Raw genomic sequence first — 456929 nt, 5'->3', positions numbered from 1 at the left:
GGCCGTGCACCGGGGCGGAACTGCCCGGCGAGGCCGCCGCGGTGGCCGCCTTCCGCGCGGCGCACGGCGGGGCCGGGGCCCCGGCGGTATCCGGCATACCCGCACTGTCCGGGACGTCCGGGACGTTCGGGATGTCCGCGCCGGTCGGCGGTGACACCTCCCCCCTCGTGGAGCTCGGCAGGATCCTGCCCCTCGCCGCCCCCGTGCCCCCGGCCCGGCGCGGCCGTCCGGTGCGCTTCGGGCTGGTCGCCGCGCTGGCGGGCGTAGCCGTCGGCGGCCTGGCGGTCGCCGCCGGGGCCGGCCTGCTGGACCGGAGCACGCACGACTCGGCCGGTCCCGTACCGGCGGTGTCCCTCAGCGCGGACGAGAACCCGACGCCGCCCGGCGGCACCGGGGGCCCGACTCCGGGCCCGCAGCTGCGGCCCACTCCGTTCCGGGGCACCGACGGCATGCCGCCCACCCCGGGCGGTGGGCCGACGCCCGGCGGGCTGGACTCCGGCGCGTTGCAGGGATTCGGGACCGGAACGGTGAAGGGCCCCGATGCCGCGTCGGGCGGCGGCGCCGCCGCGGAAGGCCGGGACGGCAGGGACACGAAGGACGGCAAGGACGCGCTCGCGGGCGGGACCACCTCGCTGAAGGACGCGGACAAGCAGACCCGCCTCAAGGCGGTGGACCTGTGCGAGGCCTACCGCTCGGGTGAGATGAACTCGGACCGCCGCGACAAGCTCTCGAAGCTGGCGAAGGGCCTCGCGCGCATCCCGCACTTCTGCGAGGACCTGCTCGACGGGCCGGGCAGGAGCACCACCCCGACCGTGCCGCGCGGTTCGGACATCGGGGGCGACGTGCTCAAGGCCCCGACGCTCGTCCCGGCCAGCCCGGGGATGTCGGCGCCCGCCCGCCTGCCTTCGCGCTGAGGTCCTTCGCGCTGAAGCCCTTCGTGCTGGAGCCCCCGCGCCGAGCACATCCGTCCCGAGGGCGGTTTCCGGCCATCCTTCGGGTGGTCCGTGCGGGCTCACCGGACAGGTTCCGGGCGACGTCATGAACGGGCTGTAACACTTTTCGAACCTGCGGCGCAGTACATATCGAGCCGACTGGTCATCGGCCGCGCATGAGCCGGGGTTCCCCCCGTACCCCTGGGCTCTGCGCACCCGGCGCGGGCGGGGTTCGTTCCCCCGGCCCTGCCCGCGCCCTTTACTTCACAGACCGGATCACCGGGGACACCGGGATCACCGGCACCGCCCGGCCATCGGGGATCACCAGTAGACGACGACCTTGTCGCCGACCTGCACCTGCTCGAACAGCGACGCCAGCTTCGCCTTGTCCCGGACGTTCACGCAGCCGTGCGAGGCGCCGGCGTAACCGCGGGCCGCGAAGTCGGCGGAGTAGTGCACCGCCTGGCCCTGGCTGAAGAACATCGAGTACGGCATCGGCGTGTGGTAGATCGTCGACGTCCAGTCCTTGGCCTTCCACTCCACCTTGAACTGGCCCTCGCGGGTCGGAGTGTTCTCGGAGCCGAAGCGGACGTCCAGCGTGGAGACGATCTTGCCGTCGATCATCCAGGCGAGCGTGCGGCTCTCCTTGCTGATGCACATGACGCGGCCCGTCATGCAGCGCGGGTCCGGCGCGTCGACCTCGTTGACGGTCGGCGGGCGCAGCTCGTCGGCGGTGGGCTTCTTGCTGACGCTCTGGATCTTCTTCCACGTGGCGTCGTCGACCGCGCCGGAGGCCGTCAGGCCGTTCTTCGTCTGGAAGGACTTGACCGCGGCGGTCGTCTTCGAGCCGTAGAAGCCGGTCGGTGCGACCGTCATGTACTTGAGCTGCTTCAGGCGGGCCTGGAGCTCGCGGATCTGCTCGCTCTCGTCGCCGTTGGCCATGATGGCCTTGACGGTCGGCGAGGGGGACGCGGACGGCGAGGCCGACTGCGAGGCGGAGGGCGAGGGCGAGGCTTCGGCGGGCTTGTTGTCCGTCGAAGGGGAGGTTTCGGGGGTGGAACCCGCCGCGGACGCGGACGGAACCGTCGAAGCGGAGCCGGCCGGCTCCGTCTTCTGGGGCCCGCAGGCGGTCGCGGCGAGCGCGACGGCGGTGGCCACCCCGAGCGTGCGGATTATGACTCTCTGGCGAAGCATTGCAGTCCCCCGTTTTCTACGTCGTGTATGTAGGTGATGCCTGGCGGGCGTGGACAGTTGCAGACGATCCAGGGATGTTGCGCCATTGTGACCAGCGGCCGTCGGACGACGGCCGGAGCCGCCGCGGGGAGTTGTATCAGCCCCGAGCCCATTTGCTCCATGGAGGGTTTGGTCACATGGCCAGTACCGAGAGCGGGAATCCCATCGAACCCGTGTATGGGCCGGGGGATCTGACGGGGTGGGATCCCGAGGTCAAACTGGGAGAACCAGGGGCGTATCCGTACACGCGAGGTGTCTACCCGACCATGTACACCGGCAAGCCGTGGACGATGCGGCAGTACGCCGGGTTCGCAACGGCGGCCGAGTCCAACGCCCGGTACCGGCAGCTCATCGCGGGCGGCGGCACCGGACTCTCGGTCGCCTTCGACCTGCCGACGCAGATGGGGCACGACTCCGACGCGCCGCTGGCGCACGGGGAGGTCGGCAAGGTCGGCGTCGCCGTCGACTCCGTCGACGACATGCGGGTGCTCTTCGACGGGATCCCGCTCGACCGGGTCTCCACGTCCATGACGATCAACGCCCCGGCCGCGCTCCTCCTCCTCATGTACCAGCTGGTCGCCGAGGAGCAGGGGATCGAGGGCGCACAGCTGACCGGGACCGTGCAGAACGACGTGCTCAAGGAGTACATCGCGCGCGGCACCTACATCTTCCCGCCCGAGCCCTCGCTGCGGCTGACCGCCGACACCTTCCGCTACTGCAAGGCGGAGATCCCCCGCTGGAACACCATCTCCATCTCCGGCTACCACATGGCCGAGGCCGGGGCCTCGCCCGCGCAGGAGATCGCCTTCACGCTGGCGGACGGCATCGCGTACGTACGGACCGCGCTGGCGGCCGGGATGGAGGTCGACGAGTTCGCCCCGCGGCTGTCCTTCTTCTTCGTCGCCCGCACCACCCTGCTGGAGGAGGTCGCGAAGTTCCGGGCCGCCCGCCGGATCTGGGCCCGGATCATGCGCGAGGAGTTCGGGGCCCGGAACCCGAAGTCGCTCATGCTGCGCTTCCACACCCAGACCGCCGGGGTCCAGCTGACGGCGCAGCAGCCCGAGCTCAATCTCGTACGGGTGGCCGTGCAGGCACTGGCGGCGGTGCTGGGCGGCACCCAGTCGCTGCACACCAACTCCTTCGACGAGGCGATCGCCCTGCCGACGGAGAAGTCGGCGCGCCTCGCACTGCGCACCCAGCAGGTGCTCGCGTACGAAACGGACGTGCCGCACACCGTCGACCCCTTCGCCGGCTCGTACGCCGTGGAGCGGATGACGGACGAGGTCGAGGAGGCCGCGCTCGCACTGATGCGGCGGGTCGAGGACCTCGGCGGGGCGGTGGCCGCGATCGAGGCGGGCTTCCAGAAGGGGGAGATCGAGCGGAACGCGTACCGCATCGCGCGCGAGACGGACGGCGGCGAGCGCGTCGTGGTCGGGGTCAACCGCTTCACGCTGGAGCAGGAGGAGCGGTACGAGCCGCTGCGCGTCGACCCGGAGATCGAGAACCGGCAGCGGACGGCACTGGCGGCGCTGCGCGCGGAGCGCGACGGCGAGGCGGTGGCGGCGGCGCTGGCCGCCCTGCGCGAGGCGGCGGCCGGCACGGCGAACGTGCTCCCTCCGATGAAGGAGGCCCTGCGCGCCCGGGCCACGGTGGGCGAGGTCTGCAACGCGCTGCGGGAGGTCTGGGGGACGTACGAACCCGCCGATTCCACATGGTGAAACCGGCGGGACGACAGGTGCGTCCTCATGGGACACTCCTGCCCATGCTGGGAGTCACCGATCTGCCGACCTATCTCGTCGGGCTCATATTGATCATTCTGCTGCCGGGGCCGAACTCGCTGTACGTGCTCTCGGTCGCCGCGCGCCGCGGGGTGCGCACCGGGTACAAGGCCGCCGCCGGGGTGTTCACCGGCGACGCCGTGCTCATGGTGCTCGCCGCCGTCGGGGCCGGGGCGCTGCTCCAGGCCAGTCCGGTGGCCTTCGGCATCGTCAAGGTGCTCGGCGCCGGGTACCTGACCTGGCTCGCCGTCGGGATGATGCGCGGGGCGTGGGCGCTGTGGCGCTCGCGGGCCGAGCGGGAGGAACGGGCCGAGGCGCCGGTCGGGGCCGAGGGCACCGAGGGGGAGCGGCCGTACCGGCGGGCGCTGCTGATCAGCCTGTTCAACCCCAAGGCGATCCTGTTCCTCCTCTCCTTCTTCGTGCAGTTCGTGGACCCCTCGTACGCCTACCCGGCGCTCTCGTTCCTGCTGCTCGGTGCGCTGCTCCAGCTGGGCAGTTTCCTGTACCTGACGCTGCTGATCTTCGGCGGGACCCGGTTGTCCGCGGCCTTCCGCCGCCGCAGGCGGCTGTCGGCCGGGGCCACCTCGGCGGCGGGCGTGCTGTTCCTCGGTTTCGCGGCGAAGCTCGCCGTCGGCTAGGCCCGCGCGTACGCCGTCACCGCGTGCGGGCCGCGCGCAGCCGCTTCAGCCGGCGGACCACGCGGCGGACGGCCGGGCTGTTCGGCAGGAAGGACAGCCCGGCCGGGATGCCCCCGGGCAGTCCGAGGGTGGTCAGCCGGCGGCGTTTGAAGTAGCGCCAGGTCCGGTCGTCCAGATGCGCGGCCAGGTACCGCTCGGCCTCGGTACGGCGGGGGGCCAGGATCTGCGGCTGCATGGTGAACCCGACCGCGGTGAGCAGCCCGGTCAGCCGGTCCCGGTTCTCCTCGGCGCCGGGAGCGGTCCAGGCGGCGACGGCCCCGGCGTCCGCGAGGGCGGGCAGGGCCGCGTCCACGATCGTCAGCGGGATCCGGTTGCTGTTCTGGTACGGGGCGAGGCGGGCCAGTATGGCCCCGGTACCGGTGCGCGCGACGGGCAGTCCGTACAGGGTGGCGGCGGTCAGCAGCCCGGTGGAGAAGCAGCCGACGACCAGGGCGGGGCGCAGCCGCTGGTAGAGGGTCTCGGCCAGGACCGGCGTGGCCATGACGGTGAGCCGGGCGCCGAGCCGCTCGGCTTCGGCCTCGGCGCGCCGCGAGTACGCGGCGGGGGCGCTGGGGTGCGGTTTGAAGACGAGTTCGCGGTGGCCGAGGGCGTGCGCGCCCCGGACCATCTCCACGTGCAGCTCCTCCTCTTCCTGCGGGGAGAGGAGTTCGAGCGCGGAGAGGTACTGGCCGAGCAGCAGCGCCGGGGCCTCGCCGACCCCGTCCAGCTCGGGCCCGGACGAGGGCAGCTCGGCGAGCACCTTCAGGAATTCGGGGGTCGGGACCAGCTCCGGCCGTACGCCGAACTCGGTGAGCAGCAGCGGCTCCAGGCCGGGCAGCAGGTCCAGGTGCAGGACGCGGCGCACGCGCATGCCGAGCTGCGGGTCGAGGCGGAAGCGGGTGGGCCCGTAGCTCATCAGCCCGTCGGCGTAGACGTCGACGGCGGCGCCGGGGAACAGCGTGCACAGCGTCCGGGCGGGCGGGACCTGGATCGACTCCACGATGATCTCGACGCGGTCCTCGCCCAGTCCCCAGCCCGCCCGGAGCTGGCGCTCCCACAGCGGGACGTCCTCGGGGCGGGGGGCCCAGGTGCTCGGGTGCTGCGGGGCGATGACGGCGTTCCAGTCGAGCACCTCGTCGAAGCGGGTGCCGAGCGCGGCGAAGCCCGGCATGTCGGCGAGGCCGGGGGAGACCTCGGCGGTGAGGGCGTGATTGCTGGTGAGCAGGATGCGGCGGCCGGCCGGCGGGAAGGTGCCCGCGTCGATTCCGGCGGCGAGCGTGGCCATCCCGTAGAGGGTGGAGGCGAGGAAGATCTGCGTGCAGGGGGTGCTTCGAGTCGCCATCAGAGCGCGGCTCCCGCTCGTGCGGGCCGGCGGCGCAGGCGGCGCAGCACTCCGGCGCGATCGGCGTCCATCGAGTTCAGCACCCCGTCGAGTACGTCCACGGGCATGCGTCCGAGCGCGGCCGTACTCATCGAACGGAGTTTCTTGGCCACGGCCGGTTCGTACCTCTCGATGGTCCCGATATGGTGCGCGATAATTGCACAATATGTTCGGACGGCTTTCGGGAGCAGAAGATCGCTTTCCCGGTCTTCGGCCGTATCGGCCAGGACCTGGTCGAAAGCCTTGATGAAATCGAGCTGGCGCTCGTCCTTGATCTGTGTGAGCGAGGTCGCGACCCCGCGCCGGTAGAAGATCCCCGGCAGCCCGATCGCCGCGAACGAATCGGCCCCCCGGTGCAGCCGCCAGATCCACGGACGGTCCTCCGCCGTGCGCAGCCCGTCGGTGAAGTGCAGCAGTCCGCGGTCCAGCAGCCGCCGGTGGTACATCCCGGCCCAGGCGTACGGATAGTCGACCGAGGTGGCCCGCGACGAGGGCAGGATCCCGGTGCGCGGATCGCCGACGACCAGCTGCGGACCATAGGGGACGCGCTGCACGGTACGGGCGCGGCCGGTCACCTGGACGTGGTCGTTGCGGACGAAATCGCAGCTCAGGGCCTCTATGGCGGCCAGAGTGCGGGTCAAGTGGCCGGGCGCCAGCCAGTCGTCGCCGTCCAGGAACGTGACGTACTCGCCGCGCGCGGCGTCCAGGCCGGTGTTCCGGGCGGTGGCCAGGCCGCCGTTCCGTTCGTGTCTGAGGAGCACCGCCCCCGGCAGCTCGCGCGCCGCCCGCTCCAGGAGTTCGGGCGTGCCGTCCGTCGAGCAGTCGTCGACGAGCAGGAACTCGAAATCGTCCCGGGCGTTCAGTTCGAGGCTTTTCAGGGCATCCGGTGCGTATGTCTGCACGTTGTAGAACGGCACGACAACAGAGAGCTTGAGCACCCGCGAGACATTAAGCCGTTGGCCGGCATTCACCATGGCCCGTGCGCGGATTCCATGTGAACGAAGCGGGGCGGGCGCGTTAACCGGTGCGGTTTCGCGTGACGTAGACGGGTTGTTAACCCGCTGTTGTGCGTTCGTTGGGCCGATCACCGAAATTGCGGAATAGCTTCTGCCGGGTGCCAGCCAGTAATCGCGCAGCATCTCGTAGTCATCCCGGGACCGCCCTCCGCGTCGCCGTACTCGCCGATTCCGATACGCGATGGAAATGGGGCGCACTCACCGCGCGCCGCCTGTCGGAAGAACCGCACCTCACCGGATTCCTGCTCCGCGGCCGGGCCACCCCGACCGCGCGCCAGCTCGGCGAAGTGGGCGTCCGGGCGGACCGGCTCTCCGAGGTGACCTGCGCACGGTTCCTCGCGGAGATCGAGCGCGGGAAGTACGACGTCGTCGTCCTCGCCCTCGTCGGCGGAGCCGTCCAGGCCGTCCTGCACGGGATCCGCGCGCTGTGGCCCGAGCCGGCCGAGCGCCCCGTGCTCGTCACCGGTTACGTGGGCGTCGTGTACGAGAAGCTCGCCGACGGCCTGCTGCTGCGCCACGGCGCCGACCTCGTCCTCGCCAACTCCCGCCACGACGCGGGACGCTTCCGCGCGGTCTACGAGGGCGTCGGCGCGGACGCCGGCGCGGTCACGGAGACGGCACTGCCGTTCCTGGACGGAGCGGCCTACGAGAAGGCCGGCAGCCGCGCCCACACGGTCGTCTTCGCCGTCCAGCCGTCCGTCCCCGAGAGCCGCGCCGACCGCGCCTACCTGCTGGAACGGGCAGCGGGGCACGCCCGGCTGCACCCCGGGCGCGAGGTGCTGATCAAGCTGCGCAGCCGTCCGGGGGAGCACACCACGCACCTGGAGGAGCAGCCGTACCAGCGGCTCGCGGAGCGGATCCCGGGCGGACTGCCCGCCAACTGCCGCCTGGTGTACGGGAACATGGGCGAGGTCCTGGACGGTACGGACCTGCTGGTCACCGTCTCCTCCACGGCCGCGCTGGAGTCGCTGCACCGCGGGATCCCGACCGCGGTCCTCACCGACCTCGGCATCCGCGAGGCGCTCGGCAACCACCACTTCCTCGGCTCGGGCTGCCTGGCCTCCTGGGACCAGCTCGACGCGGGCCTGCTGCCGCAGGGCGACCCGCGCTGGCTGGCCGACCAGGGCGTGACGGGTGCCTCCGGCGACGCCGGCGACCCCTTCGCCGCCGCGCGCGAACGGCTCGCGCAGCTGCTGGACCTCCCGGTGCTCCCCGCCGTCGCCCCCTACTACACGCAGGTCACCGCGCCCCGGTACCTGCCCGGGATCCTCGCCCGCCACCACCTCGCCCCCGACGGCAGCCCGCTGCCCGGAGCCGTCCGCGAGAGCGAGGGGGAGTCCCGGCTGCGCCGCCGGCTCCGCTCGCACCTGCGCGACGCCGCCCGGGCGGCTTACCGGCACGGCGTCCAGCGCGTGGCCCCGGTGATCCGCCGGATGGGGGAGCTGTGACCGCCGCCGCGAGCCCGCGCGTGCTGGCCGTGATCCCGGCCCGCGGCGGCTCCAAGGGAGTCCCGGGCAAGAACCTCGCCGAAGTGGCCGGGGTCCCGCTCGTCGTACGGGCCGTCCGGGCCTGCCGGGGCGCGGCCACCGTCACCGACGTCGTGGTCTCCACCGACGCCGGCCCCATCGCCGAAGCCGCCCGGGCCGCCGGGGCCGAGGCGATCCGCCGCCCCGCGGCGATCTCCGGGGACACCGCCAGCAGCGAGGCGGCCGTCCTGCACGCGCTCGACGCCTTCGAGGAACTGCACTCCCTCACCGTGGACGTCGTCCTCCTCGTCCAGTGCACCAGCCCCTTCCTGACCTCCTCCGACGTCGAGTCGGTCGCCGCCGCCGTCGCCACCGGCGCGGCCGACTCGGCCCTGACCGTCGCCCCTTTCCACGGCTTCCTCTGGCGGGAAGCGGCCGACGGCGCCGGGGGGGACGGCGTCAACCACGACAAGGCCGTCCGCCCCCGCCGCCAGGACCGCCCCCAGGACCTGCTGGAGACCGGAGCCGCCTACGCCATGGACGCCGCCGGCTTCCGCGGCGCGCGGCACCGCTTCTTCGGACGCACCCTTCCCGTCGCCACCGACCCCGCACGGGTCCTGGAGATCGACGACCCGCACGACCTGGCGCGCGCCCGCCTCCTCGCTCCCCTCTTCACCTCCCCCCGGCACCCCCACGCACCGAACGAAGGACCTCAGCTGCCATGACCGTCGCCACCCCCAACTCCCGCCTGCGCACCTTCGGCTCGCGCACCGCCGGCCCCGGCCGCCCCGTGTACGTCGTCGGTGAGATCGGCATCAACCACAACGGCGACCTCGGCAACGCGTTCGCCCTCATCGACGCCGCCGCCGAAGCGGGCTGCGACGCCGTGAAGTTCCAGAAGCGCACCCCGGAGATCTGCACCCCGCGCGACCAGTGGGACATCGAGCGCGACACCCCCTGGGGCCGGATGACGTACATCGACTACCGCCACCGCGTCGAGTTCGGCGAGGCCGAGTACCGCTCCATCGACGAGTACTGCGCCAAGCGCGGCATCGACTGGTTCGCCTCCCCGTGGGACACCGAGGCCGTCGCCTTCCTGGAGGAGTTCGACGTCCCCGCCCACAAGGTGGCCTCCGCCTCCCTCACCGACGACGAGCTGCTGCGCGCCCTGCGCGCCACCGGCCGCACCGTCGTCCTCTCCACCGGCATGTCCACCCCGAAGCAGATCCGCCATGCGGTGGAGGTGCTCGGCAGCGACAACATCCTGCTCTGCCACGCCACGTCCACCTACCCGGCCAAGGCGGAGGAGCTCAACCTGCGGGTGATCAACACCCTGCAGGAGGAGTACCCGAACGTGCCGATCGGCTACTCGGGCCACGAGACGGGCCTGCAGACCACCCTCGCGGCCGTCGCCCTCGGCGCCACGTTCGTCGAGCGCCACATCACCCTCGACCGCGCCATGTGGGGCTCCGACCAGGCGGCCTCCGTGGAGCCCGGCGGCCTGACCCGCCTGGTCCGTGACATCCGCACCATCGAGACCGCCCTCGGCGACGGCGTCAAGCGCGTCTACGAGTCCGAGCTCGGCCCCATGAAGAAGCTCCGCCGGGTCCAGGGCGAACTCGCCTCGGTCTGACCCTCCCGCCGTGCCGGGCCGCGGTCCCGCCCCGCGGCTCGTCCGGCCCTCCGTCCGGTGTCCGTCCGGTACGACGCGCCCCGCCCCCGCCCCTGACGAGGAGTACGTGGTGACCCCCTCCGCCTCCACCCTGGCTTTCGTCGAGAGTCCGGTCCAGCTCCTGAACGTCCTGGAGTGGGCGCACGCCGAAGCCGCGTCCGCACCGGGCGGCGCCCCGCTGCTCCACGGCGTCCCGGCCCAGCCCAGCCGCGCCTTGGGCCGCGGCCCGGCCGCGGCCGGCGAGGGCGCGGCTTCGGCGTGCGCCCACGCCCCCGACCGCTCGGCGGCGGGTTCCTGGCTGCGGATCGTCGTACTGCCGCCCACCGACCCCATGTCCCGCGGCCAGCTGCGCCGCATGGCCGGCCTGGCCCGGGACGAGGGGTACGAGGTCGTCTGGCAGGAGGCCCGCGGCGGCCGGCTCGCCCCGCTCAAGGCGCTCGCCGCGCTCGCCAGGGACGTCCGCGCGGCCCGCCGCGTCGTCGTCGGCGACCCCTTCTCCCGGTACGTGCAGCTCCTGCTCACCCTCGTGCGGGCCGAGGAGCTCGTGGTGGTCGACGACGGCACCGCGACGATGGAGTTCGTCGCCCAGACCGCCCGCGGTGAGCGCCTCGTCCGCTGGCACCGGGTCGGCGGGGGCGGCCTGCCCGGCCGGGTCCGCGAGCTCGCGTACGCACCGGTCTCGGCCACCGCCCGGCGCCGTTTCACCCCGGCCGCGGGCACCGGCCGGCGCGTCGAGGTGTTCAGTTCGATGCCCGTCACCGTCCACAGCGGGATGAGCCTGCGGGTCAACGAGTTCGCGTGGACCCGCGCCCGGTTCGGCCCGCCGCGCCTGACGAAGGGCACCGACCTCGTCGGCACCTCCCTGGTGGAGACCGGGGTGGTCGACCCGGCCCGCTACCTGGACGCCGTACGGGCCCTGACGCTGGAGCACGGCGTCACCCGTTACTTCGCGCACCGCCGGGAGTCCGCGGAGAAACTGCGCACGCTCAGCGAGGCGACGGGGCTGGAGATCGTCCGCCCGGACCTGCCGCTGGAGCTGATCGCCCGGCGCGGACCGGTCGGCCGTACGATCGTCAGCTTTCCGTCCACGGTCGTCCACACGCTGCCCTACGCACTGACCGGAACCGGTGTGACCGTCGCCGTATGCGACGTCGAGGCGGCCTGGCTCACCGGCTCCGCCTCGCCGCGCGCCCGCAGCTTCCTCGCGGGGGTCAGCGAGACCGCCCGTGATGTGCACAGACTCCCCGCCCAGACCGCTTCTGCGGCCGGATGAGCGCGCGAGTTTACCCCCAGGTGCATCACGTCATGCGTCCAGAGGTCTGATTTTTTTCCCCTAACGGCATGAACTTTTGGTGATCCACAGCCAGTTGGGCCATTCGTGCGCCTACCCTTCAACGGGTGAACCAGTTGATGTCCCGCGAGTCCCAGACCGCCCTGCCCGGCACGCCTGACCGGCCCGAGCTGCCCGGCAAGATTCCGGACCACCTGCGTGCCGAACTGATCGAGTTCCGCCGGGACTTGCACATGCACCCCGAGCTAGGACACCAGGAGTTCCGCACCACGGCGGCGATCAAGGCCCGGCTGGAGAAAGCGGGGCTGCGGCCCCGCGTACTGAAGTCCGGAACCGGCCTGGTCTGTGACGTGGGCACCTGGGACGGGGGCCGGCCGATGCTGGCCCTTCGCGCGGACATCGACGCGCTGCCCATTCCGGACGCCAAGACGCACGTGGCGTACCGCTCGACCTTCCCCGACCGCGCCCACGCGTGCGGCCACGACGTGCACACCGCCGTCGTCCTCGGCGCCGGTCTGGTGCTCGCCGACCTCGACCGGCAGGGCCTGCTGCCCCGCCCGGTGCGGCTGCTGTTCCAGCCCGCCGAGGAGGTGCTCCCCGGCGGGGCCACCGACGCCATCGCCTCCGGGGTCCTGGACGGGGTGGGCCGGATCATCGCCGTGCACTGCGACCCGCGGGTCGACGCCGGGAAGATCGGACTGCGCACCGGGCCCATCACCTCCGCCTGCGACCGGCTGGAGATCGCCCTGGCCGGTCCCGGCGGGCACACCGCCCGCCCGCACCTGACCACCGATCTGGTGACGGCCGCCGCCCGGGTCGCCGTCGACCTGCCGGCCGTGCTGTCGCGCCGGATGGACGCCCGCTCGGGCATGTCGATCACCTGGGGCCGGATCGAGGCCGGGCACGCCTGCAACGTCATCCCGATGCACGCCGAGCTGTCCGGGACGATCCGCTGCCTGGACATCAACGCCTGGCACGAGGCACCCGACCAGATCCACGCGGCGATCGACGAGATCGCCGGGATGCACCGGGCCAAGTCGGAGATCACGTACGTGCGCGGGGTGCCGCCGGTCGTCAACGACCCGGTGGTGACCGAGCTGCTGCGCGAGGCGATGGCGGCCCGGCTCGGCAAGGAGTCGATCGAGGACACCGAGCAGAGCCTGGGCGGCGAGGACTTCTCCTGGTACCTGGAGCACGTGCCCGGCGCCATGGCCCGGCTCGGCGTGCACACCCCGGGCGCGAGCGCCAAGAGGGACCTGCACCGGGGCGACTTCGACGTGGACGAGTCGGCGATCGGGGTCGGCGTGGAGTTCTTCACGGCCGCGGCCCTGCTCGACGGGCGCCGGAGCAGGCCGGCCGGGTAGCTCGCGGGCAAAAATTTGTACAACATCTGAGCGCCTACCGGCACAGGTGTCCAGCCCTTGGTACACAAGGGCTGGACACCCGGCGAGTTACCGATCGGTCACTGTCCGATTCGCGACGATCCGATAACGACTCATGAACGGCCCTTTAACTGACATCTACGCGCGTTACGATCGCCGCGAAACCAGCGCCGGTCGTGGCGCTTCGGTCAGGTTTTGAAGGAGCCTCCCCTTGCGCCGGATCACCAGGATCGCCACCGTGGGCATCGCGTCCGCGGCGCTGGCCCTCTCGGCCACCGCCTGTGGCGGAAAGAAGTCTTCCGACACCTCCGCGTCCTCCTCGGAGTCCGCGGGTTCGTCGGCGAAGTCCGCAGCCATCGCCTATGACATCGGCGGCCGCGGCGACCAGTCGTTCAACGACGCCGCCTTCGCGGGCCTGGAGAAGGCCAAGACGGACCTGAAGGTCAAGACGGCCGAGGCGGAGCCCACCGAGGGCGAGAGCGAGGCGGACAAGGTCCAGCGCCTCACCGAGCTCGCGCGCAAGGGCAACAACCCGGTCATCGGCGTCGGCTTCGCCTACGCCCCGGCCATCAAGAAGGTCGCCGAGAAGTTCCCGAAGACCACCTTCGGCATCATCGACGACACCTCGGTGACCGGTCCGAACATCGCGAACCTGGTCTTCAACGAGGAGCAGGGCTCCTACCTGGCCGGCGTCGCCGCCGCCAAGGCCTCGAAGACCGGCACGGTCGGCTTCATCGGCGGTGTCGAGGTTCCGCTGATCAAGAAGTTCGAGGCGGGCTTCACCCAGGGCGTCAAGGACACCAACCCGAACGCCAAGGTGCTGTCGACCTACCTGACGCAGCCGCCGGACTTCTCGGGCTTCGCCAAGCCCGACCTCGGCAAGGCCGCCGCCAAGGGCCAGCTCGACGGCGGCGCCGACGTGGTCTACTCCGCGGCCGGCCTCGCCGGTTCGGGTGCGATCGAGGCCACCGCCAACGCGGGCAAGTGGGCCATCGGCGTCGACTCCGACCAGTACAACCAGGCCGGCCTGTCGAAGTACAAGGACAAGATCCTGACCTCGGTCACCAAGGACGTCCCGGACGCGGTCTACAACCTGATCAAGTCGGTCGAGGACGGCAAGCCGCAGACCGGTGAGGTCCGTTACGGCCTGGACAAGGACGGCGTCGGCCTGGCCGACTCCAACCCCGCGTACAAGCAGATGGCGGACGTCACCGCCGCGGTCGAGAAGGCCAAGGCCGACATCATCGCGAAGAAGATCACCGTCAAGACCGCCCCGTAAGGCCGTCTCTGACATGCAGTAGTGGTCTCCGGGGTCCGGGTAGCGGTCTCTATCGCTCCCGGACCCCGAGCCGTGTTCTGTGATCTTCGTGGCCACTTGGCCGCAAGTTTTCACTTTCGACAGTGCTACGCGCGTAGAGGCATCGTGGACGCGATACCGTCCTCCTCCCGCCCACCCGCCCGGCCGATACCCGTCCTGCCCCCTGCCAACTTGGCTTTCCAGCTCCTTCCGCGCCAAGGAGAGTGCGTCATCAACGCGTCCAGCCCCCCTCTCGCCGTAGAACTGAACGGCATTACCAAGCGTTTCCCCGGCGTCGTCGCCAACAAGGACATCGCGATCAGCGTCCGCAAGGGCACGGTCCACGCCCTCATCGGTGAGAACGGTGCCGGCAAGTCGACCCTGATGAAGATCCTCTACGGCATGCAGAAGCCGGACGAGGGCACCATCGCCGTCGACGGGGAGCAGGTCTCCTTCTCCAGCCCCGGCGACGCCATCGCCCGAGGCATCGGCATGGTGCACCAGCACTTCATGCTGGCCGACAACCTCACCGTCCTGGAGAACGTCGTCCTCGGCGGCGAGAAGCTCTACGGCATCGGCGCCAAGGCCCGCAAGAAGATCGTGGAGATCTCGGACGCGTACGGCCTGGGCGTGCGCCCGGACGCCCTCGTCGAGGACCTCGGTGTCGCCGACCGCCAGCGCGTGGAGATCCTCAAGGTCCTCTACCGCGGCGCCCGCACCCTCATCCTCGACGAGCCCACCGCGGTGCTCGTACCGCAGGAAGTGGACGCGCTCTTCGACAACCTGCGCGAGCTCAAGGCCGAGGGCCTGACCGTCATCTTCATCTCGCACAAGCTGGGCGAGGTGCTGAAGGTCGCCGATGACATCACCGTCATCCGCCGCGGCACCACGGTCGGCACCGCCGACCCGAAGACCGCCACCACCAAGCAGCTCGCCGAGCTGATGGTCGGCAGCGAGCTGCCCACGCCCGAGACCCGCGAGTCGACGGTCACGGACGTCGCGATGCTCAAGGTGCAGGGTCTGCGCCTGGCCGCCACCGACCCGGACGGCGTCGTCCGCGAGGTGCTGGCCGGCATCGACCTCACCATCCACAAGGGCGAGGTCCTCGGCATCGCAGGTGTCGAGGGCAACGGCCAGACGGAGCTGATCGAGGCCCTCATGGGCATGACGCTCCCGGACGGCGGCGTCATCACCCTGGACGGCAAGGACATCTCCACCACGGCGACGCGCAAGCGCCGCGAGGGCGGCATCGGGTACATCCCCGAGGACCGTCACCGCCACGCCCTGCTGCTGGATTCCCCGCTCTGGGAGAACCGCATCCTCGGCCACGTCACCGAGGCGCCAAACTCCAAGCGCGGCATCCTCGACCCGAAGGCCGCCCGCAAGGACACCGAGCGGATCGTGCGCGAGTACGACGTGCGCACCCCGGGCATCGAGGTCACCGCGGCTTCCCTCTCCGGCGGCAACCAGCAGAAGCTGATCGTCGGCCGCGAGATGAGCCACAACCCGAAGTTCCTCATCGCCGCCCACCCCACGCGCGGTGTGGACGTCGGCGCGCAGGCGCAGATCTGGGACGCCATCCGCGAGGCCCGCCGCGAGGGCCTGGCCGTGCTCCTGATCTCCGCGGACCTGGACGAGCTGATCGGCCTGTCCGACACCCTTCGCGTCATCTACCGCGGCCGCCTGGTCGCGGACGCCGACCCGGCGACCATCACGCCCGAGGAGCTCGGCACCGCCATGACGGGCGCCGCTCGCGGACACCTGGAAGCCAACGACAACCCTTCCGCCGCTGCCGACGGTGACACGACGGAGGACGAGGCCCGATGAAGAAATTCGACAAGGACCGGCTGCTCCTCGCGGCGGCCGGACCCGCGCTCGCACTGATCAGCGCTTTCGTGCTGACCATGATCGTGCTGGCCGCCTCGGGCGTGGACCCGATCGACCCGCTGCGCATCATGATCGACCAGGCCAGTTACGAGGACGTCCAGGTCCTGATCGTCAACCAGGCCGGCATCTACTTCCTGGCAGCCCTGGCCGTGGCCATCGGCTTCCGGATGAACCTCTTCAACATCGGCGTCGACGGCCAGTACCGCCTCGCGGCGATGATCTCGGCCGTGGTCGGTGCGAAGGTCGCGCTGCCCGGGCCGCTGCACATCCTGCTGATCGTGCTCGTCGCCATGGCGACCGGTGCCTTCTGGGCCGGCATCGCGGGCATCCTGAAGGCGCGCCGCGGCGTGAGCGAGGTCGTCTCCACGATCATGCTCAACGCCATCGCGACCTCACTGATCGCGTGGCTGCTGCTGCCGAAGAACCTCGGCGTCCAGCCGGCCGGCTCGAACGACCTGACCACGGGTGACATCCCGGAGTCCGGCTGGTTCCCGGCGCTGTCCCTGCCCGGCGGCGACATCTACGGGTTCACCTTCGTGGCCTTCGCGCTCGGCATCGTCTACTGGTTCGTGCTCAACCGCACCCGCTTCGGCTTCGACCTGCGCGCCTCCGGTGCCAGCGAGTCCGCCGCGCAGGCCTCCGGCGTCGAGCCCAAGAAGATGATCATGACCGCGATGCTCATCTCGGGCGCGGTCGCCGGTCTCACGGGCATGCCGCTGCTGCTCGGCGAATCCCACACGTACAACCTGTCCTTCCCGCTGGGCATCGGCTTCACCGGCATCACCGTCGCGCTGCTCGGCCGCAACAACCCGGTCGGCATCCTCTTCTCGGCCTTCCTGCTCGCCTTCATCGACAAGTCCTCGGCCGGCCTCGACCAGAACGGCTACGCCAAGGAAATCGGCACGATCATGCAGGGCCTGATCGTCATCGCCGTCGTCGTCAGCTACGAGCTCGTCCGCCGCTACGGCATCCGCCGCCAGCAGCAGAAGGTCGGCGAAGAGCTGGCCGCCGGCCACGCCCTCAAGACCGACAACAAGGAGGTCGCGGCGTGAGCACCAGCACCGTTTCCGCGACGAGCGCCGCGCCCAAGAAGGGCGGCGGCCGCCGCAAGCTCACCCTCCCCTGGATCCTGCTGATGATCGCGGGCGGTCTCGCCCTGATCTCCCTGGTCCGGGTCATCTCCGGCGCCAACGACCTGACCTCCGTCGGCCAGGTCTCCGGCGCCCTCCAGCTCGCCGTGCCGATCGGCCTCGCGGGCCTCGGCGGCCTGTGGGCCGAGCGCGCGGGCGTGGTCAACATCGGCCTCGAAGGCATGATGATCCTGGGCACCTGGTTCGGTGCCTGGGCCGGCTACCAGTGGGGTCCGTGGACCGGTGTCCTCATGGGCATCGTCGGCGGCGCCCTGGGCGGCCTGCTGCACGCGGTCATCACGGTCACCTTCAACGTGAACCACATCGTCTCCGGTGTGGCGGTCAACATCCTGGCCGTCGGCTTCACGCAGTACCTGTCGAACTTCACCTTCGACAAGGCCCCGGGCGGCTCCTCGAAGCAGTCCCCGCGCATCGACCCGATCACCGAGATCACGATCCCAGGGCTATCGGACTGGCTGGCGACGCTCCAGGGCAAGCACTGGTTCCTGATCTCGGACATCGCCGGCGTGCTCGGCGGCCTGGTCACCAACCTGTCGCTGCTCACGGTCGTGGCGGTGCTGCTGGTGCCCGCCACCTGGTGGGTGCTGTGGCGGACCTCCTTCGGTCTGCGCCTGCGCTCCTGCGGTGAGAACCCCGTCGCCGCCGAGTCCCTCGGCGTCAACGTCTACAAGTACAAGTACATCGCCGTGATCGTCTCCGGTGCGATGGCCGGCCTCGGCGGCGCGTTCCTCGCGATCGTCTCCACCGGCATCTACCAGGAGGGCCAGACCGGCGGCCGCGGCTACATCGGTCTCGCCGCGATGATCTTCGGCAACTGGATGCCGGGCGGCATGGCCCTCGGCTCGGGCCTCTTCGGCTTCACCTACAGCCTCCGGCTGCGCGGCGGCTCCGAGAACGTCCACGCGATGCTGCTGCTCCTCGCGATCCTGCTCGTGGTCGTCCTCGTCTGGCAGCTGTACAAGAAGAAGTACGTCCAGGGCGCGATCGCGGCGGCCTGCGCCGCCGGCCTGTTCCTCTGGTACGCGCTGACCGACGCCGTCCCGAGCCAGTTCGTCGACGCCGCCCCGTACGTCACCACGCTCCTGGTGCTCGCGCTCTCCGCGCAGCGGCTGCGGATGCCGAAGGCGGACGGATTGCCGTACCGCAAGGGCCAGGGCAAGTGACGACGGTGATCCACCCCGACTGGGAGGCCCTGCGGGAGGCCGCCCGGGACGCCATGTCCCGGGCGTACGCCCCCTACTCGCACTTCCCGGTCGGGGTGGCAGCCCTCGTCGACGACGGCCGGATCGTCGTCGGCTGCAACGTGGAGAACGCCAGCTACGGGCTCAGCCTGTGCGCCGAGTGCGGGCTGGTCTCCTCCCTCCAGGCCACCGGCGGCGGCCGCCTGACGCACTTCACCTGCGTCGACGGCAAGGGCGACGTCCTCGTCCCGTGCGGCCGCTGCCGCCAGCTGCTCTTCGAGTTCGGCGGACCGGAACTGCTGGTGGAGACCCCGAAGGGGGTCCTTCCGCTGGCCGAGATGCTGCCGCAGGCCTTCGGGCCGGACCACCTCAGATAGCCGTGCCGACGGCCCTTCGCCCCTGCCGGGCGGGGGGCCGTTCTCACTCCCCCTCTCTATGCGCGTAGAAGGAAGCACCACATGGACGTCATCTCCGTCATCCGTACGAAGCGGGACCGCGGTGAGCTGAGCCCCGAGCAGATCGACTGGGTCATCGACGCGTACACGCGCGGTGTCGTCGCCGACGAGCAGATGTCGGCGCTGGCGATGGCCATCCTGCTCAACGGCATGAACCGCGCCGAGATCAAGCGCTGGACCGCCGCGATGATCGCCTCGGGCGAGCGGATGAACTTCGACTCCCTGTCCCGCCCGACCGCCGACAAGCACTCCACCGGCGGCGTCGGCGACAAGATCACCCTGCCCCTGGCCCCGCTCGTCGCCGCCTGCGGCGCGGCCGTACCGCAGCTCTCGGGCCGCGGTCTCGGCCACACCGGCGGCACCCTGGACAAGCTGGAGTCCATCCCCGGCTGGCGTGCGCTGCTCTCCAACGAGGAGATGCTGCACGTCCTGGACACCACGGGCGCGGTCATCTGCGCGGCGGGCGACGGCCTGGCCCCCGCCGACAAGAAGCTCTACGCGCTGCGCGACGTGACCGGCACCGTCGAGGCCATCCCGCTGATCGCCTCCTCGATCATGTCGAAGAAGATCGCCGAGGGCACGGGCTCGCTCGTCCTCGACGTGAAGGTCGGCACCGGCGCGTTCATGAAGAACATCGAGGACGCGCGCGAGCTCGCCTCGACGATGGTCGCCCTCGGCACGGACAGCGGCGTCAAGACGATCGCCCTGCTCACCGACATGTCCACCCCGCTCGGCCTGACGGCCGGCAACGCCCTGGAGATCCGCGAGTCGGTCGAGGTCCTCGCCGGCGGCGGACCCTCCGACGTGGTCGAGCTGACCATCGCGCTGGCCAAGGAGATGCTGGACGCGGCGGGTATCAAGGACGCCGACCCGGCCAAGGCCCTCGCGGACGGCTCCGCGATGGACGTCTGGCGCCGGATGATCTCCGCCCAGGGCGGCGACCCGGACGCGGCCCTGCCCGTCGCCCGCGAGCAGCACGTGGTCACCGCCCCGTCCTCGGGCGTCCTGACCCGCCTGGACGCGTACGGCGTCGGCGTCGGCGCCTGGCGCCTGGGCGCCGGCCGCGCGCGCAAGGAGGACCCGGTGCAGGCGGGCGCGGGCATCGAGCTCCACGCCAAGCCGGGCGACACGGTCACCGCCGGCCAGCCGCTGATGACCCTGCACACGGACACCCCGGAGAAGTTCGAGTACGCCCTGGCCTCCCTGGAGGGCACGTACGACATCGCCCCGGCCGGCACCGCGTTCTCCGCCACGCCGATCGTCCTGGACCGCATCGCCTGACCTGCGGCTTCCCCTTCGGGTGAACGGGACCGGCGGACGGCCGCCGGTCCCGTTCCGCATGCCGGGACCGGACCGCCCGCAGGAGGCCACGGCCTGCCGATGAGTTCCGGTGGCCCGGGCAGTCACCCCTGCGTGGAGATCACCCGACTGGTACTGCCCGGCCCCGGCCCGACCCGGCGGGACGCGGCCCTGCTCTGCGCCCGGCTGACGCAGCTGTACGAGGCCGGGGCCGACGCCGTGGAGTGTGATGCCGGCGCCGTCACCGTGCCGGACCTCGCCGTCGTCGAGGCGCTGGCCCGGCTGCGGCTCGCCGCGCGCGGGCGGCCGCTGCGCGTGATCGGGGCCTCGCCCGCGCTACGCGCCCTGCTGCACCTCGCCGGACTCCTCCAGCTGCTCGGGGAGGCCGAAGAGGGGGAACCAGCGGGCGGTGTCCAGGAAGGCGTTCAGCCCGGTGATCCGCCCCTGTGAGATCTCCAGGACCTGGAGCGCCCACGGAGTCCAGCCCGGGGCCCCGTCCTCCCGCGGCCGGTACTGGCCGAAGGCCGGCAGGCCGTTCGCCGTGGTCGGGACCAGACGGGAGCCCTTGCAGCCGATGCCCTGGTTCAGATGCCAGGCGGCGATGTCCTCCTGGCCCCGGAGCCACAGGTCGAACGGCGGCATCGCCAGCACCGCGTCCTCGTGCAGCAGCGTGGTCAGCCGCGAGATGTCGTACGCCTCGAAGGCGGAGAGGTACTGCTCCAGCAGCTTCACCTGCTCCGCGTCCAGCGGGTCCGCGCTCTCGCTCTCGCGCATCCGGGTCGCCGACATCGTCGCCCGGGCCCGCTGGAGGGCGCTGTTCACCGAAGCCACCGTCGTGTCCAGCAGCGTCGCGACCTCGTCCGCCTTCCACGCCAGCACCTCGCGCAGGATCAGCACCGCCCGCTGCTTCGCCGGCAGGTGCTGGAGCGCCGCCACGAACGCCAGCCGTACGGACTCCCTGGCCAGCGCCATCTCGGCCGGATCGGCGGTCTGCGGCAGCACCCGCCCGTCCGGCACCGGCTCCAGCCACGTCACCTCCGGCCGCTCGTTGAGCACGGCCGAGGCCTGGTGCTGCGGGGCGCTGAGGTCCATCGGACGGGCCCGCTTCTTCCCCGCGCTCAGCAGGTCCAGGCAGACGTTCGTGGCGATCCGGTACAGCCACGAGCGCAGCGAGGACCGGCCCTCGAACTTCTCGAAGCTGCGCCAGGCCCGGACGTACGTGTCCTGCACCGCGTCCTCGGCGTCGAAGGAGGAGCCGAGCATGCGGTAGCAGTAGCCGGTGAGCTCGACCCGGTAGCGGTCCATCGCCGCGTCCAGGTCGGATTCGATACTCGTGGCGACGTCACTCATGGCTGTCTTCCCCCAGTAGGTCCGATGTTCCGAAGCTACCGGAGGGGTCTGACAACGGCAGCCGGACGGCCGCTGCGCCGGCCCCTACGTACCCGGCTTGCGCCCGTAGACGTACACGTCGTCCCCCTTCGCCAGCAGGTTCCAGTACGCCTTCGCGTCCGCGAGCCGCATGTTCACGCAGCCGCCCGACCCCGGCGGGTTCCACATGCTCTTCTCCACCGAGTGGAAGGCGATCCCGCCGTCGAAGAACTGCGCGTACGGCATCGACACGTCGTAGATCGTCGACCAGTGGTCGATGCTGCGGTAGTAGATGCGCTTGTGGCCGGTCCGGGTCTCGGTGCCGTCCTTCCCGGTGCGCACCGGCACCGGGCCGTATTTCAGGGTGGCCCCGTCCTGGACCCAGCTGAGCTGGCGGGTCAGGTCGACGCAGGCGATCCGGCCCAGGTCCACCGGGCACTTCCCGTCCTTGTTCGGATTCGTGCCCGCCGCCCGCTGCGCCAGCATCGTGCTCATCGTCTGCCAGGTGAGCGCCCCGGCGTACCCGGCGGTCGGGGTGATCCCGTGCTTCGCCTGGAACGCCTTGACCGCCTGGCAGTCGGCCGCGGACTGCACCCCGTCGACCGGCCGCCCCAGGAACTGCTCCACCTGCCGCTGGTACGGGCCCGTGGTCACGTTGCACGAGCCCGCGGCCCGTGCCGTTCCGCCCCCGCCGGCCACCAGCGGGACCGCGAGCGCCACCGCCCCGCAGACCACCGCCGCCGCCCGCCGTCCCGTACGCATCCGCGTGGATTTCACGTCGTACTCCCTCCCACGCCCTCATGCCTTCCCGGCGGGGAGGGGCAACGCGCCGGAGCCCGGGGCGGCTTGCGCCTCCGGGCTCCGTAATTCCGCTCGTACCGATGCCGTACGCACCGATCCGGCCGCAGCCGTATCAGCGTGCGGCGGCCAGCGCTCCGTGGCGGCGCTCCGCACGCGCCGCGTGCGATCCGTACAGGGTGATCGACACGACGCCGAGCACGGCCAGCAGCGCGATGCCCACCGTCGCCGCCCAGCCCGCCGAGTGGTAGGCGAGCGCGCCGAGCGTGCCGCCCGCGCTGGAGCCGAGGTAGTACGCCGACTGGTACAGCGCCGAGGCCTGCGCGCGGCCCGAGGTCGCCGTCCGGCTCACCGCGGCCGACGCCACCGCGTGGCCCGCGAAGAAGCCGGCGGTGATCAGGACCAGCCCGACCAGGATCGCGGCCAGCGAGTCCGCCAGCGACAGCAGCAGGCCCAGCGCGGTCGTGGTCACCGCCAGGTACAGCGCCCCGCGCCGCCCCGCCCGGGCCACCAGCCGGCCGGCGGCCGCCGAGGAGACCGTACCGACCAGGTAGATCAGGAAGATCGACCCGATGACGCCCTGCCCGAGGGAGAACGGCTCGTCCACCAGCCGGTAGCCGATGACGGTGTACACGGCTCCGAAGACGGTCATGAACAGCGCGCCGATCCCGTACAGGCGCAGCAGCAGCGGATCCCGCAGGTGCCCGGCGACCGAACGGCCCACCGCGCGCGGGTTCAGCGAGGCCGGGCGGAAGAACCGGGCCCGGGGCAGGAGTACGAGGAAGGCCGCCGCGCAGGCCAGCGCCATGACGCCGACGGCCAGCAGCCCGCCGCGCCAGCCCCAGGCCTGGGCCGCCCAGCCGGTGACGAGACGGCCGCTCATGCCGCCGATGGAGTTGCCCGCCACGAACAGGCCGATCGCACCCACCAGCGCCTTCGGCTTGACCTCCTCCGCCAGGTACGCCATCGCGGAGGCCGGGATGCCGGCGATCGCCGCGCCCTGGACGGCGCGCAGCACCACGAGCCACTCCAGGTTCGGCGCGAAGGGCACGAGGAGGCCGACGCCGACGGCGACCAGCATGGAGACGGTCATCATCCGGGTCCGCCCGAAGCGCTCGGAGAGCGCGCTGAGCGGCAGGACGAACAGGGCGAGGGCGCCGGTGGCCGCGGACACGGTCCAGCTGGCCTGACCCGCCGTCACCCCGAACCCGTCGGAGATCGCGGGCAGCAGCGCCTGGGTGGAGTAGAGGAGGGCGAACGTCGCGAGTCCGGCGGCGAAGAGCGCGAGGCTCACGCGGCGGTAGCCGGGGCGGCCGGGGGCGTGGGCTTCCGGTGCGGCGGGAGACGACGGGGTGGAGGCACCCGTGGTGACAGGTGCCCCGGTATGAACGGGAGGCATACGAAGACCGTAGACCCGGCCCGTTTGATGCGTCCAATGCACAGAATCGCGATAATCGATCCACTGGTGCATGAGTGCAGCTCGGAAGGGTGCCTGTCAATGAACCGTTACGAAGAAGACATGGCGGTGACAGGTTTGCTGGCCCCGCGACTGGCGTACTTCGCCGCCGTCGCCCGCCACGAGCACGTCACCCGCGCCGCGCACGAACTGGGCGTCCCGCAGTCCACCCTGTCCCGGGCCATGGTCCGGCTCGAACAGGACCTCGGCGTCACGCTGTTCGCCCGCAAGGGCCGTACCGTCGCCCTCACCACGGCCGGCCGGACCTTCCTCGCCTCGGCCGAGCGGGCCCTCGCCGAGATCGCCCGCGCCGCCGAGTCGGTGCAGCTGGACGCCGATCCGGCCCTCGGCAAGGTGGCGTTCGGCTTCCTGCACACCCTGGGCCCCGAGACCGTACCCGGGCTGATCCGCGCCTTTCGCGCCGACCACCCGCACGTGCGCTTCTCGCTGGTGCAGAACTACGGCGAGGCCATGCTGGAGAAGCTGCGGGCCGGCGAGCTCGACCTCTGCCTGACCTCACCCCTTCCGGACGCCCCCGACCTGGTCGCCCGCCGCCTCGACGAGCAGCGGCTGCGCCTGGTCGTCCCCGACGACCACCGCCTGGCCACGCGCAAGCGCATCCGCCTCGCCGAGGCCGCCGAGGAAACCTTCGTCACCCTGGAGGCCGGCTACGGCCTGCGCCGCATCACCGACGACCTGTGCGCGGAGGCCGGGTTCACCCCGCGGGTCGCCTTCGAGGGCGAGGAGGCCGAGACCCTGCGCGGCCTGGTCGCGGCGGGCCTCGGAGTGGCCCTGCTGCCGCCCCCGGCCGTGCCCCGCCCCGGCGTGGTCGAGCTGACGGTGACGGCCCCGCGCGCGGTCCGCGAGATCGGCGTGGCCTGGCTCGACGGCCACCCCGACACCCGCCCGGTGGCCGAGTTCAAACGCTTCCTCCTCTCCCGCCGCGGCCGCCTCATCCCCGAACTGCACGGCGGGCACCCCGGGCACCCCGGTCAGGATCCGGCGCCGCCCGCGGGAGCCGGCGGGGCTGCCGGGGAGAGCAAGTAGCCCGCCTGGAAGCGGGACTTGGCGCCCACCGCCCGCATGATCTCCGCGATGTGGCGCTGGCAGGTGCGCTCCGACATGCCGAGCCGGCGGGCGATCACCTTGTCCTCCAGGCCCTCCGCCAGCAGCCGCACGATCATCTGCCGCAGCTCGTCCGAGAGCGAGCGCGCCGCGTCCGGGCCCACCGTCGTCGGGAACGGCTCGGCCGCCACCCACGCCCGCTCGAACGCCGACGCCATGAAGTGCACCACCGCCGGCTCCCGCACCACCAGCGCGGCCCCGGCCCGGTCCGGCACCGACATCACCCCCGTGTGCCCGTCGAAGACCAGCATCCGCATCAGCCCGTCGCCCAGCGTCCGCACCTGCGCGCCCAGCGCCGTCACCCGCTCCACGTACGCCGCCGTCGGCCGCGAGTAGCGCGCCGTGTGCTGGTAGAGCGTGCGCATCCGCACCCCGCGCGCCAGCAGCGACTCGTCCCGCCCGATCGCCTCCTCCAGCGTCTCCACCGGCCGGCCCCCGCCCGGCTGCGAAGTCAGCAGCTCCTGCCCGCACCCGGCGACCAGCTCCGCGATCAGCCCGCGCACCGCCCCCAGGTCGGTGACCAGTTCCAGCTCCGCCCGCCCCGAACCGTTGCGCTCCAGGTGCGCCGTCCCCGCCTCGTAGGCCGGTACCAGCGACTCCAGCCGCCCGCGCAGCCGGTCCATCTCGTCGTGGGTCTCCCGTACGAGCAGGGCCAGCGGGGCCAGCGCCCGGGCCGCCGCCGCCCGCGGCGCGACCGCGCTCCAGCGGTCCGGGCCGCCGCCGGGGGCCCGTTGGAGCAGGTGCGCGGCAGCCAGTTCGGTGATCGCCACGGCCGCCCGCGCCCCGAGGTCCCCGGTCGCCTCGGCCTCGGCGAACGAGTGCCGCTCCACGGCGTACGCGTACAGCCGCCGGGCGGCGCGGCTCAGGTCGCCTCCGGACGTCGGGTCGGCTTCGTCGACTGGCACAGCTGGCATATGCGTATTCGTCCCGGCTTGCGGATGTTTATAAACCCCTCGTGTTCCCGCAAGGCGGCAAGACGACGCCCGATTCGGCGCATGGGCATATGCCCGACCGGCACAGTGGTCACACCGGGTGAAGGGGGAAACGCGGTGACGGGGGAGCGGGAGCGGGTACGGAGGACCGGGCGGGGGCCCACGGCGGTCCTGCTGAGCCCGTGCCCCGCCGTGGTGGCCGCCGCCCGACGGGCAGGCGCGCGCACCGTGGTGGTCGCGCCGGGTCCGCCGGTGCCTTCCGACCGTGAGGGGGCGGAGCGGCGGGTACCGGCGGACTGGCGCGACCACGGCCGCCTGGTGACCGCCGTCGGCCGGCTGGACGCCGTCCGCCGCGGCCCGGCCCGCGTCTTCGGCTTCGACCCCGCCGCGGCGCTCGCCGCCGCCCGCGCCAACGAGGCCCTGGGCCTGCCCGGCACCTCCGCCGCGGCCGTCGCCGCCCTCATGGACAAGGCCGCCCTGCGCGCCCGCTCCAACGCGTTACACGCCGTCCGGCCCGTCTCCTTCGTCCGCTGCGGGCGCGCCGCGCTGCTCCCCTTCCTCGCCGCCCTCATCGGCTTCCCCTGCGTGGTCAAACCCCGCGCGGGTGTCCTCGGCGAGGGCGTGCGGCTGCTGGCCGGCCCGGCCGAGGCGGAGGCCGCCGTCCGCGACTACCCCCACGTCACCGACCTCCTCGTCGAGGAGTACCTGGAGGGCCCCGAGCTCGCCGTCGAGGCCCTGTCGCGCGAGGGCCGCCACCGCGTGCTCGGCTGGACCCGCCGGATCCCGGGGCCGGGGGCCGCCGCCACCACCGCCACCGGACACGAACTGCCCGTCGCGCTCCCCGCCGCGGCCGCCGCGGCCGTACGGGCCCTCGTACGCGGGGTCCTCGACCTCGCGGGCCACCGCGACGGGCCCTCCCACACCGAGCTCGTCCTCACCCCGTACGGGCCCCGCCTCATCGAGGCGCACGCCCACCCCGGCGCCGAGGAGCTCGTCGCACTGCTCCGCCTCGCCCACGGCACCGACGTGCTCGCCCTCGCCGTCGCCGCCGGACTGGGGCTGCCCGAGCCGGTCCGCCACCCGCGCGCCGCGCACGCCGGGCTGCGGTACGTGGACTTCCCGCCCGGCACCCGCGTCGCGCGGGCCCGCCCGGGGCTTGCCGCCGCCCGCGCCGTGCCCGGGGTGTTCCGGGTGGGGCTCCAGGTGCCGCCGTGGGCGACGGTGCACGGGCCCCCGACCGGGTCGCTGCACCACGCCCACGTCCTGGCCACCGCCCCGACGGCGGACTCCCTGGCCCGCTCGCTGGACCGGGCCGCGGCCCTGCTCGGCGGCCGACCGGGACCCCTCACCCCCGATTCACGCGGGATTCACGTACCGCCCCCACCGTGAGGGCATGGCCCTCACCCGACGTGAAGTTCTGGCGACCGGTGTGTCCGGCGCCGCGGCGGTCGCCGCCCCGCACCTGTCCGCGCCCTCGCCGGACACCCGCGTGCTGACCGGCACGATCCCCCCGGGCGCCCCCGACTTCGTCGAGATACCCCTCGACGTACCGCGCGGCGTGAGCGAGTTACGCGTGGCGTACACGTACGGCAGGCCGCCCGTACCGCCCGGCACCCCCGGCAACGCCCTCGACATGGGCATCTTCGACCAGCACGGCACCGCCCTCGGCGGCCGCGGCTTCCGCGGCTGGTCCGGCGGCGCCCGCACCGAGTTCTTCCTGCGCGCCGACGACGCGACCCCCGGCTACCTGCCCGGCCCGATCGGCCCCGGCCGCTGGCACGTCCTGCTCGGCCCGTACACCGTCGCCCCGCAGGGACTCCCGTACGAGATCACCGCACGCTTCACCTTCGGCGAGCCGGGCCGCACGCCCCGCCCGGTCTACCCGCCCCAGCGCGCCCGGGGCCGCGGCCGCGCCTGGTACCGCGGCGACTGCCACATCCACTCGGTCCACTCCGACGGGCGGCGCACCCCCGCCGAGATAGCCGCACTGGCCCGCGCGGCCGGCCTGGACTTCATCAACTCCTCGGACCACAACACCCACAGCGCGCACGCCGCCTGGGCCGGCGCGCTCTCCCCGGACCTGCTGATCATGACCGGCGAGGAGATCACCACCCGCACCGGCCACGTCCTGGCCGTCGGCACCGATCCGGGCACCTTCGTCGACTGGCGCTACCGGGCCCGCGAGAATCGCTTCGGCCGGTTCGCCCGTACGATCCGGGGCGCGGGCGGCCTGGTCGTACCGGCCCACCCGCACGCCACCTGCATCGGCTGCGCCTGGAAGTTCGGCTTCGGCGAGGCCGACGCCGTGGAGGTGTGGAACGGGCCCTGGACCCCGGACGACGAGGTCTCCCTGGCCTCCTGGGACGCCACCCTGCGCGGCGCCGACGGCGAGCGGTGGCTGCCGGCCGTGGCGAACAGCGACCACCACCGCGACCCGGACCGCATCGGCGGCCCGCAGACCGTGGTCCTGGCCGAGGACCTGACGCGGGAGGCGATCCTCGCGGGCATGCGGGCCGGGCGGTCCTACGGAGCCGAGTCCGCGCAGGTGTCGGTGGCCTTCGAGGCGGTGGGCCCGCGCGGGGAACACGCAGGCATCGGGGAGCGGCTGCGGGTTGCCCCGGACGCGGACGTGGCCGTGCGGCTCGCGGTCACGGGCGCCCCCGGCTGCGAGCTGAGGCTGATCACCGACCAGGGCACGGCCGTGACCTCGGCGGACGCCGCCCTGGAATGGCGCACCACCCCGGCCCGCTCGGCCTACGTCCGGGCCGAGGTCCGCCACCCCGCCGCGCTCCCGCCGCTGCCGGGCGCCCTGGCCGCGTTCACGAATCCGGTGTGGCTGCCGGCGGGATGAGACCGGCGCAGTCCCGCGCAGGTCAGGAGGCCGGCTTCGCGTACTGGCCGAAGCCGGTCCAGTCGACCGCCACGCACTGCTCGTCGCCGACGACCCAGGCGTCGTGCCCGGGTTCGATCTGCATCAGATCGCCGGGGCCGAACTCCTCGCTGGCCCCGTCGTCCATGACCACCTTCATCCGGCCGCTCACCACGTAACCCGTGTGCGCGGCCTCGCAGCTGTCCGTGCCCGCCAGCGGCTTGATGTGCTCGGACCAGCGCCAGCCGGGCTCGAAGACCGCGCGGCCGACGCCCCCGCGGTCCGTCTGGATGACGTCGAGCCTGCCCTTGCCGTCCGCGAACGGACGGGTCTCGTCCGCCTGGTCGAAGTTCTTGCGCACGATCGCGGCCATGCCGCATCGCCTCCCGCGGAGAAGCGCCCCGAGTCCACTCCTCACTTTACGCCCGGCACTTCACGCCCGGCCGGTCCGGCGCCTCATCCCCGCAGCGAACGTCCGAACCCCGTCGCGAGCGGCATCCGCAGCCCCAGTGGAGGCGGCGCCGCCAGCGCGTCCGTCACCGGCCGCGAGAACCGTCCCGAGAACATCGCCCCCAGGACGAAATCCACGGACAGCGCGACGACTTCCGCCTGGTGCTCGCGCAGCCGGTGCCCGTCCGAGTGCACCTCGAACCGGCAGGTGGAACGGTTCGCCTTCTTCGCCTGGGCCGCCAGCCGAAACGATGCCTCCGGGTCGCTGTGCGCGTCGTTCGTCCCGTGCACGATCAGCACCTGCCGCCCCGACAGCTGTTTCACCGGTTCCGGGGATTCCGGGGAGAGCGCCTCACCCAAAGAAGGGGCGAGCGCCAGCACCGAGTTGACGGCTTCGTGGCCCGCCGCCCGCAGCGCCGCCCGGCCGCCCGCGTCGTACCCGGCGAGGCACACCGGCACGTCCCCGTACCTGCGCACCACCTCGTCGGCCGCCCACCGGGCGTCGTCCTCCCGGCAGGTCCCCTTGCCGTGCAGCACGGTGTGCGCGACCAGCCCGTCCGCCCCGCCCGCCCGGGCCAGCGCCCGCGCCAGCGGACGCACCGGACCTGGGGACAATCTGGACTTGCCGGGGAGTAAGAGGACGACCCCGTTGACCGTGTTGCCTTCTGAGACCGAGCCGTTCGCGCCGGCCGCCCGCCCCAGGCGGGCCCCGCGCGCCGGCGGCGCATGCTGTGCCATGGCGGAACAGTCTCAGACTGACAGGTGTACGCGACCCGTCCGTACGGTCTCTGTTACATATCGACCCCTGTCGTCAACGCACTGCTCTACGCGCGTAGGAGTAGAGTGCCCGGATGACGAGCGAGACCCCCAACCTGCCGACCCCGGATCAGATCCGCCGCTCCCCGAAGGTGCTGCTCCACGACCACCTCGACGGTGGCCTGCGCCCCGGGACCATCATCGAGCTGGCCCGGGAGGCCGGCTACGAGAACCTTCCCGAGACCGACGCCGACAAGCTCGGCATCTGGTTCCGCGAAGCCGCCGACTCCGGCTCCCTGCCGCGCTACCTGGAGACGTTCGCGCACACGTGCGCCGTCATGCAGACGAAGGCGGCCCTGTTCCGCGTCGCCGCCGAGTGCGCCGAGGACCTGGCCGAGGACGGCGTCGTGTACGCCGAGATCCGCTACGCCCCCGAGCAGCACCTGGAAGCCGGCCTGACCCTCGAAGAGGTCGTCGAGGCCGTGAACGAGGGCTTCCGCGAGGGAGAGCGCCGCGCGAAGGCGGCCGGCCACCGGATCCGCGTCGGCGCGCTGCTCACCGCGATGCGCCACGCCGCCCGTGCGCTGGAGATCGCGGAGCTGGCCAACCGCTACCGCGACAACGGCGTGGTCGGCTTCGACATCGCCGGCGCCGAGGCCGGGTTCCCTCCCACCCGCCACCTGGACGCGTTCGAGTACCTCAAGCGCGAGAACAACCACTTCACGATCCACGCGGGCGAGGCCTTCGGCCTGCCGTCGATCTGGCAGGCCCTGCAGTGGTGCGGCGCGGACCGCCTCGGTCACGGCGTGAAGATCATCGACGACATCGAGGTCGCGGCCGACGGCTCCGTGAAGCTGGGCCGGCTGGCCTCCTACGTCCGGGACAAGCGCATCCCCCTGGAGATGTGCCCCACCTCGAACCTGCAGACCGCGGCGGCCGCCTCGTACGCCGAGCACCCGATCGGGCTGCTGCGCAAGCTGCACTTCAGGCTCACGGTCAACACCGACAACCGCCTGATGAGCGGCACCAGCATGAGCCGCGAGTTCGAGCACCTGGTGGACACCTTCGGCTACACGCTCGACGACATGCAGTGGTTCACCGTCAATGCGATGAAGTCCGCGTTCATTCCTTTCGATGAACGACTGGCCATGATCAATGAGGTCATCAAGCCCGGTTACGCCGAGCTGAAGTCGGAATGGCTGTTCCAGCAGACCGCTTCGACCAGCGGTTCTGTCCTGGCCTAGGCCATGGTGTGACAGACGGAAAGCGCCCGGGAGGAGCAATTCCCGGGCGCTTTCTCGTATTTACGTATGTTTGCGGGCCGGGGTTTGAAGTGACTAGTTTGCGGAGCCGCTCAATTCCCCGTCGCAAGGACTAAATCTTCATGAAGAAGTCAGCTGCCAAGACCCTCGGTGCCGCCGCCCTCGGCGCCGCCTTCGTCGCCGCCGCCGCGGGTTCCGCCTCGGCCGCAGTACCCGCGATCGGCCTCTCCGACGCGCTGGGCACCGTCACCGGCGCCGCCCAGGGCCTCACGAGCCAGCAGCAGGTGAGCCCCGAGGGTGGCCAGCAGCAGAGCGACCCGGCAGCCCCGCTCAACGACCTCACCAACGCGGTCGGCCCGACCCTTGGCGGCCTGCCCATCGGCGGCGCGCTCGGCGGAAGCTGATCCCTGCCCGATCGGTCCGCGGACCCGTCCGCGGATTTCGCACGCGCACGCACGTGGCGCACACCGGTTCGATCGGGTGTGTGCCACGTCGTGGCGTGTGCCACGATCACCACCAACTGCCCGCCGACGCAATGGGTATGAGGTCATCGGTCATGCGCTTGAAGGCACGAGTCACGGTCGGAGCGGCCACCGCCGCCCTGCTCCCCGCCCTCCTCCTGGGGGCCGTGGGGTGCAGCAGCAACAAGGACGCCGCCCCCGCGGCGGGCAAGACGCCCGACCCCAAGGGCTCCGCCCCCGCGGGCTCGGCCGCCCCGTCCCAGGGCTCCGCCCCGAGCGGCGCGGCCGCGCCGAAGGCCGGGGCGAGCAAGCTGGAGCGCTCCGCGCTGGAACAGGGCGATCTGCCCGGCTACCAGGTCTCGGCGCAGGGCAAGAACCCGAACGCCCCCGACGGGCAGCCGCAGGCCGACCGCAAGGCCTGCCAGCCCCTGGCCGACATCATGGGCGACAAGCCGGACCCGGCCGCCCGCGAGACCCTCAACCGCGGCATCGGCTCCCAGAAGCAGGTCGGACTCGCCGTCTCCGCCTCCGTCAGCTCGTACGCCGAGGGCGACGCCAAGGCGCTCGTCGCCCGCCTCAAGAGCGCGGTGGGCGCCTGCGGCACGGGCTTCACCGCCACCGTCGACAAGCAGAGCGGCAGCTACCGCGAGGTACGGGCCACCGAGTACAAGACGGCCGGCGACGAGACCGTCAGCTGGACCACCACCGCGGCAGCCCAGGGCGTCTCGGCCCAGGTCCACGTGGTCGTCGTCCGCCAGGGCGCCACCGTCGTACGCCTGATGGCCCTCAACGTCGCCGGAGGCCAGCAGAAGGCGCTGGTCCCGCAAGAGGTGGCGGACAAGCAGCTGGAGAAGGTCCGCGGCGCGAGCTGACGCCCCGGCCGGAAGGCTCGGCTGACCACCCGGGATTTCCGCCTCGACCGCTTTACCAGGCGTTGGAGGCGGACTTCTCGTTCGGCAGGAGCAGCCACAGCGCCAGGTAGATCAGGAACTGCGGACCGGGCAGCAGGCACGAGACGACGAAAATCAGGCGCATCGTGTTCGCGGATATTCCGAAGCGACGCGCCAGTCCGGCGCAGACGCCGCCGATCCAGCGACCGTCACGGGGGCGGACAATGGCGCTCATGGGTTCTCCTCTGGGGCATCCGGCGGGAAGTTTTCCCGCGATGCCTCAATACTCCCGCGGCACCGCGGACAGAACGTCGGTCCAAGGGCCGAGCCCGACCCTGGGAATTCTCGGGGTGGACCCCTGAGAGGACTGCTCGCAGCGCCGCGCGCGCCGCAGCCGCGCACGCAGCGCCGGTACGACGGCCGCGTGCGCGAGCACGACGCCCAGCCCGTTCAGCAGCACCGAGTCCACGTCGACCACCTGCCCGGGAACACCGCTCTGAAGCATCTCGATGAGGAGCGAGACCAGCACGCCCGCGGCGGCGGTCCGGCCCAGCGAGGACCACGCGGCCAGTGGCGACGGAGCCAGGTTCCCGTTGGCGAGCGGCAGCAGCACTCCGAGCGGGGCCAGCAGCGCCAGGCTCTCGCCGATCCGCCGGGCCGCCCCCAGCGGTCCGTACGAGAGGTCCGCCCGGATCCCCTCCAGCGGGGTCAGATTGGCCGCGGCGGCCCAGGGCACGTCCAGGGGCCGCAGAGTGAGCCAGCCGACGAGGAGGAGGTGGGCGACCAGCAGCCCCCCGCCCAGGAGCCGGAGCCGGAGGTGAATGGCGGTGGCGGCACTGCGGCCGACCTCGTTGCGCTGCACATGTGCGAGGACGCAGGCCCCGGTGGCCGCGGTTCCGGTCCGAGCCTGTGAGCGGGCTCGCACCGGGCCGTCCCGGGCCCCGGCGCGGCTCCGTGTGCGGGCAAGGGGGTCAGCGGATGGCGATCAGCACGATCAGGAACACCGCGCCGAGGGCCGCGGGGGCGAGGATCTCGTACGACCACCGCACGCGCACGCCACCCCGGGCACCGGCCCGCGAGGCACCGCGCTCGGCCAGCTCCCGCAGCTCGTCGATCGCCTGGTCGGCCTGGGCCCGCCGCGGTCCGGCGGAGTCCGCCGCCCCGGCCGCGCCCGCGCCCTTGGCGCTCTGCCGGTTCGCCTTCTTCCGGTCGCGCAGCGAGACGGGGATGGACCACAGCTGGTACTTCTCCCCCTCGGCCAGCACCTCCGCCGAGTACCCGGCGCGCACCACGTCCACGGCGCCCCAGGGCAGCTCGATGACCCGGAAGGGGTTGCGCACGCGCATCCGGTCGGCATTGGCGAAGACGGCCGGACGAATGGTGAACGCCACCGTCAGCGGTACGGTCACCAAGGCGATCGCCGCGGCGAACCACGGGGCGTTCCCCGCCCCCCGCACGATGGCGTCCCCGCACAGCCACGCGATGAGCGCGAGCAGCAGGACCCCGGTGACCACGGCCATGGGGGAGCGGTAGACCCGGTCGTCGTACGCCGGCTCTTCAGGGGGCTGCTGGCTGCTCATGGGGCCGATTCTGCCTCACGTCATCTCAGCCGACGAGATCGGCGTACACGATGATGTTGTCCGGGCGGTGCCCGTCGGTGATCTCGCCGCCGCAGGTGATCAGCCGCAGCTCGGGGCGCGCGGTGTTCCCGTACACCTTGGCGGTCGGGAAGCTCTTCTTGTCCACCTGTTCCAGCGCGCGCACCCGGAAGACGGCGGCGCGCCCGTCCGCCCGGGAGACGGTGATCTCGTCACCGGGGTGGATCTTCGCCACGTCGCGCAGGACGGCCGGGCCGCGCGCGGTGTCGAAGTGCCCGATGAGCACGGCCGGGCCGGTCTCGCCCGGGGTGACGCCCTTGGTGTACCAGCCGATCCGGTCCCCGTCGGCGACGGACGGCACCTCGACGGCGCCGTTCGCGGCCAGACCCAGCTTCAGCAGCGGCCCCGTGTCCACTCCGGCCGCGGGGATCCGCACCCGTACGGGCTCGGAGGCGGGCAGCGCGACGACGGGCGCGGCCGGGGCCGCCGGGGCGGTCGGGGCCGGCGCCGGGGCCGTGGCGATGCGGGGTGCGGGCGCCGGCGCCGGCGCCGGGCCGCCGCAGCCGGTCAGGGCGGCGAGGGCGAGCGGAGCGAGCAGCGCGGCGGCGAGCGGGGTACGGAGGCGGCGGGCCATGGGGATGCTCCGGGGAAACGGGCCCGGCGGGCCACCGTGGAGGCGGCCCGCCGGGAGGGGAACGGAAGGGGCTGGGGTGGTGCTCAGACGCGGTTGCGGGCGGCGCGGCGACGGCGGGCCAGCAGGGCCGTACCGAGCCCGGCGAGGATCGCCACGAGGCCCGCGCCGGCGGCCACGGTCGTGCTGTCGTCGGTGTCCTCGGCGGCGAGCTCGGCCCCGGCGGCCACGCCGCCCTGCGGCACGACCACGGTCTGCGCCCCGCCCTGCGGCTTCACGTCGACGACCGGCTCGGCGGCGGCCGTCACCGTCGGCGCGGGCTTCGGCGCGGGCTTGTCGGTGGCCCGGTCCTCGGTGACCTCGTAGTTCGGCTTGCAGCCCTTGGGCAGCGCCGGGAAGGAGGTCCGGCCGAGCGGGGTGCCGCCGCCCTGGGTCTTCCACTCGAAGCCGGGGGCCGCGCCGCTCGGGTTCACGATGCGGGCGATGATGCCGGCCGACTCGGGCAGCGCCGGGAAGCCGCGGTCCAGGATCCGCCAGGCGGTGTCCTCACCGGCGACCCACAGCTCGGCCCGCGGGCCGTCGGGGGACATCGACAGCTTGGCGCTCATGCCGGCGCCGATGTTCTGCGACTTCACCACCGAGCAGACCTGGCCGGCCTTGCCCTCGGGCAGCGGGTAGGACTTCACGACGTCCTTCGTGGTGACGACGAGCACCGGGGCGGCCGTCTCCGCCTTGGTGAGCGCGAAGGAGGCACCGTACGCCTCGGCGGTGGTCTGCCCGCGGGTGAGCAGGCCCACCACGTGCTGCATGTAGTCGTCGCCCGGCTTCCACTGGTCGCCGACGTAGCGGATCCAGGCCTCCGGGCCCTCGGCCTCGTTGCGCAGCACCGCGACCATCCCGTTGCCCACGTAGACCGCCCGGCCCTCGTAGCGCCCGTTGTCGTCGGAGGAGGCGATCGCCCGGGTCGACGGCACGGGCTGCGGTGCGGTCGCGGCGACGGCGGTCGCGGCCGGTGCGAGGAGGGCCCCTGCGAGGGCGGCGGTGACGATCGAGGTGCGGAGGGCGGAACGCATAACGACTCCTTGAAGCACGTGTCGCGGGAAGGTGGGAGAGTCGCATGCCGCGTTTTCTCTGTCGGTGCTTTCATCCGGTGAGGTCTGGCGGGCTGCTGAAGAGAAATTTACGTTTCCTGTTCGACTGGACCATGGGGTTCCTGTCTTCGCCACGTAACAGGAAAAGTGGAGGTCAGCGGTCCGCGGCGCGATCTCCCCGCCGGCTCCCGCCCCGCCCGGATGTGTCCCGGTCCGCACATATGTGCGCCGGTGGGGGGTGACAGGCCGCTACGCGCGTAGATATGCTCATCTGGTGACCATGCCCACCACCCTCTCCGCATTCGCTGACGTGACGACGTCCGACAGCGCGCTGCGCCGCTTCCTGCACGGGCTGCCCGGCGTAGACGCCGTCGGCCTGGAGGCCCGCGCGGCCGCGCTCGGTACCCGTTCGATCAAGACCACGGCCAAGGCGTACGCCATTGACCTGGCCATCTCGATGATCGACCTGACCACGCTTGAGGGTGCGGACACCCCGGGCAAGGTCCGAGCGCTCTCCGCCAAGGCCGTCAACCCCGACCCCACCGACCGCAGCACGCCCATGACCGCCGCGGTCTGCGTGTACCCCGACATGGTGGCCACCGCCAAGGCCGCCCTGAACGGCGCCGACGTCAAGGTGGCCTCCGTCGCGACGGCCTTCCCGGCCGGCCGCGCCGCGCTGCCCGTCAAGCTCGCCGACACCCGTGACGCCGTCGCCGCCGGCGCCGACGAGATCGACATGGTCATCGACCGTGGCGCCTTCCTCGCCGGCCGCTACCTGGACACGTACGAGCTGATCAAGGCCGTCAAGGAAGCGTGCGTACGCCCCGACGGCACCGCCGCCCGCCTCAAGGTCATCTTCGAGACCGGCGAGCTGTCCACGTACGACAACATCCGCCGCGCCTCGTGGATCGGCATGCTCGCGGGCGCCGACTTCATCAAGACCTCCACCGGGAAGGTCGGCGTCAACGCCACCCCGGCCAACACGCTGCTGATGCTCGAAGCCGTCCGCGACTTCAAGGCGCAGACTGGAATCCAGATCGGCGTCAAGCCGGCCGGCGGCATCCGGACCACCAAGGACGCCCTGAAGTTCCTGGTCCTGGTCAACGAGACCGTGGGCGAGGACTGGCTGTCCAACCACTGGTTCCGTTTCGGCGCCTCCAGCCTGCTGAACGACCTGCTCATGCAGCGCCAGAAGCTGAGCACCGGGCGTTACTCCGGTCCCGACTACGTGACGGTGGACTGATCACCATGGCTTCCCTTTTCGAGTACGCGCCGGCCCCCGAGTCGCGTTCCGTCGTCGACATCGCCCCCTCGTACGGGCTCTTCATCGACGGCGAGTTCACCGACGCCGCCGACGGCAAGGTCTTCAAGACCGTCTCCCCGTCGTCCGAGGAGGTCCTCTCCGAGGTCGCCCAGGCCGGCGCCGCCGACGTGGACCGCGCCGTCAAGGCCGCCCGCAAGGCCTTCACGACCTGGTCCGCGCTGCCCGGTTCCGAGCGCGCCAAGTACCTCTTCCGCATCGCCCGGATCATCCAGGAACGCAGCCGCGAGCTGGCCGTCCTGGAGACCCTGGACAACGGCAAGCCGATCAAGGAGACCCGCGACGCGGACCTCCCGCTCGTCGCCGCGCACTTCTTCTACTACGCGGGCTGGGCCGACAAGCTCGACCACGCGGGCTACGGCGCGAACCCGCGCCCGCTCGGCGTGGCCGGCCAGGTCATCCCGTGGAACTTCCCGCTGCTGATGCTGGCGTGGAAGATCGCCCCGGCGCTCGCCACCGGCAACACCGTCGTCCTCAAGCCCGCCGAGACGACCCCGCTCACCGCGCTGTTCTTCGCGGACATCTGCCGCCAGGCGGGCCTGCCCAAGGGCGTCGTCAACATCCTCACGGGTTACGGGGACGCGGGCGCGGCCCTCGTCGAGCACCCGGACGTCAACAAGGTCGCCTTCACCGGCTCGACCGCGGTCGGCAAGGCCATCGCCCGCCAGATCGCCGGTACGGACAAGAAGGTCACCCTGGAGCTGGGCGGCAAGGGCGCCAACATCGTCTTCGACGACGCCCCCATCGACCAGGCCGTCGAGGGCATCGTCAACGGCATCTTCTTCAACCAGGGCCAGGTCTGCTGCGCGGGCTCGCGCCTGCTGGTCCAGGAGTCGATCCACGACGAGCTGCTGGACTCCCTCAAGCGCCGCCTGTCCACCCTGCGCCTGGGCGACCCGCTCGACAAGAACACGGACATCGGCGCGATCAACTCCGCCGAGCAGCTGGCCCGGATCACCGCTCTCGCGGAGACCGGCGAGGCGGAGGGCGCCGAACGCTGGTCGCCGGCGTGCGAGCTGCCGTCCTCCGGCTACTGGTTCGCCCCGACGCTCTTCACGAACGTCACCCAGGCGCACACCGTCGCCCGCGACGAGATCTTCGGCCCGGTGCTGTCCGTGCTGACGTTCCGTACGCCCGACGAGGCCGTCGCCAAGGCCAACAACAGCCAGTACGGCCTGTCCGCCGGCATCTGGACGGAGAAGGGCTCGCGCATCCTCGCGGTCGCGAACAAGCTCCGCGCCGGCGTCGTGTGGGCCAACACGTTCAACAAGTTCGACCCGACCTCGCCCTTCGGCGGCTACAAGGAGTCGGGCTTCGGCCGCGAGGGCGGCCGCCACGGCCTGGAGGGCTACCTCGATGTCTGAGTCTTCTGCGACGCGCCTGAGCGTCTTCAAGACCTACAAGCTGTACGTCGGGGGCAAGTTCCCCCGCTCCGAGAGCGGCCGGGTGTACGAGGTGAGCGACTCCAAGGGCAAGTGGCTGGCCAACGCCCCGCTGTCCTCCCGCAAGGACGCGCGTGACGCGGTCGTCGCGGCCCGCAAGGCCTTCGGCGGCTGGTCGGGCGCGACCGCGTACAACCGCGGGCAGATCCTCTACCGCATCGCCGAAATGCTGGAGGGCCGCCGCGAGCAGTTCGTCCGCGAGGTCGGCGAGGCCGAGGGCCTGTCGAAGTCCAAGGCGGCCGCGGTCGTCGACGCGGCCATCGACCGCTGGGTCTGGTACGCGGGCTGGACCGACAAGATCGGCCAGATCGTGGGCGGGGCCAACCCGGTCGCGGGCCCGTTCTTCAACCTCTCCACCCCGGAGCCGACGGGCGTCGTGACGGTCGTCGCCCCGCAGGACTCCTCGTTCCTGGGCCTGATCTCCGTGATCGCCCCCGTCATCGCGACGGGCAACACGGCGGTCGTGATCACCTCGGAGAAGTCCCCGCTCCCCGCCCTCTCCCTGGGCGAGGTGCTGGCCACCTCCGACCTGCCGGGCGGCGTCGTCAACATCCTCTCCGGCAAGGCCGCCGAGATGGGCCCGCACCTGGCGTCCCACCAGGACGTCAACGCGATCGACCTGGCCGGCGCGGACGCCGCGCTGGCCAAGGAGCTGGAGATCGCGGCGGCCGACAACCTCAAGCGCGTCCTGCGTCCACAGCCTGTGGACGACTGGAGCGCCGACCCGGGCACGTCGCGCATGACGGCGTTCCTGGAGACGAAGACGGTCTGGCACCCGACGGGTTCGCTGGGCTCGGGCGGATCCTCGTACTGAGCGGTCCCCCTCGAAACCGGCCCCGGCAGTCTCCCCCGAGCTGCCGGGGCCTTTTCGCGCCCCGTTACGGCTGCTTCGGCGCCAGCGGGCCGAGCAGCGAGGACGCGGCCGCCGTGGGCAGCTCGCCGACGGACGGGCCCTGCGTCAGGATCCCCGTGACCATGGTGGTGCCGACCGCCGGGAAGTCGGCGACCTTGGTGGCGACGCCGTTGTCGAGCGGGTCCACGCCGGTGTGGGCCAGCGGGTTCACCTTGAGGTTCGCGATGGGGTCGGTGACCCCCGCGAGGGCCGCCGGGACGGAGAGCTCACCGGCCTGCGCGCCACCGGCGGCCATGGCCAGGGCCGCACCGGCCATGGAGAGCGTGATGCCTGCGGAGCGCAGCGTGGAGCTGCCGGGAGCTGCGTGACGTGCCATGGGGATCCCACCTGAGGTCGTAGTCGCGTGCGCACGCAGCGTAGTTGAGGTGTGATCCTGGATACCAACCGGGCGCCGGGGGCATCCCCTGCGCGGGGGAATGGTTCACACTGGTGTCCCGTGAGCGCCTCCTCTCCTTTGCCTACGCGTGTCGTCCTGCTGACCGGGCCCTCGGGGTCCGGCAAGTCCAGGCTGGCCGCCCGTTCCGGGCTGCCGGTGCTGCGTCTCGACGACTTCTACAAGGAGGCGGACGACCCGAGCCTCCCGCTGGTCGAGGGCAGTTCCGACATCGACTGGGACTCCCCGCTCTCGTGGGACGCGGACGCGGCGGTCGCCGCGATCGTGGACCTGTGCGCGGGCGGCCGTACCGAGGTGCCGGTGTACTCCATCGCCACCTCCTCCCGTACGGGTACGGAGACGCTGGACATCTCCCGCACCCCGCTGTTCATCGCGGAGGGGATCTTCGCGGCCGACATCGTGGCCCGGTGCCAGGAGATGGGGCTGCTGGCCGACGCGATCTGCCTGCGCGGCCGGCCGTCGACGACGTTCCGGCGCAGGCTCGCGCGGGATCTGCGCGAGGGCCGCAAATCGCTGCCGTTCCTGCTGCGCAGGGGCTGGCGGCTGATGCGGCTGGAGCGGGGCATCGTGGCCCGGCACACCGCCCTCGGCGCGCACGCCTGCGCCCGGGACGAGGCGCTCGGCCGCCTGGCCGCCTGCGCGGCGGGCCGCCACCGCGCGGCAGCCGCGGCCTAGCACCGCCACCCGGGCAAGGCGCCGCCACCCGGACGCGGCACCGGCATTCGGGCACGGCACCGGACGTACGAGAAGGCGGGACCCTGCGGACCCCCGGCCGCATGATCCCGCCTTCTCCCCCCGCAGGCCCCCGTCCCACCCCCGTAGGACGGCCCCCCTGGCCCATGGTCTTCGGTGGGCCGCGTCACGCGGCCCCGCGCGGCTTACGCGACGAGCTCCTCGAAGGACTCGGCCTCGTCGCGGCCGAAGCTCAGCACCTCGTCGTCCCGCAGCCGCCGCAGCGACCGCCAGATGCTCGACTTCACCGTGCCGACGCTGATGCCCAGGATCTCGGCGATCTCCGGGTCCGTGCGGCCCTCGTAGTACCGCAGCACCAGCATCGTGCGCTGCGGCTCCGGGATGCGGGTGAGTGCCTGCCACAGCACCGCGCGCAGCTCCGTGCCCCGCATCGCGTCCGTGTCGGAGGCCGTCTCCGGCAGCTCCTCCGTCGGGTACTCGTTGAGCTTGCGCCGGCGCCACGCGCTGATGTGCAGGTTCGTCATCGTGCGGCGCAGGTATCCGCCGACGGCGGCCTTGTCACTGATCCGGTCCCAGGCGCGGTACGTGGAGAACAGCGCGCTCTGGAGCAGGTCCTCGGCTTCGTAACGGTCACCGGTCAGGTGGAAGGCCGTCGCGTAGAGGGCGGCCCGCCGCTCCCGTACGTACGCCGTGAACTCGGCCTCCGAGGTGGCGGAGAGTTCGGGCGCGGGCTGCACCGGGACGGCGGAGGCGGTCTGGTACGTGTTCGCGTCGATGGCCACCGTGTGCGCCGGCCGCGGACGGGCGACCGTCACCGACCGGACACCTGCCCGGCGGTTCACATCGTGCAGCCGCGTGACAACCGCGCTGGTGGTGGTGCTGTGCAGCGTGTTCATCTCGCGCCCCCCGTCGTGGAGTCTGCTTCGGATCCTGCTCGGTTTCGTTGGTAAAAGACTGCCCGGCCGACTTAACCGGGGTGTCCGCCGACTGTCACAGGCCTGTCACAGCGCCTCCCGCGGGGCCCCCGTGCGATCGCTTGGACCCGACGGTCGAACTCCGAACGGTCGATGGGACAGAATGAGCCCGTGCCTTTCCTGTTGCTGATCGAGGACGACGACGCCATCCGCACGGCCCTCGAACTCTCCCTGTCTCGCCAGGGCCACCGTGTGGCCACTGCGGCGACGGGCGAGGACGGCCTGAAACTGCTGCGCGAGCAGCGGCCGGACCTGATCGTGCTGGACGTCATGCTGCCCGGGATCGACGGCTTCGAGGTGTGCCGGCGCATCCGCCGCACCGATCAGCTGCCGATCATCCTGCTGACCGCCCGCAGCGACGACATCGATGTCGTCGTGGGCCTGGAGTCGGGGGCCGACGACTACGTGGTCAAGCCCGTCCAGGGCCGGGTGCTCGACGCCCGGATCCGGGCGGTCCTGCGCCGCGGGGAACGGGAGGCCAGCGACTCCGCGGTGTTCGGTTCCCTGGTCATCGACCGGGCCGCGATGACGGTCACGAAGAACGGCGAGGACCTCCAGCTCACGCCGACCGAGCTGCGGCTGCTGCTGGAGCTCAGCCGCCGGCCGGGCCAGGCGCTCTCGCGCCAGCAGCTGCTGCGCCTCGTCTGGGAGCACGACTACCTGGGCGACTCCCGTCTCGTGGACGCCTGCGTGCAGCGGCTGCGGGCCAAGGTCGAGGAAGTACCGTCCTCGCCCACCCTGATCCGGACCGTCCGGGGCGTCGGCTACCGGCTGGACTCGCCGCAGTGATCAAGGCTCTGTTCGCGGGCCGGCGCTGGACCAGCCTGCGGCTGCGGCTCCTGATGGTGTTCTCCCTGGTCGCGCTGGTGGCCGCCGTGTCCGCGTCCGGGATCGCGTACTGGCTCAACCGCGAGGCCGTGCTCACCCGTACCCAGGACGCGGCCCTCGGCGACTTCCGCCAGGAGATGCAGAACCGGGCGGCGGCGCTGCCCGCGGACCCGACGCCCGAGGAGATGCAGCGCACCGCCGAGCTGATGGCGGGCAGCAGCCCCGGCTACAGCGTGCTGCTGGTCGACGAACGAAAGGACGGCCGCAAGGTGTTCGGCGCGGCCGGTCCCGACTCCTTCGGGCTGGACGACGTACCCGGCTCGCTCCAGCGCGCGGTGAACGACCGGCAGAAGGCGACGGCCGCGAACGACTCCGAGTACCACGTGTACTGGCAGCGGACGAAGCCGCGCGGCAATCCGTACCTGGTCGGCGGGACGCGGATCGTGGGCGGCGGGCCGACCGGCTACATGTACAAGTCGCTGGCGCAGGAGCGGGACGACCTCAACGCGCTCGGCTGGTCGCTGACCATCGCGACGGGCCTCGCGCTGCTCGGGTCCGCGCTGCTGGCGCAGGCGGCCGCCCGGACCGTGCTCAAGCCGGTGCAGCGGCTCGGCGACGCGGCGCGGCGGCTCGGCGAGGGCGAGCTGGACCACCGGCTCGACGTGTCGGGTACGGACGAACTGGCCGACCTCTCGCACACGTTCAACAAGACGGCGGAGGCGCTGGAGAAGAAGGTCGCCGACATGAGCGCCCGCGAGGAGGCCAGCCGGCGCTTCGTCGCGGACATGTCGCACGAACTGCGCACTCCGCTGACGGCGCTGACGGCGGTCGCCGAGGTGCTGGAGGAGGAGGTCGAGTACCTCGATCCGATGATCGCACCGGCGGTGGGCCTGGTGGTCAGCGAGACCCGGCGGCTCAACATCCTGGTGGAGAACCTGATGGAGGTCACCCGCTTCGACGCGGGGACGGCCAAGCTGGTCCTGGACGACGTGGACGTCGCCGACCAGGTGACGGCGTGCATCGACGCGCGGGCGTGGCTCGACGCGGTCGAACTGGACGCGGAGCGGGGCATCGTGGCGCGGCTCGACCCGCGCCGGCTCGACGTCATCCTGGCCAACCTGATCGGCAACGCGCTCAAGCACGGCGGCTCGCCGGTGCGGGTGTCGGTGGTCGTCGAGGGCGAGTGGCTGGTGATCGCGGTCCAGGACAACGGGCCGGGCATCCCGCAGGAGGTGCTGCCGCACGTCTTCGACCGGTTCTACAAGGCGAGCGCCTCGCGGCCGAAGTCGGACGGCAGCGGACTGGGCCTGTCGATCGCCGTGGAGAACGCGCACATCCACGGAGGCGAGATCACCGCGGCCAACGGGCCGCAGGGCGGCGCGCTGTTCACGCTGCGGCTGCCGGTGGACGTGGGAAAGGTGATCGCCGGTGAAGCGGACGCGTAGGGCAGGGGCGGTACTCCTCGTCCTGTTGACCTCGGCCTGCGGGATCAGGGCGACGACGGTACCGGTGGACGTCGGCGCGGCGCCTTCGCGGGTGTCGTGCGACACGCCGCAGCCGCAGACCGAGGTGCAGGGCTTCCGGGCCACGGTGGAGCTGGTGTGCGGATCGCAGCTGGTCGGCGTGGAGCGGGTGGTGCCGGTACCGGAGAAGAAGCCGGTGCGGGACCCCGTGGTGCTGGTCGCCGAGGCGCTGCTGGAGGCGCTGGAGCGGGAGCCGTCGGCGCAGGAGCGGGACGCGGGCTTCACGACCGGGGTGCCGGGCGGGCTGACGGTCGCGCCGGCGCGGGCCGGGGACCCGGCGGGGACGATACGGATCAGCCGCAAGCCGGAGGACCTGCCGCCGGTGGCGCTGTCGCAGGTGGTGTGCACGCTGGCCGGCAGCGAGGCCGTCTCGGCGGGCCCGGGCCCGGTGGTGCTGGGCGGCCCGGACACGGACCCGCCGCGCGCCTGGGAGTGCACGGAAGCGGTCCGCTCCCGCCCCGAGTCGGTCCCCACGCTGGGCGAACTGGTCCGCCCGACCCCGTCGCCTTCCTGACGCACCGCTCGCACGGCTCGGCCCTGGCGGGCCTCCCGGGCCCGGGGCGCTGCGGACTAGGGGGTCAGCGCCGCGAGCTCGCCGAGGACCCGGGCCGCCGGCGCCGGGTCGACCAGCCACTTCAGGTGGCTGCCTTCGAGGGTGCGGACGTCGTACGGGTTGTCCGGGGTCAGCGCGTTGCCCTCGCGTATCAGCCGGTCCTGCAGCGCGAGCGGCAGGCTCGTGTCGCCGGCCAGGCGGACGTAGGTCTTCGGGATGCGGCCCCAGGTCCCGGCCTGCGCCCGGTCGGCCGAGGTGCCGACGTCCAGGTTCTCGTCGGGCTGGAAGGTGTTGAGGAAGACCAGGAACTCCTCGTCGGTGGCGTCGGCGAGGAAAGCGGCCTTGAAGGCAGCGAGGGCGTCCGGATCCGCGGTGCGGAAGTTGACGCGGAGCAGACCGAGTTCGGCCGGGTTCCCGGCCAGTGCCAGCCCCAGGGAAGCGGTGTCGACCGAGGCCATCTCCGGCTCGGCGTAGTAGGCGCCGGCGTCGAGGTCGACGGGGCACCAGGCCGAGACGTACACGAGGCGGTCGATCAGATCGGGCCGCGCGTTGGCCGCGGCCGTGGCCGTCATGCCGCCGCGGCTGTGGGAGACGAGGATCACCGGCCCGTTCCGCTTGGCCCGTTCGAGGACGCCCGTCAGGTGCGCGGCGTTGTCGGCGAGCGTGACGCCCTTGACCGCGCCGGGCGCCGCGGCGAGGCCCGCCGGGTCCTGCGGCGTCTGGTAGGCGCGCGTGTAGGTCGCCCCGAAACCGTGGCCGGGCAGGTCGACGGCGACCGAACGGTGTCCCAGGAGGCCGAGTTCCGCTTGGAGCGGCGCGAAGGCGAAGGAGTTGGAGAAGGCTCCGTGAACCAGTACGAATGTCGGCTGCATGCGCCCCAACCTAATGATCATCAGAGTTCGAGGGCAATGACCGCGGTGGGACGGAACGGCCCGGGACGGATGCGCCCCGAGAACGCCGACGGCCCCCCGGGCCGGAGCTCGGGGGGCCGGGCGGGGGGTCCGGGCTCCGGCGCCGCACCCGACGGACGGGTCGGGCGCGGCGGCGCGGAGCCGGGGAGGCCCCCAGGGGCCGAGCCGCGTGAGCGGCGCGTGATGGATCAGATGCCGGCGGCCGCCGACAGGTCCTTCTTGACCGCGTCCAGGATCTCCTGGCCGCGGACGCGGGCCGCCGCCAGGTCGGAGGCCTCGGCCACCGGGACCACGACCTCCAGGTAGCACTTCAGCTTCGGCTCCGTGCCCGACGGGCGCACGATCACCCGGGCCTTGTAGTCGCCCTCCAGGTGGTAGCGCAGACCGTCCGTGGGCGGCAGCGCCTCGGTGCCCCGCGTCAGGTCCTCCGCGGAGGCGACCCGCAGGCCCGCCAGGGACGTCGGCGGCTCCGCCCGCAGCGCGGCCATCGCGTCGGCGATGACCGACAGGTCCTCCACGCGGACCGACAGCTGGTCGGTGTGGTGCAGGCCGTGGGCCATCGCCAGGTCGTCCAGCAGGTCGGTCAGCGTACGGCCCTGCTCCTTGAGCTCCGAGGCCAGCTCCGCCACCAGCAGGGCGGCCGTGATGCCGTCCTTGTCACGGACGCCCTCGGGGTCCACGCAGTAGCCGAGCGCCTCCTCGTAGCCGTACCGCAGGCCCTCGACGCGGGCGATCCACTTGAAGCCCGTCAGGGTCTCCTCGTAGCCGACGCCCGCCGCCTCCGCGATCCGCCCCAGGAGGGAGGACGAGACGATGGACTCGGCGAAGACGCCCGTCGCGCCCTTGTGGACCAGGTGGGCCGCCAGCAGCGCGCCGACCTCGTCCCCGCGGAGCATCCGCCAGCCGTCCGCGGTGGGGACGGCCACCGCGCACCGGTCGGCGTCCGGGTCGTTCGCGATCACGATGTCGGGCTGGACCTCGGCGGCCTTGGCGAAGGCCAGGTCCATCGCGCCCGGCTCCTCCGGGTTCGGGAACGCCACCGTCGGGAAGGCCGGGTCCGGCTCCGCCTGCTCGGCGACCAGCACCGGCTCCGGGAAGCCGGCCCGGGCGAAGGCCGCCAGGACGACGTCCTTGCCGACGCCGTGCATGGCCGTGTAGACGGTCCGCACCCCGCGGGGGGAGCCGGGGGTCAGGACGGCGTCCGTACGGGCCAGGTAGGCCTCCAGGACCTCGTCGCCGAGGTCCTCCCAGCCGGACTCCGGACGGGGGACGGAGGCGAGGGTCTCCACGCGCCCGATCTCCGCCGCGATCTCGACGTCCGCCGGGGACACGATCTGCGAGCCGTCGCCGAGGTAGACCTTGTAGCCGTTGTCCCTGGGCGGGTTGTGGCTCGCGGTCACCTCGACGCCGGCGACGGCACCCAGGTGCCGTATGGCGTACGCGAGGACCGGCGTCGGCAGCGGTCGGGGCAGGACGGCCGCGCGCAGGCCGGCGCCGGTCATCACGGCGGCGGTGTCGCGGGCGAAGTCCGCGGACTTGTACCGCGCGTCGTAGCCGACGACGACGAGGCCGCCGGCGTGGCCCTGGGCCTTCAGGTAGGCGGCGAGGCCCGCCGCCGCCCGGATGACCACGGAGCGGTTCATCCGCATCGGGCCCGCGCCGATCTCGCCGCGCAGCCCGGCCGTGCCGAACTGCAGGGTGCCGGAGAACCGGTCCGCGAGCTCGGTGACGTCCCCGGCCTCGACGATCCCGGCGAGTTCCGCCGCCGTCTGCGGGTCCGGGTCCTCCGCCAGCCAGGCACGCGCCCGGGTGATCAGGTCGTCCTGTTCCTGCACTGCCACTGCTTCCGCCTTGTCTCTCGTACGGTGCCGATGCCTCAGATGCGGGCGAGGACCTGCGTCAGCAGCTTGCCCATGCGCGAGGCCGAGTCGCGGCCGGCCTGGAGCACCTCTTCGTGGTTCAGCGGCTCGCCGGAGATGCCCGCCGCCAGGTTGGTGACCAGGGAGATGCCGAGCACCTCGGCGCCGGCCTCACGGGCGGCGATGGCCTCCAGCACGGTGGACATGCCGACCAGGTCGGCGCCCATGACGCGGATCATGTTGATCTCGGCCGGGGTCTCGTAGTGCGGGCCGGGGAACTGGACGTAGACGCCCTCTTCGAGGGTCTCGTCGATCTCCTTGCACATCGCGCGCAGGCGCGGCGAGTACAGGTCGGTCAGGTCCACGAAGTTCGCGCCGACGATCGGCGAGGTGGCCGTCAGGTTGAGGTGGTCGCTGATCAGGACGGGCTGGCCGGGCTTCATGCCCTCGCGCAGGCCGCCGCAGCCGTTGGTCAGGACGACGGTCTTGCAGCCGGCGGCGACGGCGGTGCGCACGCCGTGGGCGACGGCGGCGACGCCGCGGCCCTCGTAGTAGTGGGTCCGGCCGAGGAAGACCAGGGCGCGCTTGTCGCCGATCTTGTACGAGCGGATCTTGCCGCCGTGGCCCTCGACCGCGGCGGGCGGGAAGCCCGGCAGCTCGGTGACGGGGAACTCGGCCTCGGGGGCGCCCAGCGCCTCTGCGGCGGGGGCCCAGCCGGAGCCCATGACGAGGGCGACATCGTGGGATTCGGCGCCGGTCAGCTCACGCAGGCGGGCGGCTGCGGCGGTGGCGTCGGCGAAGGGGTCGGTAACAGATGCGTTCACGCAGACGAGCGTAGCCGAGCATTGCCTACGCGCGTAGATGGCGCAGCTCACGGTGTTCGGATCGTTGCCTTGTCGTTTCCGCCGAAATGCCCCCGGCGGTTCGTCCCCTAACAGGGGCGCTTGCGCAGTTCCATCACGTAGTCGTGCGGGGCGCCGGCGGATTCGGCCGCGTCGGCGATCTCGCCGAGGTAGCGCGCCGAGGGCAGGCCGCCCTCGTACCCGTTCAGCACGTAGCACCAGGCCGGCTCCTCGCCGTCCAGCGTGTGGACGCGGATCCGCATCCGGCGGTAGATGTCGAGCCCGACGCCCTCCCACCGGTCCATGGAGTCCTCGTCCAGCGGCGCGATGTCGTACAGGGCGACGAACACCTGGTGGCGCGGGGCCTCGACGATCGTGGCGAGGGCGCCCTCCCAGCCCATCTGCTCACCGCCGAAGGTCAGCCGCCAGTCGTTGATCCAGCCCGTGCCGCGCAGCGGCGAATGCGGAGCGCGGCGCGTCATCAGCCGCGGGTCGAGGTTGCCGGCGTACGCGGCGTAGAGCGACATGAGGTCGAGGGTACGGGAGGGGCGGGGCGGGCCGCGTGCCCGCCCGCCCTCACGGATGGCCGGACCGGGGGAGAAGCACCTTGAAGCGTGCGGGACAATGGGGCACGGAATGCATCCCCCGGGGAGACCCCGGAAGCCCCGGCCGGGGCGGCAGCCGGCCGGGTAGACGTGAGGCGGAGTTTTCGTGACCCGGATCGTGATCATCGGCGGCGGACCCGGCGGGTATGAGGCGGCCCTCGTGGGGGCCCAGCTCGGCGCGGAGGTGACCGTCGTCGACTGCGACGGTCTCGGTGGCGCGTCCGTCCTCACCGACTGCGTGCCCTCCAAGACCCTCATCGCGACCGCCGAGGTCATGACGACCTTCGACTCGTCGTACGAGGAGCTCGGCATCGTCGTCGCCGACGACACCCCGCACATCGAGCAGGCCGCGCGCGTCGTCGGCGTGGACCTCGGCAAGGTGAACCGGCGCGTCAAGCGCCTCGCGCTCGCCCAGTCGCACGACATCACCGCCTCCGTCACCCGGGCCGGCGCCCGCGTCGTACGGGGCCGCGGCAAGCTGGGCGGCCCGCAGGGCATCGACGGCACGCGCGACGTCATCGTCACCGCCGCCGACGGCACCGAGACGATCCTGACGGCCGACGCCGTGCTGATCGCGACCGGCGGCCACCCCCGCGAGATCCCCGACGCCATGCCCGACGGCGAGCGGATCCTGAACTGGACCCAGGTCTACGACCTCGACGAGCTCCCCGAGGAGCTCATCGTGGTCGGCTCCGGTGTCACCGGCGCCGAGTTCGCCGGCGCGTACCAGGCGCTCGGCTCCCGGGTCACGCTGATCTCCTCGCGCGACCGCGTGCTGCCCGGCGAGGACCCGGACGCGGCGGCCGTGCTGGAGGACGTCTTCCGGCGCCGCGGCATGAACGTCGTCGGCCGCTCGCGCGCCGAGTCCGCCAAGCGGGTCGGCGACCGCGTCGAGGTCACGCTGTCGGACGGCCGGGTCATCACCGGCACGCACTGCCTGATGGCGGTCGGCGCGATCCCGAACACCAAGGACATGAACCTGGAGGAGTCCGGGGTCCGGCTCAAGGAGTCCGGACACATCTGGACCGACAAGGTCTCCCGCACGTCCGCGCCCGGCGTGTACGCGGCCGGCGACGTGACCGGGGTCTTCGCGCTGGCCTCCGTCGCCGCCATGCAGGGCCGCATCGCGATGTACCACTTCCTGGGCGACGCGGTGGCCCCGCTGAACCTCAAGACGGTCTCGTCGAACGTGTTCACCGACCCGGAGATCGCCACTGTCGGTTACACCCAGGCCGATGTGGACTCCGGCAAGATCGACGCCCGTGTCGTGAAGCTGCCCCTGCTGCGCAACGCGCGCGCCAAGATGCAGGGCATCCGGGACGGGTTCGTGAAGCTGTTCTGCCGTCCGGGCACGGGAATCGTGGTCGGCGGCGTGGTGGTCTCCCCGCGGGCGAGCGAGCTGATCCACCCGATCTCGATCGCAGTCGACAACAACCTGACCGTCGAGCAGATCGCAAACGCGTTCACGGTGTACCCCTCGCTGTCGGGTTCGATCGCCGAGGTGGCGCGGCAGCTGCACACGCGCAAGTCCGCCGGCGAGGCCTGACGGAGACAACCGCCCCACGTCACAGGCGACTTGGGGCGGCCTCCCGGAGGGTGGAGTGACGTTCACTCAACCGACCCGCCGCGTATACCACTAGTCGCCCTGCTCTATGGACAACTTCGGTATTCCGGCGCAAGGAGCTGAAACAAGACGGTCGTTGGGGTTACTGTCAGTTTCGTGTTCGCTGCAGAACGTCGCCAATTGATTCTCGAAATGGTGCGGGCCAACGGAGCGGTATCGCTCCGGGAGCTCGCCCGCGTCGTCCAGACCTCCGAAGTGACCGTACGGCGGGACGTGCGGGCGCTGGAGGCCGAAGGACTCCTCGACCGCCGACATGGCGGTGCGGTTTTGCCGGGCGGTTTCACGCGGGAGTCCGGATTTCCGCAAAAGTCCCATCTCGCGACGGCGGAGAAGACCGCCATCGCCGACGTGGCGGCCGGTCTCGTCGAAGAAGGCGAGGCCGTCGTCGTCGGCGCGGGCACCACGACCCAGGAGCTGGCCCGCCGGCTCGCCCGGGTGCCCGGACTGACCGTCGTCACCAACTCGCTGCTGGTCGCCCAGGCCCTGGCGCACGCCAACCGGGTGGAGGTGGTGATGACGGGCGGCACCCTCCGCGGCTCCAACTACGCGCTGGTCGGCAGCGGGGCGGAGCAGTCCCTCCAGGGGCTGCGGGTCTCCCGGGCCTTCCTGTCCGGCAGCGGCCTGACCGCGGAACGCGGCCTGTCGACGTCCAACATGCTGTCGGCGAGCGTGGACCGGGCCCTGGTCCAGGCGGCGGCGGAGGTGGTGGTCCTCGCGGACCACACGAAGCTGGGCACCGACACCATGTTCCAGACGGTGCCGACCGATGTGATGACCCGTCTGGTCACGGACGAGCCGCCGCCGCACGACGACCGCGCGGCCACGGAGCTCCAGGCGCTGGCCGACCAGGGCGTCCAGATCACGATCGCCGGGGGCGTGGCCTCCGGCGGTGCGGGTGACGGCCCGGCGGGCCGCCGCCCGCGCCGCGAGTCGCCGCTCCCGGTCCAGCGCCGGGGCGCCCACCAACTCCGCAGCGCGGGCCCCCTCCCGGACCCCCAGCCGGGGGAACGCGAACGAGCAAGGGTGGCGGACCTCCGGCGCCGGTGACCGCCTTTCGTCTGCGGTCCTCGCGTTGCCGTAATCAACGGCAAGGGGCCGGCCCGTTACCGGACCGGCCCCTCACTTCCGCGTGTGAAGGCTCGCTAAACGGTTTCCATCTCGAAGCCGTACAGGTCCTTCACGTTTCGCGCCATTTCCTCTCCTGCTTCTCTCGGGAGCGTCGACTCCCACCACCACTTTCTGTCCCCTGGAACGGCGAAGCCTCCGAGGATCACCTGCTTGAATTCATCGTCGATTCGATGAACATCGGCCGCGAACCACTGGATCTCCGGAGTTTCGCGGACTACCGGGTCGTCGAGCAGCGACTGCAGGAAGCGCCTGATCGAGATCTCGTCCCAGTACTCGAACAAGGTTGCCTCGTAGCCGTCCTGGCAGTCCTCGACGAAGTCCGCCCATGTCTCGATCGCCCGAAACGGGGTGGTGGGGCCGCGACGGCCCGACCTTTCGAGAACTGCCTGGTATCGGTCCAGGAACAACATTACTTGTCCTTCATGGTCCACCGCCGGAAATACGACAAGCCCTCTGCCGGTCGGAAGAATGTCGAGATCGTTCCTCCGCTGTTCAGGTATCCATAATATCCAGTGGCCGGATCGAACCGGTGCATACCACCGCTCGATGTCAGTACGGAGATGGAGCCGTCAGGTCCGTCGCCGCTCATGAAGTCCCGGGCTGCTTCCCGGTAGGCGCGCTTTCCGCCCATGTGGTCGAACTCCGGCATGTCGGCTTCGACAGCCTTCGGCTCGCGCTGCTTGCCCTTCTTGCGACGAACATCGACGCCCTTGACGTGCTTGGCGTAGTGGTCGTTCGCCGATTGGGTGGAATTGAAGTCGGGACGGCTGTCACCGCAGTTGTGAACCAGTACCGGAGTCGAGCCCGCCAACACATAGTAGGTGTGCTCGCTCGCGACGGTGAGGTTGCGGACCTTCTTCTGCTGGGTCCAGCGCCGGACCTCGGTGACCTGGACCCAGGTACCGGAGGAGGTCTGCAGCCACTGGCCGGCCGTGAGGTCGGTGGCCTTCAGCCACTTGTCCAGCGACGGGACCCAGAACGGGTGGCCGTCGGTGGCGGTCAGGGTTTCGGACGCGTCACCCTTGGCGCCGTCGGTGTCGATCGTGATCTCGACGAGGTTCTTCTGCCCATCGCCGATGATCTGCGCGACGACAGGCTGAGCGCTGGTGGCTCCGGTCTCGGCATTCGTGGCCACGACTTCGTCGCCGAGGGCGACGTCCTCGATGGGCTTCGACGAGCCGTCTGCCATGAGGACATCGGTGCCTGGAACGAAGCTGTTGCAGGTCCCATTCTCAGGAGCGCCGCCGTCGGAGTCCTTGGCGGTCGACTTCTTCGGGCCATCGGCCTTCTTCGTCTCGTCCGACTTCGACGCCTTGCCGTCGCCGTCGGCCTTCTTGGCCTTCGTGGCGGAGGCCTTGCCCTGTTTGGCCGCCGTGGCCTTGGCTTCGTCGGCTCGCTTGGCAGCTGCGGCCGCTGCCTCTTGCGCCCTTCTTCGGGCCGCCGCTGCTTCTTCCTCCAGTTTTCTCGCGCGTTCGGCGGCTTCCTCTATCTGCCGTTTCCACTCGGCCAGGTCCTCGGCGTACTTGGCCATGGCCTGCTGGTAACGCTCGACCCGCCTGAGGATGTCTCGCGCCAGAGCCAGCTTGTGCGCCCAGCTGTTGAAGGCGTCCCAGGCGCGATCCAGTGCCTTGAGAATGCGCTTTGCACGGCCCGCGAAGGGCAGTGCCGCATCCAAGGCGAGGCCGGCGCACGCGCCCCAGTCGCCGCCCAGGCAGTCACGGATGTCGTTGTAACCCGAAGCGTCCTTCAGAATGCCCATCGCGACTTCGAGCGCGATGTCCAGGGCGCTCTTGCCCTGGATCATGTTCGCCCAGGCCGCCTCGGCGTCCGAGAAGTCCTTGATCGGCATCACGGGCGGTGCGATGGAGAGACCGCTGGGGTCGCTGAACGTCACCGGCGAGTTGTTCGCGTAGGCGTACGGGTTCTGCTGCTTGGGCTCGTTGAAGTCGACGATGGGGTCAACCGACTGGAACCGGCCGGTCGCAGGGTCGTACTCCCGAGCACCCAGATGCACGAGCCCCGTGGACTCGTCGATCTCTCCGCCGACGAAGCCCTTCTTGCCGGGCCACAGGGACGGGGCTGCCCCGCGAACATCGCCGTACGGCGTGAACTTGCGACGGGTGATCGCCATGGTGGTGGCGTCCACGGCCGTGGTCGCCGTGCCGTTCTGGTCGCCCATCAGGTACGAGGTCGTTACCACCCCGCCCTTGGCCGTCTTGACCATCGTCGGGCCGGACGGGTGGGAGTAGTAGCGCGTGCTCTCCAGGTTGCCCGCCGCAGTGAGCTTGACCTCGGTCCCCGGCAGGTACAGCGTGGTGCCGGAGGGCTCGCGCTTGATCAGACGGTTGCCACCGGAGTCGTAGACGAACTCGGTCGACTCGGTGCCCTTGGTGACCTTCGCCAGCTGACCCAGAGCGTCCCACTCAAGGTTCTGGGTGTTGCCCTGGATGGTGCGGGTCTTGGTGTTGCCCGCCTCGTCGTAGGTGTAGGACTCGGTGCGGGAACCACCCGGTCCCGTCGTGTCGACCTTCTTCAGGCCGTTGGCTGCGGCCTGACCGGGAGTGCCGTAGGTGTAGGTGCGGGTGACGTCCTTCGTGAGGTCACCGGTCGCGGAGTGCTGGACCTCCTTGGTGCGGTTGCCCGCAGCGTCGAAGCTGTACGAGTTCCAGTACGCGCTCGGGCCGCCGACCTGAGGCTTCGAACCGGGACCGGATGCGCCAGGCTGGGCCGCACAGTCGTCCGTCGCGGTCCACGCCTCGTTCATGCGGCGCAGGTAGTCGTACGCGAAGCACTGGACGTCGGTGGGCGGAGTGGTGCCGGGTCCTTCCTTGTCGGTGACCTTCAGGATGTTGCCGACCGCGTCGTAGTCGTACGACGTGTCGTTGATCCGGCTCGGCGACTGCTCCTTGTCGTTCACCGTCCGGGTGAGGCGGCGCGTCTGCTCGTCGTAGAAGTTCGTCGAGTAGACCTGGGATCCGGCCGGGCCGGACTCCGTGCGCAGCACGTCGCCCATCGGCGAGTAGTCGACCTTGCCGACGAAGGTCTTCCCCTGGACGCCCATGATGGTGGGCAGCTCAAGGTGGTTGTACTTCATCGTGGCCGTCTCGGCGGGCAGGCCGCCCACGGCGGGCTGGCTCGACCATGCCGTGAGACCGGTGTTCGGGCGGTACCCGGTGGAGAAGCTGTACGTACCGGCGAGTTCCCCTTCCGAGGCCGGGATGGTGACCTTCGTCCCCGTCGGGCGGTACTCGTTGTCGTAGCCTGTGACTTCCTGCGTGTACGCGTTGCCGTTGTCGTAGCGCGTCGAGGACACGGGGAGGCCGACGGCCCCGGGGAGGGTGTCGTACGTGGTCGAGGTCAGCTTCGGCCCCGTCAGCGACCCCTCGCGAGTGGCGATGATGCGGCCCAGGTCGTCGTACTCCTGGGCGATGGTCTTGCCCCGGGCGTCCGTTACGGTCGCAAGGCGGTCACCCTGCCCGTACGCCATCGTCGACGTGCCCTTGTCGGGGTCCGTCTGCTTGGTTTGGCGACCCCGGATGTCGTACTCGAAGGCCCACTTGTCGCCGGCCTGGTTGACGACCGACTCCATCATGCCGCGCTGGTTGTACGCGTACGTGGTCTTGTCGTACGCGCCCGTCGGCGAGTCCGAGCGGAAGAAGCGCAGCTCCGTCTTGCGGCCCGCGCCGTCGAGGAAGGCCCGGGTCGGGGTCTCGCCCTTCGGGGGGTCGACGGTGATGTTGTCCCCGCCGTACGAGGTGGTCGTGCGGGAGGTCTCCTCGCCGAGCTTGCGGGAGATCTGGGCGGTCGAGCGGCCGGAGCCGTCGTACTCGGTCACCGTCGAGGACGGGACCTCGTTGTCCCTCGGCTCCCACTGGACGCCGGAGGGAGCGCCGGCCGTGTAGTAGGCGCCGTTGCTCTTCCAGACCTGGCCGAGGCTGTTGTAGAAGGTGTCGGTGATGAGCCGACCGCCTGCGAGGGCCTCCATCTGGGTCTGGCGGATGCGCAGGCTGCTGTCGTAGATGTCGTAGCTGGTGCGGTACGTACCGTCGTCCAGCAGACTCTTGTTGGAGATGACGACCGGACCGTCGGTGCGGACGTCGTACGAGAACTCGCCGTCCGGGGACTTCGAGAGCGGGTCGCGGTCCGGGGACCAGACCTTCAGCAGACGGCCGAGGCCGTCGTACTGCATCACCTGACGGCGACCGTTGGTGTCCTGCTTGGCCAGGACCGAACCGCGGCCCTGGTCGGTCTCCGTGGTCTGCGTGTGACCCGCGGAGTTGGTGGTGACGACCTTGGAGACGATCTGTCCCGAGGCCGGGGTGTAGTCGACCTTGGAGGTCTTGCCGAAGACGTCGGTCGTCGTCTTCATGCGGCCGTACGCGTCGAAGGTCGCGCTGCCGTCGGTCTGGTAGACCGGGGTGGACCCGTTGTACCCCGACAGCGACTCGGTGGACTTCAGGTTGCCCGCCGCGTCGTAGTACATCCGCGCGTCGGACGTCACGTCCGCCGGCCGGGACACGTTGGCGGCGTCACACGCCTTGGCGACCGTCTCCACCCGCTTCTGGCGGGCGATGATCCAGCGCGTCTGGTCGTCGTCGTACTCGTAGCGCGTGCAGCTGTCGTCCGACGGGTCTGCGACGTCGCCGAGGTTCGACACCGACTGGGCGAAGCCCCGGTTGTCGTACGTCGTGCTCATCGCCGTACGGCGCCAGCCGCGGCCGTCGGACAGCAGGATCCGGGAGTTGACGCCCGTCGTCTGCTGGACGAAGGCCTGCTGCGGCTCGATGTCCTCCTCGGGCACCGCTCCCTTGCGCAGGCGCGTCGCCGTCGGGCCGTACAGCCACGGGGTGTACGTCGTGGCCGCCTCCAGCGCGCCGCCCTCGCCGTTGTACGCCAGGACCTCACGGGTCTGGCCGGCGTAGAGGCGGTGGTCCGCCACCTCGTTGCCCTCGGAGTCCTTGACCTTGACCGACTTCTTGCCGCCCGAGGGGGCGAGCCGGTCTCCGTCGAGGCCCCGGAAGAACAGCGTCTCCGTCATGGAGCGCTTGTCGGGGGCCTGGCCGATGAAGGTGCGGACGCGTTCGTAGCCGCGCCACTGGGACCAGGTGCGCGTCTTGGGACGCATCATCTCGGTCTCGTCGTCATACGCCCACGCCGGGTTGCCGAGGAACTGGTACTCGGTGCGCCGCGTCGGCGAGTTGCCGTTGCGGTCCTCCTCCTGGACCCAGTCGACGACGTACTTGTGGAACCAGTCCGTGACGTAGAGCTTCTTCTCGTGCTGCGGATCGGTCGGGTCCGGGATCTCGGAGATCACCGGGTAGCAGCGCAGGGTGTTCGACTCGGGCGAGGTCGGCATGACGCGCGGGTTCGCCGCGCGGCACTCCGGGTCCTTGTAGTGCGCGAGGATCGTCGAACCGGTCTCGCTGTCGATCGCCTCGATGCGGTAGCGCAGGTACGGCGGCTTGCCGTCGGATGCGCCGTCGACGCGGTTGGGGAGCTGCTTGCCGCGGAACTTCACCGGCGGCAGCGCCGTGTCCATGCCGTTCTTGCCCGTGTGCTTGATCTCGCCCAGCCACAGCGGGTAGTCCGTGCCGTCGCCCGTCATCGGGAAGTCCTGGGTCAGCTTCCAGGAGTCAACGGGCTTGCGCGCGGTGCCGTTCCAGACCGAGGTGGAGACCTCGGTCAGGCGCTTGCGGGTGAAGAAGGTCGGCGTGAACCGGCCCTTGCACTCCTCGCCGGACGCGCAGAGCTGGTCACCCGGGGTGTCGGGCCAGTTCTTCGCGATGTCCCAGGCGACCTCCGGCTTCAGCTTCGCCGGGTCGCAGTCGAAGGAGGAGGTGACGAGGCAGCGCTCGGCGACGCCGAAGTTCACCTGGGCCGGGGCCTCGGCGAACAGGTTGTCGCTGCGCAGGCCGTACGAGATGTGGTCCAGCCAGCCGGAACGGTCGTACGCCCGGGCGGTCGAACCGCCCGCGATCTTGTAGTTCGATCCGTAGTGGTTGACCTCCTTCTGGTACCAGTAGGTCATCGCGTTGCCGCGCGGGTCCACGACGTAGTCGAGGTTCCAGCGGTAGGCCTGGTCGCACACCGCGTCGGCGAACGTCGCGTTGTAGCAGGGCTCACCGGGCTGGTTGCCGTAGACCGGGACGTTCCAGGCGGAGTTGGTGACGGGCTTGCCCGTGGTCCAGCCCGGAACCCTGTTCAGACCGAAGTAGAACTGGATGCCCTGGGGGTTGGTGAACCTCCAGTGGTCACCCTCCTTGTCGCCGTTCGAGGCACCCTGGAGCAGCTCGATGCGCGAGCCGTCGTCCTTCGCCGGCCGCCACTTCTTCGTGGTGTCGTCGAGGACGAGCTGGGTGGAGCCGCCGTTCAGCGACATGGTGACCATCGGCGCGCCGTGACACAGGTCGCCGGTGTCGTCCTTCGGGTTGTTGAACCCGGAGCCGGCCTTCTTGTCCTGGCTGCACGGGACGTAGCCCCGCTCGATGTAGTTCGAGGCCAGGTCCCAGCCGTCGCCGACCCACGAGGTCTGCTGCGCGGAGGCCGACGTACGGCCGTCGATCTGGGCGCTGGAGTAGCCGAGGGAGAGCGAGGGGCTCGGACCGCCCAGGGAGGCCGGGATGTCCAGCGGGTAGGACCAGGAGAAGTCACCCGCCGAGCCGCCGGCCTGCCAGGAGCCCGAGGGGTTCAGGGAGGTGGCCTTGAACGTGCCGTTCGCGCCGTCGGCGCCGGGGGTGGCCGCCAGCATCATGCCCTGGCCGGCCGAGGCCGCGGTGACCGCGGAGGGAGCCGACGACAGGTTCATGCCGGCCTGGTCCGAGGACACGGCCGACTGGGCGGGAGCCGAGGCCGGGGGCGCCGTGAAGGTGGCGATGAGCTTGCCGGTCACCGGGTCGTTCTTGGTGCTGACCGGAAGGCTGCCCCTGCACTGCGACTTCTCCGGCGTCGTCAGCGCACACGCGGGAACGGCGGTGAAGCGGAGCCGGGAACCCCAGCTGCCGCCGTACGCGTTCTTGAAGGCGTCGTAGTCGAGTTCGACCGAGACCGGGGCCGCGGTCTTGCCCTCGTCGGTGCGCTTCACCGACATGAGCAGGCTGTTGGCGAGGCCGGCCTTCTTCGCGGCCGCCTGGTCGTGCAGGTCGACCTTCAGCTTCACCGACGAGGCGGCGGCCGGTGCGGCGTCCGCGGACGGACTCTGCCTGTTCGCACCGGACTTCGGGCCGGCAGCCGCCGCCGCGGCCGGGAGGGCGGCGAAGGTGACGGGCAGGGCGCCCGCCTTGACCGGGTTGCCCGGAGCCTTCGAGGGGGCGAGGGCGAACGCCCCGGCCGACCCCTGGGGCGCCGACTTCAGGCTCACGGCCGGCGGTGCGGACGCGTCCGGAAGGGCGACCTCGGCCGAACCGGCCTTCGGCCAGGCGACCTTCGGCGCGGAGGACTTCCACGCGTTCTTCTGCGACTCGGCGGGGCCCGCCGCGGGCTTGCCCGTGACGGGCGCTCCGCCGACCTTGGTGAGCTTCTGCAGGCCGGGCCGCTTCAGGTCGGAACCGGCTGCCATGGCGGGGGTGGCGGTGAGGCCGGCGGTCAGCATGCTGAGCGCCAGGACCGGTATCGGCCACCGCCAGACACGCCTTAGAGGCGCACGCAACGCGTGCGCCCGGGATCTCTTCAAGTTCGAACACTCCAAGCCGTCGCGCACGGTGAACGAGCCACCGCGCTATGGGGACAACGGCGCTGAACCTAACAAGCCGACAGGTGGCTCGTCGAAGGCGTTCGGAACGTCGGCGGTCGGTAATTCGTGACAAAAGTCGTAGTAAACGAACCGTCAAGAAGGTTGTACGGCAAAGGCGATGAAATTTCCCCGCTGAACTTGTCGGACCTGCTCAGGGTTGGCGCCCGCAGGACGCTTCTGCCTGAAAGCCCTCTCCGGGCTGCTAGAAATCATTCGAACAATCGGTGACCGATTGCCGGCGTGGCCGCAACAGTGCCAGAGGCAGGAGGTCGCCTCAGCCATCGGTCGGTGGATCGTCGTCTCGGCACGGCCGCCGCATCACCTTTGAGGACCTGTCAGTGAGACCATTTGCGACGCACGCGCGCGTCGACGATCCGCCCTCCCGCAGAAGGTTCGCCGTCGCCACGGCGACCGTGCTGACCGCCGCGTTGACGACCACCCTGCTCGGCGCCATCCCCGCCGCGGCGTCGGGCAAGTCCGGCGCCCCGGCCGTCGACAAGGTCAAGGAGCGCCTGGACGAGGCCGCCGCGGAGGCGAAGGCCAAGGGCGAGGCGAAGACGTCCGGCAAGCCCGTCGAGATCCCGTCCAAGCGCACGGAGACGGACGACGTCTGGGCCAACCCGGACGGAACCCTGACGGCCAATCACGCGCTGGTGCCGGTACGCGTGTACCGCGGCGGCAAGCTCGTGGACGCGGACACCACGCTGGCGAAGGTGGACGGCGGGCGCATAGCCCCGGCGGCGACCGCCGTCGGCCTGTCCTTCTCCGGCGGCGGCGCGGGCCCGCTGGCCACCCTGCGCAAGGACGGCCGGGACGTCTCGCTGACCTGGCCGAAGGCGCTCCCGGCGCCGAAGCTGGAGGGCAACAGCGCCACGTACGCGAACGTCCTGGACGACGTGGACCTGCGCGTCAGCGCCGACGTGAACGGCTTCTCGCACCAGATCGTCGTCAAGACGCGCAAGGCCGCCGAGAACCCGGCCCTCGCGAGCCTCGACTTCGGCCTCGAAGGCAAGGGCGTCACCATCCGCAAGGAGGCGAGCGGCGAGCTCCGCGCGGTGGACCCGGTCGGCAAGACGGTGTTCAGCGCCGCCAAGCCGCAGATGTGGGACTCCGGCGCCGACGAGATCCTCCCCGAGTCCACCGCCGGTACGACGGGCCCGACGCCGACCACCCCGGCCCCGAAGTCCGACGCCCCGAAGGGCGCCGCGCCGAAGTCCGACGTCCCGAAGTCCGACGTCCCGAAGGACGCCGCCTCGAAGTCGGCACCCCCGAAGGACGCGGCCCCCAAGACCTCCGGCCTCCAGGCCGCCCCGGCGCCGAAGGACGCCGCCCCCGCCGCGGCCCCGATTCCCCCGGTGCCCGCCGTCGACGGCATCTCCAACGGCTCCAAGGAGGCCGACCTCGGTGTCGACCTCAAGGGCTCCAAGCTCACCCTGACGCCCGACCGCAAGCTGCTCACCGCTGCCGGGACCACCTACCCGGTCGTCATCGACCCGGTGTGGCGGGACGACTGGAAGTCGGCCTGGGCGATCGCCTACAAGCACACCGCCTTCGCGAACTCCGCCAACACCAACTACTGGAACGGCGGCACGCTCAGCAAGGAGGCCCGGGTCGGCTGCGCCAAGGACGGGGCCAACGGCGGCACCGTCTGCGCGAAGACCTTCTTCCAGGTCGGCATGGGTTCCATGTGGGACAAGCAGATCGTGGAATCCACCTTCCGCATCCAGCAGAAGTACGCGGGTTCCTGGAGCTGCCAGTCCGGCCAGCTCCAGATCTGGGACACCGACGCCATCGGCGGCGGCACCACCTGGAACAACCAGCCCGCCTGGAAGCGCATGGTCGACGCCTCCGGCCAGTCCTTCGGGGGCCGCAACTGCCCCGGTGACGGCGACACCATCGAGCTGAACGTGACCTCCGCGGTCGCCGACGCAGCCCGATACCACTGGCCGGCCTGGACCATGGGCCTGAAGTCCGCGAACGACACCGTCGACGTGTCGTGGCGCAAGTTCAACCCGGACAGCGCCCGCATCTCGACCAAGTTCAACACGCTGCCCACCGCCCCGTACGATCGCAGCTCCAGCCCGTCGGTCGCCTGCAACGGCGGCCAGATCGGCACCACCGACAACGTCGTGCTGCGCGCCCGCGTCTCCGACGCCGAGGACAACTCGCTGTCCGCGGAGTTCCACTACTGGAACGCGAGCGACTACGGCACGCTGAAGACCGCCCGGGTCCCCGTGGCCAGCGGAAACATGGCCGAGCTGAGAATCCCCGCCGCGGGCCTCGCCAGCAACACCTACCGCTGGGACGTCCGCGGCAACGACGGGACGGCGGACGGCCCCTGGGCCGGCCAGTGCCTGTTCACCATCGACGCGACCCGCCCGGCCTCCCTGCCCGGCGTCTCCTCGGTGCAGTTCCCGGAGAACGACCCGGACAACACCGCCTACGCCCGTACCGAGGGAACGTTCAAGCTGACCTCCGGTGGCGAGAGCGACATCACCAAGTACCAGTGGTGGACGGAGTCCGACCCCAAGGTCCAGGAGGCCGCCCCGGCAGCCCCCGGCGGCTCGGTGGACGTCAAGTACAAGCCGACGACGGCCGGCCCGCAGATCATGTACGTCCGCAGCCTGGACGCCTCCGGCAACCGCTCGGACCTGAAGTCGTACCTCTTCTACGCCAAGCGCCAGCCGGTCCGCGACAAGCCGGGCGACCTCAACGGCGACACCACCGTCGACCTGTGGAGCGTCGACCCGGGCTCCGGCCAGCTGTGGATGCACCCGGGCAAGGGCGACGGCTCGTTCGACCTGTCCCGGAAGCTGAACCACGCCTCCTTCGGCAACGTCAAGTCGATGAGCCACCACAACAGCTGGAACGAGGACTACTACGAGGACCTCCTCGTCCTGCGCCCGCAGAACGGCGACCCCTCCCGCAACACCCTGTGGGTCTACCCCGGCAAGGGCGACGGCGACCTCCAGCCCCTGGACACCCAGGGGTTCGAGGTGACGGCCTTCGAGGACGGGGTGACCGACCACAACCACTGGGCCCAGGCCGACCAGGTGGTGTCGATCGGCAGCGTCAACGACGACAACGGCGACGGCAAGACCGACGACAGCGACGTGCCCGACATGCTGGTCAAGAAGGGCGGTGAGCTGTGGCTCTACTTCGGGACGCCGACCGGCATGGTCGCCCTTCCCGGTTTCGAGCCGATCCTGCTCGGCAACGCCGACTGGCAGAACATGACGGTCATGACGCCGGGTGACCTGAACGGTGACGCGCTGCCGGAGATCTGGGCCCGCGACACGGTCAGCGGCAAGATCCACCAGTACACCAGCAAGAAGACGACCACCAACACGTCGCCCGCGGTGATCGACCTGACGGTCTACCGCGACCCGGCCGTCCGGACGGCCTCGATCGGCACCGGCTTCACCGGCGCGGCCTACCCGCACCTGTCCACCGACGGCGACTTCGAGAAGGACGGCCACGCCGACCTCTGGTCGCGCGACGGCAACGGCCAGATCACCGAGTTCCCGGGCCGCGCCCCGAGCGGCGGCTCCGCCTTCGGTCCCGGCCGCAAGCTGGTCCTCGGCGGTACCCCGTGGTCCGAGTGCCAGGCGTTCACCAAGCCCGGTACGACCACCCCGCGCCAGCTGTGCGGGCCGATCCTGGCGAAGTTCATCGCCAAGGGGGGCACCGCGGGCCTCGGCTACCCGAGCACCGACGTCACCGAGTCGTCCGACGCGGTGGGGCGCTTCGTGCACTTCCGCCGGGACGGGGACGGCAGCGACAGCGGGTCCATCTACTGGCACCCGAGCAGCGGCGCGTGGACGGTCGTCAACGGCATCCGTGACAAGTGGATGAGCCTCGGCGCCGAGAAGGGCGTCATGGGCTACCCGACCTCCGACGAGGCCCTCACCTTCGACAACGTCGGCTGGTTCAGCACCTTCGGCGGCGGTGGCGGGGGTGCCATCTACTGGACGTGGGACTTCGGAGGCCAGTCGGTCCGGGGCACCATCTACAAGAAGTACATCGAGCTCGGCGGCCCCAGCGGCCCGCTCGGATACCCGACCACCGACGAGACCAACCACCCCGACGGCATCGGCCGCTACAACCACTTCCGCCACCGCGGCCAGACGTCCGACACGGCCTCCATCTACTGGACGACCACCACCGGCAGGGCCTGGTCGGTCCGCGGCACGATCCGTGAGAAGTGGGTCAGCCTCGGCGCCGAGAAGAGCTGGCTGGGCTACCCGCAGTCGGACGAGTACGGCGTCTACGGCGGCCCCCGCGAGGACTTCTCGGGCGGCTACATCCGTCACAACAACACCACGGGCGTCAGCGTCGAGCACAAGGCGAACGACCGCACCATGGACAAGCGCACCGAACTGAGCGGCGACTTCAACGGCGACGGCCGGTCCGACGTGGCCACCGTCTACGACTACGGCAGCGACGCGATGGCCCTCTACGTCGCGCCCGGCAAGGCCGACGGCAGCGGATACGGCGCCCCGGTCCTCGGGTTCAACAGCGGGGCCTGGAACTGGCGCTACAGCGACTCGCAGTGGGTCGCCGGCGACTTCAACAACGACGGCCGCGACGACCTGGCCGCGCTGTACGACTACGGCAGCGGATCGAACGGCCTGTTCACCTTCATCGGCAACGCCGACGGCACCTTCACCAACCTGGCGCGCAGCGCCTACGTCGGCCCGGGCAACTGGGAGGCGAAGAAGGCCAAGCTCGTCGCCGGCGACTTCAACGGCGACAAGCGCGACGACGTGGCCATGACGTACGACCACGGCGGCTGCTCCACCGGTACGCACACCTTCCTCTCGAAGGCGGACGGCACGTTCGACCAGCAGTTCGGCAGCTGGAACTCCGGCGCCGGAAACTGGTGCTGGAACGAGTCCAAGCACGTCACGGGCGACTTCAACAAGGACGGCCGCGACGACATCCTCGCCCTGTACGGCCACGGCGACGGTTCCGTCGAGACGTACACCCTGTTCGGCAAGCCCGACGGCGGCTTCGCGGCCCCCGTCAAGTCGTGGAGCGCCGCCCCGGGCGTATGGGACTACAACCGCTCCAAGCTCACCTCGGGCGACTACAACGGCGACGGCCGGGCCGACGCCGCCATCCTGTTCAGGTACGACAACGGCCGCTCGGCCGCGTTCACCCTGACGGGCAAGCCCGACGGCGGGGTCAACGCCCCCGTCAAGAGCTGGGAGAGCCCGGAGAACTCCTGGTACCTGGAGAACACCGGGAACCCGGTCTCCGGCGACCTCGACAAGGACGGTCGCGACGACATCGCGATCATGTACAACTACTCCGCCGGAAACAACGCGTTCTTCGGCTTCAAGGCCAAGACCGACGGCGGGTTCGAGCCCCCGGTGAAGAGCTGGACGGCACAGCCCGGCACCTGGTAGCCGCCGGGAGCCGCACATGAGATCGGCCCCCAGGACCCGAACGGGTCCTGGGGGCCGACTTCGTTCGCCGCGGCCGCGGGATCAGTCCTTGATCTCGCAGATGGTGGCGCCCGAGGTGAGGCTCGCGCCGACCTCGGCGGTCAGGCCGACGATCGTGCCGGAGCGGTGCGCGTTCAGCGGCTGCTCCATCTTCATGGCCTCCAGTACGACCACCAGGTCGCCCTCGTTGACCTGCTGGCCCTCCTCGACCGCGACCTTGACGATCGTGCCCTGCATCGGCGAGGCGAGCGTGTCGCCCGAGGCGGCCGGGCCGGACTTCTTCGCCGCGCGGCGCTTCGGCTTCGCGCCGCCCGCCGCTGCCGTACGGGCCAGCGTCATCCCCAGCGAGGACGGGAGGGAGACCTCCAGGCGCTTGCCGCCGACCTCCACGACCACGGTCTCGCGGCCCGGCTCGTCCTCGGTGTCCTCGGCCGCCGGGGCGGCGAACGCGGGGATGTCGTTGACGAACTCGGTCTCGATCCACCGGGTGAAGACGGTGAACGGGCTGCCGTCCTTCGGAGCGAAGGCGGGGTCCACGACGACCGCGCGGTGGAACGGGATGGCCGTGGCCATGCCCTCGACCTCGAACTCGGCCAGGGCGCGCGCCGCACGCTGGAGGGCCTGCTCGCGCGTGGCGCCGGTGACGATCAGCTTCGCCAGCAGGGAGTCCCAGGCCGGCCCGATGACCGAGCCGGTCTCGACGCCCGTGTCGAGGCGGACGCCCGGGCCGGTGGGCGGGGCGAACCGGGTGACGGTGCCCGGAGCCGGCAGGAAGCCGCGGCCCGGGTCCTCGCCGTTGATGCGGAACTCGATGGAGTGGCCGCGCAGGACCGGGTCGCCGTAGCCGAGCTCCTCGCCGTCGGCGATGCGGAACATCTCGCGGACCAGGTCGATGCCGGAGACCTCTTCGGTGACCGGGTGCTCGACCTGGAGGCGGGTGTTGACCTCCAGGAAGGAGATCAGGCCGTCGGCGGAGACCAGGAACTCCACCGTGCCCGCGCCGACGTAGCCGGCCTCCTTCAGGATGGCCTTCGACGCCGCGTAAAGCTCGGCGTTCTGAGCCTCCGACAGGAACGGCGCGGGGGCTTCCTCGACCAGCTTCTGGTGGCGGCGCTGGAGGGAGCAGTCGCGGGTGGAGACGACGACCACGTTGCCGTGGGAGTCGGCGAGGCACTGCGTCTCGACGTGGCGCGGCTTGTCGAGGTAGCGCTCGACGAAGCACTCGCCGCGGCCGAAGGCGGCAACGGCCTCGCGGACGGCCGAGTCGTAGAGCTCCGGCACCTCTTCGAGGGTGCGGGCGACCTTCAGGCCGCGGCCGCCGCCGCCGAAGGCGGCCTTGATCGCGATCGGCAGGCCGTGTTCCCGGGCGAACGCGACGACCTCGTCGGCCCCGGAGACCGGGTCCGGCGTGCCCGCGACGAGCGGGGCGCCCGCGCGCTGGGCGATGTGACGGGCGGCCACCTTGTCGCCGAGGTCGCGGATGGCCTGCGGCGGCGGGCCGATCCAGGTCAGGCCGGCGTCGAGCACGGCCTGGGCGAACTCCGCGTTCTCGGAGAGGAAGCCGTATCCGGGATGGATGGCGTCCGCGCCGGAATCGGCTGCGGCCTGCAGGACCTTGGAGATGTCCAAGTAGCTGGCGGCCGGGGTGTCACCGCCCAACGCGAACGCTTCGTCGGCCGCGCGGACATGCAGAGCGTCCCGGTCCGGATCGGCGTAGACGGCTACGCTTGCGATTCCGGCATCCCGGCAGGCCCGAGCAACGCGGACAGCGATTTCGCCACGGTTGGCGATGAGCACCTTGCGCACGATGGCTCCCTCCTTGAAACAAGCTGAGTTTAGGGACAGCCCACACGGGGTTTCGACCCTCCCCTAGAGGTGACCTTGCCCACACAGAGTGTGATTCGAGTCCGCCTCAAGCGAGGAAAGCCCTTGTGGCGCCCCAGGTCAGGGGGATCCCCGACTGCACAGTAACCCCGTCACCCGTCCGAGGTCTCTGTTCGCCCGGTCAGCGGGCCCCCGTGATTCTTTGTCGAGTCCCTACGAACGGCCCACACATTCTTTGCGTGATCGCCGGAGACGGCACCCCGCGTAACGAAGCTGCCCGGACCCCTTGTCCGTACGTTTACCCGTTAGTAGCCTCCAGGGCGTCGAACAGGCTTGTGATCGGCCGGCGGGGGAGGGGTGTGTCGTCGTGGGCGTCGTACTGCGCAGATTCGTGGCCGGGCTGGCCGCGGTCGTGCTCGTCGCCGAGGCGGCGGTGCTGGTCCTCGTCCACGTCGTCCTGGGCAAGACAACCCGCAACCAGTCGATGTCCATAGCCGGCATGGACCCGGATGTCATGTCTACGGCCACGTACGTGATGGGGGCGGGCATCGGCGCGTTCCTGCTCCTGTGCGCCGTGCTCCTCGCCGTGGCGGCCGTACGCGACCGCGCGCCCGGCACCTTCGCCCGCGTCGTGCTCGTCACCGCGGCCGTCGTCCACGGGGTGCTCGGCGCCCTCGCCGTCGGACTGGTCGGCTGGGGCGCCTTCGCGGTGACGATGGTGATCCTGTGCCTGCTGGTCCTGACCCTGGTGCTCCACGCGGCTCAGGGCGCGGCCGGGACGCCTTCTGCGGGCGCCTCCGGCGGGCAGGGCGGTCCGGGCCCCCAGGACGCCCCGCCGCCGCCGTACGGGGGGCTCAAGCCCACAAATCCGTGATGGACACTCCCAGTTCGGCCAGCAGGGAGCGCAGCAGCGGCATCGACAGCCCGATGACGTTCCCGTGGTCCCCGTCGATGCCCTCGATGAACGGCGCCGACAGCCCGTCCAGGGTGAAGGCCCCGGCCACGTGCAGCGGCTCGCCGCTGGCCACGTACGCGGCCACCTCGGCGTCCGTCGGCTCGCCGAACCGGACCGTCGTGGAGGCCGTGGCCGAAACCTGACGGCCGGTCGCCGTGTCGATCACGCAGTGCCCGGTGCGCAGCACGCCGGCCCGTCCGCGCATCGACGTCCAGCGGGCGGTGGCCTCCGCGGCGTCCGCGGGCTTGCCGAGCGCCTCGCCGTCCAGCTCCAGCACCGAGTCGCAGCCGATCACCAGGGCGCCCGCGGCCTCGTCCAGGGCCGCCACGACCCCCGCCTTGGCCTCGGCCAGCGCCAGGGCCAGCTCGGCCGGGGAATCCGCGCTGAGCGCGTCCTCGTCGAAGTGGCTGACGATCACGTGCGGGGCCAGCCCGGCCTGCCGCAGCAGGTTGAGCCGGGCGGGCGAGGCGGAGGCGAGGACGAGGGCGTGGGCGGGGGCCTGGGCAGCAGCAGTCATGCCCGCCATCGTAGGCGCGGGCCCCACCGCTGCGGACGCCCCTTCGGACGCCCCTCCGGGCGTCCCGCCGGACGCCCTTTCGGCCCGGCTAGAAACCCACCCCCAGCACGTACACGACCACCAGCATGGCGAGGACGACCACGACGGTCATCCGCCGGACCATCGCCTGCGCGTCGCGCATGTCCTTGGGCGGCTCGTTCTTCGGGTCTGACCAGAGCATGCCCCGATCCTGACCCCGCCGACCGGTGTGGCGCCTGAGTACGGGTACTCAGGCGCCACGGTCCGTTCACGTCATCTTCACGAGCGGACGGGGGCCCGTCCGGGCCGGCACGCCCCGGGCCGCCCGTCCGGGCCGCCTATCCGGGCCAGTACGTACGGGCCCACGCGCGCGGCCCCGGCTGCGGCATCGTCCGCCGCGCCACCCGGGCCGGCGCCGACCATTCGTCCGCCACCCGCGCGGCGCCCGACGGTGCCGATGCCAGCACCGCCGCGCGCGCTTGGACCACCGCCAGTGCGGCGGCCAGCTCCTCGGGCGTCGGATTCCCCTTGACGACCTTGATCACCACGGGACTGCCTCCTAGCGTTCCAGCGTCCTAGAGGGGGATGTTGCCGTGCTTCTTCGGGGGCAGCGACTCACGCTTGGTGCGCAGCTGCCGCAGCCCCTTGACCACGTGCGCCCGGGTCTCCGACGGCATGGTCACCGCGTCCACGTACCCGCGCTCGGCGGCCGTGTACGGGTTCAGCAGCGTGTCCTCGTACTCCGCGATGAGCCGGGCCCGCGTCTCCTCGGCGGTGCCGGCCTCCTCCGCCTCGGCGATGGCCCGCCGGTGCAGGATGTTGACCGCGCCCTGCGCGCCCATGACGGCGATCTGCGCGGTCGGCCAGGCCAGGTTCAGGTCCGCGCCGAGGTGCTTGGAGCCCATGACGTCGTACGCGCCGCCGAAGGCCTTGCGGGTGATGACGGTGATCAGCGGGACGGTGGCCTCGGCGTACGCGTAGATCAGCTTCGCGCCGCGCCGGATGATTCCGTTGTACTCCTGGTCCGTGCCCGGCAGGAAGCCCGGGACGTCCACGAACGTCAGCACCGGGATGTTGAAGGCGTCGCAGGTCCGCACGAAGCGGGCGGCCTTCTCGGAGGCGTTGATGTCCAGGCAGCCGGCGAACTGCATCGGCTGGTTGGCGACGATGCCCACCGGGTGGCCCTCGACGCGGCCGAAACCGGTGAGGATGTTCGGCGCGAACAGCGACTGCGTCTCCAGGAACTCCGCGTCGTCGAGCACGTGCTCGATCACGGTGTGCATGTCGTACGGCTGGTTCGCGCTGTCCGGGATCAGTACGTCGAGCTCGCGGTCGGTGTCGGTGACCTCGGTGTCCGCCTCCTCGGGGAAGGCGGGCGGCTCGGAGAGGTTGTTCGACGGCAGGTACGCCAGCAGGTTCTTGACGTACTCGATGGCGTCCTTCTCGTCCCCGGCCATGTGGTGGGCCACGCCGGAGGTGGAGTTGTGGGTGCGCGCGCCGCCGAGCTCCTCGAAGCCCACGTCCTCGCCGGTGACCGTCTTGATGACGTCCGGGCCGGTGATGAACATGTGCGAGGTCTGATCGACCATCACGGTGAAGTCGGTGATGGCGGGGGAGTACACGGCGCCGCCGGCGCACGGGCCCACGATCAGACTGATCTGCGGGATGACGCCGGACGCGTGGACGTTGCGGCGGAAGATCTCGCCGTACATGCCGAGCGCGCTGACGCCCTCCTGGATGCGGGCGCCGCCGGAGTCGTTGATGCCGACGAGCGGGCAGCCGGTCTTGAGGGCGAAGTCCATGACCTTCATGATCTTCTGCCCGTAGACCTCGCCGAGGGCCCCGCCGAAGACCGTGAAGTCCTGCGAGAACACGGCGACCGGGCGGCCGTCCACCGTGCCGTAGCCGGTGACGACGCCGTCGCCGTAGGGACGGGTCTTCTCCAGCCCGAAGGCGGTCGAGCGGTGCCGGGCGAACTCGTCGAGCTCGACGAAGGACCCCTCGTCCAGCAGCAGGGCGACCCGCTCACGCGCCGTCAGCTTCCCCTTGGCGTGCTGCTTCTCCACCGCGCGCGCGGACCCGGCGTGAGTGGCTTCGTCGATGCGGCGCTGCAGGTCCGCGATCTTGCCCGCGGTCGTGTGCGTGTCGATCGGCTCTGAGGGTTGTGACATCGGGGTCGCGGCTCCCTGTGTGGTGTCAACTGCCTGGTCAATTGATTGACTACTGCTGGCTACTGGTGCGTAGCGTATCGGCGGGCATGGCGCTCGGCAGTGCGGCGTTTGACACACCTAATCTGGCTTGCATGACGCCATCAGATGCATCAGGTGCGGCTTCCGCCGGCCGTTGGTCGAGCCTTGAGCGGCCGCCTTTGGGCGCCGCCGCGCTGGAGCGGGCCCTCGTCACCGACGGGGGGCTGTGGACCTCGGTCGAGGTGGTCGCCGCCACCGGGTCCACCAACACCGATCTCGCGGCCCGTGCGGGGCGGCTGCCCGAGGGGGCCGTGCTCGTCGCCGAGGAGCAGACCGCCGGGCGCGGCCGGCTCGACCGGAGCTGGGTCGCGCCGCCGCGGTCCGGGCTGTTCTTCTCCGTCCTGCTCAAGCCCGGCGACTCCGTACCGCAGGAGCGGTGGGGGTGGCTGACCCTGCTGGCCGGGGTGGCCGCCGCGAGCGGGCTGTCGCGGGCCGCCGGAGTGGACACGGCACTCAAGTGGCCCAACGACCTGCTCGTCACCGTGAACGGCGAGGAGCGCAAGACCGGCGGCATCCTCGCCGAGCGGGTGGGCGACGGGGTCGTGGTCGGGATCGGGCTCAACGTGACCCTGACCGAGGACGAGCTGCCGGTGCCGGAAGCCGGGTCGCTGATCCTGGCCAAGGCCGCCGTGACGGACCGCGAACCCCTGCTGAAGGCCGTACTGCGCTCCCTGGAGCAGTGGTACGGGGACTGGCGGGCGGCGGGCGGCGACCCGGCCGCCAGCGGACTCCAGGAGGCGTACGCGGCGGACTGCGTGACCCTGGGCCGGCACGTACGGGCCGACCTGCCCGGCGGGCGCACGCTCACCGGGACGGCCGAAGCGGTCGACGCGGACGGGCGGCTCCTCGTCCGTACGGCCGAGGACGAGCACGAGGCCGTGGGAGCCGGGGACGTCGTCCACCTGCGGTCGGTGCGGTAGCCGGCCCTCCGTCGCGGCCGCGGCCGCGGCCGCGGGGAGTGGGGAGTGAGCTACGGCACACCTGCCGTATGGTTTAGGCGATCCCGGTCCTCCCGGTGATCACCCGGTTCGGCAGGGCAGTGCGCACGGCAATGGACAGGAGGCGGCCCTTGACCGTCGACGACTCTACGTCCGGCGCGTCCGCCTCCCGGACGGGTGGTCCGGGCCAGTCCGGCCCGGGGCCCGGCAGTCCGGGTACCCCGATCGGACGGGACCAGCACACTCCCCACCACGAGGTCGACCACACGGCGCAGCCGACGGCGGACCCGCTCGCCATCCGGCTGGAGCAGCTGATCCTGGGCGCGGAGCGCCGGTACACCCCGTTCCAGGCGGCCCGCAGCGCCGGGGTCTCGATGGAGCTCGCCTCCCGCTTCTGGCGGGCCATGGGCTTCGCGGACATCGGCCAGGCCAAGGCGCTGACCGAGGCCGACGTACTGGCGCTGCGCCGGCTCGCCGGCCTGGTCGAGGCGGGCCTGCTGAGCGAGCCGATGGCCGTGCAGGTGGCACGGTCCACCGGGCAGACCACCGCCCGGCTGGCGGAATGGCAGATCGACTCCTTCCTGGAGGGGCTGACGGAGCCGCCGGAGCCGGGCATGACCCGTACGGAGGTCACGTACCCGCTGGTCGAGCTGCTGCTGCCGGAGCTGGAGGAGTTCCTCGTCTACGTGTGGCGCCGCCAGCTCGCGGCGGCCACCGGGCGCGTGGTGCAGGTGGCGGACGACGAGGAGATGGTCGACCGGCGGCTCGCGGTGGGCTTCGCGGACCTGGTCGGCTTCACGCGCCTGACGCGGCGGCTGGAGGAGGAGGAGCTCGGAGAGCTCGTCGAGTCCTTCGAGACGACCTCGGCGGACCTGGTGGCCGCGCACGGCGGCCGGCTGATCAAGACGCTGGGCGACGAGGTGCTGTACTGCGCCGACGACGCGGCGACGGCGGCGGAGATCGCGCTGCGGCTGATCGAGACGATGGAAGCGGACGCCCAGATGCCGGAGCTGCGCGTCGGCATGGCGTTCGGGACGGTGACGACCCGGATGGGCGACGTCTTCGGCACCACCGTGAACCTGGCCTCGCGGCTGACCTCGATAGCGCCCAAGGACGCGGTGCTCGTCGACGGTGCGATGGCGGAGGAGCTGGGCCGGACGGGCGCGGCGCCGGTCTCCGAGAAGGAGGCCGAGGCGGAGGAGGGCGGCGGTGCGTACCGCTTCGCGCTCCAGCCGATGTGGCAGCGGCCGGTGCGCGGACTGGGGGTCGTGGAGCCCTGGTCGCTGACGCGGCGGAAGCCTAAGATCCCCGGGTAACGTTCGTTAACCGGGAGGGTCTTTCGTGTCTGAGTTCGTGGCTGTGCGCCGACATGACGACGGGATCGCGGAGCTGGTCCTGGACCGGCCCAAGGCGATGAACGCCGTCTCGACGGAGATGGCGCGGGCCATCGGCGACGCCTGCGCGGAGCTCGCGGCGGACGCCTCGGTACGGGTGGTCGTGCTGTCGTCGGCGGTGGAGCGGGCGTTCTGCGTCGGGGCCGACCTCAAGGAGCGCAACTCGCTCTCGGACGCCGAGCTGCTACGGCAGCGGCCGACCACGCGGGGCGCTTACGGGGGCGTGCTGGAGCTGCCGATGCCGACGATCGCGGCGGTGCACGGCTTCGCGCTCGGTGGCGGCTTCGAGCTGGCCCTGGCGTGCGATGTGATCGTGGCGGACGAAACGGCGGTGGTCGGTCTGCCGGAGGTCTCCGTGGGCGTGATCCCGGGCGGCGGCGGTACGCAGCTGCTGCCGCGGCGGGTCGGTGCGGCGCGGGCGGCGGAGCTGGTCTTCACGGCGCGGCGGGTGGAGGCCCCGGAGGCGCTGTCGCTGGGCCTGGTCGACTCGGTGGTCGCGGCGGGTACGGACCGGGCGCAGGCGCTGGCGCTGGCGGCCCGGATGGCGGCGAACTCCCCGGTGGGCCTGCGGGCGGCGAAGCGGGCCCTGCGCCTGGGACACGGGATGGACCTGGCGACGGGCTTGGAGATCGAGGACGCGGCCTGGCGGACGGTGGCCTTCTCGGGCGACCGCGCGGAGGGCGTGGCGGCGTTCAACGAGAAGCGCCGCCCGAACTGGCCGGGGCACTGAAGCCGGGCCCTTCGGATCGGGGCGGGCTCGCACCGCTTTGCGGCTCCGGCCGCGGTGCGAAGATTGCGGTGTTTGTCGGCAAAACTGACGAAACTCCCTAACCTGGGGTGATGGGAGTCGACGGGCGGCTGCGAGCCGTCGTGGGCCTGGCGCAGGCCATGGCCGCCGCATGCGCGCCGCGGGACAGCCTACGGGCCGCCGCCCGCGGGGCCCGGCTCGCGATGGACGGCTCGTTCGCCGCGATCTCCGCCTGGGAGCGCGAGCGGGGGCGGCTGCGGGTGCTCGTCAACGAGGGCGAGCGGCGCGCCGGGGAGGAGGAGTTCCCCGAGGACGAGTCCTACCCCGTCCACGACTTTCCCGAGATCACCGAGTTCCTGCACGAGCGCTGGGCCGGAGGCGGCGGCCCGCACGCCTGGGTGGAGGGCGCCGCCGGCGGCCGCCCCGGACGGCGCGGCGAGGCCCTGCGCCGCCGCGGCCGCGGGACCTGCGTCGTGGCGCCCATCGTGCTCAGCGGCCGCGCCTGGGGCGAGCTGTACGTCGCCCGGGACGCCGGCCTTCCCGACTTCGACGAGGACGACGCCGAGTTCGCGACCGTCCTGGCCGCCGTCGTCGCCGCCGGCCTCGCCCAGAACGAGCGGCTCGAAGAGGCCCGCCGCCTCGCCTTCACCGACCCGCTGACCGGCCTCGCCAACCGCCGTGCCGTCGACATACGGCTCGACGAGGCCCTGGAGGAGCACCGGCGTGCCGCCGCCGTGGTCAGCCTGGTCGTCTGTGACCTGAACGGGCTCAAGAGGGTCAACGACACCCTCGGCCACGCCATGGGCGACCGGCTGCTGGAGCGGTTCGGGTCCGTGCTCAGCCTCTGCGGGGCCATGCTGCCCGGCGCGCTCGTCGCCCGCCTCGGCGGCGACGAGTTCTGCCTGGTCAGCGTCGGGCCCCCGGCCGACGAGGTGGTACGGGTCACGGAGGAGCTGTGCCTGCGCGCCGCCGAGCTGGAGCTCGGGGAGGGCGTGGCCTGCGGGGTGGCGTCCACCGGGGATCCGATCGGCCCCGTGAAGTCCTCCCGGCGGCTGTTCCGGCTGGCCGACGCCGCCCAGTACAAGGCCAAGGCCGCCCGTTCCCCGAAGCCCGTCGTCGCCGGCCGGGACACCGCCGTCGTCCGGCTGGCCGACGCCGCCCAGCAGGAGGCGGCCGGCGAACGCCGCCGCTTCCGCGGCCGCGCGTGAGCCGGGCGCGGGGGCGTAAGGGGCCCTCCCGAAAGTCGCTAGTGACATGAAGCGATTCAGTCCGTAGGGTGCTGAATATGGATATGCACACTGTCGTGGTGGGGACGTCCGGGACCACCGCCGAGGACGTCATCGCCGTCGCCCGCGGCAACGCGCGGATCGAGCTGTCCGGCGAGGCGCTCGACGCCCTCGCCCGCGCCCGCGAGATCGTCGACGCCCTCGCCGCCAAGCCCGAACCCGTCTACGGGGTGTCCACCGGCTTCGGCGCCCTCGCCTCCCGGCACATCAGCCCCGAGCTGCGCGCCCAGCTCCAGCGCAACATCGTCCGCTCGCACGCCGCCGGCATGGGCCCGCGCGTCGAGCGGGAGGTCGTGCGCGCCCTGATGTTCCTGCGCCTGAAGACCGTCGCCTCCGGTCACACCGGCGTCCGGCCGTCCGTCGCGCAGACCATGGCCGACGTGCTCAACGCGGGCATCACGCCCGTCGTCCACGAGTACGGCTCGCTCGGCTGCTCCGGCGACCTCGCCCCGCTCTCGCACTGCGCGCTCACCCTGATGGGCGAAGGCGACGCCGAGGGTCCGGACGGGGTCGTGCGCCCCGCCGGCGAGCTGCTCGCCGAGGCCGGGATCCAGCCGGTCGAGCTCAAGGAGAAGGAGGGCCTCGCCCTCCTCAACGGCACCGACGGCATGCTCGGCATGCTGGTCATGGCCCTCGCCGACCTCGACAAGCTCTACAAGTCGGCCGACATCACGGCGGCGCTGACCCTTGAGGCGCTGCTCGGCACCGAGAAGGTGCTCGCCCCCGAGCTGCACGCCATCCGCCCGCACCCGGGCCAGGGGGCCTCCGCCGCGAACATGGCCGCCGTCCTGAAGGGCTCCGGGCTCACCGGGCACTTCCAGGAGGAGTCCGCCCCGCGCGTGCAGGACGCGTACTCGGTGCGCTGCGCCCCGCAGGTGGCCGGCGCCGGCCGCGACACCATGGCGCACGCGGCCCTCGTCGCCTCGCGCGAGCTGGCCTCCGCCGTCGACAACCCGGTGGTGCTGCCCGACGGACGCGTGGAGTCCAACGGCAACTTCCACGGCGCGCCGGTGGCGTACGTCCTGGACTTCCTGGCGATCGCGGCGGCCGACCTCGGCTCGATCGCCGAGCGCCGCACCGACCGGCTGCTCGACAAGAACCGCTCGCACGGGCTGCCGCCGTTCCTGGCGGACGACGCCGGTGTCGACTCCGGACTGATGATCGCGCAGTACACGCAGGCCGCCCTGGTCAGCGAGATGAAGCGGCTGGCCGTGCCGGCCTCCGCCGACTCGATCCCGTCCTCCGCCATGCAGGAGGACCACGTCTCGATGGGCTGGTCCGCGGCGCGCAAGCTCCGTACCGCCGTCGACAACCTGACCCGGATCATCGCGATCGAGATGTACGCGGCCACCCGCGCCATCGAGCTGCGGCACGGGCTCACCCCCGCTCCGGCGAGCCGGGCGGCCATCGCGGCGGCCCGGGCGGCCGGTGTGGAGGGTCCCGGGCCGGATCGTTTCCTCGCCCCCGACCTGGCCGCGGCCGACGCGTTCGTCCGTGCGGGCGGCCTCGTCGCGGCGGTGGAGCCGGTGACGGGCCCGCTCGCCTAGCGGCCGGTCGTACAGCTGCCGAAGGGCCGCCCCGGAAGTCTTCCGGGGCGGCCCTTCGGCGTTCGCGCGTACGGGACCTACGCCTGCGAGCGGCGTACGGAGAAGGTGACGAACCCGGCCCCGAGGCCCAGGCAGAGCGTGCCGCCCAGCAGGTACGGGGTGGTGTCGATCCCGCCGGTGTCGGCGAGGCCCAGCGGAACCTGGCCGGCGCTCTGCGCGGTGTCGCCGGAGCCGGCCGGGGAACCGGAGACCAGGGTGGTCACCGACCCGGATCCCGCCGTGTTCGCGGACTCCGGCGCGGCGGAACCGGAACCGGAATCCGAACCGGAACCGGAGGACGGGGCGGACGTGGAGGAATCGGAGTCCGTGGACCCCGGTGCGGTGGCGCCGGCCGAGGGAACGAACCACAGGGCGGCGAGGAGGGTGGTCGCTCCGAGAGCGGTGAGCAGCGGACGACGTGCGGACACGGTGCGATCCCCCTTGCGGACGCAGCGAATTGGCCGTGTGCGGTGATGCTACGGACAAGGGCGGGTCGCGGGAAAGTCGGGGCTGCCGCGGGCTTACTCTCCGTCGTATGAACCCTGCTGACACATCACGATACGTCCGACTTCGAGTGGATTTGGTACTGGAGGTGCCCGACGCCGAGGCGCTCACCGGCGCCGCGCTCGCGCACATCGAGGCCGACGAGTTCATGCCGGACGAGGAGCGCGGCCACGCCGAATCGGCCGTACGGGAAGACGAATCGGAGGCGCTCGCGTACCTCGTCGACCCCACTGACCTGGTCGCGGACATCCCCGGGGTGGAGCTGGCGCAGGCCTCCTGGAGCAGCGAGCCCGTCGAATACGACCCCGAGTCGATGGAGTGGGACCTGGGCGAGGAAGATGGGGAGTACGACGAAGAGACGACCGACAACGCCTGACCGTGTGGTTGCCCACATTCAAACGTGATGTGGAACCGTCCGGGCCTGAAACGCGTTGACTGGTGCGAGGCAGGGGGCGTGTCTCCCTGCCTTGATCGGGGCACCGCCCGGCGCTGGCCGGGGGAAGCTCGGGGGTTCTGGCAACGATGGAGTGGCGTGTGAGGACGGACAAGAAGCGGCGGAGAAGGTCCCTGGTGGCCATATCCGCCGTACTCGGTGGCGTGCTGGTGCTCTCGGCCTGCGGCGGTGGCGACGACGGCAAGGCCAAGGGCGGGGACTCGACCGGCAAGTCGCAGTCGGACGTGGACGCGGCCGCGGCCAAGGACGCCTCCAAGGCCAAGATCACGATCACGCCGAAGGACGGCGCGACCAATGTCGGCCTGAACGACGCGGCCAACGTCGCCGTCGCCGACGGCACCCTCACGGCGGTCGAGCTGAAGACCTCCGAGGGCGCGGCCGTGGCCGGCAAGATAGCCGCCGACGGCAAGAGCTGGAAGCCGGACGCCGCGCTGAAGCGCTCCATGAAGTACGCCCTGTCGGCCACCGCCAAGGACGAGTCCGGCAAGGAGGCGCACGAGAACGCGTCCTTCACCACCGTCTCCCCGGAGAACAGCTTCGTCGGCTCGTTCATACCGGACGACGGTCAGACCGTCGGCGTGGGCATGCCGGTCTCGATCACCTTCAACAAGGCGATCAAGGACAAGAAGGCGGTCCAGGCGGCGATCACCGTCTCCTCCAGCAGCGGCCAGGAGGTCGTCGGGCACTGGTTCAGCGAGAAGCGCCTGGACTTCCGCCCCGAGCAGTACTGGCAGGCCGGCTCCACCGTCACCCTGAAGCTCGCGCTGGAAGGGGTGCAGGGCGCCCCCGGCGTCCAGGGCGTGCAGAACCGGACCGCCACCTTCAAGATCGGCCGCAGCCAGGTCTCGACGGTCGACGCGAAGACGAAGAAGATGACCGTCACCCGGGACGGAGCGGTCCTCAAGACCATCCCGATCTCGGCGGGCTCTCCCGCGAACCCGACGTACAACGGCCAGATGGTGATCTCCGAGAAGTTCAAGGAGACCCGGATGGACGGCTCCACCGTCGGCTTCAAGAACAGCGAGGGCAAGGGCGAGTACGACATCAAGGACGTCCCCCACGCGATGCGGCTGTCCGAGTCGGGCACGTTCATCCACGGCAACTACTGGGGAGCGGACTCGGTCTTCGGCAGCGTGAACACGAGCCACGGCTGTGTCGGTCTGAACGACGCCCAGGGCGCCAACGACCCCAGCCAGCCCGCGGCCTGGTTCTACGACAACTCGCTCATCGGTGACGTGGTCACGGTGGTCAACTCGCCGGACAAGACCATCAAGCCGGAAAACGGCCTCAACGGCTGGAACATGAGCTGGGCGGACTGGAAGGCCGGCACGGCCTCCTGACCCCCGGTCCCTGACCCCCGGTCCCTGCCGACCGGCTCCTGCCGACGGTTCGACCGAACGGCTTCGACCGACCCCCGCGGATGGCGGGGAGCCCCCGGAAACGGCGGGGCTCCCCGCCATCCGCGCGTCCGGCTCAGGCCGTCGCCCCGTCGGCGGACGGGGCGGCCGAAGCGGGAGCCGAAGGGGGAGCGGCGGGGCCGGAAGGAGCCGGCGCGGCGGCAGGAGCCGACCAGGAAGCCAGCATCCGCAGCGCGTCCTCGGACGGGGAGCCCGGCGCCGCGTGGTAGGTGACCAGGACCTGTGCCGAGTCGCCCGGCAGCGCCAGGGTCTCGAAGGACAGCGACAGCTCGCCGACCAGCGGGTGCCGGAGCTCCTTCACGCCGTGCGTCTTGTTGTCGGCCAGCGTGTGCGCCGCCCACAGCCGCCGGAACTCCTCGTTCTTCACCGACAACTCCCCGACCAGCGCCGACAGCTGCTCGTCGTCCGGGTGCTCGCCCGCGTACATGCGCAGACTGCTCACGACCCGGCACGCCAGGCAGTCCCACTCCGTGTACAGCTCGGCCGCCGCCGGGTCCAGGAACACGAGCCGCACCAGGTTCCGCTCCTGCGGGGGCAGCAGGCCGAAGTCCCCGAACACCGCCGCGGCCAGCCGGTTCCATCCGATGACGTCCTGCCGCCGCCCCAGGAGGTACGCGGGCACCCCGTCCATCGCGTCCATCAGCGTCCGCAGCTGCGGGCGCACGTGCTCCGCCCGGTACTGCTTCGCCCGCTGCCGGCGGGGTCTGGGGCGGGCCAGGTGGGTCAGGTGGGCCGTCTCCGTGCCGTCCAGGCGCAGCGCGCGGGCGATCGCGTCGAGCACCTCCGCGGACACGTTCTGCCCGTGGCCCTGTTCGAGCCGCGTGTAGTACGCCACCGAGACGCCCGCCAGCTGCGCCAGCTCCTCGCGGCGCAGCCCCGGTACGCGGCGGTGGCGCCCGTAGTCCGGCAGGCCGACGTCCGAGGGACGCAGCCGCGCCCGGCGGGAGCGGAGGAACTCGCCCAGTTCGGCACGCTGATCAAGCTGGTCCATGACGCCAGTATCGCCGGGCGGCCGGGGCGCCGGGGCCGTGTTCCTGACCCCGCCAGGGATAGGACCACCGGTCCTAGGCAGGACAGGGGCGTGGCTGCCGGCTGCTGGTCCGGGGATCGTTCGGTGCACGCAGACCGTCAGCAGCAGCGTTCGAGGAGTCCCCGCCATGTCCGTCACCCAGGTCGCCGCCTACGCCGCCCCCGCCGCGAAGGCGCCGCTGGAGCGCACCACCGTGCCGCGCCGCCCCGTCGGCGAGCACGACGTCCTCATCGAGATCAAGTACGCCGGCATCTGCCACTCCGACATCCACCAGGTCCGCGACGGCTGGGGCGAGGGCATCTACCCCATGGTCCCGGGCCACGAGATCGCCGGTGTCGTCGTCGAAGCCGGGGCGGGCGTCACGAAGTTCGCGGTCGGCGACCACGTGGGCGTGGGCTGCTTCGTGGATTCCTGCCGGGAGTGCGAGTACTGCCTGCGCGGCCAGGAGCAGTACTGCGTCAAGGGCATGACCGGCACGTACAACGCCCGCGACGAGCAGGGCGAGCCCACGTACGGCGGCTACTCCACGCACCTCGTCGTCGACGAGAACTACACCGTCCGCATCCCCGACGGGCTGCCCCTCGACGTGGCGGCCCCGCTGCTGTGCGCCGGGATCACCCTGTACTCCCCGCTGAAGCACTGGCAGGCGGGCCCCGGCAAGAAGGTCGCGATCGTCGGCCTCGGCGGGCTCGGCCACATGGGAGTGAAGATCGCGGCGGCCCTCGGCGCCGAGGTCACCGTCCTGTCGCAGTCGCTGCGCAAGCGGGAGGACGGCCTGCGGCTGGGCGCCTCGCACTACTACGCCACGAGCGACCCGGCCACCTTCGAGGAGCTGGCCGGCACCTTCGACCTGGTCGTCTCGACGGTCTCGGCCCCGCTCGGCCTCGACGCGTACCTCGGCCTGCTGAAGGTGGACGGCGCGCTGGTGAACGTGGGCGCCCCGGAGGAGCCGGTGGAGCTGAACCTGTTCTCCGTCATCCAGGGCCGCAAGACCCTGGCCGGTTCGATGATCGGCGGCATCGCCGAGACGCAGGAGATGCTGGACTTCTGCGCGGTGCACGGCCTGGGCTCGGAGATCGAGCTGATCCCCGCGTCCGGCATCAACGCCGCGTATGACCGGGTCCTGGCCAGCGACGTGCGCTACCGCTTCGTGATCGACGCCTCGACGATCTGACCCCTGCCCCCGGCCGCCCGCCAGCGCCCGCCAGCGCCCGCCAGCGCCCGCCAGCGCCCGCGCCGGGCCGGGCCGGGCAGAGCTCCGGCGGGGCGCCGCCGGAGCTCCGGGGAGGGTCAGCCGTTGGCCCTGGCCACGCCGATCGGGCAGCTGACGCCCGTACCGCCGATGCCGCAGTACCCGTCCGGGTTCTTGTCCAGGTACTGCTGGTGGTAGGCCTCGGCCGGCCAGAAGGGGCGCTCCGCCGCGGGGAGGACCGCCGTCGTGATCTCGCCGTAGCCCGACGAGGCCAGGACCTGCTGGTACGCGTCGCGGGAGGCCTCGGCCTCCGCCTGCTGGGCCTCGGAGTGGGTGTAGATCGCCGAGCGGTACTGGGTGCCGACGTCATTGCCCTGGCGGAAGCCCTGGGTGGGGTTGTGCGACTCCCAGAACAGCTTCAGGAGGGTGGCGTACGAGACCTGCGCCGGGTCGAAGACCACCCGCACGACCTCGGTGTGGCCGGTCTGACCCGAGCACACCTCGTCGTACGTCGGGTTCTCGGTGAACCCGCCCTGGTAGCCGGCCAGCGTGGTCCACACCCCAGGGGTCTGCCAGAACTTGCGCTCCGCGCCCCAGAAACAGCCCAGGCCGAAGTCGGCGACCGCCAGGCCCGCCGGGTAGGGGCCGGAGAGCGGGTTGCCGAGGACGGTGTGCCGGTCCGGGAGCGAGAACTGCGGGGTCGCGCGGCCCGGCAGGGCCTCCTCGCGGGTGGGGAGCTCGGGAGTGCGGCGGTACGAGAACATGATTCCCTCCTAGTGGTGCTCCCTTCAACGGGCGAGGGCGGACCGGGATTCCCCCCAGGCCCGCCCCCGCCCACCACGTCAGACTTTCGTCATTTCCCGCTGCTCAGGTCCCGTCGCCGGCCGTCGCCAGCACCGCCCAGTCCCGCGCGTACAGGTACCGGCCCTTCGGGCTGCCCGCGTAGTACCAGGGCAGCGCGCCGATGTACCCGTCGATGACCTGGAACTGCTCCACCGCCTCCGCGTCCCGGTCCTGCCAGAACAGCAGCCACGCGAGGACGTGCCGCAGCCGGACCGCCCGCCGGTCGGCGGGATCGGCCGCCCCCAGGTCCGCGAGCGCGGCGTCGACCGCCGCCCGGACCCCCGGCTCCTTGAAGAAGGTCTCCGGCGCGAGCTCCTCGTCGTGCAGCTCCTGCTCGACGTACGCCACCAGCGGGAGCAGCGAGAGCAGCTCACCAGGTGCCCCCGAGGCCGCCGACCCGCGGGCGAAGGCGAGCGCCAGCTCGTGCGAGCCGCGCCACTTCTCGCACCAGTACTGCAGGGCCGTCGTGTGCGCGGTCAGGATCTTCGGGTCACGTCCGGTGATCTCCGCCCACAGCGTGCCGTACTGATCGTGCGGGTAGCCGAGGCCCTGCGCGATCGGCTGCTCCACCATGTACGGGACCGGGTCGGCCGGGTCGGCCAGCCGCTGGGCCTCGTGCGCGCGGGACTGCGCCTTGACCAGCAGCTCGTGGAAGAGCCGGAACTGCTCCTGGGTCGTGCGGCTGCCCGCCTGGCTGCCGCGCACGTTCCAGGCGACTCTCACGGCGGTGTCGGCGTCGACCAAGGCCGCCGTCGGGTCGGACGGGTACGCCGCCCGCCAGGCCAGCAGCCACGCGTCGTCCTCCGCCGCGACCTCGGCCAGCGCGCGGACGCGCTGCCAGCGCTCCTCCCAGTCCCGGCCGGCCGCCGCCACGTACACGGCGCCGGCCTCCCAGTCGCCGCTGCGGACGGCCGCGACCGCCGCCGTGCGCTCCGGCGCCACCGGCTGCCCCTGCTCGGTGTCGAGGTCCGCCTCGGCGACGAAGCCCAGGGCGACGACCGCGGCCGCGTCCCGAGCCCGTTTCGCGGCCTTCTCCGCGGCCTTCTCCGCATCGGTGCGGGTCTTCGCGGACTCCGTGTCCGCCTCGATGGCGGCGATCCGGCCCTGGAGGGTCTTCGTACGGGCGGTCATGAAGCGGTAGGCGGCGCCGCCCAGCAGCAGGACGCCAAAGATGATCAGGCCGAGCATCAGACGAGCACCAGCTTCCGGAGCGGTTCGGTGTCGGGCTGGTCGGCGACGACGGCGTCCAGGGCGAGCTCCAGCTGCTCCTCGAAGCCGTCGGTCGCGAACCGCAGCGAGGCCGAGTCCGACCAGGACAGCTGCCAGCGGGCGGTGCCGCGGGCCGTCAGCTCGGCGGTGACCAGTCTGCTCAGCGCCCCGCGCAAAGCCGGCCGGGCGAACTCGCGGGCGGCGCGGCCGGTGGCGGCCGCAGCCTCCTCGGACTTCGGGAAGCGGTCGGCGATCCGCCAGCGCAGCGCCGGGTCGGCGTCGATCGCGTCCAGCAGGGCCGCCGGCTCCGCGGGCGCGCCTTCGGCGGCGAGGGCCTCGCGGATCTCCTGCGCGCCGTTGCCGACGTAGCGGGTCATGCTCTCGTGGACGAGGTCCGCCCAGTCCATGCGCGTCAGCGCGAGCGCCTCCGGGGTCAGCACCGCCTGTTCCAGCGCGGCCAGCGCCGCCTCCGGGGAGGCCAGGAGCTCCAGCGCCGGACGGGCCGGCTGTGTGCCGCGGCCGTCGTCGGGCAGCGCCTCGATGCGGGCCACGCGCTCGGCGAGCGCGGGGTGGGAGTCGTACGGGGAGGTGGGCTCGGTGGAAAGCTCCAGGCGCAGCCCCTCCAGCTCCTGCGCGCGGGCGTCGAGCAGCTGCCGCAAGCCGCCGAAGACCTGGCCGGGCCGCGGCAGCAGGCCGGCGCCGACGCCGAGGGTGGCGTAGGAGTCCATGTAGAAGCCGTGCGCGGGGCCGAGGGCGTTCAGCTCGCGCAGCGCGGAGGCGGCGGAGTCCCGGCCGGCGACGCGGACCGACGCCAGGTCGGCGGCGAGCTCCTGGCGGCGGCTGCCGGAGAGCGTGGCGCGCATGTAGAAGTGCGCGTACCCGGTGTAGATCTTCGCCATGGCCCGGTACGTCGCGCCCTGGCCCGCGGTGTCGACCTCCTTGGCCTTCCTGCCCTTGGCGAGCCGCTTCTCGGCGGCCTTCTCCTGCCGGGCGCGCTCGCCCGCGACCTTGGCATCGGCGCGCTCGTGGAAGTGGCGGATGGTGCGGATCAGCTGGGCGCGGCCGCGGGCGATCAGCGGGGTGAGGCGGGTGTCGAGGTTGGCGTAGTGGCCCATCTCGTGGGCGAGCACGGCCCGCAGCTGCATCTCGTCCAGGCCCGTCATCAAGGGCAGGCCGAGGTAGAGGCGGCGGGTGCCGGACATCAGGCCCAGCAGCCGGGCGTCCTCGCTGACGGCCGCGTTGACCTCGTCGATCAGCAGGATCTCGTCGGGCGCGCGGGTACCGACCTGGCCGGCGACCTCGCGGACCGTCTGCCACAGGACGGCCTCCTGCCGCTCGGTGACGGGCACGCCGTGCGGCGGTTCGCCCTTGGGAGTGCGGAGCATGAACATCCCGCGCACGATCGGGACCGCGAGGACCACCGAGACGATGAGGACCTTGAACGCGACGCCGCCGTGCAGCCAGGTGACGGTGGCCCAGTCGGCGGCCGCGAGCACGGCCAGCAGGACGAAGCCGAGCAGGTAGAAGCCTGCGAGCAGGACGAGGGCGCGCAGCGCGCGCAGTGAAGCACCCATATGGACAGATCCCCCCACGGGATGAAGCGGTGCGGATGCAGGTGGCCGCGGACGGACACGACACGGCCGCGGGCTTACGGCAACCTTATGGTCCGAGGGCGCGCGGGCGGAGCCAGGGGGGAGTGCTCCCACCCGCCGGACCTCGTCGGGTCAGTGGGGGAGGGTCGCCGGGGAGCCGCCGTTGGCTTCGTAGCCGGCCACCGCCAGGGCGCGGAACACCGCGTACCGGGCCGCCGGGTCGGGGGAGACCGACCAGGGGAGGGCGCCCACGCAGCCGTCGATGTGGCGGATCTGCTCCATCGCCTCCGCCCAGCGCTCCATCGGCACCAGGAACGACAGCAGCATGTGCCGTACGTGCGCCAGCATCGGGTCGTCCTGGCGGGCGGTGTGCACCGCGTACAGCGCGCCCTCCACGGCCCGGGTCACCACCGCGCCCCGCCAGTAGTTCGTCAGCACGACGTCCGGCACGTGCTCGTACACCGCGAACAGCGGCAGCGCCGCCAGCAGCGAGCCCTGGGGCGCGCGGGCCGCCGCCGCGTGCGAGAAGGCGTCCGCCTTCTCCCGCGAGCCGTGCCACTTCTCGCACCAGTAGTGCAGCGCCGCCAGATGTGCGCCCATGTGCGCCGGCGCCACGTCGATGACCTTCGCCCAGAGGGCGTCGAACTCCGCCTCCGAGTAACCCAGCGCCCGCGCCACGGCCAGCTCGGTGATGAACGGGACCGGGTCGCCCGGCGCCAGCAGCGCCGCCTTGCGGCACGCCTCGCGGGCCTCCTCCAGGATGATCCGGTGGTCCGCGGAGCCCACGCCGCCCGAATGCCGCCACGCCTGCTGCACGAGCAGCTCCGCGTGCACCTGTGCGCCGCCCGCGTCCTTCTCCGCCTCCAGCCGCCAGGCCTTCAGCCAGCGCGCGCCGACCCCCGGCTCCGCGACCAGCTCCAGCGCCGCCGCCCCGCCGAAGGCCTGGACCCGCTGCCAGCGCAGCTCGCCCTCCTTCGGGGTGCCGGCCAGCAGCTGGGAGGCCGCCTGCCACCGGCCGGTGCGCTGAACGGCGTCCAGGGCGTCCATCAGGTCCTCGTCGGGACCCGGCACCCGGATGTCCAGGTGTTCCTGGCGGGCGAAACCGTAGTTCTCGGGGTCGGCCGCGTCGGGGCTGCCCGGCGCGACCAGGCGCAGGCTCCCGCCCCGCCTGCGCCGTATGTACGGGCTGAAGGCGGCCACGAGCAGGCCGAGCGCGATCAGGAACCACAGAATCTCCATGCCCCCAAGCGAACCAGACGCACCCGCGCGAAGGCCAATGCCCCACCCCGCCCTCCGGCCCGGCACCCCATAAGCTCTGCCCATGAGCGACGACAGCCACGAGCACCAGAGCTTCGAGACCCGTGCGATCCACGCGGGCAACACGGCGGACCCGCAGACCGGCGCGGTCGTGCCCCCGATCTACCAGGTGTCCACGTACAAGCAGGACGGCGTCGGCGGACTGCGCGGCGGCTACGAGTACAGCCGCAGCGCGAACCCGACCCGCACCGCGCTGGAGGAGAACCTCGCGGCGCTGGAGGGCGGCCGGCGCGGCCTCGCCTTCGCGTCCGGGCTCGCCGCCGAGGACTGCCTGCTGCGCACCCTGCTCTCCCCGGGCGACCACGTGGTCATCCCGAACGACGCGTACGGCGGCACCTTCCGCCTCTTCGCGAAGGTCGTCTCCCGCTGGGGCGTGGAATGGTCGGTGGCCGACACCTCCGACGCGGCGTCCGTACGGGCCGCCCTGACCCCGAAGACCAAGGTCATCTGGGTCGAGACCCCGTCGAACCCGCTGCTCGGCATCACCGACATCGCCGTCGTCGCCGACATCGCGCGGTCGGCCGGCGCCAAGCTGGTCGTGGACAACACCTTCGCCTCGCCCTACCTCCAGCAGCCCCTCGCGCTGGGCGCCGACGTGGTCGTGCACTCGCTGACCAAGTACATGGGCGGCCACTCCGACGTGGTCGGCGGCGCGCTGGTGACCGCCGACGCGGCGCTCGGCGAGGAACTGGCGTACCACCAGAACGCGATGGGCGCCGTGGCCGGTCCCTTCGACTCCTGGGTCGTGCTGCGCGGCATCAAGACGCTGGCCGTCCGCATGGACCGGCACGCGGAGAACGCGCAGAAGATCGTGGAGGTGCTCAAGCGCCACCCGAAGGTCACCAAGGTCCTGTACCCGGGCCTGCCCGAGCACCCGGGCCACGAGATCGCCGCCAAGCAGATGCGCAACTTCGGCGGGATGATCTCCTTCCAGGTCGCCGGTGGCGAGGAGGAGGCGGTCGCGGTCTGCGGCCGCACCGAGATCTTCACCCTGGCCGAGTCCCTCGGCGGCGTCGAGTCCCTCATCGAGCACCCGGGCCGCATGACCCATGCCTCGGTGGCCGGCTCGGCCCTGGAGGTCCCGGCGGACCTGATCCGCGTCTCGGTGGGCATCGAGAACGCCGACGACCTGATCGCGGACCTGACGCGGGCCCTCGGCTAGCCGGCGGTACGGCGAGTGCAGCCGGGCGGCGGCTACCAGCCCTCCAGGGGCGGGGACACCCCGCTCGGCGGCACCTCCCACGGCCGGGTCAGCGAGGCCCACACCGCGAAGGCCACGGCCGCCGCGGCGAGCAGCGTCCAGCCGGCCCGCCGCAGGGCCCGCCGGCGGCGCAGCAGCCGGTCCCCGCGGGCCGCGGCACTCGCCGCCAGCCCGGTCGGGACCACCGGGTGCGGACCCTCCAGCACCCTCCTGACCTGGTCTTGCTTGCGGTCGTGGTCACTCACGCCGCCTCCTGGGAGCGCACCGAGGCCACGCCCCGGGCGCACAGCGCCCGCACCCGCTCGACCGGCAGCCCCAGCTGGGCGGCGGTGACCTCCTCGGCGACGCCCTCGTAGACGCGCAGCACCAGCACGAGGCGCTCCAGCGTGGCGAGCGGCGCGAGGAGCCCCGTACCGCCGTGGTGGCGCCGGCCGGTGCGGGCGAAGGCGGCGCACAGCTCCTGGCGGGTGTGGTCGTACGGGTCGTCGCGGCGGACCCGGCGCCACTGCGCGTACGTACGGGCCAGCGCGCCCGCGAGCAGCCGGCGGGCGGCGGCGGGCTCGGCCTCGGGCTCGGCGGTCAGCAGGACGGCGACGTGCAGGAGCCGCCCCGCCGCGCCCGCGACGTAGGCCTCGAACTCCGCGTAGGTGCCCGGCCGGTGGTCGTCCACAGGCCACATAGTGCGGGCAGCGGGACCGCCGGGCCAAGGGGTCGGACGGACTCCGGATCGAGCCGGCGGACCGCCCCGGGCCTCAGGAGGCGGGACCCGCCTCCGAAGCGGCGCCCATCAGCTCCGACAGCGATCCGTTGAACCGGGTCAGCAGTCCGGTGAACGATTCGCGCTCGTCCTCGGACCAGTCCTCGGTCACCCGGGCCATCAGCTCGCGGCGCGAGGAGCGGACCTCCTCCAGCCGCGCGAGTCCGCGCGGGGAGAGCGCGAGGACCACGGCCCGCCCGTCCTCCGGGTGCGAGGTGCGCTTGACCAGGCCGCTGTCGACGAGCGGCGCGACCTGGCGGGTGACGGTGGAGGAGTCGATGCCCATGCCGCCGGCGAGCGCCTTGACGCCCATCGGGCCTTCCAGGTCGAGCCGGTTCAGCAGCAGGTACGCGGCGCGGTCCATCGAATTGCGGGCCTGGCCGACCCCGCCCAGGCGGGTCTGCTCCGCGCGCCGGGCGAAGACGGCCACCTGGTGCTGGAGCGCGTCGAGGAGCCCGGCTTCGGCGGAGGCCTCGGCCGCCGTGGGCAGGTCGGAATTGGCCGGGTTGGAGGGCATGGCCGTGAGCTCTCTTCGCGTGGGGCCGACAAGGTTGGGGGACAGAGTACGCGGCCGTGGGGCGGCCCGTACGCCTCGTACGAGAACTGATACGGGCGGTACGGACCCGGGCGGCGGGCCCGTCCCGGATGGCGTGATTTCGCCCCCTGTGGGCCCACCGGAGCTCTGCCCCGCGAAGACCTGCCCGCCCCGCGCGGCACCCGGTCCCGAGCGCCCTGCTCAGGTGCCCCCGGCCGTGACCGGTGGGGGCTGCGAGACTGGCGGCATGAACTACCGCGTGCCCGTGCCCGTTCCGCAGGTCATCCTCGACGACGTCCGCGGGGCCCAGAAGATGCTCTCGGGCGTCGCCCGGGTCACGCCGATGGAGAACAGCCGGCACCTGAGCGCACTCACCGGCTCCCCGGTCCACTTCAAGTGCGAGAACCTCCAGCGGACCGGCTCCTTCAAGCTGCGCGGCGCCTACGTGCGCATCGCCGGCCTGCGCCCCGAGCAGCGGGCCGCCGGCGTGGTCGCGGCCAGCGCCGGCAACCACGCGCAGGGCGTGGCCCTGGCCTCCTCGCTCCTCGGCGTCCGCTCGACGGTGTTCATGCCGGTCGGGGCACCGCTGCCGAAGGTGGCGGCGACGCAGGAGTACGGGGCCGAGGTACGGATGCACGGGCAGGTCGTGGACGAGACCCTGGCGGCGGCCCAGGAGTACGCGGACCGCACCGGGGCGGTGTTCATCCACCCCTTCGACCACCGCGACATCATCGCCGGCCAGGGCACGGTCGGCCTGGAGATCCTGGAGCAGTGCCCGGAGGTGCGCACGATCCTCGTCGGCATCGGGGGCGGCGGGCTCGCCGCCGGCGTCGCGGTCGCCGTGAAGGCCCTGCGCCCCGACGTGAAGGTCATCGGCGTCCAGGCGGAGGGCGCGGCCGCCTACCCGCCCTCGCTGCGGGTCGGGCACCCGGTCTCGATCGACAACCCGGTCACCATGGCCGACGGCATCAAGGTCGGGCGCCCCGGCGACATCCCGTTCCACATCATCGGCGACCTCCTCGACGGCGTGCGCACGGTCTCCGAGGACGCCCTCTCCAGCGCCCTGCTGCTCTGCCTGGAGCGCGCCAAGCTGGTCGTCGAGCCGGCCGGGTGCAGCCCCGTGGCCGCCCTGCTGAGCCGTCCCGAGCTGTACGGGGGCGGCGGCCCGGTGGTCGCGGTCCTGTCCGGCGGGAACATCGACCCGCTGCTGCTCCAGCGGATCCTGCGCCACGGCATGGCGGCGGCGGGCCGCTACCTGTCGCTGCGGCTGCGCGTGGCGGACCGGCCGGGGGCGCTGGCCGGGCTCCTGGCGGTGCTGTCGACGGTGGACGCGAACGTGCTGGACGTGAGCCACGTACGGACCGATCCGCGGCTGGGGCTCACCGAGGTGGAGGTGGAACTGCACCTGGAGACCAAGGGCCCGGAGCACTGTGCCGAGGTCGCGCGCTCCCTCCACGGTGCCGGATACATGGTGATCAGCTAGGTCTTGTCCCCTTCGGTGGTGACACAGGGGTGCGGAATCCGGCCGTTTGTGTGAGACTCCCGGCCACGTTCACATGGGGTGGGAGTCTCTCGGTGCACATTCGCGTCAGACCGCAAACGGCGGCCGTCATCGCTCTGGCCGCGTCGGCGGCCCTCGTCCTCGCGGGCTGCTCTTCTTCCGACGGATCCGGCGCGGCGGGGGCGCAGAAGGCGGCCGAATCCTCCGCGCAGCCCGCGGCCAAGGGCGGCGAAGCGCCGGTCAGCCGGGACACCGTGGACCAGGAGGTCCGCTCGGCGCTGCGCGCGGCGGGCCTGGACCCCGAGAAGGGCAAGGGCTCGGGCGACGCGGACAACACGAAGAACGCGAGCCAGGTCGACTGGACCGCGGTCGTGAACACGCAGCAGGTGGAGAGCGCCCTGCCGAAGATCGCCGAGCACCTCAAGCACCTCGGCTGGCGGGAGACGGCGCCGCAGAGCTACGAACAGACGGACTGGGTGCTGCTGGTCGGCAGTGTGAAGCAGTCGACCACCGTGAACCTGAAATCGAACGAGAGCCTGCTCACCGTGAACGTCACGTACCTCGGCGCGGGCTGACGCACGGGCGGTGCTTGACCCGTGCCCATAGGATTTGCCTAGGAAAGTACCGGTCACTGGCTCGATGCACACAGGGGGAATCCCTATGCCAGGCGCCATTTACGCCGAAGGCCTGGTCAAGACCTTCGGCGAGGTACGGGCACTCGACGGCGTGGACCTCGATGTCCCCGAAGGCACCGTGCTGGGGCTCCTCGGCCCCAACGGCGCCGGCAAGACCACGGCCGTGCGCGTCCTGACCACCCTCCTGCGGCCCGACAGCGGCAGGGCGGTCGTCGCCGGCATCGACGTGCTCAGGCATCCCAACGAAGTCCGCCGCGCCATCGGCCTCTCGGGCCAGTTCGCGGCCGTGGACGAGTACCTGACCGGCCGCGAGAACCTCCAGATGGTCGGCCGGCTGTACCAGATGACGGGCAAGGCGGCGAAGGTCCGGGCCGGTGAACTGCTGGAGCGCTTCAACCTCGCCGACGCCGCCGACCGCACCGCGAAGACGTACTCCGGCGGCATGCGCCGGCGCCTGGACCTCGCGGCCGCGCTCGTCGTCCGCCCGCCCGTGATGTTCATGGACGAGCCGACCACCGGCCTCGACCCGCGCAACCGCCAGCAGCTCTGGGACGTCATCCAGGAGCTCGTGGCCGGCGGGACCACCCTGCTGCTCACCACCCAGTACCTGGAGGAGGCCGACCACCTCGCGCACGACATCTGCGTGGTCGACCAGGGCAAGGTCATCGCCCGCGGCACCTCCGACCAGCTCAAGGCCCAGACCGGCGGCGAGCGCGTCGAGGTCGTCGTCCACGAGCGCGAGCACATGGCCGACGCCGGCGCCGTGCTGGCCGGCTTCGGCAAGGGCGAGACCACCGTCGAGCAGCACACCCGCAAGCTGACCGTCCCGGTCAGCGGCGGCGCCAAGCTGCTCGCCGAGGTCATCCGCGAGCTGGACTCGCGCGGCATCGAGATCGACGACATCGCCCTGCGCCGGCCCACCCTCGACGACGTGTTCATCTCCCTCACCGGCCACGCTGCCGCCCTGAACGACGAGGAGGCGCAGAAATGACCACGTCCCCGACTCCGCGGCTCGCGGCGCCCCGCCCCCGCGGCGGCATCGTCCAGGGCGTCAACGACTCCCTGGTCATCGCGAAGCGGAACCTGATCCGGATGTGCCGGATCCCCGAGGTGATCATCTTCGGGGTCATCCAGCCGGTCATGTTCGTCGTGCTCTTCAGCTACGTCTTCGGCGGCTCGATCAGCGTGGACGGGAACACCTCGCCCGCCGCCTACCGCGAGTTCCTGATGGCCGGCATCTTCGCCCAGACCGTCACCTTCGCCACGGCCGGGGCGGGCGCGGGCATCGCGGACGACATGCACAAGGGCCTGATCGACCGCTTCCGCTCGCTGCCCATGGCCCGCGGCGCGGTCCTGACCGGCCGCACGCTGGCCGACCTCGTCCAGACCACCCTCACGCTGGTGGTCCTGGCCGTCGTCGCCCTGCTCGTCGGCTGGCGCACCCACACGAGCGCCGGCGAGGTGCTGGCAGGCTTCGCGCTGCTGCTCCTGCTCGGGTACGCGTTCTCCTGGATCGGCGCGCTGATCGGCCTGTCGGTGCGCACTCCGGAGGCGGCCACCTCGGGCGGGCTGATCTGGCTGTTCCCGCTGACGTTCATCTCGAACGCCTTCGTACCCTCCGAGAACATGCCGACGTTCCTGCGGACCATCGCGGAGTGGAACCCGTTCAGCGCCACCGTCCAGGCGGCCCGGCAGCTGTTCGGCAACTTCCCGCCGGGATACGAGGCCCCCGCGGCCTGGCCCATGCAGCACCCGGTCACCGCGTCGATCCTGTGGTCGGTGCTGATCGTCGTGGTCTTCCGGACCCTGTCGGTCCGCAAGTACCGCTCGGCGAGCGCGTAGGCCGGGCGCGCCCGGTCCCCGGACACGGGAAAGCCCCCGCCGGATCCGTCCGGCGGGGGCTTACCCGTACGCGTGGGGTGATCAGCCGGTGAAGGGCTTGACGTCGAGGATCTTGACGGCGGCCTTCTTGCCGTTCGGCAGCTCGTACTCGGCGTTCTCGCCGATCTTCTTGCCCATCACGCCCGTGCCCAGCGGGGACTGCGGGGAGTAGGTCTCGAAGTCGGAGGACGCGTACTCGCGCGAGGCGAGCAGGAAGGACATGGTGTCGTCCTCGTCGCCGTCGAAGGCGATGGTGACGACCGTGCCGGGCGCGACCTCGCCGTCGGCGGCGGGCGCGGTGCCGACCTTGGCGTTCTCCAGGAGCTGCGTCAGCTGGCGGACGCGGAGCTCCTGCTTGCCCTGCTCCTCCTTGGCCGCGTGGTAACCGCCGTTCTCACGCAGGTCGCCCTCCTCGCGGGCGGCTGCGATCTTGGTGGCGATCTCCGTGCGTGCGGGACCAGAGAGGTAGTCCAGCTCTGCCTTCAGCTGGTCGTACGCCGCCTGGGTCAGCCAGGTGACGCTCTCGCTCGTCTGGGTCACGGGTGCTCCTCGTCGGTACAGGGGACTACTTGTCCGCCAGCGGCGGGCGAAACCACGAGCCTAACAATTCGGGAAGAAAAGGGGGAGGACACCATGTGTATGAAGTGTGTCATCGGGCCCGTGAGCAGGGAAGAGATCAGCCTGCCGTCGGCGTGCCCCGGCCCGCGGCCTGGCAGCCCACCAGTTCGATCATCGTGGCCCGGCCGGTGGTCTTCAGCGAGAGCATCTCGTCCACGCGCGAGCTCTTCTGCCCGAAGGTGAAGTCCGCGCGACCCACCTCGGCGTGCTCCTCGTTCTGGGAGCTGAGGGTGCACACCCCGGTGACCCCGGCGTCCTTGCGCACCTCCAGGTGCACCTTGACCTCCGTGTCCGAGACCACCTGGAACTTGATCACCTCGGCACTGACGCTCTGGCCCGCTACGTAATCCCAGCCGATCCATCCGACCAGGCCCAGCAGCCCGACGCCCAGCACCGAGCCGACGATCTTGAGCTTGCGGTCCGCACGCTCGTCCGCCGACCGGCCGTAGCGACCCTCGGGCAGCCCCTCGCGCACCGCGCTCATCGATCGTTCCTTTCGGGAAGGCAGGACTGTCGGATTTCCGGGGGCAGCCCCGGAATTTTTCCACCCCCCGATTCGGTCACTATAGGAGGCGAACGCCCTGACGACTCAAAGAGGATCCTGTCTTGACCGAGCAGCTTCGACTGATGGCCGTCCATGCCCACCCCGACGACGAGTCGAGCAAGGGCGCGGCCACGATGGCCAAGTACGTGTCCGAGGGGGTTCCCGTGCTGGTGGTGACCTGTACGGGGGGCGAGCGCGGCTCGATCCTCAACCCCAAGCTCCAGGGCGACAAGTACATCGAGGAGAACATCCACGAGGTCCGCGCCAAGGAGATGGACGAGGCGCGCCAGATCCTCGGCATCGATCAGGAGTGGCTGGGTTACGTCGACTCCGGCCTGCCCGAGGGCGACCCGCTGCCCCCGCTGCCCGAGGGGTGCTTCGCCCTGGAGGACGTGGACGAGGCGGCCGGCCGCCTGGTGAAGAAGATCCGCGCCTTCCGGCCGCAGGTCATCACCACGTACGACGAGAACGGCGGCTACCCGCACCCCGACCACATCATGACGCACAAGATCTCGATGGTGGCCTTCGAGGGTTCCGCGGACACCGAGAAGTACCCGGAGGCCGAGTTCGGCCCGGCGTACCAGCCGCAGAAGCTCTACTACAACCAGGGCTTCAACAAGCCGCGCACCGTCGCCCTGCACGAGGCGCTGCTCTCGCGCGGCATGGAGTCCCCGTACGGGGAGTGGCTGGAGCGCTGGAAGGAGTTCGAGCGCAAGGAGCGGACCCTGACCACGCACGTGCCCTGCGCCGACTTCTTCGAGATCCGTGACAAGGCGCTCATCGCGCACGCCACGCAGATCGACCCGGACGGCGGCTGGTTCCGCGTCCCCATGGAGATCCAGAAGGAGGTCTGGCCCACGGAGGAGTACGAGCTCGCCAAGTCGCTCGTCGACACTTCCCTCCCCGAGTCCGACCTCTTCGAGGGCATCCGGGAGAATGCGTAGCCATGAGCGCTACGCAGGCAGCACTGACCGAGCTCCTTCCGCTGGCGGGGGACACCTTCGACAAGAACAAGGTGACCCCCGGCGTCCTGGGCTTCATCGTGTTCGCGGCCCTCGCCCTGGCGGTGTGGGGCCTGATGAAGTCGATGAGCCGGCACATGGGCCGGGTCGACTTCAAGGAGGCCCCGGAGGCCGGGGCGGCGTCCGCCGCCGCACCCGCCGCCGACCGGGCCCCGTAGTCACGCGGGAGCCGGTTCCCCGGCTGTGAGCCGCCGCCCTCCCGTCACCTGCGGGCGGGAGGGGCGGCCCCCGTGTGCCCGCGGCCCGGCGGTACGCCCGCGGCCCGGCCGTACCGCCGGCACCTCGCCCCGGCGGCGGCCGCCTCCCCTCGCGGGGCGGTGCGGCCCGCCCGGTCAGGCGGCCGGCGAGTCCGGCGAGGCCGGTGGCATGGGAACGCCCATGATCTCCCGCGAGTGCAGGTTCGGAACCAGCCCGAGCCGCCACGCCTGCCAGCCCTCCGCCGGGTCCACCCCGCGCCCCAGCACCACCGCGTAGGTGTCCAGGCCGTCCTCCAGGCGCCCGTCCCGCATCGCGTGCGGCGCCGCGGCCAGCCGGGCCAGCTCCGCCCGGGCCTCCTCCACGCCCGCGCCCGGCAGCGCGTACGGCAGCAGGGTGCAGCGCAGGAAGCGGGCCCAGTCCTCCCCGCGCCGGTCCCCGTACGAGATGAACAGCCGGGCCGCCTCCTCGCACAGGCCCAGCGCCTGCGCCACCCGGCCGTTGCCCGCGTCGATCACCGCCAGCTCCAGGCAGGTCCACGCCTCCCCGTGCGCGAGCCCGATCCGCCGGAAGTCCGCCCGCGCGTCCACCAGCAGCTGCCGGGCGAACCCGGAGTTCCTCAGGTTCCCCGTCTGCGCCGCCCGCTGGTCGCGCGTGACCCGGCCCGAGTGGTGGCGGGCGTGCGCCAGCCCGTACACGTCCCGCATCCGCGAGAACATCGTGCGGGCCCGCTCCAGCTCCCGTACGGACTGATCGCGCTCGCCGCCCTCCTCCAGCGCCTGTCCGAGGTAGTACAGCGTCCACGCCTCGCCGCGCGCGTCCTCCTGCTCCCGGTGGCTGGCCAGCGCCTCGCGCAGCCCCTCCACCGCCGGGCCCGGGTCCCCGTCGACGACCCGGGCGCGGCCCAGCTGGGTCAGCGCCCAGGCCTGGCCGCGCTCGTCGTGCGTACGCCCGTACAGGTCGAGGGCCAGCTTCAGCTCCGCCTCCGCCTCAGGGACGTCGCCGAGCCGCAGGTACACCTGCCCCAGCTGGAAGTGCGCCCACGCCTCGCCGTGCACGCTCTCGCTCTCCCGGTGCAGGGCCAGCGACCGCTCCAGCAGCTGCACCGCCTCCGCCAGGTGCGCGCGGTCCCGCTCCACCGCCGCGAGGGCGTGCAGGGCCCACGCGCGGTCGCCGGCCAGCTCGTCCGGCTCCTGCAGCACCAGCGCCTCGCGGATGCGCGCCGCGGCCTCCGGGAGCTGTCCCTGGTGGTGCAGGGTGATGCCGAGCGAGATGAGGGCCATGCCCGCGCCGGCGTCCTGGTGGGCCTCCCGGTACTGGTCGACCACCGAGGTCAGCGTGGTGCGGGCCTTGTCCAGCTCGCCGAGCTGGCGGGCCGCGATACCGGTGCGCCACTGCACGGAGCGGACCAGGCGCCCCTCGCCCGGGCCGCCCCGGCGGGCGGCCTCCACGGCGCGGGTGAGCTCGTTGATCTCGCCGAGGCGGTAGAGGTCCCCGCGCAGCAGGCAGAAGTCGCAGAGCGCGCCGAGCAGGTCCAGTACGGCCTGCTGGTCCACGTCCTGCGAGTGCCGCAGCGCGGCCGTGATGAAGCTCGACTCGTCGTCCAGCCAGCGCAGCGCCGCGTCGAGCGAGGCGAAGCCGTGCCCCCCGAAGTGGTTGGCGCGGGTGGACATCTTCCCGTCGACCATCCGGATGACCGCGTCGGCGAGCTGCGCGTAGTTGCGGATCAGCCGGCCGTGCGCCGCCGAGGACTCGGCCCGGTCCTCGTCCGCCGCGAGCCGCGCCGCCGCGTACGAGCGCACCGCGTCGTGCATGCGGTACCGCTCCCCGCGCACGTGGTCCAGCAGGCCCGCCTGCGCCAGCTCGCGCAGCAGCAGCCCGGCCGCCGCCCTGTCGGCGTCGATCAGCGCGGCCGCGGCCGAGGGCCCGAGCGAGGCCCGCCCGGCGAGGGTGAGGCGCCGCAGCAGGCGCCGCCGCTCCTCGGGCAGCCGTGCGTAGGCCAGCGTGAGGGCGCCGTCGAGGGCATCGGCGTCGCCCGGTCCGGGCGGGGCCGACGGGGCCGACGGGGCCGAGGCGGCCAGCGGGGCCAGTACGCGCAGGGCCAGCGGCAGCCCGCCGCCGAGCGCGAGCAGCCCGCTCACGGCCTCCTCCCCGCAGGGGGCCGTCCCGGCCGCCTCGGCACCGGCGCGCACCAGCTCCGCGCCCTCCGCCTCCGCGAGCCGTTCCACCGGCAGCTGGTGCACCCACGCCGACAGGCCGGGCAGCTCCAGCGGCTCCCGGGACGTCACCAGCACCAGGCTCTCCGACCGCTCCGGCACCAGCGTCCGCACCTGCTCCGCGTCCACCGCGTCGTCCAGCAGCACCGTGACCGGCAGCCCCTGGAGATGCTGGTGGTACAGCTCGCCCAGGCGCCGTACCTGCTGCTCCGCCGAGGACCCCTCGCGGAACAGCAGCTGCTCGCGCGGGGCGCCGAGCCGGTTCAGCAGGTGCAGCAGCGCCTCCCGGATCGGCAGCGGTGCCTCCCCGCTGAGCGAGCCGCCCCGCAGGTCCACCACGCAGGCCCCGCGGAACTGGTCGCGCAGCGTGTCCGCCGCCCGCAGTGCGAGGGCCGTGCGGCCCACGCCCGGCTCGCCGTGCAGCACCACGACCACCGGGCGGGTCTCCGTACTGGCCCGGGCCGCCTGCACCCATTGCGCGATCCGGGTCAGCTCCGCCTTGCGGCCCGCGAACGCGGTGGCCGTCTGCGGGAGTTGGCCGAAGGACTGCTCCAGCACGCTGCGCCGCCGGGCCTCCGCGCTGCGGTCGGTCCCGCGCAGCTGGGGAGCGGCGGTCCGGGCGGGCTGCCGGGGCGCCCGCGCCGCGGCGGCCACCGCCCGCTGCTGCTCCAGGAACGGGCGTATCCCGCGCACCTCAAGCGCCGTCAGCCACTGGAGCCTCAGCTGCTCCGGCCCGCCGGGCTGCCCGCGCACCCCGGCCCGCCGGTTCGCGGCGGGCAGGTGCAGGGCGGTCACCTTGGCGACCGTGGCCACCGCCCCGGCGATGCCGGTGACGGCGCCGGCCGCCAGCGCCGTGCCCGCCCCCACGCCCAGGGACAGGTCCGCCCCGGCGGCCGCGGCCGCCGCAACCGCCGTCACGAGCAGAGCCGTCGAGGTGTTCCCGCGCCGGAAGGCCTCGCCGAGGGACTCCTCCCCGGCCGCCGCCTCGTCCAGGGCCCGTACGTACGCCTCGTACTCCTCGGCGGCGCTCGCGGCGAGCGCGTCCAGCGCCTCCATGCCGCGCGCCGTCAGCGCCGCCGTGTCGGCCGGCGTGCCGGCTCCGGCTCCCCGCCGGGCCTCCTCGTCCACGGCCCGCTCCAGCAGTCGCTCGGCCTCACCGCGATGGCTTTCCCGCATCGGCAATCCCCCTCAAGAGAGCTCCGGCAACGTGTCCCAAGTGTCCGCCGGGACCGCCACGAGCGCGAGGGAATCTGAGCTAGATCAGAGGGAGTTGCCCCGACTCCGCGCGCTCCCGCGCATATATGTACCTTCCGCCCCGCGGACGGGGCCTCCGGTCGACGCGGCGTGATCACGCCTGCGGGCCCGGCGCCCGGCCGACGCACCGCGGGCACGCCGTCCCCCGCTCCCGGCGGCGTCCCGCCCGGTACGCGAGGATGGGGCCATGCCGAACCGCCTCGCCCATGAGACCTCGCCGTATCTGCTGCAGCACGCGGACAATCCCGTCGACTGGTGGCCCTGGTCGCCGGAGGCCTTCGCGCAGGCCCGGGAGCGGGGGGTGCCCGTGCTGCTCAGCGTCGGGTACAGCAGCTGCCACTGGTGCCACGTCATGGCGCACGAGTCCTTCGAGGACGAACTGGCGGCCGCCTACATGAACGAGCACTTCGTCAACATCAAGGTGGACCGCGAGGAGCGGCCCGACGTCGACGCCGTCTACATGGAGGCCGTGCAGGCCGCCACCGGACAGGGCGGCTGGCCCATGACGGTGTTCTTGACCCCCGACGCCGAGCCCTTCTACTTCGGGACCTACTTCCCGCCCGAGCCCCGCCACGGGATGCCCTCCTTCATGGAGATCCTCGAAGGCGTGCGGACCGCCTGGGTGGGGCGGCCCGAGGAGGTGGCCGAGGTCGCGCAGCGGATCGTACGGGACCTCGCCGGGCGGCAGTTGGACTACGGCAAGGCCGGTGCGCCCGGTCCCGAGGAGCTGGCCCAGGCGCTGCTCGGGCTGACCCGCGAGTACGACGCCGTCCGCGGCGGCTTCGGCGGGGCGCCGAAGTTCCCGCCGTCCATGGTGCTGGAGTTCCTGCTGCGCCACCACGCGCGCACCGGGGGCGAGGGGGCCCTGCAGATGGCCGCCGACACCTGCGAGGCGATGGCCCGCGGCGGGATCTACGACCAGCTGGGCGGCGGGTTCGCCCGGTACTCCGTCGACCGGGAATGGGTTGTTCCGCATTTCGAGAAGATGCTCTACGACAACGCGTTGCTGTGCCGGGTCTACGCGCACCTGTGGCGGGCCACCGGCTCCGACCTCGCCCGCCGAGTCGCCCTGGAGACCGCCGACTTCATGGTGCGCGAGCTGCGCACCACCGAGGGCGGCTTCGCCTCCGCGCTCGACGCCGACAGCGAGGACCCGCAGACCGGCGCCCACGTCGAGGGGGCGTACTACGCCTGGACCCCCGCCCAGCTGGCCGAGGTGCTCGGCGCGGACGACGCGGCGCTGGCCGCCGCCTGCTTCGGGGTGACGGACGAGGGCACCTTCGAGCACGGCAAGTCCGTGCTCCAGCTGCCGCAGGACGGGCCCCTCGTGGACGCCGAAGTGATCGACGGCATCCGCCGGCGGCTGCTCGCGGCGCGCGCCGAGCGGCCCGCGCCCGGCCGTGACGACAAGGTGGTCGCCGCCTGGAACGGCCTGGCGATCGCGGCGCTGGCCGAGTGCGGGGCGTACTTCGACCGGCCGGACCTCGTCGAGCGGGCGACCGAGGCGGCCGACCTCCTCGTCCGCGTGCACATGGACGGTCGCGCCCGGCTGGCCCGGACCAGCAAGGACGGCCGCGTCGGCGCCAACGCCGGAGTCCTGGAGGACTACGGCGACGTCGCCGACGGCTTCCTCGCGCTGGCGGCCGTGACCGGCGAGGGGGTGTGGCTGGAGTTCGCCGGCTTCCTCGTCGACCTCGTCCTGGACCGGTTCACCGCCGAGGACGGCTCCCTCTACGACACCGCGCACGACGCCGAGCGGCTCATCCGCCGCCCCCAGGACCCGACCGACACCGCGGCCCCCTCCGGCTGGACGGCCGCGGCCGGCGCACTCCTCGCGTACGCCGCGCACACCGGCTCCGAGGCGCACCGTACGGCGGCCGAGCGGGCCCTCGGGGTCGTGCACGCGCTGGGTCCGCGCGTCCCGCGCTTCATCGGGCACGGGCTCGCGGTCGCGGAGGCGCTGCTCGACGGTCCGCGCGAGGTGGCCGTGGTGGGCCACCCGGAGGACCCGGCGCTGGCCGCGCTGCACCGGACGGCTCTGCTGGGGACGGCTCCCGGGGCGGTGGTGGCGGTCGGGCTGCCGCGGGCGGCCGACGGCAGCGGGGGCGAGTTCCCCCTCCTGGCCGAGCGCACGCTCGTGCACGACGGTCCGACGGCGTACGTGTGCCGGCATTTCGTCTGCGCGCGGCCCACCACCGACCCGGTCGAGCTGGCCGACCAGTTGGGTGCGGCCCATCCCTGACTCCGCTCCCGAGCGGCGTCAATCCCGATTGCCGGTCCGAGAGTTCGCCCACCGCGGCACCCGCCACGGGAGGAGCCCCGGCGCCGATGGGCGCCGGGGCTCCTGCGAGTTCCCGCTCCAGTGCTCCCAGGGGGTGTCCGCACAGTCCCGCCTGGCCCGCCCTGCGGGCGGACGCCGCCACTTCGCGGACACCCCCTAGTGCTGGTACGCGGCGAGCGAGATGCCGACGTAGTGGGCCACGAAGGCGGCCAGGGTCAGTGAGTGGAAGACCTCGTGGAACCCGAAGAAGCGGGGGGAGGGGTTCGGGCGCTTGATCCCGTAGATCACACCGCCCGCGCTGTAGAGGAGTCCGCCGACGATCACCAGGACCAGGACGGCGATGCCGCCGGTGCGCAGGAAGTCGGGAAGGAAGAAGACCGCGGCCCAGCCCATCGCTATGTAGCACGGGGTGTACAGCCAGCGGGGGGCGCCGACCCAGAAGACCCGGAAGGCTATGCCGGCCGCGGCCGCGATCCACACCGCCCACAGGAGCGTCCGTCCGGTGGAGGGCGGGAGGAGGAGCACCGTCAGCGGGGTATAGGTCCCTGCGATGATCAGAAAAATATTGGCGTGGTCGAGACGCCGCAAGATCGCCTCGCCCCGCGGCCCCCAGGTGCCGCGGTGGTACACGGCGCTGACGCCGAAGAGCAGGCAGGCCGTGAGGATGTACACCCCGCACGCCACGCGCGCCCGCGTCGACTCGGTGAAAGCCATCAGCACCAGCCCCGCGACGACCACGGCAGGGAACATCCCGGTGTGCAGCCAGCCGCGCATCAGCGGCTTGGCCTCCGGTGCGGCCGGAGCGGCGGCGGCGTCAGAAGTCATGGCCGCCATGCTACCTACGGGTCCGTAGGTTTCCGTTAGTGCGCTTTACGGAAGATTGACGGGAGTGGCGATGCTCACGTGAGAAGCCCCCTGGACATATGCGCACACGCACCGGATGATCAGATGAGTGCGGTCGGCACCGGATGAGCGGAGCGCGAAGCATCCGGGTCGCAGCCCCCACGGGGCAAACACCAAACAACCCCTCTTCAAGGAGCAATCGTGGCGCGCGAGAACGCGGCTCCCCTTTCCCTCCCGACGACCCACCAGGAGCTGATCTCCTGGGTGGACGAGATCGCAGCGATCACCGAGCCCGACCAGGTCGTCTGGTGCGACGGCTCCGAGGCCGAGTACGAGCGCCTGTGCGCGGAGCTCGTCGCCAAGGGCACGTTCAAGAAGCTGGACGAGGGCAAGCGACCCAACTCGTACTACGCCGCCTCCGACCCGTCCGACGTCGCGCGCGTCGAGGACCGGACCTTCATCTGCTCCGAGAAGGAGGAGGACGCAGGCCCGACCAACCACTGGAAGGCCCCGGCGGAGATGAAGGAGCTCTTCGCGGGAGAGAAGGGCATCTTCCGCGGCTCCATGAAGGGCCGGACGATGTACGTCGTCCCCTTCTGCATGGGCCCCCTCGGCTCCGAGCTGTCCGCGATCGGCGTCGAGATCACCGACTCCGCCTACGTCGCCGTCGCCATGCGCACGATGACCCGCATGGGCAAGCCCGTCCTCGACGAGCTCGGCACCGACGGGTTCTTCGTCAAGGCCGTCCACACCCTCGGCGCTCCGCTCGCCGAGGGCCAGGCCGACGTGGCGTGGCCCTGCAACACCACCAAGTACATCTCGCACTTCCCGGAGACCCGCGAGATCTGGTCCTTCGGATCGGGCTACGGCGGCAACGCCCTGCTCGGCAAGAAGTGCTACGCCCTACGCATCGCGTCCGTCATGGCCCGCGACGAGGGCTGGCTCGCCGAGCACATGCTGATCCTCAAGCTCACCCCGCCGCAGGGTGAGGCGAAGTACGTCGCCGCCGCGTTCCCGAGCGCCTGCGGCAAGACGAACCTGGCCATGCTGGAGCCCACGATCCCCGGCTGGACCGTCGAGACCATCGGCGACGACATCGCCTGGATGCGCTTCGGCGAGGACGGCCGCCTCTACGCGATCAACCCCGAGGCCGGCTTCTTCGGCGTCGCCCCCGGCACCGGCGAGCACACCAACGCCAACGCCATGAAGACGATGTACGCCAACACCGTCTTCACCAACGTCGCGCTCACCCCGGACGGCTCCGACGTCTGGTGGGAGGGCATGACCGAAGAGGCGCCCGCGCACCTCATCGACTGGAAGGGCAACGCCTGGACCCCGGAGTCCGGGACCCCGGCGGCCCACCCGAACGCCCGCTTCGCCGTCCCGGCCTCCCAGTGCCCGACGATCGCCCCCGAGTGGGAGGACCCCAAGGGCGTCCCGGTCTCCGCGATCCTCTTCGGCGGCCGCCGCGCCTCCGCGGTCCCGCTGGTCACCGAGTCCTTCGACTGGAACCACGGCGTCTTCATCGGCTCGAACATCGCCTCCGAGAAGACCGCCGCCGCCGAGGGCAAGGTCGGCGAGCTGCGCCGCGACCCGTTCGCCATGCTGCCGTTCTGCGGCTACAACATGGGCGACTACATGGGCCACTGGGTCGACGTGGCCAAGGGCAAGGACCAGTCCAAGCTCCCGAAGATCTACTACGTGAACTGGTTCCGCAAGAACGACGCGGGCAAGTTCGTCTGGCCCGGCTTCGGCGAGAACAGCCGCGTCCTGAAGTGGATCGTCGAGCGCCTCGAAGGCAAGGCCGCCGGCGTCGAGACCGCCATCGGCGTCCTGCCGACCAAGGACTCCCTCGACTTGGAGGGCCTGGACCTCCCCGAGGCGGACCTGGACTTCCTGCTCACCGTCGACAAGGAGGTCTGGCGCGACGAGGCCTCCCTGGTCCCGGAGCACCTGAACACCTACGGCGACCACACTCCCAAGGAGCTGTGGGACCAGTACCACGCGCTCGTCGAGCGCCTGGGCTGAAAGACCTGCCCGGAGGCTGATCCGGGCACCTGAGTGTGGGAGCCCCCGACCAAGCGGTTCCCACCGCAGCACCGACCGGATCCCTGTCAGGAGCGTTGTCCGCGCTCCTCCAGGTAGGTCGTGTGCGTCTGCTGACGGCGGGCCTCTGCTTCGCGGAGGTCCGCCGTCAGGCGTTCCGCCTCCTCGTGCAGCAGCGACAACTGCCGTTCCAGGTGGCGCTCCGGCGACTCACCGCCCGGCGTGAGCCGGATCCACCAGCGCGTGCGGTTGTAGGTGTCCACGCATTCCGGCACGTCCAGCTCGATCGCCCGCGACAGCGCGTGCACCGACTCCGGGTCGGCGGCCAGCACCTCGGACACCCACCCGGGCTCCAGCAGCGCCCCGTACAGCTCCATCAGCTCCGCGAGCCTGCCGTCGGCCGGATCCGGCAGGTCCACCTCGGCCACGTACTCCCGCAGCTGCCCGAACCGCTCCCGCACGTCGTTCAGCTGCTCGGTGGGACCCCCGGGCGGCGGCGGGGCCGGCCGCTCCGGCGGGGCGATCAGCGCGCCCGCGCCGTACAGCCCCGCCACGACCACCGGCCAGTACGTGCCCGCCGCCCCGGTGACGGTCAGGCCCAGCCCGACCACCCCGCAGGCGCTGCCGGCCAGGTTCTTCTTCGACTCCACGTAAGCGAGAAGACGCGCGCCGAGCGCTCTCGCGAGGGATCTACTGGTAGCCACGGATCTCCTCGAAGGCGCCGCCCAGCGAACCGTTGCCACCGGTGGCGTCGAAGAGCCGCCCGCCGGTCAGTTCGGTGATGTGGGCGAGCTCCTTGCGGTCCGAGTCCCCGAACAGCACCGCGAAGACCGGCGTGTGCTTCTGCGCGTCCGGCAGCCCGGCGTAGAAGGACTCGAAGTCCTTCGCCTTGTCGCCGCTCTGCCCGTCCGTCATCAGCACGATCGAGGTGAACGCGTCCGCGTTGCCCTTGCCCAGGTGCTCGTACGCGGCCTTCAGACTGCCGTACACCGCCGTACCCCCCTCCGGCCGGAGCGACTTCACGTCGGTTCGGATCGCGTCCAGCGCGGGCCCCGGACTGCCCGGCTCCACCACGTGCGTCAGCACCTGCTTCACCTTGTCGCCGAACGGCAGGAGCGTCACCTCCTCGCGGTCCCGGAACCGCTGCCCGGTCCCCGAATCGCCCGTCCCCGTCAGCTCGGTGAGCGCCGAGCGCAGCCGCCCGATGCGGTCGTCCTCCTCCATCGAGCCCGAGGTGTCCAGCACGTACACCGTCCGCGAGGGCCGGCGCAGCTCGTTCTCGTACGAGGCCAGCAGCCCGTCCGCGACCGAGCGGGTACCCGGGAACGGCAGCTCGCGCCGCTTGTCCGCGTCCAGTCCGGCCGCCGGCTGCACGCCGGCCGCGACCGGCCGGCGGAAGGTCTTCTCGGTGATCATCTTCTGCGCCTCGGCGCCGCTCAGGTAGTCGGTCAGCGCCCGCCCCGACTCGCGGGCCCCCGCCGGGGCCGAGGTGAGCAGGGTCAGCGGGTAGTGCGCGGTGACCACCCCGTCGCGCGGCCGGATCACCGTCAGGCCCGTCTTCGCGTCCCGGTTCATGGACAGCAGCACGGACTCGTAGTTCACCAGCGCGTCCACGTCCCCGCGCTTGCCGTACGCGGTGGCCAGCCAGCCGGAGGAGCCCGAGGTCAGCTTCTGCCCGGCGAAGAACTCCTTCAGCTTGGGCTGCGCCGTCCTCACGTCCGCGTCGGTCAGCGCCGCCTGCGCGCCCGACAGCCCCGAGGCCACCGAGATCAGGGCGGAGAAGCCGGAGTTGGAGCGCACCGGATCGGTCATCCCGTACGTCAGCTTCCCGGCGGCGACCGCCTCGTGCACCGCCGACCAGGTCACGTCCTGCGGCTTCCAGCCGAGCCGGGTCAGCGCGTCCGCCCGTACGCCCAGCGCGACCGGCGAGGACATCACCGGTGTCTCGCTGCTGAGCTTCCCGGCGGCTTCCGGACGCAGCCGCAGGTAGTCGTTCGAGGACAGCCAGATGGCGTCGTATTTGCCGTCGGCCTTCCCCGAGGCCACCTGCTCGGCCGCGTCCAGGGTGGCGGACCAGGTGAGCTCGACGCCGACCCCCGTGGCGGCCTTCGCCGCCTTCAGCACCGGCTCCATGTCGGCCAGTTCGCTGGAGGCCAGCACCCGCAGCTTGCCCTCCTGGTACTTCGACTGCGCGGGCTTCGCCGGATCGGCAGAGCCGGAGTCGCAGGCCGAGGCCCCCAGCAGGGTCGCGGCGAGCGCGACCGCCGCGGCCAGCCGTCTGCGCACCGATGCGCTGCGAACGCTCATCGCCCTCCCCCCTCCAGCACACCGGAGGTGCGCGTACGGGCCAGATGGGCCGAGGCGGTCCGCAGCTCCCCGGTCAGGGACTCGACGGTGGCGGCCATGTTCTCGGTCGCCTGCGCCTTGAACGTGTCGATCGCGTCCAGCGTCGCGTAGATCTGCGCGAAGGCCGTGCGCAGCGTCTCCGCGCCCACCGCCGGATCGGCGGCGATCCGCTGGATCTCGCCGCTCTGCGTGGACAGCATGTCCGCGTTGCCCCGGATCAGGTCCTCGGTCGTGCCCTTCAGGGCGTTGACCTGCTCGATCACCCTGCGCTGGTGGTCGAGGGCCGAGGCCAGCATCACGGCGATCCGCAGCGCGGACACGGTGGTGGTGGCCGCCCGGTCGACGCCCTTGATCAGCTCGTCGTTGTTGCGCCGGACCACGTCCATCGCCAGGTAGCCCTGCGCGCACACCGCGAGCTGGGTCAGCAGGTCCTGGTGCTTCTGCCGGACCGGGAAGAGCAGGTCGGCGCGCATCACGTCGGCCGCCTGCGGATCCGTGTCCCCGGTCTCGGCGATCCGCTCCTCCACGGCCGTGTCCAGGGCCTCGGTGAGGACCGCGTACTCCTGGAGCTTGCCCATGGTCTCCCACAGGCGGGCCCGCTCGGTGTGCAGGGCGGCGTTGTCGCGGCGCAGCTCGTCCTGGCCGCTGCGCAGCGAGCCCACGATGTTGTTCAGCGTGGTCTGCGAGGAGGCGTACTTGGCCACGTGGTCGCGGAACCTGTTGCCGCCGGGCAGCTTCGCGAGCAGCTTGCGGGCCCCCCTGGCGGGAGCGTCCCGCGGGTCGAGGTCCTCGACGGTGCGGCGCAGCTCGACCAGGGAGCCCGCGACGCGGGCCTGGGCGTCGCCGCCCCCGTCGGAGCCGAGCGAGCGTACGGCCCGGTCCAGCATGCGGTTGGACTGCTGGGCGGCGCTGCGGATGTCGCCGGCGCCGAGTCCGGACAGCTCCCCGATCCGGCTCGCGAACTCGGGGGAGCGGGTGTCGATACCGGCGAGCGAGCCGACGTACTCCCCGGCCCGGCGGGCCATCTCCTCGCGCACCCCGTCCTGGAGCGGGACGAGGCCGCCGGCCTGCTCCCGCTTGACGGGGGCGACGGGCTCGGGGGCGGTGAGGACGAGCGGGCTCTCCTCGGGTGGTGTCAGCGTCATGCGTGTGTCCCCCTAGCTCTTGGCGCGCGCGGCAAGCGCCATGAGGATCTTGACGGTCGGTGCGCTGACCTGGCGGATGCCGGTCAGCTCCGGGTTGAGGTACGCGGCGTGCGAGGCGGTGGCCGCGGTGAACTCGGGCACGCCGTTCTGCGGCCGGAACCCGTGCCGGACGGCCAGCTCGCGCAGCTTCGGGTCGTTGGCGAGGAGGGAGCCGAGCTCCTTGGCGTTCTCGCTGATCGGCACGAAGGTGTGCGGGGAGTTGACGGTGGTGTCCGGGTAGAGCACCACCATGTCCCCCGGAGCCTGTTTCTGCTGGAGCAGCGAGGCCACCTGGGACTCGTACGCCAGGATGAGCGGCTCGCCGCTGCCGGAGATGAACGCCCGGAACGGGTCGTCGGTGCTCGGCTCCAGCGCGCCCTGGACGCGGATCAGCTTCTGCATCAGGGGCGCGGTGCGGTCGATCCCGGCGTCGTCGGAGACCACCGTCTTGTCGTTGGCGACGTTGGAGGTGGCGGCCAGGAACAGCGCCCCGGAGTTGGACGTCGTCGGATCGGTGGTCTTGATGAACACCGTGCCGGTCAGCTCGGCGAAGGCCGCGGAGCCGGAGAGCTGCTGCCACTTGCGGTCCTCGGCGGCCGCCTTCAGGTAGGGACCCATCAGGAGGGTTCCCGAGTTCTTTCCGTTCGTCGTGGCGAGGCCGTTGTCGACGAGCACCTTGGCGGCGTTGGAGCGGGCGATGACCACGAGCGGGGAGAAGAACGGCTTGGTGGTCTGGGCCCCCTTGACGCCGGCCGCGGCCTCGATCTCCGGTGCCGGCTCGCTGCTGCTGGGGAAGGCGAAGTCGAATTCCTTGAGGGCGAGTTGGTCCATCGCCCAGGAGCCGGACGTTTCGGTCTTCACGGTGTAGCCCTTGTCGGCCAGGGCTTTGACGACGTCAGGGTCCCGGAAGTATTCGGACTTCTCGGATCCGATGACGCCCTTCACGGTCTTCGTTGCCGTGGCCGGCCGGTCTTCTCCTCCGGCGAGCGCGACGGCCGTCACACCGCCGAGGAGGAGGACCGCCAGTGCGATTCCCAGGATGCGTCTCACGGGTGCAGCGTGCTCGCGGAAACCCACATTCCGCGTCGAGTTGAATGAACGTCAGGTGTCCAGGCGGTCCCACTTCGAAATGCTGTGTGGATCGGCCGGTGCTGGCAGGCGGGGCGGCAGGCCGGGAGGATCGTCCCATGGGCGTGAGCGCGTTGAAGTGGCAGGGCTGGGCGGTGGGCCTGACGGCTCTGGCCGGCCTGCTGGTGTTCGCCCCGCTGGGCCTGTACGTGTGGGCCAGCGGGGAGCCGGGCGCTGCGCCGCCGCGACCGGCGGTGGAGGACGTACGGGTCACCGGCTGCCGGATCGACCCCGGCAGCCGCCGCGTGGTGGCGACGGTGGAGGTCTCGGGCCGCCCCGAGGGCCCCGGCGCCTACCTGGTCACGGTCGAGTTCCGTGAGGGGGCCACCCCGGCCCCGACCGCCGGCCGCGCGCCCCAGGCCCTGGTGAGACTCCCGAACGTGGCCCCGACCGCCACGGAACACGCGGAGGCGGTGGGCCCGATCTGGCCGGCGACGGCGACGCCCTGGTGCGGGATCGCGGCGGCGGAGTTCCGATCCGGCCCCGCCGGCGGGTGAGGCGCGGGTCAGGGGCGGAGCCCCCGGGAACGGTGGAAGGGCGGGTCGGGGAGAGGACGCCGAACCCCGCCCGGCCAGGGCATGGCACCCGGTCCGGAGCCTGCGCGGCCCCGGACCGGGGCCGATCAGTGGCTGCCGGCCAGGTCCAGCTCGGCGGCGTGCGCGTCCATCCGCTCGGCGGCGAGGATCGCGACAGTGGTGTCGGCGCGGGACGCGGCGACGACCAGCGTCCGCCCGGCCAGGTCGTGGGCCCGCTGGTGCAGGGCGGCGAGCCCGCCGGCGTCCGCGATGTCGGCGCGAGCCGCCCGCGCAGGCTCGGCGCCCCGCAGTCGCGCCACCTGCGCGGCGATGCGCGCGGCGGCGCCGTCGAGGCCGAGCTCGTCGGTGACGGCGAGCAGGGCCGCCAGGTGCCCGCCCAGCTGGGCGTCCAGCGCCTCGGCGCGACTGCTGTGCGGGTATCCCGCGTGGCCGTCGGAGTGGTGGCCGCCCACACGGTGGACGACCGGCTTCGTGCGGATCGGCTCGTACATGAGGGGGCCTCCTGCGTGGTCAGGAGGCCATCCTACATTGGATCCGTTCTAAAGTTGTCCTTGATCCGGCAATGAGGGCCGATCGGTCCGCTACGGCTGGCCGTACCCGTCCAGGAACTTCCCGATCCGGGTCACCGCGTCCGCCAGATCCTTCGCGTTCGGCAGCGTCACGATGCGGAAGTGGTCGGGCTCGGGCCAGTTGAAGCCCGTACCGTGCACGACCATGATCTTCTCGGCCCGCAGCAGGTCGAGGACCATCTGGCGGTCGTCCTTGATCTTGTAGACGGACGGGTCCAGCTTCGGGAAGAGGTACAGCGCCCCCTTCGGCTTCACGCAGGTGATGCCGGGGATCTGCGTCAGCAGTTCGTACGCCGTGTCGCGCTGCTCCAGCAGCCGCCCGCCCGGCAGGACCAGGTCGTTGATCGACTGCCGGCCGCCGAGGGCGGTCGCGACGGCGTGCTGCGAGGGCATGTTCGCGCACAGCCGCATGTTGGCCAGGATCGTCAGGCCCTCGATGTACGACGAGGCGTGCTTCTTGGGGCCGCAGACCGCCATCCAGCCGGACCGGTAGCCGGCGACGCGGTAGTTCTTGGAGAGCCCGTTGAAGGTGAGCGTGAGCAGGTCGGGCGCGATGGCGGCGGTGTTCGTGTGCGTGGTGCCGTCGTAGAGGATCCGGTCGTAGATCTCGTCCGAGCAGACGATCAGGTTGTGGCGGCGCGCGATGTCCGTCAGCCCGCGCAGCATCTCGTCGTCGTAGACGGCGCCGGTCGGGTTGTTCGGGTTGATGATCACGATCGCGCGGGTGCGGTCGGTGACCTTGCGCTCGATGTCGGCGAGGTCCGGCATCCAGTCGGACTGCTCGTCGCAGCGGTAGTGCACGGCGGTGCCGCCGGCCAGGCTGACGGAGGCGGTCCACAGGGGGTAGTCCGGCGCCGGGACCAGCACCTCGTCGCCGTCGTCCAGCAGCGCCTGCATCGACATCTGGATCAGCTCGGAGACGCCGTTGCCGAGGTAGATGTCCTCGACGTCCAGCTCGATGCCCTTGGTCTGGTAGTGCTGCATGACCGCGCGGCGCGCGGAGAGCAGCCCCTTCGCGTCCCCGTACCCGTGGGCGTTGCCCAGGTTGCGGAGCATGTCCTCAAGGATCTCCGGCGGGCACTCGAAGCCGAAGGCCGCGGGGTTGCCGGTGTTCAGCTTGAGGATGCGATGACCTGCTGCTTCGAGCCGCATGGCTTCTTCGAGCACGGGCCCGCGGATCTCGTAGCAGACGTTGGCGAGTTTCGTTGACTGGATCACCTGCATGACGGGAGCTTACGGGCCTGGCGGCCGGTCCGCCGAGGTATTCAGGACGGGAACGGGGGAGGGATATGTCCCGTTTCGCATGATGGGACGGTGGCGGCCCGGTCCGCCCTTGGAAACGGCGGCCACCGACCCGCTGCGACCTGCGGAATGGGTGAATCCGGGCGGGAGCCGGATCTGCGGTGTTGCACTCGTCACGTCGGGGTGCGTGCGCGGGGGTGCGTAGGGGGCCTGAGTACGGGCATGAGTACGCGCACTCATGCGTCGCGGCGGCGCCGCGGCGCAGGCTTGCCCCGACGGCAGGCCGGAGCGTGGGAAGACGGGGGCGGAGCGGTGGAATTCATGGTCGGCGACATGGCGATCAGCACGGTGGGGACGGACGGGGACGACCGGACGATCGAGTTCCTGGTCGCACCGCGGGGCGCGGAGGGCGCGGAGGGCGCCGAGGGGGCGGAGGAGGCGGAGGGGGCAGAGGGGGCGCACTTCGCGATCCACCGCGAGCACGGCCAGGGCTGGGAGGGCGCCCGGCTGACCATCGACCCCCTGTCGGGCAGCGTTCCGATCGCGGCGGTGGAATGGGCGATGGAATTCGCCCGCGAATACCTCTGACCGCCGTTGTCGGTGGTCCCCCCTGGGCTCGTGACGGGGGGAAGGGGGCGGACCATGACGGCACTTCGCATCATCGCGGGGACGCGACCAGCCCGCAGGCCAAGGGGCCGAAGATCATCGCGCACGTCTGCAACGACGTCGGCGGCTGGGGCAAGGGTTTCGTGCTGGCGCTCTCGAAGCGCTGGCCCGGCCCCGAGCAGGAGTACCGGGCGTGGCACCGGGGCCGCAACGGCAATGATTTCGGTCTCGGCGGCGTGCGGCTGGTCCGGGTGCGGGCGGACGTCTGGGTGGCCAACATGGTCGCCCAGCGCGGCATGCGCACGGGTAGCGGCGGCCCGCCCATCCGCTACGACGCGCTGGAGCGGTGCCTGGTGGCGCTCGGCGGGGACGCGCTCGACCTGGGCGCCTCGGTGCACATGCCGCGCATCGGCTGCGGGCTGGGCGGCGGGAAGTGGGAGCGCGTCGAACCGCTGGTCAGCGGGGCCCTGTGCGCCCGGGGCGTGGCCGTCACCGTCTACGACCACGCCTGAGGGGACCTACTTGCCGATGATCACCAGGGGGATCTCGCGGGGGGAGGCGGCCGCCGCGTAGTCGTCGAAGAGGGGCCACAGGGCCGTCATCGCCGGCCAGTAGATCTCGCGCTCCACCGGGCACGCCGTGCGGGCCGTGGCCTGGAAGACGGCCGCGCCCACCTGGAGGCGGACCTCCGGGTGGACGGTCAGGTTCCGGTACCAGGCCGGGTCCTGCGCGGCGCCCCAGTCGGCGGCGAGCACGATGTGGCGGCCCGCGTCCTCGACGTAGATCAGCGGGGTCCGGGAGGTCCGGCCCGTTGTGCGGTCGAGCGTGGTGAGCAGGAGCGTGGGGACCCCGTGCCACAGGCGGCCGTCGAGTCCGCCGGTGCTCACGTAGTCCCGGACGTGGTCCCGTTCGCGGCTCCGGCGCGGGTCGGTGGGGTGGTCCCAGTCGATGGTGATCGTCTGCATGGCGGTGCCTCCGAAATCAGACCCCCGCGCGGCTTAACGATCCTTCACCGATTCTGGATGCGGTCGGCCGCAAGCGCGTGCGCCGCATCCCCACGTCCCGGCCGGCCGGCCGGGACCGCCGCCACCGGCAGCCCTGCACGGCAGGCCTCGCGGCCCCGGCCCGGGAACACCGCCCCGGTCGGGGCCACCAGCAGCTTCGTGCGCTTCACCGTCCTGGCGGGGGGCTGGCCGTCCGCTCCCTAGGGCAGGTAGCGCTCGATGACCTGCGGACCCTCCTTCTCGATCAGCTGGCGCGCCTTTTCGAGCCGCTCCGGAGTCGGCTCCATGCCTTGCACCATCACGAGGTCCTCAGGGTCGTACGGCCGTTCCCCGCCACTGAAGAGCTTGGCCGGCCGACTGGGCTGCTGGCCCGATTCACTGTCCATCGGGATACCTCCTCGGAAATGCCCCCGGTTTCCATGCCACCGGTCCCCTCATCCTCCGGCGACGCGGCCATGAACGCACATCGGGCTCATATGCGGGCCCGCCCTGCGGGCGGACGCCGCTACTTTGCGGCCACCCCCTAGGCCGAGGCGACGGCCGCCAGGGCCGTCACGGCCGCTATCCCGGCGCAGATGCTCAGGTTCACCTTCCTGTGCTCCCAGAACACCGCGACGAACTCGCGCAGAGTGGCGCTCGGCCAGAAGTACGTGGCCGTCGGGGAGCCGAGCACCTGGCCGTTGACCCCGGCCGTGCGGGCCGTCATCGCGGCCCGGAAGGCGTGGAAGTTGTTGGTGACGACCACACACCGGTAACCGGGGTCCGCACCGGCCATGATCGTACGGCTGAAGGCGAGGTTCTCCCTCGTCGTGGTCGAGCGGTCCTCCAGTCGTATCTGCTCCTCCGCGACGCCCCGCGCGATCAGCCAGTCGGCCATCGCCCGCGCCTCCGAGAGCTTCTCGTCCGTGCCCTGTCCGCCCGAGACCAGCAGCAGCGGAGTCCGGCCGCCCCGGGCCACCTGCGCGGCGTGGATCTGCCGGCCCTTCTCCAGCCGGGACGCCAGCAGCGGGGACACCCGCTCCCCGCAGATGAGCCCGGAGCCCAGCACCACCACGTAGTCGACGTCGCCGCGCACCGTGATCCGCGCGTAGAGGAAGGCGTAGGCGAGGAAGCAGAGGAAGAGGAAGGAGACGTACCCGACGAGCATGACCAGCCCCGCCACCACCGTGTCCACGATCCGGTTGCCCCGCCCCGCCACCCCGAGGACCAGCGCGATCAGGGCGAAGATGCCCAGGCCCGCCGCCATGGAGAGCATGTTGGTCGGGCTGCGGCCCTCCTTGCGGAGCATCGTCAGACCGTTGCGGATCAGGTAGCCGCCGAGGACGAGCGTGCCGAGCGTCGGCACGACGAGTACCAGCAGCACGGCGATCGCGTCCAGCGGTGACGGCAGTTCAGGTATCTGGAACAGCAGGCCGATCGAGCCGAACATGAGGGTGAGGCCCAGGAGGACCGCGTTCCGAAAGCGCCGGCGGTCCTCCCGCACGCTCACGCAGAAGAGGGCGAAAAACAGCGCGGCGGGGACGAAGGCGAGCATGCCGCCCATCGTAGGCGGACGGCCCGCATCCCCTTCCGGCCCGTGCCCGCGGCGGTGCTCAGCGGCCCCGGTACGGGGCCCGGCGGACCGAACGCCCCGCCAGGACATCCGTCCTGCGCCCGTCCCGCATCACGAACCGGCCGTCGATCAGCACGTGCGGGATGCCGACCGGCAGTACGCGCGGGTCCTCGTACGTCGCCCCGGCCGCGACCGTGTCCGCATCGAACAGCACGAGATCGGCCCGGTACCCGGCCCGCACCAGCCCCCGGTCCGCCAGCCGCAGCCGGGCCGCCGGACGGCCCGCCAGATGGGCCACGCACTCCTCCAGCGAGAGCACCCCCAGCTCGCGCACGTAGTGGCCGAGGTAGTGCGGGAAGGTCCCGTACGCCCGCGGATGCGGCTTCGCGCCCTGGAGGATGCCGTCGGAGCCGCCGGTGTGGACCGGGTGCCGCATGATCGCCCGGACGTTCTCCTCGTGGCCGACGTGCTGGAGCACCGTCGGCCCCAGCCGGTCCGCCAGCAGCAGTCGCCGGGCGCTCTCCCAGTCCCGCAGGCGCGTGCCCACGTACGATCCGTGCGCCGGGTCCGCCGTCCCCGCGATCTCGATCGTCGCCCAGTCGACGGGGACGCCGTGGCAGCCGTCCGCCCCGGTCACCTCCAGCGCGTACCGGATCCGCTCCGACGCGGCGTCGTCGCGCAGCCGGGCGAGCACGGCCCGCGGCCCGCCCTCGTTCGCCCAACTCGGCAGCAGCGCCACGAGGGTGGTGCAGCCGGGGGTGTACGGGTACGAGTCCAGGCTGATGTCGGCCCCGGCGGCGAGGGCCCCGTCGAGGAGGGCCAGCAGCTCGCCCGCCCGGCCCCCGTTCTCCGCGAAGTTCATGGTGGCGTGCGCGAGGTGCAGCGCGCACCCGGCCTCCCGGGCCAGATCGACCATCTCCGCGTACGCGGCCAGGGCGCCGCGCCCGTAGGAGCGGTGGTGCGGGCAGTAGTAGCCGCCGTACGAGCCCACGACCCGGCACAGCTCGGTCAGTTCGGCGCCGGACGCGTACATGCCGGGGGTGTACGTGAGCCCGGACGACATGCCGACCGCGCCCTGTGCGAGGCCCTCGGCGACGAGCGTCCGCATCCGGTCGAGCTCGGCGGGGGCCGCGGGGCGGTCCTCCCACCCGAGGGCGTACGCGCGGACGGTGCCCTGCGGGACGAGGTACGCGGCGTTGACGGCGATGCCGGTGCGGTCGAGCCGGTCCAGGTACCCGCCCACGTCCCGCCAGTCGAACGCGATGTCCTCGCCCGTGCCGTTCCATCCGGTGATGGCCGCCCGCACCTCGGCGAGCGTGCGGTCGTCGACGGGCGCGTACGAGAGCCCGTCCTGGCCGAGGACTTCGAGGGTCACGCCCTGCGCCGCCTTGGCGCTGTGGTCCGGATCGCGGAGCAGGGCGAGGTCGCTGTGCGCGTGCATGTCGACGAAGCCGGACGCCAGGGCGAGCCCGTACGCGTCGACGGTGTGCCGGCCGCCGGAGCGGATCCGGCCGATTTCGGCGATCCGGCCCTCGTGGACACCCACGTCGGCGGTGTAGGAGGGCCCGCCCGTGCCGTCGACGACGCGGGCCCCGCGGATGACCAGGTCCACCGGCTCGGCCCGGCCCGCCTAGAAGAAGGTGCGGACGTAGTCGGTGACCGTGCCGTCCGCCTCGACCACCGGGATCAGCGGCCACTTCTCGAAGATCGTGCACGGGTGGGACATCCCCAGCGCCACCCAGTCGCCGACCCGCACGTCCTCTTGCGCATCGGTCTCCAGCCAGGCGTGCTGGTCGGACAGCTTGACCACGCGGACGCCCGCGGCCGGGCGCTCCTCGCCGGTCAGGGCGTCGCGCACCAGCTCGGCCTCGGGCAGACCGAGGTCGTACGCGATGTCGCGCTTGCCGGCGTTGACGAAGGCCTGCGTGGGGGAGGGGCGGGAGACGACCTGCGTCCAGAGCCGGAAGGCGGGGCGCAGACCGCCCTCCTCCGGGATCCGGTTGAAGGGGGTGAGGCGGGTGTACCAGCCGTGGTCGTGCGAGACGTAGGCGCCGGAGCGCAGCAGCTTGAGCACCGGCCGGGAGAGCTCCGGGAGCTCGCCGAACACGTCGGCGACGGCGTCGAACCAGGCGGAGCCGCCGGCGCTGACGACGATCTCGTCGAGGTCGGCGGCGAAGCGCCCGGCCCGGTCGAACTCGACGGCCAGCCCCGTGAGCCGGCGCAGGTAGGCGTGCACGGACTCCGGGTCGGCGCCGGGGACCTCGGCCTCGTACCCGGCGATGCCGACCAGGCGCAGGCCGGCCGCCCCGGCCACGGCGTCGGCGACGGCCCGGCAGTCCTCGTCGGTCCGCGCACCGGTCCGGGCGCCCTCGCCGGCCCCCAGCTCCACGACGACGTCGAGGACCTGGGACTGCCCTTGCAGGGCCCGGTCCATGAGCTCGACCCCGCGGACCGAGTCGACGTAGCAGACGAAGCGGAAGCCGGGATCGGCGGCGAGCTCGGCGGCCACCCAGCGCAGCGCCGCCGGGTCGACGAGCTCGTTGGCGAGGAAGATCCGCCGGATGCCGAAGGCGCGGTAGACGCGGGCCTGGTGGGGGACGGCGGCGGTGATGCCCCAGGCGCCGTGCTCCAGCTGGCGCTCGAAGAGCTGCGGGGCCATGCAGGTCTTGCCGTGCGGGGCGAAGGCGAGGCCGTGGCGGGAGGCGTACTCACCGAGGGCGGTGAGGTTGTGCTCCAGCGCCTCGGCGTCGAGGGTCAGGACCGGGGTGGTGAACCCGCCGGCGTACAGGTCCCGCTTCTCGGCGGCCAGCTGCCCGACGGTGAGGCCCGCCCGCTCGGCGTCGGGCGGCAGCCCCTTGAACCGGTGGTCGAGCGGTTCGTCGGCGAGCCGTCGGACTGCGTCGCTGCCCATGCGGAATCCTCCTCGCGTTGCATCTGCTGCAACGCCCGTTGCGTGTCGTGCCGCTTGCTGTCTAGCATCCTGCGTACGAGGGGTCAACGGCCGGCCGCGCGCACGGGTTCCGTACGGGGGTGAGGGCGGTGGGGGCGGTGACGCGATGACGGCAGTGACGGCAGTGACGGCAGTGACGGCAGTGCCTGCGGCGGTACGGGAGGACACGGCGTGAGCCAGTCGGTGGAGCGGGCGCTGCGGATCCTGCCGCTGCTCGCGCGGGGTCCGGCGGGACTCGGTGAGGTCGCCGGGGAGCTCGGCGTGCACAAGAGCACCGCGCTGCGCCTCCTGCGCACCCTGCACGAGCACGGCTTCGTCTACCGCCAGCCCGACGGCCGCTACCGCTTGGGCGCCCAGCTCTTCGCGCTCGCCGCCGAAGCCGTGGAGAACCTCGACGTCCGCACCGTCGCCCACCCCCACCTCGTCGAACTCAACCGCCTCACGGGCCACACCGTGCACCTCGCCCTCCACCAGGACGACGAGGTCGTGTACATCGACAAGGTCGAGAGCCGCTACCCCGTCCGCATGTACTCCCGCATCGGCCGGCCCGTCCCCCTCACCGTCGCCGCCGTCGCGAAGCTGCTGCTCGCCGACCTCCCCGAGGCCGAGCGGCGGGCCCTCGCCGAGCGCATCGAATACCCCCGCCACACCGCCCGCTCCACCCCCGACGCGCAGGCCTTCCTGCGCGAGCTGGCCCTCGTACGGGAACAGGGCTGGGCCGCCGACTTCGGCGGGCACGAGGAGTCGGTCAACTGCCTCGGCGCGCCCGTGCGCGGGCCGGACGGGCGGGCCGTCGCGGCGCTGTCCGTCTCCGCGCCCAGCGTCGTCGTCAGCGCCGAGGGGCTGCTCGAACTGCTCCCCCTGGTCCAGCGCACCGCCGACACCGTCAGCCGGGAGTACTCCGGCTCCCCGCACGCCCCACACCACGACGAGGAAACCCCGTGACCGAGAAGACCGCCATCACCCCCGACACCCACACCACCCCGCCGGCCCGCTTCTCGCACGGCGTGCGCAAGGGGAACATCCTCCAGGTCGCCGGCCAGGTCGGCTTCCTCCCGCACGTGGACGGCCAGGCGCCCACGCCCGCCGGGCCGACCCTGCGCGAGCAGACCCTCCAGACGCTGGAGAACGTCCGCTCCGTACTGGAGGCCGGCGGCGCGGGCTGGGACGACGTGATGATGATCCGCGTCTACCTGACCGACACCGGCCACTTCGCCGAGATGAACGAGCTCTACGACGCCTACTTCGAGCAGCAGGGCCTGAAGGAGGCCCCGGCCGCCCGCACCACGGTCTACGTGGGCCTCCCCGCCGGCCTCCTCATCGAGATCGACGCGCTCGCCGTCCTCGGGTGAGGAGGGTGGGCGCGGCGAGGGGCGCCCCCCGGCGGTGGGGCGCCCCGGCTCACGGCCTCGGCCCGCGCCGTCGGCTCACGTGCAGTACTGCGCCTGCTTCCCGATCGAGCGGTACATGCAGTCCGCGTTCTCCAGCAGTTGGAGCACGGCGTCGCGGTTGCGCGCCGTCTCCCGCTCGATCACCTCGTCCGGCGGGTAGAAGCCGCCGCCGCTGCCCGACTCGGACGGGTACATCTCGAAGGTGTACGTGAAGATCTTCTGGTTGCCCCACAGCCAGTCGTCGATCGTCCCGTCCGTGATGTACAGGTCGCTCGACTGCTCCGGCGTGTAGCCGTTGCTGCGGGCCATGCTCGTGCCGATGGTCTTGTAGACGGCGAGGTCGTCCGCCGTCATGCCCGGCGCGGTGTCGTTGTACGTCCACCCGAACGGCCACAGCACCAGCTGGCTGTACGTGTGGAAGTCGATCGAGGCGGTGATCTGCTGCTTGCCGCCGATCACCCGGCTGCGCACGAAGTCCGCGACCACCTTCACCTCGGGGGCCGACTCGCCGGCCGCCCCGCGGTAGGTCTCGGAGCTCTTGCTGCCGCTGGAGCCGCCGCAGCAGCCCCACTTGTAGTCCCAGTTGCGGTTCAGGTCGGTGCCGACGTACGAGGAGCCGGCGTTCGGCTGCCGGTTCTTGCGCCAGGAGCGGTACGAGCCGGTCGCGATGTCGTACTCGCCGCCGTCCGGGTTGAGGTCCGGCACGATCCAGATCTCGCGGCCGTTGACCATGTTGGTGATCCGCGAGTCGGTGCCGTACTTGGAGCCGAACTCCTTGAGCAGGTAGAGCGCCATCTCGACGGTCAGGTGCTCGCGGGCGTGCTGGTGGTGCGTGAAGAGCACCTCGGGCTCGTTCTCGTCGGTGGCGACGTTGTCGCTGATCTTGATGGCGACGATGTCCCGGCCCTGGTACGACTTCCCGATCACCTTCTTGCTCATGATCGAGGGGTACTGCGCGATGCGCTGGTCGATCTCCGCGTTGGCCTCGGCGTAGTTGTGGTACATCGAGTCCTTGGACGGGAAGTCCATCGGGTTCGCGGCGACCCCCCGCTCGGAGCGGTCGGGCGGTCCGGGCAGCGCGGTCAGCTCGTAGCCGAGCGCGCGCAGCTCCTTGGCCTGCATCGGGTCGGCGCTGACGACGACCGAGCGGGCGTCGACCTCGTCGATCGAGACGCCCGTACGGAGCAGGGCCGTTCGCTCGGCCGCCGTGGCCGGGCCCTTGACCTCGTACTGGACGATCGCCTCGTCCTGCGTGGCCGTCGAGGGGGTGGGGGGCGGGGCCGCCGTCGCGCTCATGCCGTAGGCGGGCGCACCGAGCGCGAGAGCGAGCAGGGCCGCCGTGACGGCGGCCCTGCGTCGTGTGTGGAGCCGCATGCGTTCTCCTGGGTGGGAGTGTGGGGTAGCCGTGCGGACGCGCACAGCGTGCTCTTCTGGCATGTCCCGGTCAAGGACTTCATTCCGGCCAGATCCGCCGGGCCGGCGGCCCGCCGGACGGCCGTCCGCCCGGACGGCCATCCCCACACGTACCGCCTAGGGCAGGGCGTGAACCTTCGGACCCACCGAGTTGGACCAAGCGCCACCCGCCTTGGCGTCCCAGTTGGTCGACCAGGTCATCGCCCCGCGCAGCCCGGGGTAGGTCCTCGACGGCTTGAAGGACCCGCAGTTCGTGCCCCTGGCCAGGCAGTCCAGGGCGTTGTTCACGATGGCCGGGGAGACGTACCCGCTGCCCGCGCCGCTCGGCGAGGCCGGGACGCCGATGCCCACCTGCGAGGCGTCGAGCCCGCCCTCCAGCTGGATGCAGGCCAGCGCGGTGAGGAAGTCCACCGAGCCCTGCGAGTAGACCTTGCCGTCGCAGCCGAGCATCGAGCCGCTGTTGTAGTACTGCATGTTGACGACGGTCAGGATGTCCTTGATGTTCAGCGCCGTCTTGAAGTAGCCGCCCGCCGTCGACTGCATGTCGATGGTCTGCGGGGCCATCGTGATGACGAGCGAGGAGCCGGCCTTGGCGGACAGCGAGCGCAGCGCCTGCGTCATGTAGGTCGGGTTGAGGCCGTTCTCCAGGTCGATGTCGATCCCGCCGAAGCCGTACTCCTGCATCAGGGCGTACGCCGAATTCGCCAGGTTGTTCGCGGAGGCGGAGTCGTTGACCGAGATGGTGCCCTTCTCGCCGCCGACGGAGAGGACGACGGACTTGCCGGCCGCCTTCTTCGCCGCGATGTCGGCCTTGAACTGGGCGACCGTGTAGCCGCCGAGGCCCGCCGAGTCGAGGTTGAAGGTGATGGCACCGGGCGTGGTAGTGGCGTCGGCGAACGAGACCGCGATGATGTCGTACTGGGACGAGACGTCGGAGATCTTCTGGACGGTCGCGCCGTTGTTGAAGTTCTGCCAGTAGCCCGTCAGGGCGTGCCCCGGCACCGAGGGGTTCGGGTTCTGGTTGCCGCCGCCGGTCGTCGTGCCGGTCACCGCCGCCGACTTCGGGCCCTCGCCGGCCGCGTTGTACGCGCTCACCTGGAAGGAGTACGAGGTGGCCGCGGCCAGCCCGGTGATCGGGGCGGGGGATCCGGTCACGGTCTTGACGCGGACGCCGTCCTGATAGACGTAATAGCCGCTCGCTCCGCTGACGGCGTTCCACGAAAGGGTGAGCCCGTTCGCGCTCTGGCCGGAAACGGCGCTCCCGCCCGGGGCGCCGGGGACGGACGGGCCCGGGTCGGTGCCGCCGCCCCCGTCCGGGCCGAAGACGCTGAAGTCGTCGACGACGTAGGCCGGCTGCCCGTACCAGCCGTGCGTCCACACGGTGACCTGGGTGGTGTTCGCGCCCGTGGTGAAGGTGGTGGAGAGCTGCTGCCAGCCGCCGCCCGAGCCGGGGGTCCAGGTGGACACGTCCTGCGTGCCGGTCCCGGTCACTCCGAGGTAGACGTACGAGCCCTGCACCTGCTCGCTGAGCGTGTACGTCGAGTTCGGCTTGACCGTGACGGTCTGGCTGCACTGCGCGCTGTCCTGGCCCGCCGGGGTGCCCTTGAGGGCGGCGGTCCCGCCGTGGACGGGCGAGGAGACGACGGCGCCGCTCCCGGAGGTGCAGGTCCAGTTCGCCAGACCGGATTCGAAGCCTCCGTTGCGGACGACGTTGACGTCGGCGGCCTGCGCGGTGCCGGCGGCGAGGGCGGTCAGCCCGCCTGCGGTCAGGGTGGCGGCGCCCAGCAGGGCGAGCGAGCGTATGCGGTTCACGTGGTCTCCGTGGGGGGAGAAGGGGATGTGAAGGGGGAGGTGGAACAGGTGAACGAACGGACCCGGGGCCGTGGGTGGGGGAGGCCCGGAGGGAACGTCGCCGCGTGGGCCCCAAGTTGGTCCAGACCAATCTTCCTGTCAAGGCTCTTTGCAATGTGGCTTGAATTGATCGGCCGTCCGATCCCGGATGTCCGGGTTTCCCGCCACCTGTGACCGGGGCCGCCGGGACGGGAATCGCCAAGGCCCTGCCCCGCCAGGGACGACGCGGATATGGTGCTGGGGCAAGGGGGATGGACGCCGATCGTTTGCGGTCGCGCAGGGGTGCGCGTACGTGAAGTAGGCGCCGACGTATGGGGCGTACGGGGTGAACAGGGGGATTCGCGTGCCGACCGCCATTGCCGTCACCAGCGCAGATCTGGTGCTTCCGGCCCCCGACCGGCACACACCGCCGGCCGTCGTACTGCACCCGCCGGGACGGCTGGACCTCGCGGGAGCCCTCGCCGAGACGAGCGCCCTGCTGGAGCGCCACGGCCACCTCGTGGCCGTCGTGCCGCCCTGGCTGCCGACCGCGACCGTCCGGCGGCTGCACACGGTGCGGGCCATCCTGGAGACCGATCGGATCGCCCTCGTCGACATCGACCTGCCGCCGCTGGCGACGGCCCTGCTGGTACGTCAGCTACGCCAGCTCAGCGTCTGCGACTTCAGCCCCGGAGTCATCGCCTCCGCCGCCCGGCTGCTGTCCCACTACATCCACGCCGGGGCCCTGCTGGGGTCCGTCGCCAAACTGGACCGGGTCCCGGTCGGCCTCAAGGCGCACGCCCGCTCCTGGTCGCCGAGCGCGCAGTTCGCCGTACTGGCCCACCCGACCCCGCACCTGGCCAGGCTGACCGGCTCCGGCGGGGGCGGCGCGCACGCCGGGGGCTCCGCGCTGCCGCCGGGCCCGGCCTACGCCACCCATCTGACCTTCGCGCGCGGGCAGCTCTCCTCCGACTGGGTCACGGCCGAACTCGCCCCCGCCTGGCGGGTCCAGGGCGTGATGGAGAACCCGCTCCCCGCCGACTCGCCCGTCTGGTGGGCCACGGCGAAGCTGGTGGAGTTCGCCGCCGCCATCCCGGACCCGTCCGTGCTCTACCAGCTGGTCGCCTCCGTCCGCCGCGAGGAGTGCCACTGGTGCGGCCTCGAACTGATCGGCGACCGCTGCGGCTTCTGCGCCGCCCCCCTGGCCGCCCCGCCGCCAGCCGGGACCGGGGAGCGGACGACACCGCCGGCCTTCGCCGGCGCCCCCAGACCAAGACACTGACCGGCTGACCGATCGAAGAACGGCGAGGTAGTACGGCCCATGAACTCACGCCAGCGCCGCGGCGTCATCCTGCTGCTCCTGTCGGTCCTGTGCGCCCTCGCGGCGTTCGGCGGGGTCCTCGTGGTGATCGGCGACGTCAATTCCAAGGTCGGGGCCGAGGTCACCGCCTACCGCGCCAAGGGCGACATCCCGCCGTACAGCCCGCTCTCGGCGGGCCAGTTCGAGCAGATCTCCATCCCCAAGCGCTGGCTGTCCGACACCGCCGTCACCGACCTCGGCCGGCTCAAGGACAAGATCGCGCTCACCACCCTGCGCAAGGGCTCGCTGCTCCAGTCGGACATGTTCGTCGACAAACCGCAGCTCCAGCCCGGGGAGCAGGAGATCGCGATCATGATCGACGCGTCGACGGGCGTGGCCGGCAAGATCTACTCCGGAGCCAAGGTCAACATCATCGCCACCTTCAAGGGCGCCAAGGAGTCCGATCCCTCCCGCTCGGTGATCATCGTGGCCAACGCCCGCGTCCTGAACGTCGGCAGACTCACCGCCCTCGACAAGGACAGCGACAAGAAGGGCCCCGCCGAGGCGGTCCCGATCACCTTCGCCCTGAACACCAAGGACACCCAGCGCGTCGCGTACGCCGAGTCCTTCGCGGAGCACGTGCGCCTGGCCCTGGTGGCCCCCGGCACCGACTCCGCGCCCGGCCCGGGCGACCGCACGTACACCCTCGACGGGGACAAGTGAGGCCCGGATGACCACCCGAATCCTCCCCGCGGCCGCCGACCCGGACGCCGCCCGCGCCATCTCCACCCTCCTCAGCCAGCTACCGGCCGCGGAGCCGGGCGCCCCGGTCCCCGACTCCACCACCCTGCTCGACACCCTGGGGCGGCTGGCCGCCGAGTCCATCGACGAACTGCCCGAGGTCGTCCTCGTACACGAGCGGATCGGGCCGGTGCCCGCCCTCGACCTCATCCGCGAGGTCGCCCTCCGCTTCCCGGCGGTGGGCGTGGTGCTGATCTCCTCGGACGCCGGGCCGGCGGTGTTCTCCGCCGCCATGGACTCGGGCGCCCGCGGTGTGGTCGGGCTGCCGCTCGCCTACGAGGAGCTCGCCGCCCGCGTCCAGGCCGCCGCCCAGTGGTCCGTGGGCGTACGCCGCCACCTGGGCCGGGGACCCGACGTGTTCACCGGACCCGGCGGCAAGGTGGTCACGGTCACCGGGGCCAAGGGGGGCGTCGGCACCACCTTCACCGCCGTGCAGTTCGCGCTGGCCGCGGCCGCCTCGGGACGGCGCACGGCCCTGGTCGACATGGACCTCCAGGCCGGCGACGTCGGCTCGTACCTCGACGTGCAGTTCCGGCGCTCGATCGCCGACCTCGCCGGGATCCACGACATCTCCCCGCGGGTGCTCCAGGACGCGGTGTACGAGGACCGGACCGGGCTCGCGCTGCTGCTGGCCCCGGCGGAGGGCGAGCGCGGCGAGGAGGTCGACGAGCGCGCCGCCCGGCACGTCGTCGGCGCCCTGCGCGGCCGGTACGAGCTCGTCGTCATCGACTGCGGCTCCCAGGTGACCGGCGCGAACGCGGCGGCCGTGGAGATGGCGGACGTGGCCGTCCTGGTCACCACTCCCGACGTGGTCTCCGTACGGGCGGCCAAGCGGCTGGTCCGGATGTGGGAGCGGCTCCAGGTGCGCAAGGCCGAGGACACCGCGATGGTGGTCAACCGCTGGAGCAAGCACACGGAGATCCAGCCCTCCCTCATCGAGAAGATCACGAAGACGCGGGCCACCCGGACCCCGGTGCCGGCGGCCTTCAAGGAACTCCAGGCGGTGGTGGACGCGGGCCGGGTGCAGGACCTCGACAACCGCTCCAGCGTGAAGCAGGCGCTGTGGGCGCTGGCCGGCGAACTCGGCCTGCTGACGCCCCCGTCCGAGGCGGAGCCCGAAGCCGCCGCCGCGGGAGCCCCGGGCGCGGCCCTGGCCGTACGGGCCGCGGGCCCGGTGGCGCGGCTGCGCCGCGGCCGGGAGGGCTGACGGATGTCCGCGCGGAGACCCGCACGGGATCGCGGCCAGGTGGCGGTCGAGTTCGTCGGCATGGTGCCGCTGATCCTTCTGCTGGTGGCGGCGGTGTGGGAGTGCGTACTGATCGGGTACGCGTTCTCCCTGGCGGGCAACGCGGCGGACGAGGCGGCCCGGGTGGGCGCGGTGCACGGGGACGGGGCGTGCGCGGAGGCGGCGGGGCGCCACATCGGGGGCGCCTGGCACATGAGCGTCAGCTGCGGGGAGTCGGGGGACGTCTACAAGGCGACCGTGCGGCTCAACCTCCCGGTCTTCTTCCCCGGCCTGGACATCGGCACGCCGATCACGGGCGAGGGCGGCTCCGCGAAGGAGGACGAGTGAAGCGGTACCGAGACCGGATACGGGCCTGGCACCGGGGCGCGGACGGGCAGGGGGGCGGGGACGGGGACGGAGGCGGAGGCGGAGGCGGGAACAGGGGCCGGGACCGGGGTCAGGTGGCCCTGGAGTACATCGGCTTCGTCCCGATCCTGCTGTTCGTCGCGCTCTGCGGGATCCAGCTCGGCTGGGTCGCGTACGTGGAGCAGCAGGCGGACACCGCCGCCCGTACCGCGGCCCGCGTCGAGGCCCGCAGGGGCGAGGGCGGGGAGGCGGCGGGCCTGGCGGCGATCCGGCCGAGCCTCGCCTCGCTCGCGCAGATAGGCGTCGTCAAGACGCGCGGCGCGGTGACGGCGACGGCGAGCATCACCGTCAAGTCGATCGTGCCCGGCCTGGACCCCATCACGGCCGAACGAACGGCCGTCATGCCCGACGACGATCCGAAGGGGTGAGCGCACCATGAGCCTGCGTTCCCGCGTCAACACCCCCGACGACCGGCACAGTCCGCGCGAGGACGGCCGGCTCGTCTCCGCGTACCGCGCGAAGCTGCTGGAGGAGATCGACCTCGCCGAGATGTCGGCGCTCGCGCCCGCCGAGCGCCGCGCCCGGCTGGAGCGCGTACTCGGGCACATCATCAGCCGCGAGGGCCCGGTCCTGTCCACCGTCGAGCGGGCACAGCTGATCCGCCGGGTCGTGGACGAGGCGCTCGGCCTGGGCGTGCTCGAACCGCTCCTCGAAGACGCCTCGATCTCCGAGATCATGGTCAACGGGCCGGACCAGATCTTCGTCGAGCGCGCCGGCCGGGTCGAGCAGCTGCCCCTGCGCTTCGCCTCGAACGAGCAGCTGATGCAGACCATCGAGCGCATCGTCTCCACCGTCAACCGGCGGGTGGACGAGGCCAATCCGATGGTCGACGCCCGCCTGCCCAGCGGCGAGCGCGTCAACGTGATCATCCCGCCGCTTTCCCTGACCGGCGCCACCCTCACGATCCGCCGCTTCCCGCGCGCGTTCACCCTGCACGAGATGATCGGCCTCGGCTCGCTGGACGAGCAGATGCTCCTGCTGCTGTCCGGGCTGGTCCAGGCGAAGATGAACGTCATCGTGTCCGGGGCCACCGGCACCGGCAAGACCACCCTCCTCAACGCCCTCTCCGGCCTGATCCCGGAGGGCGAGCGGATCATCACCATCGAGGACTCGGCCGAGCTCCAGCTCCAGCAGGCGCACGTCATCCGCCTCGAATCGCGCCCGCCGAACGTGGAGGGCAAGGGCCGGATCACCATCCGCGACCTCGTCCGCAACTCCCTGCGCATGCGCCCCGACCGCATCATCGTCGGCGAGGTCCGCGGCGGCGAGACCCTCGACATGCTCCAGGCGATGTCCACCGGCCACGACGGCTCCCTGGCCACCGTCCACGCGAACAGCGCCGAGGACGCGCTCATGCGCCTGCAGACCCTCGCCTCGATGTCCGAGGTGGAGGTCCCCTTCGAGGCCCTCCAGGACCAGATCAACAGCGCCGTGAACGTGGTCGTCCAGCTGACCCGATTCGGCGACGGCTCGCGCCGCCTCACGGAGATCGCCATCCTCGATTCGCACGGGCGCGAGCCCTTCCGGATCACCACCGTCTGCCGGTTCGCCGCCCAGCCGATGGGCGCCGACGGACGCGTGCACGGGTACTTCGAGTACTACCCGCTGCCGCGCCGGATCGCGGACCGCCTCTACATGAACAACCAGCCGATCCCCCAGGCCTTCGGGGTCGCCATGTCCGACGACCAGCTCGCCACCCGCATCACCCGGACCGTCCTGTGAACCCACTGATCCTCCTCACCCTCGGCGTCACGCTGCTGGCCTGCGTCCTCGTGGTCGCGGGCGTCCAGGCGTACGCCGCCGGCCGCGCCCAGCGCGCCGCCCTCGTCGAACGCCTCGCCGCCGACGGCGCACCGGAGCCGTCGGGCCGCCGGCGCCGCTTCCCCGGGGTGGACCGGCGGCTGCGCCGGACCGCCCTCGGCAAACGGATCGAGCTGAAGCTGGCCGTGACCGGCCTGGACCTCACCCCCGGAGAGTTCTTCGTCTACGTGCTGATGTCGGTGGCCGGGGTGTGGCTGGTCGCGGCCAGCTTCCTGGCCCCCTTCTTCGGCCCGGTGGCGGGCCTGATCGGTCTGTGGGCGGCCGACGCCTACCTCAACTGGCAGCGGGCCCGGCGCAGTGAGCGGTTCATCAACCAGCTGCCCGAGCTCGCCCGCATCCTCGCCAACGCCACCCAGGCCGGGCTGGCCCTGCGTACGGCCATCGCCATAGCGGCGGAAGAGCTGGAGGCCCCGGCGGGCGAGGAACTCGCGCGCGTCGCCGACCGCCTCGCCGTCGGCCACTCCATCGACGAGGCACTGGGCGAGATCGCCGAACGGCTGCCCTCGCGGGAGCTGGTCGTACTGGTCTCGACGCTGGTGCTCTCCGCGCGGGCGGGCGGCGCGATCGTCGGCAGCCTGCGCAACCTGACGGTGACGCTGGAGCAGCGCAAGGAGACGCGGCGCGAGGTCCGCACCCAGCTCTCCCAAGTGACGGTCACGGCCTATCTGGTACCGGCGATCGGGCTCGGCTCGCTGCTGCTCGTGAACACGATGATGCCGGGCGCGCTGGACCGGATGACCGGCGCCTTCTTCGGCCAGACGGCGGTGCTCGTGGCCATCGGGTTCTTCACGCTGGGCTTCGTCCTGATCCGCCGGCTCTCGAAGATCGACGTGTGAGGGGGCTACGACGGACATGACGGCTCTGCTGCTCGCCGTACTGCTGGGGGTGTCGGTCCTCGGCGTCTTCCACGGCATCCGCCTCTACCGCGCCGAGGTCGAACTGCCGAGCGACCTGGCGCTCGCCCTGGAGGTCGGCGCCACCCGTACGACCGCCGTCGGATCGGCCGTCGACCGCCTCGGCATCCGCTGGGCGCCGCTCGTCCTGCGCCTGATGGGCCCGGCCCGGGTCGCCCGCAAGCGCCGCCAGATCGACCTGGCGGGCAATCCGGCGGGCCTGACGATCGACCGGTACGCGGCGCGCCGCGCGGTGTACGGGTTCCTCGGCGCGCTCGGCGCGTTCTCCATGCTGATCAACGGGCAGCTCGTACCGGCCCTGCTGATGGTCGCGTTCGGCCTCTTCTGGATCGAGGTCGGCCTGTGGTCGGCGATCCGGGCGCGGCGCGACCACATCGAGCGGACGCTGCCCGACTTCCTGGACGTGCTCGCGGTCGTGGTGAGCGCGGGGCTCGGCTTCCGGCAGGCGCTGGAGCGCGTGGCGGCCAAGTACGACGGCCCCTGGTCCGACGAGATCCGGATCACCCTGCAACAGATGGACATGGGCGTCAGCCGCCGCCAGGCCTTCGACGAACTGCGCAGGCGCAACGACTCCGAGCAGGTGGCGCAGTTCGTCACCGCGCTGCTCCAGGGCGAGGAGCTGGGCTCGCCGATCGTGGACACGCTGATCGCGATCGCCGAGGACATGCGCCGTACGGACGCCCAGAACGCCCGCCGCCGGGCGGCCCGCGCCGTCCCGAAGGCCACGTTCGCGGTGACCATGTTCATGCTGCCCGGGACCCTGATCCTGCTGGTGTGCGGCTTCGTGTACGGCGCGGACGTGGACTTCGGCGCGCTGCTCGGGGGCGGGTGAACCATGGCGGTCCTCCACATCCCCCTCGCGGGTCCGTCCGTACGCGCAAAGGCGGCGGCGGGGGAACCCTCCCCGGCCCTCCAGTCCAACGCGCTCCAGGCGCTCTGCCGCCGGGTGTTCGCGTTCCGGATGGTGATGATCGGCCTGGGCGCGCCGCTGGCGCTGGGACGCACGGCGAGCGGCGGGCCGACGTACCTCGTCGGCGGCGCGGTCCTGCTCACCTTCATGCTCTCCTACGTGCTCTTCCGCGACTGGGAGCGCTTCGGGCCGCTCCTGCTGCGCCACCGCTGGCTGCTGGCCCCGGACCTGGCGTGCTGCGGACTGCTGCTGGTCACGGCGGGGCCGCAGTCGCCGCTCGGCTTCGCCGTGCTCTGCACCCCGCTGCTGGCCGGGCTGGTCTACGGATGGCGCGGCTCGGCGGTGTACGCGGCGGGGGTGGCGGTGGCGGTGGCGGCCGTGTCCGGCGGGCCGACGCTGGCGGCGCTGTGCCTGCTGGCGGGCGCGGCCGGTGCCTCGCTGCGCGACCTCCTCTTCCGCTTCGGTGCGGCGAGCCAGGCCCTGACGGAGGCGCGGGCCCGGCTGGCCGTGGCCGAGGCGGTGCGCGCCGAACGGGACCACCTGGCCCGCGAGATGCACGACTCGGTGGCGAAGACCCTGCACGGCCTGGCCCTGGCGGCCGACGCCCTGGCCCGCACCACGGACCCGGCGGCCGTGCGCCGGCAGGCGACCTTCCTCTCCGGCGCGGCCCGCGCGGCGGCGGCGGAATCCCGGGCCCTGCTGACCGACCTGCGCCGGGAGCCGGAGGGGACCGCGCCCGCGCTGGCGGCAGAACTGCGCCGCCTGGTGGGCACGGACGCGGAGCTGCGCACGCGGGGCGCCCTCCCGGAGCCGCCCGCCGGCGTGGCCCACCACATCCTGTCGATCACCGCGGAGGCCCTGGAGAACGCCCGCCGCCACGCGGAGGCCTCGCGGGTGACGGTCACCGCGGCGGCGGACCCGACGGGCCTCACCGTGACCATCGAGGACGACGGCCGCGGCCTCCCCCCCGACGCCCGCGACTCCCGGGGCCGCTACGGCCTGCTCGGCATGGCGGAACGCGCGGAGGCGATGGGCGCCCGGCTGACGATCGCGGCCCGCCGGCCCGGCCCCGGGACGGCGGTGGTCCTGTGCCTCCCGCTCGCGGCCCTGACCCCGCAGGGGAGCCCGTGATGCCGCTGCGCGTCCTGATCGCCGACGACAACCCGGTGGTACGGGCGGGTCTGGCGTCCCTCCTGGCGACGGTGGAGGACATGGCGGTGGTGGCCCAGGCCGCGGACGGCCGCGAAGCCCTGAGCCTGACCCGCAGGCACGCCCCGGACGTCATCCTGCTGGACGTGCGGATGCCGGGCGTCGACGGCATCTCGGCGCTGCCGCACCTCGTACAGCTGGCGCCCGTACTGATGCTGACGTACAGCCAGGAGTCGGAGGTCGTCCGAGAAGCGCTCCTGCTGGGCGCGGGCGGCTACCTGGTCCACGGCGAGTTCACGCCGGAAGACCTGGTCAGGGCGGTCCGAGACGTCCGCGAGGGCCGCGCCCATTTCACGCCGACGGCGGCGAGCGCTCTCCTCGCTGACCTCCGCACCTCTTCGCAACCGCAACGAAATGTGGCACGCTCTCCTGAGAGGCTGCACAACTCGGTTCTCTTCGGCCTGAGTTCGAGGGAGGCAGAGATCATGGACCTCATCGCGTCCGGGATGAGCAACCAGCAGATCGCCGCCACCTGCTTCATCAGCGAGAAGACGGTGAAGAACCACATCAACCGCATCTTCGCGAAGCTCCAGAGCACGAGCCGCAGCGAGGCGATAGCGCGCTGGCTGGGAACCGCCCGTCCAGGGGTGAGCGGCCATGGGTAGACGGAGTGCGCAGTGGGTCCGTAATTGGGCCCCGGGACCCTTGGTTAACACCGGTGACTCCCCGTACGGTCCGCAAACCAACAGCGCCACCGGCCCGGGAGGAAACCCCCATGTTGCAGAACACCCTGGCGAGGATGCGGAACCGGTACGGAACCAGGACCACCCGGGACCGAGGCCAGACGGCCTTCGAATACCTGGGCATCATCCTGGTGGTGGTAGTGATCATCGGCGCAATCGTCGGCACGGGCATCGGTCAAACGATCACGTCCAAGATCACGACTCAGATCGGCGCGATCACGGCTGGCAAGTGACTGAGGGCGAATTCCCCGGCGACAAAGGGCAGGCCTTCCCCATCTACATCGTGGTGGTCGCGGGTCTGCTCTTTGCCGCCTTCGCCTTCTTCGTCGTCGGAATGGCCGGTGCCACCCGGAGTAACGCACAAGGTGCCGCCGACGCGGCGGCGCTGGCGGCTGCCCGTGAAGCGAGGGACGGCGTGTTCCTCGGGATCGACCTGCTCGCCCTCACGCCTGCCGACTGGGACAAGATCGTCAATGGCGATCTCCTTGACGGGAAGGGTGCCTGCGGTGCGGCTGTCGAGTTCGCCGAATTGAACAACGCCACCGCGGACTGCGCAGCGGCTGCCCCCGAGTTCACCGTCAAAGTGACAACGAATGACGCCGTAGGCAAGTCGGTTATCCCTGCGAGTGGGGACATCAAGGGTAAGGCCACGGCCACAGCCCGGATCGAACCGAGATGCTCGCTGCGCTCGGCACCTGCCCCCGCCCCCACTCCCACCCCGACGGCGACCCCCAGCCCTTCACCCACGCCGAGGCCTGGGACCGTCACGTTCGAGTGCAGCGGGAAGCCCCTCAGCTTGGACCCGGCGAATCCGGGTCCGTTGTCCCAGCTGGCGAGGGCACTCTTCACCGTACGACTGGTCGACTGACAAGCGAACGAGAGACAAGGAAGCTGCACAGATGAGCATTCGGCGCACGGTGAAAGCCCGCGGGGGAGCGGCCGTAGTGGTTGCGGCGGCCCTCGCCTTCGCATTGGCCGGGTGTGGCGGTGGCGATGACGGAAAGTCGAAGGAGCCGCAGAAATCTGCTGCAGCCAACCCGCAGGGTTCCGCTACTCAGACACCCGCGACCGGCGGAAGCCCCAGCCCGACGCCGACGCAGGTATTGGCCACGGCCAATGGTGAGGACGGCATGGTGATGACCATCAATTCGGCAACTCGTGATGCCGGAGGATTCCTGACCATCAGCGGCCAGTTCAAGAACGGCGGCGCCGCCGACTATGCGAAGACTCCCGCATGGAGGGGCAATGAGCTCACCCAGAGTGGGACGTCGATCGCCGGAGTCACGGTGACGGACAAGGTGGGAAAGAAGCGGTACTACGTCCTGCGCGACACGGACGGCAGGTGTCTGTGCACCACGGGAATCGCCCTCATTGAGCACGGTGCGACGATTCCGTTCTTCGCCCAGTTCCCGGCGCCCCCCGCCGGCACGGCGGAGGTTGAATTCAACCTCCCCACCTTCGCAACGGCCACCATCAAAATCTCCGGGTGACCCCCATGAATAAACGCCACCGCGTCTCCGCATCCACGGCCGTCGTCGGCCTCGTCATCGCCGGGGCCCACTTCATCGGCGCGACGAGCGCCCACGCCGATGGGGTCAAGCCCTCCGTGCCTCCCGGCACCGAGCCGTCGGCCTCCGCGCCCGTGTCCATCGACTCGAACTCGCCCGGCCTGAAGATCCCCCAGGGTGGAACCCTGGCTCCGGTCAAGGTCCTGGACATCGCCGAGGTCGTCGAAGACCTCGGCGGGGAGCAGCGGCGGCAGGAGACCAATCAGACCGTCATGATGGCCCTGCAGTCCGAGGTGCTCTTCCCCGAGAACAGCGCCGTCTTCAACGCCCAGGCCGCCGCCCGGATACAGGCCATCGCCAACGAGATCAACACGCAGAAGGCGACCCGCGTCCGGGTCTTCGGTTTCACCGACGACCAGGGCAGCTACGAGCACGGCAAGGAACTCTCCAAGCAGCGCGCCGACGCCGTTCAGGCAGAGCTCGCCAAGACCGTCACCAGCCCCGGCGTCATCTACGACGTGCGCGGTTACAGCGAGGACTACCCGATCGCCGACAACGGCACCGAGGAAGGCCGCAAGAAGAACCGCCGCGTCGAGATCACCTTCCCCCGCACCACCCCCGCCGGCGGCAACTAGGGCCGCCGGGCGGACGCGCCCCGGCCCCCGGCCCCCAGCGCCCCCTACGCCCCCGCCCGGATCAGCGTGGCCGCCGCCTCGCCGGCGCGGTGGGCCGGCTGCGGGCCGGGGGCCAGGGCGGCCACCACCGTCGCGCCCTCGACCAGGATCAGCAGCTGCTCCGCCAGGTCCTCGCGCCCCGGCCCGGCGGCCTCCGTCAGCAGCTCCCGCAGCTCCGCCTTGTGGCGGTGTACGACGTCCAGCACCGCGGCGGGGCCGGTGCCCAGCTCCCCGTAAGCGTTCAGGAACGCGCAGCCCCGGAAGTCCGGCTCCGAGAACCACGCGGCCAGCCACTCGAAGACCGCCGCGACCGGATCGGCGGCCTCCGCCACCGCGCCCCGCAGGCTCGCCGTCCACCGCCGGTCGCGGCGGTCGAGGTAGGCCGCGACCAGGGCTTCCTTGGCCGGGAAGACCTTGTAGAGCCGCTTGAGCGGTACGCCCGACTCCGTGCGGATGCGGTCCATGCCGACGGCCTGGATGCCCTCGGCGTAGAACAGCGCCTCCGCCGCGTCCAGCAGCCGGGTCCGGGCCTCTTCATCGTCCATGAAGGCAGCGTAGCCCAGGATCGCTTGCGTTGAGAACGTCCGTTCTCTATCGTCCTCACTCATGGAGAACGAACGTTCTCAGAGGCTCTCCACCCCGAGGTGACCGTCATGACCGATGCCCAAGCCGTACGCCCGCCCCTGCCGCCCTTCACCGAGGAATCGGCCCGCGCCAAGGTCCAGGCCGCCGAGGACGCCTGGAACAGCCGCGACCCCGAGCGCGTGGCCCTCGCGTACACCGAGAACTCGTTCTGGCGCAACCGCGACCGCTTCCTCAGCGGCCGTGACGAGATCCGCGAGTTCCTGGCCGAGAAGTGGGAGCGCGAGCTCGACTACCGGCTCCGCAAGGAACTGTGGGCGTACACCGGCAACCGCATCTCCGTGCGCTTCGAGTACGAGTGGCACGACGCCTGCGGCCAGTGGTGGCGCAGCCACGGCAACGAGCAGTGGGAGTTCGACGGCGACGGGCTGATGCGACGCCGCGAGGCCAGCATCAACGACGTTCCGATCACCCCCGAGGACCGCCGCCTCGTCTGACGGGTGTGCCGTCCGCCGCCCCGCGGTATGTGTCTGCCCGATCGCTCACCCCCCTGTGAGGAGACTCGGCATGGCGGCGCGGGCTCGCGTGAACGGCCTGGACCTCTACTACGAGATCGTGGGCGAGGGGGACCCCCTGGTCCTCGTCCACGGCTCGTGGGTCGACCACGAGACCTGGCGGCGCGTCGTCCCCCGCCTCGCGGGGTCGTTCCGCGTCCTGGTCTACGACCGGCGCGGCCACAGCCGCAGCGAGCGCCCGCCGGGCCAGGGCAGCCGGCGCCAGGACGAGGACGACCTCGCGTCGCTCATCGAGATCCTCGGCGCACCGGCCCACGTGGTCGGGAACTCCTTCGGGGCCTCCGCCGCCCTCGGCCTCGCCGCCCGCCGCCCCGAGCTGCTGCGCAGCCTGACCGCGCACGAGCCCCCGCTCATGGGCGTCGTGGGCGAGGGGGGCGAGGGGGGCGACGGGGACCGGGAGCTCCGCCCGGTGCTCCAGGCCATGGAGGCCGCCCTCGACGGCGTACTCACGGCCCTGCGGGCGGGCGAGGACCGGGCCGGTGCGCAGCGGTTCGTGGACGACGTCGTCATCGGACCGGGTGGCTGGGAGCGACTGCCGGAGCGCGCCCGCCAGGTGTTCACCGCCAACGCGCCCACCTTCTTGGACGAACACGGCGACCCCGACTGGGCCCGTCTCGACCTCGCGCGCCTCGCCGGCTTCCCGGGTCCCGCGCTGCTGACCTTCGGCAGCGAGAGCCCGCCCTGGTTCCCGGTGATCGTGGGCAAGCTCGCGAGTGCGCTCGACGGCCGGGCGCGAACGCGGACGCTGGTGGGGGACGGCCACGTACCGCACCTCACCCACCCCGAGCGCTACGCCGACGCCCTCGCGGCGTTCATCCGGTCCGCGGCGGCGTAGCCGACCCGACCCGCCCCGGCCCCCGCCGCGGCCCCCGCCCTCACGAGGCCTGGTGGGCCTGGGTGATGAGGTCCGTCGCGACCTCCAGGGCCGCCTGCCGGGTCTCCTCCGGGTTGCCCTCCACGTGCTGGAGGAACATCATCCCGGCGTGCAGGGTGAACAGCGCGCTCACGCACCGCACCTGGTCCGTCAGCGGCCCGTCATCCGTACGCAACAGCTCCACCAGCGTGAACAGCCGCCGCTTCACGGTCTCGCCGATGCTCAGCTCCCGCATCGTCGCCTGGTTCTCCTGCATGAAGCGGTACAGCGGCGAGCCCGCCGCCATGGCCTCGCTGTAGCGGCGCAGCACCTCGCGCTTCATCTCCAGCGTCCGCGGCTGCTGCTCCGCCCAGTCGATCAGCTCGTCGATCGGCCTGGTCAGGTCCTCGAAGACGCTGATGATGATGTCTTCCTTGGTCTTGAAGTGGTAGTACAGCGCCGCCTTCGTGACCTCCAGCCGCTCCGCGATCTCACGCAGCGACGTCTTCTCGTACCCCTGCTCGGCGAAGAGCTCCAGCGCGACGTCCTGGATGCGCTGGCGCGTATTGCCGCGGCGCGCCTGCGGACTGCTACTGGACATGGCTCTCCCAAACTACTTACTTGACGCCCGGCTAGTGACGGGTCTACCTTCCCCAGTGTAGTCAACTAGCCGGGCGGCAAGTAAGGGCCCGGAGCTCATGGGTAAACGGGGAGTGACATGGCTGAAAACATAAACGCGGCGGAGATCTCGGAGGGGGTGAAGCCGCGCAGCGTTCGTGTCGTCCTCATGGCCCTCATGATCGCAATGCTCCTCGCCATGCTCGACAACATGATCATCGGTACCGCGATGCCGACGATCGTCGGCGAGCTCGGCGGCCTGGAGCACCTCTCCTGGGTGGTCACCGCGTACACGCTGGCCACCGCCGCCTCCACCCCCATCTGGGGGAAGATCGGCGACATGTACGGGCGGAAGGGCTCCTTCCTCACCTCCATCGTGATCTTCCTGATCGGCTCCGCGCTCAGCGGCATGGCCCAGGACATGGCCCAGCTGATCGGCTTCCGCGCCGTCCAGGGCCTCGGCGCCGGCGGTCTGATGGTCGGCGTCATGGCGATCATCGGCGACCTGATCCCGCCCCGTGAGCGGGGCAAGTACCAGGGCATGATGGCCGGCGTGATGGCCCTCGCGATGATCGGCGGCCCGCTGGTCGGCGGCACCATCACCGACCACCTCGGCTGGCGCTGGTCCTTCTACATCAACCTGCCGCTCGGCGCCGTCGCCCTCGCGATGGTCACCGCCGTCCTGCACCTGCCGAAGAAGGCCGGGGCCCAGCGGCCGAAGATCGACTACCTGGGCGCGGCCCTCCTGACCGTGGCCATCACCTCGACCGTGCTCGTCACGACCTGGGGCGGCACCGAGTACGCGTGGGGCTCCGGCCAGATCATCGGCCTGATCGTCGTCGGCATCCTGTCGATCGCCGCCTTCCTCTTCACCGAGACCAAGGCCGCCGAGCCGGTCATGCCGCTGCACATCTTCCGCAGCCGCAACTTCACGCTCATGTCGGTCATCGGCTTCCTCGTCGGCTTCGCGATGTTCGGCGGCGTGCTCTACCTGCCGCTCTTCCAGCAGTCGGTCCAGGGCGCCTCCGCCACCAACTCCGGCCTGCTGCTCCTGCCGATGCTGCTTTCGATGATGGTCGTCTCGCTGATCGCGGGCCGGGTCACCACCAGCAGCGGCAAGTACAAGATCTTCCCGATCGTGGGCGGCGCGCTCATGGTCGTGGGGCTCTTCCTGCTCGCGCAGATGGACACCGACACGACCCGCCTGATGTCCGGCGTCTACATGGCCATCCTCGGCGCCGGCCTCGGTTTCCTGATGCAGATCACCATGCTGGTCGCGCAGAACAGCGTGGACATGAAGGACATGGGCGTCGCGTCCTCCTCGGCCACCCTCTTCCGTACGCTCGGCGGCTCGTTCGGCGTGGCCCTGATGGGCTCGCTGTTCACCAGCCAGGTCACCCAGACCATGACCGAGCGCCTCGGTCCGGGCGCCGCCACCGCCGCCGGCTCCGCCCAGCTCGACGCGGCCAGCCTGGCCAAGCTGAAGCCGGTCATCCGCGAGGCCTACCAGCACGCGGTCGCCGCCGGTACGCACTCGGCGTTCCTCCTCGGTGCGGGTGTCGCCGTACTGGGCTTCGTGGCGGCCTGGTTCGTCAAGGAGGTCCCGCTGCGGGGCGCGGGTCCGGCCAAGGACGGCGACGCGGCCGACGGCAGCGGTGCGCAGGCTCCGGCGGAGTCCCTCGCTCACTGACCCAGGTACCTCCCGAACCCAGGCACCCTCTCGGTTCACTCGGTTCACCAGCCCGGCCCCGGCGGATCTCCGCCGGGGCCGGGTTTTTTCGTGGGCTGAAGCCGTTGCGTGCGGGGTGGGTGAGTACGCGTGTGGCAGGGGAGGTTGAACTGGTTCCGTCTTGTTTCAGGTGGGGTCCAAATCGGCATGATCAAGGACCAAGGTCCTATTAGCTGGATTTTATGGCGCAATTGGCGGGAACCCGTCCGTCTCACGGATCGTCATGGAAGGCAGGGCGACCACACACGCGGACGGGGAGGGGACGCTTCATGGGCTTCATGGCGCGCGCGAACGGGCAGGGCATCCGGGCCGGGGCGGCCGTCGTGGCGGCGGCCGCCGCGGTGGCCGGGACGGTATGGGGAGCGTCGACCTTCGCGGGACCGGGCCATGGCTCCGGACAGCGGCCGGCGCACGCGAACGCGTCGCGCCAGGGCGACGCACCCGCCGCGTCCGGGACTCCCGACGACGGCGCGAAGGGCGGCGGGGCCCAAGGCGCGGGCGGCGCACCGCCCTCGGGCATACCCGAGGGCATAGCCCACGCCTCCGAGAGCGGGGGCAACGCCGTCAACATCACCATCGACGACGGCCCGGACCCCCAGTGGACCCCCAAGGTCCTCACCGTGCTGAAGAAGTACGACGTCAAGGCCACCTTCTGCATGATCGGACCGCAGGCCAAGGCCCACCCCGACCTGGTCAAGCGCGTCGTCGCCGCCGGCCACCGGCTCTGCGACCACACCACGGACCACGACACGGGCATGGGCAAGAAGCCGGTCGGCTACCAGGAGCAGCAGATCCTGGGAGCGAAGAAGATGATCGAGGACGCGGCGGGCGGCGGCGCCGAGGTGGAGTACTACCGCGCCCCCGGCGGCGCGTTCACCCCCGACAGCCGCCGCATCGCCGCCGCGAACGGCATGCGCCCGCTCGGCTGGAACGTCGACACCAAGGACTTCGGCAAGCCCGGCGTCGCCGCCATCGTCAAGGCGGTCAAGAGCGAGATCGGCAACGGCCCGACGGTCCTCTTCCACGACGGCGGCGGCAACCGCGCGCAGACCGTCGAGGCCCTCGACCAGGTGCTGGCCTGGCTGAAGGACCAGGGCCGTCCCACCGGATTCCCCGTCCGCACCACCCCGGACGGCTCCTGACACGCCGTCCGGCGGCGAACGGGTGAAGGTCGCCGCCCCGCCGCCGCCCGCGGTGTTCCCTGGTCGCGCACACAGCCCGCCCGTACGGCGGCCGCACGACGGCCCGCACGACGGCCCGTACGACCGCACAGGAGGCCCCCGTGATCGCGCCGAACCAGCTCACCGACCCCACCGTCCGCGCCTTCGTCACCGCCGTCAACGCCGGCGACCAGAACGCCTTCTCCGCCCTCCTCGCCCCCAACGCCACGATGTCCGACGACGGCTCGGACCGCGACGTCGCGCAGTGGGCCGAGAAGGAGATCTGGTCCGCCAACGGGCACATGGACGTCATGAGCGAGTCCGACAGCGGTCTCGCCCTCGTCGTCGACTACCGCAACGACACCTGGGGAGAGATGCGCACCGCCTGGCGGTTCGTCACCGACGGCGGCCGCATCAGCCGCTTCGAGACCGGCCAGGCCTGAGCGGCCGGGCCCGAGGCGCCGCCCCACCCGTACGTCCATCCCGTACGGGTGAAAGCGCGCCCGGGCTCGTTCCGGCCCCCGCCGGCCCCCGTTGGACCGGGCATGAAGCGCACCCGTACCGCCGCCATCGCCCTCGCCGCCGCCGCGGCGGCCCTCGCCCCCGCCCTCGGCCAGGCCGCCGCCACCGCCGCGGACGGCTCGTACCTCCAGGACCCGGCCGGCGGCGAGAAGACGATGAAGTCGCAGTGGACCAAGGACGAGATGCACAAGGTGGAAGGGCAGTTCCGCTTCTACCCCGGCGTGCAGTACAAGATGGTGACCCGCCCCGGCCCCTCGGGCGCCCCCGACTACGAGCGGAAGGTCGCCGACCCCAAGACCCTGGCCTGGCAGCCGTCCTTCGACTTCGGCTGGGCGGTGTCGGACTCGACGCTGGTGAAGAAGGCCGTGACCACGAAGGACGGCAAGCACCCGATCGTCGTGCACGCCGTACTGCGCCGCGCCTCGGACCACGCCAAGGCGGTCGAGGTGCACCAGGAGCTGACCGGCCGGCCGGCGACGGGGCGCGCCAGGGTCCCGGGCGGAAAGCGGATCGCCTGCGACACCGGTGAATACACGGTGGAGTGGTCGCTCACGCGCTCGGGCTACGGGACGCTCACGGGCACGCTGCGCTGGGACTCCGGCTGCGAGCAGTACCGGACGGCGTTCTCCACGGAGAACGGCAAGGTCTGACCCGGAGACGAGAGGGGAGAGGAGGGGGAGAGGGCCGGCCGCCCCGCGCACCTTGTGGGTGGTCGGCGGCGACTGGTCCGCGGCCTTGGATCAAGAGCCGTTGCAGCCATTCTGTCGCATGGGATGGGGTGCGTCAGGGTCGAAAGTCCTGTGTCGGACGGGATGTTCGGCGGTCTTCCCGGTCAGTGCTGCTTCTTGCCCGCCTCGTTCGCCGTGGCGGCGATCTCGTCCAGCACGGTCTTCGGATCGCCGTTCGGTTCCACGGCCCGCCCGATGTTGCGCTTGATCGTGTCGCTGACCGTCACCCACGACGGGTCGTTCACCGGGTACAACTGCGCCCCGCGCAGGGCGGTCAGGAAGAACTGGTCGTTGCTGTCCAGGCCGGCGCCCGAGGGGTTGCGGGAGGCCGAGACGGTCGACGGCAGCAGGTGGTAGCGGCCCGCGAAGTCCGACAGGTTCTTGTCCTGGTAGATGAAGTCCAGGAACTTGCCGATCTCCGCGCGCTTGCCGTGCTGCTTGAACGCCATCATCCAGTCGGCGACGCCCACGGCCGGCGGGCTCTCCCCGGAGCCGAGGGTGTCCGAGACCGGCATCGCGGCGGTGCGCACGTCGATGCCCTTGGCGCGCGCCTCGTGCAGGAGTTGCGGGTAGCCGTTCAGCATGCCGACCTCGCCGCGCGTGAACGCGGCGAAGGCGTCGGCGCGGTTGAGCCGGGACGGCGGAACGGGTCCGGTCAGGCCGGGGCCGACCAGGTTGTCCTTGAGCCAGCGGAAGGTCTCGATGTTCTGGTCGGAGGCCAGGTTGTAGTTGCCGCTGCTGTCGGAGTAGCCGCCGCCGTTGCTGAGCTCCCAGATCATCGCCTCGGCGTGCGCCTCCTCCGGGCCCAGGGGGAGCGCGTACGGGTACTTGACGCCCTTCTCCTTGAGCGCCTTGGCGGCGGACTTCAGGTCGGACCAGGTCTTGGGCTCGCTGACGCCGGCCTGCTTGAAGAGGCCCTGGTTGTAGAAGAGGAGCCGGCTGCTCGCCACCCAGGGCAGGCCGTAGAGGGTGTTGCCGACCGAGCCGGCCTCGGCCAGCGGCTGGAGGAAGTTGGCCTCGGCGGTGACCGAGAGGAGTTCGTCCGCGGAATAGAGCTTGTCCTGCGCGGCGAAGTCCGAGTACGAGCCCATGAGGGCCATGTCCGGCGCATCGCCGGCCTTGACCATACGGGAGACCTCGCGGTCGATGTCCGCCCAGGGCAGGAGCTTGACCTCGACCTTGATACCGGGGTTGGCGTTGGTGAAATCCTCCGTCACCTTGTCCCAGAAGGCTTTGGAACTGGTGGCCTGGTTGTCCCCGTATTCCGCGGCGACCAGACGGAGCGTACCGCTGTCACCTGCACTGTTGTCTGAATCGCCGCATCCGGACAGTGGGATCAGCAGACCGAGCACGACCGCGATCGCACTCGGGCCGAAGATTCTTCGTTGCACGGGTGTATTCCCCTGAATTTCTTTTGAGTCCCGTTACTACTTATGAGTTGCTCCGGGCTGGGGTGTCCGTCCGTGGCCCGTTGGCCGGAATTCTCTCCTGTGCGGGGGCGATTGATTCCATTGGGGCGGAACTTGTGGTCAATGCTCCAAGTGCGGCTTTTCCGGCTGGTGTTTTCCGATATGTGATCAACAAATCGGACGCGCGTAGACATGCCGAATCGCCCGATTCCGGCCCATTGGGGCGCCGGAGCGGGTGGGGGGTCCGGATCAGGTCAGGGAGCCGGCCGGAGCCGGGGGCCTTCAGTCCGCGAAGTCGCCCGCGTACGGGTCGGGCTCGCCCGTCTCGGGGTTGCGGCCCTCCTGCCAGCGCCGCTGGGCCTTGCGCCAGTGCACGAAGCTGAGGTGCCCGCCGTCCCAGAAGGTGATGCTGACCGGGCTCACGTCGAACTCGTCGGAGCAGAGCAGGTACAGGAACTCCGCCATGCCGTACGGATACACGGCGAAGGCGTCGGCGGTGTGCCGGCCGACCACCAGGACGGGCCAGCGGTCCGGATCGGGGTCGGTCGTGAGCCAGCAGAGGATGTCGGACCCGCCCGTGACGCCCCACGCGATGATCGACTCGGGGTCGACGCCGAAGGCGGCCCGGCCGCCCTCCGCGTCCCAGAGCTGGCGGGCGTTGGCGGTCTCCTCGGCCATCTCGGCCGGGTCCCACTGGAGGCCGGGTTTGGGGAGCGGGAGGAGGATGCTGGCCTCGCCGTTGATGGAGCCGGCGCCGAAGCGGCCCATGAAGGCGACGAAATCGGCCGGGAACCGGGTGCGCCAGGTGGCCTCCGCGGCCGGCCAGTCGATGTCCTCGTCGGCGCCGTGCGTCGCCGGCATGATCTGCTCCAGCGCCTTGATCCGCGCGTTCTCCGTCATGCCGCTCCCCTGAGACCCCAGCTCAACCGCCCCAACCTACCGCCGTCCCCGCGCGGCGCCTAGCGGCGGCCGGGACGGGTCAGGGCGTCGGGTCGGCCGTCCGGTCCCTCGACGGACAGTCGTGCCCCGACCCGCAGGCCCCAGGCGGCCATGGCGCCCGCCTCGGCCTCCAGTACGTGCCGGGAGCGGAGCCGGGGCAGCCCCAGGCGGTTCGGCGCCATGGTGGCCAGGGCGATGACGCGCAGGCGGCGGTCGAGGTACGCCACGTCGATCGCGAACCGCATCCGGAACGTGTGCACGCTCCCGGCCGGGGTCAGGAGCAGGGCTGCGCCCGGGATGCCGTCGCGGCCGAGGAGCCCGCGGGTGCGGGCGCGGTAGGAGGCCGCGATCTCCAGGGGCACCGCCGGCAGGTCCGGTCCGAGCCGGAGAAGGCCTTCGCTGGTGGTCATGGCGGCAGGGTAGGGGCGGTTGGGCCCCCGGGCCCATGCGGGCGGCGGAGCGCGGGCCTACCGTCGGCGGATGGGCCTGCTCGTGATCACCGCCGCCGCGGCCGCCTACGGCGTGGCCGCGGGGCTGCTGCTGCCGCGGGCGGCCTACCGGCTGTCGGTCGCCCCGGATGCCGGATGGCGCGACCGCTGCCCCGAGGGCCACCCCATTCCCGGCTGGCTGGGCCTGCCCCGCTGCCGGGCCGGCGGGGCCGGATCCGCCGGCCACCGCTACGGTGCGGGCCCCGCGTGGACCGTCGCCCTCGCCGGAGTGCTGTGCGGGGTACTGGGGGGAGCCGTCGGGGGGCGGCCCGAAGCGGTGGTGTTCGTGGCCGCGGCGCCGGTACTGCTCCTGCTGGGCCTCGTGGACCTCGCCGTACAGCGGCTGCCCGACGTGCTGACCCTGCCCCTGGCCGGAGCCCTCGCCCTCGGACTCGGGGGAGCGGCGCTGCTGCCCGGCGCCGCGGGGTCCTGGACCGGTGCGCTGGCCGGCGGGGGCGTGCTGGCAGGGGCGTACCTCCTGCTCTTCCTCGTCAACCCCGCCGGCATGGGCTTCGGCGACGTCAAGCTGGCGCTCGCGCTCGGGGTCACTCTTGGGTGGTACGGCTGGGGGGTATGGGCCGCCGGAGCCTTCCTCGGGTTCCTCTACGGCGCCCTGTACGGGCTCACCCTTGTGCTGCGGGGCCCCGCGGGCCGCCGGACGGCGTTCCCATTCGGCCCCTTCATGGCCGCCGGAGCACTCACCGGAGTGCTGCTGGGTGGTTTCGGAGCGTAATCATCTTGCGCCAATGCACGCATCAGGCTTTACGAAGGGTTATGGTGGAACCCCCCCCTCGGGCCGGTCCGTATCCCCCCCACGGACCGGCCCGTTTTTTGTTTCCACGAGCCCACGCCCAAAAGCGCAGGTCAGCCGCGCTGGGCCCAGATGTTCGTGCCGGGGGTGGAGACCGCGAAGGAGTCGATCTCCTTCAACTCCTCCTCGGAGAGCGGCGCACCGCCCAGTGCGGCCACGTTCTGCTCCAGCTGGGACACGCTCGAAGCGCCGATCAGCGCCGAGGTCATCCGCTCGTCCCGGAGCACCCAGTTCAGTGCCAGCTGCGCCAGCGACTGCCCGCGGCGCACCGCGATCTCGTTCAGGCCGGTCAGCCGGCGGACCACGTCCTGCGACAGCAGGTCCGGGTTCAGGGACTTGCCCGCGGCCGCCCGGGAGTCCTCCGGGATGCCCTTCAGGTACTTGCCGGTCAGCAGCCCCTGCGCGAGCGGCGCGAAGGAGATGCAGCCCATGCCGGCCTCCTCCAGGGCGTCCAGAAGCCCGTCCTCCTCCGTCCAGCGGTTGATCATGGAGTAAGAGGGCTGGTGGATGAGCGGGCGGACGCCCATCTCGCGCAGGATCCGCGCGGCCTCGGCCGTCTGGGCGGCCGTGTACGAGGACACGCCCACGTACAGCGCCTTGCCCTGCTGGACCGCGGACGCGAGCGCGCCCATGGTCTCCTCCAGCGGGGTCTGCGGGTCGAAGCGGTGCGAGTAGAAGATGTCGACGTAGTCCACGCCCATCCGCTTCAGCGAGGCGTCGAGCGAGCCCAGCAGGTACTTGCGGCTGCCCCACTCGCCGTACGGCCCCTCGTGCATGAAGTAGCCGGCCTTGGTGGAGAGGATCAGCTGGTCGCGGTAGGACGCGAAGTCCTGCGCGAAGATCTTCCCGAAGTTGAGCTCGGCCGAGCCGGGGGGCGGGCCGTAGTTGTTCGCCAGGTCGAAGTGGGTGACACCGAGGTCGAAGGCCCGGCGAAGGATCGCTCGCTGGGACTCCAGGGACTTGTCGTCGCCGAAGTTGTGCCAGAGGCCGAGGGAGATGGCGGGGAGCTTGAGGCCGCTGTGGCCGGTGCGCCGGTACTCCATGGAGTCGTAGCGCGAGGGCTCTGCCCGATAGGGATTGTTATCAGTCACGTTGTCCTCCCTATCACGGACTTGTGACAGACCGAGTTGGGTACCCGATCCCACCGCGCAGTAATGTGGCGGACTCGGGGGAGGGACCGCAATTCGCACGGGGGCATTGCACGGAGGGGCTGGAAGATCGTGAAGCTGCGCGACCTGGTGTACAGGCTCTACGCACGCCGGGTGGAAGGCCGCCTCGACCATGACGCGTCGCCCAAGCACATCGGCGTGATCCTGGACGGGAACAGGCGCTGGGCGAAGGCGTCCGGAGGAACGACGGAGCAGGGCCACCAGGCGGGGGCCGACAAGATCTCCGAGATGCTGGGCTGGTGCACCGAGACGGACGTCGAGGTCGTCACCCTGTGGATGCTGTCCACGGACAACCTGGACCGGCCCGAGGTCGAGCTCCGCCCGCTGCTCAACATCATCGAGAACACCGTCCGGGGCCTGGCCGCGGACGGCCGCTGGCGCGTCCACCACGTGGGCAACCTCGACATCCTCCCCGGGCGGACCCAGTCCGTGCTCAAGGAGGCCGAGCAGGCCACCCACGACGTCGACGGGATACTGGTCAACGTCGCCGTCGGCTACGGCGGCCGCCAGGAGATCGCCGACGCGGTCCGCTCGCTGCTGCTGGAGCACGCGGAGAAGGGCACCTCCTTCGAGGAGCTCGCCGAGATCCTCGACATCGACCACATCGCCGAGCACCTCTACACGCGCGGCCAGCCCGACCCGGACCTCGTGATCCGCACCAGCGGTGAGCAGCGGCTGTCCGGATTCATGCTGTGGCAGAGCGCCCACTCGGAGTACTACTTCTGCGAGGTCTTCTGGCCGGCCTTCCGCAAGGTCGACTTCCTCCGGGCCCTGCGCGATTACGCCGCCCGCCACCGGCGCTACGGAGCCTGACGGCCGGGCGGGCTGACGCCCCCTCGGCCCCGGCCGTCCCTTCGTCGAGGCCTTCACCTGGGATTCACCGAGCGTCCGTCATATGCCATGGCATGGCCGGGCCTGATCGGGGAATATCCCTTTCAGGTCGATGCCCGATCCACGGGTGTCGAGTCTCAGCGGGCGACATGGGGTCGTCCGCCCGGGAGGCCCTTTGCACCAGGACGCACGTGCGGTTCGCACGGACGGAGTGGGAGGGCCGGAAATCGGCCCCGCAGGGGTGCCGATGACCGGTCCGGTCTTCATGGCCCGACCTCTTCCGAGGGGGTACGTCCTTCCGTGGTGACCAGCACAAAGCGCCGCCTGCCCGACAGGCGGACCTACGTCCTCGACACCAGCGTCCTGCTGGCAGACCCCAACGCGATCTCCCGCTTCGACGAGCACGAGGTCGTGCTCCCGATCGTGGTGATCACCGAGCTGGAGGCAAAGAGGCACCATCCCGAACTCGGCTACTTCGCCCGTCAGGCCCTGCGCCTGCTCGACGACTTCCGGGTTCGCTACGGTCGCCTCGACGCCCCCATCCCGTTGGGCGATCTCGGCGGCACCCTCCGTGTCGAGCTCAACCACTCCGACCCCGGCGTCCTGCCGGCCGGCTTCCGGTTGGGGGACAACGACTCGCGGATCCTCGCGGTCGCCCGCAATCTCCAGGCCGAGGGCTACGACGTCACGGTCGTCTCGAAGGATCTCCCGCTGCGCATCAAGGCCTCCTCCGTGGGGCTGCTCGCCGAGGAGTACCGGGCGGAACTCGCGATCACCGATGCCGGCTGGACCGGCATGAGCGAGCTCGCGCTGTCCGGGGAGCAGATCGACCTGCTCTACTCCGAGGAGCGGCTGTACGTACCGGAGGCCGCCGAACTGCCCGTGCACACCGGACTGGTCCTCCAGTCCGAGCGGGGCAAGGCGCTGGGCCGGGTCACGCCGGACGGCAACGTGAGGCTCGTACGGGGCGACCGCGAGGCCTTCGGACTGCACGGCCGCAGCGCCGAGCAGCGCATCGCCCTGGACCTCCTGCTCGACCCGGAGATCGGCATCCTCTCCATGGGCGGCCGGGCCGGCACCGGAAAGTCGGCGCTGGCGCTGTGCGCGGGCCTGGAGGCGGTGCTGGAGCGCAGGCAGCACCAGAAGGTGATGGTCTTCCGGCCGCTGTACGCGGTGGGCGGCCAGGACCTCGGCTACCTGCCCGGGGACGCGTCCGAGAAGATGAGCCCCTGGGCGCAGGCGGTCTTCGACACCCTCTCGGCGGTGGCCGGGCGCGAGGTCATCGAGGAGGTGCTGAACCGGGGGATGCTGGAGGTCCTGCCGCTCACGCACATCCGCGGGCGCTCGCTGCACGACGCCTTCGTGATCGTGGACGAGGCGCAGTCGCTGGAGCGCAATGTCCTTCTGACCGTTCTGTCCCGGATCGGTGCGAATTCGCGTGTCGTTCTGACCCACGATGTCGCGCAGCGGGACAACCTGCGGGTCGGCCGGTACGACGGAGTGGTCGCCGTCGTTGAGAAGCTGAAGGGCCATCCGCTCTTCGCGCACGTCACGCTCAACCGCTCCGAGCGCTCCCCGATCGCCGCGCTGGTGACGGAGATGCTGGAGTCGCTGTAGGCCGCGACGGGGGCAAAACCCCCATAGCGGATACGTGAGTTGGCGCCGCCCGGCAAAGGCCCGAGAGCCTAGCCGGGCGGCGTCGTGCTGCACAGCCCTTTGAGGAAACCGACGGCGACATGCCAGGTGTGACCTTTCACACGCAACGGAGAATTGCCTTGCGGTGTCGGGGTCCGGCAGAGTCTGTTTTCCGTCAGGCCCCGCATACGGCACATCTGTATCTCCCGTCACTACGACGGGAGGTGCGCGCTGCACCACAACTCCAGAGCCGTTCGCCGTATGCCGCCCGAGTCGTCACGCGACAGCCCCCGCAAGGGAGTTGTCCACGGGCCCGCGCCTCCAGTGATCACAGCTCCACGGAGGCCAGTGTCGAGGGGCACTATTGCGCCCGCCCGGTCACTGCGGACGCTGCTGGAAGGACACCGTGTGAGCCGGATCTCGGTCCGGGGATTCGCAGTGGCTTCGGCCACCGCAGTCACCACCGTTGGCGCAGTCGTGGGCGTTGCCGCTGGCGACCCCGCCTCGAACGATCTTGAGACCACCGCGTCCGGGGCGACCCTCCTCACCGACATTCCGGTCGGCGAGCAAGCGCAGGTCCAGAGCGCGTCCCTGACGCAGCAGGCCGACGCCATCGCCCAGGGCGCCGACACCGACGCCAAGCGCGTCGCCGAGGAAGCCGCCCGCATCCAGGCCGCCGAGGACGCCAAGTCCAAGAAGGCCGAGGCGCAGAAGGCGGCCGACGAGAAGGCGAAGAAGGACCGCGAGGAGAAGGAGCAGATCGCCTCCCGCTCCGCGGCGCGCAGCGCCGGCGACTTCGCCGTCCAGAGCTCGTACACGGTCGCCCAGGTCAAGGAGATCGCCCGGCAGATCGTCCCGGCCGGTCAGTTCCAGTGCTTCTCGAACATCATCAACGAGGAGTCCACCTGGAACTACAAGGCCGTGAACTCGTCCTCGGGCGCGTACGGTCTGGTCCAGGCGCTCCCGGGCTCGAAGATGTCCTCGGTCGCCGACGACTGGCGGACCAACCCGGCCACCCAGATCCAGTGGGGCCTCAACTACATGAACGAGCGGTACCACAGCCCTTGCGCGGCCTGGAGCTTCCACCAGTCCAACGGCTGGTACTAGAGCTCGCCTCCGCTCAACCTCGAAGAGCCCCGCACCGTCCTACGGTGCGGGGCTCCTCGCGTGTACGGTCTTTCGAGGTGGGTACACGGGCGGGGGAAGGGAAAGACATGGCGAAGAGGGCAGGCTGGGTAGGCCGGCTCGGGAACAGGCTGAACCGCGTGGAGGCACGTCTCCAGGCGCGGCGGGCCGAGGTCGAGGCGGAGAGCACCGGCACGGCCGCGGTCCCGGCCGCGGCTCCCGGCACGGTCCCTTCGGGTACGGGCACGGGTACGGCCGCCCCGGCGGCCGAGGCGGACGGCACGCCCGCAGGGCAGCCCGGCCACCCGCCGCACCCGCCCACCCTGCGCGACCGGCCCGAACCGGTGAGCGTCGTCCCGTGGGGCATGCGGGTCGCCGCCGAGGTCAGCTGGCGGCTCCTGCTGCTCGCCGGGATGCTCTGGGTCGTGATGAAGGTGATCAGCGAAGTCCGCCTGGTCGTCCTCGCCTTCGCGGCAGCCCTCCTCGTCACCGCGCTGCTCCAGCCGTTCGTGGTCCGGCTGCGCCGCCTCGGCCTGCCGCGCGGGCTCGCCACGGCCGTCACCGCGATCCTCGGGTTCGTGGTGATCGGGCTGGTCGGCTGGTTCGTGGTCTGGCAGGTCATGGAGAACCTCGACGACCTCTCCGCCCGGGTCCGCGACGGCATCAACGAGCTCAAACTCTGGGCACTGGACAGTCCGTTCCACGTGACCGAGAAGCAGATCAACGACATCGCGAAGAACCTCAGCGAGACCATCGGCACCAACACCGAGCAGATCACCTCCGCCGGCCTGCAGGGCGTGACGGTCCTCGTCGAGGTGCTCACGGGCATCCTGCTCGCGATGTTCTCGACGCTGTTCCTGCTCTACGACGGCAAGCGCATCTGGACCTGGGTGCAGGGCCTGGTCCCGGCCGCCGCCCGCCCCGGTGTCGCGGGCGCCGGTCCGCGCGCCTGGCGCACGCTGACGGCGTACGTGCGCGGCACCGTGCTCGTCGCGCTGATCGACGCCATCTTCATCGGCCTCGGCATCTACTTCCTCAAGGTGCCGATGGCGGTGCCGCTCGCCGTCTTCATCTTCCTGTTCGCGTTCATCCCGCTCGTCGGCGCGGTGGTCTCCGGCGCCCTCGCGGTGGTCGTCGCCCTGGTGACCCAGGGGCCGTGGACCGCGCTGATGGTGCTGGCCGTCGTACTGGCCGTGCAGCAGATCGAGGGGCACGTGCTCCAGCCCTTCATCCTGGGCCGGGCGGTACGAGTGCACCCGCTCGCGGTCGTCCTGTCCGTGGCCGCGGGCGGCATGGTCGCGGGCATCGGCGGGGCGGTGGTCGCGGTCCCGCTGGTCGCCGTCACCAACACGGTGGTGGTCTACCTGAGGGCCTACTCCCGGGACCAGCTCCTGCACGGCGCCGCCGCCATCGGCCCGGGTCCGCACGGCTCGACGGCGGTCGAGCAGGCAGCCCGGGAAGCCGGACGTGATCAGCGAGCCTGAGCTCGGCGGTGAGTGGGAGGCCGGCCGGCCGCCCGCGGCCGCCGAGGAGCCCGTCACCCCGCGCGAGCGCGCACGGGGGCGGGGGCCGGGCAGGGGCTGGTTATGGGCCCTCGGCGGGGCCGTGCTGGCCTCGGCCGTCTGGGCCGGCGTCCTGGTGGCGCAGGATCGTTTCACTACCGCACCGCGCCTGTCCTGCCGGCACACCGAGGACCTCTGCGAGGGCCGGAACATGGCCGCGCTCGCCAAGACCGAGGTGAAGCCGGGCCACGGCCTCCCGTCGCACGGTGAGCATCCCGCGCTGGACTGGTCGTACTGCGGCTACCAGAGCGACTACACCGAGAAGGACTCCGTCTACTACCAGGTGCAGGTGCTGGTCGAGCTGCACAAGAAGACGGATCCCCAGGCGGAGTTCGGTGCCGGACCGATGGCCGGCTGGGGCCTGTTCGCGGGCGACGGCGGTACGGCGGAGCAGGTGCCCGGGCTTCCCGGCCGGGCGGAGTTGCGCACCATGGCGGGCGGCGGCTGGCACCGGCTCCAAGTGGTCGACGGCGGCGCGGTGTTCACGCTCAACGTCCAGTGGTTCGGGCCGGGTGCGGACACGGACTCGGAGCCGGACGAGGACGCGATCAAGGCGGCGATGATCGAGGACGTGCGCGCCTTGATGGCGAGCCTGCGCACGTGAACGCGAGGGCCCCCGCGGCCGGGAACGGCAGCGGGGGCCCCGTAGCCCGTACGGCGGTCCGTACGGGCTCGCGAAGAACTGCTACTCGGCGGCGAGGGCGGCCTCGGCGTCGAGGGTGACCGCGACCGCCTGGATCACCGAGGCGATCTTGAAGGCCTCCTGGACCGTCTCGCGGTCGACGCCGGCCTTGCGCAGGACCTGCTCGTGAGAGTCCAGGCACTGGCCGCAGCCGTTGATCGCGGAGACGGCGAGCGACCACAGCTCGAAGTCGACCTTCTCCACGCCCGGGTTGCCGATGACGTTCATCCGCAGGCCGGCCCGCAGCGTGCCGTACTCCGGGTCGGAGAGCAGGTGGCGGGTGCGGTAGAAGACGTTGTTCATCGCCATGATCGCGGCCGCGGACCTGGCGGCGGTGTACGCCTCCGCCGACAGGGCCGCCTTCGCCTCCGGCTCCAGCTCGCGCAGGACGCGCGGGGAGCGGGCGGCGATCGCGCAGGACAGGACGGTGCCCCACAGCTGCTGCTGCGAGAGCTTGTCCTGGTTGCCGATGACCGAGCCGAGGTTCAGCTTCAGGTCCTTGGCGAAGTCCGGTATGGCGGACTTCAGGGAGTCGAGGGACATCCGTCACTCACCGGCCAGCAGCGCGCCGGCGTTCAGGGTGCCCTCGCCCTTGTTCCAGTTGCAGGGGCACAGCTCGTCGGTCTGCAGGGCGTCGAGGACCCGCAGGACCTCCTTGGGGTTACGGCCCACGGAACCGGCGGTCACCATCGTGAACTGGATCTCGTTGTTCTGGTCGACGATGAAGACCGCGCGCTGCGCGAAGCCGTCCTCGCCCTGCACGCCGCAGGCCTGCATGAGCTCGTGCTTGGAGTCGGCCAGCATCGGGAAGGGCAGGTCACGCAGGTCGGCGTGGTCCTTGCGCCAGGCGTGGTGGACGAACTCGGAGTCGCCGGAGACGCCGAGGATCTGGGCGTCGCGGTCCTGGAACTCCTCGTTCAGCTTGCCGAAAGCGGCGATCTCGGTCGGGCAGACGAAGGTGAAGTCCTTCGGCCAGAAGAACACCACGCGCCACTTGCCCTCGTAGGTCTTGTGGTCGATCTGGGCGAACTCGCTGCCGGCTTCGAGCGAGACGCAGGCGGTCAGATCGTAGGTGGGGAACTTGTCACCGACAGTGAGCACGTGCTCTCCTTGCGAGATGGGAAAGTAGTCCCTTTTGGGGCTTTCCCTGAGGGGTTGGACGTGTCTCACATGCTGGCACAAGCAGCATTGATCGCGGAAATCGCATGCGGTGGTCGCGCTGATCAGGCTTCCCTATCAATGCCCTCGTAGGGGCAGATTGCGACGGAGAGCGATCGGTTCCGTCACACCTTTCAGCAGAACCGCGCTGCCGCCTTCGCGGCGCCCGCGTGGTAACCGCGGAGCCATTCGGGGCCGGGCGGGACGGCGCTCTGGGGCGGAGTGGTCCTGCAGGTCGCCTTCGTCCTGTCGAAGCCGAGCTTGTAGCCCCTGTCGTACTGGGACATGCCCTTCTTGCCGCCCGTCTGGCCGCCGCAGAACGTCTTGGCGGCCAGCGCCGCACCGTTGTCGTAGCCCTTCTGGTAATTGGGGTCGACCTGGGTCAGGGTCTTCGGCATGACGGCGGTGCAGTTGTTCTTGATCGCCTGGAACCCCTTCTGGAAGCCCGCGTCGTACTGGGCCTTCGGGTCCTTGCCCGTGTCCGTGCCCGTGCCCGTGCCGTCCTTCGCGGGATCCGCCCCGCCCGTGCAGGCGACGCCCCCGACCGTGTAGTGGCCGGCGGTCAGTTCGACGATCCGGACCTTGCCGTCACCGGTCACCTGGTAGGACGGGTCGCTGTAGCCGTTGTCGCCCTTCACCGCGACCGTGGTGTTCGCGGGGAACCCGTCGCCGAAGACCGACCACTTGTTGGCCTTCGGGGTGTACGCGCTCTCGGAGGCCTTGCACGTGCCGGCCGCGGGCGCCGCCGCCGCGGGCCGGGCCGACGCCATCGGACCCAGGATCAGCGGTGAGGCCACCAGCGGGGCCAGAAGGGCGATCCGAACGAACTTGTTCCGCATGTCTGCCTCCCGGGCGAAGGCCATGGCCGGGCCTCTCCTGCCCTACCTCCACTCTCACGCACCCCGGTCCGCCCCGCAGCGCACTGCTTCCGGGGAGGAGTCCCACCGGAGCTACTGTGGTGGCGGGTGATCGGAGGTACCTGCCAGTGGCCGTCGGCAACAGGGGAGCGAAGCAGGCGACGCTCGCGCAGCTGCGCGCGTTCGCCGCCGTAGCCGAACACCTGCACTTCCGGGACGCCGCCGCGGCGATCGGCATGAGCCAGCCCGCGCTCTCGGGCGCCGTCTCCGCGCTGGAGGAGGCACTCGGCGTCCAGCTGCTGGAGCGCACCACCCGCAAGGTGCTGCTCTCCCCGGCGGGAGAGCGGATCGCGGCCCGGGCCAAGGCGGTCCTCGACGCCATGGGAGGGCTCCTGGAGGAGGCCGAGGCCGTACGGGCCCCCTTCACCGGGATCCTGCGGCTCGGGGTGATCCCCACCGTGGCCCCGTACCTGCTGCCGACCGTGCTCGGGCTCTTCCACCGCCGCTACCCGCGGATGGACCTCCAGGTGCACGAGGAGCAGACCTCCTCGCTGCTGGACGGGCTCGCCGGCGGGCGCCTCGACCTGCTGCTGCTCGCGGTGCCGCTCGGTGTTCCCGGCGTCACCGAACTGCCGGTCTTCGACGAGGACTTCGTCCTCCTCGCGCCCCGGGAGCACCCGCTCGCCGGGCGCCGCGACATCCCGCGCGAGGAACTGCGGGGCCTGCGGCTGCTGCTGCTCGACGAGGGCCACTGCCTGCGCGACCAGGCCCTGGACATCTGCCGCGAGGCGGGCCGGCCCGACGGGGCGGCCGTCACCACGACCGCCGCCGGGCTGTCCACCCTCGTACAGCTGGTCGCCGGCGGGCTGGGCGTGACCCTGCTGCCGCGCACCGCACTGCGGCTGGAGACCGCCCGCAACGAGTACCTGGCCACCGGGTACTTCGCCGAGCCCGCGCCCTCGCGGCGGATCGCGCTGGCCATGCGGACGGGGACGGCCCGGCAGGAGGAGTTCCGGGCCATCGCGGGCGCCCTGCGCGAAGCCGTACGCCCGCTCCCGGTGTGGCCGGCCGAATAGGGCGGCCCCGCCGGGGCGGGCGTACGCGTACGGACCCGCGCGCGCTCGGCGCTACTCCGTACGCAGCCCGTCCGGGCGCATCAGCCGCAGCAGCGGCGGCAGGCTGAGCAGGGTCACCACGAGGGCCACCCCCGCTCCGACGCCGATCATCGAGGCGATCGAGCCCCAGTCGACGCGCACCGGTACGGCGGCCATCCGCATCAGCACGGTACCCAGGGTCACCCCCACCAGGCTGGCGAGGCCCAGGCCCAGGCCGATCGGGATGACGGTCTGCCACAGCACCGACAGGCTGAGCGTGGAGCGCTTCGTACCGAACGCGACCAGCGCGGCCAGCAGCTTCCTGCGCTCCCGCAACTGCTCCAGCTGGGAGACCAGCAGACTCGCGCCGATCAGCACCAGCACGCAGCTCGCCCCGACGAACAGGCCGGTCCGGATGGAGGCGAAGCGGTCGTTGACCGAGGTCGGCTGCATCGTCATGGGGACGGCCAGCGGGTCGGCTTTGAACGAGGCGGTCCGCACCCGCTCGATCGCGTCCGGCACGTCCGGGTCGACCTTGACGTAGACCTGCGAGGACTGGAAGTCGCCGATGCCCCGGGGGGCGGCCGCGGGGGTGACGAGCAGACCGCTGCGCAGGCTGCCGTTCGGGTCCTTGCGGGGGGTCACCGTCGGCGCGTCCGCCGGCACGGTCCACGGGACGGGCGGCGGGCCGTCGTTGCCGTAGACGTTCCCGGCGAACAGCTTGTCGCCCGCCTTGGCGACGCCGTCCGCGACCCGGTCGCGGTCCGTGGAGGCGGGCAGGACGAAGACGTCGCCGTCCTTGCAGCCGGGCAGGGCGCCCAGTTCGGCCAGGGCGGCGCAGCTTCCGATGGTGAGCTGGACCGTCGAGCCCTCGCCCTGCGGGGTCGGTGCGGCCGAGGCCGAGCGCAGCGGAAGCACCTGGGTGACTCCCTCGGCGGCGGCGATCTTGCCCGCGAGGGCTTCAGCCCGCGCGGGGTCGTTGCCGCGGGTCAGGATCGAGACCGAGGCCCGCGTCGGATCCTGGCCCGTGTCCCGCGTGTACGAGGACGAGGTGGCGGCGAAGAGCATCTGCAGGGCTATCGCTCCGGCCACGGCCACGGCGATGCCGTTGACCAGGCGTGCGCCCGTGCCGCCGGCCACCTGGAGCCGCCGGACGGCCAGCTGCCAGGAGACGGGCCCGGCGCCGCCGAGCCGGTCGACGAACCGTTCCAGCACCCAGGGCAGCAGGGTGGTCACGCCGATCAACAGCAGGACGACGCCGGCGGAGACCTGGTAGGTGTTGAACCGGCCGCTGTCGTTGCCGCGGCCGATCATCGGGACGAGCAGGCCGACACCGACGAGCGGGAGCAGCAGGCGCCACCAGATCCGGCGCCGGCGCTCGGTGGCCGTACGGATCACGCCGAGCGGTTCGATGACCACGCCGCGCAGGGCGAACAGGGTCACGGCGACGGCCGCGGCGGGCACGGCCACGGCGACGAGGGCGGCAAGCCAGGGAGCCGGGTTCAGGTCGGAGGGGTAGACGCTGCGCTGGTACAGGGTGATGGCCGGGGCGAGCTGCCGGGCGATCAGGAAGAAGCCCGTGCCGAGGGCCAGGCCGATCAGGGATCCGGCGAAGGCCTCGCCCGCCGCGATCCGGCGCACCATGCGGGCGTCGGCGCCGACCAGGCGCAGGGCGGCGAGCCGGCGGTCGCGGCGGTCGCCGCCGAAGCGGACGGCGGCCGCGATGAACACGGCGACGGGCATCAGCAGGGCGACGAAGACCAGCACCACGAGGAGGGCGAGGACGGGGTCGAGGGGCTGCTCGTCCCGCTCGTCGCCGAAGTCGGCGATCCGGTGGACGTACGAGCCGGTCTCGGGGTCGGCGGCCCACTGCGCGAGCCGGTCGCTGCCCTCGTAGAAGTAGAGGTCGCCGGGGCCGACCAGGCCCGCGTCGGCGATGACCGAGACGATCCGCCCGTCGAGGCGCTCGCGCAGGAGCTCGCCCTCGGAGGTCTTCATCAGCTCGTCGAGGGCGGGGGAGACGGCCAGTTCGCCCGGCCCGGGGTACTTCTCCAGGCCGGGCGGCAGCGGGGCCAAGGCGCCCTCGGGCTGCACGAGCAGCCCGTCGACCCCGTACGAGCGGTACGACTGGTCGGCGCCGGCGGTGAGCACGGTGGCGGGGCCGGGCCGCTCGGCCTCGCCGGAGCTGTTCACCATGCGCGCCAGGCCCCTCTCCTCGCGCGAGGCGAGGGCGCTCGGCACCGCACTGGTGATCAGCAGCAGCGCGACGCCGAGGCCGACGCCCAGGCCCGTCAGGAGGGTGCGGGTCCAGCCCTCGCGGCCGCCGCCGAAGGCGAAGCGCGCGCCGAGGCCGAGGTCGCGGACCCAGACCCGCAGGATGCCCGGGCCGCTCATATGGCGCGCTCCATGTCGCGGGACCTGCCGTCGCGCACCACGATCTCGCGGTCGGAGTACGCGGCCACGCGGGTCTCGTGCGTGACGAGGACGACGGCGGCGTTCGCGGACCGGGCGGCCTCGGTCAGCAGCTGCATGACGAGCTCGCCGTTGAGGGAGTCGAGGGCGCCGGTCGGCTCGTCCGCGAAGAGGACCCGCGGGCCGGTGACGAGGGCGCGGGCGACGGCGACGCGCTGGCCCTGGCCGCCGGAGACCTCGCCGGGGCGCTTGCGGCCGAGCTCGGCGACCTCCAGGCGGGCCATCCACTCCAGCGCGGTGCGCTCGGCCTGCCTCCGCTTCACACCGGTCAGCCGCAGTGGCAGCGCGACGTTCTCCACACAGGTCAGCTCGGGGACGAGCCGGCCGAACTGGAACACGAAGCCGAACTCGCTGCGGCGCAGGGCGCTGCGCTCGGCGTCGTTCATGGCGGACAGCTCCCGCCCGGCGTACGTGATGGTGCCGGAGTCGGGCGGGACGATCCCGGCGAGGCAGTGCAGGAGCGTCGACTTGCCGGATCCGGAGGGACCCATGACGGCGACGACCTCGCCGGGGTGGATGGAGAAGTCCGCGCCGTCGAGCGCGGCGGTGGACCCGTACGTCTTGCGCAGGCCGTCGGCGCTGAGCAGGGTGCCGGCCGGGGGCGTCGTGGTCATCGGCGTACCTCCCGGGCGAGCTGGTCGAGGCGGGCGGCGGTCAGTTCCAGCCACCGCAGGTCGGCTTCGAGGTGGAACAGGGCGTGGTCGCAGACCAGCTGGTCGGCGAGGTCGCCCTTGCGCTTGCGCTGGGTCAGGATGCGCATGAGCCGCAGGTGTTCGGCCCGCTGGGTGTCCAGCAGGTCGGCGGCGCCGCGGCCGGTGAGCAGGGCGAGGACGACCTTGGTGTAGAGGGTCGACTGGAGGTACGGCTCGGGCTTCTCGGGCTGGGCGAGCCAGCTTTCGACGTCGGTGACGCCGGCGTCGGTGATGGCGTAGCGCTTGCGGTCGGGGCCGCCGCCGCTCTCTATCCCCTCGACCTCGACGAGGCCGTTCTTCAGGAGGCGGGACATCGTCGAGTAGACCTGCCCGTAGGCGAGCGGCCGGTCGTGGCCGAACTTCTCGTCGAAGGCGCGCTTGAGGTCGTAACCGTGGCGTGGACCGGCCTCAAGGAGGCCCAGGAGCGTGTGACCGATGGACATGCGAGGACTATACATGGGGTGTATACGCTCGATGTATACCTGTGGTGTAGAGATGACTTTCGGCCTGCCCTAGCGGCCATTCGTAGGGACTTTCGCCCCGAGCGCGAGGGTTCGGAGCCGCACTCCCGGGCGGCTGGCACTTTGAGGGCGGACGGCGAAGGGCCGGCTGACGGCCCCGTCCCCGGAAGGCTCCCGGAAGCTCCCGAAAGGCGCGCCATGCACGCACCCCCCACCGACGTCACCGCGCTCCCGCCCCAGCAGTCGGGCTCGCCCGCACGGACGGCCGGGCAGTCGTCCGCCGATTCCCCCGGGCAGGGGGCGGGCCCCGCCTGGTGGATGTGGGCCATGGCCTCGGGGCTGTTCCTCGTCTACATGCTGCTGTCGCTGCGCACCCACGAGCGGCTGCTGTCGCACAGCTTCGACCTGGCGATCTTCGAGCAGGCCGTCCGCTCGTACGCGGAGGGCCACCTGCCCGTCTCCGAGGTCAAGGGGCCGGACTTCCCGGTCCTCGGGGACCACTTCTCACCCGTACTCGCCCTGCTGGCACCCCTGTACTGGCTGTGGCCGTCGGCGCGGACCCTGCTCGTGGCGCAGGCGGCGCTGGTCGCCGTCAGCGTGCTGCCGCTGGCCCAGTGGGCGCGCCGGGCGCTCGGCTCCACCGCCGCCGTGGTGATCGGGCTCTGCTACGGGCTCTCCTGGGGCATCGCGAACGGGGTCGGGTTCGACTTCCACGAATGGGCCTTCGCCGTCCCGCTCCTCATGTGCGCGCTGGCCGCGCTCGGTGCGGGGCGGCTGCGCGCCGCGGCGTGCTGGGCGCTGCCGCTGGTGCTGGTCAAGGAGGACATGGGGCTCACGGTGGCGGTGATCGGCCTGCTCATCGCCTGGCGCGGCGGCGGGGAGGGCGGCCTGCGCGGCGGCTGGCGCGGCGGATGGCGCGGGCGCCGGCTCGGGATCGCGGTCGCCGCGGCCGGCCTGATGTGGACGCTGCTGGTGGTGCTGGTGGTGCTGCCGGCGCTCAGCCCGAGCGGCTCGTACTTCTACGCCTCGTTCCTGGGCGGCTCCGGGGGCGGGGCGGGCTCCGGCTTCGGGGAGGTGCTGCGCAAGGCCACGATCGGACTCGTCACCCCCGAGACCAAGGTGACGACGCTGATGCTGGTGCTGGCGCCGACCCTGTTCCTCGCGCTGCGCTCGCCGCTGGTCCTGGTCGCCGTGCCCACGCTGGTGTGGCGGGGCGTCTCGGACTACACGGCCCACTGGGGGACCGGCTACCACTACTCGCTCACCCTGATGCCGATCGTCTTCGCCGCCTTCGTCGACGCCCTGCGCCGGCGCGGGACCACGGACGCGGGCCTGCGCCGCTACCTGGCGGGCGCGGCCGGGGTCTGCGTGCTGCTGCTGCCGGTGTACTCCCTGGCGCAGGTGGCGTACCCGCAGACCTGGCGGGCCGATCCGCGGATCGCGGCGGCGCACCGGGTGATGGGCCGGATCCCGGACGGGGCCACGGTGCAGGCCTCGGACGGGCTGGTGCCGCACCTCGCCGACCGTACGAGCGTCAGCCTCTACGGCTGGCCGGCCAGCCGACCGGAGCCGGAGTGGATCGTGGTGGACACGCAGGTGCCGCAGCAGCGGCGCTGGCCGCTGTCCGCGGTCGACGAGTCCATCGCCCTCGCCGGGGCCCGGGCACACGGGTACCGGATGGTGGCCCAGGAGGACGGGTTCGTCCTCCTGAGCCGGTCCTGATCCACACCCCCCTAGGGAGTGTCGCGGGGGCGGCCGCGGGGCGGGATCGGGGCGGCCCCGCCCGGCAGCCGGCCGGCCTCGGACAGGGCCCGCCGCAGGAGGAACTCGATCTGCGCGTTGGCGCTGCGCAGTTCCTCGCCCGCCCAGCGCGCGAGCGCGTCGTACACCTGCGGATCGAGCCGCAGCAGCACCTGCTTGCGCGCCTGCCGCCCCGTCCGCGCGGCCGGCCGCTCCCGGCCCTCGCCCGCTTCCGGGTCCTGGGGCTCGTCGGCGGGGCTCACTGGTAGAGCGTGCCCGTGTTGACGACCGGCTGGGCGGCCCGGTCGCCGCACAGGACCACCATCAGGTTCGACACCATGGCGGCCTTGCGCTCCGGGTCGAGGTCCACGATGTCCTGCTCCGCCAGCCGGGTCAGGGCCAGTTCGACCATGCCCACCGCCCCTTCCACGATCTGCTTGCGGGCCGCCACGACCGCGCCGGCCTGCTGGCGCTGGAGCATCGCGGAGGCGATCTCCGGAGCGTACGCGAGATGCGTGAACCGGGACTCTATGATCCGCACGCCGGCCGCATCCACCCGGGCGTGCAGTTCGAGGGCCAGCTTCTCGGTGATCTCCTCGGCGTTGCCGCGCAGCGAGAGCCCGCCCTCGTCGTGGGCGTCGTACGGGTACTCGATCGCGATGTGCCGCACCGCCGCCTCGGTCTGGGTCTCGACGAACTGCGTGAAGTCCTCCACCTCGAACGTCGCCCGCGCCGTGTCCTCCACCCGCCACACCACGACGGCCGCGAGCTCGATCGGGTTGCCGTACGCGTCGTTGACCTTCAGGACGGCCGTCTCGTGGTTGCGCACCCGGGTGGAGATCTTCTCCCGCGAGGTCAGCGGGTTGACCCAGCGCAGGCCGTCCGTACGGATCGTCCCCCGGTACCGACCGAACAGCTGGACCACCCGGGCCTCGCCCGGGGCCACCATGTTCAGCCCGCTCATCGCGAAGGCCGAGGCGGCGATGAGGAGGGCGCCGGGCACGATCAGGGCCACGTGCGCCACCGAGGCGTCCGAGGCCGCGCCCAGGGCGATCAGTCCGGCACCGGCCAGCACCCCCAACAGCCCCAGGAGCAGGGCCAGTCCACCTCCCAGGCTGCGCGCCGTGAACTCCCGTACCTCTCCTGCCACAGCAGTCGTCTTCGTCATCATCTGCCCCCATTCACGCAGTCGCGGCCGGTCGAACCGCTTAGCAAAGTGATATCACTTTTTAGGGTGGCCGCAACCCTACGGGCTCACCGCGCGTCGGTTCCCTTGATGTGGGTGCTGATTCTCACGTCCGAATTGACCGGTATTGGCCACGGTTGGCCAACCTTTGTCACAACCTGCGGTGTTAGCTTTCTGAGCTGACGTCGGGGGGGTAATCGAGCGGAGCGGGAGCGATGGGCCGAGCAGAAGCGCGTAAGGCGCAGCAGCGCAGTGCGCGACGGGCGCCGCGCGGGGGCGCCACCGGGAAGGGGCGCGCCGGCAAGCGAACCGGCATACGCCGCTTCTTCACATGGAAGAAGATCCTCGGAGCCTTCTTCGGGATCATCCTGCTCGGCATGGGTGCACTCGTCGCCCTCTACTTCTACGTGGACGAGCCCGACCCGAACGCCGACGCCCTGACGCAGAGCAACGTCTACAAGTACGCGGACGGCTCGGTCATGGCGCGCGACGGCAAGACGAACCGCGAGATCGTGCCGATCAGCCGGGTCCCCAAGGAAGTCCAGACCGGCTTCATCGCGATCGAGAACAAGACCTTCTACAAGGACCAGGGCGTCGACTTCATCGGCATCGCCCGCGGCCTGTTCAACACGGCCACCGGCAAGGGCAAGGCCGGCGGTTCGACGATCACCCAGCAGTACGTCAAGAACTTCTACCTGAACCAGGACCAGACGGCGACCCGCAAGCTCAAGGAGCTGGTGATCTCGCTCAAGGTCGACCAGCGCATGGAGAAGGACGACATCCTCGCCGGGTACCTGAACACCAGCTACTTCGGGCGCGGCGCGTACGGCATCCAGGCCGCCGCCCAGGCGTACTACGGCGTCGACGTCGACAAGCTGACCCTGGAGCAGGGCGCGTACCTCGCGGCCGTCCTCCAGGCGCCCAGCGACTACGACCTGGCGACCGCGGGCCCCAACGGCACGCGGCTGGTCAAGATCCGCTTCAACGGCGTGCTCGACAACATGGTCGAGATGAAGGCCCTCGACCCGGAGAAGCGCAAGCAGCTCCAGCTCCCGATGCCGATCAAGCCCAAGGCGGCCCCCGGCATGGAGGGGCAGAAGGGCTACCTGAAGCAGGCCGCGGACGCGGAGCTGCGCAGGCAGACCGGCATGACCAGCCAGGAGCTCCAGGCCGGTGGCTGGGAGATCACCCTCAACATCGATCCCAAGAAGCAGGCCGCGCTGGAGAAGGCCGTCCAGGACGAGCTGGAGTCCAAGCTCGACCGCAAGGACCGGGCAGTCGACGCGAGCGTGCAGGCCGGCGCCACGTCCGTGGACCCGAAGACCGGCGCGGTCGTCGCGATGTACGGCGGCACCGGGCTCTCCGACCACTGGGCGAGCAACGCACTGCGCCAGGACTTCCAGCCGGGCTCGACCTTCAAGCCGGTCGTGCTCGCCTCCGCACTGGAGAACAAGTCCACGACGCACGACGGCAAGCCGATCACCCCGAACGCGCTCTACGACGGCACCAGCAAGCGCCCGGTCGTCGGCAGCGACACCCCGTTCGCCCCGCAGAACCAGGACAACGCGAACTACGGCGACCCGTTCCTCACCGTCCAGGCCGCCACCAACTCCTCCGTGAACTCGGTGTACGCCCAGATGATCGTCGACGTGGGCCCGCCGAAGGTGAAGAAGACGGCGCTGCAGCTCGGCATGAAGGACCGCGACGGCTGGCCGGCCGACAAGCCGGCCATGTCGCTCGGCACCATGAGCGCCAACACCCTGGAAATGGCCGGGGTCTACGCCACCTTCGACAACCACGGCAAGAAGATCGCCCCGACGGTCATCAAGAGCGCCAAGCACGCCGGCCGCGCGTTCACTCCCGTCGAGTCCGTGGGCGGCCAGGCCATCACCCGCGAGACCGCCGACACGGTGACCAAGGTGCTCACCGGCGTCGTCCAGGACGGTTCCGGCAAGGCCGTCAAGAGCTCCGCCTACGAGGCCGCCGGCAAGACCGGTACCACCGAGTCCAACGTGGCCGCCTGGTTCACCGCGTACACCCCGGAGCTCGTCACCGTCGTCGCGATGTTCGGCGAGGAGCCCGGAACGGCCAAGCAGGTCACCCTGACCGGTACCGCCGGCGGTGGCCGAGCGGGTGGTTCCAGCTTCCCGGCCGAGATCTGGAAGGCGTACACGCTGGCCGCGCTCAAGGGCGTGGACACCGCCGAGTTCGACCTCTCCGAGGCGAAGATGGGCGCCTCGCAGGCGCCGAGCCGCAGCAGCTCCCCGTCCTCGTCGAGCTCCTCGTCCGCCAACACGCCCTCGGCGCCGGTCTCGCCGTCGCAGAACAGCCCGGACCCCGGCAAGAGCTCGCCGAACCCGACCAAGAGCACGACGAAGAGCCCGGACCCGACCAAGACCCCGGATCCGACCAAGACCCCGGACCCGACCAAGACCCCGCCGATCACGATCCCGTAGCGCCCGCGCTCCCACGGACCGTGACACACCGCCGCCCCGCAGCATCCACGCTGCGGGGCGGCGGTGTTCTCGGGCGCCGGCCCTCGGGCCGGCCTCGCGCCGGCCGTGCGCCGCCCTCTCGGCCGGCGTCAGCCCCGGACCGCCGCGGCGACCCGGTCGCCGAGCGCCTTGTCCACGTTGCGCCAGTACTGCACGGCGCGCTCCAGCACCGGGGCGCTCACCCCGTCCGCCAGGTGCCCGGCGATGTTCGAGACGAGGCGCTCGCGGGCCGCGTCGTCCAGCACCTGCCGGACCATCGTGCCCGCCTGCCCCCAGTCGTCGTCCTCGCGGCGCAGCGAGTACGCCTCGCGCACCATCTCGCCCGCCGCCGCCCAGCCGGCCGGCTCGCCGAAGCGCCCGGTGTCGGCCGAAGGGCCGCCGTAGGAGTTCGGCGCGTACGGGCGCGCCGCGGCCGAGGCCTCGAAGCGCATCGCGCCGTCCTTCGCGTACGAGGAGACCTGCGAGCGGGGCCGGTTCGGCGGGAGCTGGGCGTAGTTCGCCCCGATCCGGTAGCGGTGCGTGTCCGGGTACGAGAACAGCCGGCCCAGCAGCATCTTGTCCGGCGACGGGCCGATGCCCGGCACCAGGCTGGAGGGCTCGAACGCGGCCTGCTCGATGTGGATGAAGTAGTCCTCGGGGTTGCGGTCCAGGGTCATCCGGCCGACCTCGATCAGGGGATGGTCGCCGTGCGGCCAGACCTTGGTCAGGTCGAACGGGTTGAACCGGTAGTCCGCGGCGTCCTCGAAGGGCATGACCTGGACGTACACCGTCCAGCTCGGCGGCTCGCCGCCCGCGATGGACTCGTACAGGTCGCGGCGGTGCAGGTCCGGGTCCTCGCCCGCGATCCGGTCGGCGTCGGCCTGGCTGAGGAACTCGATGCCCTGGTCGGTCTTCATGTGGTACTTGACCCAGAACTTCTCGCCGCCGCCGTTGACCCACAGGTACGTGTGCGAGCCGTAGCCGTTCATGTGCCGGTACGAGCGCGGGATGCCCCGGTCGCCCATCAGCCACGTCACCATGTGCGCGGACTCGGGGGACAGGGTCCAGAAGTCCCACTGCATGTCGTGGTCGCGCAGCCCGTTGTCGGGCCGGCGCTTCTGCGAGCGGATGAAGTCCTGGAACTTGCTCGCGTCGCGCACGAAGAAGACCGGCGTGTTGTTGCCGACCAGATCGTAATTGCCCTGCTCCGTGTAGAACTTCAGGGCGAACCCGCGCGGATCCCGCCAGGTGTCGGGGGAACCCTGCTCGCCCGCGACCGTGGAGAAGCGGGCCAGCATCTCGGTCCGCCGGCCCGGCTGGAACAGGTCCGCCTTGGTGAACTGGCTGACGTCGTTGGTGACCCGGAAGACGCCGTACGCCCCCGATCCCTTGGCGTGCACCACCCGCTCGGGGACCCGTTCCCGGTTGAACTGGGCCATCTTCTCGATCAGGTAGTGGTCCTGGAGCAGGACCGGGCCGTCGGGCCCGAGGGTGAGCGAGTGCTCGTCGCTCTCCACCGGGATCCCGGCGTGGTCCGTCGTGTACGGGTTCTTCCGTGCTTCCTGGGTCACGAGGGTCCTCCCACGGGCTCGACGAATCCCCCCTGGCTGTCCTCGCGCGCCTACCCAGTCAACGCCGGTCATGCGCCCCCGGCAACGGGAGCTCGAACCAGACCACCTTTCCGCTGCTCAGCCGGGTCGCGCCCCAGCGGCGGGCCATCCGGTTGACCAGGAACAGCCCGCGGCCGCCCTCGTCGGTCTCCCGCGCCCGGCGCTGGCGCGGCAGCTGCGGGGAGTCGTCGCCGACCTCGCAGCGCAGTACGTCCGTCCGCAGCAGGCGCAGGGTCACGGGCCGCTCGGCGTACCGCACGGCGTTCGTGACCACCTCGCTGACCAGCAGCTCCAGGGAGTCCTGGAGCTCCTCCAGGCCCCACCGGGTCAGCGCGCGGCGGGCGAACCGGCGGGCCCGCCCCGGAGCGGTCTCCTCCGGGTCCAGGAACCAGTACGCCACGTCGCTGGGCGCGATCCCGTCGAAGCGGGCCGCGAGGAGCGCGATGTCGTCGTCCCGGTCGCCCGGGCCGAGCATGTCGAGGACGTCGTCGCAGAGGGCCTCCAGCGGCGGCGGATGGTCCAGGCCGGTCAGCTGGGCGGTGGTGGCCAGGCGCTCGCGCAGCTGCTCGATGCCGGTCCACACGTCGCGCAGCCGGGACTCCACCAGGCCGTCCGTGTACAGCAGCAGGGTGGCCCCGGCGGGCGCGTCCAGCTCCACGGCCTCGAAGTCCACGCCGCCGACGCCGATGGGGGCGCCGGGAGGTACGCGGAGCACCTCGGCCCGGCCGCCCAGGTGCAGGAGCACGGGCGGCGGGTGGCCGGCGTTGGCGATGGTGATCCGGTGCGAGACCGGGTCGTAGACCGCGTACAGGCAGGTGGCCATCCGGTCGGAGCCGAGGCGCTGCGCCTGCTCGTCCAGGTGGTGCAGGACCTCGGCGGGCGGCAGGTCCAGCTGCGCCAGGGTCTGCGCGGTGGTGCGGAGCTGGCCCATGATCGCGGCGGAGGTCATGGAGTGGCCCATGACGTCGCCGACGACGAGCGCGACGCGGCTGCCGGGCAGCGGTATCGCGTCGTACCAGTCGCCGCCGACCCGCGCCGTCTCGGCGGCGGGCAGGTAGCGGGAGGCGAGCCGGACCCCGGTGGGCTGGGGGAGGCTGTCGGGCAGCATCGTGCGCTGGAGCTCGTCGGCGATGTACGCCTCGCGGCCGTACAGGACCGCCTTGTCGATGCCGAGCGCGGTGTGCGTGGCCAGCTGCGCGGCGACCAGGAGGTCGTTCTGCTCGAACGCGGGCCGCTCGGGGCTGCGCAGGAACACCGCCGAGCCGATGACGCGGCGGCGGCCGCGCAGCGGCGCGAGGATGGCCCGCTGGCCGCGCGGGATCGGGTGCTCCGAGCCGAGCAGCTCCGGCAGCGCGTCCTTGGCCCCGGCGGCGGACCCGAAGACGGGCCGTACGCCGCGCAGGACCTCGGCGAGGGCCCCGCCGGGGCGGATCTCGCAGAGCTCCGCCGCGGGCAGGTCACCCTGCGGGCCGACCAGCGGCAGCTGGCTGAAATCGAGCTCGCCGGCGGGCCCGGCGGCTCCCGGGACCCCTGCGGCTCCCGTGACCGCGGCGCCCTCGGCTCCCGTCAGATCGTCGATCGGGCGGAGCCGGTCGGTGCGGCGCAGCCTTAAAACGACCGGTCCGACGGGGCGCTCGTCTCCGACCGGGAGGGGGTCCCGCAGGTAGACGAGGATGGCGTCCGAGAAGGTGGGCACGGTGGCCCGGCACAGGCCGAGCACGATCTCGTCGAGGTCGATGCCGCGGGCGATCCGCCGGGTCGCGGCGCCGACGAACCGCAGCCGGTCGCCTTCGCGCCGGGCCACGCCGCCGTCGGGACCGGGCCCGGACGGGGCGGCCGCGGCATCGATGCCGCCGGCGTCCTGGATCTCGTACGCCGCCGCGGCATCCGCACCGTCCTGGCCGGCGTGCACCGAGTCCTGGCCGCCGTACGCCGGCCCGGCGGCCGCGCCGGCGCGGCCCGTGGCCCCGGCCCCGGCTCCGGCCCGGGTGTCGCGGGGGCGGGAGGCGCCCGGTATCGACGCCGGGAGGCCCTCGGGCCCGCCGCGGGCCTCGTGGGCCCGTCCGGCGCTCACGTCGGCCGGGTCCTCGCCGTGGGCGGCCGCCGCGCGCGCGGCGGCCCGCGCGGCCTCCCCGTCGCGGCCGCGGCGGCCGGCCGCGCCCTGGGCGGCCGTACCGCGTGCGCGGCCGCGCGCCGGGCGGGGCGTGCCGTCCTGCGGGGTAGCGGGTACGCCCTCGCCGCGCGGGCGCGGGACGTCCGAGCGGACCGGGTCGTCGCCGGGCGCGGCCGAGCCGCGTACGGCCTCGGCCGCGGGGACGGGGGCCTTGCCGTGGCCCAGCTCGTCCGCACAACCGCCGGAAGGAGCAGGCATGCCGGGACCGCCCGGCGCCGGTGTCGCGGCGGCCGCGGCAGGCTGCGGGCCCTCCTGCGAGGTGGGGTACTCCGTCACGCGTGGAATTCCGTCCGTTTGCGCTCGATGTGCGCTGCACTCAACTCGGTCAGTCGCGGTATACCCGCTCAGCGGCGGGGACACCATCGCCCCGCGGTTCCGCGTCCCGCTCGTTACCTCTCGCTCTGCTTTGACCTCCGGTCAAGTCCCGCGTACGGCACGACATTTACGGATTCGGGGCCCCGTGCGCCTCCCGCGCGCGACCCTTGCGGAGGGAGATCTTACGGTTGGACCCCGGGGGCGCATCAAGGGTCTCATGAGGTCATATGCGCCGGAGTGCGGTCCCAGTCCTCGGGCAGGGCCGGAACTCCCCAGGCGGGATCCGGCCGCCAGTCCTGCCAGCCGTCCGAGAACGGCGGCCCCCACGCCTTGATCACGTCCACCGCCTCCCGCCCCGCGACCCGCACCTGACGGGCCTGTTCCACGTCCATCAGACCCGACCGCTGGGCCTGCGCGAACTCGTCCTCGTCGCGCCACTTCCAGGTACGGTCCGGGTAGACGGAGATGTCCAGGAAGTGGTCCACGGAGTCCACTCCGCCGGACCATTTGGTCCGCGGCTCTTCGAGGTTGACGTACCAGCTCTTGAACCGCCAGCCGTGGTCCCAGAAAAGCCACACCGACCACGGGTCCGCCGGCCGGGCCAGCTTCAGCACGCCGGCGCCGAACCAGCGCGACCGCACGGTGGTGCGCGGCGCCGTGTACCGGGTGGCGAGCGGCTCCTCGTGGACGGGGGTGCCGTCGACCAGTACCGGCTTGACGCACTCGGTGCCGGGGGCCATCCACACCGCCAGCAGTTCGGCGGTGTCCTGCACCACCGTCACCGGGCGGCAGATGTGGACCGCGCCCTTCAGGCCCGGGGCGTGGTCGCGGTAGCGCCACAGGACCTGCTCGCCCGGCCGCCAGCGGGTGCCCTGCGCGTCGCCGCCCCCGCGGCCTCCGGTACCTGTCATGCGCAGATCTTAGGGCGGGGGCCCCCGCGCCCGCTGCGGTGCAGGTCACGGAGGTGCGCGGGGACGGGAAACGACCGGATCCGGCCCCTGACCGGAAACGTTTTCAGGGCCGGGTCATGCGCAGGACGTCGAGGGCCTCGTCCAGCTGTTCCAGCGTCAGGTCGCCCCGGTCCACGTACCCGCCCTCCAGTACGACCTCCCTGATCGTCTTCCGTTCGGCGAGGGATTTCTTGGCGACCTTGGCCGCCTCCTCGTAGCCGATGTACCGGTTGAGCGGGGTCACCACGGAGGGGGAGGACTCGGCGAACTCCCTGGCCCGGGCCGCGTTCGCGGTGATCCCGTCGACCGTGCGGTCGGCCAGCAGGCGGCTCGCGTTGCCGAGCAGCCGGATCGATTCCAGCAGGTTTTTGGCCATCACCGGGAGCATCACATTGAGTTCGAAATTGCCGGCCGCGCCCGCGACGGCGACGGTCGTGTCGTTCCCGGTCACCTGTGCGGCGACCATCAGTACGGCCTCCGGGACCACCGGATTGACCTTCCCGGGCATGATCGAGGACCCCGGCTGGAGATCGGGGAGATTGATTTCGGCCAATCCCGTGCGCGGTCCCGAGGCCATCCAGCGCAGATCGTTGGAGATCTTGGTCAGGGACACGGCGATCGTGCGGAGCATCCCCGAGGTCTCCACCAGCGCGTCCCGCGCGCCCTGGGCCTCGAAGTGGTTGCGGGCCTCGGTCAGCGGCAGCCCGGTCGCGGCGGCCACTTCGGCGATCACGGCGGCGGAGAATCCGGGCGGGGTGTTGATCCCGGTGCCCACGGCGGTGCCGCCCAGCGGCAGTTCGGCCAGCCGGGGCAGGGCCGCGCGCAGCCGCTCGACGCCGTAGCGCACCTGGGCGGCGTACCCGCCGAACTCCTGGCCCAGGGTCACCGGGGTGGCGTCCATCAGGTGGGTCCGGCCCGCCTTGACCACCTCCGCGAACTCCGCGGCCTTGCGCTCCAGGGCGGCGGCGAGGTGCTCCAGGGCCGGGATCAGCTCACGGGTGACGGCGGCGGTCGCGGCGATGTGGATGGACGAGGGGAACACGTCGTTGGAGCTCTGCGAGGCGTTGACGTGGTCGTTGGGGTGGACCTCGCGGCCGAGCCGCTCGCCGGCCAGGGTGGCGATGACCTCGTTGGCGTTCATGTTGGACGAGGTCCCGGACCCGGTCTGGAACACGTCGACCGGGAAGTGCTCGTCCCAGCGGCCCTCGGCCACCTCGGAGGCGGCGGAGCGGATCGCGTCGGCGATGTCCTCGTCCACCACGCCCAGCTTGGCGTTGACCGCGGCGGCCGCGGCCTTGACGAGGGCGAGCGCCTCGATGTGGGCGCGCTCCAGTCGCTGGCCGGAGATGGGGAAGTTCTCCACCGCGCGCTGGGTCTGGGCCCGCCATTTGGCGTGCGCGGGGACCCGTACCTCGCCCATCGAGTCGTGCTCGATCCGGTGGGCGACCTGATTCTGATCGTCGGTCATGTTCATTGCCTCCTCAAAAAGTTGAGCAATTGTCTTGTTCGAAGTGTTCCCAAGTCCCCTACCGGCCAGTAAATACCGTGGGTAACACCGACAGGGGAGACGTTCATGACACGTGTACGTACGAGACCCGGGCTCAGATCTACCGTCGCGGCCGCCGCGGCGATCGCGGCCGCCCTCGGGGGCGTCACCGCCATCACCCCCATGGCCCAGGCAGCTGCTTCCGCCGCTTCCGCCGCGTCCGGTGCGGCCGCCACCCCGCTCTCGCCCGAGCTGGAGGCCATCCGCGCGGCGGAGGCCGTCAAGATCTACGGCGACCCGGCGGTCCGCCCGCTGAACGAGCGCAAGACCGGCCTGATCTCGCTCGGGGACAGCGAGATTTCGGGCGAGGGCGTGGGCAATTACGACCCGGCCACCAACACCCCGACCAACCAGTGCCACCGCTCGCCGGACTCCGCGATCCACCGCACCGGCATCCCGGCCGACCTGACCTTCAACGTCGCCTGCTCCGGCGGCTACACCGGCAACATCCGGATCGGCGGCAGCAAGCAGTACGCCGACGAGCTGGTGCAGAGCGACAGCCTGGCCGTCAAGGCGCGCAACACGAAGATCAAGATGGTGCTGCTCGTCGCCGGCGCCAACGACGACCTCCAGTTCGGCCCGGTCATGACCGACTGCGTGACCCGCTGGGTGCTCAGCCAGGGCACCTGCGAGCCCAAGTACGGGCCGGGCTGGCAGGCGCGCGTGGACGGCCTGAAGCCCAAGGTCGAGGCGACGGTCGCCGACCTCAAGACGGTCATGCGCGACGCGGGCTACGCCGACTCCGACTACAAGCTCGTCGTGATGGGCTACCCCAGCCCCATCGGCCCGGACTTCTACGACAACCCGAACTTCCCCGGCAAGCTGCCCGGAGGCTGCGCCGGCTACGACTCCGACGCCGCCTGGGGCCGCAACCACGCCGTGCCCGCCTTCGAGAAGGGCATGCGCGCGGCGGCGCTCGCCTCGGGAGCCACGTACCTGGACAACTCGCGGCTCTTCCAGGGCCACGAGGTGTGCATGGAGGACACCTGGGCCCGCGGCCTCTACCTGGACCTCGGGGACCACTTCCCGTGGGACGAGAACACCGCCCGCCAGTCCTTCCACCCCAACTACCGGGGCCACGGCGCGTTCGCGTCCTGCCTGACCCAGCTCTACGACTCGGGCCTGAGCGAGGCCTCCTGCGCCGACCCGGCGAGCACGGGCACGCCGGTGCTCCAGGCCGGAGCCTGGGACTCCCTCTACGCACCGCTGAAGAACGAGGCGACCGGCAACTGCCTCGACTCCAACGGCGGCTCCAGCGCCAATGGGACCAAGGTCATCGGCTGGGACTGCCACGGCGGCCGCAACCAGGGCTGGTGGTACGACTCCGCGCGGAAGTCCGTCCACGTCGAGCTCACCCACGACCGGTGCCTGGACGCCCCGGGCGCCGACTACGGCGCCGGTACGGGCCTGATCCTCTGGAACTGCCACGGCGGCGCGAACCAGAGTTGGGTCCGCGACGGCGCCACCCTGCGGCCCGCGGCCGCCCCGGGCATGTGCCTGACCGTGGCCGCCGCGCACGACCAGCTGCGCCTGCAGACCTGCAACGGCGCGGCGACCCAGCGCTTCGCGTAACCCGCCCGGCCCGCACCACCCCCGCACCACTCGCACCCCCCACACCCGGTCGGCCACGCCGGCCGGGTGTCCTCACCCGGCACCCGGCAGCGGGTGCCCGGTGGCGGATACCCCCGGCGCCCGGCTCACAGCCGGCGCAGATGCTCCCGCACCTCGCGCGGCCGATTGGTGATCAAGGTATCCACACCCAGCCGCACGCACAGCTCGACGTCCTCCGGCTCGTCGACCGTCCAGACGCGCACGCGCAGCCCCTTGGCCTTCAGCCGCCCCACCAGCCCCGGGTCCTTGCGCAGCAGGTCGATACCGGGACCGGCGTGCCCGGCGAACGGCGGCCGGGCGGGCCGCAGCCGCCGCTCGATGAGGTACACGGCGGGCAGTCCGGGAGCCAGCCGGTTCAGCCGGACCAGGGCGTTGCGGGAGAAGCTCATCACCTCGACGCGGCCGTCGGAGCCGTCGGCGAGCCCGTGCTCCCTGAGCACCCGTACGAGCTCCACCTCCAGACGGCCCCCGGCGCGGGTGGGGTGCTTGGTCTCGACGGCCAGCCCGACGGGCCGGTCGGCGGCCAGCGCCTCCTTGAGCAGGTCCTCGAAGAGCAGGACCTGCGCCCCGCGGTGCGCCTCGCCCTTCCAGCCGCCGAAGTCGAGCCCGGCCAGCTGCTCGTACGTCATGGCGGAGACGACCCCGCGCCCGTCGGAGGTCCGCTCGACCCGCCGGTCGTGCACGCACACGAGCCGCCCGTCGGCACTCAGCCTTACGTCGCACTCCAGCGCGTCGGCGCCGTCGTCGATGGCCTGCCGGTAGGCGGCGAGGGTGTGCTCGGGATGCTCGTGGGAGGCCCCCCGGTGCGCGATGACGCGAATGTCGCGGGCGGTGGCGGGCTGCGCGTACTGCCGATTCATGGCCCCGACGTTATCCGCATGCGGTGACCGCACCCGTACCGCATGCTGCACGGATGGCCGAATCCTTCGTGACACTGCATTGCGAACCGTGCGAGTCCTGCCGGCAGGAGGTCTGGCAGTCCGTCGTCGACGGCCGCCTGCGCTGGGAGCAGAACGAGTACTGCACCGCCGAGGCAAGCGCGTTCGAGTCCTGCGGCGGCGGCTGGGGCGTGCCCCCGCCGTGGATCCGTGAGCGGATCATCGCCGCGGAGGGCACGGTCGTCCTCGCCGTCGGCGGGCCGGACGGCCTTCCCCTTGAAGGCGGTCCGCGAGATGTACGCCCTCACGCTCCCGCAACTGCGCGAGGCGCGCGCACGCGGCCTGGCGGCAACCCCGGCCGAGGCGGAGCTGCTGCGCGGCCACACGCAGCGCCGAGCCGGGACGGGTCGGTCGGGGGAGCCGTCGCGTTCTTCCGGCATCCCCGTCCCGGAAACCCGGGCAGAGAGCCCCCGGCCGGGGGCCAGGGGCACTCTGGGGGCGCGTACCACCGGTCCCGGCCGGGACCGGGGCGGGGCTACGCCAGGCCCGGGCCGCGGACCGGGATGTGGGTGAACGTGGGCTCCGGGGCCGGGTTCTGGAAGAAGTCGTTGCCCTTGTCGTCCACGACGATGAAGGCCGGGAAGTCCTCGACCTCGATCTTCCAGACCGCCTCCATGCCGAGCTCCTCGTACTCCAGGACCTCGACCTTCTTGATGCAGTCCTGGGCCAGGCGCGCCGCCGGGCCGCCGATGGAGCCGAGGTAGAAGCCGCCGTGCGCGCCGCACGCGTCCGTCACCTGCTGCGAGCGGTTGCCCTTGGCCAGCATGACCTTCGAGCCGCCCGCCGCCTGGAACTGCTCGACGTACGAGTCCATGCGGCCGGCCGTCGTCGGGCCGAAGGAGCCCGAGGCGTAGCCCTCGGGAGTCTTCGCCGGGCCGGCGTAGTAGACCGGGTGGTCCTTCAGGTACTGCGGCATCTCGGCGCCCGAGTCCAGCAGCTCCTTGATCTTGGCGTGCGCGATGTCGCGCGCCACGACCAGCGGGCCGGTCAGGGACAGGCGGGTCTTCACCGGGTGCCGGCTGAGGGTGGCGAGGATGTCCTCCATCGGCTGGTTCAGGTCGATCTTCACCACGTCCGCCGACTCGTCGAGGTGCTCGTCCGTCGTCTCCGGGAGGAAGCGGGCCGGGTCGCGCTCCAGCTGCTCCAGGAAGACGCCCTCCGCGGTGATCTTCGCGGTGGCCTGGCGGTCCGCCGAGCAGGAGACGGCGATGGCCACCGGCAGCGACGCGCCGTGGCGCGGGAGGCGGACGACGCGCACGTCGTGGCAGAAGTACTTGCCGCCGAACTGCGCGCCGATGCCGATCTTCTGCGTCAGTTCGAAGACCTGCTGTTCGAGCGCCTCGTCGCGGAAGCCGTGGCCCAGGGGGGAGCCCTCGCGCGGCAGCTCGTCGAGGTAGTGGGCCGAGGCGTACTTCGCGGTCTTGAGCGCGTGCTCCGCCGACGTGCCGCCGACCACGATCGCCAGGTGGTACGGCGGGCAGGCCGCGGTGCCCAGCGAACGGATCTTCTCCTCCAGGAACTTCATCATGGAGGCCTCGTTGAGGACCGCCTTCGTCTCCTGGTAGAGGAAGGACTTGTTGGCCGAGCCGCCGCCCTTGGCCATGAAGAGGAACTTGTACGCGCCGCCGTCCGTCGCGTACAGCTCGATCTGCGCGGGCAGGTTCGAGCCGGTGTTCTTCTCCTCCCACATGGTGAGGGGGGCCATCTGCGAGTAGCGCAGGTTCAGGCGGGTGTACGCGTCGTAGATGCCGCGGGACAGGGCCGCCTCGTCGGCACCCTCCGTCAGCACGTTCTGGCCGCGCTTGCCCATCACGATCGCCGTGCCCGTGTCCTGGCACATCGGCAGGACGCCGGCCGCCGCGATGTTCGCGTTCTTGAGGAGGTCGAGCGCGACGAACTTGTCGTTCGCCGAGGCCTCGGGGTCGTCGATGATCCGGCGCAGCTGCGCGAGGTGTGCGGGGCGCAGGAAGTGCTGGATGTCGTGGATGGCCTCTTCGGCGAGCTTGCGCAGCGCCTCGGGCTCGACCTTGAGGAACGTACGGCCGTCGGCCTCGAACGTCGACACGCCCTCCGAGGTCACCAGCCGGTAGGGGGTGGTGTCCTCGCCCAGGGGCAGCAGGTCGGTGTACGCAAACTCTGGCATGACGGCAGTCATTCCTCACTCGGCAGACGGCGCTGGCGACCATTTGGCAGCGCGGCTATCCAGCGTAGGACCTCCGTCCCCGGCCGTGTCTGTGAGGTAAGGCTCACTGTCAACTGCCGGGCGACTATCGCGATCTATCGCGTATCGCTATGCTGGCTGACGTGGACCTGGAAAAGAAGCCTGCCGTGCCTGCCGCCGTCCCTGCCGGACTGCGGGCCTCCGACGCCGATCGCGACCGGATCGCGCACATCCTGGCCGATGCCCTCGCCGAGGGCCGGCTGACCGCCGACGAGCACTCCGAGCGGCTGGATTCGCTGTACGCCGTGAAGACCGTGGGGGAGCTGGAGGTGCTCGTACGGGACCTCCCGGCGCCCGGCGGCCCTGCCGCCGCGCCCGCGTACGGACTGCACCCGGCCCCCGCCCCGGCCCACACCACCGGCCAGGCCGCGGTCTCGGAGACCGTGGTCGCCGTGTGCAGCAGCTCCACCCGCAAGGGCCGCTGGCGGCCCGGCGCGCACACCCGCGTGGTCTGCGTCCTCGGCGACGTCACCATCGACCTCACCGAGGCCGTCTTCGAGCAGCAGGTCACCGAGATCGACGTGACGAGCGTGCTCGGGAACGTCGAGGTCACGGTCCCGGAGAACGTGACGCTCCGCGGCTACGGCAGCGGGATCCTCGGCAACTTCGAGGTGCACGGCGAGGGCCGCGCCGAGAGCACCGACCCGAGCGCGCCGGTGGTGATCATCCGCGGCTTCGCCCTGCTGGGCAACATCGAGGCCCGGCCCAAGCTGGGCGCCCGCCTCGTGGACCTGGCGCTCAAGCTGCGCAAGCGGCTCCAGGGGTAGCGGACCCCGCAGGGGTGCAAGCGGTACAGGGGCACAGGGGTACAGGGGTGCAGCGGCGCCTGGCGGGCGTCCTGCCGCGCCCCGGCCGCAAGCGGGCGTGCGCGGGCGTGCGCAGACGTTCGCGACGACGCGTTTCGGTCGAAGTTCGGCGGGGCGGCGCCCCCGGCCCACGCAGTGCATAGGGGCGCGCACAGCGGGTAGGGACAGGTGCATCGTCTCTCGCTTGCGTATACGTCGTCAGGAGTAGGCCGTGCCGCATCCGCCGCATCAGTCCCTGCAGGTAGCCGCCGTACAGAGCCTCCAGGCGCGTCCGGCCGCAGTACCGAAGCCACGGGTGCCGGCGAGGGAAGACGACGGCCCATGGCACGCGGAGGCGGTGTGCCGCCGGGACGAGGCGGGGCTGTTCTTCGCCCCGTCCAAGGAACCCACGGCGGCCCGGCTCTCCCGCGAGGAGGCCGCCAAGAGGGTCTGCGCGCGCTGCCCCGTGATGGTCGCCTGCCGTGAACACGCCCTGCTCCAGCCCGAGCCGTACGGGGTGTGGGGCGGGCTCACCGCCGCCGAGCGCCGCGTGGTGCTGGCCCGCCGCAGGCGCCGCTCGGCGGAGCTGCGCCAAGCGCCGGGGGCCGGGCCGATAGCCGCCGCGGGCTGAGCCCCGCACGTACGAGCGAGAGGGGCACCCACCGCCGCACGCGGTGGGTGCCCCTCTCGCCGTCCTGTCCTGCTGCCCTGTCCGCAGGCTCCTACTGGGCGCGGTCGAAGTCGATCGCGCTGTACGCGCGCAGCTTCGACAGCCGGTGGGTCGAGTCGATCTGCCGGATCGTGCCCGACTTCGAGCGCATGACCAGCGAGGACGTGGTCGCGGTCTCCGAGCGGTAGTGGACGCCGCGCAGCAGCTCGCCGTCCGTGATGCCGGTGGCGACGAAGAAGACGTTGTCGCCCGAGACCAGGTCGTTGGTGTGCAGGACCCGGTCCAGGTCGTGGCCCGCGTCGATGGCCTTCTGGCGCTCCGCCTCGTCCTTCGGCCACAGCTTGCCCTGGATCGTGCCGCCGAGGCACTTGATGGCGCAGGCCGAAATGATGCCCTCGGGGGTGCCGCCGATGCCGAGGAGCAGGTCCACGCCGGTGCCCTCGCGGACGGCCATGACCGAACCCGCGACGTCGCCGTCCGAGATGAACTTGATCCGGGCGCCCGTCTCGCGGATCTCCTTGACGATGCCCTCGTGGCGCGGGCGGTCCAGGATGATCACGGTGACGTCTTCCACGGCCATGTTCTTGGCCTTGGCGACGCGCCGGATGTTGACGGAGACCGGCGCGTTGATGTCGACGAAGTCGGCGGCCTCGGGGCCGGTGACCAGCTTCTCCATGTAGAAGACCGCGGACGGGTCGAACATGGCGCCGCGGTCGGCGGCGGCCAGCACGGCGATGGCGTTCGGCATGCCCTTGGCGTTCAGGGTGGTGCCGTCGATCGGGTCGACCGCGATGTCGACCTCGGCGCCGGTGCCGTCGCCGACCCGCTCGCCGTTGAACAGCATCGGGGCTTCGTCCTTCTCGCCCTCGCCGATGACGACGACGCCGTTCATCGAGACGGTGGAGATCAGGGTCCGCATCGCGTTGACCGCGGCGCCGTCGGCGCCGAGCTTGTCGCCGCGCCCGACCCACCGGCCCGCGGCCATGGCGGCGGCCTCGGTCACCCGGACGAGTTCCAGGGCGAGGTTGCGGTCGGGGGCCTCCGGAGAGACTTCGAGCTGGGGCGGCAGGTTGTGCTCGGTCATCGGAGCGCACCTTTCTGTACGGCGACGGCCGGGAAGTGAGGGTGCTGGAACTCTATCGGTACGTCGACAAATTGAGCAGACCGGGTCACGTATGAGCGGAATATCGGTCAGGCGTTTGGCGTGAGCGGACATCTTGCGGACCGGCTCGCGGACCCGGGCGGGCGCCGCGCCGACCCCGGCGGAGATCACTCCCGGTCATGGGGGACGATGGTGGCGTGGCAGGTATGAAGGGCAAGCAGACGGTCTGGGACATGGTCCGGTCGCTGGCGGTGATCGGTGTCGTCGTCGCGGGGATCTACATCTTCGTCCCGCATGACGAGAAGTCCGATCCGACACACGTGGTCGACTACCGGGTGGAGACGATCACCGCCCGGCGCGCGGCGCCGTATCCGGTGGCGGTGCCCGTGGGGCTCCCCGCGCAGTGGCGCGCGACCTCGGTGACGTACGACCGCAAGGCGGCGAACGCCTGGCACCTGGGCTTCCTGGACCCGAAGGGCCAGTACGTCGCGATCGAGCAGTCCAGCGACGCCTCGGTCAAGCACCTGACCTCCGTCACCCAGAAGGCGAAGCCCACCGGGCAGACGCAGCAGATCGGCGACCTGGTCTGGGAGCGCTGGGAGGGCGAGAAGTACGACGCCCTCGTCCGGCAGGAGCAGGGCTACGCCACGGTGGTGACCGGCACGGCCTCCTTCGAGGACCTGGGCGCGATGGTGGCGGCACTGGAGTTCAAGCAGGAGACCCAGCAGGCGCCCAAGCAGGGCGCGTAGCGGTGAGATGAGTCGGCCGCATGCCGGAAGGCCGCCCCCCGGAATCCCGGGGGGCGGCCTTCTGCGTACGGGTCCGGGCGCGGTCTCGGGTCCGGAACGCGGGCTCGGGTCCGGGCGCGGACTCGGATCCGGAACGCGGGCTCGGATCCGGGCGCGGGCTCAGGCTCAGATGGTGGTGATGACCTCGTCGAAGCTCAGGCGCGGCGAGCGGTCGAACCAGGCGTCGTCGCCCGGCTTGCCGATGTTGACGACCATGATCGGGGTGTGGTCGGCGTCCAGGAACTCCTTCTGGATGCCGGCGAGGTCGGCGCCGGTCATCGGGCCCGCGGCCAGGCCGGCGGCGCGGACGCCCACGATGAAGTACGCGGCCTGAAGGGCGCCGTTCACCAGCGCGGACTGCTCACGCACCGGGCGCTCGGAGAAGAACATGTCCTTGGCCGGCGGGAAGTGCGGCAGCAGGCGCGGCAGCTCCTCGTGGAACTCGTTGTCCGCGGAGAGGATCGCGACGAGCGGCGCGGCGGCGGTCTTGGCCTGGTTGCCCTCGGCCATGTGCTTCACCAGGCGCTCGCGGGCCTCCGGGGAACGGACCAGGGTGATGCGCAGCGGGGTGCCGTTGAAAGCGGTGGGGCCGAACTTCACCAGGTCGTAGATCGCCTGGACCTGCTCCTCGGTCACCGGCTCGTCGGAGAACGAGTTGGCGGTGCGGGCCTCGCGGAACAGCAGGTCCTGGGCGGCGGAGTCGAGAACGAGAGACATCGGAAAGCCTTCTTCCATACATGCGGAGGTGAAGCGATGCCCCGACTCTAAGCCGAAAGTTGTAGAACTTTCAACTAAATCCGCTTGAGGATGACTCACATCACGTTCGACGGGCCGCTCAGGCGTCCCGCCCGTCGCTCTCGCCGCCCGCTCCGGCCCCCTCGGCCCCCGTCTCCCGGGCGGCCAGCGCCGAGTCGAGCCGGGCGCGGGCGCCTTCCAGCCAGCGCCGGCAGACCTGTGCGAGCTCCTCGCCGCGCTCCCAGAGCGCGAGCGAGTCCTCCAGGGAGGTGCCGCCGGCCTCCAGCTTGCGGACGACCTCGATGAGCTCGTCCCTGGCCTGCTCGTACCCCAACGAGGTATCGGTTTCCGTCATTCCCGTCCCGCCTTGTGTGTGTCGTACATCGAATATGGGCCCGGCTTCCCCGGGGGCGCCTAGGCTCCCCGCTGCCCGTCCACCCGTACGGAGAACTCGCCCTCCGCCACCCGTGCCCGCAGCACCTCGTCCCCCGAGACCTCCTCCGGCGAGCGCACCACGTGCCCGTCCGCCCGCTGGAGCACGGCGTACCCCCGCTCCAGCGTCGCCGCCGGGGACAGCGCCACCACCCGGGCCAGGGTGTGCGCCAGCTCCGAATCCGCGCGGTCCAACAGGTGTCCCAGCGTCCGCCGGCTGCGCCCCAGCAGGGCTTCCACCTCCGCCTCGCGCGTCTCCACCATCCGCTGGGGATGGACGAAGACCGGCCGGCCCAGCGCGTGCGCGAGCCCCCGCTCCTCCCGGTCGAGCAGCCCGCGCACCGCCCGCAGCCCCCGGCCCTGGAGCTGGCGTACCCGCTCCAGCTCCTCGCCCACGTCCGGGACCACCTTCTTCGCGGCGTCCGTGGGGGTGGAGGCCCGCAGGTCCGCGACGAGGTCCAGCAGCGGGGAGTCCGGCTCGTGCCCGATGGCCGACACCACGGGCGTTCGGGCCGCCGCGACCGTCCGCACGACCTCCTCGTCGGAGAACGGCAGCAGGTCCTCGACGCTGCCGCCGCCGCGCGCCACGATGATCACGTCGACCTCGTCCAGGGCGTCGAGCTCCTTGACCGCCCGGATCACCTGGGGCACCGCGTTCACCCCCTGGACCGCCACGTTCCGCACCTCGAAGCGGACCGCCGGCCAGCGCCGCCGGGCGTTCTCCAGCACGTCGCGCTCGGCCGCCGAGGCCCGCCCGACCACCAGCCCGATCAGCTGCGGCAGGAACGGCAGCGGCTTCTTGCGGTCCAGCGCGAACAGCCCCTCCGAGGCCAGGGAGCGCTTGAGCTTCTCCAGCCGGGCGAGCAGCTCGCCGATGCCGACGGGCCGTATCTCCGTCGCCCGCAGCGAGAGCTGCCCGCGCGGGGCGTACCACTCCGGCTTGGCCAGGACGACGACCCGCGCGCCCTCCGTCACCGCGTCCGCGACCTCGTCGAAGACCTGGCGGTAGCAGGTGACGCTGAGGGAGATGTCGTGCGAGGGGTCGCGCAGCGTCAGGAAGACCACCCCCGCCCCCGGCCGCCGCGAGAGCTGCGTGATCTGCCCCTCCACCCACACCTGACCCAGCCGGTCGATCCAGCCCCCGATGAGCCGGGACACCTGACCGACCGGCAGCGGCGCGTCAGCCGACGTATTCAGACCCATGTACGCAGGCTATCCGCCCGCGCCGACAGCCACACTGACAGCGCCTCAGGGGCCGGCGGCGGTGTCGGCATCCGGCCGGCCCCGCGCCGCCGGGCTCCGCCGCGGCCTCCGGACGCGCCGCCGGGCTCCGCCTCAGCCTTCGGACGCGCCCCCGGCCCCGTCCCGGCGCGTCCCCTGGACCGCGAGCACCGCCAGCCCCGCCGCCAGCCAGACCGCGCCCACCACCTGGGCCGTCCAGGCCGCCTCCACGATCACCGCGACCGTCACGGCCGCCCCGAGCACCGGCAGCAGCAGGTGCTTCCACCAGACCGGGGCCCCCGCCCCGCGCTTGACCACGAACCAGCCCACCACCGAGGCGTGCAGCAGCGTGAACGCCACCAGCGCGCCGACGTCGACCACCGAGACCAGCTGGTCCAGCCCGTCGTCGCGGCGCGCCGCCCACACCGCCGCGACCAGCGTGATCGTCGCCGCCACCAGCAGCGCCGGCCGCGGCGTACCGTCCGAGGTGCGCGCGAGCGCCCCCGGCAGCCGCCGCTCCCTGGCCATCGCGAACACCAGCCGGCCCGCCGCCGCCTGCCCCGCCAGCGCCGCGAAGGCCGCCCCGATCGCCTTGCTGACCGCCACCAGATCGTGCAGCCAGGTACCGACCGAGGACTCCACCGCCGTGTAGAACGCCGGGCCCTGCTGCGCCGGATCGGCCGCCAGCTGCGCCGAGGACACCGGCATCAGCAGCGCCGCGAGGTAGCTCTGCACGACGAACAGCACCCCGGCCAGCGCCAGGCAGAACAGCACCGCCCGCGCCACCCGCGCCGAGCCCCCCGTCACCTCCTCCGCGAACGAGGCGATCGCGTCGAAGCCGAGGTAGGAGAGCACCGCCACCGACACCGCGCCCAGCACCGCCGTCAGCGAGAAGCCCAGCGAGCCGTCCCCGGTCAGCGGCGACAGCCAGCCGCGCTGCGCCCCGTCCCGCACCAGCACCGTCACCGCGGCCACCACGAACACCAGCAGCACCGCGATCTCCATCGCCAGCACGGCGAAACCCACGCGCGCGGCCGCCCGTACGCCCCGCAGGTTCAGCGCGGTGGTCACCAGCACGGCCAGCGCCGTCCACACCCACCGCGAGACCTCCGGGACCAGCGCGTTCATCGCGATCCCGGAGAAGAGGTACGCCACCGCCGGGATCAGCAGGTAGTCGAGCATCGCCATCCAGCCGGCGATCAGCCCGGCGCCCTCACCGAGTCCCTTGCGGGCGTACGTGAAGACCGAGCCGGCCTGCGGCGCCACCTGGACCATTTGCGCGTACGAGAAGGCCGTGAAGGCCATCGCGACCGTCGCACAGAGGTAGACGAGCGCGACGGCGCCGTGCGAGGTGGCGTCGAGGGCGCCGAAGATCCCGACCGGGGCCATGGGGGCGATGAAGAGGAGCCCGTACACGACCAGGTCCCGGAACCCGAGGCTCCGCCGGAGGGCCGCCTTCGGCGCCGTACCGGGATCCGTCACGGACGCCATCTTTCCTCCGAGGGGCGGTCGGCTCGTACGTTCGACCCAGTCTGTGCCGAACGGGCGACGCCCGGCCTCCTGGAGACCCCCGTACGATGGACCACATGACTGCTGCCGCCCCCGTCCCCGCTTCCCGACGCGTCCTGCTCGCCGCCCCGCGCGGCTACTGCGCGGGCGTGGACCGAGCCGTGATCGCCGTCGAGAAAGCCCTTGAGCAGTACGGCGCGCCGGTCTACGTCCGCCACGAGATCGTGCACAACAAGTACGTCGTGCAGACCCTGGAGAGGAAGGGAGCCATCTTCGTCGAGCGGACGGAGGAGGTCCCCGAGGGCTCCATCGTGATGTTCTCCGCGCACGGCGTGGCACCGGTGGTGCACGAGGAGGCGGCGCGCGGCAAGCTGGCGACGATCGACGCGACCTGCCCGCTGGTCACCAAGGTGCACAAGGAAGCCATCCGGTACGCCAACGAGGACTTCGACATCCTCCTCATCGGCCACGAGGGCCACGAGGAGGTCATCGGCACCTCGGGCGAGGCCCCGGACCACATCACGATCGTGGACGGCCCGCACGACGTGGAGAAGGTCACCGTCCGCGACGAGTCCAAGGTCGTCTGGCTGTCGCAGACCACCCTCTCGGTCGACGAGACGATGGAGACGGTCGACGCGCTGAAGACCAAGTTCCCGCTGCTGGTCTCGCCGCCGAGCGACGACATCTGCTACGCCACCTCCAACCGCCAGGCGGCGGTGAAGGTGATGGGCGCCGATTCCGACCTCGTCATCGTCGTCGGCTCCAAGAACTCCTCGAACTCCATCCGCCTCGTCGAGGTCGCCAAGGACGCGGGCGCGCGGGCCGCGTACCTCGTGGACTTCGCGAGCGAGATCGACGAGGCCTGGCTGGAGGGCGTCACCACGGTCGGCCTGACCTCGGGCGCCTCGGTGCCGGAGGTGCTGGTCGAGGAGGTCCTGGAGTGGCTGGCCGCCCGCGGCTACGCCGACGTCGAGATCGTCAAGACCGCCGAGGAGTCGATCGTCTTCTCGCTGCCGAAGGAACTGCGCCGCGACCTGCGCGCCGAAGCGGCCGAGCTGGTCGCCGAGAAGTAGCCCGTTTCGTTTCGTACGGTGAGTCCATGCAGATCTTCGGTGTGGACATCGGCGGTTCCGGGATCAAGGGCGCTCCCGCGGACCTGGACCGCGGCGAGCTGGCGCAGGAGCGCCACAAGGTACTGACACCGCAGCCGGCCACCCCCGACGGGGTGGCCGGCTGCGTCGTCGAGGTGGTGCGCCACTTCGACTGGGACGGCCCGGTGGGGGTGACGTTCCCGGGGGTGGTCACCGGCGGGGTCACCCGTACGGCGGCCAATATGGACAAGGGCTGGATCGGCGTCGACACGGCCACCCTGCTCTCGCAGCGGCTCGGGGGGCAGCCGGTCACGGTGCTCAACGACGCGGACGCGGCCGGGGTCGCGGAGATGACGTACGGCGCGGGCAAGGGCCGCGGCGGGACGGTGATCATGCTGACGCTGGGCACGGGCATCGGCAGCGCCCTGTTCACGGACGGCCGGCTCGTGCCGAACACGGAACTCGGGCACCTGGAGCTCAAGGGCCACGACGCGGAGAAGCGGGCGTCGGTCAAGGCCAAGGAGGACGGGGACCTGACCTGGGAGCGGTGGGCGCACCGGGTGCAGCGGTACCTGGAGCACGTGGAGATGCTCTTCTCCCCGGACCTCTTCATCATCGGCGGCGGCGTCAGCCGCAAGCCGGAGAAGTTCCTTCCGCTGATCGAGGACGTACGGGCCGAGATCGTGCCGGCGAAGCTCCAGAACAACGCGGGGATCGTGGGCGCGGCGATGGCCGCGCGGGGCGAGGCGGCACGCTAGGCGGACCGGCGGCCCGCTAGGCGGCGCGGCGGGGGAGTCTGCGGCGGGAGATGAGCACGGCCTTCCGTACGACGACGATCAGCGTGGAGACGAGGGTCCCCCCGTACAGCCAGCCGGCGTGCAGCGACAGGGCGGACACGATGCCCATGACCTCCGCGCCGAAGCCGCCGGAGCCGCCGGAGATCGGCCAGACTCCGACGGCGAAGGCGATCGGCGCGGAGATCGGCGCGGTGATCAGGTCGGCGGGGCGCACCCAGAGGGCGGTGGCGGCCGCGACGGGCAGGAACAGCAGCCCGTACGCGAGCAGCGAGCCGCCGAAGAGCAGCCAGGCGATCCCGCCGGCCAGGGTCATCGCGACGCAGGCGAACAGCCCGCCGCCGAGCCCGGTCAGCCGGGGCCGGGGCATCCGTACCCGCACCCGTACCCGTACCCGTACCCGCATCCGCCCGGCCGGCGCGGGCCGGGGCGGCCGACCGCCGCCGCCCTGGGCCGGCACGCCGCCGATGGGCTGAGCCGCAGCCGGGGCCGGGGCGCGCGGCGGCTGCTGCTGTCGCTGCGGGTGATCCATCGAACGCGTCCTGTAGTGCTCCACCCCACCACGCTAGGCGGGCCGAGCGCGGTATCGGTGTGGGGACACGCGTACAACGACTGCCACTCATCGGAAAGTAAACTGTCCGGTGGCCCACTCCCGGGCCGCCGCCCCCTCCAGCTACGGGAAGTCGCCAACGTGTCGCTCACGATCGGAATCGTCGGCCTGCCGAATGTCGGCAAGTCGACCCTTTTCAACGCCCTGACCAAGAACGACGTGCTGGCGGCCAACTACCCGTTCGCCACCATCGAGCCGAACGTCGGCGTCGTCGGCGTCCCGGACTCGCGCCTGGCCGTCCTCGCCGGCATCTTCGGCTCGCAGCGCGTCCTTCCGGCGACGGTCGACTTCGTCGACATCGCGGGCATCGTGCGCGGCGCCTCGGAGGGTGAGGGCCTGGGGAACAAGTTCCTCGCGAACATCCGCGAGTCGGACGCGATCTGCCAGGTCATCCGTGCCTTCAAGGACGAGAACGTCGTGCACGTCGACGGCAAGGTCTCGCCGAAGGACGACATCGAGACGATCAACACCGAGCTGATCCTCGCCGACCTCCAGTCCATCGAGAAGGCCGAACCGCGCCTGACGAAGGAGTCGCGCCTGCAGAAGGAGAAGGTCGCGGTCCTCGCGGCCGTCGTCGAGGCCAAGAAGATCCTTGAAGCGGGCGACACGCTCTTCTCCAAGGGCATCACCAAGGGCACGGAGCGGGGCGACCTGCTCCACGAGCTCCACCTGCTGACCACGAAGCCCTTCCTCTACGTCTTCAACGTGGACGAGGACGAGCTGACGGACGACGCCTTCAAGGCCGAGCAGAGCGCGCTCGTCGCCCCGGCCGAGGCCATCTTCCTCAACGCCAAGCTGGAGGCGGAGCTCATCGAGCTCGACGACGAGGAGTCGCTCGAACTCCTCCAGTCGGTCGGCCAGGAAGAGCCCGGCATGGCCACCCTCGGCCGCGTCGGCTTCGCCACCCTGGGCCTGCAGACCTACCTGACGGCCGGCCCGAAGGAAACCCGCGCCTGGACGATCAAGCAGGGCGCCACGGCCCCCGAGGCGGCCGGCGTGATCCACACCGACTTCCAGCGCGGCTTCATCAAGGCCGAGGTCATCTCCTTCGCGGACCTGGTCGAATGCGGCTCGGTCGCCGAAGCCCGCGCCAAGGGCAAGGCCCGCATGGAGGGCAAGGACTACGTCATGCAGGACGGCGACGTGGTCGAGTTCCGCTTCAACGTGTAGTCGCTTCGTTACTGCATGTTAGTTAGATTCGTCAAGTGTGCAGGTCAGAAGGGGTCGGACTCAGACGAGTCCGACCCCTTCTGTGTTCCCGTGCTGACTTGGTGCCGACTTGGAAGCGCCCTGTTAGCCCGGCTGGCCGGGCGCCAGCTCGTCGAGATCGAGACTGATCTCGAACGGCAGGGAACGCTGGAGCGTGTGGCGGAAGATGCCCGTCGGCGCGTACGAGCCGGTCGGCTCGTCGAGCTCGTAGACGTGCACGGCGGGGACGGTGTCCTCGTCCTCGATGCACCAGTAGTGCCGGATGTCGGCCTCGGCGTACTTGCGAAGCTTGACCGTTCGGTCACGGTGGGCGGATTCCGGTGAGACGACCTCAATGACCAGCTGGACGTCTTCGGGAGCGAACCAGGTGCAATCCGGGTCGTACGGCGCGGTGGTCACGACGAGGTCCGGCTCAGGACGGTTGCGGGCGTCGAGGCGGATGGTCATCTCCCGGCCGACCCTGAAACCCGCTGGGGCCTGAGTCCTGAGAGCCAATGTGAGGTCGGTGACGACCTCTCCGTGCCACCAGCGCTGGGGCGGCATCATGAATACGAGGGCTCCGTCGATCAGCTCGGTGTGGCGCGGCGCTTCCGGGAGACGGTCCAGGTCCTCTGCGAACCAGCCTTCCGCGCGCGGCGGGCGCATCCAGTCGGGCAGTGCGGTCATGGCTTCACGGTAGCGGCCCGCAGCTCAGGCTGGAGAGCCAACGATCCCGGCCGGAAGATTTTCGGCAACTTGCACCCCCACAACCAGCCACCCACCTAGCATCCGGCCATGAGCGACTCATCGGTCCAGATCGCCACGGTGGTCATCTCCGTGGCGGCTCTTGTCTTCTCGACGACGGCCGCGTTTTGGGCGCTCGACCCCTTCTGCGTTCCCGTGCTGACTTGGTGCTGACTTTTCAGTTGCCCCGCGGCGGTGTGAGCTTGTCGAGGTCCAGGCTGATCTCGAACGGCACCGGGCGCTGGAGGATGCCGGCGGGCGCGTAGGCGCCGGTCGGTTCGTCGAGCTCGTAGACGTGGACGACAGGTGCGCCGTCCTCGTCCTCGATGCACCAGTGGTGCGGGATCGCGGCCGACTCTGGTGTCGGCGAGCACCTGCTCCATGAGTGCGGCGGTGAGCATGGTGACCAGGTGGCCGTGCCACCACCTCTGGGGGCGACACCATGAGGACGAGGGCTCCATCGATCAACTCGGTGCTTCCTCGTCACCGTGCCGGATGGGTGCTGGACAGCCGCGTTCGGAACCGTGTTCTCGCAGGTCACAGCTCTGTGCTGAACGTTCCGCGTCAATGCTTGCTCAGGGCGTTGGCGGCGCCCCTGCCGCAGGTCGGAACGGGTGGCCGGGCGCCGCGTCGGTGGCCGGGGCCGGGTGGTCGCGGCGCCAGAAGGTGGGGAGCCACCAGCAGAGCACCGAGTGGTCCTGTGGCCAGGGGGCGTGGTCTTCCGCGTCCCAGTCCTCGAACGAGTCGAGTGCCGGATCGATCGGGCGCCAGGCCGGGTCGAGCGGTTCGTCCGGTGCCGGAGGGCGGGCGAAGCGGCGGCCGCGCTCGTCGCGCGCGCCGAAGTCCTGGTAGTTGCGCTGGGCTTCGATCAGGGAGACCTTGTTCGCCCCGGTCTCCGCGGTCGGCCAGCGGAACTGGACGGCGTCGTCCTCCCAGGAGCAGACGGGGCAGATCTCGTACGAGCCGGGCACGTCGTCCAGGACGAGATGCCCGCAGCAGGGACAGGGATGGCGGCGGCTCACCCGCGTAGTCTCGCCGACCGGCCGTGCCACCGCCGCTGGGGGTCCGGGACGTGGGCACGGTTCGGCGGTGCGCGCAAACGGGGTGGGGCCGGACGGGTGGGCGGCGGGGCTCGTTGACGGGTGGATCTTGGTGAGTAGCGTCACGGAGCGCACGCGGTCTCGACAGCGGACCCGGGGGGAGCGTGGGCGCTCGGGAGGCTCAGGCCGTGACCAGATGGCGTAATCGCACGCGGTGGTGGACCGCGGTGACCACCACGAGCCTGCTGCTGGCCCTGGCCCCCGGACTGGCCGCCGCCGCACCGCCGGGCACCGCGGATCCCGCCGGTCCGACCGTACGGCGCGACCCCGCCACCGGCCACGCCCGGATGATCTTCAACTCCGGCGGGTTCCTGACCCCGCCCTCCAAGCAGGCCCCCGAGCACGTCGCGCTCGCCTACGTACGCGACCACCGCGGGGAGTTCGGGCTCACCGCCCGGCAGGCCGAGCAGCTCGTCGTCGTCTCCTCGTACCCCACCCGGCACAACGGCGCCCGCCAGGTGACGATCGGCCAGAGCATCGACGGCATGCGCGTCCACGGCGGCCTCCTGACCGCCACCGTCGACCAGCGCGGCCGCCTCGTCATCCTCGGCGGAGCCGTCGTCACCGCCGAGCCCGCCGGCACCGTCGAGCTGACGGCCAAGCAGGCCCTCGACCAGGCGGCCGAGGCGCAGGGCGCGCGGCCCCAGCACACCCTGACCGGCACCGACAACCGCGACAAGGGCCGGCAGAAGTTCAAGAACGTCTACGCCAAGCGCCTCACGAAGCCCAACGACGTCACCGCCGAGCTGGTCTGGGTCCCCGCCGACTCCGGCCGCGAGCTGCGCCCCGCCTGGCTCACCGACATCGAGGTGTCCGGCACGTCCTGGTACGAGACGGTGGTCGACGCCGCCGACGGCCGGGTCCTCAGCCGCCAGAGCCGCTACCACCACGCCGGCCCCGAAGGCACCGTCTTCACCGCGCAGCACCCGGACATCAGCGGCGCCACCCGTACCACCACGCCGTTCACCGGCCGCGACGGCTCCTGGGTCGCGGACCGCCTGACGCAGGGCAACAACACCAACGCGTACCGGGACGAGGACGGCGACAACACGGTCCCGGACACCGGGAACGACGCACTGCGCCCGCAGTCCCCGGCGAGCGGGGACCCGGACCACCAGCACTTCGACTACACGTTCAGCGACACCTGGCGCACCAACGCCGCCGCGACGCAGGCGAACCTCGACGCCGACGTCAATCCGGTCATCACGCAGCTCTTCTACTACACCAACGTGATGCACGACTACCTCTACGACCTCGGGTTCGACGAGGCGTCGCGCAACTTCCAGGTCGACAACCTCGGCCGCGGCGGCTCGGGCAACGACCCCGTCCTGGCCGAGGCGCAGGACGGCTGGGACCTCGGCTGCCTCGACGACGCCACGCCGCCGAACAAGATCCGCTGCGTGAACAACGCCAACTTCGGCACCCCCGGGGACGGCACCAGCCCGCGCATGCAGATGTACATGTGGCAGCCGCCGGGCCGGCCGTACCGCGACGGCTCGCTCGACGGTGACGTCATCGCGCACGAGTACGGGCACGGCGTCTCCAACCGCCTCGTCGGCGGCGGCAACCTCGGCGACGGCCCCCAGACCGGCGCCCTCGGGGAGGGCTGGAGCGACACGATCTCCTTCCTCAAGTGGGGCGACGCGACGGTCGGCGAGTACGTCACCGGCAACACCGCCACCGGCATCCGCTCGCAGGCTTACGACACGTCCACCGAGAAGTGGGGCACCTTCAACCCCGCCCGCGGCGTGCACCGCAACGGCGAGATCTGGGCCGCGGCGGTGTACGACATCCGCGAGGCGAAGGGCGTCGCGTTCACGCAGCAGCTCGTCATCGACGGCATGAAGAACACGGTCAGCACGCCGGGCTACCTCGACGCGCGCGACGGCATCCTGGCCGCCGACATGACCAACGACGCCGGCGCGAACCAGTGCCTCCTGTGGCGGGTCTTCGCCGGCCGCGGCATGGGCGCGAACGCCGCGTCGAGCGCCGACCAGAACACCGTGACCGCCGACGAGACCGTCCCGGCCGCCTGCCTGCCGACCGCGAAGGCGGGCGGTCCGTACACGGGCAACGAGGGCACGGACGTCACGCTCAGCGCGGCCGGCTCCGCCAAGGGGACCGCGCCCTCGGCCGGGAACCCGACCACGTACGCCTGGGACCTCGACGGCGACGGGCAGTACGACGACGCCACCGGGCCCACCGCCACCTTCGGCGCGGTGGGCCGGGACGGCGTCTCCACCGTCGGGCTGAAGGTGACCGACGCCGTCGGCAACACCGACACCGACGCGACGAAGGTCACCCTCGCGAACGCCGCACCCGTGGTGACGCTCGACCCCGCCACCCCGGCCGCCGAGAACGGCCCCGTCACCCTCACGGGCAGGATCGGCGACCCGGGCTGGCTCGACCCGCTGACCGCCACCGTCGACTGGAAGGACGGGGCGGGCCCGCAGGAGCTCGCCGGCACGCCGGAGAACGACCGCCCGGACGCGACGCTGAGCTTCACCGCGGAGCACACGTACGGGGACGACGGGACCTTCACGATCGAGGTCTGCGGCAGCGACGACGACACGAGCACCTGCCGGACGGTCGACGCGACGGTCTCCAACACCGCCCCGACCGCGGCGGTCTCGGGTGACGGGCAGACGACGTACAACGGGCAGAAGGCCTTCATCGCCCACGCCGGTACGCCGGTCGCCGTCACCGGCGCCTCGGCGGACCCGGGCAGCGACGACCTGACCCTGAACTGGCTGTGGGGCGACGGCACCTCGGACGACCTGGTCTCGCTGGTGAACCCGCCGGCCACCGACCCGGACCCGAGCCCCTCGATCCAGCCGCGCGAGGTGACCCGGACGCAGTCGCACGCGTACCCGGCGGCCTGCCTGTCCACGCTGACGTTCACCGGCACGGACGACGACGGCGGCAGCGCCCTCGCCACCGCCTCCGTCATCACCACCGGGAACGTGAAGTGGGCGCACGGCCAGGCGTACTGGATGAAGGAGTTCGGCGGGCCGTCGCCGAAGCACTTCACGGCGGCCCAGCGGGCCTGCCTGCTGGGGGTGGCCTCGTTCATGAGCGCCGTGTACGGGCCGCTGACCGACGCCCAGGCGTACGCGATCCTCGGCTCGGGCTCCCCGCAGCCGAGGCCGCTGGTCTCCCAGCAGCTGCTCGCGGCGTGGCTGAACTTCGCGAACGGGTCCTACGACCTGTCCACGCCGGTCGACACCGACGGCGACCGGGCGGCGGACTCGACCTTCGGGGCGGCGGTGGCGAACGCCGAGGCCGTCCACAACGACCCGGCGTCGACGCGGAACCAGCTGCTGAGCCAGGTCGACGTGCTGCTGCGCCTGAACGTGCGTGACGGTGGCTGACCGCCGCCTGGTGTGCCTCGCCGCCCTCGCCCTCTTCACCGGGTGCGGGGGCGGCCGGGTGCGGCCGCCGCAGGAGAGGACGGGCGCATCGGGCGGTACGGGTGATCCGGAGGGCGGTACGGGTGCCACGGCGGCCGGTACGCAGCCTCCGGCGCAGGGCCGCGTACTGACCGGGGCCGACGACGGCTTCGCGGGGCGGCTCACGGTCGGGCAGACGGCCCGCCTGCGGCTGCCCCTCCCGGAAGGCGGCCCGCAACCCACGGCCCGGGGCGATGCGGTCCTGCTGATCCGGGTGGGCAACGTGACGGGCACGGGCCACCGCGAATGGGAGCTCCGCGCGGTCCACCCGGGCACCACCCGCATCACGGTCCCACGCCCCGCCGCCCCCACCCCGGCCACCCTGACCCTCACCGTCACGTAGCGGGAGGGCGGGAGGGCGGCAGCGGGGCCGGCTACGCGAAGTGGGCCGAGGCCAGGACGGAGCCTTCCGGGGTGAGGAGGCGGGCGCCGGTGAGGGTGGTGGCGTTGACGTCGGTCGTCGCGACCCAGTAGCCGTAGCCGTCGGCCAGGGAGAACGTGCCCAGGCGGGTCATGGTGCCGTCCTTGTGGTCGAGGACGCAGCTGATCTCGGGCATCGGCTTCTCCAGGTCCACCGACATGTACACCCAGCCCTTCGCGCCGGGGTGGGCGAAGACCCGGCCCACCTCCCGGCCGTCCGTGATCAGCGGGGCCTGGAGCAGCTGGGCGCCTGCGCGGGCCGTCTGGGACGCGGGCGCCGCGGCCTCTATGGCCGTGCCCGCCGCCCAGCCGCCGAAGCCGCAGGCCACGGCCAGGGCAGCCGCCACGGCCGCGACCCGGGGCCGCAGCAGCCACCGCCGCCCCGGAGCCGGGGCAGGGGCAGGGGTCGGCGCGGGCGGCGGCTGGAGGCGGGCCGCGACCCGGCTCTCGAAGCCGACCGGGGGCTCCGTCCCCGGCACCAGGCCGAGCAGGTCGTCGCCGACCAGTGCCAGCTGCTCGATGTGCTCCCGGCAGCCGGGGCAGTGGTCCAGGTGGGCGACCGCACGGGCGCGCTCCCGGGCCGCAAGGATGCCCAGCGCCAGCTCGGCGTCGAGTTCCCTCAGCTGCTCGCAGGTCATCTCGCTCATCGCCGGCTCTCCTCGCTCCCCAGGGTCCTGCGGAGCTTGTGCATCGCCGTCCGGATCCGTGTCTTCGCCGTCCCCAGCGGGACCCGCTCCATGTCGGCGATCTGCTGTGCGGTCAACCCGTAGATGCCCGCCATCACCAGTGCGCGCGCCTGCTCCCGGGGCAGGGCCGCCACGGCCGCCCGCACCCCGGCCGAGGTCTCGGCCGCGACGGCGTGCTGTTCGGGGGTCTGCGTCACGATGTCGAGGAGGGCGTCCAAGTCCTCGGGGGCGACCGGATTGGCCCGGCGGGCCCGGACCGCGTCGATCGCCAGATGGTGCGCGATCGCCGTCAGCCAGGTCCGTACCGACCCGCGGCGCGAGTCGTACACCTGTGCGTGCCGCCATGCCCGCTCGAACGTCTGCTGCGCGATGTCCTCGGCGAGCTGGGCGTCGCCCACGACGGCGATGGCCACGCCGAAGACCGTGCGCTGGAAGCGGCGCACGAACGCGACGGCGATCTCGGGATCGCCCGTCGCCAGGCCCGACAGCAACGCTTCGTCCGGCGCACGCCCGAGCGGGAGGCCCATTCTCTGCACGTCACTGGATACGTTCGGCCTCCCCGAATGGATTGATTCGGGTTCGTGCGGAAACACCCCTTCATTCTGCTCCTCTCCCCGTTCCCGCTCCCGTCCACGGGCTCCCGGCCGCGGGACGGGGGTCACGGGGGACCCCGCCGGCGGCGGTAGGTTGCGTGCAGTCGTTACCCGGCGCGGTCGGGAGCAGTCGGGGGGTGAGGGGCATGCGGCGCAGGACGGCGGTCGAGGTGATCGGCGCGGGCGAGCGGCTGCACGCGGCGGCCGGCGCCCTGCTGGCCGACCACCGGCGGGCCGTCGAGGCCGTACGGGAGGCCTGGACCCCGATCCACGCGGACCTGGCCCGCTCCGAGCTGCGGCGGATTCCCGTCGACCGGCTGGCCCACGTCACCGAGGGGCGGCTGCGGGCGGCCGCCGTGGCCGCCGTCGAGGCGGCCGGGTTCGACACCGTGCAGCGCGTACTGGACGCGGGCCGCCACCGGCTGCGCCAGATCCCCGGGGTCGGGCAGCAGAGCGCCGACCAGGCACTCGGCGCCGCCCGGCAGCTCGCCGAAGCCGCCGGGGAGACCGTCGCCGTCCACCTCGACGTGGACCGTCCGCAGCCCCGGACCACCGCGCTGGTCGCCGCCCTGCACCCGCTCGTCGAAGCCGGCCCGGACGCCCGCCGCGCGGCCCGGGCGGCCACGGCCCTGGACGCCGGGCTCGGGCCGCTGCTCGCCGACGCCGGGCCCGCCGCCGGCCGGCTGCGCTGGTGGTCCGCGGGCCGCGAGCGGCGCGGGCGGGCGCTCGCCGCCCTCACCGAGATCGGCCGGCGGACGGAGCGCGCCGCCGCCGAGGGCGTGCCCGCCCTGCTGGCGCAGGCCTCGGTGGACCTCCTGCGCGCCCCCGCCGACGAGGCGGCCGCCTGGGTCGACTTCGAGCTGCGCTCCGCCGAGTACTACGGTCTGCTCGCGGAGATCACCGAACGGCCCGGCGGCGCCGCCGACCCGGCCGCGGCCCGCGGGTTCCTGCCCGAGGCACTGGCCGAACGCGTCCTCGCCCAGGCGCTCGACGACACGTACCGCCGGGTCTCGCTGCGCGGGTACCAGGCCTTCGGCGCCCGCTTCGCCCTCGCCCAGCGGCGGGTGATCCTCGGCGACGAGATGGGCCTGGGCAAGACGATCCAGGCACTCGCCGCCCTCGCGCACCTGGCGGCCCAGGGGCACCGCCACTTCCTCGTGGTCTGCCCGGCCGGCGTCCTGATCAACTGGACCCGCGAGATCGAGGCGCGCAGCACCCTGCGCGCGGTCGCCCTCCACGGCCCCGGCCGGCACGACGCCTTCGCGGACTGGCGCGGGGAGGGCGGGGTGGCCGTGACCACCTTCCAGGCGCTGACCGGGTTCCCCGAACTCGCCGCCGAGGAGCTGGGGATGCTCGTGGTGGACGAGGCCCACCACGTCAAGAACCCGCAGGCCCGGCGCTCCCTCGCGGTGGCCGCCTGGGCCGCGCGCTGTGCGTACGTCCTCTTCCTCACCGGCACCCCGATGGAGAACCGGGTCTCCGAGTTCCGCAGCCTCGTACGGATCCTGCGGCCCGAGGCGGTCTCCGGGATCGGCGAGGTCGACACGGTGGCCGGGTCCAGGGCGTTCCGCACGGCGGTGGCTCCCGCGTACCTGCGGCGCAACCAGCGCGACGTACTGGCCGAGCTGCCCGGGCTCCAGTGGACCGACGAGTGGGAGGAGCTGAGCGCGGCCGACCGGGAGGCCTACCGGGCGGCGGTGCGGTCCGGCAATTTCATGGCGATGCGCAGGGCCGCGTACGCGAGGCCGGAGAAGTCGGCGAAGCTGGCGCGGCTGCGCGAGCTGGTGGCGGAGGCGGCCGCCAACGGGCTGAAGGTCGTGGTGTTCTCCGCGTTCCGCGAGGTGCTCGGGGCGGTCGAGGACGCGCTCGGCCGGCCGGCGACGGATGGGGGCGGCCGCCTCTTCGGGCCGGTCTCGGGGAGCGTGCCGCCCGCCCGCCGCCAGCGGCTCGTGGACGGGTTCGGCGCGGCGGCCGGGCACGCGGTGCTTCTCGCGCAGATCGAGGCGGGCGGCATCGGGATCAACCTCCAGGCCGCCTCCGTGGTGATCCTGTGCGAGCCGCAGGTCAAACCGACCATGGAACAGCAGGCCGTGGCCCGCGCGCACCGGATGGGGCAGGTGCGCGCGGTACGGGTGCACCGGCTGCTGGCCACGGACGGGGTGGACCAGCGGATGCTGGAGGTACTGGACCGCAAGGCGCGGCTCTTCGACGCCTACGCCCGGCGCAGCGTGGTGGCGGAGTCGGCGCCGGAGGCGGTCGACGTCTCGGACACCTCGCTGGCCCGGCGCATCGTCGAGGACGAACAGGCCCGCCTGGGCGCGGTCGGCTGAAGGCGCGGGACCGTGCCGACCCGGCGGGCGGCTCAGAAGCCCCGCACCGAGGCGATCGTGAAGGTGGTCGGCGTGCCCTCGCCCATCGGGCCGCCCTTGTCGAACTGGGACCGGACCACCAGCGTGCGGCCCGAGGTGTGGCTCAGCGTGGTCGGGATCTGCAGCGACGGGTCCGTGATCGTCCGGGTCAGCCGGGCCCGGGTGCCGTCCGCGCTGACGTGCCACCGGGTCAGGGTGTTCGTGGCGTTGTGGGCCACCCGCAGGGTGCCGTCCGGCGCGAGGTCCAGGCCGTCGGCGTGGACGAGGTCGCCGCCCCGGAGGGTGACGCGGGACATCGCGCCGGTGCGCAGGTCGATGCGGTGGAGGTCGCCCGCGGTCATGTCCACGGCCAGCAGGTAGCGGCCCGCCGGGTCCGAGACGATGCCGTTGAGGGCGAAGCTGCCCGCCGGGGACGGGGTGAGGCGCCCCTTCAGGTCGTACGCGGGGAGCAGCGCGCCCGAGCCGGCCGCGAGCTGGGCCGGGGTGACCCGGTAGATCACCGCGCGCACGCTGTCCGTCAGGTAGGCGGTGCCGTCCGGGGTGATGGTCAGGTCGTTGACGAAGAGCGCGCCCGCCCCGGCCACCTCGAAGTGGGCCAGTCGGAGGCCGGAGGCGGTGTCGTAGACGGACACCCCGGAGGTGGAGTCGGTCACCCACAGCCGCCCGTGGGCGTCGACGCGCAGGCCGTTCGCCGTGTGCCGGCCGTCGGTGCCGGCGGGCAGGAACACCTCGGCGGTGCGCGCCCCCGGGCGGGCCCGGTAGACGGTGCCGTCGGCGTACGAGCCCACGTACACGGTGTGGTTGCGCGGGTCGGTGGCCACGCCCTCGGGGTAGACCTTCTCGCCGGGGAGGGTGAAGGCCGTGGAAACGCGGCTGTCCGGGACGGACGCGGGTGCGACCGGAGAGGCCTGCGCCGCCGGGATCGCGCCCAGGGTGAGCGCCGTGGCCGTGGTCAGGGTCAGGGTCAGGAAGGTCGCGGGCAGGAGCTTCTTCAGCACAGCAGGTGTCCTCTTCCGTATGAGTGAACACGAAGATATGTTAGAGCTCTAATGCATGCAAGGGCCTTAGGATGCAGCCATGACCTCCATGCCTCCCGGGGAGCGCATCGGCTCGCACCTCAAGCGCGCCGAACAGGCGCTCCTCGCGGCCAAGAACGCCGCGCTCAAGCCCGCGGCAGTAACGGTTCCGCAGTACGCCGCGCTGCTCTGGCTCTCCGAGAAGCCGGGGATCTCGGCCGCCGCCCTCGCCCGCCTGTGCGGGGTGACGCCGCCGACGATGAACACGGTGCTGAAGAACCTCCAGGAGCGCGCGCTCATCGAGCGCACCCCGCACGAATGGCACCGCAACGTGCTGGAGACCCGGCTGACGGAGGAGGGCCGGGCCGTGATGGAGCTCGCCGACGCCGGCGCCGTACGGGTGGAGCGGGCGCTCGCCGCCGCGTTCTCGGCGCAGGAGCGGGAGCAGCTGATCGGCCTGCTCGGGCGGTGCGCCGAGGTGCTCGACGCCCAGAGGTGAGTCGCGGCCCGCCGCGGCGGACCGCGTCCCGTGCGCACGTCAGACGTCAGGTTCAAGGAAGCACCCGGCCGTCGCCGTCCCGATCGGGACGGCGACGGCGACGACCGTTCGGAGCGAAGTTCGTGTACCAGTCCCCGCCCGCCAGGCGCTCCCGTCGCGCGATGTGGATATCCGTCGCGGTGGCCTTCGCGCTCCTGCTCGGGGGCGCCGGCTTCGCCGCCCGGAAGCTCGAATGGTTCTCCGGCAACGGCGGCTCCGTGAGCTTCGGCAAGGCCCCCGCCCCCGCCCCCGCCTCCTCGGCCCCCGGCACGGCCGGGTCCTCCCCGGGCGCGCCCTCGCCCTCCGCCGCGCCCGCCGGCGATCCGGACGTACTGCTGCCGACCGGACCGCGGTCCGACTTCAGGCAGACCGCCAGGCTGGACGACGGCACGGTCATCGCGAAGACCCGCCTCGCGGGCGCGAAGTCCGGCTTCGAGGGTGACGTGTGGGTCTGGACGCCGAAGGAGTACGACGAGGCGAAGTACGAGAAGAGCGCCTTCCCGGTGCTCATCGCCCTGCCCGGCGGCAACGGCTTCCCGAGCAACTACTGGTCGGACCGCAGCCTCGGCCTCCAGAAGGCCATCGGCGAGGGCGTCCGGGCCGGCACCAGCCTGCCGTTCATCGTGGTCATGCCGGTGCTCAACCCGGACAGCACGTACTACTACGACGGTGCCGACATCCCCGGCCGGCCCAAGATGGGCACGTGGATCGCCGAGGACGTCCCGGCCTTCACCAGGGCCAACTTCCGCACGTACAAGTCCCGGGACGGCTGGGCCTTCATGGGCTCCTCCTCCGGTGCCTTCGTCGGCATGAAGACCGTGCTGCAGTACCCGGACCGCTTCAAGGCGGTGATCGCCAGCGGCGGCGAGATCGTTCCCGACTCCCCGCTCTGGAAGGGCCACCAGGCGGAGATGGACGCGAACAACCCGGAGAAGCTCGCGCAGAAGCTGATCGATGCCGGCGGTCCCGAGGTCTACATCAACTTCCAGGTCGGCACCAAGGAGACCGGGAGGGAGCGGATGGCCGCATTCCAGCAGTCGTACGGCAAGGGCCCGGTCAAGACGACCATCCGCGACATCCAGAACGGCGAGCACAACGGCTGGCACTACGTCCGGGGCATGAAGGAAGGCTCCCTGGAGTGGATCAGCAAGGTCCTCAAGGCCCCGCAGCCCGCCACCGGCTGACCGGCCCGCCCCGGCCGGCCGGGCCGCCACCGGCTGACCAGCACGTATGCACGGAGCCGCAGAACGGCGTGGCACGCACCACGTCCCGCCGGTCCCAGGCAACCCATCCGATCGTTGACACCTCTGTAAGGGGTGAAGGGGGACCGATCGGTCCGACCCGCGCTCTTCGGGAGCGCCGGAGAAGGAACGGGACAAATCCGTGCAGCATGACCAGCTTCAGGGTGACGGCGACCTCATGACCGAGGAAGGCCCGCAGACCACGGGCCGCCGCCGTCCCAAGCGCCTGCGCAGGCTTCTGATCAGCGGTGCGCTGGCTCTCACACTCGTCGCCGGGGGCGGCGCCGCAGCCTACAAGTACAAGCTCTTCTCGGACATAGGGGATCCGGTCTCCTTCGGCAAGGTCCAGGAGTCGGCGGCCGCGGCCGTGGAGATCCGACCCGGGGTGAGCATGCCGACCGGCCCGAAGGCCTCGTTCGTCCGGACGTACCGGCTGCCCGACGGCACGCAGATCGGCCGGACGACCCTGACCGGCGCGAAATCCGGGTTCACCGGAGACGTGTGGGTGTGGGTCCCCAAGCAGTACGACGACCCGGCGTACGCCAAGAGCGCCTTCCCGGTGCTCATCTCCCTGCCCGGAGGGCGCGGCTACCCCACCAACTACTGGGGCACGGGCCCCGGCCTCGGCCTCCAGAAGGCCGTCAGCGACGGGGCGAAGGCCGGCACCAGCCTGCCCTTCATCCTGATCATGCCGGTGCACAACGCGGACACCAAGCACCACTTCGACGCCTCCGACATCCCCGGCGAACCCAAGATGGGCACCTGGATGGCCGAGGACATCCCGGATTTCACGCGGGCCAATTTCCGCACCTTCACCTCCCGTGACGGCTGGGCCTTCATGGGATCCTCGGCGGGCGGATTCGGGGCGTTCAAGCACGTCCTGAAGTACCCCGACCGCTTCAAGGCGGCCATCGCGAGCGGGGTCGACATCGTCCCCGATTCCCCGCTGTGGAAGGGGAACACGCAGGCCATGGACGAGAACAACCCGGAGAAGCTCGCCGAGAAGCTGATCAAGGAAGGCGGGCCGGACGTCTACATCAACTTCCAGATCGGCACCAAGGAGACCGGCCGCGAGAAGGCCGAGAAGTTCATGAAGGAGTACGGGAAGGGCCCCGTGCACACCACGCTCCAGGTGATCCAGGATGGTGAGCACAATGGGAAGTCGTACGTCCGCGGTATGAGGGAGGGCGCTCTGGAGTGGATCAGCAAGGTCATGCTGGCACCGACGCCCGACCCCGCCGTGCGATGAAAGCCGTCGTCCGGGGCGCCTTCGCCGCTGCCGCCGCCACCGTGGCGGCGGCCCTGGCCGTCGGCTTCGTCAAGGCGACGGACGAGGACCTGAACGCCGTGCACGCGTTTCCCGGCGTCGGCGTGCTCATGGCCAACGGCGAGCACTGGTGCACGGCGAGCGTCGTCGACAGCCCGAAGGGCACCGTCGTCGCCACCGCCGCGCACTGCGTGGCCCCGGCGGGCGAGGACGGCGAGCCCGGAGCGCTGGCCCACGACGGCCGGGCCATCGGCGAGCTCTCCTTCGCTCCCGCCTTCACCGGCGAGGGCGGGGGCCGCCAGCCCCTCGGGGTGTGGAAGGTCCGCGCGGTCCACGTGGACGAGCGCTGGACCAAATGGGGCGAGGACACCGCCGATTTCGCCTTCCTCAGCATCGAGCCGGACAAGGACGGCCGTACGGTCCAGCAGGCGGTCGGCGGCGCCGACGAGGCCCCGAAGCCCGACTGGACCTCCGGCTACGAGCGCGAGGTGACCGTCGTCGGCTATCCGGAGTCGGACCGCAACCCGCAGAACAAGCCGATCTCCTGCACCACCCAGACCAGCCACGACCAGGAGGACCCGGCCATGCTGTACATCGGCTGCGCGGGCTTCTGGTCGGGCACCAGCGGAAGCCCCTGGATCGCCGACCGCGGCGGCCCGGGGAACCCGGGGCGGCTGATCGGGGTGCTCAGCGGCGGCGACACGGACGTGGACTCCACGGCCGCGCTGTTCGACGAGAAGGCGAAGGCGCTGTACGAGCGGGCGGCGCGGGACTGAGAGCCGCCCCCGCGCCCCCGGCTACTGCCTGCGCTCGGTACTGACGATCACGCACACCGCCACCACGACGATCGCGCCCCCGACGAGGATCGGCACGCTCAGCGCCTCGTCCAGGATCAGCGCCCCCAGCGCGACGGCCACGACCGGATTGACGTACGCGTACGTGGCCACCAGCGACAGCGGCGCCGACTGCAGCAGCCACGCGTACGCCGTGAACGCGACCACCGAGCCGAAGACGACGAGGTAGCCCAGCGCCAGCCAGGAGGCGGTGGAGAACGCGGCCCAGTCCAGCGAGCGCTGCTCACCGCGCACCAGGCCGACGACGATCCCGCCGGCCCCGCCCGCGAGCATCTGGTACCCGCTGCCCGTGAACGGGTTGTCCGGCAGCGACAGCTTCGACGCGGAGAACGAGCCCAGCGACCACAGCACGGACGCCACGACCACCAGCAGCACCCCGGAGAGCCGTACCGCACCACTGATGCCCGGCACGGTCAGCACCGCCAGCCCGCCGAAGCCCAGCAGCACCCCGCCGAGGGTGCGCAGCGGCGGCCGGTCTCCGGCGGCGGTCCGCAGCACCACCAGCCACATCGGGACCGCGGCGATCAGCAGCGCCGCCAGGCCGGACGGCACCGAGGTCTCGGCGAGGACGACGAGGCCGTTGCCGCCGAGGAGCAGCAGCAGGCCCACCAGCACCGCGGAGCCGACCTGCCCGCGGGTGGCCCGGAGCGCGCCCGGCCCGTACCGCCAGGCGACGAGGCCGAGCAGGAGCAGGCCGGCCGCGAGGAAGCGGGCTCCGGCGGACAGGAACGGCGGCATGGTCCGGACGACGATCCGGATGGCCAGGTACGTCGAGCCCCAGACCACGTAGACCAGGCCGAGCGCGGTCCAGACGGCGCCCGTGATCGCGCGGGGCGCGGAACCAGGTGTCGTCCTGCCCCCGGCGGTCTGCGAAGTGCGCATGACGGGATCCTAGGTTCGTTGCCGCGTACACGCTTCCCGGTACGGGCTCTCAGCCCTTCAGCAGCGCGTTCAGCTCGCCGTAGGGGAGACCTCCGTCGAGCGCGGTGTACGTGCCGCCCGCGATCAGCTCCTCGGCGGCGCGGCGGACCACGTCGTACGCGGCCGACGCGACGCCGGAGCCCAGGCTGACGCGGGCCACGCCGAGGGCGCCGAGCTCGGCGACGGCCGGGGCGCCGGGCCCGGCGAGGAGGTTGAGCGGGGCGTCGATGCCCTTGACCAGCTCGGTGACGGTGGCCGGGTCGACGACGCCGGGGACGAAGATCCCGGAGGCGCCCGCGCGCAGGCAGGCGGCGGCGCGGGAGAGCGTCTCGTCGAGGCGGTTCGCCTCCTCGCCGAGGCCGAAGAGGAAGGTGTCGATGCGGGCGTTGATGAACAGCGGCACCCCGGCGGTGTCGGCGGCGGCCCGGGCCGCCGCCACGCGCTCGGCGTGGTCGGCGGGGGCCCGCGTGCCGTCCTCGATGTTGATCCCGACGGCGCCGGCTTCGAGGACCCCGGTGACGGTCTCGGCGACCCCGGCCGGGTCGGCGCCGAAGCCGCCCTCGATGTCGGCGGTCACCGGGACGGAGACGGCCGCGGCCACCCGGGCGATGAGGTCGAGGGCGCGGTCCCGGCTCAGGGCGTCCCCGTCCGGCGTGCCGAGGGTCCAGGCGACGCCGGCGCTGGTGGTGGCGACGGCGGGGGCCCCGGCGGCCTCGACGAGGCGGGCGCTGAGGACGTCCCAGGCGTTGGCCAGGGCCAGCGGGGCGGCGGGGGTGTGGAGGGCGGCGAAACGGCGGGCGAGATCAACGGTGGTGGTCATCGGCCCAGTTCATCAGAGTGCGCACCGCTCGGGCTGGCGATTTTCCGACGTGTGGCGCCCGGGCTCGGGCGGCGGCTACGCCGGCCCGGCCTTCAGGCCCGCCCCGCACAGGGGGAGGACCGCCGTGCGGCCCTGGAGGGGGTCGCCGGGGGCTTGCGGGCCCACCGCCGCCCAGCAGGCCGCGGCCGTCGGCTCCACGAAGAGCCCGCGCCCGGCCAGGTCCCGCCGGGCCGCGCGCAGCGCGGTGTCCGGGACGGTGAGGAAGGTGCCGCCGGACTTGCGCACCGCCGCCAGGATCTGGCGGGCCCGCGGCGGGGCCGGGATCGCGATCCCCTCGGCCAGGGTGGGCCGCTGTTCCACCGGATCGGCGTCCTCCGCTCCCGCCGCGAAGGCCGCGGCGAGTGGGGACACGGCCTCCGCCTGGACCGCGATCAGCGCCGGCGGCTTCACCCCGCGCCGGGCCAGTTCGTCCACCGCCAGCGCGGCCCCCAGCAGCAGGGTGCCGTTGCCGACGGGGACGACGAGGGCCTCGGGGAGGCGGCCGCCGAGCTCCTCCCACACCTCGTAGACGTACGTCTTGGTCCCGTGCAGGAAGTACGGGTTGAAGACGTGGCTCGCGTAGAAGACCCCGGGGAGATCGGCGGCCTCGCGGGCGGCCACCGCCGTCGCCTCCCGGCCGCCCGGCACGACGCGGACCGCCGCACCGTGCGCGCGCATCTGCTCCGTCTTCTTCTCCGCGGTGCCCTCGGGCACGAAGACTTCACAGGGCAGGCCGGCCCGCGCACAGTACGCCGCCACGGCCGTCCCCGCGTTCCCGCTGCTGTCCGCGACCACCCGCTGCGGGGCCAGCCGCCGGGCCAGTTCCGCCAGCATCACCGCGCCCCGGTCCTTGAACGACAGGGTCGGCATCAGGAAGTCCAGCTTGGCGTGAACGCGCTCCGCGAGGGGGACCAGCGGGGTGTTCCCCTCCGACAGCGTCACGGAGAACGCCCCCGGCAGCGGCAGCGCGGAGCCGAACCGCCAGAGCGAGTTGGGCCCGGAGGCGGGTGTGAGCGCAGTGGCCGGATCCGGTGTGAAGTCGAGGTCCCAGGGTCCGCCGCACAGCGGGCAGCACCAGGGAGCCGTCCGGGCGTCCGCGCGCGTGGCGTCTTCGGGACAGACGTAACCGGGCAGTGCGTGCGTCATGTGCGGAGCGCCTTTGCTCGTTCATGGCCGTTGTATGGCACGGATGTTAAGCGTTCGTTGCCCTCTTGTGGGACTGCGAGAGGGTGCGTCAACCTTTCGGCAGCGGCAGCCGGCGCAACACGAGGGATTGTCATGGCCATGCCTATTCATCCGCATGTCCACATGTCCGCATGTCCGTGGGCCCGTGAACCCCTGGCCCGTGAACCCGTGGGCCCGCCGTGCGTCCGCTCTTCATGCCACCGACGAGGAGGACCCCCCACATGTCCGCGATACGCCACACCCGCCGGAGGATCGCCGGCCTCGGCGCGACCGCCGTCGCCGCCCTCGCACTCGGCGCCGCCGCCGCGTTACCCGCGTCCGCCGCCGACGCGGGCCCCCTGGGCGTCATCGAGAACGCCGGCGCCCCCGGCACGGTCGCCGAGAGCTACATCGTGACCCTGAAGGACTCGGCCGCCCGTTCCACCGCCGACAGCGCAAGGCCGTCGCCCGGCGCTACGGCGCCACCATCGGGCGTACGTACAGCGCCGCCCTGAACGGCTACTCCGTCAAGGTCTCCGAGGCGCAGGCCAAGAAGCTCGCCGCCGACCCGGCGGTCAAGTCCGTCGTGCAGAACCGCACGTTCACCGTCGACGGGGCCCGGGGCACCCAGCCCAGTCCGCCGTCCTGGGGCCTGGACCGCATCGACCAGCGCGCGCTCCCGCTCGACAGCGGCTACACCTACCCGGACACGGCCGGAGAGGGTGTCACCGCGTACGTCATCGACACCGGCGTGCGCATCGGCCACACCGAGTTCGGCGGCCGCGCCTCCTACGGATACGACGCCATCGACAACGACGACACCGCCCAGGACGGCCACGGCCACGGCACGCACGTCGCCGGCACCGTCGCGGGCAACGCGTACGGCGTGGCCAAGAAGGCCAAGATCGTCGGTGTCCGCGTCCTCGACGACAACGGCTCCGGTACGACGGAACAGGTCGTCGCCGGCATCGACTGGGTGACCCGGCACGCCGTCAAGCCGGCCGTGGCGAACATGTCGCTCGGCGGCGGCGCCGACCCCGCGCTCGACACCGCCGTCCGCAACTCCATCGCCGCCGGCATCACGTACGCGGTCGCGGCGGGCAACGAGTCCACGGACGCGAGCTCCAAGTCCCCGGCGCGCGTCGGAGAGGCCATCACGGTCGGCGCCACCACCAGCACGGACGCCAAGGCCGGCTACTCCAACTACGGCTCCGTCCTGGACCTCTTCGCCCCCGGGTCCTCCATCACCTCCTCGTGGGGCACCGGCGACACCGCCACCAACACCATCTCGGGCACCTCGATGGCCACGCCGCACGTCGTGGGCGCGGCCGCGCTGTACCTCTCGCAGAACCCGGCGAGCACCCCGGCGCAGGTCTCCGCGGCCCTGGTGGCGGCGGCCACCCCGAACGTGGTGACCGGTCCCGGCTCCGGCTCGCCGAACCGCCTGCTGTACGTGGGCGGCACCACCACCCCGCCGAACCCCGGCAAGCGCTTCGAGAACACCGCCGACCACGCGGTCAACGACAACGCGACCGTCGAGTCGCCGATCACCGTCAGCAGGGTCCCGGGCAACGCCCCGGCGGCGCTGAGCGTCTCGGTCGACATCAAGCACACGTACATCGGCGACCTGAAGGTCGACCTGGTCGCCCCCGACGGTTCGGTCTACAACCTGCACAACCGCAGCGGCGGCAGCGCGGACAACATCGCCAAGACCTACGCCGTCAACGCCTCTTCGGAGGCGGCCAACGGGGTGTGGAAGCTGCGCGTGAACGACAACGCGAACGTCGACACCGGCAAGATCGACGCCTGGGCGCTGCAGTTCTGACGCACTTCTGACGCACTTGTGACGCACGGGAACTGCGGGGGCGACCGTTACGGCGGCCGCCCCCGCTGCGTACTATTTCGCGCATTCGTTCGTGCACCACCCGTGATGGAGCCCCTCGCCCCGTGAGCACCCCGCCGCCGCCCTACCGGCCCCTTCCGCCCGCGACACGGGCGGACACGGACACGGAGCCGGCGCTGAACGGCCTGGCGCTCGCGTCGCTGCCGGTCGGGCTGCTGTGCCTGCCGCCGCTCGGCGTCGTCTTCGGGATCGTGGCCCTCGTCCGGATCGCCCGGACGGGGGAGCGGGGCAAGGCGCTCGCGATCACGGGCCTGGCGGTGTCGCTCGCGATGACCGCGGCCCTGGTCCTCGTCACCGCCCGGGCGGCGGACGGGCTCTTCGACCGTCCGCAGACCGCCCCGCGGTACGAGGAGGCCGAGGGCGAGCTGACCCCCATGGACGAGATGCGCAGGGGCGACTGCTTCAACGTCCCCGGCGGGGACCTGCTCGCCGAGCGCCCCTTCATCTACAGAATCGCGTGCGCCGAGCCGCACGAGGGGGAGGTCACTTCCTCCACCCGGCTCGCCCACGGCGCCTTCCCCGGCACGTCCGAGCTGAGGCGGTTCGCCGTGGACGCCTGCTGGAAGGCGCAGGACGCGTACGCGATGGACACGTGGGCGCTGCCCTCGTACGCGGAGACGTTCTACTTCGTGCCCTCGCCCGAGTCCTGGAGCGGCGGCGACCGGCGGTTGCTCTGCGTCATCGGCACGGCGGAGCAGGAGCACCGGGGCAGCCTGCGCAAGGACGCCACGATGCTGACGCCGCAGCAGGTGGCCTTCCTGCGCGTGATGAACGGGGCCGACCTGGCGCTGGGGGGCCAGCCGGACGAGGAGATCGACGAGGAGCTGCCGCGCTACCGGGAGTGGGCCGGCGCGGTGGACCGCTCGCTGGGCGTCGAGGCGGGGCTGCTGGACGGGGTCCGGGAGCGGCCGGAGCTGGCCGGGCCGGCCGGGGTGCAGCTCAAGGAGGTCGAGGCGGCGCGCACGGGGTGGCAGCGGGCGGCGCGGGCGGAGAAGCCGGCGGAGTTCCAGACCGCGTGGGACGAGGCCTCGGCCGCGCTGTCCGTGGAGACGGAGAAGGCGCTGCGCGGGGCGTACGGGCTGGCGACGACGGTGCCGGAGTGGCTGGCGGGACAGTCGGACGGCTCGGACGGGGACCCGGAGGACTCGGCCGTCGAGGATAGCGCGGCGTAACGCGGGGTAACCGGTTTCAGTGACCTGGCTTCATCACTTCGGGTGAAACTCTGGCCCTTGCTTGCGATGCACAACGGTCGGTTGCCAGGCTGTAGCTGTCTGTCAAGCTGATGGGAGTGGCCAGTGACTTTCGGTGAGCAGCCGGCCTATCTGCGCGTCGCCGGGGATCTGCGACGGAAGATCGTCGATGGGTCCCTGCCCCCGCACGCCCGGCTCCCCTCGCAGGCCCGGATCCGCGAGGAGTACGGGGTCTCCGACACCGTGGCGCTGGAGGCGCGCAAGGTCCTCATGGCGGAGGGGCTGGTCGAGGGCCGGTCCGGATCGGGTACGTACGTGCGGGAGCAGCCCGTGCCGAGACGGGTCGCCCGCTCGGGATACCGCACGGGCGGGGCGTCGACGCCGTTCCGGCAGGAGCAGGCCGAGGCGGGCGCGCGCGGCACGTGGGAGTCCGGCAGCGAGCAGACGGCCGCGCCGGCGGAGATCGCCAAGCGGCTCGGCATCGAGCCGGGCGAGCGGGTGATGCGCACGCGGTACGTGTTCCGCGACGCGGGGGAGGCGATGATGCTGTCGACCTCCTGGGAACCGCTCGCGGTCACGGGCCGGACCCCGGTGATGCTGCCGGAGGAGGGGCCGCTCGGCGGCTCGGGGGTGGTGGACCGGATGGCCGCCATCGACGTCGTCGTGGACAACGTGGTGGAGGAGGTCGGCGCGCGGCCGGGTCTGGCGGAGGAGAACATGCTGCTGGGCGGGGTCCCGGGGCACGTGGTCCTGGTGATCGGCCGGACGTACTTCGCGTCCGGCCTGGCGGTCGAGACCGCCGACGTGGTGGTTCCGGCGGACCGCTACCGCCTCTCGTACCATCTGCCGGTCCGTTAGCCGGCGCATCGCCGTGAGCGGCGGTTCCCGGGGGCCCCGGGCCCCCGGGGCCGCCGGTGTGTGACGGGGCGTCATGGACCCGGCGGATTTCGGCGCGATGGTGATCGCCCCCGCCGCGCCGGTCCTCGGCTTCTGCGCACCGCGCGCCCTCCGCGCCGGGCGCCGCCCCGTCTCCGCGCCCCCTCGGGGGGCCGGACTCCCGCTCGTCCCGGCCCCGTTGACCGTGCGGTTCTCCTCGTCGTGCGCCGGGCTCGAACCGGCGCGCACGGCCCGCTCGTACGCATGGCCGGATGCGTACGCCTGTGAGGTACCTCTTCGTAAAAAACCGTATCCGCTCCGTAAAGGTCGGGCGTAAGCTCGGGCATATGCGCAATGCGGTTTCCCGGGCAGGTACATCGGCGGAGGGTGAAACGCGATGAACGACAGCGGTGCCCTGCTCCCATGGCTGGTCATACGTGAGGACGACAACGGCAACCGCTACCGGGTGGGCCGCTACCCCACCCGGGCCGAGGCCCAGAAGGTCGCCGACAGCTTCGAAGACAGGGGCCACAAGCAGCTCTACTGGGTCGAGCGGACCGGCCAGACGGCCACGACGAACTGAGCATCCGCGTTGACATAGGCTCCGCCCCATGACGGTACGAGTGGTCGTGGGCGGAGCCCTTTGTCATGAGGGCCGCCTGCTGGCCGCCCGCCGCAGCGCACCCCCCGAGGTGGCCGGGCGCTGGGAGCTGCCCGGAGGCAAGACCGAGCCGGGCGAGTCCGTCCCCGAGGCGCTCGTGCGCGAACTGCGCGAGGAGCTCGGCGTGGAGACCGAGCCGCTGGACCGGATCCCGGGGGAATGGCAGATCAGGCCCGGGCTCGTCCTGCACGTGTGGACCGCGCGACTGCTGTCCGGCGAGCCCGCGCCGCTGGAGGACCACGACGAGCTGCGCTGGCTCGCGCCGGAGGAGCTCGACTCCGTGGACTGGCTCGACCAGGACCGGCCGGCCGTCGCCGAGGCCGGCCGCCGACTGCGCGACGGGCGCGGGGAACGGCACGGCAGGTCGCACGGGGGCGCGTGACGCGCGTGCGCTGGGCCGTCTGCGCCACAGTGCGCCGGTGCGCGAGGGATCGGGTGGTACGGCGCCCCGAATATCGGGTATGTCGCTATTAGTCCCAATCGTGTACTGCCCCTCGTGGCTCTGTCCCTGCGGAATCGGACTGGGGCCGTTGCCGGCCCGGGAAGTGATCGGCGTGATCGACACAGACGGTGAATGCGCCGAGTGGGCCTTCCCCGCAGAGCCCGGCGCCGTCCGCACCGCCCGCCACGCCGTGCGCGGCACGCTGCGCTCCTGGGGCCTCGACTCCGTCGGCGACGTCACCGTCCTGCTGGTCAGCGAGTTGGTCACCAATTCGCTGCGGTACGCCTCCGGCCCCATCGGGGTCCGGCTGGTGAGGCAGAATTCGGCCAGTGGAAGTCCGCCGGGGGGCGCCGCGCTGTTGGTGGAGGTATCCGATCCGCTTCCGGATCCGCCCCGCGAACGAGTCGCGCAGCCGGACGACGAAGGGGGCAGGGGGCTGCATCTGGTCGCCGTCTCGGCACAGCGCTGGGGGACCCGCCACGGGAAATCGGGCAAGACCGTGTGGTTCGAGTTGGCACTTCCTGGTGAGTAACAAGGTGACGGATGGCCGACGATCACACGGCATGGCTCGAAATAGTCGGGACCTTTTTGTGATCGTGAACGCCGTGCCGTGCGGGGCCGTGGTGCTGAATACTTCGGTCATGGCCGGTCCGGTTGCGGTGAGCTGGAGGGGACGGTCGCGTGAGCGAGATACCTGCGCAGGCACATCAGGCCCGTGTGCCCGGGGAGACATGGCACGACTCCCTGTGGCACAGCAGCCCGCCTGGCTCGATATATGACTACATAAAGGTCGCGTCCTTTTCCATCGGACCCGACGGGCTCATCGACCAGTGGAGCCTGCGCGCCGAGGAGCTGTTCGGGCTGACCGCCGCCCAGGCCGTGGGCCGGGACCCGGTGGACGCCTTCATGCCGCCGGAGCTGCGCGCCGACGGCCACCGCAGAATGGCCGAGATCCTCGACGGCAAGGAATGGACCGGTCTCGTCCCGTTCCGCATTCCCGGCGGGGACGGGGCGCACGGCGTGGCCGAGATCTACGTGATGCCCACCCAGACCGAGACCGCGGAACGGGCCGCGCTCTGCGTCGTCGTCGACGTACGCGCGCTGCGCCGCATCGAATCCGACCTTGCCGCTTCGCAGGCCATATTCGGCCAATCTCCTTTCGGCTTCCTGCTCTTCGGTACGGACCTCACCGTGCAGCGCGCCAACCGCCGTTTCGCGACCGTTTTCGGCGGGGCCGTCGAGGAACACCGCGGCCGCACCGTCCACGACTACCTCCCGGCCCAGGAGGCCGACCGGATGACCGAGGCGCTGCGCCGGGTCCTGGAGACCGGTGACTCCGTCACCGACCTGCGGATCACCGGCGCCGCCCCCGGCAGCCGGGAGCACCGCCACTGGTCCATCAACCTCTACCGCGTCCACGGCGGCACCGGCCGGCCCATCGGCGTCGCGGGCCTGGGCACCGACGTCACCCGCCGCCACCTCGCCGCCCGCGAGGCCGCCGGGGTACGGCGCAATCTCGCCCTGCTCAACGAGGCCGGGCACCGCATCGGGAACTCCCTCGATCTGGAGACCACCGCCCGCGAACTGCTCGACGTGACCGTCCCGGGCTTCTGCGACCTCGCCGCCGTCGATCTCTACCAGGGGCTGCTGCTCGGCGACGACGACCGGCCCGCCCGGCCGCACGGGCCCGGGGTACCCCCGCTGCCGCACGGGCGCGGACCGGGCCGGGCGCCGTCGCCCCCGCTGCGGCGGGTCGCCTTCGCCTCGGCCGTCTCGGACGGTCCGCTGTCGGATCCGGGATCGGGGATCTCCGTGGGGGAGGTCCACCGCTATCCGGCGGCCTCGCCGGGGGCGCTGGCCCTGCGGACCGCGCGGCCCCGGCTGATCGAGGGCGGCGGAGCGGACGACCTCGTCCAGTCGACGCTCGTCGTGCCGATGGTCGCGCACGACACGGTGGTCGGGCTCGCCCGGTTCTCCCGTACGAAGGGCAGCGAACCCTTCGGGGAACGGGACCGGGCGGTGGCCGTCGAACTCGCCGCCCGCGCCGCCGTCTGCATCGACAACGCCCGTCTCTACCGGCGCGAGCACGAGCGGGCGCTGATCCTCCAGCGCAGCCTGCTGCCGCCCGGCGATCCCGAGGCGGCCGGCCTGGACATCGCGTGCCGGTACCTGCCCGGCAACGCCGCCACCGAGGTCGGCGGCGACTGGTTCGACGTCATCGAGCTGCCCGGGCACCGCACGGCGCTGGTCGTCGGCGACGTGATGGGCCGCGGACTGCGGGCCGCCGTCGCGATGGGCGAACTGCGCACCGCCGTACGGACCCTGGCCCTGCTGGACCTGGAGCCGGCGGAGGTGCTGACCGCGCTCGACGAGATCGCCCGCGGGCTCGGCGCGCCCGGCGGCGCCCAGCAGGCCTCACGGGCGGCCCTCCACTCGCGGGACGCCGACCGCTCGGAGGTGTACCTCGCGACCTGCGTGTACGCCGTCTACGACCCGGTGACCCGGCGCTGCACCATCGCCAACGCCGGCCACATGCCGCCGGTGCTGGTGGAACCGGCCGAGCCGGGCGCCCCGCCGCGGCCCGGGCTGCTGCTGGAGGTGCCGACCGGGATGCCGCTCGGGGTGGGCGGAGAGCCGTTCGAGGAGGTGGAGGTGGACCTTCCGGAGGGCGCGTTGCTGGCCCTGTACACGGACGGGCTGGTCGAATCGCGCGACCACCCGCTGGAGGAGGGGCTGCGCGGGCTGCGCGAGGCGCTCGCCGATCCGGTGCGGCCGCTGGAGGACGTCTGCGACCACGTGCTGAACACCCTGGACACGCGGCACGGCGAGGACGACATCGCGCTGCTGATGGCGCGCGTGCAGGGGCTGCCGATGGACGCCGTCGGGGACTGGCAGCTGCCGCGTGAGGCCCGCTCGGTGGGCCGGGCGCGGGAGCTGGCGCGGGCGAAGCTGCCGGCGTGGGGTCTGGAGGGACTGCTGGACACCACCGAACTGCTGGTCAGCGAGCTGGTGACGAACGCCCTGCGGTACGGCGAGGGCGAGATCCGGCTGCGGCTGCTGCTGGACCGGACCCTGGTGTGCGAGGTCTGGGACGGCAACCTGGTCCAGCCGAGGCGGCGCCGCGCGAGGGACACCGACGAGGGCGGCCGGGGCCTGCAACTGGTCGGCATGCTGTCGGCGGGCTGGGGCACGCGGCGGACCCACCGGGGCAAGACGGTGTGGTTCGAGCTGCCGTTGCCCGGCGGCGCGGCGGAGTCCGTCACGGAGCTGTCCGCGGAGCAGCTGCTGAGCATGTACGGCTGACCGCGGCCGGACGGGTCCGGGGGTCTCGCCCCGGACCCGTCCCACGCGGTACGACCTACGCCGCCCGGCCCTTCAGTGCTGCCAAACGGGCCTCGATCTCGGCGGACTTGTCGAGGTCGTCCAGGGCCTCGAACTGGGCGTCCAGGGAGGAGGCCGCCAGTTCCTGGCGGCCCGTGGCCCTGGCCTCCTCCCTGCGGACCTTGTCCTCGAAGCGGGCGATGTCGCTCGTCGGGTCCATCACGTCGATGTTCTTCACCGCGTCCATCATCGTGTTCTGCGCCTGCGCGGTCCTGGCCCGCGCCACCAGCTCGTCGCGCTTCGCCGTCAGCTCCGTCAGCTTGTCCTTCATGGCGTCCAGCCCGGACTTGAGCTTGTCCACGACCTCCGTCTGGGCGGCGATCGTCGGCTCCGCCGTCTTCGCCTCCTTCTCCGACCGGAGCTGGCGGCCCAGGGCCACCTTCGCGAGGTTGTCGAACTTGTCGGCATCCGCCGTGGCCCCCCGGGCCCGCAGCTCGTCCGCCTTCCGGCTCGCCGCCAGCGCCTTGCCGCCCCACTCCGAGCCCGCCTCCACGTCTTCCTTGTGGTCGGCCTCCAGCATCCGCAGGTTGCCGATCGTGGTGGCCACCGCCTGCTCCGCTTCCGCGATGTTGTTCGTGTAGTCGCGGATCAGCTGGTCCAGCATCTTCTGCGGGTCCTCCGCCTGGTCCAGCAGTGCGTTGATGTTGGCCTTCGCGAGCTGGGTGACGCGGCCGAGGATGGTCTGCTTGCTCATCGGTGCCCTTTCACGGAATCGGGAAGAGTGGGTCAGAAACGGCCGCCGCCGCCCATCCGGCCGCCGCCGCCCATCCGGCCGCGGGTGCCCCCGCCGCCGAACGAGCCCGGGCCCGGCCCCCCGCCGCCGAAGCCGCCGCCCCCCGAGCCCCCGCCGCCCCCGAAGCCGCCGCCCCGGCCCCGGCCGCCGCCCAGGATCTCGCCCAGGATGATCCCGCCGAGGACCGCGCCGCCCATGCCCCCGCGCTGCTGCCGCTGCCCGCCGTACGGGTTCTCGTACGCCCGTACGTCCTGCTCGGCCAACTCCTGTGCCTGCCGCGCCAGGGCGTCCGCCTGCTGCGCCTGCGCCAGCGCGCCCGCCGGGTCCGGCTCCGCCAGCGCCGCCGACCGCTCCAGGCGCCGGCCCGCCTCCGCCAGCCGGGTCCGGGCCTGACTGCCCACCGCACCCCGGCTGGTGGTGATGTAGTCCGTCGCCGCGCCGATCGCGCTGCGCGCCGAGAGCGTCGCCTGTTCCAGCAGCGCGGCCGCCCGCTGCCGGCCGCTCTCGCGCTCCCGGGCCCCGGCCAGCGCCTCGTCGAGGACCGCGTCGGCCTCCTCCACCCGGCGCAGGGCGTCGATCGGGTCGTACCGGCCGCCCGCCTGCGCCCGCCGTACGTCGGCCAGGACCGCCTCCGCCCGGCCGATCCGGCCCCGCAGGTCCGCCGTCGAGGTCCCCTCCCGGGTCCCGGTCAGCAGCCCGCGCGCGTCGGCGAGGTCGGTGTCCGTCTCCGTGAGGGCCCCGGGCAGCTTCCCGGCCGCCTCCGCCAGTTCCTGCGCCCGCCGCTCCACCGCGTCGACCAGCGTCGCAGCCTGGTCCACCGCCCCCTCGGCGGCCCGTACGTGCACGGCCGCCCTGCCGTTGTCGCCGCCCTCGATCGCCGCCCGGGCCCCGCCGAGACTGGTCGTCGCGAACAGCAGCCGGTCCTCGGCCTGTTCGGCGTTGGAGGCCACCGGCGCCGACGCCGAGTCCGCGTAGCGCCCGGCCAGCGCCGTCAGCGTCGCCTCGGCCGTCGTCGTACGGCCCGTCAGGGCGCGGAAGTGCGCCTCCACCGTGGCCAGCGCCTGCGGGGCGTTCTTCTCCAGGTCCCGCAGCCGGTCGAAGTCCGCCGACTCGGCGTCGAGGCGCCGGTTCGCCTCGGTGCAGCGGGCCACGATCTCGTCCAGCATCCGCCGCCGCGTCGGATCGTCCTCGGGGTACGCGTCGTCGAGCTGCTGGCGCAGCCGGAACGCGGCCGTCAGCTCGCTCTGCGCGAAGGCCACCGCCGCGGTGAAGGTGCCCACCGCCGCCTCTCCGAACTGCGCGGTGGCGAAGCCCAGCTCCTCGTTGCTCGTACGGATCGCGTCGTCGGTCTCCACCAGCAGGGCCTTGGCCTTGGCGTCGAGTTCGGGCAGCGGGAGCGCGGTCGTGGTCGCCGGCTGCCCACCCCACCCGGTGGTGCGGGAGCCTCCCCCCGTGCCGCCGCCCCGCTTGCGGCGGGTGTACGCGTACGCCCCGAGGGCGCCGGCCGCGCCGACGACGACCACCGGCAGCACGTAGTCCCCGGCGCCGCCGCCCTCGTCCGCGCCGCCGCCGGGGTCCGCGACGCCGGGGGTGACGGCCGGCGCCGGTACGGGCTTCCCGGAGAGCACGGCCCCGTACCCGTCGGCGGCGCCGATCGCGGCGCCCGCCCAGTCGTTCTGCCTGAGCGCGGGCTCGATGGCGACGCGGGCGACGTCCGCGAGCTGCGCCTCGGTGAAACCGGAGTCGACATCGGCCGAATAGGCGTACTGGCGGGCCCCGGTCGCCACCGCCAGCAGCACGTCGTCCCGGCCGAGGCCGTTCTTCTGCGCGGTGGCGTCCGCCCAGCTCTGCGCGGAGCGCCCGGAGAAGTCGTGCACGTACGTCACGAAGAGCTGGATCCGGTGGTCGGCGTACAGCTTCTCCAGCGCCGCGGTGACGGCCGCACGCCGGTCCCCGAGGGCGCCCACGCGGTCGGTGATCTGCCCCTGCCGTGACAGCGTGACGGGATCCTCGGCCCGGGCGAGCGGCGCCCCGGCCACCCCCCAGCCGCCGAGCCCCAGCAGCGCGGCGGCCAGGACGAGCCCGGCCCGTACGGATGTCCCGGTGGTGGTGCGTCGCTTCGACCTGTTCCTGGGCGGCATCACATTTGGGAGGTTATGGTCCGCCGTGCCCACCCGCACCCGGAGCGGCCGCCCCCCGGGGCCCGGCTACGGGAGGGCGTACGCCGACAGTTGCGGACGGGCCATGACGAGCCGGTCGCCGACCAGCAGGGCGTCGCCCTGGGCGAGCGCCGGCTGCTCCCACTGCCGGCGCGGCCTGCCCGTGGCCGGATCCAGGACGGCGACGAAGGCGTCCGGGGAGCGGTTCAGGAGACCGCGACGGGCGCCCCCGGGCACCTTGACGTACAGCCCGCCCGGGCGCAGGCCCAGCAGGTCGAGCGGGCGCGGCAGCGCATCGCGCCGGGTCAGCGCCCGCTGCCAGCGGAGCGCACCCGTCTGCGCGTCGAGCGCGAACACCAGGTCCCCCTGGCCTGGGCGGTGCGCCGTCGCGTACACCGTCCCGCGCTCGACCAGCAGCCGCGGCGCCGGGGTGCCCGGGGTGAACTGCCACAGCTCCCGGCCGGTACCGCGGTCCAGGGCCCGCAGGAGTTCGCCGTCCAGCACGTGGACGGGCTGCGTGCCGGGCCCCCGGCCCGGGGCCCGCGGCTGCGACCACAGCTGCCGCCCGGACGGCAGGTGCAGCGCCCGGAGCCACGTGGTGTCCGCCAGGACCAGGCAGTCGCCGACCGCCGCCAGGGACGAGGTGGCCGCGGCCACCGGGCGCCGCCACTCCACCTCGCCCGTCGTCGCGCGCAGTGCGGTCAGCTCGCCCAGTGCCTCCTGCACCAGCACCGGACCGGCGCTGCGCAGCAGCCCGTCCCACGGCAGGTCCTGCCACCAGCGCACCCGCCCGTCGTGCGGCTCCCGCGCCACGATCCGTACGCCCGGCTCCCCGCTCCCGCGCACGACGACGTACACGGTGGCGGCGTCGGCCACGCAGGACACCAGTACGTCCCGGCCGGCCCGGGGCAGCGGCGGCGCGGCCGTGCCCTCGTCGGCGTACGCCGTCCAGCGCACCGCCCCCGCGTCGGCCCGTACGCAGCCCACCTCGGCGCCCGAGGTCCACACCACGAGCGACCCGGCGGCGTGGACGGAGTCGGGCCGTGCGCCCGTGTCCCAGGCGCGGGTTCCGGGGGCCGGGGGCGGGAGGGAAGGCGGCGCCCCGTTCAGCGCGGTCGTGCCGGGCGGCGGCGGGCTCCCCGCGCCCGCGGCGGCCTCCGCCGGCCAGGACGTCCCGTCCGTCGCCAGGCACTCCCGCGCGGTACGGGCCAGGGCGCGGGCCCGCGCCGCCGGATCCGGCAGAGCGCGGGCGGCGTCCGCACGCTCCCGCGCCGCCGCCGGGTCCAGCGGCGGCAGGGCCGCCCGCCGTACGCACTCCCGCGCGTCCGCCAGCGAGGACAGGACGTGGCCGGCCTTCTCGTCGGCCGCTTCCCCCGGGTGCTCGCGCAGCAGGGCGGCCGCCCGGTTGCGCAGCCGCTCGGCCTGCACGAGATCGCCCTGTTCGGTGAGGTGCGCCGCCTCCTCGTGCAGCCAGGCCGCCCGCTCCTCCAGTACCTCGGGGAGGTCGGCCTCGGCCTGCGCCAGGGCCCGGGCCCCGCCCGCCGCGTCCCCGGTCTGCGCGCGGTCGCGCGCCACCTGGCACAGCGCCAGCAGCCGCGCTGCGGCGGAGCCGATCGTCCCGCTCATCCGCAGGGCCGCGTCCAGGTCCCGCCGGGCGACGGCCAGCACCGTGTCGTACGTGGCGGCCGCGCGCCGGCCCGGGTCCCGGATCCCGGTCAGCCGGTGCTCGGCCTCCTCGGGCCGCGCCGCCCAGAGGGCCGCCTCGATCCGGGCGCGGAGGCCGCCGGGTGCCGGGCGGCCGCCGAGGTGGTACCCGGCGATCTGGGAGGCCTGCTCGGGGGCGACCTTGACCAGTTCCTCGGCCAGCGCGCGCAGCGGGCCCTCCCGCCGGGGGCCGGGCACCGTGAACAGCGCCTGCTGCGCGTCGTTCAGCAGCCGTCGCGCCCGCGCCGGGGCGTGCGCGGCGGTGTCCCGGGCCAGTGCCGTCAGCAGCCGGGCCACCCGGGCCCCGTCGCCCCCGCCGCCGGCCCAGGCCGCGCTCTCGGCGTCGCAGAGCAGCCGCAGCGCGAGGCCGGCGTCGAAGCGGGCCGCGGCATCGGCGGCGACGGCCAGCACCTCGACGCGGACCTCGTCGGCGCCGGGCAGCTCCCGCAGCGCCCCCTCGGCCTCCGCGAGCAGCCCGCGCACGAACTCCCGCACCTCGGGCGCGATCCCGGGCGCGACCCCGGCCCCCGGCCCGGAGCCCGAACCGGAGCCCGAACCGGAGCCCGAACCGGAGCCCGAACCGGAGCCCGAACCGGAGCCCGAACCGGGCGCCACCCCGGAGCCCACCCCCGACCCCGACCCGGGCCCCGGCCCGGAGACCGGCGTCGGCGCGGGGTCGTCCACCGACCCGGCTGCGGGGCCGTGTTCGATCCACGCCTCCAGCCGCGAACCCGGCGCCCGCCCGGCGCCGTCCCGCGCGTCGGACCCCGAGCCCGGCCCCGACTCCGGGGCGGCCCAGGCCCCCGCCTCGGGCCACGTGTGCGAGCCCCGGCTCGACTCCGGCCCCGCGTCCGGCGCTGGCACCGGCTCAGGCCGCCGCGGCGGCTCGGCCGCGGGGTGTCCGCCACCCGGCCCACCTGCCCCACCTGCCCCGTCCGCGCCGCACAGCCCCCGCAGCCCCCGCAGGGCCTTGCCCACCGCCTCCGCCGACTCCGGCCGGTCCGCCGGGTCCTTCGCCAGCAGGGCCAGCACCAGCCGGTCCAGCTCCGCCGGAACCGGCGTCCCCGCCTCGCGCAGCGGGAGCGGGGCCTGCGCGCAGTGCCGGTGCATCAGCACGTACGGGGACTCGGCCTGCCCGAACGGCGGCGCCCCGCTCACGAGCGCGTACAGCACGCACCCCAGCGCGTACAGATCGCACCGCGCGTCCACCCGCTCGCCCCGCCACTGCTCCGGCGCCATGTACGGGGGAGTCCCGATGATCCGGCCCGTGACCGTCCAGGCCGCCGTCGCGTCCGCGGAGTGCGCGATGCCGAAGTCGCATATCTTGATCCGCCGGCCCGGCAGCAGGAAGAGGTTCCCCGGCTTCAGGTCCCGGTGCACCACGGCCTGTTCGTGGGCGGCGGCCAGCGCCTCCGCCGTCTGCGCGGCCAGGTCCACCGCGAGGTCCACCGCCAGGGCGCCGTCCCGCGCCAGCGTCCTGGCCAGGTCCTCGCCCGCCAGCAGCTCCATGACGATGAACAGCCGCCCGTCCTGGCGCCCCACGTCGTGCACCACGGTGATCCCGGGGTGCGAGAGCCGCGCCCCGATCGTGGCCTCGCGTCTGAACCGCGCGACCACCTCGTCGTTCGTGATCGCGTCGAGCAGCACCTTGACCGCCACCGAACGGTCCAGCTCCAGGTCGTGCCCGCGCCACACCTCGCCCATGCCGCCCGCGCCGAGCCGCCGGTCCAGCCGGTACCGGCCGGCCAGTTCATCCCCCACCCGCACCGCAAAGCCCCCTGACATCACGCCATGCGACGTTTTCCCAGGGGGCATTGTGTCCTGCGAAGTGAACGGCCGGGGGTGCTACGTGTCACCACGCCTGCGGATCTTGTTGCCCAGCCACACCAGCGGGTCGTACTTGCGGTCCACCGCCCGCTCCTTCAGCGGGATCAGCGCGTTGTCGGTGATCTTGATGCCCTCCGGGCAGACCTCCGTGCAGCACTTGGTGATGTTGCAGTAGCCGAGCCCGTGCTCCTCCTGGGCCGTGCGCTTGCGGTCCAGGCCCGCCTCGGCCGCAGCGTCCAGCGGGTGCATGTCCAGCTCCGCCACCCGCATCAGGAAGCGGGGGCCGGCGAAGGCGGTCTTGTTCTCCTCGTGGTCGCGCACCACGTGGCAGGTGTCCTGACACAGGAAGCACTCGATGCACTTGCGGAACTCCTGCGAGCGGTCCACGTCCACCTGCTGCATCCGGTACGCGCCGGGCGCCACCCCCGGCGGGGGCACGAAGGCCGGGACCTCGCGCGCCTTCTCGTAGTTGAAGGACACGTTCGTCACCAGGTCGCGGACCACCGGGAAGGCGCGCAGCGGCGTGACCGTGATCGTCTCGGACCGCTCGAAGGTGGACATGCGCGTCATGCACAGCAGCCGCGGCCGGCCGTTGATCTCCGCGCTGCACGAACCGCACTTGCCCGCCTTGCAGTTCCACCGCACCGCGAGGTCCGAGGCCTGGGTGGCCTGGAGCCGGTGGACGATGTCCAGGACGACCTCGCCGTCGTGCACCTCGACGGTGAAGTCCCGCAGTTCCCCGCCTTCCGCGTCACCGCGCCAGATCCGGAAGCTCGCGTCGTACGTACTCATTCGTACAGCTCCTCTTCGGCGAGGTATTTGACCAGCTCTTCCTTCTCGAAGAGCGCGAGCAGGTCGGGGCGGACGGGTTCGGTACGGGTGCGTTCGAGCGCGATGCGGTCGGCGGCCGGATCCTGGGGCGCGGGCTCCACCGGGCGGCACAGCAGGTTCACCGGGCGCCAGGCCCGCTCCATCGCCGGGCAGTCCTCCCGGGTGTGCCCGCCGCGGCTCTCCGTGCGCTCCAGGGCCGCGCGGGCCACGCACTCGCTGACCAGCAGCATGTTGCGCAGGTCCAGGGCGAGGTGCCAGCCGGGGTTGAACTGCCGGTGCCCTTCGACCCCGGCCCGGGCCGCCCGTACGCGCAGACCCGCCAGCTTCTCCAGGGCCTCGGCCATCTCGCCCTCGCGGCGGATGATCCCGACCAGGTCGTTCATGGTCGTCTGGAGCTCCTGGTGGAGCGTGTACGGGTTCTCCGCGCCGTCGGCGGCGTGGAAGGGGGCCAGCGCCTCCGCCGCGGCCGCGTCTATCTCCGCCTGGGAGACCGCGGGCGGCGCCCCGGCGAGGCCGTCGGCGTACTCGGCGGCGTGCAGCCCGGCCCGCCGGCCGAACACCAGCAGGTCGGACAGGGAGTTCCCGCCGAGCCGGTTCGAGCCGTGCATGCCGCCCGCGACCTCGCCGGCCGCGAACAGGCCCGGCACCCCGATGGTGGCGGCGGTGTCGGAGTCCACCGCGATCCCGCCCATCACGTAGTGGCAGGTCGGGCCGACCTCCATCGGCTCGGCGGTGATGTCCACGTCCGCCAGTTCCTTGAACTGGTGGTACATCGAGGGCAGCCGCCGTTTGATCCTCTCGGCCGGCATCCGGGTGGACACGTCGAGGAACACCCCGCCGTGCGGGGAGCCGCGGCCCGCCTTGACCTCGGAGTTGATGGCCCGGGCGACCTCGTCGCGGGGGAGCAGTTCGGGCGGGCGCCGGTTGTGGTCCGGGTCCTCGTACCAGCGGTCGCCCTCGTCCTCGGACTCCGCGTACTTCTCCTTGAAGACGTCCGGGACGTAGTCGAACATGAACCGCTTGCCCTCGCTGTTGCGCAGTACCCCGCCGTCGCCGCGCACCGACTCGGTGACGAGGATGCCCTTGACCGAGGGCGGCCAGACCATGCCGGTCGGGTGGAACTGCACGAACTCCATGTTCAGCAGGGGCGCCCCGGCGAGCAGGGCCAGCGCGTGGCCGTCGCCCGTGTACTCCCAGGAGTTGGACGTGGTCTTGAAGGACTTGCCGATCCCGCCCGTGGCCAGGACCACCGCGGGGGCCTCCAGGACGAAGAACCGGCCGGACTCGCGCTCGTAGCAGAAGGTCCCCGAGACCCTTTCCCGGTCCTTCAGGACCCTCGTGACGGTGCACTCCTGGAAGACCTTGAGCCGGGCCTCGTAGTCCCCGGTCTCCTTGAAGTCCTCCTGCTGGAGCTGGACGATCTTCTGCTGGAGGGTGCGGATCAGCTCCAGGCCGGTCCGGTCGCCCACGTGCGCGAGGCGCGGGTACTCGTGGCCGCCGAAGTTGCGCTGGGAGATCCGCCCGTCGGGCGTGCGGTCGAAGAGCGCGCCCCAGGTCTCCAGCTCCCAGACCCGGTCCGGGGCCTCCTTCGCGTGGAGTTCCGCCATCCGCCACTGGTTCAGGAACTTGCCCCCGCGCATGGTGTCGCGGAAGTGCACCTGCCAGTTGTCGCCCCCGTTGACGTTGCCCATGGAGGCGGCGATCCCGCCCTCCGCCATCACCGTATGGGCCTTGCCGAACAGGGACTTGCAGATCACGGCCGTGCGCTTGCCCCGTTCGCGCGCCTCGATCGCGGCCCGCAACCCGGCGCCGCCCGCGCCGACCACGACCACGTCCCACTGCTGCCGGTCGACTTGAGCCATGTCAGAAGAACCTCGGATCGTTGAAGGCGCCGCTCGCCAGCAGGTACACGTAGAAGTCGCACAGGGCCACGCTGATCAGGGAGGCCCACGCCAGCTGCATGTGACGGGTGTTGAGCCTGCTGATCCAGCCCCACATCCGGTAGCGCACCGGGTGCTTGGAGAAGTGCCGCAGGCGGCCGCCCATGATGTGCCGGCAGGAGTGGCAGGACAGGGTGTAGGCCCAGATCAGCGCGATGTTCACGAGGAACAGCAGCGTTCCGAGGCCCATGTGGCCCCACTCGTAGTGGTCGTCGCGGAACGTGAGCACCGTGTCGTACGTGAGGATGCCCGCGACCGGCAGCGCCGCGTAGAAGAAGTACCGGTGCATGTTCTGGAGGATCAGCGGGAAGCGCGTCTCGCCGGTGTACTTCGCGTGCGGCTCGGCGACGGCGCAGGCGGGCGGCGAGGCCCAGAAGCCGCGGTAGTACGCCTTGCGGTAGTAGTAGCAGGTCAGCCGGAAGCCGAGCGGGAAGACCAGGATCAGCAGGGCGGGGGACAGGCCCCACCAACTGCCGAACAGGTCCAGGTTCGGGCCGCCGCGCATCTCCCGGCAGTTCTCCGCGAGACACGGGGAGTAGAACGGGGAGACGTACGGGGCGGCGTAGTAGTCGGCGTTCGCGAAGGCCCGCCAGGTCGAGTAGACGATGAAGGCGAGCAGCCCGGCCGCGGTGACGGCGGGGGCCAGCCACCACCGGTCGGTGCGCAGGTGCCGGTCGGCGATCGCGGCCCGGGAGGCGTCGTGGACACCGGTCAGCTGCCGGGGTGGTTCCGTGCCTGTGGCCAAAGGGGACTCCGGGTGGAGTGATGAGGGGTGACCCACGAGGCCCGGCCGCGGACGGCCGGGCCGGGTGGGGCGCTGGGGTGTGCGGGGGTGCTGGGGTGCAAGGGCCGCCTGGGCCGCGTGGGCCGCGGGTCCGGGCAGGTGCCCGTGCCCGCGACCGGGCGCGCGGGTCGGCGGATGCGGGCGCCGGTCAGGGCGCCCGGCGGCCTCGGGCGCCGAGACCCTCGTCGTCGGCGTCCTTCCACAGCGAGCTGTCGTACGGGGTGTCCGGGACCGGGACCATCCCCTCCTGCCGAGGGGCACGCGGGGTGGCCGGAGCCTTCCGGGCTGCGTCCTCGACGTCTCGCTCCAGCCGTTCCACCGAGCGGACCAGCTCGTTCAGATTGCGTCGTACGGCGGTCAAATCGTCTTGCAGGGACATGACTTGCCCTCACTTCCGCTGGTTGCGGTGGCAACGCTCATGTGCGCCTGCGAGTGTCGCGCCTCCTGTCCCCGGTTGTGAAGGGACGTGCATCGATTGCGGGCGCGCAGGCGCGATCCGTGCGCCCCTCACCGCTCCCGGTCCGATCCCTCTTCCGAGCGAACTCCCGCCCGCGGCGCAAGCCGGATTGGTCCGCACGGGTGGGGTTCGCGGCGTGGCGAGGGTCGGCTGCGAGAGGTGCGGCGGGCGGTGGATTTCAGTGTGTTGCGGCACCCAGTGTGATCAGCTCCATATACCGCCAAACGTGATCAAGCTGCCCCTTTCACGCCCCGTCCCGGAGGTACCACCCATGTCCCAGAGAAGGCGCAGGTCCTTGGCGCTCCTGACCTCGGGAGTCCTCGCACTGCCGCTGCTCGCGGGCTGCGGTTCTGGTGACGACGAGGGCGGCCCGGTGGCCGCCGGACAGGACATCGCGGCGACGGCCCGCGACAAGGTCGCCGACGGCGGCGTGCTGCGCTGGGCCGTGGACTCCCTGCCGGACACCCTGAACACCTTCCAGGCCGACGCGGACGCCACCACCACGCGCATCGCCGGGGCGGTGCTGCCGCAGCTGTTCGTCCTCGACGGCAAGGGCCGGCCGGTCGCCAACCCGGACTACCTGGAGAAGGCCGAGGTCGTCGAGCGCGAGCCCAAGCAGGTCGTCCTGTACAAGCTGAACCAGCAGGCGGTGTGGAGCGACGGCCGCGAGATCGGCGCCGCCGACTTCGTGGCCCAGTGGCGGGCCCTGAACGGCAAGGACTCGGCGTACTGGACGGCCCGCAACGCCGGGTACGACCGGATCGAGAAGATCGAGCGGGGCAAGACCGACCTGGAGGTCAAGGTCACCTTCACCAAGCCGTACACCGACTGGCGCTCCCTGTTCTCCCCGCTCTACCCCAAGCAGGTCACCGGCACCCCGGACGCCTTCAACGAGGGTGCCCGCGGCACCCTCAAGGTCACCGCGGGGCCCTTCAACCTCGGGGCCGTCGACAAGAAGACCGGAACCGTCGCCCTGACCCGCAGCGCCCGCTGGTGGGGCCGTCCGGCCAAGCTGGACTCGCTGGTCCTGACGGCCGTGCCGCGGGCCCAGCGCCCGGCCGCGCTGGCCGCCGGCACGGTGGACCTGGCGGAGATCGACCGTGCGGGCGCCGACCGCATCGCGCTGGCCCACCGGGACGCGGAGCGCTCCCCGGGGACGGGCGGGGCCGGGGCCCCGGCGCACGGGCCGGGCGCGGCGATGACCCCGGCGCAGGCCACGCTGTCGTGGGCGACCGCGTACGGATCCGACGAGGGCAAGGCGGCGACGGAGCGCGAGAGCCGGGCGCAGAACGCCGACGCGGCCAAGAAGTACGCGGACGAGCAGTCGGCCCTGCGCACCTTCACCGTCCGCAAGTCCCTGGAGCCCGCCTACACGCAGCTCGCCATGAACGGGGCCTCCGGCCCGCTGGCCGACGAGCGGGTCCGGCGGGCGGTGGCCCGGGCCCTGGACCGCAAGGAATTGGCCGAGATCGTACTGAAGCCGCTGGGCCTGCCGGCGAAGCCGGTCGGCAGTCACGTGGCCCTGGCCGGGCAGCGGGCGTACGCCGACGGCAGCGACGCCCTCGGCGGCAAGGACCTCCACGCGGCCCAGGCCCTGCTCGCGGACGCGGGCTGGCGCCGGGGCGGCAAGCTCACCGAGCCGGTGGGCGCGAAGGCCGGCTCCGAGGCGGAGGAGGGCCGGGACGACTCGAAGACCCCCTCGGGCCCGGGCACCGGCAACGACGGCCTGTACATCGTGGGCGAGACCGACGGGCGCAACGGGGACGGCCTGGACCGGGGGCTCCCGGTGGTGGAGTCCGCGATCAAGACGGGTGGGGAAACGTCTCCCCAGGGCGTGCGGGGCGAGCGGCTCGACCCCTCGGGCCAGGAGGGCGAGGACGGCGCGGCCGCCGACCCGGACGCCGTGGACGACGCGAAGCGCGGGCCCGCCCGCGACGGCGCGGCCCCCGACCCCGGCAAGGCCAGCGCCTCCCCGGCGCAGGCCCCGGCCAAGCAGGTCCGTACCTCCGGGAACATGCTCGCCAAGGACGGCAAGGCCCTCAACCTGCGCTTCGTCCTCCCGGCCGGCCCCGGCTCGGAGGCCCTGCGCACGGTCGGCGAGCGGATCGCGCAGATGCTCAAGAAGGTCGGCGTGAACACCGAGGTGACCAAGGTCGCCGACGAGAGCTTCTTCAAGGACCACGTCGCCTCGGGCCAGTACGACCTGGCGCTCTACTCCTGGCCCGCGACGGCCTACCCGGCCACCGACGCCCGCCCGATCTTCGCGAAGCCGGAGCCCGCCGCCGACGGCTCGCTCCTCGTCGAACAGAACTACACCCGCGTCGGCACCGACCACATCGACCAGCTCTTCGACCAGGCGCTCGGCGAGCTGGACGAGGACGCCTCGCGCGAGCTGATGCGCAAGGCGGACGCCCGGATCTGGGCCGCCGCCGGCTCCATCCCGCTCTACCAGCGCCCCGAGCTGGTGGCCGCCAAGACGAACCTGGCCAACGCCGGCGCCTTCGGCCTCGGCACCCCCCGCTTCCAGGACATCGGCTGGAAGAAGCCGCCGACCGCCAAGGAAAATCCGAAGAAGAAGAAGTGACAAAACGGGGCCGGACAGGTTGAGGTTCGGCCCCCAAGCTCAGATGTGACTCAAGTCGCTTGCCCGCCGGACTTCCGGCGGGCAATGTCGTTGCGTACCCATTGACCACGCCCGTTGACCCGCAGCGATACCCGCAGTACCCACGGCCGGAACCCCCCACCCCGCACCCGGCCCTGCTCAGCCTTCCGGCCTCTTGACAGACCCCCCGGCGGGCGGTTCCCGCCACGCGACGTACGATGGGGTAAGGCCGTGGCAGGTTTTCCGCCCGGTCGAGGCGCGCGTGCCGGACCGTACGCGCCGCCATCCACGATCCCGGGAGAAGCGCCGAAGTGCCCACGCGCCACGACATCCGTAACGTCGCCATCGTCGCCCACGTCGACCATGGCAAGACGACCATCGTCGATGCCATGCTCAAGCAGGCCGGTGCCTTCGCCGCCCACCAGCACCTCGACGACCGCATGATGGACTCGAACGACCTGGAGCGTGAGAAGGGCATCACGATCCTCGCCAAGAACACGGCGGTGAAGTATCACCCCAAGGACGGCGGGGCCCCGATCACGATCAACATCATCGACACCCCCGGCCACGCCGACTTCGGTGGCGAGGTCGAGCGCGGTCTGTCGATGGTGGACGCCGTCGTCCTTCTGGTGGACGCCTCCGAGGGTCCGCTGCCCCAGACCCGCTTCGTCCTGCGCAAGGCCCTGCAGGCGAACATGCCGGTCATCCTCTGCATCAACAAGACGGACCGCCCGGACTCCCGGATCGACGAGGTCGTCAACGACACGTACGACCTCTTCCTGGACCTGGACGCCACCGAGGACCAGATCGAGTTCCCGATCGTCTACGCCTGCGGCCGTGACGGCATCGCCTCGCTGACCAAGCCCGAGGACGGCACCGTCCCCGCGGACAGCGACAGCCTGGAGCCGTTCTTCTCCACCATCCTGGAGCACGTCCCGGCCCCGACGTACGACGACGAGGCGCCCCTCCAGGCCCACGTCACCAACCTGGACGCCGACAACTTCCTCGGCCGCATCGCGCTGCTCCGCGTCGAGCAGGGCGAGCTGCGCAAGGGCCAGACCGTCACCTGGATCAAGCGTGACGGCACCCAGTCGAACGTCCGCATCACCGAGCTGATGATGACCGAGGCGCTCACCCGCAAGCCGGCCGAGGTGGCGGGCCCGGGTGACATCTGCGCGGTCGCCGGCATCCCGGACATCATGATCGGCGAGACCCTGGCCGACCCGGAGAACCCGATCGCGCTTCCGCTGATCTCGGTGGACGAGCCGGCCATCTCCATGACCATCGGCACGAACACCTCCCCGATGGTCGGCCGCGGCGGCAGCGGCAAGGGCGCGGACGCCAAGTCCGCGGTCAAGGACCGCAAGGTCACCGCCCGCCAGGTCAAGGACCGCCTCGACCGCGAGCTGATCGGCAACGTCTCGCTGCGCGTCCTGGACACCGAGCGCCCGGACGCCTGGGAGGTCCAGGGCCGTGGTGAGCTCGCGCTCGCCATCCTGGTCGAGCAGATGCGCCGCGAGGGCTTCGAGCTGACCATCGGCAAGCCGCAGGTCGTCACGCAGGAGATCGACGGCAAGACCCACGAGCCGGTCGAGCGCATGACGGTCGACGTCCCCGAGGAGCACATGGGCGCGGTCACGCAGCTCATGGGCGTCCGCAAGGGCCGTATGGACAACATGTCGAACCACGGCTCCGGCTGGGTCCGCATGGAGTTCGTCGTCCCGTCGCGCGGTCTCATCGGCTTCCGTACGGAGTTCCTGACGAACACCCGCGGTACGGGCATCGCCCACTCGATCCACGAGGGCCACGAGCCGTGGTTCGGCCAGCTGGTGACCCGTAACAACGGTTCCCTGGTCGCCGACCGCTCCGGTTCGGTCACGCCGTTCGCGATGATCAACCTGCAGGAGCGCGGCGTCCTGTTCACCGAGCCCGGTACCGAGGTGTACGAGGGCATGATCGTCGGCGAGAACTCGCGCTCCGACGACATGGACGTGAACATCACCAAGGAGAAGAAGCTCACGAACATGCGTGCGGCTTCGGCGGACAACACCGAGAACGTGGTGCCCCCGCGCAAGCTCTCCCTGGAGCAGTCCCTGGAGTTCTGCCGCGACGACGAGTGCGTCGAGGTGACCCCGGAGGCCGTCCGCATCCGCAAGGTCGTCCTGGACCAGAAGGAGCGCTCGCGCACCGCGTCGCGCGCCAAGTCCGCGAAGTAGCGGCCCCGTTCCGGACGCGTTCCGGGCTGGCCGAAAGCTGCGCATGATCGACAGCCCGTCCCCTCACGGCCTCCGTGGGGGGACGGGCTGCGGGCTTTTGTCAAGCGGATTGTGACGTCCATGTGTCCGCATACCGGCCATGACTGTTCGAAAGAAGAACCAACCGTCCGTTTCGCACGTGTCTGTCTCCTATCCGTTTGTCCGTATTTCGGGTTTTCGCCATGCGGTGATGTTGTGAAAACGAGACCACTTAAGTGTGGTTTACAGCCTGGGTGTCCCTGAGGATGGCTCCATTGAGCTCGGGTCAATGGGTCACACGCTGTGGGGAGCGTCGACTCACGAGCACACACGACGGGACCGGATTTCGCTGTCAGGGGTGTCAGCGGGGGACGGCCCATCACTATCGACAGTGACTCCTGAGGAGGCAATTACCCATGCGCGGAGCAACGAGCGCCAAGTGGGTCGTGGGTGCCGTCATCGTGGCAATGGCTGCCACGGCGTGCGGCGGTGGCGACGACAGCAAGGACAGTGCGGGCAAGGGCGGCGGAACGTTCCGTCTCGGTATCACCGAGCCCACCGCGATCGACCCGTACAACGCCCAGGAGTCCGAGGGCGCTCTCGTCGCGCACAACCTCTTCACCGGCCTGTACAGCGCCACTCCGGACGGCAAGCTGAAGCCGGAGCTCGCCGAGTCGGTCCAGACCAGCGACGACGGCAAGACCTGGACCTTCAAGCTGAAGTCGGGCACGAAGTTCTCCAACGGCGAGGTCGTCGACGCCGAGGCCTTCATCCGCGGCTGGACCCGTGTGGTCGCCAAGGAGTCCGCCTCCGACGTCGCGTACCCGTTCGACGGCATCAACGGCTACAAGGAGCTCAACGGTGGCACCGCCACCACCTTCGCCGGTCTGAGCGCCCCGGACGCCAACACCCTCAAGGTCGAGCTCTCCGCAGCCGACTTCGAGTTCGACAAGAAGACCGTCCACCAGGCGTTCAGCCCGGTTCCGAAGGTCGCCGGCGCCGCCAGCAACAAGGCGTACAACGACGCGCCGATCGGCAACGGCCCCTTCAAGATGGAGGGTTCGTGGCAGCACAACAAGTCGATCACGCTCGTCCGTAACGACGACTACGGCTTCGAGAAGGCCAAGCTCGACAAGGTCGAGATCTCGATCCTGAACGCGGCCAACGGCGCCACCCTGGAGTACCAGGGCTTCCAGTCGGGTCAGTTCGACTGGGCGCGCATGCCCACGCCGCAGCAGTCGGTGGCGAAGGCCAAGTACGAGCCGAAGAAGCAGTGGATCGAGGCGGACACCAGCGGTATCAACTACCTGGTCGCCTTCAACGAGACCGCGCCGCTGAACAACCCCGACGCGCGCAAGGCGGTCTCGTACGCGATCGACCGCGACGCCATCGCCAAGGGTGTCTTCCAGGGTCTGCAGAAGCCCGCGACCTCCATCCTCCCGCCCTCCTTCGCGGACACGTACCAGGACGGTGTCTGCACCACCTGTGTCAAGCAGGACAAGGACAAGGCCAAGGAGTACGCGGCCAAGGGCGGCCTGAAGCCGGGCACCGTGGTCGACTTCGGCTACAACACCGGTGGTGGCCACGAAGAGTGGGTCCAGGCCGTTGCGCAGCAGCTGAAGGACGTCCTCGGCCTTGAGGTCAAGCTGAACGGCAAGCCGTTCAAGGAGGCCCTGGCCCAGCAGCAGGCGAAGGGCACCGCCGGTCTGTGGCGCTCGGCGTGGGGCGCGGACTACCCGACCCCGGACAACTTCCTGTTCCCGCTGCTCGACTCCGGTTCGATCAACCCGGACGAGTCGGGCAAGGCCCTCGGTGACAACCGCGGCCGCTACAACAACCCGAAGTTCGACGAGCTGATCACCCAGGCTCGTGGCACCAAGGACCCGGCGGCGCGCGCCAAGCTCTACCAGGAGGCCGAGAAGCTCGCGGTCGACACGGAGCAGGCCGTCATCCCGCTGTGGAAGCGCACCCAGTACCGCCTCGCGGCCACGGACAAGTTCACCAACGTGAAGATGGACTTCTTCGAGGACCCGAACCTCGCTGAGATCGCAGCCAAGTAGCAGCCTCCTCAACATCAGGTAGGCGAAGGCCGTGGGGGTCCGAGTTACTTCTTCGGTCCCCACGGCCTTCGCTCAGTCCCGGGCGCACCCCTCTTCGTTGTCGATCCGCGCCCGGATGCGGCCAATCTCCCGATCGGATGATGCCGCCAACCCCCACGCTCAGTATGTGAAGGAGGCATCGTGGGAAGATATGTGATCCGGCGGCTCGGACAGATGGTTGTCGTTCTCTTCGGTGCGACGGTTATTCTCTTCTGCTGTCTTTTCGTGCTCCCCGGCGACCCCGTGGGTTCGCTCGGCGGTGACAAGGCCCGTGACCCGGCTGTCGTGGAACAGCTGCGGGAGCGCTACGGCCTCAACGACCCGCTGCCCGTCCAGTACGGGAACTTCGTCAAGAACCTCGCGCAGGGCGACCTCGGTGAGGACTACACCCAGCGCCGGCCGGTGACGGAGGTCCTCGGACCGAAGCTCGTCAACACCGCGCAGCTCGCTCTGGCCGCCATCGTCCTGGACATCGCGATCGGCCTGCTGGCCGGCCTGATCGCCGCACTGTTCAGATACTCGTTCTGGGACGTGCTGATCACGCTCCTGACCACCATGGCAGTCGGCTTCCCGTCCTTCGTGATCGGCATGGTGCTCCAGAAGGTCTTCGTGATCCAGCTCGAATGGGTCCCGCTGATCTCCGACGGCACGATGAAGTCGCTGATCCTGCCCGCCTTCACCCTGGCGATCCTGGACGCCGCCCTCGTGGCGCGGCTCATGCGCGGCACGATGCTCGAAGTGCTGCGCGCCGACTACGTCAAGACGGCCGTCGCCAAGGGTCTGCCGCGGCGGACCGTGCTCGTCAAGCACGTCATGCGCAACTCGATCATCCCGGTCGTCACGTACCTGGGTATCTCCTTCGGCTCGCTGCTCGGTGGTGCCCTGATCACCGAGGCGATCTTCAACTGGGACGGCATCGGGCTCGCCCTGGTGCAGGCGGTGCAGCAGCAGAACAACCCGATCATCATCGGCGTCGTGAGCTTCGGTGTCGGCGTGTTCGTTCTGCTCAACCTCATCGTCGACCTCTTGTACGCGGTCCTCGACCCGCGCATCCGCCTCGCCTGATCCCAGGCAGCCCGTTCTAGGAGTTACCCATGACCGAGCTCACCAAGAGCACATCGGTGGCGGGGGACGCGACCGCACCGGCGAAGGGCGCGAACGCGGAGGCCGAACCGGCCATCGCCCGCGTGACCCAGTGGGGCGAGATCCGCCACCGCTTCCTCGCCAACAAGCTGGCCGTCGTCGGCCTCGGCCTCGTCCTGCTGCTCTTCCTGACCGCGATCTTCGCCCCGATGCTCGCGCCGCACGACCCGTACGCGCAGGACCTGACCAACACCCTTCAGGACCCGGGCAGCGGGCACCTTCTCGGAACCGACGCGCTCGGCCGCGACCAGCTGTCCCGCATCATCTACGGCACCCGCATCGCCGTGGTGATCGGCCTGGCGTCGATCTTCCTGGCGTGCCTCATCGGCATCGTCATCGGCGCCCTGGCCGGCTACTTCGGCCGCGCGACCGACTCGGTGCTGATGCGCATCGCGGACGTCTTCTTCGCGTTCCCGCTGCTGATCGGTGCCATCGTCATCATCATCGTGATGGGCCGTGGCGTCATGCCGGTGATCATCTCGCTGGCGATCTTCTCCTGGCCGACGGTCTCCCGTCTGCTGCGCAGCTCGATCCTGTCGGTCCGTGAGGCCGACTACGTGCTGGCCGCCCGCGCCCTCGGCGCGGACACCCGCCGGATCATCGTGCGGCACATCATCCCCAACTCCATCGCCGCGGTGATGGCCTACGCCGCGTTCAGCGTCGGCGGCGCCATCGTGGCCGAGGCCTCGCTGTCCTTCCTGGGCGTGGGCGTCAGCCCCGAGGTTCCGGAGTGGGGCAACATGCTCGCCGCCGCCAAGGACTTCATGGGCGTCAAGGACTTCCTGTGGACCTACCCCAGCATCGCGATCGTGCTGACGGTCCTTGGCTTCGTATTCGTCGGTGACGGGCTCCGCGACGCCCTCGACCCGAAGCTGCGCTAGAAGGGCGGCACCACCACATGACTACTTCAAGCATCACCGCAGAAGTGCCCCGCCAGAGGGGCGGGGACGCCGAGGCGCCCGTTCTCGAAGTGCGCGACCTGCACGTCGAGTTCGCGACCCGCGAAGGCGTGGTCAGGGCCGTCAACGGCGTCAACTACAGCGTCTCTTCAGGCGAGACGCTGGCCGTGCTCGGCGAGTCCGGCTCGGGCAAGTCCGTGACCGCGCAGGCGATCATGGGCATTCTGGACTCGCCCCCCGGGCGGGTCTCCAAGGGAGAGATCCTCTTCCGTGGAGAGGACATCCTCAAGCTTCCGGAGAGCGAGCGGCGCAAGCTGCGCGGTCCCAAGATGGCGATGATCTTCCAGGACGCCCTCTCCGCGCTGAACCCGGTCTACTCCGTCGGCAACCAGCTGGGCGAGATGTTCCGCGTCCACCAGGGCATGTCGAAGAAGGACGCCAAGGCCAAGGCCATCGAGCTCATGGACCGGGTGAAGATCCCCGCGGCCAGGAGCCGGGTCAACGACTACCCGCACCAGTTCTCCGGCGGTATGCGCCAGCGCATCATGATCGCCATGGCGCTCGCCCTGGAGCCCGACCTGATCATCGCGGACGAGCCCACCACGGCGCTCGACGTGACGGTCCAGGCCCAGGTCATGGACCTGCTGGCGGACCTGCAGCGCGAGTACAACATGGGTCTGATCCTGATCACCCACGACCTCGGCGTCGTCGCCGACGTCGCGGACAAGATCGCCGTGATGTACGCGGGCCGCATCGTCGAGCAGGCTCCGGTCCACGAGCTGTACAAGCGCCCCGCGCACCCGTACACGAGGGGACTGCTGGACTCGATCCCGCGCCTGGACCAGAAGGGCCAGGAGCTGTACGCGATCAAGGGCCTGCCGCCCAACCTGCTGAAGGCCCCCTCCGGCTGCGCCTTCAACCCGCGCTGCCCCAAGGCGCAGGACATCTGCCGCACCGACGTCCCGGCCCTGCTGCCGGTGACCGAGCAGGACGGAACCGAGCTGGCCGGCCGCGGCAGCGCCTGCCACTTCCGCGAGGAGCAGCTCCATGGCTGAGTTCGACAAGAAGGATGACGCCGTGGACGCCACACCCGGTATCAGCGAGGTCGACGTCGTCGAGGCGGCGTCCGAGACGGCGGCCGTGGCCGCCATCGAGGCGCCCGTCGACCGCGGCGAGCCGATCCTGCAGGTGCGCAACCTGGTCAAGCACTTCCCGCTGACCCAGGGCATCCTGTTCAAGAAGCAGATCGGCGCCGTCCGCGCCGTCGACGGGATCTCCTTCGACCTGCACCAGGGCGAGACCCTGGGCATCGTCGGCGAGTCCGGCTGCGGCAAGTCGACCGTCGCCAAGCTGCTGATGCTGCTGGAGACGGCGACGTCCGGCGAGGTCTTCTACAAGGGCCAGGACATCACCAAGCTGTCCGGCAAGGCCCTCAAGGCCGTCCGCCGCAACATCCAGATGGTGTTCCAGGACCCGTACACCTCGCTGAACCCGCGCATGACGGTCGGCGACATCATCGGGGAGCCGTTCGAGATCCACCCCGAGGTGGCTCCGAAGGGCGACCGGCGCCGCAAGGTCCAGGAGCTCCTGGACGTGGTGGGCCTGAACCCGGAGTACATCAACCGGTACCCGCACCAGTTCTCCGGCGGCCAGCGCCAGCGCATCGGCATCGCCCGCGGCCTCGCCCTGCAGCCGGAGATCATCATCTGCGACGAGCCGGTCTCCGCGCTCGACGTGTCGGTGCAGGCGCAGGTCATCAACCTGATGGCGAAGCTGCAGGACGAGTTCAACCTGTCCTACATCTTCATCGCGCACGACCTCTCGATCGTCCGGCACATCTCGGACCGCGTGGGCGTCATGTACCTGGGCAGGATGGCGGAGATCGGCAGCGACGAGCAGATCTACGAACACCCGACCCACCCGTACACCCAGGCGCTGCTGTCGGCCGTGCCGGTTCCGGACCCCGAGGCGCGCGAGGGCCGCGAGCGGATCATCCTCACCGGTGACGTCCCCTCCCCGGCCAACCCGCCCTCGGGCTGCCGTTTCCGCACCCGCTGCTGGAAGGCCGAGGACCGCTGCTCCACGGAGGAGCCGCTGCTGGCGATCCCGACGCGCTTCCAGGGCCTGAACACCCCGGCGGCGCACGAGTCGGCGTGTCACTTCGCGGAGGAGAAGGCCGTCCTGGCCATCTGATCCCCCGGAAAACCGGACGGGGCCCAGCCGATCCCGGCTGGGCCCCGTCCGCTTTTCCGCCCCATAGACGGTGAGTCCGAGGAGGCAGTACCCATGCGCGGAACGAGCGCCCAGTGGATCGTCGGTGCCGTCGTCGTGGCGATGGCCGCCACGGCGTGCGGCGCCGGCGAGGACGCGCAGACCGCCAAGACCGGCGGGCACATCACCGTGGTGCTCGGCGAGCCGAGGCACGGGCTGGTGGGGCAGGAGACCGCCGAGACCGAGGGCGCCGAGGTCCTCCACGCGCTGTTCACCGGTCTGGTCACGTACGACACGAAGACCAACGAGCCGAAGCTGGCGATCGCCGAGTCCGTCGACACCACCGACTCGAAGACCTGGACGATCAGGATCAAGGACGGGTTCACGTTCCACAACGGCGAGAAGGTCGACGCACAGTCCTTCGTCCGTGCCTGGAACTGGGGTGCCAACCAGGAGAACACCGCCGAGGCGATGGGCTTCTTCTCCAAGATCGAGGGCTCGGAGGAGCTGGCGCCGGGCAAGGGCAGGAAGCCCACCGCCAAGGAGCTGAGGGGCCTGCGGGTCATCGACGACCGGACCTTCACCGTCACCCTGAAGGCACCGTTCTCCCAGTTCCGGACCATGCTGGGGTACGACGCCTTCTACCCGCTGCCCAAGGCGTTCGAGGCCGACCCGAAGGGGTTCGGCGAGGCCCCGATCGGAAACGGCCCGTTCCGCATGGACGGCACCTGGGAGCACGACAAGCAGATCAGGGTCAAGAAGTACGACAAGTACCCGGCCGAGGGCCGCGCCAAGCTGGACTCCGTGACCTTCAAGATCTACGACAACCTGGACGCCGCCTACGCAGACCTGCACAAGAACGCCGTGCAGATCACCGACAAGCTGCCGGTCTCCGCGCTGGACAGCGTCTCCGAGGAGTTCGGCGACCGCTACATCTACAAGCCGGAGGCGTCCGTCGGCTACATCGGCCTGCCGCTGGAGGCCAACCCCGAGGCCTTCGGCAAGGTCGAGATCCGCAAGGCGATCTCGATGGCCATCGACCGCGAGGCCATCTGCAAGAAGATCTTCCGCGGCACCCGCAAGCCCGCCGACGACTTCATCAGCCCGATCGTGCCCGGCTACCGCCGGGGCGCCCTGGGCGAGGCCGGCATGTACAACCCGATCAAGGCGAAGGCGCTGTTCGAGCAGGCCGGCGGCATGCCCGGCAACAAGCTCGAACTCGGCTACAACGACGACGGCGGCCACAAGGAGTGGATCGAGGCCGTCGCCGCGCAGCTGCGGGCGAACCTCGGCCTCGACGTCACCACCAAGCCGTACCCGAGCTCCGGAGCCCTGATCGACGACGTGAAGTCCCGGAAGTTCAAGGGAGCCTTCCGCATAAGCTGGGCCATGGACTACCCGGCGGCGGAGAACTACCTGCGCCCGGTCTTCTCGAAGGAGGCCATCGCGAACGGCTCCAACTTCGGCCGCTACGGGAGCGACGAGTTCGAGGCCGTCCTCGCCGCGGCCGACCGGGCCACCGACCCGGCCGAGAGCCTGACGCTCTACCAGCAGGCCGACGACGTCGTGATCAGGGACCTCCCGTACATCCCGGTCTTCACCTACATGTCCGCCGTGGCCTACTCCAAGACCGTGAAGAACGTCGGCGTCGACGCCCAGGGCCGCATCGACCTGGCCCACGTCGAACTCAACTGACACCCGGGCGGGGGGCCGCGCCCGAAAGGAGTTGCGGGGGCGCGTTCGGCAGGCGGACAGTGGGCGGGTGACCGCGAGCCCGTACGACCACCGGAGCCGGCGTCCGCTGACCGTACGGCCCGCCGGGCCCGGGGACGCGTCCGGCATCTGCGCCCTGCTCAACGCCGTCGACGTCATCGAGATCGGCAGGCCGGAGACCGACCTCGCCGCCGTCGAGGCCGACCTCCACCACCCCGACATCGACCTGGCCAAGGACTCCTGGCTGGCCTTCGAGGGCGGCCGGCTCGTGGCCTGGGCCCAGGTGTGGGCCGATTCCGGGCCCGGCAGGGTCGACGCCGACCACTACGTGCTGCCCGGTCACCGCGGGGCCGCCGTCCGGCTGCTGGAGCTGATGGAGACCCGGGCCCGCGAGCTCGCCGCCGGGGCGCCGGGCGCCGTCATGCGGCTCCAGCTCAACACGGAGCCCGTCCTCGACCGCGACGTGCTGCCCGGCCGCGGCTACCGCCCCGTACGCCGCTACCACGTGATGACCCGGTCCCTGTCCCCGGCCGCCGACCCGCCGCCCGCCCCGCCCGAGGGGCTCGTCCTGCGCGACTGCGCCGCCGACGAGGCCGACCGCCGCCGGGTCCACGCCCTCGTCGAGGAGACCTTCGCCGCCCACTTCGGCCATGTGGACCGCTCGTACGAGGCCTGGCTCGACCACCTCGACGCCCGCGGCCTCGACTGGTCGCTGGTCTGGATCGCGAGCCTGCCGGGATCCGGTGACGCGGGCGTCCTGCTGACCCGCGACGACCGCACCAGCATGGCCTGGGTGAACCACCTCGGTGTCCGCGCCGACCTGCGCGGCCGGGGCATCGGCGGCTTCCTGCTGCGCCACGCCTTCGCCGACTACGCGGCCCGCGGCCGGGACACCGTCGGCCTCGGCGTCGACACCCGCAACGAAACCGGCGCACTCGCGCTCTACGAGGCCCACGGCATGCGCCGGCACTACGCGGTGGACACCTGGGAGCTGAGTTTGCACTCGCGCGGGTGACAGGCGCGGGACGCGAGGGTGCAATCGGTCCAACCAGGAGTGTTCCGGCCCCCACATAGGGTGACATTGGGCCCTAAGTGAGTCTTGGGAGCCATAGGAGGCACTCCATGCGCGGAGCCACCCACGCCAAGTGGGCCGCATGTGCGGTGGCCGTCGTCCTCGCGGCGACGGCCTGCGGCGGTAGCGACAGCGGCGGAGGCGGCGGTGGCGCGGGGGTCGTCAGCTCCTCCTGGGGTGACCCGCAGAACCCGCTGGAGCCGGCCAACACCAACGAGGTGCAGGGCGGCAAGGTCCTCGACATGATCTTCCGGGGCCTCAAGCGGTACGACCCGAAGACCGGCGAGGCCAAGAACATGCTCGCCGAGAAGATCGAGACGACCGACAGCCAGAACTTCACCATCACGCTGAAGGACGGCTGGAAGTTCAGCAACGACGAGCCGGTCACCGCGCAGTCCTTCGTGGACGCCTGGAACTACGGCGCGGACGTGCGCAACAAGCAGAACAACTCGCCCTTCTTCTCCGACATCGTCGGCTACGAGGCCCTCCACCCCGCCTCCGGCGAGCCCAAGGCCAAGACGATGTCCGGGCTGGTCGTCAAGGACCCCAAGACCTTCACCGTCGCCCTGAAGAACAAGTTCTCCACCTGGCCCGAGACCCTCGGTTACCAGGCCTTCTCCCCGCTGCCCAAGGCCTTCTTCACCGACCACGCCGGCTGGCTGAACAAGCCGATCGGCAACGGCCCGTACACGGTGGACTCCTACACCAAGGGCACCGGCATGAAGCTGCGCACCTGGGACGGCTACCCGGGCGAGGACAAGGCGCAGAACAGCGGGGTCGACCTCAAGGTCTACACCGACAACAACACCGCCTACACGGACCTGATCTCCGGCAACCTCGACCTCGTCGACGACGTCCCCGCCCAGCAGCTGAAGAACGTCAAGAACGACCTCGGCGACCGGTACATCAACCAGCCGGCCCTCATCATCCAGACCCTCACCTTCCCCCTGTACGACCCGCAGTGGGGCAAGGAGGGCATGGAGAACGTCCGCCGCGGCATCTCCATGGCCATCAACCGCGACGAGATCACCAAGCAGATCTTCCGCGAGACCCGCACCCCGGCCAAGGACTGGACCTCCCCGGCCCTCGGCGAGAAGGGCGGCTTCAGCGCCACGCTCTGCGGCGACGCCTGCAAGTACGACCCGGCAGCGGCCAAGAAGCTCATTCAGGACGCCGGCGGGCTCCCCGGCGGCAAGGTCACCCTGACCTCCAACGTGGACACCGGCTCGCACCGCGACTGGATGGACGCCGTCTGCAACAGCATCAACAACGCGATCGGCGAAGGCCCGGTCTGCACGGTCAACCCGATCGGCACCTTCGCCGACTTCCGCAACCAGCAGAGCTCCTTCAAGCTGACCGGCCCCTTCCGCTCCGGCTGGCAGGCCGACTATCCGCTCATCCAGAACTTCCTCCAGCCGCTCTACTACACCGGCGCCTCCTCCAACTACGGGAAGTTCAGCAACCCGGAGTTCGACAAGCTCGTCGACGAGGCCAACCAGGAGAGCGACGCGGCCAAGGCCATCGGGAAGTTCCAGGACGCCGAGAAGATCCTCGTCACGCAGATGCCCTCCATCCCGCTCTGGTACCAGAACGGCAGCGCGGGCTACGCCGAGCGGCTCTCCGACGTGGCGCTCAACCAGTTCAGCGTCCCCGTCTACAACGAGATCAAGGTCAGCTGACCCCCTGTCGGATCGATCCTGGAGCAGTCCATGGGACGTTATGTGATCCGGCGGCTGCTCCAGATGATCCCGGTGTTCATCGGCAGCACGTTCCTGATCTTCTTCATGGTGTACGCACTGGGCGACCCCGTCGCCGCCCTCTTCGGCGACAAGGCGCCCGACCCCGCCACCGCCGCGCGCATCCGCAAGGACCTCTACCTCGACCGGCCCCTGTGGGAGCAGTACCTGCACTACATGGGCCAGATCTTCCAGGGCGACTTCGGCACCGCCTTCAACGGGCAGCCCGTCACCGAGCTGATGGCCTCGGCCTTCCCCGTCACCCTGCGCCTGACGATCGTCGCGATCTTCTTCGAGATCGTCATCGGCATCACCCTCGGCGTGGTCAGCGGTCTGCGCCGCGGCAAGTCCGTCGACACCACCGTGCTGGTGCTCACCCTCGTCGTGATCTCCGTCCCGACGTTCGTGACGGGCTATCTGCTCCAGTACCTCTTCGGCGTCAAATGGGGCTGGGTCCGCCCCACCGTCTCCCCGGACGCCCCCTTCAACCAGCTGATCCTGCCCGGCATCGTCCTCGCGCTGGTCTCCCTCGCGTACGTCACCCGGCTCTCGCGCACCTCCATCGCCGAGAACGTGAAGGCGGACTACGTGCGCACCGCCGTCGCCAAGGGGCTGCCGCGCCGCCGGGTCGTCACCCGCCACCTGCTGCGCAACTCGCTCATCCCCGTCGTCACCTTCATCGGCACCGACATCGGCGCCCTGATGGGCGGCGCCATCGTCACCGAGCGCATCTTCAACATCCACGGCGTCGGATACCAGCTCTACCAGGGCATCCTGCGCAACAACTCCCCGACGGTGGTCGGCTTCGTGACCATCCTCGTCATCGTCTTCCTGCTGGCGAACCTGCTCGTCGACCTGCTCTACGCGGTCCTGGACCCGAGGATCCGTTATGCCTGAGCCCGAGCCCGAGCCCGAACCCCGTCTCCCCGTCTTCGACCCGCTCCAGCCCGGAAAGGGAGAGGCCATCGCCCCCACCGGCCAGGGCGGACCCATGGATCTCGCGCTGGAGGAAGCCGAGAGCCTGGAGAAACCGCTCGGAGACCAGCCCACCGGCCCCGGCGGCCCCCGGGAGAAGGCCCGCTCCCTGTGGTCCGACGCCTGGCACCAGCTCCGCCGCAACCCCGTCTTCATCATCTCCTCGCTGATGATCCTGTTCCTGGTGATCATCGCGATCTGGCCGCAGCTCATCGCGAGCGGCGACCCGCTCCAGTGCGACCTGTCCAAGTCCCAGCAGGGCTCTTCTCCCGGACACCCCTTCGGCTACGACACCCAGGGCTGCGACGTCTACACCCGCACCGTCTACGGAGCCCGCGCCTCCATCACCGTCGGCGTCTGCGCCACCCTCGGCGCCGCCCTGCTCGGCTCGGTGCTCGGCGGGCTCGCCGGGTTCTTCGGCGGCTGGGGCGACGCGCTGCTCTCCCGGGTCGCCGACATCTTCTTCGGCATCCCCGTCGTCCTCGGCGGCCTCGTCTTCCTCTCCGTGGTCACCAGCACCACCGTCTGGCCGGTCGTCGGCTTCATCGTGCTCCTCGGCTGGCCGCAGATCGCCCGCATCGGCCGCGGCTCCGTCATCACCGCCAAACAGAACGACTACGTCCAGGCCGCCCGGGCGCTCGGCGCCGGCAACGGCCGGATGCTGCTGCGGCACGTCGCGCCCAACGCCATCGCGCCCGTCATCGTCGTCGCCACCATCGCGCTCGGCACGTACATCGCCCTGGAGGCCACCCTGTCCTTCCTCGGCGTCGGCCTGCGCCCGCCCACCGTCTCCTGGGGCATCGACATCTCCAACGCGGCCTCGCAGATCCGCAACGCCCCGCACATGCTGCTCTGGCCGGCGGGCGCGCTGAGCCTGACGGTGCTCGCGTTCATCATGCTCGGCGACGCGGTGCGCGACGCCCTCGACCCCAAACTGCGCTGAGGAGTGGGCACCATGCTGCTCGAAGTCCGCGACCTCCATGTGGAGTTCCGTACGCGGGACGGAGTCGCCAAGGCCGTCAACGGCGTCAACTACTCGGTGGACGAGGGCGAGACGCTCGCCGTGCTCGGCGAGTCCGGCTCGGGCAAATCGGTGACCGCCCAGGCCGTGATGGGCATCCTCGACGTCCCGCCGGGGCGGATCGCGGGCGGCGAGATCCTCTTCAAGGGCAAGGACCTGCTCAAGATGAAGGAGGAGGAGCGGCGCAAGATCCGGGGCGCCGACATGGCGATGATCTTCCAGGACGCCCTGTCCTCCCTGAACCCGGTGCTCAGCGTGGGCGCGCAGCTCGGCGAGATGTACGAGGTCCACCGCGGGATGTCCCGCAAGGACGCCAAGGCCAAGGCCGTCGAGCTGATGGACCGGGTGAAGATCCCGGCGGCGCGGGAGCGGGTGGGGGACTACCCGCACCAGTTCTCGGGCGGCATGCGCCAGCGCATCATGATCGCGATGGCGCTGGCCCTGGAGCCCTCCCTCATCATCGCGGACGAGCCGACGACGGCCCTCGACGTCACCGTCCAGGCGCAGGTGATGGACCTGCTCGCCGAGCTCCAGCGCGAGCTCAACATGGGGCTCATCCTCATCACCCACGACCTCGGCGTGGTCGCCGACGTCGCCGACAAGATCGCCGTCATGTACGCCGGCCGGATCGTCGAGGCGGCCCCGGTCCACGAGATCTACGCCGCGCCCGCGCATCCGTACACCCGCGGTCTGCTCGACTCGATCCCGCGCCTGGACCAGAAGGGCCAGGAGCTGTACGCGATCAAGGGACTGCCGCCGAACCTGCTGGCCATCCCGCCCGGCTGCGCCTTCAACCCGCGCTGCCCGATGGCGCGGGAGCTCTGCCGCACCGACGTCCCGCCGCTGGCACAGGTGGGACCGGACCGGGCCAGCGCGTGCTTCTTCTGGAAGGAGTGCCTCGGTGGCTGAGACGATCCTGGAGGTCAAGGACCTCGTCAAGCACTACCCGCTCACCCAGGGCGTCCTCTTCAAGAAGCAGGTCGGCGCGGTCAAGGCCGTCGACGGGGTCTCCTTCGGCCTCGGCCGCGGCGAGACGCTCGGCATCGTCGGCGAGTCCGGCTGCGGGAAGTCCACCGTCGCCAAGATGCTGGTCAACCTGGAACGCCCGACGGCCGGGGCGATCTCCTACAAGGGCGAGGACATCACCCGACTGTCCGGGCGGGCGCTGAAGGCGGTGCGCCGCAACATCCAGATGGTCTTCCAGGACCCGTACACCTCGCTGAACCCCCGCATGACGGTCGGCGACATCATCGGGGAGCCGTACGACATCCACCCCGAGGTGGCCCCCAAGGGCGACCGGCGCCGCAAGGTCCAGGAGCTCCTGGACGTGGTCGGGCTCAACCCGGAGTACATCAACCGGTACCCGCACCAGTTCTCCGGCGGCCAGCGCCAGCGCATCGGCATCGCCCGCGGCCTCGCCCTGCGGCCGGAGGTGATCGTGGCGGACGAGCCGGTCTCCGCGCTCGACGTCTCCGTCCAGGCCCAGGTGATCAATCTGCTGGAGCGGCTCCAGAACGAGTTCGACCTGTCCTACGTGTTCATCGCGCACGACCTCTCGATCGTGCGGCACATCTCCGACCGGGTCGGCGTGATGTACCTGGGCCGGGTCGTGGAGATCGGCACCGACACCCAGATCTACGACCACCCCACCCACCCGTACACCCAGGCGCTGCTGTCCGCAGTGCCCGTACCGGACCCGCAGGCCCGAGCCCACCGCGAGCGGATCATCCTGACCGGCGACGTGCCCTCCCCGGCCAATCCGCCGTCCGGCTGCCCGTTCCGCACCCGCTGCTGGAAGGCGCAGCAGCGCTGCACGGACGAGGTCCCGTTGCTCGCCGTTCCGGAGGCGTTCGCGTCCGGTCCGGCGGCCCATCCGTCAGCCTGTCACTTCGCAGGCGAAATCCGGCCACCCCGCGCGGATTCGCTCCGTTAGGGTCACCTTCCCGCCAACTCGGTTTACGTGCGGGCAACTTGACCGTTTCTGTCCCGAGATCTGGGGCGGGCAGCCTGGGTCGTGTGCGGCCGTGCGGGTGCCGACAGCCGGCCGGGGAGGCGTACGACCTCCCCGGCCGGCCTACCCCGTGACCCTGCGCATGCGCGGCGTGCGCCCCTCGTGCTGCCGGAATTCGATCGATGCGCTGGTACGGATAGTTATGATCCGTAGCGCACGGTGGGTATGTACTCCGCCGAGCACTGAGTACGAGTACGCGTACCGATGTCCGCTCGACGTGGAGGTGAAACGCCGTGGCACTCTCGATCTCGGCCGTGGTGCTGCTGGCGATCGTCGTCTTCCTGCTGGTCCGCCGGTCGGGCCTGAAGGCGGGCCACGCCGCCGTCTGTGTGCTCCTCGGGTTCTATCTGGCGAGTTCGACCATCGCCCCGACCCTCAGCCAGCTGACCACGAACGTGGCCAGCATGATCAGTGGCCTCAAGCTGTAGGACGCCCGCCGCTTGATCGTAGGCTTGGCCCCATGAACGGTCTTCCCGCCCGTCGGCTGCTCCTCGTGCACGCGCACCCGGACGACGAGTCGATCAACAACGGCGTCACCATGGCCAAGTACGCGGCCGAGGGTGCCCTCGTCACCCTCGTGACCTGCACCCTGGGCGAGGAGGGCGAGGTCATCCCGCCCGAGCTCGCCCACCTGGCGCCCGACCGCGACGACACCCTGGGCCCCCACCGCATCGGCGAGCTCGCCGCCGCCATGGCGGAACTCGGCGTCACCGACCACCGGTTCCTCGGCGGCCCCGGCCGCTTCAGGGACTCCGGGATGATGGGTGCCGAGCAGAACCGCCGGCCCGGGTCCTTCTGGTCCACCGACGTGGACGAGGCCGCGGCGCACCTCGTCGGGGTGATCCGCGAGGTCCGCCCGCAGGTGCTCGTCACCTACGACCCGGACGGCGGGTACGGGCACCCCGACCACATCCAGGCCCACCGGGTCGCGATGCGCGGCGCCGAGCTGGCCGCGCAGGCCGCGTACCGCCCGGACCTCGGCGATCCGTGGCGGATCGGGAAGATCTACTGGAACCGGGTGCCGCGCTCGGTGGTCGAGGAGGGCTTCGCCCGGCTGAAGGAGGCAGGCGCCGGGGCCCCCTTCCCGGGGGTCGCCTCGCCGGACGACGTGCCCGGTGTCGTCGCCGACGACCGGATCACCGCCGAGATCGGCGACGACGGGAGCGGTGCCCGCGGGAGCGGTGCCCACGGCGACGGTGCCCACGGCGACGGGGCCCACGGCGACGGGGCCGGCGAGGCGTTCGCGGCGGCCAAGGCGGCCGCGATGCGCGCCCACGCCACCCAGGTCGCCGTGGCCGGGCCCTTCTTCGCCCTCTCCAACGACCTCGCGCAACCGCTCTTCGCCCGCGAGTACTACGAACTGGTCGCGGGCCGGGCGGGTGCTCCGGCGGGGACGCGCGAGCACGACCTGTTCGCGGGGGTGGACGCGTGAGCGCCACCCTGACTCCCGGGAGGATCGCCACCCTGCTCGGCCTGTTGGTCGCCGGCCTGCTGACCGGCGCGGCCGGCTGGCTCGTCGTGGACCTGTGGTTCCCCGGCGGGCTGCTGCTGGGACTGCTGGCGCTCTTCGGGCTGTTCCTCGGCGGCCGCATCGCCGTCGGGACGGGCCTCGGGGTGGGCGCCGGGGCGCTCGGCTGGTTCCTCGCGTACGTGGTGCTCGGCGTGCCGCGCCCCGAGGGGGACTTCATGCTCGGTTCGTCCGGAATCGGTATGTACGCCTACCTTTTGGGCGGGACGGTGCTGGCTGTGATGTGCGCCACGCTCCGCGGCCCGTTCGAGAGGCCGGTTTCGGCCGCGCAGTCCGGCAAGTGACGTGCCGTTGAACTCGGTCGAGGTGTGCGTTCACGGGGGTTGGGCGGGCGTTCGCGGCCTGCTCGGAGGGGGCGCGAGGGGGCCGAAGGGGAACCCCTGATTCCCCTAGGACAGTTGCGCGAGGGCCCCGGCCAGTATGGTGGTCGGGCCGCCGAGCTGCCCGCGCACGGCACGCGGGCGGCGGAGCCAACCGGGAGAACCTGCCTTGAGTCGTGAAACCGACAGTTCGTCCTCCGGGCCCCAAGGGCGCGGTGGAGCCGCTTACCCCTCGGGTACACCGCCGTATGGAACCGGCCGGAACCCGTCCTTGCCTGTGCCGCCTGGGCCTGGTGCGGCGACTGTCTCGGAGGAGAACCCTGTGACCTCGAACCCGTCCACGCCCGACACCGACGGGCCGAAGACAGAGACCACCCTGACGACCCGGATCCGGATCAACATCCCGGGTTCGCGGCCGATCCCGCCGGTGGTCGTACGCAAGCCGGTGGCGGCGGCCGCCGACGCGGAGCCGGAGGCCGAGGCCGCCGCCGAGCAGCCCGTGGCGGAGCCCGCGCCCGCCGCCGAGCCCGAGGAGGCGACCAGCAACTGGTTCGCCCCGCGCAAGTCGGCCGCCCCGGCGCCCGCACCGGCGCCGGCCCCGGCGCTGCCGACCCGTACCCCGGCCCCGGGCGGTCCCGCGCCCGTACTGCCCACCCGTACGCCGGCCGGGCCCGGGCCCGGCCCCGTGCCGCCCGGCCCCGGTGCCGGCTTCGCCCCCGGTGGCCCGGCCGGCCCCGGTCCCCGTACGGGCGCCCCGGCGGGCCCCGGCTTCGACGCGCGCCGCCCCGGCTTCGCCCCGGGCGCGGCCCCGGCGGGCCCCGGCTACGGCCCGGGCCCCGGCCCCGAGGCGCCGCCCGCCCCCCGGATGCCCGGCGGCCCCGGCGTCGGCACGCCCCTGGGCCACCCCGGCTACGCGGACACCGACGCCGGACCCGTCACCGAGGCGTTCCCCGCGTACGGCGGCCCGGTCGCCACCGGGGCCCCCGCGGGCCCCACCGGCGGCCCCGCCCTCGGCTCCGTCGGCGGCCCGCGCGGCGACGCGGTCCCCGGCTGGCCCGGACCCGAGCTGGACGATCCGCTCCCGCCGATCCCCTCCCCGGGCGGCCCGGGCCCGCGCCCGGCCCCGGTCCCGGTCCCGACGCCGGTCCCCGCTCCGGCGGCGGCCGCCCCCGCGCGGCCGAAGCCGGCCTCCATGACGCCGACCAAGGTCAAGAAGGGCCGCTCCAAGCTGGTCCTCGTCGCCAGCGGGCTCATCGCCCTGCTCGGCGTGGCCTACGGCGCCGGGCTGCTGCTCAACCACTCCGACGTCCCCAAGGGCACCACCGTCATGGGCGTCGACATCAGCGGCAGTCGCGACGAGGCCGTCGGCAAGCTCCAGACGGCCTTCGGCAACCGCGCCGCCGCCCCGCTCACGCTCACCGTCGGCGGCAAGCAGGTCGAGCTCAAGCCCGAGAAGGCCGGCCTGAGCCTGGACGCCCAGACCACCGTGCGCAACGCGGCGGGCAGCGACTACAACCCCCTCACGGTCATCGGCTCGCTCCTCGGCAACGAGCGCATCGCCGAAGCCGAGTTGCCGGTCGACGAGGAGAAGCTCCAGGTCGCGCTCCAGGAGCTGGCCGGAGCCTCGGGCACCGCCACCGAGGGCACCATCACCTTCGACACGGGCAAGGCCGTCGCGGTCCCCGGCAAGCCCGGCACCACCCTGGACGCGGGCGCCTCCGCCGAGCTGGTCAAGAAGGCGTTCCGCGAACTGGTCGCCACCGGCAAGACCGCCCCGCTCGAACTCCCGGTCACCACCAAGAACCCGGTCGTCGACCAGGCGGAACTGGAGCGGGCCATGAAGGAGTTCGCCGAGCCCGCGATGTCCGGCGTGGCCACCGTCAAGGCGGGCGGCAAGTCCCTCCCCTTCGGTGCCAAGTCCCTGCCCAAGATCCTCAGCATGCAGCTCGTGGACGGGCACCTGACCGAGAAGTACGACCTGGAAGCGCTCAAGGCGACCTACGGGAACACCTTCGACGGCGTCCTGATCATGCGCGGTACGGGCGAGAAGACCGCCGTCACCCCGCAGGACGTCGTCGGCGCCCTGCGCCAGGCGCTGCGCGGCAAGACCACGGCCGAGCGGACCGCCACGATCGACACCAACGGCAGCTGACGACCGCCGCCGGCGAGAGCCCCCGTCCCACCCCGGGCGGGGGCTCCCGCACGTCCGCGGCCGGGTCCGTCACCGGGGCCGTCACCGGGGCCGTCATGCCGGCCGCATGACATCCGTCATCCACCAGTCACGACGCAGGACACTGCCGCGCACACCCCCGTACGGGGGAATCTTCGGTCATGACGACGACGACCCCGGCGCACACCACCGCCGCCGCGCAGGACACCGGCCCCGGCGCCGGCCCCGTGGTGGCCTTCCAGAACGTGACCAAGAGCTACGGCGCGGTCCGCGCGGTCGACGGCCTCTCCCTCGAACTCCACCCCGGCGAGACCGTCGCGCTGCTCGGCCCCAACGGCGCCGGCAAGTCCTCCACCCTCGACCTCCTGCTGGGCCTGCGCCCCGCCGACTCCGGCACCGTCCGGCTCTTCGGCACTACCCCCCGCGAGGCCATCGCGGCCGGCCGGGTCGGCGCGATGCTCCAGAGCGGCGGCCTGATGGAGGACGTCACCGTACGGGAGATCGTCGCCCTCGGCTGCGCCCTGCACCCCCGCCGCCACCCGGTCGAGGAGGTGCTCGGCCGGGCCGGCATCAGCGAGATCGCCGACCGCATGGTCAACAAGCTCTCCGGCGGCCAGGAACAGCGCGTCCGCTTCGCCCTCGCCACCGCCGGACACAACGACCTGATCGTCCTGGACGAGCCGACCACCGGCATGGACGTCACCTCCCGCCAGGCCTTCTGGGCCACGATGCGGGACCAGGCCGCCCAGGGCCGCACGGTCCTGTTCGCCACCCACTACCTGGAAGAGGCCGACGCGATCGCCGACCGCGTCCTGGTCCTCAACAAGGGACGGCTGCTCGCCGACGGCACCGCGGCCGAGATCAAGGCGAAGGCGGGCGCCCGCCGGATCGCCTTCGACCTGGCGGCCGACGCCGCGGTGGACGACACGGCGCTGCGCGCCCTGCCGCACCTGACGTCGTACGAGCGCCACGGCGGCACGGTCCGGCTCCAGTCGCGCGACGCCGACGCCACCGTCCACGCCGTGTACGCGCTGGGGCTCTACCCCCGGAACCTGGAAGTCGCCGGGCTGGGCCTGGAGCAGGCCTTCATCGCCCTCACCGAGGCCGAGGAGGCCAAGTAATGCCGACCACCGGAACGCTCCAGCTCATCAAGCTGGAGATCAGCCGCGCCCTGCGCAACAAGAAGTACCTGTTCTTCACCGTCCTCTACCCGGCCGCGCTGTTCCTGATGCTCGGCGGCACCCTGAGCGGCACCACGAAGGTCATGGGCACCGAACTGACCATGCCGGCCTTCTACATGGTCGCCATGGCCTCCTTCGGCGCGCTGACCGCCGTCCTGATGGGCAACAGCGAGCGCATCGCCAAGGAGCGCGAGAAGGGCTGGGTCCGCCAGCTGCGGCTGACCGCCCTGCCCGGCCGCGGCTACGTCCTCGGCAAGACCGCCAGCGCGGGCGTGCTCTCGCTGCCCGCCATCCTGGTCGTGTTCGCGGTCGCCGCGATCGTCAAGGGCGTGCGGTTCGACGCCTGGCAGTGGCTCGCCCTGACCGGTTCCATCTGGGCCGGCAGCCTGGTGTTCGCCGCCCTCGGCGTGGCGATCGGCTACCTGGCGAGCGGGGACACCGTCCGCCCGATCACGATGCTGTTCTACTTCGGCCTGTCGATCCTCGGCGGCCTGTGGATGCCGACCGCGAACTTCCCGCAGTGGCTGCAGGACATCTGCGAGTGGCTGCCGACCCGGGCGTACGCCGGCCTCGGCCAGGCCATCGAGCTCGGAGGCGCACCCCACCTGAAGGACGTGGCGATCCTGGCGGTCTACTTCGTACTCTTCACCGGTGCCGCCGCCTGGCTGTACCGCAAGGACTCGCTGAAGGCATGACGGGTGTGACGAGCGTGATGGGTGCGACGGGGGCGACCAGTGGGACCGGCGGGACCGGCGTGACGGAGCCGACCGAGACCGGTCTCATGGGGACCAAGGGCGGCCCCCGGGTCGGGCTCCGGCCCGAGAACCGCCGGCAGAAGACGGTGAAGTCGCTGTGGATCGGCGTCTGGCTGTTCTACCTCAGCGCCCCCGTCACCGACCTCGTCAGCGGCGGACACAGCCTCGGAGCCCGGCTGCTCGGCGGCCTGGGCCTGGCGGCCTTCGTCGCCTGGTACCTGGTCATGGTCTTCCGCACCGCCCGGCAGAGCGGGACGCGGCGCGTGCTGCTCTCGGTGGCGGTCCTCTCGGCGCTGGCCACGATCCTCTCGCTGGCCCTGGGCCGCGAATGGCTCGTCCTCTTCGTGTACGTGGCGATCGCCTCCGGCGCCGCGCTGCCGGGGGAGATCTCCCGGTTCACGGTGCCCGGCGCCACCGCCCTGCTCGCGCTGACCGCCTTCGCGGTGCCGGCCGGCGACGAGTACCTCGCCGGGCTGCTGATCCCAGCCCTGATGGGCGGCTTCGCGATGGTCGGCATCCGCGCGATGATCCGCACGACGGTGGAACTGCGCGAGGCGCGGGCCACGGTGGCGCAGCTCGCCGCGAACGAGGAACGGCTGAGGATGGCCCGGGACCTGCACGACCTCCTCGGCCACTCGCTGTCCCTGATCACGCTCAAGAGCGAGCTGGCGGGACGGATGCTGCCGGACCACCCCGAGCAGGCCGCCCAGCAGGTGGCGGACATCGAGCAGGTCAGCCGGCAGGCGCTGGTCGACGTACGGGAGGCCGTGAGCGGCTACCGGCGGCCGACCCTGCCGGGCGAACTGGCGGGCGCCCGCACCGCGCTGACGGCGGCGGGCGTGGCGGCGGACCTCCCGGCGGAGCCGGTGGAGGACCTCCCCGAGGAAGTGGAATCGGCGCTGGCCTGGTCGCTGCGCGAGGCGGTGACGAACGTGGTCCGGCACAGCGGGGCGCAGCGGTGCACCGTCCGCCTGGAGGTCCTCCAGACCCTGGCCGGACGGATCGTGGAGCTGTCCGTCGCCGACGACGGCGGGGGCGGACCGGCGGTGGCGGGCAACGGCCTGACGGGCCTCACGGAACGCCTGGAGGCGGTGGGCGGAACCCTGGCGGCAGGATCCGCGGGCAAGAAGGGCTTCCGCCTGCTGGCCCGCATCCCCCTAGGATCGGGATCATGACCACACGCCCCATCCGGATCCTCCTGGCGGAGGACCAGTCCATGGTCCGCGAAGCCCTCGCGGCCCTCCTCGGACTGGAGCCGGACATCGAGGTGCTGGCCCAAGTCGCGCGCGGCGACGAGGTGGTGCCGGCGGCCCGGGCGCACGACGTGAACGTGGCGCTGCTCGACATCGAGATGCCTGGCATGACGGGCATCGAGGCGGCGGCGGCCCTGCGCACCGCGGTCCCCGACCTCAAGATCGTCATCCTGACCACCTTCGGCCGCCCCGGCTACCTGCGCGGGGCGATGGAGGCGGGGGCCTCGGCGTTCCTGGTGAAGGACGCCCCGGCCGCGCAACTGGCCGCCGCGGTGCGCAAGGTCCTCGCGGGCGAGCGCGTCATCGACCCCACCCTGGCGGCGGCGGCCCTCGCGGAGGGCGCCAACCCGCTGACGGACCGCGAACGGGAGGTCCTGCGCGCGGCCGAGGAGGGAGCCACGAACGCCGAACTCGCGGCCCGTCTCCACCTCTCCCAGGGCACGGTCCGCAACTACCTCTCGACGGCCATCCAGAAGCTGGCCGCGCGCAACCGCGCGGAAGCCATACGCGTGGCCCGCGAAAAGGGCTGGCTGTAGCCCGTTCCGCCCGCCGCCCTAGTTCAGCAGCGCGCGAGCGGACAGGGCCTCGCCCCGGATCCGCGCGGCGGCCGGCGGATCGATCCCGTCGACCACCTCCGCGTAGGACTCCATCTCGGCGGCGCCGGAAGCGAACTGCCCCCGCTCGACCAGGAGCTTCGCCCGCTCGTACCGCAACGACGCCGGATGCGAGGGCAGGAGCAGCGACAGCTCCAGCGCCCACAGCGCCACCCCCGACTGCTCCGGCCGGGCCGCGGCCCACGCCCTGATGTTGTTCAGGATCCGCAGCACGATGTCCAGCGTCCGCGCGGGGGTCCGCGGCTCGGCCGCCTGTTCCGCCGGCCCGGCCCCCAGCGAGGCGCCCCCGGCGAACGGGTCCACGACGAGGCCCTCCTGCGGATCCCCGAACCCCACCACGAAGTGCCCCGGCAGCCCCAGCCCGTACACCGGCGCGCCCGCGCGCCGCGCGACCTCCAGCCAGACGACGGACAGGAGGATCGGCAGGCCCCGGCGCCGCCGCAGCACCTCGTGCAGCAGCGAGGACGACAGCCGGTCGTAGTCCGCGGGGGTGCCGTGGAAGCCCATCCGGCCGCCCAGCAGCTCCGTCACGGCCGAGGCCCAGGCCTTCCCGCCGCGCAGCCCGTACGGCAGCATCCCCGCCAGCCGGTCCAGCTCGATCTGTGCCCAGTCCATGGCCCGTTCGTCCAGCTCCGGGTCCGCCTCCGCGGCCAGCAGCAGGCACAGCAGGACCAGGTCCGGCCGCTCCGAGCGGGCCTCCTGCGCGAACCGCGCCCGCGACTGCGCGCTCATCGCGCCGCCCCCGCACGGAACCGGAAGTGGTGGTACGCGTGGTGCGTCGCGAAGCCCAGCCCCTCGTACAGCGCCAGCGCCCCCGCGTTGTCCGCCTCCACCTGGAGCCAGGCCGCCGACGCGCCCTCCTCCAGCGCCCGCCCGGCCAGTACCGCCATCACCGCGGTGCCCAGCCCCGCGCGCCGGTGCTCCGGATCCACCTCGACCGCCGCGAAGCCGGCCCACCGGCCGTCCACCACCAGCCGCCCGATCGCCCGGCCGGGCAGCGTCGCGAACCACACCGACGGCCCCGCCACCAGCACCCGCCGGGCCACCTCCGGGTCCTTGACCCGCCCGTACATCCCGAGCCACTCCTCGTCCGGGGTCCGGCTCAGCCGTACCGCGGAGGCGCTCGCACCGGCGTCCACGTCGGCGATCGGCGCCAGCGCCGCGATCCGCACCTGCGCCGACACCTCGTTCACCCAGCCCCGGCGCTCCAGCTCCGCGCCCAGCAGCTCCTGCGTGCCGACCGCGCCCGTCGCCGTCTGCGCGTACGCCGGAAGTCCGCGTTCCGCGTACCAGGCCGTCACCCGCGCGAGTGCTTCGTCCAGGGGAAGCCCCGGGTCGCCGAGCGGCAGCACGGAGTTGGCCCGCCGGGTGAAGCCGCCGGCCGCGCGCAGCGTCCACGCGCCCAGGGGCTCGCTCTCCAGCGGCTGCCAGGCCCGCGCGCCGACCCGCGCCAGCTCCTCGAAGGAGGCCGCGGGACCCCGCCGCCGGGCCGGGGCCGGGGGCACGATCTTGCCCGCCACCAGCGAAGATTCCGAGATGTGGACGATCTCGCCGCTCTTTCGTGTGATCGTCAGCACACCTTGGTTCCAGGATGTGAGAACCCCTACGGTGTCAGTGAACGACGGCGCTTCGTCCGCCCCGCTCTCCACCCGTCGTACAGAGACTCGTTTACCCACGTCAGCCGGGGTGATACGGATCTCCAGCAGCCCACCGGCAGTGATTTCCACAGCTCTGTCCGCCCCTCCTGTTCGGATCGTGCCCGGGAACGGAGATACTAGGCGTGGGCATCGACGACGCCGCGCTCCCGCGCGATATGGAAAGCCCTACCGAGGAGGAACGAGAGCGTGACCTACGTCATCGCGGAGCCTTGTGTCGACGTCAAGGACAAGGCATGCATCGAAGAGTGCCCCGTCGACTGCATCTACGAGGGCCAGCGGTCCTTGTACATCCACCCGGACGAGTGCGTCGACTGTGGTGCGTGTGAGCCGGTCTGCCCGGTCGAGGCCATCTTCTACGAGGACGACACTCCGGAAGAGTGGAAGGACTACTACAAGGCGAACGTCGAGTTCTTCGACGAGCTCGGTTCGCCCGGTGGTGCCTCCAAGCTGGGCCTGATCGAGCGCGATCACCCCTTCGTCGCGGCGCTTCCGGCGGACATCAACCCGAGTCACTGACGACGGTCGTACCGCAGAACCGCCCCTCGGTCCCGTACGGCCCCCGTGCCGCGCGGGACCGAGCCGTTTGCCCGCAGCGCCGTCACCAGCAGAGAGCAGAGAACACCGTGGCCGCAGTATCCGCACGTCTTCCCGCCTTCCCCTGGGACAAGCTGGAGCCGTACAAGAAGACGGCGGCGGCCCACCCGGACGGCATCGTCGACCTGTCCGTCGGCACGCCCGTCGACCCGGTCCCGCAGCTGGTCCAGGACGCTCTCGTCGCGGCCGCCGATTCGCCGGGCTACCCCACGGTGTGGGGCACCGTCGCGCTGCGCGACGCGATCACCGGCTGGCTGAAGGGCCGTCTGGGCGCGAGCGCCGCCACCCACCGCAACGTCCTGCCGGTCGTCGGCTCCAAGGAGTTGGTGGCCTGGCTGCCGACCCAGCTGGGTCTGGGCGCCGGGGACAAGGTGGCGTACCCCCGGCTCGCCTACCCCACGTACGAGGTGGGCGCGCGGCTGTGCGGGGCCGAGGCGGTGGTCTACGACGACCCCACCGAGCTCGACCCGGCCGGCGTGAAGCTGCTGTGGCTCAACTCCCCGTCCAACCCCACCGGGAAGGTCATCCCGAAGGAAGAACTGGTCCGCATCGTGGCCTGGGCGCGCGAGCACGGGATCCTGATCTTCAGCGACGAGTGCTACCTGGAGCTGGGCTGGGAGGCCGAGCCCGTCTCCGTCCTGCACGACGACGTCTGCGGCGGCTCGTACGAGGGCATCGTCGCCGTCCACTCCCTCTCCAAGCGCTCCAACCTGGCCGGCTACCGGGCCGCGTTCATCGCCGGTGACGCCGGGGTGCTCGGCGAGCTGCTGGAGATCCGCAAGCACGGCGGCATGATGACCCCGGCGCCGGTACAGGCGGCCACGGTCGCCGCGCTCGGCGACGACGCGCACGTCGAGGAGCAGCGCGGGCGCTACGCGGCGCGGCGCGGGGCGCTGCGGGCGGCGCTGGAGGCGCACGGCTTCCGGGTCGAGCACAGCGAGGCCAGCCTGTACCTGTGGGTGACCCGGGACGAGGCCTGCTGGGACACGGTCGCCCACCTCGCCGAACTGGGCATCCTGGTCGCGCCGGGCGATTTCTACGGTGAGGCGGGCGCGGAGTTCGTCCGCGTCGCCTTCACGGCGACGGACGAGCGCGTCGAAGCGGCGGTCAAGCGCCTCGCCTCGTGATCCGCGGCGTACCCGGTGAACGGCCCGAGGGGCCGGGAGTTCGTGCTCCCGGCCCCTCGGCGTTCCTGCGCGTGCGGCGGGTCAGCCGCCCAGCGGGAGGCCGCTCAGCGGCAGCCCCTGGGTGGGGAGCGCGCTGGTCAGGCCGGCGGTCGGGACGCCCTCGGTCGGCAGCCCGGCGGTCGGCAGCCCGGCGGTCGGAAGCGAGCCGGTGGGCAGGGTGTCGGTCGGCAGGCCCTTGGCCGCCGGCAGCCCGCCGAGCAGGCCGGTCGCGGTGTCGGTGACCTGGGCGGGGGCGCCGGGTACGGCCTGGGCGGCGGTGTCCGTCGCGCCGGCGGCCGCGGCCTCACCGGTGCCGACCACGTTGCCGGCGGGGCCGGCGGCGTCCGGGCTGGTGAGGGCGCCCAGCTGCGGCACGGACCCCAGGTCCGCGGCGCTGGCCGCGCCGGCCGCACCGACCACGGGAGCTGCCCCGGCTGCGAGCAGCAGCGCGGTACGGGCGATCCGGCGGGTCAGGGGGAGGGACATGATGCTCCTAAGCGGTAGCGGCTGAGTACGCCGTGTACAACCGCTCGGGGGGCGGGTGGAGTTGCGGAGACGCCGGGTAAAGGATCGGTAACGCATCGTTTAATCGGCCTGCGCTACAAGAGCATCGGATACGCGCCGACCAGGCGTTCCGCCCTCCTGGAGACGCATCGGGCCACCGCCCGGTCACCCCCGCACGGGGGACGCCTCGTACAGGCGAGCCCACGGCCGGCGACGCGTCACTGGGCCACGAAGATCCGTACCGAACCGGTCTCCGCGCGGTGCGGGTCGGGAGCCCCGGTCTTGCCCTGCGGACCGGCCGGCCCCAGCTGCTGCCACTCGCCCCGCGCCTGGCCGGCCACCCAGCTCTCCGGGCCGTACGAGACCCGGACGACCCCCATCCCGCGCGAGTTGGCCACCGCCCAGCCCGCCATCACCTTGCTGCCGCGCGCCGCCGAGGCGCCCGCGTCCTTCTTCTCGACGAAGGTCACCTCGGCCTCCTTCACCTTCCCGGCCGCGTCCTGCGTCCGGCGCGGCTCCGCCGCAGCGGTGTGCATCTTGCTCTTGGCGAAGATCCGGGTGAGCTCCGTACGCACCTTCTCCGGATCGCCCGGGGCGGTCGGCGCGGGGCCGCCGCACGTCAGCTCGCCGTCCCCGGCGAAGGCCGCCGCGATCACGACCGCTTCCGACTCGTGCTTCGCGTACGCCTCGGGGTAGCCGCTGCGCTGCACCTCCTGCGCGGCCTCCGTCAGCGGGAGATCGGCGTAGCCCTTGACCTGGACGAGGTGGTCGTAGAACTTCCCGGCCGAATACACCGGGTCCATGATCTGCTCCTCGGTGCCCCAGCCCATCGAGGTCCGCTGCTGGAAGAGCCCCAGCGAATCCCGGTCGCCGTGGGGGAGGTTGCGCAGCCCCGACTCCTGCATCGAGGTCGCCAGCGCGATGGTCAGCGCCCGGTCCGGCAGGCCCTTGGCCACGCCGACCGCGGCTATGGTCGCCGCGTTGCCCGCCTGCTCCGGGGTCATGTCGACCCCCAGCGCATTCGTCCGCACGCTGGCCGTGCAGTGCGGGGCCCCGCCACCGCCGTTCGTCGTGTTGTACTGCACGGCGAAGTAGCCGATCAGCGCGAGCAGCACCAACACACCGGCGCACGTGAGCAGCGGCCGGCGTCGGCGACGGGGACGGGGGGGATCGTTCCGGGTCACGGCGCCCACCGTACTTGAGCCATGCGACGCGTCCACCGGCCGGACGTGAGAGCTTCGCCGCAGTCCTGGGCGCTAGGGTCGGGCCATGTCCGAATCCGAGCTGGACCTCACCCTGGACGCCGCCGAGCTGACCGCCCGGCTCGTCGACATCCCGTCCGTGAGCGGCGACGAAAAGGTCCTCGCCGACCTGGTGGAGCACGCGCTGCGGGCCCTGCCGCACCTCACGGTCGACCGGTACGGCAACAACGTCGTGGCGCGTACGGACCTCGGCAGGGCCGAGCGAGTCGTCCTCGCGGGTCACCTCGACACCGTGCCGATCGCCGACAACGTCCCGTCCCGCCTGGACGAGAACGACGTCCTGTGGGGCTGCGGAACGACCGACATGAAATCCGGCGTCGCCGTGCAGCTGCGCATCGCCGCGACCGTGCCCGAGCCCAACCGCGACCTGACCTTCGTCTTCTACGACCAGGAGGAGGTCGCCGCCGACCTCAACGGCCTGGGCAAGGTCGCCGAGGCCCACCCCGACTGGCTGACCGGCGACTTCGCGGTCCTGCTGGAGCCGTCGAACGCCGAGGTCGAGGGCGGCTGCCAGGGCACCCTGCGCGTCCTGCTCCGCACGTCCGGCGAGCGCGCCCACTCCGCGCGCAGCTGGATGGGCTCCAACGCCATCCACGCGGCGGCCCCGATTCTCGCCAAACTCGCGGCGTACGAGCCGCGCAAGCCGGTGATCGACGGCCTGGAGTACCACGAGGGCCTGAACGCGGTCCGCATCGAGGGCGGCGTCGCCAACAACGTCATCCCCGACGCCTGCACGGTGACGGTCAACTTCCGCTTCGCCCCGGACCGCAGCATGGACGAGGCGGTCGCCCACGTCCGGGAGGTCTTCGCGGACTGCGGCGTCGACGAGTTCGTGATCGACGACTTCTCGGGCGGCGCCCTCCCCGGCCTCTCCCACCCCGCCGCGGCGGCGTTCATGGAGGCGGTCGGCGGCCGCGCCATGCCCAAGTTCGGCTGGACCGACGTCTCCCGCTTCAGCGCCCTCGGCGTCCCGGCGGTCAACTACGGCCCGGGCGACGCCCTGCTGGCCCACAAGGTCGACGAGCGCGTGGAAACGAAGGCCATCCTCCACTGCGAGGAACGACTCCGCGCCTGGCTGACCTCCTGAATTCCGCTTGTCGTCACCTTTGTGCGCCTAATCTGATCCAACGATCAGCAGGAGGGAGCACATCATGGGCAACTCCAGCATTTCCGACGGGTCTGCTCGTCGGCGGCCCGAGGAGCAGCAGCTCGGGCCGGTGCTGCGCAGGCGGAGCCAGGTGCAGGCGGGCAGTACGACGGACCAGCGGCTGCTGGATTCCGCCGGCCCCTCCGAGTGGGTGCACACCGATCCCTGGCGGGTCCTGCGCATCCAGTCGGAGTTCATCGAGGGCTTCGGCACGCTGGCGGAGCTGCCGCCGGCGATCAGCGTGTTCGGTTCGGCCCGTACGCCCGCCGGATCGCCGGAGTACGAGGCCGGAGTGCAGATCGGCAGCGCGCTCGTCGAGGCGGGCTTCGCGGTGATCACCGGTGGCGGCCCGGGCGCCATGGAGGCGGCCAACAAGGGTGCCCGGGAGGCGAACGGGATCTCCGTGGGCCTGGGCATCGAACTGCCGTTCGAGCAGGGGCTCAACCCGCACGTGGACCTCGGGCTGAACTTCCGGTACTTCTTCGTCCGCAAGACGATGTTCGTGAAGTACAGCCAGGGCTTCGTGGTCCTGCCGGGCGGACTCGGCACGCTGGACGAGCTGTTCGAGGCCCTGACGCTCGTCCAGACCCAGAAGATCACCCGGTTCCCGATCGTGCTGTTCGGGTCGGAGTACTGGTCCGGTCTGGTCGACTGGCTGAAGAACACGGTGATCGCGCAGGGCAAGGCCTCGGAGCGCGACCTCTACCTCTTCCACGTCACGGACGACGTGGACGAGGCGATCGCGCTGGTGACCAAGGAAGTCGGCAAGTAGCGGCAGCGGCCGCCCCGCCGCTTCGCGAGCCCCCGGCGGGCCACCGCCGGGGGCGCCCGGCGCCGTTGGGCTCAGGCCAGTCCCCGGCGGGCCACCGCGGGCGGCCGGTGCCCCTGGATCGTGCGGACCATGTCCAGGATCTGCTTCGTCTCCGCGACCTCGTGGACCCGGTAGACCTGGGCGCCGAGCCAGGCCGAGACCGCCGTCGTGGCCAGGGTGCCCAGCAGGCGCTCCTTGACCGGCTTGTCGAGGGTCTCGCCGACGAAGTCCTTGTTGGACAGCGAGACCAGCACCGGCCAGCCGGTGTCCGTCATCTCGCCCAGCCGGCGCGTGGCCTCCAGCGAGTGGCGGGTGTTCTTCCCGAAGTCGTGGCCGGGGTCGATCATGATGGCGTCCCGGCGGACCCCGAGCGCGGCCGCGCGTTCGGCCAGCCCGACGGTGACCCGCAGGATGTCCGCCATCACGTCCTCGTAGGCGATCCGGTGCGGCCGGGTGCGGGGCCGGGCCCCGCCCGCGTGGGTGCACACCAGGCCGGCGTCGTACCGCGCCGCGACCTCGGCCAGCTTCGGGTCCACCCCGCCCCAGGCGTCGTTCAGCAGGTCGGCCCCGGCCTCGCAGACGGCCTCGCCGACCTCGTGCCGCCAGGTGTCCACGCTGATCACCACGTCCGGGTGACGGCGCCGGACCTCGGCCACGAAGCCGACCGTGCGCCGGGCCTCCTCGGCGGCGTCCACGTGCTCGCCCGGGCCCGCCTTGACCCCGCCGATGTCGATGATCGCGGCGCCTTCGGCGACCGCCTGCTCGACGCGGTCCAGCGCGGGCTCGTCGCGGAACGTCGCTCCCTGGTCGTAGAAGGAGTCCGGAGTCCGGTTCACGATGGCCATGATCACCGGCTCGTGGGTGTCGAACTCGCGCCTGCCCAGTCGCAGCATCCCGTTCTTTCCTCCTCCGGCGGCCCTCGCGCCTCGCTGCGACCTTAACCTGGTGGCCGGTGGCCCGATGTCTCTCAGGGAGTTGCTCGTGTTCTGGTTCTTGCTGATCGCGCTGGTCGTGGTCGTCGCGGCGGTCACCCTGGCCGTGGTGGGCGGTGGTTCCGAAGCCGTACTGCCGGAGGCCGAGCCGGACCGGGTGGCCGACGCGCTGCCGGAGAGCCGCCCGGTGGTACGGGCCGACATCGACGCCCTGCGCCTGCCGGTCGGGCCGCGCGGCTACCGGATGGCCGAGGTGGACGACGTACTGGAGCGGCTCGCGGCGGAGCTCGCCGAGCGGGACGCGCGGATCGCGGAGCTCACGGTGGCGGCCGCGCACGGCCGCGCGCAGGCTCCGGCCGCGGCGGTCGACCTGCACAAGGACGCCCCGCAGGAGGAGGGCCGGTGACGGCGGTCGCGGGTCCGGACGGCGGTCTGCGCTGCCCCTGGGCGCTGGCCACCGAGGACTACATCGCCTACCACGACACGGAGTGGGGCCGCGCGGTCCACGGGGACGACGCCCTGTACGAGCGGCTGTGCCTGGAGGCCTTCCAGTCGGGGCTGTCCTGGCTGACGATCCTGCGCCGCCGTGAGGGCTTCCGCACGGCCTTCTCGGGCTTCGTGATCGCCGAGGTCGCCGCCTTCGGGCCCGCCGACGCGCAGCGGCTGCTCGCCGACGAGGGGATCATCCGCAACCGGGCCAAGATCGATGCCACGCTCGCCAACGCGAAGGTGCTGGCGGAGTGGGAGCCGGGCGAACTGGACGAGCTGATCTGGTCGCACGCGCCGGAGCCCGGCCGGCCGGCACCCGCGACGATCTCCGAGGTGCCGGCGGTGACGCCCGAGTCCACGGCCCTGTCCAAGGCCCTGAAGAAGGCCGGGATCCGCTTCGTCGGGCCCACGACCGCCTATGCGCTCATGCAGGCCTGCGGGTTGGTCAACGACCACCTGGCCGCCTGCGCCGCCCGCGAACCCGCCTGAGGCGGGGGAGGGCGGGGGCAGACGGCCCGGGGGTGGCGGACTCAGCGGCCCAGGTACTTCGGCGGCTGCTTCGCGAGGAAGGCCTGGACGGCGATCGAGTGGTCCTCGGAGGCGCCCGCGCGCGCCTGCAGGGTGTCCTCGTGGTCCAGTGCCTCGGACAGCGAGCGCGAGGCCCCGTAGGCCAGGGACTCCTTGAGGGCCGCGTAGGCCACCGTCGGGCCCTGCGCCAGGGTGCGGGCCACGGCCTCGGCCTCCGCGTGCAGGGAGTCCGAGGGGACCAGGCGGTTCACGATGCCGAGCTCGTACGCCTCCTGCGCCTTGACCGAGCGCGGGAAGAGCAGGAGATCGGAGGCGCGGGAGGCGCCGATCAGCCGGGGGAGGGTCCAGGAGACCCCCGAGTCGGCGGTCAGCGCCACCCCCGCGAAGGAGGTGTTGAAGGAGGCCGTGTCGGCGACGACCCGGAAATCCGCCGCCAGTGCGAAGCCGAAGCCCGCCCCGGCCGCCACGCCGTTGACGCCCGCCACGACCGGCTTGGGCATCTCGGTCAGGGCGCGCACGATCGGGTTGTAGTGCTCCGCGACCGTGTTCATGGTCAGGGAGGAACCGGTCTCGCGGTCCGCCGCGAGGTTCCCGATGTGCTCCTTGAGGTCCTGGCCGACGCAGAACGCCCGGTTCCCGGCCGCCGTCAGCAGCACCGCGCGGACGGCCGGATCGGCGGCCGCCGCCAAGACCGCGTCGCGCAGCGCGACCTTGGCCTCGGTGTTCATGGCGTTCATGGCGTCGGGACGGTTGATCGTGATCTTCGCGAGTCCGTCGGTCACTTCGTAGAGCACGCTGTCGGCCATGGCAGGGGGTCCCCCTTCGTCGCGGGCTTGGCTACCGGCCGGTACCGGTCGGTGCAAGGGCCAGCATGGCGGACCCGGCCGCTCCGGGGCATGTGATGTGCGTCAAAGAAAGCGGAGGGCGGACGCCGGGTGCGACGGCGCAGTATCGCAGGCACGTCCCCGAAATGAGTGGTTTTGGCCGAGCGCGTTGCGCAAGCGTTCCCTGCCGATGTTGGTCATCGGGTCCTGACATGCGGGATAATGGCCAAGAAGCAATGTGTTCGATGCCGGGTTCCAGGCGCCTGAATGGGGCCGTCGGCTGACGATGAACTGGTTTCAGGAAGGGGAACGAGCATGGCGGCCATGAAGCCGCGGACGGGCGACGGCCCGCTCGAGGTCACCAAGGAGGGGCGGGGCATCGTCATGCGCGTACCGCTCGAAGGCGGCGGTCGGCTCGTCGTCGAGCTGACCCCGGACGAGGCGGACGCCCTGGGTGACGCCCTGAAGAAGGTCGTCGGCTAACCCGTCGGCAGCACCGCGGTACCCGTATTCTCTGCGCCGCCCCGGCCGCTCACCAGCGGTCGGGGCGGCGTTGTGTCATGTCCGGGGCCGGACCTCGTCCCGTCCCGGACCGAACCCCTGCGCCCCGCGGAGCCCGCCGTGTCCTTCTCCCCGCCCGCGCCGCCGGCCCTCGCCTTCCTGCTGCTGAGCCGAGCTGAGCGGAGCGGGGTCCTGCCGAGCCGTCCGCGGACCCGTCAGCGCCGGACCGCGCAGAGCAGGCCGTCGCCCACCGGGAGCAGGGCCGCCTCCAGCGCCGGGCTCTCGCGGACGCTGCGCAGCAGCTCCCGTACGCGCAGCACCTCGATCTGCTGCGCGGCTCCGTCGACGGTGCGGCCGTCGGAGAAGACCCCTTCGAAGCAGACCAGCCCGCCGGGGCGCAGCAGGCGCAACGATTCGGCGAGGTAGTCGAGGGACTCGGAGGGGTCCCCGTCGCAGAAGACGAGGTCGTACCCGCCGTCGGCGAGCCGGGGGAGCACGTCGAGCGCGCGGCCGGGGATGAACCGGGCGCGGTTGCCCGCGAAGCCGGCGGCGCGGAAGGCCTGGCGGGCGAAGGCCTGCCGGTCCGCCTCGGGGTCGACGGTGGTCAGCACCCCGTCGGGGCGCATGCCGTGGAGGAGGTGGATGCCGGAGACGCCGGTGCCGGTGCCGATCTCGGCCACCGCCTTGGCGTCCGCGGTGGCGGCGAGCAGGCGCAGCGCGGCCCCGGTGCCCGGGGAGACGGAGCGAAGGCCCGCTTCCCTGGCCCGGTCGCGGGCCCACCGCAGAGCGTCGTCCTCGGCGACAAACGCGTCGGCGAACGCCCAGCTCGTCTGCCGGTTGCCGGTAATGACCCTCTCCTGTCCCCATAGTTGGCGCAACGGTGACTGTATCCGCTGACGTCGGGAACCCGCAGATGGGACCGGGCGTTGGAGAAAACAGCGGCGGACCGAACCAGCGAGGTGAAAAGGGGCGTATGGGCGGCCCGCGGCCGGGATAGATGGGGCGGCAGCGGGCAGATCGGCGGCCCGGCCCGTCGCGGGCACGTGCAAAGTTACTGCAAAAACACTTATCCGGAGCTGACGGGAGGGGTGGCTATGGTAGGGACTCCACTGGACACCACCAGAGCCGATAGGGGAGGTGCGGCTGCGCCTGTGGATCGTGGAGGCGTATTCAGACGCCTCTTCTGGTCGGCGGGTGAGCCGAAATCCGTGACCGACATTGCTGACCGCTTCCACACCGCTGCCACCGCAACCACCGCGACCTTTGCCGCCGATGCGGGCACCCAGGCGTGGACCCCTCCTTCATGGGAGGAGATCGTCAGCACGCACAGTGCGCGGGTCTACCGCCTTGCCTACCGCCTGACGGGCAACCAGCACGACGCCGAGGACCTGACGCAGGAGGTCTTCGTCCGCGTCTTCCGTTCGCTGTCCACGTACACGCCGGGCACGTTCGAGGGCTGGCTGCACCGGATCACCACCAACCTGTTCCTCGACATGGTCCGCCGCAAGCAGCGGATCCGCTTCGACGCGCTCGCCGACGACGCCGCCGAGCGGCTGCCGAGCCGTGAGCCGTCCCCGCAGCAGGTCCTGCACGACACGCACTTCGACGCGGACGTGCAGCAGGCGCTGGACACCCTCGCGCCCGAGTTCCGCGCGGCCGTGGTGCTGTGTGACATCGAGGGTCTGTCGTACGAGGAGATCGCCGCGACGCTGGGCGTGAAGCTCGGCACCGTGCGCAGCCGCATCCACCGGGGCCGCTCGCACCTGCGCAAGGCGCTCAAGCACCGGTCCCCCGCGGCCCGGGCCGAGCAGCGCGCGCTGGCGGGAGCGGCGGTGGGCGCGCCGGGCGCCGGGGGAGAGGGCGGAACCGAGTGAGCGGAGTCAGTCCCTCTCCTGCCGAACAGCACCTGGGTGACCGCCTCGCCGCCCTGGTCGACGGGGAACTGAGCCATGACGCGCGCGAGCGGGTCCTGGCGCATCTGGCCACGTGTGCCAAGTGCAAGGCCGAGGCCGATGCGCAGCGCCGCTTGAAGAGCATGTTCGTCGAGAGCGCGCCGCCGCCGCTGTCGGCCGGGCTGCTGGCCCGGTTGCAGGGGCTGCCGGGTGGCGGTCCCGACGGGCCGTCGGGCCCGTCCTCCGGTCCTCCGGCTCCGCCGGGCGCGGAGCTCTTCGGGTACGTGGCTCCGGCCGCGCCGCAGCAGGGCTTCCGCATCCACGAGGTGGGCCGGCCGCGGCGCCGTTTCGCGTTCGTGGCGGCCGGGGCGGTCTCGCTGGCCGCGATCGCGCTGGGCGGCTCGCTGCCGGTCGACTCACTGGAGCCGACCGTACGGGGCGAGGCCCCGGCATCGCGTCCGGGCCCGGCGGTGTCGGTGACGGACGCGGTGGTCCGCGACCGGGCTCCCGGTCCTGGTCCCGGTCCTGGTTCCGGCCCCGGTCCCGGCTTCGTGGCGGGCCCGCGCCCCACGGCTCCCCTTCCCCCGGTCCATCCCTCGATCTCGCCCCGCCCGGTCTCGCTGACCCGCTGAGGCACGGGGACCGGGGGCGGAGCCCCCGGTCGGCGCGGGACCTGGTTGAATCGGCGGCAGATGCGCCGCCCGGCGGTGCTACAGGTACCTCCCCCAGCTCCGCCGGGGGGACCCCCAGGGGAGCGCCCATGGCCGACCAGCAGCAGTCCGACACGGGCCCGAAGTGGTGGAGTCGCCCCGCCGCCCCGCGAGCGGAACCGGAGGCGGGCTCCGCCGTGGCGGACGGGCCCGCTCCCTCGCGACCGGACGGCGATCCGGCGCCCGAGTCCGCGCCCCAGGCGTCCGAGGCCGCCCCGCTGCCCCGGTACGACCCCTGGGGAGAGCAGCCGCTCCAGGTCGCCGACCGGGGCAGGGCGGCCGGCGGCGGGCACCTCGTACGGATGCGGCACGTCCTCGCGCTCGGGCTCGGCATCGCCCTGCTCGCCGGAGGCATCGGCGGGTGGCTCGGCGTGCTCGCCGAGCGGCAGAGCAGCACGCGCCTCGAACTTCCCCAGGCCGGCGTCGAGAGCAAGAACCGCGCTCCCGAGAGCGTGGCCGGGATCGCCGCCACCGCCCTGCCCGGCGTCGTCACCCTCCACGTACGCGGCAGCACCGGCAGCGGTACCGGAACCGGGTTCGTCCTGGACGGCCAGGGCCACATCCTCACCAACAACCACGTCGTCTCCGACGCCAAGGACATAACGGTCACCTTCAGCACCGGTGAGAGCGTCACCGCCGAGCTGGTCGGCCGCGACAGCGGCTACGACCTGGCCGTGGTCAAGGTCGACGGTGTACGGGGCCTGGCGCCGCTCTCCCTCGGGAACTCCGAGAACGTGAAGGTCGGCGACCCGGTCGTGGCCATCGGCGCGCCCTTCGACCTCTCCAACACCGTCACCGCCGGCATCATCAGCGCCACCGGCCGGCCCATCACCGCCGGCGGGGACAAGGGCGACGGCAGCGACATCAGCTACGTCGACGCCCTCCAGACCGACGCCCCCATCAACCCCGGCAACTCCGGCGGCCCGCTCCTGGACGCCAAGGCCCGCGTGATCGGCATCAACAGCGCCATCCGGGGAGCCGACAAGGGCGATTCCGACAAGCAGAGCGGCAGCATCGGGCTCGGCTTCGCCATCCCGGTCAACCAGGGCAAGCGCGTCGCCGAGGAACTCATCCGCACCGGGCACGCCACCCACCCGGTCATCGGCGTCACCCTCGACATGGAGTACACCGGCGACGGGGCCCGCGTCGGGACCAAGGGCGAGGGCGGCAAGCCCGCCGTCACCGCCGACGGCCCCGGCGCGAAGGCCGGCATCCAGGGCGGCGACGTGATCACCAAGGTGGACGGCGTACGGGTGCACGGCGGAGACGAGCTCGTCATCAAGATCCGCGCCCACCGCCCGGGCGACCCCCTCACCCTGACGGTCCTGCGCGACGGACGGGAGCGCACCCTGGAGCTGGTCCTCGGTTCGGCGAACGGATCATGACCAGATGGAGAATCCCCGGTCGTAGCCGCACCGATGTATGGGCCCGCCGACAAGGCCGGGTACCGTGTGTCGTGGCCCGAAGTGAAAAGAGCCGAGGAGCGGCAAGGTGTTCAACGACATAGGCGCACTCGAACTGGTCACGATCGTGGTGCTCGCCATCCTCATCTTCGGTCCGGACAAGCTCCCCAAGGTGATCCAGGACGTCACCGGGGTCATCCGGAAGATCCGCGCGTTCTCCGACAGCGCGAAGCAGGACATCCGCTCCGAACTCGGTCCCGAGTTCAAGGACTTCGAGTTCGAGGACCTGAATCCGAAGACGTTCCTGCGCAAGCAGCTGGGCGAGAACGAGGACCTGAAGGAGATCCGCAGCAGCTTCGATCTCCGCAAGGAGCTCAGCGACGTCACCGACGCCGTGAACAGCCGTGAGGCGGACTCCGCCCCGGCCGCCTCCGCCGCCACCGGCCCGGACCTGCTGAAGAAGCCCGCCGCCCCGGCCGCCGAGCAGCGCACTCCGTACGACGCCGACGCCACCTGAGACACCCCCTCGTTTCGAGCCTTCCGGGCGATTCGGGGTCCGGTGGCTATCCTCCATGAGTCCGGACCCAGGACGCCCCAGGGTGGGGGTCCCCCCGACGACATGTGGGGGAGGGCGCGTTCCGGACCCCACGGAACGAGAGGCCGCATCGATGGAGACGACGAGCAGTAGCCGGGTAGGGGTGCAGCCCGCCGAGGCGCCCGCGCCCGCCGCCGCACCTGCCGCACCGGCCGCACAGCCGCAACCCGAGCCGGCCGAAGCCGCCGCCGCACCCCAGCAGCCGGCGGCCGCGCAGCAGGCGCCCGCGCAGTCCGAGGAGGACGCCGCGCCCGTCCCGGCGGCCCGTCGGGCGGTGGAGGGCTACCTGCGGGCCGAATTCCCCTGGTACGGGCTGGACGGGGCCTTCACCGGCCCGCGCTGGCTCATGCAGGTGGGCACCGGAGCCGACGGCACCGTCGAGCACGGTTCCACCGGCCACGGCGACGAGCCCTCCGCGCGCGGAGAGCTGGCCACCGGAGAGAAGGAGCGCTTCGCGGTGGTCGTCACCGTCGCGAGCAACCCGCTGCGCCGCAGCGGCGACGGCACCGGTGTCCTGGAGGCCACCTCGGTCTCCTCGGCGGCCTGGCTGGCCGGCTCGGGGCTGCTGGCGTACAGCTGGCCGGGTCAGATGGACCACACCCTGCGCGACGACTGGCTGGACCAGCAGACCGAGGCCGCCTGGGAGCTCGCCGACGACCTCGCCGGCCCGGACTGGTCGACGCTGTCGCTCCCGGTCGACGGGGAGCCGACGCCGTTCCACTACCGCGAGTCGGAGTTCGGCTGGGTCCTGGCCGGGTCGACGAAGGGCGGCGTGCACGTGGGTGCGTACGGGCGCGGGATGAGCGCGTACGGGCTCGGCTTCTCGGTGATCGCGGATCTGGCCGCGTACGCGTAGCCCGCGTACGCGTAGCCCGCGTAGGAGTAGTCCGGGTACGGGAAGGGGCACCGCCGGCCGGCGGTGCCCTCCTCGTGCGCGGCGATCAGAACTTGTTGCGCGGGGTGATGCCCAGCGACATGCCGGCCAGGCCGCGGGCGCGGCCGCCCAGCTTGCCCGCGATGGAGCGCAGCGCCGCGCCGGCCGGGGAGTCGGGGTCCGAGAGGACGACCGGCTTGCCCTCGTCGCCGCCCTCGCGCAGCCGTACGTCGATCGGGATCGAGCCGAGCACCGGCACCGTCGCGCCGACCGTCTTCGTCAGGCCGTCGGCGACCTTCTGGCCACCGCCCGAGCCGAACACGTCGACCATCTCGTCGCAGTGCGGGCACGGCAGCCCGGACATGTTCTCGACGACGCCGACGATCTTCTGGTGCGTCTGCACCGCGATCGAGCCGGCCCGCTCCGCGACCTCGGCCGCCGCCTGCTGCGGGGTGGTCACGACCAGGATCTCCGCGTTCGGCACCAGCTGGGCCACCGAGATCGCGATGTCGCCCGTACCCGGCGGCAGGTCCAGCAGCAGCACGTCCAGGTCGCCCCAGTACACGTCCGCCAGGAACTGCTGGAGCGCCCGGTGGAGCATCGGGCCGCGCCACACCACCGGCGCGTTGCCCGGGGTGAACATGCCGATGGAGATGACCTTCACGCCGTTGGCCGACGGCGGCATGATCATGTTCTCGACCTGGGTCGGACGGCCTTCCACACCCAGCATGCGCGGCACGCTGTGGCCGTAGATGTCCGCGTCGACGACGCCGACCTTCAGCCCGTCCGCGGCCATCGCCGCGGCCAGGTTCACCGTCACCGACGACTTGCCGACGCCGCCCTTGCCGGACGCCACCGCGTAGACGCGGGTCAGCGAGCCCGGCTTGGCGAACGGGACCTCGCGCTCGGCGGTGCCGCCGCGCAGGGTGGCCGCCAGGTCCTTGCGCTGCTCGTCGCTCATCACGTCCAGCGTGACCGCGACGGAGGTGACGCCCGCGACCCGCTCGACGGCCTCGGTGACGTTCTTGGTGATCGTCTCGCGCATGGGACAGCTCGACACCGTGAGGTAGACGGTGACCGCGACCTCGCCACCGTCGCCGATCTCCACCGATTTGACCATGCCGAGCTCGGTGATCGGCCGGTGGATCTCGGGGTCGTTCACCGTCGCCAGCGCGTCGAGGATCGCGTCCTGCTCAGGCACGGCGGCGGAGCTTGTGTCGGTAGCCATGCCCCGATGGTACGGCTCGGTAGCCCGCCTCCGGAAAGGCCGCTAGCGGTCGCCTTCGTCACTCTCCGCCGGGAATAGCCGGCGCTCGTCCATCTCCTTGATCAGGTCCTGGAACTCCGACCGGATCCAGTCGCGCGTAGCGACCTCGCCCAGGCCCATGCGCAACGCCGCGATCTCCCGGGTCAGGTACTCGGTGTCGGCGATGGAGCGTTCGTTCTGCTTGCGGTCCTGCTCCAGGTTGACCCGGTCGCGGTCGTCCTGCCGGTTCTGCGCGAGCAGGATCAGCGGGGCCGCGTAGGAGGCCTGGAGCGACAGCATCAGCGTCAGGAAGATGAACGGGTACTCGTCGAACCGCAGGTGGTCCGGCGCGAAGATGTTCCACAGCACCCAGACGATGATGACCAGCGTCATCCAGACGATGAACCGGCCCGTGCCGAGGAACCGCGCCACCCGCTCCGACAGCCGCCCGAACGCCTCCGGGTCGTACACCGGGAGCAGCCGCCTCCGGTCGGACCGGGGCTGGTCCAGGCGCACCCGCGAGCGGGTCAGCGCGGTCGACCCGGTCGAGGCGGCGGCGGCCTTGGACCGCAGCCGCTCGGCGGCCTCCTCCTCGCGGCCCGTCAGCCCCTGCTCGCGCGCGAACTCGCGGGCGTGCTCGCGCGCCAGCTCCCGCCGCACGCGGATCTGCTCGCGGCGCCGGTCGCGCGCCGGCTCGCCGCCGCCCCGCCGCTCACCGGACATCGGAGACCTCCTCGGCATGGAAGTCCGTCTCGCGCCAGTCGTCGGGCAGCAGGTGGTCCAGTACGTCGTCCACGGTCACCGCGCCCAGCAGCGAGCCGCTCTCGTCCACCACCGGCACCGCCACCATGTTGTACGCGGCGAGATGGGTCGTCACCTGCGGCAGCGAGGCGTCCGGGCGCAGCGGCGGCAGGTCCGTGTCCACGATCGAGCTCACCAGCGTGAACGGGGGGTCCCGCAGCAGCCGCTGGAAGTGCACCGTCCCCAGGTACTTGCCCGTGGGCGTCTCGTCCGGCGGCCTGCACACGTACACCTGCGCGGCCAGCGCCGGCGACAGGTCCGCCTGCCGTACGCGGGCCAGCGCGTCGGCGACCGTCGCGTCGGGCCGCAGCACGATCGGCTCCGTCGTCATCAGACCGCCCGCGGTGTTCTCCTCGTACGACAGCAGGCGGCGCACGTCGGCCGCGTCGTCCGGCTGCATCAGCGTCAGCAGCCGCTCCTTGTCGTCCTCCGGGAGCTCCGAGAGCAGGTCGGCCGCGTCGTCGGGGTCCATCGCCTCCAGGACGTCGGCGGCGCGCTCCTCCTTCAGCTTGCCGAGGATCTCCACCTGCTCGTCCTCGGGCAGCTCCTCCATGACGTCCGCGAGCCGGTCGTCGTCGAGGGCGTTGGCCACCTCGGCGCGCCGCTTCGGCGTCAGGTGGTGCAGCACGTTCGCCACGTCGGCCGGGCGCATCTGCTCGAAGGTGGCCACCAGGTTCTCCGCGCCCTGGCCCTCCTCCTCCAGCGAGAAGCCGGTCACCGCCGACCACTCCACGGTCAGGGTCTCGCCGCGCCGGCGCAGCGCGCCGCTCTTGCCCTTGCGCACGAAGATCCGGTCGATCTCCCAGTCGCGGCGGGCCGGCAGCTGCTGGATGGCCACGTCGAGGACGGTGACCTCCTCGCCGGTGGTCCCCAGCGTCACCCGGCGGTCCAGCAGTTCGCCGAGGACCAGGCGCTCGGTGGGCCGCTGCTCGAAGCGACGCATGTTGACGACGCCGGTGGTGATGACCTGTCCGGACTCCACGCCCGTCACCCGGGTCATGGGAAGGAAGATCCGGCGCCGGCTGACCACCTCGACCACCAGGCCCAGCAGCCGCGGCGGGCGGCCGCCGACGCGCAGCATCGCGACGAGGTCGCGGACGCGGCCGACCTGGTCGCCGTTGGGGTCGAAGACGGGCACACCCGACAGATGCGAGACGAAGATCCGCGGGGCGCCACCAGCCATGCGAGCGCCTCCTAGAGCGTCGGTCCTCAGTCCTGCCGCCCCTCAGGCTAGCCCGTGCCACGGGAGAGCGTCCTGGTGGGGCGGCCGCCCGTGGGTACGGGCGGACCACCCGCCCGGCACCGGAGCTACGGGCGGGTACGCTGCCTGCTGCTCCACGACGTACGACGACACGCACGACGAGAGGTACCTGCCCGTGACCGCCCACCTCCCCGCCGTTCGGCTGCGCCGGGCGGCCTTCGTCGGTGTCCTGTTCGCGGGCCTGGCCGTCACCGGCACGGGCTGCGGCGCGGACCCGGACGAGGGCACCAACGGGGTCGGCAAGCTCTCCGCCGACCAGATCGAGGACAAGGCGAAGGCCGCGGCCGGCGCCGCCGAGTCGGTGCACCTGTCCGGCACGCTGGTCAGCGGCGGCAAGTCCTTCACGCTCGACATGCGTCTGAAGAAGGACGGCGGCTCCGGCGAGGTGAAGTCGCAGGAGGACACCTTCCAGGTGCTGCGGGTCGGGGAGCAGCTCTACCTCAAGGCGAGCGCCGCCTTCTGGGGGAAGTCGGACTCGGCCGGCAAGCTGGGCGACAAGTACGTGAAGGTCCCCGAGAGCGACCCCACGTACAAGCAGTTCCGCGGCTTCACCGACATGCACGTGCTGCTCGACGGGCTGCTCGGACTCGGCGGCAAGCTGGCCAAGCAGGACGACTACACCAAGGTCGGCCACACCCCGGCGGTGCTGGTCACGGCCGACAAGGGCAAGGGCGGCAAGCTGTCGGTCTCGCTGGAGGGGACCCCGTACCCGCTGCGCCTGGAGCGGGCCGGCGGGGCCGGGCAGGTCGAGTTCGTGGAGTGGGGCAAGGCCTTCCCGCTGGAGGCGCCCGCGCAGGACCAGACCGTCGACTACGGGACCCAGATGCCGACGACGAAGGACTCGGGCTCGGGCTCCGGCCCGTCACCCAGCCCGGGCAAGGGCTCCGGGCAGGGCTCGGACCCGACGAAGTGAGTCCGGGGAGGCGGTCTAGCGGGCCGCCTTCTTCCGCTTGAGCAGCAGCTTCGGCAGGCCGGCCGGGATCGGCCGGCGGGTCACCGCCGGCGAGCCCAGCGGGGTCGCGGCCAGCGATCCGCCGGGCAGGTCGGTGCTCGCCGCCACCGGCTCCAGCCGCAGCAGCCGGCACTCGCGCGCCCACCGCTCGGTCATCTCCTCCGAGTCGGGCGCGTTCAGGCGCTTGCCCTTCAGCTCGGCCACGGCCGCCTGCCACTCCTCGCCCCGGGGCGGGAGCTCCCGTACGGCCGCGGTCCAGGCGACCAGCCGGCCGCCCTTGTCCTTGCTGCGCACGGTCACCTCGGCGGTCCCGCCGTCCGCGAGCCCCGGGAACGGCTGCTCCCCGGGCCCGTCGCCCAGCACGTGGGCCGCGCCGTCCACCCAGGCGTGCCACAGGGCCCGGTCCGCCCCGGAGCCGCGGACCCAGATCAGGCCGGACTTCTTGGTGGCCTCCTCGACGAGGGCCAGGTCGAGCGTGCTGAGAGTCATGCGCAACAGAGTAGGGGGTGGCCCCGTGGCGGCTGGGCCGTGTCTTTCGGATCAGCCGCGTGAACGATGCTCCGGGTCAATACACCTAGAGCCAGCCGTGGCGGCGCAGCGCGCGGTGGATGGTGAAGCAGGAGCCGGCGATCGCGGCCATCACCATCGGGTAGCCGTAGCGCCAGTGGAGCTCGGGCATGTGCTCGAAGTTCATCCCGTAGACCCCGCAGATCATCGTCGGGACGGCGATGATCGCCGCCCACGAGGTGATCTTGCGCATGTCCTCGTTCTGGGCGACCGTCGCCTGCGCGAGGTTGGCCTGGAGGATCGAGTTCAGCAGCTCGTCGAAGCCGATGACCTGCTCGTGCACCCGCGCCAGGTGGTCGGCGACGTCGCGGAAGTACTTCTGGATGTCCGGGTCCACCAGCCGCATCGGACGCTCGCTCAGCAGCTCCATCGGCCGCAGCAGCGGGGAGACGGCCCGCTTGAACTCCAGCACCTCGCGCTTGAGCTGGTAGATGCGGCCCGCGTCGCCGCCGCGCGCACTGCCCTTGGCGGGCGCGGCGAACACCGCGCTCTCCACCTCGTCGATGTCGTCCTGGACCGCGGCCGCGACCGCGATGTACCCGTCGACCACGTGGTCGGCGATGGAGTGCAGCACGGCCGAGGGGCCCTTGGCCAGCAGCTCGGGGTCGTCCTGGAGGCGGTGGCGCAGGGACCGCAGGGAGCCCTGGCCGCCGTGCCGGACCGTGATGACGAAGTCCGGGCCGGTGAAGCACATCACCTCGCCGGTCTCCACCACCTCGCTGGTGGCGGTCAGTTCGGCGTGCTCCACGTAGTGGATCGTCTTGAAGACGGTGAAGAGCGTGTCGTCGTAGCGCTCCAGCTTCGGCCGCTGGTGCGCGTGCACCGCGTCCTCCACGGCGAGCGGGTGCAGGCCGAACGTGGCGGCGATCCCCGCGAACTCCGCCTCGGTCGGCTCGTGCAGGCCGATCCAGGCGAACCCGCCGCTCTCACGGACCCGGGCCATCGCCTCACGGGGGGTCAGACAGGCCGATCCCAGGGCGCGTCGGCCGTCGCGGTAGACGGCGCAGTCGACGACCGCGCTGCTCGCCGACGGGTCGCGGGTGGCGTCGTAGCCGGGCTGGGACGGGGTGGACCTGCGCAGGGCCGGACGTACGGCGGCACGCAGGTAGGGCAGCATCGACATGGCAGGCTCCTTCGCACGCACGGCTGCGGACCGTACGGGTGGGAGGTCCCTTCCGGATGGCACGGCCGCGGCGGGCTGGCAGGCCCGGGGCGGACGGAAGGAACAGGACGGGAGGACAGAGTTCCGCCGTCGCTCTTCTACTGATCAGATGATCAAACGGGCGGAAACGCGTCCGTGATGCCCGTGCAGGGAGTGGAAGAGCGGTTGGTACTGCACGATCGACTTCGATCCATTGCAGCCCCACCTCCTCCGGCCGGTCCCCCGTGGAGGACGTCCTGTCGTCGGCTGCCCCGAAACAGCTCTTCAAGAGTGTGGCCCCGACCAGCGGTCAACATTATCAGCCGACGGATGGTCAAGACCCGCCCTTTACCCGCCTCATACGAGTTCTATGCTCGGTTCATGGCACAAATTCTGGCTCTCGTCGAAGCCCGGCTGCGCAGCGCGCTCGGCGAACCCGACGCCCGCGCCGCCGTCACCTTCCTCGGCACCGACCGCATCGAAGTCCTCCGCTTCACCGAGGGGGACCTCGTGCGGTACGCGACCCTCGGCATGTCCGCGCAACCGATGACCGACCCGACCGCCGTCGTCGCCGACCCGCTGCGCGGGCCGCGCGCCGAGCTCGTGCTGACCGTACGGGCCGGACTCGCGCCCACCGACAAGCTGCTGCGGCCGCTCGCGGTGCTGGGCGCCGCCCCGCAGGTGGAGGGGCTGGTCGTGGCCCCCGGCGCCTCGCTCGACGTGGGCGCGCCGTTGTGGGACGGGGCGCCGTTCACCTCCGTGCTCGTCGCGGAACCGGGCGGGCTGGTGGAGGACCTGGAACTCGACGAGCCCATGGACCCGGTGCACTTCCTCCCCCTCCTGCCGATGACGGCGAACGAGGCCGCCTGGAAGCGGGTGCACGGCGCGGCGGCGCTCCAAGAGCGCTGGCTGTCGCACGGCACGGATCTGCGCGATCCTCTTCGCAGCGCAGTGCCGCTGGACTGAGACGTCCCTCCCGGGGCATCCGGACGGGTGATCGTGTCTTGACGGGGCGCCGGGCGGGGAGGAGCGTGGCTTCTTATGAGGGGCGAACCAACATGCCCGAAGTGCGGTGGCCGGGTCAGGGCGCCCGGACTCTTCTCCGACTCGTGGCAGTGCGCGGTGCACGGCACGGTGCACCCCCTGCAGCCCGTCATCCCGCCCAGCGTCGAAGGCCTGGGCGTGGTGGTGAACCGGGCGAACGTGCCGGTGTGGATGCCGTGGCCGCTGCCGGTGGGGTGGCTGTTCACCGGGGTGGCCGCGGCCGGTGACGACCGCAGCGGGGGCAGGGCGACGGCGGTGGCCTGCTCGGGGCCCGGACCGCTCGGCGGGATCGGCGAGCTGCTGCTGGTCGCGGAGGAGTTGGGGGTCGGCCTCGGCGCGCGCTACGCGGGGATCGACGGACCCGACCCCGGCCCGTACATCGACGTCTCCACGCCGCCGCACGTCAAGGTCGTGGCCGCGGGCCGCCCGACACCGCTGTGGCACGTCAAGGGAGCCCCGGACGACCGGGCCGTGTTCGCGGGCGAGGCGCGCGGGCTGTGGCTGTGGGCCGTCGTCTGGCCGGAGCAGTCGGGCCTGCTGATGTACGACGAACTGGTGCTGACGGACTTGCGGGACGCGGGCGCCGAGGTCGAACTCCTGCCGTGCGGGGCGCTGAGCCCGCGCGTCCTGGGGCCGTAGCGGGATCCCGCCGCCGGGATCCCGGACGGGTTCACGCCCGGACGCCGCGGGGGTTCGTGCCGGGGCCCGGCGGCGGGCCGCGTGGCGCCCGCGGCGCGGGCGGGCGGTATCCTGGGGTGTCCCCCCGAACCCGCGAGACCCCTGGAGCAACGGCCGTGCGCATCGATCTGCACGCCCACTCCACGGCCTCCGACGGGACCGACACCCCGGCGGAACTGGTCCGGGGCGCGGCCGCCGCCGGGCTCGACGTGGTCGCGCTGACCGACCACGACACCGTCGGGGGATACGCCGAAGCCCTCGCCGCGCTGCCGCCGGGGCTCACCCTCGTCACCGGCATGGAGCTGTCCTGCCGGCTCGACGGCATCGGGATGCACCTGCTCGCGTACCTCTTCGACCCCGAGGAGCCCGAGCTCGCGCGCGAGCGGGAGCTCGTCCGCGACGACCGCACCCCGCGCGCCCACGCCATGATCGGCAAGCTCCGGGAGCTCGGCGTCGACGTCACCTGGGACCAGGTCTCCCGGATCGCCGGCAACGGCTCGGTCGGGCGGCCGCACATCGCGACCGCGCTCGTCGAGCTGGGCGTCGTCCCCACCGTGTCCGATGCCTTCACGCCGGACTGGATCGCCGACGGCGGGCGCGCGCACGCCGAGAAGCACGAGCTCGACCCCTTCGACGCCATCCGCCTGGTCAAGGCGGCCGGCGGGGTCACCGTCTTCGCCCACCCCGCCGCCGTCAAGCGGGGCCGGTGCGTCCCCGAGTCCGTGATGGCCGAGCTCGCGTCCGCAGGCCTGGACGGGATCGAGGTGGACCACATGGACCACGACACCGACACCCGCGGGCGGCTGCGCGCCCTGGCCGGCGACCTCGGACTCCTCACGACCGGGTCCAGCGACTACCACGGCAGCCGCAAGACGTGCCGCCTCGGGGAGTACACGACCGACCCCGAGATCTACGGCGAGATCACGCGCCGCGCGACGGGGGCCTTCCCCGTCCCGGGCGCCGGCGGAGCGCCCGGCGCGTAACGCGCCGCCCGGCGCGCCCGCGCGCCGGCCCGCCCCTTCTTCCTTTCTTCGAAACACCCCTCTCTCCTGCAAGGCATCACTGTGTTCGACTTCGCCGTCTTCGGATCCCTATTTCTCACGCTTTTCGTGATTATGGACCCCCCGGGGATCACGCCGATCTTCCTCGCCCTGACCTCGGGCCGACCCGCCAAAGTGCAGCGCCGCATGGCCTGGCAGGCCGTCTGCGTGGCCTTCGGCGTCATCGCCGTCTTCGGCATCTGCGGCCAGCAGATCCTGGACTACCTGCACGTCTCCGTCCCCGCGCTGATGATCGCGGGCGGTCTGCTGCTCCTGCTCATCGCGCTCGACCTGCTCACCGGCAAGAACGACGAGCCCAAGCAGACCAAGGACGTGAACGTCGCCCTCGTGCCGCTCGGCATGCCGCTGCTCGCCGGTCCCGGTGCGATCGTCTCCGTCATCCTCGCCGTACAGAAGGCGGACGGGGTGAGCGGGCAGGTCTCCGTCTGGCTCGCGATCCTCGCCATGCACCTCGTGCTGTGGACCGCGATGCGCTACTCGCTGGTGATCATCCGGGTCATCAAGGACGGCGGCGTCGTCCTCGTGACGCGCCTCGCCGGCATGATGCTCTCCGCGATCGCCGTCCAGCAGATCATCAACGGCGTGCTCCAGGTCATCCACACGGCCTGACCGCCGTCCGGCCGGCTCCCGCGTACGCGAACGCCCCCGCACCGATTCCGGTGCGGGGGCGTTCGACGTGTGTGGTGCGGACGTGTCAGGAGGACGCACTCTCGGCCGGTCGGATCAGAATGCGCTGGCCCACGGAGGCCGCCTGCTGCACGATCCGGTTGACGGAGGCCGCGTCCACGACGGTGCTGTCCACGGCGGATCCGTCGACGTCGTCCAGGCGCAGAATCTCGAAGCGCATGTGCTTCTCCCTTCGTCAGTGTTCTCCTTGCACTGTTCCAACGAAGTGTAAGAGGCAAACATTCCCTACGCTAAGGAAATTTTTTCACTCCCTAACTAACCGTGCGGGTGGGAGCCCCAGAACGAGGCCAGCGCACCCGCCGTGACCTGCGGATCCTCCGCATTGGGGGAGTGCTCCGTCCCCGCCACGACCACTCGCGCCGCACCCAGTCGTTCCGTCATCTCGTCCATCAGCGGGACCGGCCACGCGTAGTCGACCTCGCCGGACAGCACCAGCTTCGGCAGCTGCACGGCGCTCAGCCCGTCCACCCGGTCGGGCTCGGAGACCAGGATCCGGCCGGTGGCGATCAGCTGCTCCGGCACCGTGGCCAGCCACCGCCCGCGCAGGAACTCCGCGAGCTCGGGGGCGTCGGGCACCGCGTCCTCGGGATCGAAGGACCGCATCGCCGTCCAGACGCCCTGCATGTCCTCGCGCATCGCCTCCAGCGCGGCGACCAGCAGCTTCGTGCGCTCCCGTTGCTCCTCGGCGATCGCGGCCGGGCCGCTGCTCATCAGGGTCAGGGAGGCGAAGGGTGCCGCGTCGCGCAGTACGGCGGCCCGCGCGATCAGCCCGCCCAGCGAGTGGCCGACCAGGTGGACCGGCCCCCCGTCCACGGCGGCGGCCTGGGCGAGCACGTCCCGCGCCAGCTCCTCCAGCGCGTACGCCGACTCCTCGCGCGGACCGGGGCTCTCGTGCTGCCCGCGCCCGTCCACCGCGACCACCCGGTACCCGGCGGCGGCCAGCGGCTCCAGGAGGCCGATGAAGTCCTCCTTGCTGCCCGTGAACCCGGGGACCAGCAGGGCGGTGCCGCGGACCGGCTCGCCGGCCTCGTGCACGGCGAACTCGCCGCGGGCGGTGGACAGGAGGTACGCGCGGGCACCGGAGGGCAGTGTGAGGCGGGGCGGCTTGCTCATGGGCCAGAGGCTACCGGCCCGGGGTTACCGGCGCGTAGGGGCGGTGTGCGCGGCCCGGACACGCCGGTGGCCCGGCCCCCCTCGGAAGGGGACCGGGCCACCGGACGGCGCAGCGGGGGGTCAGGCCTCCGTGGTCTCCACGACGGGAGCGGCGGCCTTGCGGGCGCGGGTGCGCTTCGGCTTCACGGGGGCCTCCTCGGCCACCGCGACGGCCTCGGCGACCGGAGCCTCGGCGACGGCGACGGCCTTGCGGGCCCGCGTGCGCTTCGGCTTCACGGGCCCTTCCTCGGCCACCGCGACGGCCTCGGCGACCGGAGCGGCCGCCGCGACCTTGCGGGTCCGGGTGGTGGTGGCACCGCGGCGGGCCTTGACCGGGGGCTCCACGGGCGGCGCCACCTGGAAGTCCGGCTCCGGGGCCGCGTCGACGACCTTGCGGGCACGGGTCCGGCGGGCCTTGACCACGACCTCCTCGGCCGGAGCCTCCGCGATGGGAGTCACCTGGGCGAGGACGGGCTTCTGGGTCGGCACCCGGCGGGCACGGACCGGCTCTGTCTTGACGGGCTCCGCCTTGACCGGCTCGGCCTTGACCGGCTCGGCGGGCAGGGCCTGCTCGAAGGCCGGCTCCGCGAAGACCGCGGTGGCCGCGACCTTGCGGGTGCGCGTCCGGCGGGCCTTGACCGGGGCCTCCTCGGCCGGAGCCTCGGCGACCGGGAAGACGGTGACGGGGGCGACCTCGGCGACCGGAGCGACGACGGCGGCGACCGGAGCCTGCTCGGCCACGGCGGCGGCCGCGGCGGCAGCCGTGGTCACCGAGCGCGTCCGGCGGCGGCGCGGCTTGCGCGCCTCGTCACCGGCCGGAGCCTCCGGGGCCTCGGCCACCGGCGTCACGGCGGCGGTCTCGGCGCCGAGCTCGCTGCCGCCCCGCGTGCGGCGGCGCTGGCGCGGGGTGCGCGTACGGGCGCCGCGCTCCTCGGCCGGGGCCGCGGCGGCGGCCGGACCGCGGTCACCGCGGTCACCGCGACCGCCACGGCCACCGCGGCCGCCGGTCTCGCCCAGGTCTTCCAGGTCCTCGGCCTTCAGGCCGGCCCGCGTGCGCTCGGCGCGCGGCAGGATGCCCTTCGTACCGGCCGGGATGTTCATTTCCTCGAACAGGTGCGGGGACGTGGAGTACGTCTCGACCGGGTCGTGGAAGTCCAGCTCCAGCGCCTTGTTGATCAGCTGCCAGCGCGGGATGTCGTCCCAGTCGACCAGCGTGACGGCGATGCCCTTGTTGCCCGCGCGGCCGGTGCGGCCCACGCGGTGCAGGAAGGTCTTCTCGTCCTCGGGCGTCTGGTAGTTGATGACGTGGGTGACACCCTCGACATCGATGCCGCGCGCGGCGACGTCGGTGCACACCAGCACGTCGACCTTGCCGTTGCGGAACGCGCGCAGGGCCTGCTCGCGCGCGCCCTGGCCCAGGTCGCCGTGGACGGCGCCGGACGCGAAGCCGCGCTTCTCCAGCTGCTCGGCGATGTCGGCCGCCGTGCGCTTCGTACGGCAGAAGATCATGGCCAGCCCGCGGCCCTCGGCCTGCAGGATGCGGGAGACGAGCTCCGGCTTGTCCATGTTGTGCGCACGGAAGACGTGCTGCTTGATGTTGGCGACGGTGACGCCCTCGCCCTCGGGCGAGGTGGCGCGGATGTGCGTCGGCTGCGTCATGTACCGGCGGGCCAGGCCGATGACCGCGCCCGGCATGGTCGCCGAGAACAGCATCGTCTGGCGCTTGGCCGGGAGGTAGTTGATGATCTTCTCGACGTCGGGCAGGAAGCCCAGGTCGAGCATCTCGTCGGCCTCGTCCAGGACGAGGGCCTTGACGTGCGACAGGTCCAGCTTGCGCTGGCCGGCCAGGTCGAGCAGGCGGCCCGGGGTGCCGACGATCACGTCGACGCCCTTCTTGAGCGCCTCGACCTGCGGCTCGTACGCGCGGCCGCCGTATATGGCGAGGACGCGGACGTTGCGGACCTTGCCCGCGGTCAGCAGGTCGTTCGTGACCTGGGTGCACAGCTCGCGCGTCGGGACGACGACGAGGGCCTGCGGGGCGTCGGTGAGCTGCTCGGGCGTGGCCCGGCCGGCCTCGACGTCCGCGGGGACGACGACCCGCTCCAGCAGGGGAAGGCCGAAACCGAGCGTCTTGCCGGTTCCGGTCTTGGCCTGGCCGATGACGTCCGTGCCGGAAAGGGCGACGGGGAGGGTCATCTCCTGGATCGGGAAGGGGGACACAATGCCGACGGCCTCAAGGGCTTCGGCCGTCTCGGGAAAGATCCCGAGGTCTCGGAACGTAGTCAGGGTGCTGCCTCTTCTGTGAGACGCGGCGCGAGGCGGCGAGGGGGGTCGTACCGTGCCGGGCTTGCAGTAGTGCGCCCACCCGGGTTCGGGGGAGCCGTGCGAAGCTGCGCGGGACCACTGGCCTTCGCTCAAGCGCTTGTGCCGCTGAGGGGGCCCCTCGTGGAGAGGCGGTACGCATGTGCGTACGCATCACGCCGAGGGCGGTCGGGTGGAGCCGATCGGGCCACCGACCGGGCATCCTCATTCGGATGGCCCGCCGAGTATCCGGCAGGCGCATTACCACTGTACCCCGGAATCGCGCAGGTGTGTCGGGTGAATTCACCTGGTAGTCGCGTTTAGGCGGACCACTGGCGACCTGATGCGGTGCCTTGAGCGGGGTTCCGGCGGGCTATTGTGCGGAGCATGTCGACCGTTGAAAACGCATCGCCCTCCGACGACAGCGCCGCCGCCGAGGCGACCGGGATCGCCGCCCAGGACTGGGCGGCCGCCTCCGCCTCGCCGCAGTACCGGGCCGCCGTCGTGGACCTGCTGGGAGCGCTCGCGTACGGAGAGCTCGCGGCCTTCGAGCGCCTCGCGGAGGACGCGAAGCTCGCGCCCACCCTCGACGACAAGGCCGAGCTCGCGAAGATGGCCTCCGCGGAGTTCCACCACTTCGAGCGGCTGCGCGACCGCCTCGCCGCGATCGACGCCGAGCCGACCGCCGCCATGGAGCCCTTCGCCAAGGGCGTCGACGACTTCCACCGCCAGACCGCGCCCTCGGACTGGCTGGAGGGCCTGGTCAAGGCCTACGTCGGCGACTCGATCGCCAGCGACTTCTACCGCGAGGTCGCCACCCACCTGGACACCGACACCCGCGCCCTCGTCGTGAGCGTGCTCGACGACACCGGCCACGGCGGCTTCGCCGTCGAGAAGGTCCGCGCCGCCATCGAGGCCGACCCGCGCTGCGGCGGCCGGCTGGCGCTGTGGGCCCGGCGGCTGATGGGCGAGGCGCTCTCGCAGGCGCAGCGCGTGGTCGCCGAGCGCGACGCGCTCTCCACGATGCTGGTGGGCGGCGTGGACGGGATGGCGGCCGGCTTCGACCTGGCGGCCGTCGGCGAGATGTTCACCCGCATCACCAAGGCGCACACCAAGCGCATGGCCGCCCTGGGCCTCGCCGCCTGATCCGGTCCTCACCTCGTACCTCGTACCTCGTACCTCGGCCCCGGCGCGGAATCCCGCGCCGGGGCCGAGGTACGAGGTGACGGAGTGCGGACGGATCTCGATCAGGTCAGTCGGAGGACCGGTCAGCCCTGCGACGGGAGTGAAAACGGAGCCCGGCGCGATGAGCGCCGGCGGCCGGTCGAGGGGCGCAGCAGCAGCGACAGCACCACCGCGGAGACCAGCACCGAGCCGACCAGGGTCGCGAAGAGGGTGTTGTGCCCCGGGCCGAGCGCGAACTGCGTCAGCCAGGCCCCGAACAGCGCCCCCAGCACTCCGCTGACCAGCACCATCCTCGGAGAGGGCAGCCGCTGCGCCAGCGCTCGCAGGGCCGCTCCGGCAAGGGCGAGGCCCAGGAGGGCGGAGCCGAGCACTTCCAACAGCAGCATGGGGGTCTCCCGCAGGTCAGGGGCAAACCGGGTCACTGCGGTCCTACCCGAAGCGGAGGAAAGGGAAACGGCCCGGTGGAATCAACCACCGGGCCGTTGCACCCAGTTCTGCCGAATGCCGGTCGCGATGCGTCAGAGCGCGCCGAAACCGACCTTGCGCACGCTCGGCTCGCCCAGGTCGACGTAGGACAGGCGGTCGGCCGGCACCAGGACCTTGCGGCCCTTGTTGTCGGTGAGGCTCAGCAGCGGCTCCGAACCGGTCAGCGCGGCGGTGACGACGCGCTCCAGCTCCTCGGCGCTCAAGTCGCTCTCCAGCACGATCTCCCGGGGTGCGTGCTGCACGCCGATCTTGACCTCCACGGCTTTGTCCCTCCGATGGTCGGTTGTGCGCGATCAGCCGCGCCGTACCCGGTCCACATTAGCCCGGAGAGGGGACCCGGATGCGGCGCTGCGGACATGCTCGCAGCGAACACCGGGCCCGGGCCGCCCGGTCAGGTCTTCCTGGTCAGGCCTGCGGGGCCTGGCCGCCCTCCGTGCCGTGCAGCGGGAATCCGGCGATGCCGCGCCAGGCGAGCGAGGTCAGGAGACCCACCGCCGTGTCACGGGCGACCGGGCTCTCGCTGGAGAGCCAGTACCGGGCCACGACCTGCGAGACCCCGCCCAGGCCCACGGCCAGCAGCATCGACTCGTCCTTGGACAGGCCGGTGTCCTCGGCGATGACGTCGGAGATGGCCTCGGCGCACTGGAGCGAGACGCGGTCGACGCGCTCGCGCACCGCGGGCTCGTTCGTCAGGTCGGACTCGAAGACCAGCCGGAAGGCGCCGCCCTCGTCCTCCACGTACGCGAAATAGGCGTCCATGGTCGCGGCCACGCGCAGCTTGTTGTCCGTCGTCGACGCGAGCGCCGTGCGCACGGCGAGCAGCAGGGCCTCGCAGTGCTGGTCCAGCAGCGCCAGGTAGAGGTCGAGCTTGCCCGGGAAGTGCTGGTACAGCACGGGCTTGCTGACGCCGGCCCGCTCCGCGATGTCGTCCATCGCCGCCGCGTGGTAACCCTGCGCGACGAAGACTTCCTGGGCCGCGCCCAGGAGCTGATTGCGTCGGGCTCGGCGCGGCAGTCGCGTGCCCCGGGGACGCGCTGCCTCCGTCTGCTCGATGGCTGTCACGCCGCCTCCCACTTTCTCTAAGAACACAGTGCGCTCTGCGCCGCGCGGCCATCGTACTTTTCGGTAACCGAATCTGTAGGGTCCAAGCGGAGTTTTCTCGCTTGACGGACCGCCCGAGACCGCTCGGAGACGCTGGTCAGCGGTAGTCGTCCTCGTCCAGGGTCACCACCCGTGCCTGCTCGGCGGCGTCCCCGTCCGCGGCCTCGCCGCGGTCCACCCCGGTGACCCGGTCGTCGTCGTCCGGCTGCAACTCGGCCAGCTGTTCCGCCGCATCGGCCTCGGGCGCTTCGGCGTCGAGGGTCTCCGGGAAGCGCTCCTGGAAGGTTTCCGGCTCTGCGGGGTCGACGGTCATGTGGCTCCCCTTCTTCCCTCGCCCCTCGTGGGCCTGCCGCATCTGTGGCCTGCCTCATCTATGAGCGTAGGAGGATCGCGAATACCCCGCTACGTGGATCCCCATGCATCTGTGACGCCGAACACAAGAGTCCGGACGTGATCGTCTCGTAACATTGGCCGCATGTCTTCGACCGAGCCGCCGGGTGTGCGATCCGCATCCGAAGCGTCCCCCCAGGTGGGAGCCGTCCACGTCGCCGAGGGGGAGCAGCTGCGCACCGTGGCGCTGCCCGGACTGGAGCTCGCCGTCCGGTCCCGGCCCCCGCTGCGCACGGGTTTGCCCCCCGCGCTGTTCGTCCACGGACTCGGCGGTTCGTCGACGAACTGGACGGACCTCATGGCACAGCTGGAGGACAGCGTCGACGGCGAGGCCGTCGACCTGCCCGGCTTCGGCTGGTCCCCGCCACCCGCCGACCGGGACTACTCGATCACGGCGCTGGCCCGCGCGGTCATCCGGCACCTCGACGCCGCCGGCCGCGGTCCCGTCCACCTCTTCGGGAACTCCCTCGGCGGCGCCGTCTCCACCCGCGTCGCGGCCGTCCGCCCCGACCTGGTGCGCACGCTCACGCTGATCTCGCCCGCGCTGCCCGAGCTGCGCGTGCAGAGGTCGGCCGTGCCGACCGCCCTGCTCGCCGTACCCGGAATGGCCTCGCTGGTCGTCCGGCTCACCCGCGGGCTGAGCGCCGAGGAGCGCACCCGCGGGGTGACGGCCCTCTGCTACGGGGACCCCTCGCGGGTGACACCGGAGGGCTTCGCGCACGCCGTCACGGAGATGGAGCGGCGGATGGCCCTGCCGTACTTCTGGGAGGCGATGACCCGCTCCTCGCGCGGCATCGTCGACGCGTACACCCTCGGCGGGCAGCACGGACTGTGGCGCCAGGCGCAGCGGGTGCTCGCCCCGACCCTGCTGGTCTACGGTGGCCGGGACCAACTGGTCTCGTACCGTATGGCGCAGAAGGCGGCCGCCTCCTTCCGGGGCTCGCGGCTGCTGACCCTGCCCCGGGCCGGGCACGTGGCGATGATGGAGTACCCCGAAGTGGTGGCGCAGGCCTTCCGGGAGCTGCTGCACGACACCGGTCCGGCCGCGCGCGACACGCCGGACACGCTTGACATCCGAGATACCGAAGACGGCAGAGGCTGAGGACCGTGGGACGACATAGTCGCAAGGGGCCCGCTCCGGCCCCCGCCCCTGTCCGCCCGGCCCCGGAGGCGGAGCCCGCGCAGGCGCTCCCGTACGAGGAGCGGTCCCTCTTCGAGGACCGCCGCCCGTACGGGGAGCAGCCGTCGTACGAGGAGCCCCCGTCGTACGCGCAGCAGCCGTCGTACGCGCAGCAGCCGGCGTACGCGGAGCGGTCCGCGGCCGAGCGGTCCGTGTTCGAGGGACGCCGCCCGTACGAGGGGCAGCGCCCCTACGGCGACGGCCGCCGTTCGCACGAGGAGCACCGGCCGCGCGAGGAGCACCGGCCGCACGAGGAGCACCGGCCGCACGAGGAGCACCGGCCGCACGAGGAGGAGTGGCCCTCCGGCGGGTATTGCGCGTACGAGGAGCCCCGCGGCGGCCACCCCGAGCAGCGCGAGCCCGGCGGGGCCTGGGGCGGGGAGTCCGACGCGGTGTACGGGGACTGGCGCGGCGTTCCGCGGCCGCGGCGTTCGGCCGCCGCCGTACCGGACACCGACACCCCGGCCTTCGGCACCCCCGCGGTCGGCTTCCCGCAGGTGACCCTCCCTCAGCCCGCGGCCGACCCCCTGACCTCCACCGGCTCGCACCGCCGGGTGCCCGGGCCGCGCACGCCGATGACGGCGAGCGCCGCGGCCCCGGCCGCTCCCGTCGCACCGGCCGGGCCCGCGGCCCCCGCCGCCCCCGCCCCCGCCCCTGCCGCTCCCGACGAGGAGCCGCCCGCCTCCGGGCGCGGGCGGAAGGTCCGTACGTACGCGGGGATGGCCGCCGCGGCCGTGACCACCGCGCTCGCCGTCGTCGTCGCCGTGCAGATGGCCGGCGACGGAGACAGTGGCTCCTCCGCCACCGCGAGCGCCGCCGGCGGCGCCCAGAAGCGCGCCGATTCCGGCAAGTCCGCCGCCTCCCGCTCCGACGGCCGGGCGACCCCGGCCGCTTCCGCCGCTCCGGCCGCGCCCGCGGTGGAGCTGTCGTACGAGCAGAAGATGGCCCAGCGGTTCCCCATCGACGAGAAGCTCAAGGGGTCCGGCGCCTTCGACACCGTCCCCGGTGTGGCTCCGGCGCCGGGCAAGGGCAAGAAGATCCGCTACCGGGTCGACGTGGAGCAGGGGCTCGGCCTGGACGCGCAGCTGTTCGCCGAGGCCGTCCACCGCACCCTCAACGACGACCGCAGCTGGGGCCACGGCGGGACGAAGACCTTCGAGCGGGTGCCGGGCGGCGAGGCCGACTTCGTCATCACGCTGGCCAGCCCGGGGACCACCGGTGTGTGGTGCGCGAAGTCCGATCTGGACACCACCGTCGACAACGTCAGCTGTGACTCGGCGAGCACCGAGCGGGTCATGATCAACGCGTTCCGCTGGGCGCAGGGCTCGACGACGTACGGCGCGGACCAGATGTTCGCGTACCGGCAGATGCTCATCAACCACGAGGTCGGCCACCGGCTCGGGCACGGACACGTGAACTGCCAGACCCCGGGCGCGCTCGCGCCGATCATGCAGCAGCAGACGAAGTCCCTCAACATCAGCGGGATCCAGTGCAAGCCCAACCCGTGGGTGTTCCCCGGGGGTTGACCTGGGGCGGATGCGGAACGGGGGTTCTCCGCAACGGCCTTGGGGGGACGCCCGGGGCGTCGGAGGCGTCTGGGGCACGAGGGCCGCAGGCCCTTTCTAGCGCGCTCGAACGCGGGCCGTGGGCGAAAGTTACGACTCTTCACCCCTTCCGGTGGCGCGACGGACAACCGTCCGTCGCGCCTTCGGCATATCCGCTTGAGTTTCCCGCGGCGGGTCACCGGACCACGGCGACCGCCTGAACGGGAGATCGGGGGTGCCACTCGTGCGGATCGGACTGCTCACGGAAGGTGGTTATCCGTATGCGACGGGAGAAGCGCGGCTGTGGTGCGACCGGCTGGTCCGCGGACTGCCGCAGCACGAGTTCGAGCTCTACGCGCTGAGCCGCAGCGCCGAGCAGGAGGAGCGCGGCCGCGTCGTCCTTCCCGAACACGTCACCCGCGTCTGGACCGCCCCGCTCTGGGCCCCGGCGGACGACGGACGCACGTACTCCCGGCGTGAGCGCCGGCGCTTCGCCGACAGCTTCAAGGAACTGGTCCGCGGGATCTGCGCGGGCGAGCCGGCGCCCGAGTCCTTCGCCTCCGGACTGTACGGACTGGCCGAACTCGCCCGGGAACAGGGCGGGATGTACGCGGCCCTGCGCTCCGAGACCGCGGTGCGGGCGGTGGAGTCCGGCTGCCGGGCGCCCGGCGCGCGCCGCTCCGTACAGCGCGCCCAGGTGGCCGACCTGCTGGACTTCGTCGACGAACTGGAGCGACTGCTGCGGCCGTTGTCCCTCGACTGGTACGAGGACCTGCGCGAGGTGGACGTCTGCCACGCGGCGGCGGGCGGGATCGCCGCGCTCCCCGGCCTGCTGGCCAAACGCTTCTTCGGGGTCCCGCTGCTGGTCACGGAGTACGGGGTCCAGCTGCGGGCCCACTACCTGGAGCACGCGGCGGACCCCGCCGCGGCCCCGGGGGCGACCGGCGCGGCCGGCGGCCCGGGGGCCGCTCCGCGGCCCGCCGTACGGGCCCTGCTGGCGGCGTTCCACATGCGCCTGGCCACCGAGATCTACGCCGAGGCCGACCTCCTCACCCCCGGCAACGCGCACGCCCGGCGCTGGCAGGAGCGCTGCGGCGCCACCCGTGACCGGCTGCGGACGGTGTACCCGGGGATGGAGGCGGACCGATTCGCCACCGTCGGCGAGGACCCCGAACGCGGGGACCCCGACACCCTGGTCTGGGTCGGCCGGATAGAGCCCGCCAAGGACCTGATCGCGCTGCTGCACGCCTTCGCCGAAGTGCGCCGGGCCGCGCCGGAGACCCGGCTGCGGATCTTCGCGACCGCCGTGGTCCCCGGCTACCTCGCCGACTGCCGCTCGCTCGCCGCGCAGCTCTTCCCCGACGAGGCCGCCGACGCCGTCACGGTGGGGGAGAACCCCGTCACCTTCGAGGAGATCGGTGGCCCCGATGCCCCCACGCCGGCCCACGCGTACGGCTCCGGGCGGGTGGTCGTGCTGTCCTCCGTGATCGAGGGGTTCCCGATCACACTGGCCGAGGCGATGCTCTGCGGCCGGGCCACCGTCTCCACCGACGTCGGCGCCGTATGTGAGGTCATCGGGGGTACGGGCCTGGTCGTTCCGCCGCGCAACCCGCGGGCACTGGCCGACGCCTGCCTGTCGCTGCTGCGCGATCCGGAGCGGGCGCACCGGCTGGGCGCGGCCGCCCGGGCGCGGGCCCTGGAGCTCTTCACCGTCGAGCAGAACGTGGCCGCCTTCCGGGAGATCTACCTCCAGCTGCTGGCCCGCGGACCGGCCCGGGCAGAGGGCGGGGTCCCGTTCGAACAGCCCCTGGAGGCCCGGGTTCCGGGGCACTGGACGAGCCCTTCGTGGGCGGAGCCGGGGGCGGCCTCCGCTGCTGCTTCGGGTGCCTCCGGTGCTTCGGGTGCCTCCGGTGCCTCCGGTGCTTCGGGTGCCTCCGGTGCAGGTGCCGGGTCCGGGTCCGGGTCCGCCGAGGCCCCGGCACCGGGTCCGGGCCCGGCTTCCGCGAAGACCCCGAGCGCCCTGAGCACCCCGAGTGCTCCGAGCGCCCCGAGGACCCCGAGTACGACCACCACCACGGCCACGGAGGCGACCGTATGACCCTGGACGAAGCCGCCCCCGTCGCCCCGGCCCCCCGCCGCAGGGCCGCCGGGGACCCCGTCAAGACGCTGCTGCACCGCCACCGGGCACTGTGCGAGCGGGCCGTGGACCCGCTGGAGATCGCCGCCGGGCTGGAGGTGCAGGGCATCACCGACCGCACCGCCGCGCGCTTTCGGCACCGGGACGTGTTCTCGCTCGCCGAGGAGCTCTACGCCCGTACCCCGCGCGGGGACGAACCGGCCGCGCCCCGCGCCACCCGGCCCTCCGACGCCCGGGCCTTACGGGGCTTCGGCTGCGCCGTGCTCCCCGGCGCCCTCTCGCTCGGGGCGGCCGCCGCCGGGGCGCCGTTCGCCGGGGCCGCCGCCGTGCTCGCCACCGTGGCCGCCCTCGTGTGGCCCGCCAGGCCCGGGCGGGGCGCCGCCGCCGGGCGGTTCCCGTACGCCGTGCTGCTGCTCGCCGCGGTCGCCGTGGGCTGGGCGGTGTACCGCCACGGCACGCCGCTCGGGGTCGCCCTCGCCCTGGCCGCGGCCCCCGGGCACCTGGTCGGCGCCGGGTTCGCCGCCCGCGCCCGGGCCCGGCTCGCCGGGAGCCGGGCTCTGGAGGACTTCGCCGACCGGGCCCGGCCGCTGCTCGCCGCCGCCGTCCTGGCCTTCGGAGCGGCCGCCGCGGGGGCGGCCGCGCTGGCCGGAACCCCGCTCGGCGTCGCCGTACCGCTCGCCGTACTGCTGTTCCTGGCCCGCCTGCTGCTCGGGCACGGGGCTCCGCGCGGGCCCGTCGCCGCAGCCCTGGCCCTCGCCCTGGTCCCGACCCCGCTGGCGGTTCCCGCCGCCGCGGCCGGGCTCCTCGTACACGCCGTCCTCGCGCTGTCCCGGGCGTCCGCGCACGCCCGGCCCTGAGCCCGGCCGGCCCCTGCCCGTCCGCCTCCGCCCTCCGTGGCGGTCGCCGAGGCGCCGTACCCGCCCCCCTATCCCCCTGCCCCCACCCCCGACCCCCCCCGCCCATCGACCAAGGAGACACAGGATGACCGGCCAGCCAACCAACCAAGGGGCCGCGCGATGAGGGTGCTGCTGATCGGAGCCAACGGATACCTCGGCCGCTACGTCGCCGACCGGCTGCTCGCCGACCCCGCCGTCCAGCTCACCGCGCTCGGCCGCGGCGACGACGCGGACGTCCGCTTCGACCTCGCCACCGGCAGCCCCGGCGCCCTCACCCGGTTCCTCGACGCCGTCCACCCCGGCGTCGTCATCAACTGCGCCGGGGCCACCCGCGGCGGGGCCCGGGAGCTGACCCGGCACAACACCGTCGCCGTGGCCACCATCTGCGAATCCCTGCGCCGCAGCGGCTGCGGTGCCCGGCTCGTCCAGCTCGGCTGCGCCGCCGAGTACGGGCCCAGCCAGCCCGGGTCGTCCACGGCCGAGGACGCCGTGCCGAGACCGGGCGGACCGTACGGCGTCAGCAAGCTGGCCGCCACCGAGCTCGTGCTCGGGTCGGGGCTGGACGCGGTCGTCCTGCGGATCTTCTCGCCCGTCGGGCCCGGTACCCCCGCCGGATCCCCGCTCGGCCGGCTCGCCGAGGCCATGCGCCGCGCGATGCAGAACGGGGACGGCGAGCTCAAGCTCAGCGGTCTCGGCGTCCAGCGCGACTTCGTGGACGTGCGGGACGTGGCGCGGGCCGTGCACGCCGCCTCGCTCTCCGCCGCACAGGGCGTCGTCAACATCGGCACCGGGCGCGCGGTCCGGCTGCGCGACGCGGCGGCGGTGCTGGCCCGGGTCGCCGGCTACGGAGGCGCCCTGCACGAGCTGGACGTACCGCAGCAGGGCCAGCACGGTCAGGGGCACGGCCACGGGCCGGTCCACGGTCTCGCGGCCGGGCACGGCCACGGCCACCAGGGCCCCGGCCGGCCGGGGCTCGCCGCCATCGGCTCCCCGCGCTCCGAGGCGACGGCCGAGCAGCTCGCCGGCACCGCGACGCCCCCGTACCCCTACCCGGACGGCTGCGGCGCCTGGCAGCAGGCCGACGTGCGCACGGCCCGCGACCGGCTGGGCTGGCGGCCCCGGATCGGCCTGGAGGAGTCCCTCGCGGACATCTGGATGGAGGCGGCGTGCCGCATCTGACGACCGCGGCCACGGCGGCCGCCGCGACCGAGGCCGGCCGCCTCGGCCTCGGCGTCCCCGGCTACGCGCACCCGCTGCTCGCGCGGGTCGAGTGGGCCGAGCTGACCCGGCCCGGGACCCCGCTGCACTGGACGGTGCTCAACGTCACGGACGGGCCGGGAGGCCGACCCGACCCGCACTGCACCGAGGCCGCGGGCAAGGTCCGGGAGGCCGGCGGGACCGTGCTCGGCCATCTCGCGATGCGAGACGGATCGCGCTCGTTCGGTGAGCTGGTCTCCGACGCCCACCGCTTCCTCGACTGGTACCGGGTCGGAGGCTTCTACCTGGCCGGGGCCCCGGCGGACCGGGCCGAGCTGGCCGCCGTGCGCCGGGTCGTCGACACCCTGCGCGGCCTCGGCGAGGACCTTCGCATCGTGCTGGGACACGGCACGCACCCGTACGAGGGCTACGCGGAGGCCGCCGACCAACTGGTCACCTTCTCCGGGGCGTGGGCCGACTACCGCTGGTCGCAGGTGGCGGAGTGGACCGCCGAGCACCCGCCCGAGCGCTTCTGCCACCTGGTCCACGGAGTGCCGCGCTCGCACCTGGAGGAGGCGGTGCGGATCGCCCGCTGGCAGGGCGCCGGCACGATCTGGTTCACCGACCGCGGCGACGCCGGCGGCCGGGATCCGTGGGCCTCGATGCCCGCGTACTGGGACGAAATCGTCTCGCAGATCGGACCGGGTGTCTCGGAATGAAGAAGGGCGTGGCAGTGTTACGGGAAGAACCACCGTTACGACGTAACCATCTACGGAGTCCCCGTGTCGCTGCCACCCCTGGTAGAGCCAGCTGCTGAGCTCACCGTTGACGAGGTCCGTCGGTACTCCCGCCACCTGATCATCCCGGATGTCGGGATGGACGGCCAGAAGCGCCTGAAGAACGCCAAGGTGCTGGCCGTGGGCGCGGGCGGCCTCGGCTCGCCCGCCCTCATGTACCTGGCCGCGGCCGGCGTCGGGACGCTGGGCATCGTGGAGTTCGACGAGGTCGACGAGTCGAACCTCCAGCGCCAGATCATCCACAGCCAGTCGGACATCGGCCGTTCCAAGGCCGAGTCCGCGCGGGACAGCGTGCTGGGCATCAACCCGTACGTGAACGTGGTCCTCCACGAAGAGCGGCTCGAAGCCGAGAACGTGATGGAGATCTTCAGCCAGTACGACCTCATCGTCGACGGCACGGACAACTTCGCCACGCGCTACCTCGTCAACGACGCCTGCGTGCTGCTGAACAAGCCGTACGTGTGGGGCTCGATCTACCGCTTCGACGGCCAGGCCTCGGTCTTCTGGTCCGAGCACGGGCCGTGCTACCGCTGCCTGTACCCGGAGCCCCCGCCGCCGGGCATGGTCCCGAGCTGCGCCGAGGGCGGCGTGCTGGGCGTGCTCTGCGCGTCCATCGGCTCGATCCAGGTGACGGAGGCCATCAAGGTCCTCACGGGCGTCGGCGAGCCGCTGGTCGGCCGCCTGATGATCTACGACGCCCTGGAGATGCAGTACCGGCAGGTCAAGGTCCGCAAGGACCCCGACTGCGCGGTGTGCGGTCCGAACGCCACGGTCACCGAGCTCATCGACTACGAGGCCTTCTGCGGCGTCGTGTCGGAAGAGGCCCAGGAGGCGGCGCTCGGCTCCACGATCACTCCCAAGCAGCTCAAGGAGTGGATCGACAACGACGAGCCGATCGAGATCATCGACGTCCGCGAGATCAACGAGTACGAGATCGTCTCGATCCCCGGCGCGAAGCTGATCCCCAAGGGCGAGTTCCTGATGGGCACCGCCCTCCAGGACCTCCCGCAGGACAAGCGCATCGTCTTGCACTGCAAGACGGGTGTCCGCAGTGCGGAAGTCCTCGCGGTCCTGAAGTCCGCGGGCTTCGCGGACGCGGTCCACGTCGGCGGCGGCGTGATCGGCTGGGTCCACCAGATCGAGCCCGAGAAGCCGGTCTACTAAATCCGAGCGGTCGAGGCCCTCACCCCGTGGCCGGGGTGGGGGCCTCCTCGCTGGGTGACGCCTTGGTGCACACGGTGTCGGCGGGGGGCACCTTCCCGTCCAGCAGGTAGCTGTTCACCGCGGCCTGCACGCACTTGTCGCCGCTGTTGTAGGCGCCGTGCCCCTCGCCCTTGTACGTGAGCTCCACACCGACGCCGGGACCGAGCCGCTCCACCATCTTGCGGGCGCCCTCGTAGGGGGTGGCGGGGTCACCGGTGTTGCCGATCACCAGGATGGGCGCCGAACCGGGGGCGGAGACGTCCGGGGTCTCCCAGACGCCCGGGACGGGCCAGTCGGTGCAGCTCATCATCGCCCAGCCGAGGAAGTCCCCGAAGACGGGGGAGGCCGCACGGAAGGCGGACAGCTTCTCCTTCGTCTGCGCCAGCGTGTACCGGCCCTTGGAGTCGGCGCAGTTGATCGCCGTGTTGGCGGCGCCGATGTTGCTGTAATGCCCCTGCTGGTCACGGCCGTTGAGCGCGTCGGACAGCGCCATCAGCAGCTGCCCCTGCCCGCCCTCCGCCTCGTCGAGCCCCTGCTCCAGCAGCGGCCACAGCTCCTGGGAGTACAGGGCCTGGGCGATGCCGTTCGTGGCGGCCGAGTCGGTGAGCATCCGGCCGCCGATGCCGGGGATCGGCTTGGCGGCCAGGCTCTTCTGGAGCTTGATGATGTTGTCCTCGATCTCCTTGGCGGTGCTGCCCTGGAGCCGGCACTCGTCGCCCCGGTTCACGCAGTCCTGCGCGAAGTTGCCGAGGGCGAGCTGGAACCCCTTGGCCTGGCCGAGCGCGCTCTCCTCGGAGTTCTGCGTCGGATCGACGACGGCGTCGAAGACGGCCCGGCCGACGTTCTTGGGGAAGAGGTGGGCGTAGACCCCGCCGAGCTCGGTGCCGTAGGAGATCCCGAAGTAGTTCAGCTTCTCGTCGCCGAGGGCCTGGCGGATCCGGTCGAGGTCGCGGGCGGCGTTCTCGGTGCCGACGTAGGGCAGCAGGTGCCCGGACTTGTCCTTGCAGGCGTTCTTGTACTTCTCCAGGTTCCCGATGAAGGCCTTCTCCTCCTCGGGCGTCTCGGGCGAGGAGTCCTGCGCGTAGTAGGCGTCGAGCTGCTTGTCGTCCTCGCACAGGACGGGGGCGCTGCGCCCCACGCCGCGCGGGTCGAAGCTCACGAGGTCGTACCGCGCCCGCAGGGCCTCGTACTCCTTGGCGGCGCCGGGCAGCGTACTGATCCCGGACCCGCCGGGGCCGCCGAAGTTGAACACGAGCGAGCCGAGGCGCTTGTTCTTGTCCCGGGCCTTGGCCCGGATCAGCGCGAGCGGGATGGTCTCGCCCTCGGGCTTGGCGTAGTCGAGGGGGACGTGGAGCGTGGCGCACTCCCAGTCCTTGGGCGGCGCCTGCCCGCCGCCTTCGGCGACGTCGGGAGCCTCGCACTCCCCCCACTTCAGGGGCGCGGCCCCCGGAGTTCCGCCGGCCTTGGGCTTGCCCTCACCGCTGTCGGAACAGCCGCCGGCCCCGGCCAGCCCCAAGGCGACGACGACGGCCACGGCACCCCGCACCAAGTTTCGACCCATGCCCCCATCCTGGGACCCCCGCCCCCACCCCGCCCCCGCGCTGACCCATTCGGGCGTCGTGCCGACGGGCGGCCCGGCCCGGCCCCGGCTCGGCCCGGCACCGGCTCGGGGAGCGTCGCGAGAGGTGCGGCGCGAGAGGTGCGGCGCGCGCCGCGGTCAGGGGTGGGTGAGGAGGTGGCGGGCCGCCTGGTGGCCCGTGGCGACGCAGGCCGCCACGCCCACGCCCTCGTACGCCGCTCCGCACAGCGCGAGGCCCGGGAGCTTCGACGTTGCCTCGCGGATGCGGGCGACGCGGTCGTGGTGGCCCACGCAGTACTGGGGGAGGCCGCGGTTCCAGCGGGTGACGCGGGCCGCCAGGGGTTCGCCCATCGGGCCCACGGCGTGGTGGAGTTCGGCGATCGCCGCGCGGATCAGGTGGCGGTCCGGGCGGCTCAGGAGGGCCTCCTCGCCGATCCGGCCCACCGAGGCGCGCAGGACGAACGTGTCGGGGGCCGAAGCGCGCAGCCACGGCCACTTGTTGGAGAGGAACGAGGCCGCCTTCAGCAGGTGGCCGTCCACCGGCGGGACCAGGAAGCCGTTCCCCGCCGGGAGGAAGCGGGAGCGGGCGCGGGAGAAGGCCATGGTGATGACCGCCGTCGAGGCGTGGGGGATCGCCGACAGCTCCTCCCCGGCGAGCGGTGCGTGCGGGCGCAGCAACGGCGCCGCCTCGTACGCCGGTACGGCCAGGATCACCCCGTCCGCCTCCATCGTCAGCGGCCCGTCGCCCGTCATCGCCGAGACCCGCCAGCGGTTGCCGGGGAGCCGGTGCAGGGAGCGGGCCGTCGTCCCCGTCAGGATGCGGGCCCCGCAGGCTTCGGCGACCGCCCGGGGGAAGCGGCCCGTGCCGCCCGCGACGCCCTGGACGGCCACCGGGGCGGAGCGCGGGGCGCCCGCCGCCCGCATCCGGCGCAGGGCGGGGAGCACGGGGCCGCCCTGCTCGGCGACGGCCGCGATCCGGGGCATGGCCGCGCGCAGCGAGAGGAGGTCGGCGCGGCCCGCGTAGACCCCGCCGAGCAGGGGTTCGACCAGCCGGTCCACCGCCTCCCGGCCGAAGCGGGCGGCGAGGTAGTGCCCCACCGAGAGGTCTTCCGCGAGGGGGGCCGCCGGAAGTCTTTCCTCCGCCGCCGCGCGGGCGACGCCCCCGGGCGAGAGCAGGCCCGAGCCGGCCAGTGCCGCCGGGTCCGTCGGGATGCCCATGACGTGGCCGGGCGGCAGCGGGCGCAGTCCGCCGCGGGTCCAGACCGTGGTGGGGGCCTTCGCCGGGTCGCACAGGGCGTCACCGAGTCCGACCGCGGCGGCCAGCTCCACCGCCTCGGGGCGCAGCGCCATCAGGGACTCCGCGCCCTCGTCGACGGTGATCCCGGCGATGGTGCCGGTGCGCAGCTTCCCGCCGACCCCGGTGTGGCCCTCCAGCACGGTGACGTCGGCGTGCCCGCGCAGCTGCCATGCCGCCGCCAGACCGCTGATGCCGCCGCCGATGACGATCACCGAACCCATGGTTCTCCGCTTTCCTCGTAGGGGAGTCCGACGCGGTACGGGAAGCTGCCGGGCTCGTACGCGCAGTACGGGTCCGCCGCGAGCACGTCGCCCGTGAACCCGTACGCCCGCGAGCGCGAGCCCCCGCACACCGTCTTGTACTCGCACCGGCCGCACTTGCCGCCCAGCAGCGAGGGGTCCCGCAGTGTCGTGAACAGCGCCGAGCCCCGGTAGATCTCGGTCAGCGGACGGTTCTTCACGTTGCCCGCCGATACGGGCAGGAAGCCGCTCGGGTGGACCTCCCCGGTGTGCGAGACGAAGACGAAGCCGCGCCCCGAGGAGACGTCCATCGGCGGCCTGCGTGCGGTGCGGCGGGCGCCGGTGAACAGCCCGAGCTCCGCGGCCCGCGCCGACAGGAGGCCGTACAGCGCTCCGAGCGCCGGCTCCTCGCCGCGCGCTTCCAGGGCCGCCCGCTGGAGGGCGACCCGGCGGAAGTGGTGTCCCTCCGTGGTCTTGGTGGCCAGCACCGCCCCGCAGTCGTAGAGGAAGTGCAGTACGTCCTCCACCTCCGCGGGGCCGAGGGAGTCCAGCCGCCCGCCGCGGCCCGCCGGGACCAGCACGAAACCGGACCACAGCATCGCGCCCTCCCGCCCCACCAGCGCCGCGATGTCCGCCAGGTCCGCGAGGCTCCGCCGGGTGACCGTGGTGTTGATCTGGACCTTGAGCCCGAGTTCCCGCGCCGCCCGCCAGCCGTCCAGGGTCTGCCCGAACACCCCGGGCACACCCCGGAAGGCGTCGTGCCGCTCCGCCGTCGAGCCGTCCAGCGAGAGGGAGACGGCGACCGCTCCCGCGTCCCGTACCGCCGCGAGCCGCTCGCGCGTCAGCGTCGGCGTACCGGAGGGGGAGACCGCGACGCGCAGCCCGAGCGAGGTTCCGTACGCGAGGAGTTCGCACAGGTCGGGGCGTTGGAACGGGTCCCCGCCGGTGATCACGAACAGCGGGCCCGGCCGCCCGAAGGCGGCGACCTGGTCCATCACCCGGCGGGCTCCGGCCCCGTCGAGCTCCTCGGGGTCGCGGGCGGTCCGCGCCTCGGCCCGGCAGTGCAGACAGGCCAGCGGACAGGCCCGGGTGGCCTCCCAGATCACGATGAAGGGGCGCTCGGCGATCGCGTGCCGTGGACGGCGCACGACGGTCCGCCCGGGCCCCGCGGCGCTCACGAGACGCGCTCCCAGCCGCGCCGGCCCGGGCGCTCGGCGAGCTGCCCGGGGTCGCGCCTGCGGTAGACCACGTACGGCCGGAACAGGTACTTCAGCGGCGCCGAGAACATGTGCACCAGCCGTGAGTACGGGATCAGCGCGAACAGCGTGAACCCGAACAGGACGTGCAGCTTGAACGCGAGCGGGGCGCCCGCCATCAGGTGGTGGTCCGGGGTGAAGGTGAACAGGCTGCGGAACCAGATCGAGATGCCCTCGCGGTAGTCGTAGCCGTTCGTCATTCCGGTCGAGTTGAGGACCGTGGCCGTCAGGCCGAGCAGCATCGCGCCCAGCAGGAACGCGTACATCAGGTGGTCGCTGCGCAGCGTCGCCCGCCGCACCGCCGGCACCCGCAGCCGCCGGTACACGAGGATCCCGATGCCGGCGGCTGCCGCGATCCCCGCCACCGCGCCCGTGGAGACGGCCAGCAGGTGGTAGGCGTGATCGCTCAGGCCCGCCGCGTCCGTCCAGCTCTTGGGGACCAGCAGCCCGACCACGTGCCCGAGGACCACGAACAGCATGCCGAAGTGGAAGAGCGGCGAGCCGATGCGCAGCAGCCGCGACTCGTGCAGCTGCGTGGAGCGGGTGGTCCAGCCGAACGTGTCGAAGCGGGCGCGCCAGACCGTGCCCGCGATGAGCAGGGCGACCGAGACGTAGGGCAGTACGCCCCACAGGAAGAGGTCCATCAGGCCGTCCGCCTTTCGGAGTTCGAGGGCCACGGGAGGTCGACGGGGCGGTCGATGCCGGGGCCGAACGGTTCGAGCGCCGAGCCCGCGCCCACCAGCTCCTGCGGCGGCCCGTTCCTCGCGAGCGCCTTCGCCTCGGCCTTCGTGGCCGGCGAAGGACCCGGCAGCGTCGCGCAGACGGCCTCCAGGACGCGGGCGTACGGGGAGCCCGACTCGGCGAGCGCGAGGCGCAGCAGCTCCAGCCCGGCCCGGTACTCCTGGAGCAGCTCGGCGCCGGCCTCCTCCCGGCGGGCCGCGAACTCCAGCGCGACCGGCAGGAAGTCGGGCAGTTCCTCGCCCGCGAACTCCAGCCCGAAGTCCCGGTAGATCCGCTTCAGCCGGACCAGGGACAGTCCGCGCCGACGGGTGTCGCCGTCCACCCACCAGGTCAGGTACAGACAGCGCCGGTTGCGCGTGTCGAAGGTCCCGGTGTACCGGGCGCACAGCTCGATCGGGGTCAGCGCCTCGGCCTCGTCGAGGAAGGACCCGAGCAGCGCGGCCGGTTCGGCGGGCGCCCCGGCGAGGGCCGCGCGGAGCCGGGGGAGCTCGTCGTGGAAGCGGTCGCCGGGGTACTGCAGGACGCAGCCCGCGACCAGTCGTACCAGCGCGTCACCGCTCGTCCGGTCCGTGGTGCCGGTCGTCTTTGCGTTCACGAACGCCTCCTGGTCGCTCCGAGGTTGAGCATCACGCGGGGTTCGGACAGGGCCCCGACCGGGCACCCGGCGTCCAGCGGACGGGTCTCGGCCGGCGCGTCGGCTTCGGGGCGCGCCGCGCTCGGGACCACGAACCGGTCCTCCTGCTTGGCGATCGCCAGCAGCCGGAACATGTCCTCCATCTCGACGCCCGTCAGACCCACGGCCTTCGCGATCGACTCGTCCCGGGCCTCGCCTAGGTTGACGCGCCGCATGTACGCGCGCATCGCCGCCATCCGCCGCAGCACCGCTTCGACGGCGTGCGTGTCGCCGGCCGTGAGGATCGCCGCGAGGTACTCGACGGGGATGCGCAGGGCGTCGATGGCGCCGAACAGGTTGCCCGCGTCCTCGCCGTCGCTCCCGGTCGCGGCGACCGCCTCGACCACGGGGGAGAGCGGGGGCACGTACCAGACCATCGGCATCGTCCGGTACTCCGGATGGAGCGGGAGGGCGACCTGGTAGCCGGCGATCAGGTCGTACACGGGGGAGCGCTGCGCGGCCTCGATCCACTCCCGGGTGATGCCGGCGGCCCGCGCGGCCTCGATCACCGCCGGATCGCGGGGGTCGAGGAAGCACTCCACCTGGGCGGGGTAGAGGTCGTGCTCGTCCTCCACGGCCGCGGCCACGGCGACCTCGTCGGCGTCGTACAGCATCACGCCGAGGTAGCGCATCCGTCCGACGCAGGTCTCCGAGCACACCGTCGGCATGCCGACTTCGATGCGCGGGAAGCAGAAGGTGCACTTCTCGGCCTTGCCGGTGTGGTGGTTGAAGTACACCTTCTTGTACGGGCATCCGCTCACGCACATCCGCCAGCCGCGGCAGGCGTCCTGGTCCACCAGGACGATGCCGTCCTCCTCGCGCTTGTACATCGCCCCGGACGGGCAGGAGGAGACGCAGGCCGGGTTCAGGCAGTGCTCGCAGATCCGGGGGAGGTAGAACATGAAGCTCTGCTCGAACTCGAAGCGGATCTTCTCGCCCACCTCGTCGCGGATCTTCTCCACGATCGGGTCCTTCGGCCCGTGCGCGGGGGCGCCGCCGAGGTTGTCGTCCCAGTTCGGGCCCCACTCGATCGTGTCGATGGGCTCGCCGGTGAGCTGCGAGACGGGCCGGGCGGTGGGCATGTCGTCGCCCGCCGGGGCCTCGGTCAGGTTCTTGTACTCGTACGTCCAGGGCTGGTAGTAGTCGTCGATCTCCGGCAGGTCCGGATTCGCGAAGATCCTGCCCAGCTTGGCGAGCCGGCCGCCGGCGCGCAGCCGCAGCCGTCCCGAGCGGGTGCGCTCCCAGCCGCCCTTCCACCGTTCCTGGTCCTCCCAGCGGCGCGGGTAGCCCTGGCCGGGGAGGGTCTCGACGTTGTTGAACCAGACGTACTCGGTGCCCTGCCGGTTGGTCCACGCCTGCTTGCAGGTGACCGAGCAGGTGTGGCAGCCGATGCACTTGTCGAGGTTCATGACCATCGCGATCTGTGCCATGACCTTCATCGTCTAGAACTCCACGTTCTGGTCGCGGCGGCGTATGACCGTCACCTCGTCGCGCTGGTTGCCGGTCGGGCCCAGGTAATTGAAGGCCCAGGTCAGCTGGGCGTAGCCGCCGATCAGGTGGGTGGGCTTGAGCATCACCCGGGTCAGCGAGTTGTGGATGCCGCCGCGGCGGCCCGTCTTCTCGGTCTTCGGCACGCCGACCGTCCGCTCCTGCGCGTGGTTCATGTACACCGTGCCGGGCGGCATCTTGTGGGAGACGATCGCGCGGGCGGTGACCACGCCGTTGCGGTTGACCGCCTCGATCCAGTCGTTGTCCCGGGCCCCGATGGCCTCGGCGTCCTGCGGGGACATCCACACCGTCTGGCCGCCGCGGCCCAGGGTCATCATGTGGAGGTTGTCCTGGTACTGGCTGTGGATGGCCCACTTGTTGTGCGGGGTCAGGTACCGGACGGCGACCGTCTTCTCGTCGACGACGCCGAGTTCCGGTTCCCCGTACAGGGTGTGCATGTTCAGCGGAGGCTTGTAGACGGGCAGGGATTCGCCGACCTCGTGCAGCCAGTCGTGGTCGAGGAAGAAGTGCTGGCGGCCGGTGAGGGTGTGCCAGGGCTTGAGGTGCTCGGTGTTGACGGTGAAGGCCGTGTAACGGCGCCCGCCCGCCTCCGATCCCGACCACTCGGGAGAGGTGATCACCGGGACCGGACGGGCCTGGGTGTCGGCGAAGGTGATCCGCTTGCCCTCGGCCTCGGCGGCCAGGTGGGCCATGTGGGTGCCGACCTTCTTCTCCAGGGTCTCGAACCCCTGGGTCGCCAGGCGTCCGTTGGAGGTGCCCGACAGGGAGAGGATCGCCTCGCAGGCGCGCTGCGCGGTGTCCAGGCGCGGCCGGCCGTCGGCGATCCCGCCGCGCACCGTCCCGTTCTTCTCCCGCAGGTACGCGACCTCCTCGGCCACGTCGTACGTGATGGCCTTGGTAGTCACCCCGAGGGTGTCGACGAGCGGGCCCAGCGCGGCGAACTTCGCGCCGACGGACCCGTAGTCGCGCTCGACGACCGCCAGGCCGTACATCGTGCGCCCGGGCACGGGCTCGCACTCGCCCTTCGACCAGTCCAGCGCGACCCCTCCCGGCTGGGCCATCTCGCCGCCCGGGGTGTCGTGCCGGAGGGCGGTGGCGACGAGGTCCCTGCGGACGCCGAGGTGCTCCGCGGCGAGTTCGCCGAAGCGCCCGGCGATCGCGAGGAAGGCGTCGTAGTCGGAGCGGGCCTGCCAGGGCGGGTCCACGGCCGGGGTGAACGCGTGCAGGAAGGGGTGCATGTCCGTCGAGGACAGGTCGTGCTTCTCGTACCAGGTGGCCGCGGGCAGCACCACGTCGGAGAGCAGCGTCGTGGACGTCATCCGGAAGTCCATGCTCATCAGCAGGTCCAGCTTCCCCTCGACGTCCTCCTCCCGGTACGTGACGTCCCTCGGCGTGCACCGCGGGCCGTCGTCGGGGAGGTTGGAGTGGGTGCCGAGGAGGTGTTTGAGGAAGTACTCGTTGCCCTTGGAGCTGGAGCCGAGCAGGTTGGCCCGCCATACGTTGAGCACCCGCGGCCAGTTGCCGGGCGCGTCGGGATCCTCCCCGGCGAAGCCGAGAGTGCCCGCCTTCAGCTCCCGTACGGCGTCGGCGACCGGATCGGCGCTCGCACCCAGGTCGAGGGGGTTGCGGTCGAACGTGGGGTACGAGGGCATCCAGCCCATGCGGGCGCTGGCGGCCAGGCAGTCGGAGCCGGTCATGCCGGCGAAGACGCCGCCCGCGAGCGGGGAGGCGAGGGCCTCGGCCGGGAGGGTGTCGTAGCGCCACTGGTCGGTGTGCAGGTAGAACCAGGCCGCGCCGATCATCTGGCGCGGCGGGCGCGACCAGTCGGAGGCGGCGGCGAGCGTGGCCCAGCCCGTGACCGGGCGGCACTTCTCCTGCCCGACGTAGTGGCCCCAGCCGCCGCCGTTGCGGCCCTGGCAGCCGGTGAGGGTGAGCAGGGCGAGGAAGGCGCGGTAGATGGTCTCGGAGTGGAACCAGTGGTTCGTGCCCGCGCCCATCAGGATCATGCAGCGTCCGCGCGAACGCTCGGCGGTCTGCGCGAACTCCCGGGCCACGCGGGCGGCCTGGGCGGCGGGCACGGAGGTCAGCGACTCCTGCCAGCCGGGGGTGCCGGGGGCGTCGGCGTCCTCGTACGAGGAGGGCCAGTCGCCGGGCAGACCCGGGCGGGCGACCCCGTACTGGGCCAGCATCAGGTCGAAGACGGTGGTGACGAGCCGACCGCCGAGGCGGCGGACGGGAACCCCGCGGCGGACGACGCCCGCCCTGTCGTCCTCGAAGCGAGGGAGGACGATCTCGGCGCTCGCGCCCTCGTCGAGCAGGGTCAGGCGGGGCACCGTGTCGCCGAGGTCGAGGTTCCACTCCGGTTTCCCGTCCGTCTCCCAGCGGTGGCCGAGGGTGCCGTTGGGGACGACCGCCGCGCCCGTCGCGTCGTCGACGAGGACGGTCTTCCACCGCGCGTTCCCGGTCTCCTCGCCGAGGTCGGCGGCGGTGACGAACTTCCCCGGGACGAGCCCCTGCTCCGTTTCCCGCAGGGATACGAGGAAGGGCAGGTCCGTGTACTTCCGGACGTAATCCGTGAAGAAAGGGGTCTGCTTCTCGACGAAGAACTCCTTGAGGATGACGTGGCCCATCGCGAGGGCCAGCGCTCCATCCGTCCCGGGGTGCGGGTGCATCCATTCGTCGGCGAATTTCGTGTTGTCCGCGAAATCGGGGGAGACGGTCACGACCTTCTGGCCGCGGTAGCGGGCCTCGGCCATCCAATGGGCGTCCGGGGTACGGGTCACGGGGACGTTCGAGCCCCACATCATCAGGTACGCGGCGTCCCACCAGTCGCCGGACTCGGGGACGTCCGTCTGGTCGCCGAACACCTGCGGGGAGGCGACGGGCAGGTCCGCGTACCAGTCGTAGAAGCTCAGCATCGGGGCGCCGATGAGGGAGTGGAAGCGGGCGCCGGCGGCGTGCGAGGCCATCGACATCGCCGGGATCGGCGAGAAGCCGGCGACGCGGTCCGGGCCGTGCTCCTTGATGGTGTGCACGTGCGCGGCGGCGACGATCTCGGTCGCCTCCTCCCAGCTCGCGCGCACGAGCCCGCCCTTGCCGCGGGCCCGCTGGTAGGCGCGCCGGCGCTCCGGGTCGGCCTGGATGTCGGCCCAGGCCAGGACCGGGTCGCCGAGCCGCGCCCTGGCCTCCCGGTACATCTCCAGCAGGGCGCCGCGCACGTGCGGGTGGCGCACGCGCGTCGGCGAGTACGAGTACCAGGAGAAGGAGGCGCCGCGCGGGCAGCCGCGGGGTTCGTACTCGGGACGGTCGGGGCCGACGGAGGGGTAGTCGGTGGCCTGGGTCTCCCAGGTGATGATCCCGTCCTTGACGTACACCTTCCACCGGCACGAACCGGTGCAGTTCACGCCGTGCGTGGAGTGCACGACCTTGTCGTGGCTCCAGCGGTCACGGTAGAAGGCCTCCGCGGCCCGCCCGCCGGTGCGGTGGACCGTGCGCAGGTCCCCGGACACCTCGGCCCCCGTGAAGAAACTGCCCGCCTTGATCAGTGAATCGGCGGCGCCCTGATGTCCGAACCGGTCCTGCACGACGACCCTCCAGGCGGGTGGTGTGACGGGTGCGGAAAAGCACCCGTCAACGACGCTACGCCCGCCGGAAGGCCGAATCCGATGACAAAGGTCCCGTACGGGCATGACCTAATTCCGGTCTTTTCCGGGACAAGTGGATGGCAGGCTGGAAGGAGTCAACTCCCGAGGGAATGCGGCAAATTACGCGACGGATTTCCCATTAACGGCGTCAGGAGGCGGTCGGTGGCGAGGAGGAAGAGCGCGTGGCTGCCGGACCAGCACGGTGCCTGGGCCATGCTGGCCGTGCCGTTCCTGGCGGGGACGCTGCTCGCCCCCCGTCCGGGGTGGGCGCACGCGGCGCTGTTCGCCGCCTGGCTGCTCGGGTACGCGGCCGTCTTCCACGGTCAGCAGTGGCTGCGCCTGCGCCGGGTCGCCCGCCGCCGACCGGACGCGGCGGCCCGGCACGTGCGCCCGGCGCTGGTCCTGGGGGCCGCCTGCGCCGCGCTGGGCATCCCGCTCGCGGCGGCGCACCCGTGGCTGGCGCCCGCGGCCGCGGCGGCGGCGCCCTTCCTCGCGGTGAACACCTGGTACGCCCGGCGCGGCCGCGAGCGGGCACTGGTCAACGGCCTGGTGGCGGTGGTCCCGGCGTGCGGGATGCTGCCGGTGGCCGCGGGGCTGGGCGGGATGCCCGCCGCGTCGGCCTGGCGCCCGGCGCTGGCCTGCCTGCTGTACTTCGCGGGCACGGTGGCGTACGTGAAGACGATGATCCGGGAGCGGAACTCCCGGGCGTACCACCGGGGCTCGGTGGTCTACCACGCGGCGGCCCTGGCCGCGGCCGCCGGCCTCTCGCCCTGGCCGGCGATCCCCTTCGCGGTCTACCTGGCCCGGGCGGCCGTCCTCCCGGGCCGGGCCCTGAAGCCCCCGGCGGTGGGCGCGATCGAGATCGCCTGCTCGGCGGCGCTGCTGGGGACGCTGGCAGCGGCTTTCAGCGGCTAGGGGCGGCTGGGGGCCGGGGGCCGGGGGCCGGGGGCCGGGGGCTGGAGCAGGGGCTAGGGGCTAGATCGCTTCCTTGCGGGTCAGGTAGTTGAACGACAGCCAGCCCGGCAGCACCGGCAGCCAGAACGTCATCAGGCGGAACAGGAGCACCGCCGAGATGGCGACCTCCTTCTCCAGCCCCGCCGCGATCAGACCCAGCGTCAGCGTGGTCTCCACCGCGCCGATACCGCCCGGCGTCGGCGCCGCCGAGCCCAGCGCGTTGCCCGCCAGGAACACGACCGCGATGCTCGCGTAGCTGATGGCCTGGCCGCCGCCGAAGGCCCGGATCGAGGCGTCCAGGCACATCACGAAGCAGCCGGTCAGCAGCAGCATGCCGCCGATGCCCGTCATCAGCTTCTGCGGCCGCTGGAGCACGTCCAGCATGCGCGGCACCACACCGGCGAACAGTGCCCGCACCCGCGTCGCCACGAACTTCCGCAGGAACGGCACCGCCGTCACCACCAGCACCAGCACGGCCACCGTCAGCAGACCGGCGATGACCGTACGGGACGGGGTCATCTCCGGGGTCTTCTCGGTGCCCGTCAGATAGCCGAAGGCCAGCAGCAGCAGGACGTGGCTCGCCAGGCCGAACAGCTGCGAAGCGCCCACGCTCGCCACCGCCAGCCCCGGCCGGATCCCGGCCCGCTGGAGGAACCGCGTGTTCAGCGCGACACCGCCGACCGCCGCCGGCGCCACCAGCTTCACGAACGACCCCGCCACCTGCGCCACCACCGTCCGCAGGAACGACACCCGCTCGGGCACGAAGCCCAGCAGGCTCATCGCCGCCGCGAAGTAGGTCAGGGCGGAGAAGGCCAGCGCCGCCCCCACCCAGCCCCACTGCGCCTCGCCGACGACCGTCGCGAAGTCCACGTGGGCCAGCTGCGTGAGCAGGAAGTAGGCGCCGAACGCGCCCGCGATGAACGACACCAGCGTGCGCGGCCGGATCCGCTCCAGGCGGGCCGGCTCCACCGGCGCCTGCGGACGGATCAGCAGCACCTGCTGGCGGATCTGGCTCAGCAGGTCCTCCTCGCGGGCCCCGTCGAGGGCGTCGTCCAGCGCCTTCTTCTCGGCCTTCTTCTCCGCGGCCGTGGCCGCCGCCGACTTGGCCCCCGCCTTGCCGGCCTTCCCCGCGTTCCGGTCCGGCTTCGCCTCCTCCGCGGCCGCCTCGCGCGCCGCCTTCGCCGCCCGCGAGGACTCCAGTACGGCCTCCCGCTGCCGGTCGGCCCGCTCCCGGGCCAGCCTGCGCAGCGTCGCCCGCGTGGAGCGGCTCAGCGCGATCGGCTGGAGCAGCGGCAGGCAGTCCGCCACCGCGTCCGGGCCGAGCACCGACACCGCGGCGGCCACCGAGCGCTCCGCCCCGATCCGCAGGCCGAGCGTGGTCAGCAGCTGCGCGATGTCCATGCGGAGCACGAGGTCCCCGGCCGCGATCTCACCGCCGCGCAGGTCGGTGAGGACGACATTGCCGGAACGATCCACCACGAGGGCGTCGCCGGTCAGCCGCCTGTGGGCGATCCGCCGGGACTGGAGGGCCCGTACCTGCTTCCACGTGTTGCGGGTCAGGTCGTCGGTGATCTCCTCGTCGCCGAGCGCGTCGAGGGGCCGGCCGTCCAGGTGCTCGTACACGAGCATCACGGCGTCCGGACCGAGCTCGGAGGTGGCGATCAGCTTCGGCGCGTTCGCCCCGGCCGCGATGGCCGCGTAGGCGAGGAGCGCCTCCTGCTCCAGCGCCTGGCGCAGCGACTGGAGGCTGCGCCGCGTCGTGATGCCGCGCAGGGTGAGCCGGCGCCAGACCCGGTAGAAGAACCCGTGCGCCTGCTGCTCGCGGTCGACGACGGTGACGTCGAGCGGCGGGCCGTCCTCCAGGGTGACGTGGTAGCGCCGGCCGCGGTCGCTGACCTCCGAGGCGTCGGCACCGTCCGGGAGCTCCGCGCGCATGGCGCTGACCGGCTTGAAGCCGACCCGGCGCAGGCCGGCGAGGAGCGTCTGCCCGGTGGGGCGGACGTTCGGCGAGCCGACGGCGTACAGGGTTCCGTACGCGACGCTCCAGCCGATCAGCACGGTCAACATGATCGAGAACGGCGTGGTGTACCCGCTGACCAGCATCGCGAAGGCGTCCAGCAGCAGGACCACCCACAGCGCGACCCGCCAGCGGGGCCGGCGGGTCATGCCGACGGCGGTCATGTACGCGATGACGGGCGCGAGGTAGCCGTGCACCGGGTCGGTGAGGGGGCCGCCGACCGTGGTCTGTCGGGTGAGGGCCTCCTGGATGGTGCCGGAGGCGGCCTGGGAGACCCACAGGTCGGTGGCCAGGGTGACGCCGTGCGCCAGGACCGCGGCGAGCACGCCGTCGGCGATGCGCAGCCCGTCCCGTTTGATCAGCCGCTCGATGGCGAAGGCCACCGGGACGAGCAGCACGGCGATGCTGGACACCAGCCCGGCGACCTTGATCAGCAGATCGGGCGCGGCGCCGGTGCCCTGGGAGATGTCGGCTTCGAGGCCTGCGGTGGTGCGGTGGGCGAAGGCGGCGATGGCGAGGACGACGGCGATGCCGAGGACCCCCACGAGCAGGCGTACGAGGTCGGAGGGGCGGTGCACGCGGGCGGCGAGCAGCGGCTCGTCGACCTCGACCTGGTCGGCCGACGCGGAGGCGCGCCCGTGCGGCCCGTCGGCGTCGGACCCGGCCGCGGGCCCCTTGCGGGGCGTGCCCGCGGCCGAGGACGCGGCCCGCGCCCGGGTCTCGCCGGTGCCACCGGCCCGGGCCCCGGGTTCGGGTTCGGGCTCGGGTTCGGGTGTGCCTCCGGCCCCGGGCGTGGTCCCCGGGTACGGGTCTGGGCGCGTGCCGTCGTCCTCAGCCGCGCCGTCCGGAGGGCTCACACCCTGCTCCTTCGTCGTCACTTCCGTCTCTTCTTGATCACGTATCACCAGTCACCGCCCGGAAGATGGTGGCACGGACCGACGTGCGGGCGGGGCATCAGGGTGCGTGCCGGTACGGAAGGAAACCTTCCGGGAACCGGTCCGTGATGTACGGCACCATGGGCGCCATGAGCGAGGAGCTGCCCGAGTACGCGGAGCGGGTGCTGGAGGCGGCCGAGCGGATTCCGCCCGGCCGGGTGATGACGTACGGGGACGTCGCCGAATGGCTCGGCGAGGGCGGACCGCGCCAAGTCGGGCGCGTGATGGCCCTGTACGGGGGAGCCGTGCCCTGGTGGCGCGTGGTGCGGGCGGACGGCCGGCCGCTGCCCGGCAGCGAGATCCGGGCCCTGGAGCACTACCGCGTGGAGGCCACGCCGCTGCGGCTGACCACCGGCGGCGAGGCCCGGCTGAACATGCCGCGGGCGCGCTGGGACGGGCGGGAGGAGCACGCCGCACGGGACGAGGGTCACATCTGACAGCTTCGGCCATGCGGGGCCGGGGCGGGCGGTCGAGCGCCCGTACGGGCGACGGCCCGCGGCCCCTCGGCCGCGCCCCCGGGGGACTGCGCGGGACCCGGCGGTTGCCGTAGCGTTGCCTCTTCGGCTTCGGCAGGCGCGGCGGCGACCGCGGCATCCGCGGCGGCCGCAGCAACCGCAGACCCACCAGGACCTGGACCGGCACCCCACGTGATCACCTCTCCATCCGACCGCTCCGAGCGGCGGCGTACGCGGACCCCTGACGCGTACCGCCTCGTGCGCACCGGGCCGCAGCGGGTGGATCCCCCTGTTCTGGACGCAGCGCAGCGGGCGGTGGTTGATCACACCGGCGGCCCGCTTCTCGTGCTGGCCGGACCGGGCACCGGGAAGACGACCACGCTGGTCGAGGCGGCCGCGGCCCGGGTCGAGGCGGGGGTGGACCCGGCCCGGATCCTCATCCTCACCTTCAGCCGCAAGGCGGCGGTGGAACTGCGCGACCGGGCCGCCCTGCGGCTCGGCGGCGCGCGCGCCCCGCAGGCCACCACCTTCCACTCCTTCTGCTACGGACTGGTCCGCGCCCACCAGGACACCGACCTGTTCGCGGATCCGCTGCGGCTGCTGTCGGGCCCGGAGCAGGACGTGATGGTCCGCACCCTCCTGGACGGCCAGCGCCGGATCCGCTCCATCCGCTGGCCGGACGACCTGCGGGCCGCGCTCACCACGCGCGGCTTCGCGGACGAGGTCCGCGCGGTGCTCGCCCGCGCCCGCGAGCTGGGGCTCGGCCCGGCGGCGCTGGACGCGTTCGCGACCCGGCTGGGCCGCCCGGACTGGAAGGCGGCGGCGGCCTTCCTGTCGGAGTACCTGGACGTCCTGGACATGCAGGGCACGCTGGACTACGCCGAGCTCGTCCACCGGGCCGTCCTCCTCGCGGAGCGCACCGCGTCCCTCTCCCTGTCCTACGACGTGATCTACGTGGACGAGTACCAGGACACGGACGCCTCCCAGCTGCGGCTGCTGCGGGCCCTGGCGGGACCCGCTGGCACGCTGGTCGCCTTCGGCGATCCCGACCAGTCGATCTACGCCTTCCGCGGCGCCGACATCAACAACATCCTGGACTTCGAGGGCTCCTTCCCCGGCGCACAGGTGCGGGCCCTGACCGTGGGCCGCCGCTCGGGGGCGAACCTCCTGGCGGCGACCCGCCTGCTGACCACCCGCATGCCGGTCCCGCGCCTGCCCGCGGCGGCGGTCCGCGCGCACCGCGGGCTGACCCCGGTGCGCGAGGGCGGCGGGGTCGAGGTGTTCACGTACCCCACGGCCGGGGCCGAGCTGGACAACATCGCCGACATCCTGCGCCGGGCCCACCTGGAGGACGGCGTGCCGTGGCAGGACATGGCCGTACTGGTCCGCTCCGGCGGCCGCACCCTCCCGGCGATGCGCCGCGCCCTGATCTCGGCGGGAGTCCCGGCGGAGACGGACGGCACCGACACCCCGCTGCGCCACGAACCGGCGACGGCCCCCCTCCTGACGGCCCTGCGCACCGCCGCCACTCCGGTCCGGGCGGCCGCCGGGGAACCCGCCCCGGCCGCCGAGGTCCCGGAGGCGGACCTTCAGGCGGCTCCCGAGGCGGACCTTGAGGCTGCCCCCGAGGCGGAGGCCGAGCCCGCGCCCGCCTCCGAGCCCGCGCCCGCCTCCGAGCCCGCGCCCGCCGCGGGCGACCGGCACGACGAAGGGTGGATCGGCGTCGAGGCGGCGCTCACGCTGCTCGGCTCACCGCTCGGCGGCATGGACGCCGCCGACCTGCGCCGGCTCGGGCGGGCCCTGCGCGACGAGGAGCGGGCCGCCGGCATCAAGGTGCCCGCCCCCTCCGACGTCCTGCTCGCCCGCGCCCTCGCCGAGCCCGAACGGCTCACCGCCCACGACCCCGCCTACGCCCGCGGAGCGCAGCGCCTCGGGCTGCTCCTGCGCAAGGCCCGCGAGCTCCTCCAGGGCGGAGGCACCGCCGAAGAGGCCCTGTGGACCCTGTGGGACGGCACCTCCTGGCCCGACCGCCTGGAGCGCCGGGCCCGCCGCGGCGGAGCTGCCGGCCGCAACGCCGACCGCGACCTCGACGCCGTCTGCGCGCTCTTCGACACCGCCGCCCGCGCCGAGGACCGCACCGGCGGCCGCGGCGCCCTCAACTTCCTCGAACAGCTCGAAGCCGAGGACATCGCCGGGGACACCCTGACCGGCAAGGCCACCCGTGCCGAAGCCGTCCGCCTCATGACCGCCCACCGCTCCAAGGGCCTGGAGTGGCGCCTCGTCGTCGTCGCCGGGGTGCAGGAAGGGCTCTGGCCCGACCTGCGCCGCCGCGGCTCGCTCCTCGAAGCCGACCGCATCGGCCGGGACGGCCTCGCCGAGCCCCTCACCCCCGGCGCGCTCCTGGCGGAGGAGCGCCGCCTCTTCTACGTCGCCGCGACCCGCGCGCGCGAGCGCCTCGTCGTCACCGCCGTCAAGGCCCCTGCCGAGGACGGCGACCAGCCCTCCCGCTTCCTCACCGAGCTCGGGGTCACCCCGAAGGACGTCACCGGCCGTCCCCGCCGCCCCCTCGCCGTCCCCGCGCTCGTCGCCGAACTGCGCGCCACCACCGTCGACCCCGACGCCTCGCCCGCGCTCCGCGAGGCCGCCGCCCGCCGCCTCGCGCGCCTCGCCGCGCTCACCGACGAGGACGACCGCCCGCTGGTCCCCGCCGCGCACCCGCAGCGCTGGTGGGGGTTGTACGAGCCCACCCGCAGCAGCGTCCCGCTCCGCGACCGCGAGCGGCCCGTCGCCCTCTCCGGCTCCGCCCTGGACCAGCTCGCCAACACCTGCTCCCTCCAGTGGTTCCTCGGCCGCGAGGTCAAGGCCGACGCCCCCTCCACCGCCGCCCAGGGCTTCGGCAACGTCGTCCACGTCCTCGCCGACGAGGTCGCCTCCGGCCGCACCCCCGCCGACCTCGCCGTCCTGATGGAACGCCTCGACTCCGTCTGGGACGCCCTCGCCTTCGACGCCCCCTGGAAGTCCCGCCAGGAGAAGGACAACGCCCGCGCCGCCCTGGAGCGCTTCCTGCGCTGGCACACCACCGACCGCGGCGGCCGGGAGGCCGTGGCCACCGAGCACGACTTCGACGTCACCCTCGAAGCGGGCGAGTACGCCGTCCGCATCCGAGGCTCCATGGACCGCGTCGAGGCCGACCCGCAGGGCCGCGCGTACGTCGTCGACTTCAAGACCGGCAAGGGCGCCCCGACGAAGGACGAGGTCGCGCGACACCCCCAGCTCGCCGTGTACCAGCTCGCCGTGCGCGAAGGAGCCGTCGACGAGGTCTTCGACGGGGTGCGCCCCGAGGCGGGCGGCGCCGAACTGGTGCAGCTGCGCCAGGGCGCGGCCCAGCGGGACGGCGGGGACACGGTGCCCAAGATCCAGGCGCAGCAGCCGCCGGACGGCGCGTGGGTCGGCGACCTCCTCGCCACCGCGGCCGGCCGGGTCCTGGACGAGCGCTTCGCGCCCGCCGCCGGCAAGCACTGCGACCACTGTTCCTTCCGCAGTGCGTGCAGCGCCCGCCCCGAGGGCCGCCAGACGGTGGAGTGAGTCGCTGCGTTCACCGGTCGGCGACCGACCGGCCGGTGAGACGGCGGCCGGGAGTGTCGGTGGATCGGGCTAGCCTCTATCAGGTGTCCGCGCGTCCGCCCGTCCTCACCGACCCCGAGCAGCTCAAGGAGCTCCTCGGCATCCCCTTCACGCCCGAACAGCTGGCCTGCGTCACCGCCCCCGCGGCCCCCCAGGTCATCGTGGCCGGCGCCGGCTCGGGCAAGACCACGGTCATGGCCGCCCGCGTCGTCTGGCTCGTCGGCACCGGAGCCGTCGCCCCCGAGCAGGTCCTCGGCCTGACCTTCACCAACAAGGCGGCCGCCGAGCTCGCCGAGCGGGTACGAAAGGCCCTCGCGCGGGCCGGCATCACGGACCCGGACCCTTCACCGGCCGATCCCGACGCGGCTGGCGGCGAGCCGCGCATCTCCACGTACCACGCCTTCGCCGGGCAGCTCCTGAAGGACCACGGCCTGCGCATCGGCCTGGAGCCCAGCGCCCGCCTCCTCGCCGACGCCACCCGCTTCCAGCTGGCCGCGCGCGTGCTCCGCGAGGCCCCGGGCCCCTACCCGGCGCTCACCAAATCCGTCCCCGACCTGGTCAGCGACCTGCTCGCGCTCGACGGGGAGCTCTCCGAGCACCTGGTGACCCCCGACGAGCTGCGCGCGTACGACACCGAGCTCCTCGACACCCTCGCGGCCACCAGGCTCACCAACGAAGACCTGCGCAAGGTCCCCGAGGCCGTGCGCGGCCGCCTCGAACTGCTGGAGCTGACCGAGCGCTACCGCGCCGCCAAACGCTCCCGCGACCTGCTCGACTTCAGCGACCAGATAGCCCTCTCCGCGCAGCTGGCCACCACCCGGCCCGAGGTGGGGGAGCTGCTGCGGGAGGAGTTCAGGGTGGTCCTGCTCGACGAGTACCAGGACACCTCCGTGGCCCAGCGGCTGCTGCTGTCCGGCCTGTTCGGCGGCGGCAGCGGGCACGCGGTGACCGCCGTCGGGGACCCCTGCCAGGCGATCTACGGCTGGCGCGGCGCGTCCGTGGCCAACCTGGACGACTTCCCCGAGCACTTCCCCCATGCCGGCGGGCGCCCGGCGACCCGGTTCTCGCTGAGCGAGAACCGGCGCAGCGGCGGCCGCCTCCTCGACCTGGCCAACGAGCTGGCCGCGCCGCTGCGCTCCATGCACGAGGGCGTCGAGGCGCTGCGGGCGGCGCCGGGGGAGGAGCGGGCCGGTTCCGTGCGCTGCGCGCTGCTGGAGACGCACGCCGAGGAGCTGGAGTGGCTCGCGGACTCGGTCGCGCACCTGGTCCGTACGGGAACGGAGCCGCGCGAGATCGCGGTGCTGTGCCGCTCGGCCCGGGACTTCGCGCAGATCCAGGCCGTCCTGGTGGCCCGGGACGTGCCGGTGGAGGTCGTCGGGCTGTCCGGGCTGCTGCACCTGCCCGAGGTCGCGGACCTGGTCGCGGTGTGCGAGGTGCTCCAGGACCCGGGCGCCAACGCCTCGCTGGTCCGGCTGCTCGTCGGCCCGCGCTGGCGGATCGGCGCGCGCGACCTGGCCCTGCTGGGGCGCCGGGCGCGGCAGCTGATCGGCCGTACGCCGGGCGAAGTGGATCCCGACGAGCGCCTCGCGGCGGCGGTGGAGGGCGTGGACCCGGCCGAGGTCGTCTCGCTGGCGGACGCGCTGGAGACGTTCCTGGACGGTTCCTCGGCCGCCTCGGACGACCTGCCGTTCTCCGCCGAGGCCCGGGTCCGCTTCGCGCACCTGGCCCAGGAGCTGCGCGACCTGCGGCGCTCGCTCGCGGATCCGCTGATGGACGTACTGCACCGGGTGCTGGCCGCGACCGGCCTGGAGGTGGAGCTGTCGGCCTCGCCGCACGCGCTGGCGGCCCGGCGCCGCGAATCGCTGTCCGGTTTCCTGGACGTGGCGGCCGGCTTCGCCTCCCTGGACGGCGAGGCGTCCCTGCTGGCCTTCCTCGGCTTCCTGCGTACGGCCGTCCAGTACGAGAAGGGCCTGGACCACGCCCTGCCCGGCGGGGAGAACACCGTGAAGGTGCTCACCGCCCACAAGTCCAAGGGCCTGGAGTGGGACGTGGTGGTGGTCCCGGACCTGTGCGCGGGCTCCTTCCCGAAGGAGAAGGCGCCCGAGCCGTGGACCTCGTACGCGAAGGTCCTGCCGTACGCCCTGCGCGGCGACGCGGCCACCCTTGCGGACGACCCGGCGTGGACCTCGGCGGGCCTGAAGGCGTTCAAGTCCTCGCTGAAGGAGCACAAGGCGGTCGAGGAACTCCGCCTGGGCTACGTGACCTTCACCCGGCCGCGCTCGCTGCTGCTGGCCTCGGGGCACTGGTGGGGCCCGACGCAGAAGAAGCGCCGGGGCCCGTCGCCGTTCCTGTCCTCCCTCCACGACCACTGCGCGGCGGGCAACGGGGAGATCGAAGCCTGGGCCCCGGAGCCGGATCCCGACGCGCAGAACCCGTCCCTCGCCACGGAGTCCACCCCGGACCTGTCCTGGCCGCTCCCCCTGGACCCGGCGTCCCTGAGACTCCGCCGCGAGGCGGCGGCCCTGGTCGAGGCACACCTGGCCGCCCCCCGGCGCGAACCCGCCCCCGCGCCGAACGGCCACCTCTGGCCCCCGCACTGCGAGGAGCCGTCGTACGCCGAGGAGCCGGACGGGGAGGACCTCTGGGCGGCGGACGCGGCGAGCGTCCCGCACCCCCGCAGCGGGTCGGCCGCCCCGCGCGGCGAGGGGGACCGGACCGTGGGCCCGACCCCGCCCGGTGACGCCCCGTGGCCCGCCGACGAGCCCTGGCCCGACGAGCCCTGGCCCGACGACCCCTGGGCCGAAGGCCCCTTGGCCGACGACCCGTGGGCCGGGGAACCCGCGCCCGCTCCGGCCCCGCCGCCCGGGGGCACCGTCCCGTACGACGGCGGCCGCGACCACCGGCCCGCCGCGCCGCCCGGCGACCGGCCCCGCGCCCCCCGGCCGGGCGCCCGTACCGGCCCCACCCCCGAGGAGGCCCGGGCCATCGCGTCCTGGGACCGGGACCTCGACGCCTTGGAGGGCGAGCTCCGGCGTGCCCGCGTCGCCGTGCGCGACGTCGAGCTGCCGCCCGCCCTCTCCGCCAGCCAGCTCCTGCGCCTCGCCGCCGACGAGCAGGGCTTCGCCCGCGACCTCGCCCGCCCCATGCCGAAGCCCCCGCAGCCCGCGGCGCGCCAGGGCACGCGCTTCCACGCCTGGGTCGAGTCCCGCTTCGACGAGCTCCCGCTGCCGCTCCTCGACGTGCTCGACCCCGCGACCGAGCTGCCCGGCTCCGACCAGGACGTCGTCGACGAGGCCGACCTCGACTCCCTCAAGGCCGCCTTCGAGCGGAGCGAGTACGCCGACCGCACCCCGCACCGGATGGAGGCGCCCGTCCAGCTCACCCTCGCCGGCCGCGTCATCCGCGGCCGGATCGACGCCGTGTACCGCAACGGGGACGGCTCGTACGAGATCGTCGACTGGAAGACCGGCCGCACCACGGAAGCCGACCCGCTCCAGCTCGCCGTGTACCGCCTGGCCTGGGCGGAAGCCACCGGCACGCCCCTCGACCGGGTGGCCGCCGCCTTCCTCCACGTCCGCAGCGGCCGCGTGATCCGCCCCCGGGACCTCCCCGGCCGGGACCGTCTTGAGCGGATCCTCCAAGGCAAAACGGACACGGACAGTGACCGGCACCCCGGCAGTTAGGCTCGTAGGCATGAGCGAAACCCCGGCGGACAGCGTCGTCCGCACCGTCCGCACGTACATCGACACCCACCGCGCCGCCTTCCTCGAAGACCTCGCCGAGTGGCTGCGCATCCCCTCCGTCTCGGCCCAGCCCGAGCACGCGGACGACGTACGTCGCAGCGCCGAGTGGCTCGCCGCCAAGCTCAAGGAGACCGGCTTCCCGGTCACGGAGGTCTGGCCCACCGACGGTGCGCCCGCCGTCTTCGCCGAGTGGCCGAGCGCGGAGCCGGACGCCCCGACCGTCCTCGTCTACGGGCACCACGACGTACAGCCCGCCGCCGTCGCCGACGGCTGGCACACCGACCCCTTCGAGCCCGTGATCCGGGGCGGCCGCATGTACGCGCGCGGCGCCGCCGACGACAAGGGCCAGGTCTTCTTCCACACCCTGGGCGTACGGGCCCACCTGGCCGCCACCGGCGCCGAGGCCCCGGCCGTGCACCTCAAGCTGCTCATCGAGGGCGAGGAGGAGTCCGGCTCCCCGCACTTCCGGGCCCTCGTCGAGCGCGAGGCGCGGCGTCTCGCCGCCGACGTCGTGATCGTCTCCGACACCGGCATGTGGTCCGAGACCACGCCCACCGTCTGCACCGGCATGCGCGGCGTCGCCGACTGCGAGATCGACCTGCACGGACCCGATCAGGACATCCACTCCGGCGCCTTCGGCGGGGCCGTGCCCAACCCGGCCACCGTCGCCGCCCGCCTGGTCGCGGCGCTGCACGACGCCGACGAGCGCGTCACGATCCCCGGCTTCTACGAGAACATCGCCGAGCTCACGGACGAGGAGCGGGCGCTGATCGCCGAGCTGCCGTTCGACGAGTCCGAGTGGCTGCGCACGGCCAGGTCGCACGCGGCCGCCGGCGAGAAGGGCTACTCCACCCTGGAGCGGGTCTGGGCCCGTCCGACCGCCGAGGTCAACGGCATCGGCGGCGGCTACCAGGGCCCGGGCGGCAAGACGATCGTGCCCGCCTCCGCCCACCTGAAGCTGTCGTTCCGCCTGGTGTCCGGGCAGGACCCGTACGAGGTCGAGGCGGCCGTCCGGGACTGGGTCGCGGCGCAGGTTCCGGACGGCATCCGGCACTCCATCGTCTTCGGCGCACCCACCCGGCCCTGCCTGACCCCGCTGGACCACCCGGCGCTGCAGTCGGTCGTACGGGCCATGGGCCGGGCGTTCGGCGAGAAGGTCCGCTTCACCCGCGAGGGCGGCTCCGGTCCGGCGGCCGACCTCCAGGACGTACTGGAGGCGCCCGTCCTGTTCCTCGGCATCTCCGTGCCGTCCGACGGCTGGCACTCGCCGAACGAGAAGGTCGAGCTGGAACTGCTCCTCAAGGGAGTCGAGACGGCCGCCTACCTGTGGGGCGACCTGGCCGCCTCCCTCGGGAAGCCCGCCTGACGCGCGCACGGCACCACGCGCAGGGCACCAAGCACCGAGCACCGAGCACCGAGCACCGAGCACCACGCACCACCACCAGCACCGAGCACCACCACCCAGCACCACGCACCACACGTACCGAGTCACCGAGCCTGCCTGTCCCACCACCGGGGGAGTTGGAAGTACCTGTGAGCACCCATACCGAGCACCCGATCTCGCTCGCCGCGCCCAGCGGGATCGACCGGGCCGCGCACCACCGCCTCGACGAGGCCTGGCTCGCGGCCGCCTGGAGCCACCCGAGCACCCGCGTCTTCGTGGTCTCCGGCGGTCAGGTCCTGATCGACGACACCCCCGACGGCGGGACCGGCATCGTCATGACCCCGGCCTTCGAGGCCCCGGTCACCGAGACGCACCGCTACTTCCTGGGCACCGACGACGACGGCGTACGGTACTTCGCGCTCCAGAAGGACTCCCTGCCCGGCCGCATGGACCAGTCGGCCCGCCCGGCCGGCCTGCGCGAGGCCGGACTGCTGCTGCCCCCGCGCGACGCCGGGCTGATGGTGCACGCCGTGGCCCTGGAGAACTGGCAGCGGATGCACCGCTTCTGCTCGCGCTGCGGCGAGCGCACCGTGGTCGCGGCCGCCGGGCACATCCGCCGCTGCCCGGGCTGCGGCGCCGAGCACTACCCGCGCACCGACCCGGCGGTGATCATGCTGGTCACCGACGAGCACGACCGCGCCCTGCTGGGCCGCCAGGTGCACTGGCCGGAGGGGCGCTTCTCGACGCTCGCCGGGTTCGTGGAGCCGGGCGAGTCGATCGAGCAGTCGGTCGTGCGCGAGGTGTGGGAGGAGGCGGGCATCAGGGTCGGCGAGGTCGAGTACGTGGCCAGCCAGCCCTGGCCGTTCCCGTACAGCCTGATGCTCGGCTTCACGGCGCGCGCCACGACCACCGAGATCACGGTCGACGGCGAGGAGATCCAGGAGGCCCGCTGGTTCTCCCGCGAGGAACTGCGCGCCGCGTTCGAATCGGGCGAGATGCTGCCCCCGTCGGGGATCTCCATCGCGGCCCGGCTGGTCGAGCGCTGGTACGGGGAGCCGCTGCCGCGCCCGGTCGCGTAAGGCTTCTCACACGCGGAAGGCCCCCGCCGCGACGGGGGCCTTTTCTGTTCACGCGGTGCGCCGGGACGCGACTCAGACGGCGAGGGCCTGCTTGACCTGGGCCAGGCTCGGGTTCGTCATGACCGACTCGGCGCCGGCGGCGGACTTCACGAGCACGGTCGGGACCGTCTGGTTGCCGCCGTTCGCCTTCTCGACGAACGCCGCGGACTCCGGGTCCAGCTCGATGTTGATCTCGTTGTACGCGATGCCTTCCCGGTCCAGCTGGGTCTTCAGCCGGCGGCAGTAGCCGCACCAGGTCGTGCTGTACATCGTGACGGAACCCGTGTCCTGCATGCTGCGCTCTCCTCTGTGGGGTCTGGGTGGTCCGAGTACTCGAACGTACGGGACCCCGGGGCCATTCCCGTACCCGCGGCGGCGCCGGGGCGCCCGAGTACGTCACCTGCGCCGGGTACGTCAAGTACGCCCATACGACGATCGTGCGCACCTGTGGACGACTTTCCCGTCCGCCCCGCGCGACCTGGCAGCATGGCGGGGTGACATCAGCAACGCACCTCACCTCCTTCCCCGCCGGCGCGGACTCGGCCGACGCGGTGCTCCTGGGCCTGGATCCGGAGCAGCGCGAGGTCGCGACGACCCTGCGCGGGCCGGTGTGCGTGCTGGCGGGCGCGGGCACGGGCAAGACCCGGGCGATCACCCACCGGATCGCCTACGGGGTCCGCTCCGGCCAGCTGATGCCGGCCAGCGTGCTGGCCGTCACGTTCACCAACCGCGCCGCCGGCGAGATGCGCGGCCGCCTGCGCTCCCTCGGCGCGGGCGGGGTGCAGGCGCGCACGTTCCACTCCGCCGCCCTGCGCCAGCTCCAGTACTTCTGGCCCAGGGCGATCGGCGGTGAGGTGCCCCGGCTCCTTGAGCGCAAGATCCAGTTCGTCGCCGAGGCCGGCGCCCGCTGCCGCATCCGGCTCGACCGGGGCGAGCTGCGCGACGTCACCGGTGAGATCGAGTGGGCGAAGGTCACCCAGACCGTGCCCTCCGACTATCCGGCGGCCGCCCTGAAGGCGGGGCGCGAAGCCCCCCGGGACATGGCGGAGATCGCCCAGATCTACGGGACGTACGAGCAGCTCAAGCGCGACCGCGGCATGATCGACTTCGAGGACGTGCTGCTGCTCACGGTCGGCATCCTCCAGGACCGCCACGACATCGCCGAGCAGATCCGCAGCCAGTACCAGCACTTCGTGGTGGACGAGTACCAGGACGTCAGCCCCCTCCAGCAGCGGCTGCTCGACCTGTGGCTCGGCGAGCGCGACAGCCTCTGCGTCGTCGGCGACGCCAGCCAGACGATCTACTCCTTCACCGGAGCCACCCCGGACCACCTGCTGAACTTCCGCACCCGCTACCCGCAGGCCACCCTGGTCAAGCTGGTCCGCGACTACCGCTCCACCCCCCAGGTGGTCCACCTCGCCAACGGGCTCCTCGCCCAGGCCAAGGGCCGCGCCGCCGAGCACCGGCTGGAGCTGGTCTCCCAGCGCGAGCCCGGTCCCGACCCGGTCTACGCCGAGTACCCGGACGAGCCCGCCGAGGCCGAGGGCGTCGCCCTGCGCATCCGGGACCTGATCGCGGCGGGCGTCCCGGCCGGCGAGATCGCCGTGCTCTACCGCATCAACGCCCAGTCCGAGGTCTACGAGCAGGCCCTCGCCGACGCCGGCGTCCCGTACCAGCTGCGCGGCGCCGAGCGCTTCTTCGAGCGCGGCGAGGTGCAGAAGGCGCTGCTCGCCCTGCGCGGCGCCGCCCGCTCCGGGGGCAACGACCCGCTGCTCGACGACGTCGTCGAGCTCGGCTCCCAGGTCCGGGCCGTGCTCAGCTCCACCGGCTGGACCACCGAGCCGCCCGCCGGTTCCGGGGCCGTGCGCGACCAGTGGGAGTCGGTGGCCGCCCTGGTCCGCCTCGCGGAGGACTTCGCCCGCGGCCGGCCGGGGGCCACCCTGGCGGACCTGACCGTCGAGCTGGACGAGCGCAGGGCCGCCCAGCACGCCCCGACCGTGCAGGGCGTCACCCTCGCCTCGCTGCACGCCGCCAAGGGCCTGGAGTGGGACGCCGTGTTCCTGGCCGGGCTCACCGACGGCATGCTGCCGATCACTTACGCCAAGACCGACGAGCAGGTGGAGGAGGAGCGGCGGCTGCTCTACGTGGGCGTCACGCGGGCGCGGCTGCACCTGACGCTCTCCTGGGCCCTCTCGCGGGCTCCGGGCGGCCGGGCCTCCCGTCGCCCCAGCCGCTTCCTGAACGGCCTGCGGCCGGGCTCTGCGGCCCCGGGAAGCCGGCCGGGAGCACCGGTGGAGAGAGGGGCCCGCAAGCGCGGGCACCGCGGGCCGACGCTGTGCCGGGTCTGCGGCAAGACCCTGACCGAGGCCGGCGAGCTGAAGCTGATGCGCTGCGAGGACTGCCCGTCCGAAATGGACGAAGGCCTCTACGAGCGGCTGCGGGAGTGGCGCGCGGGACAGGCGGGCGAGCAGGGACTGCCCGCGTACTGCGTGTTCACGGACAAGACGCTCGTCGCGATCGCGGAGGCCCGGCCGTCCGAGGAGGGCGAGCTCTCGATGATCTCTGGAGTCGGCCGCCGCAAGCTCGACCGGTACGGAGCCGAGGTCCTGGCCATCTGCGCAGGTCAGGAGCCTGGAGCCGCGGATGCTGACGACGCGTAGAAACTCGTCGGAAAAATAGTTTGCACATGCCCAGCGAATCCCCATAGGTTCTTAGCAACGGAAACGGTGGCTTCTCCGAAGCTCCGGATCCGTGCTGTACTTATCCGAATACGTATGGGACGGGCCCCCGGGCCACCGTCCCCGAGACGCCGAGAGGAGGCGAGACCAGTGACCAGCTTCATCACCACCACCAAAATGACCGATCGCTCGGTCGCCGCTTCCTGCACGCTCGGCTCCTCCTCGCTCCTCCCGCTCCTGGGTACCGGTCTGTCCGCGATTTCCGCTGACAGCCGCGCCCTGCTGGCCGCGCCCTCCGCGCTCCTGGCGAGCGAGCGGAATGAGCGACCGACCGGGGCATCGGTGGCAGTAGTGGAAGCCCAGGCGCATGGCGCCTATGGCTCCGCTGCCGCAGCCGGTGCCGCCCGTGCCGGATTCACGACGAAGCAGACGAAGCAGCAGCACCACCTGATGTGGGCCTTCCGTGGGCTCGAACCCTGGAGTGATCCAGCCTGATCCAAGATCAGGCCGGCGCCTTCAGGGCCGCGGAACCCCACCCGGGATCCGCGGCCCTTCTGTTTGTCCCCGACCGGGGGACGACAGCACGAAGGAGCCTCGGGACTGGCAAGACCAGGTACCAGCCGCCCCCGGCCGAACCCGGCCGGAACGACTAGCCAACCAAGACGAGGAAGAAAACACCGTGCAACTCGAAGCGCACGCCCCGTCCGTACCGCAGACCCAGACGATCTCCCCGCCCGCAGTCCCGGAGGACTCCGCCTTGACTCCCCTCACCGCGCTGACCGCGCTCGACGACGCCATCGAGAACCTCGGCGTACCCGTCGCCTGCCGTACCTACGACCCCGAGGTCTTCTTCGCCGAGTCCCCGGCGGACGTCGAGTACGCGAAGTCCCTGTGCGCCACCTGCCCGCTGGTCGAGGCCTGCCTCGCCGGTGCGCTTGAGCGCCGCGAGCCCTGGGGTGTCTGGGGTGGCGAGCTCTTCGTCCAGGGCGTCGTCGTAGCCCGGAAGCGGCCCCGTGGCCGTCCGCGCAAGAACCCGGTTGTCGCGGCATGACCGCCATCGGAACCATCGACCGCCCCGTGACGCACGACCCCTTGAAGCAGGCCCTCATGACCGCCCACACGACGAGCGAGCAGCCGCACGGCTCCGCCCACGCAGACTTCATCACCGCCGGCGCGATCACCTCGCGTCAGAACAGGACCCGCGAAATGCAACTCATCCCAGAAGCCCTGGCCCGTGCCCATATGGACGACCGCATGCGCGAGGTCGACGCCGAGCGTCGCGCCCTGCGCCTGGTCACCGCCCGCCGCATGCAGCGGCGAGCCGAGCGCGTCTCGCTGCGCGCCCGGCGGGCCCTCGCCATGGCCGTCATGCAGTAAGCAACCGCTGAACCGCCGCTGACCTGCGGCGCGGCAGCGTCCGGGGGGACCGGTCCGAACGGACCGGTCCCCCCGGTGCGTTGCGGAGGGCTCTCCAGCCCTCGCGGGGATATCGTCTGGAGGTGGACCAGCCCAATCCCCACCCCGCCCCGTCGGGACCCGAGGCCCAGCCCGCCGTCTGCGCACGCTGCGGCAAGAAGGCCCCCGACGGCGCCCCGCCCACCTGGACCTGCTCGGTGGAGAACGGGACCAGACAGTACTTCTGCGTCGACTGCGCGCGAGCCAACCTCAGGGCGATCGAGGGCCGCCTCGACTCGTCCTGGTGGTGACTCGTCGAGCCTCTCCGGTTCAGGTCACCGGTGACCACGCCCTCACTCCTCGGGCAGGAACCCCGGGAGCCAGGACTCCAGTTCCTCCCGTAGCCGTACCGTCGCGCCCAGCTGGCAGAGCACCCCGATGGTGCTCAGCGTCACCCGGTGTATCAGCAGGTACGAGGGCGGCAGATTGATCTGCCGGCCCAACTGGTGGGCGGGGGAGCGGGGATCGGCGATGCGGGCCGCCTGGCCGCGCAGCCACGGCCGCGTGAAGGTGAACTCCTCCGCCTGGGCCGGCTCGATGATGGGCAGCAGGTAGTCCAGCACCGCCTCCGGATCCAGTTCGATGGACTCCCTCACGAACCCCTCGGCGCACAGGTGCCCGTAGATCCCCTCGGCATCACCCTCCAGCGTCATCCGCAGTGAGGTGCCGATCGGCTTGGGCCAGCCGCCGGGCAGCCGGTCGACGGTGCCGAAGTCCAGCACGCCCAGCCGCATCCGGCCGTCCGCCCCGGCCAGCAGGCGGAAGTTGCCCGGATGCGGATCGGCGTGCAACAGGCCGGTGCGCGCGGGCCCCGAGAAGAGGAACCGGGCCAGCAGCTGGCCGGCGCGGTCGCGCTCCTCCTGGGTGCCGTCCGCTATCACCTCCGACAGAGGGGTCCCCTCCATCCACTCGGTCACCAGCACCTGGTCGCCTTGGTGCACGACGTCCGGTACGACCACGTCCTCGTCGCCCTCGAACGCGTCCGCATGGGTCCGCTGGGCTTCCGCCTCCAGCTCGTAGTCCAGCTCCTCCGAGACCCGGTCGCGCAGCTCCTTGATCAGCGGCTTGACGTCCATGCCGGGAATCAGCGGCCCCAGCAGCCCCGCGAACCGGCCCAGTTGTTTCAGGTCCGACAGCAGTGCCTCGCCGGCCCCCGGGTACTGGACCTTCACCGCGACCTGCCGGCCGTCGTGCCACACCGCCCGGTGCACCTGCCCGATCGAGGCGGCCGCGGCCGGCTTGTCCTCGAACTCCTCGAACAGGTCCCGCCAGTCGGCCCCCAGCCGCTCCGCTAGCACCTGGTGCACCGTCTGGGCGGGCAGCGGCGGGGCCGCCTCCTGGAGCTTGGTCAGCGCGGCCCGGTACGGCCCGGCGACCTCCTCGGGCAGGGCCGACTCGAAGACCGAGAGCGCCTGCCCGAACTTCATGGCACCGCCCTTCAGCTCCCCGAGGGTGCGAAACAGCTGCTCGGCGGTGCGCTGCTGGAGCTCGCGCGCCACGATCTCCGCCGACTTGCCCCCGATCCGCTTGCCCAGCCCCCAGGTGACCCGGCCCGCGAAGCCGAGCGGCAGCGCGGCCAGCTTGACGGTACGGGTGACCGCCTTCCGGGGAAGATCAGACATGCGCCCCTCCAATTCCCAGACAGCTGTGCCGCAAGCGGCGGTTCAGGATGACCCCTCGGCCAACCGCATCCTGTCATGGCGTCCCCGCCCCGCCCCGGCCGAGGCGGCCACCCCGACGGAGCGGGAATCCCCGCCGCCGCACAGTGTCCACCCCCCGGGGCCGGTACGGCCGGAGGGCTGATCGAGCCTTCACGAGGGCGCCGCCTCCCGCGCCGGGACCCGGGCCGCCGCGCACGGGCACTCGGGGTGGGGCGGCACCGGGGTCCGCTCCCAGTGGAGGCCCGGGAGGGCGGCCTCCCAGCGGGAGGCCGTGGACGCGGGCAGCTCCCCGTCGAGGAAGGACAGGGCGTGGGCCGCCGCGAGACCCGCCACCGCTGTGGCCAGCCCCACATCGCAGGCCGCGGTGGTCCGGCGGCGGTGCGCCGAGCGCCATTGCACCAGCATCCGGGGCCAGGCCGGATCCGCCTCGATCCGGTCGCGCTCCATGCAGCCCGCGCAGGCCGTGGCCCCGGGCAACACCAGCGGCCCCACCAGCCCGGTGCCCTCCAGCACTCCGGCGTACAGATGAGGGGTGCCGGCGGCGACCCAGTCCGCCGCGGTGCCCGGATCCGGGGCCCACGCCTGCAATCCGTCCCGGGGCGCGACCACCACCAGCGACAGCCCCGGCCCGGGCCCCTCCTGCCCGGCCGTCCGCGGCGGGCGCCCCGGGGCCGATGCGCGCACCAGCCCCGCCGCGGCCTCCGCCCGCAGCCGGCCCACACCGTCGGGGCCGAGCCCGCCCGGCGCCACGTCCGCCGGCTCCACCCGGCCTCCGTCGAGCACCTCCACCCGGCCCACGCCCGCGGCCGCCAGGACCCCGGCGATCACCGCGCCCACCCGGCCGCTCCCGCGCACCTGGACCCGTATGGCCCGCCGGGCCGCGACACCCCGTAGATCACCACCGGGCTCGCGGTGCACCAGCGACAGCGAGCCGAGATCCGGCCCGAGCCGCTCCAGGACCTCCGGCCGCTCGCGCACGGCCTGGGCCCGTGGACCGCCCGCCGTGGCGTCGTCCAGCAGCCCGGCCGCCGCCAGCCGCCGGACCAGCGCGTCCACCCGCCCCTCCGGCAGCCCCACCGCCACCGCCTCGGTGCGCAGCAGCTCCATCCCCCGCGTCCCGTCGATCCGGTCGATCAGAGATCCCGTCGCCGTGTCCACCGGCCCGAGCACCACCGCGTGTGCGGGCGTCACCCCGAACTGGACCGTCTGCAGATCCCGCCAGGCCCTCGCCAGCGCCGGCTTCACCTTCGGATACATGGCTTCCCCCTCGTGCGAACCCCGCCTCGTTCCCGTCCTCAGCAGAGTGCCCGGCCACCGCGTTCCGTGCGTGCATTTGTCCACAGCCAAGGGTTATTAGGCATATGAGATGGAGAAAAGGGGTTCCTCGTGTGCCGCCTTCGCGTCGATCACGTCCGAACCGTGGAGCGGGGGGACTTCGGTCGGGCGAGCGGGTACGGTCTTGGGCGTGTCCGCCGACCCACAGCAGCGCGCCGTCGAAGTCCGCCGGAGCGCGCGCCGCCGCAGGACCGTATCCGCCTACCGCGAGGGTGACCGTACGGTCGTCCTCATCCCTGCCCGGATGTCCGAGGCCGAGGAGCGGCGCTGGGTGGGGGTCATGCTCGACAAGCTGGCCGCCCAGGAGAGCAAGCGCACCCTCGGGGACGCGGAGCTCACCGAACGCGCCGAGCGCCTGTCCGACCAGTACTTCGGCGCCCGCGCCCGCCCCCGCTCGGTGCGCTGGGTCACCAACCAGAACACCCGCTGGGGCTCGTGCACCCCCGCCGAAGGCAGCATCCGGCTCTCCCACCGCCTCCAGGGAATGCCGGAGTACGTCGTCGACTACGTGCTGCTCCACGAGCTGGCCCACCTCCTCGTGCCCGGCCACGGCCCCCGCTTCTGGGAACTGCTGGAGGCCTACCCGCGCACCGAGCGGGCCCGGGGCTACCTGGAGGGAGTGGTCGCCGCCGAGCGCCTCCCCAAGGTCCCCGCGGCCCGCGAGGAATGACCCGCCCCGCCCCCGGCCGCCCGCTCCGCCCCCGCCCGGTCCGCGTCGCGGTATGTACCGGGTCGGTACCGACTTGGCCGGATGTCGGCGGATGCGGCTAGCCTGAGCGGCACGCAAATCACTGTCGGGATGGGGGACGGTCGTTACGTATGGCCAGGGAATTCCAACGCGGTCACAAGGCCAAGATCAGCGATCTGACGGCAGGCACGGATCTGTACGTGGGCGTGCAGATCGCCGGTCCGGGACTCGCCTTCGACATCAGCTGCTTCGGCCTTGACGCCAACGAGCAGCTGTCGGACGACCGGTACTTCGTCTTCTACAACCAGCCGAAGTCGCCGGAGGAGTCGATCCAGCAGCTCGGCGCGCAGGCCGGCGACGCCGAGTCCTTCCGGGTGACGCTGGACCGCGTCCCGGCGGCCATCCACAAGCTGTCCTTCACCGCCACGATCGACGGCGCCGGACAGATGTCGCAGATCGGACCGGGCTACATCCGGATCGTGGCCGGCGGCGAGGAAGTCGTCCGGTACTCCTTCACGGGTGCGGAGTTCAGCACCGAGCGCGCGGTCATGCTCGGCGACTTCTACCTCAAGGACGTGTGGCGCTTCGCCGCGGTCGGCCAGGGCTTCGACGGCGGACTCGCCGCGCTGCTGAAGAACTTCGGCGGCGAGGTCGCCGAAGAGGACGAGCAGCAGGCCCCGCAGCAGCCGCAGGCCGCAGCCCAAGCCCAGGCCGGCGCCGCGCCGGGATTCGCGCCGCCGCCGCAGGGCGCCGCCCCGGCGCCGTCCTTCGGCGCGCCGGTCCAGGCACCGCAGGCACCGCAGGCACCGTACGTCCCGCAGCCCGCGCCGGCCCCGGCCGCCCCCGCGCCGCAGTACCAGCAGCCCGCCCCGCCCGCCCCGGTGCACTCCGCACCGACCATGGTCGGCCCGATCACCACCCCGCCGGCCCCCGCGCCGTACGGCCAGCCGCCGCACGCCCCGCAGCCGCCCGGCCCGCCCTCCTACGGCCAGCAGCCGCAGCCCTCGTACGGCCAGGTGCCCGGCTACGGCGGCCAGGTGCCGCCCCCCGCCCCGGCCCCCGCGCCCTACGGCCAGGTCCCCGGCCAGCAGCCGCCCCCGTACGGCCAGCAGATGCCCGGTCAGCAGCCCGGCTACGGCCAGGGCGCGGCGCAGGCCGCCGGCGCCGGCCTCGCCGCCGCCCTCCAGCCGTACAAGGAAGTCCCCACCGGCACCCGCTGGACCTCGCAGAACCAGCAGCTCATGCGCGTCGACCTCTCGATGGGCGGCCAGCCCGTCCTCGCCCGGCAGGGCAGCATGGTCCTCTACCAGGGCAAGGTCGACTTCAGCTACAAGGGCGCCGGCTTCGCCGGCCGCATCGTGGGCAACGCCACCGGCCAGGAGATGCAGCTGATGCGCTGCAGCGGCCGCGGCCAGGTCTTCCTCGCCGAGACCGGCGCCCACCTGCACGCCATCGAGCTCCAGGGCGACGGGATCTGCGTCTCCGCCGAGAGCGTCCTCGCCTTCGACGAGTCCCTCCAGCACGAGGTCCGCCGCATCGAGGGCCACGGGATCCCCGGCGGCGCGCTGTTCACGATGCTCTTCCAGGGCTCCGGCACGGTGATCGTCAAGACGCACGGCACGCCCGTCGTCCTGCCCGTCACCCCGACCACCTTCGCCGACAGCAACGCCATCGTCGCGTGGTCGGCGGCCTCCCAGGTGATCGTCTCCAGCCAGGTCCGGCTGCGGCGCAACGCCTACCCCGGCCACAGCGGGGAGACCGTGAACCTCCAGTTCCGCGGCGCTCCCGGCAACTTCATCGTCGTCCAGCCGTACGAGGTCTGAGGGAGCCCCACATGAATGCCATGAACGCAATGAACCAGCAGCTCGCGGGCTACGCCCCCACCCCCGTCACGGCCCGCATGGAGAACCACGGCAAGGCGATGCTCAAGGTCGCCATGCAGAGCGGCCAGGACCTCTTCGCGCGCACCGGGTCGATGGTCGCGTACGAGGGCTTCGTCCAGTACGAGCCCAACCCGCCGGCCCTGCGCCAGATGGCCTCCCAGTGGCTCACCGGCGAGGGCGCCCCGCTGGTGAAGTGCACCGGCGACGGCCTGCTCTACCTCGCCGACTACGGCGCCGACGTCGTCGTCATCAACCTCAACAACGACGCGCTGTCGGTCAACGGCACCAACCTCCTCGCCTTCGACGCCCACCTCCAGTGGGGCGTCGAGAGGGTCAAGGGCATGGCGAAGTTCGCCGGCCAGGGCCTGTTCAACGTGCAGATCGCGGGCACCGGCTGGGTCGCCATCACCTCCCGCGGCACCCCGATCGTGGTCGACTGCGGCCGCGGCGAGGACGAGACGTACGTCGACCCCGACGCGCTCGTCGCCTGGTCCCCGAACCTCAAGGTGAAGGGCAAGCGCAGCTTCAAGGCCTCGTCGATGATCGGCCGGGGCAGCGGGGAGGCCTACCAGATGGCCTTCTCCGGCCAGGGCATCGTCGTCGTACAGCCCAGCGAGGACAGCACCGACCGGCTCCGGACCCGGGGCTGAGGGGGAGCGGACACACATCATGCAGAGCTCACTTTTCGGCCACGCCGAGCAGCAGTCCCAGGAGCGGTACGCCGTCCAGAACCCGCAGCTGCTGAGGGTCACCCTGGCCGGCTCCGACGACGTCCTCGCCCGCAAGGGCGCCATGGTCGCCTACCAGGGGATCATCGACTTCGACGGCGAGTACCAGAGCACCACGCAGCGCACCGCCCGCGCCCGCACCGGCGAGGGCCTCGACCTGATGCGCTGCTCCGGGCAGGGCACGGTCTACCTGGCCAACCTCGCCCAGTACGTGCACGTGGTCGATGTGGACCAGGACGGCCTCACCGTCGACAGCAGCTACGTGCTGGCCCTGGACTCCACGCTGCACACCGAGGCCATCGCGGTGGACAGCCAGTACGGGATCTCCGGTTCGGGCAAGTACCAGCTCAACATCACCGGCCGCGGCAAGGTCGCGCTGATGACCTCCGGGCAGCCGCTGATGATGCAGGTCACGCCCGACAAGTACGTCAACGCCGACGCCGACGCGATCGTCGCCTGGTCCACCTCGCTGCGCGTGCAGATGCAGGCCCAGACGCACTCCACCGGCGTCTGGCGGCGGCGCGGCAACACCGGCGAGGGCTGGGAGCTCAGCTTCCTCGGCACCGGCTTCGCGCTGGTGCAGCCGAGCGAGGTGCTGCCGCCGCAGAACGCCCAGCTCGGGCAGGGCATGGCCGCGCAGTACGGGATGGGCCAGCACGGCGTCCACTCCCAGAACCAGAACAACGCCTGGAACTAGCGCGCCCGACGGCACGGGGAAGGGGCGGCTCCGCGGGATGCGGGGCCGCCCCTTCCGGGCTGTCCGGCGGGTGTCAGAGCCGCGCCCGGGTCGCCTCCATCAGCCGTACGACCGAGGTGTCGGCCGCCGCCGCGACCTCCTCGTACGGGAACCAGCGCAGGTCCAGCGACTCCTCGCTGATCTCCGCCACCGCGCCGGCCGGGGCCAGCGCCGCGTACTGCACGTCCAGGTGCCAGTTGCACGGCGCCGGGATCGGGTGCCGGTCCAGCCGTACGGGGCCGCCCGGGAGCAGGGTCAGCCCGGAGGCGATGCCCGACTCCTCGACGGCCTCGCGCAGCGCGGCGCCCGCGAGGGTGGTGTCCTCGGGCTCGCAGTGGCCGCCCATCTGGAGCCAGATGCCGAGCTTCTTGTGCAGGGTCAGCAGGACGCGCCCGCCCGCCGGGTCGATGACCAGGGCGCTGCCGGTGATGTGCCCGGCCCGGCAGGGCTTGTACATCCCGTCCGGATGGGCGGCCAGGTGCTCCAGGTAGAGATCGCGCAGCTCGGGCTGGTCCTCGTATCCCTTGAGGACCAGCACCGCGTCGTCGTACAGGCTCACTTCTTCGTTTCACCCTCGCCGTCGGAGTCGGAGTCGGAGTCGGAGTCGGAGTCGGAGTCGGATGCGGAGCCGGAGTCGGAGCCGGTGCCGCCCTGCGGCCCCTGCCCGCCCTGGTCGCGCTTCTGCGCCGCCTCGCCGAGCATCTTGTCGATCTCGGAGAAGTCCAGCTGCTCGCGGTGCACGAACCCGTCCGGGTCGTCCAGGTCGGAGGCCGTCGGCAGCATGTCGGGGTGCTCCCACAGCCCGTCGCGGCCGTCCACGCCGCGCGCGTCGGTCAGCGAGGCCCACAGCCGCGAGGCGTCCCGCAGCCGGCGCGGGCGCAGCTCCAGCCCGACCAGCGTCGCGAAGGTCTGCTCTCCCGGCCCGCCCGAGGCGCGCCGCCGGCGCATGGTCTCGCGCATGGCGTCCGCCGAGGCCAGCCGGGGCTTGGCCGCCTCGTGCACGACCGCGTCCACCCAGCCCTCGACCAGCGCGAGCGCCGTCTCCAGGCGGGCCAGGGCGGCCTTCTGCTCGGGGGTGTCCTGCGGCTGGAACATGCCGCCCTGCAGGGCCTCCTGCAGCTGCTCCGGGTTCGACGGGTCGAGCTGGCCGACCACGTCCTCCAGCTTCGAGGTGTCGACCTTGATGCCGCGCGCGTATCCCTCGACCGCGCCGAACAGGTGCGAGCGCAGCCACGGCACGTGCGCGAAGAGCCGGGCGTGGGCCGCCTCGCGCAGGGCCAGGTACAGCCGCACCTCATCGGCGGGGACGCTCAGGTCCTTGCCGAAGGCCTCGATGTTCAGCGGCAGCAGCGCGGCCTTGCCCGCCGGGCCCAGCGGCAGCCCGATGTCGGTGGAGCCGACGACCTCGCCCGCGAGGGTGCCCACGGCCTGGCCGATCTGCTGGCCGAACATGGCGCCGCCCATGGAGCGCATCATCCCGAGCAGCGGGCCCGCCATGGCCTGCATCTCCTCGGGCAGCACGCCGCCCATGGCCGCGCCGACGCGCTCGGCGACCGGGTCCACGAGCTCCTTCCACACCGGGAGCGTCGCCTCGACCCACTCGGCGCGGCTCCACGCGACGGCCGTGGTGGCGCCCGAGGGCAGCGAGGTCACCCCGTCCAGCCAGTGGTCGGCGAGGCGCACGGCCTCCTCGACGGCGGACTTCTCGGCGATGCCGACGCTGGAGTCCTTCACGCCGTCCGCCGTGCCCTGCGCGACGGTCTGGCGGGCGATGTCCTTGGCCATGTCCCAGTTCACGGGACCGCCCTCGTAGCTGAGCATCTGGCCGAGCTGCTGGAAGGCCGCGCCCAGGTCGTTCGGGTTCATCGAGCCGAACATCGCCGCGAACGGGTTGTCCGCGCCGCCGGGGCCGCCGGCTCCGCCCGGCAGGCCCATGCCGGGGAACCCGAACGGATTCGGGCCGCCCTGACCGCCCTGATTGCCCTTCTTCTTGCCTTCGTCGCCGTTCTCCGGCTCCTCCGGCGGAAGGCCGAATCCGAATGGGGTGTCGCTCACGGGTTTCCTCGGCTCGTAGGGCCGCCGGCGGGGGCCGACGGGAAATGGTCCGACAACACCACCCAGCGTAGACACCGGACCCGCTTCCGGGCTCGGTGCTCCGCCGACTCCTGGGCTGCGGCAGGATGGACATCACCTGGTAGGTACGCGTCACGGCGCGTCCCTACTGAAGACAACCGCTGGAGACGCCTGGTGAGTTCCCCAGATCCACAGGTTCGCGCGCCCCACGACGCCGAAAACCGCCCTGAGCACGGTGAGAGCGCCGACGGCGTTCGCCGGCCGCGAAACCAGGGAGCACGAGGCCCGGTGATCGCGGTGACCGGCGCCGCCTCCGGGGTCGGGGCGGCCCTGGTGGCCCGCCTGGCCGCATCCGACGAGGTCAAGCAGGTCGTGGCGATCGACGAGCGGCGCGGCGAGTGCGCTGCCGCGCAGTGGCACGTCCTCGACGTACGGGACCCCGCGATCGCCGAGAGACTGCGCGGGGCCGACGTGGTCGTCCACCTGGCGCTGGACCTCGACCTGGAGACGGATCCGGCAGCCCGTACGGCGTACAACGTGCGCGGGACCCAGACCGTGCTGACGGCGGCCGCGGCCGCCGGGGTGCACCGGGTCGTGCTGTGCACGTCCGCGATGGTCTACGGGGCGCTGCCGGACAACGACATCCCGCTGTCGGAGGACTCCGAGCTGCGGGCCACGGCCGAGGCGACGGGCGTCGGCGACCTGCTGGAGATCGAGCGGCTGGGCCGCCGGGCCCCGCGCGCCCACCCGGGGCTGAACGTGACGGTGGTCCGCCCCGCGGTGCTCGTGGGCGGTACGGACACGGCGCTGACCCGGTACTTCGAGTCCCCGCGCCTGCTGGTGGTGGCCGGATCCCGGCCGACCTGGCAGTTCTGCCACGTGGAAGACCTGGTCAGCGCGCTGGAGTACGCCGCCCTGGAGAAGGTCGAGGGCGAGCTCGCGGTGGGCTGCGAGGGCTGGCTGGAGCAGGAGGAGGTCGAGGAGCTGAGCGGCATCCGCCGCATGGAGCTCCCGTCGGCGGTCGCGCTCGGCGCGGCGGCGCGACTGCACCGGATCGGCCTGACGCCGTCCCCGGCGGGCGACCTCGCGTACACGATGCATCCGTGGGTGGTCAGCGTCAGCGGGCTGCACGCGGCGGGCTGGCGGCCGCGCTGGACCAACGAGGAGGTGCTGGCCGAGCTCCTCCAGGAGGTCGCGGGCCGGCACACGGTCGCGGGACGCCGGCTGGGCCGCAAGGACGCCACCGCCGCGGGCGCGGCGGGCGCCACGGTCGCCCTGCTGGGCGCCGCGGCGGTGGTCCGCGCGGCCCGTCGCCGCCGCGGGCTCTGACCCGCCCGGCCCTGCGCCGGCCCCTCCGGCCGCCCGTCCCGGCGGCCGGAGGGGCATGGGTCCTGTAGGAGGCTCCATACGCGTGGGCCGTACAGCCGGTCGAATCGGCTATACCGCGATGTGAGACCCGTGGTGCACGATGGCTGCATGGCACCGCACTTCGACCACCCCGGCGAGCAGGCCGCTCCGGACCCGATCCGGCTGCTCGAAATCCGTGAGACCCCGCTCTCGATAGACGAGGTCTTCAAGGCCGTCGGCGACGACGCCACGGGCGGCACCACGCTCTTCGTCGGCACGGTGCGCAACCACGACAGCGGGGCCGACGTCGACGCGCTCGGCTACTCCTGCCACCCGACGGCCGAGGCCGAGATGCGCCGCATCGCCGAGCGGGTGATCGCCAAGTACCCGGTCCGCGCCCTGGCCGCGGTCCACCGCATCGGCGACCTGTCCGTCGGCGACCTCGCGGTGGTCGTCGCCGTGTCCTGCCCGCACCGCGGCGAGGCCTTCGAGGCCTGCAGGATGCTGATCGACGACCTGAAGCACGAGGTCCCGATCTGGAAGCACCAGACCTTCTCCGACGGTACGGAGGAGTGGGTCGGCGCCTGCTGAGGTGCGTTCGGACCCCCGCGCGCGAGGTGGGCGGGGCGAACGGGTACTGTCCCACCCGTTCGGCCGCGCAACACGCCCTCGATTTGCGTAACCCCCTCCCGGGCACGAGCGTTGAAGCCACCAACGACACGTACTTTCGGGGCAGGGAGGCACGTCCATGGCGTCATTGGCGTGGTTGCTGATTCCGCTGTTCGCCGCCGTCGGAGCGGCGATATGGGGCAGCTGGGCGGCTCGCGACCGCACGCAAGGTGACATATCCGAACTCGCTGGATACGCGAGGTTCCGCGAAGCCATGGACAAGGCCGATCAGGCCGGGGCGAAGGCAGCGGCCCATTCCGGTTCCGACGCGGTATGACGCGTCCCGGGCGAGGCCCCCTGAGCACCCTGGGAATCCGCTGAGAGTTCCGCGTACGGCCCCCCCGTACGGACCGGCCCCGGCGGCCGTCCGTCAGGGCCGTCCCGTACTGTCGATCCATGCCACGCCGCACTGCGACGATGCTCGCTTCCACCCTCATGCTGTTCGCGCTGCTCTGCGCAGGGGTGTTCATCAAGGTCCCGTACTCGGAAATGAGCCCGGGCCCGACGGTGAACACGCTCGGCGATTCGCGCGGCGAGCCCGTCATCAGCATCGCGGACCACAAGACGTACCCGGCCAGTGGGCACCTCAACATGACGACGGTCCGCGTCACCGGCGCCGACTACGACATGAACCTGCTGGAAGCGGTCTACGGCTGGCTGTCGGACGACAACATCGTCGTCCCGCACGAGAACCTCTACCCGGACGGGAAGACGGAGGAGCAGTCCACCCAGGAGAACGCGGAGGAGTTCAGCCAGTCGCAGGAGAGCGCCAAGGTGGCCGCCCTCAAGCAGCTGGGCACGCCGGGCGTCACCACCCGCGTCGTGGTCTCCACCGTGGTCAAGGGCAGCCCCGCCGAGGGCAAGCTGCACGCCGGTGACGTGATCCGGGCGGTGGACGGCAGCCCGGTCAACGCCCCCGAGGACGTGGCCAAGCTGGTCACCAAGCGCAAGGCCGGCGAACAGGTCGAGTTCACCATCGTGCCCGCCGCCGAGGCGGCCGAGGCCGAGAAGGCGCACCGCGAGCCCACCGGCTCGTCCAAGGTCGTGCTCACCACCGCCAAGGCGGAGGGCGACGGGCACGCCATCGTCGGCATCCGGGCGGGCACCGACCACACCTTCCCGTTCGCGATCGACATCAAGCTGGCCGACATCGGCGGCCCGAGCGCCGGGCTGATGTTCGCCCTCGGCATCGTCGACAAGCTCACCCCGGGCGATCTGACCGGCGGCAAGTTCGTCGCGGGCACGGGCACCATCGACGACGCGGGCAAGGTCGGCCCCATCGGCGGCATCCAGATGAAGACGATCGGCGCCCGCCAGGCCGGCGCCGAGTACTTCCTGACGCCCGCCGAGAACTGCGGTTCCGCCTCCGAGCACGTCCCCGACGGCCTGACCCTCGTGAAGGTCTCGACGATCGGCGACGCCACGAAGGCGCTGGAGAAGATCAGCAAGGGGGACACGGCCGGGCTGCCGCAGTGCGGCAAGCCCTGACCCGTACGACCGGTACGGCCGCAACCCGTCCCGGCTCCCGGTCCCCGCTCAGTCCAGGAAGGTCGCGGCCAGTGCCTCGGCCAGGCCCGGGACCAGGGTCGCACCCGTCAGCACCTCGGTCGACGAGTCCTTCTCGCGCAGCCGCACGGCGGACTCCCGCGAGCCGTCGCGCAGCACGCCCACGGTGAGGCGCACCTCCTGCCGGTCCGGGTGCGCGGCGACCCACTTGGCCAGCTGCTTGTCGCTGAGCCCTTCCGGTACGGAGGCCTCCGCGGACGGCGGCAGCATCAGCCGCTCCACCGTCAGCGCGCAGCCCACGATCGACGAGGGCCAGGCGATGGTTCCCAGGAACTTGTCCAGCGGCGTGCCCTTCGGCACCTCGTCCTGCTCGATCGGGGTCAGCTGGCTCTTGCCCGCGTCGTCCTGGTCCTGGCCGAGCTGGCGGGCGAGGCGCGGCTCGGACATGCGCAGCTTGGCGGTGTCGACGAGCGCGAACAGCCGGGCGGGCTTGTCCCAGCCGAGGGAGGAGGCGTACTCGTCGATCTCAAGGACGGCACGCGTCAGGGGGGTGGCGGCCATCGGCGTGCCGCCCGGGGAAGACGAAAGGTTGGACATGGACAACATCCTGCCTCCTTTCGGCCCGATAACGGGAACTGACTAAAGCCTCAGTAAGTTGCATGAGTGGGCCCTACCATCGGGGGCCCAGCTTTTGAAATGTCCAGCCACGACACTCAGCGACTTTCGAGGTGCGCACCTTGGCTTTCCAGATGCCGGACCGCGGCGGAGGCCCCTCCGGGCCACGGATGAGAGTCGGCCGCCCCTCCCGGCGCGCCCGGACTCTTCTGATGACCTTGGGCGTACTGGCCGTCCTGGCCATGGCGTTCATCATGTTCGCGGGCTTCTGGACGGACTGGCTCTGGTTCCGCTCCGTGAAGTACTCCACCGTCTTCACCACCACCCTGTGGACCAAGATCGGCCTCTTCGCCGTCTTCGGGCTGCTGATGGCCGGCGCCGTCGGGCTGAACATCTGGCTGGCGTACCGGCTGCGGCCGCCGCTGTCCGCGATGTCGATGGAGCAGCAGAGCCTCGACCGCTACCGGATGAGCGTCGCCCCGTACAAGCGGTGGCTGCTCCTGGGGATCGCGGCGCTCGTGGGCATGATCGCGGGTGCCTCGGCGGCGGGCCAGTGGAAGACCTGGCTGATGTACGTGAACGGGGTGCCCTTCGGGCAGAAGGACCCCCAGTTCCACCTGGACGTGTCGTTCTACACCTTCGACCTCCCCTGGTACCGCTTCCTGCTCGGCTTCGGCTTCGCCGCGGTCGTGCTGTCGGTGATCGCCGCGGTCGTCGTCCACTACCTGTACGGCGGACTGCGCGTGACGAGCCCGGGAGCCCGGGCCACCGCCGCCGCCACCGGTCACCTGTCGGTGCTGCTCGGCCTCTTCGTGACGCTGAAGGCGATCGCGTACTGGCTCGACCGGTACGGCCTCGCCGTGAAGTCCAGCGACTTCAAGGCCGCGGACAACTGGACCGGCCTGCGCTACGTCGACGCGAACGCATACCTGCCGGCGAAGACGATCCTCGTCGCCATCGCGGCCATCTGCGCCGTGCTCTTCTTCGCGACGCTGTGGCGCCGCACCTGGCAGCTGCCGGTCATCGGCTTCGGCCTCATGGTCCTCTCGGCGATCCTGATCGGCGGGCTCTACCCGGCGATCGTGCAGAAGTTCCAGGTCCAGCCGAACGAGCAGGCCAAGGAATCGCCGTACGTCGAGAAGAACATCAAGGCGACGCGCGACGCCTACGGGATCGACCAGGCGGACGTCAAGGACTACCCGGGCGTCCCGCAGACCGAGGACAAGACCAAGCTCCGCGAGGCGGCCAACACCACCGCCAGCGTCCGCCTCCTCGACCCGAACATCGTCTCCCCGGCCTTCCAGCAGCTCCAGCAGGTCAAGGGCTACTACGCCTTCCCGTCCACGCTCGCCGTGGACCGGTACAGCGGCCAGGACACGGTCATCGGGCTGCGCGAGCTGAACATCGGCGGCATCCCGAAGAACAACTGGATCAACGACCACTTCAAGTACACGCACGGCTACGGCGTGGTCGCGGCCAAGGGAACGACCGTCAAGGACGGCGCCCCCGACTTCACCCAGTCCGACCTGCCCTCGAAGGGCATGTTCGGGACGGACTTCGAGCAGCGCATCTACTACGGCGAGCAGACGAAGCAGTACTCGATCGTCGGCGGTCCGCAGAAGGAGCTCGACTACTCGGACGACAAGGGCGAGAAGGAGACGAGCTACAAGGGCGACTCCGGCGTCAACCTCGACAACCCGGTCAACCGGGCGGCGTACGCGCTCGCGTTCAGCGAGCCGCAGATCCTCTACTCCGGCGCCATCGGCGACGGCTCGCGGATCCTCTACCACCGCACGCCCAAGGAGCGCGTCGAGGCCGTCGCCCCGTGGCTGACCATCGACGGGGCTCCGTACCCGGCGGTCATCGACGGCCGGATCAAGTGGATCGTCGACGCGTACACGACGACCAACGGCTACCCGTACGCCTCGCGGACCACGCTGGGCCAGAGCACCGCGGACTCCCTCACCAACAGCCAGCGCGCCGTGGTGGCCCAGGAGAACCAGGTCAACTACATCCGCAACTCGGTCAAGGCCACGGTCGACGCGTACGACGGCACGGTCAACCTGTACCAGTGGGACACCGACGACCCGGTCCTCAAGACCTGGATGAAGGCGTTCCCGGGGACGGTCAAGCCCAAGAGCGACATCTCCAAGCCGCTCATGGACCACCTGCGCTACCCGCAGGACCTCTTCAAGGTCCAGCGCGAGCTGCTCACCCGGTACCACGTGACCGACCCGCAGACCTTCCTCAGCGGCAGTGAGGCCTGGGCCGTCCCGGACGACCCGACGACCAAGGCCGGCACGGCGGTCCCGCCGTACTACCTGTCGATGAAGATGCCGGGCCAGAAGGAGAAGGACCAGGTCTTCTCGCTCACGACGACGTTCACTCCGAACGAGCGGGACAACCTGAGCGCCTTCATGGCGGTCAACGCCGATCCGGGCACCCCGGACTACGGCAAGATCAGAATCCTGAAGCTGCCGACCAGCAAGCCGGTCGACGGCCCCAAGCAGGTCCAGAGCAAGTTCCAGTCGGAGCCGAAGATCGCCGAGTCGATCAGGCTGCTGCGCGGCGGTGACTCCGAGGTCGAGTACGGCAACCTGCTCGCGGTGCCGCTCGACGGCGGGATGCTGTACGTGGAGCCGGTGTACGTGCGCAGTTCGGGGCTGAAGTACCCGCTGCTGCGCAAGGTGCTGGTGACGTACGGGAACCAGACGGCGTTCGAGGACAGCCTGGAGAAGGCGCTGAACGTGGTCTTCGGGGCGGAGGCGCCGACGGTGCCGACGACTCCGGTGACCCCGCCCGGCGAGGGCACCACGACGCCCCCGACCGCCACGGACCCGACGGTCAAGTCGGCCCTCGACGATGCGAAGAAGGCGATCGAGGCGGCCGAGAAGGCCCGTCAGGCCGGCGACTGGGCGGCCTTCGGCAAGGCGCAGGACGACATCAAGGCGGCGCTGCAGCGGGCGATCGACGCGGAGGCGAAGGTGGCGGCCCCGAACCCCGGAGGATGAGCCGGTAATGGCTCGGTCCCGCGTCGTGATACTGTGGTTTCACCGACGCGGGGTGGAGCAGCTCGGTAGCTCGCTGGGCTCATAACCCAGAGGTCGCAGGTTCAAATCCTGTCCCCGCTACTGAAGATGAAGGCCCGGATCCATGGGATCCGGGCCTTCGTCATGTCCGGGTCCATCAGGTCGTTCGCCATGTCCAGGGGGACACGCGGGGGTCATGAGGTAGCTGAGACGGGTGAGTTGGGGTGGGAGCGTGTTTGACTTATCTCTCTGTGGGCATGTCGACAAAACGCTGTAGTGACCCTCACAGGCTGCGACATACCAGGTGTACGCGGGTAGCAGGTGATGCGACGATGGGATTTATGGGGGACAGGTCAACTCTGCTGGAGACAGGGCGGTTTGTGAGGGCGGAAGTCGAATCGGGCGCAGAGGCCAACGAGGAGGCTCCGGTCGTTAACGCGCAGACCGCACTGACCGATGCGGATTTCGCGGAGGAAATGTTCGCCGAGACGGACCCGGCGAGCGACACCGAGCTGGAAGCACGGCACCGGGTCGCGGCCGACCGGGGCGACCCGGGCGCGATGAGCGTGCTCGGGGCGCTGCTGCTGCGCCGCGGCGATCTGGCCGGCGCCGAGCCGTACCTGCGCGGCGCCACCGCGGAAGGGGACCGCGCCGCCGCGAACAACCTCGGCGTACTCCTGCTCCAGCGCGGTTACCCCGACGAGGCCGCCGGCTGGTGGCGGGTCGCCGCCGTGGCCGGATCCGCACCGGCAGCCCACGCCCTGGGCCGCCACTTCCGCGAGCGCGGGGACGAGCCCGCGGCCGAGTACTGGCTGCGCCAGGCGGCGGAATCCGGCCACGCCCTGGGCGCGTACGGGCTCGCCGACCTGCTGGAGCACCGCGGCGACAAGGGCGTCGAGCGCTGGCTGCGCCAGGCCGCCGAGCAGGGGCACCGCGAGGCCGCGTACCGGCTGGCCCGGCACCTGCGCAAGGGCGACCCCGCCGAGGCCGAGCAGTGGTACCGGCAGGCCGCCGCGCGCGGGCACCGGCGGGCGGCGCTGCACCTGGGCGCCCTCCTGGAGGCGCGCGGGGAGCTCAAGGAGGCCGGGCGCTGGTACCTGACCTCCGCCAAGCAGGGCGAGGCGCGCGCCGCGTGCGCGCTCGGCTTCCTGCTGCGGGACGCGGGCGACGAGGAGAGCGCCGTCGCATGGTGGAACCGGGCCGCGCAGGACGGCGACGGCAACGCCGCCAACGCGCTGGGCGCCCTGCACGCCGCGCGGGGCGAGACCCAGACCGCGGAGAAGTGGTACCGCACCGCCATGGACGCGGGCGACCAGAACGGGGCGTACAACCTTGCTTTGCTGTGCGCCGCGCAGGAGCGGACCGCGCAGGCCGAGCAGTGGTACCGGCGGGCGGCCTACGCGGGCCACCGAGAGGCGGCCAACGCCCTCGCGATCATGCTGCTCCAGGTCGGCGACGCGGCGGGCGCCGAGCCGTGGTTCTCGAAGGCGGCCGAGGCGGGCAGCGTCGACGCCGCGTTCAACCTCGGGATCCTGTTCGCGAGCCGCGACGAGGACCGCACGGCGCTGAAGTGGTACGAGCGGGCCGCGTCGGCCGGCCACACGGACGCGGCGCTCCAGGTCGGCATCGCGCTGGTGCGCGACGGCGAGGACCGGGCGGCCGAGCGGCACCTGCGCTGCGCCGCGGGCGGCGGCAGTGCGGAGGCGGCGTTCCGGCTGGCCGCGCTGCTGGAATCGCTGGCTCCGCCGCCGGAGCCGGTGGCGCTGGGCGAGCCGGTCGGTGGCGCCCCGAAGACCGAGAGCGAGGAGTGGTACGAGCGGGCCGCGGAGCTGGGGCACCGTCGCGCGCAGGTGCGGGTCGGGATGCTGGCCGCTGCGCGGGGCGATCTCGCCGTCGCGGCGCGGTGGTACCGGGAGGCGGCCGAGGCCGGCTCCCGGAACGGGGCGTTCAACCTCGGCCTGCTGCTGGCGCGCGAGGGGAACGAGCCGGAGGCCGCGCTGTGGTGGACCCGCGCCGCGGTGGCGGGCCACGGCCGGGCGGCGCTGCGCCTGGGTCTGCTCGCCGCGCGCCACGGGGACCTGGCGGAGGGGCAGAAGTGGTGCGTCCGGGCCATGGAGCTGGGTCCGGCGGAGGTCTCCGAGCGCGCGGCCCGGCTCCGCGAGGCCCTGGCGGAGGAACTCTCCGCCTGACGGGGCGCGGCGCGCGGTGCGTGGCGTGCCGTGCGTGGCGTGCCGCGTGCCGCACGCCGCGTGGGGCTCCTCTGAGCTGGAACGTTAAGCGATTTGCATCTGTCGGGTGGCCTCGCGTAAAGTCGTGTTTACCGACGCGGGGTGGAGCAGCTCGGTAGCTCGCTGGGCTCATAACCCAGAGGTCGCAGGTTCAAATCCTGTCCCCGCTACTGAAGACCGAAGGCCCGGATCCCATGGATCCGGGCCTTCGGTCGTTTCGCGACCCGCTCGCGGCGAAACATCGAAGAGAAGGGCCCGGGAGCAGTGCTCCCGGGCCCTTCCTCGTTCATTGCGCCCCGCGGTTCGTCACGCCCCCGCGCAGGACGGGCACAGCCCGCGGTAGGTCACTTCGACCGCCGAGACCACGAAGCCGAAGCGCTCCGCGTCCGGCAGGTCGGCCAGCGGGTTGCCCGCCGGGTGCACGTCGCGGATCGCCCCGCACTGCGCGCACACCAGGTGCTGGTGGGGCTTGTGCGCGTTCGGGTCGTACCGCTTGGCCCGGCGGTCCGTGGCGACCTCCAGGACCTCGCCGAGGGACACCAGCTCGCCCAGGGTGTTGTAGACGGTGGCGCGCGAGATCTCCGGCAGCCTGGTCACCGCGCGCGCGTGCACCTCGTCGGCCGTCAGGTGAACGTGGTCACCGTCGAGCACCTCGGCCACGACGCGCCGCTGTGCGGTCATGCGCCATCCGCGTCCGCGAAGTCGTTCCAGCAGGTCACTCATGGACACCAGCCTAACAGCGAGGGATTCGGTGTAACTCCCGAACCAGTGCGGACTTGGAACCTTACTTGACCTAGACAAAGTCCATTGTAGGATCGAGTACGACAAGGGCCAAGGACAGGCACATGGCAGGAACGACGCAGGAGGCGCACGTGACGCAGGGACCGCTCACCACGGAGGCCGGGGCTCCGGTCGCCGACAACCAGAACAGCGAGACGGCCGGCGTCGGTGGTCCCGTCCTGGTCCAGGACCAGCTCCTCCTGGAGAAGCTGGCCCACTTCAACCGCGAGCGCATCCCGGAGCGCGTGGTGCACGCCCGCGGCGCCGGCGCGTACGGCACCTTCACGCTCACCCGTGACGTCTCGCAGTGGACCCGCGCGAAGTTCCTGTCCGAGGTCGGCAAGCAGACCGAAACGTTCCTGCGCTTCTCCACCGTCGCGGGCAACCTCGGCGCGGCCGACGCGGTGCGCGACCCCCGCGGCTGGGCGCTGAAGTTCTACACCGAAGAGGGCAACTACGACCTCGTCGGCAACAACACCCCGGTGTTCTTCATCAAGGACGCCATCAAGTTCCCGGACTTCATCCACACCCAGAAGCGCGACCCGTACACCGGCTCGCAGGAGGCGGACAACGTCTGGGACTTCTGGGGTCTGTCGCCCGAGTCCACCCACCAGGTGACCTGGCTGTTCGGCGACCGCGGCATCCCGGCGTCCTACCGCCACATGGACGGCTTCGGCTCGCACACGTTCCAGTGGAACAACGAGGCCGGCGAGGTCTTCTGGGTCAAGTACCACTTCAAGACCGACCAGGGCATCAAGAACCTCACCCAGGCCGAGGCCAACCGGCTCGCCGGCGAGGACCCCGACTCGCACCAGCGCGACCTGCGCGAGTCCATCGAGCGCGGCGATTTCCCGACCTGGACCGTGCAGGTCCAGATCATGCCCGCGGCCGAGGCGGCCCAGTACCGCTTCAACCCGTTCGACCTCACCAAGGTGTGGCCGCACGCCGACTACCCGCCGATCGAGATCGGCAAGCTGGAGCTCAACCGCAACCCGGAGAACGTGTTCGCCGAGGTCGAGCAGTCCATCTTCAGCCCGGCCCACTTCGTCCCCGGCATCGGTCCGTCCCCGGACAAGATGCTCCAGGGCCGTCTCTTCGCGTACGGCGACGCCCACCGCTACCGCGTCGGCATCAACGCCGACCACCTGCCGGTGAACCGCCCGCACGCCACCGAGGCGCGCACCAACTCCCGTGACGGCTTCCTCTACGACGGCCGCCACAAGGGCGCGAAGAACTACGAGCCGAACAGCTTCGGCGGCCCCTTCCAGACGGACCGCCCGCTGTGGCAGTCCACCGCGGTCACCGGCGGCACGGGCAACCACGCCGCTCCGGTCCACTCCGAGGACAGCGACTTCGTCCAGGCGGGCGACCTGTACCGCCTGATGTCCGAGGACGAGCAGGCCCGTCTGATCGAGAACCTGTCCGGCTTCATCGCCAAGGTGTCCCGTGACGACATAGCCGAGCGCGCGATCAACAACTTCCGCCAGGCGGACGGCGACTTCGGCAAGCGGCTCGAAGCCGCGGTCCAGGCCCTTCGCGGCTGACACGACCCGCTCGCCGAGAGTTGAAGGGCCGGACCCCCTGGGGGTCCGGCCCTCCGGCTCTACGCCGGTACGGTGCTGCGCCGGGCCGGGACCCAGCAGCGGATCACGTCGCGCACGGACACGATGCCGACGGGACCGCCGTGCTCCAGCACGATCAGATGGCGGAAGCCCCCGCGGACCATCGCCTCGGCGGCCTCCTGGACGGTGGCCTGCGGGGTGCAGAACACCACGTTGTTGGTGGTGTGCGCGCCCACGAACTCCCGGTCGGGGTCGTGGCCCGCGCCGATGGAGTTGAGGATGTCGCGTTCGGTCAGGATGCCGATGCCGCTGTGGTCGGGATCGAGGACGACGGCCGCGCCGACCCTGCGGCCGGACATCAGGCAGGCCGCCTGCCGGAGGGTGTGGGCGGGTCCGAGGGTGAGGATCACGGTGCTCATGGCGTCGCGGACGAGCATGAAGGGAGCCACCTCCTGGGGAGAGTCCTCCGCGCACTTAGAGAAGGTCTTCACAAGCGCACAAGCGGAGGAGTCTCAGATTCCCATGAGTACGGAGGGTCATCAAGAGGGCGCACCCGGTCGTCCGGGTGCAGGACGCGTACGGCTCAGGCGCGCGGGCGCAGAAGCCCCAGCATCTCCTCGTGCAACAGTCCGTTCGAGGCGGCGGCGTTCCCGCCGTGCACGCCCTCCACGCCGTCCAGGCTCGTGAACCGGCCGCCCGCCTCCTGGACCACGACCGCGATGGCCGCCATGTCCCACAGGTTCAGCTCCGGCTCGGCGCACAGGTCCAGCGAGCCCTCCGCGACCATCATGTACGGCCAGAAGTCGCCGTAGCCGCGGGTGCGCCAGCACTGCCGGGTCAGGTCCAGGAACCCGGCGAGCCGGCCCTGCTCCTCCCAGCCGCTCAGCGAGGAGTACGCGAACGAGGCGTCACCGAGAGCGGCCACCTTCGAGACGCCGAGCGGTACGGGCGCACCGCCCAGCGCACCGCCGGCGTACGCGCCCCCGCCCTGCGCCGCCCACCAGCGGCGGCCCAGCGCCGGCGCCGAGACGACGCCGACCACGGGCCGGAAGACCCCGTCGGAGCCCTCCTCCATCAGGGAGATCAGCGTCGCCCACACGGGGACGCCGCGCACGTAGTTCTTCGTGCCGTCGATCGGGTCCACGACCCAGCGGCGCGGGCCGCTGCCCTTGAGCCCGTACTCCTCGCCCAAGATGGCGTCGGCGGGCCGCGCGGCCCCGATCCCGGCCCGGACGATCTCCTCGGCGGCCTTGTCCGCCTCGCTCACCGGGGTCATGTCCGGCTTCGTCTCGACCAGCAGGTCGAGGGCGCGGAACCGCTGCATCGTGGCGGCGTCCGCCGCGTCGGCGAGCTCAAGGGCGAGGCGGAGGTCATCGTCATACTCGGGCATGCCCGAACAGTATCGGGACCGCCCGGAGGCGGCGAACGGCGTCCACGGTGCGACCCGCGGGCGCCCTTGACAGGATCTGTCGGTCCGTCAACTCTGGCGGGGAGCCGAGCGGGGAATCGGAGCGGGGGAAGTCGAGCGGGGAGGCGCGCATGCCGGCAGCCCGGGAGTCCTTGCTGGAAGCGGCGGGAGCGGCGCTCTTGGCGCGCCCCTGGCCGTCGGTGCGGATGGTCGACGTGGCCGCCACCGCCGGGGTGTCCCGGCAGACCCTCTACAACGAGTTCGGGGGCAAGGCGGGTCTGGGCCGCGCCCTGGTGCGCCGCGAGGCCGACTGGTACCTCGAAGGGGTGGACCGGGTGCTGCGCTCCCCGGCCGCGAGCGCCGAGCGGCTCGCCTCGGTCGCGGAGTGGACCGTACGGGCCGCCCGCGCGCGTCCCCTCGTACGGGCCCTGCTGACGGGGTGCTGGGACGGGAACTTACCGGTGCCGCCCGGGCAGGGAGTGCGTCCCGGAGTGCCGGCCCCCGGACCCGGGGAGCTGGCCCGGGCCGTCCGCGACCGGGCCTCGGCCACGCTCAGCCCGGGGGAGGGGGCGCAGCACTGCGAGCTCGCCGTACGCCTGGCCCTCTCGTACGTGATAGCACCGGGCGAGGAGCCGGGGCTCGGGGAGCTGATGCGGCTGCTGCGCCTGCTCGCCGCGCCCGCTCAGTGAGCCGAACCGGAGAGCTGGAGGCCGATGACGCCCAGGATGACCAGCGAGATCGAGACGAGTTTGAGCGTCGAGACGAGGTCGCCGAGGAAGACCATGCCGTAAATGGCCGTTCCGGCGGCCCCGATGCCCGTCCACACCGCGTAGGCCGGGCCCACGTCGAGCTTCTTCAGCGCCAGGGTCAGCAGGCCGAAGCTGCCGAGGGCGAAGCAGGCGAAGGCGACCGTCGGCCACAGGCGGGTGAACCCGTGCGAGAGCTTGAGGCAGACCGCGAAGCCGGTCTCCAGAATTCCGGCGACGACCACCAGCAGCCAGGCCATGGCACATGCCTCCCCGCGTCAGGTGACGTCGTGTCACGTGGTGCGATTATGCATTTACCAGACCTGGTGCACGGCAAACCCCGCCGGAGGATCAGTCCCCTTCGCGACGCTCGCGGGTCTGGAGGAGCCGGCGCAGCGAGTACAGCCGCGCCGGATCCGCGTGGCCGTCCTCCACCCACGTGTCGAGCGCGCAGTCCTGCTCGTCGTGGCTGCAGGCCCGCGGGCAGGCCTCCGTACCGGGAACGAGGTCCGGGAAGGCCAGGATCACCCGGGACGGGTCCACGTGGTGCAGGCCGAAGGAGCGCACGCCCGGGGTGTCGATGACCCAGCCTTCGCCGCCCGGCAGCGGCAGTGCGAGCGCCGAGGTGGTGGTGTGCCGGCCGCGGCCGGTCACGGCGTTGACGTGTCCGGTGGCGCGCTGGCGGCCCTCGGCGACCAGCGAGTTCACCAGGGTGGTCTTGCCGACGCCGGAGTGGCCGACGAAGGCGGTGATCCGGCCGTTCAGGCGCTCGCGCACCCGGTCGGCGGCGTCGCCCGTCGCGAGCTCCTCGCGGTTGGTCACCACGTAGTTCAGGCCGAAGGTGGAGTAGATCTCCAGGATCTTGTCCGCGGAGGTCAGGTCCGACTTCGTGAGCACCAGCAGGGGCTCCAGTCCGGCGTCGTACGCGGCCACCAGGCAGCGGTCGATCATCCGGGGCCGCGGCTCCGGGTCGGCCAGCGCGGTGACGATCGCCAGCTGGTCCGCGTTGGCGACGACCACCCGCTCGTACGGGTCGTCGTCGTCCGCGGTGCGCCGCAGGACGGACTTGCGCTCCTCGATGCGCACGATCCGCGCGAGGGTGTCCTTCTTGCCGGTCAGGTCGCCGACGATCCAGACCAGGTCGCCGACCACCGCCGCCTTGCGGCCCAGCTCGCGGGCCTTCATCGCATGGATGGTGCGGCCGTCGACCAGGCAGGTCAGCCGGCCGCGGTCGACGGTCAGGACGAAGCCCTCGGCCGCGTCCTCGTGCTTGGGCCGGATGGTGGTCCGGGGCCGGTTGCCCTTGGGGTTGGGCCGCTGGCGGATGTCGTCTTCGTCGGTGTGCTTGCCGTACCTGCGCATGACGGGGGCCCTACGCTCCCGCTACTCGCGCCGTTTGCCCGAGCATCTCGGCCCACATCTTGGGGAAGTCCGGCAGGGTCTTCGCGGTCGTCGCCACGTTCTCGATCCGCACGCCCTCCACCGCCAGACCGATGACCGCGCCGGCGGTGGCCATCCGGTGGTCGTCGTAGGTGTGGAACACCCCGCCGTGCAGCGGACGCGGGCGGATGTGCAGACCGTCGGCGGTCTCGGTGACGTCGCCGCCCAGCTCGTTGATCTCCTTGGTGAGCGCCGCCAGCCGGTCCGTCTCGTGCAGCCGCAGGTGCGCCACCCCGCGCAGCGTGGACGGGGAGTCGGCCAGCGCCGCGACGGCCGCGATGCCGGGGGTGAGCTCGCCGACCTCGCCCAGGTCCACGTCGATGCCGTGGATCTTGCCGGTGCCCGTGAAGACCAGGCCCGCGTCGGTCAGCTCGCAGGAGCCGCCCATCTCCGTGAAGATCCGGCGCAGTTCGTCGCCGGGCTGCGTGGTGCGGCGCGGCCAGTCGGGGATCGTGACCGTACCGCCCGTGATCAGCGCGGCGGCCAGGAACGGCTGCGCGTTCGACAGGTCCGGCTCCACGACCACGTCACGGCCCAGCAGCGCGCTCGGCGCCACCCGCCACACGTTCGGCTCGCCGCCGGCCTCGGGGGTGTCGACCTGGGCGCCCGCCGCGCGCAGCATCTCCACCGTCATCCGGATGTGCGGCATCGACGGCAGCGTCGTGCCGGTGTGCCGGACCTCGACGCCCTGGTTGAAGCGCGGGCCCGACAGCAGCAGGGCCGAGACGAACTGGGAGGAGTTGGAGGCGTCGATCTCCACGACGCCGCCCTCCAGCGCCCCGCCGCCCTGGACGGTCAGCGGCAGCGCGCCCCGGCCGTCGTCGTCGATCCGGGCGCCGAGGGTGCGCAGGGCGCTGATGACCTGGCCGAGCGGGCGCTCGTAGGAGCGCGGGTCGCCGTCGAAGCGGATGTCGCCGGAGGCCAGCGTGGCGACGGGCGGCAGGAAGCGCATGACCGTGCCCGCGTTGCCGACGTCGACGGTGGCCGGGCCGTGCAGGGCGGCCGGGATGACCCGCCAGGCCTCGCCGCCGGCGCCGTCGCCGGAGCTGGAGGAGGCGGTCTCCTCGATGCCGACGCCGAGCGCGCGCAGGGCGTCCGACATCAGCTGCGAGTCGCGCGAGCGCAGCGGGCGGCGCACCCACCCCGGCTCGGCGGCGAGCGAGGCGAGGACGAGGGCGCGGTTGGTGACCGACTTCGACCCGGGCACGGTGACGGTGGCGTGGACGGTGCCGTCGGCGAGCGGAGCGGGCCAGAGGGCGGGGAGCGCGGGGGTCTCGGTCATGGCCACCACTTTAGTGGCTCGCCCCGGCCCCAGATCTTGATCGCTCGCTGGTCTCGGAGGTTGGACGCGGCGGTCGGCCGCGGGGGGTGCCTCAGAGGTCGAGGAGCCAGCGCCCGCCGCCGATGAGCGAGCACAGCGCCACGGCGTGGAAGAGGAGCAGCCAGGCCACCGGGTGGACGTGGGTGAGGCGCCCCAGCTGGTCCGCGTCGGAATCCGGCGCCCCGCCGCCCCGGCGCTTGGCACCCAGCTCGAAGACCGGCCGCACCCCGCCCAGCAGCAGGAACCACACCACCAGGTAGGCGAAGACCGCCTGGACCTCGGCCGGGGCCAGCCAGGAGACCAGTACGAACGCGGTGCCCGACAGCACCACCGTCAGGGCGCCGTACGCGTTGCGGATCATCACCAGCATCGCCAGCAGCAGGGCGGTCGCCGCCCACAGCAGCAGCGTGATCCGGTGGGCCGACAGCAGCGCGGCCCCGCCGAGCCCGAGCAGCGAGGGCGCCGTGTAGCCGGCCGCGGCGGTCAGGATCATCCCGAGTCCGGTCGGCTTGCCGCGGCTGACGGTGACCCCGCTGGTGTCCGAGTGCAGCCGGATCCCGTCGAGGCGCCGCCCGGTCAGCAGCGCCAGCAGCCCGTGGCCGCCCTCGTGGGCGATGGTCACGGCATTGCGCGACAGCCGCCACAGCGGGCGCGGCCCCACGGCGGCCAGGGCGACCACGCCCGTCACGATCACCAGCCACAGGGCCGGCGGGGTCTGTATGCCCGTGAGCCGGTCCCACAGACCGGCGGTCGCGGTGGTGTCCGGGGAGCTGTTCATGGAGTGGCGGACTCCTTGCGGTGGTGGGCGGGTGGGATGGCAGTCTGGCAGCCATGTGCGGACGGTATGCAGCGAGTCGTAAGCCGGAGGACCTGGTGGAGGCCTTCGGCATCGAGAAGTGGGAGCCCGAGGAGACCCTGGCCCCCGACTGGAACGTGGCTCCGACCAAGGAGGTCCACGTCGTCCTCGACCGTCCCGTGAAAGACGCTCCGGACCCGCGTCCGGTTCGGCAGCTGCGCACGGTGAAGTGGGGGCTCGTCCCCTCCTGGGCCAAGAACCCCGACGGCGCCGCCCGGATGATCAACGCCCGGTCCGAGACCGTGGCCGAGAAGCCCTCCTTCCGCCGCCCCTTCGCGCAGCGCCGCTGCATCGTTCCCGCCGACGGCTACTACGAGTGGGTCACCGCCCACGACGAGCGGCAGCTGGAGGTCGAGGGCAAGAAGAAGCGGGCCCGCAAGCAGCCCTACTTCGTGCTCCCCGCCGACGGCTCGGTCTTCGCCATGGCCGGCATATACGAGTTCTGGCGCGACCCGACGCTGCCCGCCGACCACCCGCAGGCGTGGTGGGCGACCTGCTCGGTGATCACCGCCGAGGCCGAGACCGGACCGCTGGGCGCGGCCCCCGCCGAGGGGCCGGCGTCCCTGGCCGAGATCCACCCCCGGATGCCGCTGATGCTGACCCCGGACCGCTGGGACGCCTGGCTGGACCCGGCCCGGACCGACACCGACGAGCTGCACGCCCTGCTCGCGCCGCCGCCGGGCGGGCTGATGCGCGCGTACCCGGTGTCCACCGCCGTCAGCAACGTGCGCAACAACGGGCCGGAGCTGCTCGACGAGCTGGCAGCGCCCGAGGAGGCCACGCTCTTCTGAGGCGGACACCCCCTTGCCAGGGGGTGTCCGGGCCCCGGCCCGGCTCCGGGCGCGGGCAGGATGGGGGCCATGACCACGCGTACGCGCACCGAGAACGTCGACACACCGGCGGGCGAGGCCCGCATCACCTGGCATCCCGTCCCCGCCCGTACGGCGGCGCGCCTCGTGCTGGCCGTCGGACACGGCGCCGGCGGCGGGATCGAGGCGCGCGACCTCCAGGCGCTGGCCGCCGCCCTGCCCGCGCACGGGGTCACCGTGGCGCTGGTCGAGCAGCCGTGGCGGGTCGCCGGGAAGAAGGTGGCGGCCGCGCCCAAGGTGCTGGACGAGGGCTGGCGGGGCCTGTGGCCGGTGCTGGCGGAGCCCGGGCTGCCCGTGGTGGCGGGCGGGCGCAGCGCCGGGGCGAGGGTGGCCTGCCGGACCGCCGCCGAGCTGGGGGCGGCGGGGGTGCTGGCCCTGGCGTTCCCGCTGCACCCGCCGGGCCGCCCGGAGAAGTCCCGGGCCGGGGAGCTCACCGGGGCCGGGCGGCCCACCCTGGTGGTCCAGGGCGGCCGGGACCCGTTCGGGCGGCCGCAGGAGTTCCCGGCGCCGGCCGCGCAGGAGCCGTACGAGCTGGTGGAGGTCCCGCACGCCGATCACGGCTTCGCCGTGCCGAAGAAGGCCGACCTGACGCAGGACGAGGCCCTCGCGGTGATCACCGGGGCCGTCACCGCCTGGCTCGCCGGGCTTGCGCTCTGACCCCCGGCCGAACCCCGCACGCCCCTCGGACGGACGCGTCCGGGGAATGAGACGAACCCGCGGGTGATCCGTATCACATGGCGGCCGCGCACCTGACAGAGGCCGGAGCCCCCGGCCCCGCACGGGAATGCCGGGCCCGACCCTTCTGTTGTGCGGGATGTCAGAACGCACGGGATCAGTCGGAGGAGAGGGAGCGCATGACCCAGGTCATCAGCCAGCACCGTCCGCAGGCGGAGGGCCTGGACTGGACGGTCCTGCCCGCGCCCAAGCGCCGCCCGCTTCAGGCGGCGGAGGGCCGGGATGGTCGACTATTCTCCGATTCGAGCGGGTCCGCTTTCGGAGCCGTCACGCAGTCGGAGGAGGTGGGTCCTGTCGCTGGGACCGACGAAGGCCACGCGGAGGAGACGACCCCGGAGCGCAATGCGCGCTTCGAGAGGGACGCCCTCGGCTACCTCGACCAGATGTACTCGGCCGCGCTGCGCATGACGCGCAATCCGGCCGACGCCGAGGACCTGGTCCAGGAGACGTATGCGAAGGCATACGCGTCCTTCCACCAGTTCCGCGAGGGCACCAATCTCAAGGCGTGGCTCTACCGCATTCTGACCAACACGTTCATCAACTCCTACCGCAAGAAGCAGCGCGAACCGCAGCGCAGTGCGGCCGAGGAGATCGAGGACTGGCAGCTGGCGCGCGCCGAGTCGCACATGTCCACGGGCCTTCGCTCCGCCGAATCGCAGGCGCTCGACCACCTGCCCGATTCGGATGTGAAGGAAGCGCTCCAGGCCATTCCGGAGGAGTTCCGCATCGCGGTCTATCTTGCCGACGTAGAGGGCTTTGCGTACAAGGAGATCGCGGACATCATGGGTACACCCATCGGTACGGTCATGTCGCGACTGCACCGTGGCCGCCGTCAACTCCGCGGAATGCTGGAGGACTATGCCCGTGAGCGCGGGCTGGTTCCCGCGGGCGCGGGAGAGTCGAACGACCTGAAAGGCTCGGGCTCATGAGCTGCGGAGAGCCGCACGAGACGGATTGCTCTGAGGTCCTGGACCACCTGTACGAGTTCCTGGACCACGAGATGCCGGACAGTGATTGCACGAAGTTCGAGACGCACTTCGGCGAATGCAATCCCTGCCTGGAGAAGTACGGCCTGGAGCAGGCCGTCAAGAAGCTGGTGAAGCGCTGCTGCGGTTCGGACGACGTGCCGACCGACCTGCGCTCGAAGGTCATGGGACGGATCGAGCTGATCCGTTCCGGCCAGGCCGTCCCCGAGCACGACGTGACCGCGGACCCCGCCACCGGCTGATCGAACAACCGCCCCTGGAAGCCGAATCGTTCACTCGAAGGTGCTAATCCGGGGGTGCTCGTACGGCGCAATAGGAAAATGTGGCCCCCTGCGGAAGGGGGCCCCACTTATTCTCCCCAAACGGTGTGCACGGCACAGGGGAGGAGAGCGCCATGCGGGTACGTCCGCCGACGGCGCGGCCCTTCCTCCTGTGGTCCGTCGTCCTGTGCGCCGCCCTCGCGGCATGCGCCGCGGCCGCCCCGGCGTTCGCCGCGTCCGGCACGCCCTGGCCCGCCGTCGGGCTGCTCGCCTCCCTCTACCTCGGCTGCGAACTGGTCCGGATCCGCCCGCTGCCGGGCATCCGAGTCCCCGAGGGCATCGGCTCCTTCTTCCCCGTGCTCCTCGCCGCCGTCTTCCTGCTGCCCCCGGCCGCCGCCGCGCTCGTCGCGCTGCCCGGCGCCTTCGCCCAGGCGGTGGCCGGGCGGCCCGCCCGGATCCGGCGCGTGTGGCACGCGGCGCAGCAGGCCGTCGCCGCCTGGGCCGCCGCGCGGACGTTCGGGCTGCTGGGCGGTCCGGCCGCGCTGGGAAGCCGCTCCGGCGGGACGGGGATTCCCGGCCCGCTCGCCGACTTCCCGTACGCGCTGCTGCCCGCGGCGGCCGCGGCCGCCGCCTTCTGCCTCGTACTGGCCGTCCTCGACGGGGCCGTCCTGGCCGCCGCCGAACGCCGGCCCTTACGCACGGCATGGCGCGGGCCGCTCGCCCGGTCCCTGGTGCCGCACTGCGTCCACGGCCTCGCCGGGCTGATGATGGCCGTCCTGTGGCGCAGCCCGTACGGGCTGCCCGCCGCGCTGCTCGTCCTGCTGCCGATGTACATCTCCTGCCGGGTCTTCGCCCAGTACCACCGCGAACGGGCCGCCCACCAGGCCACGATCCGGGCGCTCGTCCAGGCCGTGGAGCTCAAGGACCGCTACACGCGCGGCCACGGCGAGCGCGTCGGCCAGGCGTCCGCGATGATCGCCCGCGAGCTGGGCATGGACGCGGACCGGCTCGAAGTGGTCCGCATCGCCGGGATCCTGCACGACATCGGCAAGATCGGGGTCCCGACCCGGCTGCTGCGCAAGGACGGCCCGCTGACCCCGGAGGAGCGCCGGGTCATCGAGCTGCATCCCGAGTACGGGCACGAGATGGTGCGCGGCATCGGCTTCCTGGGAGAGGCGCGGTCCGCGATCCTGCACCACCACGAGCGCGTCGACGGCTCCGGGTACCCGTACGGGCTGGCCGGCGAGCAGATCCCGGTACCGGCCCGGGTGGTGGCGGTGGCCGACGCCTTCGACGCGATGACCTCGACCCGCTCCTACAGCCGGGCCCGGCCGGTGCCGGTGGCCCTGGCCGAGCTGGAGCGGTGCGCCGGGGCCCACTTCGATCCGGTGATGGTGCGCGCGCTGGTCGAGGCGATCGGCCGGGACGGCTGGCACCCGGTGGTCACCGCGGACGAGGGCGACCTCCAGGTGATCCCGGCCGGATCCGCCCCCGACCGGGCGGCGACGCCGCCCGCCGCGGCGGCCCCGGAGCCCGGCGGTCCCGCGCTGTCCGGGCTGCCGGCGCAGGGCGCCCGGACCCGCGTGCGGACCGTGGACCCGCCCGGCGGCCAGGACCCGGACGGCGGGGCCGGGGCGTGAGGGGCGCGGCCTTGCGGGGCGCGGTCGTCGGGGGTGTGCGCGGGGCCGCCGTGGCGCTCGCGCTGGCCGGGCTCGGGCACACCCTGTGGAACGGCCTCGTCGAGCCCGGCACCGCCCTGGCCTTCGGCGCCCTGATCGCCTGCGGGGAGCTCGCCCGCCGTGACACCCGGGACGCGCGTGACACCAGGGGCGGGGGGGAGGCCGGCGATGCGCGGGACGCCGGGGAGGCGGCAGGCGGTGGCGACACCCGGACCGCCGCGCCCGAGGACCGCCGGCCCGCCCCCCTCGCCTCTGCCGGCGCCCTCGCGTACGCCCTGCTCGGCCCGGACGCCGCCACGCCCACCCACCACGGGGTGCTCCAGATCGTCACGGTCGTCGTCACCGCCGCCCTCGCCGGGAGCGTCCCGCACATCGCCCGCGGGCGCGCCCCCACCGCCGACCACCTGGCCCGCCGGGTCCTCACCGTCGCCTTCGCCGCCGCCTGCTTCCAGCCGCTCTACAACTCCGGCCGGCTGGAACAGGGGATCGGGCGGGGCCCGTACCTCGTCCTCTACCTGCTCCTCCTGCTCGGCCTCACCGCCCTGTGCGACGCCGTGCTCGCCGCCGCCCTGGCCGCCGCGCGCACCGGCTGGCCGTACGGGCCCCTGCTCCGCGACGAGCTGCGCGCCCAGCTCGGCATCGGCGCGGCGATCTGCGCCACCGGGGTCGTCATGGCCCTCGGCGTGGCCGTCGCCGGTCTGTGGGCGCTGCCCGTCTTCTGCGTGCCGCTGCTGCTGACCCAGCTGTCCTTCCACCGGATCGCCGCGATCCGCACCACCTACCGCCAGACGATCACCTCCCTGGCCCGGGCCACCGAGATCGCCGGGCACACCCGCCCGGGCCACTCCCGCCGGGTCGCCGCACTGAGCTGCGCCGTGGGCCGGGAGCTGGGCCTGTCGGAGCGGGAGCTCACGGTGCTGGAATACGCGGCCCTCATGCACGACATCGGCCAGCTCTCCCTCGTCGACCCGGTCCGGGCCGGGGCCACGGCCGGGCTGCCGCCCGCCGAGGCCCGCCGGATCGCCGTGCTCGGCGGGGAAGTGGCCCGCCAGAGCGGGGTGCCCGCCGAGGTGGCCGTCATCGTGGAGCGGCAGGCCGACCCGTACCGGGAGCAGCCCGCCCTCGCGCGCATCGTCCGGGCGGTCAACGCCTACGAGGACCTGCTGGGCGGGACCCGTCACCCGGGCGGCCCCCTCGCGGCCCTGGAGCAGCTGCGGCTGGGTACCGGGCGCGACTACCAGCCAGAGGTCGTGGAGTGTCTCGCCAGGGTTCTGGCCAGGGGCGGACGTGACAGAGTTGTTCCCGTCCCACCTGGGTAACCCATGGGTAATGAGCGGCCGTCCGAGTGGGCATGGTTGGATGCCATTAGGAGTGTCCGCAAGGCTGCACCGTTGGACCGGCAGGCGGGAATCGTGAGGATCTTCGGGAAGGTACGGCATCGGCCCTCCGCCTCGTGGCGGCAGGCCACCGACCGCGCGTTCACGCTGATCGGCGACGGGCGGTACGAGGACGCGGGCGCGCTGCTCACCAGAGCCGCCGACCTGGAGCCCTGGCTGTCCGAGTCCTGGTTCAACCTCGCCCTGCTGCACAAGTTCCGGCACGACTGGGAGCAGGCGCGGGCCGCCGGGCTGCGCGCCGTGGCCCTGCTGGACCGCGAGACCGGCGCCCCGGACTGGTGGAACGTCGGGATCGCCGCGACCGCGCTCCAGGACTGGCCGCTGGCCCGCCGGGCCTGGCAGGCGTACGGGCTGAAGGTTCCCGGGGACCCGCACGGCTCGGGCACGCACCCCGCGAAGGGCAGCGGCGAACCGGTCGGCATGGAGCTGGGCAGCGCCGCCGTACGGCTGTCCCCCGAGGGGGAGGCCGAAGTGGTCTGGGGCCGCAGGCTGGACCCGGCCCGCATGGAGGTCCTGTCGATCCCGCTGCCGTCCTCGGGCCGGCGCTGGGGCGAGGTCGTCCTGCACGACGGGGTCCCGCACGGCGAGCGGGTCACCGCGGCCGGCCCCTCCTATCCCGTCTTCGACGAGATCGAGCTGTGGGCCCCCTCACCGGTGCCGACCTGGGTGGTGCTGCTGGAGGCGGCCACCGAGGAGGACCGGGACGCGCTGGAGCAGCTGGCCTCGGACGCGGGCTTCGCCGCCGAGGACTGGTCGTCCTCGGTGCGGCTGCTGTGCCGGACCTGCTCGGAGAGCGTGATGCCGAGCGGCGAGGGCGACGGGGAGCACCTGGACCCGCACGACCACAGCGAACCGGGGCATCCCGGTCCGCTGGGCCACCGTACGAACGGGTCCGGCCCGCTGTGGGTTCCGGAGCGGGAGTGCGGGATCGCGGCGCCCCCCGGCCTGGTGCGCGGACTGCTCGACGGCTGGGTCGCGGACAGCCCGGACACCCGTGAATGGCGGGATCTCGAAGAGGTCTGCTGACCCGGCACCGTAGGCTGTACCGGCACATTGTGAACGGGTGGACTTACGGAAGGCGTACGGCGGACATGGCGCAGCAGGAGAACGAGGTCGTCGAGATCGTCAACGACGGGTACGTCGTGGACACCGAGGACTGTGAGGCGCGCGAGCTCGCCCACCGCGAGCGCGGCACCGCCCGCCCGATCACGGTGGTCGGCAACCCCGTCCTGCACCGCGAGTGCAAGGACGTCACCGAGTTCGGCGACGAGCTGGCGCAGCTGATCGACGACATGTTCGCCAGCCAGAAGGCCGCCGAGGGCGTGGGCCTGGCCGCGAACCAGATCGGCGTGGACGCCAAGGTCTTCGTCTACGACTGCCCGGACGACGACGGCGCGCGCCACACCGGTGTCGTGGTCAACCCGAAGCTGGTGGAACTGCCCGCCGGCTCCCGCGTGCTCGACGACTCCAACGAGGGCTGCCTGTCGGTCCCGACCGCGTACGCCTCGCTGGCCCGCCCGGACTACGCCGAGGTGACCGGCCAGGACGCACAGGGCAACCCGATCAAGGTGCGCGGCACGGGCTACTTCGCGCGCTGCCTCCAGCACGAGACGGACCACCTGTACGGGTACCTGTACATCGACCGCCTCTCGAAGCGCGACCGCAAGGACGCCCTCCGCCAGATGGAAGAGGGCACCCCCCGCTACGAAACGGTCCCCAACGCCTGATCCCGGCTGCGCCCCAGCAGCACCCGCAGGTCCTCGGGCAGGGGCATCGGCGTGAGCAGTCCCGCCGCCGTACGGCCGGTGTTGCCGTACGGCACGCGACCGGTCATCGAACCGGCCCCCGCCACCAGGATCCGCACCACCTGTCCCACCGTCTCCGCCCGGTCCCGGCAGCGCAGCGCGAGCCGGAACATGTGCCAGTGGGCACGGGTGTGCGGCCAGGCCCAGGCCTGGGAGACGATGTGCGCCCGCTCCAGTGCGTCCCACATGGCGTCGGTGTCGGGCGCGCAGTCGCGGGCCCGCAGCAGCTCGGCCTCGAAGACCGCCCGCACCGGGGCCGGCATGGCCTTCGGGGTGCACGCGGCGATGCAGATCTTCAGTACGTTCCTCATGCGTCCACGATGCGTCCGCGGGGCCCGCCGGGGCTTGAACGAACCTGCTACATCCACTGGATGGTGCGGGTGAAGTCCGACGGCGGGATCCCGAACATCCGCCGCCACACCCGGCTGAAGTGCGCCCCGTCGGCGAAGCCCGCGCCGTGTGCCGCGTCCGTCAGGGAATGCCCCCGGGAGGCGAGTTCGGCGGCCCGCATCAGCCGCAGCCACAGGACGTACGGCCGGAACGGCAGGCCCAGCTCCGCCCGGAACAGGTGCGCCAGGCGGCTCTGCGACAGGCAGGCCACCTCGGCCGCCTGGGACAGCCGTACGCCCTCCCGCCCGGGCAGCCACGCCAGCACCCGTGCCAGCCCCGGATGTGGGGCCGCGTCCGGCACCGGACCGCCGGGGAGCAGGGAGTCCAGCGCGCAGGCCGCCTCGAAGGGGTCGGCGGGCAGGGATCCGGCGGCCGGTACGAGGTCTCCCGCGTCGCCCGCCATCGCCGTGAGCCGGCGCCCGGCCGAGGACAGCGGATCGTAGTGCAGCACCACCCCGCGCGCGGTGCCGGCCAGCACGGCGTGCCGTACCCCGGCCGGGACCACGTACGCCCGGCACCGGAAGGGCTCCCCGTCCGGCCCGGCCAGCAGCAGGCCGTACCCGTCCAGTGCGGCGATGACCTGTACGGAGTGGTGCGCGTGCGCGGTCGCGGACCCGACGGCGCCCCCGTACACCAGGCCCCCCGGCCGCAGCCGGGCCCGCCCGGCCCACCCGGTCACGGACATGACGAAGCGCCCCCGCCCCGGACCCCGGTCACCCGAGTCGTTCTCCCCATGGGCGGGGACGCTATCAAGCCGCCGGACCGGCGGACTTAGAAGTCCTCGTCCAGGTCGACCGTGCCCTCGACCGCGACCTGGTAGGCCGACGGGCGGCGCTCGAAGAAGTTCGTCAGCTCCTGGACGCCCTGCAGCTCCATGAAGGAGAACGGGTTCTGCGAGCCGTACACCGCCGGGAAGCCGAGGCGGACCAGGCGCTGGTCCGCGACGCACTCCAGGTACTCGCGCATCGACTCGGTGTTCATGCCCGGCAGGCCGTCACCGCACAGGTCGCGGCCGAACTGGAGCTCGGCCTCCACGGCCTCCTTCAGCATGTCCGTGACCTGCTGCTGGAGCGCGTCGTCGAAGAGCTCCGGCTCCTCCTTGCGGACGGTGTCCACGACCTCGAACGCGAAGTTCATGTGCATGGTCTCGTCGCGGAACACCCAGTTGGTGCCGGTGGCCAGACCGTGCAGCAGACCGCGCGAACGGAACCAGTACACGTAGGCGAAGGCGCCGTAGAAGAACAGGCCCTCGATGCACGCGGCGAAGCAGATCAGGTTCAGCAGGAAGCGACGGCGGTCGGCCTGCGTCTCCAGCCGGTCCAGCTTCTCGACCTCGTTGATCCACTTGAAGCAGAACTGGGCCTTCTCGCGGATCGAGGGGATCTCCTCGACGGCGTCGAAGGCGGCCGCGCGGTCGTCCGGGTCGGGCAGGTAGGTGTCGAGCAGCGTCAGGTAGAACTGGACGTGCACGGCCTCCTCGAACAGCTGGCGCGACAGGTACAGGCGCGCCTCCGGGGAGTTGATGTGCTTGTAGAGCGTCAGCACCAGGTTGTTCGAGACGATCGAGTCGCCCGTCGCGAAGAACGCGACCAGACGGCCGATCATGTGCTGCTCGGCGGGCGTCAGCTTCGCCAGGTCGGCGACGTCCGAGTGGAGGTCGACCTCCTCGACGGTCCAGGTGTTCTTGATCGCGTCCCGGTAGCGCTCGTAGAAGTCCGGGTAGCGCATGGGGCGGAGCGTGAGCTCGAAGCCCGGGTCCAGGAGGTTCTTGTCGGTGGAGCTCATTACTGGCAGGCCTCGCAGGACTCGGGGTTCTCAAGGGAGCAGGCCAGGGCATCGGCGTCGACGGCCTGCGGGAGCGGGGCGGCGGCGGCCGGCACGGCGCTGGCGGAAGCGGCGCGGGCGATCTTCGTCGCCGGGCGCGAGCGCAGGTAGTACGTGGTCTTCAGACCCTGCTTCCAGGCGTACGCGTACATCGACGACAGCTTGCCGATGGTGGGCGTCTCCAGGAACAGGTTGAGCGACTGGGCCTGGTCGAGGAACGGCGTACGGGCCGCCGCCATGTCGATCAGACCGCGCTGCGGGATCTCCCACGCCGTGCGGTACAGCTCGCGCACCTCGGCCGGGATCCACCCGAACCCCTGCACGGAGCCGGAGGACTCGCGCAGCGCCTCGCGGGTCTGCGCGTCCCACACGCCGAGCTTCTTCAGCTCCTCCACCAGGTAGGCGTTGACCTGGAGGAACTCACCGCTCAGCGTCTCGCGCTTGAACAGGTTGGAGACCTGCGGCTCGATGCACTCGTACACGCCGGCGATCGAGGCGATCGTCGCCGTCGGGGCGATGGCCAGGAGCAGGGAGTTGCGCATGCCGGACTTCGCGATCCGGGCGCGCAGGGCGTCCCAGCGCTCGGGCCAGTTCAGCTCCACGTCGAAGTGGTCGGGGTGCAGGACGCCGCGGGCGGTGCGGGTCTGCTCCCAGGCCGGGAGCGGGCCGCTGCGCTCGGCGAGGTCGCAGGAGGCCTCGTACGCGGCCAGCATGATGCGCTCGGAGAGCTTGGTGGACAGGGCCTTCGCCTCGGGGGAGTCGAAGGGCATCTTCAGCTTGAAGAAGACGTCCTGGAGGCCCATCGCGCCCAGGCCCACCGGACGCCAGCGGGCGTTGGAGCGGCCCGCCTGCTCGGTCGGGTAGAAGTTGATGTCCACGACGCGGTCGAGGAAGGTGACCGCGGTGCGGACGGTCTCGTCCAGGCGCTCCCAGTCGATGTCGCGGCCGCCGGCGGTGTCGATGACGAACGCGCCCATGTTGACCGAGCCGAGGTTGCAGACGGCCGTCTCGCCGTCGTCGGTGACCTCGATGATCTCGGTGCACAGGTTGGAGGAGTGGACGACCGTGCCCGGCTCGGCGGTCTGGTTCGCCGTGCGGTTGGAGGCGTCCTTGAAGGTCATCCAGCCCTGGCCGGTCTGCGCGAGGGTGCGCATCATCCGGCCGTACAGGTCGCGGGCGGGCATGGTCTTGCGGGCGAGGCCCGCCGCCTCGGCCTTGCGGTACGCGGCGTCGAACGCGTCGCCCCACAGGTCGACCAGCTCGGGCACGTCGGCCGGGGAGAACAGCGACCAGTCGGCGTCCGCGTTCACGCGGCGCATGAACTCGTCCGGCACCCAGTGCGCCAGGTTCAGGTTGTGCGTACGGCGCTGGTCCTCGCCCGTGTTGTCGCGGAGCTCCAGGAACTCCTCGATGTCCGCGTGCCAGGTCTCCAGGTAGACGGCGGCGGCGCCCTTGCGGCGGCCGCCCTGGTTCACGGCGGCGACGGAGGCGTCGAGGGTCTTCAGGAACGGCACGATGCCGTTGGAGTGGCCGTTCGTACCGCGGATCAGCGAACCGCGGGCGCGGATGCGGGAGTACGAGAGGCCGATGCCGCCGGCGTGCTTGGACAGGCGCGCGACCTGGTGGTAGCGGTCGTAGATCGAGTCGAGCTCGTCCAGCGGGGAGTCCAGCAGGTAGCAGGAGGACATCTGCGGGTGCCGGGTGCCGGAGTTGAAGAGCGTGGGGGAGGACGGCAGGTAGTCGAGGCGGCTCATCAGCCGGTAGAGCGAGGCCACTTCCTCGACGGCCTGGACGCTGTCGTTCTCGGCGAGGCCGCAGGCCACGCGCAGCATGAAGTGCTGCGGGGTCTCGACGACCTGGCGGGTGATCGGGTGGCGCAGCAGGTAGCGGCTGTGCAGGGTGCGCAGGCCGAAGAAGCCGAAGCGGTCGTCGGCGCCCTCGGCGAGCGTGTGCTCGACCAGCGCGTTCAGACGGCTCGCGTGCAGCGCCACGAACTCGGCGGTGCGGTCCGCGATCAGGCCCTCGCGGTGGCCGACCGCGACGGAGGCGGAGAAGGAGGTGGCCCCCTGGCCCGCGGCCTCCTCGGCGACGGCCAGCGTCAGCAGCCGGGCGGCGAGCCGGGAGTACGCCGGGTCCTCGGAGATGAGACCGGCGGCGGCCTCCGTGGCCAGGCCGCGCAGTTCGGCCTCGTCGGCCGCGGCGCTGCGGCCGCGCAGGGCGGCGGCGGCGACCCGGCCCGGGTCGGTGTCGGGGAGGTCGGCCGTCAGCTCGGTGAGGGTTCGCAGCAGTGCGGCCCCAGGTCCCCCGGTCTCGATTCCGGTGTCGGACGGGTCGGACTCGGCGCGCGGTGCGGAAGGCGCGATGGTCACGGGGGGAGCTCTCCCTCGCTCGGCTCCGGGACACCTGCGGCGTCGGCGCGAGCGGGCGCGCGCGGGCATGGCAGGGCAGCACCGCGCGGCGTCCACCGGCCCAACCGCGAGGCCCGGACGTATCGGCACCCGGTTCGGTCGAGCCGGGCGCGCTGTCGGCAGGTCCTCGGACTTGCGGTGACACCAATGGGTGTACTTCATACCGTTGCGGGACAGTTCCGGATTCGCACCGGATTCCCCTGCGACGACAGCGAGCACGAGCATACATGTGGGGGCCGCTTCCTGTGCGACCCCCTAGATGTTGTGTCGGCGTTGTGTCGGCGTGGCTACAGTTCGAGACCGTACGTGAGCAGAGGGAGGTCGGGAACGGGCTCCCAGTCCCGTTCGGGCGTGCGCACGAAGCCGAGCCGTTGGTAGATCCGGTGGGCGCCGACCATGTCCTGCGTGGTCGACAGCACGAGCCGCCGTACGCCCTCGATGGCACGGGCACGGTCGACGCAGGCCCGTACCAGCGCCTCCCCGGCGCCCCGCCCGCGGCCCTCCCGGGCGACGGCCAGCATCCGGAACTCGGCCTCGCCGGCCACGGCGATGTCGCACAGCGGGCTCCCGGGCGCGGCGAAGGCCACGCTCCCGAGGAGCCGGCCGTCACCGGTGGCGGCGACGAGTATCACCCCGTCGGCCGCCCGCCCGGCCACGTCCCGCAGCCGCGCGAGGTACGGATCGTCCTCGCCGAAGGTGAGCAGCCCGTCGCCGAGGTAGGCCTGCGCGGTGATGTCCCCGAGCGCTCCGTACTCCGCCGCCAGCGCTTCCCTGATCACGATGTCCATGCGGTCGAGTGTGCCGGACGGGTGTCGGTGCCCGGCACTATCGTCGGAGGCAGCACCGTCGAGAAGGGCGAGCGAGGCATGACCGTGATGACAGACCGGCCCCAGATGCTGACCGAGGACTTCGAGACCCTTGCGCGCATAGGCGCCAGAGAGGTGGAGGGGCTGCGGTTGGAATTCATCGACGGGAAGCTGGGGGTCAAAGCGGTGCCTGACGGAGATCACGACCGAATCGTCGTGTGGCTGTCCCGCATCTGTATGCAGCACCGGCCCGAGGTCTGGCTCCACGTGGAACGCGGCCTGAAGGTCGAGCAGTACCGTTCGGGTCGGGCACGCCCGGATGCGTCCCTTGCCCCGGATGGCGCATTCGAAGGGCAGGGGGAGTGGGCCGACCCGGCTCCTGTCCTGATGGTCGTCGAGGTTACGTCGTACGACTCGGACACCGACGCACGCGACCGCAAGGCGAAGCCCGGCGCGTACGCGGCGACCGGCATTCCCGTCTACCTCCTCATCGACCGGGACAACTGCCTTGTGCAAGTCCACAGCGAGCCCAACGGGAAGCTGTACGAGACGGTACGCACCATCCCCTTCGGCAAGGACGTCGAGCTGCCGGACCCCGTCGGGTTCTCCTTCCCGACCGAGCCTCTGAAGGACTGGGTGCGCTGAACACGCACGAAGGCCCCGCCGGAATGTCCGGCGGGGCCCTTCGGCGAGTCAGGGTTCAGCAGCAGCCGAACCCCTCCCGGGGGTCGGCCTCGCGCGCGTCCGTGCGGGCGCGTTCGAAGGCCCGGCGGGTCAGGACCTCGGCGTCCGGGTCGTGCGTACGGGCGTGCGCGACGTAGCGGTCGTACGCCGCCTCGCCCGAGAACTCCCGTACGAAGTACCGCGCCTTCGCCAGCGCCGCGCGGACCCCGCTCACGCCACCGGCTCCTTCACGCGGCCGCCGCCCGAGTCCAGGCCCGCGGCGGCGAGCTCCGCCCGCTCCTCGGGCGTGGCGATGAGCCCGGCCGGAGCGATGATCTTCGACTCGGACCACGGGACCTCGGACAGCCTGACGGCCTCCGGGTTTCCGGCCGCCTTCAGGCAGGTCCGCGCCGCGTCCACCAGCACGATGACGATCAGGATCGCGAACAGCGCCGACAGCACGCCGTCGACCGTCGCGTTCGTGACGATCGTGTGCATCTCGCCCATGTTCTTGGCGGGCGGCAGGACCTTCCCGGCGTCGATCCCGGTCTGGTACTTGTCGCGCTGAGCGAAGAAGCCGACCTTCACGTCCTCGGAGAACACCTTCTGCCAGCTCGCGGTCAGCGTGACCGCCACGTCCCAGGCCAGCGGGACCCCGGTCACCCAGGCCCACTTGAGCCGCCCGGACTTCACCAGCAGCGTGGTGCAGACGGCCAGCGCCACCGCGGCGAGCAGCTGGTTCGCGATCCCGAACAGCGGGAACAGCTGGTTGATGCCGCCCAGCGGGTCCTTGATGCCGACCCACAGGAAGTAGCCCCAGCCGCCCACGACCACCGCGCTGGCCAGCCACACGCCCGGCTTCCAGCTCACGTCCTTGAAGGACTTGTGCACGTTGCCGAGGGTGTCCTGGAGCATGAACCGGCCGACCCGAGTGCCCGCGTCGAGGGTGGTCAGGATGAACAGCGCCTCGAACATGATGGCGAAGTGGTACCAGAACGCCTTCAGTCCGGCGCCGCCGAGCACGGAGGAGAAGATCTCCGACATTCCGAGTGCGAACGTCGGCGCGCCGCCCGTACGGGACAGCAGGCTGGTTTCCTCGACGTCCTTCGCGGCCTGCGCGAGGAACTCGGGCGAGATGGCGAAGCCGAAGTTCGTCACGGCCTGCGAGGCGGTCTCGACGGTCGTGCCGATGACGCCGGCGGGGGAGTTGACCGCGAAGAAGAGGCCGGGCTCGATGATGCAGGCCGCGATGATCGCCATGACGGCGACGAAGGACTCGGTCAGCATCGCGCCGTAGCCGATGACCCGGACCTGGGTCTCCTTCTGGATCATCTTGGGAGTGGTGCCCGAGGAGACCAGCGCGTGGAAGCCGGAAAGGGCCCCGCAGGCGATGGTGATGAAGACGAACGGGAACATCGAACCGGCGAACACCGGCCCGTCCCCGCGGGCGGCGAAATCGGTGACCGCGGGCATCTTCAGGGTCGGCATGGCGACGACCACGCCGATGGCGAGCAGGGCGATGGTGCCCACCTTCATGAAGGTGGAGAGGTAGTCGCGGGGCGCGAGGAGCATCCACACCGGCAGCACCGAGGCGATGAACCCGTACGCCACCATCCACAGGACCAGCGTCTCCTTCTCCAGCGTGAAGGTGCCCGCCAGCGAGGAGTCGGCGACCCAGCCGCCCGCCACGATGGCGAGCAGCAGCAGCGCGACGCCGATGACGGAGATCTCGGTGACCCGGCCCGGGCGCAGGACGCGCAGGTAGAAGCCCATGAAGAGCGCGATCGGGATGGTCATGCCGATGGAGAACACGCCCCAGGGGGAGTGCGCCAGCGCGTTGACGATGACCAGCGCGAGCACGGCCAGCAAGATGATCATGATGGCGAACACGGCGACCAGGGCGGCGGCTCCGCCGACCGGGCCGATCTCGTCGCGGGCCATCTGGCCGAGGGAGCGCCCGTCGCGGCGGGTGGAGAAGAAGAGGGTGACCATGTCCTGGACGGCGCCGGCGAAGATGACGCCCGCGACGATCCAGATGGTGCCCGGCAGGTAACCCATCTGCGCGGCGAGCACGGGGCCGACCAGCGGGCCGGCGCCGGCGACGGCGGCGAAGTGGTGGCCGAACAGCACGCGGCGGTCGGTGGGGTGGAAGTCGACACCGTTGTCAAGGCGTTCGGCGGGAGTGGCACGCGTCTTGTCGACCTTCAGGACCCGGTCGGAGATGAAGCGCGCGTAGAAGCGGTAGCCGATGGCGTACGAGCCCAGCGCGGCGGCGAGCAGCCAGGCGGCCGAGATCTCCTCGCCGCGCGAGAGGGCGAGGATGCCCCAGCCGAGGGCCCCGACGAGGGCGACGAGCACCCAGACGGCAACGGACTTCGGGCTCATGCCCCCTGCCGCGCCACCGTCCGGTGCGGAAGGCGAGTCCGCCGCCGTGCCCGGACTCGCCGCGTTCCGTTCTGTTCCAGTTGCTTCCGGTTCCGGCATGATCCTCGTCCCCTCGTTGATCATCTGCGTAAAGGCAGGGAATCTACGGGGGCCCGCCCGGTGAACGTAAGCCCCCGTCCGCATAGCGGAACGAGAGTCAACTACGAATCAGACGGCGGGGCGCTGGAGTCGGGCGACGAACTTGTAACGATCGCCGCGGTACACCGAGCGGACCCACTCCACCGGCTCGCCGTCGGCGTCGAGGGAGTGCCGGGAGAGCATCAGCATCGGCAGGCCGACGTCGGTGCCCAGCAGGCCCGCCTCGCGCGGGGTGGCCAGGGAGGTCTCGATCGTCTCCTCGGCCTCCGCGAGCCGTACGTCGTACACCTCGGCCAGCGCCGTGTAGAGGGAGGTGTACTTCGCCAGCGACCGGCGCAGCGCCGGGAAGCGCTTGGCCGAGAGGTGGGTGGTCTCGATGGCCATCGGCTCCCCGCTGGCGAGGCGCAGCCGCTCGATGCGCAGGACCCGGCCGCCCGTGGCGATCTTGAGGAGCCCGGCCAGGGTGTCGTCGGCCGTCACGTAGCCGATGTCCAGGAGTTGGGAGGTGGGCTCCAGCCCCTGCGCCCGCATGTCCTCCGTGTACGAGGACAGTTGGAGCGGCTGCGAGACCTTCGGTTTCGCGACAAAGGTGCCTTTGCCCTGGATGCGCTCCAGCCGGCCCTCGACGACGAGCTCCTGGAGAGCCTGGCGCACGGTGGTGCGGGAGGTGTCGAATTCGGCCGCGAGCGTGCGCTCCGGCGGCACCGGCGTGCCCGGGGGCAGCGTCTCGGTCATGTCGAGCAAGTGCCGCTTGAGTCGGTAGTACTTGGGCACCCGCGCCGTGCGAGTGGCCGCCCCGCCCTCCGGCTCGGTGGTCGCCCCTTCGGTGGACATCGCCGCCCGCCTTCCCGACTCCAGTTTCGCTGCCGTCACCGGCTCCTCCGATATGTGCGGTCACATCGTGACACGGGTGGGAGGACAGGCCTCCTCCCTCCCCCAGGTGTCGGTCCGGTAACGGACCGATCACCCGCTCATTAGACCCTTGACACCCCTAAAGGTCTAGGCCAAGCTCCGGTTACTGGTCTAAACCAATATGGATCAGATCCCGGCCCCACGGCAGTACTTGGTACGTCAACCGCGGCGGGCGAGGGAAGTGCAGAGCATCCCTGAGGAGGGTGGCGTGAAGCGCAAGCTCATCGCGGCGGTCGGAGTCGCGGGCATGGTGATCGGCCTCGCGGCGTGCGGTGGCAACGACGGCGACGACAAGGGCAAGACCGACGCCGGCGGCGCCAAGGAGATCACCGTCTGGGTGATGGACGGCTCCGCGCCCAAGGCATGGATCGACGCGGTCAACGCGGAGTTCTCCGCCAAGCACCCGGGTGTCACCGTAAAGGTCGAAGAGCAGCAGTGGAAGGGCATCCAGGAGAAGGTCACCACCGCCCTCTCCGAGAACACCCCGCCGGACGTCCTTGAGCTCGGCAACACCCAGACCGCGGGCTACGCCGTCACCGGTGGCCTCGCCGACCTGACCAAGGACAAGGCCAAGCTCGGTTCCGACGCCTGGCAGAAGAGCATGCTCGCCTCGGCCGAGTACGACGGCAAGCTCTACTCCGCCCCCTGGTACGCGGCCAACCGCGTCGTCGTGTACGACAAGAAGGCCTACGCCAAGGCCGGCGTCACCCCGCCGACCACCCGCGACGAGTGGATCGCGGGCCTCGACAAGCTCAAGGCCGCGGACCCCGCCTCGCAGCCCATCTACCTCCCCGGCCAGAGCTGGTACGTCCTCGCCGGCTTCATCTGGGACGAGGGCGGCGAGCTCGCCGTCAAGGACGGCGACAAGTGGAAGGGCGGCCTCGGCACCCCCCAGGCCGCGTCCGCGATGGACTTCTACAAGAAGCTCCAGGCGTACTCCACCGCCCCCAAGGACAAGGACGAGGCCACCCCGCAGCAGTCCACCGACGTCGTTCCCAAGGGCGGCGTCGCCTCCTGGATCGGTCTCGGCTGGGAGGCCGGCGGTGCGGAGAAGGCCCTGAAGGACGCGGGCAAGGAAGCCGACTTCGGCTACTTCCCGATCCCGGGCAAGACGGCCGACAAGCCGGGCACCGTCTTCCTCGGCGGCTCGAACCTCGCCGTGGCCGAGCGCTCCAAGAACAAGGAGCTCGCCAAGGAGTGGCTGGCGCTGGCCGCCGGCAAGGACCAGATGACGAAGTACGCCGCCGAGACCAAGGGCGCGCTGCTCCCGAATCAGGCCGGCGCGAACTTCACCCCCGCCGCGGGCTCCTTCGCCGAGGCCATGGGCAAGGGCGGCGTCAACGGCCGCATCACCCCGGTCACCCCGGGCTGGGCGAACGTCGAGACCGAGCCCAACCCGCTCAAGGAGTTCATGACCAAGGTCCTGAAGGGTGAGGACGCCGCCAAGGCGGGCGCGGACGCGGACAAGGAAATCGCGAGCCGCATCAACAAGTAGCACGTAGCACCGGGGGTGCGGCCGGCGCCCACGCGCCCGCCGCACCCCCGGTCGCGCATTGACAGACCTGTGCGACGCCCGACCGCAGCCGAGGTAACCAAGACATGACCGTGCACTCCCAGGGAGCGGTGACCGCTCCACAGGACGCACCACCGAAGTCCGCCGGAGGGCAGCAGACGCCGCCCACGACCAAGGGAGCCGGTCCGCCGGCTCCGCGCCGGGGCAGAAAGCAGCTTCCCGCGGGCTGGCTGCCGTACCTCCTGATCGGGCCCGCGGTCCTCAGCCTGGCCACACTGCTGCTGTACCCGCTCGCCAAGAACGTGATCCTGTCGTTCCAGAAGGTCGACAAGATCGAGTTCATCCAGCGGAAGGCCCCCTTCAACGGGGTCGAGAACTACACGCAGCTGCTGGGCGACACGCACTTCTGGACCGTCGTCGTCCGCACCTTCGCCTTCACCGCCGCCAACGTCGCGCTGATCATGCTGATCGGCAGTCTCGTCGGCATCCTGCTCAACCGCCTCGGCACGTGGATGCGCCTGGTCCTGTCGATGGCGCTGGTGATGGCCTGGGCGATGCCGATCGTCGCGTCGGTCACCGTCTTCCAGTGGCTGTTCGACGAGCAGTTCGGCGTCATGAACTGGGTCATGCGCACCCTCGGCTTCTCCGGCTACGAGCAGCACAACTGGTTCGAGACCGGCCTCTCCACCCTGACGATCGTCACGGTCCTGGTGGTCTGGGGCTCCGTCCCCTTCGTCGCCCTCAACATGTACGCCGGCCTGACCACCGTCAGCGGCGAGCTCTACGAGGCCGCGCGGATGGACGGCGCCAACGGCTGGCAGACGTTCTGGCAGGTCGTCTTCCCCAGCCTCAAGCCGTTCTTCACCGTCACCACGTTCCTTGAGGTGATCTGGGTCTTCAAGGCCTTCACCCAGGTGTACGCGATGAACCGCGGCGGCCCCGACCGCGCCTCCGAGACCCTGCCCGTCTTCGCCTTCGTCGAGGGCCAGAGCCAGGGCCACTACGCGCTCGCGGCAGCGATCTCCGTCCTGACGATCGTGATGCTCGTGATCGTCATGTCCTTCTACTTCCGCCTGATCCTGAAGCAGGAGGAGGAGCAGTGAGCACCACGACCGCCCCGAAGCCCGCACCCGCCGCGCCGACTTCCGCCGCGCCCGCGCAGCGGCTGCGCAAGCGCCGCCCGCTGCGCCCCGCCGCGGTGGCGAAGAACCTGGGCGCGCTCGTCGTGGCCGTGGTCTTCGTCTTCCCGGTCTACTGGATGTTCTCCTCGGCGCTCAAGCCGTCCGGGCAGATCCTCTCCAAGGACCCCGTCTTCGTCTTCACCCCGACGCTGGACAACTTCACCAAGGCCACCGGCGTCGAGCTGTTCTGGACGTACGTGACGAACAGCCTGGTCGTCACCGTCGGCGCCGTGGCCCTGGCCCTCGTCGTCGCCCTCGCCGCCGGCTTCGCGATCGCCCGGATGAAGTTCAAGGGCCGCAAGGGCCTCGTACTCGGCGTGATGATGGCGCAGATGGCCCCCTGGGAGGTCATGGTCATCGCGATGTACATGATCGCCCGCGACGCCGAGATGCTGAACAGCCTCCCGCTGCTGACCGCGATCTACTTCGTGATGGTCCTGCCCTTCACCATCTGGACCCTGCGCGGCTTCATCGCCGCGGTCCCGGTGACGCTGGAGGAGGCCGCCCAGATCGACGGCTGCACCCGCGGCCAGGCCTTCCGCAAGGTGATCTTCCCGTTGCTGGCCCCCGGCCTGATGTCCACCTCGCTCTTCGGCTTCATCACCGCCTGGAACGAGTTCGCGATGGTCCTGATCCTCAACAAGGACAAGACCGCCCAGACCCTGCCCCTGTGGCTGACCCAGTTCCAGACCGCCTTCGGCAACGACTGGGGCGCCACCATGGCCGCGTCCTCGCTGTTCGCGGTCCCGGTCCTGGTGATCTTCGTCTTCCTCCAGCGCAAGGCCGTCGGCGGCATGACCGCCGGCGCCGTGAAGGGATAACGCCACATGACCGTCCTTGCGCACGGCGTGACCCACTCCGACGCGAACGACGAGCTGACCCGCGACGCCCTCGCGGTCCTCCAGCCCGGCTTCGAGGGCACCACCGCCCCCGCCTGGCTGCTCCGCCAGATCGGCCGAGGGCTCACCGCCGTCGGCCTCTTCGGCCGCAACATCGCCTCGCCCGAGCAGCTCGCCGCGCTCACCGCGCAGCTGCGGGCCGAACGCGACGACGTCCTCGTCGCCATCGACGAGGAGGGCGGCGACGTGACCCGCCTGGAGGTCCGCGGCGGTTCGTCCTTCCCCGGCAACCTGGCCCTCGGCGCCGTCGACGACACCGGCCTCACCCGCGACGTCGCCCGCGAGCTGGGCCGCCGCCTCGCCGAGTGCGGGGTCAACCTCAACTGGGCCCCGTCCGCCGACGTCAACTCCAACCCGGACAACCCGGTCATCGGCGTACGGTCCTTCGGGGCCGACACCCACCTCGCCGCCCGGCACACCGCCGCCTACGTCGAGGGCCTCCAGGGCGCCGGCGTCGCCGCCTGCACCAAGCACTTCCCGGGCCACGGCGACACCAACGTCGACTCGCACCACGCGCTGCCGCGCATCGACGCGGACCTGGACACGCTGGTCGCCCGCGAGCTGGTCCCGTTCAAGGCGGCCATCGCGGCCGGCACCAAGGCCGTGATGAGCGCGCACATCCTCGTGCCCGCCCTCGACCCGACCCGCCCGGCCACGCTCAGCCCGCAGATCCTGACCGGGCTGCTGCGCAAGGAGCTCGGCTACGAGGGCCTGATCGTCACCGACGGCATGGAGATGAACGCCATCGCCGGGACGTACGGCATCGAGCGCGGCTCGGTGCTGGCCATCGCGGCCGGCGCCGACGCGATCTGCGTCGGCGGCGGGCTCGCCGACGAGGCCACCGTGCTGCGGCTGCAGGGCGCCCTGGTCGCGGCCGTACGGGAGGGAGCGCTCCCGGCGGAGCGGCTCGCCGACGCCGCCGCCCGGGTACGGGCGCTGGCCTCATGGACCCGGCAGGCCCGGGCCGCCGCCGCGCCGGGCGCGCAGCAGGAGGGGAGCGCGCCCGGCATCGGCCTGGCGGCGGCCCGCCGAGCGCTGGTCGTCACGGGCACGGCCGCGCCCGTGACCGCCCCGTACGTCGCCACGCTCGCCCCCGTCGCGAACATCGCGGTGGGCGACGAGACCCCGTGGGGCGTGGCGGCGGAGCTGGCCGCGCTGGTGCCGGGAACCGCCTCGGGCGTCTACCCGGAGGGCGCCGCGGCCGGGGACGTCCTGGCGGCGGCGGGCGAGCGCACGGTGGTCGCGGTGGTCCGCGACGAGCACCGCCACCCGTGGATGGCGCGGGCCCTGGACACCCTGATCGCCTCCCGCCCGGACACGGTGGTGGTGGAGATGGGCGTCCCCCGGGCCACCCCCCGGGGCGCCCTCCACATCGCCACGCACGGCGCCTCCCGCGTCTGCGGCACCGCGGCGGCGGAGGTCATCGCGGGGGCGTGACCCCCGGGCGCGGAAGAAGGGCCGGGCCCCCGCAAGGGGAGGCCCGGCCCTTCACGCGTGGCGCGGCGCCGCCTAAAGCCCCTGCCACGCGGGCTTGTCGGCGTAGGTGTGGCGGAAGTAGTCCGCCAGCTTCAGCTTCGAGGCCGCCGCCTCGTCCACGACGACGGTCGCGTGCCGGTGCAACTGGAGTGCGGACGCCGGGACCAGCGCCGACAGCGGGCCCTCGACCGTCTGCGCGACGGCCTCCGCCTTGCCCTCGCCCGTTGCGAGCAGCACCAGGTGCCGGGCGTCGAGGATCGTCCCGATCCCCTGGGTGATGACGTGGTGCGGGACCTGGTCCAGGTCGTCGTCGAAGAAGCGCGCGTTGTCGATCCGCGTCTGCTCCGTCAGCGTCTTGATCCGGGTGCGCGACGCCAGCGACGAGCACGGCTCGTTGAAGCCGATGTGCCCGTCCGTACCGATGCCGAGCAGCTGGAGGTCCACGCCGCCCGCCCCGGCCAGCGCGCGGTCGTACGCCTCGCACGCGGCCGAGATGTCCTCGGCGGAGCCGTCCGGCCCCATGAAGGAGGCCTCCGACAGGCCCAGCGGCTCCACGACCTCGCGCAGCACGACGGCGCGGTAGGACTCCGGGTGCCCGGCCGGCAGGCCGACGTACTCGTCGAGCTGGCAGATCCGCGCCTTGGAGGCGTCGACCTCCCCGGCCTTCACCTTGGCGGCCAGGGCCTCGTAGATGGGCAGCGGGGTAGAGCCGGTCGCCACGCCGAGCAGGGCGTCGGGCTTGCGGCGGACCAGGGCGGCCATGGCCTCCGCGATGAGCTCGCCGCCTGCCTTGGCGTCCGGGACGATGACAACTTCCACGCGGGGCCTGCCGATCTGGAGTGTGACGGTGTGGTATAGACCAATCTAGCAGAGGAGGGCCGCCTCCGGCCGGTCCCCGCACACTCCCGTTCGCTTCCCTTTCCCTCCCGTCCCCTCCCATCGTCGGCCTCCCCGCCGGGACGTGCAGCCCGGCTCCGCCCGGGGATCGCGGAACGCGGGGGCGGGTTCGCGGCTCAGATCAGCGACAGCCGGAGGCCGCCCGTCGCGTCCAGGTGCTGGCCCGTCACCCAGCGGGCGTCCGCCGAGGCCAGGAAGGCCACCACGTCGGCGACCTCCTCCGTCGTGCCCACCCGCCCGAACACCGAGCGGGAGGCCGCGTGCGCCCGCGCCGCCGGGTCGGCCAGCCAGCCCGCGCTGAGCTCGGTGTCGGTGACCCCGGGTCCCACGGAGTTCACGGTGATCCCGCGCGGGGCCAGCTCGGCGGCCAGTGACCGGGTGAGCGCGTTCACGGCGCCCTTGGCCGTGATGGTGGCCAGGATCGCCGGCAGGGCGATCTCCGGGGTGCCGGTGACGTTCACGATCCGGCCCCCGTCCCGCAGCCGCGCCAGCCCGTGCTTGATCACGAAGAAGGGCGCCTTCGCGTTGAGCGCGTGGACACGGTCGTACGTCTCCTCGTCGGTGTCCGCGATCCCGGCGAAGGCGGCCGCGCCCGCGTTGTTGACCAGGATGTCCACCCCGTCGGTGTGCAGCGGGTGCTCCGCGTACGCCGCCCACAGCGCCTGCGCGTCGCCCGGCACTCCCAGCTCGGCCCCGATCGCGAACGCCCGCCCGCCCGCCTCCCCGATCGCCGCGACCGTCTCCTTCGCCGCCGCCCCGTTCCGTCCGTAGTGCACGGCGACCAGCGCCCCGTCCCGGGCGAGGCGTCGTGCCACCGCCCGTCCGATCCCCCGGCTGCCACCCGTGACCAGTGCCGTCTTCCCCTTGAGCACGCCCATGACGCGCCCCCCTTCAGCATTCGATAGCGGTCGCTACAGAAAGGGACCGTACCAGATTCCATAGCGCCCGCTATAGAATCTGCCCATGGTGACCGGACAGCGCGGCAGGCCCCGCTCCTTCGACCGCGGCGCGGCCCTCGACAAGGCCATGCTGGCCTTCTGGGAGCACGGCTACGAGGCGACCTCGATCTCCGACCTGACCGCCTCGCTCGGCATCGGCGCGCCCAGCCTCTACGCGGCCTTCGGTGACAAGCGCAAGCTCTTCGGCGAGGTCGTGGCGGTCTACGGCGGCCGGTACACCGATTTCGCGCGCGCGGCCCTGTCCGAGGAGCCCACCGCCGGGGCGGGGCTGCGGCGCGTCCTGCGCGAGGCGGCCGGGATCTACACCGACCCGGCCCATCCGCCGGGCTGCCTGGTGATCAGCGCGGCCGTCAACACCACCTCGCAGGACGTCGCGCAGGCCCTGCGCGAGCGCCGCGACGCCAACCTGGAGATGTTCGAGCACAGGATCCGGGCCGACGTGGCCGCCGGAGTCCTGCCCGCCGGTACGGACGCGCACGCGCTGGCCCGCTACGCGCTGGCCGTGCTCATCGGGATGTCCCAGCAGTCGCGCGACGGCGCGGGCCGGGAGGAACTGGAAGCGGTGGCGGAACTGGCCATGGGGGCCTGGCCGCGGTAGACGGGGAAGGAATCCCCGGAATTCGGCGGCGGAGTCCGCATTCCTCTGGGCCACGGTGCCGGGTCGGGACCCTCAACCCGTCCGGCACCGTAGCCCGGAGTACTTACGGCCGGCGGGTGTGCGGTTCCCGGCGGCCGGTGGGAGGTGCCTGCGCGGTCAGGGCAGAGCGCGCGGCTTACCTCTATCCGTCCTCCTGTGCGGGGAGGGCGGAAGCATAAGGCAATTGTGGACTAGACCAATCTGTTCTGTCCATCCAATGGCGGGCTCTGTGATCCCGTCACTTCATCCAACAGTACGCGGCCCGAGTGCCTCCTGGATACTCCTGAGTAGTGGCCGTGGGGAAAGTCATGGCCCATACCCGGGGTACGCTCGGCCCGTGCCCTCCATGAACGACCTCGTACGCCAGCACACCGCTCTCAGTGAAACCGACCTGGAGTGGCTCCACCTGCTGGTCTCGGAGTGGCAGCTGCTCTCCGACCTCTCTTTCGCGGACCTCGTGCTGTGGGTCCCCACCCTCGACGGCACCCGGTACGTCTCGGTCGCGCAGATGCGCCCCAACACCGGCCCCACCTCGTACCAGGACGACATGGTCGGCCACCTGGTCCCGCGCGGCCGCCGCCCGCTGCTCGACGCCGCGCTCGACGAGGGCCGGATCGTGCGCGAGGGGGACCCGGAATGGCGCGAGGAGGTGCCCGTGCGCGTCGAGTCGATCCCGGTGCGCCGCGAGGGCCGGGTACTCGGAGTGATCGCCCGGAACACCAACCTGCTCACTGTGCGTACACCGAGCCGACTGGAGCTCACCTACCTCCAGTCCGCCTCCGACCTGGCCCAGATGATCGCGGCCGGCTCCTTCCCGTTCCCCGGCCAGCAGGTCGACATGGACGCCTCGCCCCGCGCCGGCGACGGCCTGCTGCGCCTCGACGCCGACGGCGTGGTCACGTACGCCTCCCCGAACGCGCTGTCCGCGTACCACCGGCTCGGCCTCGCCGCCGACCTCGTCGGCCAGCACCTGGGCACGACCACCTCCGAACTCGCCCCCACCCGCGGTCCCGTGGACGAGGCCATCGTCAAGCTGGCCAGCGGCTGGGCCCCGCGCGAGACCGAGGTCGAGGGGAACGGCGGGGTCATCCAGCTGCGCGCCATCCCGCTCAAGCCCAAGGGCGTCCGCATCGGCTCCCTCGTCCTGTGCCGGGACGTCACGGAACTGCGCCGTCGCGAACGCGAATTGATCACCAAGGACGCGACCATCCGGGAGATCCACCACCGGGTGAAGAACAACCTTCAGACCGTGGCCGCACTCCTGCGGCTGCAGGCCCGCCGGATGGATTCCGAGGGCGGCCGCGAGGCGCTCAACGAGGCCGTGCGCCGGGTGGGATCGATCGCGATCGTGCACGAGACGCTCTCTCAGAACCTGGACGAGCGCGTCGAGTTCGACGAGATCGCCGACCGGGTGATCGCGATGGTCGCCGAGATCTCGCCCGGCAAGGTGGAGTGCCGGCGCACCGGCCGGTTCGGAATCCTGGACGCGGAGGTGGCCACTCCGCTGTCGATGGTGCTGACCGAGATCCTCCAGAACGCCCTGGAGCACGCCTTCACCCAGGGGGAGGGCGGCCGGGTCGAGGTCTCCGCGACCCGCACCGGCTCCGGCCGCGCGGACGGCCGGCTGCTGATCACGGTGCTCGACGACGGCTGCGGCCTGCCCGAGGGCTTCGACCCGCAGCGTGCCGGGAACCTCGGACTCCAGATCGTCCGGACCCTGGTCGAGGGTGAGCTCGGCGGCACGTTCGACATGCTCCGGGCCGAACCGCGCGGCACCAAGGTCGTCCTCGACATCCCGGCCAGCCCGCAGAAGTAACGATCGTTCGGTTACCGAGCGTGACGCGACCCGGGGGTCATCGAGCGGGCCCGCTCCGGACAGCACTGAGCCCCGGACCGAAACTTCTCGGTCCGGGGCTCAAGAGCACGTTGCTGAGCGCTGGTGTGGTATTGCTACGCGCTGCGGCTCGAGGCTCGAAAGTCGATGTCAGGCGGTGGCGTTGCGCGCCCGATTGCGAGCGGCGCGGCGCTTCATCGCGCGGCGCTCGTCCTCGCTGAGACCGCCCCAGACGCCGGAGTCCTGACCGGACTCAAGCGCCCACTGCAGGCACTGCTCCATGACGGGGCAGCGGCGGCAGACGGCCTTGGCTTCCTCGATCTGCAGCAGCGCAGGACCGGTGTTGCCGATGGGGAAGAAGAGTTCCGGGTCTTCCTCGCGGCAAACGGCGTTGTGACGCCAGTCCATGGCTGCTCCATCTCCTTGTATTGCGGGCAGGTTGCTTGTGAATGTGAACGCTTTCACGAATCCCCCCGTGAGGGAAGGGCGACCGCCCAGTTTCCTGGAAGGTCAGTCAGGGACTCGTGGAGGGGTTCTGGCGGTCTGTGTGGGTGCCGGGTTCTGCGGGCTGTCCCGATCGCCATGAAGAGATTCGCAAACCTCGGACGGGGATACAACCCCTTCCGGAAAGTTTTTTTTGATTCGTCGGTGTCTACTAGGTCACAGCCCTACATCGTGAGGGTGGACCGGCGTGTAAACGTTCGAGTAGAAGGACTTTCGGCCCTTCCACTCACACAATCACACGCAGTGCACGGCGTACGCCTGTGAACCGAACGCTGGTGCGCAGGCCGAGGTGGTCTCCGTCCATCTGGAACGGAAGTGGAACCTTCGAATGCAAGGTGAAGTCCGTCAGATCGTGCAGAGACACCGCATGCTTGCCGCGCGGGCCCCGCTCAGGAGTCGAGGTCAGGAGCTGTGTGGCGTAGCGGGCGACGGCCGGAGTTGACAAACGATTGAGTGCCAATACGTCAAGCGCAGTATCGAACGACGCCTCCGGCGAGGCGTAAATCGGACGATTCCCCAGATACGTCCAGGGCGAGGTGTTGCAGACTATCGACAGCACCAGGTCCGTCACGGGATCCGCGCCGGGGCGCTCCAGCGTCACCGCGCCACGGCGCCGGTTCGGCTCGTCCCAGAACTGGCGCATGAGCTGTCGTACATACAGGGCGTGCGTCGAACGCTTGCCGCGTTCCCGCTGCTGCTCGACCCGGCCCACCACTCCCGCGTCGAAACCGAAGCCCGCGCAGAACGTGAACCAGCGCGCCGGAACCGACTCGTCCTCCGTGCCCGGCGTGCCGGCCGCCAGTCCCAGCCCCACCGTCCGCTCGCGCTGTTCGCGCAGTGCGTCGAGCAGCGCGCCGGTCGCCTCGACCGCGTCGTTCGGCAGTCCGAGCGCGCGGGCGAACACGTTGGTCGACCCGCCGGGGACCACCGCGAGCCGGGGCAGCCGCTCCGGGTCCGGCCCGTTGTGCAGCAGTCCGTTGACCACCTCGTTGACCGTGCCGTCGCCGCCGAGCGCCACGACGAGGTCGATGCCGTGCTCGGCCGCCCGGCGGCCGAGATCCCGGGCGTGCCCGCGGTACTCGGTGGTCACCGCCTCCAGCTTCATCTCGCTGGCCAGGGCGTGGGTCAGGACGTCGCGCGTGCGCGCACTGGTGGTCGTTGCTGCTGGATTGGCCACGAGAAGTGCACGCATGACCGCCAGCCTACCGACCCGTACGGATGCCGCCCATACTGCCCGTCCCGTACCGGGCCGGGCGGGCGCGGCTACCCTGCTGGGGTGAGTACGAAGCCCACCCCCGCCCCCGCCCGGCCGACCGCCCCCCTGCCCCGGCGGCTCGGCGCCGCCGCCGCGCTGACCGCCCTGGAGGGTCTGGCGCTGGCCGGCCTCGGTGCGTACCTGCTGTTCGTGGGCATCGCCGGCGACGCCGACTCCCCGCAGCAGGCGGAGACCGGCGGGATCACCCTGTTCGTGCTCGCGGCGCTGCCGCTGATCGCGGCCCGCGGGCTGCGGCTGGGCCGCCGCTGGAGCCGCGGGCCCGCGCTGATCACCCAGCTGATGGCGCTGCCGGTGGCGTGGACCCTGTATTCCACGGGCGGGGCGATGATCGCCGCCGCCGTGGCGCTGGCCGTGGCCGCGGTGGCCGTCGTGGCCCTGCTGGTGAACCCGACGGCGACCGAGGCGCTGGGAATCGGGCCCGGCGAGCAGACCCGATAGCCCGTACTGCGATCCGTACCGCCGTCCCCGCCGTCGTTCCTACTCCTCCACGAGGAGCTTCTCGCGCAGCTGGGCCAGGGTGCGGGCCAGCAGGCGCGAGACGTGCATCTGCGAGATGCCGACCTCCTGCGCGATCTGCGACTGGGTCATGTTGCCGAAGAAGCGCAGCAGCAGGATCCGCTTCTCCCGCGGGGGCAGTCCCTCCAGGAGCGGCTTGAGCGACTCGCGGTACTCGACCCCTTCCAGGGCCTCGTCCTCGGCGCCCAGGGTGTCCGCCACCGCCGGCGACTCGTCGTCGGTGTCGGGAACGTCGAGGGAGAGCGTGCTGTAGGCATTGGCCGATTCCAGCCCCTCCAGCACCTCCTCCTCGGAGATCCCGAGCCGTTCGGCGAGCTCGTGGACGGTGGGGGAGCGGCCGTGCTGCTGGGACAGTTCGGCGGTGGCCGTGGTCAGCGAGAGCCGCAGCTCCTGCAGGCGCCGCGGCACGCGCACGGCCCAGCCCTTGTCGCGGAAGTGCCGTTTGATCTCGCCGACGACGGTGGGTGTCGCGTACGTGGAGAACTCCACCCCGCGGTCCGGGTCGAAGCGGTCCACCGATTTGATCAGACCGATGGTGGCGACCTGGGTCAGGTCGTCCAACGGCTCACCGCGGTTGCGGAACCGCCGGGCGAGGTGCTCGACCAGCGGCAGGTGCATCCGCACGAGCCGGTTGCGCAGCTCCGCCTTCTCCACCGAGCCGTCGGGCAGCGCCCGCAGCTCGATGAACAGGGCCCGCGCGCCGCTGCGGTCGCGCGGATCGGGCAGCACCGGGGGCACCGGCAGCACCGGCGGACCCGCCTCCACCTGTGCCCCCACCGGTTCCGGTTCCGTGTCCGGGGCCGTGGCAGCGGACCCGGGTGGCTGTGAAACGTGTGGTTCTTCGTGCTGGTTCTCGCTCATAGGGCCCGCCCGTCGCTCCGCCGAGTCCAAAAAGCCGTCTTCCGCATCCGCGTCAGCCGGGTGCGGCCGGGCGTGCTGCTGCTCCGGGACGCCGCCGTCGACCTCGTGCCGTACCCGGGGCCGATCCCCGCCCCGCACCGGGATCTCCCCGCCGTTCACGCCGGGCCTGGACCCGCGCCGCGCTGTTTGTAGAGGCTGATGCTCACCGTCCGGTCCTCCTCGACCGTGGACTCGACCTTGCCGGCCAGCGCCGACAGGACGGTCCAGGCGAACGTGTCGCGTTCGGGCGCACGTCCGTCCGTGGTCGGTGCGGAGACCGTCACCTCCAGCGAGTCGTCGACCAACCGGAACACGCAGCTGAGGACGGAGCCCGGCACGGCCTGTTGGAGCAGGATCGCGCAGGCCTCGTCCACCGCGATGCGGAGGTCCTCGATCTCGTCGAGGGTGAAGTCCAAACGTGCGGCGAGACCGGCCGTGGCCGTTCGCAGCACCGACAGGTAGGCACCCGCAGCGGGCAGCCGGACTTCCACGAAGTCCTGGGTCCCGGGCTCGCCTGCGATCTGGGACACCCTCACCTCCAAGGTGGTACGAGCTCTGTTCGCCGGTGACGCTATCGCGATCCGGGCGATCGTGTCGCGGCACCCCTCATGGCGCCCGTTTCAGGCACCCCCGCCTACGGCCAGTGACTGATGGTATGCCCTTGGGTACGCACAGTGGCTAGGGGTCTGCGGGCTCAAATCAGGGGAACCGGCGGAGGGTTGACCTACCCCGCCTCAGACGATCGAACCGTCGACATAACACCACCGCCAGGTCTCTCCCGGCTCGAAGCTCCGCATGACCGGATGGCCGGTGCTCTGGTGGTGCGCGGTGGCGTGCCGGTGCGGCGAGGAATCGCAGCATGCCACGTACCCGCACTCCAGGCACATGCGCAACTGCACCGGATGACTGCCGAGGGCAAGACATTCAGAGCATGTCAGGGCAGAGGGGACGGGCTCGGGGCGCGGCAGTTCGGGAACGTGGGTGCACTCGCTCATGATGGCCAGCGTACTGACGTACGGGCGCCGCAGGACGACATGGCGATCAGCCACGACGAGCGAGGGTGGATCTTTCGATGGAGGTATTGCCGCTGGTGGCGCTGGTGGCGGGCAGCGCGGTCGTGGCCGGGGCCGCCCGCTGGACGCGGGTGTCCGCGCCCCTGCTGCTGGTCGCCGCCGGTCTGATGGCCTCGTACGTCCCGGGCGTGCCCTCGTACGCCCTCGACCCGCACATCGTGCTGCCGCTGCTGCTCCCGCCGCTGCTGTACACGGCCGCGGTGGACAGCTCGTACCTGGACCTGCGCGCGAACATGCGGCCCGTGGCGATGCTGTCGGTCGGGTACGTGCTCTTCGCGACGGTCGCCGTCGGGTACGTGGCGTACCTGGCGGTGCCGGGGCTGACGCTGCCGGTGGCGCTGGTGCTGGGCGCGGTGATCGCGCCGCCCGACGCCGTCGCGGCGACGGCGATCGCCCGCAAGCTGGGGCTGCCGAACCGGATCACGACCATCCTCCAGGGCGAGTCCCTGGTCAACGACGCGACCGCGATCACCGCGTACAAGGTGGCGCTGGCGGCGGCGGTCGGGGTGAGCGCTGGCTGGGCGGGCGGCATCGCGGAGTTCCTGCTCGCCTCGGTGGGCGGCGTGGGCGTGGGCCTGGTGCTGATGGTCCCGATCCACCACCTGCGCAAGCGGCTGCGGGAGCCGTTGCTGCAGAACACGCTGTCGCTGCTGATCCCGTTCGTGGCGTACGCGGCGGCCGAGCGCGTGCACGCCTCGGGCGTGCTCGCGGTGGTCGTGGTCGCCCTCTACCTCGGGCACCGGAACTGGCAGGTCGACTTCGCGACCCGGCTCCAGGAGGAGGCGGTGTGGCGGATGATCGCCTTCATCCTGGAGTCGGTGGTCTTCGCGCTGATCGGCCTCCAGCTGCCCGTCGTGCTGAAGGGGCTCGGGGAGTACGAGGGCTGGCACGCGGCCACGTACGCGCTGGTGGTGTTCGTGGCGGTGGTGGTGGCCCGCTTCGTGTGGGTGTTCCCGGCGACCTTCCTGCCGCGGCTGTCGGAGCGGATCCGCGAGCGGGAACCGGACACCAACTGGAAGTCGCCGGTGATCGTGGGCTGGGCCGGGATGCGGGGGGTGGTCTCGCTGGCGATCGCGTTCTCGGTGCCGATCAGCGTGCCGCACCGCAACCTGATCCTCTTCCTGACCTTCACGACGGTGATCGGCACGCTGGTGGTGCAGGGGCTGACGCTGCCGCCGCTGATCCGGCTGCTGCGGCTGCCGCAGCGGGACGTGCAGGCGGAGACGCTGGCCGAGGCCCAGGCCCAGAGCGAGGCCTCGCGCGCGGCGGAGGACCGGCTGGCGGAGCTGCTGGCGGAGCCGGAGAACGCGCTGGCGCCGCCGCTGGCGGAACGGCTGCGCACGGTCATGGAGCGGCGGCGCAACGCGGTCTGGGAGCGGCTGGGGGAGGTCAACGCGGTCACCGGCGAATCGGCGGACGACGTCTACCGGCGCTTGGCGCGGGAGATGATCGCCTCCGAACGGGAGGTCTTCGTGACCCTCCGCGACCAGCGCCGCATCGACGACGAAATGCTCCGGAGCCTGCTGCGCAGACTGGACCTGGAGGAGGCGGCGGCGTACCGCGAGGACGTGGCCTGACTCCCCCGGGCGGGGGAGCGGGACGGGCCCGTGGAGGGACGCGCGCGGCACGGCGCCGGCGCCAGGCTCGGGCCATGACGCTGATGGAAGCGACGGACGTGATGGCCGTCGGCTGCCTGGCCGCGGCTGCGGTGGTGGGCCTGCCCGCGTGGCTCCGGGGGCGGCGGGGCATGCTGTGGCTCGCCTGCGGGCTGTCCGCCGCGGCGGGATGCACGCTGCTGATGGACGTGATCGGGCTGCTGTTCGGGCAGGGGGTGGACAGCCCGCCCGGGGCGGTGGTGCACGCGCTGGGCCTGGCGGGGGCCGTGCTGCTCGCCGCCGCGGCGAGCCGGGGACGGGCGGCCAAGGCCCAGGGGCCGCCGGGGCGCTGGATCGCGTACGTCGGCGTGCTGAGCTTCCTGCCGTACGTCGCGATGAAGCTCAACTGGGCGCTGGGCGGGTCGTTCGCGGGGATCGACGGGGCGGAGGTGCTGGAGGCCTCCGAGCGCAACGGGGCGTCGGGGCTGTGGCTCGCCCTGGAGCGGTGGGGGCTGGACGGGACGGTCCTGCTGGCCCTCGCCGGGATCCTGCTCCTGTTCTGCCTGATCCGGCCGTGGGGGCTGCGCCTGCCGCGGTGGCTGCCGCTGACCGCGGCGCTGATCGGCGTGGGCACGCTGGTGCCGTACGGCCTGCTGGGACTCGCGTACCTGGTGCCGGCCCAACTGGGCGCGGTGCCGCTGCGGCAGGGGGACTTCCCCTCCCGGGGCGACGTCCTGGCGGTGGCGTGGACCGGCTACGCGGCCTTCGCGGGGTACGGCCTGGCCCTCTTGGCGGCCACCCGCTGGTATTGGCGCCGCACGTCACCGCTCAGGGGCGGCCGGTGACGACGGCGGTCACGGCCGTGCCCGCCGGGAAGGCCCCCGACTCCGTGAGCGCCGCCAGGGCCCACAGCAGCTTGGCCACGTAGATCCGCTCGACGGCGAATCCGTGCCGGTCCTCGAAATCGGCGGCGAAGGCCTCCAGCCGCGCGGGCACCCGTGCGTACCCGCCGTGGTGGAAACCCTCGGCCAGGCTCCACGCCCCGGCCGGCCCCCCGAACGCCGCCTCCTGGAGGGAACGTATCTCCGCCCCCAGGAACTCACCCGCCAGTACGGGAACCCCCAGCGCCCGCTGCCCCGGGCCCAGCCCCGCCGCCAGCCCGGCCAGCGTGCCGCCCGTACCGCACGCCACCGCGACCACGTCCGACGCGCCCCGCAGTTCGCGACCGAGCTCGGCGCAGCCCTCCAGCGCGAGCGCATTGCTCCCGCCTTCGGGGACGAGGTAGGAGGACCCCGCCCCGGCGTCCGCCAGCAGCCGCGCCCGCTCCCGCGGCTCGGCCTTGCGCCGGTACTCCGAACGCGTGACGAAGCACAGCCGCATCCCGTCCGCCGCACACCGCGCGAGGCGATCGTTGAGCGGCCGGTCCGCGAGCTCCTCGCCCCGGACGATGCCCACGGTCTCCATCCCCAGCAGCCGCCCGGCCGCCGCGGTGGCCCGCAGATGGTTCGAGTACGCCCCGCCGAAGGTCACGACCCCGGGGAAGCCCCCCTCGGCGGCGGCCCGCAGGTTCGGCGTCAGCTTGCGCCACTTGTTCCCGGGAGGGTACAGGTCCACTGGTCCAAGTACGTCTGTGTCCCACGGGATGGTGCTGTGGATCAGGTCGTCCCGCTTCAGCAGCAGCCGCACGCCGTGCCGCTCGAACCGCTCGTCGTGGATCTCCTGCAACGGGGACGGCGGGCGCGGCTGCAAGAGCACGTCAAGGTTCGCGGGGCGGTTCACCCGTCCATTGTGGGGCGCTTCCGCCCTCGCCGTCGCACGTCAGAGCCCCGCCCACACGATTCGGGTCGTGTGAGCGGGGCCGAAGCCGACGCGCTGGACTGCCTTGCTCGCCGTCGTCCAGCGGGCCGGGGTCTACGTCTCGCGGGTGACGCGCGCGTGATCGGTGAACACCCGCCGGAAGAGGTCGTGCCCCGTCCGCCCGGCGTGCCGGAGCGCCCAGTCCTGCGCGTCCGCCTGTTCGTCGAGAGCGCCGGATTCGGCTCCACAGCCGTCGGCGACGCAGAACGCCTCGTAGGTCACCCCGCCTTCGGGGGCGTGTCGGATGGTGTGGGGGACGTAGCGCAGCACGGCGCGGGTCATCGAATCACCTCTCCGTGCGGGTGCTGGCGGATCTCTACGTTGCAGTCCACGACGCCCGAGAGGTCCCGGCGCCGGTAGCACTCAGTGCGCTGAGCGACCAGCGCGCTGCACACGTCGCAGTCCGGGTCCGCCGGATCGGGGTCGGGTACTCGGAACGGATCACGCTGTTCGACCTGCTGCCACAGTCCCCGCACCATTCCGATTCCCCTTTACCGTCCACTGGTGTCGCGATCGTCGCGCTGGTGATCAGGACGGGGGAACCTCGTACGTTCGGCACTTGGGGACGTCCCACAGCCTGTAGAACGTCCCCATGCAGAACGAGCGGTTAAGGGCTGTCATGGCATCCGGCGGCTGGACTCATGCCTCATTGGCCAGCGTGACCGGCGTGGACCCGAAGAGCGTGGAACGCTGGGTCAACCTCGGGCGCACCCCAAGGCGGGCAACCGCGCTGAAGGCGGCGGAGACGTTGGGCGAGGACATTCACGCCCTGTGGCCGGCGCTCCGGCAAGCACGGGCAGCGCGGGCCGTCAGTCCGGAACTGGTCACTCTGTACGACCAGCGGGCAGACCTTCCCGTATCCGTGTTCGTGGATCTCCTAGCGGCAGCGCGCGAGCGCATCGACGTCCTGGTCTACGCGGCGGTGTTCCTGCACGAGGCGTATCCCCGGCTGAACGATCTCCTGCGGGAGCGTGCTGCCGACGGGTGCGCGGTACGCATCGCAGTCGGCGACGCGGACAGCGAGAACGTCCAGCAGCGAGGACTGGAAGAGAAGTTCGGGCATGGCATCGAATCCCGCTGTCGCCTCGCTCTCTTGCACTATCGGCCGTTGGCGAGCGTGCCCGGCATCGAGCTTCGGACACACGGCACGACGCTCTACAACAGCTTGTACCGGGCTGATGACCAGGTGTTGGTCAATGCCCATGTCTGGGGTGTGAACGCGTACGGTGCGCCCGTGTGGCACCTTCGCCGCCACGAGTCCGGCGGCATGTTCGACACCTACGCGGACAGCTTCAATGCCGTGTGGGAGACAGCGCGTCCTGTGGAGGCATGACCGGATGGCCCGGACCGAGTACTACGACGATCCCCATGCGCCGGAGCCGAACAGCATGGTGGTGGCCGCATCGGCGGTGGTCACCGACGGCGACGGCCGGATCCTGTTGCAACGGCGGACGGACAACGACCTGTGGGCGCTGCCCGGCGGAGGGATGGACCTGGGCGACTCGCTGCCCGGCACGGCCGTCCGCGAGGTCAAGGAGGAGACCGGGCTCGACGTGGAGATTACGGGACTGGTCGGCACGTACACGGACCCTCGGCACATCATCGAGTACAGCGATGGCGAGGTCAGGCGACAGTTCAACGTCTGCTTCACAGCCCGCATCACGGGCGGAGAACTGGCCCTCTCCGACGAGAGCACGGAACTGCGGTTCGTGGCACCGGCGGACCTAGACGCACTGCCGATGCACCACACCCAACGCCTGCGCCTCCAACACTTCTTGGAGCGTCGTCCCGCGCCATACCTCGGCTAACGATGCGCTGACAGCCACTTGGCAGGGGTTCAGGGGCCCTTACGGGGGCCGTTCTCGGGTGGCGTGGTGCACGTTGTTGCTGGCCAGACTGCAGATGTCAGCCCCAAAACGGGCCTACACCCAGCCCGCGTACTTCGTGCTGTGGCCGGGATCGCCAGCAGGCGTCCGCCCTCAACTTTCGAAGCGCCCTACCGCCTCCGTGCGGTGTTGCGGTGGTTCTAGGGCACTTTTCGTATTGCTTATAGGTTTCCATATGCATTCCAAAAAGCGCGAAGAATCACCGCAACACCGCACCTCACGCTGCTGAGGGCGTCACGCCGCCTCGCTCAGTGCCCGGTACAGCGTCGCGCGGGACACCCCGAGAGCTTTTGCAATGGCTCTGACGCTCTCACCCTTGTCCTTACGGGCCTTGGCCGCAGCAAGCTTGTCCGCGTCCATCACGGATGGACGACCGCCCACGCGCCCCTGAGCCCTGGCAGCGTCCAGACCGGACCGGGTCCGGTCCTTGATCAGGCTGCGCTCAAACTCCGCCATGGCGCCCACCACCTGAAGCATGAGCCGCCCGTCCGGGGTGTTCGGGTCGATGCTGGCCATCGCCCCCGTCAGCACCTTGAAGCCGATCCCACGGGCAGCGAGGGAGTCCACCAGAGTCACGAGGTCAGCTTCCACACCAGGAGGTGACGGACCTCTCCGGCGACCACGGCGGCAATCGCCTTGTCGAACTTCTCGCGCGTGACGCCGGCCTTGAAGGCCGAAGCCTCGTCCGTCCAGACCTCTCGAACGGTCAGACCCTCCCGCTGTGCCCGCTCCCGGAGGTCGCGTTCGTGCGCCTTCAAGGTGTCCTTGTTGTCCTGCAAGGTGCTGCGGCGCAGGTAGAGGTCACACAACTTGGCCGGGTCGGTCGCTATGCCCATGAGAGTCACCCTAGGTTGGGGTGATCACGGGCCAAACCGATTATTTCTGCTGGTCAGGCCCGCAAACACCAGTGGGTTTACTCTCGGGCAGCTCGGGGTGGACCAGATCGTCCCGCTTCAGCAGCAAGCGGACGCCGTGCTGATCGAACCTCTCGTCCTCGACCTCCACCAGCGGCGAGGCCGGCCGGGGCCGGAGGAGGGCGTCGAGGGCGGGGGAGAGGTTCACCCGCCCATTGTCCGCCGCGCGCCGCCGGCCGGGAGGCGCAGGTGGATGTGGGGGACCGTCGCGCCGTCGAGGGTGTAGCGGTCGGACTCGGTGAAGCCGTGGGACAGGGCGAAGCGGAGGCCGTCCTCGTTGGAGGCCAGGACGATCGTCTCGATCGTGTCGGGGGCCGGGACGAGGGCGCGGGCCTCGGCGAGGCCGTGGGTGTAGAGCGCGGTGCCGAAGCCCTGCCCGCGGTGGGCGGGCAGGATCCGGGCGATCACGGTCGCGACGGTCGGGGCTTCGGCCGTGGGCCGGCGCACCGTCGTGCAGCCGACGACCACACCGCCGAGGTAGGCGACGTCGAGGAGGTGGCGTCCGGCCCGCTCGCGCACCTCGTCGGGGGTGAGGGCGTCCGGGGGGACGATCAGGTTGTGGACGTGGCGCCAGTCCCGGAGGGAGGTTTCGGCCGCCACCCGTTCGATTCGGAGATCATCGGTCATCGGGTCAGGGAAGTCGGTGGACCTTCCCGGCGTCAACCTCCTTCACTTGAGGCGTTCCTTCACCCGGGCGCGGAAGGCGTCCATCGTGAAGCCCTTCGGGTCGATCTTGCCGGGCTGCCACTCCAGGTGGCCGATCACCGAGCGCTCGGTCCAGCCGTGCACCCGGCACAGGGCCGCCGCCGCGCGGGCCATGGCGTCCAGCTGGACCTCCGGCCAGGGGTCGTGGCCGTCGCCGAGGTTCTCGCACTCGAAGCCGTAGAAGTGCCGGTTGCCGTCGGTGTCCGCGTGGCGGTCCGGGGGGAGCCGCTTCTCCGCGATCACCGCCGCCAGGACGTCGGAGTCGCCCGCCCCGGCGTGGTTGGCGCGGCCGTAGCCGACCAGGTGGACCCGGCCGTCCTTGGTGATCACGCCGTGGCAGAGCGGGCCGGGGAGGGCCGAGTCGCCGTCGCGGCACAGCTCCACGGTGAACTTCGTGCCGTGCGTGACGGTGTGGTGGATCATCACCCCGTTCACGGGGCCCCACGGGCCCTTGTGGTTGCGGTTGTGGGTGCGCCAGGCGCCGACCTCGACGACGGTCAGACCCTCGTTCCGCAGTGCGCCGATGAACCGGTCCGCGGACATGGGTGCGGACATGGCCGCCTCCTCTCCGGATGCGCGGCGGTCACCTTGTGTGTCCACCTCGTTGCTCTCCGGTGTAGTGGAGGCGGTCCCTCCGGGCTAGTGCATTCGTACAGCGAGCGAGCCGATCCGGACACTCGTCCCGACCGGCCCACCCGTCACGGGAGTTGCGCGGGGGCCGGCCGGGGGCGGTTACGCGGGGGCCGGGCCGGAGGCCTCGGCCGAGGCCAGCCACAGGTCCGGGCCGAACACCTCGTAGTGGATGTCCGCGGCCGGGACGCCCTTGGCGAGCAGCTGCGCGCGCACGGACCGCATGAAGGGGAGCGGCCCGCACAGGTACGCCGTCGTGCCCGGGGCCACCGTCACGTCCGCCAGGTCGAGGCGGCCCTCGCCGTCGCCCGGCTCGGCGGCGGCCTCGTACCAGAAGCGGGCCGAGGCGTCGGCGAGCTTGTGGGTCAGGGCCCGGTGGTCGGCCCGCAGCGCGTGGTCGGCGGGGGAGCGGTCGGCGTGCAGGACGGTCACGGGGGCGGTGTGACCGGTGTCGGCGAGGTGCTCCAGCATCGACAGCATCGGGGTGCAGCCGATCCCGGCCGAGGCGAGCAGCACCGGCGCGGCGGAGTCCCGCAGGACGAGGTCGCCGTACGGGGCCGAGACCCGCAGGGTGTCGCCGGTGGCGATCCGGGCGTGCAGGTGGTTCGAGACCTCGCCGTCGGGGCCCTCGCCGCGGACCCGCTTGACGGTGATCGAGCGGACCGGGGAGCCGGGTGCGCCGCAGAGGCTGTACTGGCGTATCTGCCGGGCCCCGTCGGCCAGTTCCACCTGGACCGAGACGTACTGGCCGGGCTTGGAGGCGGGGGCCGGGGCGTCGTCGGCCGGGGCCAGGTGGAAGGTGGTGCAGTCCGCGGTCTCCTCGACGCGCGCGGCGACCGTCCAGGTGCGCCAGACGTCGCCGGCCAGGACCTGCTGCCCGGCGTAGAGCCGCTCCTCAAGGGCGATCAGGGCGCCCGCCATCAGCCAGTAGACCTCGTCCCAGGCCTCGGCCACCTCCGGGGTGACGGCCTCGCCGAGGATCTCGGCGATCGCCGCGAAGAGGTGCCGGTGGACCACGGGGTACTGCTCGCGCGTGACGCCGAGCGAAGCGTGCTTGTGCGCGATGCGCCCCAGCATCACGTCGGGGCGGGTGTCCGGGTGGGTGACGAGGTGGGTCGCGAAGGCGGCGATGGAGCCGGCGAGCGCCTGCTTCTGGAGGCCGGCGTTCTGGTTGCCGCGGTTGAACAGGTCCCGCAGCAGCTCCGGGTGGGCCTCGAACAGCTTCGTGTAGAAGAGGTCCGCGATGTCGCCGATGGCCGCGCCGACGGCGGGCAGGGTGGCGCGTACGGTCTCGGTCGACTTCTCGGACAGCATGGGGGCTCCTCTTCGCGTTCACATCGTCTAATAGGTATTTGGGATGCTTATTTTTGGGCGCAGGCCCGCCCGGGTACACCCGTTCGGGCCGTTGATGTCAGGTGGCGGGAACCGGCCAGTCGGCAGGACGGTCGGCGGGCCGGTCGGTCGAGCGGCCCCGCCGCTCAGGTGCCCGGGGTCCGACCCGGCGGCCCGCCCGAGATGCCCAGCAGCAGCGGGCCGGTCGGCGCCGCGACGAGGTCGTTCACCGTCAGCGGGTCCAGTGCGGCGAAGAACGCCTCCTGGGCCCGGCGCAGCGCGCCCCGCAGGACGCAGGCCCCGCGCAGCGGGCAGGGGGTGGTCCCCTCGCAGTCCACGACGTCGCCCGCGCCCTCCAGTTCGCGCACCACCCCGCCCACCGGGGCGGCCCGCCCGGCGGCGGTCAGGGCGAGCCCGCCGCCGCGGCCGCGCCGCGCCTCGACCAGGCCGAGGTGCTGGAGCCGGGCGACCACCTTCGCCGTGTGCGTGTACGGCACCTCCATGGTCGCCGCCACGTCGCGCGTGGTCGGGAGGTCCGCGTCCGCGACGGCGAGGCGCATCAGGACGCGCAGCGCCAGGTCGGTGAATCGGGTCAGCCGCATGCCGTCACCCTAGAAAACTCGCATCCGAGATGCAAGTTATTGCCGGCCCGGCGGCCCGGCGGCCCGGCGGCCCGTGCCCGCCCCGGACCGCCGGTTGGCTGGAACCGGCGGGTGGGAGGGGGCTCGCGTGCACGAGGTGAACTCCAAAGGGTGCCCACACCCGGACGGAGTAGTCCCACCCTTTTGTGTAATGGTCTCACCACGTTCCGTACTGGAAGGCTGCATCCCGCAGATCCGTGGAGTGATCGAAAGGGATACACATGTCGGTCCAGGCAGGTTCCGAATCCGAGGCCCAGACACCGCAGAGGAGTCTTGCGACCGCGGCCGCGCGGAACTTGGCAACCACGACCAAGTCCGCACCGCAGATGCAGGAGATCACCTCCCGGTGGCTCCTGAAGATGCTCCCGTGGGTGTCCGTCCAGGGCGGCACGTACCGGGTCAACCGGCGGCTGAGCTACTCGGTCGGCGACGGACGCGTGGAGTTCATCAAGACCGGGACCCAGGTCCAGGTCATCCCGGCCGAACTCGGCGAACTCCCGCTGCTGCGCACCTACGAGGACCTGGACGTGCTCACCGAGCTCGCCCAGCGGTGCCGGCAGGTCGACTTCGAGGCCGGCCAGGAGCTGACCTCCTTCGGCAGCGCCTCCGACAACGTGTTCCTGCTGGCGCACGGCCGCATCGAGCAGATCGGCCCCGGCCCGTACGGCGACGACGCCGTCCTGCGGACCGTCGCCGACGGCGCCTACTTCGGCGAGGACTCCCTCGTCGACGAGGAGGCGATCTGGGAGTACACCGCCCGCGCCGTCACCTCCGGCACCGCGCTCGTCCTGTCCCGCCAGGACTTCCGGCTGCTCGCCGACCGCGTCGACTCGCTGCGCGCGCACGTGGAGGCCCAGCGCTCCCTGCCGTCCCAGCGCTCCAACCAGTACGGCGAGGCCGCCATCGACCTCTCCGCCGGCCACCACGGCGAGGCCGTCCTGCCCGGCACCTTCGTGGACTACGAGGCCAGGCCGCGCGAGTACGAGCTCTCCATTGCACAAACGGTCCTGCGGGTGCACACGCGCGTCGCCGACCTCTACAACCAGCCGATGAACCAGACCGAGCAGCAGTTGCGGCTCACGGTCGAGGCGCTGCGCGAGCGCCAGGAGCACGAGATGCTCAACAACCCGGAGTTCGGTCTGCTCCACAACGCCGACTACGACCAGCGCATCCAGCCGCACGACGGCGGGCCCAGCCCCGACGACATGGACCAGCTGCTCAGCATGCGGCGCGGCTCCGACATGTTCCTCGCCCACCCCAAGGCCATCGCCGCCTTCGGCCGCGAGTGCAACAAGCGCGGACTGGTCCCGGAGACGATCGACGTCGGCGGCACCCGGATGACGACCTGGCGGGGCGTCCCGATCTTCCCGTGCAACAAGATCCCGATCAGCGACGCCCGGACGACGTCCATCCTGTGCATGCGCACCGGCGAGGACCAGTCCGGCGTCATCGGCCTCCACCAGCCGGGCATCCCGGACGAGATCGAGCCGAGCATGTCCGTGCGCTTCATGGGTATCAGCGAGCAGGCGATCATCTCGTACCTGGTCACCGCGTACTTCTCGGCGGCGGTACTGGTGCCGGACGCCCTCGGCATCCTGGAGAACGTCGAGATCGCCCGCTGGCGCTGAGGGGCCGGCCGAGGGGGACCACCGGGGATCGGGGATCGGGGACACGCCATGGGCACCACTGAGGCGATCACGACCGGCGAGGGGCACGAGGCCGCGGCCCTGCTGGAGCGGACAAGAGAAACGGTCAACCCGGAGCTGCGCCGTACGGTCGAGGGCCTGCCCGGCTCGATGCGGCGCGTGGCGATGTACCACTTCGGCTGGGAGCAGGCGGACGGCACCCCGGCCGCCGGCAACGCGGGCAAGGCCATCCGGCCCGCCCTCGTGCTCGCCGCGGCCCGGGCCCTGCTGGGCGGCCGGGACGAGAAGGAGGCCGAGGGCGTCGTACGGGCGGCGACGGCCGTGGAGCTGGCGCACAACTTCACGCTGCTGCACGACGACGTCATCGACAAGGACACCAAGCGCCGGGGCCGGCCCACCGCCTGGACCGTGTTCGGGATACCGGACGCGATCATCACCGGCGACGCGATGATGGCGCTCGCGGTGCGGTTGCTGGCACAGGATCCGCACCCCGCCTCGGCGGCGGCCTCGGCGCGGCTCTCGGCCTGTGTCATCGAGCTGTGCGCCGGCCAGCAGGCGGACTGCGCGTTCGAGCAGCGCCAATGCGTCTCCCTCGACGAGTGCCTGACCATGGCGACGGCCAAGACCGGGGCCCTGCTGGGCTGCGCCTGCGCGCTCGGCGCGCTCTACGCGGGCGCCGGGCCGGACGAGGTCGACGCGATGGACGCGTTCGGGCGGGAGGCCGGCCTGGCCTTCCAGCTGATCGACGACCTGATCGGCATCTGGGGGGACCCGGGGCACACCGGCAAGCCCGCCGGGGCGGACCTGATCGCCCGCAAGAAGTCCCTCCCGGTCGTGGCCGCCCTCACCTCGGGCACCTCGGCCGGTGAGGAGCTGGCGGCCCTGTACGCCGGCCCGATGACCGGGGACGACGTGCGCAGGGCCGCCGAGGCGGTGGACCGGGCCGGCGGGCGCGACTGGGCGCAGGCCCATGCCGCGGACCGGATGGGCCGGGCGGTGCAGCTGCTGTCCCGGGCGGTGCCGGACCTGGGGGCGGCCGGCGGGCTGCTGGCGCTGGCGGAGTTCGTGACGCGGCGTACGAGGTGAGTGCGTACGCGGTGGGGGTGCACGCGCAGGACCCGTAGCGAGCGGGGGCGCTCGTACCCGAGACGCAAGCCCTGTTCCGGCACCACACGGTGCCGGAACAGGGCTTTCCGCCGTTGGGGCCCAACTCTAGGATCGCTCGCGGCAGTTGAAACGCGAGCGAAGGGTGTGACCAGTGGCGCTGGAGATACGTCAGGCGGATCAGTCGGACCGGGACGCGGTGGCGCGCCTGCTCGACGTGGCCTTCCGCACCGACCCGGTGAGCGGCTGGGTCTTCCCCGACCCGGAGCACCGGGCGGCGGTCCACGGCAGGTTCCTGGGCGTGTTCGTCGACGTGGCGCTGGCCGAGGGCCGGATCGACTACGCGGCGGACGGTTCGGCGGCCGCGCTGTGGCTGCGGGTCCCGGCGGGGGATCCGGAGGCGGAAGCCGCCGAGGACGACGTCCCGGCGAGGATGCGGGAGGCCGCCGACCCGGACAACGAGCGGTGCGAGCTGGTCGGCCGGCTGACCGGCGAGGTCCACCCGACCGCCGAGGAGCACGAGTACCTGCTGATGATCGCGGTGGCCCCGGACCGCCAGGGCGAGGGGCTCGGCACGGAGCTGATGCGTCCGGTGCTGGAGCGCTGCGACCGCGAAGGCGTGCCGGCGTACCTGGAGGCGAGCAGCGAGCGCAGCAAGGAGCTGTACGAGCGGCTCGGCTGGGAGCTCACGGGCGAGGTGGTGCGGCTCCCGGAGGGGCCGCCGATGTGGCCGATGTGGCGCAAGCCGCAGGGGGCGGCGACGACGACGGCGTAGAGGGTCCCGGGTGACCACTCCAATCGCCGTACTTCGACTTCCGCGCCCTCGGCGGCGGCCGGGCCGTCGCCCCGTGCGACGTCGAGCGCCGAAACCCGCCGAACGCACGGAACCGGCCTACCGTGGAGGTATGGCCGGTGAACAGCACCAACAGCACCAACAGCAGGATCGGCACCACCGGGAGCCGCATCCGCATCCGCACGACACGATCGCCCCGCAGGCCGGGCACGAGCAGCACACGTGCCCGGTCTGCGGGCGCCCCGTCGACACCGTCGTACGGAGGCGCAAGGCGCTCGGGATCTTCATCCCGGAGTGGGTGCCGGGTCCCTGCAAGAACCCGGACTGCCCGGAGTACGTGGCCGAGGTCGGGAAGCTCCCGGAGCTCTAGCCACCACCCCTACCGCCGGTGGCGCTTCAGCCCTTCGTGCCGAGGCCCGAGGCGGCCAGGCCGTTGACCCACAGCTGGTTCACGCGCGAGCGCTCCGCGCTGTTCGGGTAGGGGTTCTGGCAGGAGGTGCCGGGGCCGCCGCCCGACATCAGCTCGGAGCAGGGGCCCGAGTAGTGGTCCGGCAGGCCGAGCACGTGTCCGGTCTCGTGCGCGGTCACCCGGGTGGAGTTGTACTGCTGGTTCTGCCGGTAGTCGAGGAAGATGTAGCCCCGGCCGTGGCCGTCCGTGCTCGCGTACGAACCGCGCGAGTCGTTGCCCTCGTAGTACGAGAAGTTCCCGCCGGAGGAGACCTCCTGGAGCTTCACGTTCGAGACCGAGCTGTTCCATATCTGGGTGGAGCTGGCTATCTGGCTGCGGAAGCTGGGCGCGTTGCGCGTGTTGTACGTGACGGTCACCGCGAGGACGCCCGGGTTCGCGGCGCGCTGCTCGGCGACCGAGCGCTGCACGGCCTCGAAGAAGGCGCGGTTCGCGTCCTGGTTCTCCTGCGAGCGCTCGTACGCCGCGTAGCCCGCGGAGTTGTCGACGGGCGCGGGGGCGGCGCTGGCGGTGGGGACGACGCCGAGCGCGGCTGCGAAGCCGAGGCCGATGGTGGCGGCCAGGACGGCCTTTCGGGAGGTACGGGAGTGGCGCATGTGGGGGGCTCCTACTCATCCGGTGCGGGGGGTGGGTCGTTCGGTACCGGAGTCTGCGGGAGCCGAGGCGGCCGGCGGATGATGTCAGCCACCGATAGCGCCGCCCTATCGGGAAGATTTCGGAAGGTCAACTTCCATGAGAATGGCGGGATTCGATGGGGTATCAGTGGCTGGTGCGCTCTGATGTGACCGGCCTACTCTCGGGACATGGAGCTTGAGGTGAGGCACCTGCGCGCACTGTGCGCCATTGCCGACGCCGGCAGTCTGCACAAAGCCGCGCGGCAGCTCGGCGTGAGCCAGCCCTCCCTGACGACCCAGCTGCGGCGCATCGAACGGGCCCTGGACGGCGAGCTGTTCCTGCGCGAGCGCACCGGCTGCCGGCCCACCCCGTTCGGCCGCACCGTCCTCGGCCGGGCCCGGCCGCTGCTGGACGAGATGGCCGCGCTCGTCGCCGAGGCCAGGGCGATGGCGCGCGGGCCGCGGCTGAACATCGGCTCCACCGCCAGCCGCGCGATACCGGGGTGGCTGCGCCGGATCCACCGCAGGATGCCGGAAACCGAGACCTCGCTGGTGGTGGACGTCTCGGCCAACGCCCTGCTGCGGATGGTGGCTTCGGGCCAACTGGACGTCGCGTTCGTCCACGAGGTGGAGGGCAGTCCGCTGCGGGTGCCCGCCGGGCTGGAGCTGCGGGTCCTGATGGAGCGGGAGCCGCAGTTCGTGTCGATGTCCCGGGACCATCCGGCGGCGCGCCGGCCGGTGGTCGAGTTACAGGACCTGGCGGCCGACCGGTGGACGGTCGACCCCTCCGTGGACGGCGAATGGGACGGCCTGCGGCGGTTGTTCGCCGGGGCCGGGCTGGACCCGCCCGTCCTGCACGCCGATTACCACACCGCGACCTCGCTGATCGTCTCCGGCGAGGCGGTGGCCCCCTGCCAGCCGACGTCGGGGCCGCGCGACGACATGGCGATCCGCCCGCTGTCCGGCGACCCGCTGGCGGTCCGGCTGCTGCTGGCCACCCGCCCGGGCGCGCACGCCGAGGTCTTCGGGGACCTCCGCGCCGCCTACCGCGAAGCAGCCCTGCGCACGCCCCCGTACCGCGCCTGGCTCCACCACCACGAAAGCCCCCTCCTGGCGGCGTGACATCGCGCCGCGTCACCCCCTCGCCCGTTCCGGACGAGGGGCACCGACGGCTGCCCCGGGGCCGGCGGGGCCGGCGGCGGGCTCCGGAGCGGGGAAGAGGCTTGACTTCGGGCAACCGCGATATATCGTGTTCTCCAGAGACGCGATATGTTGCGTGCCGTGCCCGTACGCCGAGGAGGCTCAAGCACCATGGCAGAGCAGAAGACGTGGTCGATCGCCGAACCGCAGAAGCTCACCTTCGAGGAGCCGGTGACCGAGCTCCGCGTCCGTGTCGTCGGCGGCACGGTGAACGTCGTCGCCGACGAGGGTCCGGCCCGGCTGGAGGTGGCCGCCCTCGACGGGCCGCCGCTGTACGTCGTGCAGGACGGCGGCACCCTCACCGTCTCCTACGAGGACCTCCCCTGGAACGGCGCCCAGGGCTTCAAGGAGTGGCTTGAGGCCAAGCCCTGGAAGTCCTGGTCCCGCACGGGTCTCGGCCGCAAGGCCTGGGAGCGCAGCGCCACCGTGACCCTGACCGTTCCCGCCGCCACCCGTGTGCAGCTCGCGGCCGTCAGCGCCGCGGCGGTCGTCTCCGGCATCGCCGCCGACACCGACGTCCACGGGGTCTCCGGCGACGTCACGCTGGTCGGCCTGTCCGGCAAGGTCGGTGCGAACACCGTGTCCGGCGGGGTCGAGGCCCAGTCCCTCACCGGAAAGCTCGGCTTCCACTCCGTCTCCGGCGGCCTGACCGTCGTCGACGGCGCCGGCGGCAGCGTACGGGCCGACTCGGTCAGCGGCGACATGCTCGTCGACCTCGCCCCCGATCCGGCCGCCCCGCGGCCGGTGGACATCTCCCTGAACTCCGTTTCCGGGCAGGTGGCGATCCGCCTCCCGCACCCGGCCGACGCCCGGGTGGAGGCCAACACCACCACCGGCAGCCTCTCCAACGCCTTCGAGGACCTGGTCGTCTCCGGCAACTTCGCCGCCAAGCACATCACCGGCACCCTCGGCTCCGGCTCCGGCACGCTGCGGGCCACCACCGTGTCGGGTTCCATCGCCCTGCTGCGCCGCCCGGCCGCCGACGCCGCCACCGACGAAGGCTCCGCCGCCCCGCTCGTGCTCGACAAGAAGGTGCTCTGACATGCCGCCCGTCTTCGCCCACGGCCGCCTCCGCCTCTACCTGCTGAAGCTGCTGGACGAGGCGCCGCGGCACGGGTACGAGGTGATCCGCCTGCTGGAGGAGCGCTTCCAGGGCCTCTACGCACCCTCCGCGGGCACGGTGTACCCCCGGCTGGCCAAGCTGGAGGCCGAGGGGCTGGTCACGTACGCCACCGAAGGCGGGCGCAAGGTGTACTCCATCACCGAGGCGGGCCGCGCCGAACTGGCCGACCGCGGCGGTGAACTCGCCGATCTGGAGCTGGAGATCCGCGACTCGGTCTCCGAGCTGGCAGCCGAGATCCGGGACGACGTACGGGGCGCCGCCGGCGCCCTGCGGCGCGAGATGCGGGCCGCGGCCTCGGCCTCGGCGACCCCGGTCGAGGACGCGTCCTGGGCGGCGGCCAAGGAGGAGCTGCGCAAGGCGAAGCAGGAGTGGAAGGAGCAGGCGCGCCGGGCGAAGGACGAGAGCCGCAGGGCCCGCGAGGAGGCCCAGCAGGCCCGCCGCCAGGCGAAGGAGGCGCAGGAGCGGGCGCGCGAGGAGGTCATGCGGATCGCGAGCCAGTTCCAGGAGCAGTTCGCGAAGTCCGGCGGGATGCTGGGCAATCTGGCCGGCAGCTGGCTCGCGGGCGCCGGCGCCGGCGCCGGTACGAACTCCGCCACCGGGGCCGGCAAGGACACCGCGGCCGGCAAGGACGCCACGGCCGGCGCCACCCCCTCGGCCCCCGCCGACCCGCACTGGGCCGAGGACCTCGCCGCCACCGGCGACCCGGCGCGCGACCTGGACCGGCTGCTGGACCGCTTCCGCGACGACGTGCGCGACGCGGCCCGTGACCACGGGGTCACCCCGGCCAAGCTGGCCGAGGCCCGCGCCCACCTCGCGGCGGCCGCGGACCGCCTCGCCGGGACGCTCGGGCCCCGCCGGTAGCCCTCGCGATACGTCGCGAGTTCTCAGGCCGCCAGGGCCGCCTCCGCCGCCGCGTACGTGACGCCGTGGTCCGCCAGGACCTCGGCGGCCGTGCCCGGGAGCGAGAGCAGGGCCAGCAGCAGGTGCAGGGCGGCGATGTGGCCGTCGTGGCGGCCCAGCGAGATGCGCAGGGACTTCTCCAGGGTCTTCTTCGACCCCTGGGCGAAGGGGACGTGCCGGCTCACCGGCTCCGCGCGGCCCAGCGCCGAGCGGAGCGAGGAGCCCAGGGTCCGCCGCCGCGGGGCAGCGGAGGCCAGTACGCCCTCGCCGTGGGCCTCCTCGACCCGGGAGACGATCGCGGTCAGGTCGATGCCGAGGCCCGCGAGGGCCTCCTCGTCCGCCCGGGACATGCCGCCCCGGCGGCGGGCCGCGGCGAGGTCGGCCGCCATCGCGGCGCGGTCCACGCCCAGCGGGTCCAACGCTCCCCGGCCCAGCAGTGCGAGCAGCAGGTGCTCCTCGGTGACGGTTGCGGCCCCTGTCCGCCGGGCCTCGGCCACGGCGGCCACCACGGTGTCCCGGGCGTCCTGCGTGAAGCGCTCGAACATCAGACCCTCCCGTGCTTCTTGTGTACGGCCTGGCGGCTGACGCCCAGCTCGGCCGCGATTTCCTGCCAGGACCACCCCTGCGCACGGGCGCTGCGTACCTGTACGGCCTCCAGCTGCTCCAGCAGCCTGCGCAGGGCCGCCACGGCACGCAGGCCCACGCGCGGATCGCGGTCACCGGCCCGCTCGGCGAGATCGGTCGCTTCTGTCATGCCTGTCAATGTAGGTTGACGGGCATGGGTGCGTCAACCTCTGTTGACAGGCGACGTCTGGACCGTCAGGACGATCTTTCCGAACAGGTCGCCCGCCTCCAGCTTCTCGAAGCCCTCCCGCGCCCGGTCCAGCGGCAGGATCTCGTCGATCACCGGCCGCACCCCGGTCGCCGCGCAGAACGCGAGCAGGTCCTCCAGCTCGTCCTTCGACCCCATCGTCGAACCGACCACCTTGAGCTCCAGGAAGAAGATCCGCGTCAGCTCGGCGTGCGCCGGCCGGTCCCCGCTGGTGGCGCCCGAGATGACGAGGGTGCCGCCGGGGCGCAGCGATTTGACCGAGTGCGACCAGGTGGCGGCGCCGACCGTCTCGATCACCGCGTCCACCCGCTGCGGGAGCCGCGCGCCGGGCTCGTAGGCCTCCACCGCGCCCAGCTCCACCGCCCGCTTGCGCTTGGCCTCGTCCCTGCTGGTGGCGAAGACCCGCAGGCCCGCCGCCTTGCCGAGGACGATCGCGGCGGTGGCGACGCCGCCGCCCGCACCCTGCACCAGCACCGAGTCTCCGGGGCGCACGCCCGCGTTGGTGAACAGCATCCGGTACGCCGTCAGCCAGGCCGTCGGCAGGCAGGCGGCCTCCTCGAACGACAGCTCGGCGGGCTTGCGCAGGACGTTCCAGGCGGGGACGGTCACCTGTTCGGCGAAGGTGCCCTGGTACCGCTCGGTCAGGATCGAGCGCGGCTCCTCGGGGCCGACGCCGTGGCCGCTCTGGCCGATCACGGAGTGCAGGACGACCTCGTTGCCGTCCTGGTCGGTGCCGGCGGCGTCGCAGCCGAGGATCATCGGGAGTTTGTCCTCGCCGAGGCCGACCCCGCGCAGCGACCACAGGTCGTGGTGGTTGAGGGAGGCGGCCCTGACGTTCACGGTCACCCAGCCGGGGCGGGTCTCGGGGGCGGGGCGCTCGCCCAGCACGAGGCCGCTCAGCGGCTGGTCACGGTCGATTCGGGCGGCGTATGCAGCGAACATGCCGCGACGCTACCGCTCGGTAGCGCCTCGGGCCAGACCCGCCGGGGCCGTGGCGGTGAGGCTTTCGTCGCACGTCGCCCGTACGGATCGGTGGCCCCGGGCGGGAACCGCACGGGGGCCTTCCGGCGTCCGTATCAGACCGTCCGGTAGTCGAACGGAATCTTTCGTTGCCCGCTCAACTAACCCTGCGACGTGCGGTCTTGTGTCACCTGGAGGCGGAAGTGGAACGTCAGGAACAAGCCTCGGGGGGCGGTAATATTCACGCCATGCCGCCCGGCTCGCCATGAGCCTGCCACCTTGTGGCCGCACTCTCATTGACGGAGCGTCAGCTCCATGGAGGCGCTGGGGCGGAGCATCCCCTCCCGGCTCGGGGGTGGGGAGGGTGTGCCCGACAAAAAGAGGGGCCCGGCCGGATGCACATCCGGCCGGGCCCCTCTGGGCGTACCGCTGCCGATCAGGCCAGGCGGGCCACGCCGTCGGCCTTGGCCGCCGCCGCGACCGCGGCCGCGACGGCCTCGGCGACGCGCGCGTCGAACGGCGACGGGATCACGTAGTCGGCGGCGAGCTCGTCACCCACGACACCGGCGATGGCGTCGGCGGCGGCGATCTTCATGCCCTCGGTGATCCGGCTGGCGCGGACCTTCAGGGCGCCCGCGAAGATGCCCGGGAACGCCAGCACGTTGTTGATCTGGTTCGGGAAGTCGCTGCGGCCCGTGGCCACGACCGCCGCGTACTTGTGCGCGACGTCCGGGTGGACCTCCGGGTTGGGGTTGGCCATGGCGAAGACGAAGGCGTTCTTCGCCATCGAGGCCACCGCCTCCTCCGGCACGGTGCCGCCGGAGACGCCGATGAACACGTCGGCGCCGTTCAGGGCGGCTTCCAGGGAGCCGGTCTGGCCGGTCCTGTTCGTCAGACCCGCGATCTCCGCCTTGACGTCCGTCAGGTCGGAGCGGTCCGCGGAGACGACGCCCTTGCGGTCGGTGACGCACACGTCGCCGATGCCCGCGTCCACGAGGATCTTGGCGATGGCGATGCCCGCCGCACCCGCGCCCGAGATCACGGCGCGCAGGTCGCCGAGCGTGCGCCCGGTCAGCTTCGCGGCGTTGCGCAGGGCGGCCAGGGTCACGATCGCCGTGCCGTGCTGGTCGTCGTGGAAGATCGGGATGTCCAGGGCTTCCTGGAGCCGGCGCTCGATCTCGAAGCAGCGGGGGGCGGAGATGTCCTCCAGGTTCACCCCGCCGAAGGACGGCGCCAGACGGATGACCGTCTCGACGATCTCGTCCGCGTCCTTGGTCGCGAGCGCGATCGGCACCGCGTCCACACCGCCGAACTGCTTGAACAGGATGGCCTTGCCCTCCATCACGGGGAGGGAGGCCTCGGGACCGATGTCACCGAGTCCGAGCACGGCCGTACCGTCGGTGACGACGGCGACCACGTTGGACTTCCAGGTGTACTCGTTCACCAGCTCGGGCTGCTCCGCGATGGCGCTGCAGACCTTCGCCACGCCCGGCGTGTACGCGAGGGACAGGTCGTCCTTGTTCTGGACCGGCACCGTGGCCTGGATGGCCATCTTGCCGCCCCGGTGCAGCGCGAACACCGCGTCCGGGTTGTTGTCCGTCGCGCTGTCGCTGCGAGGATTGACGATCTCCGCTGCCACTTTCTTGGCCCCTTAGGTCTTTGAATCGTTGAGGGTGACCACACCTGGTTAAGGGGTGGGCGGGCACCGCGTCCGTACTCCGCATCGACGGTTGGCCCGTCTCCGCGAAGGGGAGGTTCGTACGCGCGGGCGCGCCGCACGCGCGCCCTGAGCCCCGGATGAGGGGTGTAAGGATCCGTTGTACCCGAAGAACGCTCACCCAGACGAGTCGATTCCTGCTCGACTGTAGACCTCTTGTCCTGTTTTCGGCGAAAGGTCCAAAGGTCTCTGTCCAATGGACGAGACGGACCGCAAATACTCCGTCAAAAGGGCCAGGTCACAGCGGTTCCTTCGGTCGCGAACCCCCCATTCCGCAGTCCTGTTGGGTACGAGCGCCCACCCGTTATCCGATTTTGACCTGACGAACTGCCTGAATGCGTCAGTCCGAATGGCAAGATGCCGTAATCACACGAGGTCGCGACACTCGAAGGTGCGTGCTCGACCCGTTCTCGGATGCTCCACCAGCCTGCCGGAGGAACCAGCTCATGACCGCAAGCACCACCCGTCGTACGACCGCCGCCCGGTCCCGGATCGCCGCGGTCGGCGCGATCGCGGTCGCCGGCGCCCTGATCCTCACCGGTTGTGGCGACCAGACGGAGAAGGGCTCCTCCGCGACCCCCTCCGGCGGCACCTCGAAGGACAGCAGCGCCCCGCTCTTCTCGGCCCTGCCGAAGAAGATCCAGGACGCCGGTGTCATCAAGATCGGCACGGACTCCGCCTACGCCCCGATGGAATTCGTCGAGGGCGGAAAGATCGTCGGTGTCGACCCCGACATCGCCGAGGCGCTCGCCAAGCAGCTCGGCGTGAAGATGCAGTTCACCGCGGGCACCTTCGACGGCCTGATCACCTCGATCTACACCGGCCGCGAAGACGCGATCATGTCGTCGATCACCGACAACAAGCAGCGCCAGGAGGGTCTGGACGACAAGGGCCAGAAGATCGGCAAGGGGATCGACTTCGTCGACTACTTCTCCTCCGGCCTCTCGCTCCTCGTCAAGAAGGGCAACCCCGAGGGCATCAAGTCCCTGGACGACCTCTGCGGCAAGACCGTGGCCGTCCAGCGCGGCACCACGTACGAGGACGCTTTCAAGGCCCAGGCCGAGAAGTGCGGTGACAAGAAGCTCACCATCCAGGCCTTCGACACCGACGCCGAGGCGCAGACCCGCGTCAAGGCGGGCGGCGCCGTCGCCGACCTGAACGACTACCCGGTCGCCGCCTACACGGTGAAGACCTCCGGTGGCGGCAACGACTTCGAGATCGCCGGCCAGCAGAGCGGCGTCGGCCTCTTCGGCATCGGCGTGAGCAAGGAGAACACCCAGCTCCGCGACGCCCTCAAGCAGGCCCTCGACGCGGCGATCAAGGACGGCTCCTACGCCAAGGCGCTGGAGAAGTGGAACGTGCAGGACAGCGCCGTCAAGTCCGCGACGGTCAACGCAGGTCAGTAAGTCCCGCGAAGTCCCTCGCTCCACGCTCCACTGAAGGGCAGTCATTGTGACTGACAAGATCGAAAAGGGTCCGGCCGAGAACCCGCCGGCCGGACCCGGCGCCTCGGGCCTCCCGTACGAGGCCATCAAGGCAATCCCGGTGCGGCACTACGGCCGCTGGGTCAGCGGCGTGATCGTGGTCGCGCTGCTCGGCTGGCTCGTCTACGCGTTCGCCAACGGCAACGTCATCTGGGCGACGGTCCGCGACAAGCTGTTCGACCCGGCGGTCCTGAGCGGTCTCGGCAACACCGTGATCATCAGCGTCTCGGCCATGGCGCTGGGCCTCGTGCTCGGCATCGTCTTCGCCGTGATGCGCCTCTCGAAGAACCCGGTGACGGGCGCCGTCTCCTGGCTCTACATCTGGTTCTTCCGCGGTACCCCGGTGTACGTGCAGCTGCTGGTGTGGTTCAACCTGTCGCTGATCTTCCAGTACATCAACCTGGGGCCGATCTACAAGAACGAGACCGTCGACGTCATGACCCCGTTCATGGTCGCCCTCCTGGGCCTCGGCCTGAACGAGGGCGCGTACATGGCGGAGATCGTCCGGGCCGGCATCCAGTCGGTCGACGAGGGCCAGACCGAGGCCGCCCACGCGCTCGGCATGCCGCAGACGAAGACCATGCGCCGGATCGTGCTCCCGCAGGCGATGCGCGTGATCATCCCGCCGACCGGCAACGAGTTCATCAACATGCTGAAGACCTCCTCACTGGTCTCGGCGGTGCAGTACACGGAACTCCTGCGGGCTTCGTCGAACATCGGCAACACGGCCGGTGCCATCATGGAGATGCTGTTCGTGGCCTCCTTCTGGTACCTGGCCCTGACCAGTGTGTTCAGCGTCGGCCAGTACTACCTGGAGCGTCGCTTCGCCCGTGGTTCCACGCGGAACCTGCCGCCGACGCCGTTCCAGCGTCTGAAGGCCAACCTGAACATGTTCCGCCGTACGGAGGTCGCGCGATGACCGCTCAGCCGATGGTCAAGGCCGAGGGCGTCCACAAGTCGTACGGCGCCGCCCACATCCTGCGCGGCATCGACCTCGAAGTCGCCCCCCGCGAGGTCTTCTGCCTGGTCGGCCCGTCCGGCTCCGGCAAGTCGACCTTCCTGCGGTGCATCAACCACCTGGAGCGCATCAACTCCGGACGCCTCTCGGTGGACGGCCAGCTGGTCGGGTACCGGCAGAAGGGCGACAAGCTCTACGAGCTGAAGGACAGCGAGGTCGCGGCCCAGCGCCGCGAGATCGGCATGGTCTTCCAGCGCTTCAACCTCTTCCCGCACATGACGGCCATAGAGAACGTCATGGAAGCCCCCGTCATGGTCAAGGGCGAGAGCAAGGCCGTGGCGCGCGAGCGCGCGGTGCGCCTCCTGGACCGCGTGGGCCTGGGCGACAAGGGCGGGAACTACCCCTCCCAGCTCTCCGGTGGCCAGCAGCAGCGCGTGGCGATCGCCCGCGCGCTGGCCATGGAGCCGAAGCTGATGCTCTTCGACGAGCCCACCTCGGCCCTCGACCCCGAGCTCGTCGGCGACGTCCTCGACGTCATGCGGGACCTGGCCGAGTCGGGCATGACCATGATCGTGGTCACCCACGAGATGGGCTTCGCCCGCGAGGTCGGAGACAACCTCGTCTTCATGGACGGCGGCGTCGTCGTCGAGTCCGGCCACCCGCGCGAGGTGCTCGGCAACCCGCAGCACGACCGGACGAAGGCGTTCCTGTCCAAGGTGCTGTAAGCGCACGGTCGCGGTCGCGCCGAACGCGCGAGAGGGGCGGTACGGGAATCCCGTACCGCCCCTCTCGCACGCGCGGCGGGCGGCGGAAAGTTCTCACTTTCCTACAAGGGCACTACTTCAGGCCCAGGACCAGCGCGTCCGAGGGTGAGCGCCAGACCGTCCGGGCCTCCGAGAAGCCCGCCTCGCGCAGGGTCCGCAGGTGCCAGGCGTCGTCGGGGGTGTCCCCGTCGGCGTGCTCGCCGTAGATCTCGTACCGGCGCTTCGTCGGCTCGGCGAGCACCGGGTCGGCGGCCGCGAGCGCCCACCAGTCGGCCCAGTCCAGCGCGCCGCCCGCGCGGGCCCGGTCCATCCCGGTGTGCCGGTGGGCGCGCTCGGCGGCGTTGATGCGCGGGGTCGCCGGGTCGGGCATGTGGTCGGCGTTCATGAAGACCCCGCCCTCGCGCAGCAGCGGGGCGATCTGCCCGTAGACCACGGCGAGCTGCGGGGAGTGCAGCCAGTGCAGGGCGGTGGCCGTCAGGACCGCGTCGTACGTGTCGTACGGGAGCGCCGAGGCCCAGTCGGGATCCTTGAGGTCGGCCGTGACGAACGTGACGCGGTCGTCGCCGTCGAAGTGGCCCCGGGCGATGGTCAACAGCGCCGGGTCGAGATCGACGCCCGTACTGGTGGATTCCGGGAACCGCCTGAAGACGCGGTCCGTAATACTTCCCGTACCGCACGCCAGATCCAGCACCCGGGGGGTGGGTCCCACCAGTGCCTCGACCATGTCCAGCATCACCCGGAACCGCTCCTCGCGGTCGGGCATGTACCACTCCTGCTGCCGGTCCCAGCTCTCCTGCCAGGCCTGCCAGTCGGTCGTGGTCTGCGCCATCGCGCACCCTCCAGTCGTAATACCCTCGAAGAAGTCTCGGCCGTTACTTTCGAGACCCTAAACCGCAGCCGTAAGGACTACAAGTGGAACTGGCCCATTACTCGGACTATGCCGTGCGCTTGGTCAACACCGAGGAGCCGGCCCGCAACAAGGACTCGCTGACCTCGGTGGACGCCGTCCGGGGCCTCTTCGGAACCGGGGTCCAGGCCGCGCGCCGGGTCACCGACGGCGACGTCACCCGCTTCCGCAACGTCCGGGGCCGGCTGCGCGCCGTCTTCGAGGCCGCCGACGGCGGCGACCACGTGCTCGCCGTCGACCTGCTGAACTCCCTGCTCATGGAGTTCCCTGTCAGCCCCCAGGTCTCCGGTCACCAGTACCTCGACGGCGAGGGCCGCCCCGACTGGCACATCCACCTCGCCGACCACCCCTCGAACGCCTCCGCCGGCTACGCCGCGATCGCGTCGTTCGGCCTGGCCTTCCACCTCACCGAGCACGGCCCCGACCGCCTCGGCCTGTGCCAGGCCGCGCCCTGCCGCAACGCCTACCTCGACACCTCCACCAACCGCTCCCGGCGCTACTGCTCCGACCGCTGCGCCACCCGGGCCAACGTGGCCGCCTACCGGGCCCGCAAACGGCTGGAAGCCGAGGCGTCCGGCCACAGCGGCCGCAGCGCCGACACCGCCCAGGACAGCCGCGCTCTCAGCGAACTCTGATCCGCCGCGCGCGGCCGGAAGCGCAGCACCGCCGTCGCCAGCACCAGCTCCTCGGGCACCGTCCCGTAGTCGGTGCTGTCGCCGGTCTCGTTGTACGGGTTGTCCCCGAGCACCCACCAGCCGCCCGGCCGCCGCCCCACCGCCCGCTTGACCACCAGCAGGTCCTGCTGGAACGGGTGGCGCAGCACCACCACGTCACCCGGGCGCACGGCGGCCCCGTACCGCACCACCAGCCGGTCCCCGTGCAGCAGCGTCGGCACCATCGAGGGCCCCGCCACCTCCAGTACCTCGAACGCCATCCGCGAGTGCCTCCTCTGCGCCATGCCGGACCTCCTCGTCCGCTCTCGCCCCACTGCGCATGCTGCCGCAGCCTCCCGTACATTCGCTCACCGGTCCGGCCGCCACCCTGGACTTTTGTCCTAAGCCCACGGGGCCGCTCGCGAAATCCCCTGTGCCACGGAGTAATCTCCCCCTTGAGAAGACGATCACGAGGAGGACAAACTCCATGCTTTCCCGCCTCTTCGCCCCCAAGGCGAAGGTCTCCGCCCACTGCGATCTTCCGTGCGGCGTGTACGACCCTGCCCAGGCCCGCATCGAGGCCGAGTCCGTCAAGGCCGTCCAGGAGAAGTACCAGGCCAACGAGGACGCCGACTTCCGCGCGCGCGCCATCACCATCAAGGAGCAGCGCGCCGAGCTCGCCAAGCACCACGTCTCGGTGCTGTGGAGCGACTACTTCAAGCCCCCGCACTTCGAGAAGTACCCGCAGCTGCACACCCTGGTCAACGACACCCTGAAGGCCCTCTCGGCCGCCAAGGCGTCGAACGACCCGGCGACCGGCCAGAAGGCGCTCGAACTCATCGCCGAGATCGACCGCATCTTCTGGGAGACCAAGGCCGCCTGATCCAGGCCTTGCCCTTGCGCGGCGAAGGGGCCCGACCGTCACCGGTCGGGCCCCTTCGCCGTGCGTGCCTGCGCTGCCGGTGGAGCTAGTCCTCGTCCTCGTCCTCGTCGTCCAGGCGGGCCAGCCAGGTGGCCAGGCGTTCCACCGGGACCTCGAAGTCCGGGTTCAGGTCGACGAAGGTGCGGAGCTGCTCGGCGAGCCACTCGAAGGTGACCTCCTCCTCGCCGCGCCGCTTCTCCAGCTCCTCGATGCCGCGATCGGTGAAGTACAAGTCGGGCTCCGTGCCGTGATGAAGGTGTGCAGGGGGTGTTTCCCGCCAGGATAATCCGCATACCCGGCGAGACCTCCCCTCTTGCGGAACCCGGCGCTAGCCTGGACGGCCTCCACACCTGAGGGGGCAGGGGATGCCGGACGGGCGCACGGGCGGCACCGCGCGCGCCTTCGAGCTCCTCGAACCCCTCGTCCAGGCGGCCACCGTGCGCGTCCACGCGGCCCCGGACGGGTATGCACCTCATGGGACCGGTCCCACCTGGGGGAGCGGGTTCTTCATCGCCCCGGGCTGGGTGCTGACGTGCGCGCACGTCGTCGGTGAAGGGGGTGGTGCAGCGGTGCGTCTCGTGGGGCGTGAGCTCGGCATCACCTTCTCCTCCGGCGCCGACAGCGCCACCGGCACCGTCACCGGCCGCGTCGAATGCGTCCTGCCCGAGCGGCTGGAGGAGCGCCGCCCCGCCCGCCGCGCCCTGTGGGACCTGCCCGACCTGGCACTGGTCCGCATCCTCGCGCCGATCACGCACGCCTGCGTACGGCTGACCGACCGCGGCAGACCGCGCCTCGACGAGGTCGCCTACTTCGGCTGCACCGAGGACCTCGGCGCCCCCGAGATCACCGGCCGCACCACCCGGCTGCGCGGCACGGCCGCCGGCGGCGCCGCCCTGCGCCTCGGCGACGACGACGAGATCGAGCCCGGCATGTCCGGCGGCCCGGTCGTGGACCTGGCCCGCGGCGAGGTCGTCGGCGTGGTGAAGGCCCGCCGCAACCACGGCGGCGGCGGGCTCGCCGTGTCCGTCGTGCAGTTACGGACCCTGCCGCTCGCCGCGACCGGCCAGATCGGGCTCTACCGCCGCGTCATGCAGGCCCACGACCTCTACCACTACGACCAGCACCTCAGCGATCGGGGCAGCCGCCGCACCTGGACCGACGTCCACGGTGAACTCCCGGCGCGCGAGGACCCGTACGAGGGCCGCAGGCGGCTCACCGCCGCCGAACGCACCACCCTGTGCGGACTGCTCGCCGAACTGCCCCCGCCCCGCTCCTCCGAGGACGTACGGGCCCTGGTCGAGGCGGCCCGCGGCGAGGAGCCCGAACCCGGACTGCCCGCCCCGCTCAGCTGGCGCGACGGGCTCGGCATGCTGCACGACCCGCCGGGCGGCGCGGGCGAGGCCGCCGCGATGCTGCGGTACGCGACCGACGTCAGCGTCGCCGACCACCGCGAGCCCCCCGCCCCGGGCGCCGACGAGGAGCTGTGGGACTGGGTGCGGGCCACCGCCGAGCGGCTGTGGCGGCCCCTGCGGCGGGAGCTCGGCGAACGGCACGAACGGGGCCTCGCGCAGCGCGACCGGCGCCGCCGCGCCCGCGCCGACCGCCACCCCAACGGCCACACCCGGCCGCCCGGCACCCTGCCCCAGGGCCCGTCCGTACTGCTGGAGGCCTGGGCGCACGGCTGGGAGGACGTCTACGACTGGCGCGTCTCGGTGCTCTACGGGCCCGCCCACCCGGGCCGGGTCACCCCGGTGGCCTCGGGCGTACGGGCCACCCGCGCCGGTCTCGCCGAAGCGCTGCGGGCCCCGCTCGCCGAGGCCTTCCGGCGCTGCGACACCCACGAGGCGGCGGCCCTCCTCGAAGTCGCGGTGGCGCCCGAGCTGTTCGGGCTGCCCGTGGACACCTGGACGGTCGCCGGGCGCACCCCGCTCGGGGTTCAGCGGCCGGTCGTGTTCCGCTACCCGGCCGGGACCGGCGGCGCGATCCCGAACGACGACGCGGCCGACCACCGCCGGGCCGACCGCTGGACCCGCGTCCAGGCCGGCCCGCCCGCCGACGAGCGGGCCGACTGCGACCGCGGCCGCCCCAGGACGCCCGCGCCGGAATGGCTCGACGCGCTCCCGGACAACACCGTGCCCGTGCACTGCCGGGCCGCCGAAGCGGAGCCCACCCGCGGCTCCCTGTACGGGATCCGCGACGCCGGATACGGGGTGGCCGTCACCCGGCGGCCCCCGGACGACCCGGCGGCCGACTGCGCGCCGTTCCACCGCGGACTGCGCGAGGAGCTGACGGAGGCGGCGCGGGGAGCGCCGCTGCCGGTCCGGCTCCAGGCACTGCGGGCACGCGCGCACGGGGCCGACCCCGACGCGTACTGGGCGGACGGGATGGCCCTCGTATGGGACGACCCGGCCCGCGCGCTGCCCGAGGACGAGCCGCTGCAGGGCGACCTGTGACGGGCGGGAGGGGGAAGGAGCAGGCGTGAACGAGGAATGGCTCATCTACCGGGGGGTCGGCGAACCCCACGACGGGATCGAGGCCCTGCCCGATCCGCCGCCGTGGCGGGATTTCGACGGCGGCCCCGTCGGCGAGCCCGGCGGACCGGCGGACACGGCCGACGGCAACGTCACGCGGCGCCTCGGCGCGCACCGGCAGGCCGCCGAACTGCACCGGCCCGAGCCGGAGGAGCTGGAGGCCATCAACGCGGCCCTGTACCTGCGCAGGCCGCTGCTGGTGACCGGCTACCCCGGGACCGGGAAGTCCACCCTCGCGCACGCCGTCGCCCACGAGCTGAGACTCGGCCGGGTGCTGCGCTGGCCCGTGGTCTCGCGGACGGTGCTCCAGGAGGGGCTGTACCGCTACGACGCCATCGCCCGGCTCCAGGACGTGCAGATCGCCGCGAGCGGCGGCCTGTCGGGCGGCCCGCCGGGCGGCACGAGGGGCGCGGGACCCGGCGAGGGAACCGGCCCCGGCACGCCCCCCGGCCCCGGCACGCCCCCCGGCCCCGGCACGCCCCCCGGCCCCGGCCGGGCCCCCGGCATCGGCAAATACATCCGCCTGGGCCCCCTCGGGACGGCCCTGCTGCCCACCGAGCGCCCCCGCGTCCTGCTCATCGACGAGCTCGACAAGAGCGACATCGACCTGCCCAACGACCTCCTGAACGTCCTGGAGGAGGGCGAGTTCGCCCTCCCCGAGCTCGAACGCGTCGCCGACACCGAGCCCGAGGTCCAGGTGCTCACCGACGACGGGGCGAAGGTCACCGTCCGCGGCGGCCGCGTGCGCTGCCGGGCCTTCCCGTTCATCATCTTGACCAGCAACGGCGAACGGGACTTCCCCGCCGCCCTGCTGCGCCGCTGCATCCAGCTCAAACTCGGCCAGCCCGGCGAGAAACGGCTCGCCACCATGGTCCGCGCGCACCTCGGCGAGGAGGCCGCCCAGCTCGGGGCCGACCTGATCCGGGAGTTCCTCAGCCGCTCCCAGTCCGAACTCGTCGCCGCCGACCAGCTGCTGAACGCCATCTACCTCACCCACTACGCCGCTCCGCCCACCCGGGAGGACCTCGCCGACCTGCTCATCCAGCGCCTCGACCGCCCGAGGTGAGCGCCGGTGTACCCCGAGCCACCGCCCCGGACACACCTGACGGCCCTGCCGGCCGACGCGCCCCCCGGCCCGGCGCCCGTACCCGCCGCCCTGCGCGACCTCGCCGGGCTGCTGCGCGCCGCCGGGCTCGACCCCACCGCCGAGGAGCTCGCCGACGCGCTGTGGCTGGCCGGGCGGATCGGCCCGGCCGGCCCCGCCGGCCCCGAACGGGAGCGCCCCGCCCCGCCCCGGCGGACGCGGACCCCGGGCGGGGCGGCCCCGGCCGAGGAGGAGCCCGTAAGGCCCGAGCCCGATCCGGAGGATCCGGTCCGGCTCTACGCCTCCCGGGTCCTGGGGGCCGTCGCGGAGGAGGCGGCCGAGTTCCCGGGCGGCGCCGGAGTGCCCGTACGGGTCCCCGGCGCGGCCGCGCTGCCCCGGATCCTGGAGATCCAGCGGGCCCTGCGCGCCCTCCAGCGGCACCGCCCGCCCGGCCCGCCCACCCGCCTGGTCCTCGACGAGCCCGCCACCGCCGAGGCCAGCGCCCGCGCCTTCGGGCTGGTCATCCCCGTACTGCGGCCCGAGAGCCGGCGCGAGGCGACCGTGCGGCTCGTCATGGACGCCTCCCCGTCGATGGCCGTCTGGCACGACATGTTCGAGGAACTGCGCTCCGTCTGCGAGCGGCTCGGCGCCTTCCGCGACGTACAGGTGCACTACCTGCACCGGCTCGGCGACGGCCGCGCCGCCGTCGGGCGCGGAGCCGGCCCCGGCACCCGGCTGCGCTCCGGGGACCAGCTGCGCGACCCCACCGGCCGGGCGCTGACCATGGTCGTCTCCGACTGCGCCGGCCCGCTCTGGCGCGAGGGCGAGGCCCAGCGGCTGCTGCACCGCTGGGCCGAGTGCACCCCCTGCGTCGTCGTCCAGCCGCTGCCGCAGCGGCTGTGGAGCCGCAGCTGGCTGCCGACCGAGCGGGGCGTGCTCACCCGCGCCGAGGGCGGCTCCGGGAAGCTGAGGTTCCGCCCCGACCGGCCGGCCCGCCCCGGCCGGCACACCGGCGGGCTCGGCGTCCCCGTCCTGCCGCCCAGCGCCATCGCCCTCGGCTCCTGGGCCCGCCTCGTCGCCGGGCTGGGCACCGGGCCCGTCCCCGCCGAAGTGGGCCGCGTCCTCGCCGACCACCCGGCCGCGCCCCTGCCGCCGCCGCGCGCCGTGCGCCCGCCGCGCGAGCTGGTGCGCCGCTTCCGGGCCTCCGCCTCGCCGAGCGCCGTCCAGCTCGCCGTGTACTTGTCGGCCGCGCCGCTGACCCTGCCCGTGATGGCCCTCGTACAGCGCACGATGCTGCCCGACTCGGAGCCCTCGGACCTGGCGGAGGTGCTGCTCAGCGGGCTGCTGCGGCGCGGCCGGGCCGCCGGGCAGTGGTACGAGTTCGTGCCCGGGGTCCAGGACGTGCTGCTGGGGCCGCTCGGCCGGGACGAGGCCGCGCTGGTGCTCAAGCACTGCTCCGAGTACGTGCTCGCGCACTTCGGGCGGGGCGTGCGCAACTTCCCCGCGCTGGCCGTCTCACAGCTCACCGGCGCCCCGGTCGCCGAGGAGGGCGCGCAGGAGCGGGTCCCGGCCGGACCGCTCCCGCAGGCCTTCGCCGAGGTCTCGGCCCGCGTCGTACGCCGCTACCTGCCCGGACCGCCCGCCGAGGACCCCGGCGTCCCCGAGCCCGTCGCGGCGCCGCCAGGGCGGGCCTGGGCGGTGAGCACGGCACGCGACCGGCTCGACGCCCACGACCGTCAGGGGGGCGACGGAGGCCCGCGCGGGCTGTACGAGGCCGTCGCCGTACTGCGCCGGGCCGTCGCGGCGCCCGCCGGACCGGGGGACGTGCCCGGCGAGGCGGAGTGCGAGCTGGCCACCGTCCTGCTGCGGCTGTGGGCGGGCCAGCGGGACCCCGAACTGCTGGCGGAGGCCGAGCGGGCGGTCGAGGGACTCGCGGCCCCGCCCGCCCGGGCCGTACTCGGCCGGATCCTGTACGAACGGGCCCTGGCCGCCGCCGAGCCGGACCCCGAGCTGCTGGCCGCGGCGGAACGGGAGTTCGCGGCCGTCGGCGGCGACCCCGACCCCGGGCTGGACCCGCGGCTGCGCCTGGACTGCGTGGTGCGGCGGGCGCAGACCCTGGTCCGCATCGGCGAGCTCCGCGAGGACACGGGCGCGCTGCGCGAGGCGCGCTCCGCACTGGAGGCGGTGACCGGAGCCCCCGCCTTCGACCCGGCGGTGCGGCCCGCCCTCGGCCGGGTCCTGCTCGCCCTGCTGCCCCGCACCCCCGACCCGGCGGAGCGCACGGCGCTGGCCGGGCAGGCCGCCGAGCACCTGGCGGCCGGGCTGGCCGCCGCACAGGCCGCCGCGCAGGCCCCGGAGTCCCCGGGGCCGGCGGCCGCCCGCGTACGGGTGGAGCTGGCCACGGCCCTGCGGTACCTGCCGGGGCGGCTGGAGGAGGCGGCCGGGCAGCTCGGCCTGGCCCTGGCCGAGGCCGCCGGCGACGCGGAGCTGCGGCTGGCCGCCCTGGTGTGCCTGGCGCGGGTGCACCGGGCGCGCTCCGCCCGGGACGCGGACCCCGCGGCGCTGGAGGACGCGGCCGAGGCCTACGGCCGGGCCCGCCGGCTGATCCCGCGCGACGCGGAGGCGTACGGGGAGCTGCTGCCCGAGTGGGGAGACGTACTGCTGGACCGGGCGCGGGCCGCGGACGGGCGCCGGTTCACCTCGGCGGCCGTACGGGTGCTGCGCGACAGCCGGGCGGCGGTCCCGCAGTCCGACCCGCGCTCGGCGCAGCGGCTGGTGCGGCTGGCGGAGGGGCTGCGGTTGCGGCACGCGTACGAGGGGGACGTGGTGGACCTGCGGGAGGCGGAGTACCTGCTGGAGCTGGCCGTCCGGCAGAGCCGCAGCCCCCTGGAGCAGGCCCGTGCCTGGCGCGAGCACGGCGACGTCCAGCAGGAGATCCACGCGCACACGCGGGCGCCGGACCGGCTCGACCGGGCGGCGGACTCCTACCGGCGGGCCTGGCGCAGCGCGCTGGCCGCGGACCGGGAGGAGCGGCGCGACGTGGCGGTGGAACTGGGGGCGAGGGTCCAGGAGCTGAGGGGGGAGGTGCTGGAACGGCTGGCGCGGCCCCGGGCGGCGCTCGACGCGTACCGCTCGGCGCTGGAGCTGTGGACCCGGCTGGGGGATCCGGCCGCCGACCGGCGGGAGGCCCTGGGATCCCGGGTCCGCACCCTGGAGGCGGGGCTGTGAGCCCGGCCGCCGGGTAAGGGACCATCGGACATCGCGACTCAACGGGGGGACGGGCGGCCCATGGTGACTCGGCAGCAGGAAGCGGAAACGGCGGGCTCCGTCTGCCCGGGGCGGTTACCGGACCTCTCGGGGTTCGATCTGGCCGCACTGCGCGGGATCGACCACCCCGTGCTGGCCCGGGTCATCGAGGGCATGGTGGAGCGGGTCACGCACCCCGCCGAGATCCTCAACGCCTTCGACTCCGGAGTGGCCTGAGGGCGCGGGCGCGGGGCGGGAGCGGCGGCCCCCTCACGCACCGCAGCGCCAAGGCCACGCAGCGCACTCACAGTTGTCCCGTTTCCGCCGTTAGCGGGCGCCGTCCGCCGGGCAGGGATGGACCGTCCGCGGCGCGGGAGGTACAGGCGATGAGGCAGACCGACACGAGCGACGCCGTGCTGCCCTCCTTGCGGAACCACCTGGTCCACGCCCCGTGGCCGTACGCCCGGCTCGACGTGCCCGCGCTCCGTGCGGCGGGCCACCGGCCCCACCCGGTACGGCAGTTCGTGCTCAAGACCCGCAGCCGCTGCAACCTCGCCTGCACCTACTGCTACGTGTACGAGATGGCCGACCAGGGCTGGCGCGGACAGCCCGCCGCCATGTCCCCGGCCACCACCGCCCGCACCGCCGCCCGCATCGCCGAGCATGCCGCCGCACACGACCTCACCCGCGTCGACCTGGTCCTGCACGGCGGCGAACCCCTGCTCACCGCCCCCGCCGAACTGGCCGCTCCCGTCGACGCCGTACGGGCGGCCCTCGCCCGGACCGCGCCGCGGACCCGGGTCACCGCCACCGTCCAGACCAACGGCACCCTGCTCACCCGCGGCCGGCTCGGCGCGCTCGCCGCCGCCGGGATACGGATCGGCGTGAGCCTCGACGGCGGGCTGCCCGCCCACAACGCGCGCCGGGTGGACCGCAGCGGCCGCCCCGGGTTCGGGGCCGCCGCGCGGGGGCTGCGCCTGCTCGCCCGGCACCCCGACAGCTACGCCGGGGTGCTCTGCGTCGTCGACCTGGCCCAGGACCCGGTGGAGACGTACGAGTCCCTGCTCGCCTTCGCCCCGCCGGTGATCGGGCTGCTGCTCCCGCTCGCCAACTGGAACACCCCGCCGCCCGGCCACGACCCGCCCCGCACCCCGTACGCCGACTGGCTCGTCGCCGTCTTCGAACGCTGGTGGAACGACGCGGCGCTGCGGACCCGGATCCGGATCTTCGAGGAGATCATCGCCCTGCTGCTCGGACTGCCCGCCGCCACCGAGACCCTCGGCCTCGCCCCCGCCGCCACCGCCGTGATCGAGACGGACGGGGGCGTCGAGCAGGCCGACTCGCTCAAATCCGCCTACGAGGGCGCCGCCGCCACCGGGATGACGGTGGAGAGCCACGGTTTCGACGCCTTCCTCGACCACCCCGGGCTCGCCGCCCGGCAGCTGGGCCGGGAGGCGCTGGCCGAAGGCTGCCGGACCTGTGAACTCGTCGAGGTCTGCGGCGGCGGCCACTACCCGCACCGCTACCGCGCCGGCGCGGGCTTCCGGCAGCCCTCCGTGTACTGCGCCGACCTCCAGGTCCTCATCCGCCACATCGCGGCCGCCCTCCAGCGGGCCGCGAACGAGCGGGCCACGGACCAGGCCGCGAACCGGGCCGTGCCGGGCAGGGCGCCGTTACGGGCGGCCGCCTCATGACCGACTCCCTGACCGGATTCACCGTCACCTCGGCCACCCTGGGCGCCCTCGCCTCCACCGAACCCTCCGCGGACGGCAGCCGCCTGGTCCGCGACATCCGCCGCTCCAAGCGGCTCGTCCTGCTGCGCGGTGTCCTCGACGCCGCCCCCGGCGGCCGGGGCGGCGAGGCCGCCGACCACTGGGCCCTGCTGGAGGAGGCCGAACGGCACGACCCCGAGGCCGTCCGCGACGTACTGCACTACCCGGCCACCGGGGTCTGGGCCGAGGAGACCCTGCGCCGGCTGCACGCCCCGTACGGGCCCCCCGCCGACCTCGGCCACCTCGGGGCCCTCGCCGTCGCCGCGGCCCTGCGCTCCGGGATCACCTTCAAAGCCACGCTCCGGCCGGTCCACGGCCGCCTCGTCCTGCCCACCCTCGGACTGCTGCGCCCCGCCCGGCCCGGCCCGCTCGCCCTCACCGAGGGCTGCTGGGACCCCGACGACCCCGCGGCCCTCCTCCTGCACGCCCTGCCCGGCGGCCGTACCGCCCTCGACGACCTCGACCCGTACCGGGCCCCCGGACCCGCCCACCCCGGGCCCGTCCGCCCCGCCCGCCGGCTCACCCCCAAGGGCCACAAGCGCTGGGACACCCAGTGGTCCGGGGCGCTCACCCTGCTCGACCGCTACGACACCGCCCGCGCCGAGGAGATCGGCCTGCTGCTGCGCTCCGTGGTCCCGCTGGGCGGCGGCTCCCGCTCCAGCGGCGCCACCCTGCCCGCGGCCGCCGGGGCCGTGCTCGCCCGTACGCAGGCCCCGCCGGCGCTCGCCGCCACCCTCGTCCACGAGGTACAGCACGGCAAGCTCACCGCCCTCGCCGACGTCCTGACCCTGCACACCGCCGACCGCACCCCCCGGCACTGGGCCCCCTGGCGCAGCGACCCCCGCCCGTTGGAGGGGCTCCTGCACGGCGCGTACGCCCACCTGGCCCTGGCCGGGTACTGGCAGCGCGCCGCCCTCTACGGCGCGCGCGGCGCCTGGGCCCAGCACGCCCGGATCCGCGCCCAGGTCGCAGCCGTCCTCCCCGCGCTGCACGGGCATCCCCAAATGACCCCGGCCGGGCGGGAATTCACGGAAGCCATGGCCGTCGCCGAGCGGTCCATGGACGACCTGCCGCCGCCCGGCGACCAGCACGCCGTGGCCCGCCGCGCCGTCGACCGCGAGCGCCGCGCCTGGTGCGCGCTCCACCCCGAACTCGCCCCGTTCGCAGAGGGCTGACGGGCCGTCCGCTGCGGTACCTTTTCAAACCCGTCCACCGCCCGGATGCCAGGGAGACGGCCGCATGACCACCGGACTTCGGCAGGACCGAGACCGCGACCCCGCCGCGCAGCCGCAGCGCTTCGTCATCAGCTTCGCCGGGTTCAACCGGCCCTGGGCCGTGTGGATCGCCCACCGCCTGGAGGAGCACGGCCACCGCGTCGCCCTCGCGCGCTGGGACCCGCAGTCCACCCCCGGCCTGGCCCCGGCCCTCGACGACCTCGCCCGCAGCGGCAGCCGGGTCCTGCTCATCCTCAGCGAGCGCTACTTCTCCGCCGCGGCCCACACCGACGAGGAGTGGAACACCGCCCTGCGCGCGGTCACCGACGCCCACCCCGACCGGTTCGCGGCCGTCTGCCTCACCGACGCGCCGCTGCCCAGCGCCGCGGCCGTACTGGAGAAGACCGACCTGTGGGGCCTGGACGCGTACGAGGCCGAGTACCGGGTGCTGCGCCGGCTCGAACTGCCCACCGACCGGATCGGCGCCGAGACCGGCCGCCGCGGCCCCCGCTTCCCCAACGACCCGCCCGAGATCTGGGGCCGCGTCCCGCGCCGCAACCCGCGCTTCACCGGCCGCAACGACGTCATCGGCCGACTGCGCGCCGCCCTCGCCGAGGCCCCGACCGGCGCCTCCACCGTCACCCTGCTCGGGCTGTCGGGGGTGGGCAAGACGCAGGTCGCCACCGAGTACGCGTACCGCTTCGCCTCCGAGTACGACGTGGTGTGGTGGGTCCCCGCCGAGGACCGGCCCACCCTGCGCGAGCGCCTCGCCGACCTCGCGCCGGAGATGGGCCTGCCGCGCGGCGCCGGCAGCTACGGCGAGCAGATCCGGTCCGTCCTGGAGGCGCTGCGCCGCGGTTCCCCGTACAGCCGCTGGCTGATGGTCTTCGACGGCTGCGACAACCCCGACGACCTCACCGACCTGCTGCCCTCGGGCGCGGGCGACGTGATCATCACCTCCCGCAACCGCGAATGGGCCTCGCGGCACACCAGCCTCCTCGAAGTCCCGCTGTACGCGCGGCCCGAGTCGATCACCTTCATCCGCCGCCGGGCCCGCCGGCTCACCGGCGAGGAGGCCGACCAGCTCGCCGAGGCCCTGGAGGACTACCCGCTCGCCCTCGACCAGACCGCCGGCTGGCTCGCCGACTCCCCGCTGACGGTCGGCGACTACCTGGCGCTGCTCCAGCGCAGACTGGATTCCCGGGAGGCCGTCACCGTCTCCGACGACTACCCGGTGCCCTTCCCCACCGCCCTCGCGATACTGCTGAACAACGTCCGGGAGAACTTCCCCGACGCGCTCTCCCTGCTGCGGCTGTTCGTGTTCTTCGCGCCCGGGCCGGTGCCGCTGCGGCTGCTGCGCGAGTTCCCCGCCGCAGACGTGCCCGAGCAGCTCGCCGGGCTGATCAACGACCAGATCCGGTGGAACGCCGCCCTCAACAAGCTCGTGCAGTTCTCCGTGGTCCGCCTCGAATACTCCGACCTGTCGGTGGAGGAGGGCGGCGGCGGGCTGGAGACCGTGCAGCTGCACCGCATGGTGCACGGGATCGTCCGCGAGAACCTCTCCGAGGAGGAGGCCGAGCCGCTCTCGCGCGCCGTACGGCAGGTACTCGCCGCCGCCGACCCCGGCCGCCCCTCCGACTCCCGGCTGTGGCCCCGGTACGCCGAGCTGATCCCGCACCTGGAGAGCTCCGGCGTACTGGCCAGCAGCAACCCGCGGATCCAGACCTTCCTGCTGCACTGCCTGCGCTACCTGATCCTCGCCGGGGAGTACCGCACCTGCCTGCGGCTCGCCGAACAGACCGACTCCGCGTGGCGCGCCATGCTCGGCGACGACCACGACCAGGTCCGCGAGCTGAGCTACCACTACGGCGGCGCCCTGCGGATGCTCGGGCACTTCAAGCGCGCCGAGACCCTCGCCAGATCGGTCGCCGACCGGCTGCTGGCCGAGCGGGGCGACCGGGACCTGGAAACCCTGCGCGCCACCAGCACGTACGCCGGGGTGCTGCTCGGCACCGCCAAGTTCGACCAGGCGCGCGAGCTGCTGGAGCACGCCTTCGCGCGCTACCAAGAGCTGCTGGGCGAGGACGACTCCACGACGCTGAACGCCGAGAACAACGTCGCCGTCGCACTGCGCCTGCTCGGCCGCTACCAGGAGGCGTACGACACCGACCTCGACACCCTGCGCCGGCGCGAGCGGGTGCTGCGCGTACGGCACATCGCGACCCTGTCCTCGGGCATCGGCTGCGCGATGGGACTGCGCCTGATGGGCCGCTACCGCGAAGCCCTCGCCCGCCAGGAACAGGGGCTCAAGCTCAACACCCAGGTCCTCGGGCTCAACCACCCCCAGACCCTGCGCGCCGAACACAACCTCGGCATGTGCCTGCGCCGCTCCGGCGACATCCCCGGCGCCGGGGCCCGGCTGCGCAGCGTCCTGGAACGCTCGACGCGGGTCTTCGGCGCGGAGTTCCCCTGGACCCTGATGGTCGCCTCGGACTACGCCACGTACCTGCGGGAGTACGGGGACATCGGCGAGGCCCGCCGGATCTCGGAGGAGGTCGTACGGGGCTACCAGACGCAGCTGGGGCTCGCCCACCCGTACAGCATCGGCACGGTCGGCAACCTCGGCCTGGTACTGCGGGCCCAGGGCGAACGGGTCGAGGCCCTCAACCTGTCGGAGCAGGCCCTGGTCGGCATGCGCGGCGCCGTCGGGGACGTCCACCCGTGGACCCTGGGCTGCGCCCTGAACGCCACCGGCCACCGCAACATCACGGGGCACTTCGAGGACGCGGTGTCCCTGAGCCGCGAAACCCTCCGCGGCTGCGAGCAGGTCCTGGGCCCGGACCACCCGATGACCCTGAGCGCCCAGATCGCCCTGGCCGCCGACCTCCGCTCGGCCCGCGAGGACGCGGAGGCGGGCAAACACGAGGAGGCGGGCCTGAAGGCCCTGACCCGCACCCTGGGCCCCCAACACGTCCACACGGTCTCGGCCCGCCAGCAGAACCGGCCGTACTGGGACTTCGAGCCGCAGCCGTAGGCGGGGGCGGACGCGGTGCGCCCGCCCGCCGACCGGTCCCGGGGCGGCACCGACCACGAGACCGGCGGCGGTGGTGGGGACTCTCAGCCGTCGTCGTCCGACCCACGTCCCCCGACGGTCACTTGAGCATGATGCTGGCGCCGAAGATGTTGCCGACCTCCGCGCATTCCTTGACGTTGGCCCGGCTGAAATAGGGGGTGCTGGCGGTACCGGTCAGTCCCTTCGCGGTCGAAGTGCAGTACCAGTTGCCCGCCCCCTTGTACTCCACCTTGTAAACCTCGCTCTTTCCCGCCGCTATGTTTCCCGAGCACTTCGTCGCGACGTCCGTGTGGACGCAGATGTTCGCGATGGTCGCCGAGAAGTTGCTGAGGCGGAAGGCGGCGACCGGTGCCGCCTGGCTCGCGGGGGCGGTCACGATCATTGCGGCGCCGACGGCTGCCACCATCCCGGCGACCGTTGCCAGCCGGGTGCTCCGCTTGACGGTTCGAGACATGTTTTCCTCCAGTTGTAGTGATGGTGTGAGGGGACGGGCCTGAGAACACGTGAGGCACGTCGGGTCGGGTGGACCTCTGGCGAGTCGTCGCATTGACCTGCAATCCAGCCGGAGTTGCCGGATCTCAGACCCCGCACCGGTGCTGCTCGGCCTGCTGCGCGAGCTCGCTGCGCTCCCGGCGGGCGGCGTCCGCCTCCTCGCGCACCGTGTCGAGCCGCTCCTCCAGCCGGGCGACGCGCTCGCGGTAGCGCTCCAGCTCGGCCCGTACGAACGCCACGTCCGCGACCTGCTGCGCGGCCTCCTGGCGGATCTGGTCCGCCTCCACCTCGAACCGGTGCTTGGCCACGTCCAGTTGGGCAACGGCCATGTCCGCGGCCTCCTCCGCCAGCGCGGTGCGCTGCTCGGCGTCCAGGCTCCGCTGGGCCGCGGCCTGCGTCACGGCCCGGATGCGCTCCTCGGCGGCGGCCGAGTCCGTGATGAGGGCCAGTTCCTCGATGTAGCCCGGCAGGTCCGCCGACAGCCGGGAGAGGAGCGCCACGAGGTCGGCACGGGGGCCGGACCCTTCCGCACCCGCCGTCGTCGGTTCGACGGCAAGGGCGTCCGCGGCGGCCGCCGTCCCGGCCGCCTTCCTGTCCTCGGCCGCCTGACGCTTCTCGTCCTTGCGCTGCTGCCGCTTGGCCCGGAACGTGCGGAACGCGCCCAGCGCGTTGTGGTCGGGGTGAGCGCAGTACCGGGGCTCGGGGTTGCCGGGCGTCGGCGCTTCGGGGTGGTGGGTGCACTCCGGGTAGGCGCAGAGGGGAAGCGTCTCGACCGTCATTGTTCCGCCTTCTCACGAAATTTCGGGCTTCCCTGGGATCGAACCGGTATCAGCTGCGGCTCGCGCCGACCGGTCGCACTCGGGGATGTACGAACACGCTAGAGGCAGAAGGGGAGTTGTGAGCGACCCGCAAGGGGCGCGTCACGAATCGGTAAGATCATCAACGCCCCGGGACACCCGGTCGTGAGGCCGGTGCTTCGCTGGCGGGGCTTCGCTCACGGGGTCTTAACCGCCGGGCGGTGGTTCCGTGGGCGGGTACACCCTCACCCCGCATCAGGGAGGGCTTGGGGGTTTCCCGTCAGTCCCATCGTCCTTCCGGCGCGGGCCGGCCCGTCAAGGGCGCTCCCTGCGGTCGCGTCGCTCCGCGATGGCCTACGGCCACCCTTGACCGCCCGCCCCACCCCGGAAAGACAAGGACTGCCGGGAACCCCCCAAAGGACGGCACGGGTCAGAGCGCAAGGAGCGGGCAGATCAGGGATCGGCGGCCCGCTCCAGGGGGCGGCACCCACCCAAGCCGCACCACCAGCCGCACCCCGACCCGGGCGGCGGACCTTCCTGCACGAAACAGCGCCCAGCAGCCCATCAGGAGCCCGGTGACGCGTCAGATCGCTACGCGCTCCTCATCGCCGGCGTCCGACGCCCGTCCGGGGCTGAGCGCCCAAAGGGTGTGTCCATTCGACCGCCGTCAGGCTGGACGGCAGGCCTCGCAGGTATGGCTGTCGATCGCTGCCCCAGCGCATGGGCCGCCGCACGTGCCGCCGGATCCGAGCCGGTGGCCAGCGCGCCCACGATGCTCCTGCCGGTGAGCACGGCGCAGTGAGCCGCCAGCTGCACCTCGATCTGCGGAGGATTGTCATGTTCGAGGATCGCTCGCAGCAGCTCGATCACTGCGGCCCGGCTGTTGACCGAGTCGGCCGTGGCGAGATCCCACAGGAACGGAACAGCCGCGACGGTCGCATCGAAGACCGCCAGCTCACCGAGCCACAAGCCCAAGTCGCTCAACGCATCGACGCCCGTTCGCGCATCGCCCCACGCCACTCGCGAGAGCCGGCCCGGCACGTAGACCGAGAAGGGGATTTCGCCATGTGCCGGTACCGTTCAGATGTCGAGTCTGAACGGGAGCCAGCATGCACTCTCTATCGAACGACCACACCGGCGCGCGCATGAAACGCCTGCGTCTCGAACGCCACCTCACCCAGCAGGCGGTATCGGACCTCTCCCAGGTTCCGTACAGCACGTACACCAAGACCGAACAGGGCGTCATTCCGGCCAGCCCGCACCTGATCGCCGCCGTTGCCCGCGCTCTTCGGGTGTCTGTCGACACGATCACCGGGCAGCCGTATGCCACCGAACTGCGTGCTGACGAACTGGACATCCTGATCCGGCCGATTCGCCAGGCCCTCGATGTGTACGACCTCGGCGCCGACCCGGACATCAGTCCGCGAGCCCACCCGCTCCTCAACGATGATGCCGAGGCACTCCTCGTCGCGGTCCGAGCCGGGGAGATCAAGCAGACTGCCAGCCGGCTCCCCGGTCTCATCCAAGAGGCCACCACGGCAGCCCACGCGCTGCCCGGTCGGGAACGGTGGCTGCTGCTGGCCAGCCTGTACCGCACCTCATACGACGTCGCCAGCAAGCTCGGCTACTACGACCTCGCCGCGCTGGCCCTGGCCCGTATGGACTGGGCGGCGGAGCGGGCATCCGACGCCGTCTTCGGCGGCATGTACCGGTACATGCGTGCGCTCACCTACCTCAGGGACGGCGAGTACCGCACCGGCGAGCGACTGGTAGACCTCGGACTGCGGACCCTGGCGCAGGCGGACCCGTCACGGGAACGGGAGGTCGTGACGGGGCAGCTGCACCTCGGCGCGGCGGTGATGGCCGGCCGGTCGAAGGACGGCGGTCGGGCCGAGGGGCACCTCTCCGAAGCTGAGCGGATCGCAGCCGGCACGGGGGAGGCGGTCAGCACGTACTGGCTGGCGTTCGGGCCGACGAACGTTGCCGTGCACAGGGTGAGCGTGCTTGCCGAGCTCGACGAGTACGGTCAGGCCGCGCAAGCGGGCCGGACCGTGACGATCCCGTCCGACTGGCCCAAGTCCCGTAGATCGCACCACTACGCGGAGCTGGCCCGAGCGCAGATGTGGACTGGCGACCTCGACGCCTCGTTCCACAACCTGCTCAGGGCGAGGAAGTCCGCACCGCAGCAGGCTCGATATCACCAGACCGTCCGTGAGACGTACGCAGGTTTGGAAGCAGCCCGCCGGCAACTCCCCGATTCCTTCCTGTCGTACGGCTCCTGGCTCGGCGCGTAACGCTGCGTGAACCATCGGCCCCGGCTATCAATATGTCGTGATAGTCGGGGCCTTGTCCTGCTCCCACACTCGTCTCACCACCGGCAGACGAGGCAGGGAGTGAGACCCCGTGATGCATGAAGCAGTACCCCGTTCTTTCGAGGACCTCCCTCACGAGCTGCTCCGCAAGCGGGTGCGCGACATCGCGTCCGGTGTCGAGGGCGTGCTCATGGCGGTGGTCCGGGAGGACGTTTCCGATACTCCGGTCCGTGAGCGCTGGGTGCAGTTGGCCTACGTGCGGGGGCCGTCCGGGCGGGAGATTTCCACGGCCGTGGCCAACATCGAGGCCGTGTAATGGAGGTGGCCGATCTGTTCCCGCGGCTGCCGGTCCCTCCGGAGACCTGCGCCGAGTGCGCCGCCCACGTCGTGGCCCGCTTCCAGGCCCATGTGGACCGTGACCGCTCGCGCGTCAGCGACATGAACGTCCTGATCATGCGCCACCACCCCGAACTCCGCGCCCGATCCACGACCGGCCCGTGACGGGCTGATTGACGCCAGGTCACCTCAGCCGCCCGGCGATCCGAGGCGGCCTATGTCCAGCCCAGGACGGGCGTCGGACGCCGTTGGTGGGGAGCTCGTGGCGATCTGACGCGTCACGGGGCCCCTGATGGGCTGCTGGGCGCTGTTTCGTGCAGGAAGGTCCGCCGCCCGGGTGGGGGTGCGGCTGGTGGTGCGGCTCGCCCGGCTGCCGCCCCCCCCCCCCCGGGGACCCGGCAGATGCTCCCTGATCCGCCCGCTCATGGCGTTCTGCCCCGTGCCGTTCTTTTGGGGGGTTCCCGGCAGTCTTCGTATGTCCGGGCCGGGGCGCTCTGTCCAGGGTGGCCGGAGGCCATCGCGCAGCGACGCGACCGCAGGGAGCGCCCTTGACGGGGCGGCTCGGCCCGGAGAGACGATGGGACTGACGGGAAACCCCCAAGCCCTCCCTGATGCGGGGTACGGGGATGCCGCCCACGGAGCCACCGCCTTCGCGGGCCGACCCCGCCCAAGGGGATGCCGCCGCTAGCGAAGCACCGTAGGCAGCCGGAACGCCCGTAGGCAGCCGGAACGCCCGTCGGCAGCCGGAACGCCCGTAGACGCCGGAAGGCCCGGCGCCCCCCATCGGGGTGCCGGGCCTTCCGGGCGGACCGTGAGGCTTACGCCTCGAAGACCTCGTTCAGCAGGAGCTGCTGCTCCGCCTGGTGGCGCTTCGCCGAGCCCACCGCCGGGGAGGAGCCGTGCGGGCGCGAGATGCGCCGCAGGCGCTCGCCCGCCGGGACGTCCGCGCCGACCGCCAGGTCGAGGTGGTCGATCAGGTTGAGGGCGATGAAGGGCCACGCGCCCTGGTTCGCCGGCTCCTCCTGCGCCCAGATGTACTTCGCCGCGTTCGGGAACTTGGCGATCTCCGCCTGGATCTCGGCACCCGCCAGCGGGTACAGCCGCTCGATGCGGATGATCGCGGTGTCCGTGACGCCGCGCTTCTCCCGCTCGGCCTCCAGGTCGTAGTAGACCTTGCCCGCGCAGAAGACGACCTTGCGGACCGCGTTCGGGTCCACCGTCGAGTCGCCGATGACCGGACGGAACGAACCGTTCGTGAACTCCTCCGCCTTCGACGCCGCCGCCTTCAGACGCAGCATCGACTTCGGGGTGAAGACGATGAGCGGCTTGTGGTGCGGGTTGTGGACCTGCCAGCGCAGCAGGTGGAAGTAGTTCGACGGCAGGGTCGGCATGGCGACCGTCATGTTGTCCTGCGCGCACATCTGGAGGAAGCGCTCGGGACGCGCGGACGAGTGGTCCGGGCCCTGGCCCTCGTAGCCGTGGGGGAGGAGCAGCGTCACACCGCTCGTCTGGCCCCACTTCTGCTCGGCAGAGGAGATGAACTCGTCGACGACGGTCTGCGCGCCGTTGACGAAGTCACCGAACTGGGCCTCCCAGAGGACCAGCGCGTCCGGGCGGGCCAGCGAGTAGCCGTACTCGAAGCCCATGGCCGCGTACTCGGAGAGCAGCGAGTCGTAGACGTTGTAGCGGGCCTGCTCGTCCGAGAGGTACTGCAGCGGGGTGTAGTCCTCGCCGGTCTCCCGGTCGATGAGGACCGCGTGGCGCTGGCCGAAGGTACCGCGGCGGGAGTCCTGGCCGGACAGCCGGACCGGGGTGCCCTCCATCAGCAGCGAGCCGAAGGCGAGGGTCTCGCCCATGCCCCAGTCGATGGTGCCGTCGTCGATCATCGCGGCACGGCGCTGCAGCTGCGGCAGCAGGCGCGGGTGCACGGTGACGTGGTCCGGGATGTTGACCTGGGACTCGGCGATCCGCTTGACGGCGTCCTGCGAGATGGCGGTGTTCACCTTGACCGGGAACTCCTGCGCGGTCTGCGCGGGCGGCACCGGGGCGCCGGCGGGCTGCGTGGCGGCCTCGCGGACCTCCGCGAAGACCTTCTCCAGCTGGCCCTGGAAGTCCTGGAGCGCCTGCTCCGCCTCTTCCAGGGTGATGTCGCCGCGACCGATGAGGGACTCGGTGTAGAGCTTGCGCACCGAGCGCTTCTTGTCGATCAGGTCGTACATCAGCGGCTGCGTGAACGCCGGGTTGTCCGACTCGTTGTGACCGCGGCGGCGGTAGCAGATGAGGTCGATCACGACGTCCTTGTTGAACGCCTGACGGAACTCGAAGGCGAGCCGCGCGATGCGGACCACGGCCTCCGGGTCGTCGCCGTTCACGTGGAAGATCGGCGCCTCGATCATGCGGGCCACGTCGGTCGCGTACATCGAGGAACGCGAGGACTCCGGGGCGGCGGTGAAGCCGACCTGGTTGTTGATCACGACGTGGACGGTGCCGCCGGTGCGGTAGCCGCGCAGCTGCGACATGTTCAGGGTCTCGGCGACGACACCCTGGCCGGCGAAGGCCGCGTCACCGTGCAGGGCGACGGGCAGGACGGTGAAGTCCGTGCCGCCCTTGTTGATGACGTCCTGCTTGGCGCGGACGACGCCCTCCAGGACCGGGTCCACCGCCTCCAGGTGCGAGGGGTTGGCGACGAGCGAGACCTTGATCTGCTCCCCGTCCAGGCCCGTGAAGGTGCCCTCGGCGCCCAGGTGGTACTTGACGTCGCCGGAGCCGTGCATGGACTTCGGGTCGAGGTTGCCCTCGAACTCGCGGAAGATCTGCGCGTACGACTTGCCGACGATGTTCGCGAGCACGTTCAGGCGGCCGCGGTGGGCCATGCCGATCGCGACCTCGTCGAGGCGGGCCTCGGCGGCCGAGTCGATGACGGCGTCGAGCAGCGGGATGACGGACTCGCCGCCCTCCAGCGAGAAGCGCTTCTGGCCGACGTACTTCGTCTGCAGGAAGGTCTCGAAGGCCTCCGCCGCGTTCAGGCGGCGCAGGATGCGCAGCTGCTCCTCGCGCTCCGGCTTGGTGTGCGGGCGCTCGATGCGGTCCTGGATCCAGCGGCGCTGCTTCGGGTCCTGGATGTGCATGAACTCGACGCCGGTGGTGCGGCAGTACGAGTCGCGCAGGACGCCGAGGATGTCGCGGAGCTTCATCATCGACTTGCCGGAGAAGCCGCCGACCGCGAACTCGCGCTCCAGGTCCCACAGGGTGAGGCCGTGCTCGGTGATGTCGAGGTCGGGGTGCTTGCGCTGCTTGTACTCCAGCGGGTCGGTGTCGGCCATGACGTGGCCGCGGACCCGGTAGGAGTGGATCAGCTCGAAGACGCGGGCGGCCTTCGTGACGTCGTCGTCGTGCGAGGCGTCGATGTCCCGGAGCCAGCGGACGGGCTCGTACGGGATGCGCAGCGCCTCGAAGACGTCGTCGTAGAAGCCGCTCTCGCCGAGCAGCATGTTCGCGACGATGCGCAGGAACTCGCCGGAGGCCGCGCCCTGGATGACCCGGTGGTCGTAGGTCGAGGTCAGGGTCATGACCTTCGAGATGCCCAGCTTGTTCAGGGTGTCCTGCGAGGTGCCCTGGAACTCGGCGGGGTAGTCCATGGAGCCGACGCCCATGATGACCGACTGTCCGGGCATCAGGCGGGGCACGGAGTGGACGGTGCCCAGGCCGCCGGGGTTGGTCAGCGAGACGGTGACGCCGGTGAAGTCGTCCATCGTCAGCTTGCCGACGCGGGCGCGGCGGACGATGTCCTCGTACGCCTGCCAGAACTCGAAGAAGTTGAGGGTCTCGGCCTTCTTGATGCCGGCGACGACGAGCTGGCGGTCACCGTTGGGCTTCACCAGGTCGATCGCGAGGCCGAAGTTCACGTGCTCCGGCTTGACCAGGGTGGGCTTGCCGTCCTTCTCCGCGAAGGAGTAGTTCATCGACGGCATGGCCTTGATGGCCTGCACCATCGCGTAGCCGATCAGGTGCGTGAAGGAGATCTTCCCGCCCCGGGCGCGCTTCAGGTGGTTGTTGATGACGATGCGGTTGTCGAACAGCAGCTTCACCGGGACGGCGCGGACGGACGTGGCCGTCGGGACGTCGAGGGAGGCGTTCATGTTCTTGGCCACGGCGGCCGCCGGGCCGCGGAGCGTCACCAGCTCGGGGCCCGCGGGGGCCTCGGCGGCGGGCGCGGCCTTCTGGGCGGCGACGGGGGCGGCGGCGGGCGCGGCGGCCGGAGCCGGGGCCTGAGGGGCGGCGGCGGCCGGTGTGGCCGCCTGGGCCTGGGAGGTGACAGTCACAGCAGGGGCACCAGAGGGGGTGGCAGGAGCAGGGGCAGGAGCTGACACAGGCGTGGGCGCGGCGGCAGGAGATGGCGCGGCGGCGCTCGCCGCCCCCGTGGCGGCGGCGTCGGAGACCTGCGGGGCGACAGTGGCGGCGGCGGCCTGTGCGGAGGCGCCGTCCGTCGTCGGGGACTTCTTGGGCTCGTCCGGCTTCACCGGAGACGCAGCGCCCCCCGGGTTGTAGTCGGCGAAGAAGTCCCACCAGGCCCGGTCGACCGAATTCGGGTCCTGGAGGTACTGCTGATAGATCTCGTCGACGAGCCACTCGTTGGCACCGAAGCCTGAGGCAGGGTTCTTCCCGCCCTCTGCTGCTTCGGTCGTGGTGCTCGGGTTACTGGGGGACTGTGGCGACACGGCGGCAACCGCCCTCTTCCGCTTCACAAGGTATGGACAGCGGGAATAAAGGCTACGCCTCCCCGGCCGGTGCATGCAGACCGGGCGGGAGATACGTCATGTAGGTCACACCGAACGGCGGGTTTCGCCGGTCTGAATGGCGGGAAACCAGCCTGGTTCGGGTAGGGGGCAGCGTGGTTGCGGCCCCCATGGCTTCGCACCCCTGACGGACCCCGGGCACGTGTGGCCGAGATCATGTCCTACGCACTCGAACCCTACGTCAATGTGACGCCGGGGAGCTGCCCGGAAGCGTGACGAGGATGCGGCAGCCGCGTGACGATTCGGCCACCCCGATATGCCCCCCGTGCAGGCCCACGGCCCAGCGGGCGATCGCCAGCCCCAGTCCGGTGCCCCCGTCGCCGCCGTTCGCGCTGCCCCGGTTGAACCGCTCGAAGACCCGGTGCCGCTCGGCCTCCGGGATGCCCGGGCCCTCGTCGCGCACCTCCAGCGCCAGGCTCCCGGGCGCCTCGCCCTCCCGGGCCCGGACCGTGACCCGGCCGTGCGGGGGGCTGTGCTTGACCGCGTTGTCGATCAGGTTCGCCACGACCTGGTGCAGGCGCTCGGCGTCCGCGTACGCCGTCAGCCCGGACGGGAAGACGTCCAGATGCAGGTGAACGTCGTTGCGCGTGTGCCCGCCCGAACCGGAGAGCAGCCCCGGCCGGCCGGCGGCCGCGAGGCCCGATTCCTTCAGGACCCCCGACAGGTACGGCCACACCTCGAAGCGGCGGGCCTTCAGCGGCACCACCCCGTTGTCCACCCGCGACAGGTCCAGCAGGGTCTCCACGAGCCGGCCCAGGCGCTCGGTCTGCTTGAGCATCGTGCGCATGGTCTCCGGATCGGCGGCCGAGACCCCGTCCACCACGTTCTCCAGCACCGCGCGCAGCGCCGCGATCGGCGTGCGCAGCTCGTGCGAGACGTTGGCGACCAGCTCCTTGCGGTGCCGGTCCACCGCCTCCAGGTCGTCCGCCATCAGGTTGATCGTGGAGGCGAGGTCGCCCAGCTCGTCGCGGCGCCCGGCCCGCACCCGGCGGGTGTAGTCCCCGTCGGATATGGCCCGGGCCACCGTGGTCATCTCGTCCAGCGGCGCCGTCAGGCCGTGCGCCACGAACTGCGTGATCAGCATCGAGGCGATCACCGAGAACACCGTGATGAACCGGAACTCCGTGCTGGTGCGCACCGCCACCATCAACAGGCCCGTGGTGATGAAGACCGAGACCACGACGAGCGTGCCCAGCTTGGTCTTGATCGAGAACGGGGAGAAGGGCCGCAGCCCTCCGGTGCGAGCACCGGCTCCGCCGGAGCGGCTGACGCCGCGCTCTCGATCGCGTCCGGTGCTCACGCCTGCGCCGGGGTCTCCAGGGCGTACCCGACGCCATGGACCGTACGGATCCGCTCCGCCCCGATCTTGCGGCGCAGGGCCTTGATGTGGCTGTCGACCGTACGGGTCCCGGACGCGTCGGCCCAGTCCCACACCTCGGCGAGCAGCTGCTCTCGGGAGAGCACCGCCCGCGGGGTCCCGGCCAGGCAGACCAGCAGGTCGAACTCGGTCGGCGTCAGGTGCACGTCCTCGGCCTGCACCCGGACCCGCCGCTGCGCGTGGTCGATCTCCAGGTCGCCCAGGCGCAGGGTGGCCCCGCGCGGGGCGGTGGCGGCCAGGGTGGCCCGCTCCACGCGCCGCAGCAGTACGTGCACCCGCGCCGCGAGCTCGCGCATGGAGAACGGCTTCGTCATGTAGTCGTCCGCGCCGACCCCGAGCCCGACCAGCATGTCGGTCTCGTCGTCCCGCGCGGTCAGCATCAGTACCGGCACCGGCCGCTGTGCCTGGACCCGGCGGCAGACCTCAAGGCCGTCGAAGCCGGGCAGCATGACGTCGAGGACCAGCAGCTCGGGCTGCCAGCTCTCGGCCGCCGCCACGGCGGCCGGCCCGTCGAACGCGGCCTGCACCTGGAAACCCTCGGCGCGCAGCCGGGCCGCGATCGCGTCGGCGATCGTGCGATCGTCCTCGACCACGAGCACGCGCCGCTGAGCGCCTGGGGTGGCCGCGGCTCCGCCGTGGGTGGTGTGTGTCTGTTCCATGTCCCGCCCCTGAAGATCCGCGTGATAGGGGTGCAGCGTAGAGGAGGCACCGGCCTGCGGCTATGCGGGGTTCGGACAGGGAAACGTGCGGAACCTGTGGTTCCGATTATGGCGGGAATGCGGATATGGGCGGTGATGCCGGGTGGCCGTCCCCCCACGGAACGGCCACCCGGTGCGCGGTGATCATCAGCCACCGCGCGCATGTGGCGACCTTTTTGTCGACCCCCTACAGGGGCAGGCCGTGCCCGTACGGGAACACGGGGTCGACCGTGTCGTTCGGCACGTCCGGCCGCGAGGCCTCCACCGCCGCCATGGACCGCGGCAGCTCGAAGGGCAGCCGCCCCTCGGGGACGGCCCGGCCGAAGGCCACGTCCAGCAGTGCGGAGTCCTCGGCGCCGTAGTCCGCGATCAGCGCCGCCGCCCGCTCGGCGATCTCCGGGATCACCGCCGCCCGCTCCAGGTTGATGCAGACCAGGGTGGGTACGCGGGACAGCAGGGCCAGGATCCGGGAGAGCTCCGGCTCGGCGAAGGCCAGTGACCCCGAGTGGAAGAACGACTCGAAGACGTTCTCCCGCGGCTCGTACGGGGTGCGCAGCCGCAGCACCGCCAGATCCGCGGCCCCCGGGTCGGCGACGACCTCGCCGTACCCGGCCGCGACGGCCCCGTCCACGCCCTCCACGTACAGCTTCGGGGCCCCGGAGGCCGGCAGGAGGCCGCCCGGGTTGGTCAGCACCGTGAGCGAGCGGCGCTGGGCCGCCGCCCCCGCCGCCGCGAAATCGGCCCGGCCGACGATCTCCGCCGCCGCGTCCGGGTCCACGTACGGGTTCTCGAACAGGCCCAGGACGAACTTCTCGCGCAGCAGCCGCGCCACCGACGCGTCGATCCGCTCCTGCGGGATCCGGCCCGAGCGCACCAGCTCCACGATCACTTGGGGACACTGCTCCCCGCCGAACTGGTCCGATCCGGCGTCCAGCGCGCGGGCCGCCCGCTCGGCGACGGTCAGGTGCTCCACTCCCCAGGCCCGCGCCGGATGGGTCTCGCCGAAGATCGAGGAATCGTTGAGCAGCCCCCAGTCGGTGCAGACGATCCCCTCGAAGCCCAGCTCCTCCCGGAGCAGCCCCGTGACCACGCCCTTGTTGAATCCGAAGCCGACCTCCTCCCAGTCCGTGCCGATCGGCTGGCCGTAGTACGGCATCATCTGCGCGCAGCCCGCGGCGATCGCCGCCCTGAACGGCTCCAGGTGGTGCTCGCGCATCCCGCCCGGGTAGACCTGCTCCTTGCCGTGCGCGAAGTGCGGGTCCTCGCCGTCCTTCTGCGGGCCGCCTCCGGGGAAGTGCTTGACCATCGCCGAGACGGACTCGGGGCCCAGCCGGGGCCCCTGGAGGCCCCGTACGTACGCCTGGACCAGCTCGGAGGTGAGCCGTGCGTCGGAGCCGAACGTGCCGGTCTGGCGGGCCCAGCGGGGTTCGGTGGCCAGGTCGATCTGCGGGTGCAGGGCGACACGGAACCCGACGGCCAGGTACTCGCGGCGGACGGTGTCCGCGAAGCGGAAGACCAGCTCCGGGTCGCCGATCGCGGCCAGACCCAGCGCCTCCGGCCAGGCGGAGAAGGCGCCCGCGTTGAAGGAGGCGCCGACGTTGTCGGTGAAGGCGTGGCGCGGGTCGGTCGAGAGGGTGACCGGGATGCCGAGGCGGGTGGCCGCGGCCATCTCCTGCACCGCGTTCTGCCACTGGGCCATCTCGCGGGCGCCGTAGGTGCCGAGCAGGTTGAAGTGGCTGATGTGCCGGTCCCCGATCAGCTCGGGGGTGGTGAACGGGAGCATCGAGCCGTCGGTCTCGGTGACCGGGGTGCCGTCCGGATTCATCATCAGCATGGAGTGGAAGAGCTGGCCGGCCTTCTCCTCCGGCGTCATGCGGGAGAGCAGGTCCGCCACGCGCTCGTCCACGGGGAGGGCGGCGTCCTTGTACGGGGGGATGGCGGCGGGCGGCGTGGCGTCGTTCATCGGCGTACGGCTCCTGGGTGCGGTGCGGTGCGGTGCGGTGCGGTGCGGTGCGGTGCGGTTCCGGGGAGGGTGCGCACCACCGTAGACGCGAAAACCTAGTACCCACTAGGTTTTGGAAAAGTGACCTGGATCACCACGCCCGGGGCCGGGAAGGGACACCCCCTAGGGTGGTTCGCATGGCACAGCACCAGGAGGCGGAAGCCCCGAAGGCCGCCGGCCGCGGCACCTACGCGGTGGGCGACGCCCGCCGCCGCAAGATCCTCGACACCGCGGTGGAGCACTTCGCGCAGTGGGGCTTCAACGCCTCCTCGCTCGCCCGCATCGCCCAGGACTGCGGCATCACCCAGGGCGGTCTGCTCCACCACTTCCGCGGCAAGGAGGAGCTGCTGCTGTCGGTGCTGGCGCAGAGCGAGCAGCACGACGTGGAGCGGCTGTTCGGCGAGCCGGCCCGGTCCGTCGCCGCGTACTACGAGACCCTCGTCGCCCTGGCCGCGGACAACGCCCGCCGGCCCGGCCTCGTACGGATGTACAACACGCTGGTCGGCGAGTCCGCAAACCCCGGGCACCCCGCGCACGCGTACTTCGTCCGGCGCTACGCCCGGGTGCTCGCCCACAACGTCCGGCTGCTGGAGACGGGCGTGGCGCGGGGCGAACTGCGGCCCGGCACCGACTGCGAGGCCCTCGCCCGCGAGACCCTCGCCGTCATGGACGGCCTCCAGATCCAGTGGGTCCTGGCCCCCGGGGCCGTGGACATGCCGAACCTGCTGCACGCGTACCTGGACCGGCAGCTGCGCGGGATCTCGGCATCGGGAACGGGCCTGGGCCCGCCGGCGGCCGCACCTTAGGGGCGGGCCGCGTCACCGCGTGTGCTGGGTGTGCCCGGGGAACCCGGCTTCCGCCATGCACGCCGCCAGGACCCGGCTCCTGTCCTCGCCCGTCGTGGTCGCGGGGATCCTGGCCGCGCAGGCGGCTTCGGCCTGGGCGCGCTTCTGTTCGGTGGCGGGGTCGCCGATGGCGGGGGGCTTGTAGTCGGGGAACCCGGCTTCTGCCATGCACGCCGTCATGACGCGGTTCTTGTCCTCGCCCGTCGTGGTCGCGGGGATCCTGGCCGCGCAGGCGACCTCGGCCTGCGCGCGCTTCTGCTCCCGAGCGGGGTCCGCCTTCGGCGGCACCTGCGGCGTCTGCGGCGGCGGCGGGTCCGCGGGGATCGGGTGGAGCGGAGGACAGCCGGATTCCCGGAGCCCGCCGTCGTACCCCTCGCTGTAGCCGTCCGCGTACCCGTGGCGGAACCGGTTGAACGGGTCGCCGTAGTCCGGCGCGGGCTTCGGCTTGCACTTCGCGCCCGCGGCCCAGCCCTCCCCGAACCCCTTGCGGCAGCCTTGCCAGTAAGGGTCGTCAGAGGTGAGGCAGGTGAAGTCCGGAGCCGCCGCCACGGCCTTGGCCGGCGGCGGCGGCGGTGAAGCCTGGGCGGAGAATCCGCCCACGGCGAGGAACTGGGACAACGCGAGCGCCGCGAGGACGGGGAACGTGCGCGCCCGCACGCTCGGACGTCTGCGATACATGGGCCGCGACCTTTCTCGGGGGTGCCCCCCTCGGCGGACCTCCGCTGCAGCAGTCGCTCCTCTTTCAGTCAACGGCCGGGTCCGGGCAAAGTCAACGCGACGGGTCGGCCTCGAACGGGGGCAGCGCGGCCAGGACATCGTGCAGGCCCGGGGTCAGGGACCGCTGGTCGACGGCCACCTCGTGGCCGTCGGCCACGAACACGTACAGGAACCCGTCGAAGACCGCCGGGCCGCCCGTCGGGATCCTCGGCAGGTGCGCGAGGTCCGCCTGCGCGAGCGCCGTGCGCAGCTTCGCCACCCGGTCCGCCGGCAACCTCCCGCTGCCGGCCGGGCGGGCCTGCCCGTCCAGCCGGGTCCACGAGCCGTCGCCCTTGACCAGCAGGCTGGTCGTCTTCCCGGCGTAGCCGCCGCTGCGGGTGACGGTGACCAGGCGCTCCAGGGCCGAGGAGGGACCGGGGGAGACGGGCACGGAGGGGCCGCTCGGGGCGCCGGACGGCTTCCCCGGCGCGGGGTCCGTCGCGCCCGGGGGCGCGGACCCGGAAGGCGGCTGCGCCGAAGCGGGGGCCGAGGCGGTCGCCGTACCGTTGCCGGCACCACCCGCCGGGGGACTCCCGGACGGTTCCTCCGACCCGCCGCCCCCCGCACCGCACCCCGCCAGGACCACCGCACTCAGCAGCACCGCCGCCACCGCTCGGAACGCGCGCACACCCCACCCCCGGAGGTCATCGGGCCGACCCCCGAGTATGGAGTCGCCACCACCCGTACGGAAAGCACCAGGAGGACGACATCCGCCGCACCGCCGCCTGGCGCTGGCTGCCGCCGCTGCTCGCCGTCCTCCTCGGCCTCTGGGGCCTGGAGCGCGCCGGCGCGGACGGCCGCGGCAGCATGTGGCGCGACGAGTCCGTCACCTGGCAGGTCGCTCACCGGCCCCTCGGCTCGATCGCGGAGCTGCTCGGGCAGGTCGACGCCGTCCACGGGCTGTACTACCTGCTGATGCACGCGGTGTTCCTGGTCGGGGACGGCGGGGGAGCCGGGCCGGGCGGCGGGCCGGGTGCGGGCGGCCTGTGGGCGCTGCGCCTGCCCTCCGTCGCCGCCACCGCCCTCGCCGCAGCCGGCGTGGCCGCCGTCGCGCACCGGCTCGCGGGGGAGCGGGCGGCGCTGTGGTCCGGCGCGGCCTACGCGGTGCTGCCGCCCGTGCAGATGTACGCCCAGGAGGGCCGCTCGTACGCCCTCGTCGCGGCCGCCGTGGTGTGGGCCACGTACCTGATGCTGCGCGAGCGCTGGATCGCGTACAGCGCGGTGCTGCTGCTGGGCTGCTGGCTGCACGAGTTCGCCGTACTGGCCCTCCTCGCGCACGCTGTCGCCGCGCGGCGCTCCCGCGGCTGGCGGTGGAGCGCCGCCGCGGTGGTGGCCCTGCTGCTGCCGCTGGCCGCGGTGAGCGCCCGGCAGGCGGAGCAGCAGCTGGGCTGGCTCGGAAGGCCGAGCTGGCGGGACTGGGCGGCGTACGCGGTGGTGGCGGCGGTCTCGCTGCTGCTCGCGCGGAGCCCGGCGCTGCCGCGGGAGCTGGTCCGGGTCGCCCTGCCGCTGGCCATGCTGGCGCCCGGCCTGCTGATGGCGGTCTCCCTCGTCCACCCCTGGTACGTGGACCGGTACGTGCTCTACGCGCTCGCCGGCCTCGCCCTGCTGGCCGGAACCCGGCTCGCGGCGGCGCGCGGCTGGTGGCCCCGGGTGCTCGTGGCCGCCCTGCTGGTGCCGTTCGGGTGGTGGTCGCTGGAGCTGCGCACCCCCGAGAGCCGCAAGGACGACGTGCTCGCGGTGGCCGCCGCGGTGGGGGAACGGGCCCGGCCGGGAGACGCCGTGCTCTTCCTGCCCTCGCGGCGGCGCGAGTGGCTGCTCTCCTCGCCGCGGCTGTACGGGAGCCTGCGCGACCTGGCCCTGGACCGCACCCCGGCCGCTTCGCGCAGCCTCCAGGGAACGGAGCTCCCGACCGCGGAGATCCGGACCCGCCTGGTGGACGCCCCCCGGGTCGTGGCCCTCCTGGACCCGGCGGACCAGCCGCTGGACCCGTACCCCCGCGAGGCGGTCAAACGCCAGACGCTGGCCTCGCACTTCGACCTGTGCTCGGTGGACGAGGTCCGGGGCGCCCGGATCGCCGTCTACGCGCGGCCGGGCCACTGCCCGTGAGGGTCCCGGCCCTCAGGACGTGTTCTCGCCCAGCTTCTTGTCGAACCGGGCGTGCGGGCCCGCGAAGGGCTCTCGGAGGTCCTGCTGGTGCACCGGGTTCAGCTCGGTCCCGCCGGGTCCGAGCAGGAACGGTTCGCCGTGGTCGGTCAGTGTGAACGAACTGCTCTCGCCGGTCGGCAGGGTGACCGTCACCTCCACCGTCATGCCGTACGTGGCTTGCGTGGGCGCGATGACGGCGGTGATGCCGTAGGTCCCCCGGCCGTCCGGGCCCGCCTCGCCGAAGGCGAACGCCTCGTCCCGGGCGAGGGGCATCGCCAGGCCCACGCCCCGCTCGGGACTCCAGCTCGGGTCGTACTTCAGCGAGCCGCTGGGGAAGGGGCCCAGCGCGTGCAGGGTGTTGGGGAACAGGTGCCGCTGGATGCCGATCATGTCGATGAGGGCGACCGGCTCCTCGCCGTCGCGCACGCAGGAGTAGCGGTAGCGCCGCGCGGCATCGAGGCGGACCGTTTCCAGGCGCACCGACGCGTTGAGGACGGCCCCCTCCACGAGGGGAGGACCGCTGATCCGGAGATCGAGTTCCTGGTCCCCGGCCGGAACGCCCCCGGCGCGCAGCACGGAGTCGTACATGCGGCGGCAGGCCACGCCGCCGAGCAGCGCTTCGCCGCCGACCGCGCCCGCCGGGTCCTGCGGGGCGTCGGACTCGGCCTCCCAGCGGTCGGGCTGCGGCACGAGGGTGGCGGCGACGGAGACCCCGGCCCGGGCCGGCTGCGGATCACCGTAGGCCCGCGACAGCGGGCGGGACACCTGGAACTCCCGGTCGGCGGAGGTGGACAGCGCGGCCGCCGGCGGTGCCAGCGTGAAGGGGCGGCCGTCGTCGTCCACCCGTACGGTGACCGGCCTGCCGTTCTCCTCCACGTCCAGTTCCAGCCACCAGGCGCAGGTGCAGTGGGCCGTCGCGACGGTGACCAGCCCGGTGGCCGTACCCCCGGCCCGGACCGCAAGCGGAGCCTCCTGACGGGCGCCCGTGCGGTCCAGGGAGAGGCGGACCGGCTGCACGGGTTTGCCGCGGGCCACCCCCACCGCCGCCCACCGCTCGTCGCCCGTCGGTCCCGCGCAGCCGACGTCGTCGCCGCGCGGCACGGCTATCGCGGGCCCCTTGACCACGCGCACCCCGCGGACCACGGCGGCCCGGGAGGGGGACGCCCCGACGGAGTACGCCAGGGTCACCTGGCCGCGGGGGACGGCGCGGGCCCCGGTGGCCCAGCGGAACAGGGGGACGCAGCCGAGCGCGCCGCGCATCAGCTCGGCGGGCGGCTTTCGGCCGGGCTGCGGGAGGGTGGCGGTCCAGGGGCTGTCGCCCTGCATGAGGACGGCGCCGGTCGCGTACATGCGATGGCGGCCGGGGCCGTCCGGGCCGGGGAACAGACCGCGCAGCAGGGCGACGGTGAGGGCGGAGGAGAGGGCGAAGACCAGGACGGCGGCGGCCGCGGTGACGGCGGTCCGGCGCCGAGCCCGCGGCCCGGCGCCCTTCACGCCTGCGCCCAACCGGCGTTGGAGCAGCGGAAGCCCTGCTTCAAGTCCTCGGTCCCCTGGGCCAGCACGAACGGGCGCCCCGCCTGGTCCACGCGCAGGCGCTCCTGCCGGTCCCCCTGCGTGTAGCCGACGTCGAGTACGAACTCGTAGGCGACGGCCGGCCCCGCCGCCGCAGCCGCCTTGACCTCGATGTCGAAGTAGGCCGGATCCCCCTGGGCCGCCACCTGGACCGCGGTGGTCGGGTACTGCCCCGTCGGGCGTCCTTCGGCGTCCCGCTCCACGGCGGGCTGTTGCGGAGCGGACAGATCGAGGGTCACGCGGCTGAGCTCGGAGCTTCCCTGGGGTCCCCCGCACTGGAAGAGCGTCCCCGCGGGCGCGGGGCGGGTGCTTTCGATGCGGGCCCGGACGGAGGTGATGGTGGCGGGGGTCCGGGTGAAGTTCGTGAGGATCAGCCGGATCCGCATCATGCCCGAGTCGGCCCCGCCTTCGGTGACCATGCGGGCGAGCGTGTCCTCGGCACTGCCGAAGGCCCCCGCCTCCTTCTCGTACGCCGAGCCCGGCGCGGACCTCACGAGGTGGTGGTCGTGCACCAGGTCCCACCAGACCTCGGAGGCGGCCGTGATGCGCGGGGCGCCGGGCGGAGGCCGGCGTACGGACCAGATGTCGAGGTACGCCGAGACCACCGCCGCCACGACGGCGCTGAGGGCCACTCCGGCGGCGGCGAGCGCGAACGTCCGCAGCTGTCCGCGGACCCGTCTCCGGAGACGGCCGGCCTCGGGGTCCGGTTCGGGGTCGGGGTCCGGTTCGGGTTCCGTGGCCGGCTCTTCGGCTTCCGCGGCTGGTTCGGTTGCGGTCTCGGTTTCGGGCTCCGCGTCGGGCTCCGCGTCGGGGTCGGGCTCGGTGGCGGTATCGGGGTCGTCCCGCGCGTCCGGCCCCGTCCGGCCGTTCCGCTCGCCCCGCCCGTCCGTGTGCTCGGGCCCGACGACGCTCCCGGGTTCCCCCGCCGGTTCGTGCTGTTCGCTGGTCGTCTCCGTCACGGCTCCCCCAAGCCTTGGCCCCGGCCTCCCGGGGACCGCCATGGTGCGGCACCCGGGGCCCGGAGCAGAGTCGAAAAACAGCCGTTCTGAGAGCGGATCCCCAGGGGTGTCCGCGAAGTCCCGCCCGCCCTGCAGGCGGACGCCGCCGCTTCGCGGACACCCCCTAGATGCCGAAGAGAGCCATGACCCGGCGGACCGCCTCGGCCACCGGGAGGCCCATCTCGCCGACCAGTTGGGCCACCCCGGAGACGCTCCCCAGGGCCCGGCGGAACGCGCCGCGCTCCACCTGGTCCTCGGTCAGGGTGTCCAGCGACGCCTCCAGGACCGCCCGGTCGTCCTCCTGGACCCGTCCCCGCAACACCTCGATCAGGCCGATCAGGTCCTGGAGGGCCGCCTGCGGGTCCTGAGGCGCGTTGTTCTGCGTGCCGATCTTGCCGATGTTGTTCGTCCCGTAGACCTGGAAGTTGTCGCCGACCTGCCCGATCCGGAAGTCCTCGGTGCCGCTCAATTCCCCACCTTTCCGACGTTGTCCCTGCCGAACACCTGGAAGTTGTCGCCGATCTGGCCGATGTAGTTCGTGACCTGCTGGTGGAAGCTGGCCTGCGGGTTGTCGATGGCCTCCATGATCACGCGCACGAGGTCCTGGACGAGCTCCAGGTCGTTGGTGACGAGCGCGGTGTTCGGCGTGCCCGCGGTCTCGATCACCAGCGCGTAGTACGTCTTGGCCAGGATGACGCCGCCCAACTGCACCACGAGCAGGCCGATCACCACGAGCGCGACGACGGCCGCCGCGTCCTGGTACCCGTTCGGGAGCACGACGAGGGCGATGAACGCGAGGACGACCACCGTCAGGAAGGACTTCACGAAACGTGCGATCGCCCGTCCGCGCAGAGGATCGACCCTGACCGTGGTCGCCCGGGCGATGTTGCTCAGCGGATACGCCTCCGCGCCGATCCAGAGCACTCTTCGGCTGACGGCCACGTCGGTCACGACACTCTTGGCCATGCGGCTCCCCCCCCCATGTTCTGATGTAGGGCACAGCATCCTCGCCAACTCCCTTGTCAGCAAGCAGCTTTGCTGCAGTGTCGTCGCTTCGTAGGAGGATGTGCGCGACGGGCCGCCACCTCTTCGGCCCGCCGACCACCCGGAGGTGCCGCATGACCACGACCCGCCCTGCCGCAGAGGCTGCCGCCCGGCCCGAGCCGCTGCCGGAGGGGCTGCCCGGGCCGTTGGTCAGGGCGGACTGGCTGGCCCGGCGGCTCGGCGAGCCGGGGCTCGTCGTGTTCGACGCCTCCGTCGGCGCCCACCGCGGCGCCGATCGGCGGATCCCGGGGGCGCGGCCCTTCGACCTCGACGGCGCCCTGTCCGACCACGAGGCCCCCGCTCCGCACACCATGCCCGCAGCCGCCGCGTTCGAGGAGGCCCTGCGCGCGCTCGGCGTCGACGACACGAGCACGGTCGTCGTCTACGACGGCGCCGGCGTCTACTCCAGCGCACGGGCCTGGTGGATGCTGCGCGCCATGGGCTTCGACCGGGCGGCCGTCCTGGACGGCGGGCTGCCCGCCTGGACCGCCGCCCAACTGCCCGTCGCGGCGGGCGGACCCGCGTACGAGGGCCCGCGCGGCTCCTTCACCGCCCGGCCGCGGCCGGGGCTGCTGGTGGACTCCGCCGCCGTCGGGGAGGCCCTGGCCGATCCGGGAGCGCTCGTACTGGACGCCCGTACGCGCGAACGCTTCACCGGCGCGGCCCCGGAGCCGCGGCCGGGGCTGCGCGGGGGCCACATGCCGGGCGCGGTGAACCTGCCGTTCGGGGACCTCCAGCAGGACGGCGGCCTGATGCGGCCGGCAGGGGAACTCCGCGAGGTGTTCGCGGCGTTGACCGGTGAGCGGGAGCGGGAGCGGCTGTATTTCAGCTGCGGTTCGGGCGTGACGGCCTGCGTCCTCGCTCTGGGCGCCACCCTCGCCGGCTACTCCTGCCTGGCGGTCTACGACGGCTCCTGGACGGACTGGGCCGGCCGTCCGGAGCTCCCGGCGGTCACGGGCTGAGGGCTCCGACCGGGGGCTAACCCCACCCCGAGCCGGGGTACGACCCCCATCGAATCCGGGCGGGTCGGACACCAGACTCGAACGCATGCCCTCCCACATCACGTCATTCCGCTTCAGCCGGACGGTGGTTGTCCTCATGGCCGCCGGACTGCTGCTCTACGGCTGCTCCTTCGAGGACGCCGAGCAGCGGACGGCCACGGCCGACGAAACGGTGGCCGAGGCCGTCAGGGCGGTCGAGGTGAAGGACGCCGGAAGCGGCTCCGTCGAGGTGACCCCCGGCGCGGGCCCCGGGGTCACGGTCCGCCGGACCGTCCACTACCGCGGCGGCGCCGAGCCGAAGCCGGGCCGGCGGGTGTCGGGGGGCGTGCTCACCTTCACGGACGGATGCGCGGAATCCTGTCGCGTCGACTACCGCCTGGAGGTCCCCGCCTCGGCCACGGTCACGCTGGCGAGCAGCAGCGGCCGCATCTCGGTGAGCGGGGTGGCGGGTGCGGACCTCTCGTCCTCCTCCGGTGACGTCAGGGCCGAGCGCATCGGCGGCCCCCTGAAGGTCCGCACGTCGTCGGGGTCGGTCACCGCCACCGCCCTGACCGCCCCCACGGCGGACCTCCGTACCTCCTCGGGCGATGCCCGCCTGGCGTTCGCGAGCGCGCCGACCGGGGTGACGGCGCAATCCGGTTCGGGTGACGTCACCCTGAGCGTCCCCCGCGCCCCGTACGACATCACCGCGGCCACCACCTCGGGCACCCGCGACATCCTCCCCGCCACTCCCGGTGCCCCGTCCCGCCTCTCGATCCGGACCTCCTCGGGCGACATCCGCATCCGGCCCGCCGGCTGATCCCGCAGGCCCCGCCGCCGCTGATCCCGCAGGCCCCGCCGCCGACGCCCGCCGGCATCGCGCGAGGTCGACGCAGGGCTCGGGCCTGGAAGCGGTGATGTGCACCGGGTGTGGTGGCGGGGGCGCTCCCGGTGTTCGCCGGGGGCGAACGGGGGTTGGGGAACATTGGGGGGCGCACATGCATTGAGTCGGCATAGCTCAACTTCACTGCCGGAGGGAAGATCATGGCTTCGACGTCCGTAACGCTCACCCTGCCCGTGCTGCCGCTCGACGACGAGGTCGTGCTGCCTGGGATGGTGGTTCCGCTGGACCTGTCCGACGCCGAGGTGCGGGGGGCCGTCGAGGCCGCCCAGGCGGCGGTGCGCAGCGGGAAGCCCCGGGTGCTGCTCGTGCCGCGCGTCGACGGGAAGTACGCCGGCACCGGTGTGCTCGGGACCGTCGAGCAGGTGGGGCGGCTCTCCGACGGGGACCCCGGCGCGCTCATCCGCGGTGTCGGCCGCGTCAGGATCGGGGCCGGGACCACCGGGCCCGGGGCCGCGCTCTGGGTCGAGGGCGAGAGCGTCGACGAGCGACTGCCCGACCCGCTGCCCGGGTCGGTCACCGAGCTCGTCAAGGAGTACAAGGCACTCGCCACCAGCTGGCTCAAGAAGCGCGGCGCCTGGCAGGTCGTGGACCGGGTCCAGCAGATCGAAGGGGTGTCGGCGCTCGCCGACAACTCCGGGTACTCGCCGTTCCTGACCGTCGCCCAGAAGGTCGAGCTGCTGGAGACCGCCGACCCCGTCGCCCGCCTCAAGCTGGCCATCGGCTGGCTGCGCGACCACCTCGCCGAGCAGGACGTGGCCGAGTCCATCGCCAAGGACGTCCAGGACGGCGTCGAGAAGCAGCAGCGCGAGTTCCTGCTGCGCCGCCAGCTGGAAGCCGTACGCAAGGAACTGCGCGAGCTGAACGGCGAGAAGGACGGCGAGGAGTCCGACGACTACCGGGCCCGCGTCGAGGGCGCCGACCTGCCCGAGAACGTACGGGAGGCCGCGCTCAAGGAGGTCGACAAGCTGGAGCGCTCCAGCGACCAGTCCCCCGAGGGCTCCTGGATCCGCACCTGGCTCGACACCGTCCTGGAACTGCCCTGGAACGAGCGGACCGAGGACGAGTACGACATCCGCGGCGCCCGCGCCGTCCTCGACGCCGAGCACGCCGGGCTGAGCGACGTCAAGGACCGCATCACCGAGTACCTCGCCGTGCGCAAGCGGCGCAGCGAGCGCGGCATGGGCGTCATCGGCGGCCGCCGCGGCGGCGCCGTCCTGGCCCTCGTCGGCCCGCCCGGCGTCGGCAAGACCTCCCTCGGGGAGTCCGTCGCGCACGCCATGGGCCGCAAGTTCGTCCGCGTCGCCCTCGGCGGCGTCCGCGACGAGGCGGAGATCCGCGGCCACCGCCGCACGTACGTCGGCGCGCTGCCCGGCCGGATCGTACGGGCCATCAAGGAAGCCGGGTCCATGAACCCCGTCGTCCTGCTCGACGAGATCGACAAGGTCGGGTCGGACTTCCGCGGGGACCCGGCGGCCGCACTGCTGGAGGTCCTGGACCCCGCCCAGAACCACACCTTCCGAGACCACTACCTGGAGGTGGAGCTGGACCTCAGCGACGTGGTGTTCCTGGCCACCGCCAACGTCCTGGAGGCCATCCCCGAGGCGCTCGCCGACCGCATGGAGCTCGTGCGCCTCGACGGCTACACCGAGGACGAGAAGGTCGTCATCGCCCGCGACCACCTGCTGCCCCGCCAGCTGGAGCGCGCCGGACTCGGCGCCGACGAGGTGGTGCTGGAGGAGGACGCCCTGCGCAGGCTGGCGGGGGAGTACACCCGCGAGGCGGGCGTGCGCACCCTGGAGCGGTCCATCGCGCGGCTGCTGCGCAAGGTGGCCTCCCAGCACGAGCTGGGGGAGCGGGCGCTGCCGCTGCGCATCGGCGCCGACGACCTGCGCGGGCTCATCGGACGCCCGCACCACGTCCCGGAGTCCGCGCAGGACCCCGCCGAGCGGCGCACCGCCGTCCCCGGCGTGGCCACCGGACTCGCCGTCACCGGCGCGGGCGGCGACGTCCTGTTCGTCGAGGCCTCGCTGGCCGACCCCGAGACCGGGGCCGCCGGACTCACCCTCACCGGACAGCTCGGCGACGTGATGAAGGAGTCGGCGCAGATCGCGCTCAGCTTCCTGCGCTCGCACGGCGCGGAGCTGGAGCTTCCGGTCGCCGACCTGAAGGACCGGGGCGTGCACATCCACTTCCCGGCCGGCGCGGTGCCGAAGGACGGCCCGAGCGCGGGCATCACGATGACCACGGCGCTCGCCTCGCTGCTCTCCGGGCGGCAGGTGCGCACGGACGTGGCCATGACCGGTGAGGTCTCCCTCACCGGGCGCGTCCTGCCCATCGGCGGGGTCAAGCAGAAGCTGCTGGCCGCGCACCGGGCCGGACTGACCACCGTGATCATCCCGAAGCGGAACGAGGCCGACCTGGACGACGTCCCGTCCGAGGTGCTGGAGGGACTGGAAGTCCACCCGGTCACGGACGTGCGCCAGGTCCTGGAACTGGCCCTCAGCCACGCGGACGCCGTCGCGGTGACCGCGGCCGCCTGACCGGTCCGCCTCGCGGCGAAGCCGGCCCCCGGGACCCCCATCGGGTCCGGAGGCCGGCTTCGCCGTTCTTCCCCGCAGGGCCGGTGCGGCGGGGTCCCGGGGTGGCCGGCGGGGGGCTGCGAAATACTGGTGGCTCAGGACACCACCGATGGGAGCGGACGTGCACGGAAGCGAAGACCAGGAGTTCCTTGCCCTGGAGCGGGAGCTGTCCGTCTTCCTCCGGCGCGCCAGGGCCTCGTCCGGGGAGATGGCCCGCGCGCTCCACCCCGAGCTGGAGCCGGCCGCGTACGGGCTGCTCGTGCGGCTGGAGGCGGCGGGCCGGCAGCGGGCCACCGAGCTCGCCGCCTACTTCGGCGTCGGCAAGGCCACCATGAGCCGCCAGCTGCGGGCCCTGGAGCTGCTGGGGCTGGTGGCGCGCGAACCGGACCCGGCCGACGGCCGGGCCTTCCTGGTCGGCCTCACGGACGAGGGCCGTGAGCGGTTCCTGCGCGTACGGGGGGCCAGGCGCGAGCAGTACATGCGCAAGCTCGCCGACTGGGACCGCGGGGAAGTGGCCGAACTCGCCCGTCTCCTGCACCAGCTGAACCAGGGAGCGGAGTAACCGCCGGCGGCCGCCGCCGCGCTGCGGGCGCCCGCTAGAGCTCCGCGTACGCCGCCGAGGCGTCGTCGTGGCGCTTGCCGCGCCCGTGCGCGCGGGCCGGGTCCGACTCCAGGGCGCGCACCCGGGCGATCAGGGACTGCGCGCCCTCCTTGCGGAGCACCGCCAGGCACTGCGCCCAGTCGCCCTCCCCGAACGTGTCCGTCCACCGGCTCGCCCCGTCGGTGAGCGCCGCCAGCGCCCGGACCCGCTCGCGCGGGGTCCGGCCCGTCACCGCCAGCGCCGCGACCTCCGGATCGGCCGCAGCCGTGAAGAAACCGCCCTCCGCGTTGCGCAGCGCGTCCGCCGAGGCGGCCGTCCGCAGCAGCTCGCGCGGGATCCGGTCCAGCCGGTCGTCGAGCACCGCCGTCACCTCGCCGCCCGGCGCTTCGAGGAGCAGTACGGAATCCGAGAGCACGAGGTGCTCCACGTACGCCTCGTCCCACCGGGCCATCACCACGGTGGCCTGCGGGGTCCGCACGTGAGAAAGGTCACAGGTTTCGCGGTGCGCGTCGGCGGTGTCGCGGATGGACTCCGCCAGGATCCGGCCCAGCGGCATGTCCCGCCGCGATCCGGACAGTTCGGTCAATCGGCCCCCGAGCCGGGCCGCGAACCAGGGCACGCCGTGCGAACACCCCACCTCGCCGCTCGGCGGAGTGACCCCGTCCAGGGCGATCAGGACTCCGCCGCCCGTGGCGGGCATCGCCGCCGATAGCCAGTCCTCGTTGGGGCGTTCCGGGTGGCCGGGGGCCGAGGCGAGGTCGATGCGCATGCGGACATTCTGCCCGCCCCGCATCGGTGGGCCGGTCGCACCGATCCGAAAAGTCCGTACCAATCGGCGGTTCGCCGCGAGCGTCCCGTCCACCCGACCGGAACGGCCCGGGGCCGCCCCGCGGGGGATGTGGGCGGGCATAGTGCCAAAGCCCTCACCGATCTTTCAACCACCCGTCCACGGCGGCGCTCTGAAGGGGCACCGCCGAGTTGGTTGCCAACTCATCCGTGATGTTCACTCGTTCGAGTGGCCGGGTGGGCGATGTCAGGCTCTCTCCCCAACACACTGCAAAGGTCTGAGGCGGTACGAGGGGGCAGGGGGCGTTTACTTGTTGACCGGCCGTTACCTCGGCCACACGAGTAGACGAGCACGAGCACACGTACAGGATTGCGAGCACCGGTGCAGAAGAAGCGGTCTCGGAAGAACGGCACCGCCACCGACGGACCCGCCCCCGCAGGACGCCCCGTCCGCGTGCGCAGCAGGCTCGTCATCGGCGTCGCCGTCGCCGGCCTCACCGTCCTCGCGGCCGGTGCCCCGGCCGTGGTCTCCGCGACACGGGAGCTGAACGACTCCCAGCAGCTGGTCACGCTCGCCGAGCAGACCCAGCACACCCTCACCCTCGCGCACCTCCTCGGCGACGAGCGCGACACCGTCGTCGAGTACGTGGCCAAGGGCCGCCCCGGCGCCCAGGCCAAGGGCCCCGTCCAGGAGCGCACCGCGCTCACCGACCGCCAGCTCGCCGAGGTCCAGAACGAGGCCGACGAGCCGCTCGCCCGCGCCCTGGGCCGCGTCCAGGCCGTGCGCACCGAGGCCGTCGACGGCAAGGGCACCGCCCTCGCCGCCCACCAGGCCTACGCGGGCGTCATCGCGGAACTCCTCGCGCCCGGCGACCGGCTCGCCGAGCGGACCCCGCCGCGCGCCGTCGCCGCCCTCGCCACCACCCGCCCGCTGGCCCCCCTCGGCCAGGCCGTCGAACAGGCCTCCGCGACCCGTGGACTGCTGCTCGCCGCGCTGGCCGTCCCCCGCGGCGAGCAGTCCTCCAACACGGCCGCCGTGGACGAGCTGACCACCGCCGCCCAGCGGGCCCGCGTACGGGAACAGGCCGCGCTCGACGACTTCAACCGGGTCGCGCGCCCCGACGTACGCCAGACCCTCGCCGCCACCGTCACCGGACCCGACGTCAAGACGGCCGACGACTACCTCAAACGGCTCACCGAGCGGCCCACGCTGTCCACGGCCGACCGCCGCCTCGACGGCGCGGCCGTCGCCCCCTCGCTCACCGCCCGCATCGACCGCATGCGCTCCGTCGAGGCCACCCTCGCCGGGCAGCGGGCCACCGCGCTCGCCACCCTGCGCGACGACGACGTGACCCGGCTGGAAATGCTGGTCGCGGCCCTCGGCCTGCTGTTCCTGGTCGCCATCGGCTTCGCGACGGCCGTCGCGCGCTCGCTGACCCGGCCGCTGTCCGTACTGCGCCGCGGCGCGGCCCGGCTGGCGACCCCGGAGGGCTCGGTGGAGCCGGTCCGCTTCACCGGCCGCAACGACGAGTTCGCCGAGGTCGTGCGCCACCTCAACGCGGTCCGTGACCAGACCGTCTCCCTGCACACCCGCATCGCCGGCCTCGACGCCGACGGGCGCCGGCTCATCGGCCGCAACGAGGCGCTCTCCGCGGCCCGCGAGGCGCTGGAGCGGGAACTGGCCGCGAGCCGCGAGGCGCTGGAGCGGGAACTGACGGAGCTCCGGGCGGGGCTGGAGGAGCACCGCCGCATCATGTCCACGACCTCGGTCTCGCTCTCGCTGCGCACGCTGGGCCTGGTGGAGCGCCAGCTCCAGGTCATCGAGGAGCTGGAGTCCAGGGAGCAGGACCCGGACCGGCTGGCGACCCTCTTCAAGCTCGACCACCTGGCGACGGTCATGCGCCGCCACAACGAGAACCTGCTGGTCCTGGCCGGCCAGGAACACGGCCACGCCGCCGGGGCCGCGCCGGTCCCGCTGGTGGACGTGGCACGGGCCGCGGTCAGCGAGATCGAGCGCTACGAGCGCGTCGACCTGGCGGCGCTGCCGCCGTTCACGCAGGTCGCGGGGCACGCGGCCGACGACATCTCGCACGTGCTCGCCGAACTGCTGGAGAACGCGACGACGTTCTCGCCGCCGGAGGCCAAGGTCCGGGTCTCCGGATGGCTGCTCGACTCGGGTGACGTGGTGCTGTCCGTCGTGGACGAGGGCATCGGGATCACCGGCGACCGGCTGGAGGCGCTGAACGCCCGCCTGGCCACGCCGGAGGCCTACGACGAGGAACCGGAGGCCGAACACGGCCTGGGCCTCGGCCTGTACGTCGCGGGCCGCCTCGCGGCCCGGCACGGGGTCACGGCCGAGCTGCGGCCCGGGCGGCACGCGGGCACGGAGGCCCTCGTGGTCGTCCCGGCCACGCTGCTGCCGACGACGCCGCCGAGCTCGCCGGTGCACACGTACGCGAAGCCGGCGCCGGGCGTGCCGGAGCTGCGGCTGCCAGGTGTGATCGCGGAGGCGAACGAGAACACGATCCCGGGCCGGAGACTGCCGGAGCCCCCGGTGGTGGAACGGGAAGCCGAGGCTTCGGCGCAGGCCGCCCCGGCAGCCCCCGCCGAGCCCTTCCAGGACCCGGGCCCGGAGGCGGACGCGGAGCTCCTGCGGGGCATGGAGTGGGACCCGGAGCTGCCGGAGGCGGACTTCGCGGCCGACGCCGCTGACGACGCCGACGCCGCTGACGACGCCGACGCCGCTCACGCCGCTGACGTGCCCGACGTGCACTTCGCGGGCGACGCCGCGGACTTCGCCGCCGACGCGGCCGACGATGGCGCCGCCGCCCCGGTGGAGGCGCCGCCCTCCGGCCCGCACGACGCGACGGCCGACGCCGGTGCGGCCCTGGCGCCGGGCTTCGGGCCGGATCTCGCCGGAGGGCTGGAGCACGGCTCCGACGCGTGGCACGGGCACGGGAACGGCCCGGCCGGGGACGGGCCGCTGCCGTCCGCCGAGCAGGTGTTCACCGCCGGACACGGCTACGGGGAGCCCGCCGAGGAGCTGCTGGCCCGGGTGGTCCCGGACGCCGCCGCGCCGGCCGAGCCGGAGCTGCCGCCCGCCGACCAGGTGTTCACCGCGGCAGGCAGCACCGCGGCAGGCAGCACCGAGCAGGCCCCGGGCGAGACCGATCCCGGTGAAGAGCTCCTCGCGCGCGTCGTCCCCGACGCGGGACCGGAGGCCTTCGCGGCGCCCGACCCCGACCCGGCGTCCCCCGAACCGCTGCCTGACGCCGGCCCGCGGGCCGACGTACCGGAAGCAGGCCTGCCGCTGCCCGGCCGGTCCGCCACCGCCGTCGCCCCCGACGGCCCGGCGGAGACCCACCGGCACGCGCCCGACGAGGCCGACTGGGTCCCCCGCCAGGGGAGCCACCCCGACGCCGGACCGGAGGCGGCGGCCGTCACCGGCAAGGGGCTGCCCAAGCGGACCCCGCGCACGGTGGCCGCGCCCCGCCCCGAGGCGGTACGGCCCCAGCCGCCGCGCCGGGTCGACGCGGAGGAGCTGCGCCGCCGCCTCGGCGGCTTCTACCAGGGGACGCGGGACGGACGGCGCGTCGTGGCCGCCGAGCTCGCACAGGACACCGACCAGGGGGACACCGCACAGGAGGCACGCACATGACCGCGCCCAGTACGTACGGACTGAGCACCCAGGCCCGCAACCTGCAGTGGCTGCTGACGGACCTGGTCGAGGAGGTGCCCGGCGTCAACTCCGTCGCCGTCGTGTCCTCCGACGGGCTCCTGCTGCTGTCCTCCGACCCCGGGGGAGCTGCCGCCGGCGCGGCCGCCGCCTCCGGCGAGGGCCCCGCGCGCACCAAGGGCCCGCGCGGCGCCTCCGCCGACCTGGCCACCATCGTCTCCGGCCTCGGCAGCCTCACCACGGGCGCCGCCGAGCTCATGGAGGGCGGGGCGGTCAAGCAGACGATGGTGGCGATGGAGCACGGCTCCGTCTTCGTCATGGCCATCAGCGACGGCTCACTGCTCGGGGTGCACGCCACCCCCGACTGCGACATGAGCGTGGTGGCGTACCACATGGCCCTGTTCGTGGGCCGGGCCGGCCACGTGCTGACCCCCGAAGTCCGCAGCGAGCTGCGCCAGTCGATGGAGAAGACCCCGTGAGGAGTACGGCCTCGGCGTCAGGGGAGCCGGCGGCGGCGTCCGCTTCGGCCTCGGCCTCGGCCTCGGCGGCGGCTGCGGTTTCGGCGTCCGCTGCGGCTCCGGCTCCAGCTGCGGCTGCGGCTGCGGCTCCGGTTTCGGGTGAGGCTCCCGCGTCCGACCGCCTGCCGATACGCGGAGCCGGCCGCCGGCCCGCCCGCGTCCGCCCGTACTCCCTCACGGGCGGCCGCACCCGCTTCGCGCAGATCCTGCACGTGGAGACGTTCGTCGCCGCCTGCGACACCCGGGCCTCGGAGCCGCAGCGGCCCGAGCCCGAGGACCGCATGCCCGAGATGCCGGCCATAGTCGAGGTCTGCCGTCGCATGCGCACCATCGCCGAGATATCCGCGCTGCTGAAGCTGCCGCTCGGGGTGGTCCGCGTCCTCGTCAGCGACCTCGCCGACCAGGGACGGATACGCGTCTACGGGACCGGGCACGGCCCCGGCCGCCCCGAACGCGCACTGCTGGAAAGGGTGCTCAGTGGTCTTCGCCGTCTCTGACCCGCCCGCCGGCGCCCCGCCCGCCTACGCCGAAGCCCTGGCCGCCGAGCCGGTCCAGCCCTGGCAGTACGACCGCTCCCGCGCGCCCGTCGCCGTCAAGGTGCTGGTCGCGGGCGGCTTCGGGGTCGGCAAGACCACCTTCGTGTCCTCCGTCTCCGAGATCACCCCGCTGCGCACCGAGGCGGTGATGACCCAGGCCGGCGCCCCGACGGACGACCTGTCCGGCACGCCGGACAAGAGCACCACCACCGTCGCCATGGACTTCGGCCGCATCACCCTCGACGACGACCTCGTGCTGTACGTGTACGGGACCCCGGGCCAGGAGCGGTTCTGGTTCATGTGGGACGACCTGGTGCGCGGCGCCATCGGCGGCATCGTCCTGGCCGACACGCGCAGGCTGCGCGACTGCTTCCCGGCACTCGACTACTTCGAGAGCTGCGGGCTCCCGTACGCCGTCGCCGTGAACCACTTCGAGGGCTCGCAGGCGTACGAAGCGCAGGACGTGCGGGAGGCACTGACCATCGCGCCGCACGTGCCGGTGGTGGTCATGGATGCGCGGCGCCGGGACACGGTCGTCGAGTCCCTGCTGACGCTGGTGGGCCACGCCCTGGACGCGACCCCTGCATAGGTTCCCGGCAGACCGCAAGCGCGGTGCCGCCGAAGCCCGGTGCCGCCCGCCGAGCCGCTGAACCGCCCGTACTACCGGACCGCCGTACTTCCGGACCCCTCACCCGAATCGAGAACGTGAGATGCGCAAGATACTCGTCGTGGGGGCCGGCCAGTCCGGTCTCCAGCTCGCCCTCGGCCTCCAGTCGAAGGGGTACGAGATCACCCTCATGTCCAACCGGACGGCGGACGAGATCCGCACCGGGCGGATCATGTCCACACAGGTCATGTTCGACACGGCGCTCCGGCACGAGCGCGACCTCGAACTGAACTTCTGGGAGCGGCACGCCCCGCGGATCGAGGGCATCGGCGTCTCCGTCGCCGCCCCGGACGCTTCGCGCCCCGTCGACTGGCTCGGCCGCCTCAAGGGGTACGCGCAGTCCGTCGACCAGCGCCTGAAGATGGCCGGCTGGCTCGACACCTTCGTGCAGCGCGGCGGACAGCTGGTCATCCACGGCGCGTCCGTCGCCGACCTGGACTACTTCTCGCGTACGTACGACCTGGTGCTCGTCGCGGCGGGCAAGGGCGAGCTGGTGTCGATGTTCGGCCGGGACGCGGCGCGCTCCCCCTACGACGCGCCGCAGCGCGCGCTGGCCGTCTCGTACGTGCACGGGCTCGCACCGCGCCCCGAGCACCCCGAGACGGAAGCGGTGCGCTGCAACCTGGTCCCGGGCGTGGGTGAACTGTTCGTGATGCCGACGCTGACGGCTTCGGGGCGCGCGGACATCCTGTTCTGGGAGGGGCTCCCGGGCGGCCCGCTCGACGTGTTCCGCGGGGTCGAGGACCCGGCGGCACACCTCGCGCTCACGCTGGAGCTGATGGAGAAGTTCACGCCGTGGGAGTACGCGCGGGCGAGGAACGTGGAACTGACGGACGCGGGCGGCACGCTGGCCGGCCGGTACGCGCCGGTCGTCCGCAACCCGATCGGGCGGCTGCCGGGCGGCGGGCTGGTACTGGGCGTCGCCGACGTGGTCGTGGCGAACGACCCGATCACCGGCCAGGGATCGAACTCGGCGTCCAAGTGCGCGGCCTCCTACCTGTCGTCGATCCTGATGCACGGGGACAAGCCGTTCGACGAGGCGTGGATGAAGGCCACCTTCGACAAGTTCTGGTTCACGACGGGCAAGCCGGTGACCCAGTGGACGAACGCCATGCTGGGCGTCCCGCCGGAGCACGTGCTGAACCTGATCGGGGCGGCCGGGCAGCTCCAGCCGGTGGCGGATCGTTTCGCCAACGGCTTCGACAACCCGGCCGACTTCGACGCGTACTTCTACGACCCCGAGGACGCGCAGGACTACTTGGACGAGGTCGCGTCCTCGTCGGCCGGTTCGGGCGCCTCCGCGGCGGAGTAGCCGGCGTCGTCGCCCTCCGCGGCGTCCGGCAGCGGCGGCGGGCTGAACTCGGTCAGCGGGGCCGCGTCGGGGTCCGGCCGCACGGCGCCGAGCAGCGGGTTCGCGGCGATCGGGGACACCTTGACCTTCGCGCCGGGGCGCGGGGCCTGGATCACCTTGCCGTCGCCGACGTACAGGGCCACGTGCGTGGCGGCGGGGAAGTAGACCACCAGGTCGCCGGGGCGCAGCTCGTCCAGGGGCACCTTGGGGAGCCGTGCCCACTGCTCCTGGCTGGTCCGCGGGATGGAGCGGCCGGCGTGCGCCCACGCCTGTGAGGTGAGCCCGGAGCAGTCGAAGGACCCGGGGCCCTCGGCGCCCCAGACGTACGGTTTGCCGAGCTGCTCGGTGGCGTAGGTCAGGGCGGCGCCGCCGGCGGCCGTGGGCGTACGGGGGGTGGCGGCGAGCCGGCCCGAGGCCAGCAGCTCGCGCTGCGCGGTGGCGGTGTTCGCGGCCTCGCGGGTGCCGAGCCGGGTGAGCTGGTCGGGGGTGAGCGAGGCGAGGACCCGCTCGACCTGCTTGAGCTTGAGGTCGACCTGCTGCTTGTTCCGCTTGCGCTGAGCGGTCAGGGTCTGCCGGGCGTCGAGGGACGTGCGGGCGGCGGCGGCGAGGAGGTCGGCGCGGTGCTCGGTGCGGGTGAGGCGGGTCAGCACCCCGGCCCGGCGGGCGCCCTCGCGGGCGGCGAGCCGCCGCTGGTCCTGGGCGGCCTGGGGGTCGCCGGTGAGCAGCATGCGGGCGTACGGGGAGATGCCGCCGGCGCCCTGGTACTGGGCCCGGGCCACCCGGCCGGCGGCGGCCTTCTCGGCGCCGAGGGCGGTACGGGCCTTCGCGAGCTCGGCGCTGAGCCGGCGCTCCTCGTCCTGCCCTTCCTTGAGCGCGACTTCGGTGGCCTTGTAATCCTCGGCGGCGGCTTCGGCCTCCCGGTAGAGCCCCTGCAGCCGCGCGAGCAACTCCCCGACTCCGAGCCCCTGGAGCGCGTCGGCGGCGCCTGCGGCGCCTGCCGCGCCTGCCGTCTCGGCGGCGGGTTCCTGCGCGGCGGTGGCCCCGGGGATCCGCATGGCGGGGCCGGGAGCACGCGTGGCGGGGGTGCCTGCGGGGTCTGCGGGGCCTGCGGCGCCGGGGCTTCGCGTGGCGAGGTCGCCCACGCGGTCGGTGCCCTGGTCGGCGGCGGCGCCCTCGGAGCCGGGCCGAGGCGAGGTGGCGCCCGCGGTGCGCTCGCCCTGCCGGACGGTGGTGTTGGCCGGCCCGGCGGCGTGCACGTCGGCCGCTCGGGCGGTGGTGGCGTCCGCCGCGGCGGTGGCGCCGTCCGCCGGGGTGAGACCCCGGCGGGCTTCGGCGCCGGCCGAGCGGAGCTCCTGCCGGGTGGTGGCGCTGCCGGTGGTGGCCTTCGGGGCGGCCGGGCTCCGGCGCGGGGTGGCCGCCTGCCGGGCGGCGGCCTCCGCCGTGGCGCGGGCCTGCGGGGTCGTGGCAGCGGTCGGGTGCGGCAGGAAGTCGGGCAGGGACCCGGCGTGGGTGACGGGGAGCGGCCCGGCCGACACGAACAGGGCGGCGATGCAGGCGGCACGGAGCACGCGGCGTGACATGTGATCACCTCCAGGCGGCCGATGCTGCCACGCCCGGTATGACAAATCCCCCACCCGGGACGGCCGGTTCCGCACGCCCACCCGTCCGGCCCAGCCCCCCACGCGGTGGCTGCGGAGTTGGGCCGGTGCGTGGTGGGGGTGGCTGCGCGGGGGCCGGACTTGGGACGGGGTGGGGTGTCGTTCCGTCCTTGGCTCGCGCCGTCCCCGTCCCCGGTCCCGTCCCCGTCCCGTTCCCGTCCTTGGCCCCGGCCGTCCCCGTCGCCGGCCCCGGCCGGCACCCCGCCCCGCCGGCGTCCGCGTGCCGTCCTCGGAGCCTCGGAGCCTCGGAGCCTCGGAGCCTCGGAGCCTCGGTGCCTCGGGGCGGGCCCCGGCCGGGCCGGTCCTGTCGGGGCGTCAGGAGTGGAGGAGGCGGGTCTTGGCCTCCTTGAACTCCTGCGGGGTGAGGAGGCCCTCCCGGGCCAGGTTCGCCAGCTGCGCCAGCTCCGCGGCCAGGCCCTGGTGCGGGGTGCCCGCGGGAGCGGTGCTCGTCCGGGGCTCCGGAGTCGGCGCCCCGGCCGTACCGGACTCCGGTGCGGGCGTTTCGGAGCCGGCGGCCCCGGCCCCCGCCGCGCGGGCCAGGAGACCCCGCAGGAGGGGACGCCCCGTGGGGCGGTCGGCCGGCTCCACGCGCGTGCCGATCGGGCGGACGAACATCAGGCCGCCTCCGTCCGCTCCGGCGGGATCCGGACCGAGCCCGCGATCCTGCCGCCCGCCGCCCGTACGGCGATCGCCGCGTCCTCGGCCCATACGTGTTCCACGAGCAGCAGCAGCGCGCAGCTGCCCCGTTCCAGCAGCCCCGCCGACTCCTCGACGTCCTCCGCTCCGATCAGCTGTGCCGCCTCCCGGTGCCGCAGCAGCCCCTGAAGCTCCAGGAACGCGTCGAACTCCGCCGCCAGCACCTCGCCCCCCGCCGTCTTCGTGACCACGAGCCCGTCGATCAGCCGTACGACACCCGCCTTGCGCAGCCCCATCACGGCCTCGACCGCCGGTACCCGCAGCTGCTCCTCCGGGAAGGCCAGGACGATGAATTCCACTGGTCCCATGTCTCGCCGCTCCCACTCGTGACCGATTCTGACTACTCCTCGGCACTCTATGACATAAGCGGACATACCATCCGTCCGCTTGCTACGTTTCCGATATGACCGCTCTGACGGCAGAGGTGGCGGAGCCCGTACCGCCCCCGCCCCCCGACGGCTCCGCGTCCACGCGCAGAGGCGTCGAGCTGACGCTCCTCGCCGGAGCCGTCCTCATCTGCGTCCTCGGCCACCACTACGTCGGCCTCGCCACCACCGGCCGCACCCCCGAGCCGGCCGGCCGCTACGCCGCCGAACTCGCCGGAGCGGCCCTGCTCGCGCACCTCGCCGTCCGCTTGCGTGCCCCGTACGCCGATCCGGTCGTCCTCCCCATCGCCGTGCTGCTCAACGGCCTCGGCCTGGTGCTGATCCAGCGCCTCGACGCGACGACCCCCGCCCACCTCACGGCCGGTGACCAACTGCGCTGGTCGGCGCTCGGGGTGGTGCTCTTCGTCCTCGTCGTCGTGCTGCTGCGAGACCACCGCGTGCTGCAGAAGTACGCGTACCTCTCCGTGGCCGCCGCCCTCGCGCTGATGCTCGTCCCCGTGTTCTTCCCGGCCGTCAACGGCGCCCACATCTGGATCCGGTTCGCCGGACTCTCCTTCCAGCCAGGCGAGTTCGCCAAGATCCTGCTCGCCGTCTTCTTCGCCGCCTACCTGGCCGCCAACCGCACCGCCCTCGCCCTCACCGGGCGGCGGCTGTTCTGGAAGCTGCGCCTCCTGCCCGGCCGGGTGCTCGGACCGATCCTCGCGATCTGGCTGCTCAGCGTCGGACTGCTGGTCCTGGAGAGGGATCTGGGGACCTCGCTGCTGTTCTTCGGGCTGTTCGTGATCATGTTGTTCACCGCGACCGGCCGGATCGGGTGGATCGCGATCGGTCTGCTGCTCGCCGCCGTCGGCGCGTACGCGGTCGGGACGTTCGAACCGCACGTGCACAGCCGGGTCGAGGACTGGCTGAATCCTTTCGCTTCCATCGAGAGGGGCGAGGGCCCCGGCCAGCTCGCCCAGTCCCTCTTCGCCTTCGCCGCGGGCGGACTCCTCGGCTCCGGGCTCGGCCACGGCCAGTCCTTCCTCATCGGCTTCGCCGCCAAGTCGGACTTCATCCTCGCCACCGCCGGCGAGGAGCTCGGCCTCGTCGGGATCACCGCGATCCTGCTGCTCTACGGACTCCTGGTCCACCGGGGTTTTCGCGCCGGGCTCGCGCTGCGCGACCCCTTCGGACGCCTGCTCGCCACCGGGCTCGCCTCGATCGTCGCGCTCCAGGTGTTCGTCATCGCCGGGGGAGTCACGGGGCTGATCCCGCTCACCGGCATGGCCATGCCCTTCCTCGCCCAGGGCGGCTCCTCCGTCGTCACCAACTGGGTCATCGTCGCGCTGCTCGTCCGGCTCGGCGACAGTGCGCGCAGGCCGCGTCCCCCCGAGGAGGCCGCCGCGTGATCCGCTACATCCGCTGGTGCGCCTGCTTCTGCGCCCTGCTGCTCGTCGCCCTGCTGGTCAACGTGGCCCGCGTGCAGGTCTGGGAGGCCGCCGCGTACGGGGCCAACCCGGCCAACAAGCGGCCCGCCATCGAGCGCTACGCCGAGCCCCGCGGGGACATCCTGGTCGACGGCCGGCCCGTCACCGGATCCCGGGACAGCGGGCAACTGCTGCGCTTCGAGCGGACGTACGCGAACGGCCCGCTCTACGCGCCGGTCACCGGCTTCTCCTCGCAGACGTACGGGACCAGCCTGCTGGAGCGCGCCGAGGACGCGCTCCTCGCCGGCACCGATCCGGGGCTCTCCGCCTTCCCGCTCTGGTACGACCTGGCCCGCGGCCGCCCGTCCGGCGGGAACGCGGAGACGACCGTGCGGGCCGGCGCGCAGCGGGCCGCGTACACCGGGCTCGCGGGCCGGCGCGGCGCCGCGGTCGCCCTGGAGCCCGCCACCGGGCGGATCCTCGCCCTGGTCAGCAGCCCCTCGTACGATCCGGCGGCGCTCTCCGGCACCGGCGGGCCCGTCAAGGCGGCCTGGGCCCGGCTGAACGCGGACCCCGCCCGGCCGATGCTGAACCGGGCGCTGCGCGAGACGTACCCGCCCGGCTCCACCTTCAAGATCGTGACGGCGGCCGCGGCCCTGGACGCGGGCGTGGTCGACGACGTGGACGCGCCCACGCAGACCCCCGACCCCTACCCGCTGCCCGGTACCAGCACCCTGCTGCCGAACGCGGGCAGCGGCTGCCAGGACGCCTCGATGGCCGAGGCGGTGCAGTGGTCCTGCAACACGGTGATGGCGAAGATCGGGGTGCGGGTCGGGCTGCGCGCGATGGTGGACGCGGCCCGCCGGTTCGGCTTCAACGAGGAGGGGCTGCGGGTGCCGGCCTGGGTGTCCCGGTCGAACTTCGACACCGACATGAGCCCGGACCAGCTGGCGCTCTCCTCGATCGGGCAGTTCAACACGCGGGCCACGCCCCTGCAGATGGCGATGGTGGCGGCGGCGGTCGCCAACGGCGGTGAGCTCGACTCCCCGTACCTGGTCGAGCGGACCACCCAGGACGACGGGGACCAGGTCCGGCGCGGGCAGCAGCACGGCCTGGGCCGGGCGATGAGCCCGGCGACGGCGCTGCGGTTGCAGGAGATGATGGTGGCCGTGGTGGAGAACGGGACCGGGCGCAATGCCGCGATCCCGGGCGCGGTGGTGGGCGGCAAGACCGGCACGGCCCAGCACGGGGTGGGGAACGCGGGGACCCCGTACGCGTGGTTCATCGGCTGGGCCAAGGCGCAGGACGCGGCGCAGCCGGGGGTGGCGGTGGCGGTGGTCGTCGAGGACGCCGAGGCGCGCCGCGGGGACATCAGCGGAAACGGCGCGGCGGCCCCGATCGCCCGGGCGGTGATGGAGGCCGCGCTCGCCGCGCCGGCGAAGCGCTGACGGACCCGTCCTGCGGGGCCCTCCTGCGCGGGGCCCCCTCCTGCGGGACCTCCTCCTACGCGGGATCCGCTCCCTCGGCGATCGCCGCCTCCACCTCCGCCACCCGGTCCGCCTCCTCCGCCGCGAAGCGTTCGCGGTCCAGTGCCTCGGCGATCTCCTCGTCCTGGCTCATCAGCAGGTCCAGGTTCGAGTCGCCCATCTCGAAGACGCCCATGTCCAGGTACGCCTTCTGCAGCCGCTCGCCCCACAGCCCGATGTCCTTCACGCACGGCACGATCCGGCTGAACAGCAGCTTCCGGAACAGGTGCAGGAACTCCGACTGCTCGGTGAACTCGTCGGCCTCCTTCCGCGAGATGCCGAAGTTCTCCAGCACCTCCACCCCGCGCAGCCGGTCGCGCATCAGGTAGCAGCCCTCGATCACGAACTCCTCGCGCTCGCGCAGCTCGGCGTCCGTCAACTGCTTGTAGTAGTCCCGCAGCGCCATCCGCCCGAAGGCCACGTGCCGGGCCTCGTCCTGCATCACGTACGCCAGGATCTGCTTGGGCAGCGGCTTGTCGGTCGTGTCGCGGATCATCCCGAAGGCCGCCAGGGCCAGCCCCTCGATGAGCACCTGCATGCCCAGGTAGGGCATGTCCCAGCGGGAGTCGCGCAGGGTGTCGCCGAGCAGTGCCTGGAGGTTGTCGTTGATCGGGTAGAGCATCCCGACCTTCTCGTGAAGGAAGCGGCCGAAGATCTCGGCGTGCCGGGCCTCGTCCATCGTCTGGGTCGCGGAGTAGAACTTCGCGTCCAGGTCCGGCACCGATTCCACGATCCGCGCCGCGCACACCATCGCGCCCTGCTCGCCGTGGAGGAACTGGCTGAAGTTCCAGGCGGTGTAGTGCCGGCGCAGCTCGCCCTTGTCCTTCTCGGTGAGCTTGGACCAGTGCCGGGTGCCGTACAGCGTCAGCGCCTCGTCCGGGGTGCCGAGCGGGTTGTACGGGTCCACCTCCAGCTCCCAGTCGATGCGCTTGGCGCCGTCCCACTGCTTGTCCTTGCCCTTCTGGTAGAGGGCGAGGAGCCGCTCGCGACCCTCGGCATACTCCCAGCTGAAGCGGGCCGCGCCGGATGCCGGGACCTGCCAGACGTCCGCGCCCGGGTCCTTGGTGTAGAGCTCGTGCGTCGACACTGACGCCCCCTCGGCTCGTGTACTTCCGTACAGGACTGGATGGTTGGCAGCGTCACACGTTGGTAGACGCGGGGTCAACAAGTCGCGCGCAGGGGATTGACGGCCTTGCTGACAAGCAGTCTCATAACTACTGACCGCCGGTAACCCGATGAGCGAGGTATCCGAAGCCATGACCACCGTGACCGATCGAGGCGGGCTGCAGGACGCGCTCGGCCTCCTCAAGGACCGAGAAGAGATCGCCGCGCGCCTGCTCGAATCCTCGGCCAAGCACTCCTTCGACCCCGACAAGGAACTCGACTGGGACGCCCCGCCCGTCGACGGCACGTACTACTGGCCGCCCGAGCTGCTGTCCCTCTACGACACACCGCTGTGGAAGAAGATGGGCGAGGAGCAGCGCATCGACCTCTCCCGCCACGAGGCGGCGGCCCTCGGCTCGCTCGGCATCTGGTTCGAGATCATCCTGATGCAGCTGATGGTCCGGCACGTCTACGACAAGTCCCTGACCAGCAACCACGTCCGGTACGCGCTCACCGAGATAGCCGACGAGTGCCGCCACTCCATGATGTTCGCCCGCATGATCCAGAAGGCCGGCGCCCCCGCCTACCCGGTCTCCCGCACCAACCACAACCTCGCCCGCATCCTCAAGACCGTCTCCACCACCCCCGGTTCCTTCGCCTGCACCCTCCTCGGCGAGGAGATCCTCGACTGGATGCAGCGCCTCACCTTCCCCGACGAGCGCATCCAGCCCCTCGTGCGCGGAGTCACCCGCATCCACGTCATCGAGGAGGCCCGGCACGTCCGCTACGCCCGCGAGGAACTGCGCCGGCAGATGCTGACCGCCCCGCGCTGGGAACAGGAGCTCACCCGAGTCAGCTGCGGCCAGGCCGCCCGCGTCTTCTCGACGGCCTTCGTCAACCCGAAGGTCTACGAGAACGTCGGCCTCGACCGGCGCGAAGCCCTCGCCCAGGTCCAGGCGAGCGGCCACCGGCGCGAGGTCATGCAGACGGGCGCCAAGCGGCTCACGGACTTCCTCGACGACATCGGCGTCCTGCGCGGAGTCGGCCGCAGGCTCTGGAAGAGCTCGGGACTCCTCGCCTGAACCGGCTGTTTCGGGGCTACCCTGCGGGCATGACGACCGTACGCGCGTACCGCAGGCTGAGCGTCGAGGAGCGGCGGGCCCAGCTCCTCGACGCCGCCCTGTCGCTGTTCGCGCACCGGGCCCCGGAGGAGGTCTCGCTCGACGACGTCGCCGAGGCGGCGGGCGTCTCGCGGCCCCTGGTCTACCGCTACTTCCCGGGCGGCAAGCAGCAGTTGTACGAGGCCGCCCTGCGCTCGGCGGCCGACCTGCTGGAGCAGTGCTTCGCCGAACCCCAGGCCGGACCGCTCACCCAGCGCCTCTCCCGCGCGCTGGACCGCTACCTGGCCTTCGTCGACGAGCACGACGCCGGCTTCTCGGCCCTCCTCCAGGGCGGAAGCGTCGTCGAGACCTCCCGTACGACGGCCACGGTGGACGGCATCCGCCGGGCCGCGGCCCAGCAGATCCTCTACCACCTGGCCGTACCGGCCCCCGGCCCGCGGCTGCGGATGATGGTCCGCACCTGGATCACCGCCGTCGAGGGGGCCTCCCTGATCTGGATCGACGAGGGCAAGGAGCCGGAGGTCTCGGCCCTGCGCGACTGGCTGGTCGACCAGTTCATAGCCCTCCTGACGGCGACCGCGGCCACCGACCCGCAGACGGCCGCCGCGGCGCGCGCCGCGCTGGCCCTGGAATCGGCGGACGGCCCGGTCGGGGTGCTGGCCCGCCGCGTCATCCCGGTGGTCTCCGAGGCCGCCCACCTGCTGTGACACTGGTGGGGTGAGAAGCGAACGCACGCCCTTCGAGGGCGGTCCGATGGACGGGCGGGTCCTGCCGATCCTCCTCGGCCCGACCGGCCACCCGCCGAAGTGGTACGAGATCCCGGTCCCGGCGGCCGACGGCGGCCCCCCGACGGTCCTGGTGTACGAGCGGGTCCCGGCGGGCCATTCGAAGCGGCTGCACCTCCAGAAGGGCTGGAAGTACACGTACACCCCCTCCGGCCGGAAGCCGGGGCTCCGTTGGCCCTGGACGAAGACGAAGCCGACCCCGCCGGGGGAGGACTCCGCCCGGAAGCCCGGGGAGGACTCGGCCTAGTGACCTGGTTCGGAGATCCTGTCGCAGTAGCGGCAGATGCGGTCGAGGATCTGGTCGGCGGTCTTGGTCCACTTGAAGGGCCGGGCATCGT

At 72.2% G+C, this 456929-nt stretch carries 411 protein-coding genes, 2 tRNA genes, 6 pseudogenes and 1 riboswitch (1 of these 420 running past the window's edge); of the genes and pseudogenes, 235 read left to right on the top strand and 184 right to left on the bottom strand.

Going from position 1 to position 456929, the window contains the following annotated elements; all coding sequences use genetic code 11:
• Positions 1-914, top strand: partial view of a hypothetical protein gene (locus AB0M92_RS02095; protein ID WP_366100162.1) — the 3' portion only. It extends 145 nt beyond the left edge of the window; 914 of the gene's 1059 nt are visible here — the last part of the coding sequence; its start codon lies off the left edge, out of view; the stop codon is at positions 912-914.
• Between the two features lie 339 nt (positions 915-1253).
• Here AB0M92_RS02095 and AB0M92_RS02090 read toward each other — a convergent pair whose 3' ends face one another.
• Positions 1254-2126: a L,D-transpeptidase family protein gene (locus tag AB0M92_RS02090; protein WP_366100161.1), complete on the bottom strand. Its 873-nt coding sequence runs from the start codon at positions 2124-2126 to the stop codon at positions 1254-1256.
• 176 nt (positions 2127-2302) lie between these two features.
• On the opposite strand from AB0M92_RS02090, the gene AB0M92_RS02085 reads away from it, so the two are divergent.
• Together AB0M92_RS02085 and leuE are read left to right on the top strand one after the other, a co-directional pair.
• Complete coding sequence (locus AB0M92_RS02085) at positions 2303-3883, top strand: methylmalonyl-CoA mutase family protein (protein WP_366100160.1); 1581 nt, start codon at positions 2303-2305, stop codon at positions 3881-3883.
• A 44-nt stretch (positions 3884-3927) separates the two neighbouring features.
• Complete coding sequence (gene leuE / locus AB0M92_RS02080) at positions 3928-4581, top strand: leucine efflux protein LeuE (protein ID WP_366100159.1); 654 nt, start codon at positions 3928-3930, stop codon at positions 4579-4581.
• A gap of 16 nt (positions 4582-4597) precedes the next feature.
• Here leuE and AB0M92_RS02075 read toward each other — a convergent pair whose 3' ends face one another.
• Positions 4598-5962, bottom strand: coding sequence for a polysialyltransferase family glycosyltransferase (locus tag AB0M92_RS02075; protein WP_366100158.1), 1365 nt, complete (start codon positions 5960-5962; stop codon positions 4598-4600).
• Positions 5962-6939, bottom strand: a complete 978-nt coding sequence (locus AB0M92_RS02070; protein ID WP_366100349.1) for a glycosyltransferase family 2 protein — start codon at positions 6937-6939, stop codon at positions 5962-5964. Before AB0M92_RS02070 ends, AB0M92_RS02075 begins: the two co-directional genes overlap by 1 nt.
• A gap of 176 nt (positions 6940-7115) precedes the next feature.
• Here AB0M92_RS02070 and AB0M92_RS02065 point away from each other — a divergent pair, with 176 nt between their 5' ends.
• The 12 genes and pseudogenes from AB0M92_RS02065 (at position 7116) to AB0M92_RS02010 (ending at position 20548) form a co-directional block, all read left to right on the top strand.
• Positions 7116-8465, top strand: a complete 1350-nt coding sequence (locus AB0M92_RS02065; protein ID WP_366100157.1) for a DUF6716 putative glycosyltransferase — start codon at positions 7116-7118, stop codon at positions 8463-8465.
• A pseudogene (locus AB0M92_RS02060) lies at positions 8462-9166 on the top strand (acylneuraminate cytidylyltransferase family protein); the annotation flags it as partial. The gene AB0M92_RS02065 and the pseudogene AB0M92_RS02060, both read left to right, overlap by 4 nt.
• A gap of 38 nt (positions 9167-9204) precedes the next feature.
• A complete protein-coding gene (locus AB0M92_RS02055; protein WP_366100156.1) occupies positions 9205-10116 on the top strand; it encodes an N-acetylneuraminate synthase family protein in 912 nt (303 codons plus the stop codon).
• 109 nt (positions 10117-10225) lie between these two features.
• On the top strand, positions 10226-11428 hold the full coding sequence (locus tag AB0M92_RS02050) for a hypothetical protein (protein ID WP_366100155.1): 1203 nt from the start codon (positions 10226-10228) through the stop codon (positions 11426-11428).
• A 137-nt stretch (positions 11429-11565) separates the two neighbouring features.
• Positions 11566-12810: an amidohydrolase gene (locus tag AB0M92_RS02045; protein ID WP_366100348.1), complete on the top strand. Its 1245-nt coding sequence runs from the start codon at positions 11566-11568 to the stop codon at positions 12808-12810.
• 229 nt (positions 12811-13039) lie between these two features.
• Positions 13040-14107 carry a BMP family ABC transporter substrate-binding protein gene (locus AB0M92_RS02040; RefSeq protein WP_366100154.1) on the top strand — a complete coding sequence of 356 codons (1068 nt, stop codon included), beginning with the start codon at positions 13040-13042 and terminating at the stop codon, positions 14105-14107.
• Between the two features lie 210 nt (positions 14108-14317).
• The gene (locus tag AB0M92_RS02035; protein WP_366100153.1) at positions 14318-15952 is read left to right on the top strand and encodes an ABC transporter ATP-binding protein; all 1635 of its coding nucleotides are present in this window, start codon (positions 14318-14320) and stop codon (positions 15950-15952) included.
• The gene (locus AB0M92_RS02030) at positions 15949-17064 is read left to right on the top strand and encodes an ABC transporter permease (RefSeq protein WP_366100152.1); all 1116 of its coding nucleotides are present in this window, start codon (positions 15949-15951) and stop codon (positions 17062-17064) included. The genes AB0M92_RS02035 and AB0M92_RS02030 overlap by 4 nt, the downstream gene beginning before the upstream one ends.
• Complete coding sequence (locus tag AB0M92_RS02025; protein ID WP_366100151.1) at positions 17061-18326, top strand: ABC transporter permease; 1266 nt, start codon at positions 17061-17063, stop codon at positions 18324-18326. Before AB0M92_RS02030 ends, AB0M92_RS02025 begins: the two co-directional genes overlap by 4 nt.
• 5 nt (positions 18327-18331) lie before the next feature.
• Positions 18332-18721, top strand: a complete 390-nt coding sequence (locus AB0M92_RS02020; RefSeq protein ID WP_366100347.1) for a cytidine deaminase — start codon at positions 18332-18334, stop codon at positions 18719-18721.
• A gap of 81 nt (positions 18722-18802) precedes the next feature.
• Positions 18803-20080: a thymidine phosphorylase gene (locus AB0M92_RS02015; RefSeq protein WP_366100150.1), complete on the top strand. Its 1278-nt coding sequence runs from the start codon at positions 18803-18805 to the stop codon at positions 20078-20080.
• 99 nt (positions 20081-20179) lie between these two features.
• The gene (locus tag AB0M92_RS02010) at positions 20180-20548 is read left to right on the top strand and encodes an STAS domain-containing protein (protein ID WP_366100148.1); all 369 of its coding nucleotides are present in this window, start codon (positions 20180-20182) and stop codon (positions 20546-20548) included.
• On the opposite strand, the gene AB0M92_RS02005 is transcribed toward AB0M92_RS02010, so the two are convergent.
• The 3 genes from AB0M92_RS02005 to AB0M92_RS01995 form a co-directional block, all read right to left on the bottom strand.
• The gene (locus AB0M92_RS02005; RefSeq protein WP_366100147.1) at positions 20435-21448 is read right to left on the bottom strand and encodes a sigma-70 family RNA polymerase sigma factor; all 1014 of its coding nucleotides are present in this window, start codon (positions 21446-21448) and stop codon (positions 20435-20437) included. The genes AB0M92_RS02010 and AB0M92_RS02005 overlap by 114 nt on opposite strands.
• Before the next feature lie 84 nt (positions 21449-21532).
• Positions 21533-22228 (bottom strand): L,D-transpeptidase family protein, encoded by a 696-nt coding sequence (locus AB0M92_RS02000; RefSeq protein ID WP_366100346.1) that lies wholly within the window; start codon positions 22226-22228, stop codon positions 21533-21535.
• A gap of 151 nt (positions 22229-22379) precedes the next feature.
• Positions 22380-23663: an MFS transporter gene (locus AB0M92_RS01995; protein WP_366100146.1), complete on the bottom strand. Its 1284-nt coding sequence runs from the start codon at positions 23661-23663 to the stop codon at positions 22380-22382.
• 63 nt (positions 23664-23726) lie between these two features.
• Here AB0M92_RS01995 and AB0M92_RS01990 point away from each other — a divergent pair, with 63 nt between their 5' ends.
• Complete coding sequence (locus AB0M92_RS01990) at positions 23727-24767, top strand: LysR family transcriptional regulator (protein ID WP_366100345.1); 1041 nt, start codon at positions 23727-23729, stop codon at positions 24765-24767.
• Here the strand turns inward: AB0M92_RS01990 and AB0M92_RS01985 are convergent.
• Positions 24713-25759 (bottom strand): helix-turn-helix transcriptional regulator, encoded by a 1047-nt coding sequence (locus AB0M92_RS01985; protein ID WP_366100145.1) that lies wholly within the window; start codon positions 25757-25759, stop codon positions 24713-24715. The genes AB0M92_RS01990 and AB0M92_RS01985 overlap by 55 nt on opposite strands.
• A gap of 270 nt (positions 25760-26029) precedes the next feature.
• On the opposite strand from AB0M92_RS01985, the gene AB0M92_RS01980 reads away from it, so the two are divergent.
• A complete protein-coding gene (locus tag AB0M92_RS01980; RefSeq protein ID WP_366100144.1) occupies positions 26030-27166 on the top strand; it encodes an ATP-grasp domain-containing protein in 1137 nt (378 codons plus the stop codon).
• Positions 27167-27170: 4 nt separating this feature from the next.
• On the top strand, positions 27171-28628 hold the full coding sequence (locus tag AB0M92_RS01975; RefSeq protein WP_366100143.1) for a CehA/McbA family metallohydrolase: 1458 nt from the start codon (positions 27171-27173) through the stop codon (positions 28626-28628).
• Positions 28629-28650: 22 nt separating this feature from the next.
• On the opposite strand, the gene AB0M92_RS01970 is transcribed toward AB0M92_RS01975, so the two are convergent.
• Both AB0M92_RS01970 and AB0M92_RS01965 read right to left on the bottom strand, forming a co-directional pair.
• Entirely contained in the window at positions 28651-29019 is a 369-nt protein-coding gene (locus AB0M92_RS01970; RefSeq protein ID WP_366100142.1) for a cupin domain-containing protein, read from the bottom strand.
• An 83-nt stretch (positions 29020-29102) separates the two neighbouring features.
• Positions 29103-29834 carry an alpha/beta hydrolase gene (locus tag AB0M92_RS01965; RefSeq protein ID WP_366100141.1) on the bottom strand — a complete coding sequence of 244 codons (732 nt, stop codon included), beginning with the start codon at positions 29832-29834 and terminating at the stop codon, positions 29103-29105.
• Positions 29835-29947: 113 nt separating this feature from the next.
• On the opposite strand from AB0M92_RS01965, the gene AB0M92_RS01960 reads away from it, so the two are divergent.
• The 3 genes from AB0M92_RS01960 (at position 29948) to AB0M92_RS01950 (ending at position 32447) form a co-directional block, all read left to right on the top strand.
• On the top strand, positions 29948-31096 hold the full coding sequence (locus AB0M92_RS01960) for an adenosine deaminase (protein ID WP_366100140.1): 1149 nt from the start codon (positions 29948-29950) through the stop codon (positions 31094-31096).
• Between the two features lie 140 nt (positions 31097-31236).
• On the top strand, positions 31237-31518 hold the full coding sequence (locus AB0M92_RS01955) for a hypothetical protein (RefSeq protein WP_366100139.1): 282 nt from the start codon (positions 31237-31239) through the stop codon (positions 31516-31518).
• Positions 31519-31670: 152 nt separating this feature from the next.
• The gene (locus tag AB0M92_RS01950) at positions 31671-32447 is read left to right on the top strand and encodes a hypothetical protein (RefSeq protein ID WP_366100138.1); all 777 of its coding nucleotides are present in this window, start codon (positions 31671-31673) and stop codon (positions 32445-32447) included.
• Between the two features lie 52 nt (positions 32448-32499).
• Here the strand turns inward: AB0M92_RS01950 and AB0M92_RS01945 are convergent, their stop codons facing one another.
• From AB0M92_RS01945 to AB0M92_RS01925, 5 genes are all read right to left on the bottom strand, one after another.
• Entirely contained in the window at positions 32500-32700 is a 201-nt protein-coding gene (locus AB0M92_RS01945) for a PspC domain-containing protein (RefSeq protein WP_099889807.1), read from the bottom strand.
• A 45-nt stretch (positions 32701-32745) separates the two neighbouring features.
• Positions 32746-33327: a VanZ family protein gene (locus AB0M92_RS01940; RefSeq protein WP_366100137.1), complete on the bottom strand. Its 582-nt coding sequence runs from the start codon at positions 33325-33327 to the stop codon at positions 32746-32748.
• 109 nt (positions 33328-33436) lie between these two features.
• Entirely contained in the window at positions 33437-34045 is a 609-nt protein-coding gene (locus tag AB0M92_RS01935; protein ID WP_366100136.1) for a PH domain-containing protein, read from the bottom strand.
• A 25-nt stretch (positions 34046-34070) separates the two neighbouring features.
• Positions 34071-34697, bottom strand: a complete 627-nt coding sequence (locus AB0M92_RS01930; RefSeq protein WP_366100135.1) for a class F sortase — start codon at positions 34695-34697, stop codon at positions 34071-34073.
• An 83-nt stretch (positions 34698-34780) separates the two neighbouring features.
• Entirely contained in the window at positions 34781-35767 is a 987-nt protein-coding gene (locus AB0M92_RS01925; RefSeq protein ID WP_366100134.1) for a hypothetical protein, read from the bottom strand.
• 298 nt (positions 35768-36065) lie between these two features.
• Here AB0M92_RS01925 and deoC point away from each other — a divergent pair, with 298 nt between their 5' ends.
• From deoC to AB0M92_RS01910, 3 genes are read left to right on the top strand one after another with little or no spacing between them, the layout of a single operon-like run.
• Complete coding sequence (gene deoC / locus AB0M92_RS01920) at positions 36066-37028, top strand: deoxyribose-phosphate aldolase (RefSeq protein ID WP_366100344.1); 963 nt, start codon at positions 36066-36068, stop codon at positions 37026-37028.
• Between the two features lie 5 nt (positions 37029-37033).
• Positions 37034-38470: an aldehyde dehydrogenase family protein gene (locus tag AB0M92_RS01915; protein ID WP_366100133.1), complete on the top strand. Its 1437-nt coding sequence runs from the start codon at positions 37034-37036 to the stop codon at positions 38468-38470.
• Positions 38463-39362 (top strand): aldehyde dehydrogenase family protein, encoded by a 900-nt coding sequence (locus AB0M92_RS01910; RefSeq protein ID WP_366100132.1) that lies wholly within the window; start codon positions 38463-38465, stop codon positions 39360-39362. Before AB0M92_RS01915 ends, AB0M92_RS01910 begins: the two co-directional genes overlap by 8 nt.
• 64 nt (positions 39363-39426) lie before the next feature.
• Here the strand turns inward: AB0M92_RS01910 and AB0M92_RS01905 are convergent, their stop codons facing one another.
• Entirely contained in the window at positions 39427-39777 is a 351-nt protein-coding gene (locus tag AB0M92_RS01905) for a hypothetical protein (protein ID WP_366100131.1), read from the bottom strand.
• Between the two features lie 54 nt (positions 39778-39831).
• Between AB0M92_RS01905 and AB0M92_RS01900 the strand changes: the two genes are divergently transcribed.
• Positions 39832-40530: a uridine kinase gene (locus AB0M92_RS01900; protein ID WP_366100343.1), complete on the top strand. Its 699-nt coding sequence runs from the start codon at positions 39832-39834 to the stop codon at positions 40528-40530.
• A 203-nt stretch (positions 40531-40733) separates the two neighbouring features.
• Here AB0M92_RS01900 and AB0M92_RS01895 read toward each other — a convergent pair whose 3' ends face one another.
• Entirely contained in the window at positions 40734-41444 is a 711-nt protein-coding gene (locus AB0M92_RS01895) for a SigE family RNA polymerase sigma factor (RefSeq protein ID WP_366100130.1), read from the bottom strand.
• Positions 41445-41633: 189 nt separating this feature from the next.
• On the opposite strand from AB0M92_RS01895, the gene afsQ1 reads away from it, so the two are divergent.
• The 3 genes from afsQ1 to AB0M92_RS01880 are packed head-to-tail and all read left to right on the top strand — an operon-like array spanning position 41634 to position 44387.
• Positions 41634-42311, top strand: coding sequence for a two-component system response regulator AfsQ1 (afsQ1, locus tag AB0M92_RS01890; protein ID WP_180291024.1), 678 nt, complete (start codon positions 41634-41636; stop codon positions 42309-42311).
• A gap of 53 nt (positions 42312-42364) precedes the next feature.
• Positions 42365-43795 (top strand): HAMP domain-containing sensor histidine kinase, encoded by a 1431-nt coding sequence (locus tag AB0M92_RS01885; RefSeq protein ID WP_366100342.1) that lies wholly within the window; start codon positions 42365-42367, stop codon positions 43793-43795.
• Positions 43779-44387, top strand: a complete 609-nt coding sequence (locus AB0M92_RS01880) for a hypothetical protein (RefSeq protein ID WP_366100129.1) — start codon at positions 43779-43781, stop codon at positions 44385-44387. Before AB0M92_RS01885 ends, AB0M92_RS01880 begins: the two co-directional genes overlap by 17 nt.
• 56 nt (positions 44388-44443) lie before the next feature.
• Here AB0M92_RS01880 and AB0M92_RS01875 read toward each other — a convergent pair whose 3' ends face one another.
• The 4 genes from AB0M92_RS01875 to AB0M92_RS01860 form a co-directional block, all read right to left on the bottom strand.
• Positions 44444-45298 carry an alpha/beta hydrolase gene (locus AB0M92_RS01875; RefSeq protein WP_366100128.1) on the bottom strand — a complete coding sequence of 285 codons (855 nt, stop codon included), beginning with the start codon at positions 45296-45298 and terminating at the stop codon, positions 44444-44446.
• Between the two features lie 227 nt (positions 45299-45525).
• A complete protein-coding gene (locus AB0M92_RS01870; protein WP_366100341.1) occupies positions 45526-47172 on the bottom strand; it encodes a phospho-sugar mutase in 1647 nt (548 codons plus the stop codon).
• 41 nt (positions 47173-47213) lie between these two features.
• Positions 47214-48020: a purine-nucleoside phosphorylase gene (locus AB0M92_RS01865; RefSeq protein ID WP_030865390.1), complete on the bottom strand. Its 807-nt coding sequence runs from the start codon at positions 48018-48020 to the stop codon at positions 47214-47216.
• A 107-nt stretch (positions 48021-48127) separates the two neighbouring features.
• Complete coding sequence (locus AB0M92_RS01860; protein ID WP_030865395.1) at positions 48128-48565, bottom strand: gamma-glutamylcyclotransferase; 438 nt, start codon at positions 48563-48565, stop codon at positions 48128-48130.
• Between the two features lie 184 nt (positions 48566-48749).
• On the opposite strand from AB0M92_RS01860, the gene AB0M92_RS01855 reads away from it, so the two are divergent.
• Together AB0M92_RS01855 and AB0M92_RS01850 are read left to right on the top strand one after the other, a co-directional pair.
• Positions 48750-50189 carry an NAD(P)H-quinone dehydrogenase gene (locus AB0M92_RS01855; RefSeq protein WP_366100127.1) on the top strand — a complete coding sequence of 480 codons (1440 nt, stop codon included), beginning with the start codon at positions 48750-48752 and terminating at the stop codon, positions 50187-50189.
• A 174-nt stretch (positions 50190-50363) separates the two neighbouring features.
• Complete coding sequence (locus AB0M92_RS01850) at positions 50364-51314, top strand: DeoR/GlpR family DNA-binding transcription regulator (RefSeq protein ID WP_366100126.1); 951 nt, start codon at positions 50364-50366, stop codon at positions 51312-51314.
• A gap of 95 nt (positions 51315-51409) precedes the next feature.
• Here the strand turns inward: AB0M92_RS01850 and AB0M92_RS01845 are convergent, their stop codons facing one another.
• Positions 51410-51805, bottom strand: coding sequence for a hypothetical protein (locus AB0M92_RS01845; protein ID WP_366100125.1), 396 nt, complete (start codon positions 51803-51805; stop codon positions 51410-51412).
• Entirely contained in the window at positions 51805-58983 is a 7179-nt protein-coding gene (locus tag AB0M92_RS01840) for a polymorphic toxin-type HINT domain-containing protein (protein WP_366100124.1), read from the bottom strand. The genes AB0M92_RS01845 and AB0M92_RS01840 overlap by 1 nt, the downstream gene beginning before the upstream one ends.
• Positions 58984-59462: 479 nt before the next feature.
• On the opposite strand from AB0M92_RS01840, the gene AB0M92_RS01835 reads away from it, so the two are divergent.
• Positions 59463-64535, top strand: a complete 5073-nt coding sequence (locus tag AB0M92_RS01835) for an FG-GAP-like repeat-containing protein (RefSeq protein ID WP_366100123.1) — start codon at positions 59463-59465, stop codon at positions 64533-64535.
• An 81-nt stretch (positions 64536-64616) separates the two neighbouring features.
• Here the strand turns inward: AB0M92_RS01835 and AB0M92_RS01830 are convergent, their stop codons facing one another.
• The gene (locus AB0M92_RS01830) at positions 64617-66380 is read right to left on the bottom strand and encodes a biotin carboxylase N-terminal domain-containing protein (RefSeq protein ID WP_366100122.1); all 1764 of its coding nucleotides are present in this window, start codon (positions 66378-66380) and stop codon (positions 64617-64619) included.
• Between the two features lie 385 nt (positions 66381-66765).
• Between AB0M92_RS01830 and AB0M92_RS01825 the strand changes: the two genes are divergently transcribed.
• Positions 66766-67272, top strand: a complete 507-nt coding sequence (locus AB0M92_RS01825; protein WP_366100121.1) for a hypothetical protein — start codon at positions 66766-66768, stop codon at positions 67270-67272.
• Here the strand turns inward: AB0M92_RS01825 and AB0M92_RS01820 are convergent.
• The 4 genes from AB0M92_RS01820 to AB0M92_RS01805 all read right to left on the bottom strand — a co-directional run bounded on the left by AB0M92_RS01820 (position 67253) and on the right by AB0M92_RS01805 (position 70059).
• Positions 67253-67870, bottom strand: coding sequence for a nucleoside triphosphate pyrophosphatase (locus AB0M92_RS01820; RefSeq protein ID WP_366100120.1), 618 nt, complete (start codon positions 67868-67870; stop codon positions 67253-67255). The two genes, AB0M92_RS01825 and AB0M92_RS01820, sit on opposite strands and share 20 nt — an antisense overlap.
• Positions 67871-67958: 88 nt before the next feature.
• A complete protein-coding gene (locus AB0M92_RS01815) occupies positions 67959-68090 on the bottom strand; it encodes a morphogenic membrane protein MmpB (RefSeq protein ID WP_099889787.1) in 132 nt (43 codons plus the stop codon).
• Between the two features lie 136 nt (positions 68091-68226).
• Complete coding sequence (locus AB0M92_RS01810) at positions 68227-68433, bottom strand: acyl-CoA carboxylase epsilon subunit (protein WP_078864548.1); 207 nt, start codon at positions 68431-68433, stop codon at positions 68227-68229.
• A gap of 30 nt (positions 68434-68463) precedes the next feature.
• Positions 68464-70059 carry an acyl-CoA carboxylase subunit beta gene (locus tag AB0M92_RS01805; RefSeq protein ID WP_366100119.1) on the bottom strand — a complete coding sequence of 532 codons (1596 nt, stop codon included), beginning with the start codon at positions 70057-70059 and terminating at the stop codon, positions 68464-68466.
• Between the two features lie 131 nt (positions 70060-70190).
• On the opposite strand from AB0M92_RS01805, the gene AB0M92_RS01800 reads away from it, so the two are divergent.
• The 5 genes from AB0M92_RS01800 (at position 70191) to hutH (ending at position 76050) form a co-directional block, all read left to right on the top strand.
• The gene (locus tag AB0M92_RS01800; protein ID WP_366100118.1) at positions 70191-71057 is read left to right on the top strand and encodes a biotin--[acetyl-CoA-carboxylase] ligase; all 867 of its coding nucleotides are present in this window, start codon (positions 70191-70193) and stop codon (positions 71055-71057) included.
• A 242-nt stretch (positions 71058-71299) separates the two neighbouring features.
• On the top strand, positions 71300-72391 hold the full coding sequence (locus AB0M92_RS01795) for an adenylate/guanylate cyclase domain-containing protein (RefSeq protein WP_366100340.1): 1092 nt from the start codon (positions 71300-71302) through the stop codon (positions 72389-72391).
• A gap of 25 nt (positions 72392-72416) precedes the next feature.
• Complete coding sequence (locus AB0M92_RS01790; RefSeq protein WP_366100117.1) at positions 72417-73199, top strand: enoyl-CoA hydratase-related protein; 783 nt, start codon at positions 72417-72419, stop codon at positions 73197-73199.
• A gap of 110 nt (positions 73200-73309) precedes the next feature.
• Positions 73310-74425 (top strand): GGDEF domain-containing protein, encoded by a 1116-nt coding sequence (locus AB0M92_RS01785; RefSeq protein WP_366100116.1) that lies wholly within the window; start codon positions 73310-73312, stop codon positions 74423-74425.
• An 83-nt stretch (positions 74426-74508) separates the two neighbouring features.
• Positions 74509-76050, top strand: coding sequence for a histidine ammonia-lyase (gene hutH / locus AB0M92_RS01780; protein ID WP_366100339.1), 1542 nt, complete (start codon positions 74509-74511; stop codon positions 76048-76050).
• Positions 76051-76127: 77 nt separating this feature from the next.
• On the opposite strand, the gene AB0M92_RS01775 is transcribed toward hutH, so the two are convergent.
• Entirely contained in the window at positions 76128-76517 is a 390-nt protein-coding gene (locus tag AB0M92_RS01775; protein ID WP_366100115.1) for a hypothetical protein, read from the bottom strand.
• A 146-nt stretch (positions 76518-76663) separates the two neighbouring features.
• On the opposite strand from AB0M92_RS01775, the gene AB0M92_RS01770 reads away from it, so the two are divergent.
• A complete protein-coding gene (locus AB0M92_RS01770; RefSeq protein WP_366100114.1) occupies positions 76664-76969 on the top strand; it encodes a hypothetical protein in 306 nt (101 codons plus the stop codon).
• A 146-nt stretch (positions 76970-77115) separates the two neighbouring features.
• A complete protein-coding gene (locus AB0M92_RS01765) occupies positions 77116-78387 on the top strand; it encodes an Ig-like domain-containing protein (protein WP_366100113.1) in 1272 nt (423 codons plus the stop codon).
• Between the two features lie 133 nt (positions 78388-78520).
• Here the strand turns inward: AB0M92_RS01765 and AB0M92_RS01760 are convergent, their stop codons facing one another.
• Positions 78521-79456, bottom strand: a complete 936-nt coding sequence (locus AB0M92_RS01760) for a helix-turn-helix transcriptional regulator (RefSeq protein WP_366100112.1) — start codon at positions 79454-79456, stop codon at positions 78521-78523.
• A 166-nt stretch (positions 79457-79622) separates the two neighbouring features.
• Between AB0M92_RS01760 and AB0M92_RS01755 the strand changes: the two genes are divergently transcribed.
• On the top strand, positions 79623-80669 hold the full coding sequence (locus tag AB0M92_RS01755) for an NAD(P)-dependent alcohol dehydrogenase (protein WP_366100111.1): 1047 nt from the start codon (positions 79623-79625) through the stop codon (positions 80667-80669).
• 116 nt (positions 80670-80785) lie between these two features.
• On the opposite strand, the gene msrA is transcribed toward AB0M92_RS01755, so the two are convergent.
• The 4 genes from msrA to AB0M92_RS01735 all read right to left on the bottom strand — a co-directional run bounded on the left by msrA (position 80786) and on the right by AB0M92_RS01735 (position 85570).
• Positions 80786-81451, bottom strand: a complete 666-nt coding sequence (gene msrA / locus AB0M92_RS01750; RefSeq protein WP_366100110.1) for a peptide-methionine (S)-S-oxide reductase MsrA — start codon at positions 81449-81451, stop codon at positions 80786-80788.
• Between the two features lie 103 nt (positions 81452-81554).
• The gene (locus tag AB0M92_RS01745) at positions 81555-82718 is read right to left on the bottom strand and encodes a hypothetical protein (protein ID WP_366100109.1); all 1164 of its coding nucleotides are present in this window, start codon (positions 82716-82718) and stop codon (positions 81555-81557) included.
• Positions 82718-84313, bottom strand: a complete 1596-nt coding sequence (locus tag AB0M92_RS01740; RefSeq protein ID WP_366100108.1) for a M48 family metallopeptidase — start codon at positions 84311-84313, stop codon at positions 82718-82720. Before AB0M92_RS01740 ends, AB0M92_RS01745 begins: the two co-directional genes overlap by 1 nt.
• A 150-nt stretch (positions 84314-84463) precedes the next feature.
• On the bottom strand, positions 84464-85570 hold the full coding sequence (locus tag AB0M92_RS01735; protein ID WP_366100107.1) for a hypothetical protein: 1107 nt from the start codon (positions 85568-85570) through the stop codon (positions 84464-84466).
• Positions 85571-85652: 82 nt separating this feature from the next.
• Here AB0M92_RS01735 and AB0M92_RS01730 point away from each other — a divergent pair, with 82 nt between their 5' ends.
• Positions 85653-86810, top strand: coding sequence for a cystathionine gamma-synthase (locus AB0M92_RS01730; protein WP_366100106.1), 1158 nt, complete (start codon positions 85653-85655; stop codon positions 86808-86810).
• A gap of 32 nt (positions 86811-86842) precedes the next feature.
• Here the strand turns inward: AB0M92_RS01730 and AB0M92_RS01725 are convergent, their stop codons facing one another.
• From AB0M92_RS01725 to AB0M92_RS01715, 3 genes are all read right to left on the bottom strand, one after another.
• The gene (locus AB0M92_RS01725) at positions 86843-87094 is read right to left on the bottom strand and encodes a hypothetical protein (RefSeq protein ID WP_366100105.1); all 252 of its coding nucleotides are present in this window, start codon (positions 87092-87094) and stop codon (positions 86843-86845) included.
• Complete coding sequence (locus AB0M92_RS01720) at positions 87091-87519, bottom strand: sigma factor-like helix-turn-helix DNA-binding protein (protein ID WP_366100104.1); 429 nt, start codon at positions 87517-87519, stop codon at positions 87091-87093. The genes AB0M92_RS01725 and AB0M92_RS01720 overlap by 4 nt, the downstream gene beginning before the upstream one ends.
• An 82-nt stretch (positions 87520-87601) precedes the next feature.
• Positions 87602-88123, bottom strand: a complete 522-nt coding sequence (locus AB0M92_RS01715) for a MarR family transcriptional regulator (protein WP_366100103.1) — start codon at positions 88121-88123, stop codon at positions 87602-87604.
• 265 nt (positions 88124-88388) lie between these two features.
• On the opposite strand from AB0M92_RS01715, the gene ilvA reads away from it, so the two are divergent.
• From ilvA to AB0M92_RS01695, 4 genes are all read left to right on the top strand, one after another.
• Positions 88389-89624, top strand: a complete 1236-nt coding sequence (gene ilvA, locus AB0M92_RS01710; protein WP_366100102.1) for a threonine ammonia-lyase — start codon at positions 88389-88391, stop codon at positions 89622-89624.
• A 92-nt stretch (positions 89625-89716) separates the two neighbouring features.
• Positions 89717-90217, top strand: a complete 501-nt coding sequence (locus tag AB0M92_RS01705) for a hypothetical protein (protein ID WP_366100101.1) — start codon at positions 89717-89719, stop codon at positions 90215-90217.
• Positions 90218-90302: 85 nt separating this feature from the next.
• Positions 90303-91268: an ATP-binding cassette domain-containing protein gene (locus tag AB0M92_RS01700; protein ID WP_366100099.1), complete on the top strand. Its 966-nt coding sequence runs from the start codon at positions 90303-90305 to the stop codon at positions 91266-91268.
• Entirely contained in the window at positions 91265-92119 is an 855-nt protein-coding gene (locus AB0M92_RS01695) for an ABC transporter permease (RefSeq protein ID WP_366100098.1), read from the top strand. The genes AB0M92_RS01700 and AB0M92_RS01695 overlap by 4 nt, the downstream gene beginning before the upstream one ends.
• Positions 92120-92200: 81 nt before the next feature.
• Here the strand turns inward: AB0M92_RS01695 and greA are convergent, their stop codons facing one another.
• Positions 92201-92698: a transcription elongation factor GreA gene (greA, locus tag AB0M92_RS01690; protein WP_366100097.1), complete on the bottom strand. Its 498-nt coding sequence runs from the start codon at positions 92696-92698 to the stop codon at positions 92201-92203.
• Positions 92699-92834: 136 nt separating this feature from the next.
• Positions 92835-93260 (bottom strand): DUF4307 domain-containing protein, encoded by a 426-nt coding sequence (locus AB0M92_RS01685; protein WP_366100096.1) that lies wholly within the window; start codon positions 93258-93260, stop codon positions 92835-92837.
• 122 nt (positions 93261-93382) lie between these two features.
• On the opposite strand from AB0M92_RS01685, the gene mca reads away from it, so the two are divergent.
• Together mca and AB0M92_RS01675 are read left to right on the top strand one after the other, a co-directional pair.
• The gene (gene mca, locus AB0M92_RS01680) at positions 93383-94264 is read left to right on the top strand and encodes a mycothiol conjugate amidase Mca (RefSeq protein ID WP_366100095.1); all 882 of its coding nucleotides are present in this window, start codon (positions 93383-93385) and stop codon (positions 94262-94264) included.
• A gap of 2 nt (positions 94265-94266) precedes the next feature.
• On the top strand, positions 94267-94500 hold the full coding sequence (locus tag AB0M92_RS01675) for a hypothetical protein (RefSeq protein ID WP_366100094.1): 234 nt from the start codon (positions 94267-94269) through the stop codon (positions 94498-94500).
• Between the two features lie 174 nt (positions 94501-94674).
• On the opposite strand, the gene AB0M92_RS01670 is transcribed toward AB0M92_RS01675, so the two are convergent.
• Positions 94675-97929 carry a tetratricopeptide repeat protein gene (locus tag AB0M92_RS01670; protein ID WP_366100093.1) on the bottom strand — a complete coding sequence of 1085 codons (3255 nt, stop codon included), beginning with the start codon at positions 97927-97929 and terminating at the stop codon, positions 94675-94677.
• A 265-nt stretch (positions 97930-98194) separates the two neighbouring features.
• Between AB0M92_RS01670 and AB0M92_RS01665 the strand changes: the two genes are divergently transcribed.
• Positions 98195-100249, top strand: coding sequence for a thioredoxin domain-containing protein (locus tag AB0M92_RS01665; RefSeq protein WP_366100091.1), 2055 nt, complete (start codon positions 98195-98197; stop codon positions 100247-100249).
• 195 nt (positions 100250-100444) lie between these two features.
• Here the strand turns inward: AB0M92_RS01665 and AB0M92_RS01660 are convergent, their stop codons facing one another.
• The gene (locus tag AB0M92_RS01660) at positions 100445-101122 is read right to left on the bottom strand and encodes a hemolysin III family protein (RefSeq protein WP_351770162.1); all 678 of its coding nucleotides are present in this window, start codon (positions 101120-101122) and stop codon (positions 100445-100447) included.
• A 210-nt stretch (positions 101123-101332) separates the two neighbouring features.
• Here AB0M92_RS01660 and AB0M92_RS01655 point away from each other — a divergent pair, with 210 nt between their 5' ends.
• Complete coding sequence (locus AB0M92_RS01655) at positions 101333-103159, top strand: phosphoenolpyruvate carboxykinase (GTP) (RefSeq protein ID WP_366100090.1); 1827 nt, start codon at positions 101333-101335, stop codon at positions 103157-103159.
• Between the two features lie 86 nt (positions 103160-103245).
• Here the strand turns inward: AB0M92_RS01655 and AB0M92_RS01650 are convergent, their stop codons facing one another.
• The 4 genes from AB0M92_RS01650 to AB0M92_RS01635 are packed head-to-tail and all read right to left on the bottom strand — an operon-like array spanning position 103246 to position 107757.
• The gene (locus tag AB0M92_RS01650) at positions 103246-103881 is read right to left on the bottom strand and encodes a hypothetical protein (RefSeq protein WP_366100089.1); all 636 of its coding nucleotides are present in this window, start codon (positions 103879-103881) and stop codon (positions 103246-103248) included.
• Positions 103868-105484 (bottom strand): VWA domain-containing protein, encoded by a 1617-nt coding sequence (locus tag AB0M92_RS01645; protein WP_366100088.1) that lies wholly within the window; start codon positions 105482-105484, stop codon positions 103868-103870. The genes AB0M92_RS01650 and AB0M92_RS01645 overlap by 14 nt, the downstream gene beginning before the upstream one ends.
• Positions 105481-106668, bottom strand: coding sequence for a toxic anion resistance protein (locus tag AB0M92_RS01640; RefSeq protein WP_366100087.1), 1188 nt, complete (start codon positions 106666-106668; stop codon positions 105481-105483). Before AB0M92_RS01640 ends, AB0M92_RS01645 begins: the two co-directional genes overlap by 4 nt.
• Positions 106669-106680: 12 nt before the next feature.
• Positions 106681-107757, bottom strand: a complete 1077-nt coding sequence (locus AB0M92_RS01635; RefSeq protein ID WP_366100086.1) for a hypothetical protein — start codon at positions 107755-107757, stop codon at positions 106681-106683.
• A gap of 143 nt (positions 107758-107900) precedes the next feature.
• Between AB0M92_RS01635 and AB0M92_RS01630 the strand changes: the two genes are divergently transcribed.
• Positions 107901-108332: a hypothetical protein gene (locus AB0M92_RS01630; RefSeq protein WP_366100085.1), complete on the top strand. Its 432-nt coding sequence runs from the start codon at positions 107901-107903 to the stop codon at positions 108330-108332.
• A 125-nt stretch (positions 108333-108457) separates the two neighbouring features.
• On the opposite strand, the gene AB0M92_RS01625 is transcribed toward AB0M92_RS01630, so the two are convergent.
• Positions 108458-108862, bottom strand: a complete 405-nt coding sequence (locus tag AB0M92_RS01625; RefSeq protein WP_366100084.1) for a hypothetical protein — start codon at positions 108860-108862, stop codon at positions 108458-108460.
• Positions 108863-108952: 90 nt separating this feature from the next.
• Complete coding sequence (locus AB0M92_RS01620) at positions 108953-110164, bottom strand: pyridoxal phosphate-dependent aminotransferase (RefSeq protein ID WP_366100083.1); 1212 nt, start codon at positions 110162-110164, stop codon at positions 108953-108955.
• A 351-nt stretch (positions 110165-110515) separates the two neighbouring features.
• Between AB0M92_RS01620 and AB0M92_RS01615 the strand changes: the two genes are divergently transcribed.
• Together AB0M92_RS01615 and AB0M92_RS01610 are read left to right on the top strand one after the other, a co-directional pair.
• Entirely contained in the window at positions 110516-110770 is a 255-nt protein-coding gene (locus AB0M92_RS01615) for a hypothetical protein (protein WP_366100082.1), read from the top strand.
• A gap of 113 nt (positions 110771-110883) precedes the next feature.
• Positions 110884-111300 carry an Appr-1-p processing protein gene (locus AB0M92_RS01610; RefSeq protein ID WP_366100338.1) on the top strand — a complete coding sequence of 139 codons (417 nt, stop codon included), beginning with the start codon at positions 110884-110886 and terminating at the stop codon, positions 111298-111300.
• Between the two features lie 6 nt (positions 111301-111306).
• On the opposite strand, the gene AB0M92_RS01605 is transcribed toward AB0M92_RS01610, so the two are convergent.
• The 5 genes from AB0M92_RS01605 to AB0M92_RS01585 form a co-directional block, all read right to left on the bottom strand.
• Complete coding sequence (locus AB0M92_RS01605) at positions 111307-111753, bottom strand: nitroreductase/quinone reductase family protein (RefSeq protein ID WP_366100081.1); 447 nt, start codon at positions 111751-111753, stop codon at positions 111307-111309.
• A gap of 239 nt (positions 111754-111992) precedes the next feature.
• Positions 111993-112178 carry a hypothetical protein gene (locus AB0M92_RS01600; protein ID WP_366100080.1) on the bottom strand — a complete coding sequence of 62 codons (186 nt, stop codon included), beginning with the start codon at positions 112176-112178 and terminating at the stop codon, positions 111993-111995.
• A 137-nt stretch (positions 112179-112315) separates the two neighbouring features.
• Positions 112316-113326, bottom strand: a complete 1011-nt coding sequence (locus AB0M92_RS01595; protein ID WP_366100079.1) for a YdcF family protein — start codon at positions 113324-113326, stop codon at positions 112316-112318.
• 58 nt (positions 113327-113384) lie between these two features.
• Positions 113385-114956 carry a D-aminoacylase gene (locus AB0M92_RS01590; protein WP_366100078.1) on the bottom strand — a complete coding sequence of 524 codons (1572 nt, stop codon included), beginning with the start codon at positions 114954-114956 and terminating at the stop codon, positions 113385-113387.
• An 18-nt stretch (positions 114957-114974) separates the two neighbouring features.
• Positions 114975-116255, bottom strand: a complete 1281-nt coding sequence (locus tag AB0M92_RS01585) for an amino acid deaminase (RefSeq protein WP_366100077.1) — start codon at positions 116253-116255, stop codon at positions 114975-114977.
• 210 nt (positions 116256-116465) lie between these two features.
• On the opposite strand from AB0M92_RS01585, the gene AB0M92_RS01580 reads away from it, so the two are divergent.
• The gene (locus AB0M92_RS01580; protein ID WP_366100076.1) at positions 116466-117239 is read left to right on the top strand and encodes an IclR family transcriptional regulator; all 774 of its coding nucleotides are present in this window, start codon (positions 116466-116468) and stop codon (positions 117237-117239) included.
• On the top strand, positions 117236-117646 hold the full coding sequence (locus AB0M92_RS01575; protein ID WP_366100075.1) for a RidA family protein: 411 nt from the start codon (positions 117236-117238) through the stop codon (positions 117644-117646). Before AB0M92_RS01580 ends, AB0M92_RS01575 begins: the two co-directional genes overlap by 4 nt.
• A 75-nt stretch (positions 117647-117721) precedes the next feature.
• On the opposite strand, the gene AB0M92_RS01570 is transcribed toward AB0M92_RS01575, so the two are convergent.
• Both AB0M92_RS01570 and AB0M92_RS01565 read right to left on the bottom strand, forming a co-directional pair.
• A complete protein-coding gene (locus AB0M92_RS01570) occupies positions 117722-119059 on the bottom strand; it encodes a M14 family metallopeptidase (protein ID WP_366100074.1) in 1338 nt (445 codons plus the stop codon).
• Positions 119060-119215: 156 nt separating this feature from the next.
• Complete coding sequence (locus AB0M92_RS01565) at positions 119216-120910, bottom strand: glycoside hydrolase family 18 protein (protein ID WP_366100073.1); 1695 nt, start codon at positions 120908-120910, stop codon at positions 119216-119218.
• Between the two features lie 382 nt (positions 120911-121292).
• On the opposite strand from AB0M92_RS01565, the gene AB0M92_RS01560 reads away from it, so the two are divergent.
• The 14 genes from AB0M92_RS01560 (at position 121293) to AB0M92_RS01495 (ending at position 132360) form a co-directional block, all read left to right on the top strand.
• A complete protein-coding gene (locus AB0M92_RS01560; protein ID WP_366100072.1) occupies positions 121293-122210 on the top strand; it encodes a hypothetical protein in 918 nt (305 codons plus the stop codon).
• Between the two features lie 39 nt (positions 122211-122249).
• The gene (gene cpaB, locus AB0M92_RS01555) at positions 122250-122951 is read left to right on the top strand and encodes a Flp pilus assembly protein CpaB (RefSeq protein ID WP_366100071.1); all 702 of its coding nucleotides are present in this window, start codon (positions 122250-122252) and stop codon (positions 122949-122951) included.
• Positions 122952-122958: 7 nt separating this feature from the next.
• Positions 122959-124236: an AAA family ATPase gene (locus AB0M92_RS01550; RefSeq protein ID WP_366100070.1), complete on the top strand. Its 1278-nt coding sequence runs from the start codon at positions 122959-122961 to the stop codon at positions 124234-124236.
• A 3-nt stretch (positions 124237-124239) separates the two neighbouring features.
• Positions 124240-124602, top strand: a complete 363-nt coding sequence (locus AB0M92_RS01545; protein ID WP_366100069.1) for a TadE family protein — start codon at positions 124240-124242, stop codon at positions 124600-124602.
• Entirely contained in the window at positions 124599-125048 is a 450-nt protein-coding gene (locus AB0M92_RS01540; RefSeq protein ID WP_366100068.1) for a TadE/TadG family type IV pilus assembly protein, read from the top strand. The genes AB0M92_RS01545 and AB0M92_RS01540 overlap by 4 nt, the downstream gene beginning before the upstream one ends.
• A gap of 7 nt (positions 125049-125055) precedes the next feature.
• Positions 125056-126402, top strand: a complete 1347-nt coding sequence (locus tag AB0M92_RS01535) for a CpaF family protein (protein ID WP_366100067.1) — start codon at positions 125056-125058, stop codon at positions 126400-126402.
• A complete protein-coding gene (locus tag AB0M92_RS01530) occupies positions 126399-127337 on the top strand; it encodes a type II secretion system F family protein (protein ID WP_366100066.1) in 939 nt (312 codons plus the stop codon). The genes AB0M92_RS01535 and AB0M92_RS01530 overlap by 4 nt, the downstream gene beginning before the upstream one ends.
• Positions 127338-127353: 16 nt before the next feature.
• Entirely contained in the window at positions 127354-128247 is an 894-nt protein-coding gene (locus AB0M92_RS01525) for a DUF5936 domain-containing protein (protein WP_366100065.1), read from the top strand.
• Between the two features lie 3 nt (positions 128248-128250).
• Positions 128251-129456, top strand: a complete 1206-nt coding sequence (locus AB0M92_RS01520; RefSeq protein ID WP_366100064.1) for an ATP-binding protein — start codon at positions 128251-128253, stop codon at positions 129454-129456.
• Positions 129456-130139, top strand: a complete 684-nt coding sequence (locus tag AB0M92_RS01515) for a response regulator transcription factor (protein WP_366100062.1) — start codon at positions 129456-129458, stop codon at positions 130137-130139. The genes AB0M92_RS01520 and AB0M92_RS01515 overlap by 1 nt, the downstream gene beginning before the upstream one ends.
• Before the next feature lie 110 nt (positions 130140-130249).
• Positions 130250-130450 (top strand): hypothetical protein, encoded by a 201-nt coding sequence (locus AB0M92_RS01510; protein WP_366100061.1) that lies wholly within the window; start codon positions 130250-130252, stop codon positions 130448-130450.
• Positions 130447-131085: a pilus assembly protein TadG-related protein gene (locus AB0M92_RS01505; RefSeq protein ID WP_366100060.1), complete on the top strand. Its 639-nt coding sequence runs from the start codon at positions 130447-130449 to the stop codon at positions 131083-131085. Before AB0M92_RS01510 ends, AB0M92_RS01505 begins: the two co-directional genes overlap by 4 nt.
• A 31-nt stretch (positions 131086-131116) precedes the next feature.
• The gene (locus AB0M92_RS01500; RefSeq protein ID WP_366100059.1) at positions 131117-131707 is read left to right on the top strand and encodes a hypothetical protein; all 591 of its coding nucleotides are present in this window, start codon (positions 131117-131119) and stop codon (positions 131705-131707) included.
• Between the two features lie 5 nt (positions 131708-131712).
• Positions 131713-132360: an OmpA family protein gene (locus AB0M92_RS01495; RefSeq protein ID WP_366100337.1), complete on the top strand. Its 648-nt coding sequence runs from the start codon at positions 131713-131715 to the stop codon at positions 132358-132360.
• A 44-nt stretch (positions 132361-132404) separates the two neighbouring features.
• On the opposite strand, the gene AB0M92_RS01490 is transcribed toward AB0M92_RS01495, so the two are convergent.
• Complete coding sequence (locus AB0M92_RS01490) at positions 132405-132944, bottom strand: TetR/AcrR family transcriptional regulator (protein ID WP_366100058.1); 540 nt, start codon at positions 132942-132944, stop codon at positions 132405-132407.
• 108 nt (positions 132945-133052) lie between these two features.
• On the opposite strand from AB0M92_RS01490, the gene AB0M92_RS01485 reads away from it, so the two are divergent.
• On the top strand, positions 133053-133478 hold the full coding sequence (locus AB0M92_RS01485) for a nuclear transport factor 2 family protein (protein ID WP_366100057.1): 426 nt from the start codon (positions 133053-133055) through the stop codon (positions 133476-133478).
• A gap of 70 nt (positions 133479-133548) precedes the next feature.
• Complete coding sequence (locus AB0M92_RS01480; RefSeq protein ID WP_366100056.1) at positions 133549-134391, top strand: alpha/beta hydrolase; 843 nt, start codon at positions 133549-133551, stop codon at positions 134389-134391.
• Positions 134392-134431: 40 nt separating this feature from the next.
• On the opposite strand, the gene AB0M92_RS01475 is transcribed toward AB0M92_RS01480, so the two are convergent.
• Positions 134432-135010, bottom strand: a complete 579-nt coding sequence (locus tag AB0M92_RS01475) for a helix-turn-helix domain-containing protein (RefSeq protein WP_366100055.1) — start codon at positions 135008-135010, stop codon at positions 134432-134434.
• Between the two features lie 117 nt (positions 135011-135127).
• On the opposite strand from AB0M92_RS01475, the gene AB0M92_RS01470 reads away from it, so the two are divergent.
• The 4 genes from AB0M92_RS01470 to AB0M92_RS01455 all read left to right on the top strand — a co-directional run bounded on the left by AB0M92_RS01470 (position 135128) and on the right by AB0M92_RS01455 (position 139088).
• Complete coding sequence (locus AB0M92_RS01470) at positions 135128-136717, top strand: MDR family MFS transporter (RefSeq protein ID WP_366100054.1); 1590 nt, start codon at positions 135128-135130, stop codon at positions 136715-136717.
• Positions 136718-137034: 317 nt separating this feature from the next.
• A complete protein-coding gene (locus AB0M92_RS01465; protein ID WP_366100053.1) occupies positions 137035-137898 on the top strand; it encodes a polysaccharide deacetylase family protein in 864 nt (287 codons plus the stop codon).
• Positions 137899-138038: 140 nt separating this feature from the next.
• Positions 138039-138359, top strand: coding sequence for a nuclear transport factor 2 family protein (locus tag AB0M92_RS01460; protein ID WP_366100052.1), 321 nt, complete (start codon positions 138039-138041; stop codon positions 138357-138359).
• A 102-nt stretch (positions 138360-138461) separates the two neighbouring features.
• Positions 138462-139088: a hypothetical protein gene (locus AB0M92_RS01455; RefSeq protein WP_366100051.1), complete on the top strand. Its 627-nt coding sequence runs from the start codon at positions 138462-138464 to the stop codon at positions 139086-139088.
• Between the two features lie 182 nt (positions 139089-139270).
• Here AB0M92_RS01455 and AB0M92_RS01450 read toward each other — a convergent pair whose 3' ends face one another.
• The 3 genes from AB0M92_RS01450 to AB0M92_RS01440 all read right to left on the bottom strand — a co-directional run bounded on the left by AB0M92_RS01450 (position 139271) and on the right by AB0M92_RS01440 (position 141924).
• Positions 139271-140557 carry an extracellular solute-binding protein gene (locus AB0M92_RS01450; RefSeq protein ID WP_366100050.1) on the bottom strand — a complete coding sequence of 429 codons (1287 nt, stop codon included), beginning with the start codon at positions 140555-140557 and terminating at the stop codon, positions 139271-139273.
• 300 nt (positions 140558-140857) lie between these two features.
• A complete protein-coding gene (locus tag AB0M92_RS01445) occupies positions 140858-141475 on the bottom strand; it encodes an SMI1/KNR4 family protein (RefSeq protein WP_366100049.1) in 618 nt (205 codons plus the stop codon).
• A 59-nt stretch (positions 141476-141534) separates the two neighbouring features.
• A complete protein-coding gene (locus AB0M92_RS01440; protein WP_366100048.1) occupies positions 141535-141924 on the bottom strand; it encodes a DUF192 domain-containing protein in 390 nt (129 codons plus the stop codon).
• Positions 141925-141994: 70 nt separating this feature from the next.
• Between AB0M92_RS01440 and AB0M92_RS01435 the strand changes: the two genes are divergently transcribed.
• Positions 141995-142735 (top strand): A24 family peptidase, encoded by a 741-nt coding sequence (locus AB0M92_RS01435; RefSeq protein ID WP_366100047.1) that lies wholly within the window; start codon positions 141995-141997, stop codon positions 142733-142735.
• Between the two features lie 131 nt (positions 142736-142866).
• Here AB0M92_RS01435 and mgrA read toward each other — a convergent pair whose 3' ends face one another.
• Positions 142867-143904: an L-glyceraldehyde 3-phosphate reductase gene (gene mgrA / locus AB0M92_RS01430; RefSeq protein WP_366100046.1), complete on the bottom strand. Its 1038-nt coding sequence runs from the start codon at positions 143902-143904 to the stop codon at positions 142867-142869.
• Between the two features lie 129 nt (positions 143905-144033).
• On the opposite strand from mgrA, the gene AB0M92_RS01425 reads away from it, so the two are divergent.
• The 5 genes from AB0M92_RS01425 (at position 144034) to AB0M92_RS01405 (ending at position 149739) form a co-directional block, all read left to right on the top strand.
• Positions 144034-144795, top strand: coding sequence for an isoprenyl transferase (locus AB0M92_RS01425; RefSeq protein ID WP_030867372.1), 762 nt, complete (start codon positions 144034-144036; stop codon positions 144793-144795).
• A gap of 318 nt (positions 144796-145113) precedes the next feature.
• A complete protein-coding gene (locus AB0M92_RS01420) occupies positions 145114-146430 on the top strand; it encodes a PhoH family protein (RefSeq protein WP_366100045.1) in 1317 nt (438 codons plus the stop codon).
• Positions 146431-146838: 408 nt separating this feature from the next.
• Entirely contained in the window at positions 146839-147555 is a 717-nt protein-coding gene (locus AB0M92_RS01415; protein ID WP_359176818.1) for a transglycosylase SLT domain-containing protein, read from the top strand.
• A 107-nt stretch (positions 147556-147662) separates the two neighbouring features.
• Positions 147663-149057, top strand: coding sequence for an AI-2E family transporter (locus tag AB0M92_RS01410; RefSeq protein ID WP_366100044.1), 1395 nt, complete (start codon positions 147663-147665; stop codon positions 149055-149057).
• Positions 149041-149739 (top strand): hypothetical protein, encoded by a 699-nt coding sequence (locus AB0M92_RS01405; RefSeq protein WP_366100043.1) that lies wholly within the window; start codon positions 149041-149043, stop codon positions 149737-149739. The genes AB0M92_RS01410 and AB0M92_RS01405 overlap by 17 nt, the downstream gene beginning before the upstream one ends.
• A gap of 81 nt (positions 149740-149820) precedes the next feature.
• Here AB0M92_RS01405 and AB0M92_RS01400 read toward each other — a convergent pair whose 3' ends face one another.
• The 3 genes from AB0M92_RS01400 to AB0M92_RS01390 all read right to left on the bottom strand — a co-directional run bounded on the left by AB0M92_RS01400 (position 149821) and on the right by AB0M92_RS01390 (position 151814).
• Positions 149821-150360: an alkyl hydroperoxide reductase gene (locus tag AB0M92_RS01400; RefSeq protein ID WP_366100042.1), complete on the bottom strand. Its 540-nt coding sequence runs from the start codon at positions 150358-150360 to the stop codon at positions 149821-149823.
• A gap of 3 nt (positions 150361-150363) precedes the next feature.
• Positions 150364-150918, bottom strand: coding sequence for a peroxiredoxin (locus AB0M92_RS01395; protein ID WP_366100041.1), 555 nt, complete (start codon positions 150916-150918; stop codon positions 150364-150366).
• Positions 150919-151109: 191 nt separating this feature from the next.
• Positions 151110-151814 carry a hypothetical protein gene (locus AB0M92_RS01390; RefSeq protein WP_366100040.1) on the bottom strand — a complete coding sequence of 235 codons (705 nt, stop codon included), beginning with the start codon at positions 151812-151814 and terminating at the stop codon, positions 151110-151112.
• Positions 151815-151960: 146 nt separating this feature from the next.
• On the opposite strand from AB0M92_RS01390, the gene AB0M92_RS01385 reads away from it, so the two are divergent.
• A complete protein-coding gene (locus tag AB0M92_RS01385; RefSeq protein ID WP_366100039.1) occupies positions 151961-152908 on the top strand; it encodes a hydrogen peroxide-inducible genes activator in 948 nt (315 codons plus the stop codon).
• Positions 152909-152959: 51 nt separating this feature from the next.
• Here the strand turns inward: AB0M92_RS01385 and AB0M92_RS01380 are convergent, their stop codons facing one another.
• Genes AB0M92_RS01380 through AB0M92_RS01370 form a run of 3 tightly spaced genes read right to left on the bottom strand, consistent with a single transcriptional unit; the run spans position 152960 to position 156533 of the window.
• Complete coding sequence (locus tag AB0M92_RS01380) at positions 152960-155320, bottom strand: FtsX-like permease family protein (RefSeq protein WP_366100038.1); 2361 nt, start codon at positions 155318-155320, stop codon at positions 152960-152962.
• Complete coding sequence (locus AB0M92_RS01375) at positions 155317-156012, bottom strand: ABC transporter ATP-binding protein (RefSeq protein WP_366100037.1); 696 nt, start codon at positions 156010-156012, stop codon at positions 155317-155319. The genes AB0M92_RS01380 and AB0M92_RS01375 overlap by 4 nt, the downstream gene beginning before the upstream one ends.
• A complete protein-coding gene (locus tag AB0M92_RS01370) occupies positions 156009-156533 on the bottom strand; it encodes a PadR family transcriptional regulator (RefSeq protein WP_366100036.1) in 525 nt (174 codons plus the stop codon). Before AB0M92_RS01370 ends, AB0M92_RS01375 begins: the two co-directional genes overlap by 4 nt.
• Before the next feature lie 216 nt (positions 156534-156749).
• On the opposite strand from AB0M92_RS01370, the gene AB0M92_RS01365 reads away from it, so the two are divergent.
• Positions 156750-158273, top strand: coding sequence for a DUF2079 domain-containing protein (locus tag AB0M92_RS01365; protein ID WP_366100035.1), 1524 nt, complete (start codon positions 156750-156752; stop codon positions 158271-158273).
• Between the two features lie 11 nt (positions 158274-158284).
• Here AB0M92_RS01365 and AB0M92_RS01360 read toward each other — a convergent pair whose 3' ends face one another.
• Together AB0M92_RS01360 and AB0M92_RS01355 are read right to left on the bottom strand one after the other, a co-directional pair.
• The gene (locus AB0M92_RS01360) at positions 158285-158554 is read right to left on the bottom strand and encodes a hypothetical protein (RefSeq protein ID WP_366100034.1); all 270 of its coding nucleotides are present in this window, start codon (positions 158552-158554) and stop codon (positions 158285-158287) included.
• Positions 158551-159459 carry an SPFH domain-containing protein gene (locus AB0M92_RS01355; RefSeq protein WP_366100033.1) on the bottom strand — a complete coding sequence of 303 codons (909 nt, stop codon included), beginning with the start codon at positions 159457-159459 and terminating at the stop codon, positions 158551-158553. Before AB0M92_RS01355 ends, AB0M92_RS01360 begins: the two co-directional genes overlap by 4 nt.
• A gap of 233 nt (positions 159460-159692) precedes the next feature.
• Here AB0M92_RS01355 and AB0M92_RS01350 point away from each other — a divergent pair, with 233 nt between their 5' ends.
• Complete coding sequence (locus AB0M92_RS01350) at positions 159693-161933, top strand: transglycosylase domain-containing protein (RefSeq protein WP_366100032.1); 2241 nt, start codon at positions 159693-159695, stop codon at positions 161931-161933.
• A 128-nt stretch (positions 161934-162061) separates the two neighbouring features.
• Here the strand turns inward: AB0M92_RS01350 and AB0M92_RS01345 are convergent, their stop codons facing one another.
• The 4 genes from AB0M92_RS01345 to AB0M92_RS01330 all read right to left on the bottom strand — a co-directional run bounded on the left by AB0M92_RS01345 (position 162062) and on the right by AB0M92_RS01330 (position 168467).
• On the bottom strand, positions 162062-163522 hold the full coding sequence (locus tag AB0M92_RS01345) for a catalase (protein WP_366100031.1): 1461 nt from the start codon (positions 163520-163522) through the stop codon (positions 162062-162064).
• A gap of 58 nt (positions 163523-163580) precedes the next feature.
• Complete coding sequence (locus tag AB0M92_RS01340) at positions 163581-166010, bottom strand: ATP-binding SpoIIE family protein phosphatase (RefSeq protein ID WP_366100030.1); 2430 nt, start codon at positions 166008-166010, stop codon at positions 163581-163583.
• 254 nt (positions 166011-166264) lie between these two features.
• The gene (locus AB0M92_RS01335) at positions 166265-166960 is read right to left on the bottom strand and encodes a DUF402 domain-containing protein (RefSeq protein ID WP_366100029.1); all 696 of its coding nucleotides are present in this window, start codon (positions 166958-166960) and stop codon (positions 166265-166267) included.
• A 103-nt stretch (positions 166961-167063) separates the two neighbouring features.
• Positions 167064-168467, bottom strand: a complete 1404-nt coding sequence (locus AB0M92_RS01330) for a class II fumarate hydratase (protein ID WP_366100028.1) — start codon at positions 168465-168467, stop codon at positions 167064-167066.
• A gap of 105 nt (positions 168468-168572) precedes the next feature.
• Here AB0M92_RS01330 and AB0M92_RS01325 point away from each other — a divergent pair, with 105 nt between their 5' ends.
• Complete coding sequence (locus AB0M92_RS01325) at positions 168573-170117, top strand: ricin-type beta-trefoil lectin domain protein (RefSeq protein ID WP_366100027.1); 1545 nt, start codon at positions 168573-168575, stop codon at positions 170115-170117.
• Between the two features lie 125 nt (positions 170118-170242).
• Here AB0M92_RS01325 and AB0M92_RS01320 read toward each other — a convergent pair whose 3' ends face one another.
• Positions 170243-171016 (bottom strand): glycerophosphodiester phosphodiesterase, encoded by a 774-nt coding sequence (locus AB0M92_RS01320; protein ID WP_366100026.1) that lies wholly within the window; start codon positions 171014-171016, stop codon positions 170243-170245.
• A gap of 553 nt (positions 171017-171569) precedes the next feature.
• A complete protein-coding gene (locus AB0M92_RS01315; RefSeq protein ID WP_366100025.1) occupies positions 171570-173237 on the bottom strand; it encodes a fumarate hydratase in 1668 nt (555 codons plus the stop codon).
• A gap of 149 nt (positions 173238-173386) precedes the next feature.
• On the opposite strand from AB0M92_RS01315, the gene AB0M92_RS01310 reads away from it, so the two are divergent.
• Together AB0M92_RS01310 and AB0M92_RS01305 are read left to right on the top strand one after the other, a co-directional pair.
• A complete protein-coding gene (locus AB0M92_RS01310; RefSeq protein ID WP_366100024.1) occupies positions 173387-174082 on the top strand; it encodes a DUF1707 domain-containing protein in 696 nt (231 codons plus the stop codon).
• A gap of 274 nt (positions 174083-174356) precedes the next feature.
• A complete protein-coding gene (locus tag AB0M92_RS01305) occupies positions 174357-174731 on the top strand; it encodes a WhiB family transcriptional regulator (RefSeq protein ID WP_366100336.1) in 375 nt (124 codons plus the stop codon).
• A 91-nt stretch (positions 174732-174822) separates the two neighbouring features.
• Here AB0M92_RS01305 and glpX read toward each other — a convergent pair whose 3' ends face one another.
• Entirely contained in the window at positions 174823-175854 is a 1032-nt protein-coding gene (gene glpX, locus AB0M92_RS01300; RefSeq protein ID WP_366100023.1) for a class II fructose-bisphosphatase, read from the bottom strand.
• 224 nt (positions 175855-176078) lie between these two features.
• Here glpX and AB0M92_RS01295 point away from each other — a divergent pair, with 224 nt between their 5' ends.
• A complete protein-coding gene (locus AB0M92_RS01295) occupies positions 176079-176621 on the top strand; it encodes a DUF4245 domain-containing protein (RefSeq protein ID WP_366100335.1) in 543 nt (180 codons plus the stop codon).
• Between the two features lie 165 nt (positions 176622-176786).
• Here AB0M92_RS01295 and AB0M92_RS01290 read toward each other — a convergent pair whose 3' ends face one another.
• The 4 genes from AB0M92_RS01290 to AB0M92_RS01275 form a co-directional block, all read right to left on the bottom strand.
• Entirely contained in the window at positions 176787-177377 is a 591-nt protein-coding gene (locus AB0M92_RS01290; protein ID WP_366100022.1) for a malonic semialdehyde reductase, read from the bottom strand.
• A gap of 118 nt (positions 177378-177495) precedes the next feature.
• Positions 177496-177750 (bottom strand): exodeoxyribonuclease VII small subunit, encoded by a 255-nt coding sequence (locus AB0M92_RS01285; protein ID WP_366100021.1) that lies wholly within the window; start codon positions 177748-177750, stop codon positions 177496-177498.
• A gap of 59 nt (positions 177751-177809) precedes the next feature.
• Entirely contained in the window at positions 177810-179030 is a 1221-nt protein-coding gene (gene xseA, locus AB0M92_RS01280) for an exodeoxyribonuclease VII large subunit (RefSeq protein ID WP_366100020.1), read from the bottom strand.
• Positions 179031-179162: 132 nt separating this feature from the next.
• Positions 179163-180539, bottom strand: coding sequence for an APC family permease (locus AB0M92_RS01275; RefSeq protein WP_366100019.1), 1377 nt, complete (start codon positions 180537-180539; stop codon positions 179163-179165).
• 86 nt (positions 180540-180625) lie between these two features.
• Here AB0M92_RS01275 and AB0M92_RS01270 point away from each other — a divergent pair, with 86 nt between their 5' ends.
• Together AB0M92_RS01270 and ppgK are read left to right on the top strand one after the other, a co-directional pair.
• Entirely contained in the window at positions 180626-181630 is a 1005-nt protein-coding gene (locus AB0M92_RS01270) for a 4-hydroxy-3-methylbut-2-enyl diphosphate reductase (protein WP_366100018.1), read from the top strand.
• A gap of 26 nt (positions 181631-181656) precedes the next feature.
• Positions 181657-182406, top strand: a complete 750-nt coding sequence (gene ppgK / locus AB0M92_RS01265) for a polyphosphate--glucose phosphotransferase (protein WP_366100017.1) — start codon at positions 181657-181659, stop codon at positions 182404-182406.
• A gap of 16 nt (positions 182407-182422) precedes the next feature.
• Here ppgK and AB0M92_RS01260 read toward each other — a convergent pair whose 3' ends face one another.
• Complete coding sequence (locus tag AB0M92_RS01260) at positions 182423-182974, bottom strand: DUF6542 domain-containing protein (protein ID WP_366100016.1); 552 nt, start codon at positions 182972-182974, stop codon at positions 182423-182425.
• 159 nt (positions 182975-183133) lie between these two features.
• Between AB0M92_RS01260 and ychF the strand changes: the two genes are divergently transcribed.
• Positions 183134-184222, top strand: a complete 1089-nt coding sequence (ychF, locus tag AB0M92_RS01255) for a redox-regulated ATPase YchF (protein WP_366100015.1) — start codon at positions 183134-183136, stop codon at positions 184220-184222.
• A gap of 123 nt (positions 184223-184345) precedes the next feature.
• On the opposite strand, the gene AB0M92_RS01250 is transcribed toward ychF, so the two are convergent.
• On the bottom strand, positions 184346-184927 hold the full coding sequence (locus AB0M92_RS01250; protein ID WP_366100014.1) for a Uma2 family endonuclease: 582 nt from the start codon (positions 184925-184927) through the stop codon (positions 184346-184348).
• Positions 184928-185035: 108 nt separating this feature from the next.
• On the opposite strand from AB0M92_RS01250, the gene AB0M92_RS01245 reads away from it, so the two are divergent.
• The gene (locus AB0M92_RS01245; protein ID WP_366100013.1) at positions 185036-185158 is read left to right on the top strand and encodes a hypothetical protein; all 123 of its coding nucleotides are present in this window, start codon (positions 185036-185038) and stop codon (positions 185156-185158) included.
• Between the two features lie 401 nt (positions 185159-185559).
• Here the strand turns inward: AB0M92_RS01245 and AB0M92_RS01240 are convergent, their stop codons facing one another.
• A complete protein-coding gene (locus AB0M92_RS01240; protein WP_366100012.1) occupies positions 185560-186006 on the bottom strand; it encodes a CPCC family cysteine-rich protein in 447 nt (148 codons plus the stop codon).
• A gap of 245 nt (positions 186007-186251) precedes the next feature.
• On the opposite strand from AB0M92_RS01240, the gene AB0M92_RS01235 reads away from it, so the two are divergent.
• Both AB0M92_RS01235 and AB0M92_RS01230 read left to right on the top strand, forming a co-directional pair.
• Positions 186252-189455, top strand: coding sequence for a M36 family metallopeptidase (locus AB0M92_RS01235; protein WP_366100011.1), 3204 nt, complete (start codon positions 186252-186254; stop codon positions 189453-189455).
• Positions 189448-189876 carry a hypothetical protein gene (locus AB0M92_RS01230; RefSeq protein ID WP_366100010.1) on the top strand — a complete coding sequence of 143 codons (429 nt, stop codon included), beginning with the start codon at positions 189448-189450 and terminating at the stop codon, positions 189874-189876. The genes AB0M92_RS01235 and AB0M92_RS01230 overlap by 8 nt, the downstream gene beginning before the upstream one ends.
• A gap of 31 nt (positions 189877-189907) precedes the next feature.
• Here AB0M92_RS01230 and AB0M92_RS01225 read toward each other — a convergent pair whose 3' ends face one another.
• Together AB0M92_RS01225 and AB0M92_RS01220 are read right to left on the bottom strand one after the other, a co-directional pair.
• Entirely contained in the window at positions 189908-190600 is a 693-nt protein-coding gene (locus AB0M92_RS01225; protein WP_366100009.1) for an anti-sigma factor, read from the bottom strand.
• The gene (locus AB0M92_RS01220; RefSeq protein WP_366100008.1) at positions 190597-191166 is read right to left on the bottom strand and encodes a sigma-70 family RNA polymerase sigma factor; all 570 of its coding nucleotides are present in this window, start codon (positions 191164-191166) and stop codon (positions 190597-190599) included. Before AB0M92_RS01220 ends, AB0M92_RS01225 begins: the two co-directional genes overlap by 4 nt.
• A 212-nt stretch (positions 191167-191378) precedes the next feature.
• On the opposite strand from AB0M92_RS01220, the gene AB0M92_RS01215 reads away from it, so the two are divergent.
• Positions 191379-193562 (top strand): DEAD/DEAH box helicase, encoded by a 2184-nt coding sequence (locus AB0M92_RS01215; RefSeq protein ID WP_366100007.1) that lies wholly within the window; start codon positions 191379-191381, stop codon positions 193560-193562.
• 32 nt (positions 193563-193594) lie between these two features.
• Here the strand turns inward: AB0M92_RS01215 and AB0M92_RS01210 are convergent, their stop codons facing one another.
• Positions 193595-194599 (bottom strand): superoxide dismutase, encoded by a 1005-nt coding sequence (locus tag AB0M92_RS01210; RefSeq protein ID WP_366100006.1) that lies wholly within the window; start codon positions 194597-194599, stop codon positions 193595-193597.
• Between the two features lie 79 nt (positions 194600-194678).
• Here AB0M92_RS01210 and AB0M92_RS01205 point away from each other — a divergent pair, with 79 nt between their 5' ends.
• From AB0M92_RS01205 to AB0M92_RS01190, 4 genes are all read left to right on the top strand, one after another.
• Positions 194679-195116, top strand: coding sequence for a MarR family transcriptional regulator (locus tag AB0M92_RS01205; protein ID WP_366100005.1), 438 nt, complete (start codon positions 194679-194681; stop codon positions 195114-195116).
• A gap of 161 nt (positions 195117-195277) precedes the next feature.
• Positions 195278-196339 carry an alpha/beta hydrolase-fold protein gene (locus AB0M92_RS01200; RefSeq protein ID WP_366100004.1) on the top strand — a complete coding sequence of 354 codons (1062 nt, stop codon included), beginning with the start codon at positions 195278-195280 and terminating at the stop codon, positions 196337-196339.
• Positions 196340-196538: 199 nt separating this feature from the next.
• Positions 196539-197645, top strand: a complete 1107-nt coding sequence (locus tag AB0M92_RS01195; RefSeq protein WP_366100003.1) for an alpha/beta hydrolase-fold protein — start codon at positions 196539-196541, stop codon at positions 197643-197645.
• Complete coding sequence (locus AB0M92_RS01190; RefSeq protein ID WP_366100002.1) at positions 197642-198439, top strand: trypsin-like peptidase domain-containing protein; 798 nt, start codon at positions 197642-197644, stop codon at positions 198437-198439. Before AB0M92_RS01195 ends, AB0M92_RS01190 begins: the two co-directional genes overlap by 4 nt.
• Positions 198440-198460: 21 nt before the next feature.
• Here the strand turns inward: AB0M92_RS01190 and AB0M92_RS01185 are convergent, their stop codons facing one another.
• The 3 genes from AB0M92_RS01185 to AB0M92_RS01175 form a co-directional block, all read right to left on the bottom strand.
• The gene (locus AB0M92_RS01185) at positions 198461-199399 is read right to left on the bottom strand and encodes an EamA family transporter (RefSeq protein ID WP_366100001.1); all 939 of its coding nucleotides are present in this window, start codon (positions 199397-199399) and stop codon (positions 198461-198463) included.
• A gap of 49 nt (positions 199400-199448) precedes the next feature.
• Positions 199449-200258 (bottom strand): isocitrate lyase/phosphoenolpyruvate mutase family protein, encoded by an 810-nt coding sequence (locus AB0M92_RS01180; protein WP_366100000.1) that lies wholly within the window; start codon positions 200256-200258, stop codon positions 199449-199451.
• Positions 200259-200333: 75 nt separating this feature from the next.
• A complete protein-coding gene (locus tag AB0M92_RS01175; RefSeq protein ID WP_366099999.1) occupies positions 200334-201443 on the bottom strand; it encodes a threonine synthase in 1110 nt (369 codons plus the stop codon).
• 260 nt (positions 201444-201703) lie between these two features.
• On the opposite strand from AB0M92_RS01175, the pseudogene AB0M92_RS01170 reads away from it, so the two are divergent.
• The 7 genes and pseudogenes from AB0M92_RS01170 to AB0M92_RS01140 all read left to right on the top strand — a co-directional run bounded on the left by AB0M92_RS01170 (position 201704) and on the right by AB0M92_RS01140 (position 209836).
• Positions 201704-203286: pseudogene (locus AB0M92_RS01170) on the top strand (S8 family peptidase).
• A 122-nt stretch (positions 203287-203408) separates the two neighbouring features.
• Positions 203409-204536, top strand: coding sequence for a DUF4190 domain-containing protein (locus tag AB0M92_RS01165; protein ID WP_366099998.1), 1128 nt, complete (start codon positions 203409-203411; stop codon positions 204534-204536).
• Positions 204537-204659: 123 nt separating this feature from the next.
• Positions 204660-205412 (top strand): GntR family transcriptional regulator, encoded by a 753-nt coding sequence (locus AB0M92_RS01160; RefSeq protein WP_366099996.1) that lies wholly within the window; start codon positions 204660-204662, stop codon positions 205410-205412.
• 415 nt (positions 205413-205827) lie between these two features.
• Positions 205828-206013 carry an SPOR domain-containing protein gene (locus tag AB0M92_RS01155; RefSeq protein ID WP_366099995.1) on the top strand — a complete coding sequence of 62 codons (186 nt, stop codon included), beginning with the start codon at positions 205828-205830 and terminating at the stop codon, positions 206011-206013.
• A 28-nt stretch (positions 206014-206041) separates the two neighbouring features.
• The gene (locus AB0M92_RS01150; protein ID WP_366099994.1) at positions 206042-206473 is read left to right on the top strand and encodes a (deoxy)nucleoside triphosphate pyrophosphohydrolase; all 432 of its coding nucleotides are present in this window, start codon (positions 206042-206044) and stop codon (positions 206471-206473) included.
• A gap of 163 nt (positions 206474-206636) precedes the next feature.
• Complete coding sequence (locus AB0M92_RS01145; protein WP_366100334.1) at positions 206637-207065, top strand: ATP-binding protein; 429 nt, start codon at positions 206637-206639, stop codon at positions 207063-207065.
• Between the two features lie 212 nt (positions 207066-207277).
• Positions 207278-209836, top strand: a complete 2559-nt coding sequence (locus AB0M92_RS01140) for a SpoIIE family protein phosphatase (protein ID WP_366100333.1) — start codon at positions 207278-207280, stop codon at positions 209834-209836.
• A 55-nt stretch (positions 209837-209891) separates the two neighbouring features.
• Here AB0M92_RS01140 and AB0M92_RS01135 read toward each other — a convergent pair whose 3' ends face one another.
• From AB0M92_RS01135 to AB0M92_RS01105, 7 genes are all read right to left on the bottom strand, one after another.
• Positions 209892-210608 carry a PspA/IM30 family protein gene (locus AB0M92_RS01135; protein WP_366099993.1) on the bottom strand — a complete coding sequence of 239 codons (717 nt, stop codon included), beginning with the start codon at positions 210606-210608 and terminating at the stop codon, positions 209892-209894.
• A gap of 32 nt (positions 210609-210640) precedes the next feature.
• Positions 210641-212788, bottom strand: a complete 2148-nt coding sequence (locus AB0M92_RS01130) for a TPM domain-containing protein (RefSeq protein ID WP_366099992.1) — start codon at positions 212786-212788, stop codon at positions 210641-210643.
• 66 nt (positions 212789-212854) lie between these two features.
• A complete protein-coding gene (locus AB0M92_RS01125; RefSeq protein ID WP_366099991.1) occupies positions 212855-216295 on the bottom strand; it encodes a serine/threonine-protein kinase in 3441 nt (1146 codons plus the stop codon).
• Between the two features lie 60 nt (positions 216296-216355).
• On the bottom strand, positions 216356-217129 hold the full coding sequence (locus tag AB0M92_RS01120) for a succinate dehydrogenase/fumarate reductase iron-sulfur subunit (protein WP_366099990.1): 774 nt from the start codon (positions 217127-217129) through the stop codon (positions 216356-216358).
• Entirely contained in the window at positions 217126-219030 is a 1905-nt protein-coding gene (locus tag AB0M92_RS01115; protein ID WP_366099988.1) for a fumarate reductase/succinate dehydrogenase flavoprotein subunit, read from the bottom strand. The genes AB0M92_RS01120 and AB0M92_RS01115 overlap by 4 nt, the downstream gene beginning before the upstream one ends.
• 1 nt (position 219031) lies before the next feature.
• Positions 219032-219853, bottom strand: coding sequence for a hypothetical protein (locus AB0M92_RS01110; RefSeq protein WP_366099987.1), 822 nt, complete (start codon positions 219851-219853; stop codon positions 219032-219034).
• 187 nt (positions 219854-220040) lie between these two features.
• Positions 220041-220271: a hypothetical protein gene (locus tag AB0M92_RS01105; RefSeq protein WP_366099986.1), complete on the bottom strand. Its 231-nt coding sequence runs from the start codon at positions 220269-220271 to the stop codon at positions 220041-220043.
• Between the two features lie 349 nt (positions 220272-220620).
• Between AB0M92_RS01105 and AB0M92_RS01100 the strand changes: the two genes are divergently transcribed.
• The 22 genes from AB0M92_RS01100 (at position 220621) to AB0M92_RS00995 (ending at position 247808) form a co-directional block, all read left to right on the top strand.
• Positions 220621-222933 carry an ABC transporter family substrate-binding protein gene (locus tag AB0M92_RS01100; RefSeq protein ID WP_366099985.1) on the top strand — a complete coding sequence of 771 codons (2313 nt, stop codon included), beginning with the start codon at positions 220621-220623 and terminating at the stop codon, positions 222931-222933.
• A gap of 329 nt (positions 222934-223262) precedes the next feature.
• Entirely contained in the window at positions 223263-225167 is a 1905-nt protein-coding gene (gene typA, locus AB0M92_RS01095) for a translational GTPase TypA (protein ID WP_366099984.1), read from the top strand.
• 434 nt (positions 225168-225601) lie between these two features.
• Entirely contained in the window at positions 225602-227245 is a 1644-nt protein-coding gene (locus AB0M92_RS01090; RefSeq protein ID WP_366099983.1) for a peptide ABC transporter substrate-binding protein, read from the top strand.
• A gap of 180 nt (positions 227246-227425) precedes the next feature.
• Positions 227426-228349, top strand: a complete 924-nt coding sequence (locus AB0M92_RS01085; RefSeq protein WP_359168794.1) for an ABC transporter permease — start codon at positions 227426-227428, stop codon at positions 228347-228349.
• Between the two features lie 29 nt (positions 228350-228378).
• Complete coding sequence (locus AB0M92_RS01080) at positions 228379-229308, top strand: ABC transporter permease (RefSeq protein ID WP_366099982.1); 930 nt, start codon at positions 228379-228381, stop codon at positions 229306-229308.
• 17 nt (positions 229309-229325) lie between these two features.
• On the top strand, positions 229326-230381 hold the full coding sequence (locus AB0M92_RS01075; protein WP_366099981.1) for an ABC transporter ATP-binding protein: 1056 nt from the start codon (positions 229326-229328) through the stop codon (positions 230379-230381).
• On the top strand, positions 230374-231519 hold the full coding sequence (locus AB0M92_RS01070; protein ID WP_366099980.1) for a dipeptide ABC transporter ATP-binding protein: 1146 nt from the start codon (positions 230374-230376) through the stop codon (positions 231517-231519). Before AB0M92_RS01075 ends, AB0M92_RS01070 begins: the two co-directional genes overlap by 8 nt.
• A gap of 93 nt (positions 231520-231612) precedes the next feature.
• On the top strand, positions 231613-233232 hold the full coding sequence (locus AB0M92_RS01065; protein WP_366099979.1) for an ABC transporter substrate-binding protein: 1620 nt from the start codon (positions 231613-231615) through the stop codon (positions 233230-233232).
• Between the two features lie 67 nt (positions 233233-233299).
• The gene (locus AB0M92_RS01060; protein WP_366099978.1) at positions 233300-234265 is read left to right on the top strand and encodes a GNAT family N-acetyltransferase; all 966 of its coding nucleotides are present in this window, start codon (positions 233300-233302) and stop codon (positions 234263-234265) included.
• Positions 234266-234372: 107 nt separating this feature from the next.
• Positions 234373-236001 carry an ABC transporter substrate-binding protein gene (locus AB0M92_RS01055; RefSeq protein ID WP_366099977.1) on the top strand — a complete coding sequence of 543 codons (1629 nt, stop codon included), beginning with the start codon at positions 234373-234375 and terminating at the stop codon, positions 235999-236001.
• A gap of 30 nt (positions 236002-236031) precedes the next feature.
• A complete protein-coding gene (locus AB0M92_RS01050) occupies positions 236032-236955 on the top strand; it encodes an ABC transporter permease (RefSeq protein WP_366099976.1) in 924 nt (307 codons plus the stop codon).
• A gap of 94 nt (positions 236956-237049) precedes the next feature.
• A complete protein-coding gene (locus tag AB0M92_RS01045; protein WP_366100332.1) occupies positions 237050-237976 on the top strand; it encodes an ABC transporter permease in 927 nt (308 codons plus the stop codon).
• Between the two features lie 12 nt (positions 237977-237988).
• Positions 237989-238963: an ABC transporter ATP-binding protein gene (locus AB0M92_RS01040; RefSeq protein WP_366099975.1), complete on the top strand. Its 975-nt coding sequence runs from the start codon at positions 237989-237991 to the stop codon at positions 238961-238963.
• Positions 238956-239987, top strand: a complete 1032-nt coding sequence (locus AB0M92_RS01035; RefSeq protein ID WP_366099974.1) for a dipeptide ABC transporter ATP-binding protein — start codon at positions 238956-238958, stop codon at positions 239985-239987. The genes AB0M92_RS01040 and AB0M92_RS01035 overlap by 8 nt, the downstream gene beginning before the upstream one ends.
• Positions 239988-240298: 311 nt before the next feature.
• Positions 240299-240493 (top strand): hypothetical protein, encoded by a 195-nt coding sequence (locus AB0M92_RS01030; RefSeq protein ID WP_030153401.1) that lies wholly within the window; start codon positions 240299-240301, stop codon positions 240491-240493.
• A gap of 32 nt (positions 240494-240525) precedes the next feature.
• On the top strand, positions 240526-241497 hold the full coding sequence (gene mshB / locus AB0M92_RS01025; RefSeq protein WP_366099973.1) for an N-acetyl-1-D-myo-inositol-2-amino-2-deoxy-alpha-D-glucopyranoside deacetylase: 972 nt from the start codon (positions 240526-240528) through the stop codon (positions 241495-241497).
• A complete protein-coding gene (locus AB0M92_RS01020; RefSeq protein ID WP_366099972.1) occupies positions 241494-241877 on the top strand; it encodes a DUF6113 family protein in 384 nt (127 codons plus the stop codon). Before mshB ends, AB0M92_RS01020 begins: the two co-directional genes overlap by 4 nt.
• A 358-nt stretch (positions 241878-242235) precedes the next feature.
• Positions 242236-244065: a hypothetical protein gene (locus AB0M92_RS01015; RefSeq protein ID WP_366099971.1), complete on the top strand. Its 1830-nt coding sequence runs from the start codon at positions 242236-242238 to the stop codon at positions 244063-244065.
• 179 nt (positions 244066-244244) lie between these two features.
• Positions 244245-245204, top strand: a complete 960-nt coding sequence (locus AB0M92_RS01010; RefSeq protein ID WP_366099970.1) for an ABC transporter ATP-binding protein — start codon at positions 244245-244247, stop codon at positions 245202-245204.
• Positions 245204-245959 (top strand): ABC transporter permease, encoded by a 756-nt coding sequence (locus AB0M92_RS01005; RefSeq protein WP_366099969.1) that lies wholly within the window; start codon positions 245204-245206, stop codon positions 245957-245959. The genes AB0M92_RS01010 and AB0M92_RS01005 overlap by 1 nt, the downstream gene beginning before the upstream one ends.
• 86 nt (positions 245960-246045) lie before the next feature.
• Entirely contained in the window at positions 246046-247194 is a 1149-nt protein-coding gene (locus AB0M92_RS01000) for a sensor histidine kinase (protein ID WP_366100330.1), read from the top strand.
• Complete coding sequence (locus tag AB0M92_RS00995; protein ID WP_366099968.1) at positions 247191-247808, top strand: response regulator transcription factor; 618 nt, start codon at positions 247191-247193, stop codon at positions 247806-247808. The genes AB0M92_RS01000 and AB0M92_RS00995 overlap by 4 nt, the downstream gene beginning before the upstream one ends.
• A gap of 18 nt (positions 247809-247826) precedes the next feature.
• Here the strand turns inward: AB0M92_RS00995 and AB0M92_RS00990 are convergent, their stop codons facing one another.
• Entirely contained in the window at positions 247827-248618 is a 792-nt protein-coding gene (locus tag AB0M92_RS00990) for a transglutaminase-like domain-containing protein (protein ID WP_366099967.1), read from the bottom strand.
• Positions 248615-249613, bottom strand: coding sequence for a GNAT family N-acetyltransferase (locus AB0M92_RS00985; protein WP_366099966.1), 999 nt, complete (start codon positions 249611-249613; stop codon positions 248615-248617). Before AB0M92_RS00985 ends, AB0M92_RS00990 begins: the two co-directional genes overlap by 4 nt.
• 117 nt (positions 249614-249730) lie before the next feature.
• On the opposite strand from AB0M92_RS00985, the gene fdxA reads away from it, so the two are divergent.
• Together fdxA and dapC are read left to right on the top strand one after the other, a co-directional pair.
• Positions 249731-250060 carry a ferredoxin gene (gene fdxA / locus AB0M92_RS00980; protein WP_048475372.1) on the top strand — a complete coding sequence of 110 codons (330 nt, stop codon included), beginning with the start codon at positions 249731-249733 and terminating at the stop codon, positions 250058-250060.
• A gap of 107 nt (positions 250061-250167) precedes the next feature.
• A complete protein-coding gene (gene dapC, locus AB0M92_RS00975; RefSeq protein ID WP_366099965.1) occupies positions 250168-251265 on the top strand; it encodes a succinyldiaminopimelate transaminase in 1098 nt (365 codons plus the stop codon).
• Positions 251266-251346: 81 nt separating this feature from the next.
• Here dapC and AB0M92_RS00970 read toward each other — a convergent pair whose 3' ends face one another.
• Together AB0M92_RS00970 and AB0M92_RS00965 are read right to left on the bottom strand one after the other, a co-directional pair.
• On the bottom strand, positions 251347-251790 hold the full coding sequence (locus AB0M92_RS00970) for an ATP-binding protein (RefSeq protein WP_366099964.1): 444 nt from the start codon (positions 251788-251790) through the stop codon (positions 251347-251349).
• 236 nt (positions 251791-252026) lie between these two features.
• Entirely contained in the window at positions 252027-252929 is a 903-nt protein-coding gene (locus AB0M92_RS00965; protein ID WP_366099963.1) for a hypothetical protein, read from the bottom strand.
• A 148-nt stretch (positions 252930-253077) separates the two neighbouring features.
• On the opposite strand from AB0M92_RS00965, the gene dapE reads away from it, so the two are divergent.
• Both dapE and AB0M92_RS00955 read left to right on the top strand, forming a co-directional pair.
• Positions 253078-254157: a succinyl-diaminopimelate desuccinylase gene (dapE, locus tag AB0M92_RS00960; RefSeq protein ID WP_366099962.1), complete on the top strand. Its 1080-nt coding sequence runs from the start codon at positions 253078-253080 to the stop codon at positions 254155-254157.
• 64 nt (positions 254158-254221) lie between these two features.
• Entirely contained in the window at positions 254222-254989 is a 768-nt protein-coding gene (locus tag AB0M92_RS00955; RefSeq protein ID WP_366099961.1) for a TIGR00730 family Rossman fold protein, read from the top strand.
• A 71-nt stretch (positions 254990-255060) separates the two neighbouring features.
• Here AB0M92_RS00955 and folP read toward each other — a convergent pair whose 3' ends face one another.
• Positions 255061-255921, bottom strand: coding sequence for a dihydropteroate synthase (gene folP, locus AB0M92_RS00950; protein WP_366099960.1), 861 nt, complete (start codon positions 255919-255921; stop codon positions 255061-255063).
• An 82-nt stretch (positions 255922-256003) separates the two neighbouring features.
• On the opposite strand from folP, the gene AB0M92_RS00945 reads away from it, so the two are divergent.
• Both AB0M92_RS00945 and AB0M92_RS00940 read left to right on the top strand, forming a co-directional pair.
• Positions 256004-256366 carry a DivIVA domain-containing protein gene (locus AB0M92_RS00945; protein WP_366100329.1) on the top strand — a complete coding sequence of 121 codons (363 nt, stop codon included), beginning with the start codon at positions 256004-256006 and terminating at the stop codon, positions 256364-256366.
• Positions 256363-256938: a DNA-3-methyladenine glycosylase I gene (locus AB0M92_RS00940; RefSeq protein WP_366099959.1), complete on the top strand. Its 576-nt coding sequence runs from the start codon at positions 256363-256365 to the stop codon at positions 256936-256938. The genes AB0M92_RS00945 and AB0M92_RS00940 overlap by 4 nt, the downstream gene beginning before the upstream one ends.
• Before the next feature lie 41 nt (positions 256939-256979).
• On the opposite strand, the gene AB0M92_RS00935 is transcribed toward AB0M92_RS00940, so the two are convergent.
• Positions 256980-257783 carry an enoyl-CoA hydratase-related protein gene (locus AB0M92_RS00935; protein WP_366099958.1) on the bottom strand — a complete coding sequence of 268 codons (804 nt, stop codon included), beginning with the start codon at positions 257781-257783 and terminating at the stop codon, positions 256980-256982.
• Between the two features lie 333 nt (positions 257784-258116).
• Here AB0M92_RS00935 and AB0M92_RS00930 point away from each other — a divergent pair, with 333 nt between their 5' ends.
• A complete protein-coding gene (locus AB0M92_RS00930; protein WP_003966491.1) occupies positions 258117-258284 on the top strand; it encodes a DUF3117 domain-containing protein in 168 nt (55 codons plus the stop codon).
• 233 nt (positions 258285-258517) lie between these two features.
• On the opposite strand, the gene AB0M92_RS00925 is transcribed toward AB0M92_RS00930, so the two are convergent.
• Positions 258518-259180: a class I SAM-dependent methyltransferase gene (locus AB0M92_RS00925; RefSeq protein ID WP_366099957.1), complete on the bottom strand. Its 663-nt coding sequence runs from the start codon at positions 259178-259180 to the stop codon at positions 258518-258520.
• A gap of 216 nt (positions 259181-259396) precedes the next feature.
• Here AB0M92_RS00925 and sigE point away from each other — a divergent pair, with 216 nt between their 5' ends.
• The 5 genes and pseudogenes from sigE (at position 259397) to AB0M92_RS00900 (ending at position 263758) form a co-directional block, all read left to right on the top strand.
• The gene (gene sigE / locus AB0M92_RS00920) at positions 259397-260176 is read left to right on the top strand and encodes an RNA polymerase sigma factor SigE (RefSeq protein ID WP_366099956.1); all 780 of its coding nucleotides are present in this window, start codon (positions 259397-259399) and stop codon (positions 260174-260176) included.
• Positions 260173-260610: pseudogene (locus AB0M92_RS00915) on the top strand (zf-HC2 domain-containing protein); the annotation flags it as partial. The gene sigE and the pseudogene AB0M92_RS00915, both read left to right, overlap by 4 nt.
• Before the next feature lie 614 nt (positions 260611-261224).
• Positions 261225-262289: pseudogene (locus tag AB0M92_RS00910) on the top strand (trypsin-like peptidase domain-containing protein); the annotation flags it as partial.
• 106 nt (positions 262290-262395) lie between these two features.
• Positions 262396-262824, top strand: coding sequence for a sec-independent translocase (locus tag AB0M92_RS00905; protein ID WP_366099955.1), 429 nt, complete (start codon positions 262396-262398; stop codon positions 262822-262824).
• A 151-nt stretch (positions 262825-262975) separates the two neighbouring features.
• Positions 262976-263758, top strand: coding sequence for a hypothetical protein (locus AB0M92_RS00900; RefSeq protein WP_366099954.1), 783 nt, complete (start codon positions 262976-262978; stop codon positions 263756-263758).
• 85 nt (positions 263759-263843) lie between these two features.
• On the opposite strand, the gene AB0M92_RS00895 is transcribed toward AB0M92_RS00900, so the two are convergent.
• From AB0M92_RS00895 to AB0M92_RS00885, 3 genes are all read right to left on the bottom strand, one after another.
• Entirely contained in the window at positions 263844-264959 is a 1116-nt protein-coding gene (locus AB0M92_RS00895) for a P-loop NTPase (protein ID WP_366100328.1), read from the bottom strand.
• An 87-nt stretch (positions 264960-265046) separates the two neighbouring features.
• Complete coding sequence (locus AB0M92_RS00890) at positions 265047-265595, bottom strand: DUF1003 domain-containing protein (protein WP_366100327.1); 549 nt, start codon at positions 265593-265595, stop codon at positions 265047-265049.
• 139 nt (positions 265596-265734) lie between these two features.
• Positions 265735-267006 (bottom strand): CBS domain-containing protein, encoded by a 1272-nt coding sequence (locus AB0M92_RS00885; protein WP_359168707.1) that lies wholly within the window; start codon positions 267004-267006, stop codon positions 265735-265737.
• A 193-nt stretch (positions 267007-267199) separates the two neighbouring features.
• On the opposite strand from AB0M92_RS00885, the gene AB0M92_RS00880 reads away from it, so the two are divergent.
• The gene (locus AB0M92_RS00880) at positions 267200-267997 is read left to right on the top strand and encodes a hypothetical protein (protein ID WP_366099953.1); all 798 of its coding nucleotides are present in this window, start codon (positions 267200-267202) and stop codon (positions 267995-267997) included.
• 15 nt (positions 267998-268012) lie between these two features.
• Here the strand turns inward: AB0M92_RS00880 and AB0M92_RS00875 are convergent, their stop codons facing one another.
• Both AB0M92_RS00875 and AB0M92_RS00870 read right to left on the bottom strand, forming a co-directional pair.
• The gene (locus AB0M92_RS00875; protein WP_366099952.1) at positions 268013-268525 is read right to left on the bottom strand and encodes a hypothetical protein; all 513 of its coding nucleotides are present in this window, start codon (positions 268523-268525) and stop codon (positions 268013-268015) included.
• An 85-nt stretch (positions 268526-268610) separates the two neighbouring features.
• The gene (locus AB0M92_RS00870; RefSeq protein WP_099889621.1) at positions 268611-269726 is read right to left on the bottom strand and encodes a magnesium and cobalt transport protein CorA; all 1116 of its coding nucleotides are present in this window, start codon (positions 269724-269726) and stop codon (positions 268611-268613) included.
• 399 nt (positions 269727-270125) lie between these two features.
• Here AB0M92_RS00870 and AB0M92_RS00865 point away from each other — a divergent pair, with 399 nt between their 5' ends.
• The 4 genes from AB0M92_RS00865 to AB0M92_RS00850 all read left to right on the top strand — a co-directional run bounded on the left by AB0M92_RS00865 (position 270126) and on the right by AB0M92_RS00850 (position 273136).
• Positions 270126-270710 (top strand): suppressor of fused domain protein, encoded by a 585-nt coding sequence (locus tag AB0M92_RS00865; protein WP_366099951.1) that lies wholly within the window; start codon positions 270126-270128, stop codon positions 270708-270710.
• A 75-nt stretch (positions 270711-270785) separates the two neighbouring features.
• The gene (locus AB0M92_RS00860) at positions 270786-271427 is read left to right on the top strand and encodes a DUF6758 family protein (protein ID WP_366099950.1); all 642 of its coding nucleotides are present in this window, start codon (positions 270786-270788) and stop codon (positions 271425-271427) included.
• Positions 271428-271582: 155 nt separating this feature from the next.
• Positions 271583-272449, top strand: coding sequence for a PHP domain-containing protein (locus tag AB0M92_RS00855; RefSeq protein ID WP_366099949.1), 867 nt, complete (start codon positions 271583-271585; stop codon positions 272447-272449).
• 81 nt (positions 272450-272530) lie between these two features.
• Complete coding sequence (locus AB0M92_RS00850; protein ID WP_366099948.1) at positions 272531-273136, top strand: MarC family protein; 606 nt, start codon at positions 272531-272533, stop codon at positions 273134-273136.
• An 85-nt stretch (positions 273137-273221) separates the two neighbouring features.
• Here AB0M92_RS00850 and AB0M92_RS00845 read toward each other — a convergent pair whose 3' ends face one another.
• The 3 genes from AB0M92_RS00845 to AB0M92_RS00835 form a co-directional block, all read right to left on the bottom strand.
• On the bottom strand, positions 273222-273374 hold the full coding sequence (locus AB0M92_RS00845) for a hypothetical protein (RefSeq protein ID WP_099889616.1): 153 nt from the start codon (positions 273372-273374) through the stop codon (positions 273222-273224).
• Between the two features lie 95 nt (positions 273375-273469).
• Positions 273470-274327, bottom strand: a complete 858-nt coding sequence (locus AB0M92_RS00840) for an alpha/beta hydrolase (protein ID WP_366099947.1) — start codon at positions 274325-274327, stop codon at positions 273470-273472.
• A gap of 120 nt (positions 274328-274447) precedes the next feature.
• Positions 274448-276562 carry a DEAD/DEAH box helicase gene (locus AB0M92_RS00835; RefSeq protein ID WP_366099946.1) on the bottom strand — a complete coding sequence of 705 codons (2115 nt, stop codon included), beginning with the start codon at positions 276560-276562 and terminating at the stop codon, positions 274448-274450.
• A gap of 492 nt (positions 276563-277054) precedes the next feature.
• On the opposite strand from AB0M92_RS00835, the gene AB0M92_RS00830 reads away from it, so the two are divergent.
• Positions 277055-277813 (top strand): ferritin-like fold-containing protein, encoded by a 759-nt coding sequence (locus AB0M92_RS00830; protein ID WP_366099945.1) that lies wholly within the window; start codon positions 277055-277057, stop codon positions 277811-277813.
• Positions 277814-277935: 122 nt separating this feature from the next.
• On the opposite strand, the gene AB0M92_RS00825 is transcribed toward AB0M92_RS00830, so the two are convergent.
• From AB0M92_RS00825 to AB0M92_RS00810, 4 genes are all read right to left on the bottom strand, one after another.
• Entirely contained in the window at positions 277936-278235 is a 300-nt protein-coding gene (locus tag AB0M92_RS00825; RefSeq protein ID WP_366100326.1) for a hypothetical protein, read from the bottom strand.
• Between the two features lie 135 nt (positions 278236-278370).
• On the bottom strand, positions 278371-278598 hold the full coding sequence (locus tag AB0M92_RS00820; protein WP_048478250.1) for a DUF3107 domain-containing protein: 228 nt from the start codon (positions 278596-278598) through the stop codon (positions 278371-278373).
• A gap of 145 nt (positions 278599-278743) precedes the next feature.
• Positions 278744-279400, bottom strand: coding sequence for a TetR/AcrR family transcriptional regulator (locus tag AB0M92_RS00815; protein ID WP_030153469.1), 657 nt, complete (start codon positions 279398-279400; stop codon positions 278744-278746).
• A gap of 136 nt (positions 279401-279536) precedes the next feature.
• Positions 279537-279752 carry a hypothetical protein gene (locus AB0M92_RS00810; RefSeq protein WP_366099943.1) on the bottom strand — a complete coding sequence of 72 codons (216 nt, stop codon included), beginning with the start codon at positions 279750-279752 and terminating at the stop codon, positions 279537-279539.
• Between the two features lie 162 nt (positions 279753-279914).
• On the opposite strand from AB0M92_RS00810, the gene AB0M92_RS00805 reads away from it, so the two are divergent.
• From AB0M92_RS00805 to moeZ, 7 genes are all read left to right on the top strand, one after another.
• Positions 279915-280931 carry an alpha/beta hydrolase gene (locus tag AB0M92_RS00805; RefSeq protein ID WP_366099942.1) on the top strand — a complete coding sequence of 339 codons (1017 nt, stop codon included), beginning with the start codon at positions 279915-279917 and terminating at the stop codon, positions 280929-280931.
• Between the two features lie 5 nt (positions 280932-280936).
• Complete coding sequence (locus AB0M92_RS00800; RefSeq protein ID WP_366099941.1) at positions 280937-282535, top strand: DUF3152 domain-containing protein; 1599 nt, start codon at positions 280937-280939, stop codon at positions 282533-282535.
• Between the two features lie 262 nt (positions 282536-282797).
• Positions 282798-284651, top strand: a complete 1854-nt coding sequence (gene pelF, locus AB0M92_RS00795; protein WP_366100325.1) for a GT4 family glycosyltransferase PelF — start codon at positions 282798-282800, stop codon at positions 284649-284651.
• Positions 284648-285547 (top strand): hypothetical protein, encoded by a 900-nt coding sequence (locus AB0M92_RS00790; protein WP_366099940.1) that lies wholly within the window; start codon positions 284648-284650, stop codon positions 285545-285547. The genes pelF and AB0M92_RS00790 overlap by 4 nt, the downstream gene beginning before the upstream one ends.
• Positions 285548-285706: 159 nt before the next feature.
• Complete coding sequence (locus AB0M92_RS00785; protein ID WP_366099939.1) at positions 285707-286765, top strand: NAD-dependent epimerase/dehydratase family protein; 1059 nt, start codon at positions 285707-285709, stop codon at positions 286763-286765.
• On the top strand, positions 286753-287502 hold the full coding sequence (locus tag AB0M92_RS00780; RefSeq protein WP_366099938.1) for a spherulation-specific family 4 protein: 750 nt from the start codon (positions 286753-286755) through the stop codon (positions 287500-287502). The genes AB0M92_RS00785 and AB0M92_RS00780 overlap by 13 nt, the downstream gene beginning before the upstream one ends.
• A gap of 63 nt (positions 287503-287565) precedes the next feature.
• Entirely contained in the window at positions 287566-288744 is a 1179-nt protein-coding gene (gene moeZ, locus AB0M92_RS00775; RefSeq protein WP_030291201.1) for an adenylyltransferase/sulfurtransferase MoeZ, read from the top strand.
• A 19-nt stretch (positions 288745-288763) separates the two neighbouring features.
• Here the strand turns inward: moeZ and AB0M92_RS00770 are convergent, their stop codons facing one another.
• The 7 genes from AB0M92_RS00770 to AB0M92_RS00740 all read right to left on the bottom strand — a co-directional run bounded on the left by AB0M92_RS00770 (position 288764) and on the right by AB0M92_RS00740 (position 299661).
• Entirely contained in the window at positions 288764-290344 is a 1581-nt protein-coding gene (locus AB0M92_RS00770; protein WP_366099937.1) for an alpha/beta hydrolase, read from the bottom strand.
• Between the two features lie 156 nt (positions 290345-290500).
• On the bottom strand, positions 290501-291880 hold the full coding sequence (hemG, locus tag AB0M92_RS00765) for a protoporphyrinogen oxidase (RefSeq protein WP_366099936.1): 1380 nt from the start codon (positions 291878-291880) through the stop codon (positions 290501-290503).
• On the bottom strand, positions 291868-293076 hold the full coding sequence (locus AB0M92_RS00760) for a TIGR04053 family radical SAM/SPASM domain-containing protein (protein ID WP_366099935.1): 1209 nt from the start codon (positions 293074-293076) through the stop codon (positions 291868-291870). Before AB0M92_RS00760 ends, hemG begins: the two co-directional genes overlap by 13 nt.
• Positions 293073-293798, bottom strand: a complete 726-nt coding sequence (gene narI, locus AB0M92_RS00755; protein ID WP_366099934.1) for a respiratory nitrate reductase subunit gamma — start codon at positions 293796-293798, stop codon at positions 293073-293075. The genes AB0M92_RS00760 and narI overlap by 4 nt, the downstream gene beginning before the upstream one ends.
• Positions 293798-294442 (bottom strand): nitrate reductase molybdenum cofactor assembly chaperone, encoded by a 645-nt coding sequence (gene narJ, locus AB0M92_RS00750; RefSeq protein ID WP_366100324.1) that lies wholly within the window; start codon positions 294440-294442, stop codon positions 293798-293800. Before narJ ends, narI begins: the two co-directional genes overlap by 1 nt.
• A 44-nt stretch (positions 294443-294486) precedes the next feature.
• The gene (gene narH, locus AB0M92_RS00745; protein ID WP_366099933.1) at positions 294487-296007 is read right to left on the bottom strand and encodes a nitrate reductase subunit beta; all 1521 of its coding nucleotides are present in this window, start codon (positions 296005-296007) and stop codon (positions 294487-294489) included.
• Positions 296008-296010: 3 nt separating this feature from the next.
• Complete coding sequence (locus AB0M92_RS00740) at positions 296011-299661, bottom strand: nitrate reductase subunit alpha (RefSeq protein ID WP_366099932.1); 3651 nt, start codon at positions 299659-299661, stop codon at positions 296011-296013.
• A gap of 222 nt (positions 299662-299883) precedes the next feature.
• On the opposite strand from AB0M92_RS00740, the gene AB0M92_RS00735 reads away from it, so the two are divergent.
• Positions 299884-300636 (top strand): YwiC-like family protein, encoded by a 753-nt coding sequence (locus AB0M92_RS00735; RefSeq protein WP_366099931.1) that lies wholly within the window; start codon positions 299884-299886, stop codon positions 300634-300636.
• Between the two features lie 60 nt (positions 300637-300696).
• Here AB0M92_RS00735 and AB0M92_RS00730 read toward each other — a convergent pair whose 3' ends face one another.
• Positions 300697-303597, bottom strand: a complete 2901-nt coding sequence (locus tag AB0M92_RS00730; RefSeq protein ID WP_366099930.1) for a lysylphosphatidylglycerol synthase transmembrane domain-containing protein — start codon at positions 303595-303597, stop codon at positions 300697-300699.
• A 110-nt stretch (positions 303598-303707) separates the two neighbouring features.
• On the opposite strand from AB0M92_RS00730, the gene AB0M92_RS00725 reads away from it, so the two are divergent.
• From AB0M92_RS00725 to nudC, 5 genes are all read left to right on the top strand, one after another.
• Positions 303708-304064 (top strand): MGMT family protein, encoded by a 357-nt coding sequence (locus AB0M92_RS00725; RefSeq protein ID WP_366100323.1) that lies wholly within the window; start codon positions 303708-303710, stop codon positions 304062-304064.
• A gap of 213 nt (positions 304065-304277) precedes the next feature.
• Positions 304278-307667: an ATP-dependent DNA helicase gene (locus tag AB0M92_RS00720; RefSeq protein WP_366100322.1), complete on the top strand. Its 3390-nt coding sequence runs from the start codon at positions 304278-304280 to the stop codon at positions 307665-307667.
• 83 nt (positions 307668-307750) lie between these two features.
• Complete coding sequence (locus tag AB0M92_RS00715; protein WP_366099929.1) at positions 307751-311389, top strand: UvrD-helicase domain-containing protein; 3639 nt, start codon at positions 307751-307753, stop codon at positions 311387-311389.
• 10 nt (positions 311390-311399) lie between these two features.
• Entirely contained in the window at positions 311400-312815 is a 1416-nt protein-coding gene (locus AB0M92_RS00710; protein WP_366099928.1) for a dipeptidase, read from the top strand.
• A gap of 155 nt (positions 312816-312970) precedes the next feature.
• Entirely contained in the window at positions 312971-313912 is a 942-nt protein-coding gene (gene nudC / locus AB0M92_RS00705) for an NAD(+) diphosphatase (protein WP_366099927.1), read from the top strand.
• A gap of 72 nt (positions 313913-313984) precedes the next feature.
• Here nudC and AB0M92_RS00700 read toward each other — a convergent pair whose 3' ends face one another.
• The gene (locus tag AB0M92_RS00700; protein ID WP_030153502.1) at positions 313985-314245 is read right to left on the bottom strand and encodes a mycoredoxin; all 261 of its coding nucleotides are present in this window, start codon (positions 314243-314245) and stop codon (positions 313985-313987) included.
• Between the two features lie 200 nt (positions 314246-314445).
• On the opposite strand from AB0M92_RS00700, the gene AB0M92_RS00695 reads away from it, so the two are divergent.
• The 5 genes from AB0M92_RS00695 to AB0M92_RS00675 all read left to right on the top strand — a co-directional run bounded on the left by AB0M92_RS00695 (position 314446) and on the right by AB0M92_RS00675 (position 318335).
• The gene (locus tag AB0M92_RS00695) at positions 314446-316611 is read left to right on the top strand and encodes an ATP-dependent DNA helicase UvrD2 (RefSeq protein WP_366099926.1); all 2166 of its coding nucleotides are present in this window, start codon (positions 314446-314448) and stop codon (positions 316609-316611) included.
• Between the two features lie 114 nt (positions 316612-316725).
• A complete protein-coding gene (locus tag AB0M92_RS00690) occupies positions 316726-317124 on the top strand; it encodes a hypothetical protein (protein WP_366099925.1) in 399 nt (132 codons plus the stop codon).
• 184 nt (positions 317125-317308) lie between these two features.
• Positions 317309-317680 (top strand): WhiB family transcriptional regulator, encoded by a 372-nt coding sequence (locus tag AB0M92_RS00685; RefSeq protein WP_366099924.1) that lies wholly within the window; start codon positions 317309-317311, stop codon positions 317678-317680.
• Positions 317677-318006 (top strand): hypothetical protein, encoded by a 330-nt coding sequence (locus AB0M92_RS00680; protein WP_366099923.1) that lies wholly within the window; start codon positions 317677-317679, stop codon positions 318004-318006. Before AB0M92_RS00685 ends, AB0M92_RS00680 begins: the two co-directional genes overlap by 4 nt.
• 122 nt (positions 318007-318128) lie before the next feature.
• Complete coding sequence (locus AB0M92_RS00675) at positions 318129-318335, top strand: hypothetical protein (RefSeq protein WP_366099922.1); 207 nt, start codon at positions 318129-318131, stop codon at positions 318333-318335.
• 42 nt (positions 318336-318377) lie between these two features.
• Here the strand turns inward: AB0M92_RS00675 and AB0M92_RS00670 are convergent, their stop codons facing one another.
• Together AB0M92_RS00670 and AB0M92_RS00665 are read right to left on the bottom strand one after the other, a co-directional pair.
• Positions 318378-319706 carry an AarF/ABC1/UbiB kinase family protein gene (locus tag AB0M92_RS00670; protein ID WP_366099921.1) on the bottom strand — a complete coding sequence of 443 codons (1329 nt, stop codon included), beginning with the start codon at positions 319704-319706 and terminating at the stop codon, positions 318378-318380.
• A gap of 189 nt (positions 319707-319895) precedes the next feature.
• On the bottom strand, positions 319896-321002 hold the full coding sequence (locus tag AB0M92_RS00665; RefSeq protein WP_366099920.1) for a ThiF family adenylyltransferase: 1107 nt from the start codon (positions 321000-321002) through the stop codon (positions 319896-319898).
• A gap of 208 nt (positions 321003-321210) precedes the next feature.
• On the opposite strand from AB0M92_RS00665, the gene AB0M92_RS00660 reads away from it, so the two are divergent.
• The 4 genes from AB0M92_RS00660 to AB0M92_RS00645 all read left to right on the top strand — a co-directional run bounded on the left by AB0M92_RS00660 (position 321211) and on the right by AB0M92_RS00645 (position 325076).
• Positions 321211-321750 (top strand): M48 family metallopeptidase, encoded by a 540-nt coding sequence (locus AB0M92_RS00660; protein WP_366099919.1) that lies wholly within the window; start codon positions 321211-321213, stop codon positions 321748-321750.
• Between the two features lie 149 nt (positions 321751-321899).
• Entirely contained in the window at positions 321900-323591 is a 1692-nt protein-coding gene (locus tag AB0M92_RS00655) for a TerD family protein (protein WP_366099918.1), read from the top strand.
• Between the two features lie 29 nt (positions 323592-323620).
• Complete coding sequence (locus AB0M92_RS00650) at positions 323621-324301, top strand: AIM24 family protein (RefSeq protein WP_366100321.1); 681 nt, start codon at positions 323621-323623, stop codon at positions 324299-324301.
• A gap of 19 nt (positions 324302-324320) precedes the next feature.
• Positions 324321-325076 (top strand): AIM24 family protein, encoded by a 756-nt coding sequence (locus AB0M92_RS00645; RefSeq protein ID WP_366099917.1) that lies wholly within the window; start codon positions 324321-324323, stop codon positions 325074-325076.
• A 73-nt stretch (positions 325077-325149) separates the two neighbouring features.
• On the opposite strand, the gene AB0M92_RS00640 is transcribed toward AB0M92_RS00645, so the two are convergent.
• A complete protein-coding gene (locus AB0M92_RS00640) occupies positions 325150-325674 on the bottom strand; it encodes an NUDIX hydrolase (protein ID WP_366099916.1) in 525 nt (174 codons plus the stop codon).
• Complete coding sequence (locus tag AB0M92_RS00635) at positions 325671-327170, bottom strand: zinc-dependent metalloprotease (RefSeq protein WP_366099915.1); 1500 nt, start codon at positions 327168-327170, stop codon at positions 325671-325673. The genes AB0M92_RS00640 and AB0M92_RS00635 overlap by 4 nt, the downstream gene beginning before the upstream one ends.
• 192 nt (positions 327171-327362) lie before the next feature.
• On the opposite strand from AB0M92_RS00635, the gene AB0M92_RS00630 reads away from it, so the two are divergent.
• The 4 genes from AB0M92_RS00630 to AB0M92_RS00615 all read left to right on the top strand — a co-directional run bounded on the left by AB0M92_RS00630 (position 327363) and on the right by AB0M92_RS00615 (position 330692).
• A complete protein-coding gene (locus tag AB0M92_RS00630; protein ID WP_366099914.1) occupies positions 327363-328517 on the top strand; it encodes an SDR family oxidoreductase in 1155 nt (384 codons plus the stop codon).
• Between the two features lie 147 nt (positions 328518-328664).
• On the top strand, positions 328665-329126 hold the full coding sequence (locus AB0M92_RS00625; protein WP_366099913.1) for a molybdenum cofactor biosynthesis protein MoaE: 462 nt from the start codon (positions 328665-328667) through the stop codon (positions 329124-329126).
• Positions 329127-329283: 157 nt separating this feature from the next.
• Positions 329284-329481 carry a hypothetical protein gene (locus tag AB0M92_RS00620; protein ID WP_366099912.1) on the top strand — a complete coding sequence of 66 codons (198 nt, stop codon included), beginning with the start codon at positions 329284-329286 and terminating at the stop codon, positions 329479-329481.
• A gap of 119 nt (positions 329482-329600) precedes the next feature.
• Complete coding sequence (locus AB0M92_RS00615; protein ID WP_366099911.1) at positions 329601-330692, top strand: PDZ domain-containing protein; 1092 nt, start codon at positions 329601-329603, stop codon at positions 330690-330692.
• A 48-nt stretch (positions 330693-330740) separates the two neighbouring features.
• Here the strand turns inward: AB0M92_RS00615 and AB0M92_RS00610 are convergent, their stop codons facing one another.
• Positions 330741-331316: a PPA1309 family protein gene (locus tag AB0M92_RS00610; protein ID WP_366099910.1), complete on the bottom strand. Its 576-nt coding sequence runs from the start codon at positions 331314-331316 to the stop codon at positions 330741-330743.
• A 143-nt stretch (positions 331317-331459) separates the two neighbouring features.
• On the opposite strand from AB0M92_RS00610, the gene AB0M92_RS00605 reads away from it, so the two are divergent.
• From AB0M92_RS00605 to AB0M92_RS00590, 4 genes are all read left to right on the top strand, one after another.
• Entirely contained in the window at positions 331460-334336 is a 2877-nt protein-coding gene (locus AB0M92_RS00605) for a UPF0182 family protein (RefSeq protein ID WP_366100320.1), read from the top strand.
• Positions 334337-334382: 46 nt separating this feature from the next.
• Positions 334383-334456 (top strand) — tRNA-Met (locus AB0M92_RS00600).
• A gap of 230 nt (positions 334457-334686) precedes the next feature.
• Positions 334687-336543 (top strand): tetratricopeptide repeat protein, encoded by a 1857-nt coding sequence (locus AB0M92_RS00595; RefSeq protein ID WP_366099909.1) that lies wholly within the window; start codon positions 334687-334689, stop codon positions 336541-336543.
• A 135-nt stretch (positions 336544-336678) separates the two neighbouring features.
• Positions 336679-336752, top strand: a tRNA-Met gene (locus tag AB0M92_RS00590).
• Between the two features lie 136 nt (positions 336753-336888).
• On the opposite strand, the gene AB0M92_RS00585 is transcribed toward AB0M92_RS00590, so the two are convergent.
• Positions 336889-337305 (bottom strand): Fur family transcriptional regulator, encoded by a 417-nt coding sequence (locus tag AB0M92_RS00585; RefSeq protein WP_366099908.1) that lies wholly within the window; start codon positions 337303-337305, stop codon positions 336889-336891.
• Positions 337306-337427: 122 nt separating this feature from the next.
• On the opposite strand from AB0M92_RS00585, the gene AB0M92_RS00580 reads away from it, so the two are divergent.
• On the top strand, positions 337428-338906 hold the full coding sequence (locus tag AB0M92_RS00580) for a catalase (protein ID WP_366099907.1): 1479 nt from the start codon (positions 337428-337430) through the stop codon (positions 338904-338906).
• Positions 338907-338965: 59 nt separating this feature from the next.
• On the opposite strand, the gene AB0M92_RS00575 is transcribed toward AB0M92_RS00580, so the two are convergent.
• Positions 338966-339361 (bottom strand): CBS domain-containing protein, encoded by a 396-nt coding sequence (locus AB0M92_RS00575; protein ID WP_099889569.1) that lies wholly within the window; start codon positions 339359-339361, stop codon positions 338966-338968.
• A 146-nt stretch (positions 339362-339507) separates the two neighbouring features.
• Positions 339508-340314, bottom strand: a complete 807-nt coding sequence (hisN, locus tag AB0M92_RS00570; RefSeq protein ID WP_366099906.1) for a histidinol-phosphatase — start codon at positions 340312-340314, stop codon at positions 339508-339510.
• A gap of 149 nt (positions 340315-340463) precedes the next feature.
• Here hisN and AB0M92_RS00565 point away from each other — a divergent pair, with 149 nt between their 5' ends.
• The gene (locus tag AB0M92_RS00565) at positions 340464-341021 is read left to right on the top strand and encodes a TetR/AcrR family transcriptional regulator (RefSeq protein WP_366099905.1); all 558 of its coding nucleotides are present in this window, start codon (positions 340464-340466) and stop codon (positions 341019-341021) included.
• On the opposite strand, the gene AB0M92_RS00560 is transcribed toward AB0M92_RS00565, so the two are convergent.
• From AB0M92_RS00560 to AB0M92_RS00545, 4 genes are all read right to left on the bottom strand, one after another.
• Positions 341015-341338, bottom strand: a complete 324-nt coding sequence (locus AB0M92_RS00560) for a multidrug efflux SMR transporter (RefSeq protein WP_069921864.1) — start codon at positions 341336-341338, stop codon at positions 341015-341017. The genes AB0M92_RS00565 and AB0M92_RS00560 overlap by 7 nt on opposite strands.
• Before the next feature lie 91 nt (positions 341339-341429).
• Positions 341430-342440 (bottom strand): ribosome small subunit-dependent GTPase A, encoded by a 1011-nt coding sequence (gene rsgA, locus AB0M92_RS00555; RefSeq protein WP_366099904.1) that lies wholly within the window; start codon positions 342438-342440, stop codon positions 341430-341432.
• Positions 342441-342450: 10 nt separating this feature from the next.
• Positions 342451-343800 carry a 3-phosphoshikimate 1-carboxyvinyltransferase gene (aroA, locus tag AB0M92_RS00550; RefSeq protein WP_366099903.1) on the bottom strand — a complete coding sequence of 450 codons (1350 nt, stop codon included), beginning with the start codon at positions 343798-343800 and terminating at the stop codon, positions 342451-342453.
• A gap of 91 nt (positions 343801-343891) precedes the next feature.
• Positions 343892-344617 (bottom strand): M50 family metallopeptidase, encoded by a 726-nt coding sequence (locus AB0M92_RS00545; RefSeq protein ID WP_366099902.1) that lies wholly within the window; start codon positions 344615-344617, stop codon positions 343892-343894.
• 53 nt (positions 344618-344670) lie between these two features.
• On the opposite strand from AB0M92_RS00545, the gene AB0M92_RS00540 reads away from it, so the two are divergent.
• From AB0M92_RS00540 to def, 8 genes are all read left to right on the top strand, one after another.
• A complete protein-coding gene (locus tag AB0M92_RS00540; RefSeq protein ID WP_366099901.1) occupies positions 344671-345486 on the top strand; it encodes an SOS response-associated peptidase in 816 nt (271 codons plus the stop codon).
• Between the two features lie 69 nt (positions 345487-345555).
• Positions 345556-346221: an alpha/beta family hydrolase gene (locus tag AB0M92_RS00535; RefSeq protein ID WP_366099900.1), complete on the top strand. Its 666-nt coding sequence runs from the start codon at positions 345556-345558 to the stop codon at positions 346219-346221.
• 362 nt (positions 346222-346583) lie between these two features.
• Complete coding sequence (locus AB0M92_RS00530) at positions 346584-347228, top strand: sigma-70 family RNA polymerase sigma factor (protein WP_008741505.1); 645 nt, start codon at positions 346584-346586, stop codon at positions 347226-347228.
• Positions 347225-347527, top strand: coding sequence for a mycothiol system anti-sigma-R factor (gene rsrA / locus AB0M92_RS00525; protein ID WP_048477498.1), 303 nt, complete (start codon positions 347225-347227; stop codon positions 347525-347527). Before AB0M92_RS00530 ends, rsrA begins: the two co-directional genes overlap by 4 nt.
• Positions 347528-347679: 152 nt before the next feature.
• Positions 347680-349185, top strand: coding sequence for an HD-GYP domain-containing protein (locus AB0M92_RS00520; protein WP_366099899.1), 1506 nt, complete (start codon positions 347680-347682; stop codon positions 349183-349185).
• An 11-nt stretch (positions 349186-349196) separates the two neighbouring features.
• Positions 349197-350543 (top strand): HD domain-containing protein, encoded by a 1347-nt coding sequence (locus tag AB0M92_RS00515; protein WP_366099898.1) that lies wholly within the window; start codon positions 349197-349199, stop codon positions 350541-350543.
• A 93-nt stretch (positions 350544-350636) separates the two neighbouring features.
• Positions 350637-351647: a hypothetical protein gene (locus AB0M92_RS00510; RefSeq protein WP_366099897.1), complete on the top strand. Its 1011-nt coding sequence runs from the start codon at positions 350637-350639 to the stop codon at positions 351645-351647.
• 65 nt (positions 351648-351712) lie between these two features.
• Positions 351713-352348 carry a peptide deformylase gene (def, locus tag AB0M92_RS00505; RefSeq protein WP_053691819.1) on the top strand — a complete coding sequence of 212 codons (636 nt, stop codon included), beginning with the start codon at positions 351713-351715 and terminating at the stop codon, positions 352346-352348.
• Here def and AB0M92_RS00500 read toward each other — a convergent pair.
• From AB0M92_RS00500 to AB0M92_RS00480, 5 genes are all read right to left on the bottom strand, one after another.
• Entirely contained in the window at positions 352324-352737 is a 414-nt protein-coding gene (locus AB0M92_RS00500) for a DUF3703 domain-containing protein (protein WP_366099896.1), read from the bottom strand. The two genes, def and AB0M92_RS00500, sit on opposite strands and share 25 nt — an antisense overlap.
• A gap of 47 nt (positions 352738-352784) precedes the next feature.
• The gene (locus tag AB0M92_RS00495; RefSeq protein ID WP_366099895.1) at positions 352785-353501 is read right to left on the bottom strand and encodes a helix-turn-helix domain-containing protein; all 717 of its coding nucleotides are present in this window, start codon (positions 353499-353501) and stop codon (positions 352785-352787) included.
• Positions 353502-353587: 86 nt separating this feature from the next.
• A complete protein-coding gene (locus AB0M92_RS00490) occupies positions 353588-354601 on the bottom strand; it encodes a ribonucleotide-diphosphate reductase subunit beta (protein WP_366099894.1) in 1014 nt (337 codons plus the stop codon).
• Positions 354601-357003, bottom strand: coding sequence for a ribonucleoside-diphosphate reductase subunit alpha (locus tag AB0M92_RS00485; protein WP_366100319.1), 2403 nt, complete (start codon positions 357001-357003; stop codon positions 354601-354603). Before AB0M92_RS00485 ends, AB0M92_RS00490 begins: the two co-directional genes overlap by 1 nt.
• Before the next feature lie 145 nt (positions 357004-357148).
• A riboswitch (cobalamin riboswitch) is annotated at positions 357149-357290 on the bottom strand.
• Between the two features lie 45 nt (positions 357291-357335).
• Positions 357336-357836: a GNAT family N-acetyltransferase gene (locus AB0M92_RS00480; RefSeq protein WP_366099893.1), complete on the bottom strand. Its 501-nt coding sequence runs from the start codon at positions 357834-357836 to the stop codon at positions 357336-357338.
• Between the two features lie 78 nt (positions 357837-357914).
• On the opposite strand from AB0M92_RS00480, the gene AB0M92_RS00475 reads away from it, so the two are divergent.
• Positions 357915-358499, top strand: a complete 585-nt coding sequence (locus AB0M92_RS00475; protein ID WP_366099891.1) for a Uma2 family endonuclease — start codon at positions 357915-357917, stop codon at positions 358497-358499.
• A gap of 55 nt (positions 358500-358554) precedes the next feature.
• On the opposite strand, the gene AB0M92_RS00470 is transcribed toward AB0M92_RS00475, so the two are convergent.
• The 3 genes from AB0M92_RS00470 to AB0M92_RS00460 all read right to left on the bottom strand — a co-directional run bounded on the left by AB0M92_RS00470 (position 358555) and on the right by AB0M92_RS00460 (position 361874).
• On the bottom strand, positions 358555-358752 hold the full coding sequence (locus AB0M92_RS00470) for a YbdD/YjiX family protein (protein ID WP_366099890.1): 198 nt from the start codon (positions 358750-358752) through the stop codon (positions 358555-358557).
• Positions 358749-360902: a carbon starvation CstA family protein gene (locus tag AB0M92_RS00465; protein ID WP_366099889.1), complete on the bottom strand. Its 2154-nt coding sequence runs from the start codon at positions 360900-360902 to the stop codon at positions 358749-358751. Before AB0M92_RS00465 ends, AB0M92_RS00470 begins: the two co-directional genes overlap by 4 nt.
• 207 nt (positions 360903-361109) lie before the next feature.
• The gene (locus tag AB0M92_RS00460; RefSeq protein ID WP_030153577.1) at positions 361110-361874 is read right to left on the bottom strand and encodes a GntR family transcriptional regulator; all 765 of its coding nucleotides are present in this window, start codon (positions 361872-361874) and stop codon (positions 361110-361112) included.
• 286 nt (positions 361875-362160) lie between these two features.
• On the opposite strand from AB0M92_RS00460, the gene AB0M92_RS00455 reads away from it, so the two are divergent.
• From AB0M92_RS00455 to AB0M92_RS00440, 4 genes are all read left to right on the top strand, one after another.
• On the top strand, positions 362161-363447 hold the full coding sequence (locus tag AB0M92_RS00455; protein WP_366099888.1) for an extracellular solute-binding protein: 1287 nt from the start codon (positions 362161-362163) through the stop codon (positions 363445-363447).
• Positions 363448-363551: 104 nt separating this feature from the next.
• On the top strand, positions 363552-364568 hold the full coding sequence (locus AB0M92_RS00450) for a sugar ABC transporter permease (protein WP_366099887.1): 1017 nt from the start codon (positions 363552-363554) through the stop codon (positions 364566-364568).
• Positions 364569-364630: 62 nt separating this feature from the next.
• Positions 364631-365467 carry a carbohydrate ABC transporter permease gene (locus tag AB0M92_RS00445; protein WP_366100317.1) on the top strand — a complete coding sequence of 279 codons (837 nt, stop codon included), beginning with the start codon at positions 364631-364633 and terminating at the stop codon, positions 365465-365467.
• Positions 365468-365473: 6 nt separating this feature from the next.
• Positions 365474-366982 carry a glycoside hydrolase family 3 protein gene (locus AB0M92_RS00440; protein ID WP_366099885.1) on the top strand — a complete coding sequence of 503 codons (1509 nt, stop codon included), beginning with the start codon at positions 365474-365476 and terminating at the stop codon, positions 366980-366982.
• 72 nt (positions 366983-367054) lie between these two features.
• Here the strand turns inward: AB0M92_RS00440 and nagB are convergent, their stop codons facing one another.
• Both nagB and AB0M92_RS00430 read right to left on the bottom strand, forming a co-directional pair.
• Positions 367055-367840, bottom strand: a complete 786-nt coding sequence (gene nagB, locus AB0M92_RS00435; protein WP_366099884.1) for a glucosamine-6-phosphate deaminase — start codon at positions 367838-367840, stop codon at positions 367055-367057.
• 194 nt (positions 367841-368034) lie between these two features.
• Positions 368035-368796 (bottom strand): SDR family oxidoreductase, encoded by a 762-nt coding sequence (locus AB0M92_RS00430; RefSeq protein WP_366099883.1) that lies wholly within the window; start codon positions 368794-368796, stop codon positions 368035-368037.
• Positions 368797-368881: 85 nt separating this feature from the next.
• Between AB0M92_RS00430 and AB0M92_RS00425 the strand changes: the two genes are divergently transcribed.
• Entirely contained in the window at positions 368882-369475 is a 594-nt protein-coding gene (locus AB0M92_RS00425) for a TetR/AcrR family transcriptional regulator (RefSeq protein WP_366099882.1), read from the top strand.
• 385 nt (positions 369476-369860) lie between these two features.
• A complete protein-coding gene (locus tag AB0M92_RS00420) occupies positions 369861-371330 on the top strand; it encodes a PAS domain-containing sensor histidine kinase (protein WP_366100316.1) in 1470 nt (489 codons plus the stop codon).
• A gap of 168 nt (positions 371331-371498) precedes the next feature.
• Here the strand turns inward: AB0M92_RS00420 and AB0M92_RS00415 are convergent, their stop codons facing one another.
• A complete protein-coding gene (locus AB0M92_RS00415; protein ID WP_004937597.1) occupies positions 371499-371756 on the bottom strand; it encodes a WhiB family transcriptional regulator in 258 nt (85 codons plus the stop codon).
• A 322-nt stretch (positions 371757-372078) separates the two neighbouring features.
• On the bottom strand, positions 372079-373044 hold the full coding sequence (locus tag AB0M92_RS00410) for a diacylglycerol kinase family protein (protein ID WP_099889547.1): 966 nt from the start codon (positions 373042-373044) through the stop codon (positions 372079-372081).
• A gap of 84 nt (positions 373045-373128) precedes the next feature.
• Between AB0M92_RS00410 and AB0M92_RS00405 the strand changes: the two genes are divergently transcribed.
• On the top strand, positions 373129-373566 hold the full coding sequence (locus AB0M92_RS00405) for a hypothetical protein (protein WP_366099881.1): 438 nt from the start codon (positions 373129-373131) through the stop codon (positions 373564-373566).
• Positions 373567-373605: 39 nt separating this feature from the next.
• Here AB0M92_RS00405 and AB0M92_RS00400 read toward each other — a convergent pair whose 3' ends face one another.
• The 3 genes from AB0M92_RS00400 to AB0M92_RS00390 all read right to left on the bottom strand — a co-directional run bounded on the left by AB0M92_RS00400 (position 373606) and on the right by AB0M92_RS00390 (position 375539).
• Positions 373606-374664: an RNA polymerase sigma factor SigF gene (locus AB0M92_RS00400; protein ID WP_366099880.1), complete on the bottom strand. Its 1059-nt coding sequence runs from the start codon at positions 374662-374664 to the stop codon at positions 373606-373608.
• Positions 374661-375074, bottom strand: coding sequence for an anti-sigma regulatory factor (locus tag AB0M92_RS00395; protein WP_030153599.1), 414 nt, complete (start codon positions 375072-375074; stop codon positions 374661-374663). Before AB0M92_RS00395 ends, AB0M92_RS00400 begins: the two co-directional genes overlap by 4 nt.
• Before the next feature lie 204 nt (positions 375075-375278).
• Positions 375279-375539 carry a UBP-type zinc finger domain-containing protein gene (locus tag AB0M92_RS00390; protein WP_366099878.1) on the bottom strand — a complete coding sequence of 87 codons (261 nt, stop codon included), beginning with the start codon at positions 375537-375539 and terminating at the stop codon, positions 375279-375281.
• Between the two features lie 77 nt (positions 375540-375616).
• Here AB0M92_RS00390 and AB0M92_RS00385 point away from each other — a divergent pair, with 77 nt between their 5' ends.
• Both AB0M92_RS00385 and AB0M92_RS00380 read left to right on the top strand, forming a co-directional pair.
• The gene (locus tag AB0M92_RS00385) at positions 375617-377194 is read left to right on the top strand and encodes a Na+/H+ antiporter (protein WP_366099877.1); all 1578 of its coding nucleotides are present in this window, start codon (positions 375617-375619) and stop codon (positions 377192-377194) included.
• A gap of 74 nt (positions 377195-377268) precedes the next feature.
• Positions 377269-378057 (top strand): hypothetical protein, encoded by a 789-nt coding sequence (locus AB0M92_RS00380; RefSeq protein WP_366099876.1) that lies wholly within the window; start codon positions 377269-377271, stop codon positions 378055-378057.
• Here AB0M92_RS00380 and AB0M92_RS00375 read toward each other — a convergent pair.
• Positions 378041-378991: a pyridoxal-phosphate dependent enzyme gene (locus AB0M92_RS00375; protein WP_366099875.1), complete on the bottom strand. Its 951-nt coding sequence runs from the start codon at positions 378989-378991 to the stop codon at positions 378041-378043. The two genes, AB0M92_RS00380 and AB0M92_RS00375, sit on opposite strands and share 17 nt — an antisense overlap.
• 132 nt (positions 378992-379123) lie before the next feature.
• On the bottom strand, positions 379124-379351 hold the full coding sequence (locus tag AB0M92_RS00370) for a hypothetical protein (protein WP_366099874.1): 228 nt from the start codon (positions 379349-379351) through the stop codon (positions 379124-379126).
• 310 nt (positions 379352-379661) lie between these two features.
• Between AB0M92_RS00370 and AB0M92_RS00365 the strand changes: the two genes are divergently transcribed.
• Both AB0M92_RS00365 and AB0M92_RS00360 read left to right on the top strand, forming a co-directional pair.
• Positions 379662-380402, top strand: a complete 741-nt coding sequence (locus AB0M92_RS00365; RefSeq protein WP_366099873.1) for a helix-turn-helix transcriptional regulator — start codon at positions 379662-379664, stop codon at positions 380400-380402.
• 4 nt (positions 380403-380406) lie between these two features.
• Positions 380407-380877, top strand: coding sequence for an NUDIX domain-containing protein (locus AB0M92_RS00360; protein ID WP_366099872.1), 471 nt, complete (start codon positions 380407-380409; stop codon positions 380875-380877).
• A 312-nt stretch (positions 380878-381189) separates the two neighbouring features.
• Here AB0M92_RS00360 and AB0M92_RS00355 read toward each other — a convergent pair whose 3' ends face one another.
• The 7 genes and pseudogenes from AB0M92_RS00355 to AB0M92_RS00325 form a co-directional block, all read right to left on the bottom strand.
• Positions 381190-381411: a helix-turn-helix domain-containing protein gene (locus AB0M92_RS00355; protein WP_366100315.1), complete on the bottom strand. Its 222-nt coding sequence runs from the start codon at positions 381409-381411 to the stop codon at positions 381190-381192.
• Positions 381397-381791, bottom strand: a pseudogene (locus AB0M92_RS00350) (recombinase family protein); the annotation flags it as partial. The pseudogene AB0M92_RS00350 and the gene AB0M92_RS00355, both read right to left, overlap by 15 nt.
• 76 nt (positions 381792-381867) lie before the next feature.
• A pseudogene (locus AB0M92_RS00345) lies at positions 381868-382017 on the bottom strand (1-aminocyclopropane-1-carboxylate deaminase); the annotation flags it as partial.
• Positions 382014-382496 (bottom strand): GNAT family N-acetyltransferase, encoded by a 483-nt coding sequence (locus AB0M92_RS00340; RefSeq protein ID WP_366099871.1) that lies wholly within the window; start codon positions 382494-382496, stop codon positions 382014-382016. The pseudogene AB0M92_RS00345 and the gene AB0M92_RS00340, both read right to left, overlap by 4 nt.
• Before the next feature lie 42 nt (positions 382497-382538).
• Positions 382539-383129 (bottom strand): N-acetylmuramoyl-L-alanine amidase, encoded by a 591-nt coding sequence (locus AB0M92_RS00335; protein ID WP_366099870.1) that lies wholly within the window; start codon positions 383127-383129, stop codon positions 382539-382541.
• Positions 383130-383306: 177 nt separating this feature from the next.
• Positions 383307-384518 (bottom strand): globin domain-containing protein, encoded by a 1212-nt coding sequence (locus tag AB0M92_RS00330; protein WP_366099869.1) that lies wholly within the window; start codon positions 384516-384518, stop codon positions 383307-383309.
• Between the two features lie 164 nt (positions 384519-384682).
• Positions 384683-385138 (bottom strand): Rrf2 family transcriptional regulator, encoded by a 456-nt coding sequence (locus AB0M92_RS00325; protein ID WP_366099867.1) that lies wholly within the window; start codon positions 385136-385138, stop codon positions 384683-384685.
• Positions 385139-385398: 260 nt separating this feature from the next.
• Here AB0M92_RS00325 and AB0M92_RS00320 point away from each other — a divergent pair, with 260 nt between their 5' ends.
• From AB0M92_RS00320 to AB0M92_RS00305, 4 genes are all read left to right on the top strand, one after another.
• Positions 385399-386805, top strand: coding sequence for a family 2B encapsulin nanocompartment shell protein (locus tag AB0M92_RS00320; RefSeq protein WP_366099866.1), 1407 nt, complete (start codon positions 385399-385401; stop codon positions 386803-386805).
• A gap of 48 nt (positions 386806-386853) precedes the next feature.
• A complete protein-coding gene (locus AB0M92_RS00315) occupies positions 386854-387909 on the top strand; it encodes a family 2 encapsulin nanocompartment cargo protein polyprenyl transferase (protein WP_366099865.1) in 1056 nt (351 codons plus the stop codon).
• Between the two features lie 172 nt (positions 387910-388081).
• A complete protein-coding gene (locus tag AB0M92_RS00310) occupies positions 388082-388702 on the top strand; it encodes a GNAT family N-acetyltransferase (protein WP_366099864.1) in 621 nt (206 codons plus the stop codon).
• A gap of 130 nt (positions 388703-388832) precedes the next feature.
• Positions 388833-389090, top strand: coding sequence for a hypothetical protein (locus tag AB0M92_RS00305; protein WP_366099863.1), 258 nt, complete (start codon positions 388833-388835; stop codon positions 389088-389090).
• A gap of 26 nt (positions 389091-389116) precedes the next feature.
• Here AB0M92_RS00305 and snpA read toward each other — a convergent pair whose 3' ends face one another.
• A complete protein-coding gene (gene snpA, locus AB0M92_RS00300) occupies positions 389117-389782 on the bottom strand; it encodes a snapalysin (protein WP_366099862.1) in 666 nt (221 codons plus the stop codon).
• A 207-nt stretch (positions 389783-389989) separates the two neighbouring features.
• Here snpA and AB0M92_RS00295 point away from each other — a divergent pair, with 207 nt between their 5' ends.
• The 3 genes from AB0M92_RS00295 to AB0M92_RS00285 all read left to right on the top strand — a co-directional run bounded on the left by AB0M92_RS00295 (position 389990) and on the right by AB0M92_RS00285 (position 392984).
• A complete protein-coding gene (locus AB0M92_RS00295; RefSeq protein WP_366099861.1) occupies positions 389990-390922 on the top strand; it encodes a LysR family transcriptional regulator in 933 nt (310 codons plus the stop codon).
• A 189-nt stretch (positions 390923-391111) separates the two neighbouring features.
• Positions 391112-392041 carry a DUF4097 family beta strand repeat-containing protein gene (locus AB0M92_RS00290; protein WP_366099860.1) on the top strand — a complete coding sequence of 310 codons (930 nt, stop codon included), beginning with the start codon at positions 391112-391114 and terminating at the stop codon, positions 392039-392041.
• 1 nt (position 392042) lies between these two features.
• Positions 392043-392984 (top strand): helix-turn-helix transcriptional regulator, encoded by a 942-nt coding sequence (locus tag AB0M92_RS00285; RefSeq protein WP_366099859.1) that lies wholly within the window; start codon positions 392043-392045, stop codon positions 392982-392984.
• Between the two features lie 23 nt (positions 392985-393007).
• Here the strand turns inward: AB0M92_RS00285 and AB0M92_RS00280 are convergent, their stop codons facing one another.
• The 4 genes from AB0M92_RS00280 to AB0M92_RS00265 form a co-directional block, all read right to left on the bottom strand.
• Positions 393008-393568 carry a Clp protease N-terminal domain-containing protein gene (locus tag AB0M92_RS00280; protein WP_366099858.1) on the bottom strand — a complete coding sequence of 187 codons (561 nt, stop codon included), beginning with the start codon at positions 393566-393568 and terminating at the stop codon, positions 393008-393010.
• On the bottom strand, positions 393568-393777 hold the full coding sequence (locus AB0M92_RS00275; protein WP_008741547.1) for a helix-turn-helix domain-containing protein: 210 nt from the start codon (positions 393775-393777) through the stop codon (positions 393568-393570). Before AB0M92_RS00275 ends, AB0M92_RS00280 begins: the two co-directional genes overlap by 1 nt.
• Positions 393778-393810: 33 nt before the next feature.
• The gene (locus AB0M92_RS00270; protein WP_366099857.1) at positions 393811-394797 is read right to left on the bottom strand and encodes a zinc-binding dehydrogenase; all 987 of its coding nucleotides are present in this window, start codon (positions 394795-394797) and stop codon (positions 393811-393813) included.
• 454 nt (positions 394798-395251) lie between these two features.
• Entirely contained in the window at positions 395252-396442 is a 1191-nt protein-coding gene (locus AB0M92_RS00265; protein ID WP_366100314.1) for an NADP-dependent malic enzyme, read from the bottom strand.
• A 536-nt stretch (positions 396443-396978) separates the two neighbouring features.
• On the opposite strand from AB0M92_RS00265, the gene AB0M92_RS00260 reads away from it, so the two are divergent.
• Genes AB0M92_RS00260 through AB0M92_RS00250 form a run of 3 tightly spaced genes read left to right on the top strand, consistent with a single transcriptional unit; the run spans position 396979 to position 399699 of the window.
• A complete protein-coding gene (locus tag AB0M92_RS00260) occupies positions 396979-397938 on the top strand; it encodes an ABC transporter substrate-binding protein (protein ID WP_366099856.1) in 960 nt (319 codons plus the stop codon).
• A gap of 46 nt (positions 397939-397984) precedes the next feature.
• The gene (locus tag AB0M92_RS00255; protein ID WP_366099855.1) at positions 397985-398935 is read left to right on the top strand and encodes an amino acid ABC transporter permease; all 951 of its coding nucleotides are present in this window, start codon (positions 397985-397987) and stop codon (positions 398933-398935) included.
• Positions 398932-399699, top strand: a complete 768-nt coding sequence (locus AB0M92_RS00250) for an amino acid ABC transporter ATP-binding protein (RefSeq protein ID WP_359167780.1) — start codon at positions 398932-398934, stop codon at positions 399697-399699. Before AB0M92_RS00255 ends, AB0M92_RS00250 begins: the two co-directional genes overlap by 4 nt.
• Positions 399700-399811: 112 nt before the next feature.
• On the opposite strand, the gene AB0M92_RS00245 is transcribed toward AB0M92_RS00250, so the two are convergent.
• The gene (locus tag AB0M92_RS00245) at positions 399812-400567 is read right to left on the bottom strand and encodes a class I SAM-dependent methyltransferase (protein ID WP_366099852.1); all 756 of its coding nucleotides are present in this window, start codon (positions 400565-400567) and stop codon (positions 399812-399814) included.
• 83 nt (positions 400568-400650) lie between these two features.
• Between AB0M92_RS00245 and AB0M92_RS00240 the strand changes: the two genes are divergently transcribed.
• Positions 400651-401280, top strand: a complete 630-nt coding sequence (locus tag AB0M92_RS00240) for a CGNR zinc finger domain-containing protein (protein WP_366099851.1) — start codon at positions 400651-400653, stop codon at positions 401278-401280.
• Here AB0M92_RS00240 and sodX read toward each other — a convergent pair.
• Positions 401184-401603: a nickel-type superoxide dismutase maturation protease gene (gene sodX, locus AB0M92_RS00235; protein WP_366099850.1), complete on the bottom strand. Its 420-nt coding sequence runs from the start codon at positions 401601-401603 to the stop codon at positions 401184-401186. The two genes, AB0M92_RS00240 and sodX, sit on opposite strands and share 97 nt — an antisense overlap.
• 182 nt (positions 401604-401785) lie before the next feature.
• Here sodX and sodN point away from each other — a divergent pair, with 182 nt between their 5' ends.
• A complete protein-coding gene (gene sodN, locus AB0M92_RS00230) occupies positions 401786-402181 on the top strand; it encodes a superoxide dismutase, Ni (protein ID WP_008741558.1) in 396 nt (131 codons plus the stop codon).
• Between the two features lie 85 nt (positions 402182-402266).
• On the opposite strand, the gene AB0M92_RS00225 is transcribed toward sodN, so the two are convergent.
• Positions 402267-402452, bottom strand: coding sequence for a DUF6104 family protein (locus AB0M92_RS00225; protein ID WP_064729792.1), 186 nt, complete (start codon positions 402450-402452; stop codon positions 402267-402269).
• A 133-nt stretch (positions 402453-402585) separates the two neighbouring features.
• Here AB0M92_RS00225 and AB0M92_RS00220 point away from each other — a divergent pair, with 133 nt between their 5' ends.
• The 7 genes from AB0M92_RS00220 to fxsT all read left to right on the top strand — a co-directional run bounded on the left by AB0M92_RS00220 (position 402586) and on the right by fxsT (position 415101).
• On the top strand, positions 402586-404673 hold the full coding sequence (locus AB0M92_RS00220; protein WP_366099849.1) for a trypsin-like peptidase domain-containing protein: 2088 nt from the start codon (positions 402586-402588) through the stop codon (positions 404671-404673).
• Between the two features lie 25 nt (positions 404674-404698).
• A complete protein-coding gene (locus AB0M92_RS00215) occupies positions 404699-405817 on the top strand; it encodes an AAA family ATPase (RefSeq protein WP_366099848.1) in 1119 nt (372 codons plus the stop codon).
• A 6-nt stretch (positions 405818-405823) separates the two neighbouring features.
• Positions 405824-409063, top strand: a complete 3240-nt coding sequence (locus tag AB0M92_RS00210; RefSeq protein ID WP_366099847.1) for an SAV_2336 N-terminal domain-related protein — start codon at positions 405824-405826, stop codon at positions 409061-409063.
• A 60-nt stretch (positions 409064-409123) separates the two neighbouring features.
• Entirely contained in the window at positions 409124-409318 is a 195-nt protein-coding gene (fxsA, locus tag AB0M92_RS00205) for an FxSxx-COOH cyclophane-containing RiPP peptide (protein ID WP_366099846.1), read from the top strand.
• A gap of 149 nt (positions 409319-409467) precedes the next feature.
• Positions 409468-410775: an FxsB family cyclophane-forming radical SAM/SPASM peptide maturase gene (locus AB0M92_RS00200; protein WP_366099845.1), complete on the top strand. Its 1308-nt coding sequence runs from the start codon at positions 409468-409470 to the stop codon at positions 410773-410775.
• Positions 410772-412028 (top strand): HEXXH motif domain-containing protein, encoded by a 1257-nt coding sequence (locus tag AB0M92_RS00195; RefSeq protein ID WP_366099844.1) that lies wholly within the window; start codon positions 410772-410774, stop codon positions 412026-412028. Before AB0M92_RS00200 ends, AB0M92_RS00195 begins: the two co-directional genes overlap by 4 nt.
• Positions 412029-412092: 64 nt before the next feature.
• Positions 412093-415101, top strand: a complete 3009-nt coding sequence (gene fxsT / locus AB0M92_RS00190) for an FxSxx-COOH system tetratricopeptide repeat protein (RefSeq protein WP_366099843.1) — start codon at positions 412093-412095, stop codon at positions 415099-415101.
• A 118-nt stretch (positions 415102-415219) separates the two neighbouring features.
• Here fxsT and AB0M92_RS00185 read toward each other — a convergent pair whose 3' ends face one another.
• The 3 genes from AB0M92_RS00185 to AB0M92_RS00175 form a co-directional block, all read right to left on the bottom strand.
• Positions 415220-415594, bottom strand: coding sequence for a hypothetical protein (locus AB0M92_RS00185; protein ID WP_366099842.1), 375 nt, complete (start codon positions 415592-415594; stop codon positions 415220-415222).
• Between the two features lie 124 nt (positions 415595-415718).
• Positions 415719-416411, bottom strand: coding sequence for a hypothetical protein (locus AB0M92_RS00180; RefSeq protein ID WP_366099841.1), 693 nt, complete (start codon positions 416409-416411; stop codon positions 415719-415721).
• A 609-nt stretch (positions 416412-417020) separates the two neighbouring features.
• Positions 417021-417449: a hypothetical protein gene (locus AB0M92_RS00175; RefSeq protein ID WP_366099840.1), complete on the bottom strand. Its 429-nt coding sequence runs from the start codon at positions 417447-417449 to the stop codon at positions 417021-417023.
• An 89-nt stretch (positions 417450-417538) separates the two neighbouring features.
• On the opposite strand from AB0M92_RS00175, the gene AB0M92_RS00170 reads away from it, so the two are divergent.
• From AB0M92_RS00170 to AB0M92_RS00160, 3 genes are all read left to right on the top strand, one after another.
• The gene (locus AB0M92_RS00170) at positions 417539-418723 is read left to right on the top strand and encodes a helix-turn-helix transcriptional regulator (protein WP_366099838.1); all 1185 of its coding nucleotides are present in this window, start codon (positions 417539-417541) and stop codon (positions 418721-418723) included.
• 112 nt (positions 418724-418835) lie between these two features.
• Positions 418836-419057 (top strand): hypothetical protein, encoded by a 222-nt coding sequence (locus AB0M92_RS00165; RefSeq protein WP_366099837.1) that lies wholly within the window; start codon positions 418836-418838, stop codon positions 419055-419057.
• A complete protein-coding gene (locus AB0M92_RS00160; RefSeq protein WP_366099836.1) occupies positions 419057-419242 on the top strand; it encodes a hypothetical protein in 186 nt (61 codons plus the stop codon). The genes AB0M92_RS00165 and AB0M92_RS00160 overlap by 1 nt, the downstream gene beginning before the upstream one ends.
• 653 nt (positions 419243-419895) lie before the next feature.
• Here the strand turns inward: AB0M92_RS00160 and AB0M92_RS00155 are convergent.
• The 4 genes from AB0M92_RS00155 to AB0M92_RS00140 form a co-directional block, all read right to left on the bottom strand.
• Positions 419896-423795 (bottom strand): multifunctional oxoglutarate decarboxylase/oxoglutarate dehydrogenase thiamine pyrophosphate-binding subunit/dihydrolipoyllysine-residue succinyltransferase subunit, encoded by a 3900-nt coding sequence (locus tag AB0M92_RS00155; protein ID WP_366099835.1) that lies wholly within the window; start codon positions 423793-423795, stop codon positions 419896-419898.
• A gap of 259 nt (positions 423796-424054) precedes the next feature.
• Positions 424055-425104, bottom strand: coding sequence for an ATP-binding protein (locus tag AB0M92_RS00150; protein ID WP_366100313.1), 1050 nt, complete (start codon positions 425102-425104; stop codon positions 424055-424057).
• A gap of 65 nt (positions 425105-425169) precedes the next feature.
• Positions 425170-425910 carry a response regulator transcription factor gene (locus AB0M92_RS00145; RefSeq protein WP_030153642.1) on the bottom strand — a complete coding sequence of 247 codons (741 nt, stop codon included), beginning with the start codon at positions 425908-425910 and terminating at the stop codon, positions 425170-425172.
• A gap of 226 nt (positions 425911-426136) precedes the next feature.
• A complete protein-coding gene (locus AB0M92_RS00140) occupies positions 426137-427912 on the bottom strand; it encodes a glycoside hydrolase family 3 N-terminal domain-containing protein (RefSeq protein ID WP_366099834.1) in 1776 nt (591 codons plus the stop codon).
• Positions 427913-428088: 176 nt separating this feature from the next.
• Here AB0M92_RS00140 and AB0M92_RS00135 point away from each other — a divergent pair, with 176 nt between their 5' ends.
• Entirely contained in the window at positions 428089-428757 is a 669-nt protein-coding gene (locus AB0M92_RS00135; RefSeq protein ID WP_366099833.1) for a TetR/AcrR family transcriptional regulator, read from the top strand.
• 12 nt (positions 428758-428769) lie between these two features.
• On the opposite strand, the gene AB0M92_RS00130 is transcribed toward AB0M92_RS00135, so the two are convergent.
• Together AB0M92_RS00130 and AB0M92_RS00125 are read right to left on the bottom strand one after the other, a co-directional pair.
• Positions 428770-429474 carry a hypothetical protein gene (locus AB0M92_RS00130; protein ID WP_366099830.1) on the bottom strand — a complete coding sequence of 235 codons (705 nt, stop codon included), beginning with the start codon at positions 429472-429474 and terminating at the stop codon, positions 428770-428772.
• 91 nt (positions 429475-429565) lie between these two features.
• The gene (locus tag AB0M92_RS00125) at positions 429566-430180 is read right to left on the bottom strand and encodes a hypothetical protein (protein ID WP_366099829.1); all 615 of its coding nucleotides are present in this window, start codon (positions 430178-430180) and stop codon (positions 429566-429568) included.
• Positions 430181-430359: 179 nt separating this feature from the next.
• Here AB0M92_RS00125 and AB0M92_RS00120 point away from each other — a divergent pair, with 179 nt between their 5' ends.
• On the top strand, positions 430360-431658 hold the full coding sequence (locus tag AB0M92_RS00120; RefSeq protein WP_366099828.1) for a hypothetical protein: 1299 nt from the start codon (positions 430360-430362) through the stop codon (positions 431656-431658).
• Between the two features lie 12 nt (positions 431659-431670).
• Here the strand turns inward: AB0M92_RS00120 and AB0M92_RS00115 are convergent, their stop codons facing one another.
• From AB0M92_RS00115 to AB0M92_RS00100, 4 genes are all read right to left on the bottom strand, one after another.
• On the bottom strand, positions 431671-433191 hold the full coding sequence (locus AB0M92_RS00115; RefSeq protein ID WP_366099827.1) for a hypothetical protein: 1521 nt from the start codon (positions 433189-433191) through the stop codon (positions 431671-431673).
• Complete coding sequence (locus AB0M92_RS00110) at positions 433188-434228, bottom strand: hypothetical protein (protein ID WP_366099826.1); 1041 nt, start codon at positions 434226-434228, stop codon at positions 433188-433190. The genes AB0M92_RS00115 and AB0M92_RS00110 overlap by 4 nt, the downstream gene beginning before the upstream one ends.
• Positions 434229-434391: 163 nt before the next feature.
• Positions 434392-434736, bottom strand: coding sequence for a hypothetical protein (locus tag AB0M92_RS00105; protein WP_366099825.1), 345 nt, complete (start codon positions 434734-434736; stop codon positions 434392-434394).
• Positions 434733-435233 (bottom strand): DUF6232 family protein, encoded by a 501-nt coding sequence (locus tag AB0M92_RS00100; protein WP_366099824.1) that lies wholly within the window; start codon positions 435231-435233, stop codon positions 434733-434735. Before AB0M92_RS00100 ends, AB0M92_RS00105 begins: the two co-directional genes overlap by 4 nt.
• A gap of 152 nt (positions 435234-435385) precedes the next feature.
• Here AB0M92_RS00100 and AB0M92_RS00095 point away from each other — a divergent pair, with 152 nt between their 5' ends.
• The 4 genes from AB0M92_RS00095 to AB0M92_RS00080 all read left to right on the top strand — a co-directional run bounded on the left by AB0M92_RS00095 (position 435386) and on the right by AB0M92_RS00080 (position 440336).
• Positions 435386-436273 (top strand): sulfurtransferase, encoded by an 888-nt coding sequence (locus AB0M92_RS00095; RefSeq protein WP_366099823.1) that lies wholly within the window; start codon positions 435386-435388, stop codon positions 436271-436273.
• Positions 436274-436358: 85 nt separating this feature from the next.
• Positions 436359-437111, top strand: a complete 753-nt coding sequence (locus tag AB0M92_RS00090) for a DUF4097 family beta strand repeat-containing protein (protein WP_366099822.1) — start codon at positions 436359-436361, stop codon at positions 437109-437111.
• A 224-nt stretch (positions 437112-437335) separates the two neighbouring features.
• The gene (gene lon / locus AB0M92_RS00085) at positions 437336-439735 is read left to right on the top strand and encodes an endopeptidase La (RefSeq protein ID WP_366099820.1); all 2400 of its coding nucleotides are present in this window, start codon (positions 437336-437338) and stop codon (positions 439733-439735) included.
• Positions 439736-439895: 160 nt separating this feature from the next.
• A complete protein-coding gene (locus AB0M92_RS00080) occupies positions 439896-440336 on the top strand; it encodes a MarR family transcriptional regulator (protein WP_245236292.1) in 441 nt (146 codons plus the stop codon).
• Positions 440337-440370: 34 nt separating this feature from the next.
• On the opposite strand, the gene AB0M92_RS00075 is transcribed toward AB0M92_RS00080, so the two are convergent.
• Complete coding sequence (locus AB0M92_RS00075; protein WP_366099819.1) at positions 440371-441144, bottom strand: hypothetical protein; 774 nt, start codon at positions 441142-441144, stop codon at positions 440371-440373.
• 471 nt (positions 441145-441615) lie between these two features.
• On the opposite strand from AB0M92_RS00075, the gene AB0M92_RS00070 reads away from it, so the two are divergent.
• The 5 genes from AB0M92_RS00070 to AB0M92_RS00050 all read left to right on the top strand — a co-directional run bounded on the left by AB0M92_RS00070 (position 441616) and on the right by AB0M92_RS00050 (position 447870).
• Positions 441616-444819: a nitrate- and nitrite sensing domain-containing protein gene (locus AB0M92_RS00070; RefSeq protein WP_366099817.1), complete on the top strand. Its 3204-nt coding sequence runs from the start codon at positions 441616-441618 to the stop codon at positions 444817-444819.
• On the top strand, positions 444816-445316 hold the full coding sequence (locus AB0M92_RS00065) for a roadblock/LC7 domain-containing protein (protein ID WP_366099816.1): 501 nt from the start codon (positions 444816-444818) through the stop codon (positions 445314-445316). Before AB0M92_RS00070 ends, AB0M92_RS00065 begins: the two co-directional genes overlap by 4 nt.
• 161 nt (positions 445317-445477) lie before the next feature.
• Positions 445478-445852, top strand: a complete 375-nt coding sequence (locus AB0M92_RS00060; protein WP_366100312.1) for a DUF742 domain-containing protein — start codon at positions 445478-445480, stop codon at positions 445850-445852.
• Positions 445853-445889: 37 nt separating this feature from the next.
• Complete coding sequence (locus AB0M92_RS00055) at positions 445890-446480, top strand: ATP/GTP-binding protein (protein ID WP_366100311.1); 591 nt, start codon at positions 445890-445892, stop codon at positions 446478-446480.
• Between the two features lie 121 nt (positions 446481-446601).
• A complete protein-coding gene (locus AB0M92_RS00050; RefSeq protein WP_366099815.1) occupies positions 446602-447870 on the top strand; it encodes a styrene monooxygenase/indole monooxygenase family protein in 1269 nt (422 codons plus the stop codon).
• Here AB0M92_RS00050 and AB0M92_RS00045 read toward each other — a convergent pair.
• The 3 genes from AB0M92_RS00045 to AB0M92_RS00035 all read right to left on the bottom strand — a co-directional run bounded on the left by AB0M92_RS00045 (position 447813) and on the right by AB0M92_RS00035 (position 450571).
• A complete protein-coding gene (locus AB0M92_RS00045; RefSeq protein WP_366099814.1) occupies positions 447813-449489 on the bottom strand; it encodes a C40 family peptidase in 1677 nt (558 codons plus the stop codon). The genes AB0M92_RS00050 and AB0M92_RS00045 overlap by 58 nt on opposite strands.
• 393 nt (positions 449490-449882) lie before the next feature.
• Positions 449883-450182, bottom strand: coding sequence for an SHOCT domain-containing protein (locus tag AB0M92_RS00040; protein ID WP_366099813.1), 300 nt, complete (start codon positions 450180-450182; stop codon positions 449883-449885).
• Complete coding sequence (locus AB0M92_RS00035) at positions 450182-450571, bottom strand: DUF6325 family protein (protein WP_366099812.1); 390 nt, start codon at positions 450569-450571, stop codon at positions 450182-450184. The genes AB0M92_RS00040 and AB0M92_RS00035 overlap by 1 nt, the downstream gene beginning before the upstream one ends.
• A gap of 95 nt (positions 450572-450666) precedes the next feature.
• On the opposite strand from AB0M92_RS00035, the gene AB0M92_RS00030 reads away from it, so the two are divergent.
• Both AB0M92_RS00030 and AB0M92_RS00025 read left to right on the top strand, forming a co-directional pair.
• Complete coding sequence (locus tag AB0M92_RS00030; RefSeq protein ID WP_366099811.1) at positions 450667-452037, top strand: FtsW/RodA/SpoVE family cell cycle protein; 1371 nt, start codon at positions 450667-450669, stop codon at positions 452035-452037.
• A complete protein-coding gene (locus AB0M92_RS00025; protein WP_366099810.1) occupies positions 452034-453503 on the top strand; it encodes a penicillin-binding transpeptidase domain-containing protein in 1470 nt (489 codons plus the stop codon). The genes AB0M92_RS00030 and AB0M92_RS00025 overlap by 4 nt, the downstream gene beginning before the upstream one ends.
• Positions 453504-453558: 55 nt before the next feature.
• Here AB0M92_RS00025 and AB0M92_RS00020 read toward each other — a convergent pair whose 3' ends face one another.
• Positions 453559-454668 (bottom strand): ferritin-like domain-containing protein, encoded by a 1110-nt coding sequence (locus AB0M92_RS00020; protein ID WP_366099808.1) that lies wholly within the window; start codon positions 454666-454668, stop codon positions 453559-453561.
• Between the two features lie 148 nt (positions 454669-454816).
• On the opposite strand from AB0M92_RS00020, the gene AB0M92_RS00015 reads away from it, so the two are divergent.
• The 3 genes from AB0M92_RS00015 to AB0M92_RS00005 are packed head-to-tail and all read left to right on the top strand — an operon-like array spanning position 454817 to position 456838.
• The gene (locus AB0M92_RS00015; RefSeq protein WP_366099807.1) at positions 454817-455767 is read left to right on the top strand and encodes a diiron oxygenase; all 951 of its coding nucleotides are present in this window, start codon (positions 454817-454819) and stop codon (positions 455765-455767) included.
• A gap of 29 nt (positions 455768-455796) precedes the next feature.
• Positions 455797-456513, top strand: a complete 717-nt coding sequence (locus tag AB0M92_RS00010) for a helix-turn-helix domain-containing protein (RefSeq protein ID WP_366099806.1) — start codon at positions 455797-455799, stop codon at positions 456511-456513.
• A 10-nt stretch (positions 456514-456523) separates the two neighbouring features.
• A complete protein-coding gene (locus tag AB0M92_RS00005) occupies positions 456524-456838 on the top strand; it encodes a hypothetical protein (protein WP_366099805.1) in 315 nt (104 codons plus the stop codon).
• Positions 456839-456929 lie beyond the last annotated feature (91 nt).

It is taken from the genome of Streptomyces sp. NPDC051582, from assembly GCF_040681715.1.
In the GTDB taxonomy this organism is placed as follows: Bacteria; Actinomycetota; Actinomycetes; order Streptomycetales; family Streptomycetaceae; genus Streptomyces.
Note: the sequence above shows the minus strand (reverse complement) of the source record. Positions and strands in the feature narration are given on the sequence as shown.

Coding starts and splice junctions, on each gene's coding strand:
- AB0M92_RS01670 (WP_366100093.1), bottom strand. CDS start 97,929: ATGCGGGAAAGCCATCGCGGTGAGGCCGAGCGACTGCTGGAGCGGGCC.
- AB0M92_RS01595 (WP_366100079.1), bottom strand. CDS start 113,326: ATGCTCGCCTTCGTCCCCGCCGCGCTGTTTTTCGCCCTCTTCTGCGTG.
- AB0M92_RS01045 (WP_366100332.1), top strand. CDS start 237,050: ATGGATCTCGCGCTGGAGGAAGCCGAGAGCCTGGAGAAACCGCTCGGA.
- AB0M92_RS00700 (WP_030153502.1), bottom strand. CDS start 314,245: ATGCAGGACACGGGTTCCGTCACGATGTACAGCACGACCTGGTGCGGC.
- AB0M92_RS00580 (WP_366099907.1), top strand. CDS start 337,428: ATGGCAGGAACGACGCAGGAGGCGCACGTGACGCAGGGACCGCTCACC.
- AB0M92_RS00130 (WP_366099830.1), bottom strand. CDS start 429,474: ATGTATCGCAGACGTCCGAGCGTGCGGGCGCGCACGTTCCCCGTCCTC.
- AB0M92_RS01455 (WP_366100051.1), top strand. CDS start 138,462: ATGAAGCGCACCCGTACCGCCGCCATCGCCCTCGCCGCCGCCGCGGCG.
- AB0M92_RS00930 (WP_003966491.1), top strand. CDS start 258,117: ATGGCGGCCATGAAGCCGCGGACGGGCGACGGCCCGCTCGAGGTCACC.
- AB0M92_RS00865 (WP_366099951.1), top strand. CDS start 270,126: ATGGCACAAATTCTGGCTCTCGTCGAAGCCCGGCTGCGCAGCGCGCTC.
- AB0M92_RS01220 (WP_366100008.1), bottom strand. CDS start 191,166: ATGGGCCTCCCGCTCGGGCGTGCGCCGGACGAAGCGTTGCTGTCGGGC.
- AB0M92_RS00440 (WP_366099885.1), top strand. CDS start 365,474: ATGACCGTCCTTGCGCACGGCGTGACCCACTCCGACGCGAACGACGAG.
- AB0M92_RS01740 (WP_366100108.1), bottom strand. CDS start 84,313: ATGGGTGCTTCACTGCGCGCGCTGCGCGCCCTCGTCCTGCTCGCAGGC.
- AB0M92_RS00790 (WP_366099940.1), top strand. CDS start 284,648: ATGACCCTGGACGAAGCCGCCCCCGTCGCCCCGGCCCCCCGCCGCAGG.
- AB0M92_RS00430 (WP_366099883.1), bottom strand. CDS start 368,796: ATGGGCGTGCTCAAGGGGAAGACGGCACTGGTCACGGGTGGCAGCCGG.
- AB0M92_RS01290 (WP_366100022.1), bottom strand. CDS start 177,377: ATGTCTCTCGTTCTCGACTCCGCCGCCCAGGACCTGCTGTTCCGCGAG.
- AB0M92_RS01570 (WP_366100074.1), bottom strand. CDS start 119,059: ATGCGGCTCCACACACGACGCAGGGCCGCCGTCACGGCGGCCCTGCTC.
- msrA (WP_366100110.1), bottom strand. CDS start 81,451: ATGTTCTCGTACCGCCGCACTCCCGAGCTCCCCACCCGCGAGGAGGCC.
- AB0M92_RS01605 (WP_366100081.1), bottom strand. CDS start 111,753: ATGCAGACGATCACCATCGACTGGGACCACCCCACCGACCCGCGCCGG.
- lon (WP_366099820.1), top strand. CDS start 437,336: ATGGCTTCGACGTCCGTAACGCTCACCCTGCCCGTGCTGCCGCTCGAC.
- AB0M92_RS00290 (WP_366099860.1), top strand. CDS start 391,112: ATGGCAGAGCAGAAGACGTGGTCGATCGCCGAACCGCAGAAGCTCACC.
- AB0M92_RS00270 (WP_366099857.1), bottom strand. CDS start 394,797: ATGTTCGCTGCATACGCCGCCCGAATCGACCGTGACCAGCCGCTGAGC.
- AB0M92_RS01000 (WP_366100330.1), top strand. CDS start 246,046: ATGGGGACCAAGGGCGGCCCCCGGGTCGGGCTCCGGCCCGAGAACCGC.
- AB0M92_RS00545 (WP_366099902.1), bottom strand. CDS start 344,617: ATGAACAGCTCCCCGGACACCACCGCGACCGCCGGTCTGTGGGACCGG.
- AB0M92_RS00690 (WP_366099925.1), top strand. CDS start 316,726: ATGGGACGGGCCCCCGGGCCACCGTCCCCGAGACGCCGAGAGGAGGCG.
- AB0M92_RS01310 (WP_366100024.1), top strand. CDS start 173,387: ATGCTGGCTGACGTGGACCTGGAAAAGAAGCCTGCCGTGCCTGCCGCC.
- AB0M92_RS02075 (WP_366100158.1), bottom strand. CDS start 5,962: ATGGCGACTCGAAGCACCCCCTGCACGCAGATCTTCCTCGCCTCCACC.
- AB0M92_RS00260 (WP_366099856.1), top strand. CDS start 396,979: ATGACCGCAAGCACCACCCGTCGTACGACCGCCGCCCGGTCCCGGATC.
- AB0M92_RS00180 (WP_366099841.1), bottom strand. CDS start 416,411: ATGACGGTCGAGACGCTTCCCCTCTGCGCCTACCCGGAGTGCACCCAC.
- hemG (WP_366099936.1), bottom strand. CDS start 291,880: ATGGGTTCGGTGATCGTCATCGGCGGCGGCATCAGCGGTCTGGCGGCG.
- AB0M92_RS00065 (WP_366099816.1), top strand. CDS start 444,816: ATGACCGCGCCCAGTACGTACGGACTGAGCACCCAGGCCCGCAACCTG.
- AB0M92_RS01070 (WP_366099980.1), top strand. CDS start 230,374: ATGGCTGAGTTCGACAAGAAGGATGACGCCGTGGACGCCACACCCGGT.
- AB0M92_RS00335 (WP_366099870.1), bottom strand. CDS start 383,129: ATGTCCGCACCCATGTCCGCGGACCGGTTCATCGGCGCACTGCGGAAC.
- AB0M92_RS01760 (WP_366100112.1), bottom strand. CDS start 79,456: ATGGACCAGCTTGATCAGCGTGCCGAACTGGGCGAGTTCCTCCGCTCC.
- AB0M92_RS00370 (WP_366099874.1), bottom strand. CDS start 379,351: ATGACCCGCGCCGTGCTGCGCTACGTCCCCCACACCATCCGACACGCC.
- AB0M92_RS00620 (WP_366099912.1), top strand. CDS start 329,284: ATGGCGTCATTGGCGTGGTTGCTGATTCCGCTGTTCGCCGCCGTCGGA.
- AB0M92_RS00935 (WP_366099958.1), bottom strand. CDS start 257,783: ATGGCCGACAGCGTGCTCTACGAAGTGACCGACGGACTCGCGAAGATC.
- AB0M92_RS00770 (WP_366099937.1), bottom strand. CDS start 290,344: ATGGGTCGAAACTTGGTGCGGGGTGCCGTGGCCGTCGTCGTCGCCTTG.
- AB0M92_RS00120 (WP_366099828.1), top strand. CDS start 430,360: ATGTGGCGCGACGAGTCCGTCACCTGGCAGGTCGCTCACCGGCCCCTC.
- AB0M92_RS01960 (WP_366100140.1), top strand. CDS start 29,948: ATGACGAGCGAGACCCCCAACCTGCCGACCCCGGATCAGATCCGCCGC.
- AB0M92_RS01315 (WP_366100025.1), bottom strand. CDS start 173,237: ATGCCAGAGTTTGCGTACACCGACCTGCTGCCCCTGGGCGAGGACACC.
- AB0M92_RS02015 (WP_366100150.1), top strand. CDS start 18,803: ATGGACGTCATCTCCGTCATCCGTACGAAGCGGGACCGCGGTGAGCTG.
- AB0M92_RS00305 (WP_366099863.1), top strand. CDS start 388,833: ATGGCCGGTGAACAGCACCAACAGCACCAACAGCAGGATCGGCACCAC.
- AB0M92_RS00330 (WP_366099869.1), bottom strand. CDS start 384,518: ATGCTGTCCGAGAAGTCGACCGAGACCGTACGCGCCACCCTGCCCGCC.
- AB0M92_RS02090 (WP_366100161.1), bottom strand. CDS start 2,126: ATGCTTCGCCAGAGAGTCATAATCCGCACGCTCGGGGTGGCCACCGCC.
- mshB (WP_366099973.1), top strand. CDS start 240,526: ATGAACGGTCTTCCCGCCCGTCGGCTGCTCCTCGTGCACGCGCACCCG.
- AB0M92_RS00645 (WP_366099917.1), top strand. CDS start 324,321: ATGCAGAGCTCACTTTTCGGCCACGCCGAGCAGCAGTCCCAGGAGCGG.
- AB0M92_RS01970 (WP_366100142.1), bottom strand. CDS start 29,019: ATGGCCGCGATCGTGCGCAAGAACTTCGACCAGGCGGACGAGACCCGT.
- AB0M92_RS00295 (WP_366099861.1), top strand. CDS start 389,990: ATGGAGCTTGAGGTGAGGCACCTGCGCGCACTGTGCGCCATTGCCGAC.
- AB0M92_RS00725 (WP_366100323.1), top strand. CDS start 303,708: ATGGGCGCCATGAGCGAGGAGCTGCCCGAGTACGCGGAGCGGGTGCTG.
- AB0M92_RS01245 (WP_366100013.1), top strand. CDS start 185,036: ATGAGCGACTCATCGGTCCAGATCGCCACGGTGGTCATCTCCGTGGCG.
- AB0M92_RS01585 (WP_366100077.1), bottom strand. CDS start 116,255: ATGGGCAGCGACGCAGTCCGACGGCTCGCCGACGAACCGCTCGACCAC.
- dapE (WP_366099962.1), top strand. CDS start 253,078: ATGTCCGAATCCGAGCTGGACCTCACCCTGGACGCCGCCGAGCTGACC.
- AB0M92_RS01695 (WP_366100098.1), top strand. CDS start 91,265: ATGACCACGTCCCCGACTCCGCGGCTCGCGGCGCCCCGCCCCCGCGGC.
- AB0M92_RS00870 (WP_099889621.1), bottom strand. CDS start 269,726: ATGTCGATGCTGCCCTACCTGCGTGCCGCCGTACGTCCGGCCCTGCGC.
- AB0M92_RS01945 (WP_099889807.1), bottom strand. CDS start 32,700: ATGAGCGCCATTGTCCGCCCCCGTGACGGTCGCTGGATCGGCGGCGTC.
- AB0M92_RS01820 (WP_366100120.1), bottom strand. CDS start 67,870: ATGACTGCTGCTGCCCAGGCCCCCGCCCACGCCCTCGTCCTCGCCTCC.
- AB0M92_RS01805 (WP_366100119.1), bottom strand. CDS start 70,059: ATGTCACAACCCTCAGAGCCGATCGACACGCACACGACCGCGGGCAAG.
- AB0M92_RS01950 (WP_366100138.1), top strand. CDS start 31,671: ATGCGCTTGAAGGCACGAGTCACGGTCGGAGCGGCCACCGCCGCCCTG.
- AB0M92_RS01675 (WP_366100094.1), top strand. CDS start 94,267: ATGAGCGCTACGCAGGCAGCACTGACCGAGCTCCTTCCGCTGGCGGGG.
- AB0M92_RS01895 (WP_366100130.1), bottom strand. CDS start 41,444: ATGAACACGCTGCACAGCACCACCACCAGCGCGGTTGTCACGCGGCTG.
- AB0M92_RS00075 (WP_366099819.1), bottom strand. CDS start 441,144: ATGCGCATCGACCTCGCCTCGGCCCCCGGCCACCCGGAACGCCCCAAC.
- AB0M92_RS00365 (WP_366099873.1), top strand. CDS start 379,662: ATGCAGAACGAGCGGTTAAGGGCTGTCATGGCATCCGGCGGCTGGACT.
- sodX (WP_366099850.1), bottom strand. CDS start 401,603: ATGGCGCAGAGGAGGCACTCGCGGATGGCGTTCGAGGTACTGGAGGTG.
- AB0M92_RS01745 (WP_366100109.1), bottom strand. CDS start 82,718: ATGCTCGGCCTGATCATCTTTGGCGTCCTGCTGCTGGGCGGCGCCGCC.
- AB0M92_RS00535 (WP_366099900.1), top strand. CDS start 345,556: ATGACCACGCGTACGCGCACCGAGAACGTCGACACACCGGCGGGCGAG.
- AB0M92_RS00575 (WP_099889569.1), bottom strand. CDS start 339,361: ATGCTCGTCCGCGACGCCATGAGCACCGTGATCCTCACCCTCGGACCC.
- AB0M92_RS01640 (WP_366100087.1), bottom strand. CDS start 106,668: ATGACGCTGACACCACCCGAGGAGAGCCCGCTCGTCCTCACCGCCCCC.
- narH (WP_366099933.1), bottom strand. CDS start 296,007: ATGAAGGTCATGGCACAGATCGCGATGGTCATGAACCTCGACAAGTGC.
- AB0M92_RS00840 (WP_366099947.1), bottom strand. CDS start 274,327: ATGAGCAAGCCGCCCCGCCTCACACTGCCCTCCGGTGCCCGCGCGTAC.
- AB0M92_RS00040 (WP_366099813.1), bottom strand. CDS start 450,182: ATGTTCGTCCGCCCGATCGGCACGCGCGTGGAGCCGGCCGACCGCCCC.
- AB0M92_RS00835 (WP_366099946.1), bottom strand. CDS start 276,562: ATGACCCTCCCCGTCGCCCTTTCCGGCACGGACGTCATCGGCCAGGCC.
- AB0M92_RS00625 (WP_366099913.1), top strand. CDS start 328,665: ATGGCACCGCACTTCGACCACCCCGGCGAGCAGGCCGCTCCGGACCCG.
- rsgA (WP_366099904.1), bottom strand. CDS start 342,440: ATGCGCAGGTACGGCAAGCACACCGACGAAGACGACATCCGCCAGCGG.
- ilvA (WP_366100102.1), top strand. CDS start 88,389: ATGAACTACCGCGTGCCCGTGCCCGTTCCGCAGGTCATCCTCGACGAC.
- glpX (WP_366100023.1), bottom strand. CDS start 175,854: ATGACCGAGCACAACCTGCCGCCCCAGCTCGAAGTCTCTCCGGAGGCC.
- AB0M92_RS00615 (WP_366099911.1), top strand. CDS start 329,601: ATGCCACGCCGCACTGCGACGATGCTCGCTTCCACCCTCATGCTGTTC.
- AB0M92_RS01180 (WP_366100000.1), bottom strand. CDS start 200,258: ATGACCACCACCGTTGATCTCGCCCGCCGTTTCGCCGCCCTCCACACC.
- AB0M92_RS01185 (WP_366100001.1), bottom strand. CDS start 199,399: ATGCGCACTTCGCAGACCGCCGGGGGCAGGACGACACCTGGTTCCGCG.
- AB0M92_RS01440 (WP_366100048.1), bottom strand. CDS start 141,924: ATGACCACCAGCGAAGGCCTTCTCCGGCTCGGACCGGACCTGCCGGCG.
- AB0M92_RS00360 (WP_366099872.1), top strand. CDS start 380,407: ATGGCCCGGACCGAGTACTACGACGATCCCCATGCGCCGGAGCCGAAC.
- AB0M92_RS01490 (WP_366100058.1), bottom strand. CDS start 132,944: ATGGACGATGAAGAGGCCCGGACCCGGCTGCTGGACGCGGCGGAGGCG.
- AB0M92_RS01350 (WP_366100032.1), top strand. CDS start 159,693: ATGGGCCGAGCAGAAGCGCGTAAGGCGCAGCAGCGCAGTGCGCGACGG.
- AB0M92_RS01475 (WP_366100055.1), bottom strand. CDS start 135,010: ATGTCCAGTAGCAGTCCGCAGGCGCGCCGCGGCAATACGCGCCAGCGC.
- AB0M92_RS01410 (WP_366100044.1), top strand. CDS start 147,663: ATGGCGAAGAGGGCAGGCTGGGTAGGCCGGCTCGGGAACAGGCTGAAC.
- xseA (WP_366100020.1), bottom strand. CDS start 179,030: ATGGGTCTGAATACGTCGGCTGACGCGCCGCTGCCGGTCGGTCAGGTG.
- AB0M92_RS01135 (WP_366099993.1), bottom strand. CDS start 210,608: ATGAGCAAGCAGACCATCCTCGGCCGCGTCACCCAGCTCGCGAAGGCC.
- AB0M92_RS00135 (WP_366099833.1), top strand. CDS start 428,089: ATGGCACAGCACCAGGAGGCGGAAGCCCCGAAGGCCGCCGGCCGCGGC.
- AB0M92_RS01480 (WP_366100056.1), top strand. CDS start 133,549: ATGGCGGCGCGGGCTCGCGTGAACGGCCTGGACCTCTACTACGAGATC.
- AB0M92_RS00090 (WP_366099822.1), top strand. CDS start 436,359: ATGCCCTCCCACATCACGTCATTCCGCTTCAGCCGGACGGTGGTTGTC.
- AB0M92_RS01975 (WP_366100143.1), top strand. CDS start 27,171: ATGGCCCTCACCCGACGTGAAGTTCTGGCGACCGGTGTGTCCGGCGCC.
- AB0M92_RS01260 (WP_366100016.1), bottom strand. CDS start 182,974: ATGGATCACCCGCAGCGACAGCAGCAGCCGCCGCGCGCCCCGGCCCCG.
- AB0M92_RS00200 (WP_366099845.1), top strand. CDS start 409,468: ATGAGGCAGACCGACACGAGCGACGCCGTGCTGCCCTCCTTGCGGAAC.
- AB0M92_RS01715 (WP_366100103.1), bottom strand. CDS start 88,123: ATGCCCTCCAACCCGGCCAATTCCGACCTGCCCACGGCGGCCGAGGCC.
- AB0M92_RS00500 (WP_366099896.1), bottom strand. CDS start 352,737: ATGAGGAACGTACTGAAGATCTGCATCGCCGCGTGCACCCCGAAGGCC.
- narI (WP_366099934.1), bottom strand. CDS start 293,798: ATGGACCTCTTCCTGTGGGGCGTACTGCCCTACGTCTCGGTCGCCCTG.
- AB0M92_RS00540 (WP_366099901.1), top strand. CDS start 344,671: ATGTGCGGACGGTATGCAGCGAGTCGTAAGCCGGAGGACCTGGTGGAG.
- AB0M92_RS00145 (WP_030153642.1), bottom strand. CDS start 425,910: ATGGAACAGACACACACCACCCACGGCGGAGCCGCGGCCACCCCAGGC.
- AB0M92_RS01100 (WP_366099985.1), top strand. CDS start 220,621: ATGTCCCAGAGAAGGCGCAGGTCCTTGGCGCTCCTGACCTCGGGAGTC.
- sigE (WP_366099956.1), top strand. CDS start 259,397: ATGGTAGGGACTCCACTGGACACCACCAGAGCCGATAGGGGAGGTGCG.
- AB0M92_RS02030 (WP_366100152.1), top strand. CDS start 15,949: ATGAAGAAATTCGACAAGGACCGGCTGCTCCTCGCGGCGGCCGGACCC.
- AB0M92_RS01120 (WP_366099990.1), bottom strand. CDS start 217,129: ATGAGTACGTACGACGCGAGCTTCCGGATCTGGCGCGGTGACGCGGAA.
- AB0M92_RS01065 (WP_366099979.1), top strand. CDS start 231,613: ATGCGCGGAACGAGCGCCCAGTGGATCGTCGGTGCCGTCGTCGTGGCG.
- AB0M92_RS01845 (WP_366100125.1), bottom strand. CDS start 51,805: ATGTTGTTCCTGGACCGATACCAGGCAGTTCTCGAAAGGTCGGGCCGT.
- AB0M92_RS01370 (WP_366100036.1), bottom strand. CDS start 156,533: ATGTCCATCGGTCACACGCTCCTGGGCCTCCTTGAGGCCGGTCCACGC.
- AB0M92_RS00390 (WP_366099878.1), bottom strand. CDS start 375,539: ATGAGCGAGTGCACCCACGTTCCCGAACTGCCGCGCCCCGAGCCCGTC.
- AB0M92_RS00655 (WP_366099918.1), top strand. CDS start 321,900: ATGGCCAGGGAATTCCAACGCGGTCACAAGGCCAAGATCAGCGATCTG.
- AB0M92_RS01930 (WP_366100135.1), bottom strand. CDS start 34,697: ATGGCCCGCCGCCTCCGTACCCCGCTCGCCGCCGCGCTGCTCGCTCCG.
- AB0M92_RS01885 (WP_366100342.1), top strand. CDS start 42,365: ATGGTGTTCTCCCTGGTCGCGCTGGTGGCCGCCGTGTCCGCGTCCGGG.
- AB0M92_RS01175 (WP_366099999.1), bottom strand. CDS start 201,443: ATGACGCACGCACTGCCCGGTTACGTCTGTCCCGAAGACGCCACGCGC.
- AB0M92_RS02045 (WP_366100348.1), top strand. CDS start 11,566: ATGTCCCGCGAGTCCCAGACCGCCCTGCCCGGCACGCCTGACCGGCCC.
- AB0M92_RS01955 (WP_366100139.1), top strand. CDS start 31,237: ATGAAGAAGTCAGCTGCCAAGACCCTCGGTGCCGCCGCCCTCGGCGCC.
- AB0M92_RS01730 (WP_366100106.1), top strand. CDS start 85,653: ATGAGCGACGACAGCCACGAGCACCAGAGCTTCGAGACCCGTGCGATC.
- AB0M92_RS00595 (WP_366099909.1), top strand. CDS start 334,687: ATGGGATTTATGGGGGACAGGTCAACTCTGCTGGAGACAGGGCGGTTT.
- AB0M92_RS01815 (WP_099889787.1), bottom strand. CDS start 68,090: ATGCTCTGGTCAGACCCGAAGAACGAGCCGCCCAAGGACATGCGCGAC.
- AB0M92_RS01355 (WP_366100033.1), bottom strand. CDS start 159,459: ATGACGAAGACGACTGCTGTGGCAGGAGAGGTACGGGAGTTCACGGCG.
- AB0M92_RS00605 (WP_366100320.1), top strand. CDS start 331,460: ATGCCGGACCGCGGCGGAGGCCCCTCCGGGCCACGGATGAGAGTCGGC.
- fxsA (WP_366099846.1), top strand. CDS start 409,124: ATGGTGACTCGGCAGCAGGAAGCGGAAACGGCGGGCTCCGTCTGCCCG.
- AB0M92_RS00185 (WP_366099842.1), bottom strand. CDS start 415,594: ATGTCTCGAACCGTCAAGCGGAGCACCCGGCTGGCAACGGTCGCCGGG.
- AB0M92_RS00465 (WP_366099889.1), bottom strand. CDS start 360,902: ATGAGCCCGAAGTCCGTTGCCGTCTGGGTGCTCGTCGCCCTCGTCGGG.
- AB0M92_RS00610 (WP_366099910.1), bottom strand. CDS start 331,316: ATGTTGTCCATGTCCAACCTTTCGTCTTCCCCGGGCGGCACGCCGATG.
- AB0M92_RS01435 (WP_366100047.1), top strand. CDS start 141,995: ATGGGCCTGCTCGTGATCACCGCCGCCGCGGCCGCCTACGGCGTGGCC.
- AB0M92_RS01130 (WP_366099992.1), bottom strand. CDS start 212,788: ATGCCGCCCAGGAACAGGTCGAAGCGACGCACCACCACCGGGACATCC.
- snpA (WP_366099862.1), bottom strand. CDS start 389,782: ATGCGCCACTCCCGTACCTCCCGAAAGGCCGTCCTGGCCGCCACCATC.
- AB0M92_RS00380 (WP_366099876.1), top strand. CDS start 377,269: ATGACGCTGATGGAAGCGACGGACGTGATGGCCGTCGGCTGCCTGGCC.
- AB0M92_RS01115 (WP_366099988.1), bottom strand. CDS start 219,030: ATGGCTCAAGTCGACCGGCAGCAGTGGGACGTGGTCGTGGTCGGCGCG.
- AB0M92_RS00785 (WP_366099939.1), top strand. CDS start 285,707: ATGAGGGTGCTGCTGATCGGAGCCAACGGATACCTCGGCCGCTACGTC.
- aroA (WP_366099903.1), bottom strand. CDS start 343,800: ATGACCGAGACCCCCGCGCTCCCCGCCCTCTGGCCCGCTCCGCTCGCC.
- AB0M92_RS00165 (WP_366099837.1), top strand. CDS start 418,836: ATGCATGAAGCAGTACCCCGTTCTTTCGAGGACCTCCCTCACGAGCTG.
- AB0M92_RS00220 (WP_366099849.1), top strand. CDS start 402,586: ATGCCGGACGGGCGCACGGGCGGCACCGCGCGCGCCTTCGAGCTCCTC.
- AB0M92_RS00420 (WP_366100316.1), top strand. CDS start 369,861: ATGAACGACCTCGTACGCCAGCACACCGCTCTCAGTGAAACCGACCTG.
- AB0M92_RS00680 (WP_366099923.1), top strand. CDS start 317,677: ATGACCGCCATCGGAACCATCGACCGCCCCGTGACGCACGACCCCTTG.
- AB0M92_RS00710 (WP_366099928.1), top strand. CDS start 311,400: ATGAGCGAAACCCCGGCGGACAGCGTCGTCCGCACCGTCCGCACGTAC.
- AB0M92_RS01735 (WP_366100107.1), bottom strand. CDS start 85,570: ATGGAGATTCTGTGGTTCCTGATCGCGCTCGGCCTGCTCGTGGCCGCC.
- AB0M92_RS01040 (WP_366099975.1), top strand. CDS start 237,989: ATGCTGCTCGAAGTCCGCGACCTCCATGTGGAGTTCCGTACGCGGGAC.
- AB0M92_RS01785 (WP_366100116.1), top strand. CDS start 73,310: ATGGGAGTCGACGGGCGGCTGCGAGCCGTCGTGGGCCTGGCGCAGGCC.
- AB0M92_RS01400 (WP_366100042.1), bottom strand. CDS start 150,360: ATGTCCCTCGACTCCCTGAAGTCCGCCATACCGGACTTCGCCAAGGAC.
- AB0M92_RS01010 (WP_366099970.1), top strand. CDS start 244,245: ATGACGACGACGACCCCGGCGCACACCACCGCCGCCGCGCAGGACACC.
- AB0M92_RS00970 (WP_366099964.1), bottom strand. CDS start 251,790: ATGTCCCTCCCCCTGACCCGCCGGATCGCCCGTACCGCGCTGCTGCTC.
- AB0M92_RS01275 (WP_366100019.1), bottom strand. CDS start 180,539: ATGGCGTCCGTGACGGATCCCGGTACGGCGCCGAAGGCGGCCCTCCGG.
- hisN (WP_366099906.1), bottom strand. CDS start 340,314: ATGCCCGAGTATGACGATGACCTCCGCCTCGCCCTTGAGCTCGCCGAC.
- AB0M92_RS00860 (WP_366099950.1), top strand. CDS start 270,786: ATGAGGGGCGAACCAACATGCCCGAAGTGCGGTGGCCGGGTCAGGGCG.
- AB0M92_RS02005 (WP_366100147.1), bottom strand. CDS start 21,448: ATGAGTGACGTCGCCACGAGTATCGAATCCGACCTGGACGCGGCGATG.
- AB0M92_RS00995 (WP_366099968.1), top strand. CDS start 247,191: ATGACCACACGCCCCATCCGGATCCTCCTGGCGGAGGACCAGTCCATG.
- AB0M92_RS01700 (WP_366100099.1), top strand. CDS start 90,303: ATGCCAGGCGCCATTTACGCCGAAGGCCTGGTCAAGACCTTCGGCGAG.
- AB0M92_RS01520 (WP_366100064.1), top strand. CDS start 128,251: ATGGCGGTCCTCCACATCCCCCTCGCGGGTCCGTCCGTACGCGCAAAG.
- AB0M92_RS01485 (WP_366100057.1), top strand. CDS start 133,053: ATGACCGATGCCCAAGCCGTACGCCCGCCCCTGCCGCCCTTCACCGAG.
- AB0M92_RS00280 (WP_366099858.1), bottom strand. CDS start 393,568: ATGTTCGAGCGCTTCACGCAGGACGCCCGGGACACCGTGGTGGCCGCC.
- AB0M92_RS01910 (WP_366100132.1), top strand. CDS start 38,463: ATGTCTGAGTCTTCTGCGACGCGCCTGAGCGTCTTCAAGACCTACAAG.
- AB0M92_RS01545 (WP_366100069.1), top strand. CDS start 124,240: ATGTCCGCGCGGAGACCCGCACGGGATCGCGGCCAGGTGGCGGTCGAG.
- AB0M92_RS00320 (WP_366099866.1), top strand. CDS start 385,399: ATGTCGGTCCAGGCAGGTTCCGAATCCGAGGCCCAGACACCGCAGAGG.
- AB0M92_RS01055 (WP_366099977.1), top strand. CDS start 234,373: ATGCGCGGAGCCACCCACGCCAAGTGGGCCGCATGTGCGGTGGCCGTC.
- rsrA (WP_048477498.1), top strand. CDS start 347,225: ATGAGCTGCGGAGAGCCGCACGAGACGGATTGCTCTGAGGTCCTGGAC.
- AB0M92_RS00170 (WP_366099838.1), top strand. CDS start 417,539: ATGCACTCTCTATCGAACGACCACACCGGCGCGCGCATGAAACGCCTG.
- AB0M92_RS02000 (WP_366100346.1), bottom strand. CDS start 22,228: ATGCGTACGGGACGGCGGGCGGCGGCGGTGGTCTGCGGGGCGGTGGCG.
- AB0M92_RS01645 (WP_366100088.1), bottom strand. CDS start 105,484: ATGAGCGTTCGCAGCGCATCGGTGCGCAGACGGCTGGCCGCGGCGGTC.
- AB0M92_RS00565 (WP_366099905.1), top strand. CDS start 340,464: ATGCCGGCAGCCCGGGAGTCCTTGCTGGAAGCGGCGGGAGCGGCGCTC.
- AB0M92_RS01295 (WP_366100335.1), top strand. CDS start 176,079: ATGAAGGGCAAGCAGACGGTCTGGGACATGGTCCGGTCGCTGGCGGTG.
- AB0M92_RS01550 (WP_366100070.1), top strand. CDS start 122,959: ATGACCACCCGAATCCTCCCCGCGGCCGCCGACCCGGACGCCGCCCGC.
- AB0M92_RS01535 (WP_366100067.1), top strand. CDS start 125,056: ATGAGCCTGCGTTCCCGCGTCAACACCCCCGACGACCGGCACAGTCCG.
- AB0M92_RS01925 (WP_366100134.1), bottom strand. CDS start 35,767: ATGCGTTCCGCCCTCCGCACCTCGATCGTCACCGCCGCCCTCGCAGGG.
- fxsT (WP_366099843.1), top strand. CDS start 412,093: ATGACCACCGGACTTCGGCAGGACCGAGACCGCGACCCCGCCGCGCAG.
- AB0M92_RS01270 (WP_366100018.1), top strand. CDS start 180,626: ATGGACCACATGACTGCTGCCGCCCCCGTCCCCGCTTCCCGACGCGTC.
- deoC (WP_366100344.1), top strand. CDS start 36,066: ATGCCCACCACCCTCTCCGCATTCGCTGACGTGACGACGTCCGACAGC.
- AB0M92_RS01765 (WP_366100113.1), top strand. CDS start 77,116: ATGGAGTGGCGTGTGAGGACGGACAAGAAGCGGCGGAGAAGGTCCCTG.
- AB0M92_RS00250 (WP_359167780.1), top strand. CDS start 398,932: ATGACCGCTCAGCCGATGGTCAAGGCCGAGGGCGTCCACAAGTCGTAC.
- AB0M92_RS00845 (WP_099889616.1), bottom strand. CDS start 273,374: ATGCGCTTCGAGATTCTGCGCCTGGACGACGTCGACGGATCCGCCGTG.
- AB0M92_RS00355 (WP_366100315.1), bottom strand. CDS start 381,411: ATGGCGGAGTTTGAGCGCAGCCTGATCAAGGACCGGACCCGGTCCGGT.
- hutH (WP_366100339.1), top strand. CDS start 74,509: ATGCACACTGTCGTGGTGGGGACGTCCGGGACCACCGCCGAGGACGTC.
- AB0M92_RS00285 (WP_366099859.1), top strand. CDS start 392,043: ATGCCGCCCGTCTTCGCCCACGGCCGCCTCCGCCTCTACCTGCTGAAG.
- AB0M92_RS00665 (WP_366099920.1), bottom strand. CDS start 321,002: ATGTATCCGAAGGTGAAGCCGGCGCTGGCGAGGGCCTGGCGGGATCTG.
- AB0M92_RS01005 (WP_366099969.1), top strand. CDS start 245,204: ATGCCGACCACCGGAACGCTCCAGCTCATCAAGCTGGAGATCAGCCGC.
- AB0M92_RS00650 (WP_366100321.1), top strand. CDS start 323,621: ATGAACCAGCAGCTCGCGGGCTACGCCCCCACCCCCGTCACGGCCCGC.
- AB0M92_RS00495 (WP_366099895.1), bottom strand. CDS start 353,501: ATGTCCGTGACCGGGTGGGCCGGGCGGGCCCGGCTGCGGCCGGGGGGC.
- AB0M92_RS00195 (WP_366099844.1), top strand. CDS start 410,772: ATGACCGACTCCCTGACCGGATTCACCGTCACCTCGGCCACCCTGGGC.
- AB0M92_RS00875 (WP_366099952.1), bottom strand. CDS start 268,525: ATGACTCTCAGCACGCTCGACCTGGCCCTCGTCGAGGAGGCCACCAAG.
- AB0M92_RS01225 (WP_366100009.1), bottom strand. CDS start 190,600: ATGAGCGAGATGACCTGCGAGCAGCTGAGGGAACTCGACGCCGAGCTG.
- AB0M92_RS00245 (WP_366099852.1), bottom strand. CDS start 400,567: ATGGCGCAGACCACGACCGACTGGCAGGCCTGGCAGGAGAGCTGGGAC.
- AB0M92_RS01840 (WP_366100124.1), bottom strand. CDS start 58,983: ATGCTGACCGCCGGCCTCACCGCCACCCCCGCCATGGCAGCCGGTTCC.
- AB0M92_RS01470 (WP_366100054.1), top strand. CDS start 135,128: ATGGCTGAAAACATAAACGCGGCGGAGATCTCGGAGGGGGTGAAGCCG.
- AB0M92_RS01330 (WP_366100028.1), bottom strand. CDS start 168,467: ATGACCGACGATCAGAATCAGGTCGCCCACCGGATCGAGCACGACTCG.
- AB0M92_RS00385 (WP_366099877.1), top strand. CDS start 375,617: ATGGAGGTATTGCCGCTGGTGGCGCTGGTGGCGGGCAGCGCGGTCGTG.
- AB0M92_RS00810 (WP_366099943.1), bottom strand. CDS start 279,752: ATGACCGTCGACCCCGCAGAGCCGGAAACCTTCCAGGAGCGCTTCCCG.
- AB0M92_RS01320 (WP_366100026.1), bottom strand. CDS start 171,016: ATGAATCGGCAGTACGCGCAGCCCGCCACCGCCCGCGACATTCGCGTC.
- AB0M92_RS01365 (WP_366100035.1), top strand. CDS start 156,750: ATGCACGCACCCCCCACCGACGTCACCGCGCTCCCGCCCCAGCAGTCG.
- AB0M92_RS01510 (WP_366100061.1), top strand. CDS start 130,250: ATGTTGCAGAACACCCTGGCGAGGATGCGGAACCGGTACGGAACCAGG.
- AB0M92_RS00160 (WP_366099836.1), top strand. CDS start 419,057: ATGGAGGTGGCCGATCTGTTCCCGCGGCTGCCGGTCCCTCCGGAGACC.
- AB0M92_RS01250 (WP_366100014.1), bottom strand. CDS start 184,927: ATGACCGCACTGCCCGACTGGATGCGCCCGCCGCGCGCGGAAGGCTGG.
- AB0M92_RS00325 (WP_366099867.1), bottom strand. CDS start 385,138: ATGCGGCTGACCCGATTCACCGACCTGGCGCTGCGCGTCCTGATGCGC.
- AB0M92_RS00340 (WP_366099871.1), bottom strand. CDS start 382,496: ATGACCGATGATCTCCGAATCGAACGGGTGGCGGCCGAAACCTCCCTC.
- AB0M92_RS01755 (WP_366100111.1), top strand. CDS start 79,623: ATGTCCGTCACCCAGGTCGCCGCCTACGCCGCCCCCGCCGCGAAGGCG.
- AB0M92_RS01375 (WP_366100037.1), bottom strand. CDS start 156,012: ATGACCACGACGCCCCCGGCCGGCACCCTGCTCAGCGCCGACGGCCTG.
- AB0M92_RS01190 (WP_366100002.1), top strand. CDS start 197,642: ATGAAAGCCGTCGTCCGGGGCGCCTTCGCCGCTGCCGCCGCCACCGTG.
- AB0M92_RS00275 (WP_008741547.1), bottom strand. CDS start 393,777: ATGACAGAAGCGACCGATCTCGCCGAGCGGGCCGGTGACCGCGATCCG.
- AB0M92_RS00805 (WP_366099942.1), top strand. CDS start 279,915: ATGTCTTCGACCGAGCCGCCGGGTGTGCGATCCGCATCCGAAGCGTCC.
- cpaB (WP_366100071.1), top strand. CDS start 122,250: ATGAACTCACGCCAGCGCCGCGGCGTCATCCTGCTGCTCCTGTCGGTC.
- AB0M92_RS01105 (WP_366099986.1), bottom strand. CDS start 220,271: ATGTCCCTGCAAGACGATTTGACCGCCGTACGACGCAATCTGAACGAG.
- AB0M92_RS00315 (WP_366099865.1), top strand. CDS start 386,854: ATGGGCACCACTGAGGCGATCACGACCGGCGAGGGGCACGAGGCCGCG.
- sodN (WP_008741558.1), top strand. CDS start 401,786: ATGCTTTCCCGCCTCTTCGCCCCCAAGGCGAAGGTCTCCGCCCACTGC.
- AB0M92_RS00460 (WP_030153577.1), bottom strand. CDS start 361,874: ATGTCCACCGAAGGGGCGACCACCGAGCCGGAGGGCGGGGCGGCCACT.
- AB0M92_RS02085 (WP_366100160.1), top strand. CDS start 2,303: ATGGCCAGTACCGAGAGCGGGAATCCCATCGAACCCGTGTATGGGCCG.
- AB0M92_RS02055 (WP_366100156.1), top strand. CDS start 9,205: ATGACCGTCGCCACCCCCAACTCCCGCCTGCGCACCTTCGGCTCGCGC.
- AB0M92_RS01050 (WP_366099976.1), top strand. CDS start 236,032: ATGGGACGTTATGTGATCCGGCGGCTGCTCCAGATGATCCCGGTGTTC.
- AB0M92_RS01615 (WP_366100082.1), top strand. CDS start 110,516: ATGGCGATCAGCACGGTGGGGACGGACGGGGACGACCGGACGATCGAG.
- AB0M92_RS01985 (WP_366100145.1), bottom strand. CDS start 25,759: ATGCCAGCTGTGCCAGTCGACGAAGCCGACCCGACGTCCGGAGGCGAC.
- AB0M92_RS01285 (WP_366100021.1), bottom strand. CDS start 177,750: ATGACGGAAACCGATACCTCGTTGGGGTACGAGCAGGCCAGGGACGAG.
- AB0M92_RS01125 (WP_366099991.1), bottom strand. CDS start 216,295: ATGTCAGGGGGCTTTGCGGTGCGGGTGGGGGATGAACTGGCCGGCCGG.
- AB0M92_RS00410 (WP_099889547.1), bottom strand. CDS start 373,044: ATGCGTGCACTTCTCGTGGCCAATCCAGCAGCAACGACCACCAGTGCG.
- AB0M92_RS01205 (WP_366100005.1), top strand. CDS start 194,679: ATGACCTCCATGCCTCCCGGGGAGCGCATCGGCTCGCACCTCAAGCGC.
- AB0M92_RS01465 (WP_366100053.1), top strand. CDS start 137,035: ATGGCGCGCGCGAACGGGCAGGGCATCCGGGCCGGGGCGGCCGTCGTG.
- AB0M92_RS01665 (WP_366100091.1), top strand. CDS start 98,195: ATGCCGAACCGCCTCGCCCATGAGACCTCGCCGTATCTGCTGCAGCAC.
- folP (WP_366099960.1), bottom strand. CDS start 255,921: ATGCTGCGACTGGGCAGGCGCGAGTTCGACACCCACGAGCCGGTGATC.
- AB0M92_RS01600 (WP_366100080.1), bottom strand. CDS start 112,178: ATGGACAGTGAATCGGGCCAGCAGCCCAGTCGGCCGGCCAAGCTCTTC.
- AB0M92_RS00450 (WP_366099887.1), top strand. CDS start 363,552: ATGACCGTGCACTCCCAGGGAGCGGTGACCGCTCCACAGGACGCACCA.
- AB0M92_RS00140 (WP_366099834.1), bottom strand. CDS start 427,912: ATGAACGACGCCACGCCGCCCGCCGCCATCCCCCCGTACAAGGACGCC.
- AB0M92_RS01155 (WP_366099995.1), top strand. CDS start 205,828: ATGAACGACAGCGGTGCCCTGCTCCCATGGCTGGTCATACGTGAGGAC.
- AB0M92_RS00100 (WP_366099824.1), bottom strand. CDS start 435,233: ATGGCCAAGAGTGTCGTGACCGACGTGGCCGTCAGCCGAAGAGTGCTC.
- AB0M92_RS01150 (WP_366099994.1), top strand. CDS start 206,042: ATGACGGTACGAGTGGTCGTGGGCGGAGCCCTTTGTCATGAGGGCCGC.
- AB0M92_RS01875 (WP_366100128.1), bottom strand. CDS start 45,298: ATGCAGCCGACATTCGTACTGGTTCACGGAGCCTTCTCCAACTCCTTC.
- AB0M92_RS00425 (WP_366099882.1), top strand. CDS start 368,882: ATGGTGACCGGACAGCGCGGCAGGCCCCGCTCCTTCGACCGCGGCGCG.
- AB0M92_RS00050 (WP_366099815.1), top strand. CDS start 446,602: ATGCGCAAGATACTCGTCGTGGGGGCCGGCCAGTCCGGTCTCCAGCTC.
- AB0M92_RS01660 (WP_351770162.1), bottom strand. CDS start 101,122: ATGGCGGCCATGACTTCTGACGCCGCCGCCGCTCCGGCCGCACCGGAG.
- AB0M92_RS00955 (WP_366099961.1), top strand. CDS start 254,222: ATGGGCAACTCCAGCATTTCCGACGGGTCTGCTCGTCGGCGGCCCGAG.
- AB0M92_RS01965 (WP_366100141.1), bottom strand. CDS start 29,834: ATGGCACAGCATGCGCCGCCGGCGCGCGGGGCCCGCCTGGGGCGGGCG.
- AB0M92_RS01800 (WP_366100118.1), top strand. CDS start 70,191: ATGACGCCATCAGATGCATCAGGTGCGGCTTCCGCCGGCCGTTGGTCG.
- AB0M92_RS01905 (WP_366100131.1), bottom strand. CDS start 39,777: ATGGCACGTCACGCAGCTCCCGGCAGCTCCACGCTGCGCTCCGCAGGC.
- AB0M92_RS01685 (WP_366100096.1), bottom strand. CDS start 93,260: ATGAGCGCGGTGCGCGAGGGGCTGCCCGAGGGTCGCTACGGCCGGTCG.
- AB0M92_RS00900 (WP_366099954.1), top strand. CDS start 262,976: ATGGAGACGACGAGCAGTAGCCGGGTAGGGGTGCAGCCCGCCGAGGCG.
- AB0M92_RS01325 (WP_366100027.1), top strand. CDS start 168,573: ATGACACGTGTACGTACGAGACCCGGGCTCAGATCTACCGTCGCGGCC.
- AB0M92_RS01390 (WP_366100040.1), bottom strand. CDS start 151,814: ATGCGGAACAAGTTCGTTCGGATCGCCCTTCTGGCCCCGCTGGTGGCC.
- AB0M92_RS01200 (WP_366100004.1), top strand. CDS start 195,278: ATGTGGATATCCGTCGCGGTGGCCTTCGCGCTCCTGCTCGGGGGCGCC.
- AB0M92_RS01335 (WP_366100029.1), bottom strand. CDS start 166,960: ATGACAGGTACCGGAGGCCGCGGGGGCGGCGACGCGCAGGGCACCCGC.
- def (WP_053691819.1), top strand. CDS start 351,713: ATGGCGCAGCAGGAGAACGAGGTCGTCGAGATCGTCAACGACGGGTAC.
- AB0M92_RS00670 (WP_366099921.1), bottom strand. CDS start 319,706: ATGTCTGATCTTCCCCGGAAGGCGGTCACCCGTACCGTCAAGCTGGCC.
- AB0M92_RS01500 (WP_366100059.1), top strand. CDS start 131,117: ATGAGCATTCGGCGCACGGTGAAAGCCCGCGGGGGAGCGGCCGTAGTG.
- AB0M92_RS00585 (WP_366099908.1), bottom strand. CDS start 337,305: ATGAGTGACCTGCTGGAACGACTTCGCGGACGCGGATGGCGCATGACC.
- AB0M92_RS01515 (WP_366100062.1), top strand. CDS start 129,456: ATGCCGCTGCGCGTCCTGATCGCCGACGACAACCCGGTGGTACGGGCG.
- ppgK (WP_366100017.1), top strand. CDS start 181,657: ATGCAGATCTTCGGTGTGGACATCGGCGGTTCCGGGATCAAGGGCGCT.
- AB0M92_RS01935 (WP_366100136.1), bottom strand. CDS start 34,045: ATGAGCAGCCAGCAGCCCCCTGAAGAGCCGGCGTACGACGACCGGGTC.
- AB0M92_RS01080 (WP_366099982.1), top strand. CDS start 228,379: ATGACCGAGCTCACCAAGAGCACATCGGTGGCGGGGGACGCGACCGCA.
- AB0M92_RS01915 (WP_366100133.1), top strand. CDS start 37,034: ATGGCTTCCCTTTTCGAGTACGCGCCGGCCCCCGAGTCGCGTTCCGTC.
- AB0M92_RS01495 (WP_366100337.1), top strand. CDS start 131,713: ATGAATAAACGCCACCGCGTCTCCGCATCCACGGCCGTCGTCGGCCTC.
- AB0M92_RS01860 (WP_030865395.1), bottom strand. CDS start 48,565: ATGTCGCTCTACGCCGCGTACGCCGGCAACCTCGACCCGCGGCTGATG.
- AB0M92_RS00885 (WP_359168707.1), bottom strand. CDS start 267,006: ATGGCTGGTGGCGCCCCGCGGATCTTCGTCTCGCATCTGTCGGGTGTG.
- AB0M92_RS01075 (WP_366099981.1), top strand. CDS start 229,326: ATGACTACTTCAAGCATCACCGCAGAAGTGCCCCGCCAGAGGGGCGGG.
- AB0M92_RS01625 (WP_366100084.1), bottom strand. CDS start 108,862: ATGTACGAGCCGATCCGCACGAAGCCGGTCGTCCACCGTGTGGGCGGC.
- AB0M92_RS00030 (WP_366099811.1), top strand. CDS start 450,667: ATGACCGCTCTGACGGCAGAGGTGGCGGAGCCCGTACCGCCCCCGCCC.
- AB0M92_RS01995 (WP_366100146.1), bottom strand. CDS start 23,663: ATGCCTCCCGTTCATACCGGGGCACCTGTCACCACGGGTGCCTCCACC.
- AB0M92_RS00480 (WP_366099893.1), bottom strand. CDS start 357,836: ATGGACATCGTGATCAGGGAAGCGCTGGCGGCGGAGTACGGAGCGCTC.
- AB0M92_RS01380 (WP_366100038.1), bottom strand. CDS start 155,320: ATGAGCGGCCCGGGCATCCTGCGGGTCTGGGTCCGCGACCTCGGCCTC.
- AB0M92_RS00015 (WP_366099807.1), top strand. CDS start 454,817: ATGAGCGAGGTATCCGAAGCCATGACCACCGTGACCGATCGAGGCGGG.
- AB0M92_RS00045 (WP_366099814.1), bottom strand. CDS start 449,489: ATGTCACGCCGCGTGCTCCGTGCCGCCTGCATCGCCGCCCTGTTCGTG.
- AB0M92_RS00095 (WP_366099823.1), top strand. CDS start 435,386: ATGACCACGACCCGCCCTGCCGCAGAGGCTGCCGCCCGGCCCGAGCCG.
- AB0M92_RS00035 (WP_366099812.1), bottom strand. CDS start 450,571: ATGGGACCAGTGGAATTCATCGTCCTGGCCTTCCCGGAGGAGCAGCTG.
- AB0M92_RS01525 (WP_366100065.1), top strand. CDS start 127,354: ATGACGGCTCTGCTGCTCGCCGTACTGCTGGGGGTGTCGGTCCTCGGC.
- AB0M92_RS00475 (WP_366099891.1), top strand. CDS start 357,915: ATGACCGTGATGACAGACCGGCCCCAGATGCTGACCGAGGACTTCGAG.
- AB0M92_RS01620 (WP_366100083.1), bottom strand. CDS start 110,164: ATGCAGGTGATCCAGTCAACGAAACTCGCCAACGTCTGCTACGAGATC.
- AB0M92_RS00490 (WP_366099894.1), bottom strand. CDS start 354,601: ATGAGCTCCACCGACAAGAACCTCCTGGACCCGGGCTTCGAGCTCACG.
- AB0M92_RS00415 (WP_004937597.1), bottom strand. CDS start 371,756: ATGGACTGGCGTCACAACGCCGTTTGCCGCGAGGAAGACCCGGAACTC.
- AB0M92_RS00520 (WP_366099899.1), top strand. CDS start 347,680: ATGCGGGTACGTCCGCCGACGGCGCGGCCCTTCCTCCTGTGGTCCGTC.
- AB0M92_RS01445 (WP_366100049.1), bottom strand. CDS start 141,475: ATGACGGAGAACGCGCGGATCAAGGCGCTGGAGCAGATCATGCCGGCG.
- AB0M92_RS01090 (WP_366099983.1), top strand. CDS start 225,602: ATGCGCGGAGCAACGAGCGCCAAGTGGGTCGTGGGTGCCGTCATCGTG.
- AB0M92_RS00560 (WP_069921864.1), bottom strand. CDS start 341,338: ATGGCCTGGCTGCTGGTGGTCGTCGCCGGAATTCTGGAGACCGGCTTC.
- AB0M92_RS00010 (WP_366099806.1), top strand. CDS start 455,797: ATGACGACCGTACGCGCGTACCGCAGGCTGAGCGTCGAGGAGCGGCGG.
- AB0M92_RS00830 (WP_366099945.1), top strand. CDS start 277,055: ATGTCGACCGTTGAAAACGCATCGCCCTCCGACGACAGCGCCGCCGCC.
- AB0M92_RS00990 (WP_366099967.1), bottom strand. CDS start 248,618: ATGAGCGCGCAGTCGCGGGCGCGGTTCGCGCAGGAGGCCCGCTCGGAG.
- AB0M92_RS02010 (WP_366100148.1), top strand. CDS start 20,180: ATGAGTTCCGGTGGCCCGGGCAGTCACCCCTGCGTGGAGATCACCCGA.
- AB0M92_RS01215 (WP_366100007.1), top strand. CDS start 191,379: ATGCGGCGCAGGACGGCGGTCGAGGTGATCGGCGCGGGCGAGCGGCTG.
- leuE (WP_366100159.1), top strand. CDS start 3,928: ATGCTGGGAGTCACCGATCTGCCGACCTATCTCGTCGGGCTCATATTG.